The organism is Streptosporangium sp. CA-135522, from assembly GCF_050949235.1.
Taxonomy (GTDB): domain Bacteria; phylum Actinomycetota; class Actinomycetes; order Streptosporangiales; family Streptosporangiaceae; genus Streptosporangium.
Genome location: NZ_CP192026.1, coordinates 6,062,312 through 6,514,678, shown reverse-complemented (window position 1 = coordinate 6,514,678; position 452,367 = coordinate 6,062,312). Strand labels below are relative to the sequence as shown.

Here is a 452,367-nt window from a genome sequence, read left to right as displayed (position 1 = left end):
CGTGGCGAGGGCGGAAGAACTCGGCGGTATCGTGCTGGTGCCGCGGACCCGCACGCCCAGGGGGTCGATGGCGGTGCTGGCCGACCCGCAGCTCGCCGTCTTCGCGGTCGCCGGACCGGACGGCCTGCCGGGATGAGGTGAATCTTTTTCGCGGGACCTCCCGAATTTGGGAATTCGGATGACCTGATTGCGGTTTGTGATCCCTGGCCCTCATGGGCCCACTGTGGCCTGTGAGGGTAGGGGGATCTGACATGACCGCGGCAGTCGCCGAGCCGGAGGTCGCGCCGGTCGCGCGGCGCAGAGGGCCGCTGTTGCTCATCCTGGGCGCGCTGTCCGCGATCGGCCCGCTCTCGATCGACATGTATCTGCCCGCGCTGCCCGCCATCGCCGGGGAGATGGGCGCCGGCCAGTCCCAGGTGCAGCTCACCCTGACCGCCTGCCTCGTCGGCGTCTCCATCGGACAGGTCGTCGCCGGGCCGCTCAGCGACGTGCGCGGCCGGCGCGTGCCGCTGCTGATCGGCATCGCCGCCTACGCCGTGGCCTCGCTGCTGTGCGCGTTCTCGCCCTCGGTCTACGGGCTGGTCGGTTTCCGCCTGCTGCAGGGCGTCGCGGGCGGCGCCGCGCTGGTGATCGTCCGCGCGGTCGTCCGCGACCTGTACGAGGGAGCGGCCATCGCCCGCATCTTCGCCGTCCTCATGCTCGTCAGCGGCCTCGCGCCGATCCTGGCTCCGATCGCGGGCGCGCAGCTGCTCCAGCACACCTCCTGGCGCGGCGTGTTCGTCTCGCTGAGCGTCGTCGGGCTCCTGCTGCTGGTCGCCGCGCTGTCCGGGGTGCGCGAGACGCTGCCGCGCGACCGGCGCGAGAGCGGCGGTCTCCTGCACACCCTCCTCACCTTCGGGCACCTGCTGCGAGACCGCTCCTTCATGGCCAGCGCGCTGGCCGGAGGCTTCGGCTTCGGCGGCATGTTCGCCTACATCTCCGGTTCGCCGTTCGTGCTCCAGCAGGTCTACGGCGCCTCGCCGCAGACCTTCTCGCTGGTGTTCGCGCTGAACGCGCTCGGCCTGACCGTCACCGCGCAGATCGGCGGACGTCTCGCGGGAAGGAGGGTCGCCCCCGCCCGGCTGATCCTCATCGGCCTGTTCCTCTCGATGGCCGGGGCGGGGCTGCTGCTCGCCACCGTGGTCCTGGACCTGCCCCTCGCCGTGCTGGTCGCCGCGCTGTTCGTGATGATGGGCGGAGCGGGCTTCGTCCTGCCGGGCGCCGGCGCGCTCGCTCTGGCCGGCCAGCCCCAGCAGGTCGCGGGAAGCGCCTCGGCGCTGTCGGGCGTGCTGCAGTTCGCCACCGGCGCGGTCGCGGCCCCGCTGGTCGGACTCGGCGGTGACGGATCGGCGCTGCCGATGGCCGCGGTCCTGGCCGGGCTCACCCTCGCCTCGTTCCTCGTCTTCGTCGGCCTGCGGAGGGCTCCGAGAGACGTTTCCGCAGGTTAGGTAAGGCTTACCTGCGTGACAAATCGCATCCCGGTTGGGCGGAACTCGGTTTGTCAGCCGGGAAGGAATTACGCCACACTGATGTTGTGAAATACGTGACCCAGATGCAAGGCACCGAGGAGACCGCCGCCGCGCGGCTCTCCGGCGTGTCCGCCGAGCGCAGCACGCGTGCGCGTGTCGCCCGGCTCATCCTGGAGCACGGACCGATCACCGCCGCCGCCCTCGGCGAACGGCTCGGGCTCACCCCCGCCGCCGTCCGCCGCCATCTGGACGCGCTGCTGGCCGAAGGGATGATCGAGCCTCGTACGGCCCGGCCCCGCGGCCAGCGCGGCAGGGGGCGACCGGCGAAGCTGTTCGCCATAACCGACGCGGGGCGCAGCGCCTTCGAGCACGCCTACGACGGACTCGCCGGCAACGCGCTACGGTTCCTCGCCGAGCGCGCCGGCGAGGACGCGGTGGCCGAGTTCGCCCGGGCGCAGGTGTCCGGCCTCGTCGGCCGCCTGCAGCCGGAGATGCGCAAGGTCCCCGCCGACCAGCGGGTCCGCGTCCTGGCCGAGGCCCTGTCGGCCGACGGCTACGCCGCCTCGGCGACCAAGGCGAGTCTCGGCGGCGAGCAGCTGTGCCAGCACCACTGTCCGGTGGCGCACGTGGCGGCGGAGTTCCCGCAGCTCTGCGAGGCCGAGACGGAGGCGTTCGCCCAGATCCTCGGCACACCGGTGCAGCGGCTCGCGACGATCGCCCACGGCGACGGGGTGTGCACCACCCATGTGAGCCCGCGCAGAGTGGCCGAGCCGGGTGCGCGAGAGCGAGGAGCGAGCCCGCGGGCACCCGGGCGAGCGCGACCTTCAACAAGCCAGAACACGATCGATGACGAATCGAGCAAGGAGACCGGAAGGTGACTGTCACCGACCGCCCGGAGCTGGAAGGCCTCGGGAATTATAAGTTCGGCTGGGCCGACTCGGACGCTGCCGGATCGGCGGCCCGCCGCGGCCTGTCCGAGGAAGTCGTCCGTAACATCTCCGCGCTCAAGAACGAGCCGGAGTGGATGCTGGACCTTCGTATGAAGGGCCTGCGTCTGTTCGGCAAGAAGCCCATGCCGAACTGGGGCTCCGACCTCAGCGGAATCGACTTCGACAACATCAAGTACTTCGTGCGCTCCACCGAGAAGCAGGCCACTTCCTGGGACGAACTGCCCGAGGACATCAAGTCCACCTACGACAAGCTGGGCATCCCCGAGGCGGAGAAGCAGCGCCTGATCGCCGGCGTCGCCGCCCAGTACGAATCCGAGGTCGTCTACCACAAGATCCGTGAGGACCTCGAGGAGAAGGGCGTCATCTTCGTCGACACCGACACCGCCCTCAAGGAGCACGAGGAGCTCTTCAAGGAGTACTTCGGCACCGTGATCCCGGTCGGCGACAACAAGTTCGCCGCGCTGAACACGGCCACGTGGAGCGGCGGCAGCTTCATCTACGTGCCGCCGAACGTCAACGTGGAGATCCCGCTCCAGGCCTACTTCCGGATCAACACCGAGAACATGGGCCAGTTCGAGCGGACCCTGATCATCGTGGACGAGAACTCCTACGTCCACTACGTCGAGGGCTGCACCGCGCCGATCTACTCCTCCGACTCGCTGCACAGCGCGGTCGTGGAGATCATCGTGAAGAAGGGCGCCCGCTGCCGTTACACGACCATCCAGAACTGGTCGAACAACGTCTACAACCTGGTCACCAAGCGCGCCGTGGCCTATGAGGGCGCGACCATGGAGTGGATCGACGGCAACATCGGTTCGAAGGTCACCATGAAGTACCCGGCCGTCTACCTGATGGGCGAGCACGCCAAGGGCGAGACGCTGAGCGTCGCCTTCGCGGGCGAGGGCCAGCACCAGGACGCCGGCGCCAAGATGGTGCACCTCGCGCCGAACACCAGCTCCACCGTGATCTCCAAGTCCGTCGCCCGCGGCGGCGGCCGCACCTCCTACCGCGGTCTGGTCCAGATCGAGGAGGGCGCACACGGCAGCGCCAGCACCGTCAAGTGCGACGCGCTGCTGGTCGACCAGATCAGCCGCTCCGACACCTACCCCTACGTCGACGTCCGCGAGGACGACGTCTCCATGGGGCACGAGGCCACGGTCTCGAAGGTCTCCGACGACCAGCTGTTCTACCTGATGAGCCGCGGCCTGAACGAGGACGAGGCGATGGCGATGATCGTGCGCGGCTTCGTCGAGCCGATCGCGCGTGAGCTCCCGATGGAGTACGCGCTGGAGCTGAACCGCCTGATCGAGCTGCAGATGGAAGGAGCCGTCGGCTGATGGGTCTCGAAACCAAGCCCCTGTCGACCCTCCACGAGAAGTCCTCCTACAACCTGGACGACTTCCCGGTCCCGACCGGCCGTGAGGAGGAGTGGCGCTTCACCCCGCTGTCGCGCCTGAAGGGCCTGCACAACGGCTCCGCCACCGCCGGCGGCGCCGTACAGGTGCACGTCGACGCCGCCCCCGAGGTCACCGTGGAGACCGTCGGCCGTGACGACCAGCGCCTCGGCAAGGCCTACGTGCCCGCCGACCGGGTCAGCGCCCAGGCCTACGCCGCCTTCGAGAAGGCCACCGTGATCACGGTTCCCCGCGAGGCCGTCGCCTCCAAGCCGACCGTGATCACTCTCACCGGCTCCGGCGAGGGCGCCGCCTACGGCCACCTCCTGGTCACGCTCGAACCGATGGCCGAGGCGGTCGTCATCCTGGACCACCAGGGCAGCGCCGTCTACGCCGACAACGTCGAGTTCGTGGTGGGCGAGAGCGCCACGCTCAAGGTCATCAGCCTGCAGGACTGGGCCGACGACGCCGTGCACGTCTCCCACCACCACGCCCGGCTCGCCAAGGACGCGACCTTCCGCGGCTTCGTGGTCACCCTCGGCGGCGACCTCGTACGGCTCTCGCCGTCGGTCTCCTACGGCGGTCCCGGCGGCGACGCCGACCTGACCGGCCTCTACTTCGTGGACGCCGGGCAGCACATGGAGCACCGCCTGCTGGTGGACCACTCCCAGCCCAACTGCAAGAGCAACGTCGTCTACAAGGGCGCGCTGCAGGGTGAGGACGCCCACGCCGTCTGGATCGGCGACGTCATCATCCGGGTCGAGGCCGAGGGCACCGACACCTACGAGCTCAACCGCAATCTCCTGCTCACCGACGGCGCCCGCGCCGACTCGGTGCCGAACCTGGAGATCCTCACCGGTGAGGTCGCCGGAGCCGGACACGCCAGCGCCTCGGGGCGTCTGGACGACGAGCACATCTTCTACCTTCAGGCCCGCGGCATCCCGTTCGAGGAGGCCCGCCGCCTGGTCGTCCGAGGCTTCTTCGCGCAGCTGCTGGAGAAGATCGAGCTTCCCGAACTGCGTGAGCGGCTGCTCGGCAAGGTCGAGGCGGAGCTGGAGAAGTGACGTTCGAGAAGGTCTGCAAGCTCAGCGACATCCCCGATGACGGCGTGATCGGCCTGGAAGTGGGGGAGACCCCGGTCGCCCTGGTCCGCCGGGGCACGGAGGTCTTCGCCCTGCACGACGTGTGCTCCCACGCGGAGGTCAGGCTCAGCGAGGGCGAGGTCTACGACCAGACCCTGGAGTGCTGGCTGCACGGTTCGTGCTTCGACCTGCGCTCCGGCAAGCCCACCGGCCCGCCCGCCACCAAGCCCGTTCCCGTCTACCACGTCAAGATCGACGGCGATGACGTCCTCGTCTCGCTCTCGAAGGAGTCATAACAGTGTCTGATTCGAGCCGAGTCCGCTCGGGATCCACCCTTGAGATCCGTGACCTGCACGTCGCCGTCGAGGACAAGGAGATCCTGCGCGGCGTCAACCTGACCGTGAAGTCCGGCGAGACCCACGCCATCATGGGCCCCAACGGTTCGGGCAAGTCCACGCTCGCCTACGCGATCGCCGGTCACCCCAAGTACACCGTCACCGGCGGCCAGGTCCTGCTCGACGGCGTCGACCTGCTGGAGCTGACGGTCGACGAGCGCGCCCGCGCCGGCCTGTTCCTCGCCATGCAGTACCCCGTCGAGGTCCCCGGCGTCAGCGTCTCCAACTTCCTGCGTTCGGCGGTCACCTCCGTGCGCGGCGAGGCCCCCAAGCTCCGCGAGTTCGCCAAGGACCTGAAGGCCGGCATGGACGCCCTGTCCATCGACGCCGCCTTCGCCCAGCGCAACCTGAACGAGGGCTTCTCCGGCGGTGAGAAGAAGCGCCACGAGATCCTCCAGCTCGAGCTGCTCAAGCCGAAGATCGCCGTTCTCGACGAGACCGACTCCGGCCTCGACGTCGACGCGCTGCGCGTGGTCTCCGAGGGCATCAACCGCTTCCGCGCCTCCGGCGAGACCGGCGTGCTGCTCATCACCCACTACACCCGCATCCTGCGCTACGTGAAGCCGGACTTCGTCCACGTCTTCGCGGGCGGCCGGATCGTGGAGCAGGGTGGACACGAGCTCGCCGACAAGCTCGAAGCCGAGGGTTACGAGGCCTACACGAAGGCAACCGCCTGATGAACACCGGCTTTGACGTGGAGAGGATCAGGAAGGACTTCCCGATCTTCTCCCGCGAGCTGCCCGGCGGCCGGCCGCTGGTCTACCTCGACTCGGGCAACTCCGCGCAGAAGCCCGCCCAGGTGATCGAGGTCATGCGCGAGCACCTGGCCATGCACTACAGCAACGTCGGCCGGGCCATGCACGCGCTGGGCGCGGAGTCCACCGAGGCGTACGAAACCGCTCGCGACAAGATCGCCGCCTTCATCGGCGCGCCGAGCCGCGACGAGATCGTCTTCACCAAGAACGCCTCCGAGGCGCTCAACCTGGTGGCCTACGCCTTCGGCAACCCCACCAACTCCGACCCCAGGTTCCGGCTCGGCCCCGGCGACGAGATCGTCATCTCCGAGATGGAGCACCACTCCAACATCGTGCCGTGGCAACTGCTCGCGCAGCGCACCGGCGCCACGCTGAAGTGGTTCTCCGTCACCGACGAGGGACGCCTGGACCTGTCGAACCTCGAAGAGCTGGTCACCGAGCGCGCGAAGATCGTGTCGATCGTGCACCAGTCCAACGTGCTCGGCACGGTCAACCCGGTCGACCAGGTGCTCGCCAGGGTCCGTCAGGTCGGGGCGCTGATGATGGTGGACGCCTCGCAGTCGGTGCCTCACCAGCCGGTCGACGTGGCCGCGCTCGGCGTCGACTTCCTGGCCTTCACCGGGCACAAGGTCGTCGGCCCCTCCGGCATCGGTGTGCTGTGGGGTCGCGGCGAGCTGCTCGCGGCCATGCCCCCGTTCATGGGCGGCGGGGAGATGATCGAGGCGGTCTGGATGGACCACTCGACCTACGCTCCCGCACCGCACAAGTTCGAGGCGGGAACCCCGCCGATCGTCGAGGCCATCGGCCTCGGCGCCGCGGTGGACTACCTGTCCGCGATCGGCATGGACGCCATCGTCCGGCACGAGCGTGAGCTCACCGGTTACGCCCTCGGCGCGCTGGGGGAGATCCCCGGCCTGAAGGTGATCGGTCCGCAGAGCCTGGACCAGCGCGGCGGCACGGTGTCGTTCACCCTTGAGGGGATTCACCCGCACGATGTCGGGCAGATCCTGGATGACAACTTCGGTGTGGCCGTGCGCGTGGGGCACCACTGCGCCCGCCCGCTGCACCTGAGGTTCGGGATTCCCGCCACCACGCGGGCCTCCTTCTACCTGTACAATACCCCGGCCGAGATCGACGCCCTGGTCCGCGGCCTCCACCACGTGCAGAAGGTGTTCGCCTAGCCATGCCGGAGCAGTTGAGATGATCGCCGAGTCCATGTACCAGGAGCTGATCCTGGAGCACTACAAGCACCCTCAGGGGCGGGGTCTGCGTGACCCGTACGACGCCGAGGTCCACCACGTGAACCCGACGTGCGGCGATGAGATCACCATGCGGGTGAAGCTGGGCGACGGCGGCAAGGTCGAGGACGTCTCCTACGACGGCCAGGGCTGCTCCATCAGCCAGGCCGCCGCCTCGGTGCTGTACGAGCTGACCGAGGGTTCCACCGTGGACGAGACGCTCGCCGTGGTGGAGGAGTTCACCCGGCTCATGCAGAGCAGGGGCCAGGTCGAGGCGGACGAGGACGTGCTCGGGGACGCCGTGGCGTTCGCCGGTGTCGCCAAGTTCCCGGCCCGGGTCAAGTGCGCGCTGCTGGCCTGGATGGCCTACAAGGACGCGGTTGTGAGGAGTTCTACATGAGCAAGCCTGTTGAGACGCCGACGACGGCGTATGACGGGGAGACGACCCTTGACGAGGTCATGGAGGCCCTCAAGGACGTGGTGGACCCCGAGCTCGGCATCAACGTCGTCGACCTCGGCCTGATCTACGGGGTCAACCTCGACGCCGCCGACGCGGGCGCCCCGCCGATCGCCACCATCGACATGACGCTGACCAGTGCGGCCTGCCCGCTGACCGACGTCATCGAGGACCAGGCGCACTCGGCCCTGGAAGGCATGGTCTCCGACGTGAAGATCAACTGGGTCTGGCTTCCGCCGTGGGGCCCGGACAAGATCACCGACGAGGGACGTGAACAGCTGCGCATGCTCGGCTTCAACGTCTGATCTCTTTCCGGTACGGCTCGCACCATTCGTGGTGCGAGCCGTACCGGATTGTGTGAGAGAATGCCCGATGCCGGGAAGAAAAGCCCGGCTCGGAGCGTTGGCTCTACCACCGGACAAGCGTCTCGCATACTGCTGGACGCCCCGGATCAACCTGGCACTGCGAACGCCGGGTATGCTTGATCGTGGTTTGACTGCGTGCGGGTAAGCTAGACCCGCCCCGTGCGGTGCGCCTCGACTTGCACCGCACTACCGCCCTGAATCGGGCGTCGATTGAGCGCGGCCTGTCGGCCGCGCGTTCCAGGCTCGTCCTTTCGCAGAAGTGACGTGCCCCGTTCTTCTATCGAAAGGCACGAACCTTCGTGACCATGCTTGACGCTGCCCTGCCCGAAATCACCGCATCCCCCGAGGTTCCCGCCGGACCGTCCGAGTTCACCCTCCTCGGTCTGCCGAAGCCGCTGGTGACCGGGCTTTCGCGCCAGGGCATCGACAGCCCCTTCCCCATCCAGCGCGCGACCATCCCCGACATCCTCGCCGGCAGCGACGTCCTCGGCCGCGGCCAGACCGGCTCCGGCAAGACGCTGGCCTTCGGCCTGCCGATGATGGCCCGCATCGCCGGCAGCAAGGCCCGTCCGGGCCACCCCCTCGCCGTCGTCCTCGTGCCGACCCGCGAGCTGGCCATGCAGGTGACCGACGCGCTGGAGCCGCTCGGCCGCGGCCTGTCCCTGCGGATGAAGACCGTCGTCGGCGGCATGTCCATGGGCCGTCAGATCGAGGCGCTGCGCCGTGGCGTCGAGGTCGTCGTGGCCACCCCGGGCCGGCTGACCGACCTGATCCAGCAGGGCGAGTGCACGCTGGACGAGGTTCAGGTGACCATCCTGGACGAGGCCGACCACATGTGCGACCTGGGCTTCTTCCCGGTCGTCAGCGCGATCCTGCAGCAGACCCCGGCCGACAGCCAGCGCCTGCTGTTCTCCGCCACCCTCGACGGTGACGTGGACAAGCTCGTCCGCCGCTTCCTCACCGACCCGGTGACCCACTCCATGGCCCCGGCCGCCTCCTCGGTCGACACCATGGAGCACCACGTGCTGGAGGTGCACCGCGACGACAAGTTCCCGGTGACCGCCGAGATCGCCAACCGTGAGGGCCGCACGATCATCTTCGTGCGCACCCAGCACGGTGTGGACCGGCTGTGCAAGCAGCTCGCCCAGGTCGGCATCAAGGCCGGCGGCCTGCACGGCGGCAAGCGCCAGAACCAGCGCACCCGCATCCTGGCCGAGTTCAAGGAAGGTGCGATCAACGTCCTGGTCTGCACCGACGTGGCCGCTCGCGGAATCCACGTCGACAACATCAGCCTCGTGCTGCACGTCGACCCGCCGCAGGACCACAAGAGCTACCTGCACCGTGGTGGCCGTACCGCCCGCGCCGGCGAGAAGGGCACCGTCATGACGCTGGTGCTCCCCAACGAGCGCCGCTCCACCGACGCGATGACCCGTCGTGCGGGCATCAAGCCCTTCCGCCTCAAGGCCACCCCGGGCCACCCGCGTCTGGAGGAGGTCGCCGGGGCGCGCCAGCCCAGCGGTGAGCCGATCCCCGTCTGGGAGCCCTCCGCGCCGGCCGCCAAGCAGCGCGAGCGTCGCGGCTTCGGCGGCAACGGCGGCGGCCGTGGTCCGCGCCGCTTCCGTGACCGTCCCGGTCACGGCGGCGAGGGTCACCAGCCCCGCGAGCGCTCCTTCGGCGACGACAACCGTGGCGGCGAGCGCGGCAACAACGGCAGCGTGAGCGACGTGCGCGGCCAGTACCGCTCGGACCGTTCCGGCGGCTACCGCGGTGACCGTCAGGGCGGCGCCCTGCGCGGCGGCGAGCGGCGTGAGCCGTTCCGCAGCGGTGACCGTCAGGGTGGCGGCTTCCGCAGCGGCGAGCCGTTCCGCGCCGAGGGCCGTTCCGACAGCCGCGGCGGCTCGCGTGGCGGTGGCTTCCGCGGCGGGCGCGGCGACCACACCGCGGGCCGCTACGGCCGCTGACATCACGGCGCGCAGGCGGCCACGGCCGCTGAAACCGCGCCGCGGCTGATCGCAGCGAACATCGAAGGGGCCGGTACGGCAGTCGCCGTACCGGCCCCTTCGCCATGCCCGGGCGGTACCGTCCGGCTACCGGGGCGGGTCGCTCTTCGAGCCCGAGGGGCGGCACAGGAAGAACGCGACGATGAGCATCACCGTGATCGCGCCGTCCCACCCGACGGTCGTGCCGGCCTGCGCGACGTCGCCGCGTACGACATAGACGACCGCGGTGAGGCTCACGGCCGCCTTGTCGGCGATCACCAGGGCCCACAGGGGACCGTTGCCTTCGGGACGCCAGGCCAGCAGGGCGAAGAGCCCCGCGAACAGCAGCAGGCCGTACATCCGCCAGGTCTGGATCATCAAGGTGGCGTCACCGGCGGCGGTCACCTCGGCGATGCCCGACGACAGTCCCGCCAGCAGGGCGAGCAGCGCGGCCGTCCCAGCCAGGAGACGTCCGGTTCGCCGGCGCAGGCCGGAGGGGCGGGTGGTGGTCAGAGGGTGGGTGGAGGTCGTCATGTCGGTCTCCGTCTCAACGGTGTGTACGCGTCCCCAAAGGGGTGTACACGGCGGTATCTCAAGGTCGTGTCTCAGGGGCAAGTCCCGCGATGTACGCGGGCGGGCGCGGCGGTATCTCAAGGTCGTGTCTCAGGGGAATCCCGCGACGTCGGCGGGCGGGCGCGGCGGCGAGGCCGAGCCGTCAGGCGGCGAAGGCGTGCTCGGTGAGTCGTCAGGAGGTGAGGACCCGCTTTCCCCAGGCGGCGAAGGCCTGCTTGAGGAAGGGCAGGAGCGCCTCCGCGGTGCGCTCGGGGAATTCCGAGTGGGGGTAATGACCCGCGCCCTCGATCATCTGAACCTCACAGGTCAGCATGCGGGCCTGCAGGGCGGCCTCCTCCTCGGGGTGAGGGAAGTCGGGATCCTTGGTCCCGATGACGACCAGGGCGGGGCAGTCGACCGAAGGGGCCCACCGTTCTCCTTCGGGGGTGGCCCCCAGGAGCATCGCGGCCATCGCCTGCCGCCGGCCGGGCTCGCGCAGGGTCGTGACCAGAGCGGTGCGGTAGGGGCCCAGGTCCGCGGGTCCGGCGGTCGGATGGGCGTAGCCGTAGTACATGCTCCAGGCCAGGGGAGAGGCCGCCATGAGCCGGACCGCGAGCCGGGCGAACAGGTTCAGGGGCACGTCGCGGACGAACCCGTCCAGCGGGACGATCCCGATGACCTGGGCGGGTGCGTGGGCGGCGGCCCAGATGACCGCTCCGCCCGCGTAGGAGTTGCCGACCAGCACCGCGGGTCCGGCGTCGAGGTGCTTAAGCAAGGTGATCACGTCCAGGCCCACTGCGGTCTGGGTGTAGTCGTTCCACGGTGCCGAGGACTCCCCGTGCCCGCGCAGGTCCGTCGTCACCACCCGATATCCCGCCTGCTCCAGCAGCGGAGCCAGGAACCGGTAGGTCTGCCGCCTGTCTCCCAGACCCGGGATCAACATCACCAGCGGCCCGTCGCCACCGGTGTCGTCATAGGCGATCCGTCCGCCCGCAACCGTCATGAACTGAGTTTCCATCGCATTCCCTTCGGCTTGTCTGCGCTGGTCACGACCGTAGGGTGCGCATGATCGGTTCAGGTATCGGACGGATGACTGGTACCGCAGGACAGTCATTCGATTCGGTCTGCTAGCTTTCGCCCATGTTGTATGGCCGGTCGGCTGAGACCGCGCGAATCGATGACCTGCTGGACGCGGCCCGTACCGGTCGCAGCGCCGCCCTGCTCCTCCGGGGAGGACCGGGCGTCGGGAAGTCGGCTCTCCTGGACTACGCGGCAAAGCGGGCCACCGGCCTGCGCGTGCTGCGGTGCACGGGTATCGAGTCCGAGTCCGAGCTCGCCTTCGCCGCCCTGCACCTGCTGCTGCGCCCCGGCCTCGGCGATCTGGACGCCCTGGCCGAGCCGCAGGCGGCCGCGCTGCGGGGCGCGTTCGGGCTCGCCGCGACAACCGGCGACGACCGGTTCCTGATCGGGCTGGCCGCGCTGTCGCTGCTGGCCGAACTGGCCGGGGACCGGCCCCTGCTGTGCCTGGTCGACGACGCCCAATGGCTCGACCGCGCCTCCGCCGACGCCCTGCTGTTCGCGTCCCGCCGGCTCGACGCCGAAGGTGTCGTGGTGCTGTTCGGCGCGCGAGACGAAGGGCCGGCCGCGCCGGGCGTCGAGGAGCTGAAGCTCACCGGACTCGATCGGGAGGCCTCGGGACTGCTGCTGGACGAGCACACCCCCGGGCTGCGCCCGCACGAACGGGAACGGGTCCTGGCCGAGTCGGACGGCAACCCGCTGGCCCTGCTCGAACTGCCCGGCGCGGCCGCCGGAGCTGCGGAGCTGGGATCTCTGCCGCTGCCGCAGCGGATCCAGGACGCCTACCACCGGCAGGTGATCCGGCTCGCCCGGCCGACTCGCACGTTCCTGCTGGTGGCGGCAGCCGAGGAGACCGGCGACCTGGCGGCGACGCTGCGGGCCGCCGAGCTGCTCGGCGGCACGGCGGCCGCGGCGGACGAGGCGGAGCGCCACGGGCTGATCACCATGCGCGATCTCACGGTGGTGTTCCGGCATCCGCTGGTGCGGGCCGCGGTCTACCAGGGCGCGACCTTCGCCGAACGACGGGCCGCGCACCAGGCGCTGGCGGGCGTGCTGAGCGGCGAGCAGGACAGCGACCGGCGGGCCTGGCATCTGGCCGCCGCCGCATCGGGCCCGGACGAGGCGATCGCCGCCGAGCTGGAACGGACCGCTCTGCGGGCCAGAGAACGCCTCGGCTACGCCGCCGCGGCCGCCGCGCTCGAACGCGCGGCGATGCTCACGCCCGACCGGCCGGAGCGAGCCGGCCGGCTGGTCGCCGCGGCCGAGTCCGCCTTCGACGCGGGTCTCCCGGCCGCGGCGGGCACGCTGGCAGGGCAGGCGATCCGGTTCGCCGGCGATCCGCGGGCGCTGGCCCGGATCGCGAGCCTGCGCGCGCAGGTCGCCGCCGGCCGCGGATCCACCCGAGCGGCCCACGAGATCCTCATCGCCGCGTCGGGCCCCATCGAGGAGCTCGACCCCGACACCAACGTGCTCATGCTGGTGGAGGCCGTACGGGCCGCCTGGTTCATCGGTGAGCCGGCCCTGATGAAGGTGGCGGCCGACCGGCTGCGCGCCGCACCACCGCCGCAGGACGCTCTGGTGCCGCTCATCCACGCCGGCCTGGCTTTGGACGACCTCACCACCGGGCAGGTGGGAAGGGCGCTGCCGCCCATCGCCGCGCTGGTGGCGTTCGGCCGCGGGTTGCCCGACGGCCTGGTGGGCACCCGGACGAACGCGGCGGGGATCGCCCTGCTGAACGGAGACTTCGAGGCCGCACGGGAGATCGGGCTGGCCGTGGTGCGCGAATGCCGCACCGACGGGATGATCGGCCGACTGCCGGTGATCCAGCTGGCGCTGACGCTGGCGGAGACCTTCCTGAACCGGTTCCGCGACGCGGAGGCGACCGCGGCCGAGGGCCTCCGCCTCGCGGTGGACACCGACCAGCCCAACCACGCCGCGCACCTGCGGGCCGTCCTCGCCTGGCTCGCCGCCTTCGAGGGCGACGAGCACCGCTGTCGTACGCTCGCCGAGCAGTCCCTCCAGTACTTCTCCATCGACGGCGTCATCAACGGCGCCACCGTGGCGCATTGGGCGCTGGCCACGCTCGATCTCGGTCTGGGCAGGCTGGAGGCGGCACTCGACCGCCTGGAGACCACCGCCCTGGGGCCGGCGCGTCACCAGATGGACGTCACCTACTTCGCCCCCGACCAGATCGAAGCCGCGGTGCGGCTCGGCCGGCCCGACCGCGCGACGCAGCCCATGGCCCGGTTCACCGTATGGGCCGACGCCGTCCAGTACCCGTGGGCGCAGGCTCTCCTGCACCGCTGCCGGGCGCTGACCGGCCCGGACCATGAGGCCGAGGACGACTACGCCGCCGCCCTGCGGCTGCACACCGACCGGGAGCGCCCGTTCGAGCACGCCCGCACCGAGCTGCTGTACGGCGAATGGCTGCGCAGGGGCCGGCGCCAGTCCGACGCCCGCGGCCACCTGCGCAATGCCCTGACCCTGTTCGAAAGGACCGGGGCGAAGCCCTGGGCCGACCGCGCCCGCGCCGAACTACGCGCCGCCGGTGAAAGGGTCACCGCGACCGGCGGCGATCTCCATCTGCTGGACCTGCTCACCCCGCAGGAGCGTCAGGTCGTACGGCTGGCCGCCACCGGCGCCACCAACCGTGACATCGCCGCCCAGCTCTTCCTCAGCCCGAGAACCATCAGCCACCATCTCTATCGCGCCTTCCCCAAGCTCGGTGTCACCACCCGCATCGAGCTCGCCCACCTGCATTTCGGCGACTGACGGTTCTCCGGCAGACGGGTCCGGCGGTGTCCGGGCCCGCGCCGCGCCAACGAACGACCGGCGGATCGCCGATCCGCATCCATTCCGTGTCCAGACGGTGGACGTGCACCCTCGCGGTCCCGCGAGCCCATTAGTCTGGGAAGGCACATCCGACGACGCCGAGAGAGATCATGAAGACCTTCGAAGAGCTGTACGCCGAGCTGTCCGACAAGGCGCGCACCCGGCCCGAGGGCTCGGGAACCGTGGCCGCGCTGGACGCCGGGGTCCATGCCATTGGCAAGAAGGTCGTGGAGGAGGCCGCCGAGAGCTGGATGGCGGCCGAGCACGAGTCGAACGAGCGTGCCGCCGAGGAGATCTCCCAGCTCCTCTACCACGTGCAGGTTCTCATGATCGCGAAAGGGATCGGGCTGGACGAGGTCTACAAGCATCTGTGAGCCGGTGCGCCCGGCTCCAGCCTCGTAGCAACCAACATCCATGTAAGGAATCCGCACTCATGCTCCGTCTCGCCGTTCCCAACAAGGGGGCCCTCACCGAGGCCGCCCAGACCATCCTCAAGGAAGCCGGATACCGCGCTCGCACCGACAGCAAGGAGCTCGTGGTCGTCGACCTGGACAACTCCTGTGAGCTGTTCTTCCTGCGTCCCAAGGACATCGCCGTCTACGTCGGCGAGGGCACTCTGGACGCCGGGATCACCGGTCGCGACATGCTCCACGACTCCGGCGCGCAGGTCGAGGAGATCCTGCCGCTCGGCTTCGGCAGGTCCACCTTCCGCTTCGCGGCCAATCCCGGCGAGTTCTCCTCCGTCGCCGATCTCAAGGGCAAGCGCGTCGCCACCTCCTACGCCGGCCTGCTGGAGACCTACCTCGCCGAGCAGGACGTCGACGCTCGCGTGATCAAGCTGGACGGAGCGGTCGAGACCGCCGTCAGGCTGGGCGTGGCCGACGCCGTGGCCGACGTCGTGGAGACCGGCACCACGCTGCGCAACATGGGCCTTGAGGTGTTCGGCGAGCCGATCGCCCGATCCGAAGGTGTGCTGATCAAGCGGGTCGGCGGGGTGGAGACCCCGGGGCTGCAGCAACTCGTCCGTCGCCTGCACGGTGTGCTGATGGCGCGCGACTACGTGATGATGGACTACGACATCCGCGCGGAGCGGATCGAGGAGGCCATCGCCCTCACCCCGGGCATGGAGGGCCCCACGGTCTCCCCGCTGCACCGGGAGGGCTGGGTCGCGGTCCGCGCCATGGTGCCGCGCAAGGGTCACCAGCAGGTGATGGACCAGCTCTGGGAGATCGGCGCGAAGGCCATTCTGGTCACCGCCATCTTCGCCTGCCGTATCTGAGCGCCGGCGGCCCCGGGCTCACCGCGCCAGACCCGCGGGCCTCGGTCACTCCGGCCGCGCGTGGGCGCACCCGCGGGCGGCCGGCCGATCGTCCAGGCCGCCCGGCCAGCTCTCGCACCGGCACGCCGGGGCAGGCGGATCGGCCCAGTGCAGGGCGATGAACGGCGCGGCACAGCAGGGATGGTGCACGCGTTCGCGGGTGATCCGGTAACGGGCCCCGGTTTCGGGCTCTTCGGGTGAACGGCGCGGGACGGGTACGGTGACGGTGCCGATGTCCTGGTCGATGTGCGTGAGCATGCCATGGCAGGGGCCGCCCAGGCAGATCGCGTTGGGGGCCGGGCGGTTCATGCGGGGTAGGCGTGGGTCTCGGTGGCCTTGACCGCGGCCCATACCCGTCGGCCGGGGGTCAGGTCGAGCTCGGCGACGGCGGCCGGGGTGACGTCGGCCGAAGCGATGATCGGCCCCTGCAGGTGGATGCGGACGTTGTCTCCGTGGCGCTCGACACCTTCGATGCCGGCCTGCCACAGGTTGCGCGGGGTGCCGTCCGGCCGGGTGCGGTACAGGGCGACCGCGCTGGGAGCGAACGCGACGAACGCGGGTCCGTCGAGGTGGTCGGCGACGCTGAAGCGCACGTCGCCGACCATGACGTGCTGGCCGGTGGCGGTGCCGCGGTAGAGGTTGAGGCCGACCAGACGGGCGACGTAGTCGGTGCGCGGGCGACGGGCCACCTCGGCCGGGGCGCCCTGCTGGACGACGGAGCCGTTTTCGATGACGACCAGTCGGTCGGCCAGCACCATCGCGTCCAGCGGGTCGTGGGTGACCAGAACGGTGGCGCCGTCGAAGTCGGCCAGATGGCGACGGAGCCGGGAACGGACCTCCAGCCGGGTGTGGGCGTCGAGGGCGGCCAGCGGCTCGTCCAGCAGCAGCAAACGCGGCGCCGCGGCCAGGGCGCGGGCCAGGGCGACCCGCTGGGCCTGGCCGCCCGACAGCTGCCGGGGCTTGGCGGCCGCGTGCTCGGCCAGGCCGACGCGCTGCAGCCACGCGGCGGCCGTACGGCGCGCCTCGGACCTGGAGGCACCGTGACAGCGGGGGCCGAAGGCCACGTTGTCCAGGGCCGACAGGTGCGGGAAGAGCAGGTAGTCCTGGAAGACCATGCCGACCGGGCGGCGCTCGGCCGCGACGGTGTGCAGCGGGTGGCCGTCCAGGGTGATGTGGCCGCCGTCCAGGGCGGCGAGTCCGGCCAGAGCGCGCAGCGCGGTGGTCTTTCCCGCGCCGTTGGGACCGAGCAGCGCGACGACCTGGCCGGAGGTGACGGCGAGGTCGATGTCCAGGCGGAAGCGGGGACGTTCGACGACGAGGTGAGCGTGCAGGGTCACGGGTTGCCCGCCCATCTGTCGCGCAGGCTGGCCAGGATGACGACGGAGACGGCCAGCAGGACGAGGCTGAGCACGATGGCCGCCTCCGGCTCGGTCTCCAGAGCGAGGTAGACCGCCAGCGGCATGGTCTGGGTCTGGCCGGGGAAGTTGCCGGCGAAGGTGATGGTGGCGCCGAACTCGCCCAGCGCCCGGGCCCAGCACAACACGGCGCCGGCCGCGATGCCCGGAGCGACCAGCGGCAGGGTGACGCGGCGGAAGATGATCCAGCGGGAGGCGCCCAGGGTGGCGGCGGCCTCCTCGAAACGCAGGTCGGCGGCGCGCAGCGCGCCTTCGACGCTGATGACGAGGAACGGCATGGCGACGAACGCCTCGGCGACCACGACTCCGGCGGTGCTGAACGGCAGGGTGAGGCCGAAGGCGGTGTCCAGCCACTGGCCGATCAGGCCGCGCCGTCCCAGCACGAGCAGCAGTGCGACGCCGCCCACCACGGGAGGCAGCACCAGCGGAACGGTGATCAGGGCGCGCACCAGGCGCCGGCCGGGGAAGGAGACGCGGGCCAGCAGCCAGGCCAGCGGCACGCCGAGCAGCAGGCACACCAACGTGGCCAGGGTCGCGGTCACCAGTGACAGCCGCAGAGCCTGGAGCACCTGCGGCTCGGCCAGCCGTACGGCCAGGGTGGACCAGGGGGCGCGCACCAGCAGCCCGGTCAGCGGCAGCACCAGGAACGCCACGCCGGCCACGGCGGGCACCACCAGCAGCCAGGGCGGGCGGCCCGTCACACCGCCCGCCGAGCCGGGATCACGCTGAGCGCGGTCCCGGTCGGCCGATATCACGGACGGTGTCATGCGATCAGGGAGCTTCGAAGCCGGCCTTGGTCAGCACGGCCGTGCCCTCCGGGGAGACGACCAGGCCGACGAACTGCTTGGCCAGCTCCGGCGCGGGCGCCTTGGACAGGGACGCGATCGGGTAATCGTTGATCGCCTTGTCCGCCTCCGGGAATGCGATGCCCTTCACCTTGTCCGCGGCGGCCAGCACGTCGGTCTTGTAGACCAGCGCGGCGTCGACCTCGCCGAGCTCGACCTTGGTCAGCGTGGCCTTGACGTCCTGTTCCAGCGTGACGGGGGTGACCTTCAGCCCGGCGGCCTCCAGCGCCTTGGCCGCCGCCGCGCCGCAGGGGACCTGGGGGGCGCACAGGGCGACCTTGACCTTCGGGCCGGCCAGGTCCTTCAGCTCATCCACCTTGGCAGGGTTGTCGGTCGGCACGGCGATCTGCAGCTTGTTGCGCACGAACGTGGCGGGGCCGGTGGCCAGGGAGGCGTCGGTGACGGTCTTCATCGTGGCCGGGCTGGCGGCGGCGAACACGTCCGCGGGGGCGCCCTGGACGATCTGCTGGGCCAGCGTGGCGCTGGAGCCGAAGTTGAACTTCACCGACGTGCCCGGATGGGCGGTCTCAAAGGTCTTGCCCAGCTCGGTGAACGTGCCGGTCAGCGACGCGGCGGCGAACACCGTCAACGTTGTGGCCCCATCGCCGGCGGGGGCGGAGGCCGCGGGGGCGGCCGGATCGCTGGAGCCGCAGCCGGACAGACCGGCGGCCAGTGTGAGGGCGAGGGGGACCGTGACGGCCCATCGGGAAAGACGCCTGACCAACAGGGGCTCCTTACTGGTTCACCGTGCGAGTGTGATCGGGGATCTCCACGACGACGTTGGTGGACTTGATCACGGCGACCGCCATCACCCCCACCTCCAGGCCCAGCTCGTCGGCGGCCTGGCGGCTCATCAGCGACACCACCCGGTACGGCCCGGCGGCGATCTCCACCTGAGCCATCACCGCGTCCTTGATGACCTCGGTCACGATCCCGCGAAAGCGATTGCGCGCCGAAGAGTGCCCCGAGCCGTTCTCGGATTCGATCTGGGAACGCGCGAACGCCGCCAGGTTCGCACCCGCCACCATCCGGTGGCCGTGCTCGTCCCGGCGGGCCGCGAGCCGGCCGGCGTCGATCCACCGGCGGACGGTGTCGGGGCTGACCCCGAGCAGCGCGGCCGCCTCGCTGATCCGAAACGTCGTCACGAACAATCACCATACCTTCGCATATTCAGGCCGATAGAGGCAGGGCCCATGGCAGTCACCAAGTGATCCACTGATTTCACGTCGCAACTGAGATTCCACAGAGCGTTCCTGGCGCTCGTGCCCGCCGGCGGCTCCGACGTGTCGTCGCCGCTCTGCCATCGACCATGATCGCCGCTCGCGGCAGGGATGAGCGCCGCAGAACCAGGTCACTTCTCGGACGGCTACGGCTACGGCTGCGCCGGCGGAGACACCACCCCGAAACTCCGCCACCATAGTCCAGGGCGCGGGATGCGGTGCGGCGGAAGTCGCGCACCGCGCCGGTGGCCGCGATGGGATCGGTGAGCGGATCGCCTGAGGGCTTCCACCCTCCCGTTCCGATCGACTTTCGTCGATCGGCGATGAACGCGGAGGAGAAGGGGCCGCTGCCGCGCTGAGGCCGAAGAGTACGCGAGCCGGCCGCCTGCCTCAGACGGATGCGGTCTCCCATACGAACCCGTCGGGGTCGGTGAAGAGCCCGGCATCGCTGCCGATCACGATCCGGTGTGATCCGGTGCCCTCCTGGGAGACGCCGATGTCCTTGGCGAGGGCGCGGCGCGGGTAGAGCGCCAGCGTGACGGCCGACGACGGGGTGTCGAACTCGACGTACTTGCCGCCGAAGCTCTTCGCCACGGCCAGGCCGCGGTCGACGTAGAACCGCTTGCTCGCCTTGACGTCCGCCACTCCCAACAGGAGCGCGACCTGGTCGATGTGCCGGGCGGCAGGGCCGGTGTCCTTCTTGTTCGAGGTCGCGAGCTTGCAGATCGTTCCGTCCGGGGCGCGTACGACGCCGCCGTAGCCCCAGAACCCCTTCGTGGCCGGCTTCAGCGTCGTGGCGCCGGCGTCGAGGGCGGCGGCGATCAAGGCGTCGACGTTGCCCGGCTGGGACACCACGAGGGACAGCGCGAACCCGCAGAAGCCGGTCGTCGGCGCATCCGAGGCGCGTACGTTCACGTATGAGCCCAAACCAAAGGCTTCGTAGAAGGCGCCTGCGGCCGTGGGGTCGAGAACTTCCAGGGTGACGGATTCGAAGGAGGTCATGGCAGGTCCTTTGAGCGAGATGGGTTCGTCGTCTTGTCGGCGGCCGCTATGCCGCGGATATGGCAGTGGCGGGTCGGCGCTCAGTGGTCCTGCAGGAGGCCGAGGACGTTGCCGTCGGGGTCGATGACGGTGGCGACCAGGCGGCCGCCACCGATCTCGTGCGCGGCCTCCTTCACGGTGGCCCCCGCGGCGATCACCTCGGCCAGCTTCGCCTCGATGTCGGTCACGTGCCAGTAGGCCACCGGCGAGGTCATGCCCTGCGGCCCACCGCCCGGCACCAGCCCGATGTGCTGGCCCTCGGCCTCGAAGCCGACGTAGAAGGACGAGTCGGTCTGCGGCGGGATACCGAGCAGGGCCGCGTACACCGCCTTGGCCTTGGCCAGGTCCGACACGGGATGCAGCACGGTCTTGATTCCCTGGGGGGAAGAGCCGGTCATGGTCACTCCTATGGTCGTGGGTCATGTCGACCCGCTGTTTGCGTATCCACAGCTTGTCTCCCGGCCCGGCCGGTCCGCATCCGTGGCGACCACGGAACCCGACCACGGATCGACGGCACGGATCGACGGCACGGATCGCGCACGGATCGCGGATGGTGGCCACTGCGGATGAGAACGCGGAGGGGATACGGCAAACTGTGACAGTGGTGACAGGAGTGGATATCTCGCCTCGGGAAGCCGAGGTGCTGGAACTGGTCGGAGCCCATCTCAGCAACGCCGAGATCGCGGCACGACTGTGCATCTCGGTGCGTACCGTGGAGAGTCACGTCTCCTCGCTGCTGCGCAAGCTGGAGGTGCCGGATCGGCGGGCGCTCGCCCAGCGTGCGCCCGAGCCGGCCGGCACAGGCCCGTCGCATCCGGCAGCGGTTCTGCCGGCCCCGCTGACCTCGTTCATCGGCCGGGTGAGCGAGCGGGCCGAGCTGATCGAGATGATCAAGGCACATCGTCAGGTGACCGCGCTCGGTCCCGGCGGAGTGGGCAAGACCCGGCTCGCGTTGGCGGTGGGCGCGGAAGCAGCCGGCGAGCACTCCGACGGGGTGTGGTTCGTCGACCTGGTCCCGGTCACCGATCCTGGCATGATCGCCACTGCGGTCGCCGGGGCGCTCGGCCTCGGTGAGCAGCCCGGCCGCGACATGACCGAGACCGTGGTCGCCGCGCTGGCCGACCGTCACGCGCTGCTGGTGCTGGACAACTGCGAGCAAGTGGTGAACGGGGTGGCGCTGTTTCTCGAGCGGCTGCTGGCGACGTGCCCTCGGGTGAGGGTGCTGGCGACCAGCAGGGCTCGGCTGATGGTGCCGTTCGAACGGGTGTATCCGCTCCCGCCGCTGTCGCTGCCCGTCGATGGCGAGTCGGACGCGGTCGCGTTGTTCATGGAGCGAGCGGCGGCGGTCGGCCGGCCGCTGGATCCCGCACTGCGCGACCAGATCGCCTCCATCTGTGAGCGGCTGGATGGAATGGCGCTGGCGATCGAGCTGGCCGCCGCCCGGTATCCCACGCTCGGGCTGGACGGCATCACCGCCGCCCTGTCCCACCCGCTCCGGATGCTGACCGGCGGCTCCCGTGCCGATGAGCGGCACCGTTCGGTGCGGGGGGCGCTGGATTGGAGCCATGCTTTGCTGGAGCCGGACGACCGGGCGCTGCTGCGCCGGGCGTCGGTGTTCGTGGCGCCGTTCACCGCTGCCGCGGCGGCGGAGGTAGCCGGGTCCGAGGAAGGCGTTGTCGCCGAGGGACTGGCCCGGCTGGCCGAACAGAGCCTGCTGGTGGTGACGGCCTCCCAGGCCGGGACCGAGTACCGCGCGTTGGAGACCATCCGCCAGTACGGGATGGAGCGGCTGGCCGAGGCCGGTGAGCTGGTCGACGCTCGATCCCGCCACGTTCGCTGGTGCCTGGCCAAGGCCGCCGAGCTGGCGGTGGCACGAGCGGACTGGCGGGCCCGGTTCGACGCGGTGGCCGACGATCTGCGTGCCGCCCTGGCGTGGGCGGCCGACCAGCCGGAGCAGCGCACGGACGCGTACCACCTGGCCCGGTGCCTGGCGGAGCTGACCTTCACCCGTCACCTGATCGGCGAGTCCCAGGGGCGCTATGAGCAGGCCGCCGCGCTCGCCGACGACCCCGCCGCCGGCGCGTCGATGCTCCGGTAGGCCGCGGCCGTGGCCGGCTGCCGGATGCGTGGTGATGACATGTACCGCCTGCACCGCGCGGCCGCGGACGCCGCCCGCCGGTCCGGCGACACCGCCGGCGCCGCCGCTGACCTGGCGACCGCCGCCACCGATGCCTACAGGTTCTCCAGCAAGTTCGTACGCAAGCTGCCACAGGAAGAGGCGGTCGCGCTCATCACCCAGGCGCGGGAGCTGGCCGGCGACGACCCTGCCGCGCAGGCAGCGGTAGCGCTGGCCGAGGCCGGGCGGGCGCTCACCGATGCGATCGGCGCCGCACAGGGCCCAGACGACAACGCGGTCCCGGTGACGATCGCGTACGCCGAACGAGCGGTCGAACTCGCTCACCGCACGGGTGACCCGATCGCCGAGTCCGCCGCGCTCGACACGCTCACCGGCGCCCAGAGCTGGGCCGGTGACACGTTCGCCGCCGCCGACACGGCCCGGCGCCGGATCACGCTGCTCTCGTCCACACCGGATACCACGGCCGGTACCCACGAGCTGATCGAGGCGCTTGGCGAGGTCACCGAGGCCAGCCTCGGCACCGGCGACCTGCCGGGTGCCCGCCGGTGGGCACGGCAACTCGCGGATCATCCCTTGCTGGCGGAAGTCGGCCATCGTGCCACGGGCTGGCTCCTTGTGGCCGACGCGTTGGCGGGCAACGTCGACGAGATACTCACCGGCAGCGTCCGGTTCCTCGACGCGTGGCAGCGGGCCGGCGGCCCCGCCAGGTCCGTCCTCGGTCCGCCGGCGGCCGCAGTGGCGACGATCCACGGCCTCCGCGACGACCAGGACTCCTGGCGCGAATGGAGCACGGTGCTGAATCAGCTCGACCCCTCACCGGGGAACACCTACGGCTACGGGGCGGTCTTCGACGCGATGCTTCTGCTCCACCGTGGGCAGGCACCGCAGGCACTGGAGCGGATGGCGCCTGAGCCCGGCGAGGTGTGGCAATGGGTCACCTGGATCTGGCTTCACTGGTATGTGGCGCTGCGCGCCGAAGCCGCCGTGCTCGCCGGGAGCCCCGACGCTCGCGACCGTCTGACCGAGGCTCGGACCGTCGTGGCCGGCAACCCGGTCGCCGGCGCCATTGTGGAGCGAGCGGGAGCCCTGCTCGACGGTGACCGGGAGGCGCTGCTCGCCACGGTAGATGCGTTCGACGCCGCCGGCTGCCGCTACCAGTCCGCACGGACCATGGTGCTCGCCGGCGGCGACCATGCCGAGCGCGGCGCGACCGCGCTCGCCGACCTCGGCCTCGCCCCGATGACCCCTGCCCCGACGCCGATGATGGGCTTGGAGCGATAGTCGCCGAGCAGGATCCATCGGATCGCACTCGGCGATCATCGTTCTCCCCGTCGGCTGCGCCACGGCTGGCACCGCTACACCCTGTGGGCCGGCACCGGCCAGGGCGGCCAGTGGGAGAGCCGTACCGAAGTGCCGTGGTCCAACCGCCCCTGAACGCACACGACGCCAACGGCTTGTGTCGAACCGTGGGGTCAATGGCCGGGCACCTCGTAGGTGACGTCGTATTTGGCGGCGATGGGGTTGAGCTTGACCGGATCGAGCTCGCCGCCCGTGGTGATGCCTGGCCTGGCCTCGATCAGGTCCTCGATGAGGCACTCCCAGCCGCCCGGGGAGGAGATTTGGATCACCCGCGGGGGCGGGGTGGAGCCGCGGCGCAGGGCGTGCGGGATGCCGTGGGGCAGCAGGACGAACTGCCCCTTGGTGACGGTGTGGGTCCGGTCGTCGAAGTCGACGAGGAGCTCTCCGTCGAGCACGTAGATGCTCTCGTCGGCCTTGTGGTGAACGTGGCGCGGGATGTCCTGGGCCACGACGACCTCCAGCAGGGAGAACCTGCCTTCGGTGTCGGTGGTGCGGGCCTTGACCGCGAACGCGGGCGGCACCTTTACGCGGCCCGGCCGCGCCTCGCCGGCCTTGAGGAGGATGAAGCGGTCTTCGGGCATGAGGTATCCTTTCAAAGCGGATTCGGAATCCGATTCCGCTTTTAAGTCTAGACGGAGGAATACCGGAGATGTCAAAGCAGGCCGCTCGCAAGCCCCGCACCGACGCGGGCCGCAACCGCGGCCGCGTCCTGCAGGCGGCCTGCGAGTTGTTCGGCGAACGAGGGGACGAGGTGCAGATGTCGGAGGTGGCGCAGGCCGCCGGCGTCGGCGTCGGTACCGTCTACCGCCACTTCCCGACCCGCCAGGCGCTGGTCGAGGCGGTCGCGGAGCAGCGGTTCGCCGGCATCCTGGCGTTCGCCCGGGAGCAGTGCCTGCCCGACCCCGACACTCGGCAGGCTCTGGCCTGCTTCCTGCGCCGGGTCGCAGAAGTGCACGAGCAGGGCCGAGGAGTGTCCAGCGCCATCGAGGCGACGCTGGGCTCCACCGAGCCGCACGGCGAGACGGGCGCCGAACTTCTCGCCTTCGGCGAGGCATTGATCGAGCGCGGCCGGGCCGACGGCACCCTCCGCGCCGATGCCACGGTGACGGACCTCTACATGCTCACCGGGGCCGTGGCGGCCATCAGCCGCCAGGGAGTCGGCGATTGGCGCCGGTTCATCGACATCGCACTCGAGGGGATGGGCCCCGCTGAGAACAGAGCGCCGTCGGTCCGGCGAGGCTGATGGCGGTCATGGCCGATCGCCCTTTGCGGCTCGGCGCGCGTGGCTGGGACAACCAGCTCTGGCGACTCGGCGACGACCTCGCCGCCGCCTGGATTCTGCTGCCGGACGGCACCGCCGACCGTTTCCATGACGCCTACCAGCCGGCCCCGGACGCCGCGACCCTGCGCCGCGCCCGCGGATGGGCGGTGGGACGCGCCCTCAGCGGCATCCTCATCGGAGAAGCCGGCGTCCGCGGCCGCCCAGGCGGCAAGGCCACGTGGGGCCCACCCGCCCACGCCGCACTGCGACGCCTCATCGCAACGGCCCATCGCTGATCGATCACCTCCCCACACGCTCGAATACCTTCGCACCGGACCCCACCATTCATGGGAGGCGAAGGCGTCGAAAAGCGCGAGGCCCGAGTCACGCGGCACCAGCTCGTCGTCCCGCTGCAGCAGGAACTGGATCGGGACGGTGACCCGGGCCGCCGTCTCGGCCAGGGTTTCGTGGCCCGCGAGGCCGAGGACGGCGGCGTTCGTGCCGGGCGCGACCGGCCGTACGGCGCCGACCGGCCACCCGGTGAATCCGAGAGGGCACATGGGCGCCGAGCTCAGTCCTTGACGACCTCCACCCGGTAGCGGCCGTCGTCGTCACGGTGGGCGCCATGGATGTCGGTGGCCAAATCGGGGAAGGTCCGGTCGAAGTCCTCCAGAGCCTGCAAATACGTCATCAGCGGGCCGTCGGCCGGGCCGGTCGCCTCGCCGGGCATCAGCATGGGGATCCCGGGCGGGGTGACCACCACCGTGGCCGCGGCGACCCGGCCCGGCAGGTCGGCCAGCGAGACGCGCTCAGTGCGAGCTCGAATCATGGCCTGGTAACAGTCGGCGGGAGTCGACACCGGCTCGGGCAGGGAGGTGAAGACCTGGTCGAGAAGCTTCCCCACTCCGGAGTCGCGCAGTTTCTCGTGGACCAGGGTGCAGAACTTCTGCAGCGAGATCGCGGGCGGACCGAAGCCGGGCAGCACCTCCGCCAGGGACAGATCGTCGTCGTAGGCGTTCTTGAAGTCGGTGAGCGCGTCGATCAGCGTGCCCCACTTGCCCTTGGTGATCCCCATGGAGAACAGCACCAGCAACGTGTGGTCGCCGGTCTTCTCCACCACGATGCCGCGCCGCTGCAGGTAGGCGGCCACGATGCGGGCCGGGATGCCCCAGTCGAGCGTGCCCGTGGCGGCGTCGGCACCCGGGCAGGTGATCGTCACCTTGATCGGGTCGAGCAGGCAGTAGGCCTCCGACATCCCGTCGAACCCGTGCCACGCGGCCCCCGCCTCCAGAGTCCAGCACCGGGGCTCGGCGCACAGCAGCGCCGGGCTGGCGTCGGCGAACGAGACGGTCTGGCCGGTGCGCGGGTCGGTGACCGTAGGGGGCTGCCAGACGCCGAAGAACCAGTCGGGCCGCAGGCCGTCCTCGCGGATGCGGGCGGCCAGTCGCACCATCGCCTGCCGGAACCGGATCGCCTCGACGATCGCCTCCCCGGTGAGGAACGGCCCCGACGGGCCGTCCATCATCGCCGCCGCGACGTCCAGCGAGGCGATCACCGGGTAGAGCGGCGATGTGGAGGCGTGCATGAGGTAGGTCTCGTTGAACGCGTCGTAGTCGACCGGCGCCCGCTCCGCGGGGCGGACGTGCAGCATCGCCGCCTGCGACAGCGCGGCCAGCAGCTTGTGCGTCGACTGGGTGGCGAACACGGTGGGGCGCCCCGGGCCCGGCAGCGTGCGCTCGTCGATCGCCATGCCGTACCGGCCGGCGTAGAGCGGGTTGAACCGGGCGTAGGCGAACCACGCCTCGTCGAAGTGCAGCCGCGGCACGCTGGCGCCCAGCAGCTCACCGACCCGCACCGCGTCGTAGCACACCCCGTCGTACGTGGAATTCGTGATCACCGCGTACGTCGGCCCTCCGGCGGCAAGGGGGTGAGCGGCCACCCGCTCACGGACCGCGTCCGCCTCCAGCGTGGCGGGCGGGATCGGGCCCGCCAGCCCGAGCCCGTTGCGCTCGGGCACCAGGTAGACCGGGCGGGCGCCGCTGATGGCCAGTGCGTGCTGGACCGACTTGTGGCAGTTGCGGTCCACCAGGACGGTGTCGTCGCGGGCGATCGCGTGGTGACCGACGACGCGGTTGGCGGTGGAGTTGCCGTTGACCACGAAGAACGTGCGGTCGGCGCCGAAGACGCGGGCGGCGTTGCGCTCGGCCTCCCCGATCGGACCGGTGTGGTCGAGCGGCGACCCCAGCTCGGTGACGGAGATGGACAGGTCGGTGCGCAGCAGCCGCTCACCGTAGAAGTCGAAGAAGGCCCGCCCCACCGGCGACTTGAGGAACGCCACGCCGCCGGCGTGCGCCGGCGTGTGCCAGGAGTAGTGATGGTGATCCTGAAGACGCCGCAGTGCGCCGAAGAACGGCGGAAGGATCTTCTCGGCGTACTGGTCGGCCGCGTAGGCGATGCGCCCGGCGATGAACTGAGGGGTGTCCTCCAGTGGGAAGACGTAGCCCTGGATGACCTCGTACACCCACAGCGGAAGCTCCTGCTCCTGCGTCATCAGGAAGACGGGCAGGCCACGGAACCGCCTGGCCACCGCGCCCAGCAGCTCCTCGGCCCCCGGCGCGTCCCACGCCGCCAGCACCGCCGTCAGCGACGCGTCCGACCCGATCACCGCCAGGGCGTCTTCGGTCCGGTGGGTCCAGCGTACCTGGAGCCCGAGCTCGTCCATCGCCGCGCACACGCGGCGGATCTGCTCGGCGAGTGCCGAATCGGCGTCGGGACGTTCGGTGACGGCGGCCAGAACCGTTCGCTCCATGCGGAACTCCGTGATCGGGGGAAGGGGACGGGGCGGGAGGGTCTGCCGGCCCCACGCAATAGTAACAGTGGGCGGTCGAATGGCAACTCTTCGTAATGATCGTGTCGGTCGCCGGTCTGAGGCGCCGCGCCCCCTCCTGGAACGCCGATCCGCTCGACGAAGGCCGCAAGGGAGGCCTCTGGCGACCCTGGGTCTCGTGACGACATTCGGCCGAGCCTCTTCTGTAGCCGGTCGTCGCCTTCCAGAGCTCGACGCGGCGTCGACCTGCTCACCCGAGCCGGCGGCCCTTGCGGTCCTGGGCGGCGACCGCTGGGCCGTCCGAGCCGCGTTCGTGGAGCATCAGGGCATACATTCATGTATGTATGCAATCTCGCCGGAGACGGTGCCGCCACTCGGCATCCCCGAAGGGAGAGGGCCATGCAGGTCGAACCAGAAGCGGGCCGCGGCTAGGGTTCAGCGGTCAAGGATCCGGCCTGGGCGGTGGCCGCGCCGGCCGTCGTCGTACTGATCGGGCCGCCGTCGTACTGATGCCGTCCGCGGTGATCGTGACGGACGGTTGACCAAAGGTGGCGTCACGAACAAACAATCTTGTATATCTGATGACTATGGTTGCGCCGCTCCTGCCCAGTGACCCTCGGCAACTCGGTTCCTACTGGCTGGCCCGACGGCTCGGTGCGGGAGGCCAGGGCGTGGTCTACGAGGCCTACGACAGCCTGGGCGACCGGGTGGCGGTCAAGGCGCTGCGCGAGGACTTCATCACCGACGCCTACCGCGACCAGCTGCGCAAGGAGGTGGCGGCGCTCAGCCGCGTCGCCCCCTTCTGCACCGCGCGGATCATCGAGGCCGACCTCGACCACGTTCCGCCGTACCTGGTCAGCGAGTACGTCCCCGGGCCTGATCTGCAAAACCATGTGGACGAGAACGGGCCCTACCGTCCGGACGACCTCTACCGTCTCGCGGTCGGCATCGCCACCGCGCTGTCGTCCATCCACGAGGCCGGCGTGATGCACCGGGATCTGAAGCCGGCGAACGTCCTGATCGGTCCGGAGGGTCCCCGGGTCATCGACTTCGGCATCGCGCGCACCGAGGAGATGTCCCGGAGCGCGACCGGGCAACTGAAGGGCACCCCGCGCTGGATGGCCCCCGAGCTGTTCCGCGGCCACCGCGCCTCACCGGCCGTCGACATCTGGGCGTGGGGCGCCGTCGTCCTGTTCGCCGCCACGGGCAAGCCGCCCTTCGACGGCGACAGCATGCCCGCGCTGATCCAGCAGATCCTTCATCACCGGCCCGAGCTCGATGCGCTGCAGGAGCCGCTGCGGTCCCTGGTGGCGCGGGCGCTGTCCCACGACCCGGCCCGGCGCCCCGCACCGTGGGAGCTGCTGAAAGGCCTGATCGGCGGCGAGGGCGCGTTCGAGGAGGCCACCGCGGTCGCCGGGGCCCTTTCGGCCACGGCGGTCCCCCCGTCGCTGGCGCAGGTGGCCGAGCAGGTCTATGCCGGGCTCGCACCGCACGAGCAGGCCGCCGTACCGCGCATCCTGCTGCGGATGATCGCCGCGGAGCCAGACGCCCGGCACACCCTGCGCAAGGTCTCCACCACCGAGTTCCTGGACATCGAGACGGCCGAGCAGAGCGTCTGGCACACCCTCGACCGGCTGGGCGAGGCGGGGCTGGTGGTCCGCGACGGCGACTTCTTCACACTCGCCACCCCGGCGCTGGTGCGGGCCTGGCCGCGGCTGCGCGACTGGGTCGCCGACGAACGCGAGGTCCTCGACGCCCACCACGAGCTCGCCGACGCCGCGCGGCGCTGGCAGAGCCACGGCCGTAAGCACGGTGACCTGCTGCAGGGCAGCTCGCTCGACGAGGCACTCACCCGTGTTGCGGCCAGTCGCCGGCACCTCACCCTCAACCTGGTCGAACGCTCGTTCCTCGACCAGTCGGTGCACGCCGCGCAGCGCAGGCGGCGCTATCGGACCCTGCTGAGCGTCGTCCTGGCGGTCCTGCTCGTCGTGTCCGCCGCAACGGCGGCCATCGCGATCGTCCAGGGCGTCGAGCTGACGGATACGAACAAGACCATCTCCCGGCAGCGGGATACGGCCATCGGCGACCGGGTCGCCAACCTCGCCATCACGATGCGGCGCGTCGATCCCGCCACCGCCAAGCGGCTCGCCGTCGCCGCCGCGACCCTGGCGCCCGACGGTCAGGCCACCAGAAACGCGCTGGCCACGCTCTACGGCCAGTGGGAGCAGTACACCTACCGGCCATCCGGCGTCGACGGCGGCTGGCGGATGAACGCGGACGGCACCCGCCATCTCATGGCGTACGCGCGCGGCCATGAGGTGCGGATCGCCGACGTCGACTCGCGCCGGGTGATACGGACGATCACCCTGACCGGAGAGCCGGTCGACGACCACACGCTCGGTCACCCCCTGTCCCTCACGCCGGACGGCAAGACCGTCTCGCTGGTCAGGAAGGACGGTGCCATCGGCATCTGGGACACGACGACCGGCCGGCCGCGGCCGGTGACGATCCGCATCCCCGAGCCGTACGCGATGCTCGATCCCACGGGCACCCGCCTCCTGAGCTTCGCGGCGACGCAGGCGGTCGTCTGGGACGTCGCGTCGGGCAAGCCCGTTCTCACGATCCCGTACCAGCTCACGGCCGCGACCTTCACCCCTGACGGGCGGTTTCTGGTCAGCCTCCGGGGCGGAGAGTTCGAATACTGGGACGTCGGCAAGGGCACGAAGGCGCCCCTGCCGCGATTCGGTAAGGATTCCGAGAGAATCAACGGCATGGAGGTCAGCCCGGACGGCAGACGCCTTGGCGTGATCAAGGGCGACCGCGTGTGGATCATCCGCCTGGACAAGGAGGACGTGAGCTGGCGGCAGCTCCCGAAGAACGCCGACAACACCGGAATCGCCTTCAGCGACGACGGCAGGTTCGTCGCGGTCGGCGGCACCGTCTGGGGCACCGAGGGCGTCCACGACCAGTCATGGGACCTTGTGGGCGAACGCAACGAGCCCGTCTTCAGGCACTCCGGCGGCTGTGCCAACCCCGCCTTCGGCCCGGGAGACCGCACCCTGCGCTGCGCGGATTACTCCACGGACACCGTCACCGTCCTGTCCCTCGATCCCATCGCGGACTCGGTCAAACTCACCGACTCCTTCTTCGGCCCCGCGGCGGTCCTCAGCGAGGACGGCTCGACCCTTGCCATCGAGTCCCGCCGCGACCTGGAGATCTGGGATCCGGTCAGGCGGGTCAAACGGGGAGCGCTGCCGCTCAACGGTGTCAAGGGCACCAGCGAATCGCTGTTCGCGTTGTCGAGAGACGGAAAGCTCCTGGCGAGCAGCTTCCGCAGCAGCGGGAAAGTCGAGATCTGGGACGTCGCCTCGGCGACCAGGAAGATCACCCTGCAGACCGGGCACGCGATCAGCGACCGGATTCCTCTCAGGTTCTCGCCTGACGGCAGGACGCTCGCGGTGCTCACCAGCCCCACGATCAGCTCGACCTCGCTCGAACTGTGGGACGTGGCCTCGGGAGGTCTGCGGGTCAAGTCCGCCGGAGTCCAGGTGGATCCCGACCAGTCCGTCACCGGCGAACCGCGTGTCCTCTTCAGCCCCGACGGACGGACCGTGCTCTCCGGGCCGGACCAGGGCGTCGTCGACGTCGCCACCGGCAGGAGAGTCCTCGCTCCCAACCTCGAGCTGAGCCCCGCCAAGGCCCGCAGCCGGGACGGGCTCGTCGTCGTGGTCGACAAGGACAAGGTCGCGTTCTGGGACGCGCAGACCCTCCAGCACGGATACGACGTGCTCCCGGGCGCGGAGCTGGGCAACGCCGTCGCCTTCGCCCCCGACGGGAAACTGCTCGCGCTGGCCGACACGACCGGCCGGATCCGCCTGTGGGACGTTCCGAACAGACGCGCCCTGGGCCTTCCGCTCGCCGGTTTCCTGACACCGAAGGCCAAGGTCGGCCCGGACAAGATCACGACCATGGCCTTCTCGGCCGACGGCGCGGTTCTGATGGCCGTTGACGACGCCGGCCGCCTCCGCACCCACCTCGTCGCCCCCGGCAAGGTCAAGAGCGCCCTGTGCGGCCTCTTCGGCCCGCTCTCCGCGGCGGACTGGAAGACCCACATTCCGGAGATTCCCTACCGCCGCACCTGCTGATCGGCGTCGGACGCAGCCCCTCGGGCGCTCAGCGGAGCTCGGCCCGCCGTCCGCCTCGACGACCCGGCATCCCCCCGTCCCGGCCGGCCGGGCCTCGGCGCCGCAGGCCCGGCATGCCCGCCACCCGCGAGTCGCGCCGGACTCCGCGATCGGCTCCTCTTCGTAGAGGCAGGCCCGATCGCCACCGAGGACTACTCGGTGGTGCGCTGGAGGGGCTCCCGGCAGGTACGCGGGCGCTTTCCCCCGCCGCGCCGAAAACAGCTCTGGGGCGGTGCCCCGCAGAGCGGAGGCACCGCCCCAGGACGAAGCCGACATTGTCGCGGATGATCATCGGGTGGACGCGGCCGATCTTCTCGAAGCGTGCCCCGGCGAACCGGCACGATGCCGGCCCGCACACGGAGAAGGCCTGGCCGTGATCCGGTTTCCGGCATCTCCGGACCCGATGTCTCGAAACCTGATGTCTCGAAACCTGCTGTCTCGAAACCTGCTGTCTCGAAACCTGCTGTCTCCGAGCCCGCCTACCGGTCGGCAGGCTCGTCGGCGCGGGCGTCGGCCTCGTCGTCCGGCGCGGTGGTGGCGCCGGTGCCGAGTTCCTCACGCAACCGCGCGAGATCGATGTCGTGGCTGCCGTACTTCAGCTGACGAGCCACCTTCGTCTGCTTCGCCTTGGCGCGACCCCGCCCCATTGGTCTACTCCCTCGCAGGCCGCACCCGGCCTCTTGTCACTGTGCCCATCGCATCGGCGCGACCTGACGCGGCGTGTCAGGCCTTGCCCGCCGGTAGCCGTATCTGCAGACGCCCTGTTCGTCCCCGACCTGGTCTGGATCGGGTCAACCGGGCGACGTACGGGGACGGGCTGCCGCCGTCATTCTAACTGGGATCCTTACGATTTGAACAATTATGCAATTTGCCACATCCTAGGTTTTGTGTGCTCGCCATCCGGGTGCTATGGGGTTGGTCCGGTTTACGGGAAGCAGGGGCATGGGCGGGTTCGCGGCAGGGCTACGGACACGCGTCGATGAGGTCGGCGCCGGCGTCCGGCACGTCGCCGCGCTTGCCGGTGGAGCGCCGTGATCATGTCGGTGCCGCTGTACCAGGCCAAGGCCGAGCTCTTCCGCACACTCGGACACCCGGTCCGCATCCGGGTGCTCGAACTGCTGCAGGACGGCCCCCTGCCGGTCCGGGACCTGCTGAGCGCGATCGACGTCGAGGCCTCCAGCCTGTCCCAGCAGTTGGCGGTGTTGCGCCGTGCCGGGATCGTGAGCGCCACCCGGGAGGGGGCCACCGTCGTGTACGCCCTGTCCACCCCGGACGTGGCCAGGCTGATGGCCGCCACACGATGGATTTTGGCCGAGCTGCTGGCCGGTCAGGGCGAGTTGCTGGCCGAGCTGCGTGCGGAGGCCTGATGGCCCCTCACCCCACTCCAGGAAGTGTCATGGCCCAGCGGAAGAGAAAGACCCTCGAAGAGCGGATCGCCGACCGTCAGGCGCAAAGGCCCGAGCTCAAGGACGGCAAGCACTTCGAGCACGGACCCGCGAAGTTCGTCTTCGTCTTCCTCATCGTGCTCGTCGTGGTGATCCACATCGTCGGCCTCGCCATCGTCATGGCGCTTGACCTCGGCTAGCGCCGTACCCGTGCCGAGGCCCGGAGGTCTTCGAGGAGCTCGGCCTGTCCCGAGAGCACGCCGGTGAGGATCGAGCGCGCCAGCGTCAGCAGTTCGGCGATGTCGTGGCTGGTGAGCGAGTAGTACACGCTGGAGCCCTCTTTGCGCGACACGACCAGGTTGGCGCGCCGCAGCACCGCCAGTTGCTGTGACAGGTGCGCGGGCTCGATGCCCACCTCCGGCAGCATCTCCGCGACCGAGTGGTCGCGCTCGCTGAGCAGCTCCAGCACCCGGATGCGCGAAGGGTGTCCCAGCGTTTTGAAGAACTCCGCCTTCAGCTGATACAGCGGCCTGCTCACCGCGGCGCCCCTTCCCGCCGGCAGCGGCGCCGGGATCGCCGGGCTCCACCGGCGCCACGGCACGGCCGTCGTGCCGGTGTCCTCGGATCTCATCATCTTCTGCAATTGCTAATCTTAGCAATCGTATCGTCCGAGAAGCCGCACCGTCTGACAAATGTCACTGCCAAGCCCGGACGATGGACACTGACGGCCACGCTGGAGCGCTTCTAGCGTTGCGGCATGAACGCCATCGCCTTCACCGACGTGAGCAAGAGCTACGGAAACGTGCTCGCCGTCGACGGCCTGGACCTCGCCGTCGAGGCCGGCAGGACCGTCGCGCTGCTCGGCCCCAACGGAGCCGGCAAATCCACCTCGATCAACATGCTGCTCGGCCTGCTGCGCCCGACCCGGGGCCGGATCGAGGTTTTCGGGCGTTCTCCGGACGAGGCGGTGGCCCGGGGCGAGGTCGGCGCCATGCTGCAGAGCGGTGAGCTCATCCCCGAGCTCACCGTCCGGGAGGTGGTGGACTTCGTCCGGCGCCTCTACCCCCGGCCACTCGGCCTCGACGAGATCCTGAGGATGGCCGACCTCTCCGACCTGGCGAAGCGGCGCGCCGGCAAGCTGTCCGGCGGCCAGTCCCAGCGGGTCAGGTTCGCCCTGGCCATCGCGGGCGCTCCCAAACTGCTGGTGCTGGACGAGCCCACCGCGGCCATGGACGTGGAGTCGCGGCTGCGGTTCTGGGACGGCATGCGCGCCTACGCCGCCGGGGGCCGGACGGTGCTGTTCGCCACGCACTACCTCGAGGAGGCCGACGAGAACTCCGACCGGGTCATCGTGGTCGCCCGGGGCCGGATCGTGGCCGACGGCACCGCCGCGCAGATCAAGGCCGGGGCCGGCGGGCAGACGGTCCGCTTCACGCTGGGCGGGCAGGCCTCGGCCGGGCTGGACGCGCTGCCCGGGGTCACCGCCGTGGAGGTCCGGGCGGGCACCGTCACGTTGCGCACCGCCGATCCCGACGCCACCGTGGCCGCCCTCTACCGTGGCACCTCGCTGGAGATCCACGACCTGCGGATCGCCGGCGCCGACCTCGAAGACGCCTTCCTCGCACTCACCCAGGAGTCATGATGCTCGACTACGTCAGGATCGAGGCACTGCGGATGCTGCGCAACAAGCGTTACGGCATCTTCGTGGTGGCCTTCCCCGTCGCGTTCTACCTGCTGTTCTCCAGCCTCTACGGCGACCAGACCGGCGCCGGCGGGGTCCGGGCGAACGCCGTCCTCATGGTCTCGATGAGCGCCTACGGCGCGCTCTCCGCCTCGATGATGAGCACCGCCGTGCCGTGGGCGCAGGAACGTCAGAGCGGCTGGCTCCGCCAGCTGCAGATCACCCCGCTCACCAACTGGACGATCATCGTGACCAAGCTGGTCACCTCGCTGCTGCTGGTGCTCCCCTCCATCCTGCTCGTCTGCGCCGCCGCCGTGCTCACCCAGGGCGTCTCGCTCGCCCCCGCGCGGTGGGCCGGGCTGATCCTGGTGATGTGGGTGGGGGCCGTCCCGTTCTCCGCCCTGGGGCTGATCGTCGGATCGCTGCTGCCTCCCGACACCGCGCAGCCGGTGGCGATGATCGGGATGTTCGGGCTGGCGATCCTGGGAGGTCTGTGGTTCCCGGTAGAGCTCATGCCCGCCGCGATGAGGGCCGTCGCGCACGTGATGCCCTCCTTCGACTACGCGGACATGGGGCAGAGCATCCTCGCCGGGCACGGCGTGCCGATCTCGGACGCCCTGACCGTCGGGGCCTGGGCGGTCGCGCTGGGCGCGGTCGCGGTCCTCGCCTACCGCCGGGCCACCGTACGGGCATGAGAATAGATTCGATCTTCACCTTCGGCGGGGCGGGAGCGCAGGAGCGCCCGTTGCGCTGGCGGCGGCTGGCAGGGATGTCCGTCGGCCTGGTCTACCTGTTCTTCCCGGTCATGGACATCGTCACCGGCGAGGTGACCGGCGCGCGGGCCGTGTGGGGGGCCCTGGGCCTGATCGCCTACGTCGCCTGCTTCCTCACCACCGCGCTGGTTCCGAAGGAGTACGGCGAGTCGACCCCGCTGACCTACGGGTCCATGGGCGGCGCCACGCTGCTGGCCGTCGGTCTGCCGTTCCTCTTCGGCGGAGGCTGGTTGACCCTGCCGATCTACACCACCGTCATCTACAGCATGGCGCTGCGCCCGGCCTGGGCGCTGCTCGGCATGCTGGTGATGGGCGCCGTGGTCGCGCTGGTCGGCCTGCTGAGGCAGCACGACCCCGCCGGCACCGTTGTGCTCCTGTTCCAGGTCGTCACCCTCGGCATTCTGTTCATGAGCGTGCGCAACACCCGGATGCTGATGCTTCAGCTCCACCAGGCGCGCGACGAGGTGGCGCGGCTGGCCGCGAGCGAGGAACGGCTGCGCATCGCCCGGGACCTGCACGACCTGCTCGGCCACAGCCTGTCGCTGATCGTGCTGAAGAGCGAGCTGGCCGGCAGGCTGGCCGAGAACGGCGCCGAGCGGGCCGTGACGGAGATCCTCGACATCGAGTCGGTGGCCAGGCAGGCGCTGGTCGAGGTGCGCGACGCCGTCAGCGGCTATCGCCAGCGCGGGCTGGCGGGGGAGCTCGACGGCGCCCGTGCCGCCCTGGAGGCGGCGGGGACGCAGGTGACGGTCCGGCTCGCGGGAACGCCGCTGCCCGACGCGGTGGACGGCCTGCTCGGCTGGGCGGTGCGCGAGGGAGCCACCAACGTCCTGCGGCACGCACGGGCGGCCCGGTGCGAGATCACGGTCGTCCACGACGAGGAGGCGACCGTCCTGGAGATCATGGACGACGGGCGCGGAGCGGCGGCCTACGGGCCGGGCAGCGGGCTGAGCGGGCTGACCGAGCGGGTGGAGGCGGCAGGTGGGGCGGTGGCCGCAGGGCCGTGCGAGACCGGCTTCGCCCTCAGGGTCAGGGTTCCACGGGCCGTAGGGTCGCGGACATGATCAGGGTGTTGCTGGTGGAGGATCAGGCGATGGTCCGGGGCGCGCTGGCCTCGCTGCTGGGCCTGGAGCCCGACATCGAGGTGGTGGGGGAGGCCGCCTCCGGGCAGGAGGCGCTCGCCGAAGCGCTCGAGGTACGGCCGGATGTCGTGCTGCTCGACATCGAGATGCCCGGCGGCGACGGCATCACCGCAGGGGCGGCGATCCGCGAGGCGCTGCCCGGCTGCCACATCATGATCCTGACCACCTTCGGCCGCCCCGGCTACCTGCGGCGGGCGATGGAGGCGGGCACGGCGGCGTTTCTGGTCAAGGACAGCCCGGCCCGCGAGCTGGCCGCCGCCATCCGCCGGGTGCGTGACGGGGAACGGGTCATCGATCCCGGCCTGGCGGCCGCCGCGCTCAGCGCGGGCCCCAACCCGCTGTCGCCTCGCGAGCGCGACGTGCTGGCCGCCGCGGCCGACGGCTCCACCGTCGGCGACATCGCCGGGCGCCTGCACCTGTCGGAGGGCACCGTGCGCAACTACCTGTCCTCGGCCATTCAGAAGACCTGCACCCGCAACCGCATCGAGGCCGTCCAGCGGGCTCGGCTCCAGGGCTGGCTGTGACCCCCCGCGAGCCTCAGGAGGAGAGCGCGGCGGCCTCTTCCTCCTCGATCTGCCGGTTCCACTCCTTCTTGGTGGAGCGCCATGCCTCGTCGTCGCGGCCCAGGCGCCAATAGCCGGAGATGGACAGCTGCGACAGCGGGACGCCGCGCTCGGTTCGCAGGTGGCGGCGGAGCGACTTGACGAAGCCGGCCTCTCCGTGGACGAAGGCATGCAGGACGCCCTCGGGGAAGTCGAGTTCGCGCACGGCGGCGACCAGCGGCTCGCCGACCTGGGCGTCACCGCGGTGCAGCCAGACGATCTTCGCGTCCGCGGGGGAGTCGAGCGGCTGCTCCTCCTGCGGACCGGCCACCTCCAGGAGCACGCGGGCCTGGGCTCCGGCGGGCAGGCGTTCCAGTGCGGCGGCGATGGCGGGCAGCGCGCTCTCGTCGCCCGCCAGCAGGTGCCAGCCGGCCTGCGGGTCGGGGGCGTAGGCGCCGCCGGGGCCGAAGAAGTGGATCTCGTCGCCGGGCCGCACCCGGGCCGCCCAGGGGCCGGCGATCCCGCTGTCGCCGTGGTAGACGAAGTCGAGGGTCAGCTCGACCGTCTCCGGATCCCAGGCGCGGACGGTGTAGGTGCGGGTGGTGGGCCACTGGTCGCGGGGCAGGTCGCGCTGGATCGCCTCCAGATCGAACGGCTCCGGGTAGGTGACCCCGTGCGGGGGGAACAGGAGTTTGACGTAGTGGTCGGTGAACTCGCCCGCGTCGAACCCGGCGAGCCCGTCACCGCCGAGCACGATCCGGATCATGTGCGGGGTGAGCCGTTCCACCCGTTTGACCTCGCCGCGAGTCGTCTTGCGTACGGGCCTGCCCTCTGCCATGTGCAACTCCCGATCAACTCATCTTAGGTAGACCTAAGTCGTAGCATACGGTCATCGTGACGGTCCGTCCCGGTGGTCGCGAGCGCTTTCGCGCGGCCGGGCGGCCATCTAAAAATCTACTTTGTAAAGGACGCGGCCGAGGTGAACCCGGGACGGTGTGATCCACCCGGCCGGCACGTTCAGCGCTGCAGAGCCACCTGGCGGATCAGGTCGGCCACCCGGACGATCCCCATGCAGCGGCCGACCTCGTCCACGACGACCAGGTCGTCGTAGACGCGCTCGGCGTCACGCCCGGCGACCTGCATGGCGGCGATGGCGGGAGTGGTCTTGGGGACCGTGCGGGCGGTGTCCGCCAGCCGCCTGGCGGGCTTCTTGCCGTGCAGGGCGTGGCCGAACCGGCTGGCGATGGACAGCAGGAAGCGGCTGCGGTCGAGGCTGCCCTTCGGGCGCTGGTACTCGTCGACCAGGATCACGCTGGTGATGGAGGGCTCGCTGCCGAAGGCGCCGACCGCCTCCTCGGCGGTGGCCTCGTGGGGGAGGGTCACCGCGGGCAGGAGGAACTCCTGGACGCGGGGACCGAGGAGGGCCTGCGCCGGCTCCCGCGTGACGACCGGGAGCGGCACGTGGACCCGGCCCGAGGGGCCCGGGACGAGCAGCGGGCCCTGCGCCAGCCGTACTCCCCAGTTCCGGACCGCGGTGAGCTGCGCCTCCCCGGTCACGCCCGGGGCCAGCACGTGGGCGCCGACCTCCCGGGCCAGCCTGGCCAGGGACTCGGCGAGCGCCGCGCGGCGCGGGTCGTGGGGGATGCGCGCCATGAGTTCGGGGGAGAGCACCGCGAGGTACGGCGCCGCGTCGGTGAGCAGGTCCATCGGGATGTGACCGGCCCCGAGGTCTCCCACCGCGATCAGGTAGCCGATGGCGCGCAGCCCGTCCAGCCCGGTGATCAGGGCCCGGCGCTCGGCCTCGGAGAAGCCGCCCCGGAGCATGAGGATCACCTCGCGCGGACGCCGCCCGGACACGCGCAGCGCCTCGTGGAGCGGCGCCAGCGCGGCCGAACCGCCGATCACCGCCTCCGCCGGCAGGCTGAGCACCAGCGGCAGCAGAAGCTCGCTCCTGGCGGCGCCGAGGAGCGTTGCGGCGAGGGAGGCGACGCTGCCGCGGTGGTCGCCGACCGCCTGGAGGGCGACGACGCCTCCCGTGTCGAGGTCGACGATCGGGGTGATGTCCACGGTGGCCGCTGCGGAGGCCGGATGGAGGTGCGTTCGACTCGACACGTACTGAGAATGAACCACTCTCAGCAATGGCATAAGCCACGTTCGGTGATGTTCACCGATATTTCGCTGTTCGTTGAGCCGGCCACTAGCCCGCCACGAGCCCGTCACGAGGGGGCGGGGAGGGGGCCGGGGGCGCGCGGGGACCACCCGCTAGTGTCCCGTTCCATGACGTCACGACCTGCCAAGGGAGGAGGGCGCTGGGTCTCGGTCGGGCCCGAGCGCCTCGGACGCTGGGTGGACGGGTTCGTCGAACGGCACGGGCCGCCGACCGTGACGGCGACCGGCGAGGCGGTGCGGCTGCGGGGCGCCGACGGCGCGGTGGCCGAGTGTCAGGTCCCGTTCCCGCCGCTGACCTCCTCCGGAGGCGGCCCGCTGGCGCGCCTGATCACCCACGCGCGCAGGGAGCGCCGGATCGGCGTGCTGCTGGTACGGCTCGGCGGCCACGCCGCCGGGATCTTCCAGGGCGACGAGCTCGTCTCCTCCAAGGTCGGGTCGCGGCAGGTCCACGGCCGCAGCGCGGCGGGCGGCTGGTCGCAGCAGCGCTTCGCCCGCCGCAGGGAGAAACAGGTCGACCAGGCGCACGACGCGGCCGCGGAGGTGGCGCTGCGGGTCCTCGCCCCGCACGTGGCCGAGTTGGAGGCGGTGATCCTGGGCGGCGACCGGCGCGCGGTGGACGCCCTGCGGCCCGACCGCAGGCTCGCCCCGGTCTTCGCGCTGGAGACCGAGCCCTTCCTGGCGGTGCCCGATCCCCGGCTGGCCGTGCTCCGCGAGACCCCCGCCCTGTTCAGAGCGGTCCGCATCAAGGTGATCGACCCCGGTTAATCAGGGGGAATCGGCAATGGGCGCGCCGTACACTGATCGGTATGCGCACTTCCGACTGACGCCGCCCCGATGAGGCGAGACGGCCGAATCGAGAGCCGGAAGACAGGGCGCGGCGGGTTCGGCCACAGCGAGGTGAGCCTGTTTATTTCCACTCTGGGAGTGTTCTCCAACCATGATCGTAGCTTCTGAAATCGAACTGCGCGCCGGAGCCCGGCTGCTCATCGAGGGCGCGTCGTTCCGGGTGAACCCCGGTGACAAGATCGGGCTGGTCGGCCGTAACGGTGCCGGCAAGACCACCCTGACCAGGGTGCTCGCGGGTGAGGGCGTGCCCGCCGCGGGCACCGTCTCCACCACCGGCGCCGTCGGATATCTCCCCCAGGACCCGCGCACCGGTGACCTGCAGGTGCTCGCCCGCGACCGGATCCTGTCCGCGCGCGGGCTGGACGAGGTGCTGCGCGACCTGCGCGAGGCCGAGGTCGGCATGGCGTCCGACGACGTGCGCACGAGAGACCGCGCGGTGCGCGCCTACGGGCGGCTGGAGGATCGGCTGCACGTCCTGGGCGGATACGCCGCCGAGTCGGAGGCGGCCTCGATCGCCTCCAGTCTCGGACTGCCCGATCGGGTGCTGGGTCAGCCGCTGGAGACCCTCTCGGGAGGCCAGCGCAGGCGGGTGGAGCTGGCCCGGATCCTCTTCAGCGGGGCGGAGACTCTCCTTCTTGACGAGCCGACAAACCACCTCGATGCAGACTCAATTGGGTGGCTTCGTGATTTTTTACGATCCCATCAGGGCGGCTTGATCATTATTAGCCATGACGTCGGCCTTCTTGAAGCGACGGTAAACAGGGTTCTCCACCTGGACGCCAACCGCGCGACGATCGACACCTACAACGTCGGCTGGAAGACCTATCTGGCCCAGCGGGAGACCGACGAGAAGCGCAGGAAGCGCGAGCGCGCCAACGCCGAGAAGCAGGCCTCGGTGCTGATGTCGCAGGCCGACAAGATGCGGGCCAAGGCCACCAAGGCCAAGGCGGCGCAGGACATGCAGCGCCGCGCCGAGCGCCTGCTGTCCGGCCTGGAGGTGGAGCGGCGCAGCGACAAGGTCGCCAAGCTGCGCTTCCCCGAGCCCGCGCCGTGCGGGCGCACCCCGATCGCCGCGGAGGGCCTGTCGAAGTCCTACGGCTCGCTGGAGGTCTTCAGCGATGTGGACGCGGCCGTCGACAAGGGGACCAGGGTCGTCATCCTGGGTCTGAACGGCGCGGGCAAGACCACCTTGCTGCGCATCCTGGGCGGCATCGAGCGGCCCGACGCCGGCTCCGTCAAGCCCGGCCACGGGCTCAAGCTGGGCTACTACGCCCAGGAGCACGAGACGATCGACCCGGATCGGACGATCCTGGAGAACATGCGCTCGGCCGGGGGAATGCTCCCCGACGTCGAGCTCCGCAAGGTCCTGGGCTCGTTCCTGTTCACCGGAGACGACGTGGACAAGCCCGCCCGAGTGCTCTCCGGAGGGGAGAAGACCCGGCTCGCCCTGGCCACCCTGGTGCTGTCCGCGGCCAACGTCCTGCTCCTCGACGAGCCCACCAACAACCTCGATCCGGCCAGCCGGGAACAGGTTCTTTCAGCACTAAGGTCCTATTCTGGGGCGATTGTGCTCGTCACGCACGATGAGGGTGCTGTCGAGGCTCTACAACCAGATAGGGTGATCTTGCTGCCTGACGGAGTTGAAGACGCTTGGAGCGACGAATTTTCCGATCTTGTGGCACTTGCCTGATCTTAATTTGAGCGGGTACGGATCTTTTCCCATGGAGTAGGTAGCCGATCTCGCTGAAATGACTGATCATGGCGTGAGTAACGCTGCGGAAGTCTGGCACTACAGGAGGTACTCGTGGCCGAGACCCTTAAGAAAGGCACCCGGGTGACCGGGGCCGATCGCGACAAACTGGCCGCCGATCTAAAGAAGCGCTACAGCGCGGGTGAAAGCATCCGGGCGCTGGCCGCTTCGACCGGCCGGTCGTACGGCTTCATCCACCGCATCCTGAGCGAGTCCGGTGTGACTCTGCGCGGGCGCGGCGGCGCTACCCGAGGCAAGTCGAAGCGCTGACCCCGCCTCGGAACGCGCGTCCGCAGCCGCTCGTCCCCATGCTGAGACGTCCCGCCCGAGCCTGTAGAACCTCATTCTAGAGAATCGATAGGCTCGGGCGAGACGGAAGACAACAGGTGGGAGAGCGGGCTATGACGGAAGTGGCGTTCGGGGGGAGGGCGGAGAAGATCTCCCTCGAGGAGGTCGGTCTGCGCTTCGAGGTGGACGGCGAGATCGCGACGATCACGCTGGACCGGCCGGACAAGAGGAACGCACAGACGTTCGCGACCTGGTCGGCGCTGGCTCAGATCGGTGACACCCTGCCGCAGCAGGTGAGAGTCGTCGTGATCAGAGGTGAGGGGCCGTCCTTCTCGGCAGGAATCGACCTGCGGATGTTCACCCCCGAGGGGGTTCCCGGTCAGGGCTCGTTCGCGGCCTCCGCGACACTCGACAGCTCGACCTTCGAGCAGCGGATAGCGCAGGCACAACAGGGTTTCCTGTGGCTGCGACGTCCCGACATCGTCTCGATCGCGGCCGTTCAAGGGCATGCGATCGGTGCTGGATTCCAACTTGCGCTCGCCTGCGACCTGAGGGTCCTCGCCGACGACGCCAAGTTGTGCATGAAGGAGCCCGCACTCGGACTGGTTCCCGATCTGACCGGCACCAAGCCGCTGGTCGAGCTCGTGGGCCTGTCCCGCGCCATCGAGATCTGCCTCACGGCCCGCACCGTGGGAGCGGAAGAGGCGGCCAGGCTCGGCCTGGCCGAACTGGTCGTCGCACCACAGGAGCTGGCGGGAGCCGTGGCGGACCTGACCGCCGCGCTCCTGGCCACCAACCGGGACGCGGCCGCGGCGACCAAGCGGCTGCTCCAGGGCGCCCCCGGACGGACGCTGGAAGAACAGTGCGCCGCAGAACGACGCGAGCAGGTCGTGCGGATCAAGTCACTGTTCGCCGGAAGCTGACGGGGGAATGAAGGTGCCTCTCCCGGTGCTCGCACCGGGAGAGGAGGCCGGATGGCGATGATGGGTGGGGGCTTCGGCCCGCAGATGATGCGCTCGCTGCGGCGTGACAGTTCAGTGACGAAGGAACGTCTCACGCCGGGCACGGTCAGGCGTATCGCGCGATACGCGCGGCCGTTCTCGCGGCACATATCGGCCTTCCTGACGCTCGTCGTGGTCGGCTCGGGCATCGTGATCGCCAACCCGCTGCTGATGAAGGCGATCATCGACGACGGGATCGTCCCGAAGCGGCCCGGCGTGGTGGTCACCCTCGCGGTGGTCATCGCGGTCCTGGCGGTGGCCGACGCGGCGCTCACCCTGGCCCAGCGCTGGTTCTCGGCGCGGATCGGCGAGGGTCTCATCTACAACCTGCGCACCGAGGTCTTCGACCACGTGCAGCGGATGCCCGTGGCGTTCTTCATGCGGACCCAGACCGGTGCCCTGGTCTCCCGGCTCAACAGCGACGTGATCGGCGCCCAGCGGGCGCTGACCAGCACGCTGTCCTCCGTCGTGTCCAACGTGGTCATGCTCGTGCTCGTGCTGGGCGCCATGCTCGTGCTGTCCTGGCAGATCACTCTCGTCGCCCTCGTGCTGCTGCCGATCTTCATCTTCCCGGCCAAGTGGGTCGGCAGGAAGATGTCCGGCCTCACCCGCGAGCAGATGGAGCTCGACGCCGAGATGAGCTCCATGATGACCGAGCGATTCAACGTCGCGGGTGCGATGGTCGCCAAGCTCTACGGCCGGCCCGAGGAGGAGGCCGTCGCCTTCGGCCGCAGGGCCGGGAGGGTGCGCGACGTCGGCGTCACCGTCGGGATGTACGGCACGGTCTTCCGGGTCGCGCTCGGCCTGGTCGCCGCACTGGCCACCGCCCTGGTCTACGGCGGGGGCGGCCTGCTGGCCGTCGGCGACGTCTTCGAACTCGGCACCCTCGTCGCCCTCGCCGCCCTCCTGATGCGCCTGTACGGCCCGCTGACGAGCCTGTCCAACGTGCACGTCGACGTGATGACCGCGCTGGTCAGCTTCGATCGCGTCTTCGAGGTGCTCGACCTCAAGCCGATGGTCGCGGAACGGCCCGACGCCCGGCCGGTCCCCGCCGGCGCGGCCACCATCGAGTTCGACGACGTCCGGTTCGGATACCCGGCGGCTTCCGAGGTGTCGCTGGCCTCACTGGAGTCGGTGGCCCGTCCCGACACCGGACCCGGCCAGGAGGTGCTGCGCGGGATCACCTTCACCGCCCGGCCGGGCGAGATGATCGCGCTGGTCGGCCACTCGGGCGCGGGCAAGACGACCCTCACGAGCCTGGTCTCCCGCCTCTACGACGTCGGCGAGGGCGCGGTCCGGATCAACGGCCTCGACGTGCGCGAGGCCACCCTCGACTCCCTGCGCGAGAGCGTGGGCGTGGTCATGCAGGACGCTCACCTGTTCCACGACACCATCGGCGCCAACCTCTCCTACGCCAGGCCCGGCGCCACCGAGGAGGAGATCTGGGAGGCGCTGCGCGCCGCGCAGATCTCCGAGCTGGTCGAAGGGCTGCCCGAGGGGCTGCAGACCGTGGTGGGCGACCGGGGCTACCGGCTGTCCGGCGGTGAGAAGCAGCGCCTGGCCCTGGCCAGGTTGCTGCTCAAGAGCCCCCGGGTGGTCGTGCTCGACGAGGCCACCGCTCACCTGGACTCCGAGTCCGAGGCCGCGGTCCAGCAGGCGCTGAAGACCGCGCTGGCCGGGCGGACCTCACTGGTCATCGCGCACCGGCTGTCCACGATCCGCGAGGCGGACCAGATCCTGGTGATCCAGGACGGCCGCGTCGCGGAGCGGGGCCGTCACGAGGAACTGCTCGCCAAGGGCACGCTCTACGCCGAGCTCTACCGCACCCAGTTCAGCTCGGAGTCGTGATCCCGGCCGATCACCGGTAGCCCAGCCTGCCGAGCTCCTCGCGGGCGACCTTCTCCACCAGTTCGGCGTCCTGCCCCCGCAGCCGGGTGCGCCAGGCGCCCACCTTCGGCACGCTCCTGCCGTACATGGCGACTCTGGGAACCCGCGTCTCCAAGAAGGCCGACAGCCCCTCCAGCGCCTCGGCGGGGGAGGAGACCAGGTCCTCGTAGCGCAGCGTCAGCAGCTGCTCGCGGGGCAGCTCCTTGTGGAGGCCGGCCGACAACCGGACCGCGCTGCGCCAGCGCAACGCGCACTTGCCGGCCGTGGGCATCGCCTTCCACCGGTCGCGGTGCTCGGCGGAGTTGACGCCGAGGAACGGGTTGGGAAACTCCGTCTCCTCGCTCAGCATGACCGGCTTGAACCAGGACAGGGCCGCCGGATCGGCCAGCATGTCGGCGGCCACGTCGCGGCCGTCCCTGATCAGCTGGACGAACCGGGCGTCGGGGAAGGCCTGCAGCAGCACCGAGGCGCTGTAGATCAGGTCGGGGGTGGCGTCGCCGAACCGGGCCACGGCGCCCACGGCCGCGCACGGACCGTCCCCGATCACGCCTCCCGCCTCCCGGCACGGGGCCGAGCAGTCACGGCACGCGCCCGGAAGGATCTGCCAGGCCTCGGCCATGGCGTCACGGAGCACACGGGTGGCGCCCATGCCCCGGGCGGCGATGGACGGGCGCCGGGCGAAGGCGTAGACGACGTGGGCCACCGAGGGGCGCCCCATCGTGAGGTGGAAGCCGGGGGAACGCTTCAGGGCACGGGCAAGCAGGTCCGCGCCGGAGTGAGGGGCGGCGAGCACGAACACCGGCTGGCGGACCTTGATCCCGTTGACCACGAGGATGTGGGTCGGAGGTCGCATATGTGAGCCCAGTGTGGCACCGTTTGGGAGGTGAACGAACCGGTCACGTCCATTCCAGTCCACCCAGAAGGCGTGATCGTCCCGCCCCCGATCCGTCCCGGCGACACGGTCGCGGTGGTCACCCCTTGCGGGCCTCCCGATCCGGTACGGCTGGTGCGCGGCGTCCGCGTCCTCGAAGAACTGGGCCTGAAGGTCGTCACCGGCGCTCACGTGCGCGAGCGCGAGCGCTACCTGGCCGGATCCGACGCCGGCCGGGCCGCCGACCTGCAGGAGGCCTGGTGCGACCCCGCGGTGAGCGCGGTGATCTGCGCCCGGGGCGGCTACGGCGCCACCCGGATCCTCGACCTGCTCGACTGGGACGCCATGCGGGCCGCCGGACCCAAGACGCTGGTCGGCTCCAGCGACGTCACCGCGCTGCACCGGGCGTTCGCCGTCGAGCTCGGCGTCGCCTCCTGGTTCGGGCCCATGCCCGCCTGCGCCACGATCAGCGATCCCGGCGGTCCCGAGCCCCGCACCTTCGCCGGCTTCACCCAGGCCCTGTCCGGCGTCCAGGCTCCCGTCGCCGGCGACCGCGTGATCGTCGCGGGCGAGGTCGTCGCGCCGCTCACGGGCGGCAACCTCAGCCTGCTCGCCGCGCTGTGCGGCACGCCGTACCAGCTGCGGGCGCGCGGGCAGATCGTGTTGTTGGAAGACGTCGCCGAGGAGCCCTACCGCATCGACCGGATGCTCACCCAGTTGCTCCAGTCGGGTTCACTGGAAGGGGTTGCCGGGTTTGTCCTGGGGTCGTGGGAGAACTGCGGTGACCCCTATCCGACACTGGAAGAGAGGCTCGTACCGTTCGGGGTGCCGGTGATCGCCGGACTTCCGGTGGGCCACGGGTCGCCACAGTTCAGTGTGCAGCTAGGGGCACTTGGTGCTATTGATGCACAATCGTGCTCTCTGGTCGGCGCAACCATCGTGCCCGTGAAGGCAGTCTAGGTGCGGACCTAGGAGGAAACCGGCAGAAGGGATGCGTGCATGAGGCTGTTTCGGCGGCGTCGTGACCGGCAGACCGACCGGCATCGTGACCGGCAGGCCGACAGGCCACCGCGCCCGGTCGAGGAAGTGGACCTCGACTCCCTGCTCGCGCTGGTCGCCGACACCCTCGGCTACGCCTGCTCCTTCGCCCCCGACGGCGGCACGCTGACGTTGTCGGGCCCCCGCCGGATCATGGTACGGCTGAGCGGCCTGCGCGCGGAGGCGCGGCGGCGCTCGCGGGAAGACTGGCCGATGCTCGTCTCCGAGCACCTCTCGCACGTTCTGGCCACGGCGGACGAGCCGTTCGACGCCTGCGACCTGACCCGGGTCGGCGTGCTGCTACGGACCCGGGCCCGGCCCGCCGACGAGCTGGGAGCCGACCGGGTGGTCGGCCGCCATCTCAGCACCGATCTGGTCGAGATCCTCACCGTCGGGTACGGCGCCGCCGCCCGCCCGGTCCGCCCCGAGGAGGCCGGCTGCTGGCCGATCACCGCGGCCCGGGCACTGGAGCTGGCCGCGGACAACATCGGCGACGACGAGCCCCTCTCGGTCACCGAGGCCGATCTCGGCGGCGTGGCGATCCGGCGGCTGAACGGCGCCGCCCCGAACGCCGCCGCCCACCTGCGCCGGCTGGGCGACTACCTGCCCGTCCCCGCCGACGGCGTGCTCGTCGCGCTGCCCGACCCCGCCACCATGGTCGTTCACCCGGTCGAGGGCATCGGGGTGGTCCGCGCGATCGAGCGGATGCGGCTGTTCGCCCAGCGGGAGTTCGACCGGGGGGACGGCGCGCTCAGCCCACAGGTCTACTGGTGGCACGGCGACCGGCTCGTCCTGATACGAGCCGACCTGGTCAGCCAGGAGGGGCAGACCCGGCTGGTGGTCGCTCCGCCTCCGGAGTTCGCCCGCGTCCTGGCCGCCCTGGCGGTCCGCCCCGACGGCGGGCCGGGCCGGGCCTGACGGCCTCTCACGGGCGGCGGTTCACCGGCGCGGCTCACGGGCGGTTCATGGACAGTGCTTCACGGACGGCGTCTCAGTCCTGCGTCACCGCACTCAGCGCGCGGGCCGTGTGGATCAGCGGGACGTGGCTGAAGGCCTGCGGGAAGTTGCCGACCATGCGCCCGTAGCGGGGGTCGTACTCCTCGGCGAGCAGTCCCACGTCGTTGCGCAGGGACAGCAGCCGCTCGAACAGCTCGACGGCCTCGTCCCTGCGGCCGATCATCGCCAGCGCGTCGGCCAGCCAGAAGCTGCACGCCAGGAAGGCGCCCTCGCCTCCGGGCAGGCCGTCCACGTCGTTGTCGGAGGCCACCGGGTAGCGCAGCACGAAACCGTCGACCATCAGCTCGCGCTGGATCGCCTCCACCGTGCCGATCACACGCGGGTCGTCCGGGGGCAGGAACCCGACGATCGGGATCAGCAGCAGGGAGGCGTCCAGCTCCTTCGAGCCGTACGACTGGGTGAAGGTCCCGCGCGCCTGGTCGAAGGCCTTCTCGCAGATCTCGGCGTGGATGCGATCACGCAGCTCCTTCCAGCGCTCCACCGGGCCGGTCCGGTCGAAGCTCTCCACCTGCTTGACCGCCCGGTCCAGAGCGACCCAGCACATCATCTTGGAGTGGGTGAAGTGCCGGCGTGGGCCCCGGACCTCCCACAGGCCCTCGTCGGGCTCGTCCCAGTGGGCCTCCACGTAGGAGACGAGCTCGCGCTGGATGGTCCAGGCCCGCTCGTCCGGCTCCATGCCCGAAACGCGGGACAGGTACAGGGCGTTCATCACCTCCCCGTAGACGTCGAGCTGGAGCTGGTTGACCGCGCCGTTGCCGATCCGGACCGGCCGGGACTCCTCGAAGCCGGGCAGCCAGTCGAGCTCCAGCTCCGTCAGCCGGCGTTCCCCGGACACGCTGTACATGATCTGCAGGTCCTGGGCGCGGCCCGCGATCGCCCGCAGCAGCCACGTCCTCCAGGCGCGAGCCTCGCCCAGGTAGCCGCCGCCGATCAGGGCCTCCAGCGTCATCGTGGCGTCGCGCAGCCAGCAGAAGCGGTAGTCCCAGTTGCGGACTCCGCCGAGGTCTTCGGGCAGCGAGGTGGTGGGGGCGGCGACGATGCCCCCGGTGGGCTCGTAGGTGAGCGCCTTGAGCGTGATGAGGGAGCGCACCACGGCCTCGCGCCAGGGGCCCTGGTAGGTGCACTGCCCGGCCCATTCGGCCCACAGCGCCTCGGTCTCGGCCAGCTGCTCGAAGGGGTCGATCTCGATCGGCTTGGACTCGTGTGAGGGATGCCAGGTGAACACGAAGGCCAAGCGGTCGCCCGCGGAGACCTGGAACCTCGCCTTGTGCGCGTAGTCGCCGCCCTGCAGGGGAACGGGCGAGTACAGCCATGCCGAGTCGGGGCCGCCCACGGCCTGCAGCATGCCGTCGGTGCGGCGTACCCAGGGCACGATCCGGCCGTAGTCGAAGCGGATGCGGATCTCGGTGGCCATCTCCACCGTTCCCGACACGCCCTCCACGATCCTGACCAGGTCGGGGTTGGTCTGCCGGGCGGGCATGAAGTCGATCACCCGGACCGTGCCGCCCGGAGTCTCCCACTCGCTCTCCAGGATCAGGGACTCTCCCCGGTAGCGCCGTCGGGTGGCGGCGGACCGCCCGGCGTCCGCGGGCCCGAGCCACCACTGCCCGTTCTGCTTGTCGCCGAGCAGCGCCGCGAAGCAGGCCGGCGAGTCGAACCTGGGCAGGCACAGCCAGTCGATGGCCCCGTTCCGTCCGATCAGGGCGGCTGACTGCATGTCTCCGACGAGAGCGTAATCCTCGATCCGCATGTGCTCGACGCTAGCGCTTCCGCGGACCGTCCGATCAGCCCTTGGGACGCATCCGGGGCATGAAGAACTGGGTCAGCGGCCCGATCGCGAGGGCGAACACCACGGTGCCGACCCCAACGGTGCCGCCGAGCAGCCAGCCGACGGCCAGTACCGTGACCTCGATGACCGTGCGGGCCACGCGGATGGACAGGCCGAGGCGGTTGAGACCGGTCATCAGCCCGTCACGCGGGCCGGGGCCGAGGCCCGCGCCGATGTAGAGGCCGGTCGCCGCGCCCGTGGCGACGACGCCGAGCAGCAGGTAGGCCCAGCGGGCGATCAGCTGGTCCGGGGTCGGGGCCAGCCACATGGCCGCGTCGGCGAAAAGTCCGAGGAAGACGACGTTGCTGATGGTGCCGATCCCCGGCCGCTGCTTGAGCGGGATCCACAACAGCATGACCAGGGCCCCCACCAGGATGATCCAGGTGCCGATCGACAGACCCATGTGGATGGACAGGCCCTGATGGAAGACGTCCCAGGGGCTGCCGCCGAGGTGCGACTCGATCTGCAGGCCGATCCCGACGCCGTAGAGCGCCAGCCCCGCGTAGAGACGGGAGAGACGGTTGGGAAGGGAACCGAGGGTGGGAAGGGAAACTTCGCTCATAGTGGCCTTAATCATTCAGGCCACTGGCCTCCGCTAAAAGGTCCAATCATGAAAAGTGGCTTTATAGTGGGCGGCATGGAACGGTACCTGAGCGGACCCCAGCTCGCCCGGCTCGTGGCGCTCGACCCCGGCACCAGGCCGTACTACAGCGCGCTGGCCCAGGCCGTGCGGTCGCTGATCCTCGACGGCCGGCTGCCCCTGCGGATGCGCGTCCCGGCCGAGCGGCACTTCGCCGAGGCCCTGGGGGTCAGCCGCACCACCGTGACCGCCGCCTACGACCGGCTCCGCGAGCAGGGCTATCTGGAGAGCAGGCAGGGTGCCGGAAGCTGGACCGCGCTGCCCGCCCCCGGTTCGATGGGCGCGGAGAACCCGTGGGTCGCCTCCGGCGACGACGGATTGCTGCCACTGCACGCCGCCGCCCCGCTCGCGGTCTCGACGCTTCCCTCGGCGATCGCCTTCGCCGCCGAGCAATACCCGCGCCACGGGCTCGGCATCGGCTACGACCCGGTCGGGATCGCGCCGCTGCGCCAGGCGATCGCCGAGCGCTACACCGCGCGGGGACTGGCCACCAGGCCCGAGCAGATCCTGGTGACCACGGGCGCCCAGCAGGCGCTCTACCTGCTGACCGCGATGCTGCTCACGCCGGGCGACGCGATGCTGATGGAGTCGCCCACCTACCCGCACGCGATGGACATGGCGAGGATGCGCGGCGCCCGGATCGTCCCGGTCGGCATTCTTGACGGCGGCTGGCATCTGGACCTGCTCACCTGCGCGATGCGCCAGTCGGCCGCCCGGCTCGCCTATGTGATCCCCGACTTCCAGAACCCGACCGGCCACCTGATGGACGACGCCATGCGAGCCGCCCTGGTCGGCGCCGCCAGGCAGTACGGCACCACGCTGATCGTGGACGAGTCCTGGTGCGAGCTGGCGATCGACGAGGCGCCGGGGGCGGCCCCGCTGGCCGCGTTCGACATCGACGGACGGGTGATCAGCGTCGGGTCGGCGTCCAAGCTGTGGTGGGGCGGCCTGCGCATCGGCTGGATCCGTACCACCGCCGCCATGGTCCGCCGCCTGGCCGTGCTCCGCGCGGGCGTGGACATCGCCAGCCCGCTGTTCGAGCAACTGGTGGTGACCCGGCTGTTCGAGGACATCGAACAGGCCCGGGCCGAGCGCCGCCGCACCCTGCGCGCCTCCAGGGACGCCCTGGCGGCGGCGTTGAGGGCGCGGCTGCCCGACTGGAGCTTCACCGTGCCCAAGGGCGGTGGCTCGCTCTGGGTGCGCCTGCCGGACCCGTCGGCCACCGCCCTGGCCGACGCGGCGAGCTGCCACGGGGTACGGCTCGCGCCCGGCCCCTGGTTCGGCGTGGACGGCACGCTGGAAGGCCGCCTGCGCCTGCCCTTCACCCAGCCGCCGCAGGTCCTCATCGAGGCGGTGGACCGCATCGCCGAGGCCAGGCTCACCGGGCCCTACGGTGCCCGTCCCGCCCAGCCGCTCACCCCCGCGCTCTGAGTCACCCCCCGCGCGCCGGGACCCGCGTTGTGGTGCCTACTCCGAGGTGACGCCCCGGGCCAGGGGCGCGCGCAGCCGTAGCCGCATGGCCATGATGCGCAGCACGAAGGCGAACACGGCGGCGGCCAGCGTGGCCGGCCAGCCGTGCAGATCGTAGGTGTAGAGCACGGCCATGACCGCCGAGCCGAGCATGGCGGGCACCGCGTAGAGCTGGCGGTCGTAGAGCAGGTTCGGGATCTGGCCGGCGAGGATGTCGCGCAGGATGCCGCCGCCGACCGCCGTGGTGACGCCGAGCAGGGCCGCGTGCAGCGGGCTGAGCCCGAAGTTCAGCGCCTTCTCGGTGCCGACCGCGCAGAACAGGCCCAGGCCCGCCGCGTCGAGCACGTCCACCGCGGGCATCACCCGCTGCACGTGCGGATGCCAGAAGAACACGATCACCGTGGCGGCGACCGGCACGAGCACGTAGCCGGTGCTGGAGAAGGCGGCGGGCCGCACGTTGAGGATCAGGTCGCGCAGGATCCCGCCGCCCAGCGCCGTCATCTCGGCCAGCACGGCCATGCCCACCACGTCCAGCCGCTTGCGGACGCCCACGAGGGCGCCGGAGAGTGCGAAGACGAAGATTCCGACGAGGTCGAGCACCTGATTCACGAGTAAATCATCCCATGACCGGCTCTATGTGATTCACATTCAACGGGGCGGAGGACCTGCCACCGCGTTGTCGTGGTGCTCGCGCATCATGGCACGGAGCCGGCCGACGAACGCGAGCAGGATCAGGCCGGCCACGATGGCGATCGCCGCGAGCGTCAGGAAGTAGGCGGGGTCCGACATGTAGTTCTTCAGCCGGGCGGTCTGCCCGCCCACGGCGTCGCCCACCGAGACGGCGATGAACCACACCCCCAGCATCTGCCCCTTGAAGGCCTGGGGGGCGAGTTTGGAGGTGACCGACAGCCCGACGGGGCTCAGGGACAGCTCGCCGAAGACCTGGACGAGGTAGACCAGCACCAGCCACCACACCGAGATCTTCGCGTGCTCCGCCAGCCTGGCGGCCAGGGCCATGACCACGAAGCTCAGTCCGATCATGAACAGCGCGAAGGCGAACTTCTGCGGAGCGGTCACCCGGTTGCCCAGCTTGATCCAGAGCGCGGCGAAGACCGGCACGAAGATCATGATGAACAGCGGGTTGAACGACTGCGTGGTCGCTGACGTGATCCGGACGCCGAACAGCGACAGATCGGTCCTGTCCTCGGCGAAGAACAGCAGCACGGTCGGGGCCAGGTCGTAGATCATCCAGAAGATGGCGGCGGCGATGAACAGCCAGATGTAGGCCTTCAGCCGAATCCGCTCGTCTTCGGTCAGGCTGTGGCTGCCGAACAGCACGTAGGCGAAGTAGACCACCGGGACCACGACGATGATCACCGTCACCACGAGTGCGAAGGTGTCGAGGTCGAAGGTGCCGGAGGCCACCCAGGCGGCCAGGGCGACGGCGACCGCGACGACGCCGGCCAGCAGCGACAGGACGAAGTGCCGGTGCTCGCGCGGGGTCAGCCGGTGGCCGGGCTCCTCGCCCACCCCCCTGAGGTGGGGCCTGCCCAGCACGTACTGGATGAGGCCCAGCGCCATGCCGACCGCCGCCGCGCCGAAGCCCAGATGCCACCGGTTGCCGGCGGCCAGCCAGCCGACGACGATGGGCGCGATGAAGGCGCCGAGGTTGATGCCGAGGTAGAAGATGGAAAAGCCCGCGTCCCTGCGGGCGTCGTCGTCCTCCGGGTAGAGCTTGCCGACCATCGCCGAGATGTTCGGCTTCAGCAGTCCGGTTCCGACGATGATGAGAAGCAGGCCGAGCGCGACGAAGGCGCCCGTCCTGGCGGGGACGGCCATGCTGATGTGACCGCACATGATGACGAAACCGCCCCACAGCACCGCCCTGCGGGCGCCGAGGACGCGGTCGGCCACCCAGCCGCCGGGCAGCGCCACGAGATAGATGAGGGCGCCGTAGATGCCGACGATGGCGGTGGCGGTCTGCTGCGACAGGCCGAGGCCGCCCATGACGGGGGAGGCGGCCATGAAGGTGGCCAGGATGGCTCGCAGGCCGTACCAGCTGAAGCGCTCCCACATCTCGGTGCCGAAGAGCGTGGCCAGGCCCCGCGGATGTCCGAAGAAGGTCTTCTCGCGAGTGCCCGTCGTCGATGTCATGTGGCCCTCCGGCGTCAACATGTGATCGAAACCTAACTCTACGTACGCCCTGTGTCCGGGTGATGAGGGAGGTTGTGCATTGCGGTCGCTGTTCTCACTTCCAGGGTCTTGTTCGGAGGGAAGACCGTGTGGTGCGATGCATGCCACTCATGCAAGTGAGCACTTTCAGGAGGCGCGTCATGGCCGGTGTCCTTGAAGAGCGTGCGGCGATCGAGCAGGAGATCGCGGGCCGTACTGTTTGCATGCAATTGAGAGAGACGGCCGAGCGATATCCCGATGCTCCGGCCTATTCCGACCCCGTTGACGGGGGCTGGAGCACCCTGACCTACGCCGAGGCCCGGCAGCGGATCCTGGAGATCGCCGCCGGTTTCGTCGCCCTAGGGCTGCAGCCGGGCGAGGCGGTCGCGTTGATGATGGTCAACCGCGGCGAACACGTCCTGGCCGACCTGGGCGCGGTGCACGCGGGAGGCGTGTCGTGTTCGGTCTACTCCACCTTCGCCCCGGACCAGGTGGCCTTCGTCGCCGGCGACGTCGGCGCGAAGATCGCGGTGCTGGGCGGTCCCGCCGAACTGGCCAGGTGGGAGCCGGTGCTGGACGAGCTCCCCGGGCTCAGCAGGGTCATCGTGCTGGAGGGCGCCCCGGCCGGTGATCGATTCCTCGGCTGGGACGACTTCCTGGCCCTGGGCCGCGAGCGGCTGGCCGCCGATCCCGTCTCGATCGACGCCCGCTGGCAGGCCGTGGCCGCCGACGACACCCTGACCGTGCTGTACACCTCGGGCACCACCGGCAACCCCAAGGGCGTGCCGCTGACCCACGCCAACGTCTTCTTCGAGGTCGCGGCCACCAGCCGGATGGTCTCGCTGCCCGAACGGGGCACCCAGATCTCCTACCTCACCTACGCGCACATCGCCGAGCGGGTGCTCAGCCTCTACCTGCCGTTGTTCAAGGTCTCCCACACCCATTTCTGCACCGACCCGGCCCAGCTCGGCGCCACCCTCGGTCAGGTCAAGCCGGTGCTGTTCTTCGGCGTGCCACGGGTCTGGGAGAAGATGCAGGCCCGCCTGCAGGCGCTGCTGTCCACCCAGCCTCAGGAGCAGCAGGAGAGCGTGCACAACGCCATGGCCGCCGGTCTCGCCTACGTCGAGGCCGGCGAATACGGGCGGACGCCCTCGCCCGAGGTCCGGGCCGCCTACGAGCAGGCCGACACCGCACTGCTGTCGATCATCCGCTCGATGATCGGCTTCGACAACGCGGTCTGGCTGGCCAGCGCCGCCGCGCCGATGCCGCTGGAGGTCCAGCGCTTCTTCGCCGGTCTCGGCATGCGTGTGCTCGACGTGTACGGCATGACCGAGACGACGGGTGCCTTCACCGCCAACTCCCCGCAGTGCTACAAGCTCGGCACCGTCGGCCAGGCAGGGCCGGGCGTCGAGATCCGCATCGCCGAGGACGGGGAGATCGTCACCCGCAGTCCCGCCAACGCCCGCGGCTACCTGAACCGGCCGGAGGCGACCGCCGAGCTGCTGGACGAGGACGGCTGGCTGCACACCGGCGACGTGGGCTCCATCGACGAGGACGGCTTCGTCCGCATCGTCGACCGCAAGAAGGAGCTCATCATCACCTCCGGCGGTGAGAACATCTCCCCGGCCAACATCGAGAACTACCTCAAGGAGCACCCCCTCGTCGGGCAGGCCCTCGCCTACGGCGACCGCAGGCCGTATCCGGTGGCGATCCTCACTCTCGACGGCGAGGTGGCGCCCGGCTGGGCGCAGGGCCGAGGCATCGAGTTCACCACCCTGGCCGAGCTCGCCGAGCACCCCGACGTCCTCAAGGTCGTCGAGGCCGCGGTGGCCGCGGCCAACGACAAGCTCGCCCGCGTCCAGCAGGTCAAGCGCTGGCGCCTGCTGCCGGTGGAGTGGACGGCCGAGACCGAGGAGCTCACGCCGAGCCTGAAGCTCAAGCGCCGGATCATTCACGCCAAGTACGCCGAAATCATCGACGCCATGTACGAAAGCTGACCTTCCTGTGCGACTCGCGCGGGAGGCGCCCGTCCCCTCGCCGGGGGCGGGTGCCTCCCGCGCCGCGCAGGCGGCGTCTTGCCCAATCGGACACGTGTCGTCTCCTCGGTCATTACCGGCTGGTTCCTAGCGTCCTGTCCATGAGTATGAGAGTCCTTCTCCCAGTCCTGGTGGCGGGCGTCACCGCCGCGCCGACCGGCGCCCTGGCCCTGCCGGCGCAGGACGAGCCGCCCGTGGCCGCCGCCGGGGGGCCGGCGATCCGCTCCATAACCGTGACCCCCGAGGCCCCGGTGGTCGGGCCGACCGGCACGGTGCGTCTGGTGGTCGAGGTGGTCGCCCGCGGCGTCGTCGGCCCGGACACGATGACGGTCCAGGTCGAGCCGGGTGCGCCCCCCGGATCCGGCGCCGAACCCGACCGAGGCAATGATCTCGAGCCCGGTCCCGGTCCGGAGGAGGGCCAGATCCCCGTGTCGCCCGCTCTGACGTTCGCCCCCGCCGGGAGGACGGCCGGGCCGGTTCCCGCCGTCACCGGCCTCCCCCTCCTCGAACGCGAGCCCGGGGCGGCGGCGGGGCGCGCCCCGCACGCCGGACGGAGCTGGGAGACCTGGCGCTTTCGGCCGGACAGGAAGCTGAGCCGCTGGTACCCCGCCGGGCGCTGGACCGTCGCCGCGACGGCCAGGGGGGCGAACGGCGAAACGGTCACCGGATACGCCGGGTTCCAGCTGAGGCGCGAGACGAGGTTCAGCGCCGTCCAAGCGGTCAGGAAGGGGACGGAGGTGGAGGTCAGAGGCGTGCTGAACCGGGTTGACCCGCAGGGATACCTGGACTACGCCCCCTTCCCCGGCCAGACCGTCGAGATCCTGCACCGGACGGGGGAGGAGGAGAAGTGGACCAAGACGGCCGAGGCCACGACCGACCTCCAGGGCCACTTCGTCCAGAACGTGACCGGCTACCAGGACGGCGAATGGCGTGCCCGCTTCACGGAGACGGGACGCTACGCCGCCGGGCGCAGCCGCGTCCACGAAGCCGCCCCTCAGTAGGCCCCGGCCGTCAGGCCAGCGCGTGCACCGCCGCCCCGAACAGGGTGGGCATCCGCCAGGCCGCCGGGACGATCAGCCGCGCCGCCGCCCGGTGCCGGCGGGTCTCCAGCAGGGCCCCGGTGAGCAGCCGGTGACGCCGCGACAGCCTCAGCCAGGCACTCTCGTACGACTGCGGGGCACCGGCCCGCAGACAGCGCACCAGGGCCTGCGCGGACAGCAGCGCGAGCGAGACCCCCTCGCCGGTGAGGGCGTCGGTGTATCCGGCCGCGTCACCGACCAGCAGGACGCGCCCGGCGACCCGGGCGCGCACCCGCTGGCGCAGCGGTCCGGCGCCGCGCACCGGAGTCGCGGCCGGTCCCTCCAGACGGGCCATGAGAGCGGGGAAGTCCGCCAGATGTTCCCGATAGCCCCGGCGCCGGGAGCTCAGTACGGCCACGCCGACGAGGTCGTCGCCCACCGGGGTCACGTACGCCTCGCCGTCCACGGCCCAGTGGACCTCGACGAAGTCCGTCCACGGCGCGACCCGGTAGTGCCGCCGCAGGCCGTAGCGGCGTGGACGGCGGTCGGGCAGCTCCAGCCCGAGCCGGGCGCGCAGCGGGGAGTGCAGGCCGTCGGCGGCCACCAGCCAGCGGGCCCGCAGCCCCGCCGCCTCGACCTCGTCGTGGCCCTGCCGTACCCCGTCCACCTTGCCGGGGACGATCTCCACTCCCAGCTCGGCCGCCCGCCGGGACAGCGCCGTGTGCAACGCGGTGCGCCGCACACCCAGCCCGGAGCCGTCGCGGAAGGCGGCCTGCACCTGGCGCCGGCCGTCCAGGTAGCGGATGCCCCGCAGCGCCCGGCCCCGCACCGGCACACCCAGCGACTGCAGCGCGGCGACGCCGCTGGGCATCAGGCCTTCGCCGCACGCCTTGTCCACCGGGGTGGATCGGGGCTCGACGACGACCGCCTCCATCCCGGCCAGCGCCGCGTGGATGGCGGTGGCCAGGCCCGCCGGTCCGCCGCCGGCGATCAGGACGTCGATCACGTCGCCACCCGCCCGGGTGGAACCGGGGCGAGCGAGGCCAGGGCGGCCTCCTCGCATCGGATCCGCACCACCATCAGCGCCGCGTTGAGCACGGTGAAGGTCACCGCGGTGATCCAGGCGCCGTGCACCAGTGGCAGCGCCGCGCCCTCCACGGCCACCGCCACGTAGTTGGGATGGCGCAGCCGGTGCAGGCGGTAGGGGCCGCTCGTCACCGGCGGCAGGCCGGGCACCACGATCACCTGGGTGTTCCAGCGACGTCCCAGCGCGGCGATGCACCACCAGCGCAGCCCCTGCGCGGCGGCCACCAGGGCGAGCATGGGCCAGCCGAGCGCCGGGACGAAGGGCCGGTCGGCCAGGCCCGTCTCCAGCAGGCACCCGGCCAGCAGACCGGTGTGCAGGGCGACCATCCACGGGTAGTGGCCGCGCCCGGAGACCACTCCGCCCCGGGCCAGGCTCCAGCGCGCGTTACGGCGCGCGATGACCAGCTCGGCGAGGCGCTCGACCCCGACGAGCAGCACGAGCAGCAGATACCACGACGACAGATGTCCCGGCATCGGCCCCTACCAGCGCAGCAGGACGAGTTCGGAGCAGAAACCGGGCCCCATCGCGATGAGCAGCCCCGGCGTGCCCGGCGGCGGGGGCCGCAGGGCGAGGGTGTCACGCAGGACGCGCAGCACGGATGAGGAGGACAGGTTGCCGACCTCGGCCAGCGAGCGCCAGGTGAGGTCCAGCGCGCCGTCCGGCAGCCGGAGCGTCTCGGCGACGGCCTCCAGCACCTTCGGGCCGCCCGGATGGCACACCCAGGCCGTCACGTCCCGCCTCGTCAGGCCGTGATCGGCGAGGAAGCCGTCCACATCGTCGGCCAGATAGGTGCGCACCACCTCCGGGACGCTCGCGTCGAGCACCACCTGAAAGCCCGTGTCTCGCACCTCCCACCCCATCACGCCCTCGGAACCGGGATACAGGTGACCACGGGTGGCCACCACCGACGGGCCCGCCACCTCGGCCGGCCGCCCCTCGCCGCAGGCCACCACGGCCGTCGCCCCGTCGCCGAACAGCGCGCCGGCGACCAGGTTGGCGGTGGAGGGGTCACCGCGCTGCAGGGTCAGCGAGCACAGCTCGACCGACAGCAGGACGGCCACGTGGTCCGGCCATCCGCGCAGGTAGTCGTGGAGGCGGGAGATTCCGGCGGCCCCCGCCACGCAACCGAGCCCGAAGACCGGCACCCGTTTGACGTCGGGGCGCATCCCGAGCCGGCCGGCCAGCCTCGCGTCCACCGAAGGCGCCGCGATGCCGGTCACCGAGGTGAACATGATCATGTCCACGTCCTCCGGCGTGAGCCCGGCCGCCTCCAGCGCGCCGCCGACCGCCTCGGTGCCCAGGGCGACGGCGGAGTCGATGAAGACGTCGTTGGCCATCCCGAAGCCGTCGAGCTTGCCGTACTGGTCGAGAGGCAGCGCCAGATGGCGGGACTCGACCCCGGCGGCGGCGTGCAACCGGTCCAGCAACCGGCGGTCGGCGCCCTCGGGCAGGCATATCCGCGCGAACGCGTCGGTGATCTCGGCCTGGGAGTGGCGATTGGGCGGAAGCGCGCCGTGTACGGCGGCGATTCGCGTCATGTGATGGTTACCCCCCGACGGCGAACAGCGGACATCTGCCTCCTGCCCATCTGCGCGTGCGGCATACCTCACCGGAGCCGAGCCGCCTACGATCGGTCGAATGACGACCAGCGGGCATGCGCGCCGGGATCGGAACCGGCTTCGGGGGCGGCGGTCCGTGCCGTCCGTCGTCTCGGGACTGGCGCGTGCCTGCCACCCCGGGCCCACCGCGGCGGTCACCGTCCTGGTGACCGCGCTGGCCGTGGCGAGCGGGCGGGACGCGGCGGGATGCGTCCTGGTGGCCGCCGCCGTGCTGACCGGCCAGCTGTCCATCGGCTGGTGCAACGACGCGGTGGACGCCGGGCGGGACGCCGCGGCGGGCCGCGGCGGCAAGCCGGTCGCCGAGGGCACGGTGGACGTCCGGACGGTGTGGATCGCGGCGGTCGCCGCCCTGGCGCTGTGCGTGCCCCTGTCCCTCGCCTCGGGGCCGGCGGCCGGGGCGATCCACCTCGCCGGCGTCGCCGCGGCCTGGGCCTACGACCTGTGGTTGAAGGCCACGGTGCTGTCGTGGGTGCCCTACGTGGTGGGATTCGGCGCGTTGCCGCCGTTCGTGACGCTCGGGTTGCCGGGCCGCCCGTGGCCCTCGTGGTGGGCCGTGCTCGCCGCGGCCCTCCTCGGCTGCGGTGCGCACCTGGCCAACGTGCTGCCCGACATCCCGTCGGATCTCGCCACCGGGGTCCGCGGCTGGCCGCAACGGCTCGGCCCCGCCCGCGTCCGGATTCTGGTCCCGCTGCCGTTGCTGCTGGCGACCGGGCTGCTGGTCTTCGGCCCGTCACAACCGCCCGGCGCGGGCGGCTGGACGGCGCTCGTCGGAGCCGGATCCTTCGTCCTGGGCGGGCTGCTGCTGGGAAGGCGATTCCCGAAGGCCCCCTTCGCGGCGGCCATCGCCGTCGCGGCGGTCGCCGTCGTGCTGCTGCTGGCCCGGGGCGGCGGGATCGCCGCGCCGTGAGCCGCCGGGTTCGCACACCTCGTGATCTCACGGGGATCCCGCCCTCGTCGGAGGCGTAGGCGGCGAAGAACCGCGCCGTCGCCTCGACCTTGGGGTCCTCACCCGTCAAGGCCCGAGCCGCTCCGGCCGGATGGATCACGATGTCATTCGGCATCATCGAGGAAACTCCTGATTCGTCCGGTGCCGGGTATCCCGATCACGTGTCATCTCTCGTCGCGGCTTCGCCGGAAGAGGGCGTCCCGCGGACGGCGAGGCCGATCGCGATGAACAGGGCCGCCGCGAGGACGAGCGCGGCGTTCACGCCCAGGCCGAGCCGTATGCCGCTCAGGACGGTGCCGAGGTCGTTCCCGGTGGGGTGCGGCGCGTCCGCGCGACCGGTGGCCAGCGCGCTCAGCAGAGGGATGCCGACGATGATGCCGATCTGCTGGGAGCTGGTGACCAGACCGGTGGCGAGTCCCTGTTCATGGTCGGGCAGGCCGGAGGTGGCGGTGATGCCGTAGGTGACGACGGCGGACATGTGGCCGATCGAGCCGATCGTCACAGCGGTCAGAGCCAGCCACGCGCCGTGATCCTCGCCGAGGAACAGCAGTGCCGCGGTACAGGCGGCCTGTAACGCCAGCCCGGCCGTGAGGGTGGTACGGGTGCCGATCCTGGCGACGATCCTCGGTGCGGTCATGCCGGTGGCCGCCAGCGCCAGGCCCTGCACGCCGAAGATCAAACCGGTCTGCAGCGCCGACAGTCCGAGGACCTGCTGCAAATACAGCGTCAGCAGGAAGATGGCTGAGCTCATCATGGAGAACGTGGTCAGCCCGCCCAGGTTTCCCCAGGCCACGGTGGGGCGCCGCAGCATCGCCAGGGATATCAGCGGTTCGGCGGCCCGCGACTCGACGATCACGAAAGCGATCATCAGTGCCACGCCCGCCGCCAGCGCGCCGAGCACGTCGGCCCCTGCGAAGCCGCGTTGCGCGGCGGTGGTCAAGGCATAGATCACCGCGAGCAGGCCGCCGGTGACGGTGACCGCTCCGGCGATGTCGATCCTGGGCCGGCGGGAAGGGCGACCGTCGACCGACAGGGCGGGGGCGGCGACCAACACGGCGATCCCCGCGACGGCGAGCACGCCCATGGTCGAGCGCCAGCCGAACGCGTCGGTCATCACGCCGCCGAGGACCATGCCGACGGTGAAGCCGAGGGACAGCAGGGTGCCGCTGACGCCCAGCGCCCGGTTGCGTTGCGGGCCCTCGGGGAAGGTGGTGGTCAGCAGGGACATGCCGGTCGGCACGATGACGGCGGCGCCCGTTCCCTGCAGAGCACGGGCGGACAGGAAGGCGGTCGGGTTCCAGGCGAGGGTCGCCAGCACCGAGGCGGCGGCGAACACGGCGAGCCCGGACAGGAAGAGCCGCCGGCGCCCGTACAGGTCGGCGGCCCTGCCGGCCAGCAGCAGGAAGCCACCAGACGGCAGCGCGAACGCGGTCACGGTCCACTGCAGATCGGCCTGGCTCATGCCCAGGTCGCCGCCGAGGACGGGCAGCGCCACGTTCAGGATCGAAAAGTCCAGCGCGATGATGAACTGGGCCGCGCACAGCACGAGCAGGATCAGCTTGGCCCGGGTGGTCAGCCGGTCGCCCGCCGCTGTTCGCGCCGCGGAGGTCGATGAGGAGACGGTGGTCATGGGAGCCAGCGTGCGCCTGCGCCGACGCCGCTGGGGAGCGGGCGTTTATCCTGGTGGCTGCACCACCAGGCACACGACAGCCGGATCGGAGGCGAGCAGGCATGGCCGGCACGCACGGCTCCGCCCGCAGGCATGAGCTGAGGCAGTTCCTCACCAGCCGGCGCGCGCGCGTTCGCCCCGCCGAGGTGGGTCTGCCGGACGGCGGCGCCCGGCGGCGCACCCCCGGGCTGCGCCGTGAGGAGGTCGCGGTGCTCGCGGGAGTCAGCCCCTCCTGGTACCAATGGCTGGAACAGGGTCGCGACATCACGGTCTCGTCCCAGGTGCTCGACGCGGTGTCGAGGGTGCTGAGGCTGGACGAGACCGAGCGGCGACACCTGTACACGCTCGCGGGGCTCAACCCGCCGCTGCCGGACCCGTCCGCCGGGCAGGCCGGCTGCGCGCAGCTGCAGCGTCTGATCGACGCCTGGATGCCGTATCCGGCGCACATGCTCGACCCCTGCTGGAATCACCTCGCCTGGAACGAGTCGGCGCGGCTGGTCCTCGGGGTCGGCGACGCCGACCGCAACTGCCTGATGGAGTTCTTCCGGAGCGATACCTTCCGCGGCCGTACCCGTTCCTGGGCGCAGGTCGCCCCGGCGGTCGTCGCGACCTTCCGCGCCGCGGTGGCGCAGCACCCGGCGAACGAGGACGTGCGGGAGGTGGTGGCGGAGATCTCGGCGGCCAGCCCGGAGTTCGCCGAGCTGTGGGCGCGCCACGACGTGCGAGCGGCCGGGGTGCTGACCACCGAGGTGAGGCATCCGGAGGTGGGGGCGCTCGACTTCGAGACCACCCAGCTGCGGGTCCCGTCCCGGCCCGACCTCACGATCGTCCTGCACCATCCGCGTCCGGGCACCGACACCGCGGCCAAGTTGGCCCGGCTGACCTCATCTGACGGGCAGGGCGACGCGATGTGGCGGGCGGCGGGCTGACGACGCGGACCGGACGACAGCGCAGGCCGGACTGGCGACACGGGCCGGGCTGACGATGCGGGCCGGACTGACGATGCGGGCCGGACTGACACGGCGCGGCCGGCGCGTCCGGCGCGTCCGGTCATCGGTTCCGCGTCCACATCGGGTCGCGGGCCTCTTGCGCGAGATCGGCGTCTTCGTGAGATCGGCGTCTTTCGCGAGGTCGGGCGGCCAGGCGGCGGACAATAGATTTGAAGAGCGTTTCCGCCGGTAGATGCGGCTATAGATCTTTAAATCGGTTGCGCACGGTGACAGTCTCTGGCGTCATTGTCGTCATCGATTGATCGGCCGGAGGGAGGCGATGTGGGGATGACGTACAACGAGGTGATGGGTGGCCGCGCGCCAATCCGCATGTGGGCCGACCCGGCCGAGGTCGAGCCCGACGTGATGCAGCAACTGCGCAACGTGGCGAACCTGCCGTGGGTGCAGGGAGTCGCCGTGATGCCGGACGTGCATCACGGGATGGGCGCGACGGTGGGATCGGTCATCGCGATGCGGGACGCGGTCTCACCGGCGGCGGTGGGGGTGGACATCGGCTGCGGGATGACCGCGGTGAAGACCTCGTTCAAGGTCGCCAACCTCCCCGACAACCTGGCATACCTGCGTTCGAAGCTGGAGCAGGCGGTTCCGGTCGGGTTCGGCCACCACAAGAGGCCGGTCGACCCGACCCGGTTGCACGGCATGAAGACCGCCGACTGGGCGGGCTTCTGGAAGGACTTCGACGCCCTGGCCCCGGCCGTGCACCCCAAGCGGGAGCGCGCCGAGGTGCAGATGGGCACGCTGGGCGGCGGCAACCACTTCCTGGAGATCTGCGCCGACGACGAGGGCGTGGTCTGGGTCGTGCTGCACTCCGGGTCGCGCAACATCGGCAAGGAGCTCGCCGAGTTCCACATCGGGCAGGCTCAGAAGCTGCCGCACAACCAGGATCTGCCCGACCGCAACCTCGCGGTGTTCGTCGGGGGCACGCCGCAGATGGACGCCTACCGGCGTGACCTGTTCTGGGCGCAGGACTACGCACGGCGCAACCGGGCGGTCATGATGGCCCTGGTCTGCGACGTGCTCAGGCGCCACCTGTCGGGCATCGCCTTCGAACAGCCGATCTCCTGCCACCACAACTACGTGGCGGAGGAGCGGTACGACGACGTGGATGTGCTCGTCACCCGCAAGGGCGCGATCCGCGCGGGATCCGGCGAGTTCGGTATCATCCCCGGCTCGATGGCGACCGGCACCTACATCGTGAAGGGCCTGGGGAACGCCGGCGCGTTCAACTCGGCCTCACACGGTGCCGGTCGCCGGATGAGCCGGACCAAGGCCAAGAAGACCTTCACGCTGTCGGACTTCAAGGCACAGACCGACGGTGTCGAGTGCCGCAAGGACACCGGGGTGATCGACGAGATCCCCGGCGCCTACAAGGACATCGAGTCGGTCATGGCGGCGCAGCGGGACCTGGTCGAGGTGGTCGCCCACCTCCGGCAGCTCATCTGCGTCAAGGGCTGATCACCAATACAGGCCATCCAGGAATCAACCGCCCAATGGTGATGTTGTGCCGGATATAGCCTGACTTTGGGTTCGACAGGGGGCTGGCCTTAGGCTGGCTCCCTGTTCGGCGAAGACGGATGTTAGGAGGTGACGCCCCATGTTGCAGGACTCGTTCGGCCGGGTGGCGACTGATCTGCGGGTGTCCCTCACTGATCGTTGCAACCTGCGCTGCTCGTACTGCATGCCGCCCGAGGGCCTCGAATGGCTGCCCAAGCCCGATCTGCTGACCGCTGACGAGATCATCCGGCTGGTGACCATCGGGGTGGAGCGGCTGGGCATCACCGAGGTCCGCTATACCGGCGGCGAGCCCCTGCTGCGCCGCGAGCTGGTGGAGATCGTGGCCCGCACCGCCGCGCTGCGTCCCACGCCGCAGGTCTCGCTGACCACCAACGGCATCGGGCTGGCCCGGCTGGCCGCCCCGCTCGCCGAGGCGGGCCTGCACAGGGTCAACGTCTCCCTCGACACCCTGGACAGGGAGACGTTCGAGCGGCTCGCCCATCGCGACCGGCTGGCCGACGTGCTCGACGGCCTCGCCGCCGCCGACGCCGCCGGGCTGCGCCCGGTCAAGGTGAACACGGTGCTGATGCGCGGGATCAACGACCACGAGGCCGTCTCGCTGCTCGGCTACTGCCTTGAGCGGGGCTACGAACTCCGATTCATCGAGCAGATGCCGCTGGACGCCCAGCACGGCTGGCGCCGGGAGAACATGATCACGGCCGACGAGATCCTCTCGCTCCTGCGAGAGGACTTCGAGCTGACCGACGACGACCCGGTGGAGCGCGGCAGCGCCCCGGCAGAGCTGTTCCTCGTCGGGGACGGCCCGGCCAGGGTCGGGGTGATCGGCTCGGTCACCCGACCGTTCTGCGGCGCCTGCGACCGCGTACGGCTCACCGCCGACGGCCAGATCCGCAACTGCCTGTTCGCCACCGAGGAGTCCGATCTGCGCGCGGCCATGCGCTCGGGCGCCGGCGACGACGAGCTCGCCGAGCGCTGGCTGGCCGCGGTCCGGATCAAGAAGGCCGGCCACGGCATCGACGATCCGACCTTCCTGCAGCCGTCCCGGCCGATGTCCGCGATCGGCGGATGAGCGCCCGCCACGACGCGTGCATCCTGGCGGGCGGTCTCGCGAGACGGCTCGGCGGGCGGGACAAGCCGGGCCTGCGCGTCGGCGGTCGGCCGCTGATCGAGTCGGTGGCGGCGGCCGTACCCGACGCGGAGCGGCTGATCGTCGTAGGGGAGCGCCGTCCCGGACTGGCGCGGGGGGTCTTCGTACGGGAGGATCCGCCCGGCGGAGGCCCGATCCCGGCGCTGCGAGCCGGGCTGGCCGAGGTGGGCGCCCCGTGGGTGGCGCTGCTCGCGGCCGACCTGCCGTTCCTGTCCGCCGGGCACGTCTCGGCGCTGCTGGAGGCGGCGGGGGCAGGGGCGGGGGCGGTGCTCGTCGACGACGACGGACGCGAGCAGTGGCTCGCCGGAGTCTGGCGTACGGCCGGGCTCGCCGAGGCGCTCGCCCGCTACGAAGGGCGGTCGCTGCACGGGCTGCTCGCCCCGCTGTCCCCGGCCAAGCTCCACCTCGCGGGGCGGCCGTGGTTCGATTGCGACACGGCAGAAGATCTGCACCGGGCCCGAAGCGAGGCACCGGGCGCCGGAACACAGGCGTGAACGCTCGACGAGGGCGGTGCACCGGGGGCGTGGCCCGGGCGAGAAGACGTCCCGGGCGAACGCGACCCGGGTGAGGAGTGAGAGTTGAACGTGCTGATGGAGTGGACCGCGCTGGTCTGCCGTGAACTGGGCGTCGATCCGGCGAAGGTCGATCGCGACGCGCTGCTCGACCTGACCAAGGAGGTCGCCCACGGGGTGACGCGTCCGGCGGCGCCGCTGACCGCGTATCTGCTGGGGCTGGCTCAGGGGGCGGGCTCGGCGCCGCCGGACGCGGTGGAACGACTGACCGCGCTGGCGCGCGAATGGGAGAGGACGACGGCCGAGACGACGGGTGAGAGCTAAAAGCCCGGGAGAAGGGCGACGCCGGGTGGTTACGGGGGCAAACCACCCGGCGCCGCTTCATCGGCGTTCCGACGGGGGCCCGGAACGCCGGCACCAGTGCCCCGACGGGGGACCAGGGCACTTGGCTAAAGCGTACACCTACTACCCCTGAGATGCGTCAAGACTTAGTCACGACCCGATCTCGCGTCGGTGGAGCGGAATCTCGTTTTGGCTGGATTCCGCCACGTCAGGGGCGAGGGGAGCCTCTCGCTGCGGGGCGTTGGCCCCGATCACGGCAATGTATGGTAAAAAGATCGCCCCGGCGAAGAGCAGCAGCCGGACGGGCAGCGGAGCCGGCACGGTGAAGGCCAGAACCAGGCACACCAGCCGGATGCCCATCTTGATGAAGTAGCTTTTCTCACGCTTGCCGATGTCCTCGCTCAGCGACGGCCGGGCATCGGTTACCTGGTGAACAACCGGGCGCTTGTGCCATACCTTCACAACTCCAACCTAGTCCCCGGGCAGGGCGGGTCCAACTCCAGCCTCGGTCCGAGCGCGGGGAGTGCGATCATGGCCGCAGGGTAAGGATGACGGCATGACGGATCGCACGTACCGGGTGACCGAGATAGTCGGCACCTCCGAGGAGAGCATCGAGGCGGCCATTCGCAACGGCGTCCGCCGCGCCTCCCAGACCCTGCGCCACCTCGACTGGTTCGAGGTGACCGAGGTCAGAGGGCACATCGTCGACGGTGAGGTCGGCCATTTCCAGGTCGGTATGAAGGTCGGATTCCGTCTCGAGGACACCTGACCCTGTACGGCAGGGCCGCGGCGGCGCAGACTACGGGGATGGACGATCTACGCCGGGCCGCGGGAGCCGCGCTGGCCGGGGCGCTGCTGCTCGCCGGATGCTCCACCCCGGCGGGCGGCGCGGCCGCCTCCCCGGCTCGGGCTCCCTCCGCCGCCTCCCCTGCCGTCTCCGCACCGGCCGCCGTGACCGCACGCGGCTCGGCGCTCGACCAGACCGCCGCCGACGTCCGGCGGACGATCGAGAGCCTGCGCAGGCTGGACGACCTGCCCCTGTACGAGATGACCTTCCACGGGTCATACGACCGGGAGGTGTCCGTCAGCGAGGAGGATCTCGCGGGGCGTGCCGACGGCTGGGCCTGCTCGCTGTTCCACCTGGCGGGCGAGCGGCCGCTGTTCGGCCGCAACTTCGACTGGGATCCCGACCCGGCGATGGTCGTGCACGCCGACCCGCCGGACGGCTACGCCTCGGTGTCCATCGCGGATCTGGCCTATGTGCTCGGCAGCGCCGCCGCGCCCGACCTGGCCGACCCGCGGACCCGCCGCCGGCTGGCCCACGCCGTGCTCACCCCCTTCGACGGGGTCAACGAGAAGGGCCTGGCCATCGGCATGGCCGCGGTGCCCGACGGCCGACTGCCGCCCCGCACTGCCGGCCGCCCGGCCGTCAGCAGCGTGCGGATCATCCGGGTGATGCTGGACCAGGCCGCGACGGTGGACGAGGCGGTGACGATCATGCGCCGCTACGACGTCGACTTCGCCGGCAGCCCGCAGATCCACTACCTGCTCGCCGACGCCACCGGCAAGTCGGCCGTCGTGGAGTTCGCCGACGGCAGGCTCAACGTCATCGAGGACCGGGTGCTGACCAACTTCACCATGACCGGCACCACCGGCGAGCAGCGCATGGCCGACACCCGCTACGGCGAGCTCGCCGCGGGCCTTCCCGCGGCCAGGAGCTGGCAGGACGGCATGGACCTGCTCCAGCGGGTGGCCCAAGGGCACACCCGCTGGTCGGTCGTCTACGACCTCACCGACGCCACGGCTCGTGTGGTGACGGCCAAACGCTGGGAGCGGGTGCACACCATCCCGCTGACCCGGCGCTAGCTGGCCTGGCTGACCGTCGACATGTTGAAGTCGGGCACCCGGACGGCGGGCATGACCGTACGGGTGAAGTAGTCGTTCCACTCGCGCGGCAGGGTCTGCTCGGCGGCGCCGACCTCGGTGAGGCGGCCGAGCAGGTCCACCGGGCTCTCGTTGAAGCGGAAGTTGTTCACCTCACCGACGACCTTCCCGTTCTCCACCAGGTAGACGCCGTCGCGGGTCAGCCCGGTGAGCAGCAGGCTCTGCGGGTCCACCTCACGGATGTACCACAGGCAGGTGAGCAGCAGGCCGCGTTCGGTGGAGGCGATCATCTCCTCCAGCGACCGGCCCTCCCCGGCCCCCTCCATGATCAGGTTGTCGACCGCCGGAGTCACCGGCAGGCCGGTCAGCTCGGCGGAGTGCCGGGTCTGGATCAGGCTCGCCAGAGCGCCGTCGGCGATCCAGTCGATGGGCGCCAGCGGCAGGGCGTTGTCGAACACCGAGCTCTGCCGCCCGGAGGAGTGCGCCATCACGAACGGCGCGCACGCGATGCCCGGCGCGGCCGGATCGCTGTACAGGCGGATCGGGAGCGGGGAGAGGGTGTCCCCGACACGAGTCCCGCCTCCGGGCCTGGAGAAGACCGTGCGGCCCTCGAGGGCGTCCCGGGCGCCGGCCGTCCAGTACAAGTAGATCATGAGGTCGGCCACGGCCGTCGGCGGCAGCAGCGTTTCGTACCGGCCCGCGGGCAGGTCGATCCGGTTCGTCGCCCACTCCAGGCGCTGGGCCAGCGAGGCGTCCAGCGCCGCCACGTCCACGTCCGAGAAGTCGGCGGTGGCCACGCCCGCCCAGGCCGAACGCTTCATGTCCGGCGACTTGGCGTTGAGCTCCAGGCGGCCGGTGGGCTGGGTGTGCCGGAGCCGGGCCCCGGTCGAGGTGCCCACGTAGGTCGTGGTGACGATGTGCTCGGCGAAGCCGTACAGCTTGCGCCCGCCCGCCTCGGCGGCGGCGAAGGCCTCACCCAGCGCGGGGGCGAAGGCGCCGAACACCCCGATGGAGGTGAGCTCGGGCGGCGCGTCCCAGTCGGCCGAGCGGGACCCCTCGACCAGCGGCCGGGCGTCCTCGGACGGGGAGGCGTCCTCCGCGGCGTGGTCGGCCGCCGCGACGATGTCGGCGAGCTGGTCGGGGCGGACCGCCGACCGCGACACCACGCCCACGCCCCGGCCCACGATGGAGATCACGGTGAGCTGCGCGGAACGAGCCACGCCGTTGGTGGTGAGCGTGTTGCCCGCGAAGCGCAGGTTGGCGCTGGAGCCCTCGTCCACGATCACGACGACGTCGTCGGCCGTGGACAGGTCCAGAGCCTTCTCGATCATCTCCTGGGGGCTCATCCCGCTCCTCTTCTGAGAACTCGCCGGGGCGTCGGACGCCGTGCCGAGCTCGTCGGCCCGCTCGCTCATTTGCCACTCTCCTGCAGGGTGTTCAGCACGCGCACGTCGCGGAAGAGCGCCGACGGGCAGCCGTGGCTGACCGGGGCGACCTGGCCGGGCTGACCCTTGCCGCAGTTGAACGCGCCGCCCAGCACGTAGGTCTGCGGGCCGCCGACGGCCGCCATCGACCGCCAGAAGTCGGTGGTGGTGGCCTGGTAGGCGACGTCGCGGAGCTGGCCGGCCAGCCTGCCGTTCTCGATCCGGTAGAACCTCTGACCGGTGAACTGGAAGTTGTAGCGCTGCATGTCGATGGACCAGCTCTTGTCCCCGACGACATAGATGCCGCGTTCCACCCCGGAGATCAGTCCCTCGGTGGAGGGACCGTCGGGTGCCGGCAGCAGCGAGACGTTGGCCATGCGCTGGATCGGCATGTGGCCGGGGGAGTCGGCGAAGGCGCAGCCGTTGGAGGCGCCGAGGTCCTTCAGGCGCGCCATCCGCCGGTCGAGCTGGTAGCCGACCAGGACGCCGCCGGAGACGATGTCGAACTGCCTGGTCGCCACGCCCTCGTCGTCGTAGCCGATCGTGGCCAGGCCGTGCGCCGTCGTGCGGTCGCCGACCACGTTCATCACCTGCGAGCCGTACACCAGCTCGCCGAGCTGGTCGAAGGTGGCGAAACTGGTCCCGGCGTAGGCCGCCTCGTATCCGAGGGCGCGGTCCAGCTCGGTGGCGTGCCCGATGGACTCGTGGATCGTCAGCCACAGGTTGGAGGGGTCGATGACCAGGTCGTAGCGGCCCGGCTCGACCGACGGAGCCCTGAGCTTCTCCTCGAGGTGTTCGGGAAGGCGGGCGAGCTCGCCGGGGAAGTCCCAGGCGGTGCCGGTGAGGTATTCGTATCCCCGGCCGACCGGCGGGGCCAGCGTGCGCATCGCCTCGAAGCGCCCGTCCTCGACCCTCATCACCTCCAGCTGGGGATGCAGGCGGACCCGCTGCTGAGTGGTGGAGGTGCCGGACGTGTCGGCGTAGAACTTCTGCTCCTTGACCTGGTTCAGCGAGGCCTGGACGTGGTCCACGCGCGGGTCTCGCAACAGGCGGTCCGACCAGTCGGCGAGCAGGGCGACCTTCTCGCGCAGCGGCACCTCGAACGGGTCGATGTCGTAGGCCGAGACCCAGGTGACGTCGGAGTGGACCGGCTCGGCGGCCAGCTCGACGGGCTCGCGGTTGACGGGCGCGCAGACGGCCGCCACCTCCACCGCCTGCTCGGCGACCTTCGCGGCCGCCTCGGCGGTCAGCTCGATGCCCGAGGCGAACCCCCAGGTGCCGTTCTTGACGACCCGTACGGCGTAGCCGAGATGGTCGGCGTCGCTGGAACCTTCGAGTGAGGCGTCGGACAGGCGCAGGGTCTCCGCGCGGACGCGCTCAAGCCGGAAGTCGGCGTGCTCGGCGCCGAGGTCGCGGGCGCGTTGCAGGGCCGCGTCCGCCAGCCGCCTCGTGGGCAGAGCGAGGAAATCGGGATCGATCTGGCGCATGTCAACGATCCTAGCCCTGTGATCTTGTCCCTCACGGACAAGAGGTTTACCCCCGGGTAGCCGATAGCGTCAGCTCCATGGCTCGATCTGTTCTCGTAACCGGCGGCAATCGCGGCATCGGCCTCGCGATCGCCCGACAGCTCGCCCAGGCCGGTGACGCCGTCGCCGTGACCTACCGCTCCGGAGAGCCCCCCGAGGGGTTGTTCGGCGTGCGATGCGATGTGACCAGCACGGCCGATGTCGATGCGGCGTTCGAGAAGATCGAGGCCGAGCACGGCCCGGTCGAGGTGCTCGTCGCCAACGCTGGCATCACCAGGGACACGCTGCTGCCGATGATGAAGGAGGAGACCTTCACCGACGTCATCGACGCCAACCTGACCGGCGCCTACCGGGTGGCCAAGCGCGCCACGCGCGGCATGCTGCGGCTCAAGCGCGGCCGGATCGTGCTGGTCTCCTCGGTGGTGGCCATGCTCGGCTCGGCGGGGCAGAGCAACTACGCCGCCTCCAAAGCCGGGATGATCGGCTTCGCCCGGTCCGTGGCCCGGGAGCTCGGCTCGCGCGGCATCACGGTCAACGTGGTCTCCCCGGGCTTCGTGGAGACCGACATGACGGCCGAGCTCGACGAGGCTTACCAGGAGCAGATCCGCAAGAACATCCCGCTGGGCCGCTATGCGAGCGCCGACGAGATCGCACGCGTGGTCAAGTTCCTGGCGAGCGAGGACGCCGCCTACATCACCGGGGCCGTCATCCCCGTGGACGGCGGCCTGGGAATGGGGCACTGACATGGGAATTCTCGAAGGCAAGCGCATTCTGGTCACCGGCGTCCTGACCGACGCCTCCATCGCCTTCTCCGTCGCCAAGCTGGCGCAGGAGGAGGGGGCGCAGGTCGTGCTGACCGGTTTCGGCCGCCTCAGCCTGGTCGAGCGCATCGCCAAGCGGCTGCCTGAGCCTCCGCCGGTGATCGAGCTGGACGTGCAGAACACCGAGCACCTCGACTCGCTGGCCGCCCGCGTCGGCGAGCACCTGGACGGCCTCGACGGGGTGGTCCACTCCATCGGCTTCGCCCCGCAGAGCTGTCTCGGCGGAAACTTCCTCAACACCTCGTGGGAGGACGTGGCGACCGCCCTGCACGTGTCCACCTACTCGTTCAAGTCGCTGGCCGTCGCCTGCCTGCCCCTGATGAAGGAGGGCGGCGCGGTCGTCGGGCTCGACTTCGACGCCAGCAAGGCCTGGCCCGTGTACGACTGGATGGGCGTGGCCAAGGCCGGTCTCGAGTCGTGCTCCCGTTACCTCGCCCGTGACCTGGGCAAGCACGGGATCCGCGTCAACCTGGTGGCGGCCGGCCCGCTGCGCACGATGGCGGCCAAGAGCATCCCCGGCTTCAAGGAGTTCGAGGACAGCTGGCCGGAGAAGGCGCCGCTCGGCTGGGATCTGGGCGACACCGTGCCCGCGGCCAAGGCCTGCCTGGCGCTGATGTCGGACTGGTTCCCGGCGACCACGGGTGAGATCGTGCACGTCGACGGCGGCGTGCACGCGATCGGCGCCTAGCCGCGTCGCCGCCTGGCGCTCAGGCCGTCCGGTGCCGCCCCACCCGGAGCGGCTCGAACGGCATCGACTCCTCGCCGGCCCGCTTGGCGTACAGCACGCGGACGGCGAGGATCGCCACGATCAGCAGGGCGGTGGTGAGCGCGGTGCCCAGCGTGTCGGACGACCTGGTGGGCGTGACGGGCCGCTCGTCGGGCATCCGCCGCTGAAACTCCTGCATCACCGGGCCGGGCCACAGCAGCTCGACTCGCGGGGCCTCGGGGTCGACCACGGGCGACGGCTGTGGGATCACCGGCTCGTCCGTGTCCGTGGTGCGGGTGCGGTTCTGCGGGGGGCGGACGGGCTCGGTCGGCAGCGGCGCCGCCTTCTTGCCGTTCCGCTCGGCTGGTTTCGGCTTGCCGGTCCGCGCGGGGCGGGGATGCGAGCGTGTGGACGGCTGCTCCGTCTCCTCCGGGGCGGAGATCGCGGACGGGCTCGTGCACTCGGGAGAGGCCACCAGCGGGACGCAGACGTCGTCGAGGGCCTTGGGCAGCAGGCTGTCGGCCGCGGGTTCGTCCGCCGGGGCCGTGGCGCCGGGAGCGGCCTCCTCGGTGTCGTTCACGGCTGTCGCCCCGGCCGCGTCGGAGCCGCCGCTGCGGGGCGCCGGGGGTGCGACGGTGTCGGCGAGCCCGTCCACGACGGTTCCGACGGTGCCCACGGCCTTGCACAGGCCGCCGGTTATCCCACCGAGCAGCCCGCCGTTCCCACAGTCCGCCTGCGCGGTGGCGCCAGCGGAGGTGGCCACGACCATGGGGATCCCGCCGCTCAGCGCCAGCGCCAGCGCACCGGCAGAGATCGCTTTTCGCAATTGTCCCCCTTGCCCATCAACGACGAAGCCTCGCTGACATCCGGGCGCCCCCTCCCGTCACTCATTGACAGTTTTGTGGGGAGGCCGGAGTTTTCCATGTAAAGTTGCGATTCGGTATCGATTAGTGATACGCGAGATGGATTCTCGTTCTGCCTCTACCTCCTATTTGCGTTTTCTGTCGGTTATTCGGCCGGTTCTTCCGGAGCCTCCTGCCGGCCGCAGTCGGCCTCAGTCGGCCGAGACGTCGTCGAGCGCCTCCCGGATCTCCACCGGCAGGGTGAGCTCCTCGGTCTGGAGCACTCCGGCCAGCTGGGCGTGGGTGCGGGCGCCGACGATGGCCGAGGTCACCCCCGGCTGGTCGCGGACCCAGGACAGCGCGACCGACAGCGGTGACACGCCGAGCCCCTCGGCCGCGGTCGTCACCGACTCCACGACCCGGCGGCATCTGTCGTCCAGGTAGGGCTTGACGAAGTCGGCGAAGTGCGGGGTGGCCGCCCGGGAGTCGGCGGGGATGCCGGTGCGGTACTTGCCGGTGAGGACCCCCCTGCCGAGCGGCGACCAGGCGAGCACCCCGGCGCCCACATGCTCGGCGGCCGGCACCAGCTCACGCTCGGCCTCCCTGGCCAGCAACGAGTATTCGACCTGGGCCGCGACGACCGGCACCCGGCCGGGAACGGCCCGCTGGCCCACGGCGGCCGCCGCCAGCTGCCAGCCGGTGTAGTCGCACACCCCGGCGTACGCCGCCCGGCCCGAAGCCACGATGGCGTCCACGGCGGCCAGGGTCTCCTCCAGGGGGACGTCCGGGTCGAAGGCGTGCAGCTGCCACAGATCCACCTCGTTGACCCCGAGACGGGTCAGCGAGGCGTCGATGGCGGCGATCAGATGTTTCCTGGAGGCGTCGCGCGGCCGGCGGCCGGCGGGAGTCAGCACGGCCTTGGTGGAAAGCACCAGCTCCGAGCGTGGCACCGCGTCGCGGATCAGCCGGCCGAGCAGCCTCTCGGCCTCGCCCCCCGTGTAGACGTCCGCCGTGTCGATGAGCGTGCCACCGGCTTCGGCGAACGTGCGAAGCTGCGCCGCGGCCTCCTCGGCTCCGGTGTCACGCCCCCATGTCATCGTCCCCAGTCCAAGGCGGGACACCGATAGGCCGCTCCGGCCCACATAGCGCTGCTCCATGATCCGGCCAGGTTACCGGTCGGGCAGTTAAAAGTAGTGGAGTGAGGCCTGCAAGACTTGGCCACGTGACGACCTTGTTGCTGGCCAGACACGGCCTGACCCACCTCACCGGCCCGGTGCTGGCCGGCTGGACCCCCGACGTCCATCTCAGCGAGGCCGGACAGGCGCAGGCCGCGGCGCTGGCCGCCCGGCTGACGTCGCTGGAACTGGACGCGATCGTCTCCAGTCCCCTGGAGCGCTGCCAGGAGACCGCCCAGGCGATCGCCGACGGACGCCCGGCGGAGGTGCTGACCGACGACCGGTTCGGCGAGTGCCGTTACGGCGAGTGGACGGGCCGCCGGCTCGGCGAGCTCGCCAAGGATCCGCTCTGGCCGGTCGTGCAGACCCACCCGAGCGCCGTGACGTTCCCCGGAGGAGAATCCCTCGCCGCCGTCCAGCACCGGGCGGTGACCGCCGTCAGGGAGTGGAACGAGCGCCTGGGCCCGAAGGCGGTCTATCTCGTCTGCAGCCACGGAGACGTGATCAAGGCCATCGTGGCCGACGCCATGGGCCTCCACCTGGACCAGTTCCAGCGGATAGCGGCCGATCCCGCCTCGCTCACCGCGATCCGCTACACCCCCTTGCGCCCCTTCGTGCTCAGGCTCAACGATCTGGGGGGAGATGTGGCCGGACTGGCGCCTGCGGAGGGTTCGGAGGATGAAGACGGGGGAGAAAACATCACCGGGAGCGATGCCGCAGTCGGCGGCGGAGCCGGGACCACGTAAGGTCGGGCTATGCCGGTCTTCGACTATGACCCACCCGAGAGGTTTGTGGCCGGTGCCGTTGGGCAACCGGGCTCACGAGCCTTCTTCCTGCAGGCCCGAGGACAGGGCCGGTTGACCACCGTGGGGCTGGAGAAATTCCAGGTCGCCGCGCTGGCCGATCGCCTGGACGAGCTCCTCGACGAGGTCCTGCGGCGCAGCGGCGGGACCGCCCAGGTGCCCGCCACCGCCCCGGCCGGCCTGACCGACAACGGCCCGCTCGACGTGCCGATCAGCGAGGACTTCAAAGTCGGCACGATGGCCCTGGCCTGGGACTCCGACACCGCGCAGGTGGTCATCGAGGCCCAGGAGGTCGCCGCGGAGGACGAGGAGTTCGAGCCGCCGGCGTCGGCCGAACCCGCCGTGCTGCGCGTGCACATCAGCCCCGGCGCGGCCAGGGCCTTCACCAAGCGAGCCATGGCCCTCGTCGCGGCGGGGCGTCCGCCCTGCCCATTGTGCGGCCAGCCACTCGACGCCGACGGGCATATATGCGTGCGACTCAATGGTTACCGGGGTGGTAGCGCACCGGGTGAAGGAGGCGAATGAGTGCCGAAAGCGAGCCCACGCTGAGCGCGGCGCCCGCGATGGGGTTGGACGAGGAGACCGCACTGCGTCTGCTCCGTGATGGCCGGCTGGAGGTCGCCGGCCGGCTGGTCGAGGCGAGCAACATGACGCTCTACTGTTCGATCCGGCTCGGCAGGCTCGCTGCGGCCTGCGTCTACAAACCCGTACGCGGCGAGCGCCCGCTCTGGGACTTCCCCGACGGCACCCTGGCCGCCCGTGAGGTGGCCGCCTTCGAGGTCTCCGCGGCGACCGGCTGGCGGATCGTCCCGCCGACCGTCTACCGCGACGGCCCCTTCGGGCCAGGCATGTGCCAGCTCTGGATCGACACCGATCCGGAGGTCGACCTGATGGCGCTGATCCGCAGCCGTCAGCCCCCGTTGCGGCGGATGGCCGTGTTCGACGCCGTCGTCAACAACGCCGACCGCAAGGGGGGCCATCTGCTTCCCCTGACCGACGGCCACATCCACGGCGTCGACCACGGCGTCTCCTTCTCCGCCGAGGACAAGCTCCGCACCGTGCTCTGGCAGTGGCGCGGCAAGCCCCTGTCCCGTGAGGCCATGAACGTGCTCGCCCGCCTCGAGCGCGATCTGGAGCAGGGGCGTCTCGGACGCCGCCTCCGGGAGCTCCTCACTCTGTCCGAGGTCGAGGCCACCTGGTCGCGGGTCCGCCGGCTTCTCGACACCGGCCTGCATCCCCTCCCCTCACAAGACTGGCCCGCAATCCCCTGGCCCCCGATCTGAGGCGGTTTCCGGCGGGGGCGTAGCCTGCCGAGCATGTGCACGGTTGTCGTCAGCATCGATCCGAGCGCCGAGATCCCCCTCATCCTCGTCGGGGTGCGCGATGAGTTCACCCTCCGGCCGTGGACCCTCCCGGCCGAGCACTGGCCCGGTCTGATCGGCGGGCGCGATCTCCAGGGCGGCGGGACCTGGCTGGCCGTCGACCCCGCCGCCAGGCGGGCGGGAGCCCTGCTCAACGGCTGGGGCGTGCTCGCCCCCGAAGAGACTCGCCGGTCCCGGGGCGACCTGCCACTTCGGGCGGCGGCCGAAGGCCGCCTGCCGGATCTGGACCTGACCCGCTACGACCCCTTCCACCTGGTCCTGGCGGATCCCGAGGGTGCTCGCCTGTGGCACTGGAACGGGGACGCGCTGGGGGAGGACGAGCTTCCCCCGGGGACCCACATGATCGTCAACAGTGGGTGGGAGCAGGGCGACGACAACGAGCGGGTCGCGTTCTTCCGCCCCCTGTTCGCCAAGGCGACCCGCCTGCCGGCCCTCGACGCCCCCTGGGGGGAGTGGCGGGAGCTCGCCACCGGCGCGGGCGTGCCCCCCGAGGACCCCCGCACCATGATCGTTGAGCACGAACTGCCCGACGGGCGGGTCTTCGGCTCCCTGTCGGTCACCCTGCTGGCCCTGGCCGCCGGCGGCGTCCGCTACGACTTCACCGACGATCCGCGCGACCCGGCGGCCTTCCGCCGGGTGCTGCCGGAATGATGAACTGGGTCCCGGCGGTTGAGACGAGTGTCCCTTCACCCGCCGCCCCGAGCCGATCGGGGCGGTCTGTCTGCTGGATAGGCTCAATACATGAGATCGTGGTCTGCGCCGAAGGTTCCTCGGCTTCCCGGTGTTGGTGCTCCGCTGCGGCTGTTCGACACCGCCGCCGGAGAGGTCGGTCCCACCCAGCCCGGCCCCACGGCAGGGATGTACGTCTGCGGCATCACGCCCTACGACGCCACCCACCTGGGCCATGCCAACACCTATCTCGCCTTCGACCTGGTCAACCGGGTCTGGCGGGACGCCGGCCATGAGGTCCACTTCACGCAGAACGCCACCGACGTGGACGATCCCCTTCTGGAGCGCGCCGAGCAGACCGGGCAAGACTGGCGGGAGCTGGCCGAGCGTGAGATCGAGCTGTTCCGCACCGACATGGAGGCGCTGCGGATCCTCCCACCGCGCGAATACGTCGGTGTGACCGAGGTGGTCGACCGGGTCGCCGAGCTGATCGAGCTTCTGCAAGACAAGGGCGCCACCTACGACCTCGACGGTGACGTCTACTTCGACGTCGCCGCAGCGCCCAAGTTCGGCGCGGTCTCCGGATACTCCGAGGAGCAGATGCTCGAGCTGTTCGGCCAGCGCGGCGGCGACCCCGAGCGGCCCGGCAAGAAACACCCGCTCGACTGGCTGTTGTGGCGTGCCGAGCGCCCCGGCGAGCCGTCGTGGCCCTCGCGGTTCGGCCCGGGAAGGCCCGGCTGGCACATCGAGTGCACCGCGATCGCGCTGGCCAATCTCGGCAGCGGGTTCGACGTCGCGGGCGGCGGCTCCGACCTGATCTTCCCGCACCATGAGTGCGGCGCTCACGAGGGCCACGTCGCCTGCGGCGAGTGGCCCTTCGCCAAGGCCTACGTGCACGCGGGCATGGTCGCCCTCAACGGCGAGAAGATGTCCAAGTCCAAGGGCAACCTGGTCTTCGTCTCCCGGCTGCGCAGGGAAACCGACCCGATGGCCATCCGGCTGGCCCTGCTGGCGCACCACTACCGCAGCGACTGGGAGTGGACGGCCGACCAGCTGGCCTCCGCCGAGGTACGGCTGGCCCGCTGGCGCTCGGCCGTGGCCCTGCCGGCCGGCCCCGAAGCGGAGAGCGTGCTCACCGGGTTGCGCAGCCGTATGGCCGATGACCTGGACGCGCCCGGAGCACTCGCGCTCGTCGACGCCTGGGCCGAACGGGCGCTGGCCGCTGCCGGCACGGATCCCGAGGCTCCCGCACTCGTCAGAGACGTCGTGGACGCGCTGCTGGGCGTCGAGCTCTGAAGGTCGCCCCCCGGGCCGGAAGACGGTTTGCGGCGCTCGCCTCCGGCCGTCGCCGGCTCGGGGCGAGCGCCGAGGCGGCCTCGCGATGTCTGATCCCGCCGGGACCGGTTGATCGGCGGCGAGTGTCGAGGCGGCCTTGCGATGTCTGGTCTGCCGGGACCGGCTGACCGGCGGCGAGCGCCGAAGGACTTCCCGTGGGATCCGGCCGGATCCGGCGACCGGTCGGTGACGCGGAAAGGCCGGTGGCACAAAAAATCTGGGCCCGCACCGCGGAAGCGGTGCGGGCCCAGACGAAGCCTTAGATCAGATCAGATCAGAGGACCTGGACCTGGTCGGCCTGCGGGCCCTTCTGGCCCTGCGTGGTGGTGAAACTGACACGCTGGTTCTCCTCCAGGGTGCGGTAACCGCCGGAGTTGATCGCCGAGTAGTGCACGAAGACATCGGCGCTGCCGTCATCCGGCGCGATGAATCCGAAGCCCTTTTCGGCGTTGAACCACTTAACAGTGCCCTCAGACAAAACTACTTCTCCTCATTGGGAGCCTCACCGAACCGTCAGGTCGACGATTCGGGGCTGCGTTGCGGACCCTACCATGCATCCGCGGAAACCATCCGGAGAAACTGTAACGCCCGCTGTCGGCGGTCTTCCTGTATGCGCTTGAGATGACAAGCGCTATCGAGAACTACGACTGCAACCCTCAAAGCCTACAGGTCGCAGGCGCGGTGGGCAAATTCCGGCCCGGCGAGTCGGTGTCGTGGACGTTTTCGGCGGCGCCCCGGTGTGGGGGCGGCCTTAACCCCCGAAGGCGGGCCGGATTCGGAGCAGAGCGGGATTCGGAGGCGGGCGGGAATTCACGAGGGGACGGACTGGAAGAAGCGCTCGCGTTCGGCGGCCGGAAGGCGGTCGACGAACAGGACACCGTCCAGGTGATCGGCCTCATGCTGGAGGACCCGCGCGAGCATCCCCAGGGCGCGGATGGTGACGGGTTTGCCGAACATGTCGCGGCCACGGGCGGTGACCATGTAGGAGCGTTCCAGCGGCCACCACAGGCCCGGGGCGGACAGGCAGGCCTCGTCGGCCACGATCCTTCGCTCCGAGGGCTCCAGGCGCGGGTTGATCAGATGGCCTGACCTGCCGTCGAGCTCGTAGGTGAGGACGCGTAGCGGGACGCCGATCTGGGGGGCGGCCAGGCCCGCGCGACCGGTTCCGGCGCGCATGGTGGCCTGCAGGGATTTGACCAGGCCGCGCAGCTCCCGGTCGAAGACGGTCACGGGTTCGGCTACGGTGCGTAGCGCTGGATCTGCGAACGGTCGGATCGGCTGGACGGCCACGCGCACTCCCCGAGGCGACGAACTGACATGCAGACGATGCCCATTGTGGCATTTCCTCAATCGTGACCGGCGGAATCATCATGTTTCCGGCACATTGCGTGCGTGCGACCTGTGCATTGCATATTTCGGAGGTTAGTCACATGTAACCCGCGCACCATCACACAGCGTAAATGTGCGTAACGCCCTCCTCTTATGTTCTCGGAAGAAATCCCCCTCTCCGGAACGCAGGAGGAACGATGGCGAAGCGCTGGATCAGCGAGTGGCGGCCCGACGACCCGGGCTTCTGGGAGAGCAAGGGCAGGAAGGTCGCCCGACGGAACCTGATCTTCTCGGTCTTCGCCGAGCATCTCGGCTTCACGTTGTGGACGGTGTGGAGCATCGTGGCCGTGCAACTCGGCTCCTACAGGTTCTCCACCGACCAGCTCTTCTGGATGGTCTCGCTGCCCAATCTGGTCGGTTCGGCGCTGCGCATCCCCTACACCTTCGCCCCTGCCAGGTTCGGCGGCCGCAACTTCACCGTGGTCAGCGCGCTGCTCCTGCTCGTTCCCGCCGTGCTGCTGGCCGTCGCGGTCGGTGATCCGGACACTCCGTACTGGGCGTTCCTGCTGATCGCGGCCACCGCGGGCCTGGGCGGCGGCAACTTCGCCTCCAGCATGGCCAACATCACCTATTTCTACCCCCAGTCCAGGCAGGGGGCGGCGCTCGGCCTCAACGCGGCCGGAGGCAACATCGGCGTCAGCTCCGTCCAGCTCGTCATGCCGCTGGTGATCGGTGCCTTCGGGCTGGCCGCCGCCGGGCTGTTCTGGGTCCCCTTCATCGTGGCCGCCGCGGCCGGCGCCTACTTCTTCATGGACAACCTGACCTCCGCCAAGGCCAGCCCCGCAGACCAGCTGAAGATCGCCGGGCGAGCCCAGACCTGGATCATGTCGCTCCTCTACATCGGCACCTTCGGCTCCTTCATCGGCTATTCCACCGCGTTCCCGCTGCTCATCAAGAGTCAGTTCCCCGAGCAGGCCTCACTGGTCGGGCTGGCTTTCATCGGCCCGCTTCTCGGCTCGCTGATCCGCCCGGTCGGAGGCTGGCTGTCCGACCGGCTCGGCGGGGCCAGGGTGACGCTCGTCAACTTCGGCGCCATGGCGGGCGCGGCGGCACTGGTCTGGCAGGGCGTGGCCCAGCACGGCTTCGGACTCTTCTTCGGCGCCTACCTGCTCCTGGTCGCCACCACCGGCATCGGCAACGGCTCCACCTACCGGATGATCCCCGCCATCTTCCGGGCCAAGGCCACCGCGGGAGTCGCCCCCGGCACACCCGCCTACGACACCGCCCTGGCCGTCGGCAAGCGCGACGCCTCCGCCGCCGTCGGGATCATCTCCGCGATCGGCGCGTTCGGCGGCTTCTTCATCAACCGGGGGTTCGGTAGTTCCATCGCCGCGACCGGAGGCGCGGGCGCCGCACTGGCCGCCTTCGCCGGGTTCTACGCGATGTGCGCGCTGGTGACGTGGGCCTGTTACCTGCGATCCGCCGGTCCGGTGCCGAGTCTGGCGGCCGCCCGCATCTGAACCGTTCACACCCGGCTCATCGCGAATGTGAACGTCGTTAGCGGCTTGTAGCACATCGGTAACAGAGGGGACCCAGCGGTGAAACCGCCTGAAAGCACCATCGGACCTATGCCGATCTCACTTTCCACCCGAACGCCTGTGAAGGCGGAGACGGCGACGCACTGCCCCTACTGCGCGCTGCAGTGCGGTATGAACGTCGCCGTCGGAGAGACGGTCGTCATCACGCCGAGAGAGGACATCCCCGCCAACGCGGGCGGTCTCTGCCAGAAGGGCTGGACCGCCGGTGAGCTGCTGATCGGTGGGAACCGCCTCACCACACCGCTCCTGTACGGCGAGCCGGTCGGCTGGGACGAGGCGCTCGACTTCGTCGCCGCCCGCGTCCGCGCGATACAGGAAGAGCACGGCCCCAACGGTGTGGCCGTGTTCGGCGGCGGTGGACTCACCAACGAGAAGGCCTACCAGCTCGGCAAGTTCGCCCGGATGGTGCTGGGAACCAGCCAGATCGACTACAACGGTAGATTCTGCATGTCCTCGGCCGCCGCGGCGGCCAACCGCGCCTTCGGCATGGACCGCGGCCTGCCCTTTCCCATCACCGACCTCGCCGAAGCCGACGCGGTCCTGATCGCGGGTGGCAACGTGGCCGAGACCATGCCGCCGTTCGTCCGCCACCTCACCGCGATGCGTGACAGGGGCGGCCGGCTGATCGTCATCGACCCGAGGGCCACTCCGACCGCGCGGCAGGCCGACCTTCACCTTCAACCGACTCCCGGCACCGATCTGGCGCTGGCCCTGGGCCTGCTGCACATCGTGATCGCCGAGGGGCACGTGGACGAGGACTACGTGGCCGGCCGTACCAACGGTTTCGACCGCGTCCGCACCTCCGTCGCCGCCTGGTGGCCCGAGCGGGTGGAGCGGATCACCGGCGTGCCGGCCGCGCAGATGCGCCTGGCGGCGGCGATCCTCGCGGACGCGGGCCGCGCGGTGATCCTCACCGGGCGGGGCGCCGAGCAGCACGCCAAGGGCACCGACACGGTGACCGCGTTCATCAACCTCGCGCTCGCGCTCGGACTGCCGGGTAGGGAGGGGTCCGGCTACGGCTGCGTCACCGGGCAGGGCAACGGTCAGGGAGGCCGTGAGCACGGGCAGAAAGCCGACCAGCTTCCCGGGTACCGCAGGATCGACGATCCCGCCGCACGCGCCCACGTGGCCGCCGTGTGGGGGATCGAACCGGACACCCTGCCGGGGCCGGGACGCTCCGCCTACGAGCTGCTGGACGCCCTCGGCACCGCCGACGGCCCACGGGCGCTGCTGCTGTTCGGCTCCAACCCGGTGATCTCCGCGCCCCGGGCCGGGCACATCACCGAGCGGCTCCGCTCCCTGGACCTGCTCGTGGTCTCCGACCTCGTCATGTCGGAGACGGCCGCGCTGGCCGACGTGGTCTTTCCCACCACCCAGTGGGCCGAGGAGAGCGGCACGATGACCAATCTCGAGGGCCGGGTGCTGCTGCGCCGCCAGGCCGCCGCTCCGCCCTCGGGAGTGCGCAGCGACCTCGAGATCCTCCGCGGCCTCGCCGTACGGCTGCGCGGAGCCGAGGGGTTCCCGACCGACCCGCGTGAGGTGTTCGACGAGCTGCGGCGTGCCTCGGCCGGCGGGATCGCCGACTACGCGGGCATCACCTACGAGCGGATCGCCGCCGAGACCGGCGTCTTCTGGCCCTGCCCGTCGGAGGAGCATCCCGGCACCCCCCGGCCGTTCCTGGACCGCTTCGCCACTCCCGACGGCCGCGCCAGGTTCGTGCCCGTCGAGCACCGCCCGCCCGAGGAGGACATCGACCGTGACTATCCCCTGTACCTGACGACCGGCAGGGTGCTCGCGCACTACCAGAGCGGCGCCCAGACCCGGCGGATCGACGCCTTGAACGCGGCCGTCCCGGAGGTCTTCGTCGAGCTCCACCCCGATCTCGCCGAGCGCCTGGGAGTGACGCCGGGTGAGCGGTTACGGGTGGTCGGACGCCGGGGCGCGGCCGAGGGCGTGGCGAAGGTCAATCCGGCGATCCGGCCGGACACCGTGTTCATGCCCTTCCACTGGGCCGGAGCCAACATGCTGACCAACCCCGCGCTCGATCCCGTGTCGCGGATGCCGGAGTTCAAAGTCTGCGCAGTGAAGCTGGAGCGTGTCGGATGACCCGGCTGGTGGTCGTGGGGAACGGAATGGCGGGCGCCCGCCTCGTCAGCGAGGTCCGCGCCCGGGACAGGCACGTCAGGGTGACCGTGTTCGGCGCCGAGACGTGGCAGCCCTACAACCGGGTGCTGCTGTCGAACGTGGTGGCCGGGACGATGATGCCGGACCAGGTGCGGCTGCTGGACCCGGCCTGGTACGCCGATCACTCGGTGACGGCCGTGCTCGGCGTCGAGGTGACCGCGATCGACCGGGAGATCCAGGCCGTGCTCACCGCCGACGGCAGGCGTGAGCCGTACGACGTCCTGGTGCTGGCCACCGGCAGCGAGGCGGTGGTGCCGCCGGTGCCCGGAGCCGATCGGGCCGTGCCGTTCCGGACGCTGGACGACTGCCGGGCGATCCTCACCGCGGCCGGCGCGGCGCGGCGCGCGGTGGTGGTCGGCGGCGGCCTGCTCGGCATCGAGGCGGCCCGCGGCCTGGCCGGGCGCGAGTTGCCGGTCACGCTGCTCCATCTGGCCGGGCACCTGATGGATCGCCAGCTCGACGCCGAGGCCGGGCTGGTGCTGGAGGAGACCCTCGCGGAGCTGGGCGTGCAGGTGAGGACCGGCGTGGTCGTGGAGGAGATCCTCCACGACGGCGTACGGCTCGCGGAGGACGAGACGATCGAGGCCGATCTGGTGGTGCTCGCCTGCGGGGTGCGCCCGGTGACGGGATTGGCCAGGGACGCGGGTCTGGAGGTGGCGCGCGGCGTCGTCGTCGACGACGAGATGCGGACCGACGACCCGTCGATCTTCGCGATCGGTGAGTGCGCCCAGCACGACGGCACGGTCTACGGCCTGGTCGCCCCCGCCTGGGAGCAGGCCGCGGTGGTCGCCGACCTCGTGACCGGGACGGACAAGACCTCCCGATACCGGGGGTCGCGGCTGGTGACCCGGCTGAAGGCGAAGGGCGTGGAGCTGGCGGCGATGGGCGAGACCCAGCTGACCGAGGACAAGGCCGAAGTCGTGCGCTTCAGCCATCGGGCCCGGGGCACCTACCGCAAGCTCGTCATCCGTGACGGCCGCCTGGTCGGCGCGATCCTCCTGGGGGAGACGGCCGCGGTGGGCACCCTCACCCAGATGTTCGACCGCGGCGCCCCGGTCCCCGGCGACCCGGCCGGACTGCTGTTTCCCGCACTTTCCGGCAGCGCGGTCGCCGAGAGCCCGGTCCGGATACCGGACGCGGCGAAGATCTGCCAGTGCAACAACGTGACCAAGGGTCAGATCCGGGCGTGCTGGGAATCCGGCGCCCGGGACGTCGAGGCGGTGGCCGCGGCCACACGCGCCATGACCGGCTGCGGCGGCTGCCGTGACGCGGTCGAGGGCATCGTCGGCTGGCTGTGCGAGCAGGAAGGCATCTCGGTATGACAAAGCGGCGAGCTGACGCGGTGAGCGGAGCGTCTCGTGAGGAACGAGCGGGCCGCGGAGTGAATGAGGAAGCGAGCGCGACCATGTCACGGCTTGTGGTGGTGGGGCATGGGCCGACGTCCAGCCGGCTGGTCGAGGCACTGATCGCCAAGGGGTTCGACGGCAGGATCACGGTGCTGGGGGAGGAGCCCAGGGCCGCCTACGACAGGGTGGCGCTGACCTCCTATCTCACCGGTAAGAGCGCCGAGGACCTGACCTACCCGGTGCCGGAGGGGATCGTGCTGCGGCTGGCCTCCAGGGTCACCGGGATCGACAGGGCCAACCGGAGCGTGACGACCGCCGACGGTCACGTGGAGCCGTACGACGTGCTGGTGCTGGCCACCGGATCCAGCCCGTTCGTGCCCCCGGTGCCCGGCAGGGAGCTGGACGGCTGTTTCGTCTACCGGACGATCGATGACCTGGACGCGATCAGGGAGGCCGCCGAGCGCGCCGGCAGCGGTGTCGTCATCGGTGGCGGCCTGCTGGGGTTGGAGGCCGCCGACGCGCTGCGCGGGCTGGGCCTGGCGACCCATGTCGTGGAGATGGGCGGCTGGCTCATGCCCCGGCAGGTGGACGAGGGCGGTGGCTCCGTCCTGCGGGGGCACATCGAGGCCCTCGGCCTGAACGTGCACACCGAGGCGGGCGCGAAGGAGATCGTCGCCGGGCCGGACGGCCGGGTCGCGGGTCTGGTCAAACCGGATGGGGAGACGATCGAGGCGCAGATCGTGGTCTTCTCCGCGGGCGTCAGGCCGCGCGACGAGCTGGCCAGGCAGGCGGGGCTGGAGGTCGGGGAACGCGGCGGCATCGTCGTGGACGACGGGATGCGCACCAGCGATCCGGCGATCTACGCGGTGGGGGAGTGCGCCCTGCACGACGGCATGGTCTACGGGCTGGTCGGGCCGTGTTTCACGATGGCCGAGGTCGCCGCGGACCGCATCCTCGGCGGCCGGGCCGCCTTCGCCCGCGCGGACCTGTCCACCAAGCTCAAGCTGCTCGGCGTGGAGGTCGCCCAGTTCGGCGCCATGACCGGTGCACTGGATGTAACCTTCATGGACCCGGTGGGCGGGGTCTACCAGAGGCTGTTCGTCAGCGACGACGCCCGCACCCTGCTCGGCGGGATCTGCGTCGGTGACGCCACGCCGTACAACACCCTCAAGCCCTTCGTCGGCCGGGATCTGCCGGGCGCGCCCAGCGAGCTGCTGTTCACCGGGGGCCCGGTGAGCACCGACCTGCCCGACGACGCGCAGGTCTGCTCCTGCAACAACGTCACCAAGGGGCAGGTGTGCGCGGCCATCGTGGACAAGGGCCTCACCGACGTGGCCGGGATCAAGGACTGCACGCGTGCCGGCACCACCTGCGGCAGCTGCGTCCCGATGCTCAAGCAGATCCTGGTCAAGTCGGGTGTCGAGGTCTCCAAGGCGCTGTGCGAGCACTTCACCTACAGCCGGGCCGAGCTGTTCGACATCGTCCGGGTGCGCGGTATCACGACGTTCTCCCAGCTCATCACCGAGCACGGCAGCGGGCGCGGCTGCGACGTGTGCAAGCCCGTCGTCGCCTCGATCCTGGCCTCACTCGGCAACGGGCACATCCTGGACGGCGAGCAGGCCGCGTTGCAGGACACCAACGACCACTTCCTGGCCAACATCCAGCGCAACGGCACCTACTCGGTGGTGCCGCGCATCCCGGGCGGGGAGATCACACCCGACAAGCTGATCGTGATCGGCGAGGTGGCCCGCGACTTCGGCCTCTACACCAAGATCACCGGTGGGCAGCGGATCGACCTGTTCGGGGCGCGGGTGGAACAGCTCCCGCTGATCTGGAAGCGGCTGGTGGACGCCGGTTTCGAGTCCGGCCACGCCTACGGCAAGGCGCTGCGCACGGTGAAGTCCTGCGTGGGCTCCACCTGGTGCCGGTACGGCGTGCAGGACGCCGTCGGCCTGGCCATCTCCCTGGAGTTGCGCTATCGGGGGCTGCGCTCGCCGCACAAGCTGAAGTCGGCCGTCTCCGGCTGCGCCCGCGAGTGCGCCGAGGCCCGGGGCAAGGACTTCGGCGTCATCGCCACCGAGCAGGGCTGGAACCTCTACGTCGGCGGCAACGGCGGGTTCACCCCGCGGCACGCCGACCTGTTCGCCGCGGATCTGAGCACCGACGAGCTGATCCGGACCATCGACCGGTTCCTGATGTTCTACGTCCGTACGGCCGATCGCCTGCAGCGCACCTCGGCCTGGCTCGAGGCGCATGGCCTCGACTACGTCAAGCAGGTGGTCCTGGAGGACTCGCTCGGGATCTGCGCCGATCTGGACGCCCAGATGCAACGGCACGTGGCCGGCTACGCCGACGAGTGGCGCGCCACCATCGAGGACCCCGACAAGCTGCGGCGCTTCGTCTCCTTCGTCAACGCCCCGGAGACCCCGGACCCGTCGATCTCCTTCACGGCCGAACGTGACCAGATCAAGCCGGTCCTCATCCCGCTGGAGGCGATCCGCTCCTGACGCCCCGCTCGGGGCCGGGACCGCCCGGCCACCGGCACACCCGACTCCACCGCACACCCGACTCCACCGGCGACCGTCGGCGACAACCGAACGAAAAACGGAAGGGGGCTCGCCCCGATGACCATCCTCAGCCAGCACACCGAGACGACCAGCTGGATCCCGGTCTGCGCCTACACCGACCTGCTGCCCGAGCGCGGTGCCTGCGCGCTCGTCGGCCGCCATCAGATCGCACTGTTCCGGACCTTCGACGGTGAGCTGTTCGCCGTCGGCAACCAGGATCCGTTCAGCGGCGTCCAGGTCCTCTCCCGGGGGATCGTGGGCACCAGAGCAGGCGAGCCCAGCGTCGCCTCGCCCATGCACAAGCAGGTGTTCTCACTGGTCACCGGCGTGTGCATGGACGACCCGGCGATAGCCGTACCGATCTATCCGATCCGTGTCATCGACGGCACGGTGGAGGTGAACGCCAGTTGACCCCGAACCGGGATCGACGCGGCGAGCGAGGGAGTGGTGAAGGACAGATGAGCCCGCAGAGAGCTCGACGTGATGAGCGGAGCGGCCGACGAGGGACGAGCCGCCCGCGGGGCGGACGGGGAGAGGTGGACGGCCGATGAGCATCGCCTCCCTGGACGACGCCGTGGTCTCTCCCGAGACCGCGCCCGACGCGCTGGCCGGGTTCACGATCGGGGTGACCGCGACCCGGCGGCGTGAGGAGTTCTGCGCGCTGCTGGAGCGCCGGGGCGCGAGAGTGGTGCGCGCCCCGGCGATCCGGCTGGTCCCGCTGGCCGAGGACGCCGACCTGCTGGCCGCCACCCGGGCCAGCCTGGCGGGACCGATCGACGATGTGGTGGTCACCACCGGGGTCGGGTTCCGGGGCTGGATGGCCGCCGCCGAGGGCTGGGGGCTGTCGGGCGACCTGGCGGCGCATCTGACCGCCGCCCGGCTGCTGACCCGCGGGCCCAAGGCGCGCGGCGCGGTCCGGGCCGCCGGGCTGAACGACCACTGGACGCCGCCCACCGAGTCGTGCGAGGAGGTCAAGCAATACCTCCTCGCCCAGAACCTGCGCGGTCGCCGCATCGCCGTGCAACTGCACGGCGAGCCGCTGACCGGGTTCGTGGCCTCGCTACGTGAGGCGGGGGCCGAGGTCATCGAGGTGCCGGTCTACCGGTGGCTGCCCTACCGTGACGCTTCGCCGCTGCGTCGTCTGATCAGCCAGGCGATCTCCGGCGCGGTGGACGCGGTGGCCTTCACCAGCGCCCCGGCGGTGCTGGCCATGCTGGGCGCGGCCCGCGCCGAGGGGTTGGAGGACGCGCTGGTCGCGGCCTTCGCCGGGCCGGTCGTCGCGGCCTGCGTGGGTCCGGTCACGGCGGGGCCGCTGCAGGCGCGGGGGGTGCCCGTCGTGCAGCCCGAGCGCTCCCGCCTCGGAGCGCTGGCCCGCACGCTCGCCCGGCACCTGCCCGAGCACGGGGTCACCCGTCTGGTCGCGGGCGGTCACCGGCTGGAGATCCGCGGTCACGCCGTGGGCGTGGACGGCGAACTCAGGCCGCTGCCGCCCGCGCCGATGGCGGTGCTCAAGCGCCTGGCCGACAAGCCGGGCCACGTGGTGGCCCGCTCCGAGTTGCGGACCGTGCTCCCCGGAGGACCGTCCCGCGACTCGGCGGAGCACGCCGTCGAGATGGCCGTCACCCGCCTGCGCCGCGCCCTCGGCCCCTCCGGGATCGTCGAGACCGTCGTCAAGCGCGGCTATCGCCTGGCCTGTGAACGCGACGAGGTCGCGTGAGGGGGCACGACCGGCACGGCACGCCGCCGGGCGCGCGCAGGCCGCCCGGCCGGGAGGGAACGTGACGACGCTGGTCATCGCCGGTCACGGGACCCGCAGCCCGCGGGGAGAGGAGACACTGGCCGGACTGCGGGATCTCGTACGGCGGGCGCGCCCGGGCAGCCGGGTCGAACAGGCCTTCCTGGAGATCAGCTCCCCCCTGCTGGCCGACGTGCTCCCCGGGCTCACCGGGCCGGTGGTCGTGGTCCCGCTGCTGCTGGCGGGTGGCTACCACGTTCACATCGACCTGCCGGCGGTGATCGCCGGGACCCGGCCCGACGCGACGGTGGTGGCCCCGCTCGGACCGGATCCGCTGCTGACGGCCATCCTGGCCAGGCGCCTGGCGAGCGCCGGGCTGCGGCCCACCGACTCGGTGGTCCTGGGCGCGGCGGGGTCGTCCGACCCGGCCGCGCTGGCCGACGTCCGAGCCGCGGCCCGGCTGCTGTCGGTACGGCTGGCCCGTCCGGTCACGGCGGCCTTCGCCGCCACGGGCGCCCCCTCCGTCGGGGACGTCCTGGAGCGACTGCGGTCCGGCCCCGTGACCCGGGTCGCGGTGGCCTCCTACCTGCTGGCCCCAGGCTTCTTCCAGAGCCGTCTGGAGGGTTGTGGCGCGGACCTGGTCAGCGCCCCGCTGGGCGTGGACGCCGACCTGGCCGCGCTGGTGTGGGCCCGCTTCGATCAGGCCCGCTGGAGATCCAGCCGCAGCTCGCGGATGATCTCCTCGGCGCTGTCGTCCCGGGAGGGCAGGAAGTCGGCGCCGACGAACATCTCGTAGTAGGCGTGGCGGAAGCATCCGGCCAGCAGCAGCCGGGCACTGGCCAGGGGGTCCACCTCGGGGCAGATCCGTCCCGCCCGCTGTTCGGCGGCCAGATACTCGGTCAACGGGACGACCTCCGACATCGGCCCCAGCTCGCTGTCGCGCATCGCCTCGCGGAAGCGGACGGTGACCGAGGGGGAGGTGAAGGCGGGCAACGCCGCCGACTGGACCTCGGAGTAGTAGTCGATGCCGGCCCGCGCGATGGGCAGCAGGTTGTCGCTGACCCGCCCCTTGCCGACCAGGTGCATCAGATCGTCGAGGATGCGGAGCCAGACCGGAAGCCGGTCCTGGAGCAGGGCGAGGAACATGTCGACCGCCTGCCCGGGTTGTCCGGAGGAGCCTCGCAGGTGCGCGTGCGAGGAGATGTCCCCGCCATCGTCACGTTTCATGTATAGGGCCATCTCCAGGACGCGTCGTCGCGTCTCCTGAGCCTTCTGATAGGGGTCGAGCTGTGGAGTCGCCATGGGTGCCCTAACGTGCGCAGTCACATGGACAATGTGCGGCATGGTGATGGCGCTGTTCACCGATGTTTACAGAGCCGTGTTTCTCCTGGTTGTGCAATCGTTGCCGGCCGGCCTGCCAACTCGGTGCGACCCGGGCGAACCGGCTGGGCGCCGGTCGCCGCCCGGAACCGGCCGGGCCGTGCGGTGGATGTCTCGGGGTGTCTCGGGTGTCTGTCAGCCGTCGCCGTCGCGGTCGCGGCGGCGCAGATAACGCTCGAACTCCGCGGCGATGGCGTCACCGCTCGCCTCGGGCAGCTCGGCGGCGTCCTTGCGCTCCTCCAGTTCCTTGACGTATTCGGCCACCTCGCTGTCCTGCGACGCCAGCTCGTCCACGCCGTGCTCCCAGGCCCGTGACTCCTCGGCCAGGGCGCCCAGCGGCATCGGGATGTCGAGGAGGTCCTCCATCCGGCTGAGCAGCGCCAGGGTGGCCTTGGGGTTGGGCGGCTGGGCGACGTAGTGCGGCACCGACGCCCACAGCGAGACCGCGTGGATCCCGGCGGTCCCGAGGGCGTGCTGGAGGACGCCGACGATGCCGGTCGGCCCCTCGTAGCGGCTCAGCTCCAGGTTGATCGCCCGGGCCAGGCCCTCGTCGGTCGCCGAGCCGACGATCGGCACGGGGCGGGTGTGGGGGGAGTCGTTGAGGAGCGCGCCGAGCAGCACCGCCAGCTCCACCCCCAGCTCGCGGCAGACCACGATGATCTCCTCGCAGAAGGCGCGCCATCGCATGTTGGGCTCGATTCCGCGCAGCAGCACCACGTCGCGGTCGACGCCCGGCGGCCGGGCCACCGACAGTTTGGTGGTCGGCCAGGTGATGGAGCGGGTCAGCCCCTCACCCATCTCGACGATGGGACGGGTGACCTGGAAGTCGTAATAGTCCTCCGGATCGATGGAGACCAGCGGGGTGGCCTTCCACTCGTCCTCAAGGTGTGCGATCACTCCGCTCGAGGCCTCGCCCGCGTCGTTCCACCCCTCGAACGCGGCGATCAGCACCGGGTCGACGAGCTCGGGTAGACCTTCGAGTTCGATCACGCGCCGCCTCCTTCTCGCCTCGCCTTACTATCCGGCTAAGCCTATGCGGTGAGGGGGCCTTCACGTCACCTACCCGAGGTGGTGTGAACGATGAGGACGTCACAGCCCGCCCGCTGCGACACGCTCGAGGGCACCGAGCCCAGCAGCCGGCCGGCGAGGCTGTTGAGCCCCCGGTTGCCGACGACCAGCAGGTCGGCCCCGTGCCTGTCGGCGAGGGAGACCAGGACGTCGACGGCGTCGCCCTCCTCGGCGGCCAGCTCGATCGTGCGGGCGCCGGCGGCCACCGCGTGCTCCCGGGCGGCGCGCAGGGCGTCGTCGGCGGGGGTGGAACCGCTCACCTTGTACGACAGCTCGCCCAGGACGTCGGACGCCGCGCTGCGCTCGCGCTCGCGCATGGGAACGTAGGCGCAGGCCAGGACCAGGGTGGCACCGGTCGCGGCGGCGAGGGAGGCGGCCGAGGCGACCGCGCGGAAGGAGGAGGGGGAGCCGTCTGTGCCGACGAGAACGGTGCGGTAGGACGCCATGGAGGGCCTCGCAGAGGTAATTGGACTAATAGTGCAATTGCCATCAAGAACGATAACGCCTCGGCGGTTCCCAGTAAGCTTTGCCCCATGATTAGCAGACCGTCTTTCCGTGAAGTCCTGGCCGAGCGCGTGATGGTCGCCGACGGGGCCATGGGGACGATGCTGCAGGCGCACGACGTCACCCTCGACGACTTCGAGGGCCACGAGGGCTGCAACGAGGTGCTCAACGCCACCCGCCCCGACATCGTGCGGGCCGTGCACGACGCCTACTTCGAGGTGGGCGTCGACTGCGTCGAGACCAACACCTTCGGGGCGAACCTCGCCGCCCTCGGCGAGTACGACATCTCCGAGCGGACCTACGAGCTGTCGGAGGCCGGCGCCCGGGTCGCCCGCCAGGCGGCCGACCACTGGTCCACCCCTGACCATCCCCGATACGTGCTCGGCTCGATCGGTCCCGGCACCAAGCTTCCCACCCTCGGGCACAAGCCGTACGGCGTGCTGCGTGACGCCTACTACGACAACGCCGCCGGGCTCATCGCCGGCGGCGCCGACGCCCTGATCATCGAGACCTGCCAGGACCTGCTCCAGGTCAAGGCCGCCGTCATCGGGGCCAGGCGGGCCATCGCCGACTCCGGCCGCGACGTGCCGGTCATCGCCCAGGTCACCGTGGAGACCAACGGCGCGATGCTGCTGGGCTCGGAGATCGGCGCGGCGCTTACCGCGATCGAGCCGCTCGGCGTCGACGTCATCGGCCTCAACTGCGCCACCGGCCCCGCCGAGATGAGCGAGCACCTTCGCTACCTGTCGCGGCACGCCCGGCTGCAGCTGTCCTGCATGCCCAACGCCGGTCTGCCTCAGCTGACCGCCGACGGCGCCTACTACCCTCTCACCCCGGACGAGCTCGCCGACGCCCACGAGAACTTCACCCGCTCCTTCGGCCTGTCCCTGGTCGGCGGCTGCTGCGGCACCACTCCCGAGCACCTGCGCAAGGTGGTGGAGCGGGTGCGCGGCGACGAGCACGCCGCCCGCCGCCCGCGCCCCGAGGCCGGGGCGTCCTCGCTCTACCAGCACGTGCCGTTCCGTCAGGACACCTCCTACCTGGCGATCGGCGAGCGGACCAATGCCAACGGCTCCAAGGCCTTCCGCGAGGCGATGCTCGCCGAGAACTGGGAGGAGTGCCTGGAGATCGCCCGGGCCCAGGCCCGTGACGGCGCGCACATGCTCGACCTCTGCATCGACTACGTGGGCCGCGACGGCGTCAAGGACATGAAGGAGTTGGCGTTCCGCTTCGCCACCGCCTCCACGCTGCCGATCGTGCTCGACTCCACCGAGCCCGCCGTGCTGGAGGCCGGCCTGGAGATGATCGGCGGCCGGGCGATCATCAACTCGGTCAACTACGAGGACGGCGACGGCCCCGACTCGCGCTTCACCAAGATCATGAAGCTGGTCCGGGCGCACGGCGCGGCCGTCATGGCGCTGACCATCGACGAGGAGGGCCAGGCCCGCACCGCCGAGTGGAAGCTCAGGGTCGCCACCCGCATCATCGAGGACCTGACGACCAACTGGGGGATGCACGTCGAGGACATCCTCATCGACACCCTCACCTTCCCCATCGCCACCGGCCAGGAGGAGACCCGCCGCGACGGTCTGGAGACGATCGAGGCGATCCGCGAGCTCAAGAGGCGCTATCCGGGCGTGCAGACGGTGCTGGGCCTGTCCAACATCTCCTTCGGCCTCAACCCCGCCGCGCGCATCGTCCTCAACAGCGTCTTCCTCAACGAGTGCGTCAACGCGGGCCTCGACGCGGCCATCGTGCACGCCTCCAAGATCCTGCCGATGGCGCGCATCCCCGACGAGCAGCGCCAGGTGGCCCTGGACATGGTCTACGACCGGCGCCGGGAGGGCTACGACCCGCTGCAGCGGTTCATGGAGCTGTTCGAGGGCGTGGACGCCGCCTCGGTCAAGGCCGACCGGGCCGCCGAGCTGCTCGGCCTGCCGCTGTGGGAGCGGCTCAAGCGCCGCATCGTCGACGGCGAGCGCAAGGGCTTGGAGGCCGACCTCGACGAGGCGCTGGCCCAGCGCCCCGCCCTGGAGATCGTCAACGACGTGCTCCTCGACGGCATGAAGACCGTCGGCGAGCTGTTCGGCTCCGGCCAGATGCAGCTGCCGTTCGTGCTCCAGTCGGCGGAGGTCATGAAGACCTCCGTGGCCTATCTGGAGCCGCACATGGACCGGGTCGAGGGCGAGAACAAGGGCCGCATCGTGCTGGCCACCGTCAAGGGCGACGTGCACGACATCGGCAAGAACCTGGTCGACATCATCCTGTCCAACAACGGCTACGAGGTCGTCAACCTCGGCATCAAGCAGCCGGTGTCGGCGATCCTGGAGGCGGCCGAGGAGAAGAACGTCGACGTCATCGGCATGTCCGGGCTGCTGGTGAAGTCCACGGTCATCATGAAGGAGAACCTCGAGGAGATGAACTCCCGGGGGATCTCCCAGCGGTTCCCGGTGCTGCTCGGCGGCGCCGCCCTGACCCGCGCCTACGTGGAGCAGGACCTCGCCGAGCTGTTCCAGGGCGACGTCCGCTACGCCCGGGACGCCTTCGAGGGCCTGCGGCTGATGGACGCCTTCATGGCGGTCAAGCGCGGCGAGGCCGGCGCGAGCCTGCCGCCGCTGCGCGAACGGCGGGTCAAGACCGGGGCGACCCTGGTGCGCACCCCCGAGGCGGAGCTTCCGGCCCGCTCCGACGTGACCGCTGGCAACCCCGTCCCGACGGCGCCCTTCCTCGGTGACCGGATCGTCAAGGGCATCCCGCTCGCCGACTACGCCGCCTTCCTCGACGAGCGGGCGACCTTCATGGGCCAGTGGGGTCTCAAGGCCGCCCGTGGCGGCGAGGGACCCTCCTACGAGGAGCTCGTCGAGACCGAGGGCCGGCCGCGCCTGCGGATGTGGCTGGAGCGGATGCAGACCGAGGGGCTGCTGGAGGCGGCCGTCGCCTACGGCTACTTCCCGTGCGTCAGCGACGGCGACTCGCTGATCATCCTGGACGACGCGGGCAACGAGCGGACCCGGTTCACCTTCCCCCGCCAGCGCCGGGACCGGCACCTGTGCCTGTCCGACTTCTTCCGCTCCAAGGACTCCGGAGAGGTCGACGTGGTCGCCTTCCAGGTGGCCACGATGGGCAACCGGGTCTCCGAGGCGGCGGCCGAGCTGTTCGCCAAGGACGCCTATCGCGACTATCTGGAGCTGCACGGGCTGTCGGTGCAGCTCACCGAGGCGCTCGCGGAATACTGGCACGCCCGGGTGCGCAGCGAGCTGGGGATCGGCGGTGACGAGTCGCTGGAGGACATGCTGAAGGTCAACGTCACCGGCTGCCGTTACTCCTTCGGCTACCCCGCCTGCCCCAACCTGGAAGACCAGGTCCAGCTGATGGAGCTGATCGACCCTTCCCGAATCGGGGTGAACCTGTCGGAGGAGTTCCAGCTCCACCCCGAGCAGTCCACCTCCGCGCTGGTCGTTCACCATCCCGAGGCCAACTACTTCAACGTCTGACCGTAAGGGGTTCTCGGCGGAATGGACGCGGTTCTCTTCGACATGGACGGGCTTCTCGTGGACAGCGAGAAGATCTGGTTCCAGGTCGAGACAGAGGTGATGGAACGGCTCGGCGGCGGCTGGGGGCCCGCCGACCAGGAGCACCTGGTGGGCGGCTCCATGCCGTCCACCGTGGCCTACATGCTCAGGGTCTCCGGTGCGGACGCCCATCCGGACGATGTGGCGGCCTGGATGCTGGAGGGCATGACCGGCAGGCTCGCCGACGGCGTGGAGATGATGCCCGGGGCCGCCGAGCTGCTGGCGGCCGTACGGCGGGCCGGCCTGCCCACCGCCCTGGTCACCTCCTCGGTGCGGCCGATCGCCGAGGCGTGCCTGAAGGGCATCGGCCGGGACAACTTCGATCATGTGGTGACCGGCGACGACGTGGCGAGGACCAAGCCCGACCCGGAGCCGTATCTCACGGCCGCCCGGCTGCTGGGCGTGGCCGCGGCCCGTTGCGTCGCGCTGGAGGACTCGCCGAACGGGGTGACCGCGGCGACCGCCGCCGGTTGCCGGGTGGTCGCCGTGCCGAGCGTGCTGCCGATCGCCTCCGCGCCCGGCCGTCTCGTCGTGAACTCCCTGCGCGAGGTCGACGTCGACGTCCTGCGGGCGCTGGCGTCGGCCCGCGACTCCTGACCGCCCGCCTGGCCCTGCCTTCGCTCCGGGACGACCCTGAGACCGCCGACGCCCTTGGGGGCGATCTCTTCCCGAGCCCTTAGGGGGAGATCCCTCCCCAGGGAGGAGGAACCGTCTCGATCCAGCGTGCCAGGATGGATCTGGTAGACCGATACGAGGGGCGGTTGGCTGTATGTCATTCGAACAGATCGCGTGGTTGCCGCTCTGCGCCGGGGTGACCGGTGTGGGGCTGGTGCTCAGTTTCCTGACGATGCGCCGCCGGGGGGCCGTGGCGGGGCTGCGTGGCGTTGCCTGGTCCCTGTTGCCGATCGCGGCCTATCTGACCGGCGCGCTGCCCACCCTGTGGCAGATCGGCTCGGCGGTCGTCGGGTTCTTCGCCGGGGCGGTGTTCAGCCCGATGGTGTGGGCCGGGGTGGCCGTGACCGGGCTCTCCCTGGTGCTGTTCCTGGTCACCGGTGCGTTGCGCGGACGCCGTAGGGCCGCCTCCACGGGGTCCGAAGCCCCCGCGGTGGCCGCCTCGGCGCCAGGCAGGCCTGTGACGTCCGGTGGCGCCGTCACGCAGCCGCTGCCGCAGCGCGGGGCGGCGCCCGTCGCCAAGCCCGCCACGAAGCCCACTGGCAAGCCCGCCGCCAAGCCCACGGCGGATGACGACTTCTCCGATATCGAGGACATCCTCAAGCGCCGTGGGATCGGGTGACGCTGAGTTGTCCATCGGTGCAGTGTCACGAATTCGAGACAGAAGCGAAACGCCTTCCGGACATTCGCTCCAAGATCAAAACAAATGAATTTCGCGTGAATCACAGTTGAGCCACATAGCGCCTCAGGGGACTAGTCAGCGCAGATCAGCCCATAGATTCTGCGTCACGAGACCGTGAAACGGACTCATAGACTCAGGACACGCCCCGACCCCGGGGTGCGTTCGATCGGACAACGTCGTCTGGGATCCAGGGGGCCACTGTATGACCGCACCGCTCGATGTCTCAGGGCAGGCCATGGAGGCCCAGCCGGAGGCCGTGCTTCAAGGGGCGGGCGGAAAGGCCATCGAAGGCCGTTCGCTCGGCCAGATCGCCTGGATGCGCCTCAAACGCGACAAGGCAGCGATCATCGGCGCTTTCGTCGTGGTCTTCCTGACACTGGTCGCGATCTTCGCCGAGCGCCCTTTCGGCGGCCTCATCGCGCTGTTCGGTGACGGGCCCAACCTCCCCAACAACGATCTCATCGATCCGCTGACCAGCGCTCCGACCGGGACCTGGGGCGGCATAAGCCTGGAGCACCCGTTCGGCCTCGAGCCGGTCAACGGCCGCGACATCTTCGCCCGGATCCTGTCCGGCGCGCAGATCTCGCTGCTGGTGGCCTTCCTGGCCACGCTGCTCTCGGTGGCGATCGGCTCGCTGATGGGCGTGCTCGCGGGATACTTCGGCGGCTGGACCGACACGATCATCAGCCGGTTGATGGACATCTTCCTGGCCTTCCCGCTGCTGCTGTTCGCGATCGCCATCGTCGGAGCCGTCCCCGACCAGGCGCTCGGCCTGAAGGGCAACGGCCTGCGGATCGCGGTGATCGTGTTCATCATCGGCTTCTTCAACTGGCCCTACATCGCGCGCATCGTCCGTGGCCAGACCCTGTCGCTACGTGAGCGCGAGTTCGTGGACGCGGCGCGCTCCCTGGGAGCCGGCAGCCGCTACATCATCTTCCGTGAGATGTTCCCGAACCTGATAGCGCCGATCCTGGTCTACGCCACGCTGCTCATCCCCACGAACATCCTCTTCGAGGCCGCGCTGTCGTTCCTGGGCGTGGGCGTGGCCGAGCCGCAGGCCTCCTGGGGCGGCATGCTCACCCGAGCCGTCGACTATTACCAGATAGCGCCGCACTTCATGATCGTCCCGGGCCTCGCGATTTTCATCACCGTGATGGCCTTCAACCTGCTGGGCGACGGGCTCCGGGACGCCCTCGACCCTCGAGCTCGGTAGCGACCCGCTTCCGCTCCTCGATATCACCGTCACTCATGACAAGGGGTGTACAACCACTATGAGGAAGACCAACGCCTTGGCGCTCGCCGCGCTGGGCACTGTGCTGACCATGGGTCTCGCCGCCTGCGGCGGCACGGCCGGTGGCGGTGGCAACACGGGCTCCGGGGACAAGGGAGCCGGTGCCGCCGGATCCAGTGCCAAGCACAACGACGCCTACACCAAGGTCGTCAACGCCTCCGACGCCAAGGGCGGCACGCTCAAGTTCGCCCTGTCGGACGAGCCCGACTCCATGGACCCGGGTAACACCTACTACGCGTGGAACTGGAACTTCACGCGTCTGTACGCCCGGCCGCTGATGACCTACGCCCCCGCGCCGGGCGAGGCGGGCCTGAAGCTCGTCCCGGACCTGGCAGAGGGCCCGGGTGAGGCCAGCGCCGACGGCAAGACCTGGACCTACAAGCTCAAGAAGGGCATCAAGTACGACGACGGCACCGAGGTCAAGGCCGCGGACGTCAAGTACGCCATCGCCCGCAGCAACTTCACCTCCGAGCTCACCGACGGTCCGAAGTACTTCGCCCAGTACCTCGACGCCGGCGACTACAAGGGCCCGTACAAGGACAAGAACCTCGACGACTTCAAGGGTGTCGAGACCCCGGACGACTACACCGTCGTCTTCAAGCTCAAGGACCCGTTCGCCGAGTTCGACTTCCTGGTCGCCAACCCGCAGTCCGCGCCCGTGCCGCAGGCCAAGGACACCGGCATCGACTACGAGAAGACCGTCGCCTCGACCGGCCCCTACAAGATCGAGAGCCACGAGGTCGGCAAGCAGTTCAACCTCGTGAAGAACGAGAACTGGGACCCGGCGACCGACAACACCCGCAAGCAGCTGCCGGACCGCATCGAGGTGCAGTTCAAGCAGAACGCCGAGGACATCGACCAGCGCCTGATCTCCGGGCAGATCCAGGTCGACCTGGCCGGCACCGGTGTCCAGACCGCGGCCCGCGCCAAGATCGTCGCGGACCCCAAGCTGAAGGACTCGACGGACAACCCGTTCACGCCGTTCAACCGCTACGCGATGATGTCGACGGCCGTCAAGCCGTTCGACAACATCGACTGCCGCAAGGCCGTCCAGTACGCCACCGACAAGGTCGCCACCCAGGCGCCGTGGGGTGGCCCGCTCGGCGGTGAGATCGGCACCACCGCGATGACCCCGACCACGGTCGGCTACAAGCAGTTCGACCTGTACCCCAACGGCGCCGACCACAAGGGCGACGTGGCCAAGGCCAAGGAGGCCCTGACGGCCTGCGGTCAGCCGAACGGCTTCGAGACCAACATCGCGGTCCGCGGTGACCGCACCAAGGAAGTCCAGGTCGCCGAGGCCCTTCAGGCCTCGCTCGACCGGGTCGGCATCAAGGCCACGATCAAGAAGTACCCCTCGGGTGACTGGAGCGCGCAGTACGCCGGCAAGCCGGAGTTCGTGCACAAGAACAACCTGGGCATCATGATCGCGGGCTGGGGTTCCGACTGGCCCTCCGGCTTCGGCTTCCTGTCGCAGATCGTCGACGGCCGCTTCATCAAGGCCTCCGGCAACTACAACATGATGGAGCTCAACGACAAGTCGGTGAACGAGCTGCTCGACAAGGGCATCCAGACCACCGACGCCACGGCCCGCAACGAGATCTGGTCCGAAGTGGACAAGAAGGTCATGGAGTCGGCGGCGTTCATGTCGTTCGTCTACGAGAAGACCCTTCTCTTCCGCCCCGCGAACCTGACCAACGTGTACGTGCACCCCGCCTACGGCATGTACGACTACACGTGGCTCGGCGTCAAGCAGTAGTCCTTCTCTAGCTAGCCAAAGGCAGGTGAAGGCCTGACGGTGCCCGGGAGCGATCCTCCCGGGCACCCCGGCCGAACGATCGTGGTCGCTTTCATCGTCCGCCGCGTGATCGCCGCCGTGCTGATGCTCGTCATCGTCAGCGTGGCCACTTTCGCGATCTTCTTCCTCATCCCGCGTGCTCTGGGACAGACCCCCGAGGGCATGGCGTCGCGTTACGTTGGGCGGGATGCCACGCCCGAGGCGATCCAGGGCGCTGTCAAGAGGCTCCACCTGGACGACCCGCTCATCGTGCAGTACGGCCGGTTCGCCCAGGGCATCGTCGTCGGTCAGGATTACTCCCTTGGCCCCAAGCAGGCCAAGTGCCCGGCGCCCTGCTTTGGCTTCTCGTTCAACAACAACCAGCCGGTCTGGCCGACGCTGCTCGACCGGCTCCCCGCGACCCTGTCACTCGCCCTGGGCGCGGCGGTCACCTGGCTCGTCGTCGGAGTCAGCATCGGCGTCGTCTCCGCGCTGAGACGCGGCAGCGCGCTCGACCGCGCGGCCATGACGGTGGCACTCGCCGGTGTGTCGCTCCCTATCTACTTCACCGGTCTGGTCTCGTTGTCGGTGTTCGCCTACACGCTCGGGATCTTCCCCGGCGGAGGCAGCTACATCGGACTCACCGAGAACCCGATCATGTGGTTCCAGGCTCTTGTCCTGCCCTGGATCACCCTGGCCTTCCTCTACGCCGCCCTCTACGCCCGGCTCACCCGGGCGGGCATGCTGGAGACCATGGGCGAGGACTACATCCGCACAGCCCGTGCCAAGGGCCTCAAGGAGCGCACGGTCGTCACCAAGCACGCGCTGCGCGCGACGCTGACCCCGATCCTCACGATCTTCGGCCTCGACCTCGGACTGCTGCTGGGAGGTGCGGTGCTCACCGAGAGCACCTTCTCGATCCCCGGCATCGGCAAGCTGGTCATCGACGCGATCCGGGGCAACGACCTGCCCGTCGTGCTGGGCGTGACCCTGTTCGCCGCCTTCTTCATCGTCCTGGCCAATCTCATCGTGGACGTCCTGTACGCGGTGGTCGACCCGAGGGTGAGGCTGTCATGACGACTGCGCCCGACTCCTTCCTGGAACTGCGCGACCTGCGCATCCACTTCCCGACCGAAGACGGCCTGGTCAAGTCCGTCGACGGCCTGTCCTTCAAGCTCGACCGGGGCAAGACCCTGGGCATCGTGGGCGAGTCGGGGTCCGGCAAGAGCGTCACCAGCCTCGGCATTCTCGGCCTGCACAAGGGTGGCCGAGGCAAGATCTCCGGTGAGATCTGGCTGGACGGCGAGGAGCTGGTCGGCGCGAGCGCCGACCACGTGCGGACACTGCGCGGCAAGAAGATGGCGATGATCTTCCAGGATCCGCTGTCGTCGATGCACCCCTTCTACACAATCGGCGCCCAGATCATCGAGGCCTACCGGATCCACCACAACGTCAGCAAGTCGGTCGCCCGCAAGCACGCGATCGACATGCTCGGCCGGGTGGGAATCCCGCAGCCCGACAAGCGCGTCGACAGCTACCCCCACGAGTTCTCCGGCGGCATGCGCCAGCGCGCCATGATCGCGATGGCGCTGTCGTGCGACCCCGAGCTGCTGATCGCCGACGAGCCGACCACGGCCCTCGACGTGACGGTTCAGGCGCAGATCCTGGATCTGATGCTGGATCTGCAGCGCGAGTTCAACTCCGCGCTGATCATCATCACCCACGACCTCGGCGTGGTCGCCGAGCTGTCGGACGACATCCTGGTGATGTACGGCGGCAAGTGCATCGAGTACGGCTCCGCCGAGGACATCTTCTACCGGCCCGAGCACCCCTACACCTGGGGTTTGCTGGGATCGATGCCCCGCCTGGACCGCGAGCCCACCGAGCGGCTGATGCCGATCAAGGGCACTCCGCCCTCCCTGATCAACGTGCCGGCCGGGTGCGCCTTCAACCCCCGGTGCGCCTACGAGGACCGCACCGACGGCAAGGCCACCACCGAGGTGCCCGAGCTCCTGGAGACCGAAGGTGGTCACCTGGTCCGATGCCATCTGCCGCGCGCGGAGCGACGGGCCATCTGGGAAAACGAGATCAAGCCGATGATGGAGAGCACGTGACGGTTGAGGACAAGGGCGCGGCTGTGACCGATCCCGAGGTGATGCTGTCCGTCCAGGGCTTGCAGAAGCACTTCCCGGTGACCAAGGGCCTGCTCAAGCGCCAGATCGGCGCCGTGAAGGCGGTCGACGGCGTGAGCTTCGACGTCCGCAAGGGCGAGACGCTCGGCCTGGTGGGCGAGTCGGGCTGTGGCAAGAGCACCACCGGCCGCCTGATCACCCGCCTGCTGGAGCCCACCGGCGGCAAGGTCGTCTTCGAGGGGCACGACATCACCCACATGTCGCAGGCCGCGATCCGGCCGCTCCGCCGCGACATGCAGATGATCTTCCAGGACCCCTACTCGTCGCTCAACCCCCGCCATACGGTGGGCACCATCGTCGGTGCGCCGTTCCGCATCCAGGGCATCCAGACCGAGCAGGGCACCAAGAAGGCGGTCCAGGAGATCCTGGAGCTGGTCGGTCTCAACCCCGAGCACTACAACCGCTATCCGCACGAGTTCTCCGGCGGCCAGCGCCAGCGCATCGGCATCGCCCGTACGCTCGCGCTCAAGCCGAAGCTCATCATCGCCGACGAGCCGGTCTCCGCCCTGGACGTGTCGATCCAGGCCCAGGTGGTCAACCTGCTGGAGGACCTGCAGAACGAGCTCAACCTGACCTATGTCATCGTCGCGCACGACCTGTCGGTCATCCGGCACATCAGCGACCGGGTGGCGGTCATGTACCTCGGCAAGATCGTCGAGCTGGCGGACCGGAAGGCTCTCTACGAGTCGCCCATGCACCCCTACACCACCGCGCTGATGTCGGCCGTCCCGGTCCCCGACCCGGCCCGGCGCAAGGACCGCGAGCGCATCCGGCTCCAGGGCGACGTGCCGAGCCCGCTCAACCCTCCGCCCGCCTGCCGGTTCCACACCCGGTGCTGGAAGGCCCAGGCCGTCTGCAAGACGGTCGAGCCGCCGCTGGTCGAGCTGGCCACCGGCCACCAGGTCGCCTGCCACTTCCCGGAGAACGCCCCCGGCGCCGGGGAGTCGGCGACCGCGCAGACCGTGTCCGCCTGACCGATCCACCTGGCCGATCCGTCTGACCGGCCCGCACGAGCGGCCCTCGTGGTCGGCCGACGCCTTCGAAGCGGTGTCGGCCGGCCGCGGGGCCGTGGCTTCGATTCCACGACCCCGCGCCCGGCCGGCGCGCTGCGCTGTCACCCCAGCGCCGACATGACCGGGGCGAAGAACCTGCTCCGATCGCCGGGAAGCGGCTCTCCGCCGACGACCATGTCCGAGGTCCTCATCCCCGGCGCCACACCATGTCCGGTCAGCCACTCCGCCAGTTCCCGGCGCTCGGACTGGACCTCGACCCGCACCGGGCCGTCGACCTGGGAGGCGAGATCGGCGATCAGCCGCCGGGCGTCCGTCTCGTCCGCGGCGATCACCGGCCCGATGACCGTGTTGCTCACGTTGCGCCACATACCGGCGTAACCCGTGATCGTCCGCCCGTCCTCGATCACCCGGACCTGCTCGGCGAAGTCGGAGAACCTCCTCAGCAGGTCCGACCGGTCGGCGCCGATGACCTCCGCGTCGAGGTCGGCGATCGCCTTCAGATCCTGGGGGGAGGCGACGCGGGAGGCGCCGGACGCCTTCGCGGTGAAGGTTCCCAAATGCATGGCGGCCGGGCTCGCCACCTGAAAGCCCAGCCGCTCGTAGAGAGGGCGGCCGGTCTCGGTCGCGTTCAGGAAGACGGTCGCGCCGCGCGCCCGGTCCAGCACATGGCTCATCAGCCGGCCGCCCAAGCCCTGCCGTCCGTGGCGGGAGGCCACCAGCACCATGCTGATCGCGGCGGTGCGGCCGCCGTACCGGGTCAGGATGGCGGTCGCGACCAGCTCACCCTCCGGATCGACCACCCCGTAGCCCTCTCCGCCCTGGAGCAGGAACAGCCATTTGCGCTCCTCACGCGACCACTCCCGGTCTGCGGCGAGCCGCAGGCACGCGTCGAGATCGTCAACGGACAGCTCACGAATGATCATTCAAATACCTCCGAGAGTCACGATGGCTCCCGCGGCGGTGCCGAGGAGCACGGCGGGTGCGTAGCAGAGGGGCCGGGAGCGCGGCGAAGGCCGCCATGGCGGCACTGTCTCTTCGAGCGTTGATCCGTCTCCCGGGTTCGGCGTGCTTGCGGGCTCCGGCCCGGTCCGGGACCCGTCCGTGTCCGGCTGACCCGTCATGCGGGCAATCCTGAACCGGTGACGCCGTCTCGGCTCAATAGTTTCCGGCTATGCCGATAGCCGATGACTATCATCGCTGTATGGACCTTACGTTGTCGGCCGTACGGGCGTTCGTGGCCGTCGCCCGCGCCGGATCGTTCCGGGCCGCCGCCGTCTCGCTGGGGGTCAGCCAGCCTACCGTGAGCGCCGCCGTGAAGCGCCTGGAGGCCACCGCCGGGCGGCCGCTGCTGATCCGCGATCGCGACGGTGTACGCCTGACGGAGCTGGGCGGTCGGGTGCTGGCCCACGCGGCCGCGGTGGCGACCGCCGCCGGCGAGCTGGAGGCCGCGCTGGCCGGAGACAGCTCCGAGCTGACCGTGGGGTTCCTGGGAGAGGCGGCGGGCGCCCGTACCTCCCGGCTGCTCGACGGCGTACGGCGCGCCTCCGGGAGGGAGGTACGGCTGCGCCGCTTCGACTTCGACGACCCGGCCTGCGGCCTGCTGGACGGAACCAGCGACCTGGCGGTGGTATGGCCCCCGCTGACCACCGGCGATGCCCTGGACCTGCTGGTCCTCGGCAGCGACCGGCGCGCGGTCGCGGTGCCGGCCGGCGACCCCCTCGCCGCCTCCGGCGTGCTCGCCCCCGCAGACCTGGCCGGCCGGGTCTGGGTGGTGCCCCGCAGCCCCGATCCGGTCTGGCGGGCTTTCCGCCACCCGGGCTCCATCGGGGTGACCGACGTCGCAGACGAGGTGGAGTCCGGCGCGATCGAGGAGACCCTGGAACTGGTCGCGGCCGGGCGCGGCATCGCCCTGCTCTCGCAGAGCACCGACGAGCACTACGCCCGCGCCGGGGTGGTGTTCGTCCTGCTCGCCGATGACCGCCGCTGCACCACCGCCGTCGCCTGGCGGCGCGCCGACACCAGGCCGGTGATCGCCCGGATTCTGGCCGGGCTCTGATCGGGCTCCTCGCCGGATCGCGGCCCTCCGCCATGACCTGCCGGCGCCGCGCACGGAGCACGGGCCCGACCGCGCCTCCAGAAGCTCGACCGTGCCCCCGGCAGCGTGTCCCTAGGAGATGGCGCCCGGGGTGATCAGGCCGGTCTCGTAGGCCAGGACCACGGCCTGCACCCGGTCGCGCAGGCCGAGTTTGGTGAGCACGTTGCCCACATGGGTCTTGACCGTCGTCTCACTCACCACGAGCTCGGCGGCGATCTCCGCGTTCGACATGCCCCGGGCGATCAGCCGCAGGACCTCCAGCTCGCGCTCGGTGAGCCGGTCGAGGCGGGCCGGGGTGGACTGCTGATGAGCCGAGGGCAGGTGCGCCCCGAACCTGTCCAGCAGCCGCCGCGTGACGCTCGGTGCGACGATGGCGTCCCCGGCCGCGACCACCCGGATGGCCTGCACCAGATCCTCCGGCGGGACGTCCTTGAGCAGAAACCCGCTGGCCCCGGCGCGCAGCGCCTCCACGATGTACTCGTCCAGGTCGAAGGTGGTCAGCACCAGCACCCTGGGCACATGGGCCCCACCCGCGGCCTCCCGCACGATCCGGCGGGTCGCCTCTATGCCGTCCACACCCGGCATCCGGATGTCCATCAGTACCACGTCGGGCATCAGCGCACGCGACTGGTCCTGAGCGGCCTTGCCGTCCCCGGCCTCGCCGACCACGGTGACGTCCGGCTCCGCCTCCAGGATCAGGCGGAAACCGGTGCGCAGCAGTGGCTGGTCGTCCACCAGTAACACTCTGATCGTCATCACACGTCCTTGAGGGGGAACCGGGCATCGACCTCGAATCCGCCCTCCGGACGCGGGCCGATCCTCAGAACTCCACCATAGAGGGCGACGCGTTCGCGAATGCCGACCAGCCCGTGCCCGGTCTGGTCGCCGGGGTGGAGGACCTCGGGGCCGCGGCCGTCGTCCTCGACCTGTACGGCCAGCTCGCCCGGCTCCTGCCGTACCGTGACCCAGGCCCGGGCCCGCGGGCCCGCGTGCCGCAGGCTGTTGGTGAGCGCCTCCTGGACCAGCCGGTAGGCGGCCAGGTCGACGCCGGGCGGCAGCGGTCCTGTCTCGCCTCCCATCTGCAGCTGCGTCTGCAGGCCCGCCTCGCGCATCTGGTCGACCAGCGTGGGGATCTCCCGCACCCCCGGCTGGGGGTTGCGCTCGGCGGGCGCCGCGTCGGTCCTGAGCACGCCCACAAGGTTGCGCATCTCGGCCATCGCGGTGCGGCCCATCTCCTCGATCGCCGACAACGCCTCCCGGGCGCCGTCGGGGTTGGTGGCCAGCACCCGGCGCGCCGCGGAGGCTTGGACGGTCATCACGCTCACGTGGTGGGCGATCACGTCATGCAGCTCGCGGGCGATGCGGGAGCGCTCCTCGGCCCTGGCCGCCCGGGTGTCGGCGTCCCGGGCCCGCTCCATCCGCGCTGCCCGGTCGCGCAGCTCGGCGCGGTAGGCGCGGCGCAGCCGGACGCTTCGGCCGGCGATCCACAGGGTCATGGTCAGGATCGCCACGAACAGCTGGCCCGTCCGGTCGCCGAGCCCGTCGGCCGCCACCATCAGGACGGCCCGGCAGATGAGGCTCAACGCCAGCGCGCACAGGCTGAGCGCCAGGCCGCGGTGGGCGGCGGCCGTGTAGACCAGCACCAGCGCGGCCACCCAGAGCAGGGAACCGCTGTGGGCCAGCGACGCCAGCGTCACCTCCACGAGGCTGACCAGCAAGAGCATCGTGAGCGGCCGGCTGCGGCGCAGCGCCGGAGACAGGCAGCCGGCCACGATCAGGGCGAGATCCAGCGCACCGGGCCTCTCGGAGCCGGTCGGGGCCGCGAAGGGGAGGGCGACGTAGGCGCAGGGCAGCGCGGCGGCGGCCAGCAGCACGGCCAAGGCGGCGTCGAGGATCGGGGAGTGTCCGTGGAGCCAGGCCCGCAGGCCGCCCGGGGGGTTGCGCACACAATCAATTTAGGCGTCCTGCTCCCGCCGCCACCCTGCCGCAGGGGGATATCGCCCTCATCCCCACGGATGACTCCCCGGGAAGCCGTGCGGGGAGACGGCGAAACCGATCTCCGGGGAACCGTGCGGGGAGACGGCGAAACCGGTCCCCGGGGCCCCGCGCCGGGAGACGGTGAGACCCGGTGTCGTCCACCGGGAACGGCCCGCTGTCCACGGCCGCCCCCACCGCCCCGCGCCGCGGGTGGGGGTCAGAGCTCGTCGGTGGCCGCCCGGGACGTGCGGCGGGTGCTACGCACGGTGTCGCCCGGCTGCCGCTCGGGCAGCGGCGGGGGAGTGCCGCCGAACTGCGGGCACAGCTCCTGATAGCTGCACCAGTCGCACAGGCGGCTGGGCCGGGGAGGCCACTCGCCGGTCTCCATCGCCCGCTCGATGGCCGTCCACAGTGCCTGCACCTTGCGCTCGGTGGCGCGCAGGTCGGCCTCGTCGGGGGCGTAGCGCAGCACCTCACCGCCGCCTCCGAGATACATCAGCTGCAGCAGGCGGGGCACCGACCCGTGCAGCCGCCACAGCGTCAGCGCGTAGAACTTCATCTGGAACAGCGCCTTGGCCTCGAAGGCCGGTCCCGGGGCGCTGCCGGTCTTGTAGTCGACCACGCGGACCTCGCCGGTGGGTGCGACGTCCAGCCGGTCGATGTAACCTCGCAGCATCAGGCCGCTGTCGAGCACCGCCTCGACGTACAGCTCCCGCTCGGCGGGCTCCAGGCAGGTGGGATCCTCCAGGGTGAAGTAGCGCTCCAGCATGGAGCGGGCCTGGGCCAGCCACTGGGACAGCTCGCGGTCGTCGGCGAACATGTCACCGTAGGCCGGGTCCTCGGCCAGCAGCCTGCGCCACTGCGGCTCCAGCAGCTCCAGCGCCGCGGCGACCGTGCGCGCGGGCGCGGGGAGATCGTAGAGACGCTCCAGCACCGAGTGGACCATCGTGCCGCGCACCGCGGCGGGCGACGGAGGCTCGGGCAGCCGGTCGATCACCCGGAACCGGTAGAGCAACGGGCACGTCATGAAGTCACCGGCGCGGGACGGCGACAGCGCTCCGATGATCGTGGGCTCGGTCAGTGGCATGTCCGCACTGTAGGTCACCCTGACGACAGTTTGCGCTCAAGGTGGCCGCACGACGTCTGCCGACGGCCCGATGGCGCGTAGCATCGAGGCCTGAGGACGAAGTGAACGAGGAGTGGTGAGCCAGCGGTGAGCAGTGAGAGCCCGCGCCAGGACAACCCAGGACTGCGGATGGGCCGGCCGTTCGGCATCCCGGTGTACGTCTCGCCGACCTGGCTCATCGTGGCGGCGTTCATCACCTACAGCTTCCAGCCCAACGTGGTCGCCCGGCTGCCCGAGCTGAGCCTCCCGCTGACCTATGTCGTCGCGTTCGTCTTCGCCGTGCTGCTTTACGTGTCGGTGCTGCTGCACGAGCTGGCGCACTCCGTGGTCGCCAAGATGTACGGCCTGCCGGTCCGCCGCATCACGCTCTACCTGCTCGGCGGCGTCTCGGAGATCGAACGCGAACCGGAGACCCCCGGCCGGGAGTTCATGGTCGCCTTCGTCGGGCCGCTGCTCTCGCTCGGGCTGGCCGGGATCGGGTTCGCCGCCTCCCGGTTCATCGACCCCTACACCATCCTCGGCGTGCTGACCTTCCAGCTCTGGTTCGCCAACCTGATCGTCGGGATCTTCAACCTCCTGCCGGGGCTGCCGCTCGACGGCGGCCGCATGCTGCGGGCCGGCGTCTGGAAGGTCACGCGCAACCCCGGCTCGGGCACGATCGTCGCTGCCTGGGCGGGCCGCGTGCTCGCCGTCGTCCTGGTCGCGGTCCCCGTCGGCCTGGCGCTGATGAGCGGACAGACGCCGGGCTGGGAGCTGCTCTGGCCGGTGCTGCTGTCCTCCTTCATCTGGTTCGGTGCCACGCAGTCGCTGCGCGGCGCCCGGGTGCGCGCCCGCATCCCGCAGGTCAACGCCCGCGCTCTGGCCAGGCGGGCCATCGCGGTGACCGGTGACCTGCCGCTGGCCGAGGCGCTGCGCCGGGCGGCGGAGGCCCAGGCGGGAGCGATGGTGGTGGTCGACCACGAGGGCCGCCCGACCGGGATCGTCAACGAGGTCGCGGTGGAGGCCACACCGGAGAACCGCCGCCCCTGGGTGACGGCAGGGTCGCTGGCGCGCAACCTCGAACCGTCTCTGGTGCTGGCCGCCGACCTGTCGGGGGAGTCCCTGATCGACGCCATGCGTGAGGCGCCCGCGGGAGAATACCTCCTCGTGGAGCGGGGCGGCGAGATCTTCGGGGTGCTGGCCACGTCGGATGTGAACCGGGTTTTCAGCGGGGTCTGAGCGAGCCACCGCGAGCGGCTCGGGCCGGCCGGCCCCGTTCGATCCGCCGGCGCTCGTTCGCGAAGGTCTTCTGCTGTACTTTTTGCTACGGTCCGGTGCAGTCGATTTCACTGATCCGATTCCTTCGGCCGCATTCCGGACGCGTTTCATCGTGGTGCGGACGTGCGTGTGGCCGGTGGCGGACGATCCGATGCGGGTGCCGTTCATCCGATGGCGTTTTCGGGAGGGAGAGTCCTGTGACCGACGAGGGTTTCGGAGTGGTGCGTCCGCTTCCGGGCAACGGGCTGGTCGCCCATGTGGGTGGTCTGCTGCTGGTGTGTGACGCGGCCGAGGCCGTCGTGGAGGACCTGCTGGGGGCGTTGAGGGAGACCGCCGCCTCGGGTGGTGACGGCCGCGCGCTGGCCCGCCGCGTCGCCCAGGTACTGGCGGTCATGATGGGCGAGCCTGTGGCGTGCGCCGTCGCCGGTCCCGTCGCCGGGGGAGTGGCCGTGCTGGTCAGCGGTCCGGCGTTCGCGTCGGTCATCGGCTCGGGGGGTGAGGTCAAGCTGGCCGGGCGTGACGCGCTCACCTGGTCCGACCGGCTGGTACCCGGCCCGGTGACCCGGGTGGAGCTGCGCCTGCCCGAGGCCGGGACGGCGCATCCGCTCGCCCGGCTGGACGGCGGCGTGATCGTCGGCGGCGGCGTCTGGTGCGAGCCGGACGAGGCGGGGGCGGCACCGGCCGCCCAGCGGTCCGCGCCCCAGGCGGAGGCCGCTCCGCAGCCCGCTCAGCCGGCCGTGCCCCACGCGGAGCCCTCCTCCCGGCCCGAGCAGCCGTCGCCCTCCGCGAGCACCGAGTGGCCGGCGCCGCCCGCGCCCTACCCGATGAGCTCGCCCGAGCACTATCCACCGGTCACCGCCCCGCCGCCCGTGCCGGAGCCGCAGGCGTTGCAGTCCGAGCCCCTGCCCGTCCCGCCGCAGGGCGCGGTGTCCGGGCCGGTCCCGCACGAGGACCTGGAGGCCGCCGGGGCGAGCGCGGCCGGCGGCGATCCCGCCGACGTCCGCGACCAGCCGTTCGACCACGACCCGCCGGTCCCGCGGGGCCCGCAGTCCGGGCCCGGGCCCGAGCCGGAGTCGCGACCGCTGGTCTACGGGGTGGACTGCAAGAACGACCACTTCAACGACCCGCGTGTGCCGTACTGCGCGGTCTGCGGCATCGCACTGGTGCAGCGCACGCTCGTCCCCTACAAGGGGCCGCGCCCGCCGCTGGGCGTGTTGCTCCTGGACGACGGCATGGCGCTCCGCCTCGACACCGACTACCTCGTCGGCCGTGACCCCGAGCGGGCCCCGGAGGTCGCCGACGGGTCGGTGCGTCCCGCCAAGGTCACCAGCCCCGACGGCTCGGTGTCCCGCCGCCACCTGCGGGTGGCGCTGGACGGCTGGGACGTCAACCTGATCGACCTGGGTTCGGTCAACGGCACCCAGATCCAGCCGCCGGGCGACCCCAACTTCTACGACATCCCGCCGAACGAGGCGGTCGCGATCCTGCCCGGCACGACCGTGCGGATCGGGGTCTCCCGCACCATGCGCTACGAGTCGCACCGCAACGGCTAGGAGAACGGCTAAGCGGACAAGGTTCCAACGGGCGGCGGCTCGGGCGGCCGCTCCCGCTGAGGCTCGCACGGCGGCACGGCCGGGCGCCTTCCGCCGGGGCGGACGCCCTTTCCCGGGGTCCTCGGGGCGGTCGTCGTTTCCCGGGTTCCCGGGGGTGGACGCCGTTTCCCGGGTTCCCCGGGGGCGGTCGCCGGGCGCCGCTATGCGCCGGTGTCCCGAAGCCGGTCCAGCTCGGCGTGGAGCAGCCTTTCCATGCGGTCGGCGCCGAGCTCGTCGGGATAGAGCAGGCGGTGCACGCTCAGCCCGTCCACCAGGGCCAGCAGCCGTTCGGCGACGTCGCCGAGGTCCTCCTCAGTGGTGATCTCCCCGGTGTCGGCCGCCGCGCCGAGCAGGCTGCACACCAGATAGCGCAGCTCCTCGGCCTCGGCGCGCTGGGCCTCCAGCATCGTCGGGCTGGTCAGGCTCCGGCTCCAGAAACCGATCTCCAGCCCGCTCTCCCGGGCGCGCTCGTCGTCCAGTGGCAGGTTGTCGAGCAGGAGCTCGCGCAGGGCGGCCAGCCCGTCGCGACCGGCCAGCTTGCCGCGCAGCCGCTCCACGATGCGCCGGTGCGAGGAGCGCAGCGCCGACAGCATGATGTCGTCCTTGTCGGCGAAGTAGTGGGTGAGCACACCGTTGGAGTAACCGGCCTCCTTGGCGATGGCCCTGGTGGTGGCCGCCTCGATGCCCTCGCGGAGGATGATGCGGCGGGCGGCCTCGACGACTTCCTCCCGGCGCTCTCCATGATCGACGATCTTCGGCAAATTGAACCCCTCCTCGGCTTTCTCGTTGACATGGTATTCGGGCGCCCGTCTATTATCCGCTCAAGACATGAGGAGGACTCGCTATGGCCGTCATCACCGTCGGGGTGCACATCGTGGACGTGCTCGCCCGGCCCGTGGAGTCGATCCCGGACGGGCAGGACACCCACCTGCTGGAGCAGATCCGCATCACCGCGGCCGGCGCGGCCGCCGGGACCGCCGTCGGCCTGGCCGGGATCGGCGTCCCGGTCGCCTCGCTGGGGGCGGTCGGCGACGACGAGCTCGGCGACTTCCTCGTCATGGTCATGGCGCGGCACGGGGTGGACGTCGGCGGCATCGTCCGCAAGAAGGGCGAGCAGACCGCCGCCTCGATCCTGCCCATCCGGCCCGACGGCGGGCGCCCGTCGTTCCACGTGCCCGGGACCAACCTCGGCCTGTCCCTCGCCGATCTCGACCGCGAACGCGTCACCGGCGCACAGGTCGTGCACCTGGGCGGCATGGACGCGACCTGGGGCCTGCACGACCCTGACTTCTTCACCCTGCTGGCCGCGGCGCGGGAGGCGGGCACGATCGTCACGATGGACCTACTGTCCAATATGCCGGATCTGATGCGGGGAGCGCGGAGCTTTCTGCCGTATGTGGACTATTTCCTGCCCAACGAGGAACAGGCACTGATGATGAGCGGCGCCGCCGGCGCCGAGGAGGCCGCGCTCGCACTGCTGGACGAGGGACCCCGGGCCGTGCTCGTCACGCTGGGCGGCGAGGGCAGCCTGGTCGCCACCGCCTCCGGAGTCACCCGCCTGCCCGCCCTCGACGTCCCCGTGGTGGACACCACCGGCTGCGGTGACGCCTACTGCGCGGGGTTCATCGCCGGCCTGGTCGACGGCCTCGAGGTCGTGGACGCGGCCAGGCTCGGCACCGCGCTGGCCGCCCGGGTGGCCGGCGGCCTGGGCTCCGACGCCGGTCTCGCCGGGGCCCGGGAGCTGCGGGCCGCCGGATGAGCGAGCGGAGGCGGCCCCATGCGCGGTCCTGCGGGCGGCCTCGACCTGTCCGACCGCGACTGTCCCGACTGTGAAAGGGCGACACATGTCCATCGACGCCAACCTCAGGGAACGGGCCGCCAGGGTCGTCCCCGGCGGTATGTACGGCCATCTGAACGCGGCTCTGCACGGCCCCGGCTACCCGCAGTTCTTCGTCGGCGGCGAGGGGTGCCGCCAGCGCGACGTGGACGGCCGCGAGTACATCGACCTCATGTGCTCCTGGGGCCCCATCGTGCTCGGCCACCGCCACCCCACCGTGGAGGCCGCCGTCGCCGCCCGGCTCGCCGCGGGCGACTGCCTCAACGGCCCGGGCCCGGTCTACGTGGAGCTGGCGGAGCTGATGGTGGAGACCATCCCGCAGGCCGACTGGGTGATGTTCTCCAAGAACGGCACCGACGCCACCACCCAGGCACTCATGGTCGCCCGCGCCGCCACCGGCCGCACCAAGGTGCTCATGGCCCACGGTTCCTACCACGGAGCCGACCCCTGGTGCACGCCCAGCCCGTCGGGCACCACGCCCAGCGAGCGCGCCGACCTGATCGAGTACACCTACAACGACCTGGCCAGCGCCGAGGAGGCCGCGGCCCGGGCCGAGGGCGACGTCGCCGCGATCATCGTGACGCCTTTCAAGCACGACTCCTTCGAGGACCAGGAGCTCGCCGCGCCCGCTTTCGCCCGGGGCCTGCGGTCGCTGGCCGACCGGATCGGCGCGGCGCTGGTGATCGATGACGTGCGCGGCGGCTGGCGGCTCGACCTCGGCGGCTCCTGGGAGACGCTGGGCGTCCGTCCCGACCTGTACGCCTTCAGCAAGGCCATGGCCAACGGCTACCCGATCGCCGCCGTCACCGGTGTGGACTCACTGAGGGGACCCGCCCAGACGATCTACTCCACCGGATCGTTCTGGTTCAACGCCGTTCCGATGGCCGCGGCCAAGGCCACCATCGAGACCCTGCGCGACATCGGCGGCGTCGCCCTGATGGAGCGGGCGGGCACCCGTCTGCGCGAAGGTCTCGCCGCGCAGGCCGCCTCCCACGGCTTCGTGGTCCATCAGACCGGTCCGGTGCAGATCCCGTGGCTCTCCTTCGAAGGCGACGCCACCTTGGACAAGGGCATGTTCTGGTCCTCGGCCTGCCTGCGGGAGGGCGTCTACCTGCACCCCTGGCACAACTGGTTCCTGTCGGCCGCCCACACCGACGCCGACATCGACCGGGCCCTGCAGGGCACCGACGCCGCCTTCGCCAGGCTCAGGGAGAAGTTCGGCGCCGACTGAACCCTGTGCCGGCCGAACCCCGCGGCGGCGCGCCGGAACCGGTCAGGACGGCGCCACTCCGGCGGGGCCGTCCCCGCCGGGCCGGGGCGGCCGTACGGCCTGCCCCCGAGGCCGTACGGACTACGCCCGGGAACGCAGGCGGCACCACTGCAGGTCGTCCAGGCGCGTGTCGCCGGGTCCCGGCAGCAGCCCGCGCAGGAGGGCCTCCCGGGTGAAACCCGCGCTCTCCAGCACCCGATGCGAGGCGAGGTTGTCCGGGGAGGTGCCCGCGATGATCCGGGCCAGGGGGGTGTGCTCGAAGGCCCACTCCACGAGCAGGTTCACGGCCCGGGTGGTGAAGCCCTTGCCGCGGAACTCCGGCAGCATGCTGTAGCCCGTCATGGCCTGGCCCAGCGGCGGGACGATCGCGGTGAGCTGGATGTGTCCGGCGAAGGCGTCCGTCCCGGCGTCGCGGACGGCCGCCTCGACCCGGTCGCCCGCCAGCCAGCGCATGCCCGCCTCCTGGCAGAACCGCTCGCTCTCCACCGGGTCGGGGGCCTCCGGGGGAACGCTGTGCGCCACGACCTCCGGCAGGCTCTGCAGCGTGTGGTAGTCGTCGGCGTCGGCGGCGGTCAGCGGTGTCAGCCGTACCACGCCGTCAGACAGCGAGCCACCGGGAAAGCCGGGCAGGTACGGACGCACGCGGTCGCCGGAGTCGTCGGAGAGCCTGGCGAAGGACGCCAGGTCGCCGAAGGTGCCGTCGCGCCGGGCCTCGGCCGAGCGCTGCACGCCCTCAGGCTGGAACCCGGCGGCCAGCGCGACCCGCTGGCTGGCCAGGTTCTCCACGTCGGCCAGCAGCTCCATGCGCCGCACCCCCCGGGTGAAGGCCCACTCGGTCAGCGCCCTGGTGGCCGCCGTGGCGACCCCGCGTCCCCGGGCCCACGGTGCGATCATGTAGCCGATCTCGCCGTTGCCGCGCGGATCGAGGGCCTTGAGCCCGATGTTGCCCAGCCACTCGTCCGTCACGGCGTCCGCCACGGCGAAGGAGGCGCCGCCGCTCTCCCAGAGCCGCTCGGCCACCTTGAGGTAGCACAGCGCGTCGTCCCGGGTGTACGGCACGGGCACGGTCGGGATGAACCGGGCGATCTGCGGGTCGGCGCAGGCGCGGACGATCGGCTCGACGTCGTCGGCGCCGAGCGCGCGCAAGACGACGTGGCCGGCGGGAATCACATCTCGAGGAAACACCTTCCAAGTGCTATCAGCTACCCCTAAGGTGGGCGAATCCTTTTGGGGCCGCCGCCGGGCCGTCGCCGGGCGGGAGCCGCGTGGACGGGGCGGACGGGCCCGACTGGAATCGGCGGCGGCCGTACGCCGATAACCTTGCGGGCATGGGTTTTCGCAGGCATGGGCCGTTTCAGGCCGGGGATCAGGTTCAGCTCACCGACCCCAAGAACAAGCGCCACACGGTGACGCTGAAGGAAGACGGGGTCTTCCACACGCACAAGGGTGGAATCCCGCACAGCGAGCTGATCGGCCAGCCCGAGGGATCGGTGGTGCGCTCCTCCGGCGGCACCCAGTATCTGGCGTTCAGGCACCTGCTCCAGGACTACACGCTGTCCATGCCGCGCGGCGCGGCGGTCATCTACCCGAAGGACTCGGCGCAGATCGTCGCGATGGCCGACATCTTCCCCGGCGCGCGCGTCGTGGAGGCGGGGGTCGGCTCCGGCGCGCTCACCTGCTTCCTGCTGCGCGCGGTGGGCAATGAGGGCAGCGTCACCTCCTACGAGCGGCGTGAGGACTTCGCCGAGGTCGCCACCAAGAACGTGGAGAAGTTCTACGGTGGTCCGATGGACCAGTGGCGCCTGGTCGTGGGTGATTTCGTGGAGGCGCTCGACGAGAGCGACGTCGACCGGATCATCCTCGACATGCTCGCCCCGTGGGAGTGCGTCGACGCCGCGGCCAAGGCTCTCACCCCGGGCGGCGTCATCTGCTGTTATGTGGCCACCACCACGCAGTTGTCCCGCACGGTGGAAACTCTCCGCGAACACGGGAGTTTCACCGAGCCCCATGCGTGGGAGACCCTGGTTCGCGACTGGCATGTCGAGGGCTTGGCCGTGCGACCCGATCATCGGATGGTCGGGCACACCGGCTTCCTCGTCACCGCCCGTCGCATGGCGGACGGGGTGACGCCACCACCTCGTCGCAGGCGTCCGGCAAAGGGGGCACATGGCGAAGAGTCCAGTTCTTCCACCAGATGATGACGATTCGGCCACAACGGTACGTTTGCTCGTGACAAGGGAACAGAGTGACGTGTTCTTATGCTCCCAGGACTAAACGCACCATAAGGGATTAATCATTGCCTACTTAATGTAGCGATACGAACACTGCTCGGCCAGGTAAGGGACAGCCCCCAGATGGGTAGGGTTTTGAGTAGTCGGTCTCGACTGGGAAGGAGGTGACGCCGTGGCAGCTCGCGACGACGCTGAGGCTCGAGCCGCGCAGCGCGAACGGGAGGTCGCTGACCTCACAACACAGGTCTCCTTCCTGCAGGAGGAGCTCACCGCGCTACGTCGGAAGTTGACGGAGTCTCCCCGGCAGGCCAGGGTCCTCGAAGAGCGTCTCCATGAAGTGCAGGCGAATCTGGCGGCCGTCACCGGCCAGAACGAGCGTCTGGTGGCCACCCTCAAGGAGGCCAGAGACCAGATCGTCGCGCTGAAGGAGGAAGTCGACCGGTTGGCGCAGCCGCCGTCCGGGTTCGGCGTGTTCCTCGAAAGCAGGGAAGACGGCACGGTGGAGGTTTTCACCGGCGGCCGCAAACTCCGGGTGAACGTCAGTCCAGCCGTGGACGTCGACTCGCTGAAGCGTGGCCAGGAGGTCATGCTCAACGAGGCGCTCAACGTGGTCGAGGCCCTCGGATTCGAGGAGCTCGGCGAGATCGTGATGCTCAAGGAGCTCCTTGAGGACGGCCAGCGCGCGCTGGTGATCTCGCACGCCGACGAGGAGCGGGTGGTGAAACTGGCGGAGTCGTTGCTCGGCCAGCCGATCCGGGCGGGCGACTCGCTGCTGCTGGAACCGCGCTCGGGCTACGTCTACGAGCGCATTCCCAAGTCCGAGGTCGAAGAGCTCGTCCTGGAGGAGGTGCCCGACATCTCCTATGAGGAGATCGGCGGGCTCATGCGGCAGATCGAGCAGATCAGGGACGCGATCGAGCTTCCCTACCTGCACGCCGACCTCTTCCGCGAGCACAAGCTGCGTCCGCCGAAGGGTGTGCTGCTGTACGGCCCGCCCGGTTGCGGCAAGACGCTGATCGCCAAGGCCGTCGCCAACTCCCTGGCCAAGCAGGTCGCGGAGAAGACCGGCCAGTCCGGTAAGAGCTTCTTCCTCAACATCAAGGGTCCCGAGCTTCTCAACAAGTACGTCGGCGAGACCGAGCGGCACATCCGCCTGGTCTTCCAGCGGGCTCGTGAGAAGGCCTCCGAGGGCACCCCGGTGATCGTGTTCTTCGACGAGATGGACTCGATCTTCCGGACCCGAGGCTCGGGTGTCTCCTCCGACGTCGAGAACACCATCGTTCCCCAGCTCCTGTCGGAGATCGACGGCGTCGAGGGCCTGGAGAACGTGATCGTGATCGGCGCCTCCAACCGCGAGGACATGATCGACCCGGCGATCCTGCGGCCCGGCCGCCTGGACGTCAAGATCAAGATCGAGCGGCCGGACGCCGAGGCGGCGAAGGACATCTTCTCGAAGTACCTCATCGAAGACCTCCCCCTCCACCCCGAGGACCTCGCCGAGCACGGCGGCAGTCGCGAGGGCACCATCTCGGGCATGATCCAGCGGGTGGTCGAGCGGATGTACACCGAGAGCGAGGAGAACCGCTTCCTCGAGGTGACCTACGCCAACGGGGACAAGGAAGTCCTGTACTTCAAGGACTTCAACTCCGGCGCCATGATCCAGAACATCGTCGACCGCAGCAAGAAGATGGCGATCAAGCAGTTCCTCGAGTCCGGGCAGAAGGGCCTGCGGATCCAGCATCTGCTGGCGGCCTGCGTGGACGAGTTCTCCGAGAACGAGGACCTGCCCAACACCACCAACCCCGACGACTGGGCCCGCATCTCCGGCAAGAAGGGCGAGCGGATCGTCTACATCCGCACTCTCGTGACGGGCAAGCAGGGCACCGAGGCCGGCCGTTCCATCGACACGGTGGCCAACACCGGCCAATACCTCTGATGATGCCGGCGGCGCCCACCTGGCGCCGCCGGTAGCGCGCTCGGCGGCGCGGCCTCCTTGGCGAAGGGGCCGCGCCGCCGACGTTCACGGCCCGGTCCCGCCGTCGGCGTTCACGGTCCCGTCCCGGCCCCGGTGTTCACGACCTTCCTTCCGGCTTCCCGTCCGTCACGAAAGCGAGGCGACGTCACATGGAACCCAACTGATCACGTCGCCGTCCAAGTGGCGTGCATGAACATTTCGGCCCGGTCATCAGGTGACCGGCGCGGGGTCTCGTGAGACGGCTCGGGGGAGCGGCCGCCTCACCGAACTCGACCTCCTCCGCTTCGTCGCCGCCATGGCGGTGCTCGCCTTCCACTACTTCATCGCCTTCGCCTCGGTGTGGGGGGAGCGCCCGTCCAAGCTGTTCCCGGCGATCTCCACGCTGTCCGGCCTCGGCATCCTGGGCGTCGAACTGTTCTTCATGATCAGCGGATTCGTCATCCTGATGAGCGTCTGGGGTCGCGGGCTGGGCGCGTTCGCCCTGTCCCGGCTGGTGCGCCTGTTCCCCGCCTACTGGGTCAGCGTCGGCGTCACGGCGGCGGTCTACGGCCTGGGCGCCGCCACCGCCCTGGACCCCAAGCTCAGCCTCGGCGAGTACGGGGTCAACCTCACGATGCTCCAGCGGGCCTTCGGCGTCTACGACGCCAACGGCGTCTACTGGTCGCTGTGGGTGGAGCTCCGGTTCTACCTGTTGATCTCGGTCCTGGTGATCGTCGGGGTGACGCTCAACCGCTGCCTGATCTTCATGGGCGTCTGGCTGCTGGCGGCGGGGTTCTTCGCGGGCAGCGAGGACAAGTGGGTCGATCTCATAGTGATGCCCAAATACGCGGCGTACTTCGTCGGTGGCATGGCCTTCTTCCTGATGACCAGGCATGGGCCCAAGCTGGTTCTGTGGTGCCTGGCCGGGATCAGCGCGGGCCTGGCGGTCAACGCGGCGATCGACCGGGTCGCCGGGCGGATCGAGAAGGTCGGCTACACCGCGATGCCCGTGCCCGAGTGGGCCGTCGCCGCCGCGATCATCTGTTTCTACGTGCTCATGGCGATGGTGGCGCTGGGCTGGCTGGGCTGGCTGCGCTGGCGCGGCCTGGTCGTCCTGGGCGCCCTGACCTATCCGCTCTACCTGTTCCACACCACGGCCGCGGTCGTGGTCGTACCCGCCCTGCGGGACACGCTGCCGCCCTGGCTGACCGCCGTGGTCACCGTACTGAGCGCGACGGCCTTCTCCTATCTGGTGTACCGGGTGGCCGAACGGCCCCTCCAAGAGTTCGTCAAGGCCAGACGCCGGCGTGGGGCCGCACCGCCGTCTGCGCCGACCTCCCCGCCGCCGCAGGCTCCCTTCGCGACGGGCGAAAAGGCCTCGGTGCCATAACTGTCCGGCCACCGGGCATAGTGAAGGGTCTAGGGTCGGGCATATACACGGCGGACAAGGCGGTCCCGGATGAACAGAGGGTGCGCATGACGGTACGGCGGGTGATGGGCATCGAGACGGAGTACGGCATCTCCGTGCCCGGACAGCCGGGGGCCAACGCGATGGTGACCTCCTCCCAGGTCGTCAACGCCTACCTGGCCGCCTCGGCGGCCAGGGCGCGGCGCGCGCGGTGGGACTTCGAGGAGGAGAACCCGCTGCGCGACGCCCGGGGCTTCGACCTGTCCAGAGAGGTGGCCGACCAGAGCCAGCTCACGGACGAGGACCTGGGCCTGGCCAACGTGATCCTCACCAATGGCGCTCGGCTCTACGTCGACCACGCCCATCCCGAATACTCCACTCCCGAGTGCACCAACCCGCGAGCCGCGGTGATCTGGGACAAGGCGGGGGAGAGGGTGATGCACGACGCCGCGGTCCGCGCCTCGGCGATCCCCACCAACGCCCCGATCCAGCTCTACAAGAACAACACCGACAACAAGGGTGCCTCCTACGGCTGCCACGAGAACTACCTGATGCGGCGGGCCACGCCGTTCGCCGACATCGTCAGGCATCTGACGCCGTTCTTCGTCTCCCGGCAGGTCGTCACCGGCGCGGGCAAGGTCGGCATCGGGCAGGACTCGCGTGGTGAGGGCTTCCAGATCAGCCAGCGGGCCGACTTCTTCGAGGTCGAGGTGGGTCTGGAGACCACGCTCAAGCGGCCGATCATCAACACCCGGGACGAGCCTCACGCCGATCCGGAGAAATACCGCCGGCTGCACGTCATCATCGGCGACGCCAACATGTCGGAGATCTCGACCTACCTCAAGCTGGGCTCCACCGCGCTGGTCCTGGCCATGATCGAGGACGGTTACTTCACGCGGGATCTCGCCGTGGACAACCCCGTCCAGGCGCTGCGGGCGGTCTCCCACGACCCGACGCTCAAATACGAGATCTCGATGCGCGACGGCCGCAAGCTCACGGCCGTCCAGCTCCAGATGGAATACCTGGAGCTGGCGCGCAAGTACGTCGAGGAGCGCAGCGGCAACGGCGTCGACGAGCTCACCAAGGACGTCCTGGATCGCTGGGAGTCGGTGCTGACCCGCCTGGCGGAAGATCCGATGCAGCTGTCCAGGGAACTGGACTGGGTGGCCAAGCTGGAGCTGCTGGAGGGCTACCGCACCCGCGACGGCCTCGCCTGGTCGCACCCGCGCCTGCAGCTGGTGGACCTGCAATACTCCGACATCCGTCCCGACCGCGGCCTGTACAACCGGCTGGTGGCCCGGGGACGGATGCAGCGGCTGGTCACCGAGGAAGAAGTCCAGCGGGCCATCGAGGCCCCACCCAGCGACACACGGGCCTACTTCCGGGGTCGTTGCCTGAGCCAGTTCAGCGAGTCGGTCGCGGCCGCCTCCTGGGACTCGGTCATCTTCGACATCCCCGGCCGCGAGTCCCTGCAGCGGGTGCCCACCCTGGAGCCGCTGCGCGGCACCAAGGCTCACGTGGGAGAGCTGTTCGACCGCTGCCGCACGGCCGCCGACCTGGTGAACGCCCTCACCGGCGAATAGCGAACGCCCGCTCGCGGGGCGGCGGTCCGGACCGGACCGCCGCCCCGCGAGCCGTCTTCCCGGCCGGTAATCCACAGAGAAAAGTGGAGAAAGTGAATATTTCCGCTGTGTGTCAGGGGAAGTCTGGATTGACGGGCGATAGGTAACCGGGATACGTTCCGGGTGTTTTGTGGCGGTGCGAGGGAAATCCGGTGAGATTCCGGTGCGGTCGCGCCACTGTAACCGGCCTCAGGGCCGGGAGCCAGGTCACTCGGCCGCCACCGACCTACGAAAAGGGACGCGTCAATCCCGGAGGAGGTGGCCGTGAGCCAGATCTCGGCTCCGCACACCCAGCCCATCCCATGGGCGTCAATCACCCGCTGGCTGCTCGCCGTACCGGTGCTGCTGCTCATCGCCTACCTGGTCGCCTTCGACCAGGGAGCGATCTCGCAGACCGGGAACTACCTGCACGAACTCATGCATGACGGGCGTCATCTGCTCGGCGTCCCGTGTCACTGAGTCCCAATTGATCACCAAACTCATCGCCCGGGGCATGCTCGTCGGCCTGCTCGCCGGACTGCTGGCGGCCGTCTTCGCCTACACCACGGGCGAGCCGCGCATCGACCGGGCCATCGCGCTGGAGGAGGCGGCCGCGGCCGCCTCCCAGGCGGCCGGATCCCACGCCCACGAGACGGCCGAAGCCACCGGCCACTCCCACGAGACGACCCAGGCCACCGGCCACTCCCACGACGAAGGCGAGGCACTGGTCAGCAGGGACGGCCAGCGGTTCGGGCTGTTCCTGGCCCTGGGCCTGTACGGCGTGGCCGTCGGCGGCCTGTTCGCCCTGGCCTACGCGGCCGTGCGCGGCAGGGTCGGGCCCCGTTCGGAACCGGTGCTCGCGATCGCTCTCGCGTCCGCCGCGTTCACCGCCATCGTCCTCGTACCGTTCCTGAAATATCCCGCCAACCCACCCGCTGTCGGCGACCCCGAGACGATCAACCAGCGCACCGTGCTCTATCTGGTCGCGGTGGCCATCGGCCTGCTTTCCGTCGCCGCGGGCGCGGCCACTCACCGCTACGCAGCCCGGAGCGAGCCGTGGCTGCGCTGGCTGGCCACCGGCGCCACGGTGCTCCTGCCGGTGGCGGCGGCCTGGATCCTCCTGCCGGAGATCGACGAGGTGCCCCAGGGCTTCCCCGCCGACCTGCTGTGGGACTTCCGGATCGCCTCCCTCGGCACCCAGGCGGTCTTCTGGCTCGGTGTCGGCGCGCTGTTCGCCTTCGCCGCGCGCAGGCGCAGCCCGGTGTGATGACCCCCTCGGGGGTCACGCGGCTGCTGCTGGTCTGCCACGCCTCGACCTCGGCGACGGCACGGGCCGCGTTCCCGGGCGACGAACCGCTCGACGGACGCGGCCTGCGCCGGGCGGGCGGCATGGCCGGGCGGTTCGGACCCGGTCCGGCCGTCTGCGCCGCAGAACTGCGCTGCACCCAGACGGCCGCGGCGCTCGGCCTGAGCGCCGATCCGGACCCGGGGCTGGCCGACTGCGACTACGGCCGATGGCGCGGCAGGACGCTGGGCGAGATCGAGGCGGCCGAACCCGAAGCCCTCGCCGCCTGGCTCACCGACCCCGCCGCAGCGCCGCACGGAGGGGAGTCGATCACCGCTCTCCTCGGCCGGGTGGCCGGGTGGCTGTCCCGGCGCGCTCCCGGGCGGGTCGTCGCGATCACCCACCCCACGGTCATCCGCGCCGCGGTCGTCCACGCCCTCGGCGCCCCCGCCCCCGCCTTCTGGCGCGTCGACGTCGCGCCGCTGGCGCGCGTCGCGCTCACCGGCCGCGACGGCCGCTGGCGGCTGAGCTACCCCGAATGACGACATCCCAAGGAGACCTCCACGGTGCGTGACCCGCGTTATCCCTTCACCGCGATCGTGGGCTCGGAGGACCTGAAACTCGCCCTCATCCTCAACGCCGTCTCCCCTCGTGTCGGCGGAGTGCTGGTCCGCGGGGAGAAGGGCACCGCCAAGTCCACGATCGTGCGGGCGCTGGCCGATCTGCTGCCCGCCGTCGAGGTGGTCGGCGGCTGCCGCTTCTCCTGCGATCCCGCCGCACCTGACCCCGACTGCCCGGACGGGCCGCACGAGGCCCGTACGGGCACCGCCCGGCCCGCGCGCCTGGTGGAACTGCCGGTCGGCGCCTCCGAGGATCGCCTGGCCGGATCGCTCGACATCGAGCGCGCGCTGACCGAGGGCGTGAAGGCCTTCGAACCCGGCCTCCTGGCGGCCGCCCACCGGGGCGTCCTCTACGTGGACGAGGTCAACCTGCTCCACGACCACCTGGTCGACCTGCTGCTCGACGCCGCCGCCCTCGGCACCTGCTACGTCGAGCGCGAAGGGGTGTCGGTACGGCACGCCGCCCGCTTCCTGCTGGTGGGCACGATGAACCCGGAGGAGGGAGAGCTTCGGCCGCAACTCCTCGACCGGTTCGGACTGACCGTGGAGGTCCGGGCGTCGCGGGAGCCGTCTCGGCGAGCGGAGGTGGTACGGCGGCGCCTGGCCTTCGAGGCCGGGCCGGCCGACTTTGCCGCCCGCTGGTCCGCCCAGGAGAAGGAGCTGGCGGCGCGCATCGCCGAGGCGCGGGCCCGGGTGACGAGCGTGGTCCTGCCGGACGCCGCGCTGCGGCAGATCGCCACCGTCTGCGCGGCGTTCGAGGTGGACGGGCTGCGGGCCGACCTGGTCACCGCGAACGCGGCGATCGCCCACGCCGCCTGGCAGGGGCGCGGTGCCGTCACCGCCGACGACGTCCGCGAGGCGGCCCGCCTCGCCCTTCCGCACCGTCGTCGCCGGGATCCCTTCGACGCTCCCGGCCTGGACGAGTCCAAGTTGGAGGACCTCCTCAACAGCCTCCCCGACGATCCCGACGACGACCCGGACGACCCGGACGGCTCGGGTCCCGGCGGTTCCGGCGGTCCCGGTGACGACGGGAACGCTCCCGGCGGGGAAGGGGCCGAGGACGGCGGTCCGGATGGGCAGCGGCCCGGGGACGGCGGTCCCGAAGGGCAGCGGCTCCACGACGGCTCCCATCGCGACGGTTCCGAAGGGGATCGCCCCGCCGGGGACGGCCCGCTCCCGGCCGCTCCCGAAACCCCGGCCGCGGACGCCGCGCAGGCGGGTCCCGGCCCGGACGGCGACCGCCCCTCCGCCGGACCGGAGCCGATGAACACCCCGGCCGGTCGCCGCGACCAGACCTTCGACGCCGGCCCGGTACGACCGGCCAGGCTGTTCACCGTTCCCGGGATCGGCGCCGGAGCCCCCGGCCGGCGCTCCAGGGCGCGCACGCCTCTGGGCCGGATCACCGGTGCCCGGACTCCCGGGGGACGCCCCGCCTCCCTGCATCTGAAGGCGACCGTGGGCGCCGCGGCGCCGTACCAGGTCGGCCGGGGCCGCAGCGGCCCCGGCCTGTTGCTGCGGCGCGAGGACCTCAGGGAGGCCGTCCGCGAGGGCCGCGAGGGCAACCTGGTGCTGTTCGTCGTGGACGCGAGCGGATCGATGGCCGCCCGGCAGCGCATGCGCGCCGTCAAGTCGGCCGTGCTGGGCCTGCTCCTCGACGCCTACCAGCGCCGTGACAAGGTCGGCCTGATCACCTTCCGCGGCTCCCGCGCCGATCTCGTCCTGCCGCCGACCTCCTCCGTCGAGGCGGGCGCGGCCCGGCTGCGAGAGCTGCCCACCGGCGGCCGAACCCCGCTCGCCGCCGGCCTGCTGCGGGCCGCCGAGGTGCTGCGGGTCGAGCGCCTGCGTGACCCGGCCCGGCGCCCGCTGCTGGTGCTCGTCACCGACGGGCGGGCCACCTCCGGCACCGTCGAGCAGGCCCACCGCGCCGCGGGGCTGCTGGCCGGTGTGACGAGCGTGGTGGTGGACTGCGAGGGTGGGTACGTCCGCCTCGGCCTCGCCAGGTCCCTGGCCGCGAGGATGGGCGCCGAGATCGTGCGCCTCGACGACCTCGCCGACCTTGCCGGGATGATCCGTGAGCGGCGTGCCGCATGACAGCGACAGTGTGAACAGTGTGAAAGGTGGATGACGATGCCCCAGGGCAGACCGGTCAGCGTGCCCGAGGACGGCCTGACCACCCGGCAGCGCCGCAACCGGCCGCTGCTGATCGTGCACACCGGCCCGGGCAAGGGCAAGTCCACCGCCGCGTTCGGCCTGGCGCTGCGCGCCTGGAACCAGGGGTGGCCGATCGGGGTGTTCCAGTTCGTCAAGTCCGCCAAATGGCGCATCGGCGAGGAACGCGCCCTGCGGGTCCTGGGCGACTGCGACGAGGGCGGGACGGTGTCCTGGCACAAGATGGGAGAGGGCTGGTCCTGGATCCAGCGCCCCGGCACCGAGGAGGACCACGCGGCCGACGCCCGTGAGGGCTGGGAGCAGATCAAGCGCGACCTCGCCGCCGAGACGTTCCGCCTGTACGTGCTCGACGAGTTCACCTACCCGATGAAGTGGGGCTGGATCGACGTCGAGGAGGTGGTCGACACCCTGGCCGGGCGCCCGGGCGGTCAGCACGTCGTCATCACCGGCCGCGACGCCGATCCCCGTCTGCTCGCCGCGGCCGACCTGGTGACGGAGATGGGCAAGGTCAAGCACCCGATGGACACCGGCCAGAAGGGCCAGAAGGGCATCGAGTGGTAGCCCGCCTGGTGATCGCCGCCCCGGCCTCGGGCGCCGGGAAGACCACCGTCGCGACCGGGCTGATGGCCGCTTTCACCCGTCGAGGGACGGCGGTCTCCCCGCACAAGGTGGGACCCGACTACATCGATCCGAGCTACCACGCGCTGGCCACCGGCCGTCCCGGACGCAACCTCGATCCCTGGCTGGTGGGGGAGGAGCTGATCGCCCCGCTGTTCCTGCACGGCGCGGCCGGGGCCGATCTCGCGGTGATCGAAGGAGTGATGGGTCTTTACGACGGGGCGGGCGCGAGCGAGTTCGCCTCGACCGCGCATGTCGCCAGGCTGCTCGACGCACCCGTGGTACTGGTCGTGGACGCGGCGAAGCAGAGCCGGTCCGTGGCCGCGCTCGTGCACGGGTTCGCCTCCTACGACACCCGGCTCAGGTTCGGCGGGGTGATCCTCAACCGGATAGGCTCCGCCCGGCACGAGGACATCTGCCGCGAGGCCCTCGCCGAGAGCGGCGTCCCGGTGCTGGGCGTCATCGGTCGCAGCGACGCCGTCGCCACCCCCTCCCGCCACCTCGGTCTCGTTCCCGCCGCCGAACGCCGCGCCCAGGCCGCCCAGGCCATGGACGCCGTCGCCGCCCTGATCGCCGGCTCCTGCGACCTGGACGCGCTGGTACGGCTCGCCCGCTCGGCCCCGCCCCTGCGAGCCCGCCCCTGGTCCCCGGGCAGGGCCACGCCGGCCCCGGCGCCCGTGTCCGCCTCGGGGGACGCGCCCGCCGAGGCGGCCGCGGTGGGCACGACCACCGTGTCGGCCGTGTCGGCCATGCCCGCCGCGCCGGACACGCCGGCCACGACGAGGATCGCGGTCGCGGGCGGCCAGGCGTTCACCTTCGGCTATACCGAGCAGGCCGAACTCCTGACAGCCGCGGGGGCGGAGGTCGTCCCCTTCGATCCCCTCGGTGACGAGACCCTGCCCGAGGGAGTCGGGGGAATCGTCATCGGCGGCGGTTTCCCAGAGGTCTACGCGGCCGAGTTGTCCGCCAACGAGCCGCTGCGCCGACAGGTCGCCGCCTTCGACGGACCGATCGCGGCCGAGTGCGCCGGCCTGCTGTATCTCGCGAGGGACCTGGACGGCAAGCCGATGTGCGGAGTCCTGGACGTCAAGGCCCAGATGACCGGCAGGCTCACCCTCGGCTACCGGGACGCGGTGGCCGTCCGGGACTCCGTTCTCACCAGGGAAGGCGAACGCTACCGCGGTCACGAGTTCCACCGCACCGCCGTCGAACCCGTACCGCGGCGGCCTCTGTTCCGCTGGCGGGGCGGCGCCGACGGGTTCGCCGACGGCCGGGTGGTCGCCTCCTACCTGCATCTGCACTGGGCCGGCAGCCCCCACCTGGCCACCCGCTTCGTGGCGGCGTGCCGCCGGGCGCGCTGACCTGCGAGGGTGCCGACACGGGTGATCGGCGGTGGCCTTCGCGCGCCCTCGAAGCCTCCGTACGCCCTCGAAGACGGAGGCCCGCCCGCCGGAGGCGCCCTCCATGCGAACATAAATTGATCTACGATGTAAAGGGCCGGACCGCGGGCAACTGCGGCGCCGCGACGGCCACTCCCTCCATCCGGAGGATCTCCGACAGCACACGCGCCGCCTGACCGCCGGTCATGCGCGCCGCCGGGTCACGCCGGAGCAGTCCCTTGAGAACCGTCCAGAGCGGTCCGGCCTTCGAGGGCGGGTCCGGGTTCCCGTTCATCGCCGCGCTCAGCACCGTGAACGCGTCGGAGCCGGGATACGGCGGCCGCCCCTCCACGGCGAAGTACAGGCTCGCCCCGAACGACCACAGGTCGGCCGCCGCGGTGGCCGGCCTGCCTCGCAGGCGCTCCGGCGCCGTGTAGGCGGGCGCGCACCCGATCGGCACGGTCGTCGCCGCACTGCTCTCCCCGCCCAGTGCGGCGATCCCGAAATCCGACAGCACCACCCGGTCGCCGGTCAGCAGGATGTTGCCCGGATTGATGTCACGGTGCAGCACACCCGCCGCGTGCGCGTGCCGCAGCCCCGACAGCAGCTGGAAGCCGACCCATGCCGCCCAGTGGACCGGCAGATGGCCCAGATGGCGCACCGTCTCCCGCAACGTGAGGGACTCCAGCAACTCCATCACGATCCAGAGCCGCCCGCCCTCCTCCAGGAGATCGTGCACCGAGATCACCGCCGGATGGTTCAGCCGTCCGGCCGAACGGGCCTCGCGCAGCGCACGGCGACGGGCGTCGTCCAGGTCCACCCCGTGTTCCCGGAACCGCGGCTGAATTTCCTTGATCGCCACATTTCGGCGAAGCCGTGAATCGTGGGCTCGCCAGATGATGCCCACACCGTCTCGCCCGATCGGTGAAGTCAGCTGATAACGACCGCCCAGCGGGCGCGCCTTTCCTGTTCCCGTTTCCATGAACCACCCGTTGCACTAGAAGCCGGGCCCCTCAGCTGATTCATATTTTCACCTGGAACGGTTCACACATCCGCCGCACCGGACGATCACATATAACGATTGAGTAGCGCCGATGACGTGGAATATCAATTCAACCGTCTAATCGCGCCGGCGCGATCGGACGGTGAGCCCGGCGACGTGGCGAGGTCGCCTCGCGCCGGGCGCCATGAGTCTCTCGGGTGAGAGCGCGCCGGATCAAGCCGCGCTGAAACAGCGCGCGTCGGCCAGCATGGTCGCGGTCTGCTCGGCGCTCAGCCGCGCCCGCGGGTCCTTGCGCAACAAGCCGCGCAGCACCGGCTCCAGCGCGCCCGCCCGCTGGGGTGCGCGCGCCGGTTCCTTCAGCGCCTCCACCAGGGCGGCCATCGAGTTCACCGTGCGGAACGGGGTCCTGCCCTCCACCGCCATGTAGAGCGTCGCCCCGAACGACCACATGTCCGCCTCGCGGGTGCCGCCCCGGCCGTGCAGGGCCTCCGGTGCGATGAACGCCGGTGTGCCCCGCATCGAGGTGCTCACGGCGCCCTCGGGGGCGGCGAAGCCGAAGTCGGCCAGCACCACCCGGTCACCGGTCAGCATGATGTTGGCGGGTTTGATGTCGCGGTGGATCACTCCGCCGTCGTGGGCGTGCCGCAGCGCGTCCAGCAGCCGGTGGCCCATCGCGGCCACCAGGTCGGCCGGCAGCGGCCCCGCCTGCACCAGAGTGTCGTGCAGGGTGAGCGCCTCCAGGAACTCCATGACGATCCACAGCCGCTCGGCCTCCTCGGCCAGGTTGTGCACCGTGACGATGCCCCGATGGCTCAGCCGCGCGGCCATCCGCGCCTCGCGCACCACCCGCCGCCGCCGTTCGGCCGCCTCAGGGCCGGGTGGGAGGGCGATCTCCTTGAGCGCCACCTCCCGTTCCAGTAACAGGTCGTAGGCGCGCCAGACGACGCCCGTCGCTCCGCGGCCGACGGGGGAGAGGAGTTTGTACCGGCTGGCGACGATGGTGCTCACCCGCTAATGATCGCAGTTTCCCACCCTTTCGGCCTAACTGGAACGATCCTGGCGCGTCAAAAAAACGCCGAAATATACGGATCTACCTTGTAAAGGCGCTCAGACCAGGCCGATACCCAGCAGCAACGTCCCGGCGCCCAGGGACGTGCCGCCGAGGGCCACCAGCCAGATCAGCTTGTTCGGCTTGGTGTCGGAGGGGCGCACCACCGACAGGAAGAAGCCGATCGGCATCAGGATCGGCGCCGCCGTGATCAGGATCCGGATCAGGCTCCTGGTGGCGTCGGACAGGTCGGCCTGGTCAACGTAGATCATCGCGACGAGGGCGAAGAGCACCAGGACGCCCGCGTGGGCGTGCCCGGCTCGCCACAGGCTTCGCCGTACCGGATTGTCCAGATAGCCGGGGATGTCGCGCATGAGGTGGGCGAGCAGGGAGATCCCGCCGAAGGCGACGGCGGGCACGGTGATCAGGAGGATTCCGGCGGTGCTCAGCGACGACGGTGACATGGGTGGCCCTTCATCGGATAGCTAGGGTGGCCAATTATTGGATAGGAGGACTATCTAGTCAAGTGGAGAGGAATTTGCCAGGAGGGGGTGGAAGGAGGTTCCCTGACGGGCAGGACCTCGGGACGACCTCGACGGGCTCCCGTAAAGATCGCGGGACGATCCGCGCGAAATGTCTCCCGGTTCGGGGAAGATATGAATCACCAGCGTCCCCCATGCGGAGGTGCCACAGATGGCGAGCAAGGACACCGGCGGGCAGAAGCACACTGGCCGGACCGACAGGGAGGTGGAGGAGACCACCACGGCGGACTCTTCCGACGTCCAGGAGCGCAACGAGAAGCTTTCGGACGACGTCGACGCGATCCTCGACGAGATCGACGAGGTCCTTGAGGAGAACGCGGAGGAGTTTGTAAGGAGCTATGTCCAAAAGGGCGGACAATAGCGACATGCCCAGGTTTGGGGTCAGGGGTGAAGGTGGATCCAACGGCCGGCCCGAAGATCTGTACTGACCGCACATCCGCCATGCCGGTCGCCGGGTTCGGGCCCGGCGGGCGAATGGCGGACGGCCGCGTCCGCCGTCGCGAAGAGCACTTCGGGAAACGCTCGGTCCGGAGCCGCGACAAAAGCGGGACCGGACGGGAAAAGGCCACCCAAGAACGGGCCGGGATTCTCAACGGGGACAAATAGCATCCGCGACGCGAACAAGCCGGGGGACGTGCCGGACCACCGGGCCGGCCGGCCCCCGCCCGACCAACCCGCCCGACCAACCCGCCCGACCAACCCGCCCGACCAACCCGCCCGACCAACCCGTTCGATCAGCCCGTCCGCGTCAGATGAACGGTCGCGATCTCGAAGGGGCGCAGCGGTAGCCGTACGACGCCGCCGGTGACCTCCAGCCGCTCGCCCGCCGCGCCGAGCACATCGGCGCGGCGGGCGGCGCCGAACGGACCGCGGATCACGGCCTCGGTGGCCGTCGGATGCTCGGCCACGAGGCGCATCTCCAACGCCTCGCCTCGCTCGCGCAGCGCCACGAGCACCACGCCCACGCCGTCGACCGCGATGGGCTCGCCGAAGCCCTCGAAGGACGCGCCCGGGTCTCCGGCCGCCGGGGGCGCGCCGGAGCTCTCCGGGGACGTGCCCGCTACGCCCGGGGAGGCGGCGGGCGCGCGGCCCGACCCCGGCACGGCCAGCAGCGCGTGCCGATACTCCTCGGCCAGGCGAGGCAGCCCCGCCTCGTGCCAGGCGCCCGGGTGGGGGAGCACGGCGAAGCGCATCGTGACCGGTCCCGGGCACTGGGCGGCGGGGGTGGGCAGCTGGGGTCCGGCGGGCTCGTCGCGGTAGGCGTTGCGGTCGTTGGACAGCAACCCCACCGAGCGGATCAGCGTGAGCGCGAGATCGCCGCCGGTCAGCTCGTACTCGGTCACCTGGTCCAGCAGGACCGCCAGGCCGCCCGCGGTCACGAAGCCCTCGGCGGGGAAGGTCGGCACGGGCTTCTCGCCGCAGCCGCCCTCACCGGTCAGGCCGCGCCGTACCACCGACAGCTGCCCTTCGGAGAAGGACTCGGCCGCGGGGGAGGGGAGCGGTGCGTGCCAGCGGACCCGGTGGTCGCGACAGCGGTTGTCGAAGGAGATCTCCAGGCGCAGGTAGCGTTCGCCCGCCCGGAGCTCGGCCCTCGTGGTGACGGTGACGGTCTCGGCGCTCTCCGAACGCGCCCGCGGAGTGGAGTCGGCGGGCCAGGCGTATTCGCGGCGGATCTCCAGCACCGACACCAGCGGTCCGGCGCAGACGCTCTCGACCTCGACGCGGATCGGGGCGTCCACCAGGGTGTCGTCGCGGGGCGGGGCGTGGTTGTAGGTGTCGCCCGCGTCGCCGCCGTCGACGATGCGGCCCACGCCGTGGGCCTGTGCGCCGGCCGACGGCGGCGATGTCGAAAACAGCGACAGGGTGCCGTCGGGGGCGACGGTGACGCGGAGCAGACCGTTGTCGAGCGTGCCGTCGGCGGGGCGCGTCCAGCCGGCGGAGTGCGGCGCTGCGGTCCCCGGCGGCGCGAAGGTGAGCACGGTGCGGCCGAGCGGGGCGACGGTGACGTCGGCGGCGACGGTGACGACGGGTTCGGCGCAGGTGCGCACGCGCCAGGGGCCAGGGCGGGCGGCGGCGTCCAGGACCGCCGAGCGGAGATCCGCGTAGTCGTAGCCGGTGACGGCGTGCCGGCTGACGACGACGGTGAAGACGTCGCCGGTGCTGGACCAGGAGACGATCTCCTGGCCGAAGAGCTCGCGTTCGTGGACCCGGCCGAGGAGCCGGGTGAGGTCGTCCATGACGGTCTCGTCGAGGAGGGTGGGGGCGAGCTCCAGCCGCTGGGAGGGCACCCGGTCGCCGTCCGGGGTGAACAGGGCGGCGCGGCTGTCGGGCAGGTCGGCCAGGATCAGGGCGGTGCGCGGGAAGGGGGAGGGATTGACGACCACGACGGTGTCGCGGGCGGCCCGGTCGGCGAGGGAGGCGCCGACCATGTCGACGACGGCCTGGCCGATCTGCTCGGCCTCGGCGATGCGGGCGGCGACCTGCTGGGCGGTCTCGTCGGCGCCGCAGCCGGTGATGGAGTCGTGGCCGCTGCAGGCGATGAGACGGCGCCAGGCCATGTCGAGCAGCTTCGGCGCGGCGGTGCCGCCGGGCAGCCAGAGCGCCGACAGGGGTTCGGCGTAGCGGGTGACGACGCGTTCGGCGCGAGCCATGACCTGCTTGGCCGGCATGCGGGCGGAGATGACGCCGGGCAGGATGTTGGCGCGGGCATGGGAACGCAGCTCGCCGTGGACGACGGGCAGGCCCGTGACGGCGGGGTCCTGGGCGGTGACGTAGTCGTGGAGGGTGGCGACGCGCAGCCCGGCGGTGGTGACGTCTGCCGCCGGGGCGCTGTGGTCGGCGCCGTACATGGCGAGCAGGGGGCCGGTGGGCCGCCAGGGGCGCAGGGTTTCGGTGAAAGCGGCGAGCCGGTCCTCCAGGGCCTCCGCCGGGCCGCTGAACAGGGCGACGGCGTTGCCGTATCCGCCGGGAAGGTACTGGGTGCGGATCGCGGTGCCGTCGGCGCCGATCCAGGCGAAGGCGTCGCGGTCGACGGAGGCGGGCACGCCGCGCCACAGGCAGGCGTGTTCCAGGCCGGCCTGGCGCAGGATCTGCGGCATCTGCGCGCAGTGACCGAACTGGTCGGGCAGGTAGCCGACCCGCATGACGCCGCCGAGCTCGGCGGCGCCGCGCATGCCGTACTCCAGGTTGCGGATCAGCGTCTCCCCGGCGCAGAGGAACTCGTCGGCGAGGATGAGCCACGGCCCGGCGGCGAAGCGGCCTTGGGCGACGAGTCGTCTGACCTCGGGGAGCCGTTCGGGACGGATCTCCAGATAGTCCTCCAGCGCCGCGAGCTGGCCGTCCATGGTGAACCGGTAGGAGGGATCGGCGGCCATGGTGTCGAGGACCTCGTCGAGCACGCGGACCAGGCCGAGCCGGAACCGTTGGAAGGGCAGATACCACTCGCGGTCCCAGTGGGTGTGCGGGACGACCACGATGTCAGGCGTCATGTGCCTCGCCTCCGATGGACGGTCCGGCGACCGATTTGATGATCTTCTGGGCCGTCACGATGTCGGCCAGGCCGCCGGCGAGCCCGGTGAGCGGCGCGGTGCCCTCGGTGACGAGGGCGTGGAAGGCCTCCAGCTGGCGTTCGAAGGCCTCGGACACGTCCCGGTGGACCGTCCTGACCTCCGTGGTCCCGTCCAGGGAGCTGGCGGTCAGGACCGTGGGGGCGTTCATCAGGTAGGGAGAGGGGAAGACCAGCTCCAGGGAGCCGTCCTCGTGATGGACGCTGACGGTCTCCCGGTAGGCGGGATGGCCGGGCAGGTAGTGCCAGCGCATGCCGTAGCGGCCTCGCGACAGGGCTCCGCCGACCTCGATGGAGGGCCCGTCCCACACGGCGGTGTGCTCGACGGTGGCGGGCGGGCCGCTGAAGGAGCGCATGAGCGCCAGGTCGTGGCAGAGGCTGCCGAGGACGATCTCGGAGTACAGGGACCTGATCGGCGGCGGCGCGGGCCCCAGGGCGGTGTCCAGCGCCTCCCGGTCGGCTCTGAGCCACGGTTCGAGCGCCGCCGCGGACGGCAGGGAGGGCCGGACGCGGGCGAAGGCGAGCTGCGCCTCGCCGGTGGGGTGGAGCACGGTGACGTCCAGGTGCCGGATGGGCCGCCCGTCCAGCAGGGCGACCGCCCGCCGCACCGCCGGGTCGTACTGCTTCATGTAGCCCACCATCAGCCGCGCCTCGTTCTTCAGCGCGCGTACCTCGGCCTGGCTGTAGGCGAGCGGTTTCTCGCACAGTACGGCGAGGCCCCGTTCCAGGGCGGCGGCGACCAGGGTCCCGTGGGAACCGGCGGTGAGCACGACGAGCGCGTCGAAGCCGCCGTGATCGAGCATCGCCGCGGGGTCGGAGAACCCGCGCGCCCCGCTCTGCCTGCCGACGAACCCGGCCTGCGCCGGGTCGAGGTCGCACACGGCGGTCACCCGGAACAGCTCCGGACGCCTGGCCAGCAGCGGCAGGTACATCACCTGCGCGGCGACGCCGAGCCCGACGAGCGCGATCTTCACGTGCACAGTGCCATCACCTCGTTACGGGACGTCTCCAGCCGATGGGGACCGGGCCGGGCCGGGACGGTGACCCGGTCGCCGATGACGGGGCGCCGGACGTCCGGTCCCCACAGCACCAGCCCGTCGCCGCCGATGATGAGGAAGTCGTCGCCGTGGCGCAGCAGCAGCGGCCCGTCGGGGGTGGCGGACACGGCGGTGCTCCCGGCGCGCAGTCCTTCCAGGGGGTCTTCGGCGAGCACCCAGGTGGTGGGGTCGCCGGGCGGGTGGCCCTCCTCGGGCCGGTGGTAGTCACTGCCGCCGATCATGGTCGCCTCGGCGGACCAGATCTGCGTCCAGGCCAGCGGCGCGCCCCAGGTCCGATCCCACCAGCTCCAGTGCCACACCTCGACGGCGGGCGGTCGCGCGGTCATGGGGTGACGCCAGGCGCAGTCGCCGGCGACGGGATGGTTGATCGACAGCACCCCACCCCTGTCCTGCACGGTGCGGGCCCACAGGTCGGGGCTCTGCCGGAAGTCGATCCAGCCGATGTCGCCGAAGGCGTTGGCGTGGCCGAGGTCGGTGGTGACCTCCTGGCCGGGAACGAGGGTGATGGCGGCGAAGGTGGCGGCGGCGGGCAGCTCGACATGGTGGCTGACGGTGTTGTGGTCGGTGACGGCGAGGAAGTCCAGGCCCCGGTCGGCGGCCAGACAGGCGAGCTCGGAGACGCTGAGCGAGCCGTCGGAGTGGACCGTGTGGGCGTGCAGGTCCCCGGCGAGCCAGCGCAGCCCGCCCAGCGAGGGCAGGGCGCGCCTGGTGGCGGCCGGCTCGCGGAGCGGCGGAGGGGGTCGCAGGCCGGGCCGCACGCGCGGTGCGACGGGCGGGGACAGGTGCGGGATGACGCTCAGCTCGTACGGCAGGCCGCCCGGTGGGACGCGGTGCAGGCCGAGCAGGACCCGCCATACGCCGGGTTCGGGCTCGCCCGGCAGATAGCCGGGGGTGGCCCAGGCGGGAGTGATCGTGTATTCGGAACGGGCCCCGCCCGACCAGCCGCGAAAGCCCAGCGGACCGTGGCAGCCGAGGTCCAGCACGCCCGCCGAGCGGTCGTAGGAGAGCCGGACGGTGAAGGCCCGCGCGTCTGCGGGCAGCTCGAAGGGGACGTCGTGGACGGGCACGGCGAGCCGGTCCTCCAGCGTCCACCGGCCGGTGACGCGCAGCGCCCTCATGCCTGGCCCGCCAGCAGGTCGTCGTGGTAGACGAGGCCGCGACCCCGCCGGGGGACCGCCCACACGGAGGCGCCGGCGGCGGGCTCGTGGCCCTCCGGGACGACGGCCTGGACGAGGTGGCCGTCGCCTTCGACGGTGATGAGGCTGGCGGCGCCGAGGTTCTCCAGCACCGCGACCCTGCCGGCGAACCCGTCGTCTCTCCTGGTGGCCGACAGGTCGGTGTACTCGGGGCGCACGCCGTAGACGATCGGCTCGCCCTCGGGCAGGCCCTCCGGGGCGGACAGTACGGCCCCCGCCACGTGGAGCCCGTCGCCACCGACCCTGCCGGGCAGCAGGTTCATCGGGGTGGAGCCGATGAAGGAGGCGACGAAGGGGGTGGCGGGCCGGTGGAAGATCTCGGCGGGCGTGCCGACCTGGGTGATGCGTCCGGCGTTCATGACGGCGATCCGGTGAGCCAGAGCGAGGGCCTCGCCCTGGTCGTGCGTGACGAAGACCGTGGTGACGCCCAGTTCGTCCTGCAGGCGCTTGAGGAAGGTGCGGGCTTCCAGGCGGAGCCGGGCGTCGAGGTTGGACAGGGGCTCGTCGAACAGGAACGCCTTGGGGCGGCAGGCGATGGCCCGAGCGAGGGCCACCCGCTGCTGCTGGCCGCCGGACAGCTGTCCGGGACGCCTGCCCAGCAGGTCGGTGAGGCTGAGCCTGGCGGCGACCTCGGCGGCCCTGGCCTCCCGCCGGGCGCGGGGCGTCTTCTTGATCCGCAGGGGATAGGCGATGTTGGCGGCGACGTCCATGTGGGGGAAGAGGGCGTAGTCCTGGAACACCATGGCGACGTCGCGGCGGCCGGGCGGGAGCGCGGTCACGTCGGTCCCGCCGATGTCGATCCTGCCCGCGGTGGGGCTCTCCAGGCCGGCGATGCTGCGCAGCAGCGTGGTCTTGCCGCAGCCGGACGGGCCCAGCAGCGCGAAGAACTCCCCCTCTCTGACGTCGAGGTCGAGGGAGTCGAGCGCCCGGACCTCCCCGGGAAACACCTTGGTCAGGCCGTGCACGGAGATCACCGCTTGATCCCTCCATGGAAGCGGAAGCCGTACCTGCTGCTGACGAACAGGTACATCAGTACCACCGGCAGCGAGTAGAGCAGTGAGAACGTCGAGATCAGGGACAGGTCGGGCTGGCCGCCCTCGGTGTAGAGGGTGTAGAGGACGACGGAGCCGGGAGATTTCTCCGGGTCGCGCAGCAGGATGTACTGGAACAGGAAGCCGCCCCACACGTTGGCCACCGCCCACACCGCGATCGTGGCCAGGCCCGGTCGCACCAGCGGGACGACGACGTGTCGCAGGATCTGCAGCGGCGAGGCGCCGAAGACCCGCGCGGACTCCTCGTAGGAGGTGGGGGTGGCGTCCATGAAGTCCTTCAGGATGAAGATCGCCGCGGGGAGCAGGCCGCCGGAGACGGTCAGGACGACGCCGAGATGGGTGTCGACCAGGTCCAGCCGGGAGGCCAGCTCGAAGATCGGCACCATCGCGGCGGTCCCGGTGACCACCGACGACATCAGCAGCAGCACGTACAGCAGGGCGTCGCGGCCGGGCACCCTGACCCGGGACAGGGCGTAGGCGGCCAGCGCGGCCAGGACGACCACGAGCGCCGCCGCGCCGCCCGCCTGGAGGATCGAGTTGCCGATGGAGCCCAGCGCGTAGGGATTGTCGAGAATGGCCCGGAAGTTGTTCAGCGTGAACTCCGGCGGCGACACCGTGATGGAGGGGTGCGCGTCGAAGGGCGCCGAGGCCAGCCAGAGCATCGGCAGCGCGAAGAAGGCGGCGACGAGCGCCAGAAAGACGGCCGAGGCGATCCGGCCGAGCGCATGCCTGACGAGGCTCATCCGGTGACCTCCCGGCGGCCGCGGAGCAGGCGCAGGTAGGCGAGGGCGAACAGGAGGTTGATCGCGAGGATGAGGAAGGAGACGGCCGCGCCGAAGCCCAGCTGCCCGCCGCGCAAGGCGACGTTGTAGACGTAGACGGGCAGGATCTCCGACCGCCCCTCGGGGCCGCCGGCGGTGATCAGGAACGGTGTGAAGTCGTTGAACGTCCACAGGCTGGTCAGCAGCACGTTGGTGAGGATGTGTCCCCTGATCCGGGGCACGACCACGTCGCGCAGCTGCTGGAAGACGGACGCCCCGGCCAGGCGGGCGGTCTCCAGGTGGGACGGCGGCACGTTCTCCAGGGCCGCCGAGTAGAGCATCATGGAGAAGGCGGCGCCCCGCCAGGTGTTGAACACGACGATCGACGGCATCGGGTGGTCGAGCAGCCAGGCCGCGCCGGGGGTGCCGAGCAGGGCGTTGAGCGTGCCGCCGTCGCGGTCCAGCAGGGCGATCCACAAAAACGCCACCACCGAACCGGGCAGGATCCACGACAGCAGCACCAGCGCCTCGATCACACGCCGCACCGGCCCCCGCCGGTCGCGCAGGATCCACGCCAGGGCGAACCCCAGTCCCGCCTGCCCGACGATCGCCGACCCCAGCACGTACTGCGCGGTCAGCCACAGCGAGTTCCGGAAGCGCTCGTCGCCGAGGGCGGCGGCGTAGTTGCCGGCGCCCACCAGCCTCGGGTCCGCCGCGGCCAGCCCGGTCAGCCGGTAGTCGGTGAGCCCGAGATAGATCGTCCAGATCGCCGGGAACACCAGGAAGACCGCGATGAGCACCAGCGCGGGCAGCGCGAACGCGAACGCCCGCGCCCGTCCCAGCCCCGCCGCGTCCGTCGTGGTGCCGCGCGTCACCGGGATGTTCCGTGCCGTGTCTGTGGCCGTGTCCGTCGCGGCGCCGTGCGTCACCGGGATGTCCCGCGACGGGTCAATCGGCGATGTTGGAGCCACCGACCAGCCCTTCCACCTTGGCCCGGTAGGCGTTGGCGGCGTCCACGGCGGACCTGCCGGAGACGACGTCCGCCGTCGCCTCCTGCAGGGCGGCCGAAACCTGCGGGTAGACGGCCAGTCCGGGACGGTAGGTGGTGATCGGCAGGATTTCCTCGGAGACGAACTTCAGCATGGGGTCGGCGGCCAGGACCTCGGCGTTGACGTCGGAGCGCGAGGTCACGCGGGCGGCTCCGGCGAGTTCGGCCTTGGTCGCCTCGGCGGAGTGCATGAACGACAGCAGCTCCCACGCCTGCCGGGGATGCTTGGAGAAGGGGTTCAGCACCCGTACGGCGCCGCCGGACATGCTGACGAAGTCCTGGCTGCGGATTCCGGCCCCGGGCAGCTTGGCGGGGATCTTGGCGTAGCCCACCACCTGGTCGCGGTCGGCCATCGGGGCCACGCCCGCCTTGGGCTCGATCACGGCCCGCCAGAAGTAGTCGCCCTCGGCCAAGATGCCGATCTTGCCACCGGCGAACTCGGCGAAGGACTTGTCCCGGCCCTTGGCCTCCCGCTGGAGTCTCGGATCGCCCAGGCCGCCCCCGTAGACCTGCCGGTAGAAATCCAGCACGTCCTTGACCGCCTGGGAGGAGCCGGCCCATTTGCCGTTGGCGTAGATCTCCGTGCCGGTGCCGGCCAGCAGGGGCAGCGCGCCCTGCATCGTGGTCGCCTCACCCATCGCGGTGCCCGCGTCGATCTGGATCGGCGTCACGCCGGGCAGCCTCTTGAGTGCCGCCCCCGCGTCGAGGATCTCCTGCCAGCTCTTCGGCTGCCACGGCTGCGGCAGCCCGGCCTTGGCGAACAGCTCCTTGTTGTAGTACAGGACCCGGCCGTCGGTTCCCTGCGGCAATCCGTACTTCCTCCCGTCGAAGACGCCCAGCCCCTGTACGGCCTGGGGGATCTGTTTCCAGCCCTCCCAGGACTCCACGGCCGTCCCGCCCACCTCGGTGAGCGGCTTGATGTATCCGGCCTGGGCGAACTCGCCCACCCAGATCCCGTCGAGGTCGATCACGTCGGCGCCGGTCTTCGACTTCAGGTCCAGCGCGACCTTCGTCTTGTACTGCTCGTCGTCCACGCCGTTCGGCTGGAACAGCACGTGGACCTCGCGTCCCGCCGCCTTCTGCGCGGCCTCGAACTTGGGGATGACCCACTGTTTGATCCAGTCGGCGCTGGCCGCGTTCTTCCCGCCGGAGATGGCGTTGGCGGTGATGATCAAGGTGGTGGCCCCGTCTTCGGCGGGAGCGCCGGAACCGCAGCCCGGCACGGTCAGGGCGGCGGCCGCCAGCGTCGCGGTCAGGACAGATCGGTTGAAGAGTCTCACGGTGACCTCTTCTAGGGGGAGGCATGTCACGACAACTCGACAATTGCACGGGCTTACCCGGGCGTAAAGATTGAATGATCCGTTCGGAGGTGGTTCGCGCTGAGCTGATCCAGGGAAGTGCAAGCAGCACCGCAAGATGAGTAAGGTCGGGCCTTAAAGGACCGCACCTTTGGAGGGAGTGGCGTGGGATCGCACAGGGACCTGCCCGCCGGCATGGCGAATCACATCTTCACGAACAGCGGCATTTCCTCGTTCACCGAATTCGTCGGCTCCTACGCGCCGGACTTGTTGCCCGGCCGAAACGAGACCCTGGCAGCCCCGGTCGGCGACCGGATTCCACACGCCACCACGATCGTCGCGGCGACCTGCGCGGGTGGCGTGGTGATGGCCGGTGACCGCCGGGCGACCTCGGGGAACATCATCTCCCAGCGGGACATGGAGAAGGTGTTCCGCACCGACGACCACTCATGCATGGGCATCGCCGGAGCGGCGAGCACCGGCATCGAGATGGCCCGCCTCTACCGGGTGGAGCTCGAGCACTACGAGAAGATGGAAGGCCGCACGCTCTCGGTGGCGGGCAAGGCCAACCGGCTCGCCACCATGATCCGCGGCAACCTCGGCATGGCGATGCAGGGGCTGGTCGTGGTGCCGTTGTTCGCCGCCTACGACCCCGAGATCGACGGCGGCCGGATCTTCGGCTACGACGTCGGCGGCGGTCCCTACGAGCAGCAGCAGCACCACGCGATCGGCTCCGGCTCGATCTTCGCGCGCGGTTCGCTGAAGAAGCTCTACCGGGAGAACGCCTCGCCGGAGGAGGTCGTGCTGACGCTCATCCACGCCCTCTACGACGCCGCCGACGACGACTCGGGGACCGGTGGCCCCGACGTCACTCGCAAGATCTGGCCCGTCGTAGCGCAGATCACCGCGGACGGCTTCCACCGCCTGTCCGATGAGGAAGTGGGCGCCCACGTCCAAACCGTCATCGACGAGCGGATGAGCTCCCCCGACGGCCCCATCGCCCCGCTGCGCTAACACGAGAGGATCACCCCAGGTGTCCATGCCTTTTGGATATGTCTCGCCCGAGCAGCAGATGCGGGACAAGGCGGACTACGCGCGCAAGGGGATCGCGCGGGGCCGTAGCGTCGTCGTTCTGCAGTACGAGGACGGCATCCTGTTCGTCGCCCCCAACCCCTCCCGGGCCCTGCACAAGATCAGCGAGATCTACGACAAGATCGGGTTCGCCGCGGTCGGCCGCTACAACGAGTTCGAGGCGCTGCGTCTCGGCGGCATCCGCTACGCCGACATCAACGGCTACAACTACGACCGTGACGACGTCACCGCGCGCGGCCTGGCCAACCTCTACGCGCAGAACCTCGGTCAGATCTTCACCGAGTCGCCGAAGCCGTTCGAGGTGGAGATCGTGGTGGCCGAGGTGGGCGACTCCTCCGAAGAGGACCACATCTACCGCCTCACCTTCGACGGCTCGGTCTTCGACGAGACCGGCCTGGTGGCCATGGGCGGCCAGGCCGAGGCGGTCGCGGGCCGGCTCAAGGAGCGCTACCGCGAGGGCCTGTCGCTGACCGAGGCGCTGGAGGCGGCGCTGTACGCGCTGACCGAGCCGGGCGGCGAACGCTCCCCGGCCGGCCAGCTCGAGGTCGCGGTGCTCGACCGCAACCGGCCGCACCGCAAGTTCCTGCGGCTCGCCGGCCCGAGGCTGGAGCGCCTGCTGGCCGAGGGGAGCGGGGCGGCCGCCGAGACGGCCACCCCCGAAGCGGCCGACGCCCCGGCGACCGCCCCCGAGGGAGACATCGACACCGGCTCCAACGGCTGATCGGACGACGGCGCAGCGCCGTGCCCCCATCGGGGCACGGCGCTGCGCCGTATGACGTGGATCACAGTGGTCACCACCAACCAGATCCGTGAAACCGTCGTCCTAACGGACATGAAACGCTTCCTGCCGGCCGCCGTGGCCGCCGCCTCCGTCGCCCTGGCCGGTGCGATCCCGGCCGAAGCCGCGGCGATCCCCGACTTTCCCGCACCGAAGATCTTCGGGACGACGTTCCAGTCCGACCCGGGTCACGACTTCACCAAGCACATCAGCCCCCGCAAGGACGGCATCCTGCGCGGATGGATCACCCATGTGGCCTCCGGGCAGGTGGAGTACAAGCCGATCAAGTGGGTGAAGGACAAATACACCGAGGGGTACTTCGTCGGCCCCGCCCAGGGCGACGTGGCCGCCTACGCCTCGCCCGTCGCCAAGAAGGTCGTCTTCCTGAGCGCCTTCGGCTGCTCCGGCAAGCCGGCCGGCATCACCGTCGACAAGCAGGGCCTGGGCGACAAGCGCTGCTCCCGCAAGCTGATGTTGAGCGAGGTCAAGCGGTTTCGGCGCCCCTCGCTGATCACCGTCTACCGTGGCGAGATCGTCAAACTTCAGGAGATCTACACCCCCTGAACCCTGCCGTGATCGAGGACGGGCCTGCGACGGCCGGAGGCCGCATCCCGCCGGATGCGGCGGGCCGTCCGCGCGGCACGCGGCCGGGTGCGGGCCGCGCTCGCGCTTAGCCGTTCGCTACCGGGGGCATAAGCCGTACGACCGAAAACCTCATGATCCCTCCCGCAAGAGGGGTTCGGCGAATAGTGTGAGGCAATGGATCGTCGCATCTTCGGGCTTGAGAACGAGTACGGCGTCACCTGCACGTTCAGGGGGCAGCGGCGGCTGTCACCCGACGAGGTCGCGCGATATCTATTCCGCCGGGTCGTCTCCTGGGGTCGATCGAGCAACGTCTTCTTGCGCAACGGCGCCCGTCTCTATCTGGACGTGGGCAGCCATCCCGAGTACGCCACCCCCGAGTGTGACAACGTCGTGGAGCTCGTCACCCACGACAAGGCGGGGGAGCGCATCCTGGAGGGCCTCCTCGTCGACGCCGAGAAGAGGCTCCGCGAGGAGGGCATCGCCGGCGACATCTACCTGTTCAAGAACAACACCGACTCGGCGGGCAACTCCTACGGCTGCCACGAGAACTACCTGGTCGGACGGCACGGCGAGTTCGGCCGCCTGGCCGACGTGCTCATCCCCTTCCTGGTGACCCGGCAGATCGTCTGCGGCGCCGGCAAGGTGCTGCAGACCCCCCGCGGAGCGGTCTACTGCGTCTCCCAGCGGGCCGAGCACATCTGGGAGGGCGTCTCCAGCGCGACCACGCGGTCGCGTCCGATCATCAACACCCGTGACGAGCCGCACGCCGACGCCGAGCGCTTCCGCCGCCTGCACGTCATCGTCGGCGACTCCAACATGAGCGAGACGACCATGCTGCTCAAGGTCGGTGCGACCGACCTGGTGCTGCGCATGATCGAGGCGGGCACGGTGATGCGCGACCTGTCGCTGGAGAACCCGATCAGGGCCATCCGGGAGGTCTCCCACGACATGACCGGGCGGCGGCGCGTACGGCTGGCCAACGGCCGGGAGGCGTCCTCGCTGGAGATCCAGCAGGAATACCTCTCCAAGGCCCGTGACTTCGTCGACCGGCGCGGCGGCGACGAGACCAGCCACCGGGTGCTGGAGCTGTGGGAGCGCACGCTCAACGCCGTCGAGACCGGCAACCTCGACCTGGTCGCCCGCGAGATCGACTGGGTGACCAAATACCAGCTGATCGAGCGCTACCGCAAGAAGTACGATCTGCCCCTGTCGAGCCCCCGGGTCGCCCAGCTCGACCTGGCCTACCACGACGTGCATCGCCGCCGTGGCCTGTTCTACCTGCTGCAAAAGCGCGGCGCGGTGGAGCGGGTGGCCTCCGACCTGAAGATCTTCGAGGCCAAGTCGGTGCCGCCGCAGACCACCCGGGCGCGGTTGCGCGGGGAGTTCATCCGCAAGGCGCAGGAGAAGCGCCGTGACTTCACCGTCGACTGGGTGCATCTGAAGCTCAACGACCAGGCGCAGCGCACCGTGCTGTGCAAGGACCCCTTCCGCAGCGTGGACGAGAGGGTGGACAAGCTGATCGCGGGAATGTGATGGTCACGCTTCGGCAAGATCGCCGTCTGGCTTAGCTCGTCCGTATGCCAGGACGGGTAGTGTGGCGCGAACCTGACGTCTGCTCGAGGGATATCTATGCGCCGCCGCAGCCTGGCCGTCCTGGCCTCAGTGCCTTTGTTGTTCGCCGCAGCCTGCGGCTCTGGAGGAGGTGCCGACACCGCTTCCGGCACGGCCTCCAGCAGCCCCGCCGGCGCGGTTCCGGCGCTGAAGGTGACGGGCGCGACGAACGCCAAGCCCACCGTCGCCTTCCCCGCGAAGGTCGTCGAGACCTCCTCCTACCAGGTGCTCACGCCGGGCACCGTCGGCGCGGCCGTCAAGGACGGCGGCAATGTGGTGGCCAACTTCACCGTCTACGACTGGGACGGCAAGCAGAACAAACTGGCAGGCTCGACCTACGACGAGGGCGGCCCGCAGCTCATCACGATAAACGAGCAGGTCCCGGAGATCCTGCGCAAGGGCTTCGCCGAGACCAAGGGGGGCGGACGCTTCCTGTCGGTCGTCGGCAAGGACGCGCTGCCGGCCGAGCAGCAGGCCCAGGCCCCCGCCGGCCAGTCGAAGGTCTTCGTGGTCGACGTGGTCGGCGTGCCCGAGGGCAAGGCGGCCCACGGCAAGGCGACCGACCCGGGCATCAAGGGCATCAAGGTGGAAAACCCCGGCGGTGACGCCGCGCCCAAGCTGACCACCAAGACCAAGGAGAAGGCTCCCAAGGACCTGGTCGCCAAGACGGTGATCAAGGGGACGGGGCCGGAGGTCAAGTCCGGCCAGTCGATCCTGGTCCAGTACGCCGGCAAGATCTGGGGCTCGGATGTCGAGTTCGACAGCAGCTGGGCGCGCGGCGGCCAACCGATCATGTTCCAGATCGGCACCGGCAAGGTCATCAAGGGCTGGGACCAGGGCCTGGTCGGCGTCCCGGTCGGTAGCCGGGTGCTGCTGAGCATCCCGCCGAGCCTCGGTTACGGCGAGCAGGGCTCCGGCGACAAGATCAAGGGAACCGACACCCTGGTCTTCCTCGTGGACGTCGTCGCCGCCTACTGACAGGCGCCTACCGACAGACGGCCTACCAGGCGGCGCCCCCAGGCGTCCCCAGACGTCCTCCGGGCGGTGCTCGCCGGCGGACACCTCGGCCCGGCCGACTTCCCGCGAAGCCCGGTCATGCACCCGCATGGCCGGGCTTCGCGCTGCTACTGACAACTCTCCCAATAGGACGTTAGGGTTGGTCAACCCCTCGGCCTAGGGAGTCGCATGCGCATCCCGCCCCTGCTCGCCGCGCTCTCGCTCGTGCTGGCCACCGCCTGCACCTCCGCCGGCGGACAGGCCGGCTCGGACATCGAGGTGCTCGGCGATTTCGGCACGAAGCCGAAGGTGGTCTTCCCCGACGGCCGGCCCGCCGGCGACCTGCAGATCCGTGAGCAGATGACCGGCACCGGGAGCGTGATCAAGGGGGATGACGTGATCGTCGCCCACTACACCGCGCACGTGTGGGACGGTGCGGACAACCGGCTGCTGGCCTCCAGTTTCAACCAGGGCGCGCCCGCATCCTTCCCGCTGGGCCGGTCCATCTCCGGTGTGGGCAAGGCGCTGCGGGGGCACCGGGTCGGCAGCCGCGTCGTCGCCGCCATCCCGCCCGGAGAGGGCTACGGCCCCAACCCGCCCGGTGGGATGACCGCCGACGACGAGCTTTTCTACGTGGTCGACGTCCTCGGCGCCTTCCCGCCCGACGCCGCGGCCAAGGGGGCGGGCGGCTCCGGCACCCTCGCAGGGGTCACGGTGACCGGAGGCTCCGGTCAGCGCCCGGCCCTCACCCTGCCCCGTGTCCGGCCTCCCTCCCGGCTCCAGAGCAAGGTCCTCATCCAGGGAGCCGGGGCCAGGACCCAGGCCGGCCAGCTTCTCGTGACCCAGTACGAGGGCAGGATCTGGGGCAGCGGGGCCTCGTTCGACTCCACCTGGGCCGGCGGGCAGCCCAAGGCCTTCCGGATCGGCAACGGCAGCGTCATCCCCGGCTGGGACAAGGCCCTGGTCGGTGTCCCGGTCGGCAGCCGTGTCGTCATGATCGTCCCACCGTCGCTCGGTTACGAGAACGGTCTGCCGCCGCTGATCAAACCGGCCGACACCCTCGTCTTCGTCGTCGACGTCCTCGCCGCCTACTGAGCCGCCTCGGCGAGTGCCGGGGCCGGGGCCCGCCGGGCTCACGCGGCATCGTCCTGGAGCGGGACGAGCGGTGCCGGGGCGGGCGCAGTGGACGGGAGGGTCCGCAGGACACGTGGACGGGAGGGCCTGCGGGAAACGCCCTAGAATCCCGGCTGTGAGCAGCGATGACCTCGACACGGTGGCGGCCCTGCAGGATCCGGTACGGCGGGCCGTCTACGACTACGTCATCTCCCGGGGGAGCGAGGTGGGACGCAACGAGGCCGCCGAGGCGGTGGGGGTGCAGCGCACCCTGGCCGCCTTCCACCTGGACAAACTGGTCGAGGTCGGCCTGCTGGAATCGGGTTTCAAGCGGCTGACCGAAAGGACGGGACCGGGCAGCGGCCGTCCGTCGAAGGTCTACCGCCGGGCGCCGGGGGAATGGCAGGTCAACGTCCCGGCCAGGGACTACCGGACGGTGGCGCGGGTGCTGGCCGAGGCGGTGGATCTGCTCGGCGGGGACGAGCAGGCCGAGCAGGCCGCGCGTCGCGCCGGAGTCGGGCTCGCCGGACCGGGCGAGGATCTCGGCGAGGTGCTGCGCCGGCGCGGCTACGAGCCCTATGAGGAGGGCGGCCGCCTGCGGTTGCGCAACTGTCCTTTCCACCTGCTCGCCCAGGAACATCCACTGCTGGTCTGTTCGATGAACCTGGCGCTGTGTCAGGGGATGCTGGCCGGGCTCGGCGAGGAGGCCGTGACGGCTCGGCTGGACCCGCGGCCGGGGGAGTGCTGCGTCGCCTTCTTCAAGAAGGATATCTAAAAACAATGAATATTGACATAGAAGGCGACGGAATGGTCTGCTGATGGTCATGCACCTGGCCCAGCTGAACGTCGCCCACATGCGCGCGCCCAAGGACTCACCCGAACTCGCCGACTTCGTCGCGGCCCTCGACCCCATCAACCGACTGGCGGAGGCGGCACCCGGCTTCGTGTGGCGGCTCAAGGGCGGCGACGGCCCCGAGGACGTCGTCGAGCACGACTATGGCGACCACCTACTGATCAACTTCTCGGTGTGGGAGTCGCGCGACACGCTGTGGGACTTCACCTACCGCAGTGCGCACCTGGGCGTCCTGCAGCGGCGCAGGGAGTGGTTCCTGCGCGTGGCCGAGCCGTACAGCGTGATGTGGTGGATCCCGCAGGGACACGTTCCGACGCTGGAGGAGGCGATGGAGCGCCTGGAGCTGCTCAAGAGCGAAGGCCCGACCTCGCGGGCCTTCACCCTCAAGGACTTCTACGACAGCAGCGAGGCCGCATGGCGTCCGGCGGCGGCCGAGGCCAGGAAGTAGGCCAGGTCCTCGTCCAGACCCCGGCCCATCGTCGACAGCCGCACCGGGCAGCCTCGGAGCTCCTCGTGAAGGCCCTCCACCGGCACCCGGACCAGCTCGTGCCGTACGGCCAGCGGCTGTGACTGCTCGGCCACCCGCCTGCCGAAGTCGCCGGGCAGCTCCGGCACGACCACCTGGGCCGGGGCCAGCGCGACCCGGCCGTAGGCGGTCAGCGAGTGGTGGGACAGGCCGATGTGGCGCTCGCGCAGGTCGCCCTCGCTGATCCGCAGCGCCGCCACCGGACGCCCCCGCAGGACGGCGGCGGCGTTGACCGCCTCCCCGGCGGAGACGCCGGAGAAGCCCCAGCGGGTGCCGGTGCCGAGGTTGCCCGGTCCCTGCGTGACGATCGCCACGTCGGCGCCGAGGACGTGGCGGGCCGCCAGCAGGCCCGTGTGCGACGTCACGGCCTCCACATCGCCGCCGAAGGACTGGCCCACCGTGACCACCCCGTTCAGCCAGCCGGCCTCCCTGAGCCGGGCGCACGACATGGAGAACCAGGCGGGCAGCGCGCCGCCGTCGAGCATGACGTAGGCGACCCGGGGGATCGCCGGCTCGCCCCCCTCGCGGCCCGCCGGCGCCGCCCCGGCCGCCCGTCCCGGGGGGCGCGAGCCGTACAGGCCGCAGAGGATCGCCGGGAGCGCCGAGTGCAGGTCCGCGACGATCACCGGCATGCCGTCCAGGGAGTCGGCCTCGCGCAGCACCTCGTGGAAGGGGGAGTCCTGCTCGTCGGCACCGAGCACGGTGGTCTGCAACGGGGTGTAACGTGCCTTCACCAGGTGTCCGGGGCCTTGCGGATCTTCCGGTAAACGGTCGGGAAGCGCCACCACCATGGCGTAACCTCCCGTACCAAGACCCATCGCGAGCGCGGTCGTGTTGAGCAGCACCACGTCGCCGGGCTCCGGACGTCCCACCAGGGCGGGATAGGCCAGCGCACGCGCGCTGCCATCCTCGGTGGTGACGTCGAGTTCCACCGCCCCCGGCCACTCGCGCCGGATTCGCACGACCTCGCCCCTGCGCCATCTGATCACGCGGGGAAGAGTAGCGTCACCTGAACATAGCGTCATTCGAACAGGAAGGGAGGCCGGATGTCGCGCCGGAAGACCGAGCGGTTGCTGAACCTTGTGATCTGCCTGCTGGCCACGCGGCGACCGCTCAGCGCCGAGCACATCCGCCAGGCGGTGCCCGGCTACGACGCCGCCAACGACGAGGCCTTCCAGCGGATGTTCGAGCGCGACAAGAACGAGCTGCGCGAGATCGGCATCCCCATCGAGGTCCACAAGGATCCGTGGGAGGAGGATCCGGGCTACCGGATCGTCCCGCAGGCCTACGAACTGCCGGAGATCACCCTGGAGCCCGACGAGGCGGCCGTGGTGGGCCTGGCCGCCCGGGTGTGGCAGCGGGCCAGTCTGGCAGAGGCGGCCAGCGGAGCGCTGCTGAAGCTACGCGCCGGAGGAGTGGAGACCGACGAGGCGGGCGGGATGCTCGGCGGTGCGCTGGAGCTGCGGGTCGACACCCAGGACCCGGCCTTCCCCGCCCTCTGGGAGGCGGTGCGCGACCGGCGCGCGGTCCGCTTCGCCTACCGGGCCGCGGCCAGTGAGAGCGTGCTGACCCGTACGGTGGAGCCGTGGGGCGTGGTCAGCCGCCGCGGCCGCTGGTACGTGGTCGGCCACGACCGCGACCGTGACGCGTCCCGGGCCTTCCGGCTCAGCCGGATCAGCGGCGAGGTCGCCCCGGTGGGCCGTCCCGGGACGGTGGTGGTGCCCGAGGGCGTCGACATCAGGTCGATGGTCGGCTACCAGGATCAGACGGTCCAGGAGCGCACCGCGCTCATCCGGGTCCGCGCGGGCACCTGCCAGGGGCTGCGCCAGGTGGCGAAGGCCGTACGGCCCGGATCCGGCGGGTGGGACGAGCTGGACGTCGACTTCGCCGATCCCGAGCGGCTGGCCGGTTGGGTCGTCGGCTTCGCCGCCGACGCCGAGGTGGTCGGACCGCCGGACGCCCGCGACGCCGTGATCCGCCGCCTGAAGGGAGCCCTGACATGACGGGCGGTGTGGCGGCGGGAGGGGCGGCCGTGGACGCCCGGTGCTCCGGGCCGGGCGCGGGGACATGGCAAGTGAGCGAGCGGGGCGTCGCGGACGCGGAGTGGAGCGGAGCATGAGCACGGCCGACCGGTTGCCCAGGCTGCTGGCGCTGGTTCCCTACCTGATGTCGCACCCGGGGGCACAGGTCCCCGAGGTGGCGAAGATCTTCGGGCTGAGCGAGAAACAGCTCATCGACGACCTGCAACTGGTGTGGATGTGCGGGTTGCCCGGCCACACACCGGGCGACCTGATCGACGTGTCGTGGGACGGCGGCGAGATCCTCATCGACAACGCCGACACCATCGCCCGCCCGCTGCGATTGGGCGTGGATGAGGCCAGCGCACTGCTGGTGGCCCTGCGGATGCTCGCCGAGATGCCCGAGTTCGGCGAGCGCGACGCGCTGGCCCGGGTCATCGCCAAGTTCGAGCAGGCCTCCGTGGCGGGCGCGGGCGCGGTCAGCAGCCAGGTCGCGGTCGAGGTGGACGCCACGCCCGACGCGCTGCCCACCGTGAACGAGGCGCTGCGGCGCGGCAGGCGACTGTCGCTGCGCTACTACGTGCCGGGCCGCGACGAGATCACGCCGCGCGAGGTCGATCCGATGCGCCTGGTGGTGGTGGACGGCCGTTCCTACCTGTCGGGCTGGTGCTACCGGGCCGAGGCGGTGCGGCTGTTCCGGCTGGACCGGATGCTCACCGTCGACGTCCTCGACGTGCCCGCGGACCCGCCCGCCGGCGTGGTGCCCGACGAGGTCACCCCCGGAGTGTTCCGGCCCTCCCCGACCGACGAGCTGGTGGAGCTGGAGCTGACCCCGGCCGGCCGCTGGGTCGCCGAGTACTACCCGTGCGAGCAGGTGGAGGAGCTCGGCGGGGGGCGGCTGCGGGTGGCGCTGCGGGCACGCGACCAGGGCTGGCTGGTACGGCTGGCACTGCGCCTGGGCGACAGCGGGCGGGTGCTCTCGCCGGACTCGCTGGCCGCGAGAGTGCGGGAGGCCGCGTCGTCGGCGCTGAATCGTTACGAGTCGATCTCCTGACATCCGGGGCTAGGATCTCACGGCATGAGCTGGATCTTCGCCGCGGTCGCGCTGGCCTTCACCGGAGTGGTCGTCCTCGGATTTCTAGGGGTTCGCGTGCTGCTGGCGATCCGGGAGCTGGGCAGGGAAGTGGACCGGACCCGCGAGCGGCTGGAGCCCGCGCAGCTGCTGCTCATCGAGAAGGTGCGGACAATACGGGTCCCGAAGGGATGAGTCTGTCCCCGGCAGAGCGTACGATCGGGACCAGAGATTGCATGTCGCTCGGCTTAAGGATGTGTCATGACCCCGGGACCCACTGAGCTGATCATCATCGGGTTGATCCTGGTGCTGCTGTTCGGCGCCAAGAAGCTGCCGGAAGCCGCCCGCGGCCTCGGCCGTTCCCTGCGCATTTTCAAGTCGGAGACCTCCAAGCTCCGTGACGACGACGATGCCGATGTCGCGACCGCCACGGTCGTCCAGGCTCAGCCCGCGGCCCCGGCTCCGCAGCCGATCCCGCCGGCCCCCGCACTGAGTGTCGAGGAGCAGGCGCGTCAGCTCGAGGAGCAGGCCGCCAAGCTGCGCGCCCAGGCCGGTGCGCCGAAGCCGCAGTAGGCTTCCGGCTGTTGCCTGATCACATCACTCCTCGGACCGGGATTCGCGAATGGCGCTGTTGAAATGGCCCAAGCCTGGCCGTAACGGGTCGGTACCGCCCGAGGATTCGACCGAGGGGCGCATGCCGCTCATGGCTCACCTCCGTGAGCTGCGCAACCGGCTGATCGTCGCCCTGCTGGCCGTGATCGTCGGTATCATCGTCGGTTTGGTGTTCTTCCAGCCGATCTGGGTCTTCATCACCAAGCCCTACTGCGAACTGCCCGTCTCGCAGGTCCTGCGCAAGGGCGAGTGCACCTTCGCCATCCGAGGAGTCTTCGAGGCCTTCTTCGTCAACCTGAAGGTCGCGGCGATGTTCGCGGTCGTGGTCGCCTCTCCGGTGTGGCTGTATCAGATCTGGGCCTTCGTGACGCCGGGTCTCTACCGCAACGAGAAGCGCTACTCGATCTCGTTCCTCGCCCTGGCGATCCCGCTGTTCCTGGCGGGCGCGGCGCTGGCCTACTTCATCATGGACACCGGCCTGGCGATCCTGCTGGGCTTCGCGCCGGACAACGCGGTCCCGCTGCTGGAGATGGACGAATACCTGACGTACGCGATGGTCATGCTCGTCATCTTCGGCGTCTCCTTCGAGCTGCCGCTGCTGATGGTGTTCCTCAACATCATCGGTGTCCTGCCGCACGCCACGGTGGCCAAGCACCGTCGCATGGTCATCTTCATCATGTTCGTCTTCGCCGCGGTCGCCACTCCCAGTACGGATCCGTTCTCGATGATCGCGCTGGCCGTGCCGATGGTCGTGCTGTTCGCCCTGGCCGAGGGATTCATGTACCTGCGGGAGAGGCGGAGGCCGAAGGGCGATGACTTCTCCCACCTGTCGGACGACGAGGCCTCACCTCTTGAGGACGATCTTTCACCTCTCGATTTGAACACGACGGATACCGATCCGGCCAAGTAGGCGATAAGTTCCGGTCTGTGCCCGGAGAGATCGCTGTTCTCGCCAATCCCGCCGCCCGCGGCGGCCGCTCGCGCGGCCTGCTCGAACCCGTGCTCAACAGGCTCCGGCGGGACGGTGCCGAGGTCTCGGTGATCGTCGGAGAGTCCGCGGACGACGCGCTGGAGCGTGCCTGCACGGCCGTCGCCGAGGGGCCCGACGCGCTGGTCGCCTTCGGCGGGGACGGCCTGGTCCACCTGGCGGTCCAGGCGGTCGCCGGGACCGACGTGCCGCTGGGCATCATCCCCGCCGGGACCGGCAACGACATCGCGGGCGCGCTCGGACTGCCGAAGAAGGACACCCTCGCCGCCGCCGACATCGTGCTCAAAGGCGCCTCCCGGGTGATCGACGCCGCGAGGATCGGCGAGGACGAGTGGTTCGCCGGGGTGGTCTGCTGCGGGTTCGACTCCCGCGTCAACGAGCGGGCCAACCGGATGACCTGGCCGCCCGGCATGGCCAAGTATCTGGTCGCGCTGGCCGAGGAGCTGCGCTCCTTCCGGCCGATCCCGTTCCGGCTGGATCTCGACGGAGAGGTGATCGAGCGCGAGGCCATGCTGGTCGCGGTCGGCAACACCAGCTCCTACGGTGCCGGCATGCGGGTCTGCCCGGACGCCGTTCCCGACGATGGCCTGCTGGACGTGACGATCCTCGGGGCGGTGCCCAAGGGCGAGTTCCTGCGCACCTTTCCCCGCGTCTACAAGGGCTCCCACGCCGCTCACCCGGCCGTCACCATGCGCCGCGCCCGCCGGGTCACGCTGGAGGCTCCGGACGTGATCGCCTACGCCGATGGCGAGCGGGTCGGCCCCATCCCGCTCACCTGCGAGATCGTCCCCGGCTCGCTGCACGTGCTCGTCTAGTCCCCGTCCCGGGGCCGTGCCCCGCGCGCGGGAGCGGGTTGCGACACGCCGGAGCGTGGTCTCGGCGATCACCTCATGCGCCGGGCGAGCGACGGACGGACCGGAATCTCGATATCGGTAGGGTGGAGGGTATGACGACCCCAGCGGAACGTTACGCTGCTTTCCGTCAGAGCCAGGCCGATAGCGGGCCGGCGCTGACCTCGTTCCGCGGTCTGTACGACTTCGAGCTGGACGACTTCCAGCTGGACGCCTGCCGGGCGCTGGAGGCGGGCGACGGAGTCCTCGTGGCCGCCCCGACCGGTTCCGGCAAGACCGTCGTGGGGGAGTTCGCGGTCCACCTCGCCCTGGAGCAGGACCGCAAGTGCTTCTACACCACCCCCATCAAGGCGCTGTCCAACCAGAAGTACAACGACCTGGTCAAACGGTACGGTGCAGCCAAGGTGGGCCTGCTCACCGGCGACAACAGCGTCAACGGCGACGCCCCGATCGTCGTCATGACGACCGAGGTGCTGCGCAACATGCTCTACGCCGGGTCGGGCACCCTGACGGGGCTCGGCTTCGTCGTCATGGACGAGGTGCACTACCTGGCCGACCGGTTCCGCGGCGCGGTCTGGGAAGAGGTGATCATCCACCTGCCCGAGTCGGTGCGGCTGGTCGCCCTGTCTGCCACGGTCAGTAACGCCGAGGAGTTCGGCGAGTGGATGGGAGAGGTCCGCGGTGACACCAGCGTCATCGTCGACGAACACCGCCCGGTCCCGCTCTGGCAGCACATGCTCGTCGGCAACCGCCTGTACGACCTGTTCATGGAGGACGAGGAGGGCCGCCGGCCGCAGGTCCACCCCAACCTGCTGCGGATCTCCAGGGACGAGGAGCGCCAGTCGTACGGCAGGGGCCGCCGCGGCTACTCCCGCCCGCGCAGGGCCGCCCCGCCCGACCGGGCCATGGCCATCGAGCGCCTCGACGCCGGCGGTCTGCTGCCGGCGATCACCTTCATCTTCTCCAGGGCCGGTTGCGACGCCGCCGTCATGCAGTGCCTGCACGCCGGCATCCGGCTGACCACCGACGCCGAACGCCATCTCATCCGGCAGATCGTCGACGAGCGCACCGCGCACCTGCCGGATGAGGACCTGGGCGTGCTCGGCTACCTCGAATGGCGCGACGGCCTCGAGCGCGGCCTGGCCGCCCACCACGCGGGCATGCTCCCGGCCTTCAAGGAGGTCGTCGAGGAGCTGTTCACCCGCAACCTGGTCAAGGCCGTGTTCGCCACGGAGACCCTCGCGCTGGGCATCAACATGCCCGCCCGCTCCGTGGTGATCGAGAAGCTCGACAAGTGGAACGGCGAGACCCACGCCGACCTCACACCCGGCGAATACACCCAGCTCACCGGGCGCGCCGGGCGGCGGGGCATCGACGTGGAGGGCCACGCGGTGGTCCAGTGGCAGCCGGGCATGGATCCGTTGCAGGTCGCCGGGCTGGCCAGCACCCGCACCTACCCGCTGCGCTCCAGCTTCCGGCCCTCCTACAACATGGCGGTCAACCTGGTCGGCCAGGTGGGCCGGGAACGCGCCAGGACGCTCCTGGAGTCCTCCTTCGCGCAGTTCCAGGCGGACAGGGCCGTGGTCGGCATCGCCAAGCAGGTGCGCCGCGCAGAGGAGGCCCTGGAGGGCTACCGCGAGGCGATGACCTGCCACCTGGGCGACTTCGAGGAGTACGCCGCGATGCGCAGGGCGCTGTCGGACCGGGAGGCCGAGCTGTCCCGCCAGCGTGGCGCGGCCCGCAGGGCGCAGGCGCTGCGCTCGCTGGAGGCGCTCAAGCCCGGTGACATCATCCGCGTCCCCGGAGGCCGCCGCGCCGGGCTGGCGGTCGTCCTCGATCCCGGGCTCAACTCCCGGGGCGAGGGGCCGTCCCCGCTGGTGCTGACCATCGGCAAGCAGGTCAAGAAGCTGTCGCCGGCCGACTTCCCGGTCCCGGTGGAGCCGGTCGAGCGTCTGCGCATCCCGAAGAACTTCAACGCCCGCTCGCCCAAGGAGCGAGCCAACCTGGTCGCCTCCGTGCACGCCAAGGTCGGCGACCGCGACTTCGGCAAACCCGTCAGGGCACGCGACCACGCGGCGGAGGACGAGGAGATCAACCGCCTGCGGCGGGAGATCCGCCAGCATCCCTGCCACGGCTGTGACGATCGCGAGAACCACGCCCGCTGGGCCGAGCGCTACTACAAGCTGTTGCGCGAGACCGAGGGGTTGCGCCGCCGGGTCGAGGGCCGCTCCCATGTCATCGCCCGCACCTTCGACAAGGTCTGCGGCGTTCTCGACCAGCTCGGCTACCTGGAGGGTGAGAGCGTCACCGGCGAGGGCCGCCGCCTGGCCCAGCTCTACACCGAGCTGGACCTGCTCACCGCCGAGTGTCTGCGCGCCGGGCTATGGGACGACCTGGACCCCGCCGAGCTGGCGGCCGTCGTGTCCTCGCTGATCTTCGAGTCCAGGCAGGCCGACGACGCCCGCCAGCCGAGGATCCCCGCGGGCGGAGTGCAGAAGGCGCTGGGGGACATGGTCCGCCTCTGGGGCGAGCTGGAGTCGATCGAGAGTGACCATGGCCTGTCCTTCATCAGGGAGCCCGACTTCGGATTCGCCTGGGCGGCCTTCCGCTGGGCCAAGGGCCACACTCTGGACGCCGTGCTGATGGACGGGGTCAACGGCTCCGAGCTGGCCGCCGGCGACTTCGTCCGCTGGATCAAGCAGCTGCTCGACCTGCTCGGCCAGATCTCCGACGCCGCCCCGAGAAACGGCAAGGTCAAGCAGAACGCGGGCAAGGCGATGGAGGCGCTCCGGCGAGGCGTGGTGGCCTACTCCTCTCTCGGCTGAGGTTCCGCGTCCCGGCTCTCCCGGATCCGGAGCCGGCAGGCGTCCCATCTGCCGGCCCCGAAGCCAACTGACCGCCCGGTCAATACCTCGTGACGGTTGGTGCGCGCAACGTAACCTTCAGGGCTGTTTCCGGGCTGGTCACGATGGAAATCCCCTAGGCGAATCATTTGGAACCCTGCCCTGGGAGGTAGGAATGCTCGCCCTCGCCGCAGCACTGCTGTTCCTGCTCGCACTGATCTTCCAGCTCGCCGGCGTGGCCGTCGGCAGCGTCGTGACCGTCACCACGCTCGTCCTCGCGGGGCTGCTCGCCGCGGCGCTGCACCTGGCGGGTGTCGGCACGGGCTGGAGCCTGAAGAAGTAGACCGCCTTCCTCCATGGTTCCCCATGGCTGAGGCCGCGCCCGAGCCCCCCGGGCGCGGCCTCTGGCGTTTCGGGACCGCGGGCCGAGAGGCCCGGCAGCCGAAGCAGCCGAAACGGCTTAAGCGGTCAGGCCAGGCTGAAACGGACCTCCCGGGTGGCCGGGTCGGCGCGCGTCAGCCGTACCCGGACCGATTCGCCCAACGCGAGCCCCTCGCCGTCACAGCGGGCCACCACCGCGGGATCGGTGACCTGCACCTGGCCCGACGAGTGGTTGTCGTCCACGTCGATCACCACCGCGTCGAACGTCTGGCCCACCCGCTCGCGCAGCACGAACGCCTCCACCAGATCGACGCACGCCCGCTCGACCGCGCCCGAGCGCCGCCCGGTGGTGTGCATGATGCCGGGCAACTCGCCCATGACCTTCTGGATCTCCTCGGGCACCGGCTCGCCCGCCGCGATCGACAGGCAGATCTCGATGGCGTAGCGGTCGATGAGGCGGCGCAGCGGAGCGGTGACGTGTGCGTACGGCGCGGCCACCGCCGCGTGATCCGCCTGGACGGGCGGCTCGCCGTTGAAGGCCACATAGCCGGCCCCGCGCAGCAGCACCGTGGACTCCTCCAGGAACGCGGCCTGCTCGGGGATCTTGGGATCGAGCCCGTGCACGACGTCGCCGTAGGCGGCGCCCTCCGGCCACGGCACGCCGAGGGCGGCGGCCACCCTGCGGACCTGGGCGACCTTCTCGGCCGGGGCGGGCGGCAGCACCCGCAGCAGGCCGATCTCGGCATCGAGCATCATCGAGGCGGCAGCCATGCCGGTGAGCAGCGAGATCTGCGCGTTCCAGGCCTCGGCCTCCAGCGGAGCGCGCAGTTCCACCCGGTAGCCGTCCCCGTCGGGAACGACCTCCTGCTCGGGGGTGGGCAGGGTGACCCCGCCCCGGGCCCGTTCCAGCGCGAGCCGGAGCCGGCCGATCTCGGCCAGCAGCCGCAACGTGCCATCGGCGGTTCCGGTGTCCACCGCCGCCTGCACGTAGTCGTAGTCGAGCCGTTCCCGGCTGCGCACCAGCGCCCGGGTCACGTCGGCGCCCACGATGCCGCCGTCGGCGTCGAGATCGACACACCACAGCGCGGCCGGTCTCGTCACTCCGGGCAGCAGGCTGGCGGCGCCTTCCGACAGGATCGGAGGGTGCAGTGGCACCCGCAGGTCGGGCATGTAGACGGTCTCACCACGGCTGCGTGCTTCGGCGTCGATCGCCCCGCCGGGCCGCACGAACGCCCCGACGTCGGCGATGGCATACCAGACGCGATAACCGCCGGGCCGCTCCTCCAGATGCATGGCCTGATCCAGATCCATGGACCCGGGCGGGTCGACGGTGATCAACGGGAGGTCGGTCCGATCCAGCGCGGGCAGCGCGGGCACCTCGGCGACCCACTCGGCCTCATCGGCCACGGCCCGGGGGAACTCCTCCGGCAGCTTCAGCTCCCGACGGATCCGCTCGAAACCATCGTCGAGCCGGGGATGGGACTCTCCGGGCACCCGGATGCTCTTGTGAGGCACGGGGATCAACCTACCGTTCCCGGTCATGCCGGCCCCACCTGATGCCCGGGAGGCGTGCGAGGGCGAGCAGGCGAATCACCATTGGGCAGAGCGCCGGGTCGATGGCCGTGCTCGAGCGCGATCGATCCGTCCATGCCGCCTCCTCCGTACGCGAGTGCCGGATTACTACGCCTTCCCCCGATACGGCGGATGACTCGCGCGACCGGATCGCGTGATACGGCCGAACGGCTCGCGGCGGCACTCGCGACGGGGCGGGGATCAGCCCGACGTCTGCGAGAACGCCTCCGCCAGGCGTCCCAGGGGACCGCCCAGACCGTAGCGCTCGGCCAGGGCCGCCAGCGCCTGCGGATCGCGCGCCCGCGCGGGAAGGGCGAGCTCCAGCTCCGGGATCGGCACGTCTCGGGCGACCTGGACCACCGTGGGGGCGACCCGGAGATAGTCGCGCGCCGCGCCCAGCTTGGCGCGCTGGCCCGCGGTCAGGTCACCGCCCTCGTCCACGGCCTTGAGCAGGGCCTCCAGCGAACCGAACCGGGTGATCAGCGTGGCCGCGGTCTTGTCGCCGACCCCGGGCACGCCCGGCAGGCCGTCGCTGGGGTCACCGCGCAGGGTGGCGAAATCGGCGTAGGAGCGGCCGGGAACACCGTACTTGGCGGCGACGGCGGCCTCGTCGACGAGTTCGAGGTTCTTCACTCCCCGGGCGGTGTAGAGGACGCGGATGGGCTGGGCGTCGTCCACCAGCTGGAACATGTCCCGGTCGCCTGTGACGATGTCCACCTGCCCCTTGGCGCGGACGGCGAGCGTGCCCATCACGTCGTCGGCCTCGTAGCCGGGCACGCCGATGCGGGCGATGCCCGCCGCGTCGAGCACCTGCTCGATCACCGGCACCTGCGGGGCGAGCGTGTCGGGAACCTCCTCGACGTCACCCGAGGCGACCCGGTGCGCCTTGTAGGTCGGGATCGCCGCCACGCGGAAGGCCGGACGCCAGTCGGCGTCCATGCAGGCGGCCAGCTCGCCGGGGGAGTGCTGCCGGACCAGCATGGCGATCATGTCGATGAGACCGCGGATCGCGTTGACCGGCATCCCGTCGGGAGCGGTCATCGACTCCGGCACCCCGTAGAAGGCGCGGAAGTAGAGGGAGGGGGTGTCGAGAAGCATCAGGCCGGGCATGGCGACCATTTAACCAAGCGCCGTTCGGCCGTGCGCGCCGATCGACCACGCGCGCCGGGCCGTACGAGAACCCGCCGGATGCCCCCCTGGCGCCGCACCCGCCGCCCGTGCGGCCGAACGGCCGGCCGGATACGGGGATGCCGGCCGCCTCCTGCCGCCGGACGGCGGGCGCGGCGCCGGCCGGATCCGCGTTCGGCGGCCACCGGCAGGTCACCGGTGGCCGCCGAACGACGTCAGCTGTCGAGGGTCTTCTTATCGCTGATCGGTCTTGGAACCGGTGAGCCCGTAGGCGCGGGTGACCGTCTCGGTCACCGAGTTGCCGGACTTGTCGGTTCCAGACACTCGCAGCGACACGAACCCGTTGTCGACACCCGGCTGGATGGTCGCCTCCCAGTCGTCGTTGCCGTGCCGCACCGGCACATCGTGCCAGGTCGTGCCGTCGTCGGTGGAGTAGGACGCCGTCACCGAGGTGAACGGAACATCCTTGGCGCCCTGCTGGTGACCCGGCAGCAGCCGCACCACCTGCCGTTGGGACCGCAACGCGTAGTTGTCCGGCCCGAGTGGCAGGTCGATGCCGATCTGCGGCAGCGGCAGCGCCGACTCCTCGTCCGTGTGAGCCGAGTGGAAGGTCCACTCGGTCTTCGAGTGGGTCGAGGTCTTCGACAGGCCCGCGGCGTCCCGGTCGACCTCGGCCACCAGCCGGTAGACATGGTCGGCCGAGTCCACCCCGGCGTTGCCGTCCGTCCCGATCTGCTCACCGTCCAGGTAGAGCGCCACGTTCAGGTGGTCCTCCCAGTCCGAGAACACGAAGCTGTCCAGCTTCGGCCCGCACAGGTTCGTCAGCGACATGGTGATCTGGTCCCCGGTGCGTCCGGCGGTGTACGTCGTCAAACCGGGGGCGAGCGGCGGCTCCAACGGCGCGGCGCACGGCAGCAGCGGAGCCTTGAACGGCGCCTCGGTCAACCGCTGTCCCGCCTTGAGCACGCCCTCGTTCTGGTAGAAGGTCTCCCGGGCGAGGTTGGGGGCTGTCGCCGGCGCCCTGAACTGCCAGCGCGCTCCGTTGTCCTGGAGGAACTCGGTGCGTGAGGCCGGGTATCCGATGAGCGTGCAGGAAGGGAAGTAACCACCGTAGGCGTACGGGTAGCCCGGTTCGATGAAGTGCGCGTACCGGCAGGCGTAGCCGTCGGCGGCCGGCCCCTGGTGGTAGTCCGCCTGCACCGTCGCGAACTGCTGCTGCCGGACCACCTGCTGCTGCGCCGGTATCGACTTCCGCGGGCCGTTCGTCGTGTAGTACGCGTACGGGCTGCTCACCGTACCGGTCGCGCGGATGCGCACGGGGTGGGTGGCGATCTCCTTGGCCAGCGCCTCACCGGCCGATTCGTCGATGACCGCGACCGGCAGCGCGTCGGCGTTCCAGAGCCCCTCTCCCCAGCTCCAGTACCTCTGGGTCGACTGGATCACCAGCGCCAGTGCCGCGCCGGCCTTCTTCAAGACGGTCATCCGCTCGGTCACGGACGAGCCGGGCGGGGGATTCTCTCCGTCGGAGAAGATCGTCGGGTGCAGCAGCACGATCGCGCCGCGCAGGTCCTTGCCGGCCAGGTCGGCAGCGTCGGCGTGGCCCACGTCGATCAGCGCACCCCGGTAGTCGCCCTGGTAGTGAGTGTTGGTCGCCTGCGACAACGGCAACGGGGTGTCCGGCCGGTCCGCTCGGGTGATCTTGAGCGGTGGCGCGGCCATCGCGGCCCGGGCCGTGTAGACGAACGTGCCCTGCTCGGCCTCCCCGCTGGGGATGGCGTACAGCGTCGGGTAACTGTCGCCGTCGACCCCCCAGCCCGCCGTCGATTCCGGTGTCCAGGACGGCCACCTTCACCCCGGCGCCGTCGTAGCCGTCGGCGACCAGCCTGGTCAGGTTGAACAGCTCCGGGTCCACCTTGTGCGAAGCCAGTAGTGGCAGCGCCGTGCTGGGCAGTGCGAACAGGCCCCTCTTGTTGCTGACGATGCTGACCGAGACGGTGCCGGGCATCTTGCTCAGCACCTGTGCGGTCGGTTCGCCGTCCGCGTCCTTGCCGACCGCGAGCCGGTCGCCGGTGATGAGGGTGACGGTGTGCCGGTCCTTGACTATGCCGTCGCCGGGGCTGACGGCCGCGACCGGGGGCTGTGGGGAGGTGGTTGTCAAAGCCGACGCGGGCTGGCCGGTCATCGCGAGCGGCGCGACCAGTGCGAGCGCCAGAAGAGGGAGGAGCGGTGAACGCATCAGTCGTCTCCGAAATTCAATAAGGGCACGACCGGAAGTATTCGCTGGCAGGAGGTCGCCGAGAAGGTCAAGTCCCTGTCGCCTCTGCGCCATGACGCAGATCGGAAGGGAGGCCGCCGACCTGCCGAGGGTCGTCCAGCCATCCGTTCTTCGCGGCGTACCAGCCGAGCTGGATGCGGTTCTGCGCGCCCGCGGCGGCCATCATGTCGCTCACCCGCCGCTGCACGGTGCGGGCGCTGACCCCCAATTGGTGGGCGATGGTGCGGTCGGTCGCGCCGACCACCAGCAGCGCCAGGATCGGCAGGTTGCCGTCGATCGGAGAGTCGGAGTCGAAGGCGCTCTCGTCGACGCGTAGCGGTGTGCTCGCCGCCCAGTAGTGCTCGAACAGCGCCAGGAGCGCGTCGAGCAACCCGCTGGGGTGCACGACGACCGCGCTCGGCACGCTGGTCGGGCCGACCCTGGCCAGGGGGAGCAGGGCGGTGCGCCGGTCGGTGATCATCAGCTTCATCGGCAGCTCGGGATGCACCCGGACCTCCTCGTGCGGGGCGTTCGCGCTGCGAATCCTGCTGAGCAACTTCGGGTGCTCCAGCACATCCACGTCGTACAGCACCCGATAGGTCACCTCGGGGCTGGTCAGATCGTCGGACTCGTCCACGCTCTGCGCCACGTACGGCGGCTTCACGAAACCGCAGAATTCGGTGCGTGCTCCGTGCTGGAGCTGCCGCACCCGGCCGGCCAGCTCCTCCTGGCCCGTGACGATCTCGATCCACTCGCCGGTCGCCCGTGCCTGTCGGCCGTCCCGATACGCCCTGACCAGGTCGTCGAGCTCCGTCCGGGCCGCGTTCAGCTCGGTCTGCCGGCGCAGCAACAGGCCTTCGGCCACGGTGTCCGGCGGCGCCGCGACGAACCGGGCCGGCCTGGTGGCCGTCCTGGTGACCAGGCCGCGTTGTTCCAGGTCGTGCAGGGCGGCGGCGACCGTCCTGGGCGGGAGGTTCAGGTGTTCGGTGAGTTCCGTGAGGGTTCCCGCCGCGGTGACGACCAGCCGCCGGTAGACGACGCCGGCCGATTCGGAGATACCAAGCGCGTGCAGCACCGCGACGCCCTCCCATCGGGACTGTGAGCGGGCCGGCCGGTGGAGCGGGGCTTACGTGCCGGGACCCCGGGGGCGGAAGGCATAGACGTCGTGGTGTCTGCGCGAACAGCCGGAGGGTGAACATCGCTTTGACAGGCGACGACGTCATCGGGGGGCGGCCGGGTCCGAACCGCGCCCCCGTCGGCTCAGCGAGCCTGCACGCCTCCGCCGCGCACGCTGATCGCCAGCACGCAGGTGTCGTCTTCGGGATTGGGGCCGCCGACCCGCTCGATCAGCCGGTCCAGCCCTGCCTCCAGGTCGCCTCCCGTGAGGTCGGCCGCCGCCTCCAGGACCAGCGCGAGACCCTCGTCGATGTCGCGGGAGCGCCGCTCGACCAGCCCGTCGGTGAACAGCAGCAGCAGGTCGCCCCCGCGCAGCCGCACACCGGCCGGTTCGTACGGCACGGTGAGCGTGGCGCCGAGCAGCACCCCGGCGGGCGGGTCGAGCTGGGCGGCCGCCCCGTCGCGGATCAGGATCGGCGCGGGATGGCCGGCCTGGCTCCAGGTGAACACGCGGGTGGCCGGGTCGAGGTGGCCGACCACCGCGGTCGCGGTGGTCTCCGCCAGCCGATGCATCACCAGGTCGTTGAGCCAGGTCAGCAGCCTTTGGGGCGGCTCACCGGTCATCGCCAGGCCGACCAGCGCGTGCCGGAGCCGGGCCATCTGGGCGATGGCGGGCAGGCCGTGCCCGGACACGTCGCCGATGGTCAGCAGCATCCGGCCATCGGGAAGCGGGGCGGCGTCGTACCAGTCGCCGCCGAGACCCGCCTTCCTGCCCGCCGGAAGGTATCGGACGGCGATCCGCGCGCCGGGCAGGTCGGCGGTGATTCCGAGATCGGGGATGATCGCGTCCCGCAGGGCCACGCTGAGGTGCCGTTCCTCGGCCGCCTGCTCACGGACCTCCAGGAGCTGGCGCCGGGACTCCGACATGATCCGCTCGGCCCGGCGCCGGCCGGTGATGTCCTGGATCACTCCGTGCACGGCGCTGCGCCCGCCGGTCGCCACGGGATCGAGGACCGCTCGCAGGTTGCGGACCTCTCCCTGGCGGCGGATGCGGAACTCGGCCTGCCCGGGCTCGGCGTCGTGCAGGACGGTCCGTAGCAGCCGGTCCAGGTCCGCCCGGTCCGTCGTCTCGACGTGGCAGGCCAGATCCCGCAGGTGGATCGGCCCTTCGCCGGGGTCGCGACCGAAGATCGCATAGGTGTGGTCGGACCAGAAGGACTCCCCGGTCTGGAGATTCCACTCGGCCCAGCCCAGGTTGCCCAGCCGCTCGGCGTGTGCCAGCCGAACGGTGAGGAGTTGTTGTTCCACGGCCATGTGCTCGTCCAGCTCTCCGCGCAACCGCTGCACCATCTCTGCCGCGGTCAGCGGGGCGGAACCGGTCACGAGGTCGTTTCGTGGGTGGAGGGGTGGCTGGTGGCCGCCCACTACGCCGACCATGTAGCTCGCTCTCGGAATGTGGGGCCTTACGGACATTCTGTCGACAAAATGTAATCGTCCTTCGACGGAGTGTAGTGACGTTGTCGCCGCTCCGGCTGCTTTTCCCGAACTTTCCCTCGACGTTCGGGGCCGGATGTGACGTTGGTACGCCCAGGATTAGATTGGTCGGTGTGACAATGGAGTCCTCTGATCTGTATCCCGTCGCCCGCCTCGCCGCCGCCCGGGAGGCGACCGCCGCGGCCGGCCTCGACGCGTTGCTGCTCACGCCGAGCCCCGATCTCCGCTACGTGACCGGCTATGAGGCGCTGCCACTGGAGCGGCTCACCTGCCTGGTGCTGCCGGCCAGGGGCGAGGCCTTCCTGATGGTGCCCCGCCTGGAGTTGCCGGCCGCCGAGCACTCGCCGGCGTCGAGGCTCGGCATCGAGTTCGTGCCCTGGGACGAGACCGACGACCCCTACGCGGTCGTCGGTGCGCGCCTGGGCCGGGTCGCCAGGGTCGGGCTGGCCGACCGGATGTGGGCGATGCAGTCGCTGCGCTTCCGCGACGCGATCCCCGGCGCGGAGCAGGTGCTCGCCGGGACCGTCCTGCGCGGGCTGCGCATGCGCAAGAGCCCCGCCGAGGTGGCCGCGCTGCGTGAGGCGGGCGCCGCCATCGACGCCGTCCACGCTCAGGTGCCCGGTTTCCTGCGGGCCGGCCGGACGGAGCGCGAGGTCGGCAAGGACATCGCCGAGGCGATCATCGCGGCCGGACACGCGACCGTCGACTTCGTCATCGTCGGCTCCGGGCCCAACGGCGCCAGCCCGCACCACGAGCTGTCCGACCGGGTCATCCGGGCGGGCGAGCCGGTCGTGGTCGACATCGGCGGCCAGATGCCCAGCGGCTACTGTTCCGACTCCACCCGGGTCTACTCGGTGGGGGAGCCCCCGGCCGACTTCGTGAAGTACTACGAGGTGCTCCAGCGCGCCCAGGAAGCCGCCTGCGCGGCCGTACGGCCCGGCGTGTCGTGCGAGTCGATCGACGCCGCCGCGCGCGAGGTGATCGCCGCCGAGGGCTACGGCGAGCACTTCATCCACCGCACCGGTCACGGCATCGGCCTGGAGACCCACGAGGAGCCCTACATCGTCGCGGGCAACACCGAGCCGCTGGCACCGGGCTTCGCCTTCTCCGTCGAGCCGGGCATCTATCTCCGCGGAGCCCACGGCGCGCGCATCGAGGACATCCTCGTCTGCACCGAGGAAGGCGGCGAACGGGTCAACCACCGACCTCGCGAACTCGTCATCGTGTAGCAAGTGCCACAATCGGGGTGGCCGGTGATCCCGGTCACCCCTTTTGTCGCCCACGCCCACGACCTGGAGTGTTCGAAGATGACCGTTGAGCGCGTGCTGCCGACCGCCGAGGCCGGCGACCTGCTGGAGCTGGTCCGCGACCTGATCGCCAAGGAGGTGGCACCCCGGGCGTCGGCCGACGAGGCCGCCGGGCGTTTCCCCCGCGAGGTGTTCACCACGCTGGGACGGGCCGGCCTGCTCGGGCTGCCCTACCCCGAGGAGCACGGCGGCGCGGCGCAGCCGTACGAGGTCTATCTCCAGGTGATCGAGGAGCTGGCGGCCGGTTGGCTGGCCGTCGGGCTGGGCCTGTCGGTGCACACCCTGTCGTGCTTCCCGGTCGCCGCCTACGGCACCCCCGAGCAGCGCGCCGAGCTGCTGCCGGACATGCTCGGCGGCGAGTGGCTGGGCGCCTACTGCCTGTCGGAGCCCCAGTCCGGGTCCGACGCCGCCGCACTGGCCACCCGGGCCGTGCCCGGCACCGACGGCTACACCGTGGACGGGGTCAAGGCCTGGATCACCCACGGCGGGGTCGCCGATTTCTACACCCTGATGGCCCGCACCTCCGATGACGGCGGTCGCGGCGTCTCCTGCTTCCACGTTCCCGCCGGGACCGAGGGACTGTCGTTCGGCCGGCCCGAGCGGAAGATGGGGATGAAGTCCTCACCGACCGCCCAGGTCCGCTTCGACTCGGTACGGCTCGCCCCCGAGGCGCTGCTGGGCGCGGAGGGCGAGGGCTTCCGCATCGCCATGGCCGCCCTGGACGGCGGCAGGCTGGGCATCGCCGCCTGCGCCGTCGGCGTCGCCCAGGCCGCCTTCGACGTCGCCGCCGCCTACGCCAAGGAGCGCCGCCAGTTCGGCTCGCGCATCGTCGACTTCCAGGGGATCGGCTTCATGCTCGCCGACATGGCCACCCAGATCGCCGCCGCCCGCGCCCTCTACCTGGAGGCCGCTCGCCTGCGCGACGCCGGTCGGCCGTACGGCACGCAGGCCGCGATGGCCAAGCTGTTCGCCACCGACGTGTGCATGAAGGTCACCACCGACGCCGTCCAGGTCCTCGGCGGCTACGGCTACGTCGAGGACTTCCCGGTCGAGCGTTTCATGCGGGAGGCCAAGGTCCTGCAGATCGTCGAGGGCACCAACCAGGTCCAGCGGATGGTGATCGGCCGCGCCGTCGCACGGTAGTCCGGCTCGCACCGGCCCGGCCCCGCCGTCCGGCGGAGCCGGGCGAAGCCCTTTGGACGAATGAGTCCAAAGGGTGTGGTCGCGGTCGGTGACCGTAGGCGATGTCGAGTAGCGGCAGCGTGGTGGCCCCGGCGGGGAGACCCGCACCCCCGTGAGAGATGTCCACCGCCGGTGCTCCGCCCCTCTGCGCGATGGCGGTCGCCCGTCAGAGCAGTTCGATCAGGGCTCGGATCGCGGGGAGGCGGGTGGTGGCCTGACGGGTGAGGACGTGAGTGTGGCGGGTGAGGTGCGCGGTGGTGATCGGCAGGAGGCGCACGCCGGGCGGGAGACCCCAGACGGCGGCGAGTTCGGGGACCAGGGCCGCGCCCAGGCCGTGGCGGACCATGCGGAGGATGAGGGCGTAGTCGTCGGCGGTGTGGGTGATGTTCGGCAGGAAGCCCGCCGTTGCACAGGCCCGTTGGATGAGCTCATGGTCGGCGGTGCCGCGAGAGCCGGCGATCCATTGCTCACGTTCGAGGAGCCGGAGGTCGACGTTTTCCCCGGTGTCTCGGTGGCCTTCGGGCAGGGCGACGAGCACGGGCTCGGTACCGAGCGGCTCAAGGACGAGTCCGGGCGCCGTTCGCTGGGGGGTCACGTTGTACGAGTAGGTGATCGCCATGTCGCAGCGTCCTTCGCGAACGGCCGCGACGGCTTCGCCCGGTTCCAGTTCGTGGACGATGAGGTGTAGCTCGGGGTAGAGCGGGCGAGCCAGGGCGATGGCCGGCAGCAACCGCTGCGCGGCGGCCGTGGCGAAGCATGCCACTCGAAGCGGCCCACGGGGTGTCCCGGCGGCGCGTAGATCAGCCTGCGCGGCCTCCAGCGCGTCCAGTACGGCTTGGGCGTGACCCACGAGTCGATGGCCCTCGGCGGTGAGCCGCACACGGCGCCCGGCTCGTTCGAACAGCCGGACCTTCGCCTCCCGTTCCAGTGTGGCGAGCTGCTGAGAGACCCCCGAGGAGGTCAGCCCGCAGGCGGCGGCGACTGCGGTCATCGTGCCACGGTGGGCGAGCTCGCAGAGCAGGCGAAGCCGGACCGGATCCAACACGAAGAAATCCTTAACAGTATTCGAAGAAATTCGAAGTAGACCTTGGTGATTGGAACATACAAGACTGGGGCCGCACGACAGAAGGAGGAGAGCGTTGTCCCGGATAACAGTGATCGAGGTGCCCCAGTGGCAGGGGTCGTCCTCTCCGACGGCCACCCGGCTGATCGAGGGAGCGGCCCGGCTGGCCGCCATGATTCCCGATGCCGAGCACCTGCGCGTGCCGATCGCCGAGACTCTCGCGCAGACCGCCGTCAACACCCGTCAAGCGCTTTCGCAAGCGCAGAACGGATTCGTGGTCACAGTCGGCGGAGACTGCGGTGTAGAACTCGAACCGATCTCGGCGGTCCTGCGACAGCATGGCGAGCGGCTGGCGGTCGTGTGGTTCGACGCCCACGGCGACCTCAACACCCTCGCCTCCTCCCCCTCGGGCGCCTTCCACGGCATGGTGCTGCGCACACTGCTCGGCGACGGCCCGCCCGCGCTGGTTCCCGATCGGACACTCAAACCACAACGGGTCGCCCTGGTCGGGGTCCGGGCGCTGGATCCCGGCGAAACCGAGTTCGTACGGGAGGCGGGCATCGGTGACCTGTCCGCCCTTGCCGACGGGGCGGCGCTCTACATTCACCTTGATCTCGACGTGCTCGACCCGGCGTACTTCAGGTCCGTCGGCACACCGGAACCCGGCGGCCTTTCCGCCGAGGAACTGACCGCTCAGATCGCCGCTCTGACCTCACGGTTTGAGATCGTGGGACTCGGCATCACCGAATACGAACCCGTCCACCCCCAAGACGCCGACCTGCTCACCATTCTGATCCCTGAGCTTGTCAGGATCTGTAGCGCTTCGACCGCTTGACGGATCGAACGGCGTGCCACCCGGCCCGGGCTCGTCTCGTGCCGCTGACGAGTGGCAGGCCTGACCGCTGGGACACACTCCCGGCGTACTCGGCAAGCACTCGAACTCCGCGCCGTCCCTGATCGCCTACGACCGCTGAAGGCGGCCGGACCCCTGGGGCTCGATCGTTCAGGGGAGGGCGGGCAGGAGAAGCGGGAGGAACAGGGCCGCGGCGGAGGCGGCGGTGCAGGTCGCGGCGGTGAGGGCCGTGCGTGTGCGTGCCGCGGCCGTCGGGCGCAGCAGGAGGGGGGCCGACAGGCCCAGGGTCAGCAGCGTGACGAGCACCCACGGTCCGGCGGTGTGCGACGAGTCCGCCCGCTGGGCGATCAGGGTGAACAGCAGCAGGCCGCTGAACAGCCCCACGGCGATGTCGCCGCCGGCGTCCGGCCTGCGGCTGAGATACCCCACCAGTCCGAAGGCGACTATCGTGACGCCCAGCGTGGCCCTCCAGCCGCCGGCCTGGCTGAGCATGGTCTCGGTATGGTCCAGGCCGTGTGCGGTGAAGCGGCCGGCGGCCAGGCCCGCGGAGGCCAGGGCGCCGTTGAGGGCCGCCCATCCCGCCTGTGGCGAGCGGCGTGTCACGCCCAGGATCAGCGCGCCGTACAGGTAGGGGTCGTAGGCCGCGACGACGTCTCCGGGGAGCGTGCGGGCGAGCGATTGGCCGGCCAGGGCCAGGACCATACCCAGTGTCAGTCCCGCCGGCATCCCGCTCATGATGAGGCGCTCGCGCCGGTCCAGCGCCCGGAAATCGACCTGCCAGCTCGTTTCGCGCCGGTCGATGCGCATGCTCCTGTCTATGGCCGCCATGTCGCCCCCCTCGCTGCCCGGTGTTCGCCCGTCTGGCGTGGTGAACTTCACATTGCCGTTTTGCTGTGTCGAAAATATGACAAATAAGTCAAACAATGGTTTTTTCTCATGACCGAGTCATGAAGCTCACCGGCATGAGGCGCCCGTGAGCCGGGAGACGGCGGCCGGCACGCCGCCGTCCCCCGCGAGGCTCAGAGCCCGTACTCCTCCAGCAGCCGCAGCCACACCTCGCTCACCGTGGGGAAGGACGGAACGGCGTGCCACAGCTGGTCCAGCGTCACCTCGGCGGTCACCGCGACCGTCGCGGAGTGCAGCAGTTCGGCCACGCCCGGCCCGGCGAAGGTCACGCCGAGCAGGACGCGCCGGCGTTCGTCCACGACGGCCTTGGCCCTACCCCGGTAGCCGTCGCCGAGCAGGTAGGCCCCGGACACCGCGCCCAGGTCGTACTCGACCACGCGCACGTCGAATCCCTCGGCCCTGGCGGCGGCCTCGGTCCTGCCGACCGCGCAGATCTGCGGGTCGGTGAAGACCACCTGCGGCGCGCCGTACCCGTCCGCGGTGTCGCGCATCGCGGGCAGGTCGTCGCGCTCGTCCTTCGCCCGCGCCGTGATGACGTCGCCGCACACCCGCGCCTGGTACTTGCCCATGTGCGTTAGCAGGTTGCGGCCGTTGACGTCGCCCACGGCGTACAGCCAGCCGTCGGCGACCCCGGTCGCGCGCATGCTGTCGTCGACTCGCACCGGCTCGGTGTCCGGCAGGCCCACGGTGCCGAGCCCGAGGTCGCCGGTCGCGGAACGGCGGCCGGTGGCCACCAGCAGCTCGTCGGCCTCCACCGGCGGCCCCTCCGCGAGGTGAACGGTCACCGCGCCACCGGGCTCGGGCCGCTCCACCTTGGTGACCTGGACGCCGGTGCGCACCTCGACGCCGGCGTCGGCGAGCGAGGCGGCCAGGAGCTCGCCGGCGAACGGTTCCATCCGGCCGAGCAGCGAATGCCCGCGCACCAGCATCGTCGTCTCCCGGGCGCCCAGCCCGTGCAGGGCCTGCGCCATCTCGCAGGCCACCACGCCCCCGCCCAGGACGGCCAGCCGCTTCGGTACGGCCCGCACACCGGTCGCCTCGCGGCTCGTCCACGGCGCGGCCTCGGCCAGTCCCGGGATCGGCGGCGTCACCGGACGGCTGCCGGTGGCCAGCACGACGGCGTGCCGGGCGCGCAGCAGGCGGGTGGAGCCGTCACGCAGGGTCACCTCGACCTGCCGGGGACCGCGCAGCCGGCCGCGTCCTCGCACGAACTCCGCGGGGACACCCTTGATCCACTCCACCTGCCTGCCGTCGTCCAGGTGGGAGACGGCCTCGTCGCGTCGAGCGAGCACGGCCGCGACGTCGATCGGCTCCAGCGCCAGCCCGGGAACCCGGGCGACGTCCGCCGCGAGCTCCACCGGGCGCAGCAGCGCCTTGCTGGGGATGCAGGCCCAGTAGGAGCACTCTCCGCCGGCCAGCTCCTCCTCCACCACCGCGACGCGGAGTCCCCCGCGGACCACGCGGGCCACGACGTTCTCCCCCGCGGGGCCGGCGCCTATCACGACCACGTCGAACTCGTCGGACACGATTACCTCCCAGAGCAAACGAACCGGTCACCGTGAATCGGTGTGACGGCACCGGTCGCACCAGCTTCGCATCTCCGCCCCGGTGGGCGTGCTGTCGAGTGCCGTGATCGCTTACGACGGCGGCATCCCGTTCCGGTATCTTTCGTCAGCCGCCGGGTTTCCTTGCCTCCGGCGGATCGAGGGGCGCGAGATGGGGATCCGATGACCACCGACCGGACACGCACCGCCGGATTCCGGTGGAGCCGCTGGAGCGCGCAGACGTGGTTCAACGTCGTGCTGCTGGCGATGGTCGCGCTTCTCGGCCTGTCCGCGATGATCGGCGCCGGCGTCCTGCGGAACGCGGCGGAGGCCTCCAACCGTCTCATCGACGAGATCTCGGTCGGCAGGATCCAGGCGGAACGCCTGCAGACGGCTCTGGCGAACCAGGAGACCGGGCTGCAGGGCTTCGTCCTGACCGGCAAGGAGGAGTTCCTCCAGCCCTACCAGAACGGTCAGCGAGACCAGCGCGCCGCGGCGTCGCAGATCCGGGCGGTGGCGCCGATGGCGCGAGCCGTGGGGGAGCTGGACGCGGTGGAGCGGCTGTGCGCCCAGTGGCGTTCCCGGCACGCGGAGCCGATGATCGCGGCCGTGCGGAGCTCCGGGCCGGAGACCGTCACCGCCGGCCAGGCGGAGGAGAGCAAGCGGGCCTTCGACCGGATCCGCGGCGCGCTCGCCGACCAGAACGCCGCCTGGGCCCGGGCCAGGGACTCCGCGCGCGCCGACCTCGCCGGCGCCCGCACGGTCCGGGACGTGACCTTCTTCGGCATCCTGCTCGCCTTCCTGGCCACCGTCATCGCGGTGGCGGCGCTGCTGCGGACCGCGGTGTTCGGCCCCCTGGCGCGCCTGGGCGAGGCCTCGCGCCGCGTCACCAGCGGTGACTTCGAACACCACGTCGACACCGGCGGGCCCGCCGACCTCGCCGCGCTGGCCGGCGACATGGAGGCGATGCGCCGCCGGATCGTCAGCGAGCTGGAGGAGGCCCGCGCCTCCCGCCGGCAGATCGTCGCGCAGGCCGAGGAGCTGAAGCGCTCCAACGCCGAGCTCGAGCAGTTCGCCTACGTGGCCTCGCACGACCTACAGGAACCGCTGCGCAAGATCGCGTCCTTCTGCCAGATGCTCCAGCAGCGCTACGCGTCCCAACTCGACGAGAGGGCCAACACCTACATCGACTTCGCCGTCGACGGTGCCAAGCGCATGCAGGTGCTCATCAACGAGCTGCTCACCTTCTCCCGGGTAGGCCGTGTCCGCCGGGAACCCGTCGAGGTGGACCTCAACGACGCGGTCGACAGGGCGCTGAGCAACCTCTCCGCCGCCGTGGAGGAGTCCGAGGCCGAGATCGAGGTCGGCGACCTGCCGGTGCTCGTCGGTGACCGGACCCTGTTGGTGATGCTCTGGCAGAACCTGATCGGCAACTCCCTGAAGTTCCGCAGCCCCGGCCGCCGGCCGCACATCCGCATCGAGGCCGAAGAGCAGGACGGGCAGTGGCGGATGACCCTGACCGACAACGGGATCGGCATCGCCGCCAATTTCGCCGACAAGATCTTCGTGATCTTCCAGCGGCTGCACCACCGCGACGCCTACGAGGGCACCGGAATCGGCCTGGCACTCTGCCGGAAGATCGTGGAACAGCACCACGGGAAGATCTGGCTGGACACCGGCTACACCGACGGAGCCCGTTTCGTCATCACCCTGCCCGCCGCGCCGGCCGCCTCGACGGACGCGGTCTCCGAGCCGCCCGAGGCGTCCAAGTCGTCCGAGGAGTCCAAGGCGTCCGGGACGTCCGAGGCGGCGGGCTGAGGCCCCCGACGACCTGGCCGGCCCGGGTCCCCGGACGTCCCGGGATCCCCCACGCGGAGCGGGCGGAGCGGGTTTGGGACCATGCCGTGACCCTGGAGCGGCGCGGATGGCCACCGGGTGCCGTTACCGTTGATCGGGTGGAGGAGATAGACCGCCGGATCGTGACATTGCTGGCCAAGGACGGCCGGATGAGTTTCACCGACCTCGCCAGGGAGACCGGGCTGTCGGTGTCGGCGGTGCACCAGCGGGTGCGTCGGCTGGAGAAGCGCGGGGTGGTGCGGGGATACGCGGCGCTCGTGGACTACGACGCGATCGGGCTCTCGCTCACCGCGTTCGTGTCCATCAAGCCGATCGACCCCGCCGCCGCCGACGACGCCCCCGACCGGCTGGCCCACCTGAGCGCCATCGAAGCCTGCCACAGCGTGGCCGGCGACGAGAGCTACATCCTGAAGGTGCGGGTGGCCTCGCCGATCGCGCTGGAGGAGCTGCTCAACCAGATCCGCACCTCGGCCAACGTCTCGACCCGGACGACGGTGGTGCTCAGCACGCCGTACGAACACCGTCCGCCCGAGCTGGTCGAGCCGGGCGCCAAGCCCGACGAGCCCATCTGACCTTCCCGGCGGTTCGCCGTCACAGCTCCCGGCGGCCCGCGTCCGCTCCGGGCGGGGGCCGCCGTCACAGCTCCCGGCGGCCCGCGTCCGCTCCGGGCGGTGCGGCAAGGCAGGCCCCCTCCCGTTTCGGCGAAACACGCGGCGGGTACGGCCCGGCCCCGGCGCGGGCCGTACCCGCCCGAACTCACGTCATGGCGTGGAAGCGGGCGCGCAGACGTGCCTTGGCCTCTTCCGTGGCGCCCAGGGCGTCCAGGCCGAGCAGGGCGGCGCCCACGATGGGCGGGACGTCCGCGACGATCAGCTTGGTCTGGGGGGCCTGCTCGGTGAAGCGCCGCTCGATCAGCTCGCTCAGCAGCGGGTCGCGGGCGGTCAGCACGCCGCCGCCCAGGACGACCTCCATCGGGGTGTCCAGCAGGTTCAGGCGGCGCAGCGCCGCCACCGCGAGGACGGCGATCTCGTCGGCCATCCTCACCATGATCGACAGAGCCGTCGCGTCCCCGTCGGCGGCCACGGCCATCAGCACCGGCACCAGCTCGTGCAACCTCGACGGGGGAAGGTCGCCGAAGTGGATGCCGAGGGCCACCTCCTCGACCGTCCGGGCGCCGAAGTGCTCACGGACGGCACGTTCCAGCGCGGTGGCCGGCCCCCGGCCGTCCTCGGCCCGGATCGCGTGCCAGAGCGCCTCCTCGCCCAGGCCCATCCCGCCGCCCCAGTCGCCGGTGAGCCGGCCGAGGGCCGGATACCTGGCGACCTCCCCGGTGGGGGAGACCGCCACGGCGTTGACCCCGGCCCCGCACACCACGGCCACGCCGGCGGGCCCGGAAGCCCCGGCGCGCAGCAGCGCGAAGGTGTCGTTGCCGACCACCACCTCCCGGCCGTACCCACGGGCGAGGATCTCGTCGCGGATGGCCTCCTCCTCGACCGGCAGGTCGGCGCCGGCCACGTAGGCGGCCACGTGGTCGGCGAACGGCGGCCTCATGTCCGGGTCGAGCAGCCGTACGGCGTCGCCGATCGCGTCGATCGCGACGCCCACCCCCGCGCTCTGCGGCTCGAAGGCCGCGCCGCGGCCGGTGGCCAGGACGGAGCCGTCCTCGGCGACCAGCGCGACGTCGGTCTTGCTGTTGCCGCCGTCCACGGCCAGGACGGTTCTCACGCGGTCGCCCAGGACAGGTGCCGGCGGTTGGCGTCGATGAGCCGCTGGGCCAGGTTCTCCGACAGCGAGGCCTGGCCGATCAGCGGGTGGGCCAGCAACGCGTCCGAGACGCGTCGCCGGCCGCCGTGCCGGGCCGCCTCCAGCGCCAGCGTCTCGTAGGCCGTCACGTGGGCGATGAGCCCGGCGAAAAGGGGTTCGACGGGGTCCACCGGCAGTGCCGTCGCGCCCGCGGCGGTGATCCTGGCCGGCACCTCGATCACCGCGTCGTCGGCCAGGAACGGCAGCGTGCCGTCATTGCGCAGGTTGACCACCTGGACGTCACCGCGGTCGCCGAGCAGCGAGGCGATCAACGCCACCGCGGCCTCGGAGTAGAACGCGCCACCCCGCTTCTCCAGCAGTTCGGGTTTGGTGTTCACCGACGGGTCGGCGTACATCTCCAGCAGCGTGGCCTCCATCGCCGCGACCTCCGCCGCACGCGACGGCTTGACCTTCTGCTCCCCCACCACGAGGTCGTGCTCGTAGAAGTACCGAAGGTAGTAGGAGGGCACCACGCCCAGGTGGCGGACCAGCCCGGCCGGCAGGCCGATGTCCTGGGCGATCTCCTCGCCGTGCTCGTCCAGCAGCTTCGGCAGGACGTCCACCCCGTCCAGGTGGACGGCCCGTTCCCAGGTCAGGTGGTTCAGGCCGACATGGCCCAGGGAGATCTGCTCCGGGGAGACGCCCAGTTTCGCGGCGAAGCGGCGCTGGAAGCCGATCGCCACGTTGCACAGGCCGATGGCCCGGTGACCGGCCTCAAGCAGCGCCCTGGTGACGATGCCCACCGGGTTGGTGAAGTCGACGATCCAGGCGTCGGGCGCGTGCCGGCGGACCTTCTCGGCGATGTCCAGCACCACCGGGACCGTGCGCAGGGCCTTGGCCAGGCCGCCCGCGCCGGTGGTCTCCTGGCCGACGCAGCCGCACTCCAGCGGCAGCGTCTCGTCCACGTTGCGCGCGGCCTGGCCGCCGACGCGCAGCTGGAGCAGGACCGCCTGGGCCCCGGCCACGCCCTCCTCGACCGAGGCGGTCGCGACTACCTCGGCCGGGTGACCGGCGTGCGCCAGCATCCGCCGGGCCATCCCGGAGATCAGCTCCAGCCGGTGGAGGTCCGGGTCGACCAGCGCGATCTCGGTGAGGGGGAGTTCGTCCCGCAGCCGCGCGAATCCGTCGATCAGCTCCGGCGTGTACGTCGAGCCGCCCCCGACAACGGCGAGTTTCACCCTTTTACTCCTGTCAGCGTGACGCCCTCGATGAAGACCCTCTGGGCGAAGAAGAACACGATGATCACCGGGGCCATGACGAGGAGGGTCGCCGCCATGGTGAGGTTCCACTGCACGCTGTGCAGGGCCCGGAAGGACGCCAGTCCGAGGGACAGCGTCCAGTTTTCCTCGTTGGTCTGGGCGTACAGCAGCGGCCCGTAGTAGTCGTTCCAGCAGTAGAAGAACTGGAACAGGGCCACCGCCGCGATCGCCGGCCGTGCCATCGGCAGGATCACCCTGAGCAGGGTCCGCAGGTCCGAGCAGCCGTCCACGCGGGCGGCCTCGGTGTACTCCTTGGGGATCGTGACCAGGAACTGCCGCAGCAGGAAGATCGAGAAGGCGTCGCCGAGCAACATGGGCAGGATCAGCGGCCACAGCGTGCCGGTGAGGTCGAACCGCGCCCAGATGAGGTAGACCGGGACGGCGACGACCTGAGGCGGCAGCATCATCATCGTGATGACCGCCAGGAAGGCCAGCTTGCGCCCGCGGAAGCGGAAGCGGGCCATCGCGTAGGCCACCGGGATCGACGACAGCAGCATGAACAGGGTGCCGAGCCCGGCGTACATGAACGTGTTGCCCAGCCAGCCCAGCAGCTGTGACTTGGCGAACACCTCGGCGAAGTTGCCCCAGTTCCAGGTGTCCGGCCACAGGTCGCCGGTGAGCGCCTGGTCGTCGCTCATCAGCGCGGTCAGCGCCACGAACACCAGCGGGCCGATGAACATCACCGACAGCGCCACGGCCAGGGCATGGGTGGCGACCCAGTACAGCGCCCTGCGGACGCGGGTGCCGCGCGCGTCCGCCCGGCGGACGGGGGAGGCGGTGGCGGGCGGCCTGGTGGCCAGGGTGGTCACCGGTTGCCTCCTTCGTCGTCGGTGAGCGCGCGGAACTGACGGAGCAGGACGAGAGTGAAGATCATGGAAGCGGCGAAGAGCAGCAGCGCCAGCACGCAGGCGTAGCCCATGCTGAAGTCACGGAAACCCATCTGGAACAGCCATTGGGGCAGCGTCAGGGTCGACATCTCCGGATAGCCGGGCACGAACGCGCTGCCGGGGGAGTCGGTGACCCCGGAGGCGACCCGGGAGGCGATCATCGCCTGGGTGAAGTACTGCAGGGCGTAGATGACGCCGGTGACCGTGGAGAACATCAGCACCGGGGAGATCGTCGGCAGCGTGATGCTCCGGAACTGCCGCCATCCGCCCGCTCCGTCGATGGCCGCGGCCTCGTACAGGTGCTTGGGCACGTCCAGCAACGCCGCCAGGAAGATCATCATCGTGTTGCCGATGCCCCACATGGCCAGCAGGGTCAGGCCGGGCTTGGCCCAGTCCTTGTCGCCGAACCAGTCGGGGGCGGCGACGCCGAAGAACTCGATGATCTGGTTGAGCGGCCCCGAGGGGTTCATCAGGAAGACGAAGGAGACGGTCCCGGCCACCAGCGGCACCAGCGACGGCAGGTAGAACACCGTGCGGAAGAAGCCGGCGCCCGCCTTCAGACGGGTGAGCAGCTGGGCCACGGCCAGGCCGAACAGCACCTGGGCGGGCACCATGAACACCACCAGCCACAGCGTGTTCTTGATGGAGGTCCAGGCCCGGTCGTCGTGCAGGAAGTAGCGGTAGTTGTCCAGGCCGGTGAACTCCAGCGTGAACAGGTCGTAGCGCTGGAAGGAGAAGTAGACCGTCGCCGCCAGCGGGTACACGAAGAAGACCGCGAACCCGACCAGCCAGGGCGACATCCACAGCAGGGCCTTGAGGCCCTCGCCGCGTGGCCGCAGGGGCGGCGCGGCGCGGGTGATGCTGCTCATGGATCAGCCCCCGGAGAGCTTCAGCTTGTCGTCGACCCGCTTGTCGACCCCGGCCAGACCGGCGTCGAGGTCCGCGACGGAGCCCTTCTCCCACTGGTGCATGAACTCCTGGATCGCCTCCTGGTTGAAGCTGCTGTTGACGCTGGAGGGCACCGTGCTGGTCTTGGGGTGGGCGAAGATGTCGAGGAAGGTCTGGAAGTTCGCGTCCTTCTTCAGCTCCGGCGACTCCAGCGAGGCCTTGGTGGTCGGCACGTTGCGCACCGCGTTGGAGAGGGTGACCAGGGCCTGGGTGTCGGTGGTCAGATACTTCACCAGCTCCCAGGCGACCTGCGGGTTCTTCGCGCCCTTGGGCACGCCGATCACGGTTCCCGAGGTGAAGCCGCTGCCGTACAGGTCGGGCTTGTCGTCGGCCACGGGAAGCGGCGCGGTGCCGTAGTCGAGGCCCTTGGCCTCATTGGCGATCATGGCGTTGCGCCACTCGCCGTCGAGCACCATGGCGACCTTGCCCTTGTAGAACGGATGGTCGGTCGACCACTCCTGGCCCAGGCCCTTGCGGAACTTGTCGAGTTTGTCGTAGCCGTACCAGTCGACGAGGTCCTTCTGCCACCGCAGGAACTGTTTCCAGGCCGGGTCCGAGCCGATCGCCGAGGTGCCGTCCTCGTTGTACCACTTCGCGCCGACCATCGGAGCGAGGTGCGAGGCGCCGTTCTCGTAGTACTGGGAGCTCGGGATGAATCCGGCGACCTTGATGGTGCCGTCCGGGTCGCGGACGGTGAGCCTCTTGGCGAGTTCGGTCAGCTCCGACAGCGTCTTGGGCGGCTGGGCGCCTTTCATCAGAGCCTTGTTGTAGTAGAGGCCGTAGGCGTCGGCGAGCAGCGGCATCACGCACCGTTTGCCGGCGAACTCGGTGTAGGCACGCGACGCCTCCGGGATCACCGACAGGTCGATGCCGTCCTGTTTGATCACCGGCGTGAGGTCCTGGAACGTTCCGCTCTTGCACCACTGCGCCACGTTGTCGGTGGTGAAGGAGGAGGCGACGTCCGGTGCCTTACCGCCGCGCACGGCCTGGGTGATCTGGTCGTCCTGCACGCCTTTGACCAGTTTTACGGTGATCTGCGGATATTTCTTGCGGAAGCCGGCGACGGCGTCCTCGAACGACTTCACCTCCGCGGGAGAGGTGAAGCCGTGCCACAGCTCGATGGAGGCGGCCGGGAGGGAAGTGGACGCCGAGCCCGAGGGCTTCGGCTGGGAACCGAGCGCGGGCGCGCTCTCCTTGCCCGCGGTGCAGGCGGTCAGGGCCGCGGCCGTGAGGGCGGCCATGGCGAGGATGGGAAGGCGTCGGCGCACGACGGCGGCCTCCTTGCGTGGGGGGTTCACGAGGGGACGTGGAGCTTTTCTCGAAGGGGCGGGCGGATCAGGAGGGGACGGTGGAGCTGAAGACCTCGTCGCGGGTGGTGGCGAGGGCGAGATCGAGCGCGCCGGCGAGGACGGGGTTGCCCTCGACGGTCGACAGCAGCAGTGGCGGCCGGGGGATGGTCAGCGCGTGCAACTCGTGCTCGACGAGCTCGCGCAGGGTCTCGCCGCCGGCCAGCAGGGTCCCCCCGGTCAGCACGATGATCTCGGGGTCGATGACCGAGGTGATCGAGGCGAGGCCGACCGCCAGCCGGGCGGCGATGTCGCGCAGCCCGGCGCGGGCGTCGTCGGCGCGCTTGCCGGTGGCCTGCGTGGTCTGCACGGCGTTCCGTACGGCCTGCGCGGGAGTGGTGCCGCGCAGGCCGTACGATCTGAGGATCTTGAGCACGGCGGGACCGCCGGTGAGGGCCTGGTAGCCGTGGTTGGCGTAGCGTCCCGCCTCGCGGGCCGTGGGCGCGCCGGGGGTGGGCATGTAGCCGACCTCGCCGGCGCCGCCGGTGGCGCCGCGATGCAGCCGGCCACCCAGCACCAGTGCCGAGCCGAGCCCCTCGTCGGCCCACAGCAGCACGAAGTCCTGATGGCCGTGGGCCACGCCGTGCGCCTGCTCGGCCTGCGCGACGAGGTTGACGTCGTTCTCGACGGCGACCTGGACGCCGAGCCCGTCGCTGAGGGTGGGCACCAGGTCCGGGATGTGCCAGCCGGGCATGTCCTTGCTGGTGGCGTAGCCCAGCCTGCCGGTGCTCGGGTCGATCGCGCCCTGCACGCCGATGACCGCGCGTCGCAGGTCGGCGGGGGCTCCGGCGCCGTCCAGGGCGGCGCGGACCCGTTCCACCACGTCTCCGGCCGAGCGGCCGGGGGTGGGCAGCCGGTGCTCGCCGATCACCGTGCCGGTGATGTCGGCGACCCTGACGTCGATGTGCGCGGGAGTGACGTCCAGCGCCGCGACGTGGGCGGCGGCCGGATTGAGCCGGTAGACCTCGGCGGTACGGCCCGGCAGTCCTTCGCGGATGCCGTTCAGCACGACCAGTCCCGCCTCCTGGAGGCGGGCGAGCAGCTGGGAGGCCGTAGGCTTGGACAGGCCTGTCAGGGCGCCGATCTCCGGCCGGGTCAGCGGGCCGCGCTCCAGTAACGCCTGCAGCGCGGCGCGGTCGTTGATCGCGCGTAGCAGGCTCGGGGTGCCCGGCGTCGGCTGAGTCACAGATCCTCCGTGTCCGCGTGTTCCTGAATGAAGCCTGTATAGCAGAGTTAGGAAAGTTTCCTAACTTGGAGTGAATGTAAGGAACCCGTGCGAATCTCGTCAAGCATGAAGGGCGCGCCGCAATCAACCTGTGATGGCGAGGGGAGGGGCGAACATCTCGACGGACCTGCTAAGGTGATGGTTTGTCATAACAACAAGCCAATGGCCCGGAGTATCCCATTACTATCAACGATAATGGAGCGACGGCAACCCGTCAACTCGAGCTCGCCAAGGAGCAGGAGTATGTCTCCGGCCTCTACGCACGGCTCGACCTGTTGCGTGAGCGCACCCAGCGGCAGCTGGACGGGGTGCTGGCACAGGGCGGGGGCGGGGGCACGCACCAGAACCGCTCCGAGCGCGACACCTTCGCCGGGATGTACGCCGAACGGCTGGGCCGCCTGTGGGCGGTCGAGAACGGCCTGTGCTTCGGGAGGCTCGACAACGCCGACCACACCTCCCTCTATATCGGCCGCATCGGCCTCGCCGACGACGAGCAGCGGAGGCTGCTGATCGACTGGCGGGCCCCGGTGGCCCAGCCGTTCTACGGAGCCACCCCCGCCGCCTCGATGGGCGTCACCCGCCGCCGTCACCTGCAGACCAAGGGGCGCACGGTGATCGGCGTCGACGACGACCTGCTCGACCTCGACAACCTCACCGACGACGACGTGGCCACCCTCAACGGCGAGGCCGCACTGCTCGCCTCCCTCGCGGCCAGACGTACCGGGCGGATGCGCGACATCGTGGCCACCATCCAGTCCGAGCAGGACCGCATCATCCGCTCGGACCTGGGCGGCGTGCTCGTCGTGCAGGGCGGTCCGGGCACGGGCAAGACCGTGGTGGCCCTGCACAGGGCGGCCTATCTTCTCTACACCCACCGCGACAAGCTCGCCCGGCGGGGCGTGCTCATCCTCGGGCCCAACCTGACCTTCCTGCGCTACATCGAGCAGGTGCTGCCCTCCCTCGGCGAGACCGACGTGTTGCTGTCCACGGTCGCCGAGCTGTACCCGGGGGTCGTCCCCACGGTCAGGGAGCGGCCCGAGGTGGCCGCGCTCAAGGGCGACGGGCGGATGGCCGAGATCGTGGCGCGGGCCGTGCGGGAACGGCAGCGGGTGCCGCGCCAGCCGGTCGAGATCCGTCTCGACCGCTACACCCTCAAACTCGACGGCCGCGTGCTGGAGGCCGCCCGGACCCGGGCGATCCGCTCCAGGAGGCCGCACAACGAGGCGCGCGGGATCTTCGTCCGCCACCTGCTCAACGCGCTCGCCCGGCAGGCCGCCAGGCAGCTCGGCAAGGGCATGATCGACGACGACGAGCTGGCCGACCTCCGCGAGGACCTCCGCACGGAACGGCCCGTCAAGGCCGCCCTGAACAGGCTGTGGCCCTACACCACCCCGCAGCAGCTCCTCATCGGGCTGTTCACCTCGCGCGAGCGGCTCGACTACGCCGCCGGCGAGCTCGGCGCGGCCGAGCGTGAGCTGCTGCTGCGCGAGCCTCCCCGTCAGGGGGAGAACTGGTGGGCCGAGTCCGACGTGCCGCTGCTGGACGAGGCCGCCGAGCTGCTCGGCGACATCGATCCGGCGGTGCTGCGCGCGGGAGCGTGGATCGCCGAGGAGGAGCAGGCCGCCAGGCGCGCCGCCGCGCTGGACGAACACCGGCACCAGCTGACCTACGCCAAGGAGGTGCTGGAGCTGACCGGGCTGTCCGACATCATGGACGCCGAGAAGTTCGCCGCCCGGCACCTCGGCGACGACGTCTACCTGACCACCGCCGAGCGCGCCGCGGCCGACCGCACCTGGGCCTTCGGCCATGTCATCGTGGACGAGGCGCAGGAGCTGTCGGCGATGGACTGGCGGATGGTGATGCGGCGGGTCCCGACCCGGTCGATGACGATCGTCGGCGACCTGGCGCAGACCGGGTCCGCGGCGGGCGCGCACTCCTGGGGCCGGGTGCTCGATCCGTACGTGTCCGGGCGCTGGCGCGAGGAGCACCTCAGCGTCAACTACCGGACCCCGGCCGAGCTGATGGCGGTCGCCGCCGACGTGCTCAAGCTGGTCGGTCCCGATCTCGTCGCGCCCACCTCGGTCCGGGAGACGGGCGCCGCCCCCTGGGCCGCCTCCCCGGTGGAGGCCCTCGCCGACGTCGTCAAGGCCGATGTCGTCGAGGGCGGGCGGCTGGTCGTGATCGTGCCCGAGTCCGGCATGGACCGGTTCGGTGAGATCGTGACACAGGCGGTCGACGGCGCGGTGGCCGGACCGGGCGCCGCCGCGCTGGACGCCCCCGTGGCGGTCCTGACGGTCGCGCAGGCCAAGGGGCTGGAGTTCGACGCGGTCATCGTGGTGGAACCGGAGCTGATCCTGCGAGAATCGCCCCGCGGGGCGAGCGATCTTTACGTCGCGATGACCCGTGCGACGCAGCGTCTTGGCATCGTGCACTCCGGGCCGCTGCCCGAAGCGCTCGCTCGACTTGAGCGACTTCCGATCACATGAGACCATTGACGGCTCTCGTCGATCATGTCCCAGCTGCGAAAACTTGATGTTTCCGCTGTTAGGGACACGGTTGACATCTGCGCTGGGGTCGGTAGTTTGCTGCCCAGTCCAGCACGGGACTGGCCGGTCGGCCGTCCCTGACATCGTCGGTTCCTGCGCCCGTGACGGGGGGTGACTCCGTCCGTACAGCCAGGCGCAGGGCTGGCGTTTCGTCGGGGCGGGGCACCCCGACCGGGCGGGGGGTTGGACCCAGGAGGGGTCCGGACACCCAGTAGACAACGGCAATCCGCGCTCGCCGCCGACGGGACGGAACCGGTCCGAAGGGTTGTCCGGGCCCTCTTCCCGCTCCCGTGCCGAGCGCCGCAAGCGCCGGGGTGATCCCCAGGGCATCCGTCCGCCCTGGGGATCACCCCGTTGCCGTGCTCGTCCCGGCCGCCTCGCTTTGGGGGTGCGCCCGGGAGAGCGGTACCGTTCGGGCTAGACAGTTCGGACGAAGGGCCGGGTCATGGAGACCGGCCGGGCGAGCCGGGCTTGAGGGACCGGGCGTCACCGTCCGCACGACACCGCAAGGAGCTCCGCCCGTGGCGCAGGAGAAGACGGCCGTCCCGGCGCCGGAGGCGGCCTCGACGGGCGATCCGGCCGAGGGCCCGCCGCCTGCCTCCGTGGCCGTCCCGGACTCGCGCCGTTCGCTCTGGGGCCGGATCGCGGCCGCGGCCGCGGGCGGTCTGCTGCTCTTCCTGTCCTTCCCGCCGCTCGGGCTGTGGTTCCTCTCCCCGTTGGGCCTGGCGCTCGCCGTCCTGTCGGTGTACGGCTCGCGTCCCCGCCGCGCCCTGTGGCTGGGCCTCCTCCTCGGGCTGGTCTTCCTGCTGCCCGCGTTGCACTGGGTCAGCCCGATCGGGACGGACGCCTGGCTGGGCCTGGTGGCGCTGGAGAGCCTCTTTTACGCGGCCTGGGGCGCCGGCACCGCGGTGATCATCCGGCTGCCTCTGTGGCCGTTGTGGAGCGCCGCGCTGTGGACGGCGATGGAATGGGCCAGGGGAGTGGTCCCCTTCGGCGGGTTCCCCTGGGCACGGGTGGCCTTCAGCCAGGGACAGTCGGTCTTCACCCCCTACGCCTCCGTCGGCGGAGCGCCGCTGGTGACCTTCGCGGTGGCCCTGTGCGGCGGCCTCGTCGCCATGCTGGCGCTGAGGCTCACGCCGGCGCCCCGCTGGGATCGAGCGCTCGCCCTGCCACTCGCCGGGGCGCTGGCCGTGCCCGCCGCGGCGTTCGCCGTCCCCCGGTTCGGCGACGAGGGCAGGAGCGTGACCGTCGGCGTCATCCAGGGCAACGTCCCGGGCCGGGGCATGAACCCCCTCGGGGACGAGCCCGCCGTGGTCCTCGGAAACCACACCGGCAAGCTCCACGAGATGGCGCGGGCCGTACGGGAGGGACGGACGCCCCGGCCGGACCTGGTCGTGCTGCCGGAGAACTCCACCGACATCGACCCCTACCGCAGCGAGTTCGCCCACCGGGAGATCGACGCGGCGGTCAAGGACATCGGGGTGCCCGTCCTGGTCGGTGCCGTGGTCGGTGTGGGGGAGGACAGCCGCGCGACGCGCAGCCTGGTGTGGGACCCGGTCACCGGGCCCGGCGCCTACTATGACAAGCAGAAGCTCGTCCCCTTCGGCGAATACACCCCGCTCAAGGATCTCGTGCTGGCCCTGTTCGAGCGGGCGGGCAAGGTCGGCAAGCAGTCGGTGCCCGGCACCCGCGACGGAGACCTGAAGCTGGGACCGGTGACCGTCGGCGCGATCAACTGCTACGAGGTGGCCTTCGACGGCATCGTGGGCGACACCGCGCGGACGGGCGCCACCCCGCTGGTGGTGCAGACCAACAACGCCACCTACGCGCTGACCAATCTGCCGCCGCAGCAGCTGGCCATGTCCCAGCTCCGCGCCGTCGAGCACAACCGGGCGGTGGTAACCTCCGCGATCACGGGTATATCCGCCTACGTGACCCCCGACGGCACGGTGGCCTGGCGCACCGGAGAGCTCGTCCCCGCGACGGGTGTGCTGCGTGTTCCGGTCAGAACCACCGAAACGATCGCTACTCGGGTGGGCGCACTACCCGAATGGGCCTTGATACTTGTGAGTGCGGGCGCGTTGGCCGCCGGGCTGCGACGCCGGCCCCGTAGCCTGGTGCACTCTGTGAACCAGGAAGGTGACGAGCAGGTGGGAGACGCATGATGGAGCGGATGTTCGGCCGGGTGCTCGTCATCGTCCCGACGTACAACGAGCGCGAGAATCTGCCGATGATCGCCGAGCGGCTGCGCACCGCGCTGCCCGAGGCGCATCTGCTGATCGCCGACGACAACAGCCCCGACGGCACCGGCGAGGTCGCCGACGCGCTGGTGGCCGAGGACGACCACATCCACGTGTTGCACCGGCCGGGTAAGCAGGGCCTGGGCGCCGCCTACATCGCCGGCTTCCGCTGGGGGCTGGAGGAGGGCTTCGACGTCCTGGTGGAGATGGACGCCGACGGTTCCCACCAGCCCGAGGAGCTGCCCAAGCTGATGGAGGCGCTGGCCGACGGGGCCGATCTGGTGATCGGGTCCCGGTGGGTGCCCGGCGGCAAGGTGGTCAACTGGCCCGGCTCGCGGGAGTTCCTGTCGCGCGGTGCCAACATCTACACCCGGATGATGCTGGGCCTCCCGGTCCGTGACGCCACCGCGGGTTTCCGCGTCTACCGCGCCGCCACCCTGGAAAAGATCGGCCTGGACAACGTCGAGTCGCAGGGTTACTGCTTCCAGGTGGACCTGACCCTGCGCACCGTCCGCCACGGCCTGCGCGTCGTCGAGGTGCCCATCACCTTCGTCGACCGCACCGTCGGGGCCAGCAAGATGAGCCGGGCCGTCGTGGGAGAGGCGCTGTGGCGCGTCACCCAGTGGGGAGTGTCCGGTCTTCCCCAGCGCCTGCGCCGCCCGCGCTGAGCGGAGTCCCTCCCCGCCGAAGGCTCGCCGAGAACGCGCTGCGAGCGCGCGGAACCACGGCCGTCGGAGGATTCGCTGAGGGAAACCCGTCCCCTCCGACTGACCGCGGAACGCGGTGGCGCCCCGATGCGTTGTCACTGTTGTACGGCTGTCGCGCGATTTGAGGAAGATATGCGTCTTCTGCTGGTCCTCGCCTTCCTGGCGGTCCCGGTCCTGGAGATCCTGGTGTTCGTCCAGGTCGGCCAGGCCATCGGCGTGTGGCCCGCTGTCGCCGCGCTCGTCGCCGGCAGCCTTCTCGGTTCCTGGGTCATCCGCAGGGAGGGCCGCAAGGCCTGGCGGAAGCTCCAGGAGGCGATGCAGACCGGCCGGATGCCCGAAGCGGGTGCTCCCGGTGGCGCCCTGACCATCGCGGGCGGGGTGCTGCTGGCGGTTCCCGGCTTCCTCACCGACATCGTCGGCCTGCTGTTCCTCCTGCCGTTCACCCAGCCGCTGATACGCGTGCTCGGTGCCCGCTTCCTCGCCCGCCGGATCCGCGCCTTCGCCGAGAAGTCGGCGGGGCCCGGCCTCGGCTCGCCGTTCGGCACCCCGGGTTCTCCCTTCGACGCCCTGCGCGAGCAGCCTCCCGGCTCCGGGCCGGTCATCCACGGCGAGGTCATCCGGGACGAGCCGGGCGGTCCGTTCACCCGCGACTCCAGCCGCGACCTCACCGACCGCTGAGATCCGCCAGACGGCGCAGCGAGAGCCGTAACAGCGCCGCGTTCATCGGCCTGACCAGCGGCCAGCCGAGCCGCCCGATCGGGCCGAAGGGCAGCTCGAGCTCCTCCTGCCAGACGATCCTGCTGCCACCGCCCCCGCGTGGCAGCACGTGGAAGACCCCCGTGCCGCGCACCAGCCGCCCGGTGTGCCGGACCGCCACGGTGGTGGGCGGGTCCCACCGGGTGATCTCCATGGTGTCCAGGAACCCGACGGGACCCACGCCGGTGAAGGCGGCCAGGCGGCTTCCCTCGCTGCGGCCGTCTCCCGCGGTGACGTGCGCGTGAGTCAGGACCATCCACTCGCCGTGGCGCGACCAGTCGGTCAGTACGGAGAACACCTGCTCGGGACGGGCGGTCGCGTCCACCGAGACACTGATGCGAGAGCGTTTCACCCTCCGATCCTTCCTCGCGGGCCGCACTCCCGAAACACGCTCGCGCGCTCCCCGGCCACCCGGCGCCACCGATGACGGTCTTGTGGTGCCGGCCCGGTGGTGCTCCGAAGGCGGCGAAAAACGCGAAGACCGCCTGGTATTCCGTGACGGCTCCCACCGGGCTTTCCCGGCAGGCCGGGTAAACGCGAAAGGGGCGAGGTGTCGTCTATGGGGAGCCCACCGAGGGGGAAGCCTCGACGGTCGAGGCTCCACGAGGCCCTGTCCGGCACGTCATGATCAAGTGCTCCGACTTTGACGACCATGAGGTCGATAAGACCTTCGCGTGGCAGTGCGACCGGTTGAGGGCGTTGCGAGACCACGTCGCCTGTCCGGCTTTCCGGTAGGGAGCAAGGCACTGGATCTTGTCGTATTCACCAAAAGAATGGACACTTGCCGCACTTGAGAATCATGGGGGCGGCATGAGCAGGCAACGTTTGGTCCGTACAATCGGTATTGCCGCGATGTTAGTGGGGCTTTTTATTGGTTTATCCCCCATTCCGCACAACGGTGACAACACCTGCGGGAGTGCGTTCTTCCCGGACGGCTATTTCCAGTGCCCCGGTGAGCAGAACGAGCGGCTCCTGCTCGCCTTCATCTTCCTGATTCCCGGAGTGGTCATGGTCATCGGCAGCATGGGCGGCAAAGGAAAGAAGGGCGACTGAAGCGGGCCGCAGGCCCCGTTCGGCCTCCCGGAAGCCGTGGCCGGAGTGCCTCTGGGCGTCGCCGGAACTGTCCCGCCCCGCGCTGCGCCGTACGCTGACCGGCCTTCGCACTGAACCTGCCCGGCCAGGGATCCGGCGCGGGCGCACCGGGACCGCCGGTTGACATAAAAACCTAATTTTCCTACCTTTTAAATTGGCATTAGGGTGAGCGCGTCCCGATGCAAGAATGTGGTGGTGTGACATATGCCGGTGGGTTCGAGATGAGCCGGCCGGCGGGTCCGCCGCCGCCGGGATCGCCGGATGACCCGTGACGGGAGACAGGGGACTTCGCATGACCGCATCCGCCGAAAGGGCCGATGTGATCGTGGTCAGGGCCGTCGGCTGGGACGACGCCGCGGCCGCCGCGCTGCGTGCGGCGATGGGGGAGGAGATGGGCGCCCGATACGCCGACCGGCTCGCCGCCAGGCCGGACTACCTGCCGCGGGGTATGGACGTCGAGCCCGAATCCGTCGCCTACACCGGGATCGCCTACGCCGGTGCCGACCTGCCGGTCGGCCACGTGGCGCTGCGCCGGCTCGGTGCCGACCTGGAGCTCAAGCGGATGTTCGTGGCCCCGTCCCACCGGGGTACGGGCGTGGCACGGGCGCTCCTGGCCGCGGTCGAGGACGCCGCCCGCGCGCTCGGCGGCTCGCGGATCATCCTGCAGACCGGAGATCGCCAGCCGGATGCCGTGCGACTGTACGAGCGGGAGGGCTACACCCCCATCCCGCTCTTTCCGCCCTACGAGCGGTTGGTGGGTTCCCGCTGCTTCGAGAAGGCGCTGACCTGAGCCCGTTACGGCATGGCGGGCACGGTCGTGCCGCCGTCTCCCGTCCCACGGGGTACGGCACGGCGGCCGGTGCGCAGGCGTTCCCCGTGCCGGGAGGGCGAGCCTTGACGTCGAGCCCCTTCCGGAAGACCCGCGCGGGTCTTGCGAAAGGGGCTCGATGCCGCCGGTCTCCCACCGGGAGACGGCGGGAATCCACCGGTAAGGCCGGTTCCGGCGGATTCCCGCCGGCGTCTAGGGGCTGACGGCCTCGGGACTTTCGGTGTAGATCCTGCCGAAGTCGATGACCGGGGCGAAGCCGGCGAAGTTCCGCTCGACCTCGGCCTTCTCAGCCGCGTTCGGATAGGGGTTGGTGCAGCTGACGCCCGCGCTCGCGCCGGACATCAGGTCGGTGCACCGGCCGGTGCGCCGGTCGGGCAACCCGAGGATGTGGCCGATCTCGTGGGCGGCGATGCGCAGCGGGTTGTGGCCCTCGGCTGTCGCCTGCCTGCCCATCCACACGGTGCCGCGCCCCAGGCTGGTGGGCTGGGTCCGGGGCCAGCCGTTGTCGGCCAGCACGACGAAATCCGCCGGGCTGCCGGCCACCAGGCGCACGTTGGTCACGCCGGAGTTCCATATCTGCGCCGCCTGGTCCACCGCGGAACGGAACTCCGCCGCCCGGCCGGCGTCGTAGCGGAGCACGCGCACCGCGACCGCCGTCCGTGCGACCGTCCCGTCGGCCCGCGCCGCTTGGGCCGCCTGTGCGGAGGACGCCGTCACCAGGAAGGCGAACCCCAGGACGAAGGCGATGGTGAAACGGAGAATTCTTGCCACTTCTGTCGGCCTCCTCGGCCATCGGGGGGTGCTCGTCACGACATCGGGGAGTGCTCGTCAAGACGAGGGGGTGAGGAGAACGGTCAGCCGACTGTCAGGGTGAGCCCGTAGACGGACAGGATCTCGTTGACCGGCTGGTGGTAGGTCGTGCCGCCCGAGCTGCAGTTGCCGGAGCCGCCCGAGGTCACGCCCTGGGCCTGGCTGCCGGAGATGAACGACCCGCCGGAGTCGCCCGGCTCGGCGCACGCGCTGGTGCGGGTCAGGCCGCTCACGGTGCCCTGCGGGTAGGTCACGCTGGCGTTGTGCTGCTGGATGGTGCCGCAGCGCCAGCCGGTGGTGGAGCCGGAGCGGCAGATCGAGGAGCCGACCACGGCCTGGGTGGAGCCGCGCACGATGACGTTGGCGCCGCCCGATCCCCTCACCCAGGGCCTGGGGGTGTTGCCCGGGGCGGCGATCCAGGAATAGTCGTTGCCGGGGAACGAGGAGCCCTGGAAGGTGCCGGTCGGGTTGGTGGTGCGGGCGCCGGCCCTGCCGCAGTGGCCCGCGCTGACGAATCCGGGAGTGCTTCCCCTGGTGACGGAGAAGCCGATGCTGCAACGGGTGTTGCCGTTGATGTAGTAGGGGTTGCCGCCGATGATGTCGATGAAGGGCCTGGGCTGTTCGGAGGAGGCCATCACCCGGACCGCCTTCCTGTCCACCCCGGCGGCGGTGACGAGCGCCTCGCCCGCGGCCTGCTGGGCGGCCAGGACCACGACGCTGTTGGTCGGCAGGTCGACATACCACAGGGACGCGCCCGACTTCGCCTCTGCGGGAGCCTGGTCGAGGCGGTCCTTGAGCGCGTTGAGCTGCTCCAGGGTCCGGGTGACGACCACGGGCTGGGCGCCCTTGGCCCTGATCGCGTCGGCCGTGGCGGCGTCGCTGGTGGCGACGAGGAGCTGGGAGGCGTCCGCGTTGAGCCACGCACCGGCGTACTTGCCGCCGAGCGCGCTGCTCAGGGCGGATTCGGCGGCCATGGCGCGTGCCTCGTTGGCCAGCCGGGTGACGGCCTGCTCGGCGGTGAGGCCGAGATCGCGCTGGAGGGCGTCGACGACCGAGGGGGAGGGGGGAGTGGGAGCGGGTGCCGCGGACGCGGGGGCCATGCTGGCGGCCAGATACAGGGCCACGGTGGCGGCGCCGGCCAGGAGGGGGCCTCGACTGAACATGAGCACTCCTTGTGAGGGGTGCTGTCAAAATATTGGCCGGGCCCCTACCGAGGGATGTAGCAAAAATCCCCTATCGCGGTGTTATGGGCTTTGGGTCACCTTTATTGCCTTGATCGTCATCTGGTGAGGACATCGACGAAGTCGACGACGAAACGCGCCGAGTCGACCTTCGTGACCACCTTGCTGTCCGGAGCGTCCTCGTGGAGAAGGGGCGGCGGGGAACCGCCCAGGGCGCTCACCGGGCGGGCGCGAGACAGCGGCCCTTCACCCACCACGTTGACCGGCCCGGACACCGACGCGATCACGAGGCTCGGATCGAGCAGGATCCCGGCGGCCAGGGGGTCGTGCAGCGGGACGACCCGGCGGCCCCACCGTCCCTGGTGGAAGTCCAGATAGGTGTCCAGGATCTCGCAGGCGAAGCGGGCGCGCGGGGTGTCGGCGGCGCGAAGCGCGGCGACGGCCGTCTCGTTCAGGATCGTCACGCCGGTGACGTTGACGCCGACCGCCACCAACTCGTGACGAGGGGCGGAGAACACCGCCGCGGCGGCCACCGGATCATTGCCGATGTTGGTGTCGGCCATCAACGCCCAGTCCGGCTCGACGGAGGGACCCGAGCCGCCCATCACCACCACCGACCGGTATCTCGTGAGCAGGCCGGGATCGACGCGCAGCGCCAGGGCCAGGTTGGTCAGCGGGCCGAGCGCCAGCAGATCGAGCTCGCCAGGTCGCTCGTCCGCGAGCCGTACGAGCAGTTCGGCACCCGTCTCCGCGGTGACCTGCGGCAACGGGCGATGGTACCCCCGGTCGCCCAGACCGTCCGAGCCGTGCGCGCCCGGGGTGGTGGGCGCATGACCGGCCAGCGACTCCGCCGCGCCGCGGGCGATCGGCACGTCCAGGCCGAGCAGCCGGCTGACGTAGCCGATGTTGCGTGTGGCGTCCTCCTCGGCGCAGTTGCCGAACACCGAGGTGATCGCGACGATCTCGGCATCGGGACGGCCCGCGAGGTACAGCAGGGCGTGCGCGTCGTCGATGCCGGTGTCGGTGTCCACGACGACGCGGCGGACCCTGCCCATGCGCTCTCCTTCGCGAAGACGTTCCCGGCGAGGCGTTCCTTCCCGCGGGAGGCCTCGGTTCCGCGGGCGCCCGCGGGGGAGGCGTCCCGTTTCGAAGGCCGGACCTTGCCGGGACATCCCCTTTTTCTTCCTTTTTCGCGATGCCCGTCGGGACCCTGCGGAGGCCGGCCGCGGCGAGAACACGTCCGGGCGGGCCGCTGCCCCGACAGGGAACGGCCCGCCCGGATCGTCACTCCTCTTCTTCGTCTCCCTCGAAGAAGTCGCCGATCTCGTCGATCGCCTCGGCGATGACGAACCCGCCGACCACGCCCGCGGCTCCGGCCGCGACCGCCGCGCCCATGCCGGGCCCGCCGTGGTGACGGTGGTGGTCGTCGTACCCGCCATAGGAGGCGCCATGGGGAGCACCGTAGGAGGCGCCGTGGTGCTCGGCCAGGCCGTTCAGCCAGGCGGTGATCTCGGCGCCCCAGTCCATCTGGAGGGCCTGCTCATGAGTCACCTGGAAGCGCCCGAAGGAGTCGTGGCCGGAACCGTGCCCGCCCTGCTTGTCGGCCTCCAGGATGACGTCCAGCGCGCCGGCGTCGGCCACGAAGGTCAACTCCACCTCGTTGACCCGGCCGGCGTACTGGGGCGCCGGGTAGAACTCGATCTCCTGGTAGAACGGCAGCCGCTGTTGCACGCCGTACAGGTGGCCGGACTCCAGGTCGGCGCTCTTGAAGTGGAAGCCGAGCCGCGAGAAGGCCGTCAGAACGGCCTCCTGAGAGGGCAGGGCGGCGACGGAGAAGGCATCGAGGTCACCCTTGTCGATCGCTTTGGCGATCGCCAGCTCGGTGCGCACGCCCATGGCCATGCCGTTCAGCGGCTGCCCCTGGACCTCGGTGAGCGGCGTCTCCCAAGGCACCGGCACCCGGAACGGGATGGCACGCTCCTCGCCGGAGCCCAGGGTGAACGGGCCGGAGACCTCCGCGCGGAAGAACTCCCCGAGGCCGCTGTGCTCGCCCTCCTCGTGCTCCGTCTCGACCCTGGTGACCAGTCCCAGGGTGACGTGTTCGATCTCCGCCTCGAAATCACCGCCCTTGATCCGGACCTCTCCGGTCAGGAAGCCGCCGGGTGAGACACGGGACACGGCCAGGACGGTGTCCACGGAGGGACCTCCGACGCCGAAGGCTCCCAGCAGCCGTTTGAAGACCACGGATATCTCTCTCCTGTCGTGGTGACATAACCGAAACGGCGAACGAGTGATCGACGTCCGTGGTTCCCCGGATCGCGCGGCTGAGGCTCTCTCGGGAGATCCTTTGCCCGGCGTTCGGAGCCTGGATCCCGATCTCTGACAGTGATCAAGATGGACAGCGTCAAATTGCTGGTTCTGGGCAGCCGGAACCTGTGGAGATAGATTGCTTCATTCCACGGACGACTGATCGGCCGAACGGCTGCGGCTGTCATGTCCGTCTCCGTCACGGGGTTGGACCGTTCCGATCCTGGTGTCGCCGACATGCCGTCCGCACGCCGCCGTTCGCATGCCACAGGAGGACCCGCGCTCATGACCGACAACCTCGCCGGCGAGGACGGACCCGGAGGCGAGGAGCAGGAGTCGCTGCCACGCCGCAGCGACGCGCTCCGATGCTCGCATACGGAGATCGACCGCCGCTGCGTCCTCCCGCCCGGCCACGAGCTGGAGCACGTCTACCCGCACCAGAAGGCCGCCGTCGGATGATCGGCGGACGTGCGCCCATGCCGGAGGCCGCCGCCGGGTGATCGGCCGACGCCCGTTCGCGCCGGGCGGCCGCTCTCCGGCGGCGGGCCACGGCCGCGACCCGGGAGCGCCGCTCTCGTCCTCGCCTCGGCCGCGTCTCAGTGCCCGCGCCCGGTGATCGCGTCCCGGACCCGGTCGACCAGGCCGGCGACCGGTGCCATCAGCTTGTTGGCCGGAGGGGTGTCCGGAGCGGCCGGATGCGGCCGGGTAGGGGCGATCTTCTTGACCGCCTGGACCTTGTGGCCCAGCTCGGCCAGCTGGGAGGCGCTGGCGTGGCTGCGCAGCAGCGGGAAGAGATCCCCCTCCTCCTCCCGCACGTGTGCGCGGATCTCGGCCATCAGCTTGCCCAGCAGGGCGGCGTGGCGAGGGTCGGAGACGTCGGTCCGCTCCAGCTCCTTCATGGTCCGCTCCGCCTCGGCGTGCTCGGCCAGCTCCCGGTCGGCGAGCTGCCCGCCGCCGGGCACCAGATCCCGCACGGCCGGATACAGATAGGCCTCCTCGGCGACCGAGTGGCGCGCCAGCTCGATGATGACCTTCTCGGTCAGCTCCCCACGCCGCTCGGTGTCGGCCTCGCCCAGCCGCTCCAGCTCGCCGAACATCTCCTCCACCTCGCGGTGGTCGTGCGTGAGCACGGTGACGACGTCCGTGTCCTGGTCTGCGCTCATCATTGGCTTCCTCTCCGCATACACGGGTCCGCGTGGACGAATCGCTCGCAAGGAGCGGTCAGGGGGACCTTGATCACGGCGCGCCGGCGGGTTCACGGCGGCGCCGTCCTCTCGACGACACCACGACCGGCTCGACGGCGGCTCGTCAGGCGCGGGCGGGTGGGAGGATCTTTTCCATCGGGCACCCGCCTGATTACCCGCCCGGTCATCCCGGCGGTCCCGGTCCCGTGCGGGCGGCAGCCCGGCTCGGCACCTTCGTGCACGACGCGGCCGTGCCCGTGTCCCTGCCAGCGCCTCCGTTCGTGCTCTTGTTCATGCGTGCACGACTTCATGCGTGCACGACGCGCCCGTGCCCGTGTCCCTGCCAGCACCCTGTTCGTGCCTCTGTCCGTGCTCGTGTCGCGTGCCGTCAGAGCCGCCGTCTACAGGGAGTCGGTCTCCACCAGGCGGCGCCGTACGGCGCCGGCCCGCTCGTCGTCGAGCTCGGTGAAGATCTCCACGGCCTCCCGCCAGCGGGCACGGGCCGCGCCGAGGTCGTCCGAGCCGTGCAGGGCCTCGCCCAGCCGGCTCAGGACGTCGGCCTCGCCACGGCGGTCCTCGAACTCCCGCATCAGCTCGAGCGCGTCGAGGAACAGGGCCGCGGCCTCGCCGAACCGCCCGAGACCGGCCTGCGCGGTGCCGAGGGCACGCAGGGCCTCGCCCCGGCGGTAGCGGTCGCCGAGCTCGGTGTACATGTCCAGCGCGGTGCGCGCGCCGGTCAGCGCCTCGGCGTGGCGGCCCAGTTCGTTGTCGTTCTGGGCGATGTCGTTGCGCACCTCGGCCTCCAGGTGCCGGTCGCCGCTGTCACGCGCGATGACCAGCGCCTGGCCGTAGCAGTCGGTCGACTCGGCGAGCCGGCCGAGCCGGAAGTAGGTGGCGCCGAGGTTGACCAGCACGTCCCCCTCCAGGTCCCGGTCCCCGATGCGGCGAGCCACCGCCAGCGCCTCGTCGTAGTGTCCGACGGCCTCGCCGAGGCGGCCGAGCCGGGTGTTGACCCAGGCCAGGTGGTTGAGGGCGCAGCCCTCCTCGTAAGGCTCGCCCTCGGTCCTGCTCGCCCGGACCGCGACGCCGTACACGGCGGCCCACGCCGTTCCCGGCACGTGGAAGTCGAAGAACGCCGCCAGCGTCCGGGGGATGCGCCAGGCGGGTCCGTGCCATCCCCGCGACGCCGCGTAGTGGGTCGCGGCCATGAGGTTGGGCAGCTCCTCCTCGTACCAGCCGACCGCCTCTTCGGGACCGTCGAACTCCGGCAGGCCGAGGTCGGCCGGCACGGGACCGGCGGGGAACGGCCGCCCCGCGGGCGGCAGATGCTCGGCGGCGGCGCGGGCCGCGTGCAGGTACCAGTCCAGGACGCGGCGGAGCGCGGCGTCCTGGTCCGCCGCCTCGCCCTCGCGGGCCCGCTCGGCGGCGTAGCTGCGCAGCAGGTCGTGGAAGTCGTAGCGTCCCGGGAAGCGTGAGCGGAGCAGGTGGTCGGCGGTGAGCCGGTCGAGCAGCCGGGTGACTCCGGCGAGGTCGCCGCCGGCCAGGGCGGCGGCGGCCCCGGTGCTCACCTCCGGTCCCGGATGCAGGCCGAGCAGCCGGAACAGCCGTGCCGAGTCCGGATCCAGGGCGCCGTAGGTCCAGGAGAAGACCATCCTGAGGTCGGTGTGGTCTCCGTCGCCCGTGTCGAGCGCCGTCAGCCGGGTGCGCTCGTCCCGCAGGTCCGCCACGAGCTTGCCGAGCGGAACCCCGGGGAACCGCGCCGCGCGTTCGGCGAAGATGCGCAGTGCCAGCGGGAGACGGGCGCAGCGCTCCACGATCTCGGCGACGGCCGTCGGCGCGGAGACGAGACGCTCCGGTCCGAGAACCTCCGACAGCAGCTCGACGGCCTCCTCCGAGGGCATCTGGTCCAGTACGACGCGCCGCGCGCCGTACTGGACGATGAGGCCGCGCAGCTGGTTGCGGCTGGTGACGACGACCATGCCGTCGGAACCGGGCATCAACGGGCGGATCTGCTCGCTGCTGCCGGCGTTGTCGAGCAGGACGAGGGTCCGCCGGCCGGTCAGCAGCGTCCGGAACAGGGCGGAGCGCTCCTCCAGGCCGGCGGGTATCCGCCCGGCCGGGGTGCCCAGGGCGCGCAACAGCGTCTCCAGCGCCGCCGCCGGCTCCAGGGGCGGCTCCGGGCCGTAGCCGTGCAGGTCGAGGTAGAGCTGGCCGTCGGGGAAGCGATCCCGGATCCGGTGTGCCCAGTGGACGGCCAGAGCGGTCTTCCCGGATCCGGCGGTGCCCTGCACCGAGACGATCCTCGGCCCTCCCGGCGCCGGGGACGCGCTGTCGTCCAGCAGCCGGTCGAGCTCCGCCAGCTCGGCGCGGCGCCCGGCGAATCCCGGCATGTCCGGGCGGAGCTGCTGGGGAACCGGGTGGGACGCCGTCTCCGCGCGCGCCATCGCCTGCGCTCCGTCGGGAGAGCCGATGGACGGGTCGTCGGTGAGTATCGCCTGGTAGGTGGCGCGCAGCGCCGGGCCGGGGTCGATGCCCAGCTCCTCGGCCAGCAGCGCGCTCAGCGAATGGTAGGCCTGCAGGGCCTCGGCGTGGCGCCCGCTGCGGTGCAGGGAGAGCATCAGGCGCTCCCAGAACGGCTCCCGCAACGGGTGCGAACGGGTCAGCTCCCGAAGCGTGGCCACCAGCTCCGCATGCCGGCCGGTCCGCAGGCCGACGTCCAGCCACTGCTCCTGGACGCGCAGCCACTCCTCGGTCAGCGACTCGGCCGCGTCGGCGTGAAGGGGTGCGGAGTCCACGTTGGACAGCAGCGGCCCCCGCCACAGCGCGAGGGCCTCCGACAGCACGCGCGAGGCCGTGTCCAGGTCCCCACCGGCGGCGGCGCGCCGCCCCGAGGCCGCCAGGCCGCGAAAGCGCAGCAGGTCGAGCGAGGCGGCGTCGACGTCGGCGCGGTATCCGTCCTGGACGGTACGGATGACGTCTCGCGCCCCGAGCTGCCGCAGCCTGTTGACGTAGGTGTGCAGCGTCGCCTTCGCCCGGTCGGGGTCATCGACCCCGCCCTCCCACAGCCATGAGGTCAGCCGTGTGACCGGGACGATCTCCCCGGGGTGCAGCAGCAGACCGGCCAGCACCACACGGAGCTTGTTGCCGCCGACCGGCACCTCCCGGCCGTCGGAGAGCACGGTCAACGGACCGAGTACATGAAATCTCACACCATCACCCGTGACGCGGAACCGGCGGTCGTCGCCGATCCTGGCGGAAACCGGCCGGGATCACGCTACCGCTGAATCCCGCCACGCGGACCACGCGCGGCCGGGAGCGCGCCGGGCCCGTATCCGGGGTACCGGGCCCGGACCGGACCGGACCCGGACCGTGCGGCAGGTTCGGCAGGCGGTCGCGCACCGTTGAGCGCCGCGCCGGTACGGCACGGGCGTCGGCCGGGCGGCGCCCGAGTGGGGGAGACCGGATCAGTTCTGCAGGCGGCGGGTGAATTCGGCGCTGAGCTCGTCGCCGGCGGCCGCGACCAGGCTCGTGACGGCCGGGCTGACGATCACCCGGCCCACGGCGGCGGCCAGACGGGGAAACTTACGGGTGAACCAGCCGCGAACGTGCTCCATGGTCGCCAGATCGGGAGTCTCGGCGAGGAGCGCCTCCTCCAGCTCGTCGAGCTTGGCGAGAGCGGCCTCGGCGTTGTCGCCGCCCTCGGAGCCGATCAGCTCCCGCAGCTCGTCCAGCCGGGCTTTGAGACCGTCGACGTCCCGGGGCGGGGACGCCTGCTCCGCCTGGTTCCATACCGCGATGTTCCCGTCGCCGGCATTGATCTGTCCGACCATGTTCCGGCCGACGCGGACGCTGATTCCTTCTTTCGGGCTGTCTGTCATGAGCGCTCTTCCAATGGCGGGGCGGGGACCAGGGCGGGATTCACGGCGGCGGTGGCTCGTCGGGCCGTTTGGAACCGGTCAGATTGGCGCAGACGGACTGCAGGGTGCCCTCCGCGATGTCCTTGGTGGCCACGCAGGCCACGAGTCTGACCGACGGGAGCTCCCCGGCCGCCGATTTCCTCGTCTCGTCGACCCGCTCCTGTGTGACGGTCACCGTGCAGGTCGGGGATGCCGGGCCCTCGTCGCAGCCGTACCAGACAAGCGTCTTGTCCCGTTTGAGGTTTCCGAACTGAGGCCAGGGGTCCTCGCCGACGACTTCGGCGGTGAGAGTGAAGCTGCCGCCGATGGGCGTGTCGAAAAAGCACGAGGAAGGTTCCGGCAGCTCGCCGGGTTTGTTGGTGGGCGTGGGGAACACGCACCCCTCGGGCTGACCGGTGATCTTCAACCGCCATCGGGTCGCCGCCACGATGCCGAACTTCGTCATCGGAGCGGCCGGAGTCGACGGCGCCTGCACCTGTGCCTGGACGGCGGCGCACGCCTTGCGCGCGGCCTTGTCCTTGGCGCTGGTCGTGGTGACGCAGACGGTCTGCTCCCGGTCGGCGCGGACCGTGCACGACGACGCGCCCGGACCCTCGGTGCAACCCCAGTAGCGGAAGGCCACCTTGTCGGGCAGCGGCTGGTCGGGGCGGACCTCTATCGGTCCGACGGCTCCGCGACGGGAGTTGACCAGCCATGTGCAGTTCGTGCCCTTGCCCGCGGCCTGGCAGTTGCCCTCCGGCGAGCCCGGCATGGTCACGTTGACGAGCCGCGTGGAGACCTTCACGTGCACGGGGACGGTGCCGGACTCGGTGAGCCGGCCGAGGATCACGCCTCCGCCGGCCACGAGCCCGCCGCCGAGGGCGGCCCCCACGATGATCTTGGCGGTGAGCGACATGCCGGTCTTGACTTTCGCACCGGAGACGGCCGTGTCACCCGTCCCCTGCCAAGTCCCCGTGTCCTGCCCGGTCCCGGTCTTCTCCGCGGCGTCCGTGGAACCGTGTGACGACGATTTCGCCGCCGTGGGGTCCGGTCGCCCGGCGGTCTGCGCGTGCCCGGTGGCGTCGGCGTTCGCGGTGACGTCGGTGTGAGGTGCCGAAGGTCCGGCCTGGGTCGACGCCGTGGCCCCGGTGTCGCCGGGAGGCGCCGACGGGACCGGCGAGGTGCCCAGGGTTTGGGCGTGCTGGGCGGCTTCCACCGCCTGGGTGTCTCCCAACCGCTTCCAGATCGCGATCGCCGCGCCGAGGGAGGCGATCGCCACGACCCGTTTGCCGGTCAGGAGGGCCCTGATCCCGTTCTCATGGTTGAAATACGCCTGGGCGGGCTCGTCGCCCGCGAGCCGCGCGGCTCCCAGACCGCTGCCGAGCAGACGCCGCCACGCGCCCCAGCGCAGCGAGCACGCCGTGGCGGGAGCCGCGGCCCGGGCGAGACGACTGCCCAGCTCCGGCCGGCCGGCGTGGCTCAGTGCGCCGACCAGTCCGGTGATGAAAGCCTCGTGATCGGCGACTTCCAGCGGTGAGACACCCTTGGACGCGGTCCACAGGATGAGGCGCTCGCCGAGCGCGGCGAGGCGGTCCGGGGCCGTTCCGAACTCGGCGGGCAGCGCACCGGCGATTCCCGCGGCGAGCCGGTGACCATGATCCGACTCGATGAGCAGCCCGATGCGTGCCAGGTGGGCGACGAGCGGCTCGATCTCGCCGTCGCCCTCGCGGAGCAGGGCGATCAGGGCCGTCGAGACCGTGGCGCCGTCGGCTGTGGCGAGCAGCGTGACGATCTCGCGTCCGGGGCCGTCCAGGCTCTCGAGAAGGCGGGCGAGGATCTCCGGCACCTCGGAGGGGTGGGGGAGGGACAACCCGCCGTCCTCGACCGGGCGAGCGGCGGCGACGGCGCGCACGAGGTCCAGGGGGTGTCCTCCGGTCGCCTCCCGGAGCAGGTTCGCGGCGGCCTCCTCGGCGGGCAGAAGCGACCGGCCGACCGCCGTGGCGACGAGTTCGAGACTTTCCCGCGGGCCCAGCCCGCCAAGGGGGATCACGTCTCCGTGCCCCCACATCGACCGTTCGGCCGAGGTCATCAGCACCGCGCCGTCCGGCACCGCGTCCAGCAGGGTGGCGAGCTCGTCACCGGGACAGTCCAGGTCGTCAACCGCCAGGCACACGTTGACGCCCGCCATCAGCCGGCGCAGCTCGCCGTTCGACGGCCGGAAACCCGACGTCTCGTAACAGGCTTCGAAGGCGTCCTGGACGATGTCTTCGACGTCGCGACCATGTCCGTTGAGGAACACCATGTCGCCGCCCGCGTCCGCGATGTCCCTGGCGGCGTGCCGCAGCAGGACGCTCTTCCCGCTTCCCTGCCGTCCGTGGACCTGCACCGCGCGCCCGCTCGCAGCGGCCAGCGCGAGCGCCGACAGCTCCTCCTCCCGGCCGACGGGAGCGTCGGCGCGCCGCGGGAGTAACCTGATCCGGTCGTACCGGCGAGGTTTCGGCCGTTCCGTGCCCTGGATCACGGTGATGATCGACCGCTCGGCGGTGACGGTGACGTTGTGGTCGCCGACCACGAGTTGTCCCCGGACGTCGCGCCCGACTCGTACAGATCGTGTCGCGTCGTCCATAGGGCCCCTCCAGCGTGGATTCCCGGTCACCTACCAGAAAGAGAACACCAGGAGAGGCAACCCCGTTCGCCCTCACCGATGTGGACTTTATGTCATGCGCAATCGGGCGTCCATCAATACGTAAATGTCAGACGGTGTCACCTCGTGGAAGGCCTTTGGGAGATGTCGTATCCATTGTTGGACACACGAGGTGGACGCCTGGCTTCGGTGCGGGGCCGGTGTCGAACGCCGAGGTCCCGGGGGTGCCGCTCAATTGCGTGGGGCGCGGTCGGCCGCCGGCCGAAACTTTCACATTCCCGACTTATCTCATATTGGTCATATTGGGGATATATCGCTCCACGCCGCCGGGAGGCCGAGGCGGCGTGGAGCATCGGTGGATCACCCTCCACGGTATGGGCCTCGTGCGGTCAGGAGGTTGTTTCGCGGAGCTTCCGGAAGAATGTCCGTATATCAGCGACCAGCAGGTCCGGTTCCTCCATCGCGGCGAAATGCCCGCCCCGGTCGAACTCCGTCCATTGCACGATGGTGTTCGTCCGCTCCGCGATGTGCCGCAACGGTATGAAGTTCTCCCGGGGGAAGTCGGCCAGGGCGGTCGGCGCGCTCGACGGCTCGGGCGGCGCCCCCCGGTAGGCGGCGTGCGCCCTTTCGTAGTAGATACGGGCGGACGAGCCGGCCGTCCTGGTCAGCCAGTACAGCATCACGTTGGTGAGCAGGTGATCCCGGTCGACGGCGTCCTCCGGGCGGTCGCCGGAATCCGTCCACTCCTTGAACTTCTCGGCTATCCACGCCAACTGGCCGACCGGTGAGTCGGTCAGCCCGTACGCCAGCGTCTGAGGCCGGGTGGACTGGATGTCGGCGTAACCCTGGCGGTCGCGGCTCCACTGCCGGGTGCGCTCCCAGGACGCCAGCGTGCGCTCGCGCTCGGCCGGGCTCAGCGCGGCCAGCTCGTCGGCGTTCGGCTCCTCGAACGCGGCCGAGCCCGGCAGCAGGTTCAGGTGTACGCCGATGGTCCGGTCGGGACGGGTGCGGCCGAGTTCGCGGGAGATGATCGAGCCCCAGTCCCCTCCCTGGGCACCGTACCGCCGGTAGCCCAGGCGCTCCATCAGCTCGGCGAAGGCGGCGGCGACGCGGCGAAACTCCCAACCGGTCTCCCGCGTCGGCCCGGAGAACCCGAAACCGGGAATGCTCGGCATCACCAGGTGGAACGCGTCGGACGGGTCACCGCCGTGCGCCCGTGGGTCCGACAGCGGACCGGCGACCTCGGTGAACTCCACGATCGAACCCGGCCAGCCGTGGGTGATGATCAGCGGGGTCGCATCCGGTTCCGGAGACCGGATGTGGGCGAAATGGATGTCGGCCCCATCGATCGTGGTCGTGAACTGCGGCCACCGGTTCAGCCTGGCTTCGGCGGCACGCCAGTCGTACTCGTGTCGCCAATATCGCGCGAGTTCCTTCAGGTAGTCACGCGGGATGCCGTACGCCCAGCCCACTCCGGGCAGCTCGTCCGGCCATCGGGTGCGGTCGAGCCGCTCGTGCAGATCGTCCAGCTCGCTTTGCGCGATGTCGATGCGGAACGGATGGATGCTCTCATCAGTCGTCGTCATTTCGCACATGCTACGTCCGGCCGGAGCCGGGCCGTGTTCGGCCAGGGCGACGGCGTCCCACGGGCTCGGGCACCTCGCCGACCTGCTCGGCGATGCCGCTTTCTACGATCACCTGGCGCTTCCGCTGCCGGCCCCTTCCGGCACCATGCGGGCCTTCGCGCTGGGCAGGGAGGACGGGACGTTCACGAAGCAGGAACGCGAGTTCGTCGAGAGGCTCCATCCCGTGTTGATCACCATGGATCACAAGGCGCGCCTGTCGCGGTCCCCGGCTGCGCAAAGCCGTCTGACGCCACGTGAGGAACAGGTCCTTGAACTCATCGCCGCGGGGCTCCCCCGCCAGATCGCGGCACGACGGCTGCGGATCTCCATCAGAACCGTGGACAAATACCTTGAAGCGGTCTATCGCAAGCTGGGGGTGAGCAGCCACATCCAAGCGGCCCTCTGGCTGAACGCCTCCCGGGCGGGGAAGGAGTCGCGTCCCCCCGCGTCCCCACCGCCCCTTTGACCCTCCCGGGAGCCGGGACCTTTCGGCGCTCCCGGCGCTCCCGGCGCTCCCGGCACTCCCCGGCGGTCGCCGGGCACCGGGCACCGGGTCACCGTCCGGCGCCGGGCATGGGGTGGCCCCGGCTCCAGATGCGGAGCCGGGGCCCGTGGAAAGGCGGTCCTTTGGCGTTACGGGGCGTCGTAGCCCAGGGTGTAGGTGCCGCTGCCGCTGTAGGCGTGGACGCGGTAGCGGTAGTAGCCGGCGGTGCCGTTGTAGGTGAAGGCCTCATCCGGGTTGACGGAGGTGCCGCTGGCCACGTTCGACCAGGTGCCCGAGGCGTTCTGCTTCTGCAGGTACAGGTCGAAGTCGGTGCCGTTCGGGCCGTCCAGGCAGGCCGTGTGCGTTCCCGACGTGGTGGTCTGGAAGCCGGAGGTGCTCGGCTGGTAGACGCTGGATCCCGAGGAGAGGGTGCCGGTGTAGGTGTGCTGCCTGCCACCGCACGGACCGGTGCCGCCGCCGACGGTCAGGGCGAACGTCGCAGTGTGGGTGGCCGATCCGCCGGTGCCGGTGACGGTGATCGTGTAGGAGCCCGACGCGGTGGATGCGGAGGTCGTGAGGGTCAGCGTCGAGGAGGCGCCGGAGGTCACCGATGCCGGGTTGAAGGAGGCGGTCACGCCCGAGGGCAGACCGGCCGCCGAGAACGTCACGTTCTGCGCGCTGCCCGAGGTCGTCTGCGTGCCGACCGTCGTGGTGGCCTGCTGGCCGGCCTGCACGCTCGCCGAGGTCGGGTTGAGCGTCATCGAGAAGTCGTTGCCCGTCGAGCACGAGGTGGGCTCACCCGTCGCGGCGGGGACGTTGACCGCGGTCCAGGCCGCCTTGGTCACGTTGAACTCGTTGCAGGAGCCGGGGAACAGCTGGAGCGCCGCTTCCAGCGAGGCCTTGCGGACCAGCTGGTGGGTCCAGGTGGCGGTCTTGCGCTGCAGCGCGCCCATGAAGATCTGGCCGGCCTTCTGGATGCCGAGCCCGGTGATGGTGGAGCTGTTGCAGGTCGGGCTGACCGGCTGGCCGTTTGTCGGGTTCGTGCCCTGGGACAGCAGGTAGAACCAGTGGTTCTGGACGCCGGCTCCGGCGTGCACCTCCATGTTCGGCACCGAGGCGGAGTAGCAGTCGGGGTGGCCGGAGATCTGCGACGGCTTGTGCATGTAGCGGATCGGTCCGCTGCCGACCAGGTTGACCTCCTCGCCCACGCTGAGGTCCGGCGGGTCGTACTGGGCCGGCTCGTTGGCGTAGAACTCGGTCAGCGCGCCGAAGATGTCACCGGTGGACTCGTTGAGCCCGCCCTTCTCGTTGCTGCCGGTCGAGCCGCCGGGCGTGGTCTGGAAGATGGCGTGACCGAACTCGTGGGCCACCACGTCCATCGGGGTCGCCTGGCGCTGGTTGTCCTGGGAGTGGCCGAAGTTGGTGTAGCTGCCGTTCCAGTACGCGTTGACGTCGGAGAGCCCGACCCTGGCGGGGAACCCGCCGCCGGTGCCGTTGATGCCGTTGCGGCCGAGCCAGGCGCTCAGCATGTCCCATTCCTTGCCCACCGCGTGGAGTGTGTCCACGCAGGCGGTCTCCAGGTCGGTGCCGGTGCCGTTGCCCCAGTTGTCGTCGGGCCCGGTGTAGGCCGTACCGCCCTGGCCGCCGCAGCGGATGCCCGAGCGGGCCGGGTCGGTCATGGAGTACGGCGTGCCGGACGTGGTGCCGATGGTGACCGGGCCGTTGTAGTAGCTCGAACCCTGGCCGTCCATGACCTCGTCCGACTTCTCGACGACCTCGCCGGTCAGGGCGTCGACGAAGACGTGGAGTTTGCTCTCGCGGCCCTTGCTCGTGCCGTTCACGACGACTTCGTAGGCGAGCCGCCCGGAACCCTGGGCCATCACCGACAGCTTCGGCGCGGCGACCTCGGTGGCTTCGGCGACCTCGGCCTTGGCGATCTCCGCGGCCTTCTGCGCCTCGACCTTCGGGGTGGTGTCGACGTTCAGCGTCTGGGTCTGGGCGATCGAGGTGCTCAGCACGCCGCCGCTGGAGTTGGTGACGACGACGAAGTCGCCGCCGTAGACGGGCAGGCCGGAATAGGTACGGGTGTAGGAGACATAGTTGAGTCCCCCCTTGCCCGGGATGGCGTCGCGCCGCAGGAAACGATCCTGGGCAGAGGCTTGGAGGAAGGACGGCTCGGCCTGGACCAGCCGGTCGGCGGCCTGGGCGGGGGAGTCGGGAGGTGTGATCGACGGGGAGAGGACGGTCAGCCCAGTGGCTCCCGCCGATGCGCTGGACAGTGCCACGAGCATGCTTGTCGCCGTGGTCACTAGCGCAAACGCGACAGAGCGTTTCACGCGGTGCTCCTTCTGCTGAGCGACGGCCACGAGTTCTTTGGGAGATGGCCGTGGTCCGTCGAATTGCCTGGACGCGAGACCTCGTCAGCGTGTTCACGCGTGCCGCGCGCTGGCATGGTGAACGGCTGGGCGGAGAGGCTCGCCGGTACTGGTGGGACTGAAAGGCATTTGACGCCTTATCGGCGAAGTCGTCAATATTCTCGTCAATAATGTGAAATTCACAGTTTGGTGGTGAACTGCGAGTTTTTCGTGCAATGCCTGTTCAGCGTGGAGATGGTCCTCCCGGCGGTGGTCGCGAACGGAAGATCGTCTATTCACCGACCGACTAAAGACGATCTACGAGGGTCCCGGACGGCCTCGGAGGTCGTATCCAAAAATCATTTGCAATGTTTCGGAATCGTGACCGAACGCCGTGCCGTGGTCGGTCTACGGCGCTGACTGAAATGACGCCGAAACCGATGGCGTGTCGATAATGATCGAGAACGCGGAAGGAGATTCGGTGGTTTATGCGCGCCTCTCCCGCAGAGTCGCGAAACCGCCCGCCGGCCGTCTCCGTGAGCGTGGTGCACGGCTCGGCCGACCGTCTCCGGCCGGACGCCGGAGGGGTCGGCCGCCGGGTGGGCGTCCCCGGAGCCTGAAATTTTCTTTTAGGACACCCCGAGGTCTTGAAACTTGTAACCATTGCGCGATTGAGTTCGCTGGTGTCCCCAAGTCACCGCCCTCACATCGTGGCCACGGCGCTGCTCGCCCCGCTGCTCGCCTTCGGCGCGGCGGCGCCCGTCCAGGCCGACCCGTCGCCGTCCCCCTCACCGGCACGGCCACAGCAGACTCTCGTAGAGGACGCGCCACAGGCGTCGTCCTACCAGGCCCCCTCCACGCTGCTCGTCGCCCCCGGCGCGCAGCAGCTGGAGACGGCGAAGAAGACCCGGCCCGTCGCGCCGGGGGTCACCCTCACCTCCTTCGACCGCTACGACAGCGCGGGCTGGCTGCGTGCCGACGCGATCGCCGCGGACCTCGACGCGGGCACGAGCGTCGACTATGTGTCCTCGGGCGAGGTGTCGAAGACCGAGCCGTTGTCCGGGCCGGCGAAACGGTCCAGAGCCGTCGCCGCCGTCAACGGCGACTTCTTCGACATCAACGGCTCGGGCGCGGCGCAGGGCATCGGCGTCCACGGCGGCGACCTCGTCCAGACTCCGATCGCCGGTCACAACAACGCCGTCGCGCTCACCGCCGACGGGGTCGGACGCGTGCTGCAGATGTACTTCGACGGCACCGCAACGCCGGACGGCGGCACGCCGATCACACTGACCCAGTTCAACCAGCTCGTCCAGGGCAACGGCATCGGACTGTTCACGCCGCTGTGGGGCTCCTATGACCGCGGGCGCGCGGTCGAGGGCGCGACGGCGGTCACCGAGGTCGTGCTCCAGGACGGCGCCGTCACGCAGGTGCGCGCCTCCGCGGGCGGCGGCCCGATCGCGACGGGCACGTCGATCCTGCTCGGCCGGGACGCCGGGGCGACCGCGCTGGCCACGCTGAAGCCCGGCGACCGCGTCGAGGTGAAGTACCGGCCCAGGTCCTCCGACGGCGGTGCGGTCAAGGCGGCCGTCGGTGGCAGCCAGGTCCTCGTCAAGGACGGCGTCGTGCAGACGTCGGCCGACAACGCCGCCCACCCGCGCACCGCGGTCGGCTTCTCCGCCGACGGGCGCAAGATGTACATGCTGACCGTCGACGGCCGGCAGGCCGACAGCCGGGGCGTCACGCTCAACGAGCTCGCGACGATGATGGCCGAGCTCGGCGCGCACAACGCGCTGAACCTCGACGGCGGCGGCTCCTCCACGATGCTCGCCCGCGAGCCCGGTTCCGCGGACGTACAGGTGGAGAACAGCCCCTCCGACGGTGGCGAGCGACACGTCCCCAACGGCCTCGCACTCTACGCGCCCGCCGGCAGCGGCGACCTCAAGGGCTTCTGGGTGGAGACGGCCGTCGACCCGGACAGGGCCCCGGGCATCGGCCCCGTCAGCGGTGGTCGCCCCGACCGGGTGTTCCCCGGTCTCACCCGCAAGCTCACGGCGTCCGGCTACGACGAGACGTACGGTCCCGCACGGGGAGCGCCGGCATGGCGGTCCGGACAGGCGGTGCACGGGCTCGTCGATCGCGACGGCACCTTCCACGCGCTCGTGCCCGGCCAGACCACCGTCACCGCCTCCCGCGGCGGTGCGAAGGGCGACCTCGCCCTGACCGTTCTGCAGCCCCTGACGCGCCTCGGCGCGACGGCCGACCGGGTCGGCCTGGCAGGCGCGGACGCCTCGGGCACGTTCGGCGTGGTCGGATACGACCGCAACGGCAACTCCGCGCCCATCGAACCCTCCGACGTGCGGCTCGACTACGACCGGGACCTGCTCGACGTCACCGCCTCCGCGCACGGCTTCTTCACGGTGAAGGCGAAGAAGGCGACCGGGTCCGGCCTGGTGACCGTACGGGCCGGCGGCTCCAGCACGGCGGTGCCGGTCACCGTCGGCTTCGAAGACGTCCCGGTCGCCGACTTCGACGACGCGGGATCGTGGACGTTCGCCGCCGCGCGCGCGACGGGTTCGCTGTCGGCGACGCCGGGCCAGAGCGGCGGCGGCCTGAAGCTCGCCTACGACTTCACGCAGTCGACGGCGACGCGGGCGGCCTACGCCAGCCCGCCCCAGCAGCTCGTCGTGTCCGGCCAGCCACAGGCGTTCGGCCTCTGGATCAATTCCACCGGCAAGGGGGAATGGCCGAGCCTGGAGTTCTACGACGCCCAGGGGCAATCGCAGATCCTCCGCGGCCCGTACCTCACATGGACGGGCTGGCGGTTCGTCGAGTTCGCCGTGCCGCCCGGGGTGAACTACCCGCTGCGACTTCGCCGCTTCTACGTGGCCGAGACCAGGGCCGACCAGAAGTACGGTAACGAGATCGCGATCGACGGCCTGGTCGCCAAGGTGCCTCCGTCGGTGGCCGCACCGGCCGCTCCGAAGACGGCCGACCCGGTGATCCGGCCGGGGGCCGAGGTCGCGGCGATGCCGTGGCGGTTCGCGGTCATGTCCGACGCGCAGTTCGTGGCACGCGATCCCGACAGCGACATCGTCGCCAACGCCCGCCGCACCCTGCGGGAGATCAAGGCGGCCGAACCCGATTTCCTGCTCATCAACGGCGACCTCGTCGACGAGGCGTCCCCCGAGGACTTCGCGCTCGCCAAGCGGATCCTGGACGAGGAGCTCCACGGCGAGCTGCCCGTCCACTACGTGCCGGGCAACCACGAGGTCATGGGCGGGAAGATCGACAACTTCAGGTCGGTCTTCGGCGACACCTACGGCGGCTTCGACCACAAGGGCACCCGTTTCGTGACCCTCGACACCTCGCGGCTGAACCTGCGCGGCGGAGGGTTCGACCAGGTGGCCATGTTGCGCGAGCGTCTCGACGCGGCGAAGAAGGACCCGTCGATCGGTTCGGTCGCCGTGCTGTTCCACGTGCCCCCGCGTGACCCGACGCCCGGCAAGGGCAGCCAGCTCGGCGACCGCAAGGAGGCCGCGCTGGTCGAGGGCTGGCTGGCGGACTTCCAGCGCACCACCGGTAAGGGGGCCGCCTACATCGGCGCTCACGTCGGGACCTTCCACGCCTCGCGGGTCGACGCCGTGCCGTACTTCATCAACGGCAACTCCGGCAAGAACCCGGCCACGGCGGCCGACGACGGCGGCTTCACCGGCTGGTCCCTGTGGGGGGTCGACCCGGTGAGCGAGAAGGAGGCGGCACATGTCCGGCGTAACTGGTTCGTCGACGCCCCCACTTGGATCGGCGCGCAGGTCCGCCCGCATGTCGACGAGCTGACCCTCACGGCGCCCGCGTCCGTGGAGATCGGCAAGCCGGGACACGTCTCGGCGGCGCTCAAGCAGGGCGCCCGTACGGTGCCCGTCGCCTATCCCGCCTCGGCGGACTGGTCGGGATCGCCGAACCTGCACATCGGCACCCGCGCCGGCGCGAGGCCGCGCGACGTCGCGGTGCTCGACCCCGCCACGGGAACGCTCACGGCGTTGCGCGCCGGCCAGGTCGTCGTCGCGGTCACCGTCAACGGTGTCACCCGTCAGGCGACGGTCGCGCTGTCGGCGCGGGCGGCGGCCTGACCGCGCCCGCGCCGGCCCGACCACCGGCGTGACCCACGACGAGCCCCGCGCGGTACGGCCTGCCCGGCCGCGCGGGGGCTCGTCCGGGCGAGGGCCGATTGACGCGAACCCGGCTGTGACGCTGGGATGACGGCACCCAGATCGACCAGATACGGATCGTCGTCTCCCGGTGGAGCGATATCGGGTCCGCGAAGACCAGCCAGGGAGCAGGCATGACCAGACAAGCGCTCGTCGTCCGGGGAGGCTGGGAGGGCCACGTCCCGGCCGAGGCGACCGACCTGTTCATCCCCGGCCTCACCGACGCCGGATTCGACGTCACCGTCGCCTCCGACCTCGACGTCTACACCGACGCCGACCTCCTGGCCGCGACCGACCTCGTCGTGCAGTGCTGGACGGACGGCACGCTCACCGGACGGCAGTCCGCCGGCCTGCTGTCCGCCGTCGAAGCGGGCACCGGGTTCGCCGGCTGGCACGGGGGAGTGGTGGCCGCCTTCGACGACCGCGACTACCACCGGATGGTCGGCGGCCTCTTCCTGTCCCACCCCGCCGACTTCCTCGAATACGACGTCGTCATCGACCCGGCCCGCGCCGACCACCCGATCGTCGCCGGCCTGGACGGCTTCACCGTCCACACCGAGCAGTACTGGATGCTCACCGACTCCCTCAACGAGGTTCTCGCCACCACCGTCCTGGCCCCGGCCGACGAGAGCCCGAACGCCGTACCCGTCGCTGTGCCCGTGTCCATGCCCGTCGTGTGGACCCGCCGATGGGGCGCGGGAAAAGTCTTCTTCTCCGCGATCGGCCACAACCTCGCCGATCTGTCGCATCCGACCGTGCACACCCTGACACTGCGGGGTCTGCTCTGGGCGAGCCGCGCCCCTCGTTGACATCGGTCACGGTCTTCGAGACCCTCCCCTGGAACTTTGTTCCTGAGATCGGGAGGCCGGATGAGCGGCATCGTGGCGGGGCGAGTAGTGATCGTCACGGGGGCGGCCCGGGGCATCGGGCGCGGGCACGCGCTGGAGTTCGCCCGTCAGGGCGCCAAGGTGGTGGTCAACGATCTCGGTGCGGAGGTGGACGGCACAGGTTCGTCGGCCGGACCGGCCGGAGAGGTCGTCGAGGAGATCCGCGCGATGGGCGGTGAGGCGATCGCCAACGGCGAGGACGTCTCCGATTTCGACGGCGCGGGGCGGCTCGTGCGGGCGGCGATCGACCACTTCGGCGACCTGCACGTCCTGGTCAACAACGCCGGCATCCTGCGTGACCGGATGCTGGTCAACATGACGATCGAGGAGTGGGACGACGTCGTCCGGGTTCACCTGCGCGGCACCTTCGCCCCGCTGCGTCACGCCGCCGCCTACTGGCGCGAGCGGTTCAAGAGCGGGGCGGACGTCGACGGGCGGATCATCAACACCACCTCCTCCTCCGGCATCTACGGCAATCCGGGGCAGGGCAACTACGGTGCGGCCAAGGCGGGCATCGCGTCCCTGACGGTCATCGCCGCTCGGGAGCTGGCCCGGTACGGCGTGACCGTCAACGCTCTCGCCCCCACCGCCCTGACCCGGATGACCGAGAACCTGGGGACCGACAGGCCCGCGGGCGCCGTTCGCGGCTTCGACGCCTTCCACCCCGAGGACGTGGCGCCGCTGGCCGTCTGGCTGGCCGGCGCGGAGGCCAGGGGGATCACCGGCCGCGTCTTCAACGTCCGGGGCGGGGCGATCAGCGTGGCCGAGGGCTGGCACGCGGGGCCGGGGGTGGACAAGGGCGCCCGCTGGGATCCCGCCGAACTCGGCGCGGTGATCCCGGATCTGGTGCGCAGGGCGGCGCCCAACGCGCTGCAGAACGGCACGATCCCGGAACGGGACGGCTGAGCGCTCCCACGGCTCCCACGCGGCCGGCCTCCCATGCGGCCGGCCTCCCTGACCGTGAGACCGGCCTCCCTGACCGTGAGGCTGGCCCCGGCCGGTGGGACCGGCCGGGGCGGCGGGGTTCGGAGCCGTCCGGACGCCGGTGGCCCCGGCCGTCCCGATCGTCACCGTCGCACCCCGAGGTGGCCTGGAGGGCGGCCGTCAGCCGCAGTGTTCGAAGGGGCTGTCGTAGCTGGAGGAGCCGGCCTTGCCGCCCCACTTGACGCACTTTCCGGCCGCCGAGGCGCGGACCGGGCCGGCGTAGTAGGTGAAGTTGCCGGCGTCGGTGATGCGGGTCCTGCCCTGTACCTCCAGGTAGGCGCTGGTGGCGGTGGCGGTGCCGAGGGAGGTCTTCTTGATGGTGGCCACGCAGTTGTAGCCGTTGGAGCCGTTGTAGAGCAGGTAGGCGGTGCCGGCCGAGCCCAGGGCGGCCGAGTCGACCACCTTGTAGCCGCTGCCGCAGACCGACTCGGGGGTGTGCGGGTTGCCGCCACCGCCGCTGCCGCCGACGTACTGCATGTATCTGCTCCAGTCCCAGTAGCGCCCCGGGTCGGTGTGGTCGGAGCCCGGGACCTCGACGTGCCCGACGATGTGCGTGCGGTCCTTGGGGATGCCGTACCGGTCGGCGATGCTGCGGGTCAGCGCGGCCGAGGCACGGTACATCGAGTCGGTGAACCAGGAGGCGTTGTCGACGTAGCCCTCGTGCTCGATGCCGACCGATCTCCTGTTGTAGCTGCCGGCGTGCCAGGCCCGGTCCTTCTCCCGGACCATCTGGGTGATGTCACCGTCGGAGGAGCGGACGACGTAGTGCGCCGAGACCTGGGCGGCGGGGTTCTGGAACCAGGAGATCGTGCCGGCGTAGGAACCCTGGGTCACGTGGATGACGATGCGATCGATCACGTCGCTGGACGGGCGGCTGGACACGGCGTAGTTGCTGGAGCTGGCGGGCACCCAGTGGGCCCCCGAGTAGTCCACGGCCGCGGCCGCGAAGGTCCTGTCCAGGTCCCGCGCCTTGGCGTAGGCGCCGCGGTCGGGCTGCACCGCCTGCGCCTTCACCGTCAGGGTCTCCCCGTCGGGGGTGGCGGTGCGCACTCCCGTGGCCAGCAGTTCGTAGACGGTGTCGGCGTACAGCCGGGCGACCTCGGGGGAGGAGGCGTTGCCGTACTTGGCCACCGCGGAGTACCACTTCCCGGCATCCTTGCGGGCGGCCGCGTCCAGCCCGAGTTCGTCGGCGTAGGCGCGCAGCACCGCGGCGCCGCCCGTGATGTTGGCCGCGTCGTCGGCCTTCAGCGCCGAGACCGGCTGCTTCGTCAGCGCCGCCGCGCGCTCCAAGGAGTGGGAGATGGGGTTGCTGACCAGATGCATCACTCCGTAGCCGCCACTGGCGCTGGGCTCGCCGCTGTGCCCGTCGAGGTGGGTCTCGGCATATCCAAGTGTGACGAGCAGGTCGCGGGGCACCTCGTAGGCCGCGGCCGCGCTGGCGAAGGCGTCGGTCATGGGGCCGGCCGGAGCGGCGCTCGCGGGCTGCCCCACCAGGAGCGAGAGAGGGATGAGCGTGCCGGCCAGCAGTGCGGCTGAACGGCGGAGTCGGGCCTTCACAGGTTCTCCTCAAGAAGGGGGGTCATCGAAGGAGCCGCCTCCGATCGCCGGGGGCGGCTCCTCGGCCGTCAGCCGCAGTGTTCGAAGGGGCTGTCGTAGCTGGAGGAGCCGGCCTTGCCGCCCCACTTGACGCACTTTCCGGCCGCCGAGGCGCGGACCGGGCCGGCGTAGTAGGTGAAGTTGCCGGCGTCGGTGATGCGGGTCCTGCCCTGTACCTCCAGGTAGGCGCTGGTGGCGGTGGCGGTGCCGAGGGAGGTCTTCTTGATGGTGGCCACGCAGTTGTAGCCGTTGGAGCCGTTGTAGAGCAGGTAGGCGGTGCCGGCCGAGCCCAGGGCGGCCGAGTCGACCACCTTGTAGCCGCTGCCGCAGACCGACTCGGGGGTGTGCGGGTTGCCGCCGCCGCCACCGCCGCAGTTTTTCGAGGTCACCGTCTGGATCGGGTAACCGAACGTGACCCCGTTGAAGACGGCCTTACGGATGTTGGACGGGTAGCCGCTGCCCTGGCGCACCTCGAAGTGCAGGTGGGGCGAGATGTTGTTGCCCGGCCTGCTGGTCTTGCCGACCGTGCCGATCTTCTGGCCCTGGGAGACCTGGGCTCCCGCGCTGACCAGACGCGAGTTCAGGTGCGCGTAGTAGGTGGACCAGCCCCCGCCGTGATCGATCTTGACCAGGTTCCCGAAGCCGTTGACCGACCCCTGATGGGCCGAGATGGCCACCGTGCCCGCCGCGGCGGCGATGACGGAGTCTCCCAGGTCGGCGTCCGCCGTGCTGCCCCGGTTGAAGTCGATCTCCCACGACTGGTGCGCGCTGCTCCCGCTGGAGTTACCCGTCCAGGCCTGGCCGCAGGGGAAGGGCAGCTGGAAGTTCGTCGCCAGGAGCGTCGGCGGTACGGCGGCAGGGTCGTCCGCAGGGTCGTTGGCCGGGTCCGGTGTCGGGTCGGCCGCCGGAATTCCGGTCTTGGTGGGCGCCGGAGTTCCGGTCGTGGTGGGCGCCGGGGCTCCGGCCCTGGCGGCCGGCGTCGCCGCGACGGCTCCCGGCGCCGCGGCGACGCCGCCCGCGAGACCGAGCAGCAGGGCGAACCCTGTTATAAAAACCCTATTTAACCTCATATGGGTCCTTTTCGTACGTTCCGTGGATGAAGCCTTGACGACTGCATGTCCCATGGGCGAAGCCTTGACGGATCCGCGCGCCGGCCATCGGATCTCTCCGAAAGGCCTCCGTTGGGGACCAAGGCTCTGGATAATCCGTACAAAAAACATCCAAAATCGGTATAAAGGCCTATCCAACTCGGACGACACACCCCGATGAATGGTTGCAGCGTCTCCATACGAGGAGTAAATGCGGTCATGTTGGTTGATAAGCCCACATTCAGCGTGCTCGGCACTTTGGACGTCCAGACCTCGGGACGGCCTCTCCGCATCGCCGGCACGAAGCCCCGAGTCCTGCTGGCATCACTGTTGCTCAACGCGAACCACGTGGTCAGCGCCGATCACCTCGCCGAAGTGCTCTGGCCCCGGCACCGGCCCCGGTCCGCCCATGCCAACCTCCGCACCTACGTGAGCTCGTTGCGCGGTGTGCTGGAGGCGGCCGGCACCCGGATCCAGGCAAGGCCGCCCGGTTACATGATCGAGCTGCCGCCCGAACAGCTCGACGTGCTGCTCTTCGAGGACCTGATCGCCGCGGCGCGGGTGACGGGCGGTACGGACGAAGCCTTCGACCGGCTGCGCCGGGCGCTCGCGCTGTGGCGTGGCACCCCGCTGGCCGACCTGCCAGGCAGCCCGCTCTGGGACGGGCGGCTACAGGCGCTGGCGGAGTCACGGCTCGGAGTCGTCGAAGAACTGATCGCTCTGAGGATGGCTCGGGGGCAGTACAACGACGCGGTCGGCGAGCTGCGCGGGCTGCTGAAGGAGCACCCCTTCCGCGAGGATCTCTGGCAGCAGCTGATGCTCGCCCTGCACTGGAGCGGCCGGCAGGCCGAGGCCCTGCAGGCCTACACCACGATCAGGCAGCAGTTGGTCAGCGAACTCGGCATCGAGCCCGGCGCAGATCTGCGCCGTGTGCACGCGGCGGTCCTGGCGGGGGAGCCCCCGACCGATTCGGCCGTGCCCGAGCGGCCGCTGCCCGCCGCCGCGACCACGTCATCCCCCCTTCCCCCCACCACGATCGCCTCGACACCCCACCAGCTCCCCCCGGACGTGCCGGACTTCACCGGCAGGGCCGAGGCCGTCGCCGCCCTGACCCGGGCGCTGTCACCCGTGGAGCGGCCGCCAGGCGGGCCGCCCTCGATCGTCGCGGTGGTGGGCGCGCCGGGCGTGGGCAAGTCGGCGCTGGCCGTGCACTGCGCGCACGCCGTACGGGCCGCCTATCCCGGCGGGCAGCTCTACCTGGATCTCGGCGGAACCGAGCAGGTGCCGGCCGACCCGGGCGAGTTGCTGGCCGAGGCGCTGCGAGCCCTGGGGGTGGAGGAGTCCGGCCTGCCGGGCACCGTGCGCGAACGCTCCGCGCTGTACCGGTCCATGCTGGCCGAACGCCCGATGCTCGTCTTTCTCGACGATGCCGCCGGCGGCGCCCAGGTACGGCCGCTGCTGCCCGGCAACGGCTGCGCGGTACTCCTGACGAGCCGGCGGCGGATCACCGAGCTGCCCGGCGCGCTCCAGCTCGAACTCGACGTCCTGTCGCCGGAGGAGGCCGAGGAGTTCCTCGCCAGGATCGTGGACCCACAGCGGCTGGACAGGGAGAAGGAAGCCGCTGCGGCGATTCTGCGCGCCTGCGGATACCTGCCGCTGGCAGTCCGGATCGCCGGAGCGCGGCTGGCGGGGCGGCCCATGTGGTCGCTGGAAGTGCTGCGGCAGCGGCTGGAGGACGAGTCGAACCGGCTCAGCGAGTTACGGGCGGGAGACCTGGAGCTGCGGGTCAGTTTCGACCGGAGCTACCGGCTGCTACCCGAGGACGCGGCCCGGGCCTTTCGGGGGCTCGGGCTCCTCGGCCCGCAGTCCCTGCCCGGCTGGGTGATCGACGCCGTGCTGGACCGGCACCGGGCCGACGACGTGACGGACGTCCTCGTCGACGTCAACCTGCTCCAGCTGGTCGGCACGGACCCGATCGGCCAGCCGCGTTACCGGCTGCACGACCTGGTTCGCTGCAACGCCAGGGAGAAGGCCGGCGGCGACGCGGAACGGCACGCGCTCATCCGGGTGCTGGGAGCGTGGATGGCCACCACCGAGAGCGCCACGGCGCGGCTGCCGACCACGCTCTTCAGCCTGACGTCCGCCAAGGCGACCCGCTGGAATCTGGCGGAGGACACCCTCGGGCGCCTGACCGCCGACCCGCTGTCATGGTTCGACGCCGAGCACGAGGCGCTCGTGGGAGCGGTGCGCCTGGCCGCCGACGCCGGGCTGGCCGAATCGGCCTGGGGACTGGCCGCGGCCCTCGTCCCCTACTTCGACCTCCGCTGCCACTTCGACGAATGGCAGTCCACCCACCGGATCGCCCTGGAGGCCGCGCACCTGGCGGAGGACCGCTACGGCGAGGCGGCCATGCTCCGCGGGCTGGCCCAGGTGTGCCTCTACCAGGACCGCTACGCCGAGGCGACGAAGATGTTCAGGCGATGCCTTGCGATCTTCCACGAGCTGGGAGACACGCGAGGGGAGGCGACCTCGATCTGCGGGCTGGGGGCGGTCAGCCAGTTCTGCGGCGATCATCTCAACGCGCTGACCTACTTCCGGCAGGCCCTGACCATGTTCCTCGCCATGGGCGATCAGAGCGGTGAGGCCTACGCGCGGCAGGCGATCGGGCGGGTCTGCCTGGCCTCCGGCGACCTGCGCCAGGCGTCGAAGTGGCTCAACGGCGCGTTGCGACTGGCCAGGGAGCTCGGTGACTCCCACCGTGAGGGCTGCGTGTCCATGCAGTTCGGACGGCTGCACGACCTGGAAGCCGATCCCGAGCGGGCGATGCGTTTCCAGGGGCGCGCGCTGGACATCTTCGAAGGTCTCGGCGACCTCCACTGCGGGGCCTACGCCATGCAGGGCCTGGGCGGTCTCCAGGTGGTCCGCGGCGACCAGTCGCACGCCTCCGACCAGCTGGAGCGATCTTTGCTGATCTTCCAGCGGCTCGGTGACCGGAGCGGGGAGGCGGCCACCGTACAGACGCTCGGCGAGCTGCACCGGTCGGCGGGCCGCACCCGTCTGGCGCAGGACTACCTGCACTACGCCCTCACCCTGCGGCGAGAGCTTCGAGGAAGCCGGGGCATCGCCGAAGAGTCCGAGTCCCAGGACGACCACGACAGGGTCCGGCTGGTGTGAGCAAGCAGGTCTGTCGCAGAACCGATGGCATCGGCGCCCCTCCCGCGCTCGGCGGCCGGCGCGCGGGCCCACCGGTCCGGTCCGTTCAGTGGTCGATGACGTGCAGGGCCTGCGAACTCCCGCTGAGCCGCCGCGCTCCCTGGGAGGTGCAGACCACGACGTCGGCCACCCGCGCGCCGAACAGCTCGGGCAGGTAGATCGCCGGTTCGACGCACACCGTCATGCCGGGCACGAACACGGTCGTGTCACCGGAGGCCAGCCAGGGGCCTTCATCCTGGCCGAGACCGACGCCCCGTCCCAGCCGCTCGGTGGCGTAGTCGCCGTAGCCGCTTCCCTCGATCACCTCCAGGGCGATCCGACCGATCTCCGCCGCCGGCGCACCGGGCCGCAACGCGTCGAGGGCGGCGCGCTGCGCCGAGAGGACGACCGAGTACATCGCCTCGAAGTCCTCCGGCGGCTCGGCGACGGCGAACACGCGGGCGACCTCCGAGCAGTAGCCTCCCCATCTGCCGCACACCGAGACCAGGAGCGCGTCACCCGGATTGATCACACGGTCGCACGGTACGTGCCGGGGTACGGCGCTGTGCTCGCCGGCCGCCACGAGCACCGACAGGACCTCCTCGCACCCCGTCTCGACCATCATGGCCCACAGCCGCCGCGCCATCGCGCGTTCGGTGGTGCCGAACCACGCCAGCTCGCGGGCCATGAGCAGGACGGCGTCCGCCGCCGAGGCCGCCCGTTCCATCGCAGCCACCTCCGCCGGCTCCCTGCGCAGCCGGAGCGGAGCGAGCACGACCGAGGCCAGCACGAGCTCGGCCTCCACCCGCAGCGAGAACAGCTCCCGGGCCCGCATCTCGGGATCCACCCCGACGCGGCGGGCCGAGGGGGGAAGGAGGGCCGCCGCCTCCAGCGGGCCGGTGGCGGTGGCGGGCGGTCCATCGAGGGGCAGGACGAGGTATCCGTCGCCCTGCCCGCCCAGGTAGCGGAAGTCGGGGGAGGGGCGCAACACCAGGGCGTCGATCCCCTCCTCGGCCATCCTGAGGCGCACCTCCTCGATCATGCAGGTTCGTGCAGCCAGCAGGCGACGGGACCGAACGCGGGCTCGCTCTCCCGGCAGACGTCCATCGCCACCGGGCACCGCGGATGGAACCGGCAGCCGGGCGGCGGATCGGCCGGGTCGGGCACGTCCCCGGGCAGTTCCGCCGGGAGCACCCCGGCGCCGTCGGGCGCGGGAATCGCGCCCAGCAGGGCCCGGGTGTACGGATGACGGGGATCGGCCCACACCTCGGCGGTGCGGCCCACCTCCACGATCTTTCCGAGATACATCACCGCGATCCGGTCGGCGATCAGCCGTACCACCGACAGGTCGTGGCTGATGAACAGCAGACCTGCGCCGGAGGAGACCGCGAGATCCCGCATGAGCCTGGCCACCTGCGCCTGGGCGGAGGCGTCGAGCGCGGAGATCGGCTCGTCACCGATCAGCAGGGTCGGCCGGGCGGCGAGCGCCCTGGCGATCGCGATCCGCTGCCGCTGGCCGCCGGAGAACTCGTGCGGATGGCGGCCGGCGAAGTCACGGGGCAGGCCGACCCGCTCCAGCAGGTCGGCGGGGGTGGTCACGGTGTCGCCGGCGCTGCGCAGCCCGTCGGCGATCTGCGCGCCCACCCGGCGCCGCGGGTTCAGCGAGGCGTAGGGGTCCTGGAAGACCATCTGGATCCCGGCCAGCGACCGGTCCCTGCGCCGTAGGCCGAGCGGGGTCACCGGGTGCCCGTCGAAGGTGATCGACCCGGCCGCGGCCGGATTGAGCCCGCACACCGCGCGGGCCAGCGTCGACTTGCCGCACCCGGATTCGCCGACGAGGCCGACGACCTCGCCGGCCGCGACGGTCAGGCTGGCTCCGGCCACGGCCCGCACCAGGGGGCGGCCGGCGGTGCGGTGCTCGACGACGAGGTCGTCCACGGTCAGCAGTGTCATGAGGTCTCCCCGGGCAACGACTCCAGCAGGGCGCGGGTGTAGGGGTGGCGCGGATCGCGCAGCACCTGGCCGCGCGGGCCCGTCTCCACGACCAGCCCCTCCTTCATCACGCTCACCTCGTCGGCGACCGCCGACATCACGCCGAGGTCATGGGTGACGAGCAGTACGGCCAGGCCCAGGTCGTCGCAGAGCCCGCGCAGCAGCCGCAGCACTCCGGCCTGGACGGTCACGTCGAGAGCGGTCGTGGGCTCGTCGGCGATGAGCACCTTCGGCGAGCAGGCCAGCGCGATCGCGATCGCGATGCGCTGGCGCATGCCTCCCGAGAACTGGTGCGGGTAGCGGTCGATCGCCGACTCGGGGCCCGGGATGCGCACCTGGCCCAGCAGCTCGACGGCCCTGGCCCGCGCCTGTTTCCTGTCGAGGCCCAGATGGTGGCGCATGTGCTCGGTGAGCTGGCGGCCGACCGAGAGCATCGGATGCAGGCTGGTCGCCGGGTCCTGGAAGACCATGGCGACCTCGCCGCCGCGCACCGTGTTGAGCTCCTTGGCCGGCATGGCGAGCAGGTCGCGCTCTCCCAGGGCGATGCGTCCGGTGGTGCGGGCCCCGTGCGGGAGCAGCCCGAGCACGGCCAGGCCGGTCATGGTCTTTCCCGAGCCGCTCTCCCCGGCCAGGCCGTGCACGCGGCCCGCCCGCAGGTCGAGGTCGACGCCGCGCAGGATCTCCTTCCCGCCGATGGAGACCTTCAGATCGGAGATGGCGAGGAGGGTCACAGCGCACGCTCCTTGATCGCGCGGGCCGTCCGCGGGTCGAGGGCGTCGCGCAGCGTGTCGCCCAGGAAGTTGAAGGCCAGCACGACGGTCAGGATGGCCAGGCCGGGGAAGGTCGCCACCCACCAGCTGTCGAAGACCTCCACGCCGCCGGCGACCATCGCGCCCCACTCGGGCGACGGCGGCTTCGCGCCGAGCCCCAGGAACGACAGGCCGGACAGCAGCAGCAGCGCGGTGCCGATGTCGAGCGTCGCGAGCACCAGGATCGGCCCGGTGACGTTCGGCAGCACATCCACCCGCAGCGAGCGCCAGGCGGAGAAGCCGAGCAGCCGCCCGCTCACCACGAACTCGCGCTCGCGCACGCCCAGCACCAGGCCGCGGGTGACGCGGGCGTAGGCGGGCCAGGCGACGACGAGCACGGCGAGCACGGCGTTGGTCAGGCTCGCGCCGAGCGCGGCGGCGACCACCATGGCCAGGATCACGGTGGGGAAGGCGAAGACGAGATCGGCGAACCGCATGATCGTCTCATCGACCCACTTGCCGAAGTATCCGGCGCAGGCGCCGAGCAGGCCGCCGACCAGCACCGACAGCACGACCAGCAGGAGCGTCAACGGGATCGACAGGCGCGCGCCGTACATCACCCTGCTGAGGATGTCCCGGCCGAGCTGGTCGGTGCCGAACCAGTGACCCGGTCCGGGAGAGGCCAGCCGGGGCAGGTCCTGGGCGAGCGGGTCGTGCGGCGCCAGCAGCGGGGCGGCCAGCGCGATCACGATCCAGGCGAGCGCGATCACCCCGCCGACGATCGCCAGCGGCTGCCGCCAGGCTTGGGGGAGTTTCACTGGAGTCTCACTCTGGGGTCGATGACGCCGTAAAGCACGTCGACGATCAGGTTGATGACGAGGTAGACCCCGCCCACCACCAGGCCGACGCCCATCACGGCGGGCAGGTCGAGGGTGGTCGCGCTCTTGTAGGCGTACTGGCCCACACCCGGCCAGGCGAAGATCGCCTCGACGAGCACGGTGCCGGACAGCAGGCTGCCGAAGGCCAGGCCCGCGACCGTGATGATCGGCACCAGCGCCGAGCGCAGCACGTAGCGGAACAGGATCACCCGGGAGGGCAGGCCCTTCGCCCGCGCGGCGCGAACGTAGTCCTGACCCAGCACCTCCAGCACCGCCGACCGGGTGAACCGGGTGAGCAGGCCGATCGTGTAGAGAGCCAGCACCAGCGCGGGGGTGATGAGGTGACCGATCGCCGAGGAGAACACCTCCCACTGTCCCGCCAGCGCGGAGTCGACGGTGTACAGCCCGGTGACGTGCGGGGGCGGGCTCATGCTCGGGTCGATGCGACCGCTGCCCGGGGTGACCTGCAGGCGGTAGAAGAAGACGTAGAAGGCCGTCAGCGCCAGCCAGAAGGTCGGCACCGAGATGCCGATCAGGCTGAGGACCCGCAGCAGGTGGTCGGAGAGCCGGTCCCGGCGCAGCGCGGCGATCACGCCGAACGCCACGCCCGCCACGAGGGAGATCAGGATCGCGGCGCCGGCCAGTTCGAGCGTGGCCGGCACGAACTCCGCCAGGTCGTCGAGGACCGGGCGGTGGCTCTGCTGGCTCGTCCCGAGGTCACCCTGGACGACCCCCTTCAGGTGCAGCAGGTACTGCTGGGGGAGCGGCTTGTCCAGGCCGTGCTCGGCCCGCCACTGCGCGACGATCGCCGGGTCGCCGAGAGCCCGCTGGCCGAGGTTGGCCGAGACGGGGTCGCCGGGGACCAGGTTGGTCAGCACGAAGGTGACGAGCGTGATGCCCACGGCCAGCAGGAGCGCGGTGAGCACCCGGCGGGCCAGAAAGCGGATCAGCGGGCTCCGGCGGCCGGTACGGCCCGGCTGCCGCCGGGCCGTACTCCCCTTCTGGTCGTCGCTACTTGAGGTCGGCGACATCGACGGTCCACACCGGGTGGAACTCCAGGCCGGTGACGGACTTGGCCGTCACGATGTTCTGGCTGGGCTGGATGAGCGGGATGAACGGGCCGGAGGCGTTCAGCTTGGTCTGGACGTCGACGTAGGCCTGCTTCCTGGCCTCGTCGCCGATCGCGGTGGCAGCCTTCTCGCCGGCCGCCTCCAGTTCCTTGTCGGCGCCGGCCTTCCACCCGGCCCGCAGGCCCACGAGCTTGCCCGGCAGGAACGCCAGGTAGTCGCTGGGGTCGGGGTAGTCGGGGCCCCAGTACCACAGGCCCAGCTCCTCCTTGCCGTTGCGGTAGTTGTCCAGGGCCGTGGTGATCGGCGCGGGAGCGAGCTCCACGTTGATACCGACCTCCTTGAGGTTGGCCTGGACCCGCTCGGCGAGCGGCTGGAAGGACAGGCCGTTGACGGTCAGCTCGCTGGGGTACTCCAGCTTGACCGTCGGGTCGGTCACGCCGCTCTCCTTGAGCGCCGCCTTGGCGCCCTCGACGTCGCGCTTGGGCGCCTGGTCCGGCGGGAGCGCGCCCAGCAGCATCGAGGGGATCACCCCGGGAGCCTGCACCGAGCCCTCGCCGGCCAGCTCCAGCAGGCCCGCGTAGTCGACGCCCTTGCGCACGGCCTCGGCGAACTTGGGGTTGGAGGTGGTCTTGCTGACCGAGGAGTCCTGGTTGGCGAGCAGGAAGATCACGTTGGCCGAGGCCGTCTTCTTGACCTCCAGGTTGCCCGCGATCCCGGAGACCTGGTCGCCGGAGAGATTCAGCGCGACCTGGCTGTCGCCGCGGGAGATGTTGAGCTTCTGCGTCGCGGCCTCGACGTTGCGCAGCACGACCTTGTCGTAGACCGGCTTGGCCTGGCCCCAGTACTTCGGGTTGGCCTTGAGCACGACCTGGCTGCTGACGTTGAACGACTCGATCGTGTACGGACCCGAGCCCGCCGAGGTGGAGTTGAGGTACTGCTCGGCCTTGTCGCCGGTGTCGGCGGTGGCGCCGTGCTCCTTGGCCACCTTGGAGTTGAGGATGCCCAGTGCGGGGTTCGGCAGGATGTACGGCAGCGCGGGGTTGGCCTTCTTCGACGTCAGCGTGATCGTGTTCGCGTCGGTCTTGGCCACTTCCACGCCGTCGAGCAGGAACGACGGCGTGCCCTTCATGTCGCGCACGCGGTTCAGCGAGAAGACGACGTCGTCGGCGGTGACCGGCGAGCCGTCGGCGAACGTGGCGCCCTGGCGGAGCTTGAGCGTCAGCACCTTGCCGTCGGCCGACAGCTCGAACGACTCGGCCAGGGACGGCACCGGCTTGGTGACGTCGGATCCCTCGAAGGTGAGGAGGGTGTCGTAGACCGCCTTGCCGAGGGTCAGGCCGGTCGGCTCGTAGGTGCGCCCCGGATCGGCCGTCTTGAGGTCGAAGGAGGTGTCGATCACGAGCGTCTTCGCGCCGGCGGTGCCGCCGCTCTGGGACGTCGTGGACGAACCGCCGTTGGAGCAGGCGGCAAGGGCGAGGGCGCCGGTGAGCAGCACCGGCAGCAGAGCTGCCTTCGCTCCGGAGCGCCGTGAACGGATCGCCATTCTGTGTCCTCCGAAAATGGGCCATGTGGACGTTTGGTGGACGATCGTCCAGGATTGTCAGGCAGAAAGTCCAGCTCATGGCACTAAGCTGAGACAAACCTGACGTAAGGGGTATAGCGATGACCGAAACATCTAGGAACATGGCTCAGGAGAGCGGTCAACCTGGACGGATCGGCATCGGCCTGGAACTCGACGCGACACATCTGAAGATCCTCGAGGTGCTGCGCGACAACGGCAGGATCTCCGTGGCGGCCCTGGCCGAGCGGGTCGGCATCTCGCGGGCGAACGCGTACACGCGGTTCGAGGCGCTGCGCGCCGACGGCGCCATCAAGCGGTTCACGGCGGAGATCGATCATGTCCGGGCAGGCCTCGGCATCACCGCGTTGATCTTCGTGACCGTCCGGCAGCAGATGTGGCGCCAGTTCCGCGCCCAGCTCGCCCAGATGCCGGAGGTGGAGTACTGCGCGATCACCACGGGCCAGCACGACGCGATGATCCAGGTCCGCGTGACCGACGTCGCCGCCGTGCACACGATGGTGACCGACCGGCTGGCCAACATCCCGGCGGTCAAGGCCACCGAGACCGTCTTCATCCTGGACGAAGTGCTCAGGCGGCCCTACGTCCTGCCGAGTGACCGCGGCCCCGGCCGCTCGCCCCGCCGCCCCGCCCCGGACCCCGGCGCCACCGGATCGACCGGTGAGGAGGTCCCCCTGGGCAAGATGCGCTTCGTGGGCGCGGCCGAGGGCCGCGCCCAGCTCCAGCGGGACGTCTGACCGGCCGATACGGCGTGCCCTCGCGGTACCGGCCGATCCTCGCGGGTACCGGCCGGTCCTGCCGGTCAGGCGGCCCTGGCCCCGGTCAGACGACCTCGGCGCACACGCTCACGTGGGCCGTGTCGTCCCCGGCGAACCGGAACTCCTCCACCAGGTTCAGCCGGCCGTCGGGGAGGGTCTCGATGCGGCTGCTGCTCTGCCCGCCGGCGCGCTCGCCGTTCTTGAGCAGGTGGACGTAGGACAGCTCGATCAGGTCGCCGTCCCTGGTGCCGACGAAGTGCCCGTGGACCACGGTGTCGCCGGTGTAGTCGCCCCAGATGACGCCGCCGGACTCCCGGTAGGCGAACTCGGTGGGCCCGTCCGGGGCCACCGCGCTCGCCGTCGAGCTGACCATGACGAATCTGCGGCCGTTGAGAAGGTCGTTGTCATTCACATTCCCGCATGCTGCTCCTCCGCGGATCGTTCGCAACCGGGTCTGGACGTTTCGACCGGGCGGTCCGGGCCGGAGCGGTGATCCGTCCAGCCGGGTGCCCCTTCGGGAGAGATGGGCGAGATCGCCTGCCCCGGCCGGCGAGCCTCCGAAAGCGGCCCGGCGGCTTGATCAAGTCGAGGAGACGGCGCGTGATCTGCCGGCCGTTCGCCTCGATGCCGACATAGATGACCGGCCTGCGACTACCCGGAAGATCACGGTGGTTCCCGCCCTGGGGAGGAACTCGCTGTGGAAGCCAAGCGGGACAGGGAGATGCGCCGAGAGGCGGATCGGTCGCGTGACGACGCGGTCAGTCGTTCACGCGAGGCCACACACCGTCTTCATGAGCAGGGGCTCCTCCTCACCACCGAGGACCCGCACACCGCCTACGTGGACTACACCGGGGTGACCCGCGACTGGCGCGGGCGTGGCATCGCGCGGGCGCTCAAGCAGGTGGCGGCGCAAAGGCTGGAAGGCTTCGGCATTCGTCGTCTGCGCACGGAGGTGGAGGCGTCCAACGCCGCCATGCTGGCCGTCAACGCCCAGTTCGGTTACACGATGGGGCGGGGCCGCTACCGGGTGGTCAAGCCCATCGTGAGAGGTCAGGCCGAGTCGGTCCGACCGTGACTGCTCACGACAGGCCGGGTCGGACCGCGGTGTCCTGTTGTGACTGCTCACAGCGGGACACCCCGGTGTGCCTGGCCTGATTCCGCAGCTATCGTCCGCATTTGGGGCGACGCCGAGAACTACTGGCCCACCGCGCGGGTCGACGAAGCGCGAACACTCACGCCACGGCCGCATCGAGCAGGATCCGCGCCAGCTCGCGTGGCTGGGAGAACATCGGCCAGTGGCCGGTGTCCATCTCGACCAGTCGCCAGTGCTCGCTGGTCAGCAGCCTGGCCACGTCGTCGCTCGGCTTGTCGCCGTCGAGCAGGCATTTGATGTATGTCGCCGGAAGCTCGTCGAGCGGGCGTGCCAGCAGGGCCGGCTCGGTCAGTGTGGCGCCCGGGTGCGGTGTCGAGCCGTCCACGATCCGTGCGATCTGCTCGTCGGTAAGCCCCTGGCCGTCGTAGTCGGCCGCGGCCAGCGGCGTCCAGAAGCCCTGGGCCTTGGCGATCGAGGCCTTCAGCGTCGCTCCGCCGTCCGGCCCGCCGGACACGAACGACTCGCCCTCGGTCGGGACGTTGGAGTCGACGAAGACCACGCGGGTCAGCCGGTCGCCGATCCGCTCGGCGGCCTGGCCGACCGGGATGCCCGAGTAGCTGTGCCCGACCAGGACGACGTCGCGCAGATCGTGACGTTCGACCTCGTCGACGATGTCCTGGACATGGGTCTGCTGCCCGGCCGGCAACCCCTGCTTGTCGGCGAGGCCGGACAACGTCAACGGGTGGGCGCCGTGGCCGGCCGCATGCAGCTCCGGCACCACCTCGTCCCATGCCCACGATCCGAGCCACGCCCCTGCGACCAATACGAATTCCGCCATGGCGGCAACATAACGAAGCAGTCCGACAATCTCAGCAGCGATCGCCGGAACCGACACGATCCCAGGTCAGGACGTCGTATCCGTCCACGGCCGCGCCCCGCTCACCGCCGGACACTCATAGCTCGTAGAGTCTGCGTATGCTTTTGTGGATCAATGGTCCCTTCGGCGGCGGCAAGACCCAGACCGCGCACGAGCTCCAGCGCCGGCTCCCCGGCAGCGTCATCTGCGACGTCGAAACTCGACCTGTGCCTGGAACGACTGCGCGAGGCGGAGTTCGCCGAACACGTGTGGACCGATCACCTCACGATCTCCCGGCCGCCGACCACATCGCCGCCTCGGCCGGGTTGCGGCTCGCTTCGAACACGGACGGGATGTCGCGGGGACGCCTGCGCCGGGCGTGGACCGGAGTCGAACACATCCGGTTCGACTGAACGACGGCCACCCGCGCGTCGAGCGTCCCCGCCAGGTGATCGCTCAGCCCTTGACCGCGCCGGACGTGAGACCCTCCACGATGTAGCGGCGGGCGAACGAGAACAGCACCAGCGTAGGGATGATCGAAACCACCGTGGCCGCCGCCATCGGGCCCCAGTCGATGTCGTACTGCGTGATGAACGAGTTCATCGCGACCGGGATGGTCTTGGTCTCCTCGCTGTCGATGAAGGTGACAGCGAGGAAGAGCTCGTTCCAGCACTGCACGGAGCCGAAGATGAACGTGGCGGCGATGCCGGGCAGCATGACGGGCACGACCACGCGCACCATCGCCGTCAGCCGCGAGCATCCGTCGACCATGGCGGCCTCTTCGAGCGCGGTCGGAATGCGTTCGTAGAAGCCGCGCATGATGATCGTCGAGAACGGCACAAGCATGGCGACGTAGACCAGCATCAGCCCGCTGAGCCGGTTGAGCAGCCCGAGGCCGGACATCATCAGATACAGCGGGCCCAGTGCGATGAACAGCGGGATCATCTGGGTGACCAGATAGGCGAGCATGAGCGCGCCACGCCCGGGAAAGTGGAAACGGGCCAGCGCGTAGCCGCCGAGCACACCGATCACGGTGACCACGACGCCCGACACCAGCGAAACGATCAGGCTGTTGACGAGATACGTGCCGAACGAGGAGAAGGAGAACAACTCGCGGTAGTGGTCCAGCGTGGCGTTGCCGGGCAGGTAGCGCAACGGCACCGCGAAGATCTCCGGGGTGGGTTTCAGCGAGGTGACCAGGATCCAGTAGAGCGGGAAGACAGTGATCAGCAACCAGATACCGAGGACGACGGCCTTCGCGGTCCGGGCGATCAGCGAGGTCGGGCGGTGCACGGGTCAGTCGCTCGCCTTCTCGAATCGGGTGGCGTTGAGATAGAAGACGCTGAACGACAGCAGCAGCCCGAGCACGAAGAAACCGACCGCGCCCGCCTTCCCGTAGTCGCCGTTCTGCACCTGCTCGATGAGGTAGGTCGTGGCGATGTGCGTGCTCCCGGCCGGGCCGCCGCCGGTCATCGAGTAGATGAGATCGGGGAAGTTGAGGATCCAGATGATCCGCAGCAGCACGATGAGCACCAGGGTGGTCCGGATCGCCGGCAGCGTCACGTGCACGAACTGCTTGACCCGGGAGGCTCCGTCGACGTCCGCCGCCTCGTACAGTGCCCGTGGCACCGACTGAAGGGCCGCGATGATCATGATGGCGAAGAACGTCACGCCGTACCAGACGTTGGCGATGATGATCGAGGCCATCGCCCACCCCGGCGAGGAGAGGAAGCCGATCGGCTCGTCGACCAGGCCGGCCTTGATCAGCAGGTCGTTGACGACGCCGAACTCGCCGTTGAACATCCAGCGCCACAGCAACCCGATGAGGAAGCCCGACATGGCCCAGGGGAAGAACACCCACGCCTGGTAGAGCCCGCGACCGCGGAAGTGCCGCCGCAGCAGCAGGGCCAGGCCGAAGCCGAGCACGAACTGGAAGGTCAGGGACACGACCACCCAGATCCCGGTGTTGCCGAGCGCGGTCCAGAATCGGTCGTCGGCGAGGACCGCGCGGAAGTTCTCCAGCCCGGCGAACGGCGTGGCCGTCAGGTCGAACAGGTTGTAGCGCTGGAACGCGATCACACCGCCCCGGACCATGGGGTAGTACGTGAACGCGGCGACGAACACGACCCCGGGCAGCAGACAGAGCGCGATGAACCGGGCTCGCCGCCCGTCGAAGGCCGGCCGGGCCGCGCGGGCGGCGGACCGCCCGCGCGAGCCGATTTCCCTGACCGCCGTCACGACGTCTTCTTCTTCGCCTGATCGGTCCAGAACGCGTCCCAGGCGCTGAGTACGTCCGCGACCGTCCTGTCACCGGTCAGCAGGGACTGGATGTCCTTGTCGGCGGCCTGCTGCCACTCGCTCCACCCCGGGTAGTCGACCGGCCGAACCGTGATCACCTGTTTGTCGTCCTGCTGGGCGTCCAGGTACGCCTTCCAGGCTCCCCCCGAGAACTGGGGGTCCTGCTGGGCGGCCGTGGCGATCGGGATGAGCGAGTTGCCCTTGGCGAACTTCGTACTCTGCGCGTCCCCGCTGAGGAACTCGACGAGCTTGACCGCCTCGGCCTTGTGCGTGCTGAAGGACGTCACGCCCCAGCCGGCGTATCCGACGGGCTGCAGCGCGTACCCACCAGGCCCCTTGGGGATCGGGATGGTGCTCCACCCGTCCTTCGCGATGCCGCTCTCCTGGACCGTCCTGATCACTTCAGGGTCCTGGATGAGCATGCCGGTGACGTTGGCCGTGAAGCCCTGCACCATCTCCGGGAAGCTCCACGAGACCGAGTCGGCGGGGGAAGCCTCCTTGAACAGGCTCAGGAACAGGTTCATGGCCTGCGCGGCCTCCGGCGTGGACCAGATCGTCTTGCCGTCCTTCAGAAAGAACGACCTGCCCGGGTCCACCTTGTCGCCGTTGAACGCGCTGACGATCAGGACGGCGTAGTCGAAGCCGCCCTTGCCGCCTCGGAAGGAGTAGCCGTAGCGCCGCCTGCCCTTGTCGGTCAACTTCTTGGCGGTGTCGTAGACCTCCTGCCACGTGGTGGGCGGCTGCGCGACGCCGGCCTCGCGCAGCCAGTCCGACCGGTAGAAGAGCACCTTCTCGTAGAAGCCGTAGGGGATGAGGTACGGCTTGCCGCCCACCTCGACCGCCTTCTTCCTGGCGAGTTCGGTCAGCCCGCTCCAGCCGGGCCAGCCCTGCACCGGGATCTCGGCCAGCCAGCCGTTGTTGGAGAACGCCTTGGCGGTGTAGTCGCGGACCTCCAGCACGTCGAGGTCCTTCTTGGTCTGCAGCACCTGGGTGATTTTCCGGTCGGCGTTCTCCAGGGGCGGCGAGACCAGCTCGACCTTGATCCCCGGGTTCTGCCGCTCGAAGTCGGCGAGCAGTTGCCTGATCAGCTTGGTGCGGTCCGGGCTGGTGAGGCTTTCGATCATGCGCAGCCGGACCGTGCCGGCGGTGTCGTCGGAACCGCAGCCGGCCGGTGCCATGACCAGCACACCGACCAGCGGGATGGCGAGCCTGCGGAGTCTTCTCATGGTCTCCCCAGAGATGGTCCATTGACAGCGCTGTCATAGCGCTGAATGACGGGGATGTTACATGGAGACGTCCGCGATTCGTCAAGATGTCTTCAGCGCCTCGGCGAGGTCGGCGATCAGTGTGTCGGCCTCCTCCAGTCCCACCGAGAGCCGGACCAACCCCAGCGGAATCCCCATCGTGGCCCGCAGGGACTCCCGCACGGTGAGCGCGGGCGCGATGACCAGGCTCTCGAATCCGCCCCACGAGACGCCGACGCGGAAGTGGCGCAGGGCATTCACGAAACGGGTCACCTCCGCGATCTCCTCGGTGTCCAGCTCGATGCTGAAGAGACCGGAGAAGCCGGTCATCTGCGCGCGGGCGAGCTCGTGTCCCGGATGACCTGGCAGGCCGGGATGGTTGACCGCGCGGACCGCCGGGTGCTCGGCGAGGAACTCCGCCACCCGCAGGCCGCGCTCCTGGTGCGCCGGCATGCGGACGGGCAGGGTACGCAGCCCCTTGATCGCCTTCGCCGCCTCGTGCGCCGACAGGGCGGCGCCGTACAACTGGTATTCGGTCAGCGCAATCGGCCGGATCAGCCGCGTGGAGCCCACCACGACGCCGCCGATCAGGTCGCTGTGGCCGCCGATGTACTTCGACAGCGCGTGCACGACCAGATCGACGCCCATGGTGAGCGGCTTCTGGAAGATCGGTGTCGCCCAGGTGTTGTCCATCACCGTGGTCAGACCCCGCTCACGCGCCCACCCGGTGAAGGCGCGGAGGTCGATGATCCCGAAGCGCATGTACGACGGCGACTCCAGGTATACCATTCGAGTCCGCGAGTTGACAGCGCTGTCAAGCACGTCAGGATTATCGGTGTGCACCGTCGTATGCGATACCCCGAACTTCTCCAGATAGCGGAGGAACTGGGTGGTCGGGCCGTAGATCGCTCCCACCACGATCACGTGGTCGCCCGCGGAGACCAGCGAGGAGATCGTCGCCGAGATGGCGCCCATCCCGGACCCGAAACACTTGGCCCGCTCCCCCCGTTCAAGCGCGGCGAGTTTGCGCTGGAGCAGGTCCACGGTGGGGTTCGTGCCGCGCGAGTAGACGTAGTTCTCGTCCTCGTCCGGCAGGCTCTCCGACAGCGCCTGCACCGTGGGAAAGGTGAACAGGGAGTTCTCGAAGACCGGCGGGTTCACCGCGCCCAGCATCCAGGGCTCGTCCTCGCCGTACCGGCCGCAGATCCAGTCATCGTTGATGTGTCCGTTCATGACTGCGCAAGGTACAACATGATCCGGGGAGCCCGCGCGGGCGATTCAGGAGAGGACGGGGATGAACCGCCGAAGAACCACCATGGCCGACGTCGCCCAGCACGCGGGGGTCAGCCTCAAGACGGTCTCCCGAGTGGTGAATCAGGAACCCCACGTGCGGCAGGACCTGGTGCGACGCGTCCAGGACGCGATCACCGCGCTGGGCTTCCGGCGCAACGAGGCCGCCAGCCGGCTGGCACGCGGCGATTCGGTCCTCACCCTGGGCCTGGTGATCGAGAACATCTCCAACGAGTTCTACTCACGCCTGGCCAAGGCCATCGAGACGGCCGCCTCGGCCCACGAGGCCCTGGTGGTGTTCGGCAGCTACGAGGAGCGGGCCGACCGCGAGATCATGCTCATCGACACGATGTACGGCAGGGGCGTCGACGCCATGGTCATCGTCCCCACCGCCGGGGATCACACCTGGCTGGCCGAATATCTCGCGAGCGGGCTCACCGCGGTGTTCGTCGACCGCGTGCCCGAGGGACTGCCCGACACGGACGCCGTGCTGCTCGACGCCGAGGCGGGTGGCCTGCTCGCCACCCGGCACCTGCTCGCCTACGGTCACCGGCGGATCGCCCTCATCTCGGACAACGACCCGTTGAGCTCGGTGCGCGCCCGGGCCGAGGGACACCGTACGGCACTGCGCGCCGCCGGAGTCGCCGTTGATCCGGCGCTGTGCGTGACCGGTGTGTTCGACCCCTGGCAGGTGGAGCAGGAGGTGCTGCGGCTGCTCGCGCTGCCCGACCCGCCGACCGCGTTCTTCATGACCAACAACAGGGCCGCGATCGGGCTCATACAGGCCCTGCGCAACTACCCGGGGCCGCGCCCGGCCTTCGTCGGATTCGACGATTTCGAGATGGCGGGGGTGTTCACGCCCGGGGTCACCGTGGTGCGCTACGACGTCACTCGCCTCGGCAGCATGGCGGTGGAGCTGCTGCTCGCCCGGGTGCGGGATCCGGGCCGCCCCCGGCAACGGGTGACCGTTCCGGTGGAGCTCGTCGTCCGAGGTTCGGGAGAGCTGCCACCGCCGTGAGAGACGTGCCGGTGGGTGTGAACGGTCATCGGTTCAGGCGCGCGAGGACCAGGTCGGTGAACCCGTTGGTCAGCAGGATGACCGCGATGGAGGTCAGCAGGATGCCGGCGATCCGGTCGAGGATCATGGCCCCCTGCGGGGAGATGCGGCATTCGACAGGGCCGGACAGGATCGGCCTGCTTAATCCTTGCCCGGGCAAAGACCTCGTGCTCAGCTCGGGGACGAAGGGTGAGGTAGCGGCCCTTTGACGATCGCGTGCAGTGCCGTTTCAGCAGACAGGGATTGCAGTCGCGAGCCGCGAACTTTACCCGGATCACCGGTGTTCCCCTGGAGCTGAGATCCGAGCGCCACACAACATTGGTTTTGCCCTGGGAACAGATCGCGGTCTGAGTGTCCCAGTCGATGGTGAAGTGAGTGTGAGCGGGTCGCCAGAGCAGCCGAACGAAGACGGTCCAGCATTGGCGACCTCGCGTAATCGGGTGTCGCCTATTCGATAGATCAGCACCTACATGGCGGCCGGTGGCGCATTGGTTAACGGCACCCCAACTTGTCCTCGGTTGCCGGAACACCGGGCCTTACGGACCTACGTGACTGCCCGTCGAGTGCCGGGATATCCCTGACGCCGGATTCGACGATGCCCACAGACTTGTCAAGACGCAGATAACATCACCAAATCGCTCCTTTGCCCCTCCTGGAGCGGGTGCCACCGGAATACGGTAGAAACGGGCCGCGGAGAGAAGTCCGGCCTGGTCGGTCTCGGCGGTGGGGATCGCGACGGGCTTGCCAGCGAGTGAGGGCGTCGGGTGAGACCCGGGTATAGCAGGCCAGGCTGGCGACAGAGGCATGGCCGGAGTAGGCCAGGAGCGTGCCGATGTTGGCGCCGTTCTCGGCGGCGTGGGTGAGCGCGGAGTGTCGTAGGGCGTGCAATGTCCAGCCGGGCGCGGCGGCGAGGTCTGCCAGACGATGATGTCGACCGCGCTGCCCTTGCGGATGACCCTGGCGCGTCGGTTGCGCCGGTCAAGGTCTTCGAGGTCCAGGCCGAGTACTTCGCGGGCGGCGGTCTCGTACAACATCGTCCACAGCGTCTTCTCCCGGAGCGGAGGGATCGCGGGTCAGGGGCACGCACGTCCCGCCCGGTGGCGACGAGCTGCTCGACGATCGAGCGGCCTACGGGCGTGGTGGCCGCGGCAACCAAGATGGTCATGATGCTCCGTTCCATACCTTTGCCGATGACGAAAGCGTGGCAAAAGGGGTGGACGGGGTGTCGGTGTCTATCGCACCGGTTCGTGCCCTCTGGTGTCTGAGTGGTGGCTGCTCATTGCATACGATTCGTGTGCAATTTGCACATCGGAAGGACTCCCGTGGCATTCTCCCGGCGCGACAGCCTTCCGCTTTGGCTCGCCAACGCGGCCCCCTTCGCGTGCCTGCTCGTCATCGCCGCGGCCCGGATCAGTTACCTGATCGGGAACAACGGGCTGTCGACTGCGGGACTCCTCATCGGCATCGCGCTGATCGTGGTGCTCATCGCCTCGACAGCCGCGGTCATCGGGGGCTGGGTGCCGCGCCGTCTGGCGAGCGGGCTGCTGGTGGGGCAGGCCGTGATCACCTTCCTCCCGTATGCGTTCATCCCCCGGCCCTGGGGGCCGATCAGCGGCCTGCTCCTCTACTCGATGGTGGCGCTGCTGCCGGCGGGCCGCCGGAAATGGGTGCTGATCGCACTCACGGTGCTCGGCGAGCCCGCGATCCGCATCGCCCTGTCTCCCGCTGACATGGTCAACATCCTCGTGGGTATGGTCGCCTTCAGCGCCAACACCGGGATCTGGCTGTTCGGGCTGAGCCGGATGCGGGACCTGATCAGGCGGGCTCATGCCGTACGCGAAGAGCTCGTGCCGCTCGAGGTCCTTGGTGAGCGGCTGCGCGCGGAGCGGGACCTGCGACAGGCGCTGGGCGCCGACCTGTCGTCGATCGATCTCTTGAGCCGTGGTGGCGCCGAGCCGGGCGAGATCGTCACGGTCGCGCGTCGCGCGCTGGCCGGCGCGCGCCGGGTGGCCGAGGGCTTCCGGTCACGGACCCCGCGCGATGAACTGGCGGCAGCGCGGTCGGTGCTGGCGGCGGCGGGTGTGGCGGTCCAGGTCCGCGGCATGCCGCCCGAGGGGACCGACCCGTCCTTCGGTACGGCGCTGCGGCTGATCGTCATGGCCCTGCTCGCCGGGCAGGTGAGCGAGTGCCGGATCGAGGTGGACGACACGGTACGGCTGCGCGTGAGCTGGACGGGCGAGGCCGACCTGGGCCGGATCCGCGGCCTGCGGCTGGGACCCGGGCCGGTCGCGGAACTGTGGGTTCCCGTCAGGCGGCGGGCCGAGGCCGAGGATGCGGCGAAGCTGGAGGTGCCCAGGCACTTCGCCTGGCGGATGCTGGCCCTGATGATCGCCTGCCACCTCGGGATGGCCTACACCAACTTCGCGTGGCAGGCGCGCAACCACCCGCCGTCCCCCTCGGCGGCCTGGCTGGTGGGCCTGTCGGTGATCACGACGCTCGTCGCCGCGCTGACGCTCTATCTCACGGCCCCGCGACCGGACGAGGGCGTCCCCCGGTGGTGGCGGTGGGCGCTGGGCCTGCAACTGGCGCTGCTCGTGGGGATCTTCCTGTCCGCCGGGCCCTACGCCGTCCTGACGTTGGCGGCCAATCTCATCGCGGGCGCCGTCGTGCTCAGGCTCCGCCCGCGCTGGTCGGCGCCGATCTTCACGGTGCTGGTGCTGCTGCCGGCGTTGTCGCGTGCTGAGCTCGCCACCGGCGTCAACGCCGTCTACTGGGCGACGGGCACGGTGGACAGCGCGCTCACGATCTACGCCTTCAACCGCATGCCCGTCCTGACCCGCCGTCTGCAACAGGCCCGCGCCGAACTGGCCAGGCTCGCCGTGGTCAGGGAGCGGCTGCGGGTGGCCAGGGACGTGCACGACCTGCTGGGCTTCCACCTGTCGGCGATCGCGCTCAAGGGCGAACTGGCCGAGCACCTGCCCGCCGACCAGCGCGCCGCCCAGCTGGCCGACGTCGCAGGGATCGCCGGGCGTGCCCTGGCTGACTTCAGGTCCATCACCGGCGAGCCCGCCGAGCTCGCGCTGGCCACCGAGATCGAGGCGGCCCGCTCGCTGCTGGAGGCCGCCGGAGTCAAGGTCCGCACCCGGGTGTCGGTGCCCGTCCCACCGTCCGCCGACCACCTGCTGGCCACCGTGCTGCGCGAGGCGATCACCAACGTCGTACGGCATGCGGATGCGCATGTCTGCGAGATCGAGCTGACAGCCGAGGGCGAGACCGTACGGCTGCGCGTGAGCAACGACGGTGCCCGCCAGACCCGCGAGGGCGGCTCGGGTCTGGCCAACCTCGCCTCCCGGGCTCGGGAGGCCGGAGGGGCCCTCCAGGCCAGGGCCGAGGGCGGGTGGTTCTCGCTGTCCGTGACGGTCTAGATCCAGCCCGCCTCACGCGCCAGGCGGATCGCGTCCACCCGGTTCCGTGCGGACAGCTTGGTGATCGCCGAGGCGAGGTAGTTGCGGACGGTGCCGTAGGACAGGTGCAGCTTCTCGGCGACGTCTCGGGGCTCGTGCCCGTCGGCGATCAGCCGCAGCACCTCGGCCTCCCGCTCGCCCAGCGGGCTGCCCGGGATGTCCAGGGCCGCGTACGCCAGCTGCGGGTCGATGACCCGGCCCCCGGCGGCCACGATCCGCACCGCGTCGATGAGTTGCCTGAGCGGGGTGTCCTTGAGCATGAAGCCCGCGACCCGCGCGGCCCCCGCCCGGCGCAGGTGACCAGGACGGCCGACGCCGGTCAGGACCAGGATCCGGCAGTCGGGCAGCGAGGCCTGCAGCCGGTCGGCCACCTCCAGTCCCGACATCTCGGGCATCTCGATATCGAGGATCGCCACGTCGGGCCGGTGCTCCAGCGCCGCCGCCTCGGCAGCCGTCCCGGTCGCCGAGGCGGCGACCACCTCGATGTCGTCCTGCAGATCCAGCAGGCCGACCAGCGCCTCCCGCAGGATGCGCTGGTCCTCCGCGACGAGCACGCGGATCATTCCCGCTCCCCCTCCCGACTGTGGTCAGCCGTGCCAGGCTAGCGCCAGCAGGACCGGCCGGTGGCCGCCGCTGGGCGGAGGGCATCGCGCGGGGACGCCGATGTGGGCCGACCCCCATACTCGGCAACGAGGAAGGCCAGAGTGGCTCTCGTCGTCACCGACGTAGCCAGCAGCCACAGCATGAAGTCCCGCGCATCGCCCAGGGTGGCGCGATGCTATGAAATCTCAATTGCGATGGGGAAACGCCACCAGCGCAGCAGGTCCATGCCGTAGGAGCGGGTCGCCGTCGCCGGGCTTCCCGACGCTCGCAGCTCCTTGAAGCACATCGCGGCCGCCGCGACCACCTGCCCGTCCGGAGCGATCAGCCGATACGGCTCCCACTTATCGCCTGTCTCCTCCATCCGACCTGGCCGTGGCATGACCAACGCCGATAGTCCCGGCTGCGGCTCTCCCGATCGACCATGCGGGGAAGGTAGCAGCGAGCCCATCTATATGGCTACTGACCTGCGGAAACTTGTGATTCAGTTCAGCCGGCGCGACGCCCTCACCGGCAGCCCCATCCCTATTGCTGGCCGATCCAGCCGCGACGTGCACGTGCTGCGGGAGCGCGCTGCCGCCCGAGCACTGCCGGCCAGCTCCCCCGCCTCTCGCCTGCTCTGGACGGCCGACGTCGCCGACTGGCACCTGCTCCTGTTCGAGCACGCGCCCGGCCAGCCCGCGGACCTGGCCCCCGGATCGCCGGACCTGCCCGCCGTGTTAGACGCGGTGACCGCCATCTCCGTCCCGTGCCCGTGGCCCGCCCCACCTGTGGCCGGAAAGATCCGCGGGCTCCTGCGCATAGCCGAGGAACTCCTGACCGACGCCCCCACTGAGCTCAGCCACTACGAGCCTCTCGTCAAGAGCCTGAACCTGGACGAGTTCGTCGGGGGGATGCTGCTCCATGCCGACCTGCACAAGGACAACCTGCTCGTCGACAGCGGGCGCGCGCGGATCGTCGACTGGTCGATGGCCTGCTCCGGTGCGGCCTGGGTCGACGTCGCGCTGCTCATCCCTCGACTGATCGACGCCGGCCACACGCCCGCCGAGGCTGAGCAGGTCGCCGCCCGGGTACCCACGTGGGGCTCGGCTCCTGCCGACGCCACCACCGCACTGGCAGCTGCCCGAGCGCTGTTCGCCGTCCGCATGGGGCAGATCGGCCCACCACATCCACGGGCACAGCGGGAGCGAACCGCCGCAGCATGCCGCGCATGGACGGGCTGACCGCGATCGGTGACCTTCTGGCCCTCGCCCCCGCACCGGCCGTGGTCGCGCTGACCACGTTCGACCTGGACGAATACCTGTTCGGCGCGCTGCAGGCGGGCGCGGTCGGGTTCTTGCTGAAGGAGAGCGACCCTGGCCTGATCCTCGATGCGGTATGGGTCGCCCACGAGGGGCAGGGGCTGGTGGACCCGCAGGTAACTCCCCGCCTGCTGCATCGCTTCGCGGCCACCTCCCCGCGCCCGGCCACCGACGAGATGAGCACGCTGACGCCACGCGAGACCGACGTACTGCGCCACCTGGCCACCGGAAACAGCAACGCCGAGATCGCCCAGGCCTTGGTCATCTCGCCCGGCACGGTCAAGGTCCACATCGAGCGGATCCTCGCCAAGCTCGGACTACGGACCCGCGTGCAGGCAGCCGTCTACGCCCACCGGCACGGACTCATCACCTGGGCAGACCTACCGTGACCGGAGCAGTGCCATTCGCTCGATCAACGCAAGGCGGATCGATCCCAACAGGACAGCTACACCTCGATCGATGCATCGCTCAGACTTCGATGACGCATGCTCAAGGTTGCATGTCACGGGACACCTGGCCGACAATCGCTGTCGCTACTCGCCTGTCGGCGGCGGTTCGCCGGCTGATCAGAAGATGCGGATGGGGAGCGCTGGGCCAGCGCCTATGCCGTTCGCGTAGCCACGCATCGAGCGCGTCCAGCGTCACCTGGTCGAGGTAGATGATCCACCGGCCGGTACTCCTCCTGATGGTGATGCGCCCCCGTGAGAGGTCGAGATCGGCCAGGGCCATCCCGCGGAGGTCGACCACCTGGATTCCGTAGAGCGCCACCGGTACCACGGCCAATCGGGCCACCGGGCTGTCCAGACGGTCGAGAAGGCCTGCGATCTGGTCGGACGGCAACGACACAGGCAAGGCCGGTCGGCGGGTGGTCGAGATCCCTCGGGTCGGGTTGACGAAGATCAGCCGCTCCTGTTTGAGTGCGCGGAAGATGCTCCGGAGTGCGACGATGAGCCGGTGTGCCTCCTCGCCGTGGTAGGGCTTCATCGTGGCGAGGACGTCCTCTCGGGTGATCTCCCGCAGGCTCGATACTCGGCTCTGCCATCCTTTCCGGATCGGCCCGCTCCCAGCGGCCACCACCTGGCAGAACACCAGCGAGCAGAGCTTCGACAACACCGCGTCCACGGGAAGCCTCCAAACGGGTGAGCGGAGCCGGGGTGCGGGCTACTGCTCCTGCTCCGGTTCGGTGAGCAGGCGGAGCCGGCCGTCTTCGAGGGTGGCGGGGCTGTCGGGGAACTGAGCGTCGGGCAGTGCCGGGGTCAGTTCGTACGGTGTCCAGGGGGCCTGCCCGGTTGCGGGGCGCAGCCATGACCAGGTGCCGTGTTTCTCGCCTGGCCGGGGGAAGGTGAGGGCTTGGGCGTGTTCGGTGGTCAGGACGGGGCCGAAGCGGAAGACGACCTGCAGATGCCGTAGCGCGTCGTCGACGTGCCGGGGTGGGACGGCGGCAGTGGCGGTGGGGGCGATGCCGCTGGTGGCGTGGACGGCGGCGCGCGGGTCCAGGAGCAGGAGCAGCCGGGTGGGGGCGGGGTCGTCGAAGGTCAATTGGAGGTAGTCGGTGTCCTGCGGGGTGGCGGGGCCGAGGGGGCCGATCTGTGTGGCGTAGTCCTGCCCGTCGTCGGGCGCGGTGACGCTGTGGAACCTGTCGAACCGGTAGCCGGTTGCGCCGTCGGCGGTGAAGTAGCCGATGAGGCCGTCGTCACGGGCGGCTTGGTCGCCGAGGCGGACCGCGAACCGGGAGGCGGTGAACACAGCCGGTGGCGGGTCGAGGGTGGCGGCCCAGCCGGTGTCGCCCAGGGGCGGTCCTTGGAGGGTCAGCCGCAGCTGTGCGGGGACGAGGGCCAGGGGACGTCCGATGAGGAGGGACAGGTTCTGGTCGGCGCGCTGGCCGAGCGGGTCGGCGGTCCACAGGGTGGCGTCGATGACGTCGAGGAAGGCGGTGAAGTTGGCTTGCGTGGCGAGGTTGGGAGAGCGGACCAGCCCCGCGACCAGGGGGGCGAGTGCCTCGAGCTGGTCCAAGGTGGTGAGGGTGCCGTCGGGCGGCGGCTCCCATTGGCCGGTGCGCTGCCCTTGGGAGCCGGTGAGCAGGCGGTAGGTGCCGAGCAGGCGGCCCGCGGGGTCGTACAGCAGCAGGCTGTGGTCGAGGTGGTTGGGAAGGATCCAGCCGCCGATGGGGCTCGGGTCGGCCGCGGTGCGGACGATGCGGGTGCCGTGTGATCCGTCGAGGAGCTCGAAGTCGAGTCGCGCGGGCTGGAGAGGGCGTGGCGGCAGTTGGACGACGGCTGCGATCGTGGGGGTGAGCGACGTCTCGGCGGCCAGAGCCGTGTCGACGATAAGGGGGAAGTTGCGGTAGTCGTGTAGTCCGCCGCTTTCGGTGTCGGGGCTGACGACGTCGAGGACGCGGCCGAACTTGTCGTAGAGGAAGAGCTCTTCGATGTGGATCTGCCCTTGCCGCATCTCGTGGAAGGGTGCGTCGGCGCCTCCGGGCAGGTACGGGGCGCTGGTGACGTGGCCCCGGTAACGGGCGGGCAGGCCGTCGTCGGTGGCGGCGTCGGAGTAGCCGGCCAGGTCGGCGATGTGCGGGTGGTCGGTGTCGTCGGTGGTGGGGCGGCGGAAGGCACGCATGTCGCGGGCGGCCAGCCGCTGGTTGAAGCCGGTGAGTTCCTGGGCGAGGAAGGCCCAGTCGCCGATCGCCGTCAGCCAGGCGTCGCATTGTGTGCGCTGGGCCTCGGTGCCGTGGTGGGCGATGAACTCTTTCAGCCGGGCGGCGAACAGGGAGCGCGGGTGCGGGCCGAGGCCGGAGATACCGGTGATGGTGACCTGGTCCACGGGTATGGCCGCGCCGGGCGTGTGGCGGTAGTCGGTGCCGTCGAAGATCCAGCAGCGCCGGGTGCCCGCCGCGTAGGGGATGTGGCGGTAGGCGACCTTCCACTCCATGAACAGCGGTTCCCAGGGCTGCGTCCAGGGCTCCAGGCCCAGCGCGGGCAGGGTGCCGGTGTAGTCGGAGGGGCGGTGGGCGGCGATGACGGCGCTGATCTCGCCGGTCGGCAGGCCTGTGGCGGCGGCCAGCGCGGGCGCGTTGCCCGGATCCAGCAGGAAGTACTCCGCGAGCAGGGCGGGGATCTCGGGCGGGAGTACGTCCAGACCCGGGATGGTGCGGGTCCGACCGCTGCCGGTGATCGTGGTGTCCGCGACCGTGATGGCGCTGACCAGGGGCGAGGGGCCGTCGCCGGTGAGCAGCCGTACGGGTAGCGGTTCATCGGGAACGGTGGTGTCGGCCGGTGGCAGGATGCCGGACAGGCTGACCACTGGGTCGCCTGCGTGCCAGTACGGGGCATTGGGGACGGCCTTGAGGGTGGCGCCCCCGGTGAGCCCGCGAGCTTCGGCGAAGGCGCTGATCCCGGCGAGGAACGCGTCGTGGTCGCCCTCGTAGGGACGGGTGTGGTCGGGCTGGGGGACCTTCGCGGCCAGCTCCCGCACCTGGGCGGTCATGGTGCGCACCGTGTGAGCGAGTGAGCCTTCCCGGTCGGGGTCCAATTCCTGCCGCATCCGGTCGGGGTCCGGCGCGTCGCCGGGACGCGGGGACACCGCGTCGGCCAGGCCGTACTTCAGCCACAGGGCGTTCAGCCGCCACTGCAGGGTGTACAGCTCACCGAGTTGGGTGTCGAGCCGGCGCTGGTCGTCGTTGAGGACGGCCAGCCAGGCGGGAGGGGTGAAGGAGGACGACGCTGTGTCTTCGGCAGCCGTGGCGCCGGGGTCCGGGGTGTCGGCGGGAGGCGGCGTCACGGTCCAGTGGTGGCCTCCAGCCGAGGCGCCGAACGAGGCGTCGTGGATGTGGCGGCGTACCCGGGCGTCGCCGCCTTTCTCGTCGGCGATGTCGAGGACGTTGTGCAGGAAGGTGCGCAGCAGTTGCAGGTCGGCGCCGGAGGGGGCTGCGCCGCCGGCGTGCAGGGTGCGGCCGGCGAGCGCGGTGAAGGCGTCTTCGGTGGAGTTGCCGATGGCGACGTTGAGTGCGCCGCTGTCCTGGATGGTGTCCAGGGGGTCGGGGGCGGGTGCCGAGGTGGCGTTCGGGTCCCAGGAGACGGTCAGGGCCGTGCCGCAGTACAGACTGCGGGTGGCGGGCGTGATCGCGCTGTCCTGCCCGGGCGTGCCGGTGAGGCGGTGGTCCTGCCAGCCGAGGTGGGCGAGGTGGTCGGCGTAGGAGGTGCCCGCCGGGAGGGTGGCGAGGATGTCGGCGCCGGGGTTGGAGTACCAGCCGATGACCTGGTATCCGAGCGTGTCGGCGGAGGTGACGTCGGACAGGTCGTCGAGGAAGGAGAAGACGTTGCTGTTGTGCGGGGTGTAGGTGGTGAAGTACGGGTCGCCGGTGGACATGGCGGTGACGAACAGGGGGACGTCTGCGGCTCGTTCCGTCCACGGGGCGGCGGTGTCGGTGAGCGGGAAGGCGAGCCCGATGAGGACCTGGGGGACGTCGGTCGTCATGGTGTTGCGGTAGGGGTCGGGGCTGGCCTGCCATGCGCGCAGGGTGGCGTCGGAGACCAGGTACGGGCTGGAGCGGTCGTAGGGGTGGCCCTCGTCGTAGGCGTGGTCGCTGTAGGGGCAGTCGCTTTCGATCACCCATGCCTTGGCCGGCCGGGTGGTAGTACCACTGAAACGGGTCACCAGCCACCGGTTGGGCACCAGCGGATATCGGACCTGCCCGGTCTGTGGGTCTTGGACGCCGTGGCGGAGGCCCCGGGGCACGGTCCAGTGCAGGTGCACGCCGGTGTGGTTGTGGGCTTGGTCGTTGCTCTGCCGGTCGCCTTCGTCCGGCTCGGGGCTCATGTAGTCGTCCAGCGCCTGGTAGTTGTGCTGCCAGGTACGGAAGCCGTCGCGGCCTTGCAAGGCGGTGTTGACCACGAGGGCGTCCAGGCCGACGGGGACGAGGAGGGTGGGGCGGGTGGTCATCGGCGGTCTCCGTCCGGGCCGGTGAAGTGGATGGCTTCGGGGACTTTGACCATCTGCATGGCCAGGTCGGCGGGGCCGATCGGGCCGACGGTGGTGCCGTGTGCGGTTTCCAGGGCGGCCTGGAGCGCGGGGATGAGCGAGCCGATGTCCAGGACCCGGCCGCTGGTGCCCGTCCTCAGATGGTCCAGGACGGGGAAGGTCACGTGGGTGCCGATCTGCTCGCCGAGCCGCAGGCCCGCAGGCGTGGTTGGCGGCAGCATGCTTCGCAGGAAGATCACGCCGTGGTCCTCGACGCCGAACCGGAAGCCTTCTTGGGGTTCGCGCAGTTCGACCATCGCGGGCAGGCCGTCGAACAGGCACAGCAGCACGGTGGGTGCCAGGTGGTCCATGCGCAACATCGGCAGCGGCGTACCGCTCGGGTCGACGGCGCGGACGGCCAGGTTCGGCCAGCCGGAGACCAGCGCCGAGCGCAGCAGCAGGCCGGAGACGGGCCGGGCGGTGCTGCCGAAACCGTCCCCGGTCTGCCCGGCGTCCCCGGTTTCATCAGTGGCGGGGCCGGGGTCGCCGGGTGCGGCACCATCGGGGTCCGGGTCGTTGGGTGCGGTGCCGCGGAGCGTGTCGCGGTGTGCGGCCGCCACCCGTGCCGCCGCAGCCCGGACGGTGGCGGCCACGAACCGGTCCTGGAGGGTGTCGCGGCTGGACTGGGCACCGACGCTCAAAGCGCCGGAGACCAGCGCGTCCAGCCAGCTCGGGTCGAGGTGGAAGAAACGCAGCGACTCTTTCGGCAGCAGCCGCTCGTCGGGCACCAGATGGGTGAACGGCACGGGGTAGAGCAACATGAGCCGCCCGAGCCACTGCGCGATGGGGGCGAAGTGTTCAGCGAGTCCGTCGCCGTCGGCCAGTGCCCTGGTCAGAGTGGCCCGGGTGGGGTCGGACCGCAGGAAGTCCTCCAGCGCCTGGGCCGGGTCGGCCGGTGGTGCGGCCGGCGCGGGCGGTGACCACGGGGTGTCGGGTCTGCCCGGTGGGGTGCCGAGGGCGGTGAGCAGGTCGCCGTCGAGGAGTGCGCCGAACGCGGTCCGCGCGGTCCGCGGCCCGTCGCCGTCTGGCGGCAGGTGGTTGCTGGTGGCCTGGTGGTAGAGGGTGTCGACCAGGTGCCGGGCGGCGTGTTTGAACGCGAGCAGGTGCTGGCCGAAGGCGGTATCGGCCACGGCGAGCGCCCGGCCGGTCTCGAACGCGGTGGCCAGCGACACATCGAAGCCGCCCCAGGCCGGGTCGTAGCCGAGGAGCGCGTCGGCGGTGGTGGCCTGCGCCGCCCGGGCGGTGGCCACAGGCATGACGGGGGTGAGCGGGCCCCGGTACCAGCCGTAGGTGGACTCGCCCGAGCGGGTCAGGTACGGCAGCGGCACGTACCCGTCGCCGAGCCGCCGCGCCACCTGCCGCTGGGGGGCCGGGGTGGCGTCGCTGTCGGAGTAGGGGGAGGCCAGCCGCAGCCACATCTGCTCGCGGCCGGCCTGAACGCCGTCCGGGGTGCGGGTGAGCCCTTCGGCCAGATCGGCGAAGTCGGCCTGCAGGTCGGGGTAGGCCCAGAACGACCAACTGGCAACCGACAGCAGCGCCACCGACGTACGGCCCTGGAAGTTCGGGTCGTCCACGAGGATCTTCTCGTGGCCCTCCAGGGAGACCAGGTGCACGATGTTCTTGGTCGCGATGGTGGAGCCGGGCGGGGCGTCGGCCGGGAAACGGCCCGCCACGACGACGGCGAACAGCCCGTCCTCCTGGAGGCCGAGGATGGGCCGGTCTCCGGTGTTGGCGCCCCGGCAGTGCGCCAGGAACCGCAACTCGTCCAGACGGGGCGCCACCGCATGGAACTCTTCGGCGGCGACCTGGATGTAGGTGCAGGGATCGGCGTCGCCGATGTCGGCTTCCACCTTCAGCTCGGGTTTGAGCACGGCCGCGTCGGAAGCCCGGAACTCGCCGACCGTGCCGGAGATCGTACGGGTCGGGGCGTCCGTGCCGCCGACGAGCTGGTCGTCGGTCAGCACCAGCAGCGCCAGCCACGGGGTGCCGGGCGGGGCGCCCTCCATCGCGCGTTCCCACGGCAGCATGGGATCGCCGAGCACCACGTGGGGCAGCACCTCGGCGAAGCGGCCGCTGGAGGCGTCCGGCGGCTGCCTGGCGACCACCGCGCCCGCGTCGATCGCGACCTGTGGGCCGCGGACGGTGAAGTTCTGGGCGGCGGTGAAGGTGTCGCCGACGACGGGGGCGTTGTCGTCCTGGCCGGTCCGCAGGGCGTGGGTGACCTCGACGCGGTAGTCACCCGCGGGCAGGGCGGGCAGGTAGTCGTCGTGCAGCTCGATGTCGCCGAGGGGGATCGTGTCGCGGGCGGGGTGCTGCGGGCTCGGGCTCACGTCCGGCTCCCTGCGTCCTGGGTCATGGGTGCCTGGCTGAACAGGTGGCCGGCGCCTTGCGCCAGGCCGGCCAGGGTGTCATTGGAGCCGGTGAACAGTTTGGCCTCAGCCAGGGCCGCGTACACCTGGTCGCGGCCGTCCTTGGCGTCCCCGCGGTCGGCACGGCCGATGAGGTCCACGCACGACGGGTCGGCGGCGGAGACGAAGTCGTGATTGGCGGCTGGGTGCTGGGGCAGCGGCGACAGGCCCGGCGGCAGCTCGTCCTCGCTGTACTCGCTGAGCGGGAAGACCCCGCGCGAGGGGGCCAGCGACGGTCGCGGTGCCTGGACGTCGAACCCGACCGGCCGGTCGGGGACCACCTCGGCGCTGGGTGACTGGTCCGACTGCGGGGCGCCCCACAGCGACGCGGGCAGGTTCCGGGTGCGGGGCGTCAGCGTCCAGCCCTCGGTCGGCGCGAGCGCGTTCTGGTAGTACAGCTTCAGGCGATGCTCACCGACCAGGCCGCCGCGTTTCATCGGGCGCACATCGACGAGGGGCCCATCACCGGCCTGCGGCGCGGACAGCGGCGCCTTCCCTGTTCGCAGATGGCTGGCCGGGATGGCGGCCTGGGTGAACAAGCGCAGGTCACGGGCGCGGACCAGCCACACCTTGCCGCCGTGGCGGGCATCGTCGACGCTCTTGTCCAGGCCGCTGACCGGCGCGATGGTGACGACGTCCTCCGGTTTCGGCAGCATGCCGGCGAACTCCGGCCATTGCAGTGTCCTGGTCCCGGCCACCGAGCGCCCGGGGCCGAAGCTGATCGTCTTGGAGAAGCACGCGAAGTGCGCGGTGACCGACCCGCCGGTCGGTGGCCCCCACAACTCCAGCTCGGCACCGACCGACACCTGGATGGTCTTGTGCACGAACCAGACGTCGACCTGGTAGGAGGCGCCGATGCTCACCGAGATGCTCGCGGTGAAGTGGAACGGCCGCCATGACAGCAGCAGGTCCGCCTGAGCGGTGAACCACGCCCGGAAGCCACCCGTGTGGAAGACGACCTCGAGCCGTCCGCCCGCCATCGCGCACGACGGCGTCACCGCCAGATACCCCTGCGCCTTGACCGACACGTTGCTGCTGACCGCCCAGTCGATGCCCAGCCGCGGCACCCGCGGGTAGGAGGCGGGCGGCTGGAACGCCGGATGGTAGCCGCCGAGGGTGACCACGAACTGCCCGGCGTTCGGGCTCGGCCCGAACCACATCGCGCAGGCGAACCCTCCGGTGAGGTGGCAGGCGGGCGTCAGCACATACGAGGCCGGCGACAGCTGAGCGGCCACCTCGACGCTGCCGTGGGCAGGCCGGATGACGGCTTCCAGGCCCAGCTCGGCATAGACGTAGGTGCGGGGGGACTCGGCGGGCAGCGGCAGCTGCAGAGTCGCGATCCCCAGCACGGCCAGCGCCAGTTCCTGACCGAACTCCGCGGCCAGCAACACCTTGGCGTTCACCACCTCGGCCGCGCTGAACTCCACCCCCAAAGCCAGCCAGTACGAGCCCTGCCGCGGGGCGATCCACTGCCGCGCCCGGCCCCCGCGGACGGCCGGTTGCTGCCCCTCCAGCACCTTCAGCACCTGCGAAGGATCGCCCTGGTCCGCCTCCGGCCCCTGCTTGTTCAACACCAGCAGCGGGAAGCCGGTCACCTCCGCGGCGGAGGGCAGGGCCAGCTCCCGGTTGAAGCCGAACCCGGCCATCAGCCCGGTGATCAGGATCGGCGGCAGCTCCAACAGCGGCCCCTCCAGCTGGGCGAACACGAACAGCGAGGGCTCGCCACTGTCCAACTGCGCATAGGAGCCGACAGCCGCCAGCGAGAAGTTCGGCAGGGCGATCGTCGCCGCGCCGTCGTACTGGAACGCCACATCGGGGGCGAGCCGGCTGGCGGGCAGATGCAGCAGGGCACCGGCGATCTCCACCGGAGCAGCGCTGTAGCCGATGCCGAGACCGTCCAGGTTGAACGTCGGCTCGAACCTGTCCAACGGCGATCCCACCGCCAGCCCGTCCAGCGACAGGGACAGCGGCCCCAAAGCAACCGAGACGTCCAGCGCGAAGAACAGCACGTTGTGCTGGTACATCACGCCCACCCGGTTGATCTGGACGACACCGAGCTTCTTCTGCACCGATATCCACTGGACGGTGGAGGCCTGCGCGCCGGACGTCCCGGACGGCGAGTCCTGCGCAGTGGGGCTGCCACGGTCCGGGACGGCGGGGGTGTTGGGCTGCCCGCCCCCTGGAGAGGCGGGAGCTCCCGCAGCCGGCACACCGAGGGCGACCGGTGTGGTCTCGCTTCCGATTCGCAGCTCCGCCAGGGCCGCCACGCCCGTCTTCAGCCCGGCCGCCGGCAGCGGCACCACCCCGCGCAACAGCCCGTTGACCACACCGACCGCCTCGGGGGCGATGTCACCGGAGCTGTAGAGGACCTGCAGGTTCTGCACGCTCAACGTCCCCACCGACGACAGGAACCCGCCCACCAGGGGAAGCTGGGAAAGGTCGATGTCCGCCGACAGGTCGACACCCAAGCAGAACCGTGCCGGGCCCTTCGCGGGCTTCACCCGGACGAACTTGGCGTCCTTCAGCCCGATCCGCAGACTGTCGGGAACATCCGCCGCCAAGTCGGCCGACAGGTGCGCCACCCAGTCGCGCAGCACGATCTCGATACCCCCGTCGGGACCGTGGAAGGTGGCGGCGAACACCTCGATGCCCGACCCGTCCTTGTCGAAGACGACATCGAATTCGAAGCCGTCGACCTCCAGCGTTCCGGTGTATCGCGTCCCTGAATCATCCCGGGTGGCCGTCACACCGAGCGAGGCACGGATCCCGTCCGCGATCGTCATGTCGCCCTGGAACAGGGCCTCGTAGCCGCCGCCGGAGCCGGTGGTGTGGGAGAACCACAACCCGGTCAGTTCCAGGCTCTTGACCGGCTCGGGCACATCCGTCAAGCCCAGCGCCGTGATCACCTCTGCCACGCCGAGGTCCTCACCGGCCGCGAGGCCGCCCTGGAAGGTCCAGCCTCCCGTCGCGCCGCCGCTCATGGCCGCAAGGACATCGATGCCGAGGGAGCCGATCTTCGCGGTGCCCGCGACGGTGGCGACGAACTCGCCCTCGTCGTACGACAGGTTCACCGACAAAGAAGTGATCGCGAAGTGCTCGATCCGCCACAGGCCGGTGACCTTCATCCGCAGGATGTAGGCGTCCCCGAGTGCGGCGGCGAACGACAGGTCGCTGACGGACAGCTCGGAGGGCAACTCACCCGCAGGTATGCCGAACGACTCCAGCAATGACCCGACACCGAGCGGCTTGTCTCCGCGCACCCGACCGGTGACACGCAGATCGGGAAGCCACACGGCGACCTGGAGAGGCAGGGTCTTGATGTCCAGGTCGGCCACCACCGCCACGGACGTCACCGTGTAGACGGCTTGCTGTCCCTTCGCCAGGCGGTAGTCGAAACCGGCGATGTCCCCGAGATCGAATCCGAACTCGCGCAGCCCCTCCTGCGCGCTCTGCCACACGTCCCCGCCGAAACGCTCACCCAAGTCCTCCAGCGCGGTGGCGAAAGCTCCCGGCCGGGTCGGCCGCACGGCAGCGGTCAACTGCGCGGATCCGGCTGTGGTCACCGTCGAGGTCACCTCGACCTTGTCGAAGGTTCCACCGAGGGTGAGAGTGACCGCGCCCCGGCTCGTCACCGTCACCGTCACACCCGTCGCCGCGACGGTCGCGCTCGCACCGGCAGGCCAGGCGAAGGACACGCACGTCAGCGACAGCGACAACGTCGTACGCCCCGCATCCAACTGCGGCTGCCCCGAACCGGACGCCCCTTGACAGACGCCGTTCGGGAACGTGCCAAGCATGTCGCGCAACCGTTCGGGCAATGCGGCGTCCGCGGCGCTCAGCATCGGCCGATCACCCAGACCAAGGACGTGCGCGCGCAGAGCATCAAGATCCGCGCTGTTGTCTCCGCCGGATTCTCGTCCCTCCACGACTCACTGCCCGCCTCTCGGATCGGTGTTCGATGAGCTGATGTTGTCGCCGAGTTTCACTCCGTCGCCGATGGCGGCCACGGCCTGCTTCGTAGTCACGTCCTCTGCCGTGCCGGGCCATTTCAACGTGTCCCCGCCGTTGTTCGCCTTCCTGGAGAACTTGTCCCATTTAGCGACCACATCGTTGAAGCAGCCGATCTCGCATGTGCCTACGGTGCGCCGCTTCGACTGATTCCAGGGAGAAACCCAGGCGCGCCGGAAGGAGTCGCAGTAAGCGCCGAACCGGGCCATCTCCGAAGTCATTCTGACGATCACGTCGAAGTCTCTCTGGAGATTCTTCGGCTTTTGCGCGTCCCCGCCTTTCCGGTTGTGCAGATGGTCGTAGAGCTGCTGCAGTGAACTTTGCATTTGCTCCCGGCTCAGCTTCACCTCCTTCACGAGTTCGCCGTATCGAATGTCGATGACCTGGCTCGTGTTGATCCGGGTCACCAACTGGGGGCGGGGTGTGTCATTTGGGCCGACCCCTATGTATTCGGCGGGAGCATCGTTGATCGTCCATCCGACGAGATAGAGGTCTTCCTTCTTGAAGTACAGCTGGATGGATTTCCCGCCCGGCAGCCTGATGTCAACACGCATGAAATTGAGGTTGGGAACCTGTGGGCGCTCTTGATAGGTGGCGAACCTGGCCCGCAGAAATTCCACCAGAACACGAAAGCCTTCCTTGCCGGACGCATCGTCGTAATCGAAGCCAAGCGCCCTTTTCCCTCTGAGAATATCGTCATTAGCAAGGACCACCGGTCAACCCCTCCCGTCGACCTCAAGATCGATCTGCTGACAGTCGTATACTCTCCTGCATCACACACACATGCAATACGGGCATGCTGCTGTAATACAGGCATGCTGATATTTTTCGCCGAAACGTGTTATGGCTTACGGAAACCGGCCAACGGGTCCGACAGCCTCTGATCAGTGACCCTTTGCCTTCTGAGGAGTTCGCCCCAGCGTTTTGACACCATCCGTCAGGTGGCGAGCAGGGCTCCACGAATGCGCCCGCCGCATCTCCCGCTATCGCGCCAGGCCGTTCCGCACATTCAGAGTGTCGGGATGGTGTACCGAGGCTGGGCTGCCCCCTCGGCATCGTCGCCGCCCTCCGCGGGCAGACCGAGGCGGGCGTCAGCTTCCTCCTCGTCCCAGTGGGCGCGGAGGAACGCGATCAGCTCATCCATGGGGTTGAGCCATGCCGGAGCCCGCACGTTTCTCCCCGCGCTCCCATTGCGAAGCCCTGTCCTGGATCGCCCCATGCGAGAACAGCCCGGCCGAGGTCGTCCGGCAATACGTAGAAGGTGTGAGGAGATCGCCCTACTGAGGACGTCAGCGGGAGAGCAGGTCGCCCAGGCGCTCCAGCAGGGGGAGCAGGGCGGTGCGCTCGGCGGGGGTCAGGCCTTCCAGCGCTGCGTGGACGGTGCGCATCGCGGAGCGGAGACGCAGGGCCAGCTCCCTTCCCTCGGCGGTGGCGGTGACCACCTTGCTGCGGCGGTCCTCGGCGGAGGGGGAGCGCCGGACCAGGCCGCGGGCCTCCATGCGGGCGATGAGCCCGGTGGCGTTGGAGGCGTCGCACACGAGGTGGTCGGCGAGGGCGCTCATCGACAGCGGCTCGCGCAGCGCGATGAGCGCGCGGGCCTGCGCACTGCTCAGGCCATGGCTCGCGGCGACGGCGGTGAGGGCGTCGTAGTAGCTGCGAACCACGCGTGCCAACGGTTCCAGCAGGTCACCGGCGGTCGGCGAGGCGATCTCTGGCATGCCGCCAGCCTACCAATTATTTGACATCATCAAGGATCGAGGGTTTCATGAGCCTAATTGTTTGACTATCTCAAGCATTTCCCGGTCCCGTTCCAAGCGTGACGGCACCGTCGCGAGCCGGCCCCTGGGGGCTTCGCAGGTCCGCTGCTCTGGGCGCGGTCACGTCCGCACGGGACTCCACCCGTCACCGTCCGGGCCCGGGAACCGACGTCGCCGCGCTCCGGCGCGGCGGAAGGAGACAACGGCCCATGACCACCACGCCCGTCACCAGCCGCGAATGGCACCTGGTCAGGCGTCCCGTCGGCGTGCCCACGGCCGAGGATTTCGCCCTGCGCGAGGTCGAGCCGGCCGAGCCCCGATCCGGCCAGATCCTGGTGCGCAACCTTCGCCTGTCGGTCGACCCGTACATGCGGGGCCGGATGAACGACGTGAAGTCCTACGTGCCGCCGTTCCGGCTCGACCACCCCATGGACGGCGGTGCGGTCGGCGTGGTCGTCGCCACCGGTGACGCGCCGGAGGCCGGTGGCCTCGCCGTCGGCGACCATGTCCTGCACGGGCTCGGCTGGCGCGAGTACGCGCTGGTGGAGAGCAGGCATGCGGTGAAGGTCGACCCGGAGCGGGCGCCGCTGAGCGCCTACCTCGGCGTGCTCGGCATGCCGGGCCTGACGGCGTACGCCGGTCTGCTGCGCGTCGCGGAGTTCAAGGAAGGCGAGACCGTCTTCGTCTCCGGCGCGGCCGGCGCGGTCGGCAGCCAGGTCGGCCAGATCGCCAAGCTCAAGGGCGCCTCGCGGGTCATCGGCAGCGCCGGCTCCGATGAGAAGGTCAGGCTCCTGCTGGAGGAGTACGGCTTCGACGCCGCCTTCAACTACCGCAACGGCCCGGTGGCCGAGCAGCTCGCCCAGGCCGCGCCCGACGGCATCGACGTCTACTTCGACAACGTCGGCGGCGACCACCTGGAGGCCGCGATCTCCTCCCTCAACCTCCACGGCCGCGCCGCCATCTGCGGGATGATCGCGCAGTACAACGCGACCGAGCCCACGCCGGCCCCGCGCAACCTCGCGCTGGTCATCGGCAAGCGCCTCACCCTGCGCGGCCTGCTCGTCAACGACCACCGCGATCTGCAGCAGCAGTTCGCCGAGGAGGTCGGCGGCTGGGTCGCCGAGGGCCGGTTGCGCTACCACGAGACCCTCGTCGAGGGCATCGAGAACAACGTCGAGGCCTTCCTCGGGCTGCTGCGGGGCGACAACACCGGCAAGATGGTGGTCGCCCTGCCCGGATGAGCGCCGGACGAGCCGCGCTCCCCGCATCTCGGCCCCGGCGTCCCTGTCTCCGGTGCAGAGCCCGTGGCCGGGCGGGTTTCTTCCCGACAGGGTCGCCGCCCGCGCGAAGCACGGACTCCCTGACAACGGCTGACGGATCGCCGGGAGACCGGCGAGGAACCGTCTGCCGATCGCGCAGCCGTACGGCACGGCGCTCTTGGCGCGGAGCGTGGCGGCACTCACAATCAGGGCCATGAGCGATGGTCATCCGTACGTCGGCGCCCGGACTCCCCGCCGCGAGGACTCCCGGCTGCTGGCCGGACGCGGGAGATTCGTGGGCGACGTCCGCCTGCCCGGTATGGTGCACGCGGTGGTCGTCCGCAGCCCCCTGGCGCACGGGCGGGTGACGCGGTGCGACGCCAAGGCCGCCCGCGCGGCCGACGGGGTGCTGGACGTCATCACCGCCAAGGACGCGGCCACGGTCCGGCTGCCATGCGTGTCCCTGGCCCCGGGACAGCGGGAGAACTCCTACCGGGTGCTGGAGGAGGCGATCCGCTATGCCGGTCAGCCGCTCGCCGTCGTGGTGGCGCTGACCCCGCAGGCCGCTCACGACGCGGCCGGGCTGATCGGCTTCACGTTCGACGAGTTGCCCGCCGTGATCGGAGTGGAGGCGGCCCTCGGAAGCGAGGCCGCGCTGCTGTATCCCGCCTGGGGCACCAACCTGGTCACCGACTTCGAGATCGGGGACACCGACTGCGAGGAGGCGATCGCGGGCGCGGTCCACGTCGTGGACATGACGTTCCGGCTCGGCAGGGCGGCGCCCAGCCCCATCGAGCCACGCGGGATCGTGGCGTCCTACGCCGAGGAGACGCTGACGGTCTGGGCCGCCACCCAGGCCCCCCATCACGTGCGCGACCACGCCGCCGAGGCTCTCGGGCTCTCCCACCATCGCGTGCGCGTCATCGGATGCGACGTCGGGGGAGGGTTCGGCGCCAAGGAGCACCTCTACCCCGACGAGGCGCTGGTCTGCCTGGCCGCGATCCGCCTCGGCCGCCCCGTGACGTGGACCGAGTCGCGCGCCGACCACCTCGCCGCCACGCTCTCCGCCCGTGACGCCGTGCACCGGGGCCGGCTGGCGCTCGACGCCGACGGCCGTTTCGTCGCGTTGCACTGCGACATCCTCGGCGATCTCGGCGCCCACCCGTCGAACGTCGGCACCTCTCCGATCTCGGTGTCGGCCATCATGCTGCCCGGGCCGTACCGTTTCGACCGGGCGGGAGCACGCGTGCGCGCCGCCGTCACGACCACCACGCCGACCGGCTCCTATCGGGGATTCGGCCAGCCCGAGGTGACCTGGACCAGGGAGCGGCTGATCGACGAGGCGGCGCGGCGGCTGGGACTCGACCCCGTCGAGACGCGGCTGCGCAACATGATCGGTCCCGAGGAACTGCCCTGCACGACCCGCACCTGGCAGGCCTACGACTCGGGCGACTACCCCGCCGCCCTGCGCACGCTGCGCGAGCTCGTCCGCGTCCGCCCCTCACAAGACGGGCGCAGGCGCGGTGTGGGGTTCTCCTGCCACGTGGAGGCCACCGGCCTGGGACCGTCCATGGGGATGAAGGCCGCCGGCCAGGCCGCCGGCGGCTTCGAGACGGCGGTCGTGCGGATGGACCTCGACGCCTCGGTCGTCGTGCACGCCGGGGTGGCGGGCATGGGACAGGGCATCGAGACCACGCTCGCCCAACTGGCCGCCGACCGGGTGGGCGTGCCGCTGGAGCGGGTCCACGTGGTGCTCGGGGACACCTCCGCCACGCCGTACTCCTCTATCGGCTCCATCGCGAGTCGTTCTCTCGTGGTCGGCGGCGGAGCGCTGAACCGGGCCGCGGACCTGCTGCGGGACAGGATCGTGGCCATCGCCGCCCACCAGCTGGAGGTGGCGCCGGAGGACCTGGAGATCGCGGACGACGCCGTGCGGGTGAAGGGCGACCCCGGGGCGCGCAGGACCCTGCGGGAGATCGCCACCTCGGCCTGGCGCGGCTGGGACCTGCCCGAAGGCATGTCACCGGGCCTGGAGGAGCGGGTCACCCACGACCCCAGCGCCTACACCTACGCCTACGGCGCCCACGCGGCGGCCGTGGCCGTCGACGAGGAGACCGGAGCGGTCGAGGTCGAGGGTTACTGGGTGGTCGGCGACTCCGGCGTGCTCGTCAACCCGGCGATCGTCGAAGGCCAGCTGCGGGGCGGGATCGCGCAGGGGATCGGCATGGCTCTGACCGAGGAGGTCGTCTACTCTCCGGACGGGCAGCCGCTGGCGGACTACCTCCTGCCGACGACGCGGGAGATCCCGGAGATCGGCGTCGTGCTGATGGAGACCCCTTCCCCCATCACACCCGGCGGCATGAAGGGGGCCGGCGAGGCGGGCACGATCGGCCCGCCCGCGGCCATCGGCAACGCGGTGGCCGCGGCGCTGCCCGAGATCGCCGGCCGGATCACCGCCACCCCGATGACTCCGCAGGCCGTGTGGTCGCTACTGAACGGCTGACCGCTGTACGGCTGACCGCTGTACCGCTGAACTGAACCGCTGAGCTGAACGGTTGAGTCGTTGAACGGCTGACCGTTGTACGGCTGAACGGACCGTGCGATCCCGCCCGCCGCCGGCGCCGGCGGCGGGCGGGATCGCCAAGCTCATCCCGGCAGCCGCTCCGACAGGTGCTTGGCCAGTCCCTCGGCCGCGGCCTGGACCATCTCCAACACCTCGGCGAAACCCTCGCGGTCACCGTAGTAGGGGTCGGGCACCTCGGCGCCGGCCGGCGCGGCCGGGTCGAACGAGCGCAGCAGCCGCACGTCCGCGCCGGCCGGCGCCAGGCGGCGCAGGGCCCGCAGGTTCTCCCCGTCCATCGCCAGCACCAGGTCCACCCGCTCGAACCAGGCGGCCAGGAACTGCCTGGCCCGGTGCGAGGAGCCGTCGTAGCCGTTGTCGGCCAGCATCGCCGCGGCCCGCTCGTCCATCGGGTCACCCTGATGCCAGCCACCCGTGCCCGCGCTGTCGACCGTGACGACGTCGCCCAGTCCGTGGTCGGCGAGTGTTCTCCGCAGCACGACCTCGGCCATCGGGGACCGGCAGATGTTTCCCAGGCACACGACGCATACACGGTAGTTCATCCCCATAGGATGCCGCCTGCCGGACCGTGCGTCGAAGACGGCGGTCCTGGCGCCGATCATTCACGCCAGAGCCGCGCCAGTCCCCGCACGGTTTCGGCGGCGGCCGTGCCGACGGCTCCCACCAGCGGTTCCCGCTCCTCTTCGGGGGTGGGCCCGGGGTCCGGCCCGACCGGTCCCGCGTTCCCGCCGCGGCACGCCTCCAACTGCGCGGCGAAGGCCAGCCCGAGGAAGAGTGCCATGGAGCTGAGGAACGACCACAGCAGCAACGCCATGACGGCGGTGAGCGGGCCGTAGGTGGCGCCGAAGGTGCCGCTGCGCTCGGTGTAGAGGGCCAGCAGCAGGGTGAAGACCGTCCAGAGGACGAGTGACGCCAGGGCGCCGAACGCCAGCCAGGTGTGGCCCGGCTGTCTGCGCCGGGGGGCGGCGCGAAACAGCACCGAGGCGGACAGCAGGGCCAGCAGGAACCCGACCGGCCAGCGGACCAGCGTGAACGCCCTCATCATGCCGTCGTTCCAGCCGTAGACGTCGGCCAGTGCCCGTCCGATCGCCCCGCCGCCGACCATCACCACGAAGCCCACGGTCATGAAGGCTCCCGCCGAGACCGCCATCAGCAGGGCCCTGCCGTACTTGCGATGGAACGGGCGGTCGCGCTCCACGCCGTAGATGCGGTTCGCCCCGCGCTCCACCTGGGCCATGGCACTGGTCAGCGAGACCAGCGCCGTGACCAGTCCGAGCCACAGGGCGAGCGTGCCACCGGCGTGGCCCGCCTGCCGGTGGCTGTCGGCCAGCACGTCCCTGACCGCCTCCACCCCCGCCCCGGGCGCTATCCGGCTCAGGGCCAGCTCCAGCACCTGGCCGAGGCGTTTCTGGTTGAGCACCGAGCTCAGCCCGACCAGGGCGATGGCGCCGGGGATGATGGACAGGCAGATCTGCAAGGCCAGCGCCCGCGAGTTGGTCATTCCGTCGCCGTATCTGAATCGGGCGACGGAGTCACGGATGAGGTGCCAGCGGCCGTACTTGCGCAGCGTCGTCCACGCGTGGTCGGCCGAGAGCTCCTCGCCGCTCATGCTCCGTGTCTGCGGCACTTTCATCGCGGTACCCATGTCGGGGAGGTCGCTACCCAGAGAGCGGCTTTGTGAACCAATTGCCCGATAATGACCTTTCGGTGGCTTTTCGGCGCCGGGTGCGGGTTGTCCTATGACGCCACCGGCAGGGAGGGCTCCGGGCCGGCGGCCAGCAGGGCGTCGACCCGGGCGGGATCGGAGAAGACGGCCCAGGCGGCGACCGGGTCGCTGAACAGGTTGACGAAGAGGTTCGCCATGCCCTCGTCCACGGCGGCGCGGGCGAAGAGCGCGAAGACATGCTCGGCGGGCGGCTGGAGGAAGGCGTTGCTCCACTCGGTGACCGCTCCGGCGACCTTCCACATCTCGGCGGTCACGGAACGGAGGAAGTCCTCGTCGTACGGCCCGCCCCCGGCGATGGCCTCGGCGGCCACCCAGGCGCAGTGCGAGCCGAGGTTGGCCCCCTGGCCGGTGACCGGGTCGTTGGTGATCCACGCGTCGCCCACGGCGAGGGCGACCCGCCCGGTGGAAAGCCGCGCGACCGGCTCACGGACCACCGGGGTGATCGCGCCCTGGAGGAGGTCGTCGGGACCGAGCGGGCCGAATGAGCCGTGCTCGATCCGCTCGGCGATCCGCGGGGCGTGCTCTGCCAGCACCTGCTCCAGCGTCCGGGTGAAGGCGCGCGGGTCGTCCAGGTAGGAGAGCCGGGTGACGGGCTCCAGCGGACCGCCGGGGATCGCCTCGATCAGCATTCCGGAGGCCAGGCCGTCCCGCGTCCACATCGGCATCTGGAAGATCTCCCCGCAGCCCGGGGAGACGTTGTAGCTGAAGCCCGCCGGAGTGATGCCGGTGTACAGGCCGGCCAGCAGCGACCGCTGCGGGCGGTCGTAGGGGGAGCGGGCCTCGTCGCGGGGGAACAGTTCGGTCACCGAACGTCGCCCGGCCGCCACCACGATCATCTCGTGGCCCGCCGACCACTTCTCGACCTCCGCCGCGCCGGGGGAGGCGGCCACCAGCGTCAGCCGTCCACCGCGGTCGGTGAAGTCGTCGAGGAGGGCGGGGATCAGGAGACGGAAGTCGACCGCGTGGAACGGGTCGTTCACCGTGCCCGTGAACTCCAGCGGGGGTTCGCCCTTGATCGAGATCTTCGCGGTGTCCGACAGGCTGCCGGCCAGCGCGAAGTGCTCGCTGCCCAGCGCCCGCTCGCGGTCGCGGGTGGCCCTCATCCGGGCGACGGTGTTGGGCAGCCTGCCCTGCCTCATCTCGTCGGCGGAGCTCTCGGCGTAGAGGGTCACGTCCACGCCGAGCTGTTGCAGGCGAAGCGCCAGCGTGAGGCCGGAGATCCCGGCGCCGACGACGCCGATTCCTTTGGCGGTCATCTTGTCCTCCCTTATCCACTCTTATTAGGCCTTAGCCCTCTTGCAATGTGATTGGCAGGGAATTGGCCCATGGTTGGCGGCTGGTCTCGCGGGTTCCAGGGCGAAAGCGGCCATCTCGCGGGTTCCAGGGTGAGGGCGGCCATCTCGCGGACGGGTCAGCTTCGAGCGGGCATCGAGCGCGCGCCGCCCGGCCGACGCGGTGAACATCCTGGTCGGATGCCTTGCGGCGGGGCCACGCCAAAGATCTCCCGGCAAGGGACCGCGGGGCTGGATGAACCGGCGATTCGGGGTAGGGGATAGGCATGGCTGAATTTCTCACCGACATAAAGGAAATCCGCGCCCGCGCCCGCCAGGAGATCGACAAGGGGCCGATCACCTCCGCATACGGTGCCGACCTTCCGCGGGTGATCCAGGTGTGCAACGAGGCGTTGGCCACCGAGCTGGTCTGCGTGCTCCGCTACAAGCGCCACTATTACACCGCCAGCGGCATCTACGCCGAGCCGGTGGCCGCGGAGTTCCTGGAGCACGCCGCCGAGGAGCAGGAGCACGCCGACCGGCTCGCCCGGCGCATCGTGCAGCTCGGCGGACGACCCGACTTCAACCCGGACACGCTCACCACCCGCTCGCACGCTGAGTACGACGCCAGCCTCGACCTGGTAGAGATGATCAAGGAAGACCTGGTCGCCGAGCGGATCGCGATCGCCTCCTACACCGAGATCGTCCAGTGGCTCGGCGACGGGGACGTGACCACCAGGCGCGTCTTCGAGGACCTTCTCGCCCAGGAGGAGGAGCACGCCGACGACCTCAAGGGGTTGTTGGAGAAGCTGCCCGACGCGCTCAGGCGCTGAGTCCCGGCGGACGGGCGCCCTGGCCGGCGCCCGTCCCGGCGGCGGTCGGGAACGATCCGGAGAGCTCGACGGAGAACTGGAACGATTAAAAGTTAGGAAAGTTTCCTAAAAAGGTTGACGGATGATCTGACGCGCCGGTTTGATGACCGGTCACCAAGGACGCCCGGTACGCCAGGAAGGCCATCGAGATCATGGACGCCTGGTCGGCCACGATCACCACCCACACCGGCAGCAACGCGCCGTTGCAGAGCGGATGGTCGGGGGCGTCGTTTCTCCCGCGCGGCCGAGCTGGTCAAGCACACCTACTCCGGCTGGTCCAACGCCGGACGCATGGCGACCACGCTGCGCAAGGTCTATCTCCCGACGGTCGTCGCCGGACGCCCCAACAGCAACGGCAACTGGGAGCTGATCATGACCGACGCGGCGATCGGCATCGCCGTCTTCCTCGACGACCGCACCTCCTTCGACCGGGCCGTGGCGACCTGGCGCGGCCGTCTGCCCGCCTACATCTATCTCAAGTCCGACGGCGCCCTGCCCAAGCCGCCGCCGGGCGGAAAATACGACACCGAAGCCGAGATCATCCAGTACTGGCACGGTCAGACCACCTTCGCCGACGGCCTGGCGCAGGAGACCTGCCGCGACTTCGGTCACACCGGATGGGGTCTCGCCGCGGCGGCCCACGTCGCCGAGACCGCACGAATCCAGGGCCTTGACCTGTACGCCGAGGGCGCGGACCGCCTCCGGCACGCGATGGGACTGCACGCCGGGCTACAGCTCGGCGAGGCCGTGCCGTCGTGGCTGTGCGGTGGCAAGGTCACCCTCGGCCTCGGCCCGACCTTCGAGGTCGGGTTCAACGCCCTCCACAACCGCATGGGCATCGGGATGACGCGGACCCAGCGGCTGGTGGAGCAGACCCGGCCGGCCGGAGTCAGCCACTTCCTCGGCTGGGAGACCCTCACCCACGCGGGCAATCCCAACTGACCCCGCCGGCTCCGCGGGCGGTACGGCCTGCTTGTGGCCAGGCGTCTCAAGCGATGCGGACGATGCTCTTGCCGTGCGTGCCTCCCTCGGCCAGCCGCTGGATGGCGGCGTCGAGGTCGGACATCTCGTACTCGGCGGTGACGTCCACGCGGACCGTGTGGTCGGCGAGGAGTCGCAGCGCCGTGGTGGCGCTGTCGGCCAGCCGTTCTGGGTGGGTCTGGCTGAGCAGGTTGCTGTTGTAGGTCAGGGCCGACTTTCCGTTCATGAGCAGGTCGTTGGTGTTGATCTCGACGGGTTCGAAGGTGGCGATGTTGCCGTAGATCGCCAGGCGGCCGTGCGGTGCGAGTCGCTCCAGGCTGGCCAGGCGGGTCGGCCCGCCGATCGGATCGAGGACGACATCGAACTGCTCATCCGCGAGAGTGCCGGGAAAGTCCTCGCGTGGCACCAGCAGGTCGTAGCCGAACTGCGTCGCGTATTCGGCCTGGGCGGTGTCGCCGACCACTCCGACGATCCGGGCGGCGCCGGCGGCCTTGGCGAACTGGGCCGCGAGCGTGCCGACGCCCCCTGCCGCCGCGTGGATGAGCACGCTTTCACCGGGGCGCACCCGGCTCACGGTGTTGATCAGGTCGTAGGCGGTCGGGGTGACCCAGCCGAACCCGGCCGCCGTCCGAGGGTCCACTCCGGCGGAGTCGAAGGTGAGCAGGTCGGGCGCCACCACTACCTGGGCGTATGCTCCGGCACTGGTCAGTGCGGTGACGCGTTGGCCGATGCGACCCGCGTCCACGCCTTCGCCGACCGCGATCACGTGTCCGGAGGCCTCGAACCCGGGCACGAAGGGACGCGGAACCGGGAAGTGGCCGTTGCGGACGAGCACGTCACCGTACTGGATTCCGGCGTAATCGACGCGGATCGCGACCTGCCCACCAGCGGGGGCGGGCTCGTCGATGTCGGCGAGGGTGAACCGATCGTCGGCGTCGAAGACCACGGCCTTCATAATTACAGCTCCCTGCGTTGAATCAGTATCCTGATATCGAGACCATATGAGTATCAGGTATCTGAGTCAACACAGGGAGCTGTTGATTGATGATCGAGGTCCCCGCCGAGGAATACCTCTGCACGCGCATCCGTCGCACCGAGCAGGCCCTGATGGCCCACCATGAAGCCGTCCTGCGCGGCTACGGCCTCACCATGACGCAGTACACCGTGCTGCTGACGCTGTCGCGCGAGGACGGCATGTCCGGTGCTCAACTCGCCCGCTCCTGTGGTGTCACCCAGCAGACCATGGCCTCCGTCCTGACCGGCCTGCAGAACAAGGAACTCATCGTCCGCGAGGCCTCACCCGTGCACGCCAAGGTCCTCATCGCCTCGTTGACCGAACAGGGTCGGCGGGTGCTGGACGGTGCTTACCGAGAAGTCATCGTGCTCGAGCGCGCCCTCGCCGACGCCTTCACTCCGGTCGAGCGCGACTCGCTGTGCGAACTCCTCGAACGCGCCACCGCGGTCCTGGTCCGGCAGACGCCCAGCGCCGAGTCCCGGGCCGCGACTGGGTCCGCCGGGACGGGCGCGGCGGACGTCAGGCACTCATCCAGCGCCTGACGGGGGCGTTCGAAGCCATTCCGGCGAGCTTGCACCTCTGCGTCCCCGGACCCCTTGACGGGGGACAGGCGGAGTAGGCGCATCTCCGCACGCGGGCGGCCCCGGTCCGGACGGCTCCTCCCTCACCTGAGCAGACGGGATGCGTGGTCACGGACATGGCTCGTGGGTGAGGACTACTCGCCCACACCCGAGTAGACGGGATGCGTGGCCCCGGACATGACTCGTGGGCGAGGACTACTCGCCCAGCAGTACCGCGACGCGCTCGGCGGTCTTCTGACCCGCATGCTGTTTGATCAGTCCCTCCTTCGCGATCGCCCGCACGTGCACGCCGGCGGTCCGCGCGCCGTTGCGAGTCACATCGACGGTGACCACCACCGGGTTCATGCTGAGGGCTCCGCCTCCGGTGAGCACGCGGAGCGTCACCCGGTCCGTTTCTGCTTTCACAAGCGCTGGGTTCGCGCCGCGGGCCAGCTCGGCGAGCACCATGCGGACGCGCTCCAGCGCGAGATCGAACGTCAGCGGTAGTTCGCGGTCGAACTCGCAGATGTCGTTTTTGAGAAACCTGGCGGTGAACTTCGCGCCGAGGCGCCCCTGTCCGGCGACACGGCCGAGGGCTTCCTCCAGGAGCTCGTCCTCTGGCTGCTTCAACTCTCTGCTCCCTGTCGCCTTCACGGATGGTCGAGCACGAGCACACCATGGGCCTGATGTGTGGTCGGTGGCGCAGGTCGTGCAACCGCAAGGCTCCACGATCCCGCACATGGCGCAGGGCCGGTACACCGACATCTCACCCGCGCCCGCCCTGTACTGCCAGTGGCCGCCGAGCCCGCGAGGCCGCCCGCGGGCGGGACCCGGCAGATCCCCGTCGCAACGCGAAGGCCGGACGTGTCCGGCCGCGGCCTGAGTGCAGACCGGCTCATTCTAGGTCCCGCTACTAACAGGCAAGCTTTCGGCAAAAGGGTTTGATTCCCTGCTCCGTCTATGCCTAGCGTGAGGTTTCAGGCATTTCGAATAAATTTTCGAACAAGGCGACGGCCGTTGGGGGTGCACGTCCTGCCGAGCAGGACCGTATTCCGTCCCTTCCCAGGCCCATCCCGAACCGCCGTCCGAGACGCCAGGGGAGCACGGAGTGAACCACTTCACATTCACCACCGCGACCAAGGAACGGGCCAAGGCCCGCATCGCCCTCATCGGGCCCACCGGATCGGGTAAGACCTACACCGCCCTGGTCACCGCCACCGGACTCGGCGGGCGGATCGCCCTCGTCGACACCGAGCACGGCAGCGCTGCCAAGTACGCCGACGAGTTTGCCTTCGACACCCTCCCGCTCACGACGTTCCGGCCCACGACGCTCGTCGACGTGCTCGCGGTGGCCGCCCACGAGGGCTACGACATCATGATCGTCGACTCTCTGAGCCACTTCTGGTCCGGCACCGGCGGGATGCTGGAGCAGGTCGACGACGCGGCCAAGCGCGTCGGGGCGGGAGGCAGCTTCGCCGGCTGGAAGGAGGCCCGACCCCAGGAGCGGGCGATGATCGACGCTCTGCTCGCCTATCCCGGCCACCTCATCGTCACCATGCGCACCAAGACCGAGTACGTTGTCGAGGCCGACGAGCGCGGGCGCAAAGTGCCACGCAAGGTCGGGCTCAAGCCCGAGCAGCGCGAGGGCATCGAGTACGAGTTCGACATCGTCGGCGACCTCGACCACGAGAACACCCTGGTGATCTCCAAGTCCCGGGCGAAGCCGCTGTCCGGGGTGGTGTTCCACAAGCCGGGCCTGGAGTTCGCCGAGGCCGTCTCCAGCTGGCTCGAGGCCGGCGAGCCGACCCCGTCGGTGTCCGACTACGTCACGGCGGCCACGGCCCCGGACGCCACCCCCGACGAGCTGCGCGCCCTGTACGAGCAGGCTCGCCGGCACAACCTGCTCGGTTCCGCCGTCCTGGACAACGACGGGGAGACCCACACACTCGGTGAGCTGATCGTGCGCCACGGCACCGCGGCACGGAACCGGATCACCCAGGACGACGACGTCACGTCGAGGGGCGGGACCGCGCAGAGGAAAAAGGACGCGGCGGTGTGAACCTCAAGGACAGCGCCACCCGGGTCGCCGTGCTCCGGGTGTTGCGCGACACCGTGAACGCCGCGTACGAGGCTGAGCGACGCACGATACTCGACGGGTTGCGCGCGGCCCGCGCCGAGCTCGCCCTGAAGTCGATCCGGGCGACCCTGCCGGACCACACGCCCATCGCCACCATCACGCTCATCGACCCCCAACCGGTGGTCATGGTCGCCGACGAGGACGCCTTCATCGCCTGGGTGGCCGCGAACCACCCCGGCGAGGTGGAGACGCTCGTCCGGGTGCGCCCCGGCTGGCAGCGGGAATTCCTCACCCACCTCGCCGCCCTCGACCCGGTCGCCGACCCGCACACCGGCGAGGTGATTCCGGGACTGACCGCGGTGCCGGCCCCCGCACCGCGGTCATTCAGCCTCCGGCTGCTGCCCGGCGGGCCGGAGGAGGTCACCCGGGCCTGGCGCAGCGGCCGGCTCGACCTGCGCCGACTGCTCGCCCTCGACGGTGGCGAGACGTGATGACCACCGACCTGGCTCCAGGCCGCCCGCCGAATTCGAACAGGCATGAGTGAGGAATCACCCATCGCGCGAGAGGAAACCCATGGCTGATGAAACCGTCATCACTGTCGTCGGCAACCTGACCGACGACCCCGAGCTTCGCTTCAGCTCCAGCGGGGTCGCGGTCGCGCACTTCACCGTCGCGTCCACGTCCCGCGTTTACGACCGGGAGACCAGGGAGTGGAGGGACGGCGAGACGCTGTTCCTGCGCTGCTCGGTCTGGCGGCAGGAGGCGGAGCACGTCGCCCAGTCCCTGCCGCGCGGCGCGCGCGTCATCGTCCAGGGGCGACTGCGCCAACGAACATACGAGACCAAGGAAGGCGAGCGCCGCACCGTGGTCGAGTGTGAGGTCGACGAGATCGGTCCCTCGCTGCGGTTTGCCTCCGCGCGCCTCACCGAGGCTCCGCGCGCGAGCGTCCTTGCCCGCGCCCACGCCGGCGCCAGACCACTCGCAGGCGACCGGTTCACCCGGCACGACGAGGGCGGGCCGCACGCCCCCGGGAAGGGTGAGGATCCCTTCTGATCGTCAGAGCACCGCAAAGGCTGATCGACATGATCATCTCGGTACCGACGGACCTCTTGAGGACCTGGACACCGCAGACGGCCCTCGGTCTGCCCCGCACCCGCTGCCATCCCGAATACCCGGATGCCCCCTCGCGATGCCCCCGGCATTCCCCGGGAGGCATCGCGAGGGGGCGTCCCACCACCGATCCGGGGCCCGAAGACGCGCCGCCATGGCAATGACACGCACAGCATCCCACCCAAGGTGGACCCATGAGAGAACATGACCGCGAGGGGGCGCTCGAGCTCGCCCTCGTCCAGATCGAAAAGCGCTTCGGCAAGGGCTCGATCATGCGCCTGGGCGACGACCCGAGGGCCCCGACCGAGGTGATCCCGACCGGGTCGATCGCCCTGGACCTCGCTCTCGGCGTCGGCGGGCTGCCCCGGGGGCGGGTGGTGGAGATCTACGGCCCGGAGTCCTCGGGCAAGACCACGATCGCCCTGCACGCGCTGGCCAACGCCCAGCGGGCCGGCGGCACGGTGGCTTTCATCGACGCCGAGTACGGCCTGGACATCGAGTACGCCAGGCGGCTGGGCGTGGACACCGACGCCCTGCTGATCTGCCAGCCCGACGACGGCGAGCAGGCCCTGCAGATCGCCGACACCCTCATCCGCTCCGCCGCCCTTGACCTCATCGTCATCGACTCCGTCGCCGCCCTGGTGCCGCGTGCGGAGATCGAGGGTGAGATGGGCGACTCCCACGTGGGCCTGCAGGCGAGGCTGATGAGCCAGGCGCTGCGGAAGATCACCGGTGCGCTGAGCCAGTCGAGAACCACCGCGATCTTCGTCAACCAGCTCCGTGAGAAGATCGGCACGCCGTTTCCGGAGACCACCCCCGGCGGCCGGGCGCTGAAGTTCTACGCCGCGGTGCGCCTGGACGTCCGCCGGATCGAGACCCTCAAGAACGGCACCGAGGCGTTCGGCAACCGCACCCGCGTCAAGGTGGCCAAGAACAAGGTCGCCCCGCCGTTCAGGCAGGCCGAGTTCGACATCCTCTACGGGGTCGGCATCTCCCGCGAGAGCGGCCTGATCGACATGGGCGTCGAGAACGGCTTCGTCCGGAAATCCGGCGCTTGGTACACCTACCAGGGCGATCAGCTCGGCCAGGGCAAGGAGAACACCCGCAACTTCCTCAGGGACCACCCCGACCTCGCCGACGAGATCGAGAAGAAGATCAAGGAGAAGCTGGGCATCGGGCCGAATCTGAGTATCACCGCCGCTACGCCGGCCGAATGCTGATCTGGGGCCCATCGCCCATCGCCCATCGAGCGGCCGGCAGCACCGAACCGTCTGGAGCCACCGCGGACCGTCCGCCCCGGACAGGGCGGTCATGGTGAAGGGACCGTCACACACGCATACGCCGCACCCTCAGCGACGTTCTCGGATGTCGAGGAGCCTCACATGAGCGACACCCCTTGGGCTATTCGCCGCATCTACCTCGCCTGTGAATTCCTTCCCGCTGACCCCACCGTACGCGGTCTGATCTCCATCGGCCTCACCGACGACGCCGGCCGCGACTACTACGCCGTCAACAACGATATGGACTTCACCGCCGTGCTCAACGTCCCGTGGATGGTTGACGACGTGTGGCCCTGTCTGCCGCGGTGCACCGCCGACGGCTACCCCTACCTCCTCGACCGCATCCACCCCGACGTCAAGCTCATCAAGGAGATCCGTGACGAGGTGGCGACGTACTTCGCCTGCGGTCCCCCGGAGACTTACCTGTACGCCGCCTGCGGTGGCCGGCACATCTGCCGTCTGCACTCCCTGTGGGACAACGACTGGGAGGTGATGCCGCCGGCGGTGCCGCGCTGGTTCCACGAGCTGCGGTCCCTCGTCGTCCAGGCCGGAAACCCGCCACTGCCGGAGCAGCCTCGTGGAGAGCGCCACGCGCTCGCACATGCCCGCTACTTCCGCACCCTGCATGAGCACCTGCTCACCTTCACCGCCTGCCCACGGTGCGGCGGCGACGGTTTCCGGCCCGCCCGTGGCTTCCACCGGACGTCGCCCACCGACCCGCGGTCGGCCGCACCCTCGCGAATCGGGCGCGTGGACGAGAGCCCCGCAACTCGCCGGGTGCCGGAAAATCGCGGCTATCGCCCGTACCAGCCGGACATGTGCCCGTACCAACCGGACAGGGGAAGGGACCAGCCGAGACATTTCCCCACCCGCCAGATGCACTCCGTCGTCTGCGATGTCTGTGCCTACGTCTACGACGAGGACGGCGACGGCATCCTGGTGTTCGACAGCCCGGAGGAGGCCGTGCAGGACGTGCTACGGCACCACTGGATGTGCCCGGCCGACGGGCGGGCGATCTGCCCGCGTAATGACGAGGGACACCGAGCCGTGTACGACGAACTGATGCCGCCCGAGCCGAGAGCCGAGGTCGACGAGCAGATCCCGCCGGATGAGGAGAGATGAAGTTCCTGCACACATCCGACTGGCACGTCGGCAAGGTGCTCAAGGGCCACAACCGGCTCGATGAGCAGCGGGCGGTCCTGCGCGAGATCGTCCAGGTGGCACGGGACCACCAGGTTGACGCGGTTCTCGTCGCCGGCGACCTGTACGAGTCGTCCGCCCCGTCGGCGGACGCCCAGCGGTTGGTCGTTCAGGTGCTGCTCGCACTCCGACGCACCGGTGCCGAGGTCATCGCGATCGCCGGCAATCACGACCATGCCGCCACCTTCGATGCCTACCGGCCGCTCATGGCGAGCGCAGGGATCACCTTGGCCGGCGGTGCTCGTGTTGCGGCCGACGGCGGGGTGGTGGAGTTCACCGCGCGCTCGACAAGGGAGCCGGTCGTTGTCGCCCTGCTGCCGTTCCTCTCCCAGCGCCACGCGGTGCGTGCCGCCCAGCTGGTCACCAAGACGCCCGGGGAGGCCGCGGCCGGCTATGGCCGGTTGGTGCGGGACCTGCTCGCCGCGCTCACGAGCGGCTTTCGCGATGACGCGGTCAACCTGGTGATGGCGCACCTGATGGCGGCCCGGGGAAAGCTCGGCGGGGGCGAGCGGTCCGCCCAGTCGATCGTCGAGTACTGGGTGCCGGACGACGCCTTCCCACCCGACGCGCACTATGTCGCGCTCGGCCACCTGCACCGTCGCCAGTCGCTGCCCGCACCATGTCCGGTCCACTACTGCGGCAGCCCCATCGCCCTCGATTTCGGTGAGCAGGACAATCCCTCGGTGGTTCTCGTCGTCGAGGCCGAGGTCGGCGCGCTCACCCGCATTACCGCCGAGGTGCCGATCAGGTCCGGACGGCGACTGCGCACCGTACGCGGCGCCATTGACGAGCTGACCCAGCACGCCGACTCGTTCGGCGACGACTACCTGAGGGTCTTGCTGTGTGAACCAGCGCGCGCAGGCCTGCAGCAGGACGTGCGGCGGCTGCTCCCGAACGCGCTGGAAGTGCGCATCGACCCGGAGTTCACCGCGTCAGTGGACCCGGTGAACACTGCCCGGCCGTCCCCGCCGGCCGCCGGCGTGGAACGCGGCCCTGCCGAGCTGCTCCACGAATACTGCGTCACCCGGGAGCTGATCGACGAACGGGTCGAAGCACTGTTCGCCAGGCTCCATGACCAGGTCACCATCGGGAACACCTGACGGCGGAAAGGAACCTCGATGAGGCCGGTGCTGCTGGAGATGAACGGCTTCGCCTCGTTCCGGGAGGCGGCCGCGGTGGACTTCCGCGAGGTGGATTACTTCGCGATCGTCGGCCCGACCGGGTCAGGCAAGTCCACCGTCGTCGACGCGATCACGTTCGCCCTGTACGGATCGGCGCCGCGCTGGGACAACCGGCGCATGGTCACGAACGCGCTCGCGCCGACCACCGACCGGGGCACCGTCCGGCTCGTCTTCGATCTTGCCGGACACCGCTACGTCGCCGCCCGGGAGCTGCGTCGCACGGCCCGCGGCGGCGTCCAGGTGAGGAACGCCCGGCTGGAACGACTCGCCGACCCGAGCGCACTCGGCATGCCGGACGACGTCACCGAAGTGCTCGCCTCCGACTCCGAGGTCACACCTGCGGTGGAGAAGCTGTTCGGGCTGTCGTTCGAGCACTTCCTCACCTGTGTGGTGCTGCCGCAGGGGGACTTCGCCGAATTCCTGCATGCGCAGCCGGCCAAGCGGCAGGAAATCTTCGTCAGGTTGATGGGGCTGGAGATCTACCCCCGGATCGCGCAGGCGGCGAACGCGGAGGCCGAAGGCGAGAAGCAACGCGCCGAACTCCTCGCCCAGCAGCTTGAGGAGTTCGGCGACGCGACCGAACGCGCCCAACAGGTGGCCCAAGGCCGAGTAGCCACGTTGGAGAAGGTCGCCGAGCGGGTCCGTGCGGCACTGCCCGGACTCACGAAGCACGGCGCGGCCGTCACCGAGGCGCGGAAAGCGTGCGAGACGCTGACCGCAGAGCGAGACCGGCTGGGAGCGGTTGCCGCGCCGGCTGGACTCGAGGGACTCGGGAAGCGGGAACGCGAGATCAGAATCGCCGGCGAGCGGGTCGACGAGGAACTCGCCGCGGCTGAGGCAGCCGACACGAGCGCCCGTGAGCAACTCGTGGCAGCACCGCCCCGGGCCCCACTTGAGCAGGCCCGCCGCGACCACATGGAGCTCGACGAAGCGGAGAGGAGGCTGCTCACAACGCAGGCGCTGCAACAGCACCATGCCACGGCGCTCTCTGAGGTGACCGCCGCCGGGGAGGAGGCCGAGAGGCTCGCACTGCGGGCGCGGCGGGCGGAGGAGGCCACGGCGCGGTTCCATCTCGCGGCAGCGCTGCGACCGCATCTGCAGGGTGGCGCGGCGTGTCCGGTATGTGGGCAGCGGGTCACCACGATGCCCGGCCCGCTGGCCGCACCCGACCTTGAAACGGCCGAGCAGGCCCGGGCCCGGGCCGACCGTGAAGTGGAGCGGCTACGCGACGAGTGGACGAATATGTCCCGGACCGAGCAGCAGGCCACCGGTGGGCTGAACGCGCTCACCGGCCGGATCGCCGCCCTGCGTTCCGTCCTCGCCGACGCTCCCGCCCTGGAGCAGGTGACCGCCGCGCTCACCCGTCGAGAGCAGCTGGAAAGGGCGGCCGACGAGGCGGACACGAGGCTGCGGCGCGCGCGAGCCACCAGGGCGAGCACCGAGGAGGCAACGGCGAGCGTCCGCCGGGAGGTGCGGACGGCCTGGTCGGCGCTTGAGCGCGTTCGTGACCCGCTCGTCGTGCTCGGGGCTCCAACACTGGGCCGTGATGACCTGACCGCAGCGTGGACGGCCCTCGTCTCCTGGGCGGCCGACGCCGCCGCCACCCGCAAAACGGCGCTGTCCGACGCGCACGAAAGGCTGGCGAGGGTCCGCGGCCAGCTCGCCGCCGCCGAGGATCGGCTCGCCGACGTGCTCGCCACCCACGAGGTGAACCCCGATACGGGACGGCCGCTCATCGAGACGGCCGAGCCGGCGGTCGCGGCGGCGCTGGAGGGAGCTCGGCAGGGGGTGCGACGTCTCATCGAACGACGGGAGCAGGCCGCGAAACTCGACTTGCGGCGGCAGGACGCAGAGCAGATGCACCAGGTGGCGAAGACGCTTGGCCACCTCCTGCGCTCGGACGGGTTTCCCCGCTGGCTTGTCGCAACGGCCCTCGACATACTCGTCATGGACGCCTCGGAGACGCTCGCCGAGTTGTCCGGCGGGCAGTTCGAGCTGATCCACGACGACGGGAACTTTCTCGTCGTCGACCATGCTGACGCGGACAGCCGCCGGCCGGCCTTGCTCGCCTCCGGCCTCGCCAGCTGTCGACCATGGCCGCGGCCGGTGCCGTCCGACTGGAATCGATCTTCCTCGATGAGGGGTTCGACACGTTGGACGAGACGACACTGGAGACGGTCGCCGTCACGCTGGAGGAACTCGCGGCCCGCAAGGACCGGATGGTCGGCATCGTCACGCACAGTAGCGCCCTGGCCGAACGGGTGCCGACCCGCTTCGCCGTTCACCGGGACCGGCGAACATCCTCGGTACGGCGGGAGGCTCCGTGACCTCGCGCGTCGCCACAGACGAGATGGAGGCGGCGCCCGGGACCGTGCGGTGACGCCGACGCGTGCGGGGGCACCATGTCCTCCAGGCGGGGTCCTCCAGGCGGGCGCGATGACTTGTCGCAGGACCTACCGGTGGTCGTCATGGACCTCGTCCAGGTCGAAGCCCACGGAGAGGATGTCCATGAGGTGCATGGCCATCTTCAGTTCCTCCGGCCGCACAGTGATTTCGCCCCTGGGGGCGATGCCGGTCGGGCGGCGGATCTCTCCCGGCCGGCTCATGGTCTGCAGGACGAGGAGGTCGTCGTGGACACGCAGCACCGCCAGAGATTCGCGGGCATCGAGGGTGATCCTGGTGACGGCGACTCGTCCGGATTCCCGCAGCGCATCCCGGAACAGGACGTACCACCGATCGGTGGTCGGGTCCGTTCCTCCGACGTAGTAGGCCTGCCCGAACAGCATCGGGTCGATGCTGCCCCCGTCGACGGCGGCCAGTACGTTGATCCGCCTCTTGTCCGGTAGGGGCAGGCTCGCCAGGTCCCTGTCGTCCAGGACGATCTTCGGGCCGTCGGGGTGCTGGTGGCCCTTCGCCACTTCCCGGTACTCGATCTCCCCGTCCTCTTCCGCGCACCACCGTTTGTGGCGCACCGATGAGCCGTCCCTGGCGCCGACCTGGTGCAGGTCGGGATCGCCGTGCTCCTCGGTGGTCCTGTAGAGGGCTACGGGGATGTCGATGCCGCCGAAGGAAAGGGTTCCTTTCCAGATAGCCTTCATTCTTCCCCCTTCCACAGGTTATCCCGCAAGCCGGCGGACTTCCGTGGTGGCCGGCACACCCAGCTCATGGGTGTGCCGGCAAAGGAGGACGCGGAACGTGTGCCCTGACCGTGGTGCCGGATCGTCTGTGCCGATCTGGCGGAGTCTGGCCGACCTCGCCGCCGGGGCCGTCGACCGGCTGGAGGCGCTGGTCCGAAACCGGCTCAAGCGCCCGCGGTACCGGCCGCCGCGATCGGGGTGGTCGCGGCGGGCCGATCCGGCCGCGGCGTCAGAGGATCCACGGTGGGACTGTGCCCTCGCCGCCGGGCACGCTGGCTTTCGCCCCGGCCGGTGCGGTGACAACAGCGGTGAATCCGACTTCGGGATGGCCGGTCACCCGGCGTGTGGCGGCCGCCGGTATGACGATGGTGTCCCCGCTCTCCATGATGTGGGTCCGGCCGTCGAGCTCGATGGTTGCTCCGCCTTCCATGAAGGTCCACACCTGTTCGACGTCGAACAGGTGCACAGGGCCCTGCGGTGCTCCGGGGGCGACCTCGACGCGCCACAAGGAATGCTCGGCGCCGCCCAGCGTCGGCGAGGCGAGTGTGGTCATGACGCCCGCCGGGGTTTCGGAGCGGCGGGTCTCGGAGCTGCGGATGACGGGCATCGTGGTGATCTCCCAAAGTAGTTAATGAAGTTGTCCATATAGTCAACTAGGTTGTCGGTATTGTCAAGTGCGCCGCCGTGCCTCGATTGGGGGTCAGGAAGGCGTTTGGGCTGAAAGCCCCGGTGTCGGGGTTCACCGTTGAAGCGTCGTGATGGAAACAGATGGCATCGAAACCCGGGTCCCATCCGGCCCTGGGACGAGCCTGGCGGGGCCCGCTCACTGGCCGGGTGGTGCCCGGCGAGGATGCAAGAGGTCGGGCTCATGCCGCATCCGGCCAAGACCACGATCGTGTACCGCAGGGACGCGAGACGATGCCCCCGCGCCACAAGGGCCGGTGACGGCGTTCACGCCCGGTTGACTTGGAGCGCGCTCTAACACCTAGCGTCGTGGGCAGACGGTTCCGAGCCCAGGAGGCAGCAGCATGACCGACGTCCCCACCCGCTACCTAGGCGAACTTGCGGTCTCCGCGCAGGGCCTGGGGTGCATGGGCATGAGCCACGGCTACGGCGCCGCGGACGACGCGCAGTCGATCGCGACGCTGCACCACGCCCTCGACCTCGGGGTGACCTTCCTGGACACCGCCGACTTCTACGGCGCCGGGCACAACGAGGAGCTGATCGGACAGGCCATCGCCGGGCGCCGCGACGAGGTGGTGCTGGCCACGAAATTCGGCTTCGCCAACCGCCTCGGCGAGCCCACCCGGATCCGCGGCGACGCCGCCTACGTGCGGCAGGCGTGCGAGGCGTCGCTGCGCCGGCTCGGGGTCGACCACATCGACCTCTACTACCAGCACCGGGTCGATCCGCAGGTGTCGATCGAGGAGACCGTCGGCGCCATGGCCGAGCTGGTGCGAGCCGGGAAGGTCCGCCACCTCGGGCTGTCCGAGGCCGGCGCGCGAACCATCCAGCGGGCGCACGCGGTGCACCCGATCGCCGCGCTGCAGAGCGAGTGGTCGCTGTGGACCCGCGACCTGGAGGCGGAGATCGCCCCGCTCTGCCGCGATCTCGGCATCGGCCTGGTCCCGTTCTCCCCGCTCGGGCGCGGCTTCCTGACCGGCCGCTACAGCTCGGTCGAGAAGCTGGCGGAGACCGACGTGCGGCGCAGCCAGCCGCGTTTCGCCGACGGCAACCTCGAACGGAACCTGGCGATCGTCGCGAAGCTGAACGATCTGGCTGCGGCGAAGGGAGTCACCGCCGGTCAACTCGCCCTGGCCTGGGTGCAGCACCGAGGCGACGACGTGGTGCCGATCCCCGGCACCCGGCGGCAGCGGTATCTGGAGGAGAACCTCGCGGCCCTGGCCGTCGAGCTGTCCACCGAGGAACTCGCCGCCATCGAGGCCGCCGCCCCGCTCGAGCAGATCGCGGGCACCCGCTACGACGAGACCAGCCTCACCTTCGTCAACGGCTGAGCTCGCCGCGGCGCTCCGCGATGACCGTGGCGTAGCGCCGGAGGTGCGTCTGTCGGCCGGAGGCGCGTCGGTCAGGTCGCGGGCAGGGCGGTGGCAAGCAGGACAACGCCGAGCGACCCCACCAGTGCGGCCACCGCCATCGCACGAGCGAGCCTGGGCCGGGCCGCGCCGCTGGCCCAGCCGTGCAGGCCTGCGGCGGCCATGACGGCGCAGAACAGCAGCAGTTTGGCGGCCAGGATCCGACCGTAGCCGGGGTCGGCGAGAGAGGCCCAGGTGACGCCCTTGCGCCAGGCGAGGGCCACGCCGGTGCCGAGTTGGACGGGCAGGAGCACCGCCGCGGTGACGATCCCGAAACGGCGGCCGACCGCGCTCAGCACCTCGGCCCGCCGCTGCTCGTCCAAGAGGCGGCGGGCCAAGGGCAGCACCACCAGCGACACCGTGAGCTGCCCGCCGACCCACAGCGCCGCGGACAGCACGTGCAGGAACCGGACCACCGACCACCACGTCATCACGCGTGCACCTGGACCGGGCCGTGTGCGCCGTGCTCGGCCTGGCGCATCGCTCGAAGGGGCCAGGGCGCGCGGGGGCGTGGCGGCACCGCGGACGGCGGGCACTTGTCAGCGCATATCTGGACCTGGGGCATCTTGGGACCTCCCTATCGCGACATGAGAGCGCATCCGGCGAACGTGCGCACAGGAACGCGGCGAGCACGCCATCCAGCGGACACGGCCGACCACATACCCGAATGGCTACACCATCGCGGTGAGGCGTCGCGAGGCCGTCAGGCGGACCACGGTCATCGTCAGCACCACGGCCAGCGCCGAGGTCGCGGCCAGCAGCGCCAAGCCGAGCCCGTAGGAGCCGAGTTCGCCGTAGAGGAAGCCCATCAACAGCGGCGGCACGAACCCGCCCAGCCCTCCTGCGGCGCCGACCAGCCCGGTGACCGCGCCGACTTTGTCGGCCGGCGCGGCCTGCGCGACGAGCGCGAAGGTGGCGCCACTGCCCGCGCCCAACGCGGCGGCCATGGTCAGGAAGGCGATCGTGCCCACCGGCATCAGGTCGGGTGTCAGGGCCTGGACCGCCGCCGAGACGGCGACCACGGCGAACACGCCGGTCAGGACCGGGATCGAGCCGACCCGGTCGGACAGCCAGCCGCCGATCGGCCGCATCACGACCGCGAGGAGCACGAATCCGGCCATGCGGTCGGCGGCGTCGGCCTGCTCCAGCCCGTAACCGGTCTGCAGGTAGGCGGGCAGGTAGACGGAGAAGGCGACGTAGCCGCCGAACGCCACGGCGTACAGGACGCAGGCCTGCCAGGTGATCGACAGTTTGGCGGTGGCCGCGAGCCGTCCCAGCAGCGGTTGCGCCGCGATGGTGCGGCCCGGCGCGTCGCGCATGACCAGCCAGGCGACGGCGGCGTAGAGAGCCAGCACGATGCGGTGATGAGGAAGGGGGTGGCCGAGCCGCCGGTCTTGACGAGCTTGACCGTGGTCAGAGCGCTGATCGCGGTGCCGCCCATGCCGGCGCCGAAGATGCCGATGGCCAGGCCACGGCGGTGCGGCGGGAACCAGGCATTGACGAACGGCACGCCCACCGCGAACACCGTTCCGGCGATGCCCAGGAAGAAGCCGCCGACCAGCAGCATCGGCATCGAGCTCTGCCCGGCCACACCGATGAACACGACGGGCACGATGGTGGCGGCCGAGATCAGCGGGAACATCAGCCGGCCGCCGAAGCGGTCGGTGAGCGCACCGACCGGGATACGGCCCAGCGAACCGACGATCACCGGGACGGCGACCAGCAGGGCTTGCTGGGCGGACGACAGGCCGAGCAGGTCCTTGAACCGAGGCCCCAGCGGGCTGAGCAGCGCCCAGGCCCAGAAGTTCAGTGCGAATCCGAGAGTCGCCAAGCCGAGCATGAGCGCGGGTCGGCCGCCGACGGCGGCCGGGTCCTTCTTGTCGGTCATCGTCATCTTTCCTCATCGCTGTCATCACGCATCAGCGCGTGCTGTCTGTTGCATCCCAGCTCAGGGGCCCGGCGCGGGGCACTGACCAAGGTCCTCATCGAAGCGACCGGGTGCGGGGTGACGCGCCGGTCATGCGGGTGCCCCCAGCAGGATGCGGTGCACGACGTCGGCGGCCGAGTGGTTCTCGGGCAGCCCGTTGAGAAAGGCGGCGTCCTGGCCCAGGGTGAGCAGGGCGGGCTCACGGTAGCCGTTGCCGTGGTGCTGGCCCAGGCCGATGGCGGCGGTCAGACCGTTGCACAGGCATTGGCGGCCCGTGGTCTCCTCGGCGGGTCTGCCCTTACGTACGTAGGTATCGACGGGTTCGGCGGGGCAGCGGTAGCCGATCGCGCCGTTGGGCTTGACGTACGGGGTGCGCAGGTAGCCCAGGTCACACAGCCGGGGACGCTGCTCGTAGACCCCGGGCTCGGACAGGGTCCCGGGCACCTGCGCGACCTTGAACGGGAAGCCGGTCGGCGAGGCGCGCGGGTCGTTGCGGACCGCCAGAGTTCCGGCGGCGGCCTCGCGCAGCAGGCGGCGCCTGAGCTCGTCGTCGAATCCGGATTCGCGGCACAGCGCGAACGCCGAGCCGGCCTGGATACCGGTAGCCCCCGCGGCCAGCGCCCGGGCCAGCCCATCAGGCGTGCCGTAGCCGCCGGCCAGCCAGAACGGCAACCCGAGCGCCGCGACCTTGCCGGTGTCGACCTCGTCGCGCGGGCCGTACAGAGGTTCGCCGGCCGCGTCCAGTTGCAGGCGGCCGCGCGGCGGCGTGCTGTGCCCACCGGCCACCGGTGTCTCCAGGACGAAGCCGTCGGGCCGCGTCTGCGGGGAGCGGGCCAGGTAGGCGGCCAGCACGTGAGAGGAGACGATCGCCAGCAACTTCGGCCGCCGCAGCGGCTCGGCAGGGCGGGGCAACAGCGCGGCCGGGTCGAGGCCGATCGTGTGCCGCGTGTCGTCGGCGCCGGCCACGGCGACCGTGATCTCGGCCGGGCGGTGCGCGGCGAACTCGTCGAGCAGGTGCGGGATCTCCGCCGGAATGCCGGCGCCCATCAGCACGTAGTCGGCACCGGCCAGCATCGCCCCGTAGACGGCGGCCGGCGTGGTCAGCTGGATTTTCTCCAGGTAGTTGACGCCGATCAGGCCGTCGTGCTCCTCCCGGGCGAGGAAGAGCTCGGCGAAGTTGGCGACCGCGATCAACTCGTCTCGGGCGCGATTGGGCCGCAGCCCGAGCCGGGGCACCGGCCGGTACGGCTGCCCGGGCTCCGTCCCGCCGGGCACGAAGTAGCGGCCCAGCACCCGCTCGGCGATCGCGGGCACCGGGAAGCAGGCCAGCGCCCGGCGCAGATGCCCCCCGGGATCGCCGCGCTGCAGCCGGCGGGCCAGGGTGACGTCCAGCGCGGTGCCCGACACCACGCCGAGCTGCCCGGTCCGGGCGACGGCGCGCGCCAGCCGCCACCCGGACACCGCGACGCCCATGCCGCCCTGGATCAGGACGGGGAACTCGGCCACCGTCGCGGTGCCCGGCAGCACCTTCGCCGCCGCTTGGACAACGCTCATTCCTCGCTCCTTGCCGTGAAACGCTGGATGCCGGTCATCGGCGCACGCCGAGCGGGGTGCGCCGCCGGTAGACGACGTAGGGTCGCCACAGGTACGCGATCGGCGCCGACCACACGTGGACGAGCCTGGTGAACGGCCAGATCGCGGCGAGCACCCACGCCGACAGCGCGTGCAGCCGGAAGATCAGCGGCACGTCCGCCATCAGGCCGGGGTCGGGGCGGAAGGTCAGGACGCCGCGGAACCAGACGGCGATGGTGGCGCGGTAGTCGTAGCCGCCGCCGAGCAGGTTCTTGCCCACGGTCGCGGTCATGCCGAGCAGGATCACCGCCGCCAGCACGGCGAACAGGACCCTGTCCGCGCGGGTCGTGGTGCGGCGCACCCGCGGGCTGGTGAAGCGGCGGGCCAGCAGCAGCCCCAGGCCCGCGACCACCATGAGCCCGGCCACGGTTCCGGCGCTCACCGACACCAGGTGGTAGAGGTGCTCGTCGACGCCGACCGCCTCGGTCAGGCTCTTCGGGACGAGCAGGCCGAGCACGTGACCGCCGATGGCGGCGAACGCGCCGAGGTGGAACAACGGGGAGCCGAGCCGCAGCAGCCGGCTCTCCAGCACCTGCGTGGTACGCGTCGTCCAGCCGAACTGGTCGACGCGCCAGCGCCAGACGTGACCGACAACGAAGATCGTCAAAGCGATGTAGGGCACGACCACCCAGAGCGCGAGGCTCACGGCCGCACCTCCAATTCGTTCAAGGGCGGACCGAACGGGGCCAGCCCCACCTCCTCGGCGGGCGGTCCCGCCAGCGCGAGATCGGCCACCGAGGCCCGCTCGGCCTCCGACAGGCCGGGCAGTTCGGCGCAGAGCGCGTCGAGGACCCGCGCGTACGGCGAGCCGCCGTCGTGCAGCGCGGTGCGGATCAGCTCCAGGCCCTTGCGGTGCTGGCGCAGCGGCGCCTCGCCGGTGGCAGGACCGGCCAAGGCGGCGAATTCGCAGACAACGGGGAGGAAGTCGGGCAGCTCGCCCTCCGGCGGGGTGAGCCCGGCCACCCGGTAGCGCTGCTTGAGCGTCAGCAGGGCCATGCCGCGGCGGCGGGTGTCGCCGTGCAGGTAGTAGGTGAGGTAGAGGCTGGATTTGCGGCGCAAGTCGAACGTCTCGACGTAGGCGCGCGCCAGCGCCATCGGCTCGGTGGCGCGGAACCACTCGACGAATCGCGTCAGCGACTCGCGCGCCGCCGACTCCGGCAACCGGCCCACGGCCGCGGCCAGCTCGTCACGCGCGGCGATCAGGTCGGGGTCGGGATACTGAAGCAGCAGCGACACCAGTCGAACAGCGTCAGCTCCGGGTTCGCGCCGTCCAGGTCGAGGTTCCAGCGGCCCTCGCCCTCCTGGCCCCAGCGAAAGCCCAGCGAGCCGTTCGGCACGATGGCCGCGCCCGTCTCGGAGTCCAGGAAGACGGTCTTGAACCCGGCGTTTTCGCTGGTGTCGTCCCCATCTTCGGCCAGGTCGGCGGCGGTGAGGAAGCGACGCGGCACGTACGCGTCGCCGCGCGGCTCCAGCGTCACCAGGAACGGAAGGTCCGTATATTTCCGGACGTAGTCGGTGAAGTAAGGGACCTGGCGGTCGCGGAAGAACTCCGTCAGCGTGACGTGCCCCATGGCCATGGCGAGCGCGCCGTCCGTCCCCGGGTGCGGCGCCAGCCAGTCGTCGGCGAACTTGACGTTGTCGGCGTAGTCGGGGCTGACCGCGACCACCTTCGTGCCCTGGTAACGGGCCTCGGTCATGAAGTGAGCGTCCGGAGTGCGAGTGACCGGGATGTTGGAACCCCACATGATCAGGTAGCGGGAATTCCACCAGTCGGCGGCCTCCGGCACGTCCGTCTGGTCGCCCCACACCTGAGGGGAGGCGATCGGCAGGTCGGCGTACCAGTCGTAGAAGGACAGCAGCGTGCCGCCGATCATCGACAGGAACCGCGTGCCGGCCGCGAACGACGCCATCGACATGGCCGGGATCGGCGAGAACCCCACCACCCGGTCGGGGCCGTACTGCTTGACCGTGTGCACGTGCGCCGCGGCCATCAGTTCCAGGACCTCGTCCCAGTCGGAGCGGACGAACCCGCCCTTGCCGCGCGCCCGCTTGTACGCCCGCGCCCGCTCCGGGTCGCCGGTCAGCTCCGCCCACGCCAGCACCGGGTCGCCCAGCCTGGCCTTGGCCTCGCGCCACATCTCCAGCAGCACGCCCCGCACGTACGGGTAGCGCACCCGCGAGGGGGAGTAGGTGTACCAGGAGAAGGACGCGCCGCGGGGGCAGCCGCGCGGCTCGTACTCGGGTGACTCGGGGCCGACCGACGGGTAGTCGGTCGCCTGGTGCTCCCACGTGATCAGCCCGTCCTTGACGAACACCTGCCACGAGCACGATCCCGTGCAGTTCACGCCATGCGTCGAGCGCACCACCTTGTCGTGCGCCCACCGGTCCCGGTAGAAGCGATCCCAGCCGCTGGGGTTGATCTGGTGCAGGGTGCGGCCGTCGGCCGACACCTCCGATCTGGTGAAGAACGCACGGGCGGCGAGCAACGGCCCCATGCCGGGGGTGGAGTCGATATCAGTCACAGATCTTCCTCGCCCCAGGGGTAACAGCGGACATAGATCAAGATTCGGGCTTGCCACCTGGCCACGGCAGGGACCCAAGTCCTTCGCCGCCGACCCGATGGACCATTAGTCGGCCCCCAGCCACAGGTCCGGGCCGAAGACCTCGTAGCGGATGTCGCGGGCCGCCACTCCGGCCCGCATCAGCCGGGCGCGCACGTCACGCATGAACGGCATCGGACCGCATAGATAGGCGACCGCGCCGTCAGGGATCTCGATCCCGTCCAGGTCCATCAGGCCGGCGCGGTCGGGGGCGACCGCGCCGCTCTCGTACCAGAAGATCCGCTCGGCGGCCGGACGCAGCATGTCCTCGCGCAACGCGTGCTCGGCCGGCGAGCGGTCGGCGTGCAGCACCAGGACGCGGCGGCGAGAGCCGGTGGCGACCAGGTGGTCGAGCATCGCCACCATGGGCGTGCAACCGATGCCCGCCGACACCAGCACCAGCGGCGCGTCTCCGTCCTCCAGAGTCACATCGCCGAACGGCGCCGACAGGGTGAGCTCGTCACCCGGCCGCACGGTGGCGTGCAGCAGCGTGGACACCTCGCCGGCGGGGTCGCCGTCCACGCGCTTGACCGTGATCCTGCGCAGCCTGTCCTCACCCGCGTTCGACAGCGTGTACTGGCGCAGCTGGTGCACGCCGTCGGGCATGCGGACGCGGACGCTGACGTACTGACCGGGGCGCGCGGGCGGGACCGGGGCGTCGTCGGCCGGGCGCAGCAGGAACGAGACCGCGTCCGGGGTCTCGTCCCGGCGGGCGACGACCCGCCACCGCCGCCACGTGTCGCCGTCGCACGCGCCGGCCTCGGCGTAGATGCGGGCCTCCAGCGCGATGAGCGCGCCGGCCATCAGCCAGTACACCTCGTCCCAGGCGGCGGCGACCTCCGCGGTGACGGCCTCGCCCAGCACCTCGGCGATGGCGCTGAACAGGTACTTATGAACGATCACGTACTGGTCGTCGGTGACGCCCACGGCGGTGTGCTTGTGGGCGATGCGGGCGAGCAGGGCGTCGGGCCGCTCGTCGGGATGGTCCAGGAGCATGGTGGCGAACGAGGCGATGGAGCCGGCCAGTGCCCTGCGCTGCTCGCCGCTGGCCTGGTTGCCGCGGTTGAACAGGCCGTCGAGCAGCTCCGGCCGCTCGCTGAACATCGTCTCGTAGAACCGCGTGGTGATGGCGTCGAGCGAGGCGCCGACGACCGGCAGCGTGGCACGGACGATCGCGGCTGATTCCGCGGACAGCATGAAGCCTCCAAAGAACACGGTGAAGGGAATCCGCGACTGCGGCCCGACCCAGGCTAGAAGGACTCGGCAGGCCGTTCACCGGGGCGAACGTCCGCACTTACAGGGCCGAAAGTCCCTAACACGTCACAAGATCCTCTCCGGTCGGGACTTTGGTCCCTACCGGGTCCGGCCACGGGCCGGATAGCGTTGAGGAACAATTCGTGTGCGTGAGGCGCGCTACCGGTTGCAGGCCGATCGGTGGGAAGACGGGACTTTCGCCCCTGCCGCAGACGGGACTCGACCAGGGATTCTGAAGAGTATGCAGCTCGATTCGTTCGGACTTCAGGTGCTCACTCGCGATGAGTGCCTCGACCTGCTGTCTGCGGCACCGATTGGGCGGATCGTGTTCACCGATCGCGCCCTGCCGGCCGTCCAGCCGGTGAACTTCTACCTCAACGGCCAGGCCATCGTGATCCGTACCGCGATCGGGTCGAAGCTGGCCGCCGCCACCCGGCGTGCCGTGGTGGCCTTCGAAGCCGACGAGTTCGATCCCGAGCTTCGCACCGGTTGGTCGGTCACCGCGGTGGGGCAGGCGCGGGAGGTGACCGATCCCGCCGAGATCGACCGGCTGGCGACGCTGCCGCTGACGACCTGGGCGCCGGGCAGCCGGGACCACTACATCGTGGTCAATGCCGAGCAGATCTCCGGCCGTCGCATCACAGAGGCACACTCCAACGGAGCCGCGACCCCGCAACCCGCGCAGGGATGACGCTCGCCGTGAACTTCCGAGCCTGGGCGTTGCTCGGCCCGCTCACTCGTGGCCAGGCCTGTGCTTGAGCACCGCGACCGGACCTGGTGACGCAGGCGTGCCCCTCTTCGCTCACGTCCTAGGTGTATTGACCTGAGAGGTTGGGATCACACCTTCCGTATTTCGGCCCGTGGGCGGTTGTCGGCCGGGTAGAAGGCTGGGATGACGCGGCCTGAACTGACGAATGGTGAGTGGAAGTTGACGGCTGCGTTCCTGCCGATCGGACGGTTCGGCCCGTACCCGGACCCGCTCGCGGCCCCGGGCGTCGCGTCTATGCCCGGCTCACAGGCCGGCTCGTCCACCCTGTCCGCCTCTGATGGGGGTGAACCGAGAGTGTCATGCTCTTCCGTTGGCGGCGCACCAGCCCGCCCACGTGGTGGCACCCCTGCCCAGTTGCTTGTTGTAGAAGGAGGTCCAGGAGTTCTCGCTCGGGCCGGGCGCGGTGGGAGCGGTCTTGAAGAGCGGATAGGCGGCGTCGACCTCGGCGCGCAGCCACGGCTCAAGGTCGAGGTAGGACTGCAGCGACCAGCTGCGGGCGTGGTAGGTGAGCTGCCCGCGGACGTCGGTCTCCGGCAGGCACATGAACGGCGCCCACGGACTCGTCCTGGACCAGCTGATCTTGGTCTTCATCGCGCCCTTGGGAACGGTGCCCGCGATCGTGCGGGCCGTGACCTCGCGGGTGTCGACGGAGAAGTCGAACATCTCCTGGGCCGCGTAGACGCCGTTCACCAGTCCGAACGGCTCGCCCAACGTGAGCTTGAAGTCCGTGCGAACCGGGATGTCGCTGGTCCACACGGTCTCGTCGTGCATCCGCCGCAGGGGCGGGCCGACGTAGGAGGAGGTGACGTTGAACGGGCCGAAGTTCACCGCGTCGTTGTTGATGGGGACGACGGGGTAGGTGCGGAGGTCGATCGGATTCTTCCACTCCCGCAGGATCCTCGTGGGGTCGGCGGGGTCGGTGTAGAAGACGATCTCGCGGGAGAGCTGGTAGAGCTGCGTGGTGCCGGGTACCCGATACAGCCGTCGGATGTTGTAGCCCTCGATGTTGAACAGTTTCTGGCCGTGGCGCAGCCGCGGGTCGTAAGCGTTGCCCTCGATGTTGGCGTAAACGGCTCCCGAAATCCGGAAGACCATGTCCCGCCCATCCGGACGCCCATTGGTCTGCAATGACAGTAGCCCGCTTTTGTCGGTGACCGTCCTGTAAACCGGACCCGGATATGTCGGATCAGCCGGCTCCTGGTCCGCCGCCGCGCCGGGAACGGCGACGCACACGAACAGCGCGGCGAGGGCCGCGGACATGGTCAAACCACGACGCTTGAACAAGAGTGCTCCTGCGATGCTGAGGGGTGACGAGGACCATTCTGATCATTTCAGCTGACGAGACCCGGCCTCGACCAGACCTGTCGTGTACCGGCGAAGCCGTCACCAGGCACATGGGGAACGTTGTTCCTGGTAAGGAGCCCTTCAGGGGGTTTCTTTCGGGTATTTCGCGATTTTCGGAGCGTAGTCGTTCGCGTGCGGTACATATTGGCCGGAGCTTGAGGATCAGAAGGGCCGACCCCCGGCGTGCAACGGCGGACGTCCCCATGGGTCGAAGCGGCCCGAGGGCCTGGAACGGGCCGACGGCCTCGTTGACGACCCGGCCCGATCCCGACCCGGCCCGATCAGGCCACGGGATGTGGCGCGGTGCGGGACTGGGCGGCCATCAGGTGGTCGATGAGCGCCAGCAGCACGTCGCGGCCCGCCGCTCGGTCGCGGGCGTCGCAGAGCACCAGCGGCACCTGCGGATCGAGATCGAGTGCCCTGCGGATCTCCTCCCGTGTCCGATCCCTGACGCCGTGGAAGCAGTTGACGCCGACGACGAAGGGGATGCCGCGGCTCTCGAAGAAGTCGATCGACGCGAAGCTCACATCCAGCCGGCGGGTGTCGACCAGGACGACCGCGCCCATCGCTCCGTTGACAAGGTCGTTCCACATGAACCAGAAGCGTTCCTGCCCGGGGGTGCCGAACAGGTAGAGAACGAGTTCGCGGTTGATGGTGATGCGCCCGAAGTCCAGCGCGACGGTAGTGGTGGACTTACCGCTCACCCCTTCCAGATCGTCCACGCCGACGCTGGCATGGGTCAGGTACTCCTCGGTGCGTAGGGGGGCGACTTCGCTCACCGCGCCGACCAGGGTCGTCTTCCCGACGCCGAAACCACCGGCGATAAGGATCTTCACTGCCAGGGGAGCGGCGTCCCCGTGGTCAGAGATTGCGTAATCCATCCCTCACCGCCTCAAGGATTGTCATACCGGGAAAGCCGCCTGCCTGTGCGAAGGCCAGCGGTGGCCGGGCCCGCATCTGACCCGCCTCGATCAGATCGCCGATGAGGATCTTGGTCACTGACACCGGGAGATTCAGCGCGGAGGCGACTTCGGCCACCGCCATGGGCCGCTTGCACACGGCGAGGATGGTGCGGTGCTCCGGCTGCATTCTCCGCAGGCCGTGTCCGGTCTCCGAAGAGTCCGCGGAAATCGCCGTCACCAGGGTGATCAACGTTAGGTCGTCCCGCTCGGGGGCGGTTCGTCCGCCGGTGATCGTATAGGGACGGACAAGGGGCTCGTCGGCGTCATCATCGTCGAAGCCCTCCGTCCAGTGCTTCATCCGTGTCTCCCCGCGTCGTCGGCCTGCGGGGTACGCGCGTCGGTTCCCAGCTTCTGGCCGACCTGCTGGACCAGGGTGTGCATCGCGACGCTCATCAGTTCGGCGTCGACCTCCTGGGACGCGACCACGGCCAGATGGGTGCCGCGGCCCGCGGCTGTGACGAACAGCCACAGGTCGGCCATCTCGATGATGACCTGGTGGACAGGTCCGCCGCTGAAGAGCTGCCCGACACCACGAGCCAGGCTCTGCTGACCGGTGGCGATCGCAGCGAGGCGTTCGGCGTCCGAGCGTTCGATGGTCTGGGACCGGCTGATCACCAGGCCGTCGTCGGACAGCACGATGGCGTGCCGGGTGCCCGCGACCTGATCGACCAGGCCGTCCAAGAGCCAGTCCAGGTCTGTGTCGGTGGCGGTGGTTCGCTGCGTCATCTTCGATCTTCCGTCGTAGGAGAACTGGGCTCGGGGGATCCATCCGGCCGGGGCTGGAGGGCGTCGTCACCGGTCCGGCGCCTGCGGGACTGCCTCTGGAACGCGCCGATCGTGGCACTGGATCGGCCGGGCCGGTCGCGTACGGCCCAGATCTCCTGGTCGGTCCGCTCATCCCTGTCCTCGGGGACTTTGAGCTCGGTGACCAGGTTGGCCTGGCGCACCCGCTGGGGCAGCGGATCGTGGCCGGACGGCGGGGGTGCGGCGTCCCGATCCGGTGATCCGGCGGTGGGTGCCGTCACGTACGCCATCGCGCGTCCTCTGGAGCGAGTCGGCAACTGCGCGTCCTCGTGGGGCGGGCGGGGATCGGCCGTACCTGCCTGCGGGCGGGGCTGCGGACCGGTGGGGTCCCGGGGGACCTCCTCGGGGCGCGCGGCCGGCCCGGTCACCGCGCGGGGGCGGTCCACCACCAGCGGTTCCGGGAGCAGCACGATGACACGGGTGCCGCCGAAGGCCGACGGCCGCAGCTCCACCTGGAGGCCCAGGCTCGCGGAGAGCCGAGCGACCACGTACAGGCCGAGACGCACGTCGTCGGCGTGGGTCATCACATCGAGCTGCGGCGGCGACTGCATCAGGGCGTTGGCGGCGGCGTACTGCTCGGGCTCCATGCCCAGGCCGCGGTCCTCGATCTCCACGGCGAGGCCCCGGCTGACCGGTGCGGCCCGCACCTCGACGGGGGTCAGCGGCTTGGAGAAGGCGGTGGCGTTCTCCATCAGTTCCGCCAGGACGTGGATCAGCGATCCCACCGCGCGCTCGGCTATCCAGGGGTCACCCTCGACATCGATCGAGATCCGTCGGTAGTCCTGGACCTCGCCTTGCGCGGAGCGCAGTACATCGAGCAGGCGTACCGGCTTGCGCCATCGGCGCTGCGGCTGGCCGCCGCCGAGGATCACCAGGTTCTCCTCGTAGCGGCGCAGCCGAGCGGTGAGGTGGTCCAGGTCGAACAGACCCTCCAGGACCTCGGGGTCCTCGTGCCGGCGTTCCAGTTCGTCCAGCTTCTTCAGCTGAAGGCCGATGAGGATCTGGGTACGGCGGGCGATGCGCTGGAGCATGCGTTGGAAGCCGCGGTGTTGTTCGGCCTGCCGCACGGCGGTGAGGACAGCGCTACGGCTGGCCAGGTTGAGGGCCTGTCCGAGCTCGCCGAGTTCGTCGGGCGTGGGCTCGACCATGTGGACTTCCGCGTCCACGTCGACGTCCTCGCCGCGCTCCAGCCGGGTGACCACATCGGGCAGCCGCTCCTGGAGTTCCAGGGCATCCTCGCGCAGGCGGAGGATGCGCCGGCGAAGAATGGCGGTGAGGCGCCAGCTGATGACGATGACCAGGCCCAGGGCGAGCAGGCTCACGCTGGTGACACTGATGAAGATCACGAAGAGCTGGTCGGTGTGGCTGTCGCCGATCTTGCCGACGTTTTCGAGCCGGAGGCTGAGAATCTGCAGCAGTTGCGCGTTGACCGTGTCCACCGAAGAGCGCCATGCGGAGCCGACCTCGCGCAGTGTCACCCGGTTGCTCTCGGCGCTGGTCCCGGGGGCGACCAGCCGCCCCTCCAGAGCGGTCATGGTCTCCCACGCCTTGCTGGTCGTCAGCGTCGCGTACCGGCTCTCGTCGCCGACGAGACTGGGGATCACCCGGGACCGCAGGAGGTGCTTCCTGGTGCCGATGGCGTCGGTGACAAGGCCGTACTCGTCCCTCGTCAGGCGCCCCGTCTCCCAGCCACGGGCCAGAACGGCGTCTTCGCGGCCGATCATGTCGACGACCCAGAAGATGTCGACCAGTGTCTGCGCCTTGGTGCTCACCTCGCTGTGATCGGTTTGGCTCAGGGCGGTGAACACGCCGAGGTCCGACTCCAGGACGCCGCTGTAGTAGTCGAACGCCTTCTGATCACTGGACCAACCGGCGTCCACCGCCTGGCGCTGCTGGTCGAGGAGGCCCAGGCCGCGTTCGGTCCGGGCGATGGCGTCGGTGAGCCCCTCCTGTGCGTCGGTGGTGTCCAGGAGCGCCAGCGAACGGAAGGCGCTCACGACCCGGTCGGTCTCCGCGCGCTGCTTGGCGAGCTTGTCGCGGGAGGTGCCACCGGGGTTGGCCCGCGCCTCCGCGGTGAGCCGCCGCTCCTGGTCAAGGCTGAAGAACAGGTCGGCCGCAGGTATGCCGACGGTATCGGTGGCCAGACCCATCTGGGCCTTCTCCACCTGCCACTGAGTGGCCAGCTGGTACATGCCCGACCCCAGCAGCGGGGCGAAGGTCATGATCGGCACGAACGCGACAATGATCAGCACGGTACGCAACGGCAGCCGGCGGGCACCGGCCAGTCGCCGTGGCCGGTCGCCGCCTGACCCCGATGACCCACTCTCGTCGCCCACGGTTCCCGTTCTTCGTCGCCCGACCCTGCCCAACCCAGCCACGTACAGGACACTCTCCTCACCGATCGGTGCGCCCCTGACGAAAATCGCCACAGTAGGCGATTGATCGCCCGATAGTAGCCATACGGCAGTTGAGGCCGAAACCCCCCGCTTCGCCCGGCTGCGGGGCGCTGTCGCACGCCCTCGTTCGCGCGGACGGGCTGATCGCGTACCCGACGGACTCGTGCTTCGCACTCGGATGCCGGCCGGGCAGTCAGGACTCGTGCTTCGCACTCGGATGCCGGCCGGGCAGTCAGGAGGGCGCGGCCATCGCCTGGAGTCGGACACCTGCGACGGCCGGCCGCCGTCGGGCGAGATTCTCCGGATACCACGCGAGTCACACGCCGCGACCGCCTCGGCGGACTGATCGATGAATGCGCTCAGCTCGCATGGTGACGCGGATTTCGGCACCGACGGGTTCGCCTGCGGTGGAGAGCGCCTTCACGGCTTCCGCCAGTAGCCCTGCCGACGAAGCTCCGATCTCCCGTTGGCGCGGTGCGAGCCGGGATCGCGCCGCAATTCACAATTCACAATCCCTGGGAAACGGTGAGGGCGCCCTTGCCGGAGGCGGGCGTCGGATTGACCCCTATTCCGTTGCGCGGGCACCCGGAAACAACCCATAGAAATGCGAAGGGCACCCCCTTTCCCGACCCCTGATAAACCCTCGACGCCTTGGCCGTATTTTGCGCGTCCGCTACAACCGAAACGTCAGTCGGGTTTCAGGAGAACCTCGGGACCCGTGTTTTCACCATGAGGAGGACCCATGGCACCGTACGCGGCCCCGGAGACGGCCGACGTCTTCGATCTCGACGCCCAGATCGAGACCGTTCCCATGCAGGAGGCCGCCTGGCCCACGTCGTCCTGCATCTGTCCGTCGGCGTTCCCCAGCACCTGCGCCTCGCGCTGCTGCTGATCAGGACGCGCCGACCACTCATGCTGATCAACCCGTGAGGATGTGGGCCTGAACGGGATTCAGGCCCACATCGGACAGGAGACGACAGGTGACCCCCTTCCGCCCGGCCAAGACGGCCCTGCTGCGTTCACCGGTCCGTGGCGCCGAGGACCGCCTGACCGACCAGGCCCACGCGGGGGAACTCGACCGCGCCGCATGCGTGCGCCTCCTGCGCAGGGCGGCCGGTGACGATCTCCTGATGGAGGCACTGAAGGTGGCGAGTCCGTCCCTGGCGGGACTCGTCGCAGACCCGCACGGCAGGAAGACCGCCCAACTGCGCCGGGCCGCGCTGGCGGTGATCCGCTACGAGCTTCGCATGCGCTCGCGCCCCACCCCCTTCGGCCTGTTCGCCGGGGTGGCCACGGCCAGATTCGGTCCCGCGGCCAAGGTCTCGTGGAGCGAGCCGGGCACGACCAGGACCAGGGTGGATCTCAGCTGGCTGCTCCATCTCGTCGCCGCTCTCCAGTCCGACCGCGAGGTGCTGGCCCAGCTCGCTGTCCGCACCCACACCGGGCTGACCTTCAGCGGCGGGCGCGTCTTCATGACGCAGCACACCAACGCCGGGCTGACCGCGGGCCAGGAGGCCAGGAGCGAGCTGTCGATCAGGGACACCAGCGCGGTGCGCGCCGCCTTCGAGCTCGCCGAGGACGGCGTCCACACCGGCGAACTGCTCGCCGAGCTCGGCCGCCGGTACCCGCAGGCCGATCCCGAGGCGATCGGGTCGATGGTCTCCTCCCTGGTCGACCAGGAGTTCCTCATCACCGGGCTGCGCCCGTGCCTCGACGACACGGACCCGCTGAACCACGTGATCGGCGTGCTGGCGGGTCTCCACCGGCCTCCCGCGATGCTGCCGCGCCTGCGCGAGATCGCCGCGGCACGCGAGGCGTACGACCGCTGCCTGCTGGACCGGCGCTCAGCCGCCCTGGAGGTGCTCCAGGAGCGGATGAGGGCGCTGCACCGCTCAGACCACCTTCTCCACGTCGATCTGCGGCTCGGTGCCGACGTTCACCTCCCCGAGGAGGTGGCCGCCGAGGCCGCGCGCGCCGCCGGGGTGCTGTGGCGCCTGCTGACGCCCCGGCTGGCTCCTTCACCGCTGCGTGAGTATCACGAGGAGTTCGTCGAGCGGTACGGAACCGAGCGGCTGGTGCCGGTCCGCGACCTGCTGAACGAGGGCACCGGGCTGGGCCCGCCCGCCGGATACGACTGCCCGGCGGGGCCGCGCCCGGCCCCCGCGTACCGCGGAGAGCGACGTGAGTCAGATCGCCTGCTGGCCCGCCTGGTGGCCGAGGCCGTCCGTGACCGGGCATCGGAGATCGTCCTCGACGAGGAGCTCGTCGCACGCATCGAGCCGGAACCGCCGGACCCGTCGACCGTGCCCAGGTCGGTCGAGCTGTACCTGTCCCTGGTCGCGGCGTCGGTCGACGACCTCGCCGACGGCCGGTTCCGCCTGTCGGTCGGGCCGAACCCCGGCTCCCCCGAGGCCGGCGCCACTTTCGGACGGTTCGCCGGGCTGGTGGCCGTGGACGAGATCGCGGCCGAGTGCCGGGCGGCCGATACCGGAGAGCTGCGGCTCAACGTCGCCTGCCAGCCGCGCTATCCCCGCTCCGCGAACGTCGGCCACGGACCGTCCTGGACGGGACACCGGATCTCGATCGGCGTACCGCCCGACCCGGCGGCCATCGAGATCTCCGCGGACGACCTCGCGATCGGCGCCGAGGCCGACCGGCTCTACGCGGTCCACCTGCCCACGGGCAGGCGGGTGGTGCCGACGTCCGCCACCATGCTCGACCCGGTCACCCAGGCCCCCAACCTCGCGCGATTCCTGCTCGAAGTCGGTTTCGAGGGCCGGCGGATGTGGGCGCCGTGGGACTGGATCACCGATGACCACCACCCCTACGTGCCACGCGTCCGTTACGGCCGCACGGTGCTCTCACCGGCCAAATGGCGGCTCGACGAGCTCGGCGGGCACGCGGCGGCCCCGCCCCGTGAATGGGCGAGGCTGGTGGGGGAGTGGCGCGAGCGCTGGTCGGTGCCGAGGCACATCGTCCTCACCGACTTCGATCACCGGCTCTCGCTCGACCTCGACAACCCCTGGCACCTGGAGGTGCTCCGGGACGACCTGCGCAAGAAAGACTCGCTGGTCGCCTGGGAGCCTCCCGGCGGAGCCGACCGGGTGGACGGATGGCTGCGTGACGGCGAAGGGCTGCCGCACCTGGCGGAGCTGGCGGTCCCGCTGTTCGGCGACGTACGGGAGCCCGCGCCGCCCGTCGCCGCGGTGGACAGGGCCCTGCCCTCCCGGCGACTGCACCCGCCGGGAGGGGAGTGGCTCTACCTGAAGCTGTACGGCCCGGCGCGGCATGTCGACTCCCTGCTCTGCGAGCACCTCGCCCCCCTGCTCACCGGGGCCGACCGCTGGTTCTTCGTCCGCTACCTCGACCCGGCCCCGCACCTGCGCCTGCGCCTGCGCGGTTCGCCCGCCCTGCTCTGGGGCGAGCTGCTGCCGCGCTTCCGCGCGGCGGCCGACGGCTGGCTCGACCGCCACCTCGTCGACCGCGTCGCCCTGGACACCTATGACCCCGAGTGGGAGCGCTACGGCGGCAGGGAGGCGATGGAGTGCGCCGAACGCCTCTTCCACGCCGACAGCGAGGCGGTCACGGCGCTGCTCGCCCTCGAACGGTCCAGACGCACCCGAGAAGATCTCGTCACGCTCGGGGCCGTCGTGCTCGCCTCGCTCGCCGACGCGTTCGGGCGGGAGCTCCCCGGCGGCGCGTGGGCCTTCCCCGGCAGGTTCCGTCCCCGGCGTGAGGCGTTGCTGCGCCTCGTCGATCCCGGCGGCGGCTGGCCGTACCTGGGCGAGGACCTCCTGGAGATCCTCCGCCCGCGCGCGGACGTCGCGCGTGAGTACGGCTCCCGCGTCCGCGCGCTCGGCGACGCCTCCGAGGACCGCATCCTCGCGAGCCTCCTGCACATGACCTGCAACCGCCTGTTCGGCACCGACAGGGAGCGCGAAAGAGAGGCCCACGCCCTGGCGGGGGCGTGCGTGCTCGGCAACCTCAACCGGCGCAGGCACGGATGCTGACCGTGGAGGACGTCGTCGGACAGGTGGCCGCACGGCTGGCCGATCCGGCCGGTGTGCGGCGGGGAGACCCGCTGTCCACCGGCGGCAGCGCCGGTGTGGCGCTCTTCTACGCCGAGCTGGCCCGCCACGAGGCAAGCTGGCTGCGGGCCGCGCACGCCCATCTGGCACTGGCCGCCGGGTCGCTGACCCGGGCGCCTTCGGCGGGCCTGCACCACGGCCCGGCGGCGGTGCTCGCCGCGACGCAGTCCTGCGGCGCGCTCGGCGGCCACTATCCGGGGCTTCGCCCGCGCCTGGTCCGGTGGCTCGTGGACGATCAGCACCGGCGGATAGAAGCGGAGAACGCCGGCCAGGGGCCCGGCACGAGCTGGACGGCCTACGACCTGATCAGCGGGCTCACCGGCACCGGCAGGCTCCTGCTCACGGCGGTCACCGAGGGCGGGCGCGAGGAGCGCGAGACCGCCCTGCCCGCCCTGCGCGCCACCCTCGACTACCTCGTCGGCCTGGCCGGGACCGTCCGCGTCGACGGGCACGACGTCCCCGGCTGGTGGGTGCCGCCGGAGCGGCAACCGACGGAGTTCGACCGCAGGACCTTCCCCCGCGGCGACTTCAACCTGGGCCTCGCCCACGGCATCCCGGGACCGCTGGCCCTGCTCGCACTCTGCGCCGAGCATGACATCCGCGTGGAAGGGCACGACACGGCCATGCACCGCATCGGGAGCTGGATCACCGGCTGGGCGGTGCACGGCCAGGACGGCCCCTACTGGCAGCTCAGGATCCCGTTCGACGACGAGGTCGCCGGGACCGCCCCGCGGCAGGACACCATCGCCGCGTGGTGTTACGGGACGCCCGGCATCGCGTTCAGCCTGCTGCGCGCGAGCGAGGTCTTGACGATCCCCGAGTGGCGGCGGCTCGCCCTCGACGCCCTCCACGCCGTCCGGCCGGGCTCCTACGGGCCCACCGTCTGCCACGGCGGCTCCGGGCTGCTGCAGGTGTTCGTCCGCGCCGGTCAGGCGACCGCGGACCAGCGGCTCCTGGACCGTGCGGCGGAGCTGGGACGCCAGGTCATGGACGCGGCCGACCCCGAGGCGCCCTTCGTGTTCCGCCACCTGCAGCCCGAGTCCGACGGTACGGGCTGGATCTCGGACGGGCGCCTTGAGGAGGTGGACACCGCCGGAATCATCGAGGGCGCGGCCGGCGTGGCCGCCTCCCTGCTGTCCCTGCTGCCGGGAGGCGATCCGTACTGGGATCGCGTCCTGATGCTGTCCTGAACGGAGATCTCATGACCAACGCGATCCCGAGGATCGAACTCCCCCGCGGGCGGCTGCTCATCGTGGGCACGGGAGCCTTTGAGGTGATCATGTTGCCGCACTGGGTGATGCTGCTGCAGAAGTGGTACGGCTGGTCGATCCGGGTGTGCCTCACCCACGCGGCCGACGAGCTGGTCTCACGGCAGGCGATCGCCGCCGTCACCGGGACCCCGGTCGCCGGGCCGAAGTGGCCCACCGAACTCGGCGGCGTCCCCCACCAGGAACTGGCCGAGTGGGCCGACCTCGTCTTCGTCTTCCCGGCGACCACGAACTTCGTGGCCAAGTGCGCTCTCGGCATCGCCGACAGCCTCGCCCTGAACACCGTGATCAACGCCGAGGTCCCCGTCGTGTTCGCGCCGGCGATCCCCGCCGCCGCGCTGCGGCGCCCCGCCGTCCAGCGCAACCTCAAGACGCTCGAACAGGAGGGCTACCACGTCGTCCCGGGGCAGCCCGGTCTGGAGGTGCACAACCGCCAGGAGGGGGTCGGCCTGACCTCCGACATCGGAGGCGCCCTCCTGCTGACCGCCAAGCTCCTGGGACCCAGGCCCGAAGGGGCGTGAGCCCGTCTCAGGACCGCTGGAGGCTCTCACCGATCGGCGCGGACGCGCCGGCAGCCACCATGGTCATGCGGATCTCCATGACGGACGCCCTCCGCTCACGCGGGCGAAGACGAAGAGGTCAGGACTGATGGGCCAGGTGCCGGCCGGCCCAGTCGGCCAGGGCCTGGGCGCAGTCGGCCACCGACTCGCGCCAGCTCCTCGCCGCGCCTTCACCCGCGTCGTCACTGACGTGCTTGACGATGCGAAACGGGACGCCGGCCTGGGCCGCGGCCGTTGCCAGGGCGTAGCCCTCCATGTCGACCAGGTGAGCATGGGCCGCGAGACGCTCGCGCGCGGCCTCGTCCGTGATGAAGGTGTCGCCGGTCGCCAGGACCGGGCCGTCGTCGGCGTTCAGCGTCAGCGCCGCTCCGTAGGTCTCGCCGGTGAGGGTGCGCAGCAGGTCGGTGTCCAGGTCGTGCTGGATCACGGTGCCGATGACGTGGGTGCCAGTCCACCCCGGGCGGAGTGCTCCCGCGGTACCCAGGTTGACGACGTGGGAGGGGCGGGGTCCATGGGCGAGGACGGCGGCCAGCGCGACCGCGGCGTTGACCTTGCCCATGCCGGTGAGCAGCACCGGTAGGTCCATGTCGAGGAACTGTGCTTCTTCCCTGACCGCGAGCACGAGCAGTGGGCGATCGGCGGTGATTTTCCCGACAAGTTCCATGGCCACACGGTAGGCCCTCGGCCCAGGCCGCCGCATCTCCCAACCGGCACATCACTCCTGTGACGCCCTCACATCAGAGCAGGCCAGGGGTATATCCGTTGGATTTCCGGCGGTCGCTACCGGGACCCCACCTTGGGGCTGGGGCCATCAAGCCGGCCGGCGACATGGAATCCCCTTCCGCTCCGATCCTGAGCAGGGCAGGAAACACTTACGGAGGTGCCGGACACCTAATGAAGCGTTCCGGCACTCTTCGTTAGGAGACACTGTGCAAGACCCACGCGTGCCCCCCGACACGCGAGATCGCTTCGAGGCGCTCTACCGCGCCTGCTATCCGGCGGTGCACCGCTACGCGCTACGCCGAACCGACTCGGCCGACGACGTCGCCGATGTGATAGCGGAGACCTTTCTCGCGGCGTGGAGGCGGCTGGATGACGTTCCGGAGGGGGCTGCCGCCCTGCCGTGGCTGTACGGCGCGGCGCGCCGCGTCCTGGCCAATCACCGGCGGGGAGAGACCCGCCGCAGCGCGCTGGCCGCGCGACTCCGCGGCGAACTGGCCATCGGCCAGGAACCGGCGCCCGTAGACCCGCGGACCGAGGCGATTCGCACCGCTTTCGCTGCTCTGGGCCCGAGCGACCGGGAGGTGCTCGCGCTGGCCTCCTGGGAAGAGCTGAGCGGCCCGGAGATCGCCAAGGTGCTGGGCTGCAGCAGCACCGCAGCCCGGCTTCGCCTGCATCGGGCCCGTAAACGACTGGCCCGGCTACTCGGCACGACGGACGAAGTTCCCGTGATGACCACGCTCGGAGGAGAAACACGATGAACAAGATCGACCGCATGGTGTCCGCCATCGACCCCGCCGCTGGATTCCCCGAGCCCTCCATGAGCCAGGGTGCCGATGACCTTCTTGAAGGGATCGTGGCTACCCCGCCCGCGCGCCGCCGGTCCTCCTGGCTGCCCGGCAGAAGCGTCCTCGAGCCGGCGCACGCCGATCGGCCCGCGGCGCTCACCGGCCCGTCGCCGATGCGCCGTCGCCTGCTGACGGGCGCGGCGGTCACGGGCATCGCCGCGGCCGCGGTGGTGGCCGTGCCGTTGGTGTCAGGCTCGCCGAGCGCGGCGTATGCGGTGGTGAAGAACTCCGACGGCACCGTTCAGGTGACGGTCAGCGAGTTCCGGGACCCAGAAGGGCTGGAGGACAGGCTCAAGAGCGAGGGGATCGTGGCCGATGTGACGTTCACCGAGGCGGGCAAGCAGTGCGCCCGTGGCCGTTTCGCCGGCGCGGACCTGGCCTATGACCCACCGAACACCCAGAACATGACCGATCAGGAACTCAAGGAGTTCAACAAGCCGGACAACTGGCGCTCGCGCGACGCCGCCGCGCCGATCAACCGGAACACCTTCGTGATCTCACCGCGTTTCATCAGGCCTGGTGAGACGCTGGTCCTGGAGTTTCGACCGGGTAACCATCCGGGAGTGGCCTGGAAGTTCAGCCCTTATCTGGCCAAGGTGGGCAGCCCGGTCGCGCCCTGCCAACTCGTGAACGCGGACTCCGACGAAGAGATCGCCAAGGAAATGGCCGGTAACTGATCGCAAGCCGGTGGGGTAAGGCCGGCTACGCGGGCGTCTGCCATACCCCACCGGTGCGGCCTGCCGATCCGGCGATGGGGCGGCGACGGATATGGCGGTGGCTGGGTTGCTCCGTTCCGTGAGGAACCGCCGTGACCTGGCCTGTCGGTAAGGCTGGCACCACCCACCTGCTCGGCCCACCGATGGCGAACGTCGGTGATCAGCTCGGCGGCGGTGGTGGTGCGGTCATGCTCTGACCGCGATGGCGAACGTCGGTGATCAGCTCGGCGGCGGTGGTGGTGCGGTCATGCTCTGACCGCGATGGCGTCGATCTCGAAGAGCATGTCCGGCAGGGCGAGGGCCGCCACTCCGGTGAGCGTTTGAGTGGGCGGCCGGTCTCCCCAGATCTCGCCGATGAGCCTGGCGATGATCGCGAGTTTGCCGGCGTCGTGATCGACGATGTGGGTGCGGAGCTGAACGACGTGGTGGTAGTTCAGGCCCGCGGCGGCCAGGGCCGTACGCAGGTTCGCGAGTGAGCGCTCGACCTGCTCGGTGAAGTCGGATGAGGTGACGTGGCCGTCGCCGTCGGAGGCGTACTGGCCGGCGATGAAGACCAGCTCCCCGGACGCGCGGGCGACGTGGCTGTAACCGAAGCCGACCGGGTCGTGCAGGCCCTGGGGGTTGATGATGGAGTGAGACATCGCAGTGGTTCCTTTCAGCGGAGCTTCTCGGCCGTGCCGACGGTCAGGGCGGTGAGCAGGGCAAGGAGGCCTGTGATCCAGAGGACGGCGGCGGTGGCGATACCGTCGACGGCCAGGCCGCCGATCAGGGCGCCGAGGGCGATGGACAGGTTGAAGGTCGCGACGAACAACGACGAGGCGGTGTCCCCGGCGTCGGGCGCGGCCTGGAGCATCCAGGTCTGCAGGCTCACGGAGACCGCGCCGTAGGCCAGGCCCCACGCGACCATCAGAATGGTTCCCGTGACCGGCCCGTGACCGGGTAGGGCGAACAGCGCCATGATGGCCGCGAGAGCGATGGCGATCATCAGGAGGGTGCCTCGCACGTGACGGGAGACCCGGGAACCTGCCACGAAGTTCCCGGTGACGCCGGCCACGCCGTAGGCCATCAGCAGCGCGCCGATCAGGCCGCTGTCAATACCGGCCGCCTCCTGCAGCACCGGGCGTACGAAGGTGTAGGCGGCGAAGTGCCCGGTGACCAACAGGGCCGTGAGGAGCACACCGGTCCGTACGCCCTTGTCGCCGCGCAACAGCGCGGGAAGCGCGGCGAAGGTGACCGCGTGCCGAGATGGCAGCGGCGGTACCAGGACCAGCAGCAAGACCATTGCGACCAGGCCGAGGACGCCGACCGTGGCGAAGGCGGTACGCCATCCGCCGAGGTCGCCGAGCAGCGTCCCGGCAGGGACGCCGACGACGGAGGCGGTGGAGACCCCGCCGAAGATGACCGCGGTGGCCCTGGCGACCTGCCGGGATGGCACGAGCCGTACGGCCAGGCCGCCCGCGATCGCCCAGAAGCCACCGACACTCACCCCGATCGCCAGCCGCGCCACCAGCACGACGGTGAAGTTCGGCGCCACGGCCCCGACCAGGTTGGCGACTGCCATGACGCCGGTCAACGAGGCCAGCAGGACCCTCCGGTCCACCCGGGCGGCGGCCACGGTGATCACGGGTGCTGAGATCGCGGCGAGCAAGCCGGGGACGGTCACCATAAGCCCGGCCGTCCCCTCCGAGACGCCCAGGTCCGAGCCGACGGGGGTGAGCAGGCCCACGGGCAACAGCTCGGAGGTCATCAGGGAGAAGATCCCCAGTGCCACCGCGAGAACCGCGAACCAGTCAGGCCGAGTGGTGTCGGTGGCGCGGGAGTGAGCCGTCGGTGAGGCGCGCATCAGAGCCTGACCAGCATCTTGCCGATGTTGGCGCCGCGCATCATGTCCAGGAAGGCCTGGGGAGCCTGCTCGATGCCCTGGGCGACGGTCGTCTCGGTGTGCAGCGAGCCGTCGGCCAGCCAGCCGGCGGCCTTGCCGATCCACTCGGGAAACAGGTGGAAGTAGGAGTTGATCAGCATGCCGCGCAGGGTGGCGTCCTTGGCCGCCAGCGTGAACAGGTTGCTCGGGCCGGCAACGGGTTCGGTGGCGTTGTAGGAGCCGATCGCGCCGACCAGCGCGATCCGGCCGCCGGAGCGCAGCGCGTCGAGGGCCGCCACCAGGTGATCGCCGCCGACGTGGTCGACGTAGACGTCGATGCCGTCGGGGGCCGCCTCGGCCAGCTGCGCGGCGATGGAGCCGGCCCGGTAGTCGATGGCGGCGTCGTAGCCGAAGTCGCTCATGAGCTTGTCGGCCTTCAGCGCTCCGCCGGCCGAGCCGATCACCTTGGCGGCGCCGAGCTTGCGGGCGAGCTGTCCGGCGACGCTGCCCACCGCCCCGGCCGCGGCCGAGACGAACACCACGTCGCCCTCTCGCACCGGGGCCACCTCGATCAGGGCCGCGTAGGCGGTCAGTCCGGTGGTGCCCAGCGCGCCCAGCCAGGCCTCGGCGGGGGCGAGGGCGGGGTCGACGACGGTCGCGGCGGCGGCCTGCAGCACCGCGTACTCGCGCCAGCCCGAAAAGTGCACGACGGTCGCGCCGACCGGGATCTCCGGCGAGCGGGAGGCCACGACCTCGCCGATCGCCGAGCCGTCCATGACCGTGTCGAGCGGGAAGGACGGCAGGTAGGAGTCGGCTTCGTCCATCCGTTCGCGCATGTAGGGGTCGACCGACATCCAGGTGTTGCGGACCAGCACCTGGCCCTCTTGCAGGGCGGGTACGTCGGTGGTGGTCAGCTCGAAGTCGGTCAGGCGGGGCTGGCCGACGGGGCGGGCGGCCAGACGGATCTCACGGGTGATGGTCATGGTGGTGCTCCTTGAGGGCGGGAGGGCGGCGGGCAGGCGCTCGGCGCAGCGATCGGGAGAGGTTCGGTGAATCGGGAGAGGTTCGGTGCAGGGGGAGGCTGACGGACTCCACTGTGCAGGTGCCCACGCACGATCGGCTGGGGGTCGGCTGGGGGTCGGCTGGTCGGTGAATCCAACCCGGACATGGGCGGGGCCACTGCAGGCCGTTCTACAACTTTCACTGAATGATCTTGTCTGGATCGGCGCTCGGTACCGTCGCGGCCTTGGCGGAGGATCGAGGCATGGAACTGTTGACCACGCTGATGGACAAGGGGCTGCGCGGGCAGTCACCGACACGACAGGAGGCGCTGGCCGTACTGGCGACCTCCGACGACGAACTGCTCGACGTGGTGGCCGCGGCCGGGAAGGTTCGGCAGAAGTGGTTCGGCCGCCGGATCAAGCTCAACTACCTCGTCAACCTGAAGTCGGGCCTGTGTCCTGAGGACTGCTCGTACTGCTCGCAGCGGCTGGGATCGAAAGCCGAGATCCTCGCCTACAGCTGGCTCAAACCGCACGAGGCCGCCGCCGCAGCAGAGGCGGGGACGAAGGGCGGCGCCAAGCGTGTGTGCCTGGTGGCCAGCGGGCGCGGCCCCACCGACCGGGACGTCGAGCGGGTCGTCGGCACCATCGAGGCGATCAAGGAACGCAGTCCCGACGTGGAGATCTGCGCCTGCCTCGGCCTGCTGTCGGAACGGCAGGCCGCGCGGTTGCGCGAGGCCGGCGTCCACGCCTACAACCACAACCTCAACACCTCCGAGGACGAGTACGGCAAAATCTGCTCCACGCACGAATTCTCCGACCGGGTGGACACCGTCCTGCGTTCACGCGGGGCGGGCATGTCGGCCTGCTCTGGCCTGATCACCGGGATGGGGGAGAGCGACGCCGACCTGGTGGACGTGGTCTTCGCGCTGCGAGAGCTCGATGTGGACTCGGTGCCGGTGAACTTCCTGATCCCCTTCCAGGGGACCCCGCTGTCGCAGACGTGGGAGCTCACCCCGCAGCGGTGCCTGCGGATCCTGGCGATGGTGCGATTCGTCTGCCCGGACGTGGAGGTCCGCCTCGCCGGGGGCAGGGAGATCCACCTGCGCAGCTTGCAGCCTTTGGCCCTGCACATCGTCAACTCGATCTTCCTCGGCGATTACCTGACCAGCGAGGGGCAGCCGGGTAGTGTCGACCTGGAGATGATCAAGGACGCCGGCTTCGTGGTGGAAGAGCCCGGGTCCGCTACGCTGCCCGAGCACCGCGGCGCAGCCGCGCCCGTCCAGCCCGAGCATCGCGGAGACGCGCCGGCCGCCCAGCCCGCACGTACCGACCTGGTGGCGCTGCGCCGTCGCGGCGCCGGTACCGACCTTGCGCCCAATGCCTGACCCGCGGCGCTTGCTGGAGCTGGACCGGGCCCACGTGTGGCATCCGTACGCGCCGATGCCGGGCCGCGAAGTCCCGCTGCTGGTGGAATCGGCCTCCGGGGTACGGCTGCGCCTGGCAGATCCGGTCGAGGGCCAAGTGGAGCTGGTGGACGCGATGTCCTCCTGGTGGGCCGCCATCCACGGGTACGGGCACCCCGTACTGGACGCCGCGGTACGCGACCAGCTGAGCCGGATGAGCCACGTGATGTTCGGCGGACTCACCCACGAGCCCGCGATCCGCCTCGCCACGCGCCTCGCCGAGATCGCCCCAGAGCCGCTGGAGCACGTTTTCCTCGTCGACTCGGGGTCGGTCGCGGTCGAGGTCGCGGTCAAGATGTGCCTGCAGTACTGGCGGTCGCTCGGCCACCCGGGCAAACACCGCCTGCTGACCTGGCGTGGCGGATATCACGGTGACACCTTCCAGCCGATGTCCGTGTGTGACCCCGAGGGAGGCATGCACTCCTTGTGGACCGGTGCGCTGCCGCAGCAGGTCTTCGCCGACGCACCGCCCGCAGGCTTCGACGCCGGACCCGATCCCGCCTACACCGCGCACCTGGCCGGGCTGATCGAACAGCACGCGCACGAGGTGGCGGCCGTCATCGTCGAGCCGGTGGTACAGAACGCGGGCGGCATGCGCTTCCTCTCTCCCGGCTACCTGCGGGTGCTGCGCGAGCTGTGCGACGCGCACGGGGTCCTGCTCGTGTTCGACGAGATCGCCACCGGCTTCGGCAGGACCGGCGCGCTGTTCGCCGCGGACCACGCGGGCGTCACACCGGACGTGATGTGCGTGGGCAAGGCGCTCACCGGCGGCTATCTCAGCATGGCGGCCACCCTATGCACGCCCCAGGTGGCGCACGGCATCGGCCGCGGTGACTTCCCTGTGCTCGCCCACGGCCCCACTTTCATGGGAAACCCGCTCGCCGCCGCCGTCGCGGTCGCCTCACTCGACCTCCTGGCGGACGGGGCGTGGGAGGACCAGGTCAAACGCATCGAGACGGGATTGCGGTCCGGGCTGGCCCGCGCGCGCGGGCTGAACGGGGTGCGCGACGTCCGCGTACTCGGCGCCATCGGCGTCGTCCAGCTCGACCACGAAGTCGACAAGGTCGCCGCCACCCGTGCCGCCGCACGACACGGCGTGTGGATACGCCCCTTCAGGGATCTCGTTTACACCATGCCGCCCTATGTCGTCGACGACGCCGACCTCGGCCGCATCACCACCGCGATCGTCGCGGCGACTGCGGCCGGCTGACACTCCAGGGAGACTTCTTCATGCACGCGCTGATCATCACCGGCACCGGCACCGAGATCGGCAAGACCGTCGTCACCGCCGCAATCGCGTCCCTGGCGGCCGCGGCGGGCCGCCGTGTCGCCGTACTGAAACCGGCTCAAGCCGGTCTGGTTCCCGGCGAACTCTGTGATGTGGAGGAGGTCGCCCGCCTGGCCGGCCCCGTCACCCGCAGTGAACTGGCCCGATACCCCGAACCGCTCGCACCGGCCACCGGCGCCCGTAGAAGCGGTCTCCCACCGGTCCGCCCCCGTCGAGCCGCAGAAGAGGCCGCCCGGCTCGCGGAAGGCCACGACCTCGTCCTGATCGAAGGCGCGGGCGGCCTCCTCGTACGCTACGACCCAGAAGGCGGCACCATCGCCGACGTCCCCGTTGCGCTGCGCGGCCTCGGCGTGGACGTCTCCGTCCTGATCGTCACCACCGCCGGACTGGGCACCCTCAACACCACGGCGCTGACCGCCGAAGCGCTGCACGCCCGCCGTCTCCCCCTGCACGGCCTGGTCATCGGCAACTGGCCCGCCACCCCGGATCTGGCCACCCGCTGCAACCTGACCGACCTACCGGCCGTCGCGAACGCCCCCTCCTGGGGGCACTACCGGAAGGCTGTGCAAAACACGATCGGAAAGCGTTCCTCTCCATAGCCCGCGCCTCCCTCGCCCCGGAACTCGGCGGCAACTGGAGCCACCCCGCATTCCTTGCCCGACATCCCGAAGCCAGTCGAATGTGACCCGAATTCGCCGACGCCGACCGAATCAGACAGGCGTGGCGACCGATGCCGGTTACCGGATCTTCAACACCGTGCACGCCGAACCACCAACGCCGGCGGCCAGGGCGACGGCAACGGCCCTGTGGAGGTCGCGAACGCCGGCAACACCACGCAGGTGCACGCGACGGGCACCGATACCACCGGTCGTAGTTCGCGCGGACAGTCGTAGTTCGCGCGAACGGGCGTCGTCGACGGTGTCCGTGACCGCCGCCGGGGTGGGCCCGGTGAACACCCGCGTCGTCCCCCAGGCGGGCGCTCCGACCTGAACGCTCGGCTCCGAAACGCCGGGTTCTGAAATGCTCGGCGGTGAGCGGGACACGTGGAGGGTGTCAGACCGAGACACGACGCTACAGCGTCCCCGAAAAGGAGAGGGCCGTTGGGGTCTCCCGACATGAGAAGACACCGCTTCGAGGAGATTCACCGGCGGACGCGCCGGTGACCAGCGCGCGACGTCCCAGGACCGACCCCAACCGGCGTACCGCCTGCAGCGCGGACACCCCCGCCACGGGCAGCGCGCTCGCCGCGCCGAGGTCCACGCTCTCCGGTACGACGGCGAGGTTCTCGGTGTCGACCGCACGGAGCCGGGCCCAGGCCCCGGACCAGCCGAAGGTCACCACCCGGGAGCCCACGGCGGGGCCGGAACCGACAATCGCTGGTGGGAGCAGGAGGAGTCCATCTACGGCGGTACGACCCGCACCAGCCTGGATGTTCAACGGATCTGGTATCCGTCGGCCGGGTTCCACGAGAAGGCCGGCCTGCTCGTCGGATACCCGGTCAAGGACGGCGCCCGGTCACTGGGAGCCCTGTCACCGCAGGAACGGCTCGTGTGCGCGGTCGACGTGGGCGGCAAGATCCACGGTGAGAACTTCGCCACCGGTATCACGAGCTCCTTCTCCGTCCTCCGTCGCCTGGCAGTCCATCCCCTATATCGAGGGAGGTTGGGTCATTTGGCCGTCGTACTCCAGCGGAGAGTATGAGTTGTTGTGCCAGCCGGCCGGGCGCGTCCACTTCGCCGGGGACTGGCTCAGCCATCTGACCGTCTGGCAGGCCGGCGCTTTCGAATCCGCCCGATGGGCCGTGACATCCATTCATCGACGAAGTCTGAGCGCCTGAGGCGCCTTTCTCCAGGAGATCCGGCTGTGAAAGAAACAACGACCCCATCCCGACGCGTTCTCGTCCTGGACTCCGCCCCCGATCGGTTCGTCCACGACGAACTGACCCCGCTGCTGGCGGCGGGCACTGAGGTGACGCTTAACCTGTGGCGTCTGGAGGGTCGCGGATCGGTGACGGAGGCGTACGGCGGCCGGGTTAACTTCATCGATCTCAACGGCTTCGACGAGGCCGAGGTCATCGCTGCGGTGATCAGCGGCGGCGTGGGCTACGACGTCATCAAGTCGAGGGCCAATGTTCCGATCTCTGCGACGCTGATTCAAGCGGCGACAGACCCCGCGCTGATGCACCGGCTCAGCGTGATCGGCCAGGTAGGGGCTGGGACGAACAACATCGACCTCCAGGCCGCACGGGTCTGCGGCGTCACGGTCACCCACACGCCCGGCGCGAATGCGACGGCCGTCGCGGAACACGCCCTTGCGATGATCCTAACGATCACCAAGAACATCATCAGAAGTAACGCGGCGGCCCATCGCGGCCAATGGCGGGACAGTCCGATGGTCTTTCCTGCCGAACTCGCCGACTTGACCCTGGGGATTGTGGGGCCAGGGCGGATCGGAACGGTGCTGGCGCGTAAAGCCCAGGCTCTCGGCATGCGGGTCGTGGCGACGGGATCACCACGCTTCACCAGAGCAAAGGCCGAGTCCGCTGGAATGGAGTTCATCGACTCTCTCGACGTCCTGCTTGGTACATCGGACGTCGTCTCGCTTCACTGTCCGCTCAACGATGCCACGAGCGGCATGATCGGGCGTCGGGAACTGAATCTCATGCGCCCCGGATCCGTCCTGGTGAACATGAGCCGCGGCGGCGTCGTGGACGAGGACGCGCTCGCCTTCGCGTTGAAGGATCCCCTCACACCTCCGGCGGCAGCCGCGGTGGACGTGTTCGACCGGGAACACGACGGATTCTCCTCGCCACTGATGGGGCTGGCGAACGCCGTCTTGACCCCGCACGTCGCCGGGATGACGGACGCCGCGATCCTGCGGGCGACGGTGCGTCTGTCAGAGAACATCGTCGCCCTGCTCGAAGGACGAGGTCAGGACGTTCCCATGGCCGGGACGTCCAGCAGCGCATGAGTGCCCTCAGAGGGATTCGAACCCATGTCCTGCCCCTAGGCACCCGCCTCTGCCGTTGGGCTACGAAGACGATCGTGGACGTTCAGCCGGGAGTCCTCAGGACCCCCACTGAGACACCGTTCGCCGGTAAAGACGTTCATGCCGGTCCATCATCAAGGAATCGGAGAACTTCTCTTCGACTGCTCTCCGGCACGCCTCAGGTTTGATCGCCGACGTCTCTTCCAGGAAGGCGCTCAGGTCATCAACGATTTCACCGAGAAAGCCGGTGCCGCCATGCTCGACGATCTCGGCGGTCGCGCCTCTGCGCAAGCCGACCACCGGCGTGCCACAGGCGAGGGATTCAATCGCGGTGAGTCCGAACGGCTCGGCCCGGTTCGTGGGGATGATCGTGCATTTTGCTTTTCCGTACAGCTCGACCTTCGTTTCGAAATCGGCCTCGCCGGCCAGTTTGACGTCCGCGCCGAGGAGTGACCTGATGCTGGTCTCGAAGTACTCCTTCTCTTTCTGGCTGCTGATCTCCATGGTCGCCACTATCAGCTGGTGGCCGGACTTCCGTGCTGCCCGAACAGCTAGATCGAGACCTTTTATTCGAGACATTCGACTTACAAAAAAGACGTAATCCTATTTGTCCTGCTGAAAGGTGAACCGGTCGGTTTGAATTCCATGATGGATCATGTCCACGAACCGAAGATGTGGAGCGGAATTCATCTGTGCCGCGCTGATGACCACCAGGTCGAGTTGACTTTGAACGGTTTCATGGACGGGGCCGTACCATTTCGAAGTCGGTGGGGCGTGCATGGTTTGAATAACTGGCTCAAGCCGACTGGAGATCGCTCTCAAAGCAAGGCCGATGGCGTCGCTGTGATCGTGTATAAAGTCATATTGCTCGATTTCCTGATAAGCCTTGAGTATATGCATGAGTTCGAGCATTTCGTCATTCTGGCCACCGTCTGCAGCCAGGGCCCGAGGGTAGTGGCTCCGCAGGTTCGCGCGTCCTGGACTGGGACAGTTGGTGGAGCATGGAAGCGCCCGAGTCGCAGCCATCCGACCGACTCGAGCTCCGAGAATCGCTGCTCGCCTGGTACCAGCCGCTGTTCGAACGGGGCATGGCCGTAGACCTGACTCCTCCAGACGGTGACCTGTCGGGCTACCAGATGGTGATCGTCCCCAATCTCTACATGTGCACCGAAGCCCAGGCCGCCAATCTCGCTGCCTTCCAGGGCCACCTTGTGGTGGGCCCGTTCAGCGGGATCGTCGACGCCACTGCTCAGATGCACGATGGGGGCGCGCCTGGGCCACTGCAGGAACTGCTTGGCCTGCAGGTTGAGGGGTTCTGGTCCGTTTCTGGCACAGAGCGGATCAAGCTCACCACCGGCCAGACGGCAAGGACCTGGGCTGAGTGGATCAACCTGGATGCCGCTCAAGCCGTCGCCCTGTTCGAGGGCGGTCCATTAAACGATCGTCCCGCGATCACGCACAACGGCCGTGTGACCGCCGCGGTGGCGCGCAAGAAGCCGGACGAATCGACGGATCGGGAGCTGGTCGACCAGGCGCGAGCCGAAGGCGTGGAACTGGTCGGGGAGAACGGGCTGCTGGGCCGGCTGGCCGAGCTGGTGCTGGAGTCCGCCCTGGAGGGTGAGATCACCGATCATCTCGGCCACGACAAGCACGAACGCTCCGGAAACGAGAACGGCGACACCCGCAACGGCAGCCGGTCCAAGACCGTCATCATCGATGTCGGGCCGGTGGAGATCATCGTGCCGCGGGATCAAGACGGCGGCTTCGAGCCGACGATCGTGCGCAAGCGGCAGCGGCGCCTGTCCGGTGTCGATGAGACGGTCATCTCGCCGGCCACCAGAGGCCTGACGACCGGTGAGCAGCTCTATGTCCGCGACCCCGGGTAGGACCCCTGCCAAGCCCGCCGAGAGCGTCACGGAGGCCTCGTCGCGGAAGCGCTACGGCGATCTCGCCAAGCGGTGCGTCGGCTCAGCCGGCCGGCGCAGTGCGACCTGGGTAGCGCGATCACCGGCGTAGTCCGACTGAGGGGGCATACAACCGGGGACTTGAGGTGGATGTGCCGGCATGAGCCCCTCGCCAAAGATGATCGGGTGACTGAGACAATCATGGGATTCGGCATGTCCTCCCTGGAGATCCTGGCCCTGCTGGGCGCCGTCGCGTTGGTCCTGGCCCGATGGTTACCGGCCGGCACCCGCCGGCCGGTCACACTCGCCGCCGGGGCGGCCACCGTGTTGTCCGGAGCGGTGCTGATCGTGCTCGGGATGCGCTGGCAACTGATACCCGTGCTCGCGGGAGCCGCGATAGCGCTCGGATTCGCCGTCCCCCCTCTGCTGCGAGGGCGTACCGGACGGTCCGCACGGCGGGCGCCGTGGTGGCTGGCCCTGCCGGGATCGGCGGTGTGCCTCGGCCTGGTCGCCGGAGGTGCGGCGGCGGCATGGGCACTTCCCCTGCCGGTGTTCCCCGAACCGTCGGGCCCGTATGCGGTCGGCACCACCGTGAAGCAGTGGACCGACCCGGACCGTCCCGAGACCGCCACCTCCGCGCCCGATGACCGGCGCACGGTCGTGGTCCAACTCTGGTATCCCTCCCGCGAGCGCCCCGCAAGCGCCGAGCGGGCTCGATATTTGGGCCGCACCGAGAAAGAGTCGCGCACCGTCGCCCAGGGGCTGGCCGACTACATGGGCATGCCCGGCTTCCTGCTCGACGACGTTCCGCGCGCCCACACGAGATCGGTGTCCAACGCGGCGGTGGCCGGCGAGGGCGAACGGTTCCCCCTCGTGCTGTTCTCGCCGGGGCTGGGGGGAGTGCGCACCCAGAACACCGCATGGGCGGAGGAACTGGCCAGCCGCGGCTACGTCGTCGCGGCCCTTGACCACCCCTACGACTCGGCCGTCGTCACTCTCGCCGACGGCCGGACGATCCGCACGCGAATCAAGGCCACCGGCGACGAGAAGAAGGACGAGGAACTGGCGGCCGGCTGGACCGCGGTGCGAGCCGCCGACCTCAGCTTCGTCCTCACCCAGCTCGGCCGCCTCGACCGGGGCGAGATCGACGGCCCGTTCACCGGCCGCCTCGACACCGACCGGGCCGCGGTGACCGGGCACTCCATCGGCGGAGGCGCCGCCCTGCAGGCCGCCCACCAGGACTCCCGGTTCGCGGCCGTCATCAACCTGGACGGCTTCCCCCACGACCCCGCCCCACGACCGTTCCACCAACCGGCACTCGCGCTCACCCATCCTCTCGACCAGGGCGAGAGCCCGACCTACATCCCCCGCCTCACGCAGGTCCTCAAGCTCGGCACCGCGACGAGCTACCAGGTCGCCGTCACCGGCACGGGGCATCTCACCTTCACCGACGCGCCGCTCTACCTGCCGCCCCTGTCCACGCTCGTCGGCTCGTTGGGCCGCACGCAGGGACTGCACATCACCGTCGAAGCCAGCGCCGCGTTCCTGGACACCACACTTCGCGGCAAGCCCGACGAGTTGGCCGCGCGCCTGTCGACGTACGGCGACCTCACCGTCCACCGCCCGGACAGCGGGTGAAGGGACGCCGGAACAGCGGTCGGCCGTGAGAGGAACCGCACCCGTTGGGGGTCCCGATATGCCTGACTTGTGACGACCGTGATCCGCGCCTGTGACCTACCGCGGAGCTACCTGACGGCTAATCGCATGTTGTGAGCAGGCACCGACCTCAGAGCCTGACTTGGCGAGGGCACGTGATGCCTATCCCCAGACCGGCCCCGGCCGGTGCCTGCTTTGTCTATCGATCGGCCGTAGTCGCGACTGATGGATGCCGGGCTGATGAGCCTGACTTTTGGGAGGGTCTTCAAGACCTGACCCCAGACCGGCCCTCCTGGTGTTCTCCCGTCATGACTACGGCTTTTCGACGAGCGTGGTGTTCGTGGTTCGAGCCCGTCTGCGGGGCCGACCTCCCAAACGCGGCCGGGCCCGAGAGCTCTTGCGGCAGAAGGAGGCCCCATGGATCGCTGGGATCGCGAACGGCTGATCGGATGTCGGACCGGCGAGTTCGAGAAGACCTTCGACATTGACAGCCTCACAGCCGGGGCTCCAGCCAATGGCCGGGACCGCCTACCCCACCTGGTACAGCCAGTACGACACGCTCTGCGGAGCACCCGGCAGCCGGTAGGCCTCCACCGTCGCGCCCTCGTATCCGTAGGTCGTCGAGACCGTGCTCGTGGTCTCCGTCTCGTAGTCCTCGTATTTCTCTTCGTAGTTCTTCGTGATGAACATCTGGCTGGTGTCGTAGACGCTTTCCACGATCACCCGCCCGGGCCCGAACATGCCGATGAGGTCCTGCCGGAACAGCTTCAGGCGGGCCTTGCATCCGGTGCACGGCCCGATGTTGCCGACCACCACGACCCGGATGTGGGCGTCATGAGGGAACGAGGAATGAAGCGCCTCGATCCAGTCCCAGGCTTCCTGCAGGACGGCGACCTCGCTGTCCTGCTTGGACATGCGCGCCTGCGCCTTGTCGACGCGTCCCTGGTAGCCGCGGCTGGCGTCATTGGTCTCCGTCAGGGAGTAGCGCGTCGTTCCCCCGGAACGCGCTCCCGCGATCGGGGTCTCGTAGCTGTGCGCCTCGTCGAAGGAGAGGTCTCCGTTGACTATCACCAGCGCCCGGGAGAACAGGCCCGCGCCCTTGGTACGGATCTCTGCCAGCGACTGTGCGATCTGCGGTGCCGCGGGGTCTGAGGTGAGGGCTTCGGGGGGCGTCGCGGTCATCGTGGTCCTCCTTGACCAGAGAGAAGAACCTCAGCCTTCCATCCGGAAGGGTGCTGTCAAGGGACGTCAGTGTCCGGCTCCGGCCGGCCTGGCCGACCATACCCGGCCCTGGCAGCAGCGCCTTTGTACGGCGCCTCCGCGCATCCTCGTCGCCGCGGCAGATGCGGATCCCGACGCCGCCCCGGCCGCTCGGCCTGATCTATCGAACCCGACCGACCACGTCACGGCGGTCTCCCGGTTCCAACTCACGTGACCCGGCTCATCTGATGTTTGTGCCCGGAACGGGCGTCTTCCGGAGGCGGCTCAGGGTGTTCCGGATGGTGTGAGGCGATTGTCCCTCCCAGCGCTGTACGGCGCGGCGCAAGGCGCGGATGTCGCTGTAGCCGACGCGGGCGGCGATGGACTGCAGGGGCAGGTCGGTGGTGCGCAGTAGGTCCATGGTGTGCCGCTGCCGTACCGCCTCGATTTCTTCGCGCCAGTTCGTGCCGTGCTCACCCAAGCGGCGCTGCAGGGTGCGCGGGCTCATCGCCAGGCGCTGTGCCACCCGCTCCAGCGAGGCGGTGTCCTCGTGGATGGCGGTCGCCAGGATCGCGCGGAACCTGTCGTGCCAGTGGAGGACGGGTTTGGACGCGGCCAGGGTCAGGTCGGCGTGGCGCATCAGGATCTGCTCCAGGCCCGGCTGCGCTTTGGGGAGGGGCGCGCGTACGTCGTCGTCGTGGAAGGTGATCGAGTTGAACGGGGCGTCGAAGTCGATGTTCCGGGTGCCGAAGAACTCGATCAGTTGCCGGTGCTCGCGCGGCGGGCGGTGGCTCAGGGCGACGCGGAGCGGGACGACCGGGCGGCCGGTGGCCGCCCTGGCTCTGGTGAGGTACACCCCCAGGGAGAAAAACCCGATCGCCTCGACCACGTCGGGGACCCAGCTCCCGGTGGCGTGGCGGATGGTGAAGTGCTTGCCGTCCTCGATCGTCTGGAGTTTCTCCCCGGCGGGGTCGCCGATGAGTTCCAGGTAGTCGACGGCCCGCTTCATGGTCTCGATGAAGTTCCCGCCTGTGGTGACCAGATAGTCCCAGAGACCGAAGGTGCCGATCGGGGCGTGGCCGGTGACCAGCGCGCCGATGGCGGATCCCGGCTCGGTCAGCGTGAGCTGTTCCCACAGCGTGAGCGCCGAGGGAGTCGACACCCGGGTCAGGTCGTCGCGCAGGACCTCGGGGCCGAGATCGGGCAGGTGAGCGAACCTGCCCAGGCTCGTTCCCGAATGGCGCACCGAGTCGACGAGGAAACGTGCCAGGTGGGCGGAGATCGTGCCTTCGTTCACAGGGGGAGACATAGCGCAGGCGACGCTACCAGGCACATGTGAACATCTGTCGCGAAGGGTCCTGTCGTTGACGTAAACGGTCCCTCCATGGCACGAACGGTCCGTCGGTGACGTGAACGGTTCCCCGGTGGCGCGAGAGGTCCTCTCCGCGGCGTCCAGGGGTTGTTATCCGCTTCGGCGAGTGGCCCTAGGTTGAACTTCGTCGGGTCACGCGTGACGAGGAGAGACAACGTGAGCAAGCTGGTGGAAGGCGACGCCGGTCACCGGCGGCTCGCGGGGCATCATCCGGGAGATCGGCCGGGGGCGTGGACGTACCTTCCTCGCCCTCGGATCTGAGCCCTCGGATCTGAGAGGAAGGGTTTTTAGGATTCCCTGACGTCGTCGGCCAGGCCCCGGTGGCGGAGGTGGGCCAGGGAGTCGACGTATTTGAGCATCAGGCGGGCGAACTCCAGGCGGTCGTGGTCGGTCCAGTCGGCGGTGATGTACTCGAACGCCGAGCGTTGGTGGCGGCGGAAGCGGGCCATGAGCTCTTCGCCCTGGGGGCTGAGTCGCAGGACGGTGCGGCGGCCGTCCTGCTGGGAGACGGCGCGGATCAGATAGCCAACCTTGATGTTGTCGCTGACCATGCGGCTGGCCACCGAGGGATCCACGGCCAGCAGGTCGGCCACCGCCCCGACGGTGATCTCCTTGTCGGAGTCCTGGGTGTGCTCCAGGACGAGGTTGAGCACCAGGGCGCGGCCCAGATCCTTGGCCGAGATCGGATTCTCGACCTCCAGCAGCGAGGTACGGCGCAGCTTGGAGAAGGCCGGGCCGACGGCATTCAGCAGCTCATCAGAGGTTCGGGGCTCGTTCGTCGTCATATGCTCATCGTATATCCGTGAGATCTCGAAGACATGTGTTGATATGAAATTATGTGCATGACAACATGCATATGTAGTAACTCGCAAACAAGTAGGAGAAACTCATGACCATCCTCATCACCGGTGCCCGCGGCAAGGTCGGCCAAGCGATCATCAACCGCCTCCACTCCGCCGGCCTGCCCGTCCGCGCCGCCAGCGCCACCCCCGCCGAGCTGACCGTCCCGGCCGGCGTCGAGGTCGCCGAGCTGGGCCTCGACCGGCCCGACACCTTCGAAACCGCGCTCCACGGCATCGGCCAGGTGTTCCTCTACCCCGAACCCGCCGGCATCGACGCCTTCATCAAGACCGCCCAGGCCGCCGGCGTCGCACACCTCGTCCTGCTGTCCTCCTCCTCGGTCCTGAGCCCCGACGCCGAGAGCGACCCGCTGGCCGGCCACAGCCTCAAGGTCGAGCAGGCCCTGGCCGCCTCCGGCCTCACCTGCACCTTCCTGCGGCCGGACGCCTTCGCCAGCAACGCCCTCGGCTGGGCCTACTTCATCGGCCAGAACCTGCCGATCCAGCTGGCCTACCCCGACGCCGACATCGCGCCCATCCACCCCGACGACATCGCCGACATCGCCGTCGAGGCCCTGACCGGCACCGCCCTCACCGGCCGCGCGATCACCCTCACCGGCGCCCACGCGCTCACCTTCCGCGAGCAGCTCGCCGTCCTGTCCGACGTCCTCGACCGCGACATCCCGGTCGAGCAGATCACCCACGCCGAGGCCGAGCAGCAGATGGGCCGGTACATGCCCGCCCCGATGGTCGGCTCCCTGCTCGCCCTATGGCGGGCCGCCTCCGCCGGCCCGGCCACCATCGCCGACACCACCGAGACCCTCCTCGGCACACCCGCCCGCACCTTCACCCAGTGGGCCCGCGAAAACGCGGCCGCCTTCACCCCACGCTGACCTCGGCAGGGCCTCCCGCTTAGGGCAGGTCCTCCCTCCCTCCTTCAGAGGCATCCCCATGAACCCGCTCCTGGCACCCACGCCACCGCAAACCGCTGACCGCCGACGCTGGGCCGTCCTGGCCGTCGTCCTGTTCGCCGCGATCCTCGACCTGCTCGACGCCACCATCACCAACATCGCCGCCCCGACCATCGCCGCCGACCTGCGCGGCGGCGACGCCCTCATCCAATGGCTCGGCGCCGGCTACGCCCTGGCCATGGGCGTCCTGCTCGTGATCGGCGGACGACTCGGCGACAAATACGGGCGCCGCCGTCTGTTCCTGGTCGGCATCACCGGCTTCACCCTGGCCTCCGTTGCCTGCGGCCTGGCCGCAGGCCCCGCCTCCGTCATCGTCTTCCGGCTGCTCCAGGGAGCCTTCGGCGCCCTGGTGATCCCCCAGGGGTTCGGCATCCTCGGCGCGGTGTTCCCACGCGACGAGATCGGCAAGGCGTTCGGCGTCTTCGCCCCCGCCCTGGGCCTGTCGGCCATCGGCGGCCCCATCCTCGCCGGGCTCCTCATCGACGCCGACCTGTTCGGCCTCGGCTGGCGATCCATGTTCCTGATCAACATCGTGCTCGGCGGACTGGCGATCGGCCTGGCCGTATGGCTCCTGCCCCGCGACACCGGTGATCGGGCGGTCGCTCTCGACGGCCTCGGCTCCGGCCTGCTCGCCGCCACCATGCTCGGCCTGCTGTACGGCCTGATCGACGGCTCCAGCCACGGCTGGACGCTTACCCCGATTCTCTGCCTGGCCGCGGGCGCCGTCTTCTTCGCCGTGTTCTGCCTGCGTCAGCGTGCCGCGGCCAGTCCGCTGATCGAGCCCTCCCTGTTGACCAACCGCGGCTTCATCTCCGGCCTGATCCTCGGCCTGGTCTTCTACGCCGCGGTCTCCGGCCTGCTGTTCGTTCTGTCCCTGTTCCTGCAGGACGTCCTGCACCGCACACCGACGCAGGCCTCCCTCGGGCTGGCGCCGCTCGCGGCAGGCATCATCGTCGCCTCGATCGCCGCGCACAACCTCCTGGCCCGGCTGGGCCGTACCCTGATCCTCCTCGGCCTGCTCCTCACCCTGACCGGCACTCTGGCCCTGCTCGCCCTGGTGTACACCCAGGGAGCCGACCTGGCCACATGGGCGCTCATCGGACCGGTATTCGTCGCCGGCCTGGGCCTGGGCGCCTGCTTCGGCACCATCTACCAGGTCACCCTGGGTGACATCGACCCGGTCGAGTCCGGCAGCGCCAGCGGCTCACTGTCGGCCGTCCAGCAACTGGCCAACAGCCTCGGCGCCGCGGCCATCACCACCGTCTACTTCCACACCGCAGGCGGAACCGCCCCCAGCCTGGTCGTCGTCGCCGCTCTCGTCCTGGCCTGCTGTGGCCTGGTCCGGCTCATGCCCCGCAAAGCCCAGCCCCGACATCACTGAGAAGAGATCACCATGAAGCCCATCGGCTACTGGCTCAACCGCACTGACAAGGCCCTCACTCGCCACATGAACGGCATGCTGCACGAATTCGGCCTCACTCGGATCGCCTGGCAGGTCCTCAACGTCATCCAGGACACCCCTCAGATCACCGACACCGACGTGCTGGCCGTCCTGGCGGCCAACGCCGACCTCCCCACCCTGACCGCCGCCATCGACACCGTCCTCGCCGATGGCTGGGCGACTCGCCCCGCACCGGACCGGCTCACCCTCACCCCTGACGGCCGTCAGCGACTGACCACGGTCGCCGACCGTATCGACGTGTTCCGCCAGCTGTCGATGTCCGGCATCTCCATGGAGGAGTACCGGACGGCCGTCAGCGTCCTCGAGCGTATGACGCACAACCTCCAAGCCCTCCAGCCAGGACCCGATGTGTCATCCGTCCAAGCTTGAACGCCAAGAACGACACCGCAGGTCAAACGCGGCTATGAACGATGTGCGATGCGCACTTCTGCCGAGACGAGGGTGTACGGCGCTTAACTACCGCGCAATGCTTAAAGTCCCTGACACGATCTGCTGAATAGATGTTGATCAGCGCCACGATGTGAAAATCAGCCTCGCTCGGTGGAGCACGAGTGAGGCGTGGGTCGCCGACGACCCATGGGATCTGATCGAACCGTTGCTGCCACCCTGGCCTGACAAAGCACCTGGGCCGCGGTCGGTCCCGGACAAGGTCTACGCGCCGACCGTGGGCGAGTTTCTCCCCGGGTTCGCCGCGCTCCCGCCGTCCGCATTCGGGGATTCGGCCGTCGGGGCCGATGCGATCGACGGCATCCGGGCCGCGTTTGAGTCCCGGCTGGCCGAGCTGGAGAAGTCAGCTCAGCATGGCCGCCTTGCGCAGCAGCACTGAGCGTTCGCGCTGGTTGGCGCACAGCCGGGCCGCCAGCTCCAGCTCGGCGCGCGCTTCGGGTCGCCGTCCGAGTCGGGCCAGCAGCTCACCGCGTACGGTCGGGATCAGATGCGAACCGGGGAGCCGGTCCGAGGCGATCAGCTCGTCCACGATGGCCAGGGCTTGCGCCGGGCCCGAGGCCATGGCAACGGCGACGGCCCGGTTGAGCTCGACCACCGGCGAGGGTGCGACCCGGCCGAGTGCCTCGTAGAGCACCACGATCCGGTCCCAGTCGGTCGCCTCGACCGAGGACGCCGACGCGTGGGTGGCGGCGATCGCGGCCTGCAGGCCGTAGGGGCCGAGGCCGCGAGCCGATGCCTTGGCCAACGCGGCCAGCCCACGGCGGATCGCCGAGAAGTCCCACCGCCGCCGGTCCTGCTCGTCGAGCAGGACCGGCGAACCGTCCGGGCCGGTCCGGGCCGGGAAACGCGCGGCCGTCAGCTCGCACAACGCCAGCAGGCCGTGCACCTCCGGCTCGTCCGGCTGCAGCGCGGCCAGTGTACGGGCCAACCGGATCGCCTCATACGCGACGTCGGGGCGCAGCAGCCGGTCGCCCGACGTGGCCGTCGACCCCTCGGTGAAGATCACGTAGAGGACGCTGAGCACGCCGCCCAGCCGCTCCCGGCGCTCGGCGGCCGGCGGCAGCGCGAACGGCACCCCGGCCGCCGCGATCGTCTTCTTGCCCCGGGTGATGCGAGCCTGCACGGTCGGCACGGGTACGAGGAACGCGCGGGCGATCTCCTCGCTGGACAGGCCGCCGACCACGCGCAGGGTCAGCGCCACTCGGGCCTCGGGGGAGAGCACCGGGTGGCAGCTGACGAACATCAGCGCCAGCACGTCGTCATCGATCTTGTCGGGATCGATTTCTTCGTCAACCGCCAAGTCGGCCGCCAGCAGGGCGTATCGGTCCTGGAGGGCGGTCCGGCGGCGGATCGAGTCGATCGCCCGCCGCCGGGCCGTGGCCATCAGCCAGCCGGCCGGATTAGCCGGAGAGGCGAGCGGCCACGACACCAGCGCCTCGGCCACCGCCTCCTGGGCCGCGTCCTCGGCCAGCCCGAAATCGCCGGTGAACCGGGTCAGCGCGGCGACGATCCGCGCCGACTCGATCCGCCAGACGGCCTCGACATCGGCTGTACCCATCAGATCTGGCCGTTGCTCTCGCGCCCGGCCCAGTCCTTGATGATCACTCGTCGACCTGCGGGACCTCGTCGCTCCCGGGCACCCGCCGGACCTCGATCTTGGACCCGGGGGCCGCCGGGACCCGCTTGGCCCACTCGACCGCCTCCTGTTTCGAGGCGACGTCGAGGAGGAAGAAGCCCCCGAACAGTTCCTTGGTCTCGCCGTACGGCCCGTCCGTGACCACCGGGGCCTCGCCGCTGAAGTCGACCACGACGCCCTGGCCCGGATCGTCCAGCCCTTCCGCCGCGAGGAGAACGCCGGCCTTGACCATCTCCTCGATGAACTGGTGAGTCGTGGCCATCATCTCGTCGATGTCGGCCATCATGGCCGCGTTCGACTCGTCGGTGCCCCGCATGATCAGCAGGTACTTCGGCATCGCGTTCTCCTCGTCCGGCGGGGCCGCCTCTCGGCCCTCGCACCCACACGTCGAACGAGCGGCCCGCGGATCGACACGGCCCCGGAGAAATCTCTCGCCGCGACGCGGCCGATCCCTCCGACCCGCGTTTCGCCCGTCGGAGCGGTCCATGAGCGATGGCTGACGCGGACGCCCTGCTGATCAGAAAGCTTATCGTCGCATCTTTGGAAGGCGGCGACGCTCACACAGCTCTGGGGAAAAGCATTCGGGACGCGCTCAGTGACTTCTTTCCGGTTGCTTGCTCCACACCTTCAGAATTTGTGAACTCTCCTGCCGGTGCGGATCACCAGCCGGGAAGCGATCTTCCGCACCTGCGTTGTCGTTGTTTCCACGGCCATGGCTACTGGGAGGCCGGACAGGACGACCGGCTTTCCGGATACCACCGTGGTGGGTGCACCCGCGATCTTCTGCGCGTTCGCGGTGTTCGAGTCGGACATGGAAGTGCTTCCGTTCAGTTTCTTTGCGTGGTTGGCGCGGTGGACCCGGCGGTCAGCGGCGCCGCAGTGCCGGGTCGAGCAGCGCGGGCGGGGTGTCGTTCTTCTCATGCGCGGCCAGGTCGGTGCCGGGGGCGACGATCGCGTCGATCGCGTCGAGCACGTCGGCGGAGAGCATGGTTTCAGCGGCGGCGAGTTGCGAGTGCAGGTGGTCCAGTGTGCGGGGACCGATGAGCGCGCTGGTCACGGCCGGATGCGCGGTCACGAATCCGAGCGCGAGCTGGATCATGGTCAGGCCGGCCTCGTCGGCGACCTTGGCCAGCTGCTCGACGGCATCGAGCTTGGCCCGGTTGGAGGGGATGGCAGTGTCGAAGCGTTGCAGCATGAACGTGGAGCGGCTGGTGGTGATGTCCCGGCCCTCGCGGATCGCCCCCGACAGCCAGCCCGAAGCCAACGGGCTCCACACCAGCACACCGAGCCCGTACTGCTCGGTCACCGGCAGCACGTGGGTTTCGATCCCGCGCTGCAGGATCGAGTAGCTGGGCTGTTCGGTGACGTAACGGCTCAGGTGATACTCGCGAGCGGCCCACTGGGCCTGCACGATGCGGTATGCGGGGAACGTCGAGGAGCCGAAGTAACGGATCTTTCCCGCGCGCTGCAGGTCGGTCAACGCCGACAGGGTCTCCTCGTCGCTGGTATTCGGGTCCCACCGGTGGATCTGGTAGAGATCAACGTGGTCGACACCGAGGCGGCGCAGGCTGTTGTCCAGCTCGGTGACCAGCCAGCGGCGCGAACTGCCCTGATGGTTGCGCCCGGCGCCCATCGGCAGGCTCGCCTTCGTGGCCAGCACGATGTCCTCGCGTCGGCCGGAGATGGCCTTGCCGACCATCTCTTCCGACTCGCCGCCGCTGTACGCGTCAGCGGTGTCGATGACGTTGATCCCGCCCTCGAGAGCGGCATCGACGATGGCGGTGACCTCGTCCTGGGTGGTGCGCCCGATCTTGCCGAAGTTCATCGCGCCGAGCGCGAGGGAGCTGACCTGCACACCCGTGCGGCCCAAGGTGCGGTACTGCATGATCGTGTTCCTCCATTGCGGATGAAGCGTGGTGGCAACGCATGGCTTGGTTGTCGGCCCCTGCTCATGACATCATGAGTAAGTGGAACCATGTCCCGTTTAACGATACGGAACGTTGTCCCGTTTAGCCAACTCGGCAACGGAGGGAAGTGCGGTGAACGACAGCGACCGGCGCACAGGGCATGCAGCCCGGCCCAAACGCGCGGACGCCCGGCGAAACCAGCAGACCCTGCTGGACGCGGCCGCCGCGATCTTCGTCACGTCAGGCGTGGAAGCGCCGGTACGCGACATCGCGGCCAAGGCCGGCGTCGGGACGGCCACGATCTACCGCCACTTCCCCACCCGGGCGGACCTCATCATCGCCGTCTTCCGCCACCAGGTCGACGCCTGCGCCGAGGCCGGCCCGGCCCTGCTGACGTCCAGCCCGACGCCCCACGCCGCCCTCGGACGGTGGGTCGATCTCTTCGTCGACTTCCTGGTCACCAAGCACGGCCTCGCCGCCGCACTGCAGGCCGACAACACCGGCTTCGAGACGCTGCACGCCTACTTCCTCGACCGCCTCCTGCCGGTGTGCACCCAGCTCCTCGACGCTGCCGCCGCCTCCGGCGAGATCCGCCCCGACCTCGACGCCTACCAACTCATGCGCGGCGTCGGAAACCTCTGCATCGGCGCCGACGGCGACCGTCGCTACGACGCACGCCGGCTGGTCGAGCTCCTCGTCGCAGGACTACGTCGACCGAGCTGACCGTGGCACCCGCGAATGACAGGACCATCGCAGAAATGACCGTTTCTGCGACTCACGCCGTCACCATCGTTACAGACGGCTACTTTGCCCCTGGTGACGCCGATCCGAGTGGGGGTCAACCAGCGGGTCATCGCAACCTCATGCACGATGCCCGAGGAGCGCACCCGCAGGTTCGAGCCGCCCGCGTAGGCCGAGCGCGCCGCAGCGGCGATCGTCGCCAGCGCCTCTGTGACATCCCTACGCGCGCACGCGTAGGAGGCCGCTCGAAACGCTCGAAATCTCCCCGGGGGACCCGCAGTGGGACCTACAGCTGGCATCGACAGGGCGCGGTGACCAGGGTGCACGCCGCCTCGTCCAGGTGCGCCACCGTCCCCGAATCCAGGCGGTAGCGGCAGCCCAGTGCGGCGGGCACGGGGGCGGACCTGCAATGGAACCGGCTTGGCGTGCGTTCCGGTTCCATTGCAGGTCCACCCCCGCATCGAGGAGTTGCGGTGGGACCGATAAGTCGATGCTTCTATGCAGGCATACCTTCCTGACCTGCAACGACGTTGCGGTCGGCGGCTGATGACACGTTTCTTAACGGCACCCCTATGGTGGCCGGCGCTTACCGATGGCTCGCCATGATGACCAAGAGTGCAATGATGCCTATAATTGAGATTATGACCCCAAATGGGCCCATATCCTCCCATGCGGTCGGCGTACGGCCCTTATCGGACCTTTCGGTCGTCCCCCGGACCATCTGCCGGTGCTCGTAATCCCGTTGGTTCTTGCGCATCCTGTCGATGTCATCGAAGGGCACTGGACTGTCCCCCCTTCTGCTCGATGCCACTGGATGTAGCAACCATGACACAGTAAGTCGTCACTTGGGGGTAATACCGTTATTCCATGCCTCTATGCGGGAATACCTTCCTGACCTGCAACGACGTTGCGGTCGGCGGCTGATGACACGTTTCTTAACGGCACCCTAGTAGTACTTCGTTAGGTTGGTTCGGGTGGATGGTGTTCTGGCCGTGCTGCGGCAGGTATGTCACGGTGGCAGGTGGGACACGCGCCGGTCCATGCGCGGATGAGGTCCTGGCGCGCGGCCAGGACTTGGTAGAAGGTCAGGCCGGCGCCAGGGCTTTTGGGTCCAGACGCCGGAGGGTGAGGAAGACATGAGCGGCGGTGACCAGGGTGGCGTGGTGGTACCAACCCCGCCAGGTACGCCCCTCGAAGTGGTCCAGCCCCAGACCGTGCTTCATCTCCCGGTAGTCGTGCTCGATCCGCCAGCGCATCTTGGCCAGGCCGACCAGGCGCCGCAGCGGCACCTGCTCACCCAGGCCGGTCAGCCAATACTCGGTGGGCGCCCAGGCGCCCACCGGCCATTCACTGAGCAGGGTCACCGCAGGCAGTACCCCGTCCCAGAGCGCCGCTCCTTCAGCCTGGGCCCTGGCCTGGGTGCGGGCCGCGACACCGGCCGGACGCACGCTTTGGACTCGAAATCGGGAGCGCATCGGCCCTTCGGAACCCTTCCGCCAGGTCGCCTGCCGATAGGCCTTGCGACCCGTTTCCGCGGCCAGGTCCTTCAGCGACGACGCCGGGGCGCGGTAGCGGACGGCAGGCTTGCGCCCGGTGCCGCTCCAAGCGGGTCTGGCGGGCACCGCATCGTGCGGGTGCGCCGATTCGTCGGAGCGGACCGCGACGACGAAGTCCAGCCCCCGCTCGGCCAGGCCGTGGCGGAACGCGGTGTTCTGGCCGTATCCGGCGTCGGCGACAATCACCTGCGGGACAAGGCCCCAGTCGATCGCCTCGTCGATCAGGTCCAGGGCCAGCCGCCACTTCTCCCGGTGCTCCACCCTCTCGGGCACCCCCGCTTTGGCCCGGCGCCCGGCATCGCCGGCCCACTCCCGCGGCAGAAACAGCCGCCAGGAGATCGGCACGGACGCGGTGTCGGATGCGGCGTGCAGGCTGACCGCGACCTGGCAGTTGGCCTGTTTGCCCAGCGCCCCGCACCATTGGCGGGCCACTGCCACCGACATCTTCCCGTCCTTGGGAAACGACACGTCGTCGATCACCCACACCTGTGGACCGACGATCGGGACCGTCTTGCGGGCCACCGCGCGCAACACCGCGGCGTGCTCCCACGGCGACTGGTTGACGAACTGCTGCAAGGCCTGCATGTCGCCGTCCGGTAGCCGCTCGGCCATCGGCTGGATCGACTTGCGTCGGCCATCCAGCATCAGCCCCCGCAGATAGCAGTCGCCCTTGGCTCGCTGATCCCTGCGCGGCACCGACGCGAACACCTCGGCCACGAACGCGGCCAGTTCACCCCGGAGTCGCTCGATCTCTTCCACGTTCACGCGGGCAGCGTGCCGAACCCACCACCGAAGATCAAATCAACCTAACGAAGTACTACTAGTAACGGCGAAATTTTCAACGGATATGCAGGTCAGATCCCCGGTAAGGGCCTTTGCGCACAGCCTGGAAGAGGGGCTGCTGACCTGCATATCCGTTGTTTCCTGCGCCGTTACTACCGGGACCTCTGGACCACCGACCATCCGGGGCCGGCGGTGGCCGCGGGCCGCTACGTCAACGACGAGGCGCCGGCCCACATCAGTCCGGCCCGCAGCGAGACCGCCAGCTTCTTCGGCACCATCACCGTGGAGATCGACACCGAACTGGCCAAGCTGACGCCACCGGCTACCGGCCACTGCGCTCGCTGGAAGCGTCAGGGGCGATGACCGCCCGCTGAAAACCATTCAGTTGAGCCTCCGCTCTTCCGGGCGCCGGGAGTTGACTGTGCTACGGCCGTTCAGCATCCCTCGATCGAGCAGGCCAGGCCGGGCGCGAGGCGGACGCTCTGCTTGGCTGCGGCCCTGTTGATGGCCTCGTCCAGTGCGGCCTGGCTGGGCATGCCCTCGATCCTGATGTCCTCGATGAGGATCGTGGGGACGGCGGTGATGCGGTGCGCGGCAGCCTCGGCCAGCGCCGCTCGGTGGGCCTGGGCGTACCGGCCGCTTTCCAATGCGGCGCGGTAAGCGGTGGCGGGCAGCCCCAGCTCGGCGACCAGCTTCTCCAGCACGTCGAGGTCGCCGATGTCGAGCCCGTCCTCGAAGAAGGCCTGCAGCATGCGGTCGTTGTAGGCGTCGGCCAGGTGGTGCTCTTTGGCGAACCGGTAACCCTCGAAGGCCAGGCGCGTGTACGGCTGCGGCGAGACGTCCGGCAGCCGGATGCCGACGCCCAGGCTCCTGGCCATCGGATAGACCACCCGCGACCAGATGCCGCGCAGGTAGTCGCCCTCCGGGCGCAGCGTCGGGGTGGGCTCGGGCCGCAGTTCGAACGGCATCCACTCGACGGCGACGTCGCGGCCGGCGGTGGCCTCGGCGAGCGGCTGCTTGGCCAGCAGGCAGAAGGGGCAGACGTAGTCGGACCAGACCTTGATGCGTACGGTCATGAGGGACTTCTTTCAGCGAGCGAGCCAGACGCGGAACGGCTCCTGCGCGCCGTCGACGGGCAGGTGCAGCGGGGACAGCCGCCACTGCTCCACGGGGACGGCGAACAGGTCGTAGGAGGAGGCGTAGTCGAATCCGGCGGCCGCGGCGGCGTGCCGGTCGGCGGCGAAGACGACCTGTCCGACGCCGGACCACAGTGCGGTCATGTAGCAGAGCGGGCAGGGCTCGCCGGAGGCGATCAGGATGGTTCCGGCGAGGGCGTGGGGTCCGTGCCTGCGAGCGGCGTCGCGCAGGGCGACGATTTCTGCGTGGGCGGTGGGGTCGCGGTGCGCCCTGACCCGGTTGACTCCGGATCCGAGCACGGTTCCTGCGCCGTCGACGACGAGCCCGGAGAACGGGATGCCGCCTGACTCGACTTCGGTGGTGGCCAGGGCGACGGCTTGGGTGAGGCGCTCGGTCAGCCAGGCAGGTGCGTTCGAGTTCGGCATCGCGGGGTCAGATCCCTGCGGCGATCTTGAGGAGCACCACGCCGCTGATGATCGCGGCGAACGAGGCGAGCTTGGCGGAGGTGATCTTCTCCTTGTAGATGAGGGCGCCGAGAATGACGGTGCCGATCGAACCGATGCCGGTCCAGATGGTGTAGCCGACGCCGACGTCCAGGGTCCTGAGCGCCAGGCTGAGTGTGAAGACGCCGCCGGCGGCGGACAGCAGGGTGAAGACGGATGGCCAGAGCCGGGTGAAGCCCTGGGTGGCGTTCGTGCCGAGCGCGAAGCCGATCTCAAAGATGATCGCGATGGAAAGATAGATCCAAGCCATGATGATGTTCCTTCAGGTATAGGGGGATCAGGCGGCGGACGGCTTGGCCGCGGACAGGCGGTCGGCGAGCTTGAGTCCCAGCACGCCGCCGATGATCAGGACGAAGGCCAGGGCCTTCCCCCGGGTGAATTCCTCGCCGAAGATCACAGAGCCGAGCACGACGGTGCCGATCGAACCGATACCGGTCCAGACCGTGTAGCCGACGCCGACGTCCAGGGTCTTCAGTGCCAGGCTCAGGAAGAAGATCCCGCTGGCCGCCGCTGCGGCGGTGAGCAGGGACGGCCACAGTTGTGTGAAGCCCTCGGTGGCGTTGGTGGCCAGGGCGAAGACGACTTCGAAGACGGCCGCGATGAGCAGGTAGATCCAGGCCATCGTAGACTCCTATTTGTATGTACGTGCAAGTTTTTGCCAACGAGAAGAAGGTTGCATGTACATGTATGCTTCTGTCAAGCCGGTCTCAGGAAAGATCGGCAAGGCCCTAAGAACGAAGAGGTCCCATGGCCCCCGCAGCCCCCGCGCCGCCCGTCTCGGACATTGCCGCAACCTGGCAGCACATCCTCCTTCTACACGCCGGCGTGGAGAGCGAACTCGCCACCGCGCTGCAGCGAAGACACGGCCTCGGCCTGTCAGAGTTCCGTGCGCTCGGCCACCTCGCCGCCTCTCCCACCAGCGAGCTGCGCATGCAGGAGCTGGCCGACAGGATCGGGCTCAACCAGAGTTCGGTGACCCGCCTAGTGGCGCGACTGAACGTGGCGGAGTTCACCTACCGGGATCCGTGCCCGGACGACAAGCGGGGGGTCTACACGGTCATTACCGAGAGGGGCCGGGCCAGATACGCCGAGGCGAGCCGTACCTACGACAAGACGCTGAACGCCGCCTTGGCGGAGGCAGGGCGGGCGGACCCGCAACTCGCCGCCACCCTTACGGTGTTGGGCGCCGCGCACTGAGATCCTATTGAGTGAGGGCGCCGACACACCTGGACTTACCAAAGGGATGATCTCTGGACCAGAGCCGGGACCCCACGCTGGCCGCGGTCAACCAGCAGGTCAGCCGGGACCACCGGTTTGACTTGGTGTGCACTCCAGGATGCAGGCTGTCTTCATGGACCACCTGATTCTTTCCGACACCACCGCGGCACGCGGTGCGATGCCGGGGGCGTGTCGCACTGGCCTGGGTCGCGGCCCACACCCACAGGAAAGAGAGCGAGTGTGCTGAGTGAAGTCGCCACGCGGGCCAGGGTGGTGTACGGATGCATGGGGTTGGGCGGTTCCTGGGACGAGACGCCCTACGGGGCGTTCGACATCGCCGCGGCGGAGGCGGCGATCATCGCGGCGCTCGACAGCGGCATCACCGCGTTCGACCACGCTGACATCTACCGGCTCGGCAAGTCCGAAGCGGTCTTCGGGGAGGTGCTGGCCCGCGCGCCGGACCTGCGTAAGAAGATCATCGTGCAGACCAAGTGTGGTATCCGCCTGGCGCGGGCCGACCGGCCCGGCCTGTACGACCTGCGCGGCTCGCGCATCGTCCAGCGCGTCCACGAAAGCCTAACCCGGCTGCGCACCGATGTGATCGATGTGCTGCTCCTGCACCGGCCCGATCCGCTGGCCGATCCCGAAGACATGGCCGAGGCCCTGACGTCGCTGCACCGCCAGGGCCTCGTGCGGCGCTTCGGCGTGTCCAACATGGGTGCCGCCCAGATCGCCGACCTCCAGGCTCACCTGGACCTGCCCCTGGAGTTCAACCAACTCGAGATGAGCCTGCACCGGCGCGACTGGGTCGAGGCGGGCGTCCTGGTCAACACCCCGCAGGCCGCGGCCTGCGGTTTCCCGCTCGGGACACTCGAATACTGCCGGGCCAATGACATCACCCTGCAGGCCTGGGGCGCGCTGGCTCAGGGCCGCTTCACCGGCCGTCAGCAAACCCCTGCCGAGCACTCCACCGCCGAGCTCATCGTGCGTCTGGCCGAAGCCAAGAACACGACACCCGCCACGATCGTGCTGTGGTGGCTGCAACGCCATCCGGCCGGGATCGCGCCGATCATCGGCACTACCCGCCCCGAGCTGATCCGCGCCTGCGCCGACGCCGTCCAGCGTGAACCCGACCTCACCCACACCGAGTGGTACGAGCTGTGGATCAACGCCCGCGACGCTCCCCTTCCCTGACCCGGTCCCGCACGGCAAGCGTCACCCCTACTACGCCCCGGCGCCTGGAGCTCAGGCGCCGGACTGGCGATCTGGGTCCGATGGGAGTCGACGCAGAAGCTCATCAAGGAGGTGTTCTGCGGCGGGCAGGCCGCGAGCTGACGGGGCCGAGCACCGCGGGCCCGTACGCCGGCGTCAGCCAGAGTGCGAACCGGGCCAGCACCGGGATGGCAGCGGCCTCGGACACATACGCCGGGGCGATCTCCAGGCACAGCCGGCCGATCCCGGCGCCGGTGGCGGGATCCGGCCGCGTGAGATGTCGACGTTGCCAGATACGTCCGGTTCAAGGCCCTCGGTGTCCTCGTGAGCGGGGAGTGCGCATGCTTACTGTGTCAGGGTGAGCGAAGCGACGAGCCGTGGGACTGGGCGGGTGGTGGTATTGGTGCTGCCCGAGGTGAATCTACTGGACCTCGGTGGCCCGGTTCAGGTCTTCGACGCGGCGACCCACTTGGGTGCCGGTTACCGTCTGGAGTACGCCGCGGACAGCGCTGAAGTGCGTTCGGCGCAGGGTCTGAGGCTGTCCGGGCTGGCCGACCTGGCGGCGGTGGAGGCGGGGCAAGGTGATCTGGTTCTCGTGCCTGGGCCGCGTCTGACCAGTTCTGACCGACTGGCGTCCGATGCGGCAGCGCGGTGGGTGCGGCACGCGTACGACGAGGGGACGCGCGTGGCGTCGGTGTGTAGCGGCGCTGCCGTACTGGGGGAAGCCGGGCTGCTGGACGGCCGGGCGTGCACGACTCCACTGGTCGCTTACCGGGGCGATGCGCACACGGTATCCGGCGGCCCGGGTGCGGGATGCGGCGCTGTATGTCCACGACGGGCGAGTCAGTACCAGCGCGGGCGTCTCGTCGGGCATCGACCTCGCACTGTCCCTCGTCGAACGCGAGCACGGACCGAAACTGGCCGCAGCCGTCGCCCGTGAGCTGGTGCTCTATCTGCGCCGAGACGGCGACACCGCGCAGATCAGCCCGTTTCTGCGCTACCGCGACCATCTGCAGCCCGCCGTTCACCGGGTGCAGGACCATCTCGCCCAACACTTGGACGCCCCGCACACACTGGCCGAACTCGCCACCGTGGCTCACCTGTCTCCACGCGGTCTGACCAGGGCCTTCACCACGGCCACCGGGATAACCCCTCTTGCCTACCAGCGGCAACTGCGATTGGAGATGGCGCACACCCTGCTGGCCGAGACCAACCTTACGGTGGAGGCGGTCGCCGCCCGCTGTGGCTTGCGGGACGCTCGGCAGCTGCGTCGGTTGTTCACCGACGCGTTCGGCGCCCCGCCATCCCGAATCCGCACACGGCTGCGACCCGTCGGCTAAGGCGTCCCCGCAAGCCGCCCTTCCTCATTCTCGGCTCTCTATCTGTTCTCGTTTCTCCCCGCTTGGGGCCGTGATGCGCAGCGCTGTTGCAGCGCGCCCGGACATGGAGGATGTCTTGTTTAAGCCGAATAGGCGCGGTCGGCTCGCGCGCCGTGCCGGATGGGTACTGCTGGGTACGGTGCTGTCGTTAACGTCGTTCGCCGGAATCGCCGTCGCCGGGGTGAGCGCGTCGATGGCTGACAGCTTCGCCCCCGCATGGCACGGATTCGAGAAAGGCCACTGGCCGGCTCCACGGACGGTGCCCGCAAGTCGGGTCACCGTCGCCGTGGTGGTCAGCAATTCAGGTTCCGTGGCCACCGACGTCCTGGCGCCATATGAGGTGTTCGCCGAGGCGGAAAAATTCTTCGTATATTCCGTGGCCGCCGAGCGCCGTGTCTCTGCTCTGTCCGGTGGGGCCCACCTGCTGCCTGATTACACCCTGGCCGATGTGGAAAGCGGTGCGCTGCCCGAGCCTGACGTCGTGGTCGTGCCCGCGGTGACAGACCCGACCGACGGCGGGGAGGCGAAGCTGCGGGACTGGATCGTAAAGCGGTATCGCAGAGGCGCACGCGTGCTGGGCGTGTGCGCGGGCTCGGAACTGCTGGCAGCGTCCGGACTCTTGGACGGCCGCAATGCGACATCCTTCTGGTCCAACATCGGCGCCTTACAGAGCGACTACCCCCAAGTGCACTGGAAACGCGGCGAACGGTACGTCGTGGACGGCCGCATCACCACCACCGCCGGCATCACCTCCGGTACAGTCGGGGCGCTGCGGGTGGTGGAGGAACTGGCAGGCAAGGACGAGGCCGCTCGGATCGGCAGAGGGCTGTCCTATCCGGGCTGGACGGCGGACGGCCCGACGGCGATCCCGGCCAACAGCCTCGAACTCGGCGACTTGCCGTACGCGCTGAACGCCGCTTTCCCCTGGCTGCGGCCCACCGTGGGCATCGGCCTCGTCGACGGCATCGGCGAGATCGACGCCGCGGCGGCCTTCGAGGCTTACGGCGGGGTGTCCTTCACCGCCCGGACGGTGGTGCTCGGTGCCCGGGACACCGTCACTACCCGTCACGGTCTTGTCCTGGTCACCAGACCCGCGGGTACCAGTTCCCATGGAGTGGACCGCTTTGTTGTCCCCGGCCTCACTGACCCCTCCGCCATCGATGCGCCACTGAGTGCTTGGGCACACCGGCATGAGCTCACAGCGCAGCTTCCCGGCGGCGGACGGCACACGGGCGAGTTCGGCTTCGACCCCGTCCTGCGTGACCTCGCCGAGCACAGCGACCGCCGTACAGCCCTGGTCACCGCGAAGTTCTCCGAGTACCCCTCCTCTCATCTCGCCCTCACCGGCCCGGCCTGGCCTTGGCGCGCCACATTGCCGGCCGCGGCGGCGGCCGTGGGGAGTATCGGCATCGGGCTCGCGCCGGCTCTGATCCGACGGGCGCTACGGCGCCGCGCGGGGTCGGCTTGAGCCCAGACCGGCCAGCCCGGTTCATCATGGGCGCCGCCGATTCCTGACCAGCAGCTATCGAAGGCCCGACCGTCCTCGGGTTGCGTCCACGGAGATGGTGTACGAGTTTCCGCTGGTAATAGGAGGGGCGTCGTGAAGGGGTCTCGGTAGGATCGGCGAAATTTTCAACGGATATGCATGTCAGCGCTTTCTTGAGGACCTTCGGGCACAGCTTGGAAGGCGGGCCGCTGACCTGTATGTCCGTTGTTTCCTGCGTCGTTACTACCGGGCCCCCGTGCCCTGGCGTGTCGGCATCTCCCGCGACCAAGACGTCGGGGCGGAGGGGATCAGGAGCCGCGGGGGTCGGGGAAACCGATCCAGCGCAGCAGGATCATCCGAGCGTCGGCGGGTGCGTTGTCGCGGTCGATGCTGAAGCGGTGCACCAGTTTGAGGTACTCCTCGTGGAATTCCTTGAGCTGCGCCTCGGTCATGAAAGTGCTGGCGCGGGACCCTTGCTGCCAGTCGCCGGCCTCGTCCCGGTTGTGGGCGAAGGCTGACAGCAGCCGTAGGTCCTCGGCGAGCTTGGAGTCGCCCAGTCGCTCGGCGAGGTCTTGCTCGGCGTCGGTCAGTTCTTCGCGGGCAGGCATCCGCCGGTCGGCTTTGACGACGTCCCACCAACGTTCCCGCCCTTTGGCGCGGTCGCGCAGCTCGGTCACGAAACCGGTATCGGACAGCATCCGCAGGTGGTAGCTGGTGGTCCCGGTGTTCTGACCCATGGCTTTGGCCAGCGTGGTGGAGGTGGCCGGCCCGTGATTGGCGAGGTGCCTGAGGATCTCTCGCCGCAGTGGGTTGGCGAGTGCCTTCATCGCCGCCGGGGTGTGCATGACCGGTTCGGTGGACATCTGACCAGCTTAGCCATACCGAGACAATTATGCAGAAGAATTCATGCAGAGAAAAACTTGCAGAAAAAATTCTGTAAAGCTAGGGTCGGGTCCATGATCTGGAAACGAATCGCCGGGTGGTCACTCATCCTGGCGCCGGCCGGGCAGCTGGGCGGCTGGACCTTCATGAGATTCGGCGGCAACGAAGGAGTCGAGCCATGGTCGACGATCGCGCATTCGGTGTGGCTCATCGGTTTCGTGCTGCTGGCCATCGCCTGCGTCGAATTGTTTCGCCGGGTCCGAAGCCGCGGTGCCGGGCAGATCCTCGCCAGGGTGAGTCTGGCGGTGGCGCTGATCAGCGTCACCGCCTCGATCGCCGAGATGGTCGTCGACCTGTATGTCGGATTCGCCACCGACAATCATGCGCAGTGGGAGGTCCTGGACCAGCAGATCCGAAGCATCCCGGCAGCCGAGGCGATCCTGTATGGATTCGGCACCCAGCTTGTCTACCTGGGGTTCCTGGTCCTGATCATTCAGTTGGCCGTCCTGAAGCGAATCAGCAGGACGACCCTGACGCTCATCCTGGCCACCCTGGTCCTGTTCATCAGCTACGAAGTGCTGGACGGACCCGGCCGTCAGGTCCTCATGCCGTTCGCGGTCCTGTGTATGTGGCTGGCCCTGGCGCCCTTGGGATGGCGACTACTGAAGCAGGCGACCCCGGCCGCCGACGCGATCACGCCGTAGCGGTTCGCGGCCTGCGGCGCTCTCCGCAGCCCTACCCGAGATAGGCCCGGAGGCTGCTGAGGCATGTCTGATAATTCGGTGTGGCGGAGCCAGAGCATGAGTGAAGCGATGGCGGCACCGGCGGGGTACCGGCTGGCGAGCTTGTCATACCGGGTGGCAACGGCTCGCCACTGCTCGAGCTTGGCGAAGCACCGCTCGATCAGGTTGCGATCCTCGTAGGGGTCCCGGCAGTAACAGCGCAAGAAACAACGGATATGCAGGTCAGCGCCTTCTTAAGGACCTTCGAGCACAGCTTGGAAGGTGAAGCGTTGACCTGCATATCCGTTGAAAATTTCACCGTTACTGCCGGGACCCCTCCTAGAAGATCACTGAAGATGTTGGGGGCTGACCTCGCCTCGAATGATGGCGGGGTCAGACTGGTGTTATGCAAGGTGAGTGGGCTGGAGAGCCGGTCGGCCCGGATGTGTGGGCCACCTGCCGGCAGCTGATCCCCGAAGGCAGCGTGTTCGCGTTTCTGGCCGAGCACCGCGAGGTGTTGTTGCCGGCCGAGATGTTCGCCGACATGTATCCCTCACCCAACGGGCGGCCGAGTATGCCGCCGCAGGTACTGGCCGCTGCGGTGCTGCTGCAGACGCTGTATGGCGTCTCGGACTTCGATGCCGTCCAGCAGTTGCGCTGTGACCTGCGCTGGAAGGCCGCCTGCGGGCTGGGGCTGCATGACAGCGCCTTCGATCCGTCGCTGCTGACCTACTTCCGGCGTCGGCTGGCCCGCTCGGCCGATCCCCAGCGGATCTTCACCGTGATCGGTGCGGTCATCGCCGCGACCGGCGTGCTGACCAGCCGGCAGCGGCGCGCACTGGACTCGGCGGTGCTGGAGGATGCGGTGGCCACCCAAGACACCGTCACCCAGCTGATCGCCGCGATCCGCCGGGTGATCCGCCAGGTGCCCGGCGCCGCGCCGATCGCCGCTGCGCAGTGCACCGCCTGCGACTACGCCGAGGCGGGCAAGCCGCGCATCGCCTGGAACGACGAGCAGGCCCGGGCGGCGCTGGTGGACGATCTGGTGGGTGATGCGATCCGGCTGCTGGCCAGCCTCCCCGAGCAGACGCTCGACCACAAGGCCACCGACGCGGTCGGCCTGCTGGCCCTGGTCGCCTACCAGGATGTGGAGCCCGCCGAGGGCTCCGACGGCCGCGACGGGCGCTGGCGCATCGCCCGGCGCACCGCACCCGACCGGATGATCTCCACCATCGATCCCGAAGCCCGGCACATCCATAAGACCCGCGCTCATCGTCAAGACGGTTTCAAAGCCCATCTGGTGGTGGAGCCCGAGACCGGCCTGTTCACCGCCGTTGCGCTGCGGCCCGGATCCGGGCCGGCCCATCACGAGGCCACCGTCGCCGCCGACCTGCTGGCCGATGAGCGGGCACCGGTGCAGGTCTTCGCCGATGCCGCCTACGACGGTGGTGATGCCCGGCGTCGCCTGCAGGCGGCTGGGCACCGGCTGGTGATCAAGCCTGCCCCGCTGCGGCCGGCCATCCCCGGCGGATTCACCCTGGACGACTTCGCCATCGATACCGTCGCCGACACGGTGAGCTGTCCTGCGGGACACACCGTCGTGCTGTCACCCGCGGCCGGGCGGCATCATCAGCGCAAGGCGTTGTTCGGTGACAGGTGCGCCTGCTGTCCGTTGCGTGAGCGGTGCACCACGGCCAAGGCCGGGCGCATCGTGACCATCCGCCCGGATCACGGCCTGATGGCCGATGCCCGCCGCCGGGCCGCCACCGATGCGACCTGGCGAGCCGACTACCGCCGCTGGAGAGCACCCGTCGAGCGCGGCGTCGCCTGGATCGTGGCGCGCGGCAACCGCCGCCTGCGCTACATCGGTGCCATCAAGAACGATGCCTGGCTCCACACCCGCGCCGCCGCCCTCAACCTTCGCCGGTTGATCAGTCTTGGACTGACCCGTATGAACGGCGCCTGGGTGATCGCCTCTGCCGGCGCATAGCGAGCAGGGGCATCGCAGTGCGAAACACCCCTCCACCAGCAAGATTTTCAGCGGCCTTCTAGGGCCTGTTTCAGAAGTGGATCATAGTCATGTAATGATCATTTCTCGTGGCTCGGGGAGGTCTGACTGACGCTCAGTGGGCGGTGCTGGAACCGTTGCCGCCGAAGGGCATCAGACCTGGCCGACCGGCGGTGCACATCAAGCGCCGACTGATCAACGGCATACGGTTTCGGACCCGTACCGGCATACCGTGGTGGGACCTCCCCGGACGGTACGGGCCGTGGGAGACGGTGTACGGGCTGTTTCGCCGCCGGCAGCGCGATGGCACCTGGCATCGCATCTTCGAGCAGTTCCAGGCCCAGGCCGATGCGAAGGGCCTGATCACCTGGGACATCTCGGTGGGCTCCACCATCGCCCGCGCGCACCAGCACGCGGCCGGAGCCCGCAAAAGGGGGATCTGCAGGTCGAGCCGCCCGGGCGGCGTCTTCACCGAGCCCGATGACCACGGGCTCGGACGCTCACGGGGCGGGCTGACCACCAAGCTGCACCTGGCGGTCGAGCAGGCCCAAAAGCCGATGTCGTTCGTGGTCAGGGCCGGCCGGTGCGGGGACTCTCCGCGGTTTCAGGTTGTCCTGGACTACATCCGGGTACCTTGGCGCGGCCCGGGACGGCCGCGTACCCGGCCGGACAAGGTCCGTGCCGACAGGGCCTACGGCTCCCGCGCCAACCGTGCCTACCTGCGTCGGCGTGGGATCCGCTGCACGATCCCGGAGAAACATGGCCGGATCGCCAACCGCAAGAACCGCGGCTTCCGCGGCGGCCGGCCACCGAGGTTCGACACAGGCGACTACAAACAGCGCCATGCGGTCGAGTGCGGGATCAACCGCCTCAAGCGTCATCGCGCCGTGGCCACGAGATACGACAAGCTCGCCGTCCGCCCACTGCGATGGCGGCCAGGCCGATCCACTGAACCGTACCGGTGATGGCGTTGAGCACGCCAGGCGCACCAGGCACGTCGCTGGCGCTGGCAAGGATGCGGCCGGTTCCCCAGACCAGCACCTCACCGATGATTATGAAAAGGATGCGCCACGGACTGTCGGCGGGATGCGACATGTCTTGTCCTCTTACGGCGTCTGGTACGGATCGGTGGGTCGTGTCGAAGAGCGCGTACGGTGCCCTGTCTGGCGCGCGGGCCGGCTTCTCTGCCTTGTCGACCAGGCGTGTCACCGGTGGACCAGGCATGTCACCACCGGCCGGTGAAGCACTTCACCGGCCGGGCCGGCGGGCCCGTGCCGTACCGGATCGGTGAACGAGATCACGGGAATGTCCGGCGCAGGCTCTAGCATCCGCGGCATGAGCAATACCGCGACCTCACCGCCCGGGCATCGCATCATCAATGCCGCGGAGGCGGAGGAGCGGTTCGGCCTCGCGGTGCTCACTGCCCCGCCGGTCCCGAGCCCGCCTGACAGGTCGTAGCCGCCCGTCGCCGATCGCGTCCCGGTCGTCGCGGCAGAGCCGGCGCCCAGCGCGACAGGCCCTGCCATCTCCACGGGCACGGCACACCTGACCACACGTGACACAGCCGTCGGCCGATCCGCCGATGGCTGATGTTCCAGATGTCGACACATGAGTGAGGAATCGTCGATGGACGAGCATGACCCGATCAGCTGGTTCTACGGGCTGCCGATCACACCGGAGACGGCCGCGGCGTCGGTGGAGCACCTGACCGACCCGTTTGCCGACGATCTCGTCGAAGCGCACCTCGGGAGCAACTATTCGTACTTCGGGGCGATCGACAAGACGCTCGCGGGTTTCTTCGTCCTTGACGACGAGGGCGACAACTACACGCTGCTGGACGTCCGCGGGGACGGGCGAGTGTGGTGGCAGGACCACGAGACCCGCGAGTTCTACGTCCACTTCGCCTCGCTGGACGACTGGCGCGCCTTCAAGGAGGAAGTGGACAAGGGCGGCGACGAGAACGAGCTTCGCGATGCCTTCCGGACCGGGGAACGGCTGGAGGCCCGGCGCGGCGAGGCGCCCGGTACACCGGCGCTGGCCACGAGATACCAGTGGCTGGTCTGGCTGCTCGCGCAACCGCTGCGCGACCACCGAGGCCAGGCGACCCAGGACGATGACGAGCTGACACGGAGCGCCGTCGGGCATTTCCGCGCCGCCTGGCCGACAGATGAGGCCGCGGAGAAGAGCCTGATGGCGGAGCTGCCGCTGCTGGCCGGGGACCCGCATCTGGCGATCTACTGGCTGCTGCACACGTCGCTGCTGGCGATGGAGCCGCAGCGGGCACAGGTGCTCGCCGCGATCGAGCAGGCGCCGTGCCGTACGCCACTGGTCGACGCGTTCGCGGCGGCCTTCGGGTCGCTGCCGCTGGACGGGGACGTGACGATCGTGCCGGGGTTCAGGACGCGCCGCTCGCTCACGCTCCTGTACATCGGCGACGATGCGCCCGAGGCGGAAAGGGCGCGCACCGTGCTGGTCTCCATGGAGGTCGAGCCCCGGGCGAGGTCGCTGACGAAGTTCGTGCTCGTCCGCAACGGCCTGGAGCAGGGCACGTTGACGGACGCCGAGGTCGCCGCGGCGGCGACACGGATGGATGCGGCACCCGGCTCCGCGGCGCTGCGCGCCCTGCTCGACCGGCGCGCCGGGATGGAGGCCAGCCGCCATGCCGACGAGTTCGCGCGGACGGCGACCACCACCGGCGAGACCTGGCCGTGGGTGCTGGAGGTGTTGTGGCAGGTCCATTCGCTGGTTCGCGACCTGGACGCGCTGGAGACGGTGATCGGTTTCCTGCTGGACAGGGATCCGTACCAGCGGCACGTCCTCACCATGCTCCGGCACGCCCAGGGACTGGCCGGGCGCGAGTTCCTGATGCCCGCCGACGAACTGGAGCGGGCGCTGACGCTGGGGGAGGCGTCCACACCGATCCTGGTGGGTTTGGCGGCGACGCCGGACGACCACTCGGCGATCATCGCGAGGATCACCGACCCGGCGTTGGCGCGGGTGGTCGCGCGCCGCGTCCTGCACCGTGCGGACGTGGACGAATACGCGGCCGAGGTGAGCTCGTGGGCGATCCGCGCCGTCCTCGCGGGTGACGACCCCGACCGGGGGGAACTCGCCGCCCGGGGTTTCGAGGCTCTGCCGTTCCAGTCCCACCAGCAGGTGCTCGCCGACGTCGCCGGCGAGATCACCTCCCCCGGCCACCCTCTCGTCCGCGTCATGCTGCGGGTGCTGGAGCACGCCGCCGAGCCCGACGACGCCGACTTCATGGCGACCTACACGGTCAAGCAGATGAAGAAGGAGGTCCTCACGGCGCTCGCACCGTCCGCGCACGAGCCGGAGATCTTCGACGAGCTGATGCGCCTGGCAGAGCTGCCCGCCGGCCATACGACCATCGATTCGCTGTGGAGCCAGCTGTTCAACCCGTTCAGCAAGGAGACCTACGCCCTGCCCCGGCTCTCGGACGAGCAGGCGGTGCGGGTGGCCAGGGCGATGATCGCCACCCAGCTCACGCATCCGGTCATCCTCGCCCGCAACACCGCCGGGCATCAGCTTTACCGCTTCGCCCACGCGGGCGCCGAGGACTTCCTGATCGAGGCGCTCAACGAGTACGGCAGGCGCTTCGCCGATTCCACGGAAAAGGGCGGGAAGGTCTTCGACCGCGGCGAGACCGAGGACGACCTCCTCAAGAATCTGGTGGCGAACCTCTACTCCGCGGTCGGCAACATGGGGACGCCCCGGTCGCGGACCGCGCTGATCGAGCGGCTCTTCACCGAGCGGCGCGAGTTCTGGCGGATGGGCAACGCGATCGGCGGCGTCTTCTCCGCCGAGGTCCACCGCGAGGCGCTCGCCATGGTGCGCGAGCGGCGGGACGGGACGGGCGCGGGCTGCTATGCGTACGCCCTGGCCGACTTCGTGAAGCAGGGACCGCCGAAGGTGGAACTGCTCCAGGAGCTGGTCGGCTGGCCGGTGCCGGTGGAGGAGCTCTCCCGCCGCTTCTTCAAGTACGCCCTCGTCGTCGGGATCGAGGCGGCCCTGACCGCGAAGGCATACGACCTGATCCGCGCCGCACACGCCCTCGCCTCCTCCATCGCGGAACCGCCCTTGGAGCCCGACGAGCACGCGCGCGCCATCCGGTGGGACAACCCGCTGGAGACGGAGGAGCTGGCCAGGCAGCTGGAGGTGGTCCTGTCCGGAGCCGCTGACGACAAGCGCCGCCGCCTCGTCGAGGAAAGCGCGGCCGCCCGCGTCCAGGGCACGCCACGACTGCGGATCTCCGACGAGAAGCTCGGCATCCTGGCCGGTACGGCTGTCCGGCGACGGCTGCTGCATGACAGGACGACCGGGGAGGTCTGGTTCCTCGACATCGACGGCGCGGTGCACGCCTTCGACGGGTACGAGATCACCGGCCTTCCCTTCGAACCCCGGGCGACCGGTTATAGCCGCATGCGAGCGTTCCTCGATGGTGTGACCGAAATATCTGAGCGTGCGCTGTTCTGGGACCGCCGGGCAGACGAATTCGTTGAGGTCATCCGCTATGGCGACCGGATGACCTACGTGTGGGGCCGGAGCAACTGCTCGCTCAACGGTCTCGGCCTCTCCTTCCCCGGCGTCGACGCGGCAGCCGACGCGTTCGCGCGCGTGAAGAGCAGCCTCGCCGCGGCCGGCATGACCGAGACGAGCCCCTGGTACGTGCCGGGCAAGGGCGCGGTCCTGCGCACCTTCCACACGCCGGACCCCGACGGCCCGAACAACTCAAGCGACTATCGTTGCGTGTTCGACCGGAGGATCGGCAACGGCGGTCCTCGTTTCGCCACCGAGGCGGAGGCGGTCGCCGCACACGAACGGTGGGAGCTGGAGGCGCAACGGGACCGCGACGCGGGCCTGACCTGCCTGGAGTGGCAGGACAACCAACGCCGGCCCGAGGACATGACCGTGGGGGAATGGATCAGGGACCGGATCCGGGACGACCCCAGCGACGTGGCCTGGCACGTCCGGGCGCTCACCGAGATCGTCGGTTACCTGAGGGCCCACGGCTACGGTGACCTGATCGGCGCGATCAAGGTCGAGGTGGGCTCGGGCGTCTCCGACGACGAGATCGCCGCCTACGAAACCGGGCGCCGGCACCCGATCCCCGAGGCGCTGCGCGCCTTCTGGCGCGAGATCGGCCACGCCCACTGGTCCGTCGGCGGGGCGGGAATGCGGATCCTGTCGCCGTCGCAGGTGCTGTCTCGCCGGCCGGTCGCGCGGCAGCTGGGAGAGGAATACCTGCAGAGGCTGGCTCCTGCCGCGGGCGACGCCGCCCGGCCGGTGATGAGCGCGCTGGACGTGCTGGTCGAGACGCTCGACGGCTCCGCGATCTCCATCGTGCTGGCCGACCGGGAGTCCGAGGAGGGCCGAGTCTTCGCCCATCCCGGCTCCGATCCACGCGACTTCCGCTGGGAGAGATCCCTGTCGTGGATGCTGGCGATGAGCTTCCTCAGCCTCTTCTCCGACGCGATCGAGAAGGCCGCCCCCGTGGTGGCGCGGCTCTACCACGGCCAGCAGTTGAACCTCGACGTGCGGCGCCGCTACTTCGAGCTGCGGGAGCAGGGTGAGATCCCCAGGTTCTGGGAGCTCCTGTACGACGAGACGTTCGGCTCGGTCTCCACCCGCTCCGGAAAGGTCGGCGCGGCCGGTGCCGTACGTAACAGACGGTATGACGACCCGGCCCGCGCGGCCCGCGAGGCGGCCAAGCTGATCGCCGCCAAGGAGAAGGACGGCTACCGCGAAGCCGTACCCGGCCAAGCCCGGGCCGACGTCCCCTGACCGGCCCCGCGAGGACCCGGCTCCGCCGAGGGCCGGGCCTCCACCCTGCCGGAAACTTCTTGATCATCAGATCAGGGCGAACTGGGAGGAGTAGCGATGAAGCCGACCGTTCCCGCCGAAGGCCCGCAGCCGTCGGACCGGGCCGACGCCCGGACGGCCCGCCCGCAAGGAGTGCCCGCCGACGCGCGATACATCGAGAAAGAGGACGAGGAAGGATGGGGTGTCGGCGCCCGCGACGAGTGCGGGCAGGGTGATGTCCATGTGGCCGGCGGTGGTGGCGGCGCCTGCGGCGGCAAAGTCGAGTCTCGGCAGAACAAGGTCGGATGCGCCGACGGTCTTCGCTGTCCCTGTGCTTGCGGTGCCGAGGGTGGGAAGGGTTGCAGCGTGAAGGCCGGTGGTTTTCGCTGTGCCGGTGGCTGCGGCGTTCAGGCCGGGTAGGTCAGCAGCGCTTGTGCCTGTGGTCTTCGCGGTACCGAAGGCGGCGGAAGCGAGCTCAGGGAGGACTGCAGTGCTCTGCCCTGATGTGGTGGCTGTGCCGGAGACTGCGGAGTCCAGGGGCGGTAGGGAGACGCTGGATGTTCCGGTGTTGGGGGTGGTGTCGTTGAGGGTGGAGGCGGATAGACCTGCGGTGCCGTCCCAGGATGCGCCGAGGCTGGACCCATCGAAGTAGTCGCCGGCGCTGCCGGACTCCTCGATGAGGACCATCGTGGCATCGAGGTTGTTCACCGAGTAGTTAACGCCGTCGAGGAGGTCGACGACGGCGTCGCACGCGGCGTTGCGGGCGGTTGTGGACAGGCGGGTGGCCACGCGGCCTCCTCTGGAGTTAGAGGCCGCGTGGCCTCAGTGAGTCAGGTGGTGGGTGGCTATCGTGCGCCGCCGACGATCTGCCCCTGGACGGGAGGCAGTGTGGATGCGGTGTAGGTGATGGGGTGGGTGACGTATCCGCCGTTGCCGTCGTCGATCTTGTCGCCGTTGCCGTCGAGGTCGTAGACGTTCAGGACGGCGCGCACCGGGCTCCCGTCCCACACTTCGAGGTAGTGGCCGGACTCCTCGGGGATGCCTTCGGCGGCGGCCCACTCCTTGAAGCGGCGGTAAGGCGGGGACGTCCAGTGCGCGGGGTAGTGGCAGATCTCGACTGTCAGGTACGGCACAGGGGCAGATACATGGTCTCCAGGGTTGAGGTGGATCCGGGCGGGCGGCCTATCCGTGGACCGCTCAGCAGCCCGCCCGAGCATGAGGGGTCAGACGTCGCTGACGGGTGTTTTCAGGACGGGGATGTGGCTGTAGTCCTCGCCGTCGACCTGGGCGACCTGGTCGCGGGTCACCCAGCGCTCTACCGCGTAGCGGCGGTGGCCGTCGTCCTCAGCCCAGAAGATCAGCGCGAGCCATTGGACCTCACCTTTGCGCCACGCTCTCAGCCACACCATGCGGGAACCGTGCATCACCAGAGGTGGGCGAGGCGGAACAGGTGCGGCGGACACGAGGAGAGGCTACGAGGCGACGCCGACAGATCAGCGCAGGGTCATGAGGCGAGCAGGTCGAAGTGGAAGCCGAGAACGACTCCCAGTAGCGACAGGATGCGTACGGTCGTGGCAAAGCTGGGTTTGGCGATGATCCAAGCCATGACTTTCGGCCCCCAGATCAGCACTGCGACTATCCCGAATGTCATGAGGATCAAGAAGGGGAAAGAGAACCAACCCAGGCTGAACTTGGTGTCCAACGGTATGTGACGGATCCTCAACAGCACGAAGGCGAGAGCCGCGACTATGGCCCACAGGGAGTAAAACAGCACGTAGGCCGTCTTCGTTTCATCGTGGTATTTGATCTTCAGGAGTTCGGTCCCGTAAGCACGGATCCGCTCAGGACCCAAAATGTCTACCAGCGCCGATAAGGCGCTCACGAACGCGACGATCTTCCCGAGGCGTCCAACCCAGACCATAGGCATCCCATACAGGGTGTGCCCGATCGTGGAGGAGCCGTCCAACCAGAGTCCCCAAGCATCGAGGAGCCCGAGATCTGCCATGGCGGGAGCGTAAATTGATCTGCCCGAGCTGGCCAGACCTCAGGGGCGATGCGAGTGCCGGCCCTGGTCTCCCCGCAGACCCCCATCCGCGAGACCAGTAGCCGGCACCGGGCGCGAGGCCGGGGGCCAACTCGCGCAGCGCACCACCGCCAGGGGAGCGCGATTGGGAAATCTAAGCCTGTCCAGGCTGCTGGGCAAAGCTGGGTGCGGATGGCGTCGCGCTCCTCCGGCGTCGCGGGGACCGGCTCGCCGAGGTGGAGTTGCCGGGCGATGGTGGCGAGGTCACGCCAGTCGTACCAGGCGGTTGTGCCCAGCTTGAGGAGCTTGCGGGCGTGGTGGCGGATGCCCGGACGCGAACGGTCGCCTCCGGCTTACGGAGACGGGCCGCGGCGTCGGCGATGGTGATGCGCTCGGGTCTGTCCATGTGGATCACCCCTGAACATGCGAAAAGCCCTCGGACGCTCAAGGCGTTCGAGGGCTGGCAATTCCACGATCAATGCCGTTTACAACAGGTCAACGGGCGAAACGCCAATTTCGGCGTGCCAACATCAGCGGTTGTGGCCAGCGAGGGCGTAGAGCTGGTCAGCGAACGCGACCGCTTGGTCCGGAGACATGTGCGGTTCAGCGCCGACGTAGAACACCACGACGTCGCCATTAAGGGTGGCGAGCTGTCGCCACCCGCTTCGACGAACTCGCCGGCCGCTACCTCGCGGGCGCCACCCTCGCATCCGTCATGCTCTGGCTCCGCCACATCGAATTGTCAAACAGGCCTTAGGGCGAGGAGGACGTCGAGATGGGCGGCGAGGACCGTGAACGCCTGCGTCAGTACGGCTCCGTCTCGGCGGCGTCTGGAAGTGCCAGTGTCAAGCTCGGACAGGCGGGCTACGGTGCGGACCCGCTCCTCCCAAGAGACGAGCGTGGACAGGATCAGCCGGATGAGCTCATCTACGGCGAGGGATAGCGGGACGGGCGCGCTCTTGGAGATGGACACGACGGGACCACCAACGACTGCGCGGGCGGCGCCGAGCTCCATGTGGACGCGGACGAACAGCGTCGGCAGATCGTCGAGCGCTCGGGCTATGGCTCCGCGGTCAGCGTCGCAGAACGCCCGCGGGGTGAGAGCAGGTAGCCGGGTCGTCTTGCCGCCTGCGGTCTCGATGCGAGGGTCTGAGCATCGGCCAGCACAGGCACACTCGTTGAGGCTGTCGTCGTGGTCGGCAGGAGCGGAGTGGATCCAGTAGCGCGGCATGAGGTCTCCCCGAGCTCGTACGCTTACGGGCAGACCCACGCGAGGGTCTGATGTGGCGATAGTGAGGCGGCCCCATGGGCAGTGGGGCCGCCTTTCGCCTGTTCAGCGATCAGGCAGCAGGGATCATTCCAGGTGTCGGGTTTCCGCAGGTCGCATCACAGCGACCTGCTATGGGTGTAGCTCCTCTGCAGGGGCTGTGTGAGCTGGGCATTTGTGTTCTGGGCTGTTTGATCGGGCTGTCGCCTCCTGCAGTGGCGCTACCACCTCACCCAGGAACACCGCCGCACTCACCACGCCCAGGACGAATACGACCTCATCTGATCAACTCTGCTCGCCAGAAAGATCGCCCTAAAGTTGATCATCCACGTGTGTGGAGGGCCTGGACGGCGGCGGCGATTTCCTTCCTGGGGTAGCCATTGGTGGGCATGGTGGCGCCGTGGGCGTAGCGGATGATGCCCTGGGAATCAATGAGGATGCTGCCTGACTGCTGCAGCGAGCCGAAGACCTTTCTGCTCAGGCCGATCATCTCGTGCGGGGTGCTGTGGCGGCCGGTGAGGACGGGGAACGGGATCTGGCGTCTGGCCTTCCACTCGGCCGCTGCTTGGCGGTCCTCGGGAACCGCGACAAGCACCCGGACGGTGTCGGCAGCGAGCTCATCTCGGCGCCGGATGAGGTCTTGGACGTGTAGGTTGCAGACCGGGCACGACGTCGACCGCATGAAATAGACGAGCACGGCATGATTGCCCTGGTAGTCGGACAGGCGGACGGCCTGGCCGTCGGTGTCTTCCAGCACTACGTCGGGCGCGGGCGATCCAGTTTCAAGCATGGCAAAGCTCCCCTTCAACTCGGGTTGTGGAAATACGGTCTGCTCAGGTCAGGCGCTGGTGGTTCCGGGCTCGTGCGGGCCGCCCGTAGCCTCGGTCCTTCCGTCCAGGCTGAGCCGGACCGTGCTACGGGCCCGGTGTAGCTGAGACTTCATCGCGGCGTTGCTCAGGCCGAGTCTCTCTGCGACTACCCGCCCTGGGTAGCCCAGTACATCCCGCATGATCAATACTCTGCGCTGAACGTCCGGCAGCTCCCTGATCGCCTGCACGACGAGCTCGGCTTCCAGACGCCGGATGACCTCCTCCTCGGCCGACGTCACCAGACCGGCGCCGCGGTCAGCCACGTCCGCACCCTTGCCACCAGAACGAGGTGGTAAACAGTGCCTGCCACACAGCCGGCATCACGACGTCACTCATCCGAATCTCCTCCCAGCGTGACCGTCACCCCATAAGAGACCTCCACACCGCAAAAGGATTCACTGTCTCAGGACCAACCTCGCCGGGCGCACCCCGAGCAGTACGCCGACAAGCTCAGCCCCTCCCTGGAGAGGAGCTGCATCCACCTGCGATATCCCGAGGTCGGCATAGCACCAGGACGGCCGCAGGGGCGGCGCTGGTGGAGGGTCGTCGGCTGTTGCCGTGGGCCACCATCCATTTTTCGAGCGCCGTGGTGCACGGTGTACGGGTCGGTGATGGGCAGGATCACTCGCAGGTCGTCCGCCTCCGCATCGGTGGGGATGCCGAGGATGCGGCGGGCCTCATCCTCGATGTAGACCACGCGCGGGCAGCCTGCGTCGTCGGACTTGGCGCTCATACCATGGTCGGCCGTGAGCACCACGAGACACCGGTTCGGCCGGCCGCGCGGCGGAGCTGCACGTTGATGTAGAACCAGCCGAAGGCGTCGCTGGTGTAACTCAAGCCGCGATCGGCGTGGAAAACGGCGTCCGGCTCGACCAGGCCGGTGCCGATCGCCATGCGCAGGGCGGCTTGTCCTTCGAGGTGTCCCGGTCCTGAGGTGGCCCGAGCTTCAGCGTGCGGGGAGCGTCAGTGCGGTGGGCAGCTCGCGCAGGGTTCGCAGCGGCGAGAAGAGCATGGGGAGCGCCGCGAACAGCTCTCCCACAACGCCGGCCCAGATGGCCTCGCGGGCGCCCAGCCCCTGCCCCAGCACGCTGCCGAGCAGGGCACCCACCGGCATGGCCCCCCACACCACGAACCTGACCGACGCCGTCATTCGGCCCAGCAGTGGCTTCGGGCACACCCCCTGCCGGAATGCCACTGAGTTGATCTTGAAGGTCATGAAGACGACCCAGCCCAGTCCCTGCAGTGCCACGGCCACCGCGAAGCGCCAGTCGGCCTGGTACATCGGCACCGCCAGCAGCCACAGCGCCCCACTCACCACCACCGACAGGCACATCGCCGGCCCTTGCCCCAACCGGCTGGCCATCCGCGCCGTCAGCAGGCTGCCCACCAAAGCGCCCACCGCCTCCGCCGCGAACACCAGACCGCACAGAAAGGGCGACAGCCCGAGCTCCCTGTTGAGCAGCACGAGCAGCATCGAGGCGCCGACCGTGCCGCAGAGGTTCGAGATCGCCGCGGTGAGCGTGATCGCGCGCAGCGTCCGATGGCCGAACACGAACCGCAGTCCTTCGGCGATCTCCTGCACCAGTCGCGACTCGCCGGCAATCTTGCGCGTGTCGTCCCCCTGCCCGGCGCTGCCGACGCGGGTCAGCAAAAGCGCGGCGGCCAGGAACCCGGCGGCGTCCACCACGATCGCCGCCGGCGCGGTCAGCGCGCCCACCAGCGCCCCGCCCACCCCTGGGCCGCCCACCTGCGCGATGCTGCGGGTCGCCTCCAGCTTGACGTTGGCCTCCACCAGCTGCCCGTCGTCGACCAGGTGTGGAAGGTAGCTCTGGTACGCCACGTCGAAGAAGGCCGTGCACACCGACACCCCGAACGCGACGCCGTACAGCTGGGGCAGCGTCAGAACGCCCAGCCAGTGCGCCATGGGGATCGACCCCATCAGCACGGCCCGCCCCAACACGCCCGCGATCATCACCCGCCGGCTGCTGCCGCGATCGACCCACGCCCCCGCGGGCAGGCCGATGACCAGGAACGCCAGATATTCGAACATGACCAGCAGCCCGGTCTCGAACGGCGTCGCGTCGAGAAGGCCGATCGCCACGAGCGGCAGCGCGATGAGCGTCACGGCCGCCCCGGCCTGGCTCACCGAGTCGGCCGCCCAAAATCTCCGGAAATCCGCATGGAAGAACAGGCTGGTGCGAGAGGGGATCATGACGTCCAGCATCCTCACGCCGCCATGGTCTCCGCGAGTGTTTTAGGCTGGGCGAAAAGTTGCGGGGGAGGGGTATACATGGGCGCGGTGCGGTTCGGGATGCATGACCTCGTCAACGTCAGGTTCGCCATCTCGCCCCTGTGGGAAAGTCTGGCCGCATTCCGGGCGGTCGCCGACCCGGGCGCGCACGCCGTCCACCTGCCCTGGATCAGGACCGCGCGCCTCCTGGAGCGCGACCTCGCCGCGCCCCTGCGAGGGTTGCCCGGCGGCGTCCCGGCGTTCCTGACGCCACCGCCGCCCTGTCCGCTGGCCGAGATCGAGGAAGAGCTCGCCCTCGTCCGGGCGACCCCGGCCGAGCGGGTCCGCGCCGACCTCGACGCGGTGGGCGCGCACCGCCTGGCCGAGGAGCCGGTACGGGCCGCCGACGAGCTGGCCGACGCCGTGCTGGCGTGGTGGCGGGCGGCGGTCCAGCCGCACTGGCCGCGTGTCCGCGCGCTCCTGGAGGCCGACATCGCCCACCGGACCAGGCAGCTCGCCGAGGACGGCATCCGGATTATGTTCGCGGGCCTGCATCCGTCGCTGCGCTGGTCGGGCGACCGCCTGGCCTCCCCCGACCTGCCCGCGACCGGCGTCGACCCGGGCGGTATCGGCCTCACCCTGACCCCGACCGCCTTCGCGACCCGCTGCCACCTCCTGCCCGGCCACCGTCCACCCGGCCACCTCCCGCCAGGCCGGTCGCCGTCCGATCGGCCGTTCCCCGGCCGTCAGGCGGTCGCGCCCGCCCTGGTGTATCCGGCGCGAGCCGTCGGCACGCTGTGGGAACGGCGGCAGGGCGGCACGGACGGGCTCGCCCGGCTGCTCGGCCGCAGCCGGGCCCAGATCCTGGCCTTCACCAGCTCGCCCAGCACCACGACCCAGCTCGCCGCGCGCACCGGGCTCAGCCTGGGCGCGGTCTCCCAGCACTTGGCCGTCCTGCGCGACACCGGCCTGGTGACCGGCCACCGGTATCGCCACGAGGTCAACTACACGGTCAGTGACCTGGGCCTTGAGCTGATCGCCCGAGGCTAGCGCCGCTGGAGCGACCTGGGCGGGCACTGTGCCGGGCGAGGTGGTCGGCGCGGATTCGGGCGTTTGCACGCTGACCTCGATGAGGCGGCCAGTTGGTCCAGCTGGGTCAGTTCCGCGGAGATCACCTGCCGGTCCCACCCGGCGCCCAGGGTTTCCTCCGCCAGGGCGGCGAGCCGGCGGGGGCCGGCGGTCACGGTGAACCCACAGGGCGCCGGTGAGCCCTGGGCGAGCCAGTCCCGGAGATAGGAGACGATCAGGCGCGTCACGGTGGTGTCGGCGTCCTCCTTTCGAACGTGTCCCCAACCGCCAACTAGCGACGCGGTCCCGTTCTCGGAAGTGCCGGGCTGGGGTTTCGCCTCTCAGTCGTGCGTGTTCTCGGAAGTCGTGGCCGTCTCCGCTTCCGAAAACACGATCCTCTCGGAAGTCCCATGACCTGCGCAGATCGGCTCACCTTGGGGCTGGGGACACGTTCGGGAGGAGGACGCCACACCGATGCCCGTGCCCGGGGCGCTCTGTTCCTCGGTCTCGTCCGTGCGCACGGTAGGGCTGCCTGAACCGACGTCACCCTGGCCAGCCTCTACCGGCAAGCGCATGGTCTGAGCAGCGCCCTCCTCCAGCACCACCACACCACCGCCCTGGGGCGGGCAGCCGGCCACTCAACTCGGCCAGCAGGAGGTCGACCAGGCCGCCCAGGAGCGCCATCAGCGATTCCTTGTTGGATACGTGCGGATAGAGGGATATGGCACTCATGCCGGTCTTTGCACTTCCTCGACGCCTGCCGGCAATAGCCACCAGCCCTTTGATCACGCGGGAATGGCGACAACGACCCGCAACTCATAGGTTGCACCTAGGATGTCGACGTGCAATCATAGGGTTGCGTCTGAAACAGTAAGAGGAGGCCTGATGAGTGAAGACCGGATCGAACGCGATACCTTGATCGAGGCGTCTCTGGAGCGGGTATGGGCGCTGGTGGCCGTGCCCGGGTTCTGGGTGGCCGATGAGGCGAGCGTGGCGGGCACCGTGGCCAGGGAAGGCGTGTCACTGCTCGCGAAGAATCCCAATCTGGGTGAGGTCTCGGTGCGTGTGGAGAAGGTCGAGCCGCCGACATACGTGGCCTACCGCTGGGCCAGCGCGTTCCCCGGGGAGGAGTTGCGTGCGGACAACAGCACTCTGGTGGAATTCACGCTGAGCACGGAGGGCGACAAGACACGTCTGCGCGTCGTCGAGAGCGGGTTCGCTGCACTGAGCCTGTCCGAGGACCAGCGCGACCAGACGGTACGGTTCAACTCCGATGGCTGGCCCCAGGTGTTCGACGTGGTCAAGGACCGCGCCGAACAGGCCGGGTGATCGCAGAGGAAGGTCGCGGCCCCGCCGAGGGGGTCGACAGTGTCCTGGCCGCGCTGGCCGACTCGACGCGACGTCAGCTGCTTGATGTACTCGCCGCACAGGGCGAGGCAACCGCGACCACGCTCGCCGAACGGCTGCCCATCTCGCGCCAGGCAGTGGTCAAACACCTCGCCGTCCTGGGCGCCGCTGGACTGGTTTCCGGCGCCCGAGTGGGGCGGGAGGTGCGGTACGCGGTGAGGCCCGCGGCCCTGGATGCGGCGGCGCGGTGGATGGCCACGCTCGCCGCCGACTGGGATCGGCGCTTGGCGACGATCAAGCGCCTCGCCGAGGCAGCCGAGCGGGAAGAGAGCTAGCTCACCAAGGAGTACGTGTACGACTCCTGCCTGGCCACCCGGCCCATCGTGGCGAGTGGACTCCAAGGGCAGGTCTGGAAAAGGGCGCTCATGGCACACCCCCTACCGCGGGGTGTCCTGAGCGTGCCATGAAGACAAGCGTAGCGGGGACACGGCGTGACGCCGGGCACACCCCGCCTGCCGCGCCGCGCGCCACGGCCGACCGCAACCCGACGGTCGATGCGGGACAGATCCACAACAACGCCTAGGGGACGCGCGTCTCCGATCGGCCCGCCCGGCCGATGACGTGCTGACTGTCACCCCTACCGGGTTCTTGAGAAAGGGAACCGTCTCTTGACTACTGCCCCGCCTTCGCCACCCCGCTTCACCGGACGGCAGCGGCTGATCCTGCTGACCTTGCTCGGTGCCGGGTTCATGCTGTCCGCCGACTTTTCCATCCTGAACGTCGCGCTGCCGGAGGTGGGCAAGGGTGTCGGGCTGGAGCTGACAGCGCTGCCCTGGATCGCCTCCGCCTACGCCCTGCCCGCGGCGGGCTTCACGCTCCTGTTCGGCCGGTTGGCCGACCTGTTCGGCCGCCGCCTGCTCTTTCTCGCGGGCATGGTCCTGCTGGCCATGGCCTCGCTGCTTGGTGGCTTCGCCACCACCCCCGAGATGCTCCTGGCCGCCCGCGCCCTTCAGGGCCTGTCCACCGCCCTGTCCGTCCCGGCCTCGCTGTCCCTGCTCACCACCACGTTCCAGGAGGGCGCGATGCGTGATCGGATCCTGGGCCTGAACGGCGCGCTGCTGTCCGGTGGCTTCACCATAGGCGCGCTCCTCGGCGGCTCTCTGGTGAGCCTGCTGAGCTGGCGTACGGCGTTCTTCATCAACGTGCCCGTGGCTGTGATCATCCTCGTCCTCACGCCGTTTCTGATCGGCGAGAGCAAGGTGCCCGACCGGGTCAAGCTGGACGTGCCCGGCGCGATCACCGTGACCGGCGGACTGCTGGCCGTCGTCTACGCCGTCATCGAGCAGAGCATCCCAGCCGGTGTCATCGGTATCGTGCTGCTGGCCGCGTTCTGGCTGATCGAACTGCGCGCGGCCGCGCCGCTCGCCCCTCTCCGTATCCTCAAGCGGCCGACCGTCAAATGGGGAAACTACGCCGGCCTCGTGGTGTTCACCATGGAGACAGCGATGATCTTCCTGATGACGCTGTACCTCCAGAACGTCCTCAAATTCGACCCGCTCGTCACGGGCCTGATCTTCGGTGTTCCGGGATTGGCGGCGGTGCTGGCGGGTCCGACCGCCGGCCGCATCATCGGCCGCCATGGCTACCGCAAGGTGCTGCCCGTCGGCCTGGCCGTCCAGGGACTCGCCACGGTCCCGCTCATCTTCGTCGGCTCCGACCGCATGGGGCTGGCTCTGCTGATCCCCGCGCTGTTCATCGGCTTCTTCGGGCATGTGACGTCCATCGTGGCGTACACGGTCACGGGCACGTCCGGCCTGCCGAATGAGGAGCAGGGCCTGGCCACCGGTCTCACGACGATGACCCAGAACGTCGCCATCACGATCGGCATCCCGATCCTGAGCGCGATCGCCGCCACTCAAGCTGAGGAACTGACCGGGATCCATCTGGCGCTGATCGTGAACGTGATCATCACGTTCGTCAGTGTCGTCCTCATCTGGATCGGTCTGCGGCCGCGCGCGGAGCAGAGCGCCGGCGCGCCTGCCGTGCTGGCGGCGAACGAAGTCTAAGACCTGTTTCCTGGCGGAAACCCGACCGCGTTCCCAGCACCGGCGGACCGGTTCCGGTCCGGGAACGCGTACTCGGCGATCAGGACGCGTCGTCGGGGCCACACGCTGGTATCGCCGTGGCGGCACTCGATGTATTCGCCCATCCTTTCCGAGCCCGTGCCGCCGACATGGCGGGCGATGGCCCGGGAGGCGTCGTGATGAGTACGGCTGCCGCCGGCTCGGCACGACGCTCGCAGCCCACCTGCACCGCAGCGCCCGCTGCGGCAGCGAAAGGAGAACCTTCCATGGATCTGCAACTGACCGGAAAGACGGCCGTCGTCACCGGCGGCAGCAAAGGGATAGGCCTGGCCGTTGTTCGCACTCTGCTCGCCGAGGGGATGCGCGTGGTCACCGGCTCACGCACCATAACGGCGGAGCTGAAGGAGACCGAGGCGGTGCCCGTGACCGTCGACCTCACCACAGCCGGAGGGCCGGCCCGGCTCATCGAGAGCGCCGTCGCGGAGCTCGGCGGCATCGACCTGCTGGTCAACAACGTGGGGGTGGGCGATACTGACGACTTCGCCAAGGGGGTCCGGTTTAACCTGCTCGAGCTGCCGGACGACGCGTGGGAGCACACGTTCAACCTCCACTTCTACAGCGCGCTGCGGGCCAGCCGCGCCGCGCTTCCCTCCTTGATCGAGCGCAGGGGCACGATCATCAACGTCTCCTCGGTCGGAGCACGTGCCGCCGCCGCCGGTCCCGCCAACTACAACGTCTCCAAGGCCGCGCTCAACGCTCTCACCAAGGTGATCTCCGAGCAGTTCGGCGGGCAAGGCGTACGCGCCGTCACCGTGTCGTCTGGGCCGGTGAGCACCGGGGTGTGGACCGACCCGGACGGCTTCGTCGGCCGCATGGCGAGGGAGCAGGGCCTTCCTCACGAAGTGTTCATGGAGCAGCTGATCAGCGCGAGCGGCGTCACCACCGGCCGCCTCGCCGCACCGGAGGAGGTAGCGCAGCTCATCGCCTTCCTGGCATCGCCCGTCAACATCACCGGCAGCGAGCATCTCATCGATGGGGGCATGATCAAGCATGTGTGACCTTGCGCGTGCGGGCCGGGCCACTGACGGGCCAGGTCTGCGAACGCAGGGTCATCGGGGACCTGACGGTTTGCGCAGCACATCGCGGCACCCCGCGGTCCAGCCGCTCTCCTCGCGTAAGGTATGGGCCACGCTTCGGCAGGGTGATCACTGGCCTGTGGCGGTGCCGGTTTGCCGCGATGCTGAAGAGTCTCCGTTCAGCGGGTGTGGTCACAGCTGACGCTGGCGATCGCCTGAGTCCCCCAGCCATCGGCGGCGACGCACCGGTGATCCCTACGAGCAGGACGAGTCGGCGGTGAGGCCCACGGCGGGAGGATAACTCGCGCTAAACGGTCCGGGCGACGTTTCAATGTCGCCCGAGCGGCGGGCTGAATGGGCGCCGAGCTGCTCGCAGCGGCCTCGCATCGCGCCGTCAACCCCGTCCCGGAGCCGGCGGTAGACAGCGAGGAAGTCGAGAATCTCGTCGGCGGTCTTGATCCAGGCGAACGGCTTGGACCGTCGCTCCCTTGGTCCATCCAGGCGTGGATGCCGCTCTCCGTCGCCTGGATGCTCCGCCCGCGACGCCAAGGCCAGGGCTCCCTCGTGACGCAGCGGCGAAAGAGGTTCAGCGGGATACTCCAGCCAAGCCGGGTTGATCTAGAAGGCCGGCGATCTCGGCATCGAACGCGGAGGGCCGGTCCCGGTGGACATGGTGGCCGCAGTCGATGGTCACCAGCCGACAGGGGGTCCCGGTAGCAATGAAGAAATTTCCAACGGATATGCAGGTCGGAGCCCCTATGAGGGCCCTCGATGCGGCCTGGAAGATAGGCCGTTGACCTGCATATCCGTTGTTTCCTGCGCCGTTACTACCGGGACCCCTTGTCCCACGCGGCCTGCCACTCGACGGCGAGTTCGGCGTCGCTCTGGGAGGTGTCGGCACGCGCGGGACCGGAGAAGGCGGCGAGAAGGAACGCCGCGGCGAACAGCTGGGCCGCGAGAAGACGAAGGAGTTTTTTCACGTATACCTCAACAAGAGACAGTAGACGCGAATGATCTTCTATCGCATCCGAAGGTGATTGAGAACACTTCGCACCCAAGACACGAGAAAGCCTCCCCACGGCTTGAAGATCACCGCGCTGCGCGGCGACGGCGTCACCCTCACCGCAGCGAGCGCGGAGTGCCTGTCGACCGCACGGGTCGCCAACCCCGACACCCACCGGGCCTACGCCTCCGCGATCGACCGCATCATCGCCCAATTCGGCGGCGGCGTGAATCGTCCGCAACCGCCGCACCCGAACGCGCGTCCGCGCCATATCCAACGCTTTCTTGCGGAAGCAGGCACACCGCCCCATTCCTCCCACGGAATTGACGATTCCGACGTTTAATCTTAGTATTTGATCATGGAAATATGAGTACCCCTGTAGGAAACCTTGTCGATTTCGGAGCCTTGGGTCATGTATTCGCGAAGTAAATTCAGTTCGTCACTTGTGGCGTTTGTCGCCTTGGCGGCGTTCACCGTTCAGCCGGTCAGCACCGCATCAGCCGCCACCGTCTACTGCGAGCAGTACAAGACGATCCCGGTGGCCGAAGGCCGCTACATCGTCGACAACAATAACTACGGCAAGGGCGTCAAGCAGTGCGTGTCGACCGATGGCACTGACAGCTTCACCGTCACCAGCTCGAACGCCGCCGCCAGTCCGCCGTCGTCCCCGGTCAGCTACCCCGAGATCTTCGAGGGATGCCACTGGAACACCTGCACGGCCGGTTCGAAGCTGCCCCTTCGCGTCGACACCATCGGCAGCTCGACGTCGAGCTGGTCCACGACCCTCCCCAGCACCGGCAACTTCAACGTCTCCTACGACCTGTGGTTCAACACCACGCCGACCACGCCCAAGGACAACGGGCAACCCGACGGCGCGGAATTGATGATCTGGCTCAACCAGCGCAGCTCGGCCGACAGCCCGGCCGGGACGTACGCCAGCGTGGGTGGGAAGGGCTACCACACCTGGCAGCTCCCGATGGAGGGCAACGGTCGCAAGTGGCCGCTGCTCGGTTACCGGATGGACACTCCCACCACGTCCGTGAACAACCTTGATCTTCGCGCGTTCATCCGCGACGCCGTGGTCCGGGGGGTGGTGAAGCCTGACTGGTACCTGATCGCCGTCGAAGCGGGCTTCGAGACCTGGTCGGGCGGCGAGGGGCTGCGGACGAACGCGTTCTCCTCGGCGTCGGCCGTCGGCTACCCCGTCGGCGCCGTGCGCTCCGGCATCACCGGAGGCTGCATGAACAACTACGGGGATCGCCTCGTGGACGGCAACCCCGTCGTGCTCGGCTTCTGCACCGACACGACGGGGCAGAAATGGACGATCTCCATGGACGGCACCATCCGCCACAGAGACCGCTGCCTGGGGACCACGGGGGCGAAGGTGTCGCTCAACCCCTGCAACGGCTCGCCGTACCAGATCTGGCAGGTCGGACTGCACGGCGCGCTGTGGAACCACGGCGCCGCCGCGTGCCTACGAGCTCCGGGCGGCGCCATCGGCACGCAGCTCGACCTGGCCGACTGCAACGGGGCCGCGAACGAGGCGTGGAAACTGCCGAGCACCCTCGCCGCCCAGCCCTACTGACAAACCTGCTACAGCAGCGACGATGAGAAGCTGGCCGGCCCCTGCGCGGCCTGCGCGGTCACCTTGCCGCCGGAGCACCACACCTTGGGGTGTCGGTAACGAAGGTGTCAGTGCGCCATGGAAAGCGCTGTTAGTCCTCGATATCCCTGTCCAGAAAGTCTCCGCGCTCGTTATGTCCTTTGGCGGCCCGTACCAGCCGTATTCCGGTGGCGCCCCTTCCTGGGGTGTCGTATTCCTCGCCTCGCCCGTTCTTCACACGCGTCGTCGGGGCCCAGGCCGGGGGTAGCCGAGCTGGTCGGCGAACTCCTTCGAACCTCCGCAGACCTCAGCGACCTCGCGGGGATCTTCGGCCGTGAGACGCGCCTCAAGGTGTTCGACTTGGTCGGCCGGGTCGTCTCCGGAGATGGGAATGGTCATCCTGAACTGAAGCCAAGGGCGGTCTTCCCCGATCGCGGACCAGCCGGGATGGAACAGGAAGATGGCGATCTGCTCAGGTTCCCAGGGCCAGGCGGAGACGGCGTACAGCTCGCAGTCCCACGTCGTCAGCCAGTCGGTGTGTTCCCGGAGCCGTTCCTCCAGCAGTCTGGCGACCGTTCGGGCCGGCCACTCCCAGCTGTGATCCGTCGTGGCCCGGTGGACCTCTGCCGCGTACTGATCGACGTCGAACCGGAACTCTGGGAGATCGAACTCCTCGGTATCCGGGTTGCGCCAGCCGCTCCAGATCACGTACTGCCCTTCGCGCCTGACTGTCACGTAGACAGCACCGCAGCATCTTTCGGTGCACCCAGCCTCAGCGAGCCGAACCTCACGAGGGACGTCGGTCGCATTTTTCAGCGGCGCGTTCGGGCCCAACAGATAGCGAGGGTCCGCTGCCGGGCCCTCATCGAACACGTCGGTCAGGATGTCTCGTCCGTCGACGATCGGTCGGCATTCCACGCTGGCCCTGGTTCCGAGTGGTGGCACGACGACGCGGAGGGACAGCCGATGCGGTTCTGTGGTCACCGCCTGATGGTCTCCGGGGTTGAGGGACAACGGAACAGCCGTTGGCGGTGAGAAAGATCTTGTTTCTCGTTGTGGCGGTGAGCTGGTCGAATGCGAAAGGGGCAGGCGATCAGAGTCGGCTGACGAGAGGGCGCGGACCCAGGGAATGCCACCCCGTTGCCCTGTGCGGCCTTTTGCGACCTGCGTCGGTGCGGCGTTGCTCCGCTGGCTGTTATGTGTGGCCCGTATGTCACACCAGTGCCGCGCCGCCGTCTATCGCGAGCGTGGTGCCGGTGACGTAGGCGTTGGCCAAGACGAAGAGATAGGCCGCCGCGGCTTCCTCGGCAGTGCCGACACGCCGCGTGAGCAGCTCGGACCCGGCGCCCTGGAGGAAAGCCTCCGGGTCCGGGACACTGCCGTCCCACAGCTCGGTACGGATCACACCGGGCTGGATCACGTTGACGCGCAGAGGGGCGAGTTCAACGGCGAGTGCCCGGGACAGGGCCTCGATACCGCCGGTGATACCTGCCGTGAGCGCGGTTCCGGACAGGGGGCGGATCGCGAGGACGCCGGAGCTGAAAGTGATCGAGCCGCCGCCGCGCAGTCGCTGTGCAGCGTACTTGGCGGAGAGGAACGCGCCCCAGAACCGGCGCTCGAAGACGGCCCTGGCCTCCTGCGGGGTGGTGTCGACCAACGGCTTGATCAGCAGAGGTTCGCCCGCGGTGTAAACGAGGTGGTCGAACTCCCCGACCTGCTCGAAGAACGCGGCGATGGCGTTGCCGTCGGCGACGTCCAGGCGGCGGCCTTCGGCCGGCTCGCCCAACCGCTTCGTCGCGGCGTCCACGCGGTCCTGATTGCTGGAGGCGACCACAACGTCCGCGCCAGCCGCCGCGGCCTGTTGGGCTACCGCGAAGCCGATGCCGGAGGTTCCACCGATGATCACGATCTTCTTGCCAGTCAGAGACATGGGATCCATTCCTTCGTCGATGCAGTGCCGGGTTCGGCAACCGCCATGGCAAGAACGTACGCCTCCGCATCGAGACGGTGAATGACTTAAGATCTCGATTCCCTGTCATATCGTCTCGCCATACAGGCACTAGAGTGGCGCTATGGACATCCTGAGCGACACCCTCGAAGTCCTGCGCACGGGACGCCCGATGGTGACTCGCACCGACGCGCACGCTCCGTGGGCCCTGAAGTTCCAACCCATCTCAGGAGCCGGATTCCACGTGGTCGTGGAAGGGCACTGCCACCTGCTGCCACCGCACGGCCAACCGCTCGCGCTCGGACCCGGCGACATCGTGTTCCTGCAGCGCGGCAGCGGACACACCCTGTGCGACGTGCCGGACCGCGACCCGGTGGACTTCGTACCGGAGCGCGTGGACCGTTCCTCGCCGATCGGCCAGGTCACCGTGGACGGACCAGGGCCGCACACGGTGCTGGTGTGCGGCGCGTACGCGATCGACGTTGATCGCCCGCATCCACTGTTCAGCGATCTACCGGAGGTCATCCACCTCCCCGCGATCCCCGGCCGCCACCCGGTGCTGCGCTCGGCGATCGATCAGCTGTGCGCCGAGTTCCACGCGCCGCAGCCGGGCTCGGACGCGGTCGTCACAGCGCTCATCGATCTGCTGCTGCTGTACATCCTCCGGTCGTGGTACGCCGAACTACCGAAGGAGCGGACCCGGGGTTGGGCGGCCGCGCTGACCGACCCGGCAGTCGCCCCGGCCCTGAAGGCGATCCACGACGATCCCGGCCATCCCTGGACCGTGGAGTCGCTGGGCACCCGCGCCGGGCTGTCCCGCGCGGCGTTCGCCCGCCGCTTCGCCTCAGTGGTCGGCGAGCCGCCGTTGACCTACCTGACCAACTGGCGGATGGCCACCGCGGCGCGGCTGCTGCACCAATCGCCGACCCCGCTGAGCACAATCGCGCAGCACACGGGGTACACGTCGGAGTTCGCCTTCGCCAAGGCTTTCAAACGACACTTCGGATCGCCGCCGGGGGCCTACCGCAAGCAGGTCAAGACGGCAGGCGACGAACCACGCGGATGCAACTGACGGTGAGACAGCGCTGAGTGACGAGCTCGGCGCACTGCGACTCGCCCCCTTAGAAGAAGTCTATCTATATAGAGTTTGGGGCATGTCCGCTCGACGTGACTCCGCGCAGACACGGCTGGTTTTCCGTGCGCTGCGGGCCGGCGGCCAGACCTGGCGGTACGGCTACGACATCGCCCTCGAGACCGGTCTGGCGCCCGGCACGCCGTACCCGGTCCTCGGCCGGTTGACGGACCGGGGGCTGTTGGAGAGCCAGTGGGAGCAGGACCCGCCCACTGGCCGGCCGCGCCGACACTTGTACCAGCTCAGTGCCGAGGGGGCGATCCATGCGGCGAGCCTGGCCGCCGAGCCGGTCGCGCCGCCCAAGGCGGCCGGCTACCAGCCTCGGCTTGCGGACGGTCGGTCATGACCGCGGGTGCGCCGCAACCTCTGCGTGGGTTCTATCTCTCGATGGGATGCCACCGGAATACGGCTGGTACGGGCCGCCAAAGGGCATAACGAGCACGGAGACTTTCTGGACAGGGGTTACTGGACGGTGTTTCCGCAGGTCACCCGAGCGTCCGAAAATGTGTACGTTTCTGGACGCCGGATGGCTGGGCTTGCAACATCGCAGGTCGGAGGCTCGGCGGCCCGAATCTGCCGTATTCGGTGGCACCCCACGGTCATCGGTCTGGGCGTTCAGGACGTTCAGGTCTGTCCCGCGGGCTCCGCTGAGTGTCGCCACGGCCGCATCGACGTTGCTGGTGTGGCGATCCGGTTTCGCGCTGATCACGCCTATAACGAAGCGGGGATCACGCCCGGCCGATATGTAGTCGTAGATCAGCGAAGCGCTCTCCAAAAGCGCCGCGAGTACGATGAGCGCGACCTTCCACCAAGGGTCCTGAAAGGCGAGCGGTCCGAATTGGCCAACGTAAGGCGGGCTGGGGATGAACTGTCGAGCAGTTCGCGCAGTTTGCAAGGATCGACCGGTTTACCGGCGAGCAGCTCTTCTAGCAACTCGCGCACCTGCTCACGTAAGTCGGCGGTGGTCATGACAGGCGCACCACTGCGGCCGTGTCGCCCGCTACCTGGGCGTGGCGGGATGCGCCCGCAGGGGTGGGCTAGCGCGGCATGTAGTGCTTGGCGCAGTTGCCGCTCGTCGGCCACGACGCTGGTCAGCCGGAGGAACGCGGTGCCTTCCGGCAGCTCGGCGACCAACTCGCGGTTCACCGGGTCGTACGTCGACCGGGACAGGAAGATCCGCTCGGGTACTTGCCGGGTGGGCTGGTCATATGCTGTGTCCCAGGCCGCGACCTGCGCGACGAACCGCACTTCGGGCTTGCCCGCAGCGCGTCACCGACGTCGACCTTGAAATAGACCATCCACTCCATGCCGCGGCGTAACCGTGGCACCCGCACGAAGCCGCCGCTCACCTCCTGCTGGAGGGCGGCCTGCTCATGACCTGACCACGTATCGAGCAGCCGCACGCCTTGCGAGGCGAGCCCGATCCGGCTGGCCGGAGAGATGCCGACCATCACACCCTGGGCTGGTTCCCAGTCAACCCAACTGGTATTGCGCACTCGGACGCCCATGTGGACAATGCCTTGACTTGCATCGAAGATGCCGTCGGGGAACATCGTGAGCGTCCCGCGATCCACCGCGTACGGCCGCTGGACCACATTGAAGGCCCTGTCCTCCCGAAGCTCCGGCGAAGTGACAAGTAGCCCAGAGAGACCGGTCGTTGCCTTCGGCCTGGAGGGTGGCAAAGTCAGCGTGGGCCGCTTCGACGGCTTCGGGGTACGCCTGGTGCTTCTCGTGCTCGGCGAGTGCCCGGTAGATGCCGGCCAGGCCAGGGTTCTGGCCCTTGCGCTTGCCGGTGGGGATGATCACCCTCCTCGCTGGAAGGGCGGTCTCACGCCTCGGACGGCGCACCACTGCCATGGCGCTGCCGCTGGCGGTGTTTGCGCATGGGCAGCGCCGCCCAGCGCTGCAGCCCAGCCAGGCCGGTACGGGGCGCGTACCACCTTTTGGCGGCCGGGTCCCAGCGGGCGCCCAGTGCTTTGGCCTCGTCTTTTTCGCTGTAGGGGACGTCCAGCCAGAGTCGTTCGACGGCCATATGCGATCTCCGTTCGGGAGTGAAGGCGCACACTGCGGGGGCGAGGTCACATGCGATCGGATCACGGCGCATCCGGGCTGTCAGGCGGATCGCTGGGGTCGGTGGCGTGCCAGTCTCGGCCCGTTCGGCCGATGGCCTCGGCGACGGCGGCGACCTGGGCGTGGTCGTAGGCGGTGCGTACCCCGGAGACCGACATGCCGGCGGCGGCCGCCAGTTCGGCCAGGGTGTAGGTCGGCCAGGGTGTAGGTCGGCCAGGGTGTAGGGGCGGAGACGGGTGGGTGGAGGTGGCGGAGACGGGCGCAGCGGACAGCAGCGACAGTGTAGCCAGGAGCGCACTTACGCCGATAACGCGTAAGCGAGTGAGGGGGTGGGGGCGCATGTCACCTCGTCGGGCAGTTGTGACTAGGAGAGATCACAATCTGTCACCAACGCTTCATCACCCCCAGTGGCCATACGGCTACTGATTTCCCTCTGTGGGTGACGGTCTGCTGCCCGCTGCGCCGGGTCTTGCTGTCGTCCGGGCCTTCGCCGAGGATGGCCAGACCATGCCGGGATCGGGAGTGGTCATCGCGTACCTTCTGGGCCGTTCAGCCGGGCGCGCAGGTCGGTGACCGTTGTCCCGAGGCGCCGAGTCGGCCTACAAGATTGCAAAGCTGGCCGGGAACCAGCACGTTGCTGCTCGCCTGGTCCGACATCAGGTCGGTTCCGGAGGTGGCGGCTCGGCTGTCGGATCGGGCGGTGGCGGCTCGGTCGTCGGGTCCGGAGGCGGGACCGTCTTCACTCGAGCCGGGATGGCCGGCCTCGGAGAGTCGACTGGATTGCCTGCGGGTGAGCCAGAGGACATGAAGGCCAGGGCGAGGATGGTGACAACCAGCACGCCGATCCCACCGAGGCCGGCCGCCGCCACTGCTTTTACTGGGACTCTGCGATCATGCGCGCGTACCGGGATCAGCCTGCCGTCGCGCAGTCTTCGCACGTGGCTTTTCACGCGGGTCGTCCGGCCTTCGCCCATTCCCGGACCGTACAGGGTCACCGCGAGGAGGTCAGGTGGCGACGGGGCAGGTATCACCTGTCGTCAGGGTGAGCAGGGCCCAGCCGTGAATGGGCTATCCAGCATCCGACGCGGCTGTCAGGGCGTCGAGCCGTGGCCGTCTCCGCTTCCGAAAACACGATCCTCTCGGAAGTCCCATGACCTGCGCAGATCGGCTCACCTTGGGGCTGGAGACACGTTCGGGAGGAGGAGGTCCCGTAGGGGTGGCGGCTCAAGGCGCCCGGGGGTTTCGGGAGTTTTGGGAGAGGGCCTACGCGCGGGCGCGCGAGGCGGCCATGCCCTCCGTACCGCGAGCACGCCACAGATTCCGCGGATCATCCAATCAGAGAGTCGGCCCCGGCCAGCACGCCGAGGAATGCGGCGCCCCCGGCCAGCAGCGCGGCAGGCCAGCTCTTTCCCTCCTTCAACACCAGCGCCACGGTGAAGACGCCCGCGCCTCCACCGATAACCATGATCAATGCGGCGTGCGTGGTCAGCAGCGTCATGCCGTCCCCTATGAACTCGGTGGGCCCCGTGGCCCGGACAGCACTCCATGATGGTCACGACTTCGCACCGCGCCCATGGCCAGAAGCAATTGGCCGGGGGCCAAAACATGGCCAGTTTGGGCTTGAGCAGTGTCCCTTCTCAGCGGAGAACACCGCTCAGACGAGCGACATCGGGCTGCGGTGCTTCGATGTCGAAGTTGAGGGCCATCCAGCGTTGATGCCGCCAGCAGATGACATCCTCGAAGTGATGCCATCGAACAACCCCGAGGCCATAGGCGCCGAAGCCGAGCCGGGCGAGGCAGGAGCGGCATCCTGCCCGGCAGCGATGCGCTTCGCCGGGCAACGGTCTCTTGTTGAGGTGCATGGACTGGAGCTCGTCGGAGGTGCAGAGCTCGAGAATCGCGTAACGCAGCGACCGTTCCGGGTTGCCGATGAGGCGTGCCAGCCGGTCGGCGGGGACGGGGACGCTCTTGCGCCTGCTGCCGCTGACCCGCTCGCGCAAAGCTCCCGGATCAAGGTGATCGGCGGCGGCCAAGCGCGTGAGGTAGGAGTCCAGGGTCTCATCCAGAACCGGTGCCAGGCGCCGCGGCAGCCGATGCAGGGGCGGGGCCTTCCAGGAGACGAAGAGCGGTGGGGTGATCACGCCGCATCGCCGCCCTCGGATTCGGCGGCATGGTCGACAGGGAGCTCGTCGAGAAGTTCACGGGTGATGGCCTCGCGGCCGTCCAGGATGGCGGTGATCGCTGCGGCGCGGATGAGATGGGACAGGCTGCCGATCATCCCGCCGGTGCGGCGGTGCAGATATCGGGCGAGCTCGACGATAACGCCGTACTTGTGCCGGTGCAGGCGCAGCTCGTCTTCCACGGTGGCGATCAGGCTCTTCCATTCAGCCTGGTAGGGGAAGGGACGGGTGTTGATCAGGACGCAACGGCCCGCGATCTGCTTGCCGCGCACCCCGGTGAACAGGCCCTCGCGCTCGACGTTGATGCCGGCGTAGATGAACGTGGCAGGCAGGTGCTCGGTGAAGTATTTGAGATGGTCGGACATGTCTTCACCGGCGACCGTGGCGAGGTTGAGATTGTGGATCTCATCGACCAAGACCAGTTCGCAGCGGGCCTCGATGAGGATCTGGCAGACGGCGTCGGCGATGTCGGTGGTGTTGGTCGATCGCTTGGCCGAGGGAAGGCCGAGAAAACGAGCAAACTCCATGGCCAGCTTGCGCGGTGATCCTTTCGGTGGCGTGGTGACGTAGATGACCGGGATGCGCTCTCGCTGGCCGGGATGGCGGCCACGGACCATGAGCTCGTGAGTGCGGCCGAGCTGCTTGATCGCGGTGCTCTTGCCCGTCGTCCACGGACCGGAGATGATCATTCCGCGGCGGGCGCCGATCTCCCGCCGGTTCAGCAGGGTGAGCAGGCGCCCCTGCTTGGCGACCTCGCGGATGGTGGAGGTGGCCACGACGGCCAACTCGGAGTGGTAGGTGATGCGCGCATCATCGTAGGAGGAGCGCTCATCGTCGCTGAGGACCTGCCACCGCTCCTGCGGCAGCAGATCGAAACATCAAGCAGATCAACCGGGTCAAGCTCCACCAGGCCGATCACGGAGACCTGGCCCGGTATGCGAACCTGGCTCCGGCGACGACCCGGCCGGTCCGCTGGGACATCATCGCCAAGAACTATGACCAGGTCGTCAAGTACGCCACCGCGCTCCGGACCCGCACCGCCTCCGCCGAGGCCATCCTGTCGCGCTTCACCCGCACCGCCTCGCACCCGGTCTACCAGTCGATGCCGGAGATCGGCCGTGCGGCCCGCACCACGTTCGTCGCCCGCTACTTACACGACCGCGACCTGCAGCGGAAGATCGAGGAAGGGCTGAACGTGGTCGAGGCGTGGAACCGAGCCAACGCGGTGATCTGCTACGGCCGCGGTGGCGAGATCTCCACCAACCGGCGTGACAAGGTGGAGATGACGGCCCTGTGTCTTAGGATCTTGCAGGCCTCGCTCGTCATGGTGAACGTCCTGATGCTGCAAGACGTCCTCGCCGATCCCGAGTGGGCCGCCCTGCTCACTCCGGTCGACCGGCGCGGCCTGACCCCGCTGTTCTGGCTGCACGTCCGCCCCTATGGTGAGGTGCGCCTCGATCTGAGCGGCCTGGTTGAGCATCGGCACTCTCGGCTCGCTCGGCGGCGCCTGGGTGGCCGTCAGTAGACGATCTACCGGCGCCTGGATCCAGGCGCAGCGTGGCGGTTTGAGGCTTCAGCTCTCTCGGCGCGTGACCGTCGCTGGTATCGGATACGACCGCTGGTTCCGCGAGGTCGGGATGTACCTGGATAGTCGGTTCGTGGTGAGTGGGTACCGCTCCCCACCTCCTGACGGGTGGGGAGCGCATTGATGTGGTTGCGAGGTGGGCCTGCTATCCGCCGATGTGCGGTGCTCGGGCGGCGGCGGAGCCGTCCCGGATCACCTCGCCGGTGAGGTTGCCGTTGGCTCCCGAGCCCAGAAAGACGATGAGGCCGGCCACGTCGTCGGAGGTGGACAGCCTGTGCGTGGGGGTGGCGGCGGCGAGGGCGTCGGTGACGAACGCGGGGATGTCGGGGCGGCTGTCGGTGAGGGTGAAGCCCGGCACCACGACGTTGACCAGAATCCCATCACGGCCGCCGTTCCAGGCCAGGCTGCGGGCGAGGCCGTACAGGCCGGATTTGGCGGTGCCGTAGGGCCCCGGACCGGGCAGGCCCTCCTCGGCGACGCTTGAGGAGATCAGCACGATACGGCCCCAGCTCTTGGCGCGCATGCTGGGCAGGACGGCGCGGACCGTCGCCGCTGTTCCGATCAGGTTGGCGCCGATCATGGTGTCCCATTCCTGCAGGGGCACGTCCTCGAACCGGACGCTGGGGTCGGGCGGCCCATCGCCGCCCCAGCGCACGGCATTGGCGACGAGGACCTCGATGCCGCCCCAGCGCTCGACGACGGTCGCGACGGCATGGTCGATGGTGGTCAGGTCCTCGAGGTCGAGCCGGACGATGTGCGCCTGCCCGCCGGCGGCCTCGACGTCGGCGGCCACTTTCTCGGCGCTGTCGGGGTGGTCGCGGTAGGTGATCGCCACGCGGGCGCCTTCGCGGCCGTAGGCGCGGGCGGTCGCGGCGCCGATGCCGGTCGACGCGCCGGTGATCAGGACCACGCGGCCGCTGAGATCGGTGTTCATGGTGTGGGTCGTCCTTCTTCTTCGCTTCGCCGATGGGTCGGGGAGTCGTGGTCAGGACGGTGTCTCGGCGTGCACCCGGGTTGCCAGGGCGTGCACCGCGCTTAGCGCCGCGGTATGGGAGGTCTCGTGCTGCTCGCGGAACTGCGCGAGGAAGGGCATGACCGTGGCGTGGGTGAGTTCGGCATGGACGAAGGTCACGTCGTCGAGTCCGAGCACGGAGAAATAGGCGCGCAGGTAGGGCTCGTGGAAGTCGAAGTGTTCGCGGGGGGCGCCGGGCCCGTAAGCGCCGCCGCGCGCGCTCAGCACCACGGCCGACTTCCCCTTGAGCGGCAGCCAGGGCAGGGTCACCCTGTCGATCCACGCCTTGAACGCGGCGGGCACCGTGAAGTTGTACATCGGCACGCCCAGAAGCAGGACGTCGGCCGCGAGGAGCTGCTCGACCAGAGGGCGGGTGGCCGCCCAGCTCCTGGCCAGCTCGGGAGCGCCGGCGGCCACCTGGTCCATGGTCTCGATGTCGCGCACCCCGTTCACCGATGACTGGGTGGCGAGGCGGACCCGGTCTTCGTCGATGGGCGGCACCGGATCGGCCACCAGGTCCCGGTAGGTGTAGACGCCGTCCGGGTGGGTGGCCCGCCAGTCGGCCACGAAGGTCTCGCCGAGCCTGCGGGAGAACGACTCGCTGCGTCCGCTGGCGTCCAGATGCAGAAGATGCGTCACAAGATTGCCTCACATTCAAGATGTTCTTAGATCGCAATCAATATAGACCGAGATAGTTGTAAGTCAAGAACATCTTGGCTTGGTATCATGCTGTCCATGGCCCACGCCCCCACATCCGAAGGCCCGCCCGGGAGCGGGCTGCACCAGGACCTGCACTGGCTGTTCGCACGGCTGAAGCAAGGCCTGGCCACCGCCGAGACCGCGACGGTGCGCGAGCACGGCATGACCCTGTGGGGCTACACGGTGCTGGTGGCCGTCGTCGAAGCCCCCGCCCGCACCCAGCTCGCCCTCGCCCAGGCCGTATCGGTCGACAAGAGCAAGCTGGTCCTCATCCTCGACGAGCTGGAAGACGCCGGCCTGGTACGCCGCCGCCCCGACCCCGCCGACCGCAGGGCCCGCATCATCGAGGCCACTCCCGAAGGCGACCGTGCCCTCAAAGCCGCCCGCGCCGACATCGAGACGATCGAGAACCAGCTCTTGGCCGACCTCGCCCCCTCAGCCCGGACCGCACTGCAGAGCGCGCTACAACATCTCGTCGGCGAGCCCATCGCGAGAGTCGAGGACGGACGGTCACCCGAAACCGCCTGCGCGCCCGACCCGGCCTGACCGCCCCTGAGGTCACGGCATCTTGTTGACCCCTTGAGACCGCCATGGTTTCCCGACACCACGCCGACCCGGCCTCCGACGGCCCAGGAAACTGGATATCAGGTGATGAAGCACCGCTTTGGGCGGCTGTTTCGGGCTCGGATCGACGACAGGATTTTCCGACAGATAGAAGGGGGACTTCGTTCCTCAATCGTGATCACCCGCCCAGCTACCTTGGCGGCTAATCGCATGTTGTGAGCAGGCGTCAGCTTCAGAGCCTGGCTTGGCGAGGGCACTGGATGCCTATCCCCAGACCGGCCGGGGCTGGTGTCTGCTCACCAAACGATCCGCCGCTGTCGTGGCCGGTGGATGCCGGGCTGACGAGCCTGACTTTGGGAGGGTCGTCAAAACCTAACCCCGGACTGGCCCTCCCGGCATTCTCCCGCCACGACCCCGGCTTTTCGACGAGCGTGGTGTTCGTGGTTCGAGCCCGCCTACGGGATCGACCTCCCAAACGCGGCCGAGCCGGTGAGCTCTTGCGGCAGAAGGAGGCCCCGTGGATCGCTGGGGTCGCGAACGGCTGATCGGATGTCGGACCGGCGAGTCCTTCGATTAGCGGGCCGCGCGTCTCCGCTGCGGTTCTGAGCTGCACCGATGACCGGCTGCCTGCCCTTGGAGGAACATCGGCGAAGCTGTTTTGCGGGATCGACTGGGCCGCACACCACCACGACATCGCCATCGTCGACGACACCGGCGTCCGGGTCGCCAAAGCCCGCATCAGCAACGACGCCGCAGGCCTGCGTGCGCTGCTGGAGCTGCTGGCCGGCGTCGGCGACCATCCGGATGACCCGATCCCGGTCGCGATCGAAAAGCCGCATGGCCTGCTGGTGGCCTGCCTGCGCGCCACCGGACGGCAGGTGTTCGCCATCAACCCCTATGCGGTCTCGCGCTATCGAGACCGGCATGGGGTCGCGCGCAAGAAGTCAGACGAGCAGGACGCGCTGACCCTGGCCAATATCCTGCGCACCGACATGGCCGCGCACCGGCCACTGCCCGCCGACTCCGACCTTGCCCGGGCGATCACCGTGCTGGCCCGCGCCCAGCAGGACGCTGTCTGGGACCGCATCCAGCTCGGCCAGCGGATCCGGTCGCTGCTGCACGACTACTTCGCCGCCGGCCTGGAGGCGTTTGCGCACCTGCGCAACGGCGGCGTCACCAAGGCCGAAGCCCGCGTTATCCTCGCGCCGGCACCCACTCCCGCCCGCGCCGCCGTCCTCACCCGCGGGCAACTGCGGGCCGCGCTCAAACGGGCCGGGCGAGTTCGCCACGTCGACCAGGACGTCGAACGACTTCACGCGATCTTCCGCGCCGAACACATGCGTCTACCTGATTTGGTCGAGCAGGCCATGGGTCACCAACTCACCGCGCTACCCGGCCAGCTCGAAGCGACCTGCACAGCCGAGCAGAACCTGGCCATGGTCGCCGAGTTCGAGGCCGACCTCGGGCACATGCGCACCCGCGAGGGCGTGGCCCTGGCGAAGAAGAACGGCAAGCTCAAGGGCAAGCAACCCAAACTGCCCGAACCCGCCCGGCGCTCCATCCGCCGGCGCTACACCGAGGGCGAGGTGTCCCTGGCCGACCTGGCCACCGAGTACAGCGTCGGACGCTCCACCATCCACCGCATCATCCACGGCCCAGAAACCTCCAGGTAGAGCGTCGCAGGCCGAGGCTGGACGGTCACACTTCGTGCAAGATCATTATCGGTGCCAACGGCTGTTCCCGGGTTTCTCGACCCCGAGCTCAGCGCTGCTCAGCCAAGCAAGATCAATCCCAGTGTTAACCGCTGTACCGCTGCTACCCAACCCCGGATTCGGTTCCGATGTTTCTCAGCCCCCGGATCCTGCAGGTGGTGCGCGACCTCGGCACGGCCCGGGTGACCGACCTCGCGGAACGGCTCGGCCTCCCCGCGGTCACCGTGCGCCGAGACGCCGCCGCTCTGGCCGACGCCGGCCTGCTGCGCCGCTCGCACAGCTTGGTCTCGCTGTCCGAGCCGGCCGCCGGCTGACCCGGCTCAGGCCCGGGCGGCGCGTTCGATCGCTACCCCCACCCCGTCGAGCAGGTGGTCCAGGCCGGCGCGGAAGTCGTCGTCCGGACCGGCCCCCGGGTGGGGGGCGAACACCCCGGCCTCGACGGCGCGGGCCAACTCCGGGAACCGGTCGGGGTCGGCGAGCTCGGTGAGCAGGGCGACGTACGCCCCGTCGGCCCTTTCCTCTGGTTCGGCGGTCATGAACGTCAGGAGCTGGGCCGCGCCGCGCACGTAGTGCACCACCAGCATGACCACCGAGAACCGGGCCCGCCGGTCCAGCGGCGTGCCGCCGAGGGCGCGCAGCGCGGCGTCCAGCCAGGCGAGCTGGCCGGGGTCCACCGGCGGGGAGTTCACCAGCTGGACGATCCACGGATGCCGCAGGTAGACGCCGAACAGCTCGACAGCCCACCGAGTGAGTGAGCCGCGCCAGTCGGCCGGCGCCGTGCCGAACTCCGGCGGCGGGCCGGGCGCGGCGGCCAGCATGAACAGCTGCAGGTCGTCCTTGCCGGCCACGTGCCGGTACAGCGACATGGGCGCGCAGCCGAGCCGTTCGGCGAGCCGGGCCATGGAGAGCGCGGCCAGGCCCTCCTCATCGGCGAGGGCGACGGCCGCCGCCACGATCCGCTCCAGGCTGAGCGCGGGCGTGCGTCCCCGCCCCTTCGATTTGGCCCGCCCCCACAGCACGTTCAGTGCGTGTGGCAGCTCGTTTTCGATGTCGTCCGGCATTCCAGGAGCTTACCAGTTTGCGTATGGCCTACGCGTTGCGTATATAGTACGCAATAAGCGTATGACATACGCATCTACTTGACCGTCCCCCCTTGGAGCCGTCATGCACACGACGATCGACAGTCCTCCGCCGGTACCGGCCCACCGGCGTCCGTGGTGGCGGCGCCGCTGGACGGTGCCGCTCGGCCTGCTCACGGCCGGGTTCCTCGCGTTCTCGCTGCCTCCGTACCTGGCCGGGGACCCGTCGCTGTCCCGGGTGCCGCAGCCAGAGGGGTTCGGCCTGCACTACCCGCTGCTCGTGGCGCACGTGCTGGTCGCCACGGTCGCCATGGTCACCGCGTTCTTCCAGGTGTGGCCGTGGTTCCGCCGGCGGCACCCGGTGTGGCACCGGCGCGCCGGGCGGGTCTACGTGTTCGCCGGGGTGCTGCCGGCCGGGCTGACCGGCCTGGTCATCGGGGCGCGCAGCCCGTTCGGGCTGTTCCTCGCGGTCAGCGACGTGCTCCTCGCCCTTCTGTGGCTCGCCTTCACCGCGGCGGGCTGGCGCGCCGCCCGCGCCCGCCGGTACGCCGACCACCGGCGCTGGATGCTGCGCAGCACCGTGCTGACCTACTCCATCATCACCAACCGGGTGTGGACCGTGATCCTGATCATCGTCCTGCCCCCGCTGCAGGACACCGTCTTCCACGGCGACCCCAACCTGGTGGCGTGGACGACCTCCGGGTTGGCCGGCTGGCTCGGCTGGACGATCCCGCTGCTGGTCATGGAGTGGTACCTGGAGCGCGAGGTGACCCGCCGCGGGCGCCGCACCGCGCTCGCGACCTGATCCCGGAGGCCGATCCCGGGCCGATCCCGGGTCGATCCCGGAACGACCGCCCGCCCCAGCGCCGTCGCCGGCTTCGACCTGGCCCCTCAGACCCCGATCGCGAACCTGTGGAACGTCGGTGACGCGGTCAAGGAGTACGCCAACGGCGGCACCATGGCCTGCGCCGAGGCCGCCAAGCTCGTCGTCGACGAGATCGCTGAGCGCCACCCTGTCACGTCCGGTCGCTAGAGCCGGCGCATCCGTCCAAGGAGGAACAATGAAGATCGCCATTGACCGTGCCAGGTGCGCCGGCCTGGGCATCTGCGAGTCGCTCGCTCCGAAGTACTTCGAGGTCGACGGCGACGGCGAGCTGGTCCTGCTGCGGGAGGACATGCCGGAGGAGGACCTCGACAGGCTGCGGGCGGCGATCGAGGGCTGCCCGACCGAAGCGCTGCGGCTCGAGTCATGACCGAGCGGCGGCTGGTGGTCGTCGGAGCCTCCCTGGCGGGCCTGCGGGCGGTCGAGGCGGCCCGCAGGAGCGGCTTCGACGGCTCCATCACCCTCATCGGCGCCGAACCCCACCTGCCCTACGACCGGCCGCCGCTGTCCAAGGAGTTCCTGAGCGGGGCCGAGCTGCCTCCCTTCCGTTCCGAAGACGTGCTCCGCGACGGACTGGGTACCGAACTGGCGCTCGGCACGGCGGCGACCACACTGGACACCGCTGCCCGGGCCGTCTGGGCCGGGGATCGTGAGTACGGCTACGACGCCCTGGTCATCGCGACCGGTGCCACGGCCCGAACCCTGCCGGGCACCGAGGGGCTGGACGGGGTCCACACCCTGCGCACCCGCGACGACGCGATCGCCGTACGGCGGGCGCTGGACGCCGGTGCCCGCACGGTCGTCGTCGGCGCCGGATTCATCGGCTCCGAGGTCGCCTCCGCTGCCCGCGAGCGCGGCCTGGAGGTGACGATCGTCGAGGCGCTGCCCACCCCGCTGGTGCGCGCGGTCGGCGAGACCATGGGAACGGCCTGCGCCGTCCTGCACATACGCAACGGCACGGATCTGCGGTGCGGGGCCGGTGTGGCGGCCATCGAGGGCGAGAGGAGGGTCGAGCGGGTCCGGCTCACCGACGGGACCGTGCTGCCGGCCGACCTGGTGGTGGCCGGGATCGGCGCAGTGCCCGCCGTCGACTGGCTCGCCGGGTCGGGGCTGTCCCTGGACAAGGGTGTCGTCTGCGACGAGACCCTGTGCACCGGAGCTCCAGGGGTGTACGCCGCCGGGGACGTCGCCCGCTGGCGCAATCCGGCGTTCGATCGGCACATGCGGCTGGAGCACTGGACCAGCGCGGCCGAGCAGGGGGCCGTCGCGGCGCGCAACGCACTTGACCCCGGCAACGCCAAGCCGTACTCCACAGTGCCGTATTTCTGGTCGGACTGGTATGGCTCGCGCATCCAGTTCGTCGGGGTCCCGGCCACCGATGAGATCCGCGTGGTCGACGGAGACCCCGGCGGGGACCGCTTCGTCGCTCTCTATCGAGAAGGCGGCCGCCTGGCCGGGACTCTGACGATGAACGGTCAGGCTCAGATCATGAAGTACCGCGGGCTCATCATGCGCGGTGCCTCGTGGGCCGAGGGTCTGGAGTTCGCCGAGCACCGCGGCCGTGGAGAAGGTGTGACGGGGAGATACCGGCGGTGAGCGTTGACACGACCAACCGGAAGGCGCAGGCCCCCACCGAGAGGACAACCTTAGCCGGCCTCTCCAGTCCCGACGGTGCGATTGAGCGGATTCTGACGGGCCGCTACAGCTGCAGCCCTCCTGCTTGGCCCGGCGGGCCACGGCTTGTTCGGCCAGGTGCACGGCGAGCTCGGCCAGTTCGGCGTTGACCGCGTCCTTGTCCCAGGCGGCGCCGTCCCACCGGCCGGTGCCGAACAGGTGCCGGGCACGCTGGTACTTCCAGCCCTTGCGGTGCCTGAGTGCCCGCAGGTGCTCGACGAACCTGGCCGGACCGCCGCAGTCCTCGGGCGGCCAGGCCCGGCCGCCTGCCGTGCAGCGCGGGTAGATCGGCTTGGGCGCGCCCTGGTGGATCTTCTCCACCTGGATGTCGTGGTCCCAGCAGTAAGGTCGGCTCAGGGCGCGGTTCTGACCTTGCGACCAGCCCGTCTCCCTGAGCCGCCTCCCGAACCCGCCGTGCCCATTACTGAGCAACGGGCTCTCCACAGGCCTCGTTGAGGCTACGCCTGATCGTCATTGGCGGGTGGTCCCACGGAGTAGGGATGTCCGCTCCCCGATACCGGTATCGAGTGGTCTTGATCGACCCGGGATAGAGAAGCGTCGTCTGCCCATCCTGGGGCCACCCTCGCCACATCCCGTTGCAATATCGGCGGTTCAACCACTTCCAGCCCCTATGGCGGTGTTTCCGGCGTAACCACTTGATCACCTGGCCCCACGTAATGTGACCCAGGTATCCGAAGGTCTTGCTGGACACACCAGGGCGGAAATACTCGCACCACCCCCGCAGCACCGGGTTGAGCCGGTGCAGCAGGATCGCAAGCGGCTTGTCCTGGTCCGTGCTGCGGCAGATCGCCTTGACCTTCCGGCAGATGGCCAACAACGCCTTCTTCGCCGGATAGGTGTAGACGTACTGCTTATGCCCGCCTTGCTGACGGTGCCGCTGGATGCGCCACCCCAGGAAGTCCAGGCCCTCGTCAATGTGGGTGATCAGCGTCTTCTCCGGAGACAAGCGAAGCCCCATCTTCACGGAGAGGACGTTGGCGATCTCCTCCTTCATGGCTTCGGCGTCCTGCCTGGTGCCGTTAACCATCAGGCACCAGTCGTCCGCGTAACGGACGAGGCGGACGCTTCGAAGCCCTCGCGAGCGGCGTTTCTGCCGCTCCCACTTCTTGCTGGACGCGCCTCCCGGTACCTGGTCGACGTACTCGTCCAGGACCGTCAGAGCCACGTTGCTCAGCAATGGAGAGAGGATCGACCCTTGCGGGGTTCCGGCCAAGGTGTCCTCCAGCCGACCGTCCTCTGTGAGGACGCCCGCCTTCAGAAACGCCTTTACCAGCTCCAAGACGCGCTTATCCGCAATTCGATCGCGCACCCGATCCATCAGGGCCAGATGCGAGATCTCGTCGAAACAGGCCTTGATGTCGCCTTCCACGATCCACTCGTACTTATTGGATGCGAGAAGGCGTACCTCGGCCACAGCGTCATGGGCCCGCCGGTTCGGACGGAAACCGTACGAGCACGGATAGAAGTCCGCCTCGAAAATCGGCTCCAGAATCAGCTTCAGGGACGCCTGCACCACCCGATCGGCGATGGTCGCGATCCCCAGGCGGCGCTTCCTGCCATCCGCCTTAGGGATCAACCGTTCCCGCACGGGAAGCGGGCGAAAGCTGCGGTCCTTCAACGAGGACCGCACCCGATCAAGGAACTCCTCGATCCCAGCCTGTTCGACCGCAAAGGCCGAGTTGCCGTCCACCCCAGCGCTTCGAGCGCCCCTATTGCCCCGCACACGATCCCACGCCACTTGAAGAAACGCGGGATCACAAACGAGGTTGTACAGATCACCGAACCGACGATGACGATCGTCGTTCGCCCAACGGTGCAGCTTGAACTGGATCTCCCGTACTCGGCGCAGGGACCCGATGAACGAGTCACCGAGCTCCCACTCCGATGCGCCGGTATTCACCAACGTCCTCCAGGTCTTCCATCTTCTTGCTGCCGACACTGCTGGCCCCCTTCCCCATGTACACGCCTCTCGCGCGCTCGGAGTACTACGGGGCCTCCGCCCCGCCATGCGTCCATCAGCCGGACAACGAGCCTTCCCTCCAATGCGGCTGGCTGTCCGCATAAGAGGGGAGCCGCATGGCGGTTCCCACGTTCACTGCTGACCGATCGGCCAAGTAGGCACTCGGCTCTACTCCGGCAGCCTCGCCACGGTTACGCCGCAGACCTTCACCGTGGCCTCCCTCGCCCAGGGCGACATCGGACGAGGAAGACGGTCGTCATGAAGACATCGACGACCGAGTACTGCACACCGACCCACATCCGCCAGGTTGGAGTCGGCACGACTCTTACGGAGCGTCAACCACCGATTCGCTTTCGCTGTACCTCATGGCCTTGATTGCCGGACCCGGACCATCTGGCAGTGCTGATCCGCTCCGGCGTTGTCAGGGCTGCTTCCACCCTCCCCGGCGTTCCCCGGCTCAGGTTGCCCTCATCTTCAATCGGGTCGCTGCGACGACCCAACGGCAGAGGTCTCTCACCCCCACTCGGTCAATCAGCGCCTCGTGGCGCACGTCGCCGAAGTCGTAGCGGTAGGCCAGCCAGCCACCGGCCTTCGGCAGCAGGCTGGCCAGTGTCACGTCGTACTCGCTTTTGGCGTTGCCGCCGTACTCCTCCCAGCCCTTGACGAACACGTGCAGGTGCTCGTTGTCCCACCTCATCGCCACCTGGATCATCTGGTGCAGCTCCCACAGGCTCGTCGTCGACGGCACGTGGGGTCCCGATAGTACTGGGGAAATTTTCGACGGATATACAGGGCGAAGCCCCCGCAAAGGGCTTCGAGCACGGTCTGGAAAACGGACCGCTGACCTGCATATCCGTTGTTTCCTGCGCCGTTACTACCGGGACCCCAGCGAGCGCCGCCGCGTCGACAAAAACCGCTCCATCAGCGGGCCGTGCCGCAGCGGATCTACTTTGGAGACGCCCAGGACGTAGGTGACCAGGCCGCCCGCGGCCGAACCGCGGGCGGCCACCCGCACCCCCATGCCGCGGATCATGTCGGTGATCTCAGCGACGGTCAGGACGTAGGGGGCATACCCCAGCCGCGCGATCACCGCCAACTCCTCCTCCAGCCGCTGCAGCGCCGCCCGGTCACCGCTCAGCCCACGGGCGTTCAATCCGGCCTCGCAGCGGGCCCGCACCATCGCCTCGACGGCGTCGACGCCGTGGAGGCGATTTACGCCGTCGGCGGCGCCGAGCAGGTGGGGTTCGGGAAAGCGCACCCGCCCCTGGCCGATCCCCATGTCAGCGACCGGATCCACCGCGCACGCCTGCGCGGTGGCCCACGTGCACGCCAGCAGACGCCCGGCCGCCGCAGCGGGCAGCCCGGCGGAGGATTTGAGTAGGCCTCGGCGTTGGCATGGCGAGCCCGCCTCACCGGCAGCCGGCGCCGGCAGGCCGCCAGCACATCGCCCACCCGCGCCGCGGACCGCTCGGCGTAACGGGGTGTCGTTAAGGGCCGTGGTACCAGGGTTACGCGATCGTGTTGACCCTGGTACCACGACCCTTAACGACACCCCAACTCCTGGCGGACGCCGTGAAGGGGCCGAGGAACATCAGAACCGAATCGTGCGGCTGTACTCTGCGTGATCGCTCGCACGGCAAACCGAGATCGTTATCGCAGACAACCATGCGAAGTCAGCCATCCCCGAAGGTTCCCGTCCATGCTCCACGGGGGAGCGCGAGGCCGGAAGCCGCAGACACTCGGCAGTTATTTGCGGTAGATCATCACGGAGCGTACACGCGCACGATCCGGTTCCGATGTTCCCCAGACCCCGCTTCGAGCTCGCGTAAAGGTGTTCGGGTTCCCGAGCGAACGAGGCTGCGGTCAGTCGGTTCGCAGGTCCAGACATCGGGCTGTTCGCCATCGATCTGTGGTCGGCCAGCTAGTCGCGGAGTTCATCCAGCAGACGTGCTGCCTGTGCGGTCCGCTGGTACAACACGTAGCGCCCCTCTCTGACCTTGGTGACGAGGCGTGCGCGGTGCAGTGCGTTGAGGTGGTAGGAGACGGTGCCCGGGCTGTATCCGATCCGGGTGGCGAGTTCTGCGGTCGACCGGGCGGTTTCGAGGTCCGCCAGCAAGGCTGCTCGGGCGTTGCCGACCACTTGCGCGATCCCTCTGGAGCTGCGGTCCCGGCTGGCTCCGACTCGCTGGGCGGGGTAGTAGAGGACGAACTGCCCGGGGACATCGACCTGGATGATGACGTGGGGCCAGTTGAGCACGCTGGGGGCGAGGACCAGGTCCCGGCCGGTGACATCGATTTCGCCATCCCACCACTTGGCGAGGGTAACCGCGTCGCCAGCCCAATCGATGTCGGGGTGGAGTGCTCCGAGCGCTCGGCCGACGCCATGGGCGGCGATGGCCGTCGCGCGATGGGCTATGTCCTGATCCAGGATGAAGCGCAGTTCGGGCCAGCCGTCGGAGAGGGTATCCCGCCAGAACCGGGCGAGCCCGTTGGCGAGACGTCGCTGCATCCGCCCCGACTCCGCGATCCGGCGGGTCGTGGCCCGTAGTGGCCTGCTCCAGTGGGTCCGGGTGTGGGTGAAGACCTGGGTTTCGAGGTCGTCCTGCGCTGTGGCCTCGATCTGCGCGATCTGCTCGTCGAGCAGGCCACGACGCTGCGCGTCCGTCCCTGGCTGCGGGGTGAGCAGGTCGGGCGTGTAGGTGTCGCCGTTCTGCGGCAATAGGTCGGCGAGCAGGGCGACGTCCGGGTGGGCAAGAGACGCGCGGGCGAGTGGTCCGGGATCTCCGAACACCGGGTGCCGTCTCGACGCGGCGGTGAGCTTCAGCCACGCCATGGACTCCGACGCCGGAGAGGGCGACAACCGCGTCCTGGACACCGTGTCGGCGTCTACACGCAGCACGAGCACCACCCCGACGCTAGCAGCCGTCGCGGTGGATTTGAACTGGCTCGAATGCTTTGCGGCACAAGGTCCACGCGGGGTTGAGTGGTGTCGCCGAACAACGGCGGCAACGTTCACTGCCCGATCTGAGGCGGTCGCCTCCGCACGACGGTGATACGTGGCTTGCGCACCCGTTACTCGAAGAACCTGGGAGTGGTTGTCATGGTGAGGCTAAAGGACACAACGAAGGCGAAGAGCTGCACTAGGAAGGTCGGCGCAGTCGTGGCCGCGGTGGCGTCAGTTACCGGGATGGTCTTCGCGGCGGCGCCCGCCACCGCCGCCGCCTACCCCACCAGCACCTTTTCGATCCAGGTCGGGGCGAGCTACTACACAGGCACGGTCACCTGGTACAACCGAGCGGTCGGCGTCACCGGAGCATTCAAGGCGGTCGGGTGCCGGCGGGTGTACGCGGATGCCCGGATAGCCAACTCCGGGCGGCGGCTGGACTGGCAGAGTTCCAGCACCTGGTGCGACGAATCCGGGCCCGCGCCCCTTCCCCTCAACGCGGACGTCGCCGGCGGGGCCACCAAGGTCAATGTCTGGATGACCACCGAAAACGCCAAGGAAGGCCTCGAACACTTCGTCTGCTATCCCGACTACAGCACGTGCTTCGGTCCCTATGTGGGACTGCCGTGGGAATACAGCGGCGGCCAGGCGGATATGGCTGACCTGGGGTGATGGTCAGTTGCGGCACGGTCCGGCCTGAGCCTATGACCCGCGCAGGGGCGGCAAGCGGCGGCTACGCTCCGGCCCACCGGGGACGCGGCCAGGCCGGGGCAGGCGGCCAGAGTGGGTACCTGTACCCCATGGCGATCGTGTGGGCGGAGGTGGTCGAGCGGGCCCGGCACATCGCCGCGGAGTACGAGACCGTCGTCACCCTCCGCCAGCTTCATTACCGCGTTTGCTCGGAAGGGCTGATCCCGAACAAGCCGTGGGCGTATCGGAAGCTGTCGTCGCACCTGGCGGCTTCTCGCCGGGTGGGGCGCGGGCCTGACCTGGTGGATCCCACACGGGAAATCCACGTCCCGCCGGCGTGGAGCAGAGCACCGGCAAGATCGTCGGCAGCATCGGGTTGCGGGACACCGACTGGGAGGCTGGTCGCACCGAGATCGGTTACGGAATGCACACCGGTCAACGAGGTCGAGGCTATGCGACCGAGGCGGCGCGCGCGGTTGGACGGTGGGCGCTTACCGACGGCGGGATGCGGCGGGTTCAGCTGCACTCCCGCGTCGACAACGTCGCTTCCCTGCGGGTGGCCGAAAAGGCCGGATACCAGCGGGAGGGCACACTGCGGATGGCCGAGCAGGACGGGTGCGAGGCTCATGACCTGGCCGTCTTCTCGATGATCGCCACGGGGGCAACCGCCGACAACCACCCCAAGGCTGAACAAGCCGACAGAAGGTCATCACTGTAGCGATCATGTGATGGATGCGGCGGGACAACCACCGCATCCATCAGGTACCTGGGACTGCGTCAGGCATGACGGGACGCAAGACCTGGCTCTCGGCTGGTTACAAGCGGAATTTCTGGAATGCCGCTTAGCAGCCACTCGCGGGGGCGTGATCAGCGCTTTCGCAAACAGACCAGAGAAGCTCAGCAGCTCTCACACCCGGGATGCTCCTCCTCTACAGGGGCGGCGCCGCGCTCGCACTCAGGTACGGCCGTCGGCTCGGCTCCCGCCCTGTGCGGAAAGCCGGTCAGGATGCCACGGCATCCATTTTCGCTCGACCTCCGCCTCCAGATCGACTCCGTGATGCCGTGCCATGAGCAGGATCTGAGACAAGACATCGGCGAGTTCGGATCGAAAGCCCAGCTCCAGCTCATCGGCAGAGTGCCCCTTATCTCTGGCCTGCCCGGAGCGCATGAGGAACATCTGGGTCAGCTCACCGACTTCCTCCTGAAGCTTCAGCAGGAACCACGCATCATCGCGGATGATCCCATGCTTGCGGGCATAGGTGCTCGACACCGCTTCGACCGCTTCGGTGAGTTGCCTCAGATCCATGCCGGGAGTGTAGAAGGCAGCTCTGACATACGCCGGGGCGATCTCATCTCCGCGTTGACGGCGGCAGGCGCGGCTCCGGGGCCGCGCCTTGCGGGCAGCCCAGGCACGGGTTCGGGGACGGCGGCGCGGAGGCGGGGCAGCACGCGCAGGCACGGCGGTCCTGGCGGTCGCGTTGTAGCGGCCCCAGCCCCTGTCGCGCCGGGCAGCGCGGAGCAGGTTACGGCGCATGCTGCGTTTCATCGCAGGTTCCTTTCTCTCGAGGATTCGGCGCTCGACGACGCCGGATGACTGGGCGGGCCGTATACGGGGGGTGTGCGGCCCGCCGAGGAGGTTTGCGGGGGAGGGGCGCACCTGGAGCCGAACGGGCGGCTATCGGTCATATCCCGTCCCCCCGCGCAAGATCAGGGGCGGCTCAGGTGTTGTCGGAGGTGAGCCGGTCGAGGGCCTCACGGGCGGCCTTACCGGCGGGCCGCGACTCCTTGTCCACGCGGTCACGAGCCGTGGTCAGGGCGCGGTTCAGGACGGCGGCGTAGCCGTCTTCGATCTTCTGAAGGACGGTGGCGGGGTCGTGCTCGTCGGTGGGCTTCTTCGGCATCAAGGGGCCTTTCGAGGGAGAAGCGCAGGAAGGCCCGAGACCGCGCGGTGGCGCGGCCCGGGATTATGCAATGCGTGGGAGATAGCGGCTCATCACTACGTCGCTGCAGCGTCGGCGAGCAGACCGCGCAGCGGCCGGACTACCTGGTCGACGACTCGGGCCACGTGCAGCGCGACCCCGCCCCGTCGGGGAGACATTGAACAGAGCGTGTTCGAGAGGGAAAGCGAGGAAAGGGGTCTGCGCAGGCGGGCGAGATCGCCATGATCAGCAGATCTTCACCCTTGCCTTGCTAGGTGAGGTCCAGACCGGCCTCCGCCAACGCGCCGAGGATCTCAGCGATCCGTTCAGCGTTCGTTGGCGTGGTCATCCTTTCCATTCGGGTCGCTCGTTGATGCGGTCGTCTTCGATGTAGAACCAGCGGTCGCCGTCCGAGTAGAGCGCGACCTCGGTCATCGAGCAGCCGGTCAGGGGGGAATCCGGGCTGTGCTTGCGGTGGGTCGTCGGGTAGAGCCGGCCGTCGTTGTAGGCGCGGACCTCAACAACGAGGTGGCGCCCGGCGAAGCCGATGCTCAGCCCTGCCTCCGTCGATTGGCCGAGTACGTCGACCACATCCCCGGCCTGCACATAGTGCTGCGTCATCAGTGACTCACCTTCACGGCAATGAGCATGGTTTGCGCGTCGGGTCGGCCTGGGGAAATCACCTCAACAACCGGCGCGATCACGAGGAGGAGCGGCCCTGACTCATTCCAGAGGGCTTGATCACTTTTGTCCTGCCTGGCGGGCGGCGTATGTGGCGGCGACGCTGTTTCGGGCCCAGCCGTAGTGCTCGACGAAACCCGTTGGCTCATGCTCGTCGGCTTGGCATAGGTACCAGCAAGTTCCGAGGGAGCGAGGGGTGAGGGGCTCCAGACGAATGTGCTGTCTGGTTTCAGGTTTGGTGATCGCAGCGCGGGCTGCAGCCTGATCAGCAGCGGTGAAGGCGTGTCGGGCGTTGTCCTTGAGAGAGCGGATGAAGACCCGAATGAACAGCCCGACGGTCATCGCGACCAGGATTAGCAGGAGAACTCCGGAAGACATCGGCAACCTCGCAGGGTGGAGGAGGGCTCGTCGGAGATGACGAGACCAGGCGCGCGGTTGGAGAGGACGTTCCGTCCCGGCGCCTGGGTCGTCTTGATCGCGGGTTTCCGGAGTGCAGGGGTTTCGCGATAGACCGAGAAAAGGCGCCGGGACGGAACGCCACGAGCGCACTGCTCCTCTGCAGCGACATCATCTACGCCACCGCCAGGCGGCTGTGCTGCCTGAAGAAGGCGACCGCCCTTTGGTGACACTTCGAGGTGAAGCTGTTTTCAGACTCCGCTCTCACGCCAGTGGCCGGCCTTCAGCTCATGGCCGCGCTCCGGGAGTCCCGGTCACTCAATGGTGCGGATCATTCAGGGGCAGGCGGGTGAGAAGGGCCGCCGCCTGCTGCGGGTGCCCACCTTCGTCAAGCACCCTCGGGCGGGGGCCCACGGCGATCGCGGTCTGGGTCGGCGAGCCTCCAGCGACGCTCCGCCCGCAGGCATGATCGCGGTGAAATAGGCGGCGAGTAGTCGGGATGTGAATGCCTCGAAACGAATCCGGCCGTTGAGGGGTTCGCTCGGCGGGACTTCGCCGCATTCGCGAGCCGACGGCCACCTTTGTTCTCTTCGTTTCCGCCGATGTTTTCCCGCACATGATCTTCTTTGTTGGTTATCCCGATATGGTGCCTCTCGTTGCTTTTCGGGTGAATATGCAGGAGCTGATCACGGTGTGGTGGACGCGTCGATTCTGGTTATGGGTGGTCGCGACCGTTTTGTCGCTTCTGCCGCTGACGATGGCTTGGTGGTTGCCCGGCGAGGTGATGTCGATTGAGCTGAGCTTTGTCGGCGGACTCGCGCGGTGTCCGGCGTTCGATGCGCAAGGCGATATCTGGTTCAACCCGATCGCCTCCTCCGTTCTGGGGTGGAACGGCGTCGTGGTGCCTGCCGCGTTCGTGGTGTGGCTGCTGGTGCGGGGAGGGCGCGTCGGCCGGGTGGCGGGCTGGTTCGCCGTTGGCTATGTCGTCTTTCAGGTGCTGATGGAGCCGGCGTTCGTCGCCTTCGACGTGGTCGTCGGAGGTGCGGGCTGCTGGCAGATGTGGGGGCCTGTGCTGTCGGGCAATGCCGTCTTCAGTCTCTATCAGCTGGGCGTGGCGCTGCTGATCGTGCTCGCGGTCCGGTCTGGCCGGCGGCGCTCGCGGCGCGCCCGCACGGTGCGCCGGATGATGGTGGCCGCCGTGGCGATCGTGGTGGTGCTCGGCTCGGCCGGTGCCGATCAGGGACGGGACGTTCGGTTCACCGGGGGTGGGGACGTCGGCGATGACGCCTGTAGCGGCTGGACGATCATCCATCGGTCCTATGGCGACACCCCGCCGCGGGATCGTCGGCGCGCTTTCTTGTGCCTGGCCCGTGATGCCGATGGGTATGCCGCGCATTTGACGCAGCTGCCCGACCGTCAGCTTCTGGCCTACGGCAAGGCGTTGTGCGGCGTCGCTCACCTGCCTGCGGATGATCCTGCGGCCAGGAAGCTGCTGGATCGGGCGGGCGCCGATTACGGCTGGAGTTATGCGCTGATGCGGGCCCTGGTCTTCCTGTGTCCCGATGCCGTCGGCCGTTCCTGGCCGGAGCTGGTGTGGTCGGACGCCGAGGGCCGGCAGCGGGAAAAGGACTACCAGGTCAAGCAGACCTCCTACTGCCGCGACCCGCTGGTGCGGCTGCGCGCCCGCCGGCAGGCCACCACCGCCCTGTTCGTCGGAGAGGGCGGCGGCTACTTCATCTACGACAGCCTCCACCAGGGCGGGGAGGAGGCGATGGATGCGTTGGATGCCGCCTTCGCCAACGGTGTCGTCGGCGTCGTCGGCAACAGTGCGACCGTCATCACCCGGGTGGAGAACACCTTCGTCTGCCTGACCGTCAAAGCGCTGGCCGCGGCGCCGCCGATCATGGCTAAAGGGTGGGAGCGGGTCGTGGAGGCCGGCGTGGGCAGTCCGAGTGGCGAACTCGCCCTGGCGTCGTGGGAGCCGGGTGATCAGCTGCCGAACCTGGCCGTCGCCGGCCCGGGCCGCTACCGGATTCGTATCTACGTCCGCAATCAGGACAAGGCCGCGGCGGACGTCTCGGAGCGCCCGGTGGAAGAGCATCTGGTGGTCGTGTTCCCGGGCCGATCCAGAAAGACGATCATTCGTCGCCGCTGAGGCGTCTGCGGCGGCCGGCTCGATGGTCGATCATCTGGATGTTCATGGTGGCGTTCTTGGCCGGGTGGGCGGCAGGCCGTTGCCCGCGCCCGAGGCGTCGGTCACCGGGCGGGCCCTGATCGGCAGGAGAGCCGTCGGTGAGGCAGTGTCCGAAGCGCGGGGGAGAGGCCTGGTGGTGCGCCGGTGTGGATCGCCGCCGGGGCGGGGCAGGGCCGCGGCTGCCTGCCCCTTCTCGGCGCACCGCGGTCCGAACTTCGCGGTGCGTCACCGATTCCGCGGTGCTTCCTCTCTGGTGCTGTAGCGGCACGGCGGTGTTACGGGCCGCTCACGGGCTCGGGCGCGGCGGGAAGGCGCCGCAGCTCCTGGAATTCGGTGATCTTCACAACCACTGCGGCGGCCAGGACGGCGCAGATCAGGGTGGGGACGGCGAAATAGATCTCGGCGTTGGCCGCCCGCAGGTAGGACTCCAGGTCGTCGCCCCGCGCCGTAACCCGGTAAAAGAGGCGCGAGGCCCACATGGCGATCAGCCATGACAGCCACCACGCCCACACCAGCCCCGAGCGGCGGGCACTCTGCAACGCGGTGGGATGCAGCAGGTCCAGGGAAGGATCGGCGGGTTTCGAGGTCACCCAGATATCGTCGATGATCTGTTTGGGAAACCACAGGTTCACGATCGGGACGATCCAGCCGAAGACAACCCAATTGGCGTCCCTGCGGTGCGGGATCGGGGCGATGGCCTCGGCGTTGGAGCGGGCCCGACGCAGCCAGGTCACGAACACGATGCCGGTCAGGACGTAACAGCAGCTCTGCGCTATCCCGGACAGTGCGTACCAGGAGTCGTTGGTCTCCACCGCTCCCAGATCGACCGAGTCCGGCAGGTCGATGAGGGCGGAGATCAGCGCGACGCGTTCAAAGGTGATCACGAGGGCGGCCAGGTCGATCAGCATGCCGATGCCCAGCATGACCACGACCGCGATCGCCAGCGGGCGAATGGACCGGACCGGCCTCGCCAGGGGAAGGGTGGGGGGATACATCATCGTCCTTTATAGGATCACGCCAATGGGTGGACAGTATTTCGACATTTCACCGAAAATGCCAAGGGGATATCGCCGTCCACGTGCCAGCCGAGTTCATCTGCGAATGAACGTCTACCGGCTGACTGGTCCTGTCATGCCGGAGCGGATCACGTCTCATTAACGCCCGGAGACAAAAACGGATGCGACAGCCTTGTTCTACCGAAGAACGGCGCAGCCGCCTGGCTCACCGCGCGAGTCACCCAAGAGGCGCGCGACGGCCCCGTCATCCGCCGGTGAACCTGCCGGAGCCGAGACGGGCCCTGACCTTGCTCAGGAAGCGTTCGAGGCCCAGGTCGAAGGCGCCGCCCGGCCAGCAGGTGCGATCGTCGAGCGGTACCCACCGCACTTCGCCGAACTCGCGAAGGTCGGGGATGACGGGCTCATCCCGGTCAGCTTGAAAAGCAAACCACAGGGTGACGTCGGTGTGGCTGTTGTGACCGCGGGTCTGGGTGACGGTGAGAAAGAACGGCGTGTCACCGAATTCCGGATGGAACGCAGGCGTGATCTGCAGCTCTTCCGCCAATTCACGGACTACCGTCTGCCGTGGATCCTCAAGAACGTCTACATGCCCGCCTGGGAATAACCAAGCCTGCGCGAGCAGATGAGAAACGATCAGGATCGAGTGGGTGGAGTCATCGATCAGGATGGCATACACCGCCAGGTGTTGCGGCGGAGTTGCGGGCTTCTGCAGGCGCCACAGCGGTGCCCCTGAGTTGATCCAGTCGAGCATCCACCGCTGGTCGGCCGCCTCCTTCGGGTCGTTCGGCTTGACTGCCGCGACCAGATCGCGAACCACAGAGCGGGCTGTGCTGTCTACCGGCAACCTCGAAGCCTTCCTTCTCGATTACGGGAACGCCAACCACAGCAGCCGAAGGGCACCGGTTGCATCCGCGCTCAGTCTTCCACGACACCGCCTGCGTGAGGCGGACGCCGCGACCCTGCTCACTGTCACCGGACCATGGGTCGCCCCCCGCGCCCGTGGGGCGCGGCCGGTGGCCTCGTCGGACGCGGGATTTACGAGTTCTCCGCCGCTGGCGCCTACTCGGCCCTATGGGGTTCGGTGTGGAGTGAGGACGGCACCCAGACCGAGTGCACATCCTGCTACGAGGGCGACCGGGACGACTGCCGCGTTTGTGACGGCACCGGCTGGCAGGACGCCCTGGAGGGCTACTCCTGCTGCGATTCCGCCGAAGAGCTCATCGCATACATGACCGAGCACGGCATCCCCGGAGATGACGACAAAGTCGTCATCTTCGAGGGAACCCGAGTCGGCGAGGGCTTCGACGGTGAATCCCTCGCCGTCCCGACCCGCATCATCGAGGAGACCACATGGGCCGAGTTCCAGACCCGGGCGAACTGAGCCGGGAAGAGATCGAAACGGAGCTGGCCGCGATCAAGCACTACGCCGACAGCCGAGACGGGATCGTCCGCGCCGCCCACGCTGCCGGGATGAATCCGCATCAGATCCACAAGCGGTCGGGGATCGGCCGCACCACGGTCTATCGGATCTCGAAGTCCATCGCGCACCCCTTGAACTGGGGTGTTGCAACGACCGCTAGAAGGAGGGCTGAGACGACAGGGGCTCTCTACGTCTCAGCAACGCTAGGCACTCTAAGTTTCGAATGGCCTGCGACGTCTCACAGCAGGCCGGGCAAGCACACCGCAGGCTGGATCGTTCTCGCCTTCGAGCACGTTGATACCCCGCGTCCGGTTAGACCGAGAGTTCACAAATTCTGAAGGTGTGGGGCGAGGAACCGGAGGGTCTTGGCGGCTTCTGAACAGGGGGCAGGCGTGAGTTCACTCCACCTCTTCCCAACATCTCGGCCGTACCCGTCGATCGGGTCATGGACGTTCATCCGATGGGAAGGACGCAACCGACCGGAGTCCCTCATCACCCTGAAGGGTTCGCAACATGCCGCACGGACGCGCGGTCCGGAGCCTTGGCCAGGGGGTTTCTCATCACCCTGAAGGGGCCGAAGCCATCCCCAAGGTCACGAGGTTCCAACGCCGCGTCGCCGTACCCCCTGACGGCCGAGTGGCGGCCGGGGCCGTGGGAGTTCCGGGCCGTTGTGGATCGCTGGCAGGGGAAGAAGCCGCTGATTTCCGTACTCAGTCTTCTTGAAGGGCGGGTGCGGTGTTCTGGGTCCAGCGGCGGCGGTAGTCGCCGGGGGTGGTCCCGTACCACTGGCGAAAGGCCAGGTGGAAGCCGACCGTCGAGTGGTAGCCAACGCGCTCGCTGATCCGGCTCTGGGCAAGCGTGGTCTCGCTCAGCAGGCGGGCGGCCTCCTGCATGCGGCGGGCGGTCAGGTGCCGGATCGGCGCCTCGCCGACCAGCTCGCGGAAGGTCGCCGCGAACGCCGAGCGCGACATCCCGGCCTGGGCCGCCAGTGACTCCACCGTCCAGGGTTCGGCGAACCTCGTCTGTACGGCGTGCAGCGCCGTCCCGATCGCCGGGTGACGCAACGCCCGCAGGACCGGCGAGCCCTCGGCCAGCTCACCCACCGCGGCCCGCAGCGCCAGCACGAAGACCAGCTCGAAGGCGCGCAGGGCGACCAGCGTCGCGCCGGGTTCAGCCAGGTCCCATTCGCCCGCCAACCGCCCGAGGGTGCCGCCGAGCAGCCCGTGGCCTTCCAACGTGGCCTGGTCGAGCACCAGGACAGGCGGCAACGCCCGGTAGATCGGCGAGATGGCGGCCCGGTCGTAGTGGAGCCCGCCGCAGAGTAGGACGGTCCGCTCGCCGGCCCCGCCGAGCTCGACGGTGTTCACGCCGCCCGGCGGCCGTTCAGGGAGCAGCGTGGAGAGCGGTACGGCGGGGCGCCCCGGCCGGTCGCCCAGCCGGTGGGCACTGCCGTGCGGGAGGACGGCCAGGTCCCCGGCGCGCAGCAGGACAGGCTCGGCACCGGGCAGTTCGACGGCACAGGTGCCCTCGTGCACATAGTGCAGCAGCGCGCAGTCCTCGCTCTCGCCCGCGATGCCCCAGGGCGACCCGGCCTGCCAGCGGCTGTGGAAAACTCCCTCCAGCCGCAGCGGGGCCAGCAGAGAGCTCAGCAGGTCACCATCCACCGGACGATCCTTAAATAACCCGATATTTCGCTTAATCGAGCGTATCGCGGATTCGGTCGAGACTTTCCGGCATGACCTTTCTTGTGATCGGCGCAGCAGGCGCCCAGGGTGGCGCGGTCGCGCGGCGGCTCGTCGCCGAGGGGCACACGGTGCGCGGCCTGACCAGGAGCGGCCGCGTGCCGCACGGAGTGGAGCCGGTCGTCGGCGACCTCGGCGACGCCGAGGCGGTGAAGGCGGCCTTCGTCGGGGTGACGCATGCCTCGGTGACGCTGCCCATGGTCTACGAGCCGGACACAGTCGCCACTTATGTCCACCATGTGCGCGATGCCGCGCTGGCGGCCGGGGTGCGGCGGCTGGTGTTCAACACCGCCAACCGGCTACCCGAGGCCACCACGCAGGTGGCGGCTTTCGAGACGCGGCGGTGGGCGGTGCGGACGTTGCAGTCGGCCGGTCTGCCGGTCGTGGTGCTGTGCCCGCCGCTCTACCTTGACAACCTGGCCGCGCCGTGGGTGACAGGTCCGCTAGCGGCCGAGGGCGTGCTGCGCTACCCGCTGCCCGCCGACCTGCCGGTGCCCTGGCTTTCGCACGACGACCTGGGCGCCGCCACGCATGCCGTACTCGTCCGTGATGATCTGGAGGGCGCCGTGCTGAAGCTCGGTGGGCCCGACGTGGTGACCGGCGACGAACTGGCGGCCGCCTTCGGAGCCCGATACGCCGCGCAGGATCCGGCCGAATTCGAGTCGGGCCTGGCGATGGTACTGGGCGCGCCGACGGCCGCCGTGGTGGCGGCCACCTACCGCTATGTCGCCACCGACCATGACCTGTTCGCGGCCGACCCCGCGGTGGCCGACCTGCTGGGCCTACGGCTGACGCCGCTACGCACCTGGATCGCCGCCCAGCCCAAGGCGACCCGGTGAACGGCGTCGAGGCGGAGATCGTCCGCCACCACGAGGTCATCGAACGCTGGCTGACCGGCGCCATCGCGCGGGAGGAGTTCGCCACCTTCGCCGACGCCCACGGCCCCGGCTTCACGCTCAGCACCCCCGACGGCCCGACGCTCTCCCGCGACCAGGTCCTCGCCGAGGTCGAAGCGCTCTATGGCAGCGTGCCGGGAGTGACCATCGAGATCCGCCACGTACGGATCGTCGCCTCCAACGGCTCCCTCGTCGTGGCCACCTACCAGGAGGTCCAGCCGGATCGGACCCGGCAGTCCACGGTGGTCTTCCAGGACACCACCTGGTTGCACCTACACGAGACCTGGCTACCGTAACGGCGACCCGGTCCGGCTCGGGTGGTGGTCATTACCGCGTCGTCGGACCGGACCGGGTGCCGTGCTGGCGTAGTCCGGGACGCGATGTCCTGCCCGGACGTGCGGGCCGTGGCCAGGCGGTACTGAACGTTGGTGGGAGCTCGATTCGGTCGGCGAGGCGAGGGTCGGAACACTCGACGCCCAACCGACAAGCCCGTCATCATGGATGAAGCTTCATGCCCGAGGCCGTACCAAAGACGATCAACGCCCTGACCTGCACCTCTGCACCACCGCCGGACCGCTGCAGAAACAGCTCACCCTGTCTCTGTACGGCCCCGCCTGACCTGGGACTTTACCCTCGGGGTTCCTCATCACCCTGAAGGGTTCGCAACGCCCTGCGCTCACCCACCCCGGCGGCCTGGACCTCGGGCGTATCGCAGGCCGGTCTCTGCGCTCAGGTTGAACATGAGAGCGATGCGGAGGGGATCCGGTCCGGCCTCCGCTTCCTCAAGAAGTCGATCTTGGCGGAGTTCGATGTGTGGTGATCGATCCGGCAAACGGGAGAAGACGCAGTTCGCAGGCAGGGAGCGTGCAGGGTGAGGAGGATTCAGCACCCTCAACTCAAGAACTGTTGCCTACCCTTCAAACGCAGCTGAGCTGCGCGCCGCTGTCCTCGCCGCGGGCAGGGGCAACCGAGTGTGCGGTTTCCCGCACGCGCTACCGCCACTGATCGTTGCATTGGTGCTCGTCGTGCTCTACGACGCTGTCCAGGGCATCGACGCCCAGCGGCAGTCCCAGCAGATTCGCCAGACGACGCACGGACGGCGGCACGTTGACCATACGGGCCGCGCCCGTGTCACACAGCTTCGCGAGCAGGAACATCCCGCCGATGTCGATGAACCGCAGGTGCCCGGCATCGATCAGGAGACGATCGCCGCCGTGCCCGGCGCGGGTCAGCGTTTCCTCCAGCGCGGTGCGGTTGGTGGCGTCGATCTCGCCGATCAGCCGGACGAAGGTCGCGCCAGGCATGGGGTGACAGGTCAGGCGCAGTTGGCGATCGACATAGATGAGCGCGTCGATGGTCTCGTGGGGCACGGTGTCGTCGGATTCGGGGACGCCGGGGATGGTCATGGCGCTGCGGGCAGGAGCGGGACGTGGCCGGCGGGGCTCCGGAAGGGCAGGCAGATGCAGCTGCACCGGGGCTGGAGAGCAGGCACGTGGGCCTCCACTGTGGGAGGGAGAGCGGTTGATTGGAATCATCTCACCCGCAGCCTTTTTCGAGAAGACAGTTACCGGAAAGGAGCTTCCGGTAAAATTGTATGGTAGACACGTTTCGCCTTCGTTACCACCCCGCTGAACCGCCGGCCCGAAAGATGCGACATGGCCCTGAGCAGCTCTGACGAGCCCGCCTCCACCTGGACGTTCCTGACCCACCACGCCCGGGTGCTGTTGGAGGTCGCCCGCGATCCGCACGCCCGCCTGCGTGACATCGCCACCCGCATCGGCATCACCGAACGCGCCGTGCAGGGCATCGTGTCCGATCTGCACCAGGAGGGCTACCTGACCCGCGGCAAAGTCGGCCGCCGCAACCACTACACCCTCAACCTCGAGCGCAGCTTCCGCTATCCGACCGAGGCCAACCTGCCCGTTCGGTTGCTCATCGACATCTTCGCCCAGCACGACCTGCCCGGCGGCGGTGCACCCGCCGCCCGCCACACCGACCTCTCAACGGCCCCGATCGACTCCCCCGAGCATCGACCAGGCGCTGCCGCTTCTGGCTGACTTTCCCGCTGCCGGCCTGCGCCCGGCGTGGGGCGTCCCTGGCCACACCCGTCACCCGGGGACGCCCGCGTTCGGCCGCTCCTCAGGGCAGTGACCTGTGATGATGTGACCCTGGAGGCCGGACAGAGCCATGGTTTCTGTCCGGCCAGCCCTTCAGCACCGGGGATTCATGATCCTTCTCAGCGCCAGCAGCTGTCCGCCGGTTCCTCAGCCCCGTGCCCGTACGACTGATGCCGTCGACGTTGGACCGTTGGGGTGGTCTGGGAGGTTATGCACCCTTGGGTTCACCGAAACCCAAGGTCGTTCATGGCCAGCCGATCTCGGAGCGGTACCAGGCAGTGCCCAGGACACGGCGACGGCGGCCGGCCCGGCCCGGTGAGCGGCTGGGACGCCTGAGCTGGTGTACGGAGCCAACCCCCGCGTGATCAAGCGTTCTCTGTCAGGGCAACGCTCGACACCGGACCAAGGCGTCCATGGACGGGCCGGCCACGCGCCTCCTCATCTTCACCACCACGACAAAAACCTCAACGAAGAGGAAAAGGCTTCACCGATCCCGAGATCCCTTCAACTGCTGAACCGACGTCTTCTGTACGGAGAACGCCCAGATCCTGGAGCTATGGCGACGATGGAGGGCTCAGGGAACTGTGGGGTTATTCCTTAGTAATCAGGGTTACGGTTCGTGTCGCAGCATCCGCCGAACATGGCCTGTCGCCAACGAAGCTGTCACCAGGTATGCGCGGAGACTGTCAGTTCTGCTCAGGGAGCCAGCGAGAGCAAGAGCCGAGAGGTCGGTCAGCGCGATCATGCGGGCTGCAGTCGCCTTGCAAGCGACACCTGGTCAACTACCGGCATCGGAACGAACAAGGCCGGCCCGCCAGGCCCCGCCTATCAGCATGAGGAAGAACGATGGCATCGATCGTCTTCGGGACACTCGCCGTAATCGCATTGATCGTGGCCGTGGTGCTGTTCCTCGTGTTGAGGCGGAAGCCGCACACCCGGGTCGGGGCGTATGTCAGCGCGACGTTCATCCTCCTGGGCGCGGGGATGCTCACCATAGGCTCCATCTCGTTCGCGAGCCTGGAATCCGCCGCGCTGCAGACCTTCACGCCGGAGGAGCGCGCGGCGGCGGTGCCGTGCAACGCGGCGGTCCTGGGGGCCGAGGAGACGTCCAACAAGCTCAACGGACGCTACATCTGGCTGTTGCGGCTCCGCGTGACCCCTCAAGCCGGCAGCCCGTACGAGATCGAGCGCACGGCCCGGCTCACCTCGTCCATGGGGGAACACCTGGAGCAGGGGAGCGTCGTGCTTTCCTGCCTGGTGGCTCCCACCGACCACACCCGGATCGAGATCTCGGCCCTGGCCTGAGCCGTCCATTGGAACGTCCTCCGAGCCGAGTCCAAAGGGGAAGCGCAGCCTGCCCGAGATCCATCCCGATCTGCGGGCCATCGCGGCCGCATCGGCGGCGGGAACACTCGTGGTCTGGTGGCCCGCGTTCACGCTGGGCGCCACAGATTCGCAGAGACTGCGGCTCCTGATCGGGTTTGATCTGGTTTGACGGACATCCGAGATCAGGGGCTCGTCCCCGGAAGGATGTCCATGATGGAGAGCATGGGGAAGAAGAAACCGCGCCCTGGCCGCCCGACTGAACAACCGCCCCCGCAAGTGCCTCGGCTACCGAACCCCGGCCCAATGCGTTGCCTTGACTCTTTGAATCTAAGACGGCTTTCTTCGCGAAGGAGACCCGGTGAGGGCGCACCCCTTCATCGAGGCGGAAAAGCAGAGCGGACACAACGTCAAACGGGCGTGTGAGCTGCTGAAGGTCTCCCGAGCCGCCTTCTATGCCCGCCGCCAGAGCGCTCTTGGTCCTCGTGCGGTGCGTGATGGGCACCTGGCTGAGCGCATCACCGAGGTCCATCGGCACTCGCGCGGCACCTACGGCGCTCCGCGGATTCACGCCGTCTTACAGCGGGAAGGGGCCGGCTGCGGCCGGCGCCGAGTAGCGCGGCTGATGAGAGCGGCCGGGTTGCAGGGCCGTCACCGGCGCCGCCGACAGGTGACCACGATCGCCGACCCGGCCGCGGCCGTTCGGCCTGACCTCATCGGTCGGGAGTTCCAGCCGGATGCGGCCGCGGTCGATACGCGCTGGTGCGGGGACATCACCTACATCCCGACTCAGGAGGGCTGGTTGTATCTGGCGGTTGTCATCGATATCGCCTCACGCCGGGTGGTGGGCTGGGCCACCGCCGATCACCTGCGCACTGAGTTGGTGGCCGAGGCCTTGAGCGCGGCCTGCCGCCGACGTCGCCCCACCCGGGAGGTGATCTTTCATTCGGATCGCGGCTGCCAATACACCAGCGGCGCCTTCGCTGAGCCGGCCGGTCAGCTCGGGGTGCGGCTGTCGGTCGGCCGGACCGGCCAGTGCTGGGACAACGCCCTGGCCGAGTCGTTCTTCGCCACGCTGAAGGGCGAACTGCTCGGCGATCGTCCTTGGCCCAGCCGTGCCGCGGCCCGCAGCGCGATCTTCGAGTTCATCGAGGGCTGGTACAACCTGCACCGGCTACACAGCAGCCTCGGTTACCGTAGTCCCGCCGCCTACGAGGCCGCGTACACGGCCTGACCACCACACCAAAGGTGTCCGTTAAAGCGGAGCAAGCTCACGTCGTCTCCGTTCGTCGGGTTGACCCGTGGTGGTCGCAGCGACGATGGAATATCGCGCGGTACTCCCTCGGCCGCTGGCCCGTGTGTCTGGCAAAGATGCCGCTGAACGCCCCAGGGTCGCGGTACCCGACGTCGGCGGCGATGCTTGCGACGGTCCTGTCGGTCGTCTCCAGCAGGTGTCTGGCTCGACGTACCCGGACCGTCTGCAGGTACGCGAGTGGCGTCTCGCCGGCTTCGTCGCCGAAGCGACGGAGCATGGTTCTCGTGCTTACGTGGAACTCCTGGGCGAGGGTGGGCAGGTCATAGCGAGCACTGAGGTTCTGGTCGAGCCACCGCTTGACGCCGAGCGAGAACTCCCTGCCCACAGTGGGTATGAGCCCCGAGTCGACATAGGGAGCCTGCGTGGAACGTGCATCATCAACAAGCGCGATACGCGCGGTGCTACGGGCGACGCGAGGGCCGTCGTGCTCGCGGATGAGCTGCAGCGCGAAGTCGTACATGGCACTGAAGGCCGCTGTGGTCGTCACCCCCCGGTCGGTCACTACCAAGCTTTCCGGGCGCAGGCGCACGTCGGCGTATCGGCGGGCGAACCGATCCGCGAACAACCAGGACGTGGTCGCTTCGCGCCCGCCGAGCAGTCCGGCTTCAGCGACCAGGAAGGCGCCCACGCAGATCGATACGACAGCGGTCCCCGAGGCCGCCTGCGATCGAATCGACGCTACTTCCGGTCCCAGGTTTGCGAGTGTCGCGTCGAGATCGAGCGTGGGCGAAAGCTCGAAGCCCGGCACGATCATGATGTCTACCGGGCGAACCGCCGAGACGTCGAGGACCGAGCCGCCGGACGCGATCACACGCCGCCGGGGCGAGATGACCGACGTCTCGTAGGCCGGCTGAACTGACCCTTGCGCCGCGGCGATGTGAGTTGCCATTGCCAGAAGGTCGGGGACTCCGAATACCTCCGACGCGAAGCAGCCAGGGTAGGCCAGGACACCAACTCGCAGCGGACTCATGCGGCCCCTCCGGCGTCTTTGAACGGATGGCGATATTACCGGGATACGTGGCGATGCCGCCGCTTCTCAGGAGGGCGGCCACTCATCATCATCTCGGTCATGACAATCATGCGAGGACAGAGCGACCCCTTGGACGACTTCTCGCGGAGAACCGTCAGCGTCGATGACGTCGACAAGACCGTGTACGTTGCCGGGTCAGGACCGGCAGTCATCCTCATGCCTGAGATGCCGGGTATCAGCCCCGACGTCGCGCGGTTCGCGCGTTGGGTGCGTGATGCCGGCTTCTCCGTGTACCTGCCCTCTCTTTTCGGCGTCGACGGTGCTTATCCGCTCGCCGAGGCACGCGAGACCATCGTTCGACGCGCGTGCGTCAGCGCCGAGTTCCGAGCGTTTGCCGGTGGCGGCACCAGCCCCGTCGTCACATGGCTGCGCGGCCTCGCTCGCCTGGCGCACGCCGAGCGTGGCGGGCCTGGCGTCGGCGCCGTCGGTCTGTGTTTTACCGGCAACTTCGCCTTGACCATGGCGCTCGAACCCGCTGTCATCGCACCAGTGGTCAACCATCCGTCGCTTCCGCTCGACGACCCCGGCGGTCTGGAGATCAGCGACGAAGACGCTGCTGCCGTGGCTGAACGCGTAGCGCGAGACGGATTGAAGGTTCTCGCCTACCGCTTCGACAACGACAGGTGGTGCACTGGCCAGCGGTTCGCGGCTTACCGAGCGCTGCTCGGGGACGCATTCGACGGCCGCGTGCTCAAAGCCGAGACGGCGAACACGGACCCTCCGCCCTTCTTCCGTGACGTCGTCGGTTGCGCCCACAGCGTCGTCACGGCACACCTCGTCGACCAGGACGGTCACCCCACCATGCAGGCCCGGAACGAGATCATCGCCTTCCTGGCCGAGCGGCTCGGGACGCGGCCGGAATGAGCCCTTGGCGCTCCGGCACCTGGCGATGCGACGGAGCGCCGCCGCTTCCCGATGCGATCTGGTCGTCGACCTGGGGCCACTCGTGACCGCCCCTCGGCGACCGCGAGGGTTCCCGGTAGTCCTGTAGGAATTTCCGTCGGATATGCCCCTGAGCTGGGGTTAAGCGGGGGCCGATGATCGCCTTCGGAGGCGCTGCCACTACGTTCGGACCGTTTGTCCAGGTTCGTGCGTGGAGTGTGGTTTCGTGTCACAGAAGATGTTCACGGCCGAGCAGCTGGAGCAGCTGTAGTCGTTCCCGGAGATCAGCCGGGAGGAGTTGATCAAGCATTTCACGTTGACGTCGGCGGATCAGGCGTTCGTGGACCCGGGACGGGGCCCAGGCGACAAGCTGGGGCTTGCCGTCCAGCTGGGAACGTTGTCCTGGCTCGGGTTCGTACCGGATGATGTGGCGTCGGTGCCGCCCGCGGCGGTGGCCCGGTTGGCGGAGCAGTTGCGGCTGCATCCGGGAGCGTTGCAGGGATACGGGCGGCGGGACCATACCCGGACCGACCACCTGAAGCTGGTGGTCAAGTATCTGGGCTGGAAGACGACCGCTCCGGGCAGCCAGGCGTTGAAGGAGCTGACCCAGTTCCTGCTGGACAGGGCGATGGAGCATGACAGCCCGACGTTGCTGTTCAATCTGGCGCGGGAGTATCTGATGTCGGCGCACGTGGTGCGGCCGGGTCCGACGGTGCTGGCCAAGATGGTCGGCGAGGCCCGCACCGGAGCGACCGCGCTGACCACGGAGCTGCTGGGGCATCTGCTGACCGAGGAGGTCCGGGCGGACCTGGAGCGGCTGCTGGGCGTGGACATGGGGTTGGGGATGACCCGGCTGGAGTGGTTGCGGCAGGGGGCGCGGGAGGCCACCGCGTCGGCAGTGAAGACGTCGATCGACAAGCTGTTGTGGCTGCGGGCGATCGACGTGCACACCATGGATCTGTCTGCGCTGCCGAACGAGCGGCGCCGGTTCCTGGCGACGGTGGCGCGGAGGTCGACGAACCAGGCACTGGACCGGCGGGAGGAACGCAAGTACCCGATCTTGCTGGCGTTCGTCGCGCAGGCGGCGATCGACCAACTGGACGAGGCCGTCGCCCTGTTCGACCAGGCCGTGTCCGCGCGTGAGTCGCGGGCCAAGACCAAGACCGACGAGGCCTTGGTGGAGCGCGCGAAGAAGGGCGAGGCCCGGCAGCTGCTGATGGACCTGATCCTGCCGGTGCTGGCCGACCCGGCCATCGCGGACGAGCAGGTCGGCGGCATGCTGCGCGAGCAGATCGGCATGCAGCGCCTGAGGGAGATCACCTCGGATGCGCGGAATCCGCTGCCGAAGGACCACGGACGGCTGTCGGAGCTGGACTCCTCCTACTCCTACCTGCGCCAGTTCACCCCGAACGTCCTGGCGGCGGTCGACTTCCAGGGCGGGCCCGGCACCGACGAGCTCATGACGGCCGTGGAGATCTTGAAGAGGCTGAACGAGACAGGCGGCCGCAAGGTGCCGGCGGACGCGCCGACGGGGTTCGTTCCCGCCCGGTACGCCGACTACCTGGACAAGGCCCGTAAGTCCGGCGAGGACACCGCGTTCCGGCACTACTGGGAACTCGTGGTGATCCTGTGCCTGCGGGACGGGCTGCGCTCCGGGGACGTGTTCGTGCCCGGGTCGCGGCGGTACGCCGACCCATCGACGTACCTGTACACCGCCGAGCAGTGGGAGCCGAAACGCGCCGAGTACGCCCAGCTGGTCCGCAAACCACTCAACGGGAAGGACGCGGTCGAGGTCGGCAAGACAGAGCTGCACGCCGCCCTCGCCGATCTGGAGGACACGCTGCGGAACGCGCCACCCGACCAGGCCGGGGCGATCCGGCTGGACGGCGACGGGAACCTGATCGTGCCGCCGCTGTCGGCCGAGGACATCCCCACCGAGGTCAAGCAGCTGCATGACGATCTGGCGGGGATGCTGCCGTTCGCGCCGATCGCCTCGGTGCTGATCGAACTCGACGCCAGGACGGGCTTCGTGGACTGCTTCACCCACGCCGGCGGCCGGAAGCTCGCCAAGTCCGCCGAGACCAAGCGGAACATCTTGGCCTGCCTGATCGGGCTCGGCACGAACTTCGGGTTGGTGCGCATGTCGGAGGCGTGCGGGGTGTCGTATGAGGTGCTGGCGTGGACGATGGAGTGGTACATCCGCGAGGAGACCCTCCGGGACGCCAACACAGTGATCGTGAGCCATCACCACGCGCTGGAGCTGTCGAAGGTGTTCGGCGGCGGCACCATGTCCTCTTCCGACGGGCAACGCTTCCCAGTCCGCGGCAAGTCGTTGACCAGCCGGAACATGACGATTTACGGCGGGCAGGTGCTGTCGTCCTACACTCACGTCTCGGATCAGTGGTCGACGTTCGGCACTCAGCAGTTCGTGCCGACCACTCGCGAGGGCCAGTACATCCTGGATGAGTTCCTCGGCAACAAGACCGATCTCCCCCTCCATGATCACGCAACCGATACGCATGGCGCCACGTTGATCAACTTCAGTCTGTTCGACCTGGTCGGCAAGCGCCTCACCCCCAGGATGCGGGACCTGACGAAGGTCACCCTGGTCCGGGACGACACCCCCACCGTCATGAACCTGCAGTATCCGAACGCCGGGCCGCTGCTGAACGCCCGCTGGGGCGAGGCGCTGGTGGAAGGACACGTGGGACGACCTGATGCGGATGGGCGCCTCCTTGAAGTACGGGCAGGCCACCGCCTCCCTGGTGGTCGGCAAATGGTCGGCCGCGCTGCGCCAGAACACCCTGGCGACCGCGCTCAAGGAGTGGGGACTGCTCAGAAGGACCCTGCACACCGCGCGCTATCTGTCGGACCCGGTCTACCGGCGGCGGATCTCCCGGCAGCTCATCAAGGGCGAATCGTTGCACGCGCTGCGGCGAGACCTGCACTACGCCCAGCAGGGCACCATCACCGCCCGGCCGTACCTGTCCGACCAGACCGAGCAGGCCTGGTGCCTGACCATCTTGACCAACAGTGTGGTGGTTTGGACGACAGAGTATTTCGGGCTCGCGGTGCAGCGGCTGCGTGCGGACGGCAGGACCGTCGAGGATGAGCTGCTCGCCCACATCTCACCCGGCCGCAGCGAGAACATCAACTTCTTCGGGGCGATTCCCGTCGAGGTCGAGGCGGAGCTCGCCAAGCTCGACAACGGCTGGCGGCCTTTGCGGACCCGGCCCGCCGACGGCGGTGGGTGGAGCGGCGGCGTCTTCGGCGAATAGGCCGCGGGGTTGATGAGACCCTGGGCGATGGTTATCTAGGGCTGGAGGACCCTTCCAGCAGGTCAGAGGACGATGATCTCTTCTTTCACGTAGGCCAAGTTGACCGAACGCAGCCCGGGCCCAAGAAGAACCGAGCGTGCGGGCTGTCCCGGTAATCGGCTCTGTCCCGTAATCGGTGGTAGCGCTGAGTGATCACCTGCCGGCCTGCCCTCCTGTGGTAGGTCCACTACCGGCTGGCGGTGGTCGGTGCGATCTGGCCCACCGACGTGCCTCCGTGGAGCCCCGGTGCCTCGGCGGCTGGCTGTGCCGCCATTGGGACCCCTGTGGGGCGCTCGGGGCCGCGAGTGCCCCACAGGGGTGGGGTGGGTCATCAGTATCCGGGGACGTTTACCCGGAACGGTCGGCCGTCGAGGGTGCCGGTGACGGGGGTGGTGTCAGTGGCGGTGAAGGCCTTCCACTGCAGCGTGACCTTGTGGGTCGCGCCGGCGGGGCCGGTGACGGTGAGGTTGGCGGTGGCTTTGTCGCCGGCGACCTTGGCAGTGCCGGTGGCGGCGAGGTCGGCGACGTAGCGGACCTTGTCCAAGGTGATCGTGCCGTCTGTACCGTTGGTGACCTTCCCGCCGCGCAGCCCGGGCTCGGTGTCCGGCCGCGAGGCGCGATGCGGGTTGTGCATGGCTACCGTGTCGGCGGCGGTGGCGAACGCAGCCGCCATGAGTGTGCGCTGCGGAGCGTCGAGCCCGCCGCCGCGGGCGGCCGGTACTGCTGCCGCGGTCGCAGGGAAGCGACCGTGTGCCTGGTAGTTGGCCATCGTGCACGACGTGTCGGACACCCGCCCCGGGTTCTGGATGAACCGGTGCATGATCTGTCGCGCGCACTCGCCACCTGGCCCACGGCCCTCGACCGCAGGGTTGTGGTACCCGGCCTGGACGGTGACCGCCTGGCCGCGGGGGAATGCCCGCGCCGCGGTGCGTGCACCCATGATCGCCTTCGGGTCGAACTCGACGGCGACGGCCAGCATCGGCACCGCCGGCCGGTGCGGCTCGATCGCGTTGTTCTCTCGCGGGGTAGGCCAGCCTGCGCAGAAGTCTGTACCGCTGCCCGCCTCGGCGAGGGTGAACGGCGCGTACCGGTTGCGCTCGGCATGCCAGGTCACCAACTGGCGGCGCCGGGTCGCCTCGTCGGCGGTGCGGTCGTACGGCCAGCGCGGGTCGGAACACAGGTACGCCGTCGTACCGGCCCTATCCGGTGACTCCTTGGACGGCGCTTTGGATCCTGCGCCTTTGTTGCCGGCCAGCGGGGCGGCCCGGTCGAGCACGCGGCGCAGCGGGGCCGGGTCGCCGTCCAGGTATGCGGCGGTGGCCGCGGTCGCGTCGGTGGCGATGGCTGGATCAGAGGTCGACCGCAGCGCCCCGAGCAGTCGCTGTGGGGTCAGCGTCGCGTCGCGGTCGGCGCGTGTCTTCCGCACCACTGCGTCCCAGCGTGCCTGCGGGTCGCCGCCGGCGGTTCGGCGGCAGGCCGACGATCGCTGGCAGGCGCGGGCGTAGTGGTCGATGGCTTCCTGGATCTCCTTGCCTTCCGACTCGCCGAGCTGCCACCGGCCGGCCTTGTCGATTGGGCCGATCATGCTCTCGATGTACAGGGCGCGCACCCGGTCCGGGTAGCGGGTCGTGTAGGCCTGTCCGCTCAGCGCGCCCCAGGACGATCCCACGACGGTTACCTTGGACAAGCCCAAAGCCGCGCGCACCGTCTCCACATCGGCGACGTACTGGTCGCTGCTGAAGAACTGGGCCCTGTCGCCGATCTCACGCGCGCACTGGCTGACCGACTCCGGCTTCCCCTGCTGCAGCGCCTTGCACCGCAGCGGCGCGGATTCGCCCATCCCGCGGAACTCCACGATCATCATGTCCGAGTGGTCCAGCAGAGGCTGGAAGACCTTCCCGAAGGAGTCGACGCGCTCGGCGTTGGGTCCGAGCGGGGCCGGACCGCCGGGCATCGCCAGGATCGAGGTGCGGGCTGGGCGCGATCGGTCGGCCCGCGGGATGTACCCGAACCTGATGGTGATCTTCTCCGACTGCGGATCCTGCCAGTTCAGTGGGACGGTCAGGGTGCCGATGCACCGGCTGGTCGCGGTGGCGCATTCGTGCCGGCCGCCGCTGGCCGCCGCCGTGGCGACCGCCGCCGGCGCGGCGGCGACCAGCATCACCAAGCCGACCAGAATCGTCCTCAGTACACGCATGTGGCCTCCGCCCAAAGGACTCCGGGAATCCGACGGGGCGCTGTTCGTGCTGGTTCGCTGTGGTTCATGTCATTAGTTGAGCCGGCGTGGGTGTTGCCAGCGCGTATGCGGTTTTCGATATGCCGACGATATGCGCCGGCTCGTAGCCTCGGGAGCATGCGTGTTGATCGTCGAGGACGAACCCTTCCTGGCAGAAGCCATCCGCGATGGCCTACGTCTGGAAGCGATCGCCGCCGACCTCGCCGGTGATGGTCACACCGCTCTGGAACTGCTGAGCATCAACGCCTACGACATCGCCGTCCTCGACCGCGACATCCCCGGCCCGTCCGGCGACGAGATCGCCAAACGCATCGTCGCCTCCGGCAGCGGCATGCCCATCCTCATGCTCACCGCTGCCGACCGGCTCGACGACAGAGCCTCCGGGTTCGAACTCGGCGCCGACGACTACCTCACCAAGCCCTTCGCGCTCCAAGAACTCGTGCTCCGTCTCAGAGCGCTCGACCGCAGGCGCGCCCACCACAGACCACCCGTGCGAGAGATCGCCGGCCTGCGTCTGGATCCGTTCCGCCGCGAGGTCTACCGCGACGACCGCTACGTCGCGCTCACCCGGAAACAGTTCGCCGTGCTCGAAGTCCTCGTCGCTGCCGAAGGCGGTGTCGTCAGCGCCGAAGAACTCTTGGAGCGAGCGTGGGATGAGAACGCCGACCCCTTCACCAACGCCGTGCGCATCACTGTCTCGGCACTGCGCAAACAGCTCGGCGAACCCGGGATCATCGCCACCGTGGCCGGCGCCGGGTACCGCATCGGCACTCAACCAGACACTGGACGTGAGGGAGGCGACCGTGGATAGAGCGCCTGGGTTGAGTGTTCGCCTCAAACTCACCCTCAGCTACGCCGGATTCCTCATGCTCGCAGGTGCTTTGCTGCTCGCCGCCGTGTTGGTCTACTTCCTGCGAGGCCTACCCGAAGATCGAGGCCTACCCGAAGATGCGGTCTACACCACCGGTGACTTGATGATCGACCGCTCCGCCATCCTGCGTTCGTTCACTCCGGTCGCGGCCATCGTGTTGGCGTTCCTGCTGGTATTCGGTCTCCTGGGAGGATGGATTCTCGCCGGCCGGATGCTCGCCCCCCTGACCCTCATCACGGACGCTACACGCATGGCCGCGAACGGGTCACTTTCCCACCGGATCCAGTTGGAAGGCCGCAAAGACGAGTTCCGCGAACTCGCCGACGCCTTCGACAACATGCTCGCCCAGCTCGAAGCACACGTCGCCCAACAGCAGAGATTCGCAGCCAACGCCTCGCACGAACTGCGCACCCCACTGGCGATCTCGCAGTCACTTCTCGACGTGGCCCGCAATGATCCGACACACGACCCTGGCGAACTCGTCGACCGTCTTCACGCCGTCAACGCTCGAGCGATCGACCTCACTGAGGCGCTACTCGTGCTCAGCCGCGCTGGCCAGAGGTCCTTCACCCGAGAACCTGTTGACCTGTCCCTACTCGTAGAAGAGGCCACCGAAACACTGCTCCCGCTCGCCGAGAAACGCGGTGTCACCATCGATACCTCCGGTGACATCACACCGGCTATCGGGTCGCAAGCGCTCCTGCTGCAGATGACGATGAACCTTGTGCACAACGCCATCGTGCACAATCTGCCCGAACAAGGCACTGTGTGGGTCAAGACCAGCGTCCGCCCCGAGACCGTGCTGCTCACGGTCGAAAATAGCGGCGAGAAACTCTCCCCGCAGTTGGTCTCGACACTCACCGAACCGTTTCAGCGCGGCACCGAACGAATATGCAACGACCACGCAGGCGTCGGCCTCGGCCTGGCAATCGTCAAGAGCATTACCCAAGCACACGACGGATCCCTCACCATCATCCCGCGCCCTGCGGGCGGACTCCGTATCGTCGTTCAACTGCCTACCCCCCACCACCACATACAGCCAAATAGTCAGGTACCGCAAACGTGGTCACGTACGGCCACATAACCGGGATTATCGCCAGGCTGCGATCGACGCATTAAAACATATCGTCGCGATGCGCCTTCTTATCGCATTGCATAGATACGTTTTGATAGCGCCCTCGTATGCCCGACACCCCACCCGCCCCCGCCGGCCCGCCCACCGACGCGGCGGACGCCACCGCCCCGGCCCGGCCCGGCATCGACCCCGCCCCGCACGGCCGCTGCGCCTGGGACGAGCGGCCGCTGCCGCCCGCCACCGGCAAGCGCACCCGCGCCGACACCCTGGCCACCCAGCCGGCCGCCGCCCAGGACGACGGCCGCCGAGCCCGCGCCGAAACCGATGCGGTGCGCGCCGAGCTCGACGAGCTGCGCCACACCGGCGACGAGCAGCTGCGCGCCCTGCGCACGCAGCTGGATGACGCCCGCGCCCAAGGCGCGACCAGCGCCACCGAGTTGGTCCGACTGCAGACACTGCACGAGGCCGCCCAGGACCGCATCACCGACCTGCGCGGCCAGGGCGACGACCTCAAGGCCCAGCGCGAGGCCCTGCGCGCCGAGGTGCGCGAGCTACGCGCACGCCTCGACTCCGCCACCACCCGGCCCGGAGCAGAAGAATGAGCCGGACCCCGCCCGGGACCGGGCGGACCATTCCTACCATGGTCATCAGCCGGCGAAAGGACCAACTCCGCATGGCTTCTCGGGGTCCCGGTAGTTTCGGCGAAATTTTCAACGCATATGCAGGCCGGGGTCCCCGTAGAAATCTTCGAGCACGGCCGGGGAGACCGACCGCTGACCTGCATATCCGTTGTTTTCTGCTCCGTTCCTACCGGGACCACTGGAGAGCTCGGGATGTGCTCGCCCAGAAGCGGAGCCAGCAGGCGATTGGCCTCCTCGTTCCAGGCAGTAGCCCAGGCGATGTCGAAGACCTGCCTGAGTTCGTTGACCCACTCTCCGTGTGCCGGGCACAGGCGGACCGTTTCCTCCCCAGGAACAGGTCGTGTTCGGTGAACCCTGCCGGGCATTCGGAGGTGCCGTAGGGGTTGAGTACGCCATCGACATCGACGAGCAGAACGGGGCGTGGCATGAGTCCAGTATGGGTTCGGCCCTGCCCGGGCGGGCGCAGCCTCCGGCCCGGCGGTCGTCAGTCGAAGACGATCAGTTGCCGTAGCGCGTCGCCGCCGGCGAGCTGGTCCATCGCCTCGTTGATCTCCGTCAAGCCGATCCTGGCCGAGACCAGCTTCTCCACCGGCAGCCGTCCCTCCCGCCACATCCGCGCGAACACCGGGATGTCGCGGGAGGGCAGCGCCGAGCCCAGGTAGCTGCCGACAATACTGCGCCCGCTGGCTACCAGCGCGAGCGGCGAGATCGAGGCGCGGGCGTCGGGCGCGGGCAGGCCCACGCTGACGGTCCGGCCGCCGGGGGCCGTCGCGGTCACCGCCGTCTCGAACGCCCGCGCACTGCCCGCCGCCTCCACCACGACGTCCGCCTCGCCCGGCAGGTCGGCCGGGCCGTACACCTCGTGCGCGCCCAGCTCGCGGGCGGTGGCGAGCTTGGCCGGGTTGGCGTCGACGCCGATCACCCGGACGTTGTCGAGGGCCAGCGCGGTGAGCAGCGCCGCCATGCCCACGCCTCCCAGGCCGACGACCGCGACCGTCTGTCCCGGGCGCGGCCTGCCGACGTTGAGCACGGCGCCGCCGCCGGTCAGCACCGCGCACCCGAGCAGGGCGGCGACCTCGGGCGGCACGTCGGCCTCCACCGGGACGACCGAGCGCCGGTCCACAACCACGTGCGTGGCGAACGCCGACACCCCGAGGTGGTGCAGCACCGGAACCCCGTCCCTGTGCTGGCGGACCGCGCCGCTCAGCAGGGTGCCGTCATTGTTGGCGGCGCTGCCCGGGACGCAGGGCGTGACGCCCTCGGTGGCGCAGCCGTCGCAGCCGCCGCACCTGGGCAGGAAAGTCATCACGACGCGCCGCCCGGGGACGAGGTCGTCGACGCCGGGGCCCGTCCGCTCCACCACGCCCGCCGCCTCGTGGCCGAGCAGCATGGGCAGGGGACGCACCCGGTTGCCGTCCGCCACCGACAGGTCCGAGTGGCACACGCCCGCCACCTCCACCCGTACCAGCAGTTCGCCCGGCCCCGGCGGGTCGAGTTCGAGGTCGCAGACCGACAGTGGCCGTGACCTGGCGTAGGGCCGGGACCGGCCGATCTCCTCCAGGACCGCGCCGCGAATGCGCATCAGTTCACCCTTCTTCGTGTCGAGAGGTTGGCCAGCAGCACCCCGCAGCCGCCCAGGACGAGCCCGGCGACGGCGAGCGGCGGCAGCGGCTGCCCGGCCAGCGACCAGGCCAGTACGGCGGTCACCGCCGGGGTCAGGAAGAACACCGTGCTCACCCGGCTGGCCGGTGAGCGCTGCAACATCCGGTTGAGCAGGATGAACGCCGCGATGGAGTTGACCAGCGCCATCCAGCCGACCGACAGCCCGAAGGCCGTCCAGTCCGACACCCGTACCGGGCCGAGCGCCAGGCAGGCCAGCCCGGCGGCGGGGGCGCTGACGAGCAGTTGCATCGCGGTGCCGCTCAGCGCGTCCATGCGGGGTGCGTAGCGCTGCTGGTAGAGGGTGCCCGCGCTGAGCCCGGCCAGCCCGAGCAGGCACAGCGCCACCCCGGAGACGGACAGGCTGATCCGGTCGGCCACCGCCAGCACCACCCCGGCCAGGCCGAGCGCGAACCCGGCCCACTGCCCGGCGCCGACCCGCTCGCCCAGCACCCGGCCGACCAGCAGGATGACCACCGGGTTCAGCCCCTGCACCAACGACACGACCGCGGCCGGCAGGCCCGCGCCGAGCGCGCTGTAGAAGGCGCCGAACTGCACGGCCTGGATCAGCAGCCCGGCCACGGCCACGTGCGCCAGGTCCCGCCCCCGGGGCCACGGCACCCGTCTGACCAGCGCGTACGCCCCCAGCAGCACCCCGGCGATGGCGAACCTGCCGAACATCAGCAGCAACGGCGGCGCCGCCCTGACCCCGGGGATGCCCGCGATGAACGCGCTGCTCCACAGGACGACGAACACGGCGGGCGCCGCCGGCCCCCGCCAACCGGCCCCCCACCGGGCTCGCCGGACGGGCGCGGCGGGGGAGGCGGTCTCCCGCACGCGGGCAGGCGTCATCGCATGGTCCTTCCGGATGAGACGGATCAGGAGGCGCGCAGGGCCGAGCGGCGCAGCCCCCACAGCTCCTCGTCGGAGGTGCACACGCCGACGGCCCCGTGCCGCAGCGCCTCCAACACGTCGTCGGCGCTCTGCACGAACCCCGCGGCCAGGCACGGCACCCCGACCGCCCTGACCTGCGGCGCGACGTGCCGCATCACCATGGCCGGCATGAGCTGCACGAGGTCAGGCCGCGACCGCGTGATGGACTGCATGCTGCGCCGCAGGTTCGACCGGTCGGTCACGAACACCTTCTGCATGGTCAACAGCCCGAGCCCGGCGGCCCGCTCGATCATCGCCTGCCGGGTGGAGCAGATCCCGACCGCCCCGATCCCCTGCAGAAACGCCAGCGCGCCGGGATCGTGCCCCAGGCCGGGCGTCGAGTCGATGTTGACGAACCCGATCTTCTGGGCGGCCACCGTGCGCTTGACCGTGGCCGCCAGGTCGCCGAGCGGGATCGAGGCCAGGATGCCGAGCGGCGTGGGGGAGGAGGCGAACCGCTCGACCATCTCCACCCCCACCAGCGACGCGGCGACGGGATGCTCGGCCAGGGCGGCGAGCAGGCGCCGATCCATCGGGCCCTTGTGGCGAGAGTTCACCGCATCCACCTTAGTGCGCCGTGTTTTCGAAGGACGCGGGCAGGCCCAGCTTGCCGGGGTTCATGATGCCCCGCGGGTCGAGCGCCTGCTTGACCGCCACCAGCGTGGGGTAGCCGCTGCCCAGCGCGTCCCGCATGTACGGCGAGCGCAGCAGGCCGACGCCGTGGTGGTGGCTGATCGCCGCGCCGTGCTTGACGAGCACCGCGGCGGCGGCGTCCCAGGCGGCCCGGTACCAGGCGCGCCGCTGGTCGCGTTCGACGTCGCCGCGCAGCGAGAAGTACAGGCACGCGCCGTCGGTGTAGGCGTGCGACTGGTGGGCCGAGGCGCGCAGCGTGCCGGGGACGGCCTCGATGGCGGCCACGACCTCGTCGTACAGGGTGGGCAGCGCGGTCCACGGCCCGGCGATCTCGCAGGTGTCGGAGACGAACCCCGGCCCCCGGACGAAGCCGTCGGCGGCCTTGCCGACGATCATCCGCTCGTCCAGCCAGCGGGCGAAGACGGCGTCGCCGTCCAGCGTCACCGACGCGCGTTCGGCGCAGACCTCGGCGGCGATCTTCATGACGGCGTCGACCAGCACCGGGTCGCCCTCGTCGGCGATGAGCAGCAGGTTGGTGCCCGGCTCGCCGAAGTGGGTGCCGCTCTCGTGCCGGTCGTACAGGCGCAGCGCGGCCGGGGTGGCGCCGCGCTGCAGGATCTCCCGGCACGCGTCGAGCCCGGCGGCGAAGGTGTCGAAGCCGTAGGCGATGCCCGCGGCGTAGTCGGGCAGCCGGTGCGTACGCAGCCGCAGCCGGGTGATCACGCCGAGCGTGCCCTCCGAGCCGATGAACAGCTGCCGCAGGTCGGGGCCCACCGCGGCGCGCGGGTAGGTCCCGTAGCTGGCGGTGGTGCCGTCGGGCAGCACCACGTCCAGCCCGACCACCATGTCCTCGATCTTGCCGTAGCGGGTGGAGAGCTGGCCCGCGCCGCGGCAGGCGGCCCAGCCGCCGACGGTGGAGATGGCGAACGCCGACGGCCAGTGGCCGGTGGTGGCGCCGTGCGTCTCCTGGAGCTCCTTCTCGAACAGGTCGCCGAACATGCCCGCCTGCACCTCGACGATCATGGACTCGGCGTCGTAGGACAGGATGCGGTTGAGTCGGCACACGTCCAGCACGACGCCGCCGTGCACGGGCAGCGCGGCGCCCAGCACGTTGCTGCGGCCGGCCGAGACGGTCAGCGGGAGGCGGTGCTCGTGGCAGATCCGCACGACGGCGGCCACCTGCTCCTCCTCGTCCACCTCGACGACGACCGCCTCCGGCGTGGCCGGGCGGCCGTCGGTCTCGCCGATGGAGGTGCCCGCCCACCAGTCGCGGGTACGCAGGATCACCTCGTCGCGGTCGGTGTGCACGGCGGCGCTGACCGCGCGCAGCTCGGCGACCACGCTCTCGGGGACCGGCACGACCTGGCCCTGAAGGCTGGCCGGGCCCGTTCCCGGCGGGCAGTCGGCGGCCCAGCGCGGCGGGGTGGGCGCGCCCACGACGTAGTCGCCGTGGTTGAACGGGTGGGTGACGGTCTGCCTGCTGATCATGAAAGTCCCTCCATCAGAACGCTCTTCTCGCGGTCCACGCCGCGTACGTAGTCCTCGACCTGCCTGGCCACCTCGTCGTCGGAGAGGCCGAGCTCCCGCTGGAGCAGCCGGCCCACCTCGGGAGCCGCCTTGACCGACAGGTCGCGGGCGAAGACCCGCATCCGGGTGCGCCGCGACAGCACGTCGTCCACGTTCCTGGCCAGCTCGCACCGGGCGGAGTAGACCACCTCGGCCCGCAGGTACTCGCTGCCCTCGACGACCGGCCCGGCCAGCGACGGGTCGTCGGTGATCAGGTCGGCGACGAACCGGGCCTCGGTGCCGTACCGCTCGCCCAGGTGGGCGCCGAGCCCGCCGGTCGCGGTCGTCGCCTCGGCGTCGTAGCCGGCGCCGCCGAGCAGCGGCAGCCGCGCGGTGCGGCAGCGCGCCTGGCGGCCGAGCACCTTCAGCGCCTCGTCCACCGCCAGCTCGCCCATGTGCCTGCTGGTGGTCAGCTTGCCGCCGGTCACCGTGACCAGGCCGAAGCCGTCGGTGGTGATCTGGTGGTCGCGGCTCATGTCGAGCGTGGCGCCCTCCTTCTCGCCGACCAGCGGGCGCAGCCCGGCGATCGAGCCGATCACGTCGTCCGGGGTGAGCTCGGCGTCGAAGGCGGTATTGGCGCCGTCGAGCAGGTACTGCATCTCCTCGCGGGTGCACAGCACCTCGTCGGGCGAGCCGTCGTAGTCGGTGTCGGTGGTGCCGACCACGACGACGTCGCCCCAGCGGGTGCAGGTGGCACGGCGGGCTCGGCCGGGCACAGGGACGGTCACCGTGCCGTCCACCGGCAGCCGCGTCCATGGCACCACGATGTGCACGCCCTTGGCGGGCCGCACCCGCGGCCGGTGTCCCGGGTCGGACAGCGCGTCCAGGGTGTCGGTCCACACGCCGGTGGCATTGACGACGACCCCGGCGCGCACCTCGACCGTGCGGCCGTCCACCTCGACGCGGGCGCCGCGCACCCGGCCGCCCTCCTTGACCAACTCGCGGCAGGTGGCGCCATTCAGCACGGTGGCGCCGAAGTGGGCGGCGGTCCTGGCGATGGCCAGGGTCAGGCGGGCGTCGTCGGTGCGGCTGTCGTAGTAGAGCAGGCCGCCCTTGAGCCGGTCGGCGCGCAGGCGCGGGGCCCTGGCCAGCACCTCGGCCACGTTGAGCCGCTGGTGCAGGCGGCCGATGCGCCAGCCGCCCGCCAGGTCGTAGGTCCACAGCAGGCCCTCGAACGCCTTGGCGATGCGCGCGTCGAAGACGCCGCCCTGGGCGAGGATCGGCAGCACGAACGGCAGCCGCCGCACCAGGTGCGGCGCGTTGCGGCGGAAGCGCTGGCGCTCCAGCAGCGAGCGGCGCACCAGCGGCAGGTTGCCCTGCTCGATGTAGCGCAGGCCGCCGTGCACCATCTTGGAGGACTTGGAGGAGGTGCCCGAGGCGAAGTCGTCGCGTTCCACCAGCGCCACGCTGAGCCCGCGGGTGGCGGCGTCCAGCGCGGCGTAGCAGCCGGTGACGCCGCCGCCGACGACGAGCACGTCCACCGGCCTGGCGGCCAGCCGCTCGATCTGCGCCTGACGGTCCAGCCGCAGCGGGGTGCGCCGGATGGCGCTTCTGGTCTCCGATCTGGGCTTGCGTTCTGGAAGCCGGATCACGAGGGGGACTCCTCCTGTGGGTACGAGATGTGCCGGGCGAGCAGGTCGCGCCAGGCGGCACGGGCCTCCTCGCGGGCGGCGTCGGGCAACGTGGGCTCGAAGACGGGGACGTCGCCGAGCCCGGCGAGGGCGGCGGGCAGGTCGGGCCAGAGCCCCGCGCGCACGCCCCCGAGGTAGGCGGCGCCGCGCAGGCTGGCCGTCTCGTTGGCGCGGGCGCGGCGGACCGGCCGCCCGATGAGGTCGGCCTGGCTCGCCATCAGCACGTCGCTGCTGGCCAGGCCGCCGCCGCAGAACAGGTCGGTGACCGGTGCGCCGAGCGCCTGCTCCACCCCGTCGAGCAGGTCGCATACGGAGTGCGCGATGCCCTCCAGGACGCCCTGGGCCAGCTCGGCCCTGGTGGTGGACAGGCTGAGCCCGGTCAGGACGCCGGTGGCCTCGGGCGACCAGACCGGGGTGCGCATCCCGGCCAGCGCGGGCAGGAAACGCACCCGGCTCGGCCCGGGATGCTCGCGGGCGAGCGCGGCCAGCTGGGCGGGCGAGTCGAACAGCCCGATCTCCTCGCACAGCCAGCGCACCGCCGAGCCGGTCGTGGCGGCGTAGCCCTCCAGGCTGAACACCGCCGCGCCGCGCGAGCGCCAGCCGACGAGCGTCAGCACCCCCGGCACCGCACGGCGATGCGCGGGCGGCCGGTCACCGGCGACGGCGTCCAGGAACGTTCCGGTGCCGTGCACGCACATGGCCTGGCCGGGCCGGTGCGCGCCGAGCGCGATCATCGCGGCGTGCTGGTCGCCCATCACCGACAGCACCGGCAGCCGTACGCCGAGCACCGACGGGTCGGTGTGGCCGTAGTCGCCGTCCTCGTCCAGGATCCACGGCAGCACGTCGCGGGGGCAGCCGAGGAAGTCCGCCCACGGCTCGTACCAGTCGCCGGTGCGCAGGTCGTAGGCGCCGGCGGCGACCGCGTTGGTGGCGGACATGACGTGCCGCGCCCCGCCGGTGAGCCGCCACACCAGCCAGGTGTCGACCGACCCGAACGCCACCCGTCCCGCCTCGTGCGCCCGGCGTACGGCCGGGTCGTCGCGCAGCACGTCGGCGGCCCACAGCAGCGGGGCGCGCGAGCCGACCGGCCGGCCGGTGTGCTCGACCAGCCGGGCGTCCCAGCCGGGCTCCCACGCCCGCAGCCGGGCGGCGTACCGGCGGTCCTGCCAGACCACGGCGGGGGTGAGCGGCTCGCCGGTGATGGTGTCCCACAGCAGCACGGTGGCGCGCTGGGTGGCGATCGACACGCCGGTGACCTCGACGTCGTGCGCCCGTGCCCATTCCAGGGCCTCCCAGCAGACCTGGGCGGTCTTCGTCCAGATCTCCATGGCGTCCTGCTCGACCCGCAGGTGGTCGGGGGAGTGGACCGAGATGGGCCGGTAGGCGGGCGGGGCCGCGGCGCCGTCGTCCAGGACGACCGCGGCGCGCGTGCCCGTGGTGCCCTCGTCGATGCTGAGGATCCCCCATCGGGTACGGCCGGTCATCGGCGCTCGTCCCCCTTCGGCAGCGCGATCTCCTCCTCCTCCAGGTTGACCGCCACGCGGGTGGGGTCCCACTTGATCAGCAGGCAGGTGACCAGGCCGGCCAGCGGCACCACCGACAGCACCATGAGGCTGGCGCCGACCCCGATGCCCGCCTGCAACTGTGGGAACAGGTACAGGCCCGCGACCGAGCCGAGGCTGCCGAGCATGCCGGTCACGCCGGTGCCCAGGGTCCGGATGTCGCTGCGGTAGGACAGCGCGGCGATCGACTTGCCGTTCGGGCCCGGCCCGGCGGAGTGGAAGAAGATGAACAGCACCGGCAGCAGCGCGGCCAGCGCGACCGGCAGCTCCTTGAACGTCGCGCCCATCACCAGCAGGGCCACGAACACCACCGCGTACCCGACCATCGAGCTGATCCGCAGGCCGAGGCGGCGGCCCACGTAGGCCGACAGGCAGCCGCCGACGATGCCGACCGCGTTGAACGCCATCGCCCCGATCGTGGCCTTCTCGAACTCCTTGCCGAACAGCTCCAGGCTGATCACCGGCAGGTACCAGCCAACCGCGAAGTACTGCATGGCCTGGGTGAGCGAGATGACCGTGGACAACACCGTGCGCGGCAGGTACGGCCTACGGAACAGCACGCCGGCGTCGGTCATCCCCACCTGCCGGGCCTGCTCGGCCGGGCCGCCGGTCTGCCCGGCGTCCTCCTGGACGGCGAAGCCGTACATGCGGCGCAGGGCTGCGGCGGACTCGCGCAGCCGTCCGTTGGCGGCCAGCCAGGTCGGGCTCTCCACCAGGAACGTCAGCTGCAGGACCAGCAGCACGACGGCGAAGGCGGCCGAGGAGGCCACCGACCAGCGCCAGATGTCCGCGCCCACGTCGAAACGGTAGAACAACAGCGTGAGCAGCAGGTTCGTGGTGGTGGCGGTGTACCAGACGCCTTGCCAGAAGTTGAGCCTGCCCTTGAGCGTGGACGGGGTGTACTCGGCCAGCAGCGCCATGGCCACAGCGAAGTCGATGCCGTACGCGATGCCGACCAGGCCGCGGCCGGCGAAGACGGTCTGGAAGTCGGAGCCGGCCGCGGTCAGCAGCGCGCCGAGCGCGAAGATCACCTTGGTCAGCAGCAGCGGCTTGACCCGGCCGATCCGGGCGGCCAGCCAGCCGCCGAACGGGTTGGAGATGATGGCGATGGCCGGCGCCATGGCGGTGAGCATGCCGACCTGGCCCGGCGACAGGGCGAGCTGCTTGACCATGGGCGACAGACCGGCGCCCAGGGCCGCGTTGGAGTAGGCGTCCAGGAACAGGCCCGCCAGGGCGAGGAACCAGATCCAGCTCGCCCGGCCGGCCAGACGCGTCAGGGTGTTGATGACGTCGGCCGCGTCTCCGGCGTTGCGGATCCGCGTGATGGAGGTGTTCTGCACGGGGGCGTCGCTCATGCCCAGCCGCCTTTCAGGGGGGTGTGATCCCTTGCCAGCGGTCCGGGTACGACAAAGGCACAGACGAAGACCACTGACAGGGATCTCTTCGTCTGTGCCTGCCGATTGACGGGACACTATGTGCGGGTTATCCGGTGTGTCAAGCAGTCACGGTCGTATCGCCGTAGCTCGCACGGCCCTTCCCGGCGCACCGGCCGGCCAGGAACCCCTGACCTCCCACCGGCCGCGCGCACACGACCCACTTGCCCGCGGCCTTCACACCGGTCACGTCCAGCGAAGTGGTGTACGAGTTGACCTTCGCGTGATCCTTTTGCAGGTTAAGCGGTAAGTGTCTGTGGCAGTGGGTGCTGCTGCGGTGTGTCGCCGGTGATCACCCGCATGCGGGCCTTGGCCAGGACGGCCAGGCCCATATGGCGGCGGGCCTCGGTCCACTCGTCGGTCTGCTCGGCCAAAACCGCGCCGACAAGCCGGATGATCGCGCTGCGGTCGGGGAAGATCCCGACCACATCGGTGCGGCGGCGGACCCCCTTGTTCAGCCGCTCTTGCGGGTTGTTCGACCAGACCTGCTTCCAGACCTCGCGTGGGAAGACGGGCCTTGCCCCCGATGTGTGGACATCTTGAGTGCCGGATGATGGATATCCGGAGACAAGGAGTTCCACGTGGCGATGAAGTCGTATTCGCCGGAGTTCAAGGCGGACGCCGTCGCGTTGTATCTATCCGATCCGGGACGGACGCCGGCCTCGGTGGCCGAGGACCTGGGGATCAGCCGGGAGACGTTGCGTAACTGGGTGCGTCAGGCCTAGGCGGACGGTACCGCGGGCGCGAAGAAGCGGGGCCCGCACAAGCGGCCGGCGCGGGGCCCGCTATCGTCGACGACGTGCTGGAAGAGGAGAACAAGCAGCTCAAGGCGCGGATCCGGGAGCTGGAGATGGAGCGCGACATCCTGCGCCGGGCGGCGAAGTATTTCGCCGGAGAGACGAACTGGTGAGCCGCTTCGAGTTCGTCGACGACCACGCGGGCGCCTTCGGCGTGAAGCGGCTGTGCCGAGTCCTGAAAGTGTCCCGCTCGGGCTTCTACCGGTGGCGCAAGGCCGCGCCGGCCCGGGCGGAGCGGCTGGCGGCTCCGGAGAGGTGCCAGAGCGGATCATCGGCCGCATCGGCGCCGTGGTAGGCGATGGCCGCGATCCGCTCCGGGCTCATGTACTGGGTGAACAGACCGACGCCGTCATGCAGTGCCTGCTCGCTGCTGCACGCTCCCGGCGTGCAGGCCAGGCACCCCACGATCTCCCCCAGCAGTCTCGGCGCAGCCGACGAGCGACCGGAACGTGGTCCAGGCGATGTTTCCCCCTGGACAGGACCACACCGATTGTGCCGGAAAAGATATCGATCCGCCCGGATATCGCCGCCGCCAGCGCGCACGCGCCGCTCGGCTCGACGACGGCCTTCAGATGGGTGAAGCAGGCCGCCATCGCCTCGACGATCTCGGCGTCGGTGGCGGTGACCACCCGGTCAAACAAAGCCTGGTTGACCTCGAACGGCAGCGGCGCCGGGGTGGCGTGGGTGAGCCCGTCAGCGATGGTGGTGGGCGTAGGGATGCTCACCCGGCGGCCTTGGCGTAGCGACAGGACGGTGTCGGCGTCGCGTACGGCCTCACAATGCGGTCCCCGCGAGCCGCGCCGTCGGATTGATGATCCTCAGTTCGACCGGTCCGGTCGGTTCCTGTACTGGTGAGGCGCATGATCGATGAGTTCGACTGGGCTCACCTCCAGCACGCCTACGGCCCCGCCACGGACACGCCTCGCCATCTGGTCGCGTTGACCTCCAGCGACCGCGACGTATGGCGCAGCGCCCTTGACCACCTTGACGGGGCGGTTCTTCATCAGGGCTTTCCTGAATCGGCGACCGCGCCGGCGGCACGCGTCGTCGCCTGGCTGATCGCCACCGACGCGGTCGGCGCCGAGGTCGGTGAGGAGCTGATCGACTTCCTCGGAGCGGTCGCCGACGCCACCGCCCATGTCCGAGACCAGGCCTTCTTCGCCCCGCTCCTCCCGGCCCTGGAGGCCTCGATCGTCGAAGCTCATCCCGTCGTCGCGGCTCTGCTCGACTCGCCGGCGCCGCGACTGCGGCTACGCGCGGCCGAGGCGGCCGTCGAGCAGGTGCGCCTCCCACGGCTGGCCGCCGAGCGCCCGCTGCTGGCGGCCAGGCTACGCCAGTGGGCTACGCACCAGGCATCACAGCGGCTCCAATGCGTCAGGCTGCTCGGTGAGCTCGGTGAACAGGTCGATGACTTCCTCGCCGACGCGGATGCGGCCGTGCGGATCCGTGCCGCGCTGGCGCCGGCCTCACATGAGGCCAGTCGGGCAACCGACATCATCGTCGCCGCACTGGGCGAGCCTCCCCCTGCGGGAGTGCACCTGTCTGAACTCGTCGAAGCCGCCATCGCCAGGGTCGAGAGCTTCGAGCGCATCGCGAAGCCGGCGATCGCCATCGCCCGCCGGGCCGACTGGACCGGCTTCGACGACGGCTGGGGCCCCCTGCTGAGGTTCGCCTTCGTCGGGTCGTACCGGCCGGAGGTGCCGCTGTCGTGCGCCCAGCGCCGGTTCCTGCGGGAACTGGTGCGCAATGACCGGCTCTGGGATCCGCGCAACGGAAGCGTCGCGTTGGCCTTCCATGAGGTGGGTCTGCCGCACGACCGGTCACGATGCGCCTCGATCGTCTCCGGCCAGGGGCCGATGCGCCCGTCCTGACACCGGCGATCAACAAGCCCGGCCGATCAGGTCAGCCGCGACCGACAACGCCAAGAACTACCGCGTCAGCCGCGCCTTCCAGCACGCCGGCGCCGCGCGGACCTGCCGACGCCGAGTCAGCAGGATCGGCGGTACGGGACGTCCGGCATATGCTGCTTCCAGGCGTCCGGGCCGAGAGGGCCGGTCTCCTGGCAGAGGGCTTGTTTGATGCGGGCTGTTCCGATGACGTGGGTGCGCAGGCGGTTATGGGCGTCGATGACGTGGAGCAGGGAGCCGTCGGCGGAGAAGGCCATCTCGCGGGCGGCCTCCCAGCTCCGGGCGGCGGACGCTGCTGAGATGTAGGTTCCCGCGAGGGGGAGTCCGAAGGAGCTGCGGGTGTGCACATCCGTCAGGTGCACGCGGCCGGTGTCGTCGGAGGCCGCGATGAGGCGGCCGTCGGGAGAGAACCGGAGCGGGCCGGAGCGGTAGCCCTCGACGGTGATGCCGCCCAGCGGGCGCCCCTGGCCGATGTCCCACAGAGTGATCTTGTCGTAGTTCGACACGATGGCCGTCCCGTCGGGGCTCAGCTCCGCGACCGTGATGGCGGGTCCCGGCTGAGGCAGGCGGCGCCCGGTGGGGAGCTCCAGGCGTCCCGAGTACAGCATCCATCGCCCGTCCTGGCTGACCAGCGGGCGTTCCGCGTACAGCCCGGACCAGCCGTCATCTCGCGACACCTCGGAGAGCAGCCGCGCCGATCGCACATCCCAGAACCGCAGGATTATGGGAGCGCTGAACGGGCCCTTTTCGCCGCCATAGGTGATGAGCGTCCGCCCGTCGGGGGTGAAGACCGGCGCGGGGAAATCGCCGGTGAGCCGGGCCGGGATCTTGATCGAGGTCAGCGGCGAGCCGGAACGGACGTCCCAGAGCGCTATCTCGCCGTCGGTCTGCGGGGCGGCCAGCAGGGTTCCGTCGGGGGAGAGAGCGAGGGACTGTCCGACGTTGCCGGCCTGGGCCGGGAAGACCACCCGCTCGGTCTTCCGCACAGTGTCCCAGACCCGGATGTGGTCACCGTCCCGTATGGCGAGAGCCGAGCCGTCGGCGCTGAAGGCGGCATGGACGCCGTCGAGGGAGAGCTGGCCGCGGAACACGCCCAAGGAGAAGAGGCGGACATAACCATCCTGGTCGACGCAGCTCAGGGATCTGCGCTCCACGTCGAAACCCTGCTTGTCGCAGGCGTTGAGGTCGAAGCGGAAGACGGGGGCGTCCTGCCGCTCGGTTAGGTCCCAGAGCACGCCGCCGGCCAGGATGTAGCGGCCGTCGGCGCTGAACACGAGCCGGCCCCCGCTCTCGGCCGGCATCGTGCGCACGATGCCGGCCGCGCCTTCCTGGAGGATCCTGAGTCGCTGGCCGTCGGCGTAGGCAATCTGTCCCTTCTCCGGCCCGATGGCGAACCACGGCCGCTGCGCCGCGACTGCGGTCGAGCTGAGCCGCAGGCCGGTGGACAGGTCCCAGACAGACGCGCGGCCGCCGGAGAAGGTGAGCAGGCGGCGGTCGTCGAGGGTGAAGGCGAACTGACCGTCGTCGAAGCTCTGGGAGATGTCGAGGACCGGCGCGCCCGTCCTGGTGTCCCATAACCGCCACCGTTCCCCCGCCGGCACGTAGAGATAGCGGCCCGTCGCGCTGAGCCGTACGAAGGGAGACTCGGCCAGCTTCAGCGCGACGCCCAGGGGGCGTCCTGAGGCCGCGTCCCATACCCGGGCGGTGTACGACGAACTGGCATCGTCGGGGGACTGGCTCATGGCGATGCTCGTGCCGTCCTCTGACAGGCTCATCTGGCGGATCGGGTCACCCGGGACGGTGAAAGCGTGCCGGAGGGCGCGACGGTCGACGTCGACGATCAGGACCTGCCGGTCCTTGGCGTAGGCGACCGTGCGCCCAGTGCGGTCGACGTCGTAGAACCAGCCCTCGCTGTCGCCGTCGTTGCGGTAGACGCTCGCGACCTGCTCCGGGCGGTAGACGCTCCGCTCGGCCTGCTGGTAGACGGTCTGCAACGCGTGCGCGGTGACGACGTCGTCCGGTGCGAGGGCGGCGCCGGCGAGTGCCAGCCGGCGCGCCGTCACCGGGTCGGAGCGGCGGATCGAGAGCGCGAGGTTGGCCATCTGCGCGCCCACCGCCTGGTCGCGCTGGCCGGCGATCTCACGGTTTTGGTCGAAGGCGATGCCCGCGGCGGTGAGCGCAGCCACGAGCAGGAGCGCGAGGACCGCGCTCAGCGCCATGCGGTTGCGGCTGCGCCGCCGTACCGCCTCCTGCTCGGCCCGGGCCGCGGACTCCTCGGCCGCACGCCGGCGGATGCCGCTCTGGAGGAACTCCCTGGTCAGTGGACCGATCTCCGGTCCCTCACCACCGACGGCCTGTTCCGCGTTCTCCAGGAGCAGGCCCCGATACAGGTAGGCGGGGTCGCGACCGTGCCTGGCCCACTCCTGGACGGCCTCGTCGAGTCGCTGCCGCACCGGCAACGACTCCAGGTCCTTCTCGATCCAGGCGCGCAACTGCGGCCAAGCCCACAGCAGCGCCTCGTGCGTGACCTCGACCTGGCGTTCGGCGCCCTGGGTGAGCAGGCGAGCGCGGACGAACCGGTCGAGGACCTCCTCGACGGTCGCCGGGTCGGCGGCGTCCCTGACCAGTTCGTCCCGCGTCCTGCGGCGGCGGGTGACCTCGCCGTGGTCGCCGACCCTGACAAGGCCGAGGAACAGCCGCCGCGCCGCCTTCCGCGCGGACTCCGTCGCCAGGCTCGCGAACTCCGCCTCCGCGGTGGAGGCGATCGCGCCGTCGATGCCGCCCGAGGCGTGATAACCGGCGACGGTTAGGCTGTCGCCCTCACGATTCAGCCACATCACCCGCAGCGCGTGCGCCAGCCGCGGCAGCAGCTCGGCCCGGTAGGTGCCGCCGAGCCGTCCGGTCCCGCCGCGAAGGTCACGCAGGATGAGATCGACCAGGCCAGTCTCCGGCGACAGGCCGCAGCCCTCGGCGGGCGAGGTCACCGCCTGCCGTACCTCCTCATCGGTCAGCGCGCTGACGATGACCTGCCGCTCGGCCAGGGCGTCGCGCAGGTGGGGGAAGTCGGCGCAGGAACCGTAGAAGTCGGCGCGCAGGCCGTACAAGGACAAGACGACCGCGCTCCCGGTCAGCGCCGCGAGGGCGTCCACGAAGCGGTGGCGTCGCCGTTCGTCCTGGCAGAGGGTGAACAGTTCCTCGAACTGGTCGACGACCAGGACGATCCTGCCGTCCGGCTTGAGGCACAGCCGCTCGCGGACCAGCTCTGCCAGCTCGTCGGGGCCGACCGCCGCCAGCTCCGCCGCCTCCGTCCCGGTGAGCTCGGCCAGCCGGACAGCCAGCGCGGCGGGCGGATCGGCGGTGGGGGTGAGGAGCACCTGGGGCCAGTGCCGCGAGCCCGGCAGCTTCCCCGCCCGCAGCTCCGGCAGCACGCCCGCCTGCAGCAACGACGACTTCCCCGCGCCCGAGGGCGCCACCACGACCAGCGGGCGGTGATCGGCCAGGGACCGCTCAAGCCGTTCCTTGACCAGGCTGGCCAGCGCCCTGCGGCCGAAGAACCACCTCGCCTCGTCCTCGGTGAACGCGCGAAGCCCCGGGTACGGGCAGCTCTCCTCCGCCTCCCGCCGCGCCGCCCTGCGCGGAGCCGGGGCGGCGGCCTGCTCCCAGAGCTTCTTCCACCACCCGCGCTCGGTGCTCCACAACGGGTGGTCCAGATCGGCGGGCAGGCGACCGGTCAGCTCCACCATCACCTGAATCAGCGCCCAGAGCTGCCGGAAATCCTGGGCGACGGCGCCGTTCGCGAACCAGCCGCTCACCGTCTGCGGTCGCAGCCCGTCCACTCCCTGGCCGGCGAGCCGCCGGTTGGCCCGGCTGATCAACTGCTGCTGCGACACATTCCGCTCAGCGGCCTGATCGCGCAGCTCCCGCAGCGCGTCGCGCAGCTTCTGCCGCTCCGGAGGCGGATGCCTGGGCTCCGTCACGAACCGGCCCATCCGGCCGTACACCCACCGGACACCGCTCCCACCTGCGGCTCCGCTCCTCCGATCCGGCGCGTACGGCTGTCCTTCCGCCGCCGTGGGCCCGCCGGTGAACTGACGAGCCCCGACAGTGGAAAGGGCATGGACATGGAACAGTGGACGCTGATCCCGATCGCCGGCCTCGCCTGCGTGGCGCTGGCGGCGGTGCTGATGGTCCTGATCACCACCCGAGCCTCCGATTCAGCCGACCTCGCCCAGGCGCTGCGCGCCCTTGCGGAGGTGCTGCGCGCGGTGTGGGGTAAGCGATGACGGAAGGAACCGTAGCCCGCCCGATCACATCACGTCGAGATCTGTACGGCACGCCGTCCTCGACGAGGGAGAGGTGATGGATGAACGACCACTCCTGGCTCGGGCCCGCGATCGACGTTCGGCCCGTGCTCGCCGAGCAGCAGGACGCGTTCATCGAGCCGGTGCGCGGGCTCGGCCCGGCCCGCTGCCGGCGCAGCCGGGTCAGCTCTTCCCGCTCGGACTCGGCCAGCTCACCGTTGGCGTCCTGTTCACGGGCCAGGCGGTCCATCTGCATCCAGTTGGCCAGCGTGCCCGCGTTGATCCCCAGGTCTTTCGCGACCGAGGCGATCGATTTCCCGGACTCCCGCACGATGCGCACCGCACCCGCCAACCGGCATGAAGCCAACCAACCCGTCTCCACAAAACTCGGGGAAGATCAAGGTCTCCACCCCGGTGCCCTGCGGCATGTCGCGCCCGACCGTGCGGCGCTCGAACCTGGCGGGCTGGGCCGGCTACGGCTACTGCGCCTCCCACTCCCGCTTCTTCCGGGGCCTGCGCCTATACCTGGTGTGCACACCAACGGGCATGCCGATCATGTGGGCGCTGGCCAATCCGAAAATCGGCGAGCGGGAAGTCCTGGCCGCGATGCTCGAGGTCGACGCCGAGCCTGTCGCAAGACGGCAGGACATCCTGCTCATCTCGGACAAGGGCTTCGCCTCGAAGGCGTTCGAGAAGGACCTCGCCGAGCTCGGCATTGAGCTGCTGCGACCCTCGCTCAAGCGCGAGAAGAAGCGCTACGGCGAGCCGATGATCAAGAAGGTCCGCCAGCTGATCGAGTCGGTCAATGACACTCTCAAAGGGCAACTCGGCCTGGAACAACACGGCGGACGGACCTTCGAGGGCGTCGCGATCCGGGTCGCCCAGCGCGTCCTCGCGCTAGCCGCCGGAATTCGGCACAACAACAAGATCGGCGCGTCGGTCACCCGCTCGCTGATCGCCTTTGACCACTGATCACATCGGACTCATTCGTCTAGGGTGCGCCACGTGCACTGAGCCGTCATGGGGGCCGATCGGCTCAGTGAATCTGGCGTACGTAGAACCCTGGGGTATGAGGCCCGAAGGGGCGACCTGGTTGTCCCGTCTAATCGATCATGAGGCATAAGAGTGCCTGACCTGTGGTGCCTCAAATTGGATGAGACACATCACGTCGCGCTCCGGCTCGGAGATCCACCTTCCCCGGTCCCCGAACCGCTGGCCAGCCTGCTGCTGAACTACCTCAAGGAACTGCCGAACAGCGCTCCCGCCACCAACCACGGTTCCCCATGGCTGTTTCCCGGCCGCCGAGCAGGCCAGCCGATGAATCCCTCCAGCTTGCGCGACCCTCTCCGCGAAATCGGTGTCTCGCCCGAACGAGGCCGCGCCGCCTCCATCCGGCAACTCGTCCTCCAGGCCCTACCACCCGTAATCGCCCGAGCGCTCGGCTACCACGACAAGAGCGCGACCCGGATCGCCACCGAAACCGGATCCCCGTGGAGTCGATACGCGCCCGGCGATCACACTCAGTGACAGACAAGGCCTCATCATCCGTTTTGGCGAGGGGAACACCGACTACCTGATCAACGACTCTTACCAGTCTCAGACCCCGGTACGCGAGTGCCGTTGACGGCCCCTGCCCGTCATTGTGCGCCGAAGAAATCACGCAGCGCCTGGGCCACGACGAGCGGGGCTCCGTCGTCCTCCGGCCCCGAATGCCCGACTCCCGGCAGGACGATGCTTCGCGCATGCGGGAGCACCTCGGCGAGTTTCCGAAGGGCGAGGCCCAGGTATGCCGCGCTCTTCGTACCGCCGAGGAGCAGCACCCGCGCATCGAGCGCCGCGTAGTCCATGACCGTGTCGGCCATCTCCCTGACCACCTGCATGTCGAAGTGCTGCGTTGGGATGAGCGCTTTGACCGGCACCTCATCGGCGGGCCCATCGCCTTGCAACCGCGCTCCGATCGCCAGGAGCGGCACAAGGGCGAAGCGGGGGATCCTGCTGAACAGCGACGGTTCGGCGTCCAGCCCCTTCAGTGCGGTGACCAGCGCTGATGCGCTCTTTCCCGCGGCGATCTCGTGGTCGAAGCGCGGCACCCAGTCCATCGGCGCCGAGCCGTCGATCGACAGTGGGGGCTCATACAGGGCGACCCGGTCAAGGGTGGGCGTGCTCAGGGCCGTGCGTAGGACGACGAGCGCACCGGTGCTTAGACCGAAGATCTGCGACGCGCCGGTCGCCGTGACGAGCGCCTGCAGGTCTTCGACCTCCCGCAGGACGCTGAAGTCGGCGCTGTGCGGGCCGCTCAGCCCGCGTCCGCGCCGGTCGGGCACATAGACGGTGCATTCTGTCGACAGGGCGGCGGCGAGCTTCGTGAAGTGCTGCGACGCCTGCATCCCGCCGTGGACGAGGATCAGCCCGGGTCCGCGGCCACGGCGGCGGTAGCCGATCGTGGTTCCGTCGGCCGAACGAACCTGCTCGAGTACGGTGCGCGGCGCATCCTTCATCGCGCCTCGCCCCCGGCCGGGACGAACTTGTGCAGCGCCTGCTTGCCGACCTCCACTGCCGCGTTCCCGCGTTCCAGCAGGTCGTGCTGGTATTCCTGCAGGGCCGAGATCAGGTCCCGCCGGCCCTGATCGGCCTCGGTCAGTCGCGCGCTCAGCCGTATGGCGTCCTGCATCGCGGTATTGGCTCCGTTGCCGCCGCTGGCCAGCGTCAGGTGCGCGGCGTCACCCAGCAGCGTGACGCGGCCCACCGGCCACGGCGGCATCGGCCGGTCATAGATCTTGGAGCGGCCCACGCCGCTCATGTCGGCGCTGCGCACCAGGTCCCGCAGGTCGGGATGCCAGCCGTCGATGAGCTCCAGCACCAGCTCGCGGGCGTCCTGTCGGCCCGGCGTGGTAGCCGCCGGATGCTCCGGTGGCACGAGCAGCACCCACCTCACATAACTCTCCCTGAAGGGCATGGGCAGGCCGGGAACGAGTTCGGCGGCGACTTCGTAGGGCTCCCTGTCGAACTGCATCCGTCCCAGCATCAGCGTGATCTCGGGGCCCTTGACCATCGTGCCGCGCCCCGGCACGAGCTCCAGGAAGCGGTCGGCGGCGGGGGTGCGGCCCATCGCCCCGCACAGGTCGGCATCAATGAGCTTGACCTCGGGCACCAACTGGCGCCGCACCGCGGAGTTCCCGCCGTCGGCACCGACCAGCACGTCACCCATGGCCTGCGTGCCGTCGGCGAACAGCGCAGTGACCGTCCTATCCGCCCCTTCGACGAAACGCTTCAGTCGTTTGCCGAAGGCGACCCGGTCGCCCAGATCGCCGAGCAGGATCTGCCGCAGCACCTGCCGGTCGAACGCCCTGGCCTCCTCCGGTCCCGGAAGGTCGCTGCTGAGCAGCGTGAGCCGCTCGTCGAACAGCAAACCCGGCCCGGTAAGGCTACCGCTGGTGGCTTCGACCAGCTCGTACAGCCGCTGCGGCAGGCTAGCGCGCAACGCCTCCATCGCCGGCGGCGCGAGTCCGATCCGGTAGCCCTGGGCCCGCTCGCCGGTGCCGTCGTCGGCCTCGTACACACCTACGTCGAGGCCCGCACGGACGAGGGCGTGCGCGAGCGTCAGCCCGCCGAGCCCTGCCCCGATCACCAGAACACGTGTCATCGTGATCCTCCATCCTGAAGTGAACAACGTTCACGTGTACATTGTTCACGTAGATGGAGCAGTACTGTCAACCCCGGATATGGAGGACACGATGGGGCAGCGACGCGCCCAAGTGCTGCAGGCGGCGATCGAGTTGCTCGACGAGGTAGGCCTGGACGCTCTCACCATGCGGCTCCTGGCGAGCCGGCTCGGGGTGCGGGCGAGCGCCCTGTACCGGCACTACCCAAGCAAACAGGCCCTACTGGACGCCATGGTCGCGCACCTGGTCAGCCCGGCGGACGACATCGCCCCGCTCCCCGACGCCCCCTGGGACGAGCTGTTGCGCGGCGTGGCCTCCGGCATGCGCGAGGTCATGCTGGCCCACCGCGACGGCGCCCGCCTCCTGTCCGGATTCCAGTACCCGGGCGACGAGGCCGTCGCCGCCTTCCAGCACCTCATCGCCGCCCTGACCGCCGCGGGCGTCCCCGCCGGCACGGCCGCCGTCGCCGTGGACACCGTCATGGCCTACGCCAACGGTTACACGATCGAGGAACAGGCCCGCAAAACCGGCGTCGACGGCTGGCCCAGAGAACACCGGGATCGGGCCTTCTATGACGGCCTCGAATTGATCATCACTGGCGTCAGAGGATCTCTGTCGTCGTGACGTTGCTGTCTGCCATGGGCCGAAGACTTCCGAGAATAACGTCTTCTCGAAAGTACACTCCGGTGGTGACTTCCGAGAATCCGGCTCCGGCCGGGTCACAACCCCCGGCAGCAACTTCCGACCTCCGTGGTCAACGACTGCGGCCAGATCTACGGAGTCGCCGGGCTACGCGCCCGTAAAGCCAACGACCACGTCATCTTGCACCGGCCCGGTATACCCGGGCGCATCCGGATACCGGTGCGTCCCGCGGACTGGGACAAGGCCACCATCATCGGGCTCACCCACTGGTGGGAGAACACCCAAGCTCCGTGGGTGGGAGAACACCCAAGCTCCGTGGCTGGCCCACCCCTTGGAGCGGCACCCCGAAGAGAGGGCATTCGTTGAAAGTTGGCCGCAGCGGCTGGCCGTAGACGGCACCTTCTACCGCGACAGCGGATTCGTCTCCGCGCTCCTGCGACGCGTACGTCTGCTGCATGGAACCAACATCGACTACTGGAAGATGTGGATGAACGCCAACCCGTATCGCGCCTATGACGTTCACCTGCTGTGGGCCAACGGAGGTGAAAACAGCGCCGTCATCGACCGGTTGCGTGATCCGCTTTTCGGTCTGGACCTCGCCCTCACTCCGCTGAAGGAGCCGCCGTGCCAGTGCGGTCCCGACATGCACTGCTGCGTCAAGCTGATCCACCGCGGCGCAGGGCACCGGCTCTTTCTGCGGCGAAGCATTGAAGCGCGCCGAAGCGACGACGACCACCACTCCCTCATGGGCACGTGGATGGACAGCGAGCGGCACCGCCGTGCACAGATGTGCGCCACCTACCGATATTGACCACCGCGAGGCTCTGAGCCGCTCCAGGGCGGCTCAGAGCCTTGATGCTCAAACGTGCTCTCGTCGGCGGCTGGCCGGTGGTCAAGCCAGCGGGCAGGCCCGCGCGGACGGCCTCCATGATCGCTTGATGCAGTTGCCGGGCGGGGCGGCCGGCCAGCGGCACCGGGGAGCCGGTGAGCGCATACCATTCCTCGGCGCCGGTGTATTGCACCCGCACCCTCGCCTGGCCGCCGCTGATCTCGGTGCGTACCGTCAGCTCGCCGGTGATGACGCCGACCTCGTCGGTCATCACCCCGCCCGGCCCGGCCACGACCTGATCCTCGTAGGACTGGTCTCCGTCGGCTGGTGCGTCAGTCACCTGCTCGCCTCCTTCCGTCGGCGGCGGCTGCGCCGCTTACCGGCCCTCCTGCGTCGGCGTCGGCTCAGCGGGGCAGGTATCGAGCATCTCACCCAGGGCGCTTTTCTCCGGCGCGGTGACGGCCAGCTGGTAGTACTGCTTGATGGTCGTCCACGCGCGAGCGTAGAGGCAGTGGTAGCTGGCCAGCGGTGGTCGCCACTGGGCCGGGTTCTGGTCGCCCTTGGCCCGATCACTGGCCGCAGAGACCGCGATCAGCTGGGAGTTCACCAGGTCGTTGGCGAAGCTCTTGCGCTGGGCGGTGCTCCAGGCGTCCGCGCCGGAGCGCCAGGCGTTGGCCAGCGGCACCATGTGTTACCCCCACCCCATATCAGGTGCCGCTGACATCAGTCACAGGGCATAGAAGCGCCTTCAGACTTTTGTGAACGGGGAGAAATCCAATGCTCTAAGGCAATGCCGCCGACAACCGTGACAGGAGTACCGATGGCATACATTCAGCGGATCGTCAGCAGAGAAGGCCGCACCTGGACGGTGCTGGGAGACGACTACCGAGTCGTCGAGCCGATCGAGCGCTACCTGGAGTACCTGCGCTCGACCGACCGCTCGCCCAACACGGTCAAGAGCTACGCCAAGGGCCTGGAACTCTGGTGGACCTTCCTGGAGCGACGCGGTCAGCGGTGGGATGCGATCGGTATCACCGATGTCGGCACGTTCATCGGCCGGCTCCGCCGTCAGTCCGTCGACGTCGACGCGATCGCCGAGCATCCGCGGATATCCGACTCGACCGTGGCCGTGCGCGCGAGCCGTGATGAGCTTCTACCGCTACCACCCGGCCCGAGGCGTCGATGTGGCCGCCAAGCTGTATGAGACCGTGCGGACTCGGCCAGGCCGATATGTCGCCTTCCTTGAGCACATCGCCCGCCGCGACGGTCGCCGGGCCAGCGTCGTACCGCTCCGAGTGCAGGCCAAGCCGATCCCCGTGCTGCTGCCCCAGCAGATGAGCGCGCTCCGTACCGCTGAGACGTCGTGGGACCACGATCGCGGCGCGTGGATCGGAGAGCTGCGCTACCGGCTGTTGTGGACTCTCCTGGAGGAGACCGGGCTCCGGCTCGGTGAAGCGCTTGGGCTTCAGCATCACGACTGGAAGACCGGCACCGGGACGACGGCGTACATCGAGGTCGTCCACCGCCCCGACCATCCCCATGGCGTGCGCGCCAAGAGCGGCTATCGACGCGTGTTCATCGGGTCCGAGCTGGACCGGCTGTACGGCGACTACGTGTGGGCGCTGTGCGAGCTCGGGGCGGACGTCGAGATCGACGACTGGGACAGCGCGTACGTCTTCTGCAACCTGCATCGCGGCACACGATTCGGCCTGCTGCGCGCCGAGGTCGTCTACAAGCACCTCGACGCCACGAAGAAGCGCGTCCCCGCGCTGCCGGCGGCCATGACACCCCATTGGTACCGCCATACGCACGCCACCGCCCTGCTGCTCGCGGGTGTCCCCATGCATGTGGTCAGCCGACGACTCGGGCATGCCGACATCCAGACCACCATCAACACCTATGCCCACGTCACCACGGACGCCGAGCTGCGTGCCTGCGCCGACTGGGATCGCATCACGAAAGCCTGGGGTGCTCATGTTGCCGCCGAATGACCCGTTGCCCATCGCCGATCACCATGTGGAGGCCGCGGGGCCACGGCGAGCCCCTGCCGCCTACCGCGGGAAAAACGCGACCTCAGACTGCCCGTGGCGGATCTTTTCCGCGAGGGCAAGGCCCGCCGACTGTGGGAGTCGTTGCCCGAGCAACACCGCCACGACCACTTCGACACAAGCAACATGTCGCCGGACTACGCCCATGCGTTCAGGACACGGGTGATCGACAAGGACAAAGGCTGGTACACCCAGCTTCAGCCGGTTGACCGCTGACTGGTACCGGGAAGCCGCCAAGTGGTGGCTCTCCGTCCGACTCTCCACCGGCCATTACGTCTGGTCCTCGGTCAAGAGCCGTCTGGACCACCTCAAGTGGTTCCAGTGGTACATGGACCAGTCCGGATGCGCTGGTCCCCAACTCGTCGACGACCCCGCCGGCCTTCGGGCCTGGGTCCGGGGATTCGTCGAATCGGCGCGCACACACCGTGTCATGGCCGGCCCGAACCAGGGCAGGCCATTGAGCAAGAACCAGGTACGCCAGACACTGGTGACCGTTGAGACGTTCTACCGGTGGATGTACGACAACCGGGAAGAAGCCGCCGAACTGCTCGGTGAGCCGCGCTGGAAGCTGCTCGGACCGCATCACAGCGTGCTGTTCACGTTGGAAGACAAGCCGCGGCTGACCAACAAGCTCCCGGACAACATGGTCCTGGAGGACGAGGTCGTCAGCCGGATCGCCTCCGCGTCAGGTCTGCTCGCGGCCCCGAAAGAGGGGGGCGGGCTGGGTGACGAGCAGGCCTTCCGCGCGCTCATGCTCCAGCTGCGCACGGGACGGCGGATGAGCGAAGTCCTCATGATGGACTTCGATCCGATCCTTCCCCTGCTGACGACCGGTCAGCGGAACGGCGCCGCGCCGGGAGACGGACTCGTCGCGCGAATGAAGTACCAGCAGACCAAGATCGCCAGCAGCCTGCCCGCGACGATCCCCGTGGACGGCGAGATCGTCGAGGTCATCCGCGCGCAGCAGGAGTGGGTCCGCGGCTTCCTCGCAAGCCAAGGCGCACCGCAGGGCACAGAGCCGCGATATCTGTTCGTGCAACCGACCCGGAACCGGCTGGGACGACTGCCCTACCCGTCGGCGACCTATCACGGACGCCTACGCGAGCTCACCGCGCTTCTGGACATCAGGGACAGTACAGGCCGCCCGGTCAGCATCGCGAAGACGCACACCTCCGGCACACACGCGCCACCGACCTGATCAACGCCGGTGTGCCCATCCATGTGGTCATGCGGTACTTCGGGCACCTCACCCCGACCATGACCATGCACTACGCCCAGACCCAGGCCGCCACGGCGGAACGAGAGTTCATCCGCTACAAGAAGATCACCGCAGACGGGCGAGCCCTTGAGATCGCCCCGCAGGACATCTTCGACGTCCTCCATCTCGATCAGCGGGCCGATCGCGTGCTGCCCAACGGCTGGTGCATGCTGCCACCCCGGCAGGTGTGCGCCAAGGGGAATGCCTGCCTGACCTGCGACAAGTTCGTCACTGACGCGACACACTGCGAGGAACTGGAGAGGCAACTCGAGCAGTCCGAGGAGCTGATCGTCAAGAGGCAGGCGCAGTTCGCCGCCCGGCACGGCGAACCCATGCGGGAAGACAATGTCTGGCTCGCCGGGCGGCTGGCCGAGACCGGGGCGCTCAGGAAAGTGCTCCTCGCCCTCGACCAGGTCACCGTCCGCGGCGGCGGGCAACTTCGCGCGGTGCGCGGCGCAGGCGCCGCCGACCAGCCAGAACCGAAGGAGAAAACCACGTGAACCGCCTTCCCGACCATCCGCACCAGGCCACCCGGGCCCGCACCGAACAGGTCGAGCAAAAGGCCCGGGCCGCGCTGAAGGCCCTTCTCGCCGTCGGTCGTCCCATCAGTTTTGCAGCCGTCGCCAAGAAGGCCGGGATCAGCACGGACTTTCTCTATCGCCACGTCGGACTGCGAGCGCAGATCTAGCGGCACAGAACCAAGACGGGCACTGCCCGCCATGAGGCGCAGAGCGCTTCAGAGGCGGCCTCGACCTCTTCCGCCGTGCGGGCCTTGAGCGCCAGGCTGGCAGAGCTGCACAGGACCCATCGGCGTGAGGTCGCAGAGCTACGGAAGACTCTTGAGATCGCCCACGGCGAGAACCTTGAGCTTCGCCGTCGGCTGGCCGAATACGAAGCTGATTAGAGATCAGCTCATACGGCACGAATTCTGTCATGCCCAGTCCGACGATCAACTCTGGAGAAGAACACGGTCGTATCCGGCCAAATCCTCAGATCGCCCCGGACAACCGGGATTCCACTTGGGGGATGGCCGGAGTACGCCAGAAACACACCGCGCCACCACATCCCCGCAGGCCATCGCCACCATGTCCGGCCAGGCTGGTCTGAGCATGTACCGGATAACGCGCCCGGGTCGCGCGGCTGTCGTCTTCACGCCGCTACTGGTCAACGGCGCCGTGACGTCGGCGATGTACGCGATAACCGTCCCTTGGACCGTGACTCATTTGGTCATGCGGCGGTAGCGAATAAGGGCAGCGGCGATGGCAACGAAGGACGCGAAGTGGTCAGCGCGGCGTTCCTAGCGCCGGTGCAGGCGTCGGCAGCCGGCCGGCCAGGAGACGGTCCGCTCGACCACCCAGCGGTGACGTCCCAGACGCCGGCTGGACTCACCCCCCGGCGGGCAATGCGAGGGATGACTCCACGGCCGCGCGGGAAGATTCGCAGGTGCGGGTAGCCGTAGCCCCTGTCACCATAAAGCTTCGCCGGTCGGCGAGGTCTCGGTCCGCGGCGCGAGCGGATCGGCGGGATACCGCGCACCAGCGGCTCCAATCCCTGACCGTCATGGGTGTCGGCCGCGCTGATCGCGACAGAGACCGGCAGAGCGGTCCGCTCGGCGACGAGGTGGATTTTCGACCCGGCCGTGCCGCGATCGAGCCGATTCGGACCTGTCAGCTCCCCCTTTTCCTGGCAGGCACGCTGACCGGGTCAATCGCGCATCGCGACCAGTCCAATTCTCCGCGTGCCCAGCTCGTCCACAATGATCCGATACAGCGCGGCCCACACCCGGGTGGCGCTCCATTCGGCGAAACGACGGTTCACCGTCTGCCGGCAGGCGCCGAAGATCGGCGGGAGCCGTCGCCAGGCGCACCCGGTGGTGGCCACGTACACGATCGCGGCCAGGATCATCGGGTCGTCTGCGCGCCGCCGTCCACCGCCTTTCGGTCGGGTGGGCGCCAACGGAACCATGCGCTGAAACAGCTTCCACGACTCGTCAGGAACCAGCCGCTGAAGGAATGCATCCACGCCATGTCCAACGAGTGACCACCAAACGAGTCACGGTCTTATCCGGTACATCAACCCGCGCCTGCCGTGTGCCGCCCATCAGGCTCCCGACCAGCGGCAACACCTGACGAATGTGGGTTTCGGGCTTATGTGGGCCACCCCCTCTTTCAGCTACCGACGCGATGGCCGTACAAGGAGACCGTCGAGTTCATGCTCGCGGAAATGTCACCTGATGGTTCTACGGACGACCGGATGGGTCCGCTCGTAACCACCGGCTACACCGTTGCCCCTTTTTCCCTTACCAGTTCTTCCCCCTAAATAAGTGGCTTGCCCGCAGATGGTGCGCACTGGGATGCTCCGATAAGCAGGAACAGAGAGGAAAACGCAAAGTGGCCCTCACCGCATCGAGCAAGCCATCCGAGTCTGAGCCGGAAGTCCGCACGGTGGCCGGCGTCCTCCGCGGCGGCAGGGAGGCGGGCCTGGTGGTCTTCCTCGGCATCCCGTTCGCCGAGCCGCCGGTCGGCGCCCTCCGTTTCGCCGCGCCGCAGCCGGTGCGCAGCTGGGACGGCGTGCGCCCGGCGGTCGCGTACGGCCCGCCGCCCCCGCAATCCGGCCTGCTCGGGGTGTCCCAGGACACCGTCGGCGACGACTGGTTGACGCTCAACGTCTGGACACCGGATCCGGATCCGGCGGCAGGGCTCCCAGTGATGGTGTGGATCCCCGGCGGCGGTTACGTCGCGGGCAACTCCAGCCTCCCGGAATACGACGCCGGGCGCCTGGCCGGGAGCGGAGCCGTGGTCGTGACCCTCAACTACCGTCTCGGTATTGAGGGTTTCGCGCAGATCGACGGAGCCCCGGCCAACCGGGGACTGCTCGACCAGGTCGCGGCCTTGCAGTGGGTGCGGGACAACATCCGAGTGTTCGGCGGCGACCCGGATCGGGTCACGGTCTTCGGGGAGTCGGCGGGCGGCGGATCGGTCGCCGCGCTGCTCGCCATGCCGCGCGCCGCCGGGCTCTTCCGCCGGGCGGTCGCACAGAGCGTGCCGGGGACGTTCTTCTCCCCGGAGCTGGCCGCCGACATCGCCGCCGCCTGCGCCGCCGAGCTGGGGATACGGCCCACGGTTTCCGCCCTGTCGGCGGTGGCCCCGGCCCGGCTGCCCGCCGTGGGCGACGCGATCTCCGCCAAGACGGTCCAATGGCGAGAGCGCTGGGGGCAGATCACACACCGGCCGATTCCGTTCGCACCGGTTGTCGACGGTGACGTCCTGCCGGCGACCCCTTGGCAGGCGCTGGCTGACGGCGCCGCCCGGGACGTCGGACTTCTCGTCGGGCACACCCGTGACGAGCACCGGTTGTTCAGCCTGATCGACGGCGTGCTCGGCCAGGTCACGCACGAGCAGACCGAGACCGCTCTGCACATGCTCGCCCCCGGCCCGGACGGCGCACGCCGATACCGGGAGGCGTTCCCAGCCGCGGCCGATGAGGAGGTGTACGAACTGGTCAACGCGGACTGGCTGTTCCGCATGCCGAGCCTCCACCTCGCCGATGCGCAGATCGCCGGCGGCGGCCGGGCCCACCTGTACGAGCTGACCTGGTCCGCCCCGGGATTGGGCGGCGCCCTCGGCGCCTGCCACGGCCTGGACGTGCCGCTCGTCTTCGGCAACCTGAGCAGCGGACAGTGCGCCATGCTGATCGGCGACCCACCCTCCCCGGCGGCGGAGGAGCTGTCCGCGCAGATCCGCAGGGCGTGGACGGCGTTCGCCGCTCACGGCGACCCGGGCTGGCCTGCGTACGACGCCGACCACCGCCTCGCACAGCTCTTCGACACGCCGTCGATGGTCACCGCCTACCCGGAAGAGACCTCGCGGCTGCTGTGGCAGGACCACATCTTCCCGGCGCTCCCGCTGTTCGCGCGGTAGCGGCCGTCAGCCGGCCGAGCGCAACCATTCCAGTTCGCCGCCGACCGCGTCCCGCAGTTCGTCGTGCTGCGGGCCGAGCCCGACCGACCGCGACAGCCACTGATGGCCGCAGAGGCCGCCGGGCCCCTGGAGCCGCTACGCCCCCGGCTCCCACACACAGTGACCGCACGCAGCCTCCACTCCGCGAATACATGACACGCGGTTACGAGACTTCAGCAGTTTCTGGCCCCCAGGACCCTAGATGATCTTCGATGGTCTCAGTCCATGTCCGGATGATGGGGCTCGGAACGGAGGTCGCTCAGGAGCCACAGCCCCTCGCTCGGGGCCGAGGACGCGATGGCGGCCCGCCCGCCTGGACCTCGGGGGCGATAGCGACGTTGGAGACCGTGGCCCGGCCGATGTGGTTGTCCGGGATCAGGAAGGAGCCGGCGATCTGACTCAGGATGCCGATCTGGTGGCGGACATGCTTGAGGTCGGGACGGGTCGGCGGCTCGATCTCGCAGACGACCTCGAAGGAGCGCTCAGTCATGAGATCAAATCCACGGAAATCTTGATTTTCAAGCCGGGCGAGGCGACTCGGATCCTCGAACGAACTATCTCCTGGATGGTCGGTGATCACCCCTATGAACACCGGACCAATCACGTCAGCTTCTTCGTCACTGACATGCTGCTGACGTCCTGACCTGGTTATATGTGCTCTCACGCCGTCACGGGTAGGGATACGAGGTGGTCGATGTCGATTCCGCTGGCTGAGGTGAAGGTTCGGCCATCGTACTCGGAGTACCAGGTGCCGGAGACGGCGCGACATTGCTCGTCGCGCTGGACGTCTTGGCCGTCGCGGGCCAACACGACCTCGCGGGCGTCGCACGCCTCTCCCTGGCCGCTCCAGTGCGGGAACTTGGCGCGGCTGTAGCCGGTCATCGGCCGCGGCTCGGCGACGGTCAGGCCGGCCAGCGCCACCCGGGCCAGCGGCGCGGCCAGCGGAGTCGGCAGACCGACCGGCGTCGCCGGGGAGGCCAGGGGAGCGGTGAGCGGGGTGGTCGCGGCGGCCGAGGGCCCGGTGAGCGCGGACACGATCATGGGCAGGCCGGCGGCCACGGTGGCGGGACGCCGCCACAGGGAGAAGGTGGGCATGTCCCACCCTTATCAAATTCAGTAACTCTATGTATTCAAAATGACACAAGCAGCTATGGCGTGGGGATGGTGATTGGCGTCGACCGATACCGCTTGCCCACGCTTGGCATCCCGCGTCCTCCCCCCTCCGCCCGGCGGCCAGACTGTGATCAACGCTGCGGCGCAGCAACCGCATGGCCCAACGGAGGGCATCATGCGCGGCGAACCGGGGGAGCCGGCGGTTCGGTGTGCGGTCCCCGCCGGCCCAGCTACCGCCGCCATGACCGGCCGCCGCACCTCACCAGGAACCCGTCGCCCTGCGACTACACGTAATCGCGCAGCGCTCGGGCGTGGGCGGGGTGGCGCAGCTTGGCCATGGTCTTGGTCTCGATCTGCCGGATCCGCTCCCGGGTCACCCCATAGACCTTGCCGATCTCGTCCAACGTCTTGGGTTGGCCGTCTTTCAGGCCGAACCGCAGACGCATCACCCCGGCCTCCCGCTCCGACAGCGTCTCCAGCACCGCGTGCAATTGCTCCTGCAGCAGGGCGAAGGCCACTGTCTCCTCCGGGGTGATCGCCTCGGCGTCTTCGATCACATCGCCGAACTCGGCATCCCCCTCGACACCGAGCGGGGTGTGCAGGGAGATCGGCTCGCGGCCGTACTTCTGCACCTCGGTGATCTTCTCCACGGTCATGTCCAGCTCGAGCGCGAGCTCGTCGGAGGCCGGTTCGCGGCCAAGGGCGACCAGCATCTGGCGCCGCACCCGCGCCACCTTGTTGATCACTTCGACCATGTGCACCGGAATGCGAATGGTGCGCGCCTGATCGGCCAGCGCACGGGTGACGGCCTGCTTGATCCACCAGGTGGCGTAGGTGGAGAACTTGAACCCCTTGGTGTAGTCGAACTTCTCCACCGCGCGAATCAGCCCCAGGTTGCCCTCCTGGATCAGGTCGGCGAAGGCCATGCCCCGGCCGGTGTGCCGCTTGGCGATCGAGACCACCAGGCGAAGGTTGGCCTCCAGCAGATGGTCCTTGGCGCGGCGGCCGTCCTCGGCCAGCCACTGCAGCTCCGCCCGCACATCCGACGGCACCGCGGCGCCGTCCGCGCCGCCGTGCCGGGTAAGCCGTTCCGCGGCGAACACTCCGGCCTCGATGCGCTGGGCCAGCTCGACCTCCTGCTCGGCCGACAGCAGGGCGACCTTGCCGATCTGCTGGAGGTAGTCCTTGACCGCGTCGGCGCTGGCGCCCGGCCCGGCGGATGGGGTGGGGGAGTGGTCTTCGTCGGAGTCGGGGTCGGACAGGATCAGCACATCGTCGTCGGCGAGAGGTTCGGTGGTGGGTTCGGCGGTGATGGTCACAGCGGCGGCACCTTTCCCGGGGGAAACCTGTGCCGATCACCGTACGTCCCACACGGGCATGCTGCGGCCGCCCTCAGCACCCCCGCATCCGGCGCCCTGGCGCACTCCAGCCGCGATCTCCACCTTATTGAACAGACGCCCCGTCGTCCTCCTGGCGCATTCGAGGGATCGTCGCAACACGGTGATCGCTTACTGGCGACGTCCAGCATAGCGAGCTGACTGGGATTTCCGTGTTCCGCGAGTTGCGGGAAGACGGGACTCCCAGTCAGAAGCCACAGGCTCGGCCCATGTGGTGACACGAAGCCGACCGAGTGGATTCAGGTGCAAGAACTGGTCCCACTTTGGCTGAAGGATCGCCGATGGCGCGGATGACCGGAATGGAGCTGTCGCTGCGGTCCATGGTAGGTACTCGGCATGGAGTTCTTCTGTTATCACCGTGATCGCCCCGGCTCCGCGACCCTCCGCAACCAGTTGGTGGAGGAGCACTGGTCTTACATGGACCGGTACTCAGCGGAACTGATCGCCCGCGGCCCCACTTTAAGTCACGACGGCGAGACGGCCACCGGCAGCGTGCACATCGTCGACCTGCCGGACCTCGCCACCGCACGCGCGTTCGTCTTCGATGAGCCCAACTATCAGGCCGGTGTGTACCGGGACGTGGTGTTGCGCCGATGGCGCAACGTGCTGGGGCGCACCATGTGGGATTTCCCTGGCGGCAGGGACGGCGGCAACCGGTATCTGGTGCTGGGCCTCGGCTCCGGACAGGCTACCGACCTTGCCCCGCAGCCCGACCGGGACGAGCTGATCGCGTACGGGCCGCTGTTGTCCGACGACAGCACCACCTGGCTGGGTACGGCAGCACTGGTCCGGGCGCCGGACCCAGACGCGGCACGCGCCATCCTGACCCCGGACCGGTACGCCGACATCGAGGTGCACAACTGGCAGTTCGGCGGGCGACGGTAATGAGCACTTGACCGTCGTCGAGGTGGGCCAGAACTCGCGCGAACGACCCGCGTCGGAGATTGACCAGGGGCGAAGTGGCCCGTAGATGAGGCCAGTTCTCGCCCTTGAAATCAGGCTTTAGTTACTGGCTGCGAGAAGCACAGCCAGACGCTCGGCTGGGGTTTCCCAGTCGAGCGTCTTTCTTGGTCTGGAGTTCAGTTCCGCCGCGACGGCGTCGAGGTCCTCGCGGGTGTGAACGGACAGGTCGGTGCTCTTCGGGAAGTATTGGCGAGCAGACCGTTGGTGTTCTCGTTCGAGCCACGCTCCGAGCGTGAACGTACCGAACGTGTAGACGTGGTCCGCCCGGCTCGTCTTGTCGCGGATGGTCCAGCCCTTGAGGCTGACCGCCTTGCGGGTGGTGTTCTTGATCTGGATGTACTCGCCGTTCAGTGACGTATTGGCGCCGGAGTCGGGTGAGCCGGGTGAGTCGTACCAGACGCGAGTGATCTGGACCGCGGGAAGTGCGGCGGCCTGGGCGGGCACAGCAGGGGCGAGCACGACGGCAGCAGCGAGCACAGACGGCGACTACCGGGTGAACTGTGTCGTCAGCGGCAGTACGGAGCCCGCCCCGAACGGGAAGTACCTGCTGGAGCAGACCTACTCCGAGGAACTGCGGGCGTCCCCGGTGGCGGGCAAGCCCACTGGCGGATCATCCGAGTTCCGCGGAGCCGGCCCGCCACCCCGGAGGACGAGGAGGCGTGGCGCGTAGCGGGTGACGAAGGCGACGGCTCCGGCGGCGAACCAGACGGCCTCGACCGCCACCTTCACGGCTCCGACCAGCGGATAGGTGGCCTGAGGCGCGCAGAACAGCCCCCAGACGGTGGCGAACAGCGCGATCCCGCCGACCATGGCGCCCAGTCGCCGGAGCCGGGTGGAGCGGCCGAGCCCCCAGTAGCCGACCGCGACGTAGACGGCCAGCTCGGCCGCGAACCAGATCAGTTCCGTGATCGACGACATGGTCAGCTCCACAACGCGGCGGTGAGCAGGTGGACGAGAGCGAAGGCGGCGGCGCCCAGCGCCATGCCCATGTTGCGCCGCGCGACGCCGAGCGCCGAGTCCCCCACCTGGGCGAGTCCCGACACGAGGAGCAGGGGCACCGCCGCGTCCGCGGGCCCCCCCACGAGGACGAACGCGGTCATGAGCCCGAGTGGCACGGCACGGGCGGCGTACGCCCTGGTGTAGAGGTGCACGGCACTGGTGACCGCCTCGGGCGGCCGGAGCCCGAGAGCGGGCCTGGCGACTCCCGCCACGCTGGATCCCGCCGCCCCGAGGGAGGCGAGGACGTTGATGGTCGCAACCGCCGTGTTCACTGCTTCTCCTTGAGAATCATTCATGCCCTGAATCAATAGAGATAAGTTACCATTCAGACCATGAATGATGTCAAGCAGACGATCGCCTTCCGGTTGGGCACGCTCGGGGCGCTGATGCAGGACCGGTTCGCCGCGAGGATCGAGGCGCACGACCTGAAGCCGAAGCACGTGGGCCTCATGGCCGCGATCAAGGGCGGGGGAGTCCCCACCTCCCAGCAAGACCTGGCCAACCGCCTCGGCGTCGCACCCAGCCTGGTCGTCGCGCTGGCCGACCATCTGGAGCGCCTTGGCGCGCTCGAACGCGTACGCGACCCCGGTGACCGCCGCCGCCAGATGCTCACCCTGACCGAACACGGCGCCGACCTGCTGGCCATCTGCTCGGCCCTCGCCGTCGAACTCGACGACGAGGTCACGGCCTTCCTGCCGGCGTCAGAACGGACGGCCCTGTGTGAGACCCTCGGCCGCCTGTCAGCCGGGGCGGGGCTCCCGCACTGACCATCCGCCACCGAACGTGCGCCAGATCACGGTCATCGGGGACGCCGCAGGTCTACTCGGCAGTGAAATTCGGCAGGAACCGGCCGTCAAGGAGGATCGGTACGGATTTTTGCGACAGGCCATGAGCGGAGACGTTTCTCCAGCTCAAAGCCGGCCATCTTGAACAGGTCACACCCGACAGAATGAGCATCAAGTACATGTGAGACTCGTTAGCGCCGGTCAGCTACGTTTCGAGAGGTCAGACCAGCCGTGAGTTGCGGATATGTCCCTGGCTGGGACGGCCACCCGCGGGCTGCGGCTGGAGATGTCGGCGGCACCGTGACCCGGCACAAGGCGTCGGGTTTGTCGATCTTCAGGCGGGAACGCCGCCGGTCCTGCCGCGCTGCTCCTCTCAAGGCGTGATTGAGGCGGATGCCGCTTAACTTGTTCTTTATCGTCCGGATTGTTGTAGGGCTGCCAAGGTGCGGCCGCGTTTGACGGTCTTGCCCACGTCGTATCGGGGTGCGGGCCGGCGATTGGGGATCCCGGATGGACGTCCCGGGCCGGGCCGAGAGGGTTTGGGCGCACTGGCCGGCTGTGCGAGTGCGGGACGCAGGTTCCGAAACCCGCGCCGGACCCGGGCGGGAGTGAGCTGCCCCCGCGAGGCCGCTTTCTCCCACGAGTGACGAAGGTCCTCGGTCAGCCGGCGCCCCAGGCGCAGCTGGGTGTGCACGATGATGAGCAGCCAGGTCCAGCGGTCGGCGGCCTGGGCGGCGCGCAGCTTGGGCCGGGTCCAGCCGAGGGTCTGCTTCCAGAAGCGGTAGGTGTGCTCCAGGTCGAATCTGCGCAGGAACGCCTGCCAGCATCGATCCACGTCCGCGCTGGTGGCACCGGTCTTGGAGGACCAGAGCCAGACTGGTGGGGCGTCCCGGTCGCCGGGCAGGTGCTCGACCTTCAGCCGGATCAAGGTGCCCTCGATGAGGGGCAATTCGCCTTCGTGATCGAGCCGGGCGGCGCGATGCGTCAGCCGGGGATGCAGCCGGTCCCAGGCTCTGGTCTCGGCCTTGCCGTAGTGAGTGGTGTCCGTCGCGGTGGTTACCGCCGGTTCGGGCCAGGTGGCGGGATCGGCCAGGGCGAACTCGCCGCCGTGCTTGGGCGGCCGGCCGCCCTTGGGTCGTAGCGGCGTGGTGGGGCCGGCAGGCGCAGCACCCGGTCGGAGCGGATGCGCCCGAGCAGTTCGACGGGCAGGTCGCGCAGGACGTAGGCCAGACGGGTGATGTCGTAGCCGGTGTCGGCCACGATGAGCACGTCCGGATCCCCGCTGCGCCATCGGCCGGCGGTGATCAGCCGCTCGATGACGCCGCGCAATTGGGCGGCGGTGACGGCGGTGGCGTCGTCGGCCGGCCCCAGCCGCACCACATCCAGCGGCGCCGTCCATGACGTGCGGCCCATCTCCAGCGCCGCCACGAATGAGTACGGCCAGCCCGGGATGAACTGCGAGGCGCTCTTGGCCCGGCGGTATACATGGCAGAACAACCGCTCGGCCGAGCAGGCAGCATCCGAGCGCAGCCATGAAGACACATCCACCGCCAGCACGATCCGACCGTCCGGCCAGCGCGGCAACAGCAGCCCGGCCAGCACCTGGCGCAGCTGTTCCGCATCGATCCGGTCGTGGTTGAGCCCGCCGTACAAGGCGCCGTGCCCGCGCCGGTACTCCGGCGACAAGCTCAGATCCACCGGCGAGCGCACCGGTCCGGGCTCGCACAACAGCGTCTCTGCCAGCTCGAACAACGCATCGGCCCGCGCCTTGAGGCAGGCGTAGACGTCGTTTCGGAACCGGGACAACACCTCGGAGGACTCGACACAGGCGGCATCGTTCAGCAGACTCACCCTCACGGCCTTGTAGTGATCAGTAGCGACTCGACACCGCACATGATCACTTAAGGCCGTCTTGCTGTCCGCGAAACGATCAACCCGCCGCTCAGCACAACAATCCGGAGGATAAAGAACAAGCTTAGAGGGTGTCTGAGAAGCTGGCGGTCGCGTAGCTGTTCAACTGCCTGCCGGTGTGCGTTGCTGGGCGGGGGAGGCCCCCATGCCCGACCCCCGACGCCCCTATTCGACAGACCTCACCGATGATGAACGGGCGCTGCTGGAGCCGCTGATCCCCGCCCCGAAGAGCGGCGGACGCCCGGTGGTGCACTCGCGCCGGGAGATCGTGAACGCGATCTCCTACCGGCTGCGGGCCGGCTGCGCCTGGCGACTGCTACCGCATGACTTTCCGCCCTGGCAGACGGTCTACCACCACTGGCGGCAATGGCGGATCGACGGCCTGTGGGAAGAGGCCCTGGCCGCGCTGCCCAAGCAGGAACGCGCCGGTCAGGGCCGCGATCCCACGCCGAGCGCCGGGGTCATCGACAGCCAGAGCGTGCGCGGCACCGAACGCGGCGGCCTGCACGGCTACGACGGCGCCAAGAAAGTCCTCGGGGTGAAGCGGCACCTGCTGGTCGACACGCTCGGCATCGTGCTGGGCGCCTGTGTGAGTCCGGCCAGCGCCGGTGATCGAGAGGGCGCGATGGTGGTGCTGTCGCGCAGCATCGATCGCTTCCCCAGGCTGCGCCATGTATGGGCTGATCAGGGATATCGCGGGGCTCGGTTCATCGGTTGGGCGCAGGAGGTGCTTGGGGTGACGGTGGAGATCGTGGTGCGCCGCGACGGCGGCATGCGCTCGACGTGGGCCAGGAACGACGCGCCGCCGCGCGAGGTGCCACGCATCGGGGTGATCCCGCGTCGCTGGGTCGTGGAGCGGACGTATGCCTGGCTGGGCCGTTATCGACGGCTGTCACGCGATTACGAGTATCTGATCACGACGTCGGAGAACGTCATCTACGCCGCGACCTGCATGCTGCTCCTGCACCGTCTCGGAGCGCCTCGATGAGGACGTCCTGGCAGGTCTGAGTTTGGCCGAGAACGCCGAACAGCACTTGGGGGAGCTGATCGAGGTGCTGGACGCGACGTGGAAGCAGATGGCCGGGCGCCTCGAAGAGGCCGGCACCGACGCGAAAATCAGCATCGAGGTACAGCCAGGCGGGCGCGCGAAGCTGAACGTGGAGAAGCTCCACGCACTCGGCGAACCGAAGTCGCTGGACTGGCTGCGCAAGCGGGTCGAGAAGATGCTCCCGAAAATCGACCTGCCGGACCTGCTGTTCGAGGTGCACGCCTGGATCGGGTTCCTGGACGCCTTCGTGCACCTGGGTGACGGCAGGGCCCGCATGATGGACCTCACGACCTCCGTCGTCGCCCTGCTCGTCTCGGAAGCGTGCAACATCGGCATGGCCCCGGTCATCAACCCGAATTTCGAGACGCTCACCCGCTCCCGCCTGGTCCACGTCGATCAGTACTACCTGCGTGCCGACACCATCGCCGCGGCGAACGCCGCCCTGATCGATGCCCAGGCGCGGGTGCCGATCGTGCAGTTCTGGGGCAAAGGGACTGCTCGCCTCCGTGGACGGCCTGCGCTTCGTCGTGCCGGTGCGTACCATCAACGCCGTCCCGAGCCCCGAGTACTTCGCGAAGAAGAAGGGCATCACCTGGCTGAACGCGATCAGTGACCAGGTGATCGGGATCGGGCAGATGGTGGTGCCCGGTACCCCGCGCGACTCCCTGTTCATCCTGGACGCCCTGCTGAACCTGGACGCCCTGCTGAACCTGGACGGCGGGGTGAAGCCGGAGATGGTCGCCACCGACAAGGCCTCCTACTCCGGCATGGTCTTCGGCATCTTCAAGATGCTCGGCTACCGCTTCTCCCCGCGGTTCAAGGACCTCGAAGACCAGCGGTTCTGGAAGGCCCAGATGCCCGGCGGCGACGCGACCGGCGGGTACGGGCCTCTGGAGGCGCTGGCCCGCAACAAGGTGAACGTGAAGAAGGTGGTCACCGCCTGGCCGGACATGCTGCGGGTGGCCGGTTCCCTGGTCACCAACCAGGTCCGCGCCTACGACCTGCTGCGGATGTTCGGCCGCGAGGGCCATCCCACTCCGCTGGGGCAGGCGTTCGCCGAGTACGGGCGGATCGCCAAGACCCTGCACCTGCTTGCCGTCGTCGACCCGGTCGACGACACCTACCGGCGGTAGATGCACAAGCAGCTCACCGTCCAGGAGTCCCGCCACAAGCTCGCCCGCGACATCTGCCACGGTAAGAAGAGCACCATCCACCAGGCATACCGGGACGGCATGGAGGACCAGCTCGGATCGCTCGGCCTGGTGCTGAACGCCGTGGTGCTGTGGACGACGCGGTACATCGACGCCGCCGTCGCCCAGCTCCGCGCACAAGGCCACGAGATCAAGGACGAGGACGTCGCCCGGCTGCCCCCGCTCAAGCACCGCAACCTCAACGTCCTGGGCCGCTACAGCTTCACGGCCTCCCAGCCCGTCGAGGGCCTGCGCCCGCTGCGCGACCCGGACGCCGTCGACCTCGACGATGACGACGACGGCGAGGAGGAGTAGCCCTCGTGCGAAGGGGACCCCGCTTCCGCCCCTCCCCGCCGGACGGGGCCCTGCGGCCCCTGCACGACCCCGGACGCCGCCGAACTTCATGACGAGGACGCCGCGGAGGGCTGAGCCGAAGTCAGGCCGCGCGGCTGCGGAGTGGGGCCCGTCAGCCGCGGCCCCGCCGCCGACGTAGAGAAGTTGGGGGCCGCGGCGGTGTTCGCCCCCTCAGGTGATCTGGATGATGTGCTTGCCGCGGACGCCACCGGCTTCCAGGGCCCGGTGGGCGTCGGCGATCCGGTCGAGAGGGTGGACGGTGTCCACGACGGGGACGATGTCGCCGTGCTCCGCGTAACGGGTGATCTCGGTCAGCAGCTCGGTGTCGGGGTTGCCGCTGAAGACGCGTATGCGTCTGCTCCCGTGGACGGTCGAGGCGAGGATGGTGGCGAGGCTGGGGAGAAGCCTGTTGAAGTCGAGGGTGACGGCGACCATGCGCCCGCCGGGTGCCAGCAGGCGGCGGAAGCGGGACTGCTCCGTTCCGGCGGTGTCGACGATGACGTCGAAACGGCCCAGCTCGGAGAGGCGAGTCGTACGATAGTCGAGTGCTTCGTCGGTGCCCAGGCCGCGGACGAAGTCGAGGTTTTTCGCGCCCGCGAGAGCGACGACGTGGGCACCGAAGAGCTTGCCGATCTGCACCGCGACGCTGCCCACGCCTCCGCTGCCCCCGCGCACCAGGAGTCGCTCACCGGGTTTGATGACGGCTTTCTCGCGCAGGGCGGTCACCGCCGTGGCCCCGCCGGCGAGCAGTGAGATGGCCTGCATCGGGGTGAGGTTCTCCGGAGCGGGGGCGATCTGGCGGGGGCGTACGGCGACGTACTCGGCCATGCTGCCCGTCTTGCGCCCCAGCAGCCCCCACACCCGGTCCCCTTCACGTACTCCGGTAACCGACGAACCGACTTCGGCGACCTCCCCAGCGAAGTCGATTCCGCTCGCCTTGGGGAAAGTGCGGCCGGTTACCAGGCGCATTTTCCCGGCCCGATCGAGTAGGTCGCCACCGTTGACGCTGGCGACGTGCACCCGCACCAGCACCTCGTCGGGCGTGGGGGTCGGCGTCGGCCGCTTGCCCGCGTAGAGAACCTCCGGGGGGCCGTATCGGTCGAAGAGGGCTGCGCGCATGTCGCTCATCATCTCGTTCTGTGTCGCGTTTCGGAGCTGCGAAGGCGCTGTGTGCGCCCGCTGGTACGCTCACGCTAAACCTGTAAGTGGACGACATCGTCCGTTTAGCTTGAAGTGAGAGACATTGCCTGCTCAGCCATCTCACAAGCCGTCCGGGCACGTCGGCGATGTGCCCGGCGATGCAGACCCGGCGGGCCTGCGCGCCGATGCCCGGCGCAACCGGGAACGCATCCTTGAAGCTGCGCGCGAGGTGTTCGCGGCCCAGGGCATTGACGCCCCTATAAGCGCCGTCGCCCGCCGCGCCGGCGTCGGCGTGGCCACCCTCTACCGCCGCTTCCCCACCCGCACTGCGCTTGCCACCGCTGCCTTTACCGAGCAACTCGCCCTGTGTGCAGCAGCCTTCGACGAGGCCCTTACTGACCCTGATCCCGGGCACGGCCTGTACGCACTCCTGGAGAAAGTGTGCACCACACAGGTGACCGACCGCGGCTTCGCCTCCGTATTCCTGGATCAGTTCCCCGATGCCCTTGATCACGATCACGAACGCGACTGCGCCGAAGAGGGTCTGGCGCGGCTGGTCCAGCGTGCCCGCGAGACCGGACAGCTGCGCGACGACTTCGACCCCGCCGATATCACCCTCCTGCTCCTTGCCAACAGCGGCCTCGCCGGACAACCGAGAGAAACCGCCCTCGCTGCCTCCCGGCGCCTGCTTGCCTATCTCTTTCAGGCTTTCCAGACACAGCGCCCCGGCTCTCTCCCACCTCCCACAGCGATGGAACTGCGCGAAATCCGCCAGCCACCGGGCCGCCCGTGAGCCCGATCATGCAACATACCGAAGGTGCGCATTCCTCACACTTGCACAGGCGCCTCTCACAAATGACCATCTGTGAGAGTTCTGCGAGAGACTCGGAAGCGGACCCGTTTCCGCAGATGGCCACTCGCAAAAGTCCCCTCAAAACCAGCATGTTGTGCGAGGCACTTCTGAGAGACTGCCGCCATGGGCCTCACGCCCGATTAGGCCGCATTGGCGGTAGAGCGTCACGACTGCCCGAACTGTGACGCGCCCGCCGGCAGCGCCTGCCGTACCCGGGACGGGAAGACCGCTGCGCAGTACCACACCCCGCGCTTCGTTCTCGTCTCCGTGCTCCGCGAGGAACTGGAGATCCCCGTCCCCGCCGACCGCGGCCCCGGCCGCGTGTGGAAGCGGCCCGGCGCTCGCCGTCGTCCCCGCGCCCCGCACGGAGCGGCCGATCCGGATCGGGTACGCCCGCACGTCGACCGCCCGCCAGGAGCTGGCGAGCCAGCTCGAAGCCCTCCACCGCGCGGAGTGCCACATGGTCTTCAAGGAGCGGATCAGCACACGCATCAAGGTCCGGCCCGAGCTGGAGAAGGCGCTCGCGCTGGCCCACCAGTTCAAAGAGGCCGCGCCCGATAGGCCGGTCATCTTCACCGTGCACGAGCTCAAGCGCCTGGCCGGGAACGCGGCAGAGCTCATGAGCCTGTCCGCCGAGCTCCAGGCCGGCGGCATCCAGCTCGAACTCCTCACCGGCCCGCTCACCGGGATCTACGACCCCAACGGCATGGGCGCCATGTTCTTCGCCGTCCTCGCCGTCGCCGGGCAGACCGAGCGCACCTACATCCGGGAGAAGACCCTCGAAGGCCAGGTCATCGCCGCCGCCAAGGGCAACCACGGCGGACGCCCGAAGGCCATCGACGACGACATGCTCACCTTCGCCGTCGCCCTGAAGAACAAGTGCGTCCCTGTTCCCGAGATTGCCAAGAAGCTCACCATCAAGGAGGGGAAGAACGCGGGCAAGTCCCAGTCAATCGCCTCCCTCTAACGGGCGTTCGCCGAAGCCGCCGCGGCGGACGACGGCCTGCCACTCCGGCCCACGCCCGTCCGTCTCCGCCGGCCAGACGACCCGCTCACCCCCGAGGAGATCGACCTCGGCGAACGCCTCCAGTCCCAGCCCCGCCCGAACGCGGAAGTCCGCAGCCAGACCCCATGATCGTTCTCAGCGCCAACAGCTGTACCGATGTTCCCCAAGGCCGGAGCAGGAGAGCTGAGATGCCCAAACTCCCCCCGCCCCTGCGTCCTCACACAGTCCCAGTCACCAGACGGCCCGGCCTGATGCCTTGGCGCCGCGCCCAATCTGACGGGCTACCACCCGCGAGACGAACGGTGGACCACCCGAACTTGATCATCGCGGTGAAGTCGGCGTGGTTGGCCATGCCGGACACGTGCGGCGGCGGCCCACGACGTTCAGCCGCGCGCCGCAGCGCCGCTACCTCGGTCAGCGCTCGCCGTCCATCCTTCAGTATGACGCCGCAGGTCCCGGTCACGCCTCAGCACTTCCGCGAGCTGCGCGCGTCCCTGGTGGCCATGGCATGGAAGATTGCCTTGGGCTCCCACCTGGTCGCGTCGAGCATCCTGACGACACCGTAGGAGCCGAGGTCGGCCGGGCCTTGGAGGGTGTATCCGGCAAAGCTGAACCAGAAGGCGGCGGCCACGCCCTCCTTCTCGAAGATGTCCATCAACTCCTCGAAGTAGCGGACCTGCTCGTCCTCGTCCGGCACCGCCCCCTCCGGCACCAGCATCGCGGCGCCGCCCTGCTCGGCCGCGCCCCGCCAGGCGCAGGTGCCGAACTCGGTGACCACGACGGGCTTGTCGTGCTTGAAGTGGCCGCGCATCTCCTCGACGAAGGTGTCGGCGTTGTACGCGGCGCGGTAGGCATCCACGCCCACCAGGTCGAACGGGGCCCAGTCGACGGACTCCCAGGGGGCCGAGGCGTAGGTGATCCGGCCGCCGAACAGCGGCCGCACGGTCTCGGCCGACTCGGTGAGGAACGCGTTGAAGCGGCCCGTAGTCGTGCTCAGCGACTCCAGCCAGGCCAGGTCGGCCATCATGGCGTCCATACGCGCCGTGTAGGTGTCGCCGGGCAGGTAGCCGTAGCCGAAAGTGGTGTACTCGCAGCCGGTCACGAGCACTACCTCGGCCCCGCCGCGCCGGACCGCCTCCGCGCGCTCGGCGCAGTCGGCGTAGAGAGCCAGCGCGTCTTGATCGGGCAGGTCAACGGGGAAGGGCGCGAACCAGACCTCCAGCCCTGCCTCGGCGGCCTCCTGGGCGGCGACGCTCAGCCGGGTGGGGTCGCCACCGGACACGCGGACGGCCTGGCAGCGCAGGTCGTCGGCGATGACACGCATCTCGCGTCGCACGGTCTCGGCGTCGAACACCTTGCGGGTGAAGTGGTCTCCCGGCAGGAAGCCTGTGTCATAGTTGATCCCTTTTTTCATGTCAATTCCCTTCTTGGTGTGAACTCGTGTTTCAGCCAGGAGAAGAACGTCTCCTGGTGCGTGGCGGGCGCGGCGGTGATCTACGCCGCCATGAGCGGCGCGACCGGTTCACCCACGCAGAGCGTCCTCGCCGCTGCGGCCCGCCGCCCCTTGGGTGCAGCGGTGGCCGAGGATGGTGCTCGCGGTACTGGCGGCATAGGCCAGGAGTCAGCGGAACCGGTCTGCGTTCTCGATCGCCCAGTCGTCGTAGGTGCGTAGTGAGCGGCCGATGATCTCCTGCACGGAAGGCCGTTGCTCGAGCGTCCATTGGGTGAGTTCGGCCAATTGCGCGCCGTACTCCTCAAGGGCGTACAGCGTCACATCGATGCCGCTGTCGGGCCAGCCACGACGGCGCCAGTTCCTGCGACTGTCGGAGGGTGTCAGCTCGACGGCGTCGATGTCGCGGCCGATGGTCTTGGCAATGCTCCGCACGCGAGAAAGGGTGCTGAGCGGCAGGCCGACCGCCTCAAGGATGCCGCCGACGTACTCGTCGTTACGCAGTGCCGACACTGCGACGGCAGCGAGGTCGTCCTCGTGGATGAACGGATAGTGGCCCTCGTCCAGGAATGCCTCCCGGACGACCAGCTCGCGTCGGATGGTGTCCGGCCAGTCCGATCCCGTGGCGGGATAGCTGCCTTCGACGATGGACCCCATCACAGCCGATGGGCGGATGTGAGTCCACTCCATCCCTGAACGCTCGACAGCCTTTTCGATGGCCAGCCAAAACCACGTCTCCAGCGGATACGACTCCTCGTACTCCGGCCCGTGCGAGGACAGCACCACGATGCGCCGGACACCGGCGGCCACCGCGAGTGCCAGCGCATCCTGAACCGTCGAGGGCTGGGCGCCGGCAAGGAAGATGCTGCCAACGCCGTTGAAGGCCTCGGCACACTCCCACGGCCGGGTGATGGACCCCTCAACAAGTTCGACCGCATCCGGCCAGTCGGCCAACTGGTCGGACTCGGCGATCACGCGCACGCGATCGCCGACGGCGAGCAACTGCCGTGCCAGGCTCCGTCCGACGATCCCAGTCGGGCTGCTGCCGGCGTCCTTCCGCGCACTGACCACAGTCAGCAGCCGCAGTTCTCCGGATTCCGACGCGCTCTTGATCCGCTTGATTTCACCCATGGCAAGACTCTCCAACTGTCAATGGAGATCTTGCGCCTTCCCCCACAGCCGGAGCATGTGCTTCAGCTTGGGCCCTCAAGACCATCGGGAGAAGGTTGCGGATCTGAGATCGTCAACACTAGCAGCAACATAGGCTCAACCGGAGATCCAGCCGGTGACCGCGTCCTCGTCCCGCTCCAGTGCCCGCCTGGCCGGGACCTGATGGCTCCACCCGTTGCGTCGCAACATCTGGGCGATGGTCGAGAGCGTGAGGGTCTTGCGGAAGCGACCTCCGATGAGCGTCTTGATCCTCGCCAGGGTCCAGGTCTGGTCCAGCCAGCCGTGCGCGACCGGCCCTTGGGCCAATTCCTGTTCCAGCACGGCGAACAGCGGCCGACTCAGCTTGGGCCAAGAGACCGGTCCCTTCGAGCTCAGGGCCTGCCGGCCGCCGTCCTGCCAGGAGCGGCGCCAGCGCTGCACCGAGCACCAGCGGATCCTCCTCATCCATACCACCCGGGGCGAAGGACAGCCTTCCTCCCGGTTCCGCGCCGACGAGCCCGGCCACAACCCGGAAACCTGGCCCGTCATCGTCATGGCTGCACCGTAGTCATCCGGCACCACAGTTCGCAGCTGCTTCGCCGACGACGACCTGGGATGGCGCAGCGTGGCCCACTGTCCGCGTACTTGGAGTCCCGGTAGTCATCGCGGAAAATCCAACGGATACACTCCTGACCTGCTCTGATATGAGGGCGCCGCAGGACTGGTGCGCCGGTCAGCGGGGGCGGTGGGCCGGACCGTGGATGCCGCTGACCTCGCCCGGATGCCTCACGTCAACGCTGGTCGCCGAGATCCGTTGGATTCTCGGCGATGACTACCGGGACCCCGTACACGCTGCCGTGCCCGCGCCGGTGCAGGGAATCCAGCGACAGGTGCGGCAGTGAGAGCATCGGCCCGGCGGCCAGTACGGCATCGGTCAGTTCGAACAGCGCATCTCGGCGCCGGGTGAAACAGCTCATCAACTGCTGCCGGAATGCCGCTGAATCGACGGGCCGGGGACGGGACAGGTCTGGCGGGAGGACACTGGAAACGACGGCCACCACACACCTCCGGGCACTTGGTCGTACTCGGAGCATCGCGCGGTGGCCGTCCTGCGTCGAGAACCACCCGTCACCGGGTTGAAAGCGGAGCTTACAGCACCTTGGACAGGAAGGCCTTGGTGCGTTCGTGCCGCGGATTGGTCAGCACCTCGCGCGGATGCCCGGCCTCGACGACGACACCGTCGTCCATGAAGACCAGGGCGTCGCCAACCTCGCGTGCGAAGCCCATCTCGTGCGTCACGACGATCATCGTCATGCCGTCCTCGGCCAGACCGCGCATGACATCCAGGACCTCGCCGACGAGCTCCGGGTCGAGCGCCGAGGTGGGCTCGTCGAAGAGCATCAGCTTGGGCTGCATTGCCAGTGCGCGGGCGATGGCCACACGCTGCTGCTGCCCGCCGGAGAGCTGGGCGGGGTAGCTGCCGGCCTTGTCGGCCAGACCCACCCGGTCCAGCAGACTCAGCGCACGCTGGTGCGCCACTGACCTGGACTCGCCCTTGACCTGCATCGGGGCTTCCATGACGTTGCCGAGCGCCGTCATGTGCGGGAAGAGGTTGAAGCGCTGGAAGACCATCCCGATGTCCCGGTGCTTGGCCGCGACCTCGCGGTCCTTGAGTTCGTAGAGCTTGCCGCCCTTCTCCCGGTAGCCGACCGGCTCACCGTCGACCGACAGCCGCCCGGCGTTGATCTTCTCCAGGTGGTTGATGCACCGCAGGAAGGTCGACTTGCCGGAGCCGGACGGGCCGACCAGGCAGAACACCTCCCGGGGCCGCACCTCGAGGTCGATGCCCTTGAGGATCGGGACCAGGCCGAAGGATTTGTGCACACCCTCGGCCTTGACCATGGGAGGGCCGCTCATCTTGGTCATGCTGCTCACGCGACACCCTCCCGGTGGCTGAGACGGGTCAAGCTCGCCCCGACCTTCTGCAGCAGGGTCGGGGGCAGGTTGCGCGTCGCACCGCGGGCGAACCGCCGCTCCAGGTAGTACTGGCCGATACTGAAGACGCTGGTCAGGAGCAGGTACCAGACCGAGGCCACGAACAGCATCTCCATGACCGCAAGGGTACGGCTGGAGATGTCCGTGGCGGCCTTCAGTAGTTCCTGGTACTGGATCCCGTAGGCCAGCGACGAGGTCTTGAGCATGTTGACGAACTCGTTGCCCGTCGGCGGGACGATCACCCGCATCGCCTGCGGCAGCACGATCCGGCGCATCGTCTGTGCGCCGGTCAGGCCCAGGGCGTGCGACGCCTCGATCTGGCCCCCGTCCACCGACTGGATGCCCGCGCGGCAGATCTCGGCCATGTACGCGGCCTCGTTCAGGCCGAGCCCCAACAGGGCGGCCAGGAACGGGGTCATGACATCGGTCATCTCGTTCTTGTAGAACCCGAGGTTGAGGATTGGGAAGATCAACGCGATGTTGTACCAGAGGAACAGCTGCACCAGCACCGGTGTGCCGCGGAAGAGGTAGATGTACATCCGGGCGACCGCACTGGTCACCGGGTTCTTCGACAGCCGCATCACCGCCAGGACGACGCCGAGCGCCACGCCGATGACCATGGACAGTACGGTGATCAGCAGGGTGTTGGCCGCACCATCGACGATGGTGTCGAAGAACAGGTAGTCCGGGATCACGCTCCAGTTGATGTCCGCGTTGGAGAAGGCGACCCCGATGAGGGCGAGCACGCCCAGCACCAGCACCGCGCTGATCCAGCGACCGTAGTGGCGGACCGGGACCGCCTTGATGACCTGCGGTGGGAGCCCGCCGGCGCTCGTGGACTCGTGGACGGCGGGCCCGACCGGCGGCATGTGGACCGGGTCCTTGTCGATCGGCTCAGTCATATGCCGGCACCTTCTTGCATGGCGGAACCTCAGCTGCCGCTGTTGATGTCTGCTCGGAGAAGGGCACCATCGGCGACGTTCCACTTCTCCAGAATCTTCTTGTACTCGCCGTTTTCGATGATCGCGTCGAGTGCGGCCTTGATGGCGTCGCGCAATTGTGTGTTGTCCTTGCGTACGGCGATGCCGTAGGGACGGGGCTCGGCCGGGACGCCTGCGACCTCGTACGCGCCACCCGACTGCGTGGCGTTGTACGCGGCGACCGGGAGCTCGTTCAGGTCGGCGGCGGAGGCGCCCTGGCGCAGGCGGATCAAGGCGTCGGTGTCCTTGTCGAAGGTCTGGACCGTCAGCTTGCCTGTGCCGTCCTCTTGACACTGCTTCGCCTGGGCTTCGGCGAGATCCTGCGAGGTGGTGCCGCGCTGGAGGGCTACGACCTGGCCGCACAGGTCGTTCAGGGACCTGATGTTCTTCGGGTTGCCCTTCTGGACCAGGATCGAGGTACCGGCGGTGAAGTAGTCGACGAAGTCGACGCCAGGGCCGACCTTCTTGCCGGTGTCGTCCTCGCCGGTCTGGCGCGACCTGGTATCGCCCATGCCGGACATGAGGACATCGAAGCGGCCGGTCTGAAGCGACGGGATGAGGTTGTCGAAGATGCTGTCCTGGAACTGGAAGGCCACGCCGAGTTGCTTGCCCAGGGCCTCGGCCAGGTCCGGGTCGATGCCGATCGCCGTCCTGCCGTCCTTGTCCTTGAACTCGATGGGCGCGTAGTTGATGTCGGAGCCGACCTTGATGACCTTGGAGCCCTGGTATTTCTTCGGCAGCTTGCCGAACAGGGGGGCGGATCCGGCGTCTTTGGGCTCCCTGCCAGCGCTGTCCGCCCTCTCCGTCTGATCTCCGCATCCCGCGAGCACCAGTACGCTCGAGGTCAGGAGGAGTCCGATCATCAAACGAGTGGCCAAAGTGAAGTGTTGGATCATGGCGATCTCTCTGTACATGGTGACGTGTAACCGCCCCCACGACGCTCCGGTGAAGCAGCGGCCGCAGGCTCCTGCCGTGTTCGGGGGAGCCCGCGACCACCCTGCTTCGGGACACGCTCATCCAGCGCTGTCGGCTATGAGCGCCCGGTGGAGGGCGTTGGCCGCGAAAGCGGCGTGAAGAAGGACGCGGTGCTGCGTCAGCGTCCGGCCTGGGGGTCAACGGATCGTTGGAGGCCCATCACATTCATGAGCAGGCGTGTGATCGTCAGCGCCGTCGTGTGTTGGATGTCCCGCGCTGGCTGATACTCCGTGAAGACCACAGCGGCAATGCGTGATTCCTCTGCCAGCGCGTGAATCAGGCCCCTTACCTGGGGGAACGTAAGCCCGCCCGGCTCGGGCCATCCCACGCCGGGAGCAATGGACGGGTCCAGTCCATCGCAGTCGACGGTGATCACCCATCGACCGGGAGCACGCAGCTTGTCCAGGACCACACCAATACCCTGGTCGTGCACCTGCCATGCCGTGATCAGCTCGTTTCCAGCGGCCCTGGCATCGGCAACGTCCTGGGGCCGGCCGGAGCCGACAGCGCGTAGGCCCACCTGCACGATGCGTCCGACGCAGTCGAATTCCCGGATACGCCGGATGGGACTCGAATATCCGTGGGTGACCCCGCCCACCTCTTCTCGAAAGTCCAGGTGGGCGTCGATGTGCAGTACGTTGACCTGCTCGTATCCACGAAACGCTGCCACAACCATCGGCGGCACAGAATCCAGCCCGCCCAGGACCAGCGGAGTCCTGCCCTGCCGCACCAGCGGTGTCAGGATCTCGGTTGTGCGGTCCCAGATGGCATCCGGGTCACGTGGGTCGCCTATCACGTCGCCGCAGTCGGTCACCGTCCACACTCCGTCCGGGAACAGCGGGCCGCCCCAGTCGAAGTCGTAGTGAGTTGCGGTGTGTTGGTACTCCATGCGGTGGGTGAGCGCACGGACGGCGTCGGCCGCATCGGCACACGACGCCAAGTCCTGCGGAATGTAGGGCGGACCGAAGGGGACGCCTACGAATGCGTAAGGCGTTTGAACTTTAGCCGAGTCGGTGACGATTTCGGCATTGAGGAAAGAAGCCACTGGAGCTTTGAGCATGGAACGCTCCTGACGGAACGGTCCTATCGAGGGGACAGGAGACCCGTTCAGACATCCGTCACCGAGAGTATTGTTAGTCGTCGCTCTGATGTCAACCGGGTCACATCCATCGAAGTGGTGTATGAGCCGACCTTCGCGTGATCCTGTTTCCGCAGGTTAACCGGCAACGCCCTCGAACCGTAGAGACTTCCGATACAGCTTGCCCTCACCGGCGGGAATCTCGGTACCGTCGTTTCTGACCTCGACTCTTACGTCCGGGATCGCCAGGACTCGGGGTCCCGGTAGTAATCGCGGAAAATCCAACGGATATGCCGCTGACCTGCGCTTATGCAGAGGTATCGGGTTGGTAGACCGGACCTGGGCCCTTCTATCCATGCAGGCCAGAGGCGTATCCGTTGGATTTTCGGCCGAAGCTACGGGGACCCCCTCAACCTGAACGAGGCGGACGAGGTGCTCGACCAGGCGGCGAAGGCCTTGATCGAGGCCAAGGCCACCTGCCATCTGCTGTGCAAAGGGAACGTGAGCGCGCCCGCCGGGAAGACACCGCTGCCCTCACCCCATAACAGGTACGGCTGTGGCAGGACCTGGTCGTCAATGACGAGCTTCGCCACGCAGCTCAGACCGTGATCACGCCGCTCGGCGGACGCAATCGGCCGCTCTGACGCCGGCGCGTCCGCCGCTTCTTGCCCAACGGCTACTTCGAGGCCCACCTCGACGGAGAAGACGTCGATCCGGACGGGCCGGATCATCACAGCTGGGTGCCGGTGCCCGAAGCGGTCGATGATCTGCTACGGCACTGGAGCGTCCCGGCCGGACGCCCGCTGGAGGTGGTGTGGGAGCGTGCGCCTCGCAGGCCGGCGTGGCTCTGGCCGGTCGGCGGCTGGCTTCCCGGCCATCGCGGTAATGCTTCGGAACGTCTTTCGTGCGCGGCGGCCGTCGTCGACAAGGCATGGAAGCGCGACAGCACAGCCCATCGGGCCCAGCTCGGTTGTGCACCGAGTGTTCGTCCTTAACACCCGCCGGGCAGGCCTTAGACAGGAACGGGAGTCAACGAATGCACTCTGCACTGCACGAAGGGGCTTCCCCCAGCGTTTGGAGGGAACGATTGCGCCACGTCTACTGGATCGGCGGCGGCAGTGGGTCCGGAAAATCCACCATCGCCCGGCGCATCGCCGACCGATATGGGATGCGTCTGTACGATACCGACGCGGCCATGCCCGGCCACGCCCGCCGCATGCCCGTGGAACAAGCTCCTTACCTGGGCAAGTTCGCTGCCATGGACATGGACGAACGCTGGGTGGCCAGAAGTCCGCGCGAGATGCTCGATACCTTCCACTGGTTTCACGGCGAAGGATTCAACCTGATCATTGAAGATCTTCTCGCCCTCCCCGCCGACCGGCCGGTGGTCGCCGAGGGATTCCGGCTGCTGCCCGACCTCGTCCAACCCCTGCTCGCCGAAGTGGGCCATGCCGTGTGGCTGCTGCCGACTCCCCAGTTCCGCCAGGCGGTGTTCGACAGCCGTGGCGGACCGGCATGGGGATTCCTCGCCAAGACCAGTGACCCGCAGCAGGCACTGCAGAACCTGCTCCAGCGCGACGCACTGTTCACCGACCGGCTCACCAAGCAGGCCCGGCATCTGGGCCTCCACGGGCTCAGGGCAGCTTCCTGGGGCACCGAGGAAGATCTCACACGGCGAGTCTCCGCAGTGTTCGGTCTTGAGGAATAGGCGGTCACGACGTGGGGTTCAGCGGCCGTAGCCCATCGGGCATCTCCGGGAGGAGGAAGAAGCTTCACCGATCCCGAGATTCCCTCAACCGCCACAGCGACGTGCTCTACACCGAGAACGCCCTGGTCCTGGGACGAGATAGTCCGGAGAGGCGCTCGGGAACCAGGGCTTATTTCTTAGGAGAGGACTGTTCTCATGTCCCCGCCAGGCCCCGCCTCAGTCGGGGTCCCGGTAGTAACGGCGCAGGAACCAACGGATATGCAGGTCAGCGGCCCGTCTTCCCGGCTGTGCCCAAAGGCCCTTACGGGGGCTCCGGCCCGCATATCCGTCGAAAATTTCCTCGGTACCACCGGGACCCCCTACGAGCGCACCTCTACCGCGATGCCCTAGGGCGTGTCTTCAAAGTGGGTGGGAGTCGTGCAACATGTAAGTCGTGGTGCGACGTTATGAGCTGACCGATGCTGAGTGGCAGGCGTTAGAGCCGTTGCTGCCGAAGTCGGGGATGGGCCGGCCCCGGGCCGATGACCGGCGGGTGCTCAATGGGATCGTGTGGAAGTTCCGGGCCGGGGTGGCCTGGCGGGATGTGCCCGAGCGCTATGGCTCCTGGAGGTCGCTGCACACCCGGTTTCGCCGCTGGGCCCTGGACGGCACCTTCACGGCGATGCTGCAGGCGGTCCAGGCCAGAGCCGATGCCGCCGGCGACGTCGACTGGCTGGTATGCGTGGACTCCACCATCGTGCGCGCCCATCAGCACGCCGCCGGGGCGCGAAAAGGGGGCGCGCGACGGCGCTTGGACGTTCCCGGGGCGGACTGACCTCCAAGATCCACCTGGTCTGCGATGGGCGGGGCCGCCCGCTCGCGCTGCTGGTGACGGGCGGCAACGTCAACGACTGCACCCGTCTGGCGCAGTTGGTGCAGGCCATCCGGGTGCCGCGGATCGGCATGGGGCGGCCCCGCGTGCGGCCCGATCACCTCATCGGCGACAAGGGCTACAGCTCGCGGGCGATCCGCGCCTGGCTGCGGCGGCGCGGCATCGCCCACACCATTCCCGAGCGCGCCGACCAGGTCGGCAACCGGGCCCGGCGCGGTTCGCGGGGCGGACGCCCACCGGTCTCGACAAGCAGTTGTACAAGCGCCGCAATGTCGTGGAGCGCTGCTTCAACCGGCTCAAGCAATGGCGTGGCATCGCCACCCGCTATGACAAGACCGCCGAGTCCTACCAGGCCGCGGTCACCCTCGCCTCGCTACTGATGTGGCTATGACACTTTGAAGACACGCCCTAGGCCAGGCTAACGTCACGCTCATCTCGTTCAGCGAAACATATATCGCACGATACATATATGGCGTATTTCGATGCATGGATGATGTTGAACCGGCTCTCGCCTTCGATGATCCACACCAAGCCAAGATCATTCTCCGCGCCTATGTCGAAACTCAGCGCGACCTCGACGACCGCCGCGACCCCTTGGTGCGGGGTGCTTTGGCCTCCGGGGTTGACCCCTCCGAAGTACATGAAATCACCGGAATGTCCCGCTCCACCATCGACCGCATCCTGGCGCCCATGGCGCGCCGCGCCTATTGGCAAGGCGACCGCGACGCCGTCCTGGTCGCGACCCCGTTCCCGCCGGTCAACGAGTATGCCTTCATCCTGCGCGCTCGTGCCGCGCAACTCTGGGACACATCGCCGCAGCAGCCCGCATTTCCCGACCCAGGCTCACTGATCGACGATGAACTCGCCGGGCGTGCCATGATCTACCGTGGCACCGCCAAGATGCTGGAAGGCGCCCCTCCGCCCAACCTGACCGAGGATGCCTGGCTGCAATTAATGGCCG

413 protein-coding genes, 24 pseudogenes and 1 riboswitch (2 of these 438 only partly in view) are annotated in these 452,367 nt (G+C 69.7%); of the genes and pseudogenes, 222 read left to right on the top strand and 215 right to left on the bottom strand.

Annotation, left to right across the window (positions count from 1 at the left end; translation table 11 throughout):
* From ACQPYK_RS31115 to ACQPYK_RS31065, 11 genes are all read left to right on the top strand, one after another.
* On the top strand, window positions 1-136 hold the 3' end of the coding sequence (locus ACQPYK_RS31115) for a VOC family protein (protein WP_433238616.1). 668 nt of this gene lie to the left of the window's left edge; 136 of the gene's 804 nt are visible here — the last part of the coding sequence; its start codon lies off the left edge, out of view; the stop codon is at window positions 134-136.
* Window positions 137-251: 115 nt separating this feature from the next.
* On the top strand, window positions 252-1,487 hold the full coding sequence (locus tag ACQPYK_RS31110) for a multidrug effflux MFS transporter (protein ID WP_433238613.1): 1,236 nt from the start codon (window positions 252-254) through the stop codon (window positions 1,485-1,487).
* Between the two features lie 104 nt (window positions 1,488-1,591).
* A complete protein-coding gene (locus tag ACQPYK_RS31105) occupies window positions 1,592-2,386 on the top strand; it encodes a helix-turn-helix transcriptional regulator (protein WP_433258960.1) in 795 nt (264 codons plus the stop codon).
* Window positions 2,383-3,795, top strand: coding sequence for a Fe-S cluster assembly protein SufB (gene sufB / locus ACQPYK_RS31100; protein ID WP_433238610.1), 1,413 nt, complete (start codon window positions 2,383-2,385; stop codon window positions 3,793-3,795). The genes ACQPYK_RS31105 and sufB overlap by 4 nt, the downstream gene beginning before the upstream one ends.
* A complete protein-coding gene (gene sufD, locus ACQPYK_RS31095; RefSeq protein ID WP_433238607.1) occupies window positions 3,795-4,916 on the top strand; it encodes a Fe-S cluster assembly protein SufD in 1,122 nt (373 codons plus the stop codon). Before sufB ends, sufD begins: the two co-directional genes overlap by 1 nt.
* The gene (locus ACQPYK_RS31090; protein WP_433238604.1) at window positions 4,913-5,230 is read left to right on the top strand and encodes a Rieske (2Fe-2S) protein; all 318 of its coding nucleotides are present in this window, start codon (window positions 4,913-4,915) and stop codon (window positions 5,228-5,230) included. Before sufD ends, ACQPYK_RS31090 begins: the two co-directional genes overlap by 4 nt.
* Before the next feature lie 44 nt (window positions 5,231-5,274).
* Window positions 5,275-6,006 (top strand): Fe-S cluster assembly ATPase SufC, encoded by a 732-nt coding sequence (gene sufC / locus ACQPYK_RS31085; RefSeq protein ID WP_433258958.1) that lies wholly within the window; start codon window positions 5,275-5,277, stop codon window positions 6,004-6,006.
* Window positions 6,006-7,265, top strand: coding sequence for a cysteine desulfurase (locus ACQPYK_RS31080; RefSeq protein WP_433238601.1), 1,260 nt, complete (start codon window positions 6,006-6,008; stop codon window positions 7,263-7,265). The genes sufC and ACQPYK_RS31080 overlap by 1 nt, the downstream gene beginning before the upstream one ends.
* Before the next feature lie 19 nt (window positions 7,266-7,284).
* Complete coding sequence (gene sufU / locus ACQPYK_RS31075) at window positions 7,285-7,722, top strand: Fe-S cluster assembly sulfur transfer protein SufU (protein ID WP_433238598.1); 438 nt, start codon at window positions 7,285-7,287, stop codon at window positions 7,720-7,722.
* Window positions 7,719-8,084 carry a metal-sulfur cluster assembly factor gene (locus ACQPYK_RS31070; protein WP_433238595.1) on the top strand — a complete coding sequence of 122 codons (366 nt, stop codon included), beginning with the start codon at window positions 7,719-7,721 and terminating at the stop codon, window positions 8,082-8,084. Before sufU ends, ACQPYK_RS31070 begins: the two co-directional genes overlap by 4 nt.
* Before the next feature lie 365 nt (window positions 8,085-8,449).
* Complete coding sequence (locus tag ACQPYK_RS31065) at window positions 8,450-10,105, top strand: DEAD/DEAH box helicase (RefSeq protein WP_433238592.1); 1,656 nt, start codon at window positions 8,450-8,452, stop codon at window positions 10,103-10,105.
* Window positions 10,106-10,231: 126 nt separating this feature from the next.
* Here the strand turns inward: ACQPYK_RS31065 and ACQPYK_RS31060 are convergent, their stop codons facing one another.
* Both ACQPYK_RS31060 and ACQPYK_RS31055 read right to left on the bottom strand, forming a co-directional pair.
* Window positions 10,232-10,657: a hypothetical protein gene (locus ACQPYK_RS31060; RefSeq protein ID WP_433238589.1), complete on the bottom strand. Its 426-nt coding sequence runs from the start codon at window positions 10,655-10,657 to the stop codon at window positions 10,232-10,234.
* A 211-nt stretch (window positions 10,658-10,868) separates the two neighbouring features.
* On the bottom strand, window positions 10,869-11,678 hold the full coding sequence (locus ACQPYK_RS31055; protein WP_433238586.1) for an alpha/beta fold hydrolase: 810 nt from the start codon (window positions 11,676-11,678) through the stop codon (window positions 10,869-10,871).
* A 137-nt stretch (window positions 11,679-11,815) separates the two neighbouring features.
* On the opposite strand from ACQPYK_RS31055, the gene ACQPYK_RS31050 reads away from it, so the two are divergent.
* The 3 genes from ACQPYK_RS31050 (at window position 11,816) to hisG (ending at window position 15,863) form a co-directional block, all read left to right on the top strand.
* Window positions 11,816-14,524, top strand: a complete 2,709-nt coding sequence (locus tag ACQPYK_RS31050) for an AAA family ATPase (protein ID WP_433238583.1) — start codon at window positions 11,816-11,818, stop codon at window positions 14,522-14,524.
* Between the two features lie 170 nt (window positions 14,525-14,694).
* A complete protein-coding gene (locus ACQPYK_RS31045; RefSeq protein WP_012892448.1) occupies window positions 14,695-14,958 on the top strand; it encodes a phosphoribosyl-ATP diphosphatase in 264 nt (87 codons plus the stop codon).
* 59 nt (window positions 14,959-15,017) lie between these two features.
* Window positions 15,018-15,863 (top strand): ATP phosphoribosyltransferase, encoded by an 846-nt coding sequence (gene hisG, locus ACQPYK_RS31040; RefSeq protein WP_433238579.1) that lies wholly within the window; start codon window positions 15,018-15,020, stop codon window positions 15,861-15,863.
* A gap of 45 nt (window positions 15,864-15,908) precedes the next feature.
* Here hisG and ACQPYK_RS31035 read toward each other — a convergent pair whose 3' ends face one another.
* The 7 genes from ACQPYK_RS31035 to ACQPYK_RS31005 all read right to left on the bottom strand — a co-directional run bounded on the left by ACQPYK_RS31035 (window position 15,909) and on the right by ACQPYK_RS31005 (window position 20,821).
* The gene (locus ACQPYK_RS31035; RefSeq protein ID WP_433238576.1) at window positions 15,909-16,211 is read right to left on the bottom strand and encodes a hypothetical protein; all 303 of its coding nucleotides are present in this window, start codon (window positions 16,209-16,211) and stop codon (window positions 15,909-15,911) included.
* Window positions 16,208-17,254 (bottom strand): ABC transporter ATP-binding protein, encoded by a 1,047-nt coding sequence (locus tag ACQPYK_RS31030; protein WP_433238573.1) that lies wholly within the window; start codon window positions 17,252-17,254, stop codon window positions 16,208-16,210. The genes ACQPYK_RS31035 and ACQPYK_RS31030 overlap by 4 nt, the downstream gene beginning before the upstream one ends.
* Window positions 17,236-18,084 carry a molybdate ABC transporter permease subunit gene (gene modB, locus ACQPYK_RS31025; protein ID WP_433238570.1) on the bottom strand — a complete coding sequence of 283 codons (849 nt, stop codon included), beginning with the start codon at window positions 18,082-18,084 and terminating at the stop codon, window positions 17,236-17,238. Before modB ends, ACQPYK_RS31030 begins: the two co-directional genes overlap by 19 nt.
* Window positions 18,085-18,088: 4 nt before the next feature.
* Window positions 18,089-18,886, bottom strand: a complete 798-nt coding sequence (modA, locus tag ACQPYK_RS31020; protein ID WP_433238567.1) for a molybdate ABC transporter substrate-binding protein — start codon at window positions 18,884-18,886, stop codon at window positions 18,089-18,091.
* Between the two features lie 10 nt (window positions 18,887-18,896).
* Complete coding sequence (locus ACQPYK_RS31015; RefSeq protein WP_433238564.1) at window positions 18,897-19,307, bottom strand: TOBE domain-containing protein; 411 nt, start codon at window positions 19,305-19,307, stop codon at window positions 18,897-18,899.
* Window positions 19,308-19,772: 465 nt separating this feature from the next.
* On the bottom strand, window positions 19,773-20,384 hold the full coding sequence (locus ACQPYK_RS31010) for a glyoxalase (protein ID WP_433238561.1): 612 nt from the start codon (window positions 20,382-20,384) through the stop codon (window positions 19,773-19,775).
* Window positions 20,385-20,464: 80 nt separating this feature from the next.
* Window positions 20,465-20,821 (bottom strand): VOC family protein, encoded by a 357-nt coding sequence (locus tag ACQPYK_RS31005; protein ID WP_433238558.1) that lies wholly within the window; start codon window positions 20,819-20,821, stop codon window positions 20,465-20,467.
* A 206-nt stretch (window positions 20,822-21,027) separates the two neighbouring features.
* Between ACQPYK_RS31005 and ACQPYK_RS31000 the strand changes: the two genes are divergently transcribed.
* Both ACQPYK_RS31000 and ACQPYK_RS30995 read left to right on the top strand, forming a co-directional pair.
* Window positions 21,028-22,521 carry an ATP-binding protein gene (locus ACQPYK_RS31000; RefSeq protein WP_433238555.1) on the top strand — a complete coding sequence of 498 codons (1,494 nt, stop codon included), beginning with the start codon at window positions 21,028-21,030 and terminating at the stop codon, window positions 22,519-22,521.
* A 39-nt stretch (window positions 22,522-22,560) separates the two neighbouring features.
* The gene (locus tag ACQPYK_RS30995; RefSeq protein ID WP_433238552.1) at window positions 22,561-23,841 is read left to right on the top strand and encodes a hypothetical protein; all 1,281 of its coding nucleotides are present in this window, start codon (window positions 22,561-22,563) and stop codon (window positions 23,839-23,841) included.
* Window positions 23,842-24,032: 191 nt separating this feature from the next.
* Here the strand turns inward: ACQPYK_RS30995 and ACQPYK_RS30990 are convergent, their stop codons facing one another.
* The gene (locus ACQPYK_RS30990; protein ID WP_433238549.1) at window positions 24,033-24,500 is read right to left on the bottom strand and encodes a cupin domain-containing protein; all 468 of its coding nucleotides are present in this window, start codon (window positions 24,498-24,500) and stop codon (window positions 24,033-24,035) included.
* Between the two features lie 68 nt (window positions 24,501-24,568).
* On the opposite strand from ACQPYK_RS30990, the gene ACQPYK_RS30985 reads away from it, so the two are divergent.
* Genes ACQPYK_RS30985 through ACQPYK_RS30975 form a run of 3 tightly spaced genes read left to right on the top strand, consistent with a single transcriptional unit; the run spans window position 24,569 to window position 25,779 of the window.
* Window positions 24,569-25,162, top strand: coding sequence for a TetR/AcrR family transcriptional regulator (locus tag ACQPYK_RS30985; protein WP_433238546.1), 594 nt, complete (start codon window positions 24,569-24,571; stop codon window positions 25,160-25,162).
* 8 nt (window positions 25,163-25,170) lie between these two features.
* Complete coding sequence (locus ACQPYK_RS30980; RefSeq protein ID WP_433238543.1) at window positions 25,171-25,476, top strand: hypothetical protein; 306 nt, start codon at window positions 25,171-25,173, stop codon at window positions 25,474-25,476.
* Window positions 25,477-25,527: 51 nt separating this feature from the next.
* Entirely contained in the window at window positions 25,528-25,779 is a 252-nt protein-coding gene (locus ACQPYK_RS30975) for a hypothetical protein (protein WP_433238540.1), read from the top strand.
* On the opposite strand, the gene ACQPYK_RS30970 is transcribed toward ACQPYK_RS30975, so the two are convergent.
* On the bottom strand, window positions 25,752-27,989 hold the full coding sequence (locus tag ACQPYK_RS30970; protein ID WP_433238537.1) for an Orn/Lys/Arg decarboxylase N-terminal domain-containing protein: 2,238 nt from the start codon (window positions 27,987-27,989) through the stop codon (window positions 25,752-25,754). The genes ACQPYK_RS30975 and ACQPYK_RS30970 overlap by 28 nt on opposite strands.
* Before the next feature lie 599 nt (window positions 27,990-28,588).
* Between ACQPYK_RS30970 and ACQPYK_RS30965 the strand changes: the two genes are divergently transcribed.
* On the top strand, window positions 28,589-32,152 hold the full coding sequence (locus ACQPYK_RS30965; RefSeq protein ID WP_433238535.1) for a WD40 repeat domain-containing serine/threonine protein kinase: 3,564 nt from the start codon (window positions 28,589-28,591) through the stop codon (window positions 32,150-32,152).
* Window positions 32,153-32,670: 518 nt separating this feature from the next.
* Here ACQPYK_RS30965 and ACQPYK_RS30960 read toward each other — a convergent pair.
* Window positions 32,671-32,838, bottom strand: a complete 168-nt coding sequence (locus tag ACQPYK_RS30960; protein WP_433238532.1) for a DUF3073 domain-containing protein — start codon at window positions 32,836-32,838, stop codon at window positions 32,671-32,673.
* A gap of 390 nt (window positions 32,839-33,228) precedes the next feature.
* On the opposite strand from ACQPYK_RS30960, the gene ACQPYK_RS30955 reads away from it, so the two are divergent.
* Both ACQPYK_RS30955 and ACQPYK_RS30950 read left to right on the top strand, forming a co-directional pair.
* Complete coding sequence (locus tag ACQPYK_RS30955) at window positions 33,229-33,558, top strand: ArsR/SmtB family transcription factor (protein WP_433238529.1); 330 nt, start codon at window positions 33,229-33,231, stop codon at window positions 33,556-33,558.
* 29 nt (window positions 33,559-33,587) lie between these two features.
* Window positions 33,588-33,776 carry a hypothetical protein gene (locus tag ACQPYK_RS30950; RefSeq protein WP_433238526.1) on the top strand — a complete coding sequence of 63 codons (189 nt, stop codon included), beginning with the start codon at window positions 33,588-33,590 and terminating at the stop codon, window positions 33,774-33,776.
* Here the strand turns inward: ACQPYK_RS30950 and ACQPYK_RS30945 are convergent.
* Complete coding sequence (locus ACQPYK_RS30945; protein ID WP_433258956.1) at window positions 33,773-34,210, bottom strand: ArsR/SmtB family transcription factor; 438 nt, start codon at window positions 34,208-34,210, stop codon at window positions 33,773-33,775. The two genes, ACQPYK_RS30950 and ACQPYK_RS30945, sit on opposite strands and share 4 nt — an antisense overlap.
* A 123-nt stretch (window positions 34,211-34,333) precedes the next feature.
* On the opposite strand from ACQPYK_RS30945, the gene ACQPYK_RS30940 reads away from it, so the two are divergent.
* The 4 genes from ACQPYK_RS30940 to ACQPYK_RS30925 are packed head-to-tail and all read left to right on the top strand — an operon-like array spanning window position 34,334 to window position 37,696.
* Window positions 34,334-35,218 carry an ABC transporter ATP-binding protein gene (locus ACQPYK_RS30940; protein WP_433238523.1) on the top strand — a complete coding sequence of 295 codons (885 nt, stop codon included), beginning with the start codon at window positions 34,334-34,336 and terminating at the stop codon, window positions 35,216-35,218.
* Entirely contained in the window at window positions 35,215-35,952 is a 738-nt protein-coding gene (locus ACQPYK_RS30935; protein ID WP_433238520.1) for an ABC transporter permease, read from the top strand. The genes ACQPYK_RS30940 and ACQPYK_RS30935 overlap by 4 nt, the downstream gene beginning before the upstream one ends.
* Window positions 35,949-37,094, top strand: a complete 1,146-nt coding sequence (locus ACQPYK_RS30930) for a sensor histidine kinase (protein ID WP_433238517.1) — start codon at window positions 35,949-35,951, stop codon at window positions 37,092-37,094. The genes ACQPYK_RS30935 and ACQPYK_RS30930 overlap by 4 nt, the downstream gene beginning before the upstream one ends.
* Complete coding sequence (locus ACQPYK_RS30925) at window positions 37,091-37,696, top strand: response regulator (RefSeq protein ID WP_433238514.1); 606 nt, start codon at window positions 37,091-37,093, stop codon at window positions 37,694-37,696. The genes ACQPYK_RS30930 and ACQPYK_RS30925 overlap by 4 nt, the downstream gene beginning before the upstream one ends.
* 13 nt (window positions 37,697-37,709) lie before the next feature.
* Here ACQPYK_RS30925 and ACQPYK_RS30920 read toward each other — a convergent pair whose 3' ends face one another.
* The gene (locus ACQPYK_RS30920) at window positions 37,710-38,552 is read right to left on the bottom strand and encodes a siderophore-interacting protein (RefSeq protein WP_433238512.1); all 843 of its coding nucleotides are present in this window, start codon (window positions 38,550-38,552) and stop codon (window positions 37,710-37,712) included.
* A 179-nt stretch (window positions 38,553-38,731) separates the two neighbouring features.
* Window positions 38,732-39,826, bottom strand: a complete 1,095-nt coding sequence (locus ACQPYK_RS30915) for an EAL domain-containing protein (protein WP_433238509.1) — start codon at window positions 39,824-39,826, stop codon at window positions 38,732-38,734.
* A 165-nt stretch (window positions 39,827-39,991) separates the two neighbouring features.
* Between ACQPYK_RS30915 and ACQPYK_RS30910 the strand changes: the two genes are divergently transcribed.
* The 5 genes from ACQPYK_RS30910 to ACQPYK_RS30890 all read left to right on the top strand — a co-directional run bounded on the left by ACQPYK_RS30910 (window position 39,992) and on the right by ACQPYK_RS30890 (window position 45,616).
* Window positions 39,992-40,648, top strand: a complete 657-nt coding sequence (locus ACQPYK_RS30910) for an acVLRF1 family peptidyl-tRNA hydrolase (protein ID WP_433238506.1) — start codon at window positions 39,992-39,994, stop codon at window positions 40,646-40,648.
* A gap of 172 nt (window positions 40,649-40,820) precedes the next feature.
* A complete protein-coding gene (locus ACQPYK_RS30905) occupies window positions 40,821-42,419 on the top strand; it encodes an ABC-F family ATP-binding cassette domain-containing protein (RefSeq protein ID WP_433238503.1) in 1,599 nt (532 codons plus the stop codon).
* Between the two features lie 114 nt (window positions 42,420-42,533).
* Window positions 42,534-42,749, top strand: coding sequence for a helix-turn-helix domain-containing protein (locus ACQPYK_RS30900; protein WP_012892441.1), 216 nt, complete (start codon window positions 42,534-42,536; stop codon window positions 42,747-42,749).
* A 131-nt stretch (window positions 42,750-42,880) separates the two neighbouring features.
* The gene (locus ACQPYK_RS30895) at window positions 42,881-43,690 is read left to right on the top strand and encodes an enoyl-CoA hydratase/isomerase family protein (RefSeq protein WP_433238499.1); all 810 of its coding nucleotides are present in this window, start codon (window positions 42,881-42,883) and stop codon (window positions 43,688-43,690) included.
* 51 nt (window positions 43,691-43,741) lie between these two features.
* Window positions 43,742-45,616 (top strand): ABC transporter ATP-binding protein, encoded by a 1,875-nt coding sequence (locus ACQPYK_RS30890; RefSeq protein ID WP_433238496.1) that lies wholly within the window; start codon window positions 43,742-43,744, stop codon window positions 45,614-45,616.
* A 10-nt stretch (window positions 45,617-45,626) separates the two neighbouring features.
* Here the strand turns inward: ACQPYK_RS30890 and ACQPYK_RS30885 are convergent, their stop codons facing one another.
* On the bottom strand, window positions 45,627-46,508 hold the full coding sequence (locus ACQPYK_RS30885) for a sulfotransferase family protein (RefSeq protein WP_433238493.1): 882 nt from the start codon (window positions 46,506-46,508) through the stop codon (window positions 45,627-45,629).
* Between the two features lie 30 nt (window positions 46,509-46,538).
* Here ACQPYK_RS30885 and ACQPYK_RS30880 point away from each other — a divergent pair, with 30 nt between their 5' ends.
* Window positions 46,539-47,486: a S66 peptidase family protein gene (locus ACQPYK_RS30880; protein WP_433238490.1), complete on the top strand. Its 948-nt coding sequence runs from the start codon at window positions 46,539-46,541 to the stop codon at window positions 47,484-47,486.
* 39 nt (window positions 47,487-47,525) lie between these two features.
* Window positions 47,526-48,482: a hypothetical protein gene (locus tag ACQPYK_RS30875; RefSeq protein ID WP_433238487.1), complete on the top strand. Its 957-nt coding sequence runs from the start codon at window positions 47,526-47,528 to the stop codon at window positions 48,480-48,482.
* Window positions 48,483-48,555: 73 nt separating this feature from the next.
* On the opposite strand, the gene ACQPYK_RS30870 is transcribed toward ACQPYK_RS30875, so the two are convergent.
* On the bottom strand, window positions 48,556-50,331 hold the full coding sequence (locus tag ACQPYK_RS30870; RefSeq protein ID WP_433238485.1) for a glycoside hydrolase family 15 protein: 1,776 nt from the start codon (window positions 50,329-50,331) through the stop codon (window positions 48,556-48,558).
* Window positions 50,332-50,365: 34 nt separating this feature from the next.
* Window positions 50,366-50,971 carry a YczE/YyaS/YitT family protein gene (locus ACQPYK_RS30865; protein ID WP_433238482.1) on the bottom strand — a complete coding sequence of 202 codons (606 nt, stop codon included), beginning with the start codon at window positions 50,969-50,971 and terminating at the stop codon, window positions 50,366-50,368.
* Between the two features lie 75 nt (window positions 50,972-51,046).
* Here ACQPYK_RS30865 and ACQPYK_RS30860 point away from each other — a divergent pair, with 75 nt between their 5' ends.
* On the top strand, window positions 51,047-52,480 hold the full coding sequence (locus ACQPYK_RS30860; RefSeq protein WP_433238479.1) for a PLP-dependent aminotransferase family protein: 1,434 nt from the start codon (window positions 51,047-51,049) through the stop codon (window positions 52,478-52,480).
* Window positions 52,481-52,516: 36 nt separating this feature from the next.
* Here ACQPYK_RS30860 and ACQPYK_RS30855 read toward each other — a convergent pair whose 3' ends face one another.
* Entirely contained in the window at window positions 52,517-53,128 is a 612-nt protein-coding gene (locus ACQPYK_RS30855) for a trimeric intracellular cation channel family protein (RefSeq protein ID WP_433238476.1), read from the bottom strand.
* A 39-nt stretch (window positions 53,129-53,167) separates the two neighbouring features.
* On the bottom strand, window positions 53,168-54,673 hold the full coding sequence (locus ACQPYK_RS30850; RefSeq protein ID WP_433238473.1) for a peptide MFS transporter: 1,506 nt from the start codon (window positions 54,671-54,673) through the stop codon (window positions 53,168-53,170).
* 179 nt (window positions 54,674-54,852) lie between these two features.
* Here ACQPYK_RS30850 and ACQPYK_RS30845 point away from each other — a divergent pair, with 179 nt between their 5' ends.
* Both ACQPYK_RS30845 and ACQPYK_RS30840 read left to right on the top strand, forming a co-directional pair.
* Complete coding sequence (locus ACQPYK_RS30845; protein ID WP_433238470.1) at window positions 54,853-56,688, top strand: AMP-dependent synthetase/ligase; 1,836 nt, start codon at window positions 54,853-54,855, stop codon at window positions 56,686-56,688.
* Window positions 56,689-56,828: 140 nt separating this feature from the next.
* A complete protein-coding gene (locus ACQPYK_RS30840; protein ID WP_433238467.1) occupies window positions 56,829-57,728 on the top strand; it encodes a hypothetical protein in 900 nt (299 codons plus the stop codon).
* A 10-nt stretch (window positions 57,729-57,738) separates the two neighbouring features.
* On the opposite strand, the gene ACQPYK_RS30835 is transcribed toward ACQPYK_RS30840, so the two are convergent.
* From ACQPYK_RS30835 to ACQPYK_RS30825, 3 genes are read right to left on the bottom strand one after another with little or no spacing between them, the layout of a single operon-like run.
* Complete coding sequence (locus tag ACQPYK_RS30835) at window positions 57,739-58,752, bottom strand: NAD(P)/FAD-dependent oxidoreductase (protein WP_433238464.1); 1,014 nt, start codon at window positions 58,750-58,752, stop codon at window positions 57,739-57,741.
* Window positions 58,749-59,306, bottom strand: a complete 558-nt coding sequence (locus ACQPYK_RS30830; RefSeq protein WP_433238461.1) for an isoprenylcysteine carboxyl methyltransferase family protein — start codon at window positions 59,304-59,306, stop codon at window positions 58,749-58,751. Before ACQPYK_RS30830 ends, ACQPYK_RS30835 begins: the two co-directional genes overlap by 4 nt.
* A gap of 6 nt (window positions 59,307-59,312) precedes the next feature.
* Complete coding sequence (locus tag ACQPYK_RS30825; RefSeq protein ID WP_433238458.1) at window positions 59,313-60,371, bottom strand: type III polyketide synthase; 1,059 nt, start codon at window positions 60,369-60,371, stop codon at window positions 59,313-59,315.
* 100 nt (window positions 60,372-60,471) lie between these two features.
* On the opposite strand from ACQPYK_RS30825, the gene ACQPYK_RS30820 reads away from it, so the two are divergent.
* The gene (locus ACQPYK_RS30820; protein WP_433238455.1) at window positions 60,472-61,359 is read left to right on the top strand and encodes a UbiA family prenyltransferase; all 888 of its coding nucleotides are present in this window, start codon (window positions 60,472-60,474) and stop codon (window positions 61,357-61,359) included.
* Between the two features lie 196 nt (window positions 61,360-61,555).
* On the opposite strand, the gene ACQPYK_RS30815 is transcribed toward ACQPYK_RS30820, so the two are convergent.
* Window positions 61,556-63,028: an MFS transporter gene (locus ACQPYK_RS30815; protein ID WP_433238452.1), complete on the bottom strand. Its 1,473-nt coding sequence runs from the start codon at window positions 63,026-63,028 to the stop codon at window positions 61,556-61,558.
* A 101-nt stretch (window positions 63,029-63,129) separates the two neighbouring features.
* Between ACQPYK_RS30815 and ACQPYK_RS30810 the strand changes: the two genes are divergently transcribed.
* The 5 genes from ACQPYK_RS30810 (at window position 63,130) to ACQPYK_RS30790 (ending at window position 67,575) form a co-directional block, all read left to right on the top strand.
* The gene (locus tag ACQPYK_RS30810; protein ID WP_433238449.1) at window positions 63,130-63,996 is read left to right on the top strand and encodes a helix-turn-helix transcriptional regulator; all 867 of its coding nucleotides are present in this window, start codon (window positions 63,130-63,132) and stop codon (window positions 63,994-63,996) included.
* Between the two features lie 348 nt (window positions 63,997-64,344).
* Window positions 64,345-65,532, top strand: coding sequence for an RtcB family protein (locus ACQPYK_RS30805; RefSeq protein WP_433238446.1), 1,188 nt, complete (start codon window positions 64,345-64,347; stop codon window positions 65,530-65,532).
* A gap of 139 nt (window positions 65,533-65,671) precedes the next feature.
* A complete protein-coding gene (gene moaA / locus ACQPYK_RS30800) occupies window positions 65,672-66,661 on the top strand; it encodes a GTP 3',8-cyclase MoaA (RefSeq protein ID WP_433238443.1) in 990 nt (329 codons plus the stop codon).
* Window positions 66,658-67,233 (top strand): molybdenum cofactor guanylyltransferase, encoded by a 576-nt coding sequence (gene mobA / locus ACQPYK_RS30795; protein WP_433238440.1) that lies wholly within the window; start codon window positions 66,658-66,660, stop codon window positions 67,231-67,233. The genes moaA and mobA overlap by 4 nt, the downstream gene beginning before the upstream one ends.
* Window positions 67,234-67,323: 90 nt before the next feature.
* Window positions 67,324-67,575, top strand: coding sequence for a DUF6457 domain-containing protein (locus ACQPYK_RS30790; protein WP_433258954.1), 252 nt, complete (start codon window positions 67,324-67,326; stop codon window positions 67,573-67,575).
* Window positions 67,576-67,743: 168 nt separating this feature from the next.
* On the opposite strand, the gene ACQPYK_RS30785 is transcribed toward ACQPYK_RS30790, so the two are convergent.
* Window positions 67,744-68,055 (bottom strand): DUF3099 domain-containing protein, encoded by a 312-nt coding sequence (locus ACQPYK_RS30785; protein WP_433238437.1) that lies wholly within the window; start codon window positions 68,053-68,055, stop codon window positions 67,744-67,746.
* 94 nt (window positions 68,056-68,149) lie between these two features.
* On the opposite strand from ACQPYK_RS30785, the gene ACQPYK_RS30780 reads away from it, so the two are divergent.
* Together ACQPYK_RS30780 and ACQPYK_RS30775 are read left to right on the top strand one after the other, a co-directional pair.
* Window positions 68,150-68,362 carry a dodecin gene (locus ACQPYK_RS30780; RefSeq protein ID WP_012892412.1) on the top strand — a complete coding sequence of 71 codons (213 nt, stop codon included), beginning with the start codon at window positions 68,150-68,152 and terminating at the stop codon, window positions 68,360-68,362.
* Between the two features lie 38 nt (window positions 68,363-68,400).
* Window positions 68,401-69,459, top strand: coding sequence for a carcinine hydrolase/isopenicillin-N N-acyltransferase family protein (locus tag ACQPYK_RS30775; RefSeq protein ID WP_433238433.1), 1,059 nt, complete (start codon window positions 68,401-68,403; stop codon window positions 69,457-69,459).
* On the opposite strand, the gene ACQPYK_RS30770 is transcribed toward ACQPYK_RS30775, so the two are convergent.
* Both ACQPYK_RS30770 and ACQPYK_RS30765 read right to left on the bottom strand, forming a co-directional pair.
* Window positions 69,456-70,823 carry a metallopeptidase TldD-related protein gene (locus ACQPYK_RS30770; RefSeq protein ID WP_433258952.1) on the bottom strand — a complete coding sequence of 456 codons (1,368 nt, stop codon included), beginning with the start codon at window positions 70,821-70,823 and terminating at the stop codon, window positions 69,456-69,458. The genes ACQPYK_RS30775 and ACQPYK_RS30770 overlap by 4 nt on opposite strands.
* Before the next feature lie 65 nt (window positions 70,824-70,888).
* The gene (locus ACQPYK_RS30765; RefSeq protein WP_433238430.1) at window positions 70,889-72,388 is read right to left on the bottom strand and encodes a TldD/PmbA family protein; all 1,500 of its coding nucleotides are present in this window, start codon (window positions 72,386-72,388) and stop codon (window positions 70,889-70,891) included.
* 77 nt (window positions 72,389-72,465) lie between these two features.
* Between ACQPYK_RS30765 and ACQPYK_RS30760 the strand changes: the two genes are divergently transcribed.
* Complete coding sequence (locus tag ACQPYK_RS30760; protein ID WP_433238427.1) at window positions 72,466-73,170, top strand: beta-ketoacyl-ACP reductase; 705 nt, start codon at window positions 72,466-72,468, stop codon at window positions 73,168-73,170.
* A gap of 1 nt (window position 73,171) precedes the next feature.
* Complete coding sequence (fabI, locus tag ACQPYK_RS30755) at window positions 73,172-73,936, top strand: enoyl-ACP reductase FabI (protein WP_433238424.1); 765 nt, start codon at window positions 73,172-73,174, stop codon at window positions 73,934-73,936.
* Between the two features lie 19 nt (window positions 73,937-73,955).
* Here fabI and ACQPYK_RS30750 read toward each other — a convergent pair whose 3' ends face one another.
* On the bottom strand, window positions 73,956-74,780 hold the full coding sequence (locus ACQPYK_RS30750; RefSeq protein ID WP_433238421.1) for a hypothetical protein: 825 nt from the start codon (window positions 74,778-74,780) through the stop codon (window positions 73,956-73,958).
* Window positions 74,781-75,008: 228 nt separating this feature from the next.
* The gene (locus tag ACQPYK_RS30745) at window positions 75,009-75,953 is read right to left on the bottom strand and encodes an aldo/keto reductase (RefSeq protein WP_433238418.1); all 945 of its coding nucleotides are present in this window, start codon (window positions 75,951-75,953) and stop codon (window positions 75,009-75,011) included.
* A gap of 65 nt (window positions 75,954-76,018) precedes the next feature.
* On the opposite strand from ACQPYK_RS30745, the gene ACQPYK_RS30740 reads away from it, so the two are divergent.
* The 5 genes from ACQPYK_RS30740 to mshC all read left to right on the top strand — a co-directional run bounded on the left by ACQPYK_RS30740 (window position 76,019) and on the right by mshC (window position 80,121).
* Window positions 76,019-76,717 (top strand): MSMEG_4193 family putative phosphomutase, encoded by a 699-nt coding sequence (locus ACQPYK_RS30740; protein ID WP_433238415.1) that lies wholly within the window; start codon window positions 76,019-76,021, stop codon window positions 76,715-76,717.
* 9 nt (window positions 76,718-76,726) lie between these two features.
* Window positions 76,727-77,299 (top strand): DUF3090 domain-containing protein, encoded by a 573-nt coding sequence (locus ACQPYK_RS30735; protein WP_433238412.1) that lies wholly within the window; start codon window positions 76,727-76,729, stop codon window positions 77,297-77,299.
* A complete protein-coding gene (locus ACQPYK_RS30730; RefSeq protein WP_433238410.1) occupies window positions 77,296-78,057 on the top strand; it encodes an SCO1664 family protein in 762 nt (253 codons plus the stop codon). The genes ACQPYK_RS30735 and ACQPYK_RS30730 overlap by 4 nt, the downstream gene beginning before the upstream one ends.
* Window positions 78,058-78,090: 33 nt before the next feature.
* A complete protein-coding gene (locus ACQPYK_RS30725; protein WP_433238408.1) occupies window positions 78,091-78,807 on the top strand; it encodes an NRDE family protein in 717 nt (238 codons plus the stop codon).
* Window positions 78,808-78,897: 90 nt separating this feature from the next.
* Window positions 78,898-80,121: a cysteine--1-D-myo-inosityl 2-amino-2-deoxy-alpha-D-glucopyranoside ligase gene (gene mshC, locus ACQPYK_RS30720; RefSeq protein WP_433238405.1), complete on the top strand. Its 1,224-nt coding sequence runs from the start codon at window positions 78,898-78,900 to the stop codon at window positions 80,119-80,121.
* A 313-nt stretch (window positions 80,122-80,434) separates the two neighbouring features.
* On the opposite strand, the gene ACQPYK_RS30715 is transcribed toward mshC, so the two are convergent.
* Together ACQPYK_RS30715 and def are read right to left on the bottom strand one after the other, a co-directional pair.
* Window positions 80,435-80,638 (bottom strand): cold-shock protein, encoded by a 204-nt coding sequence (locus ACQPYK_RS30715; RefSeq protein ID WP_433238402.1) that lies wholly within the window; start codon window positions 80,636-80,638, stop codon window positions 80,435-80,437.
* 332 nt (window positions 80,639-80,970) lie between these two features.
* Entirely contained in the window at window positions 80,971-81,450 is a 480-nt protein-coding gene (gene def / locus ACQPYK_RS30710; RefSeq protein ID WP_433238399.1) for a peptide deformylase, read from the bottom strand.
* Between the two features lie 236 nt (window positions 81,451-81,686).
* Here def and ACQPYK_RS30705 point away from each other — a divergent pair, with 236 nt between their 5' ends.
* The 7 genes from ACQPYK_RS30705 (at window position 81,687) to ACQPYK_RS30675 (ending at window position 91,715) form a co-directional block, all read left to right on the top strand.
* Window positions 81,687-83,009: an MFS transporter gene (locus ACQPYK_RS30705; protein WP_433238396.1), complete on the top strand. Its 1,323-nt coding sequence runs from the start codon at window positions 81,687-81,689 to the stop codon at window positions 83,007-83,009.
* A gap of 108 nt (window positions 83,010-83,117) precedes the next feature.
* Window positions 83,118-85,193, top strand: coding sequence for a molybdopterin oxidoreductase family protein (locus tag ACQPYK_RS30700; RefSeq protein WP_433238393.1), 2,076 nt, complete (start codon window positions 83,118-83,120; stop codon window positions 85,191-85,193).
* On the top strand, window positions 85,190-86,593 hold the full coding sequence (locus ACQPYK_RS30695; protein ID WP_433238390.1) for an FAD-dependent oxidoreductase: 1,404 nt from the start codon (window positions 85,190-85,192) through the stop codon (window positions 86,591-86,593). The genes ACQPYK_RS30700 and ACQPYK_RS30695 overlap by 4 nt, the downstream gene beginning before the upstream one ends.
* 83 nt (window positions 86,594-86,676) lie before the next feature.
* The gene (gene nirB, locus ACQPYK_RS30690; RefSeq protein ID WP_433238387.1) at window positions 86,677-89,124 is read left to right on the top strand and encodes a nitrite reductase large subunit NirB; all 2,448 of its coding nucleotides are present in this window, start codon (window positions 86,677-86,679) and stop codon (window positions 89,122-89,124) included.
* Between the two features lie 117 nt (window positions 89,125-89,241).
* On the top strand, window positions 89,242-89,595 hold the full coding sequence (gene nirD / locus ACQPYK_RS30685) for a nitrite reductase small subunit NirD (protein WP_433238384.1): 354 nt from the start codon (window positions 89,242-89,244) through the stop codon (window positions 89,593-89,595).
* 136 nt (window positions 89,596-89,731) lie between these two features.
* Entirely contained in the window at window positions 89,732-90,901 is a 1,170-nt protein-coding gene (locus ACQPYK_RS30680) for a uroporphyrinogen-III synthase (protein ID WP_433238381.1), read from the top strand.
* A gap of 61 nt (window positions 90,902-90,962) precedes the next feature.
* On the top strand, window positions 90,963-91,715 hold the full coding sequence (locus tag ACQPYK_RS30675) for a sirohydrochlorin chelatase (RefSeq protein ID WP_433238378.1): 753 nt from the start codon (window positions 90,963-90,965) through the stop codon (window positions 91,713-91,715).
* Here ACQPYK_RS30675 and ACQPYK_RS30670 read toward each other — a convergent pair.
* From ACQPYK_RS30670 to ACQPYK_RS30660, 3 genes are all read right to left on the bottom strand, one after another.
* Window positions 91,619-92,146 carry a hypothetical protein gene (locus ACQPYK_RS30670; protein ID WP_433238375.1) on the bottom strand — a complete coding sequence of 176 codons (528 nt, stop codon included), beginning with the start codon at window positions 92,144-92,146 and terminating at the stop codon, window positions 91,619-91,621. The two genes, ACQPYK_RS30675 and ACQPYK_RS30670, sit on opposite strands and share 97 nt — an antisense overlap.
* A 288-nt stretch (window positions 92,147-92,434) precedes the next feature.
* Window positions 92,435-93,289, bottom strand: a complete 855-nt coding sequence (locus tag ACQPYK_RS30665) for a PAC2 family protein (protein ID WP_433238372.1) — start codon at window positions 93,287-93,289, stop codon at window positions 92,435-92,437.
* A 65-nt stretch (window positions 93,290-93,354) separates the two neighbouring features.
* Window positions 93,355-93,813: a universal stress protein gene (locus ACQPYK_RS30660; protein WP_433238369.1), complete on the bottom strand. Its 459-nt coding sequence runs from the start codon at window positions 93,811-93,813 to the stop codon at window positions 93,355-93,357.
* A gap of 87 nt (window positions 93,814-93,900) precedes the next feature.
* Here ACQPYK_RS30660 and metH point away from each other — a divergent pair, with 87 nt between their 5' ends.
* The 8 genes from metH (at window position 93,901) to ACQPYK_RS30620 (ending at window position 105,031) form a co-directional block, all read left to right on the top strand.
* Window positions 93,901-97,365, top strand: coding sequence for a methionine synthase (gene metH / locus ACQPYK_RS30655; protein WP_433238366.1), 3,465 nt, complete (start codon window positions 93,901-93,903; stop codon window positions 97,363-97,365).
* Window positions 97,366-97,386: 21 nt separating this feature from the next.
* Window positions 97,387-98,040, top strand: coding sequence for an HAD family hydrolase (locus ACQPYK_RS30650; RefSeq protein ID WP_433238363.1), 654 nt, complete (start codon window positions 97,387-97,389; stop codon window positions 98,038-98,040).
* A gap of 172 nt (window positions 98,041-98,212) precedes the next feature.
* The gene (locus tag ACQPYK_RS30645; protein ID WP_433238360.1) at window positions 98,213-98,737 is read left to right on the top strand and encodes a cellulose synthase; all 525 of its coding nucleotides are present in this window, start codon (window positions 98,213-98,215) and stop codon (window positions 98,735-98,737) included.
* Between the two features lie 262 nt (window positions 98,738-98,999).
* On the top strand, window positions 99,000-100,010 hold the full coding sequence (locus tag ACQPYK_RS30640; RefSeq protein ID WP_433238357.1) for an ABC transporter permease: 1,011 nt from the start codon (window positions 99,000-99,002) through the stop codon (window positions 100,008-100,010).
* Between the two features lie 58 nt (window positions 100,011-100,068).
* On the top strand, window positions 100,069-101,847 hold the full coding sequence (locus tag ACQPYK_RS30635) for an ABC transporter substrate-binding protein (RefSeq protein ID WP_433238354.1): 1,779 nt from the start codon (window positions 100,069-100,071) through the stop codon (window positions 101,845-101,847).
* Between the two features lie 81 nt (window positions 101,848-101,928).
* Window positions 101,929-102,942 carry an ABC transporter permease gene (locus ACQPYK_RS30630; RefSeq protein WP_433238351.1) on the top strand — a complete coding sequence of 338 codons (1,014 nt, stop codon included), beginning with the start codon at window positions 101,929-101,931 and terminating at the stop codon, window positions 102,940-102,942.
* Window positions 102,939-103,979, top strand: a complete 1,041-nt coding sequence (locus ACQPYK_RS30625) for an ABC transporter ATP-binding protein (protein WP_433238348.1) — start codon at window positions 102,939-102,941, stop codon at window positions 103,977-103,979. Before ACQPYK_RS30630 ends, ACQPYK_RS30625 begins: the two co-directional genes overlap by 4 nt.
* 41 nt (window positions 103,980-104,020) lie before the next feature.
* On the top strand, window positions 104,021-105,031 hold the full coding sequence (locus ACQPYK_RS30620) for an ABC transporter ATP-binding protein (protein ID WP_433258950.1): 1,011 nt from the start codon (window positions 104,021-104,023) through the stop codon (window positions 105,029-105,031).
* A 140-nt stretch (window positions 105,032-105,171) separates the two neighbouring features.
* Here ACQPYK_RS30620 and ACQPYK_RS30615 read toward each other — a convergent pair whose 3' ends face one another.
* The gene (locus ACQPYK_RS30615; RefSeq protein ID WP_433238345.1) at window positions 105,172-105,993 is read right to left on the bottom strand and encodes a GNAT family N-acetyltransferase; all 822 of its coding nucleotides are present in this window, start codon (window positions 105,991-105,993) and stop codon (window positions 105,172-105,174) included.
* 278 nt (window positions 105,994-106,271) lie between these two features.
* Here ACQPYK_RS30615 and ACQPYK_RS30610 point away from each other — a divergent pair, with 278 nt between their 5' ends.
* Entirely contained in the window at window positions 106,272-107,126 is an 855-nt protein-coding gene (locus ACQPYK_RS30610) for a LysR family transcriptional regulator (protein WP_433238342.1), read from the top strand.
* A 111-nt stretch (window positions 107,127-107,237) separates the two neighbouring features.
* Here ACQPYK_RS30610 and ACQPYK_RS30605 read toward each other — a convergent pair whose 3' ends face one another.
* From ACQPYK_RS30605 to ACQPYK_RS30595, 3 genes are all read right to left on the bottom strand, one after another.
* Window positions 107,238-107,921, bottom strand: a complete 684-nt coding sequence (locus ACQPYK_RS30605) for a response regulator (RefSeq protein ID WP_433238339.1) — start codon at window positions 107,919-107,921, stop codon at window positions 107,238-107,240.
* On the bottom strand, window positions 107,921-109,111 hold the full coding sequence (locus ACQPYK_RS30600; RefSeq protein WP_433238336.1) for a sensor histidine kinase: 1,191 nt from the start codon (window positions 109,109-109,111) through the stop codon (window positions 107,921-107,923). Before ACQPYK_RS30600 ends, ACQPYK_RS30605 begins: the two co-directional genes overlap by 1 nt.
* A gap of 248 nt (window positions 109,112-109,359) precedes the next feature.
* The gene (locus ACQPYK_RS30595) at window positions 109,360-110,229 is read right to left on the bottom strand and encodes a RecB family exonuclease (RefSeq protein ID WP_433238333.1); all 870 of its coding nucleotides are present in this window, start codon (window positions 110,227-110,229) and stop codon (window positions 109,360-109,362) included.
* Between the two features lie 168 nt (window positions 110,230-110,397).
* Here ACQPYK_RS30595 and ACQPYK_RS30590 point away from each other — a divergent pair, with 168 nt between their 5' ends.
* Window positions 110,398-111,486: a site-2 protease family protein gene (locus tag ACQPYK_RS30590; RefSeq protein WP_433258948.1), complete on the top strand. Its 1,089-nt coding sequence runs from the start codon at window positions 110,398-110,400 to the stop codon at window positions 111,484-111,486.
* 236 nt (window positions 111,487-111,722) lie between these two features.
* Window positions 111,723-113,078 carry an FHA domain-containing protein gene (locus ACQPYK_RS30585; protein ID WP_433238330.1) on the top strand — a complete coding sequence of 452 codons (1,356 nt, stop codon included), beginning with the start codon at window positions 111,723-111,725 and terminating at the stop codon, window positions 113,076-113,078.
* Window positions 113,079-113,278: 200 nt separating this feature from the next.
* On the opposite strand, the gene ACQPYK_RS30580 is transcribed toward ACQPYK_RS30585, so the two are convergent.
* Window positions 113,279-113,878 carry a TetR/AcrR family transcriptional regulator gene (locus tag ACQPYK_RS30580; protein ID WP_433238327.1) on the bottom strand — a complete coding sequence of 200 codons (600 nt, stop codon included), beginning with the start codon at window positions 113,876-113,878 and terminating at the stop codon, window positions 113,279-113,281.
* Window positions 113,879-113,961: 83 nt separating this feature from the next.
* On the opposite strand from ACQPYK_RS30580, the gene ACQPYK_RS30575 reads away from it, so the two are divergent.
* Window positions 113,962-114,876, top strand: coding sequence for a carbohydrate kinase family protein (locus tag ACQPYK_RS30575; RefSeq protein ID WP_433238324.1), 915 nt, complete (start codon window positions 113,962-113,964; stop codon window positions 114,874-114,876).
* An 85-nt stretch (window positions 114,877-114,961) separates the two neighbouring features.
* Window positions 114,962-116,185: an aminotransferase class III-fold pyridoxal phosphate-dependent enzyme gene (locus ACQPYK_RS30570; protein WP_433238321.1), complete on the top strand. Its 1,224-nt coding sequence runs from the start codon at window positions 114,962-114,964 to the stop codon at window positions 116,183-116,185.
* Between the two features lie 120 nt (window positions 116,186-116,305).
* Here the strand turns inward: ACQPYK_RS30570 and ACQPYK_RS30565 are convergent, their stop codons facing one another.
* The gene (locus ACQPYK_RS30565) at window positions 116,306-117,409 is read right to left on the bottom strand and encodes a GNAT family N-acetyltransferase (protein ID WP_433238318.1); all 1,104 of its coding nucleotides are present in this window, start codon (window positions 117,407-117,409) and stop codon (window positions 116,306-116,308) included.
* Between the two features lie 143 nt (window positions 117,410-117,552).
* Here ACQPYK_RS30565 and ACQPYK_RS30560 point away from each other — a divergent pair, with 143 nt between their 5' ends.
* From ACQPYK_RS30560 to ACQPYK_RS30515, 10 genes are all read left to right on the top strand, one after another.
* On the top strand, window positions 117,553-118,422 hold the full coding sequence (locus tag ACQPYK_RS30560; RefSeq protein WP_433238315.1) for a tRNA (adenine-N1)-methyltransferase: 870 nt from the start codon (window positions 117,553-117,555) through the stop codon (window positions 118,420-118,422).
* Window positions 118,423-118,627: 205 nt separating this feature from the next.
* On the top strand, window positions 118,628-120,391 hold the full coding sequence (gene arc / locus ACQPYK_RS30555) for a proteasome ATPase (protein ID WP_433238312.1): 1,764 nt from the start codon (window positions 118,628-118,630) through the stop codon (window positions 120,389-120,391).
* Window positions 120,392-120,644: 253 nt separating this feature from the next.
* A complete protein-coding gene (locus ACQPYK_RS30550) occupies window positions 120,645-121,799 on the top strand; it encodes an acyltransferase family protein (RefSeq protein ID WP_433238309.1) in 1,155 nt (384 codons plus the stop codon).
* An 86-nt stretch (window positions 121,800-121,885) separates the two neighbouring features.
* Entirely contained in the window at window positions 121,886-123,400 is a 1,515-nt protein-coding gene (gene dop, locus ACQPYK_RS30545) for a depupylase/deamidase Dop (protein ID WP_433238306.1), read from the top strand.
* A gap of 169 nt (window positions 123,401-123,569) precedes the next feature.
* Window positions 123,570-123,661: riboswitch (adenosylcobalamin (AdoCbl) riboswitch) on the top strand.
* Between the two features lie 42 nt (window positions 123,662-123,703).
* Window positions 123,704-123,898: a CbtB domain-containing protein gene (locus ACQPYK_RS30540; RefSeq protein ID WP_433238303.1), complete on the top strand. Its 195-nt coding sequence runs from the start codon at window positions 123,704-123,706 to the stop codon at window positions 123,896-123,898.
* Window positions 123,899-123,905: 7 nt separating this feature from the next.
* Window positions 123,906-124,685 (top strand): CbtA family protein, encoded by a 780-nt coding sequence (locus ACQPYK_RS30535; protein ID WP_433238301.1) that lies wholly within the window; start codon window positions 123,906-123,908, stop codon window positions 124,683-124,685.
* Window positions 124,685-125,245, top strand: coding sequence for a histidine phosphatase family protein (locus tag ACQPYK_RS30530; protein ID WP_433238298.1), 561 nt, complete (start codon window positions 124,685-124,687; stop codon window positions 125,243-125,245). The genes ACQPYK_RS30535 and ACQPYK_RS30530 overlap by 1 nt, the downstream gene beginning before the upstream one ends.
* 24 nt (window positions 125,246-125,269) lie before the next feature.
* Entirely contained in the window at window positions 125,270-127,414 is a 2,145-nt protein-coding gene (locus ACQPYK_RS30525; protein WP_433238295.1) for a putative cobaltochelatase, read from the top strand.
* Window positions 127,415-127,450: 36 nt separating this feature from the next.
* Window positions 127,451-128,053 (top strand): cob(I)yrinic acid a,c-diamide adenosyltransferase, encoded by a 603-nt coding sequence (gene cobO / locus ACQPYK_RS30520; protein WP_433238292.1) that lies wholly within the window; start codon window positions 127,451-127,453, stop codon window positions 128,051-128,053.
* Complete coding sequence (locus ACQPYK_RS30515) at window positions 128,047-129,471, top strand: cobyrinate a,c-diamide synthase (RefSeq protein WP_433238289.1); 1,425 nt, start codon at window positions 128,047-128,049, stop codon at window positions 129,469-129,471. The genes cobO and ACQPYK_RS30515 overlap by 7 nt, the downstream gene beginning before the upstream one ends.
* A 121-nt stretch (window positions 129,472-129,592) precedes the next feature.
* On the opposite strand, the gene ACQPYK_RS30510 is transcribed toward ACQPYK_RS30515, so the two are convergent.
* From ACQPYK_RS30510 to ACQPYK_RS30500, 3 genes are all read right to left on the bottom strand, one after another.
* Window positions 129,593-130,471: a serine/threonine-protein kinase gene (locus ACQPYK_RS30510; RefSeq protein WP_433238286.1), complete on the bottom strand. Its 879-nt coding sequence runs from the start codon at window positions 130,469-130,471 to the stop codon at window positions 129,593-129,595.
* Between the two features lie 234 nt (window positions 130,472-130,705).
* The gene (locus tag ACQPYK_RS30505) at window positions 130,706-131,500 is read right to left on the bottom strand and encodes a serine/threonine-protein kinase (protein ID WP_433238283.1); all 795 of its coding nucleotides are present in this window, start codon (window positions 131,498-131,500) and stop codon (window positions 130,706-130,708) included.
* Window positions 131,501-131,599: 99 nt separating this feature from the next.
* Window positions 131,600-132,004, bottom strand: coding sequence for a hypothetical protein (locus ACQPYK_RS30500; RefSeq protein WP_433238280.1), 405 nt, complete (start codon window positions 132,002-132,004; stop codon window positions 131,600-131,602).
* 229 nt (window positions 132,005-132,233) lie between these two features.
* Between ACQPYK_RS30500 and ACQPYK_RS30495 the strand changes: the two genes are divergently transcribed.
* Window positions 132,234-132,443, top strand: a complete 210-nt coding sequence (locus ACQPYK_RS30495; RefSeq protein WP_433238277.1) for a ubiquitin-like protein Pup — start codon at window positions 132,234-132,236, stop codon at window positions 132,441-132,443.
* 373 nt (window positions 132,444-132,816) lie between these two features.
* Here ACQPYK_RS30495 and ACQPYK_RS30490 read toward each other — a convergent pair whose 3' ends face one another.
* From ACQPYK_RS30490 to ACQPYK_RS30460, 7 genes are all read right to left on the bottom strand, one after another.
* Window positions 132,817-135,570 (bottom strand): alpha-mannosidase, encoded by a 2,754-nt coding sequence (locus ACQPYK_RS30490; protein WP_433238274.1) that lies wholly within the window; start codon window positions 135,568-135,570, stop codon window positions 132,817-132,819.
* A complete protein-coding gene (locus ACQPYK_RS30485; RefSeq protein WP_433238271.1) occupies window positions 135,560-136,627 on the bottom strand; it encodes a Gfo/Idh/MocA family protein in 1,068 nt (355 codons plus the stop codon). The genes ACQPYK_RS30490 and ACQPYK_RS30485 overlap by 11 nt, the downstream gene beginning before the upstream one ends.
* Window positions 136,618-137,823 carry a CehA/McbA family metallohydrolase gene (locus ACQPYK_RS30480; protein WP_433238268.1) on the bottom strand — a complete coding sequence of 402 codons (1,206 nt, stop codon included), beginning with the start codon at window positions 137,821-137,823 and terminating at the stop codon, window positions 136,618-136,620. The genes ACQPYK_RS30485 and ACQPYK_RS30480 overlap by 10 nt, the downstream gene beginning before the upstream one ends.
* Entirely contained in the window at window positions 137,820-138,875 is a 1,056-nt protein-coding gene (locus ACQPYK_RS30475; protein WP_433238265.1) for an ABC transporter ATP-binding protein, read from the bottom strand. The genes ACQPYK_RS30480 and ACQPYK_RS30475 overlap by 4 nt, the downstream gene beginning before the upstream one ends.
* Complete coding sequence (locus tag ACQPYK_RS30470) at window positions 138,872-139,696, bottom strand: carbohydrate ABC transporter permease (RefSeq protein WP_433238262.1); 825 nt, start codon at window positions 139,694-139,696, stop codon at window positions 138,872-138,874. Before ACQPYK_RS30470 ends, ACQPYK_RS30475 begins: the two co-directional genes overlap by 4 nt.
* On the bottom strand, window positions 139,693-140,589 hold the full coding sequence (locus tag ACQPYK_RS30465) for a carbohydrate ABC transporter permease (RefSeq protein ID WP_433238259.1): 897 nt from the start codon (window positions 140,587-140,589) through the stop codon (window positions 139,693-139,695). Before ACQPYK_RS30465 ends, ACQPYK_RS30470 begins: the two co-directional genes overlap by 4 nt.
* Before the next feature lie 73 nt (window positions 140,590-140,662).
* A complete protein-coding gene (locus tag ACQPYK_RS30460) occupies window positions 140,663-142,042 on the bottom strand; it encodes an extracellular solute-binding protein (RefSeq protein WP_433238256.1) in 1,380 nt (459 codons plus the stop codon).
* 183 nt (window positions 142,043-142,225) lie between these two features.
* Between ACQPYK_RS30460 and prcB the strand changes: the two genes are divergently transcribed.
* The 8 genes from prcB to ACQPYK_RS30420 all read left to right on the top strand — a co-directional run bounded on the left by prcB (window position 142,226) and on the right by ACQPYK_RS30420 (window position 149,536).
* On the top strand, window positions 142,226-143,074 hold the full coding sequence (gene prcB, locus ACQPYK_RS30455; protein ID WP_433238253.1) for a proteasome subunit beta: 849 nt from the start codon (window positions 142,226-142,228) through the stop codon (window positions 143,072-143,074).
* Window positions 143,075-143,099: 25 nt separating this feature from the next.
* Window positions 143,100-143,873, top strand: coding sequence for a proteasome subunit alpha (prcA, locus tag ACQPYK_RS30450; protein ID WP_433238250.1), 774 nt, complete (start codon window positions 143,100-143,102; stop codon window positions 143,871-143,873).
* A gap of 51 nt (window positions 143,874-143,924) precedes the next feature.
* Window positions 143,925-144,494, top strand: a complete 570-nt coding sequence (locus ACQPYK_RS30445) for a hypothetical protein (RefSeq protein ID WP_433238247.1) — start codon at window positions 143,925-143,927, stop codon at window positions 144,492-144,494.
* 195 nt (window positions 144,495-144,689) lie between these two features.
* On the top strand, window positions 144,690-146,048 hold the full coding sequence (gene pafA, locus ACQPYK_RS30440) for a Pup--protein ligase (protein WP_031161482.1): 1,359 nt from the start codon (window positions 144,690-144,692) through the stop codon (window positions 146,046-146,048).
* A 96-nt stretch (window positions 146,049-146,144) separates the two neighbouring features.
* Window positions 146,145-147,104, top strand: a complete 960-nt coding sequence (locus ACQPYK_RS30435) for an FKBP-type peptidyl-prolyl cis-trans isomerase (protein ID WP_433238243.1) — start codon at window positions 146,145-146,147, stop codon at window positions 147,102-147,104.
* Window positions 147,105-147,311: 207 nt separating this feature from the next.
* The gene (locus ACQPYK_RS30430; RefSeq protein ID WP_433238240.1) at window positions 147,312-148,217 is read left to right on the top strand and encodes an FKBP-type peptidyl-prolyl cis-trans isomerase; all 906 of its coding nucleotides are present in this window, start codon (window positions 147,312-147,314) and stop codon (window positions 148,215-148,217) included.
* Window positions 148,218-148,371: 154 nt separating this feature from the next.
* Entirely contained in the window at window positions 148,372-149,010 is a 639-nt protein-coding gene (locus ACQPYK_RS30425; RefSeq protein ID WP_433238237.1) for a helix-turn-helix transcriptional regulator, read from the top strand.
* A gap of 43 nt (window positions 149,011-149,053) precedes the next feature.
* Entirely contained in the window at window positions 149,054-149,536 is a 483-nt protein-coding gene (locus ACQPYK_RS30420) for a DUF3291 domain-containing protein (protein ID WP_433238235.1), read from the top strand.
* Here the strand turns inward: ACQPYK_RS30420 and ACQPYK_RS30415 are convergent.
* A complete protein-coding gene (locus ACQPYK_RS30415; protein ID WP_433238232.1) occupies window positions 149,482-150,603 on the bottom strand; it encodes a DUF3866 family protein in 1,122 nt (373 codons plus the stop codon). The two genes, ACQPYK_RS30420 and ACQPYK_RS30415, sit on opposite strands and share 55 nt — an antisense overlap.
* A gap of 57 nt (window positions 150,604-150,660) precedes the next feature.
* Between ACQPYK_RS30415 and ACQPYK_RS30410 the strand changes: the two genes are divergently transcribed.
* From ACQPYK_RS30410 to ACQPYK_RS30375, 8 genes are all read left to right on the top strand, one after another.
* Window positions 150,661-151,617: a helix-turn-helix transcriptional regulator gene (locus ACQPYK_RS30410; RefSeq protein ID WP_433238229.1), complete on the top strand. Its 957-nt coding sequence runs from the start codon at window positions 150,661-150,663 to the stop codon at window positions 151,615-151,617.
* A gap of 112 nt (window positions 151,618-151,729) precedes the next feature.
* A complete protein-coding gene (locus ACQPYK_RS30405; protein WP_433238226.1) occupies window positions 151,730-152,686 on the top strand; it encodes a helix-turn-helix transcriptional regulator in 957 nt (318 codons plus the stop codon).
* 24 nt (window positions 152,687-152,710) lie between these two features.
* Window positions 152,711-152,899: a hypothetical protein gene (locus tag ACQPYK_RS30400; RefSeq protein WP_433238223.1), complete on the top strand. Its 189-nt coding sequence runs from the start codon at window positions 152,711-152,713 to the stop codon at window positions 152,897-152,899.
* Window positions 152,900-152,965: 66 nt separating this feature from the next.
* A complete protein-coding gene (gene tatA, locus ACQPYK_RS30395) occupies window positions 152,966-153,277 on the top strand; it encodes a Sec-independent protein translocase subunit TatA (RefSeq protein ID WP_433238220.1) in 312 nt (103 codons plus the stop codon).
* 130 nt (window positions 153,278-153,407) lie between these two features.
* Complete coding sequence (tatC, locus tag ACQPYK_RS30390; RefSeq protein WP_433238217.1) at window positions 153,408-154,226, top strand: twin-arginine translocase subunit TatC; 819 nt, start codon at window positions 153,408-153,410, stop codon at window positions 154,224-154,226.
* A 17-nt stretch (window positions 154,227-154,243) separates the two neighbouring features.
* Window positions 154,244-155,119 (top strand): diacylglycerol kinase, encoded by an 876-nt coding sequence (locus ACQPYK_RS30385; RefSeq protein ID WP_433238214.1) that lies wholly within the window; start codon window positions 154,244-154,246, stop codon window positions 155,117-155,119.
* A gap of 131 nt (window positions 155,120-155,250) precedes the next feature.
* A complete protein-coding gene (locus ACQPYK_RS30380) occupies window positions 155,251-157,980 on the top strand; it encodes a DEAD/DEAH box helicase (protein WP_433238211.1) in 2,730 nt (909 codons plus the stop codon).
* A 193-nt stretch (window positions 157,981-158,173) separates the two neighbouring features.
* Entirely contained in the window at window positions 158,174-158,341 is a 168-nt protein-coding gene (locus ACQPYK_RS30375; protein WP_433238208.1) for a hypothetical protein, read from the top strand.
* 125 nt (window positions 158,342-158,466) lie between these two features.
* On the opposite strand, the gene ACQPYK_RS30370 is transcribed toward ACQPYK_RS30375, so the two are convergent.
* The 5 genes from ACQPYK_RS30370 to ACQPYK_RS30350 all read right to left on the bottom strand — a co-directional run bounded on the left by ACQPYK_RS30370 (window position 158,467) and on the right by ACQPYK_RS30350 (window position 165,832).
* On the bottom strand, window positions 158,467-159,894 hold the full coding sequence (locus tag ACQPYK_RS30370) for an RNB domain-containing ribonuclease (RefSeq protein ID WP_433238205.1): 1,428 nt from the start codon (window positions 159,892-159,894) through the stop codon (window positions 158,467-158,469).
* 258 nt (window positions 159,895-160,152) lie between these two features.
* Window positions 160,153-161,061: a 5'-3' exonuclease gene (locus ACQPYK_RS30365; RefSeq protein ID WP_433238202.1), complete on the bottom strand. Its 909-nt coding sequence runs from the start codon at window positions 161,059-161,061 to the stop codon at window positions 160,153-160,155.
* Between the two features lie 252 nt (window positions 161,062-161,313).
* A complete protein-coding gene (locus ACQPYK_RS30360) occupies window positions 161,314-162,798 on the bottom strand; it encodes a hypothetical protein (protein ID WP_433238199.1) in 1,485 nt (494 codons plus the stop codon).
* Window positions 162,799-163,382: 584 nt separating this feature from the next.
* A complete protein-coding gene (locus ACQPYK_RS30355; RefSeq protein ID WP_433238196.1) occupies window positions 163,383-164,408 on the bottom strand; it encodes a helix-turn-helix domain-containing protein in 1,026 nt (341 codons plus the stop codon).
* Between the two features lie 185 nt (window positions 164,409-164,593).
* Window positions 164,594-165,832 carry a PP2C family protein-serine/threonine phosphatase gene (locus ACQPYK_RS30350; protein WP_433238193.1) on the bottom strand — a complete coding sequence of 413 codons (1,239 nt, stop codon included), beginning with the start codon at window positions 165,830-165,832 and terminating at the stop codon, window positions 164,594-164,596.
* A 230-nt stretch (window positions 165,833-166,062) separates the two neighbouring features.
* Here ACQPYK_RS30350 and ACQPYK_RS30345 point away from each other — a divergent pair, with 230 nt between their 5' ends.
* Window positions 166,063-167,172, top strand: coding sequence for a M24 family metallopeptidase (locus ACQPYK_RS30345; protein ID WP_433258946.1), 1,110 nt, complete (start codon window positions 166,063-166,065; stop codon window positions 167,170-167,172).
* A 78-nt stretch (window positions 167,173-167,250) separates the two neighbouring features.
* Window positions 167,251-168,393, top strand: a complete 1,143-nt coding sequence (locus ACQPYK_RS30340; RefSeq protein ID WP_433238190.1) for an acyl-CoA dehydrogenase family protein — start codon at window positions 167,251-167,253, stop codon at window positions 168,391-168,393.
* 205 nt (window positions 168,394-168,598) lie between these two features.
* Here the strand turns inward: ACQPYK_RS30340 and ACQPYK_RS30335 are convergent, their stop codons facing one another.
* Entirely contained in the window at window positions 168,599-169,477 is an 879-nt protein-coding gene (locus ACQPYK_RS30335) for a LysR family transcriptional regulator (RefSeq protein WP_433238187.1), read from the bottom strand.
* 94 nt (window positions 169,478-169,571) lie between these two features.
* Here ACQPYK_RS30335 and ACQPYK_RS30330 point away from each other — a divergent pair, with 94 nt between their 5' ends.
* Window positions 169,572-170,330 (top strand): arginase family protein, encoded by a 759-nt coding sequence (locus ACQPYK_RS30330; RefSeq protein ID WP_433238184.1) that lies wholly within the window; start codon window positions 169,572-169,574, stop codon window positions 170,328-170,330.
* 168 nt (window positions 170,331-170,498) lie between these two features.
* Here the strand turns inward: ACQPYK_RS30330 and ACQPYK_RS30325 are convergent, their stop codons facing one another.
* Window positions 170,499-171,176: a hypothetical protein gene (locus ACQPYK_RS30325; RefSeq protein WP_433238181.1), complete on the bottom strand. Its 678-nt coding sequence runs from the start codon at window positions 171,174-171,176 to the stop codon at window positions 170,499-170,501.
* Between the two features lie 191 nt (window positions 171,177-171,367).
* A complete protein-coding gene (locus ACQPYK_RS30320; RefSeq protein ID WP_433238178.1) occupies window positions 171,368-172,780 on the bottom strand; it encodes a dihydrolipoyl dehydrogenase family protein in 1,413 nt (470 codons plus the stop codon).
* Between the two features lie 201 nt (window positions 172,781-172,981).
* Between ACQPYK_RS30320 and ACQPYK_RS30315 the strand changes: the two genes are divergently transcribed.
* Both ACQPYK_RS30315 and ACQPYK_RS30310 read left to right on the top strand, forming a co-directional pair.
* A complete protein-coding gene (locus tag ACQPYK_RS30315) occupies window positions 172,982-174,616 on the top strand; it encodes a sensor histidine kinase (RefSeq protein ID WP_433238175.1) in 1,635 nt (544 codons plus the stop codon).
* A 137-nt stretch (window positions 174,617-174,753) separates the two neighbouring features.
* Complete coding sequence (locus tag ACQPYK_RS30310; protein ID WP_433238172.1) at window positions 174,754-175,227, top strand: Lrp/AsnC family transcriptional regulator; 474 nt, start codon at window positions 174,754-174,756, stop codon at window positions 175,225-175,227.
* Window positions 175,228-175,411: 184 nt separating this feature from the next.
* On the opposite strand, the gene ACQPYK_RS30305 is transcribed toward ACQPYK_RS30310, so the two are convergent.
* The 6 genes from ACQPYK_RS30305 to ACQPYK_RS30280 all read right to left on the bottom strand — a co-directional run bounded on the left by ACQPYK_RS30305 (window position 175,412) and on the right by ACQPYK_RS30280 (window position 182,084).
* Window positions 175,412-176,380 carry an N-acetylglucosamine kinase gene (locus ACQPYK_RS30305; RefSeq protein ID WP_433238169.1) on the bottom strand — a complete coding sequence of 323 codons (969 nt, stop codon included), beginning with the start codon at window positions 176,378-176,380 and terminating at the stop codon, window positions 175,412-175,414.
* Window positions 176,377-177,636: a 6-phospho-beta-glucosidase gene (locus ACQPYK_RS30300; RefSeq protein WP_433238166.1), complete on the bottom strand. Its 1,260-nt coding sequence runs from the start codon at window positions 177,634-177,636 to the stop codon at window positions 176,377-176,379. Before ACQPYK_RS30300 ends, ACQPYK_RS30305 begins: the two co-directional genes overlap by 4 nt.
* Window positions 177,633-178,526, bottom strand: coding sequence for a carbohydrate ABC transporter permease (locus ACQPYK_RS30295; RefSeq protein ID WP_433238163.1), 894 nt, complete (start codon window positions 178,524-178,526; stop codon window positions 177,633-177,635). The genes ACQPYK_RS30300 and ACQPYK_RS30295 overlap by 4 nt, the downstream gene beginning before the upstream one ends.
* The gene (locus tag ACQPYK_RS30290) at window positions 178,523-179,473 is read right to left on the bottom strand and encodes a carbohydrate ABC transporter permease (protein WP_433238160.1); all 951 of its coding nucleotides are present in this window, start codon (window positions 179,471-179,473) and stop codon (window positions 178,523-178,525) included. The genes ACQPYK_RS30295 and ACQPYK_RS30290 overlap by 4 nt, the downstream gene beginning before the upstream one ends.
* A gap of 3 nt (window positions 179,474-179,476) precedes the next feature.
* Window positions 179,477-180,820, bottom strand: coding sequence for an ABC transporter substrate-binding protein (locus ACQPYK_RS30285; RefSeq protein WP_433238157.1), 1,344 nt, complete (start codon window positions 180,818-180,820; stop codon window positions 179,477-179,479).
* Between the two features lie 67 nt (window positions 180,821-180,887).
* Entirely contained in the window at window positions 180,888-182,084 is a 1,197-nt protein-coding gene (locus tag ACQPYK_RS30280; RefSeq protein WP_433238154.1) for an ROK family transcriptional regulator, read from the bottom strand.
* Between the two features lie 224 nt (window positions 182,085-182,308).
* On the opposite strand from ACQPYK_RS30280, the gene ACQPYK_RS30275 reads away from it, so the two are divergent.
* From ACQPYK_RS30275 to ACQPYK_RS30260, 4 genes are all read left to right on the top strand, one after another.
* Window positions 182,309-184,609, top strand: coding sequence for a HelD family protein (locus tag ACQPYK_RS30275; protein ID WP_433258944.1), 2,301 nt, complete (start codon window positions 182,309-182,311; stop codon window positions 184,607-184,609).
* A gap of 581 nt (window positions 184,610-185,190) precedes the next feature.
* A complete protein-coding gene (lnt, locus tag ACQPYK_RS30270) occupies window positions 185,191-186,834 on the top strand; it encodes an apolipoprotein N-acyltransferase (RefSeq protein ID WP_433238151.1) in 1,644 nt (547 codons plus the stop codon).
* Window positions 186,834-187,577 (top strand): polyprenol monophosphomannose synthase, encoded by a 744-nt coding sequence (locus ACQPYK_RS30265; protein ID WP_433258942.1) that lies wholly within the window; start codon window positions 186,834-186,836, stop codon window positions 187,575-187,577. The genes lnt and ACQPYK_RS30265 overlap by 1 nt, the downstream gene beginning before the upstream one ends.
* Window positions 187,578-187,748: 171 nt before the next feature.
* Window positions 187,749-188,294, top strand: coding sequence for an FxsA family protein (locus ACQPYK_RS30260; protein ID WP_433238148.1), 546 nt, complete (start codon window positions 187,749-187,751; stop codon window positions 188,292-188,294).
* On the opposite strand, the gene ACQPYK_RS30255 is transcribed toward ACQPYK_RS30260, so the two are convergent.
* Complete coding sequence (locus tag ACQPYK_RS30255; RefSeq protein WP_433238145.1) at window positions 188,281-188,724, bottom strand: SRPBCC family protein; 444 nt, start codon at window positions 188,722-188,724, stop codon at window positions 188,281-188,283. The two genes, ACQPYK_RS30260 and ACQPYK_RS30255, sit on opposite strands and share 14 nt — an antisense overlap.
* Before the next feature lie 458 nt (window positions 188,725-189,182).
* Between ACQPYK_RS30255 and ACQPYK_RS30250 the strand changes: the two genes are divergently transcribed.
* Both ACQPYK_RS30250 and ACQPYK_RS30245 read left to right on the top strand, forming a co-directional pair.
* Window positions 189,183-189,425 carry a hypothetical protein gene (locus ACQPYK_RS30250; RefSeq protein WP_433238142.1) on the top strand — a complete coding sequence of 81 codons (243 nt, stop codon included), beginning with the start codon at window positions 189,183-189,185 and terminating at the stop codon, window positions 189,423-189,425.
* A 331-nt stretch (window positions 189,426-189,756) separates the two neighbouring features.
* Window positions 189,757-190,254: a GNAT family N-acetyltransferase gene (locus ACQPYK_RS30245; RefSeq protein ID WP_433238139.1), complete on the top strand. Its 498-nt coding sequence runs from the start codon at window positions 189,757-189,759 to the stop codon at window positions 190,252-190,254.
* Window positions 190,255-190,485: 231 nt separating this feature from the next.
* On the opposite strand, the gene ACQPYK_RS30240 is transcribed toward ACQPYK_RS30245, so the two are convergent.
* From ACQPYK_RS30240 to ACQPYK_RS30225, 4 genes are all read right to left on the bottom strand, one after another.
* Complete coding sequence (locus ACQPYK_RS30240) at window positions 190,486-191,064, bottom strand: snapalysin family zinc-dependent metalloprotease (RefSeq protein WP_433238136.1); 579 nt, start codon at window positions 191,062-191,064, stop codon at window positions 190,486-190,488.
* Window positions 191,065-191,147: 83 nt separating this feature from the next.
* Complete coding sequence (locus ACQPYK_RS30235; RefSeq protein ID WP_433238133.1) at window positions 191,148-192,266, bottom strand: S1 family peptidase; 1,119 nt, start codon at window positions 192,264-192,266, stop codon at window positions 191,148-191,150.
* A gap of 116 nt (window positions 192,267-192,382) precedes the next feature.
* On the bottom strand, window positions 192,383-193,339 hold the full coding sequence (locus ACQPYK_RS30230; protein WP_433238130.1) for a nucleoside hydrolase: 957 nt from the start codon (window positions 193,337-193,339) through the stop codon (window positions 192,383-192,385).
* A gap of 229 nt (window positions 193,340-193,568) precedes the next feature.
* Window positions 193,569-194,528: a sporulation protein gene (locus tag ACQPYK_RS30225; RefSeq protein ID WP_433238127.1), complete on the bottom strand. Its 960-nt coding sequence runs from the start codon at window positions 194,526-194,528 to the stop codon at window positions 193,569-193,571.
* A gap of 348 nt (window positions 194,529-194,876) precedes the next feature.
* Here ACQPYK_RS30225 and ACQPYK_RS30220 point away from each other — a divergent pair, with 348 nt between their 5' ends.
* Window positions 194,877-195,050 carry a hypothetical protein gene (locus ACQPYK_RS30220; protein ID WP_433238124.1) on the top strand — a complete coding sequence of 58 codons (174 nt, stop codon included), beginning with the start codon at window positions 194,877-194,879 and terminating at the stop codon, window positions 195,048-195,050.
* A gap of 137 nt (window positions 195,051-195,187) precedes the next feature.
* On the opposite strand, the gene ACQPYK_RS30215 is transcribed toward ACQPYK_RS30220, so the two are convergent.
* The 5 genes from ACQPYK_RS30215 to ACQPYK_RS30195 all read right to left on the bottom strand — a co-directional run bounded on the left by ACQPYK_RS30215 (window position 195,188) and on the right by ACQPYK_RS30195 (window position 203,901).
* Complete coding sequence (locus ACQPYK_RS30215) at window positions 195,188-195,757, bottom strand: hemerythrin domain-containing protein (RefSeq protein WP_433238121.1); 570 nt, start codon at window positions 195,755-195,757, stop codon at window positions 195,188-195,190.
* Window positions 195,758-196,176: 419 nt separating this feature from the next.
* Window positions 196,177-198,984: an AfsR/SARP family transcriptional regulator gene (locus tag ACQPYK_RS30210; RefSeq protein ID WP_433238118.1), complete on the bottom strand. Its 2,808-nt coding sequence runs from the start codon at window positions 198,982-198,984 to the stop codon at window positions 196,177-196,179.
* Between the two features lie 255 nt (window positions 198,985-199,239).
* On the bottom strand, window positions 199,240-199,653 hold the full coding sequence (locus ACQPYK_RS30205; protein WP_433238115.1) for a hypothetical protein: 414 nt from the start codon (window positions 199,651-199,653) through the stop codon (window positions 199,240-199,242).
* Window positions 199,654-199,693: 40 nt separating this feature from the next.
* Window positions 199,694-202,297, bottom strand: a complete 2,604-nt coding sequence (locus ACQPYK_RS30200) for a hypothetical protein (protein ID WP_433238112.1) — start codon at window positions 202,295-202,297, stop codon at window positions 199,694-199,696.
* A 407-nt stretch (window positions 202,298-202,704) separates the two neighbouring features.
* Window positions 202,705-203,901 (bottom strand): epoxide hydrolase family protein, encoded by a 1,197-nt coding sequence (locus ACQPYK_RS30195; protein WP_433238109.1) that lies wholly within the window; start codon window positions 203,899-203,901, stop codon window positions 202,705-202,707.
* 7 nt (window positions 203,902-203,908) lie between these two features.
* Between ACQPYK_RS30195 and ACQPYK_RS30190 the strand changes: the two genes are divergently transcribed.
* On the top strand, window positions 203,909-204,406 hold the full coding sequence (locus tag ACQPYK_RS30190) for a response regulator transcription factor (RefSeq protein ID WP_433238106.1): 498 nt from the start codon (window positions 203,909-203,911) through the stop codon (window positions 204,404-204,406).
* A gap of 167 nt (window positions 204,407-204,573) precedes the next feature.
* Here the strand turns inward: ACQPYK_RS30190 and ACQPYK_RS30185 are convergent, their stop codons facing one another.
* Window positions 204,574-206,760 carry a M4 family metallopeptidase gene (locus ACQPYK_RS30185; protein WP_433238103.1) on the bottom strand — a complete coding sequence of 729 codons (2,187 nt, stop codon included), beginning with the start codon at window positions 206,758-206,760 and terminating at the stop codon, window positions 204,574-204,576.
* 728 nt (window positions 206,761-207,488) lie between these two features.
* Here ACQPYK_RS30185 and ACQPYK_RS30180 point away from each other — a divergent pair.
* The 3 genes from ACQPYK_RS30180 to ACQPYK_RS30170 all read left to right on the top strand — a co-directional run bounded on the left by ACQPYK_RS30180 (window position 207,489) and on the right by ACQPYK_RS30170 (window position 212,776).
* Window positions 207,489-210,905, top strand: a complete 3,417-nt coding sequence (locus tag ACQPYK_RS30180) for a phosphodiester glycosidase family protein (protein ID WP_433238100.1) — start codon at window positions 207,489-207,491, stop codon at window positions 210,903-210,905.
* Between the two features lie 212 nt (window positions 210,906-211,117).
* A complete protein-coding gene (locus tag ACQPYK_RS30175) occupies window positions 211,118-211,792 on the top strand; it encodes a ThuA domain-containing protein (protein WP_433238097.1) in 675 nt (224 codons plus the stop codon).
* A 60-nt stretch (window positions 211,793-211,852) separates the two neighbouring features.
* Window positions 211,853-212,776 carry an SDR family oxidoreductase gene (locus ACQPYK_RS30170; protein WP_433238094.1) on the top strand — a complete coding sequence of 308 codons (924 nt, stop codon included), beginning with the start codon at window positions 211,853-211,855 and terminating at the stop codon, window positions 212,774-212,776.
* A gap of 198 nt (window positions 212,777-212,974) precedes the next feature.
* Here ACQPYK_RS30170 and ACQPYK_RS30165 read toward each other — a convergent pair whose 3' ends face one another.
* Window positions 212,975-214,411 carry an N-acetylmuramoyl-L-alanine amidase gene (locus tag ACQPYK_RS30165; protein WP_433238091.1) on the bottom strand — a complete coding sequence of 479 codons (1,437 nt, stop codon included), beginning with the start codon at window positions 214,409-214,411 and terminating at the stop codon, window positions 212,975-212,977.
* A 68-nt stretch (window positions 214,412-214,479) separates the two neighbouring features.
* Window positions 214,480-215,520, bottom strand: coding sequence for a M23 family metallopeptidase (locus ACQPYK_RS30160; protein ID WP_433238088.1), 1,041 nt, complete (start codon window positions 215,518-215,520; stop codon window positions 214,480-214,482).
* Window positions 215,521-215,757: 237 nt separating this feature from the next.
* Here ACQPYK_RS30160 and ACQPYK_RS30155 point away from each other — a divergent pair, with 237 nt between their 5' ends.
* Window positions 215,758-218,712 (top strand): BTAD domain-containing putative transcriptional regulator, encoded by a 2,955-nt coding sequence (locus ACQPYK_RS30155; RefSeq protein WP_433238085.1) that lies wholly within the window; start codon window positions 215,758-215,760, stop codon window positions 218,710-218,712.
* Between the two features lie 85 nt (window positions 218,713-218,797).
* On the opposite strand, the gene ACQPYK_RS30150 is transcribed toward ACQPYK_RS30155, so the two are convergent.
* The 6 genes from ACQPYK_RS30150 to ACQPYK_RS30125 are packed head-to-tail and all read right to left on the bottom strand — an operon-like array spanning window position 218,798 to window position 224,962.
* Window positions 218,798-219,760 carry a M24 family metallopeptidase gene (locus ACQPYK_RS30150; protein WP_433238082.1) on the bottom strand — a complete coding sequence of 321 codons (963 nt, stop codon included), beginning with the start codon at window positions 219,758-219,760 and terminating at the stop codon, window positions 218,798-218,800.
* Between the two features lie 8 nt (window positions 219,761-219,768).
* A complete protein-coding gene (locus tag ACQPYK_RS30145) occupies window positions 219,769-220,683 on the bottom strand; it encodes an ABC transporter ATP-binding protein (protein WP_433238079.1) in 915 nt (304 codons plus the stop codon).
* Window positions 220,680-221,453, bottom strand: coding sequence for an ABC transporter ATP-binding protein (locus tag ACQPYK_RS30140; RefSeq protein ID WP_433238076.1), 774 nt, complete (start codon window positions 221,451-221,453; stop codon window positions 220,680-220,682). The genes ACQPYK_RS30145 and ACQPYK_RS30140 overlap by 4 nt, the downstream gene beginning before the upstream one ends.
* On the bottom strand, window positions 221,450-222,289 hold the full coding sequence (locus ACQPYK_RS30135) for an ABC transporter permease (RefSeq protein WP_433238073.1): 840 nt from the start codon (window positions 222,287-222,289) through the stop codon (window positions 221,450-221,452). Before ACQPYK_RS30135 ends, ACQPYK_RS30140 begins: the two co-directional genes overlap by 4 nt.
* Entirely contained in the window at window positions 222,286-223,380 is a 1,095-nt protein-coding gene (locus ACQPYK_RS30130; protein ID WP_433238070.1) for an ABC transporter permease, read from the bottom strand. The genes ACQPYK_RS30135 and ACQPYK_RS30130 overlap by 4 nt, the downstream gene beginning before the upstream one ends.
* A complete protein-coding gene (locus ACQPYK_RS30125) occupies window positions 223,361-224,962 on the bottom strand; it encodes an ABC transporter substrate-binding protein (protein ID WP_433238067.1) in 1,602 nt (533 codons plus the stop codon). The genes ACQPYK_RS30130 and ACQPYK_RS30125 overlap by 20 nt, the downstream gene beginning before the upstream one ends.
* Window positions 224,963-225,081: 119 nt before the next feature.
* Between ACQPYK_RS30125 and ACQPYK_RS30120 the strand changes: the two genes are divergently transcribed.
* Window positions 225,082-225,735 (top strand): Lrp/AsnC family transcriptional regulator, encoded by a 654-nt coding sequence (locus ACQPYK_RS30120; protein ID WP_433238064.1) that lies wholly within the window; start codon window positions 225,082-225,084, stop codon window positions 225,733-225,735.
* 85 nt (window positions 225,736-225,820) lie between these two features.
* On the opposite strand, the gene ACQPYK_RS30115 is transcribed toward ACQPYK_RS30120, so the two are convergent.
* Entirely contained in the window at window positions 225,821-226,168 is a 348-nt protein-coding gene (locus ACQPYK_RS30115; RefSeq protein ID WP_433238061.1) for a hypothetical protein, read from the bottom strand.
* Between the two features lie 285 nt (window positions 226,169-226,453).
* Between ACQPYK_RS30115 and ACQPYK_RS30110 the strand changes: the two genes are divergently transcribed.
* Entirely contained in the window at window positions 226,454-226,831 is a 378-nt protein-coding gene (locus tag ACQPYK_RS30110; protein WP_433238058.1) for an N-acetyltransferase family protein, read from the top strand.
* Window positions 226,832-226,988: 157 nt separating this feature from the next.
* Here ACQPYK_RS30110 and ACQPYK_RS30105 read toward each other — a convergent pair whose 3' ends face one another.
* The 5 genes from ACQPYK_RS30105 to ACQPYK_RS30085 form a co-directional block, all read right to left on the bottom strand.
* Window positions 226,989-227,687 (bottom strand): alpha/beta fold hydrolase, encoded by a 699-nt coding sequence (locus tag ACQPYK_RS30105; RefSeq protein ID WP_433238055.1) that lies wholly within the window; start codon window positions 227,685-227,687, stop codon window positions 226,989-226,991.
* Window positions 227,688-228,161: 474 nt separating this feature from the next.
* Window positions 228,162-228,998, bottom strand: a complete 837-nt coding sequence (locus ACQPYK_RS30100; RefSeq protein ID WP_433238052.1) for a carbohydrate ABC transporter permease — start codon at window positions 228,996-228,998, stop codon at window positions 228,162-228,164.
* 3 nt (window positions 228,999-229,001) lie between these two features.
* On the bottom strand, window positions 229,002-229,943 hold the full coding sequence (locus ACQPYK_RS30095) for a carbohydrate ABC transporter permease (protein ID WP_433238049.1): 942 nt from the start codon (window positions 229,941-229,943) through the stop codon (window positions 229,002-229,004).
* Complete coding sequence (locus ACQPYK_RS30090) at window positions 229,940-231,229, bottom strand: ABC transporter substrate-binding protein (RefSeq protein WP_433238046.1); 1,290 nt, start codon at window positions 231,227-231,229, stop codon at window positions 229,940-229,942. Before ACQPYK_RS30090 ends, ACQPYK_RS30095 begins: the two co-directional genes overlap by 4 nt.
* 81 nt (window positions 231,230-231,310) lie before the next feature.
* Window positions 231,311-232,480, bottom strand: a complete 1,170-nt coding sequence (locus tag ACQPYK_RS30085) for a trans-sulfuration enzyme family protein (RefSeq protein ID WP_433238043.1) — start codon at window positions 232,478-232,480, stop codon at window positions 231,311-231,313.
* Between the two features lie 61 nt (window positions 232,481-232,541).
* Between ACQPYK_RS30085 and ACQPYK_RS30080 the strand changes: the two genes are divergently transcribed.
* Window positions 232,542-233,555, top strand: a complete 1,014-nt coding sequence (locus ACQPYK_RS30080; RefSeq protein ID WP_433238040.1) for a LacI family DNA-binding transcriptional regulator — start codon at window positions 232,542-232,544, stop codon at window positions 233,553-233,555.
* 188 nt (window positions 233,556-233,743) lie between these two features.
* Here ACQPYK_RS30080 and ACQPYK_RS30075 read toward each other — a convergent pair.
* Both ACQPYK_RS30075 and ACQPYK_RS30070 read right to left on the bottom strand, forming a co-directional pair.
* A pseudogene (locus ACQPYK_RS30075) lies at window positions 233,744-234,124 on the bottom strand (transposase); the annotation flags it as partial.
* 97 nt (window positions 234,125-234,221) lie between these two features.
* Window positions 234,222-234,518: pseudogene (locus tag ACQPYK_RS30070) on the bottom strand (tyrosine-type recombinase/integrase); the annotation flags it as partial.
* Window positions 234,519-234,916: 398 nt separating this feature from the next.
* Here ACQPYK_RS30070 and ACQPYK_RS30065 point away from each other — a divergent pair.
* Window positions 234,917-237,019 carry a sensor histidine kinase gene (locus tag ACQPYK_RS30065; protein ID WP_433238037.1) on the top strand — a complete coding sequence of 701 codons (2,103 nt, stop codon included), beginning with the start codon at window positions 234,917-234,919 and terminating at the stop codon, window positions 237,017-237,019.
* Here the strand turns inward: ACQPYK_RS30065 and ACQPYK_RS30060 are convergent.
* Window positions 237,016-237,621 carry a response regulator gene (locus ACQPYK_RS30060; protein WP_433238034.1) on the bottom strand — a complete coding sequence of 202 codons (606 nt, stop codon included), beginning with the start codon at window positions 237,619-237,621 and terminating at the stop codon, window positions 237,016-237,018. The genes ACQPYK_RS30065 and ACQPYK_RS30060 overlap by 4 nt on opposite strands.
* Window positions 237,622-237,836: 215 nt before the next feature.
* Entirely contained in the window at window positions 237,837-238,022 is a 186-nt protein-coding gene (locus ACQPYK_RS30055) for a hypothetical protein (protein ID WP_433238031.1), read from the bottom strand.
* Between the two features lie 115 nt (window positions 238,023-238,137).
* Between ACQPYK_RS30055 and ACQPYK_RS30050 the strand changes: the two genes are divergently transcribed.
* Window positions 238,138-238,881, top strand: coding sequence for a phosphotransferase (locus tag ACQPYK_RS30050; RefSeq protein WP_433238028.1), 744 nt, complete (start codon window positions 238,138-238,140; stop codon window positions 238,879-238,881).
* Window positions 238,869-239,348, top strand: coding sequence for a LuxR C-terminal-related transcriptional regulator (locus ACQPYK_RS30045; protein ID WP_433238025.1), 480 nt, complete (start codon window positions 238,869-238,871; stop codon window positions 239,346-239,348). Before ACQPYK_RS30050 ends, ACQPYK_RS30045 begins: the two co-directional genes overlap by 13 nt.
* 100 nt (window positions 239,349-239,448) lie before the next feature.
* On the opposite strand, the gene ACQPYK_RS30040 is transcribed toward ACQPYK_RS30045, so the two are convergent.
* The 7 genes from ACQPYK_RS30040 to ACQPYK_RS30010 all read right to left on the bottom strand — a co-directional run bounded on the left by ACQPYK_RS30040 (window position 239,449) and on the right by ACQPYK_RS30010 (window position 252,112).
* Window positions 239,449-240,081, bottom strand: a complete 633-nt coding sequence (locus tag ACQPYK_RS30040; protein ID WP_433238022.1) for a hypothetical protein — start codon at window positions 240,079-240,081, stop codon at window positions 239,449-239,451.
* A gap of 39 nt (window positions 240,082-240,120) precedes the next feature.
* Entirely contained in the window at window positions 240,121-243,900 is a 3,780-nt protein-coding gene (locus tag ACQPYK_RS30035) for a hypothetical protein (protein ID WP_433238019.1), read from the bottom strand.
* The gene (locus ACQPYK_RS30030) at window positions 243,897-246,308 is read right to left on the bottom strand and encodes a hypothetical protein (RefSeq protein ID WP_433238016.1); all 2,412 of its coding nucleotides are present in this window, start codon (window positions 246,306-246,308) and stop codon (window positions 243,897-243,899) included. The genes ACQPYK_RS30035 and ACQPYK_RS30030 overlap by 4 nt, the downstream gene beginning before the upstream one ends.
* The gene (locus ACQPYK_RS30025) at window positions 246,305-250,228 is read right to left on the bottom strand and encodes a DUF6603 domain-containing protein (protein ID WP_433238013.1); all 3,924 of its coding nucleotides are present in this window, start codon (window positions 250,226-250,228) and stop codon (window positions 246,305-246,307) included. Before ACQPYK_RS30025 ends, ACQPYK_RS30030 begins: the two co-directional genes overlap by 4 nt.
* An 87-nt stretch (window positions 250,229-250,315) precedes the next feature.
* Window positions 250,316-251,107, bottom strand: coding sequence for a ribosome-inactivating family protein (locus ACQPYK_RS30020; RefSeq protein ID WP_433238010.1), 792 nt, complete (start codon window positions 251,105-251,107; stop codon window positions 250,316-250,318).
* 296 nt (window positions 251,108-251,403) lie between these two features.
* Window positions 251,404-251,538, bottom strand: coding sequence for a hypothetical protein (locus ACQPYK_RS30015; RefSeq protein ID WP_433238007.1), 135 nt, complete (start codon window positions 251,536-251,538; stop codon window positions 251,404-251,406).
* Window positions 251,539-251,683: 145 nt separating this feature from the next.
* Window positions 251,684-252,112 (bottom strand): MarR family winged helix-turn-helix transcriptional regulator, encoded by a 429-nt coding sequence (locus ACQPYK_RS30010; protein WP_433238004.1) that lies wholly within the window; start codon window positions 252,110-252,112, stop codon window positions 251,684-251,686.
* 248 nt (window positions 252,113-252,360) lie between these two features.
* Between ACQPYK_RS30010 and ACQPYK_RS30005 the strand changes: the two genes are divergently transcribed.
* Window positions 252,361-253,392, top strand: a complete 1,032-nt coding sequence (locus tag ACQPYK_RS30005) for an NADP-dependent oxidoreductase (RefSeq protein WP_433238001.1) — start codon at window positions 252,361-252,363, stop codon at window positions 253,390-253,392.
* Window positions 253,393-253,624: 232 nt separating this feature from the next.
* On the top strand, window positions 253,625-255,913 hold the full coding sequence (locus tag ACQPYK_RS30000) for a xanthine dehydrogenase family protein molybdopterin-binding subunit (RefSeq protein WP_433237998.1): 2,289 nt from the start codon (window positions 253,625-253,627) through the stop codon (window positions 255,911-255,913).
* Window positions 255,914-256,056: 143 nt separating this feature from the next.
* On the opposite strand, the gene ACQPYK_RS29995 is transcribed toward ACQPYK_RS30000, so the two are convergent.
* From ACQPYK_RS29995 to ACQPYK_RS29985, 3 genes are all read right to left on the bottom strand, one after another.
* The gene (locus tag ACQPYK_RS29995) at window positions 256,057-256,533 is read right to left on the bottom strand and encodes a low molecular weight protein-tyrosine-phosphatase (RefSeq protein WP_433237995.1); all 477 of its coding nucleotides are present in this window, start codon (window positions 256,531-256,533) and stop codon (window positions 256,057-256,059) included.
* A 56-nt stretch (window positions 256,534-256,589) separates the two neighbouring features.
* Window positions 256,590-257,600 (bottom strand): YihY/virulence factor BrkB family protein, encoded by a 1,011-nt coding sequence (locus tag ACQPYK_RS29990; protein WP_433237992.1) that lies wholly within the window; start codon window positions 257,598-257,600, stop codon window positions 256,590-256,592.
* A gap of 128 nt (window positions 257,601-257,728) precedes the next feature.
* Window positions 257,729-258,973, bottom strand: coding sequence for a styrene monooxygenase/indole monooxygenase family protein (locus ACQPYK_RS29985; protein WP_433237989.1), 1,245 nt, complete (start codon window positions 258,971-258,973; stop codon window positions 257,729-257,731).
* Window positions 258,974-259,275: 302 nt separating this feature from the next.
* Between ACQPYK_RS29985 and ACQPYK_RS29980 the strand changes: the two genes are divergently transcribed.
* Entirely contained in the window at window positions 259,276-259,821 is a 546-nt protein-coding gene (locus tag ACQPYK_RS29980) for a ferritin-like domain-containing protein (RefSeq protein ID WP_433237986.1), read from the top strand.
* A 330-nt stretch (window positions 259,822-260,151) separates the two neighbouring features.
* Window positions 260,152-260,802: a hypothetical protein gene (locus ACQPYK_RS29975; protein WP_433237983.1), complete on the top strand. Its 651-nt coding sequence runs from the start codon at window positions 260,152-260,154 to the stop codon at window positions 260,800-260,802.
* Between the two features lie 46 nt (window positions 260,803-260,848).
* On the opposite strand, the gene ACQPYK_RS29970 is transcribed toward ACQPYK_RS29975, so the two are convergent.
* The gene (locus ACQPYK_RS29970) at window positions 260,849-261,796 is read right to left on the bottom strand and encodes a quinone oxidoreductase family protein (RefSeq protein WP_433237981.1); all 948 of its coding nucleotides are present in this window, start codon (window positions 261,794-261,796) and stop codon (window positions 260,849-260,851) included.
* 89 nt (window positions 261,797-261,885) lie between these two features.
* Here ACQPYK_RS29970 and ACQPYK_RS29965 point away from each other — a divergent pair, with 89 nt between their 5' ends.
* Entirely contained in the window at window positions 261,886-262,398 is a 513-nt protein-coding gene (locus tag ACQPYK_RS29965; RefSeq protein ID WP_433237978.1) for a MarR family winged helix-turn-helix transcriptional regulator, read from the top strand.
* 234 nt (window positions 262,399-262,632) lie between these two features.
* Here ACQPYK_RS29965 and ACQPYK_RS29960 read toward each other — a convergent pair whose 3' ends face one another.
* Window positions 262,633-263,046 carry a hypothetical protein gene (locus ACQPYK_RS29960; RefSeq protein WP_433237975.1) on the bottom strand — a complete coding sequence of 138 codons (414 nt, stop codon included), beginning with the start codon at window positions 263,044-263,046 and terminating at the stop codon, window positions 262,633-262,635.
* Between the two features lie 478 nt (window positions 263,047-263,524).
* Here ACQPYK_RS29960 and ACQPYK_RS29955 point away from each other — a divergent pair, with 478 nt between their 5' ends.
* From ACQPYK_RS29955 to ACQPYK_RS29925, 7 genes and pseudogenes are all read left to right on the top strand, one after another.
* The gene (locus ACQPYK_RS29955; RefSeq protein WP_433237972.1) at window positions 263,525-264,475 is read left to right on the top strand and encodes an ATP-binding protein; all 951 of its coding nucleotides are present in this window, start codon (window positions 263,525-263,527) and stop codon (window positions 264,473-264,475) included.
* A complete protein-coding gene (locus ACQPYK_RS29950) occupies window positions 264,472-264,984 on the top strand; it encodes a hypothetical protein (protein ID WP_433237969.1) in 513 nt (170 codons plus the stop codon). The genes ACQPYK_RS29955 and ACQPYK_RS29950 overlap by 4 nt, the downstream gene beginning before the upstream one ends.
* 82 nt (window positions 264,985-265,066) lie before the next feature.
* Window positions 265,067-265,546, top strand: a complete 480-nt coding sequence (locus ACQPYK_RS29945; protein ID WP_433237966.1) for a single-stranded DNA-binding protein — start codon at window positions 265,067-265,069, stop codon at window positions 265,544-265,546.
* Between the two features lie 251 nt (window positions 265,547-265,797).
* Window positions 265,798-266,823, top strand: coding sequence for a recombinase RecA (gene recA, locus ACQPYK_RS29940; protein WP_433237963.1), 1,026 nt, complete (start codon window positions 265,798-265,800; stop codon window positions 266,821-266,823).
* 162 nt (window positions 266,824-266,985) lie between these two features.
* A complete protein-coding gene (locus ACQPYK_RS29935; RefSeq protein WP_433237960.1) occupies window positions 266,986-268,005 on the top strand; it encodes a hypothetical protein in 1,020 nt (339 codons plus the stop codon).
* Window positions 268,002-269,183 (top strand): metallophosphoesterase family protein, encoded by a 1,182-nt coding sequence (locus tag ACQPYK_RS29930; RefSeq protein WP_433237957.1) that lies wholly within the window; start codon window positions 268,002-268,004, stop codon window positions 269,181-269,183. Before ACQPYK_RS29935 ends, ACQPYK_RS29930 begins: the two co-directional genes overlap by 4 nt.
* An 18-nt stretch (window positions 269,184-269,201) precedes the next feature.
* Window positions 269,202-269,768, top strand: a pseudogene (locus ACQPYK_RS29925) (AAA family ATPase); the annotation flags it as partial.
* Window positions 269,769-270,485: 717 nt separating this feature from the next.
* Here the strand turns inward: ACQPYK_RS29925 and ACQPYK_RS29920 are convergent.
* A complete protein-coding gene (locus tag ACQPYK_RS29920) occupies window positions 270,486-271,298 on the bottom strand; it encodes a hypothetical protein (RefSeq protein WP_433259142.1) in 813 nt (270 codons plus the stop codon).
* Window positions 271,299-271,357: 59 nt separating this feature from the next.
* Here ACQPYK_RS29920 and ACQPYK_RS29915 point away from each other — a divergent pair, with 59 nt between their 5' ends.
* Window positions 271,358-271,591, top strand: coding sequence for a hypothetical protein (locus ACQPYK_RS29915; protein ID WP_433259140.1), 234 nt, complete (start codon window positions 271,358-271,360; stop codon window positions 271,589-271,591).
* A gap of 126 nt (window positions 271,592-271,717) precedes the next feature.
* Here the strand turns inward: ACQPYK_RS29915 and ACQPYK_RS29910 are convergent, their stop codons facing one another.
* Entirely contained in the window at window positions 271,718-272,362 is a 645-nt protein-coding gene (locus tag ACQPYK_RS29910) for a Ku protein (protein ID WP_433237954.1), read from the bottom strand.
* A gap of 268 nt (window positions 272,363-272,630) precedes the next feature.
* Window positions 272,631-273,008: a cupin domain-containing protein gene (locus ACQPYK_RS29905; protein WP_433237951.1), complete on the bottom strand. Its 378-nt coding sequence runs from the start codon at window positions 273,006-273,008 to the stop codon at window positions 272,631-272,633.
* Between the two features lie 421 nt (window positions 273,009-273,429).
* On the opposite strand from ACQPYK_RS29905, the gene ACQPYK_RS29900 reads away from it, so the two are divergent.
* A complete protein-coding gene (locus ACQPYK_RS29900; RefSeq protein ID WP_433237948.1) occupies window positions 273,430-274,416 on the top strand; it encodes an aldo/keto reductase in 987 nt (328 codons plus the stop codon).
* A gap of 71 nt (window positions 274,417-274,487) precedes the next feature.
* On the opposite strand, the gene ACQPYK_RS29895 is transcribed toward ACQPYK_RS29900, so the two are convergent.
* From ACQPYK_RS29895 to ACQPYK_RS29860, 8 genes and pseudogenes are all read right to left on the bottom strand, one after another.
* Window positions 274,488-274,925 carry a hypothetical protein gene (locus ACQPYK_RS29895; RefSeq protein WP_433237945.1) on the bottom strand — a complete coding sequence of 146 codons (438 nt, stop codon included), beginning with the start codon at window positions 274,923-274,925 and terminating at the stop codon, window positions 274,488-274,490.
* 240 nt (window positions 274,926-275,165) lie between these two features.
* A complete protein-coding gene (locus tag ACQPYK_RS29890; protein WP_433237942.1) occupies window positions 275,166-275,849 on the bottom strand; it encodes an MFS transporter in 684 nt (227 codons plus the stop codon).
* An 11-nt stretch (window positions 275,850-275,860) separates the two neighbouring features.
* Window positions 275,861-276,334 (bottom strand): annotated as a pseudogene (locus ACQPYK_RS29885) (MFS transporter); the annotation flags it as partial.
* Between the two features lie 177 nt (window positions 276,335-276,511).
* Entirely contained in the window at window positions 276,512-277,975 is a 1,464-nt protein-coding gene (locus ACQPYK_RS29880) for a nitronate monooxygenase (RefSeq protein ID WP_433237939.1), read from the bottom strand.
* A gap of 34 nt (window positions 277,976-278,009) precedes the next feature.
* The gene (narI, locus tag ACQPYK_RS29875; protein WP_433237936.1) at window positions 278,010-278,699 is read right to left on the bottom strand and encodes a respiratory nitrate reductase subunit gamma; all 690 of its coding nucleotides are present in this window, start codon (window positions 278,697-278,699) and stop codon (window positions 278,010-278,012) included.
* Window positions 278,696-279,289 (bottom strand): nitrate reductase molybdenum cofactor assembly chaperone, encoded by a 594-nt coding sequence (gene narJ, locus ACQPYK_RS29870; protein WP_433237933.1) that lies wholly within the window; start codon window positions 279,287-279,289, stop codon window positions 278,696-278,698. Before narJ ends, narI begins: the two co-directional genes overlap by 4 nt.
* 8 nt (window positions 279,290-279,297) lie before the next feature.
* A pseudogene (locus ACQPYK_RS29865) lies at window positions 279,298-280,548 on the bottom strand (molybdopterin-dependent oxidoreductase); the annotation flags it as partial.
* Between the two features lie 132 nt (window positions 280,549-280,680).
* Window positions 280,681-281,850, bottom strand: coding sequence for a globin domain-containing protein (locus tag ACQPYK_RS29860; protein WP_433237930.1), 1,170 nt, complete (start codon window positions 281,848-281,850; stop codon window positions 280,681-280,683).
* A gap of 298 nt (window positions 281,851-282,148) precedes the next feature.
* Between ACQPYK_RS29860 and ACQPYK_RS29855 the strand changes: the two genes are divergently transcribed.
* Entirely contained in the window at window positions 282,149-282,598 is a 450-nt protein-coding gene (locus ACQPYK_RS29855; protein ID WP_433237927.1) for a pyridoxamine 5'-phosphate oxidase family protein, read from the top strand.
* A gap of 375 nt (window positions 282,599-282,973) precedes the next feature.
* Here the strand turns inward: ACQPYK_RS29855 and ACQPYK_RS29850 are convergent, their stop codons facing one another.
* The 5 genes from ACQPYK_RS29850 to ACQPYK_RS29830 all read right to left on the bottom strand — a co-directional run bounded on the left by ACQPYK_RS29850 (window position 282,974) and on the right by ACQPYK_RS29830 (window position 288,038).
* A complete protein-coding gene (locus ACQPYK_RS29850; RefSeq protein ID WP_433237924.1) occupies window positions 282,974-283,771 on the bottom strand; it encodes a DUF1838 family protein in 798 nt (265 codons plus the stop codon).
* 530 nt (window positions 283,772-284,301) lie between these two features.
* Window positions 284,302-284,901, bottom strand: coding sequence for a GTP-binding protein (locus ACQPYK_RS29845; protein ID WP_433237921.1), 600 nt, complete (start codon window positions 284,899-284,901; stop codon window positions 284,302-284,304).
* Window positions 284,882-285,280, bottom strand: a complete 399-nt coding sequence (locus tag ACQPYK_RS29840; RefSeq protein ID WP_433237918.1) for a DUF742 domain-containing protein — start codon at window positions 285,278-285,280, stop codon at window positions 284,882-284,884. The genes ACQPYK_RS29845 and ACQPYK_RS29840 overlap by 20 nt, the downstream gene beginning before the upstream one ends.
* On the bottom strand, window positions 285,277-285,708 hold the full coding sequence (locus tag ACQPYK_RS29835; RefSeq protein ID WP_433237915.1) for a roadblock/LC7 domain-containing protein: 432 nt from the start codon (window positions 285,706-285,708) through the stop codon (window positions 285,277-285,279). Before ACQPYK_RS29835 ends, ACQPYK_RS29840 begins: the two co-directional genes overlap by 4 nt.
* Complete coding sequence (locus ACQPYK_RS29830; protein WP_433237912.1) at window positions 285,705-288,038, bottom strand: sensor histidine kinase; 2,334 nt, start codon at window positions 288,036-288,038, stop codon at window positions 285,705-285,707. Before ACQPYK_RS29830 ends, ACQPYK_RS29835 begins: the two co-directional genes overlap by 4 nt.
* An 886-nt stretch (window positions 288,039-288,924) precedes the next feature.
* Between ACQPYK_RS29830 and ACQPYK_RS29825 the strand changes: the two genes are divergently transcribed.
* The 4 genes from ACQPYK_RS29825 to ACQPYK_RS29810 all read left to right on the top strand — a co-directional run bounded on the left by ACQPYK_RS29825 (window position 288,925) and on the right by ACQPYK_RS29810 (window position 294,059).
* Complete coding sequence (locus ACQPYK_RS29825; protein WP_433237909.1) at window positions 288,925-289,074, top strand: hypothetical protein; 150 nt, start codon at window positions 288,925-288,927, stop codon at window positions 289,072-289,074.
* Between the two features lie 88 nt (window positions 289,075-289,162).
* The gene (locus ACQPYK_RS29820) at window positions 289,163-292,192 is read left to right on the top strand and encodes a lantibiotic dehydratase (RefSeq protein WP_433237906.1); all 3,030 of its coding nucleotides are present in this window, start codon (window positions 289,163-289,165) and stop codon (window positions 292,190-292,192) included.
* Window positions 292,186-293,460, top strand: a complete 1,275-nt coding sequence (locus ACQPYK_RS29815; protein WP_433237903.1) for a lanthionine synthetase C family protein — start codon at window positions 292,186-292,188, stop codon at window positions 293,458-293,460. The genes ACQPYK_RS29820 and ACQPYK_RS29815 overlap by 7 nt, the downstream gene beginning before the upstream one ends.
* Before the next feature lie 11 nt (window positions 293,461-293,471).
* The gene (locus ACQPYK_RS29810) at window positions 293,472-294,059 is read left to right on the top strand and encodes a flavoprotein (protein ID WP_433237900.1); all 588 of its coding nucleotides are present in this window, start codon (window positions 293,472-293,474) and stop codon (window positions 294,057-294,059) included.
* Window positions 294,060-294,177: 118 nt separating this feature from the next.
* Here the strand turns inward: ACQPYK_RS29810 and ACQPYK_RS29805 are convergent, their stop codons facing one another.
* A complete protein-coding gene (locus ACQPYK_RS29805) occupies window positions 294,178-294,762 on the bottom strand; it encodes a nucleosidase (protein ID WP_433237897.1) in 585 nt (194 codons plus the stop codon).
* A gap of 265 nt (window positions 294,763-295,027) precedes the next feature.
* Here ACQPYK_RS29805 and ACQPYK_RS29800 point away from each other — a divergent pair, with 265 nt between their 5' ends.
* On the top strand, window positions 295,028-295,579 hold the full coding sequence (locus ACQPYK_RS29800) for an RNA polymerase sigma factor (RefSeq protein WP_433237894.1): 552 nt from the start codon (window positions 295,028-295,030) through the stop codon (window positions 295,577-295,579).
* A complete protein-coding gene (locus tag ACQPYK_RS29795; protein ID WP_433237891.1) occupies window positions 295,576-296,343 on the top strand; it encodes a hypothetical protein in 768 nt (255 codons plus the stop codon). Before ACQPYK_RS29800 ends, ACQPYK_RS29795 begins: the two co-directional genes overlap by 4 nt.
* A 284-nt stretch (window positions 296,344-296,627) precedes the next feature.
* Here the strand turns inward: ACQPYK_RS29795 and ACQPYK_RS29790 are convergent, their stop codons facing one another.
* The 3 genes from ACQPYK_RS29790 to ACQPYK_RS29780 are packed head-to-tail and all read right to left on the bottom strand — an operon-like array spanning window position 296,628 to window position 299,226.
* Window positions 296,628-297,023 carry a RidA family protein gene (locus ACQPYK_RS29790; RefSeq protein WP_433237888.1) on the bottom strand — a complete coding sequence of 132 codons (396 nt, stop codon included), beginning with the start codon at window positions 297,021-297,023 and terminating at the stop codon, window positions 296,628-296,630.
* A 14-nt stretch (window positions 297,024-297,037) separates the two neighbouring features.
* A complete protein-coding gene (locus ACQPYK_RS29785) occupies window positions 297,038-298,225 on the bottom strand; it encodes an MFS transporter (RefSeq protein WP_433237885.1) in 1,188 nt (395 codons plus the stop codon).
* A complete protein-coding gene (locus ACQPYK_RS29780; protein WP_433237883.1) occupies window positions 298,225-299,226 on the bottom strand; it encodes an NADP-dependent oxidoreductase in 1,002 nt (333 codons plus the stop codon). Before ACQPYK_RS29780 ends, ACQPYK_RS29785 begins: the two co-directional genes overlap by 1 nt.
* A 281-nt stretch (window positions 299,227-299,507) precedes the next feature.
* Between ACQPYK_RS29780 and bioB the strand changes: the two genes are divergently transcribed.
* From bioB to bioD, 3 genes are read left to right on the top strand one after another with little or no spacing between them, the layout of a single operon-like run.
* Complete coding sequence (gene bioB, locus ACQPYK_RS29775; RefSeq protein ID WP_433237880.1) at window positions 299,508-300,632, top strand: biotin synthase BioB; 1,125 nt, start codon at window positions 299,508-299,510, stop codon at window positions 300,630-300,632.
* Window positions 300,625-301,920 (top strand): adenosylmethionine--8-amino-7-oxononanoate transaminase, encoded by a 1,296-nt coding sequence (locus ACQPYK_RS29770; RefSeq protein ID WP_433237877.1) that lies wholly within the window; start codon window positions 300,625-300,627, stop codon window positions 301,918-301,920. The genes bioB and ACQPYK_RS29770 overlap by 8 nt, the downstream gene beginning before the upstream one ends.
* 20 nt (window positions 301,921-301,940) lie before the next feature.
* Entirely contained in the window at window positions 301,941-302,597 is a 657-nt protein-coding gene (gene bioD / locus ACQPYK_RS29765; RefSeq protein WP_433237875.1) for a dethiobiotin synthase, read from the top strand.
* 472 nt (window positions 302,598-303,069) lie between these two features.
* Here bioD and ACQPYK_RS29760 read toward each other — a convergent pair whose 3' ends face one another.
* The gene (locus ACQPYK_RS29760; protein ID WP_433237873.1) at window positions 303,070-303,351 is read right to left on the bottom strand and encodes a hypothetical protein; all 282 of its coding nucleotides are present in this window, start codon (window positions 303,349-303,351) and stop codon (window positions 303,070-303,072) included.
* A 510-nt stretch (window positions 303,352-303,861) separates the two neighbouring features.
* On the opposite strand from ACQPYK_RS29760, the gene ACQPYK_RS29755 reads away from it, so the two are divergent.
* Window positions 303,862-304,968, top strand: coding sequence for an NAD(P)-dependent oxidoreductase (locus ACQPYK_RS29755; RefSeq protein WP_433237870.1), 1,107 nt, complete (start codon window positions 303,862-303,864; stop codon window positions 304,966-304,968).
* A gap of 96 nt (window positions 304,969-305,064) precedes the next feature.
* Here the strand turns inward: ACQPYK_RS29755 and ACQPYK_RS29750 are convergent.
* A pseudogene (locus tag ACQPYK_RS29750) lies at window positions 305,065-305,574 on the bottom strand (glycosyltransferase); the annotation flags it as partial.
* A 15-nt stretch (window positions 305,575-305,589) separates the two neighbouring features.
* Window positions 305,590-305,898, bottom strand: a complete 309-nt coding sequence (locus ACQPYK_RS29745) for a hypothetical protein (protein WP_433237867.1) — start codon at window positions 305,896-305,898, stop codon at window positions 305,590-305,592.
* A 20-nt stretch (window positions 305,899-305,918) separates the two neighbouring features.
* On the opposite strand from ACQPYK_RS29745, the pseudogene ACQPYK_RS29740 reads away from it, so the two are divergent.
* From ACQPYK_RS29740 to ACQPYK_RS29730, 3 genes and pseudogenes are all read left to right on the top strand, one after another.
* Window positions 305,919-306,446: pseudogene (locus ACQPYK_RS29740) on the top strand (beta-galactosidase); the annotation flags it as partial.
* A 9-nt stretch (window positions 306,447-306,455) separates the two neighbouring features.
* Window positions 306,456-306,845 (top strand): annotated as a pseudogene (locus tag ACQPYK_RS29735) (transposase); the annotation flags it as partial.
* A gap of 231 nt (window positions 306,846-307,076) precedes the next feature.
* Window positions 307,077-308,528, top strand: coding sequence for an alpha/beta hydrolase family protein (locus ACQPYK_RS29730; protein WP_433237864.1), 1,452 nt, complete (start codon window positions 307,077-307,079; stop codon window positions 308,526-308,528).
* Window positions 308,529-309,074: 546 nt separating this feature from the next.
* On the opposite strand, the gene ACQPYK_RS29725 is transcribed toward ACQPYK_RS29730, so the two are convergent.
* The 3 genes from ACQPYK_RS29725 to ACQPYK_RS29715 form a co-directional block, all read right to left on the bottom strand.
* Entirely contained in the window at window positions 309,075-309,728 is a 654-nt protein-coding gene (locus tag ACQPYK_RS29725; protein ID WP_433237861.1) for a hypothetical protein, read from the bottom strand.
* A 259-nt stretch (window positions 309,729-309,987) separates the two neighbouring features.
* Complete coding sequence (locus ACQPYK_RS29720; RefSeq protein ID WP_433237858.1) at window positions 309,988-311,043, bottom strand: AraC family transcriptional regulator ligand-binding domain-containing protein; 1,056 nt, start codon at window positions 311,041-311,043, stop codon at window positions 309,988-309,990.
* A gap of 362 nt (window positions 311,044-311,405) precedes the next feature.
* Window positions 311,406-311,903 carry a MarR family winged helix-turn-helix transcriptional regulator gene (locus ACQPYK_RS29715; RefSeq protein ID WP_433237855.1) on the bottom strand — a complete coding sequence of 166 codons (498 nt, stop codon included), beginning with the start codon at window positions 311,901-311,903 and terminating at the stop codon, window positions 311,406-311,408.
* 104 nt (window positions 311,904-312,007) lie between these two features.
* Here ACQPYK_RS29715 and ACQPYK_RS29710 point away from each other — a divergent pair, with 104 nt between their 5' ends.
* The 3 genes from ACQPYK_RS29710 to ACQPYK_RS29700 are packed head-to-tail and all read left to right on the top strand — an operon-like array spanning window position 312,008 to window position 314,759.
* Window positions 312,008-312,850 (top strand): NAD(P)H-binding protein, encoded by an 843-nt coding sequence (locus ACQPYK_RS29710; protein WP_433237852.1) that lies wholly within the window; start codon window positions 312,008-312,010, stop codon window positions 312,848-312,850.
* Between the two features lie 58 nt (window positions 312,851-312,908).
* The gene (locus tag ACQPYK_RS29705) at window positions 312,909-314,309 is read left to right on the top strand and encodes an MFS transporter (RefSeq protein WP_433237849.1); all 1,401 of its coding nucleotides are present in this window, start codon (window positions 312,909-312,911) and stop codon (window positions 314,307-314,309) included.
* A gap of 12 nt (window positions 314,310-314,321) precedes the next feature.
* Entirely contained in the window at window positions 314,322-314,759 is a 438-nt protein-coding gene (locus ACQPYK_RS29700) for a MarR family winged helix-turn-helix transcriptional regulator (RefSeq protein ID WP_433237846.1), read from the top strand.
* A 421-nt stretch (window positions 314,760-315,180) separates the two neighbouring features.
* On the opposite strand, the gene ACQPYK_RS29695 is transcribed toward ACQPYK_RS29700, so the two are convergent.
* From ACQPYK_RS29695 to ACQPYK_RS29680, 4 genes and pseudogenes are all read right to left on the bottom strand, one after another.
* Window positions 315,181-316,395, bottom strand: coding sequence for an RNA polymerase sigma factor (locus ACQPYK_RS29695; protein WP_433237843.1), 1,215 nt, complete (start codon window positions 316,393-316,395; stop codon window positions 315,181-315,183).
* Window positions 316,395-316,810, bottom strand: a pseudogene (locus ACQPYK_RS29690) (YciI family protein). Before ACQPYK_RS29690 ends, ACQPYK_RS29695 begins: the two are co-directional and overlap by 1 nt.
* Before the next feature lie 290 nt (window positions 316,811-317,100).
* Entirely contained in the window at window positions 317,101-317,286 is a 186-nt protein-coding gene (locus ACQPYK_RS29685) for a hypothetical protein (protein ID WP_433237840.1), read from the bottom strand.
* Window positions 317,287-317,338: 52 nt separating this feature from the next.
* Window positions 317,339-318,358, bottom strand: coding sequence for an aldo/keto reductase (locus tag ACQPYK_RS29680; protein ID WP_433237837.1), 1,020 nt, complete (start codon window positions 318,356-318,358; stop codon window positions 317,339-317,341).
* A gap of 154 nt (window positions 318,359-318,512) precedes the next feature.
* Between ACQPYK_RS29680 and ACQPYK_RS29675 the strand changes: the two genes are divergently transcribed.
* Window positions 318,513-319,103: a TetR/AcrR family transcriptional regulator gene (locus ACQPYK_RS29675; protein ID WP_433237834.1), complete on the top strand. Its 591-nt coding sequence runs from the start codon at window positions 318,513-318,515 to the stop codon at window positions 319,101-319,103.
* Between the two features lie 1,103 nt (window positions 319,104-320,206).
* On the opposite strand, the gene ACQPYK_RS29670 is transcribed toward ACQPYK_RS29675, so the two are convergent.
* The gene (locus ACQPYK_RS29670; RefSeq protein WP_433237831.1) at window positions 320,207-321,442 is read right to left on the bottom strand and encodes an IS701 family transposase; all 1,236 of its coding nucleotides are present in this window, start codon (window positions 321,440-321,442) and stop codon (window positions 320,207-320,209) included.
* A 210-nt stretch (window positions 321,443-321,652) separates the two neighbouring features.
* Here ACQPYK_RS29670 and ACQPYK_RS29665 point away from each other — a divergent pair, with 210 nt between their 5' ends.
* On the top strand, window positions 321,653-321,823 hold the full coding sequence (locus tag ACQPYK_RS29665) for a hypothetical protein (RefSeq protein ID WP_433237828.1): 171 nt from the start codon (window positions 321,653-321,655) through the stop codon (window positions 321,821-321,823).
* A 71-nt stretch (window positions 321,824-321,894) separates the two neighbouring features.
* Here the strand turns inward: ACQPYK_RS29665 and ACQPYK_RS29660 are convergent, their stop codons facing one another.
* Genes ACQPYK_RS29660 through ACQPYK_RS29645 form a run of 4 tightly spaced genes read right to left on the bottom strand, consistent with a single transcriptional unit; the run spans window position 321,895 to window position 323,722 of the window.
* Entirely contained in the window at window positions 321,895-322,536 is a 642-nt protein-coding gene (locus tag ACQPYK_RS29660) for a DsbA family oxidoreductase (RefSeq protein WP_433237825.1), read from the bottom strand.
* A 12-nt stretch (window positions 322,537-322,548) separates the two neighbouring features.
* Window positions 322,549-323,022, bottom strand: a complete 474-nt coding sequence (locus tag ACQPYK_RS29655) for a nucleoside deaminase (RefSeq protein WP_433237822.1) — start codon at window positions 323,020-323,022, stop codon at window positions 322,549-322,551.
* Window positions 323,023-323,029: 7 nt separating this feature from the next.
* Entirely contained in the window at window positions 323,030-323,350 is a 321-nt protein-coding gene (locus ACQPYK_RS29650; protein ID WP_433237819.1) for a DMT family transporter, read from the bottom strand.
* 27 nt (window positions 323,351-323,377) lie between these two features.
* A complete protein-coding gene (locus tag ACQPYK_RS29645; protein WP_433237816.1) occupies window positions 323,378-323,722 on the bottom strand; it encodes a DMT family transporter in 345 nt (114 codons plus the stop codon).
* A gap of 125 nt (window positions 323,723-323,847) precedes the next feature.
* On the opposite strand from ACQPYK_RS29645, the gene ACQPYK_RS29640 reads away from it, so the two are divergent.
* The 5 genes and pseudogenes from ACQPYK_RS29640 (at window position 323,848) to ACQPYK_RS29620 (ending at window position 328,377) form a co-directional block, all read left to right on the top strand.
* Window positions 323,848-324,297 carry a MarR family winged helix-turn-helix transcriptional regulator gene (locus tag ACQPYK_RS29640; protein ID WP_433237813.1) on the top strand — a complete coding sequence of 150 codons (450 nt, stop codon included), beginning with the start codon at window positions 323,848-323,850 and terminating at the stop codon, window positions 324,295-324,297.
* A 261-nt stretch (window positions 324,298-324,558) separates the two neighbouring features.
* Window positions 324,559-325,512, top strand: a complete 954-nt coding sequence (locus tag ACQPYK_RS29635) for an aldo/keto reductase (protein ID WP_433237810.1) — start codon at window positions 324,559-324,561, stop codon at window positions 325,510-325,512.
* Between the two features lie 376 nt (window positions 325,513-325,888).
* Window positions 325,889-326,227 (top strand): annotated as a pseudogene (locus ACQPYK_RS29630) (DJ-1/PfpI family protein); the annotation flags it as partial.
* A gap of 82 nt (window positions 326,228-326,309) precedes the next feature.
* Window positions 326,310-326,870, top strand: a complete 561-nt coding sequence (locus ACQPYK_RS29625) for a GlxA family transcriptional regulator (RefSeq protein ID WP_433237806.1) — start codon at window positions 326,310-326,312, stop codon at window positions 326,868-326,870.
* A gap of 73 nt (window positions 326,871-326,943) precedes the next feature.
* Window positions 326,944-328,377: a DJ-1/PfpI family protein gene (locus ACQPYK_RS29620; RefSeq protein ID WP_433237803.1), complete on the top strand. Its 1,434-nt coding sequence runs from the start codon at window positions 326,944-326,946 to the stop codon at window positions 328,375-328,377.
* Between the two features lie 326 nt (window positions 328,378-328,703).
* On the opposite strand, the gene ACQPYK_RS29615 is transcribed toward ACQPYK_RS29620, so the two are convergent.
* Window positions 328,704-329,258 (bottom strand): ArsR/SmtB family transcription factor, encoded by a 555-nt coding sequence (locus ACQPYK_RS29615; protein WP_433237800.1) that lies wholly within the window; start codon window positions 329,256-329,258, stop codon window positions 328,704-328,706.
* A 93-nt stretch (window positions 329,259-329,351) separates the two neighbouring features.
* Here ACQPYK_RS29615 and ACQPYK_RS29610 point away from each other — a divergent pair, with 93 nt between their 5' ends.
* From ACQPYK_RS29610 to ACQPYK_RS29590, 5 genes are all read left to right on the top strand, one after another.
* Window positions 329,352-329,981, top strand: a complete 630-nt coding sequence (locus ACQPYK_RS29610) for a hypothetical protein (protein WP_433237797.1) — start codon at window positions 329,352-329,354, stop codon at window positions 329,979-329,981.
* Window positions 329,982-330,405: 424 nt separating this feature from the next.
* Window positions 330,406-331,989: an IS1182 family transposase gene (locus ACQPYK_RS29605; protein ID WP_433237794.1), complete on the top strand. Its 1,584-nt coding sequence runs from the start codon at window positions 330,406-330,408 to the stop codon at window positions 331,987-331,989.
* 107 nt (window positions 331,990-332,096) lie between these two features.
* Complete coding sequence (locus ACQPYK_RS29600) at window positions 332,097-332,972, top strand: IS5 family transposase (protein ID WP_433237791.1); 876 nt, start codon at window positions 332,097-332,099, stop codon at window positions 332,970-332,972.
* Between the two features lie 370 nt (window positions 332,973-333,342).
* Entirely contained in the window at window positions 333,343-333,465 is a 123-nt protein-coding gene (locus ACQPYK_RS29595) for a hypothetical protein (protein WP_433237788.1), read from the top strand.
* Window positions 333,466-333,633: 168 nt separating this feature from the next.
* Window positions 333,634-337,809 (top strand): WGR domain-containing protein, encoded by a 4,176-nt coding sequence (locus ACQPYK_RS29590; RefSeq protein WP_433237785.1) that lies wholly within the window; start codon window positions 333,634-333,636, stop codon window positions 337,807-337,809.
* A gap of 66 nt (window positions 337,810-337,875) precedes the next feature.
* Here ACQPYK_RS29590 and ACQPYK_RS29585 read toward each other — a convergent pair whose 3' ends face one another.
* The 10 genes from ACQPYK_RS29585 to ACQPYK_RS29540 all read right to left on the bottom strand — a co-directional run bounded on the left by ACQPYK_RS29585 (window position 337,876) and on the right by ACQPYK_RS29540 (window position 344,210).
* Entirely contained in the window at window positions 337,876-338,616 is a 741-nt protein-coding gene (locus tag ACQPYK_RS29585) for a hypothetical protein (protein WP_433237783.1), read from the bottom strand.
* A 56-nt stretch (window positions 338,617-338,672) separates the two neighbouring features.
* Complete coding sequence (locus ACQPYK_RS29580) at window positions 338,673-338,960, bottom strand: hypothetical protein (RefSeq protein ID WP_433237780.1); 288 nt, start codon at window positions 338,958-338,960, stop codon at window positions 338,673-338,675.
* A gap of 90 nt (window positions 338,961-339,050) precedes the next feature.
* Complete coding sequence (locus ACQPYK_RS29575; RefSeq protein ID WP_433237777.1) at window positions 339,051-339,236, bottom strand: hypothetical protein; 186 nt, start codon at window positions 339,234-339,236, stop codon at window positions 339,051-339,053.
* 95 nt (window positions 339,237-339,331) lie between these two features.
* Entirely contained in the window at window positions 339,332-339,832 is a 501-nt protein-coding gene (locus ACQPYK_RS29570) for a hypothetical protein (protein WP_433237774.1), read from the bottom strand.
* Window positions 339,833-340,592: 760 nt separating this feature from the next.
* Window positions 340,593-341,081, bottom strand: coding sequence for a hypothetical protein (locus tag ACQPYK_RS29565; protein WP_433237771.1), 489 nt, complete (start codon window positions 341,079-341,081; stop codon window positions 340,593-340,595).
* 358 nt (window positions 341,082-341,439) lie between these two features.
* On the bottom strand, window positions 341,440-341,907 hold the full coding sequence (locus ACQPYK_RS29560) for a peroxiredoxin family protein (protein WP_433237768.1): 468 nt from the start codon (window positions 341,905-341,907) through the stop codon (window positions 341,440-341,442).
* 48 nt (window positions 341,908-341,955) lie between these two features.
* On the bottom strand, window positions 341,956-342,249 hold the full coding sequence (locus tag ACQPYK_RS29555; protein ID WP_433237765.1) for an RNA polymerase sigma factor: 294 nt from the start codon (window positions 342,247-342,249) through the stop codon (window positions 341,956-341,958).
* Window positions 342,250-342,389: 140 nt separating this feature from the next.
* Window positions 342,390-342,719: a hypothetical protein gene (locus tag ACQPYK_RS29550; protein WP_433237762.1), complete on the bottom strand. Its 330-nt coding sequence runs from the start codon at window positions 342,717-342,719 to the stop codon at window positions 342,390-342,392.
* Window positions 342,716-342,880, bottom strand: coding sequence for a hypothetical protein (locus tag ACQPYK_RS29545; RefSeq protein WP_433237394.1), 165 nt, complete (start codon window positions 342,878-342,880; stop codon window positions 342,716-342,718). The genes ACQPYK_RS29550 and ACQPYK_RS29545 overlap by 4 nt, the downstream gene beginning before the upstream one ends.
* 52 nt (window positions 342,881-342,932) lie before the next feature.
* Complete coding sequence (locus ACQPYK_RS29540; protein WP_433258932.1) at window positions 342,933-344,210, bottom strand: MFS transporter; 1,278 nt, start codon at window positions 344,208-344,210, stop codon at window positions 342,933-342,935.
* A gap of 66 nt (window positions 344,211-344,276) precedes the next feature.
* Between ACQPYK_RS29540 and ACQPYK_RS29535 the strand changes: the two genes are divergently transcribed.
* The gene (locus ACQPYK_RS29535; protein ID WP_433237397.1) at window positions 344,277-345,266 is read left to right on the top strand and encodes an ArsR family transcriptional regulator; all 990 of its coding nucleotides are present in this window, start codon (window positions 344,277-344,279) and stop codon (window positions 345,264-345,266) included.
* On the opposite strand, the gene ACQPYK_RS29530 is transcribed toward ACQPYK_RS29535, so the two are convergent.
* Complete coding sequence (locus tag ACQPYK_RS29530) at window positions 345,263-345,532, bottom strand: hypothetical protein (protein WP_433237759.1); 270 nt, start codon at window positions 345,530-345,532, stop codon at window positions 345,263-345,265. The two genes, ACQPYK_RS29535 and ACQPYK_RS29530, sit on opposite strands and share 4 nt — an antisense overlap.
* A gap of 637 nt (window positions 345,533-346,169) precedes the next feature.
* Here ACQPYK_RS29530 and ACQPYK_RS29525 point away from each other — a divergent pair.
* The 4 genes from ACQPYK_RS29525 to ACQPYK_RS29510 all read left to right on the top strand — a co-directional run bounded on the left by ACQPYK_RS29525 (window position 346,170) and on the right by ACQPYK_RS29510 (window position 349,773).
* Window positions 346,170-346,613: an SRPBCC domain-containing protein gene (locus ACQPYK_RS29525; RefSeq protein WP_433237756.1), complete on the top strand. Its 444-nt coding sequence runs from the start codon at window positions 346,170-346,172 to the stop codon at window positions 346,611-346,613.
* On the top strand, window positions 346,610-346,966 hold the full coding sequence (locus tag ACQPYK_RS29520; RefSeq protein ID WP_433237753.1) for an ArsR/SmtB family transcription factor: 357 nt from the start codon (window positions 346,610-346,612) through the stop codon (window positions 346,964-346,966). Before ACQPYK_RS29525 ends, ACQPYK_RS29520 begins: the two co-directional genes overlap by 4 nt.
* Before the next feature lie 333 nt (window positions 346,967-347,299).
* Window positions 347,300-348,697: an MFS transporter gene (locus ACQPYK_RS29515; protein ID WP_433237750.1), complete on the top strand. Its 1,398-nt coding sequence runs from the start codon at window positions 347,300-347,302 to the stop codon at window positions 348,695-348,697.
* Between the two features lie 284 nt (window positions 348,698-348,981).
* Entirely contained in the window at window positions 348,982-349,773 is a 792-nt protein-coding gene (locus ACQPYK_RS29510; RefSeq protein ID WP_433237747.1) for an SDR family NAD(P)-dependent oxidoreductase, read from the top strand.
* Between the two features lie 845 nt (window positions 349,774-350,618).
* Here the strand turns inward: ACQPYK_RS29510 and ACQPYK_RS29505 are convergent.
* On the bottom strand, window positions 350,619-350,771 hold the full coding sequence (locus ACQPYK_RS29505; RefSeq protein ID WP_433237744.1) for a hypothetical protein: 153 nt from the start codon (window positions 350,769-350,771) through the stop codon (window positions 350,619-350,621).
* A 102-nt stretch (window positions 350,772-350,873) separates the two neighbouring features.
* Here ACQPYK_RS29505 and ACQPYK_RS29500 point away from each other — a divergent pair, with 102 nt between their 5' ends.
* Both ACQPYK_RS29500 and ACQPYK_RS29495 read left to right on the top strand, forming a co-directional pair.
* Window positions 350,874-351,137, top strand: coding sequence for a hypothetical protein (locus tag ACQPYK_RS29500; RefSeq protein ID WP_433237741.1), 264 nt, complete (start codon window positions 350,874-350,876; stop codon window positions 351,135-351,137).
* Between the two features lie 102 nt (window positions 351,138-351,239).
* Complete coding sequence (locus tag ACQPYK_RS29495) at window positions 351,240-352,379, top strand: GH12 family glycosyl hydrolase domain-containing protein (RefSeq protein ID WP_433237738.1); 1,140 nt, start codon at window positions 351,240-351,242, stop codon at window positions 352,377-352,379.
* Between the two features lie 252 nt (window positions 352,380-352,631).
* Here ACQPYK_RS29495 and ACQPYK_RS29490 read toward each other — a convergent pair whose 3' ends face one another.
* Both ACQPYK_RS29490 and ACQPYK_RS29485 read right to left on the bottom strand, forming a co-directional pair.
* Complete coding sequence (locus tag ACQPYK_RS29490; protein WP_433237735.1) at window positions 352,632-353,381, bottom strand: hypothetical protein; 750 nt, start codon at window positions 353,379-353,381, stop codon at window positions 352,632-352,634.
* Between the two features lie 229 nt (window positions 353,382-353,610).
* A complete protein-coding gene (locus ACQPYK_RS29485) occupies window positions 353,611-354,327 on the bottom strand; it encodes an SDR family oxidoreductase (protein WP_433237732.1) in 717 nt (238 codons plus the stop codon).
* Window positions 354,328-354,469: 142 nt separating this feature from the next.
* Here ACQPYK_RS29485 and ACQPYK_RS29480 point away from each other — a divergent pair, with 142 nt between their 5' ends.
* Together ACQPYK_RS29480 and ACQPYK_RS29475 are read left to right on the top strand one after the other, a co-directional pair.
* Window positions 354,470-355,417 (top strand): AraC family transcriptional regulator, encoded by a 948-nt coding sequence (locus ACQPYK_RS29480; RefSeq protein ID WP_433237729.1) that lies wholly within the window; start codon window positions 354,470-354,472, stop codon window positions 355,415-355,417.
* Window positions 355,418-355,499: 82 nt separating this feature from the next.
* Complete coding sequence (locus tag ACQPYK_RS29475; RefSeq protein ID WP_433237726.1) at window positions 355,500-355,823, top strand: PadR family transcriptional regulator; 324 nt, start codon at window positions 355,500-355,502, stop codon at window positions 355,821-355,823.
* A 796-nt stretch (window positions 355,824-356,619) separates the two neighbouring features.
* Here the strand turns inward: ACQPYK_RS29475 and ACQPYK_RS29470 are convergent.
* The 6 genes from ACQPYK_RS29470 to ACQPYK_RS29445 form a co-directional block, all read right to left on the bottom strand.
* Window positions 356,620-357,030, bottom strand: coding sequence for a hypothetical protein (locus tag ACQPYK_RS29470; RefSeq protein WP_433237723.1), 411 nt, complete (start codon window positions 357,028-357,030; stop codon window positions 356,620-356,622).
* 275 nt (window positions 357,031-357,305) lie between these two features.
* Window positions 357,306-357,509, bottom strand: coding sequence for a DUF5710 domain-containing protein (locus ACQPYK_RS29465; RefSeq protein ID WP_433237720.1), 204 nt, complete (start codon window positions 357,507-357,509; stop codon window positions 357,306-357,308).
* Between the two features lie 61 nt (window positions 357,510-357,570).
* Complete coding sequence (locus ACQPYK_RS29460) at window positions 357,571-357,888, bottom strand: hypothetical protein (RefSeq protein WP_433237717.1); 318 nt, start codon at window positions 357,886-357,888, stop codon at window positions 357,571-357,573.
* Between the two features lie 986 nt (window positions 357,889-358,874).
* Complete coding sequence (locus ACQPYK_RS29455) at window positions 358,875-359,045, bottom strand: hypothetical protein (protein ID WP_433237714.1); 171 nt, start codon at window positions 359,043-359,045, stop codon at window positions 358,875-358,877.
* Between the two features lie 139 nt (window positions 359,046-359,184).
* On the bottom strand, window positions 359,185-359,688 hold the full coding sequence (locus ACQPYK_RS29450; RefSeq protein ID WP_433237711.1) for a TniQ family protein: 504 nt from the start codon (window positions 359,686-359,688) through the stop codon (window positions 359,185-359,187).
* On the bottom strand, window positions 359,685-360,503 hold the full coding sequence (locus ACQPYK_RS29445; protein ID WP_433258941.1) for an ATP-binding protein: 819 nt from the start codon (window positions 360,501-360,503) through the stop codon (window positions 359,685-359,687). Before ACQPYK_RS29445 ends, ACQPYK_RS29450 begins: the two co-directional genes overlap by 4 nt.
* Window positions 360,504-360,604: 101 nt before the next feature.
* Between ACQPYK_RS29445 and ACQPYK_RS29440 the strand changes: the two genes are divergently transcribed.
* Window positions 360,605-361,252: a Tn3 family transposase gene (locus tag ACQPYK_RS29440; RefSeq protein ID WP_433258940.1), complete on the top strand. Its 648-nt coding sequence runs from the start codon at window positions 360,605-360,607 to the stop codon at window positions 361,250-361,252.
* A 205-nt stretch (window positions 361,253-361,457) separates the two neighbouring features.
* Here ACQPYK_RS29440 and ACQPYK_RS29435 read toward each other — a convergent pair whose 3' ends face one another.
* Together ACQPYK_RS29435 and ACQPYK_RS29430 are read right to left on the bottom strand one after the other, a co-directional pair.
* Window positions 361,458-362,246 carry an SDR family NAD(P)-dependent oxidoreductase gene (locus tag ACQPYK_RS29435; protein WP_433237708.1) on the bottom strand — a complete coding sequence of 263 codons (789 nt, stop codon included), beginning with the start codon at window positions 362,244-362,246 and terminating at the stop codon, window positions 361,458-361,460.
* 51 nt (window positions 362,247-362,297) lie between these two features.
* The gene (locus tag ACQPYK_RS29430; protein ID WP_433237705.1) at window positions 362,298-362,963 is read right to left on the bottom strand and encodes an FMN-dependent NADH-azoreductase; all 666 of its coding nucleotides are present in this window, start codon (window positions 362,961-362,963) and stop codon (window positions 362,298-362,300) included.
* Between the two features lie 96 nt (window positions 362,964-363,059).
* Here ACQPYK_RS29430 and ACQPYK_RS29425 point away from each other — a divergent pair, with 96 nt between their 5' ends.
* The 3 genes and pseudogenes from ACQPYK_RS29425 (at window position 363,060) to ACQPYK_RS29415 (ending at window position 365,613) form a co-directional block, all read left to right on the top strand.
* On the top strand, window positions 363,060-363,569 hold the full coding sequence (locus ACQPYK_RS29425; RefSeq protein WP_433237702.1) for a MarR family winged helix-turn-helix transcriptional regulator: 510 nt from the start codon (window positions 363,060-363,062) through the stop codon (window positions 363,567-363,569).
* A gap of 641 nt (window positions 363,570-364,210) precedes the next feature.
* A pseudogene (locus ACQPYK_RS29420) lies at window positions 364,211-365,035 on the top strand (IS110 family transposase); the annotation flags it as partial.
* Between the two features lie 392 nt (window positions 365,036-365,427).
* Window positions 365,428-365,613, top strand: coding sequence for a DeoR family transcriptional regulator (locus ACQPYK_RS29415; RefSeq protein WP_433237699.1), 186 nt, complete (start codon window positions 365,428-365,430; stop codon window positions 365,611-365,613).
* A gap of 6 nt (window positions 365,614-365,619) precedes the next feature.
* Here ACQPYK_RS29415 and ACQPYK_RS29410 read toward each other — a convergent pair whose 3' ends face one another.
* The gene (locus tag ACQPYK_RS29410; RefSeq protein ID WP_433237696.1) at window positions 365,620-366,360 is read right to left on the bottom strand and encodes a TetR/AcrR family transcriptional regulator; all 741 of its coding nucleotides are present in this window, start codon (window positions 366,358-366,360) and stop codon (window positions 365,620-365,622) included.
* A 103-nt stretch (window positions 366,361-366,463) separates the two neighbouring features.
* Here ACQPYK_RS29410 and ACQPYK_RS29405 point away from each other — a divergent pair, with 103 nt between their 5' ends.
* From ACQPYK_RS29405 to ACQPYK_RS29395, 3 genes are all read left to right on the top strand, one after another.
* Window positions 366,464-367,183: a DUF2306 domain-containing protein gene (locus ACQPYK_RS29405; protein WP_433237693.1), complete on the top strand. Its 720-nt coding sequence runs from the start codon at window positions 366,464-366,466 to the stop codon at window positions 367,181-367,183.
* 256 nt (window positions 367,184-367,439) lie between these two features.
* On the top strand, window positions 367,440-367,631 hold the full coding sequence (locus tag ACQPYK_RS29400; protein WP_433237690.1) for a ferredoxin: 192 nt from the start codon (window positions 367,440-367,442) through the stop codon (window positions 367,629-367,631).
* Window positions 367,628-368,857, top strand: coding sequence for an NAD(P)/FAD-dependent oxidoreductase (locus ACQPYK_RS29395; RefSeq protein ID WP_433237687.1), 1,230 nt, complete (start codon window positions 367,628-367,630; stop codon window positions 368,855-368,857). Before ACQPYK_RS29400 ends, ACQPYK_RS29395 begins: the two co-directional genes overlap by 4 nt.
* A 204-nt stretch (window positions 368,858-369,061) precedes the next feature.
* Here the strand turns inward: ACQPYK_RS29395 and ACQPYK_RS29390 are convergent.
* From ACQPYK_RS29390 to ACQPYK_RS29370, 5 genes and pseudogenes are all read right to left on the bottom strand, one after another.
* Window positions 369,062-369,379, bottom strand: a pseudogene (locus ACQPYK_RS29390) (IS1096 element passenger TnpR family protein); the annotation flags it as partial.
* Window positions 369,357-370,856 (bottom strand): group II intron reverse transcriptase/maturase, encoded by a 1,500-nt coding sequence (gene ltrA, locus ACQPYK_RS29385; RefSeq protein WP_433237684.1) that lies wholly within the window; start codon window positions 370,854-370,856, stop codon window positions 369,357-369,359. The pseudogene ACQPYK_RS29390 and the gene ltrA, both read right to left, overlap by 23 nt.
* Before the next feature lie 517 nt (window positions 370,857-371,373).
* The gene (locus tag ACQPYK_RS29380; protein WP_433237681.1) at window positions 371,374-371,664 is read right to left on the bottom strand and encodes an IS1096 element passenger TnpR family protein; all 291 of its coding nucleotides are present in this window, start codon (window positions 371,662-371,664) and stop codon (window positions 371,374-371,376) included.
* A gap of 126 nt (window positions 371,665-371,790) precedes the next feature.
* Entirely contained in the window at window positions 371,791-372,213 is a 423-nt protein-coding gene (locus tag ACQPYK_RS29375) for a hypothetical protein (RefSeq protein ID WP_433237678.1), read from the bottom strand.
* 624 nt (window positions 372,214-372,837) lie between these two features.
* On the bottom strand, window positions 372,838-373,815 hold the full coding sequence (locus ACQPYK_RS29370) for a DUF5937 family protein (RefSeq protein WP_433237675.1): 978 nt from the start codon (window positions 373,813-373,815) through the stop codon (window positions 372,838-372,840).
* Between the two features lie 162 nt (window positions 373,816-373,977).
* Here ACQPYK_RS29370 and ACQPYK_RS29365 point away from each other — a divergent pair, with 162 nt between their 5' ends.
* Together ACQPYK_RS29365 and ACQPYK_RS29360 are read left to right on the top strand one after the other, a co-directional pair.
* Window positions 373,978-374,532: a hypothetical protein gene (locus ACQPYK_RS29365; protein ID WP_433237672.1), complete on the top strand. Its 555-nt coding sequence runs from the start codon at window positions 373,978-373,980 to the stop codon at window positions 374,530-374,532.
* Window positions 374,533-374,887: 355 nt separating this feature from the next.
* Window positions 374,888-375,268, top strand: coding sequence for a GNAT family N-acetyltransferase (locus ACQPYK_RS29360; protein ID WP_433237669.1), 381 nt, complete (start codon window positions 374,888-374,890; stop codon window positions 375,266-375,268).
* A 237-nt stretch (window positions 375,269-375,505) separates the two neighbouring features.
* Here ACQPYK_RS29360 and ACQPYK_RS29355 read toward each other — a convergent pair whose 3' ends face one another.
* The 4 genes from ACQPYK_RS29355 to ACQPYK_RS29340 all read right to left on the bottom strand — a co-directional run bounded on the left by ACQPYK_RS29355 (window position 375,506) and on the right by ACQPYK_RS29340 (window position 377,492).
* The gene (locus ACQPYK_RS29355; protein ID WP_433237666.1) at window positions 375,506-375,856 is read right to left on the bottom strand and encodes a pyrophosphatase; all 351 of its coding nucleotides are present in this window, start codon (window positions 375,854-375,856) and stop codon (window positions 375,506-375,508) included.
* Window positions 375,857-376,268: 412 nt separating this feature from the next.
* Window positions 376,269-376,451 (bottom strand): hypothetical protein, encoded by a 183-nt coding sequence (locus ACQPYK_RS29350; RefSeq protein ID WP_433237663.1) that lies wholly within the window; start codon window positions 376,449-376,451, stop codon window positions 376,269-376,271.
* A 363-nt stretch (window positions 376,452-376,814) separates the two neighbouring features.
* Window positions 376,815-377,090, bottom strand: a complete 276-nt coding sequence (locus tag ACQPYK_RS29345) for a hypothetical protein (RefSeq protein ID WP_433237660.1) — start codon at window positions 377,088-377,090, stop codon at window positions 376,815-376,817.
* A 120-nt stretch (window positions 377,091-377,210) separates the two neighbouring features.
* Window positions 377,211-377,492, bottom strand: coding sequence for a hypothetical protein (locus ACQPYK_RS29340; RefSeq protein WP_433237657.1), 282 nt, complete (start codon window positions 377,490-377,492; stop codon window positions 377,211-377,213).
* 375 nt (window positions 377,493-377,867) lie between these two features.
* Between ACQPYK_RS29340 and ACQPYK_RS29335 the strand changes: the two genes are divergently transcribed.
* Together ACQPYK_RS29335 and ACQPYK_RS29330 are read left to right on the top strand one after the other, a co-directional pair.
* Window positions 377,868-378,029 (top strand): hypothetical protein, encoded by a 162-nt coding sequence (locus ACQPYK_RS29335; protein ID WP_433237654.1) that lies wholly within the window; start codon window positions 377,868-377,870, stop codon window positions 378,027-378,029.
* A 133-nt stretch (window positions 378,030-378,162) separates the two neighbouring features.
* Window positions 378,163-379,701 (top strand): hypothetical protein, encoded by a 1,539-nt coding sequence (locus ACQPYK_RS29330; protein ID WP_433237652.1) that lies wholly within the window; start codon window positions 378,163-378,165, stop codon window positions 379,699-379,701.
* Window positions 379,702-380,015: 314 nt separating this feature from the next.
* Here ACQPYK_RS29330 and ACQPYK_RS29325 read toward each other — a convergent pair whose 3' ends face one another.
* Window positions 380,016-380,738: a DUF4328 domain-containing protein gene (locus ACQPYK_RS29325; protein WP_433237648.1), complete on the bottom strand. Its 723-nt coding sequence runs from the start codon at window positions 380,736-380,738 to the stop codon at window positions 380,016-380,018.
* Window positions 380,739-381,000: 262 nt separating this feature from the next.
* Window positions 381,001-381,573 (bottom strand): NUDIX domain-containing protein, encoded by a 573-nt coding sequence (locus tag ACQPYK_RS29320; protein WP_433237645.1) that lies wholly within the window; start codon window positions 381,571-381,573, stop codon window positions 381,001-381,003.
* A 162-nt stretch (window positions 381,574-381,735) separates the two neighbouring features.
* On the opposite strand from ACQPYK_RS29320, the gene ACQPYK_RS29315 reads away from it, so the two are divergent.
* Window positions 381,736-382,137, top strand: a complete 402-nt coding sequence (locus ACQPYK_RS29315; protein ID WP_433237643.1) for a hypothetical protein — start codon at window positions 381,736-381,738, stop codon at window positions 382,135-382,137.
* On the top strand, window positions 382,107-382,514 hold the full coding sequence (locus ACQPYK_RS29310) for a hypothetical protein (RefSeq protein WP_433237640.1): 408 nt from the start codon (window positions 382,107-382,109) through the stop codon (window positions 382,512-382,514). Before ACQPYK_RS29315 ends, ACQPYK_RS29310 begins: the two co-directional genes overlap by 31 nt.
* A 372-nt stretch (window positions 382,515-382,886) precedes the next feature.
* Here ACQPYK_RS29310 and ACQPYK_RS29305 read toward each other — a convergent pair whose 3' ends face one another.
* A complete protein-coding gene (locus ACQPYK_RS29305; protein ID WP_433237637.1) occupies window positions 382,887-383,840 on the bottom strand; it encodes an AraC family transcriptional regulator in 954 nt (317 codons plus the stop codon).
* Between the two features lie 71 nt (window positions 383,841-383,911).
* Between ACQPYK_RS29305 and ACQPYK_RS29300 the strand changes: the two genes are divergently transcribed.
* Both ACQPYK_RS29300 and ACQPYK_RS29295 read left to right on the top strand, forming a co-directional pair.
* The gene (locus ACQPYK_RS29300; protein ID WP_433237634.1) at window positions 383,912-384,757 is read left to right on the top strand and encodes an SDR family oxidoreductase; all 846 of its coding nucleotides are present in this window, start codon (window positions 383,912-383,914) and stop codon (window positions 384,755-384,757) included.
* Window positions 384,754-385,110 (top strand): DUF4440 domain-containing protein, encoded by a 357-nt coding sequence (locus tag ACQPYK_RS29295; RefSeq protein WP_433237631.1) that lies wholly within the window; start codon window positions 384,754-384,756, stop codon window positions 385,108-385,110. Before ACQPYK_RS29300 ends, ACQPYK_RS29295 begins: the two co-directional genes overlap by 4 nt.
* Before the next feature lie 696 nt (window positions 385,111-385,806).
* Here the strand turns inward: ACQPYK_RS29295 and ACQPYK_RS29290 are convergent.
* Window positions 385,807-386,220, bottom strand: coding sequence for an STAS domain-containing protein (locus ACQPYK_RS29290; protein WP_433237628.1), 414 nt, complete (start codon window positions 386,218-386,220; stop codon window positions 385,807-385,809).
* Window positions 386,221-386,469: 249 nt separating this feature from the next.
* Between ACQPYK_RS29290 and ACQPYK_RS29285 the strand changes: the two genes are divergently transcribed.
* From ACQPYK_RS29285 to ACQPYK_RS29275, 3 genes are all read left to right on the top strand, one after another.
* On the top strand, window positions 386,470-386,871 hold the full coding sequence (locus tag ACQPYK_RS29285) for a helix-turn-helix transcriptional regulator (protein ID WP_433237625.1): 402 nt from the start codon (window positions 386,470-386,472) through the stop codon (window positions 386,869-386,871).
* A 906-nt stretch (window positions 386,872-387,777) separates the two neighbouring features.
* Window positions 387,778-388,236: a hypothetical protein gene (locus tag ACQPYK_RS29280; RefSeq protein WP_433237622.1), complete on the top strand. Its 459-nt coding sequence runs from the start codon at window positions 387,778-387,780 to the stop codon at window positions 388,234-388,236.
* Between the two features lie 379 nt (window positions 388,237-388,615).
* A complete protein-coding gene (locus tag ACQPYK_RS29275; RefSeq protein ID WP_433237619.1) occupies window positions 388,616-389,488 on the top strand; it encodes an IS3 family transposase in 873 nt (290 codons plus the stop codon).
* A 37-nt stretch (window positions 389,489-389,525) separates the two neighbouring features.
* On the opposite strand, the gene ACQPYK_RS29270 is transcribed toward ACQPYK_RS29275, so the two are convergent.
* Window positions 389,526-390,458, bottom strand: a complete 933-nt coding sequence (locus ACQPYK_RS29270; RefSeq protein ID WP_433237616.1) for a GlxA family transcriptional regulator — start codon at window positions 390,456-390,458, stop codon at window positions 389,526-389,528.
* A 180-nt stretch (window positions 390,459-390,638) separates the two neighbouring features.
* On the opposite strand from ACQPYK_RS29270, the gene ACQPYK_RS29265 reads away from it, so the two are divergent.
* The 3 genes and pseudogenes from ACQPYK_RS29265 to ACQPYK_RS29255 all read left to right on the top strand — a co-directional run bounded on the left by ACQPYK_RS29265 (window position 390,639) and on the right by ACQPYK_RS29255 (window position 394,759).
* The gene (locus ACQPYK_RS29265; RefSeq protein ID WP_433237613.1) at window positions 390,639-391,463 is read left to right on the top strand and encodes a dienelactone hydrolase family protein; all 825 of its coding nucleotides are present in this window, start codon (window positions 390,639-390,641) and stop codon (window positions 391,461-391,463) included.
* Window positions 391,464-391,764: 301 nt separating this feature from the next.
* Window positions 391,765-394,167: pseudogene (locus ACQPYK_RS29260) on the top strand (Tn3 family transposase); the annotation flags it as partial.
* 31 nt (window positions 394,168-394,198) lie between these two features.
* Entirely contained in the window at window positions 394,199-394,759 is a 561-nt protein-coding gene (locus tag ACQPYK_RS29255) for a Tn3 family transposase (protein WP_433237610.1), read from the top strand.
* Between the two features lie 370 nt (window positions 394,760-395,129).
* On the opposite strand, the gene ACQPYK_RS29250 is transcribed toward ACQPYK_RS29255, so the two are convergent.
* The gene (locus ACQPYK_RS29250) at window positions 395,130-396,995 is read right to left on the bottom strand and encodes an alpha/beta hydrolase (RefSeq protein ID WP_433237607.1); all 1,866 of its coding nucleotides are present in this window, start codon (window positions 396,993-396,995) and stop codon (window positions 395,130-395,132) included.
* A gap of 160 nt (window positions 396,996-397,155) precedes the next feature.
* Between ACQPYK_RS29250 and ACQPYK_RS29245 the strand changes: the two genes are divergently transcribed.
* The 3 genes from ACQPYK_RS29245 (at window position 397,156) to ACQPYK_RS29235 (ending at window position 399,582) form a co-directional block, all read left to right on the top strand.
* Window positions 397,156-397,845 (top strand): response regulator transcription factor, encoded by a 690-nt coding sequence (locus tag ACQPYK_RS29245; RefSeq protein ID WP_433237604.1) that lies wholly within the window; start codon window positions 397,156-397,158, stop codon window positions 397,843-397,845.
* A gap of 10 nt (window positions 397,846-397,855) precedes the next feature.
* Window positions 397,856-398,989 carry a sensor histidine kinase gene (locus ACQPYK_RS29240; protein WP_433237601.1) on the top strand — a complete coding sequence of 378 codons (1,134 nt, stop codon included), beginning with the start codon at window positions 397,856-397,858 and terminating at the stop codon, window positions 398,987-398,989.
* A 98-nt stretch (window positions 398,990-399,087) separates the two neighbouring features.
* Window positions 399,088-399,582 (top strand): hypothetical protein, encoded by a 495-nt coding sequence (locus tag ACQPYK_RS29235; protein ID WP_433237598.1) that lies wholly within the window; start codon window positions 399,088-399,090, stop codon window positions 399,580-399,582.
* A 523-nt stretch (window positions 399,583-400,105) separates the two neighbouring features.
* On the opposite strand, the gene ACQPYK_RS29230 is transcribed toward ACQPYK_RS29235, so the two are convergent.
* From ACQPYK_RS29230 to ACQPYK_RS29195, 8 genes and pseudogenes are all read right to left on the bottom strand, one after another.
* Entirely contained in the window at window positions 400,106-401,203 is a 1,098-nt protein-coding gene (locus tag ACQPYK_RS29230) for an alcohol dehydrogenase catalytic domain-containing protein (protein WP_433237595.1), read from the bottom strand.
* Window positions 401,203-402,132, bottom strand: a complete 930-nt coding sequence (locus ACQPYK_RS29225) for a DMT family transporter (RefSeq protein WP_433237592.1) — start codon at window positions 402,130-402,132, stop codon at window positions 401,203-401,205. The genes ACQPYK_RS29230 and ACQPYK_RS29225 overlap by 1 nt, the downstream gene beginning before the upstream one ends.
* Window positions 402,133-402,158: 26 nt before the next feature.
* Window positions 402,159-402,770, bottom strand: coding sequence for a glycerol-3-phosphate responsive antiterminator (locus ACQPYK_RS29220; protein WP_433237589.1), 612 nt, complete (start codon window positions 402,768-402,770; stop codon window positions 402,159-402,161).
* A 10-nt stretch (window positions 402,771-402,780) separates the two neighbouring features.
* Window positions 402,781-404,334, bottom strand: a complete 1,554-nt coding sequence (locus tag ACQPYK_RS29215; RefSeq protein ID WP_433237586.1) for an FAD-binding oxidoreductase — start codon at window positions 404,332-404,334, stop codon at window positions 402,781-402,783.
* On the bottom strand, window positions 404,331-406,004 hold the full coding sequence (locus tag ACQPYK_RS29210) for a glycerol-3-phosphate dehydrogenase/oxidase (RefSeq protein ID WP_433237583.1): 1,674 nt from the start codon (window positions 406,002-406,004) through the stop codon (window positions 404,331-404,333). Before ACQPYK_RS29210 ends, ACQPYK_RS29215 begins: the two co-directional genes overlap by 4 nt.
* Window positions 406,001-407,527 (bottom strand): FGGY family carbohydrate kinase, encoded by a 1,527-nt coding sequence (locus ACQPYK_RS29205; RefSeq protein ID WP_433237580.1) that lies wholly within the window; start codon window positions 407,525-407,527, stop codon window positions 406,001-406,003. The genes ACQPYK_RS29210 and ACQPYK_RS29205 overlap by 4 nt, the downstream gene beginning before the upstream one ends.
* Complete coding sequence (locus ACQPYK_RS29200; protein WP_433237577.1) at window positions 407,524-408,960, bottom strand: MFS transporter; 1,437 nt, start codon at window positions 408,958-408,960, stop codon at window positions 407,524-407,526. The genes ACQPYK_RS29205 and ACQPYK_RS29200 overlap by 4 nt, the downstream gene beginning before the upstream one ends.
* A gap of 317 nt (window positions 408,961-409,277) precedes the next feature.
* Window positions 409,278-409,547, bottom strand: a pseudogene (locus ACQPYK_RS29195) (transposase); the annotation flags it as partial.
* 72 nt (window positions 409,548-409,619) lie between these two features.
* Here ACQPYK_RS29195 and ACQPYK_RS29190 point away from each other — a divergent pair.
* Window positions 409,620-410,088: pseudogene (locus ACQPYK_RS29190) on the top strand (transposase); the annotation flags it as partial.
* A gap of 67 nt (window positions 410,089-410,155) precedes the next feature.
* On the opposite strand, the gene ACQPYK_RS29185 reads toward ACQPYK_RS29190, so the two are convergent.
* The gene (locus ACQPYK_RS29185) at window positions 410,156-410,584 is read right to left on the bottom strand and encodes a pyridoxal-phosphate dependent enzyme (RefSeq protein ID WP_433258939.1); all 429 of its coding nucleotides are present in this window, start codon (window positions 410,582-410,584) and stop codon (window positions 410,156-410,158) included.
* 111 nt (window positions 410,585-410,695) lie between these two features.
* Here ACQPYK_RS29185 and ACQPYK_RS29180 point away from each other — a divergent pair, with 111 nt between their 5' ends.
* Complete coding sequence (locus ACQPYK_RS29180) at window positions 410,696-411,706, top strand: hypothetical protein (RefSeq protein WP_433237574.1); 1,011 nt, start codon at window positions 410,696-410,698, stop codon at window positions 411,704-411,706.
* 116 nt (window positions 411,707-411,822) lie between these two features.
* On the opposite strand, the gene ACQPYK_RS29175 is transcribed toward ACQPYK_RS29180, so the two are convergent.
* Entirely contained in the window at window positions 411,823-415,719 is a 3,897-nt protein-coding gene (locus ACQPYK_RS29175; RefSeq protein ID WP_433237571.1) for a hypothetical protein, read from the bottom strand.
* 138 nt (window positions 415,720-415,857) lie between these two features.
* Between ACQPYK_RS29175 and ACQPYK_RS29170 the strand changes: the two genes are divergently transcribed.
* Window positions 415,858-416,025, top strand: a complete 168-nt coding sequence (locus ACQPYK_RS29170) for a hypothetical protein (RefSeq protein ID WP_156056280.1) — start codon at window positions 415,858-415,860, stop codon at window positions 416,023-416,025.
* A gap of 196 nt (window positions 416,026-416,221) precedes the next feature.
* On the opposite strand, the pseudogene ACQPYK_RS29165 reads toward ACQPYK_RS29170, so the two are convergent.
* Window positions 416,222-416,383, bottom strand: a pseudogene (locus tag ACQPYK_RS29165) (transposase); the annotation flags it as partial.
* A gap of 65 nt (window positions 416,384-416,448) precedes the next feature.
* Here ACQPYK_RS29165 and ACQPYK_RS29160 point away from each other — a divergent pair.
* Together ACQPYK_RS29160 and ACQPYK_RS29155 are read left to right on the top strand one after the other, a co-directional pair.
* Window positions 416,449-417,015 (top strand): annotated as a pseudogene (locus ACQPYK_RS29160) (transposase); the annotation flags it as partial.
* 177 nt (window positions 417,016-417,192) lie between these two features.
* Entirely contained in the window at window positions 417,193-417,570 is a 378-nt protein-coding gene (locus ACQPYK_RS29155; protein WP_433237568.1) for a hypothetical protein, read from the top strand.
* Between the two features lie 110 nt (window positions 417,571-417,680).
* Here the strand turns inward: ACQPYK_RS29155 and ACQPYK_RS29150 are convergent, their stop codons facing one another.
* Together ACQPYK_RS29150 and ACQPYK_RS29145 are read right to left on the bottom strand one after the other, a co-directional pair.
* Entirely contained in the window at window positions 417,681-418,541 is an 861-nt protein-coding gene (locus tag ACQPYK_RS29150; RefSeq protein ID WP_433237565.1) for an alpha/beta fold hydrolase, read from the bottom strand.
* The gene (locus ACQPYK_RS29145) at window positions 418,538-419,686 is read right to left on the bottom strand and encodes an FAD-dependent oxidoreductase (protein WP_433237562.1); all 1,149 of its coding nucleotides are present in this window, start codon (window positions 419,684-419,686) and stop codon (window positions 418,538-418,540) included. Before ACQPYK_RS29145 ends, ACQPYK_RS29150 begins: the two co-directional genes overlap by 4 nt.
* A 91-nt stretch (window positions 419,687-419,777) precedes the next feature.
* On the opposite strand from ACQPYK_RS29145, the gene ACQPYK_RS29140 reads away from it, so the two are divergent.
* Entirely contained in the window at window positions 419,778-420,329 is a 552-nt protein-coding gene (locus tag ACQPYK_RS29140; RefSeq protein ID WP_433237559.1) for a TetR family transcriptional regulator, read from the top strand.
* 349 nt (window positions 420,330-420,678) lie between these two features.
* Window positions 420,679-421,158, top strand: coding sequence for a hypothetical protein (locus tag ACQPYK_RS29135; protein ID WP_433237556.1), 480 nt, complete (start codon window positions 420,679-420,681; stop codon window positions 421,156-421,158).
* Here the strand turns inward: ACQPYK_RS29135 and ACQPYK_RS29130 are convergent.
* Together ACQPYK_RS29130 and ACQPYK_RS29125 are read right to left on the bottom strand one after the other, a co-directional pair.
* Window positions 421,091-421,516, bottom strand: a complete 426-nt coding sequence (locus tag ACQPYK_RS29130; protein ID WP_433237553.1) for a hypothetical protein — start codon at window positions 421,514-421,516, stop codon at window positions 421,091-421,093. The two genes, ACQPYK_RS29135 and ACQPYK_RS29130, sit on opposite strands and share 68 nt — an antisense overlap.
* 36 nt (window positions 421,517-421,552) lie before the next feature.
* Window positions 421,553-421,864, bottom strand: coding sequence for a GmrSD restriction endonuclease domain-containing protein (locus ACQPYK_RS29125; protein WP_433237550.1), 312 nt, complete (start codon window positions 421,862-421,864; stop codon window positions 421,553-421,555).
* A 132-nt stretch (window positions 421,865-421,996) separates the two neighbouring features.
* Between ACQPYK_RS29125 and ACQPYK_RS29120 the strand changes: the two genes are divergently transcribed.
* The 6 genes from ACQPYK_RS29120 (at window position 421,997) to ACQPYK_RS29095 (ending at window position 425,170) form a co-directional block, all read left to right on the top strand.
* Window positions 421,997-422,380 (top strand): site-specific integrase, encoded by a 384-nt coding sequence (locus ACQPYK_RS29120; RefSeq protein WP_433237547.1) that lies wholly within the window; start codon window positions 421,997-421,999, stop codon window positions 422,378-422,380.
* On the top strand, window positions 422,322-423,167 hold the full coding sequence (locus ACQPYK_RS29115; RefSeq protein WP_433237544.1) for a tyrosine-type recombinase/integrase: 846 nt from the start codon (window positions 422,322-422,324) through the stop codon (window positions 423,165-423,167). The genes ACQPYK_RS29120 and ACQPYK_RS29115 overlap by 59 nt, the downstream gene beginning before the upstream one ends.
* Before the next feature lie 93 nt (window positions 423,168-423,260).
* Window positions 423,261-423,440: a hypothetical protein gene (locus ACQPYK_RS29110; protein ID WP_433237541.1), complete on the top strand. Its 180-nt coding sequence runs from the start codon at window positions 423,261-423,263 to the stop codon at window positions 423,438-423,440.
* Entirely contained in the window at window positions 423,430-424,422 is a 993-nt protein-coding gene (locus tag ACQPYK_RS29105) for a hypothetical protein (RefSeq protein ID WP_433237538.1), read from the top strand. The genes ACQPYK_RS29110 and ACQPYK_RS29105 overlap by 11 nt, the downstream gene beginning before the upstream one ends.
* An 11-nt stretch (window positions 424,423-424,433) precedes the next feature.
* Window positions 424,434-424,982: a hypothetical protein gene (locus tag ACQPYK_RS29100; RefSeq protein WP_433237535.1), complete on the top strand. Its 549-nt coding sequence runs from the start codon at window positions 424,434-424,436 to the stop codon at window positions 424,980-424,982.
* Window positions 424,979-425,170: a DUF6262 family protein gene (locus tag ACQPYK_RS29095; protein WP_433237532.1), complete on the top strand. Its 192-nt coding sequence runs from the start codon at window positions 424,979-424,981 to the stop codon at window positions 425,168-425,170. Before ACQPYK_RS29100 ends, ACQPYK_RS29095 begins: the two co-directional genes overlap by 4 nt.
* A gap of 531 nt (window positions 425,171-425,701) precedes the next feature.
* On the opposite strand, the pseudogene ACQPYK_RS29090 reads toward ACQPYK_RS29095, so the two are convergent.
* A pseudogene (locus ACQPYK_RS29090) lies at window positions 425,702-426,447 on the bottom strand (IS5 family transposase).
* A gap of 425 nt (window positions 426,448-426,872) precedes the next feature.
* On the opposite strand from ACQPYK_RS29090, the gene ACQPYK_RS29085 reads away from it, so the two are divergent.
* Complete coding sequence (locus tag ACQPYK_RS29085) at window positions 426,873-428,402, top strand: carboxylesterase/lipase family protein (RefSeq protein ID WP_433237529.1); 1,530 nt, start codon at window positions 426,873-426,875, stop codon at window positions 428,400-428,402.
* A gap of 298 nt (window positions 428,403-428,700) precedes the next feature.
* On the opposite strand, the gene ACQPYK_RS29080 is transcribed toward ACQPYK_RS29085, so the two are convergent.
* The 3 genes and pseudogenes from ACQPYK_RS29080 to ACQPYK_RS29070 form a co-directional block, all read right to left on the bottom strand.
* Window positions 428,701-428,931 (bottom strand): hypothetical protein, encoded by a 231-nt coding sequence (locus ACQPYK_RS29080; RefSeq protein ID WP_433237526.1) that lies wholly within the window; start codon window positions 428,929-428,931, stop codon window positions 428,701-428,703.
* 170 nt (window positions 428,932-429,101) lie between these two features.
* On the bottom strand, window positions 429,102-429,536 hold the full coding sequence (locus tag ACQPYK_RS29075) for a hypothetical protein (protein ID WP_433237523.1): 435 nt from the start codon (window positions 429,534-429,536) through the stop codon (window positions 429,102-429,104).
* 302 nt (window positions 429,537-429,838) lie between these two features.
* Window positions 429,839-430,864 (bottom strand): annotated as a pseudogene (locus ACQPYK_RS29070) (RNA polymerase sigma factor); the annotation flags it as partial.
* A gap of 423 nt (window positions 430,865-431,287) precedes the next feature.
* On the opposite strand from ACQPYK_RS29070, the gene ACQPYK_RS29065 reads away from it, so the two are divergent.
* Entirely contained in the window at window positions 431,288-431,836 is a 549-nt protein-coding gene (locus ACQPYK_RS29065; protein ID WP_433237520.1) for a YciI family protein, read from the top strand.
* A 117-nt stretch (window positions 431,837-431,953) separates the two neighbouring features.
* Here the strand turns inward: ACQPYK_RS29065 and ACQPYK_RS29060 are convergent.
* From ACQPYK_RS29060 to ACQPYK_RS29045, 4 genes and pseudogenes are all read right to left on the bottom strand, one after another.
* Window positions 431,954-432,141, bottom strand: a pseudogene (locus ACQPYK_RS29060) (transposase); the annotation flags it as partial.
* A pseudogene (locus ACQPYK_RS29055) lies at window positions 432,119-432,358 on the bottom strand (lamin tail domain-containing protein); the annotation flags it as partial. The pseudogenes ACQPYK_RS29060 and ACQPYK_RS29055, both read right to left, overlap by 23 nt.
* Window positions 432,359-432,472: 114 nt before the next feature.
* Window positions 432,473-432,832, bottom strand: coding sequence for a YrdB family protein (locus ACQPYK_RS29050; RefSeq protein ID WP_433237517.1), 360 nt, complete (start codon window positions 432,830-432,832; stop codon window positions 432,473-432,475).
* Window positions 432,833-432,834: 2 nt separating this feature from the next.
* Complete coding sequence (locus tag ACQPYK_RS29045; RefSeq protein WP_433237514.1) at window positions 432,835-433,185, bottom strand: hypothetical protein; 351 nt, start codon at window positions 433,183-433,185, stop codon at window positions 432,835-432,837.
* A gap of 60 nt (window positions 433,186-433,245) precedes the next feature.
* On the opposite strand from ACQPYK_RS29045, the gene ACQPYK_RS29040 reads away from it, so the two are divergent.
* On the top strand, window positions 433,246-433,680 hold the full coding sequence (locus ACQPYK_RS29040; protein ID WP_433237511.1) for a MarR family winged helix-turn-helix transcriptional regulator: 435 nt from the start codon (window positions 433,246-433,248) through the stop codon (window positions 433,678-433,680).
* Between the two features lie 430 nt (window positions 433,681-434,110).
* Here ACQPYK_RS29040 and ACQPYK_RS29035 read toward each other — a convergent pair whose 3' ends face one another.
* Window positions 434,111-434,647 (bottom strand): hypothetical protein, encoded by a 537-nt coding sequence (locus ACQPYK_RS29035; RefSeq protein ID WP_433237508.1) that lies wholly within the window; start codon window positions 434,645-434,647, stop codon window positions 434,111-434,113.
* 107 nt (window positions 434,648-434,754) lie between these two features.
* Window positions 434,755-435,549 (bottom strand): transposase, encoded by a 795-nt coding sequence (locus ACQPYK_RS29030; protein ID WP_433237505.1) that lies wholly within the window; start codon window positions 435,547-435,549, stop codon window positions 434,755-434,757.
* 205 nt (window positions 435,550-435,754) lie between these two features.
* On the opposite strand from ACQPYK_RS29030, the gene ACQPYK_RS29025 reads away from it, so the two are divergent.
* The 3 genes and pseudogenes from ACQPYK_RS29025 (at window position 435,755) to ACQPYK_RS29015 (ending at window position 438,162) form a co-directional block, all read left to right on the top strand.
* Window positions 435,755-436,597, top strand: coding sequence for an IS5 family transposase (locus ACQPYK_RS29025; protein WP_433237502.1), 843 nt, complete (start codon window positions 435,755-435,757; stop codon window positions 436,595-436,597).
* 22 nt (window positions 436,598-436,619) lie between these two features.
* On the top strand, window positions 436,620-437,270 hold the full coding sequence (locus ACQPYK_RS29020) for a Tn3 family transposase (RefSeq protein WP_433237499.1): 651 nt from the start codon (window positions 436,620-436,622) through the stop codon (window positions 437,268-437,270).
* A pseudogene (locus tag ACQPYK_RS29015) lies at window positions 437,164-438,162 on the top strand (Tn3 family transposase). The gene ACQPYK_RS29020 and the pseudogene ACQPYK_RS29015 overlap by 107 nt, the downstream one beginning before the upstream one ends.
* A gap of 210 nt (window positions 438,163-438,372) precedes the next feature.
* On the opposite strand, the gene ACQPYK_RS29010 reads toward ACQPYK_RS29015, so the two are convergent.
* Window positions 438,373-439,320, bottom strand: coding sequence for an NAD(P)-dependent alcohol dehydrogenase (locus ACQPYK_RS29010; protein ID WP_433237496.1), 948 nt, complete (start codon window positions 439,318-439,320; stop codon window positions 438,373-438,375).
* Window positions 439,321-439,444: 124 nt separating this feature from the next.
* Here ACQPYK_RS29010 and ACQPYK_RS29005 point away from each other — a divergent pair, with 124 nt between their 5' ends.
* The 3 genes and pseudogenes from ACQPYK_RS29005 to ACQPYK_RS28995 all read left to right on the top strand — a co-directional run bounded on the left by ACQPYK_RS29005 (window position 439,445) and on the right by ACQPYK_RS28995 (window position 441,161).
* Window positions 439,445-440,134 carry a TetR/AcrR family transcriptional regulator gene (locus ACQPYK_RS29005; protein ID WP_433237493.1) on the top strand — a complete coding sequence of 230 codons (690 nt, stop codon included), beginning with the start codon at window positions 439,445-439,447 and terminating at the stop codon, window positions 440,132-440,134.
* 210 nt (window positions 440,135-440,344) lie between these two features.
* A pseudogene (locus ACQPYK_RS29000) lies at window positions 440,345-440,449 on the top strand (zinc finger domain-containing protein); the annotation flags it as partial.
* Window positions 440,424-441,161, top strand: a complete 738-nt coding sequence (locus tag ACQPYK_RS28995) for a recombinase family protein (protein WP_433258938.1) — start codon at window positions 440,424-440,426, stop codon at window positions 441,159-441,161. The pseudogene ACQPYK_RS29000 and the gene ACQPYK_RS28995, both read left to right, overlap by 26 nt.
* Before the next feature lie 505 nt (window positions 441,162-441,666).
* Here the strand turns inward: ACQPYK_RS28995 and ACQPYK_RS28990 are convergent.
* The 9 genes from ACQPYK_RS28990 to ACQPYK_RS28950 form a co-directional block, all read right to left on the bottom strand.
* Window positions 441,667-442,614, bottom strand: a complete 948-nt coding sequence (locus ACQPYK_RS28990; RefSeq protein WP_433237490.1) for a hypothetical protein — start codon at window positions 442,612-442,614, stop codon at window positions 441,667-441,669.
* A 207-nt stretch (window positions 442,615-442,821) separates the two neighbouring features.
* The gene (locus tag ACQPYK_RS28985; RefSeq protein WP_433237487.1) at window positions 442,822-443,781 is read right to left on the bottom strand and encodes an SDR family oxidoreductase; all 960 of its coding nucleotides are present in this window, start codon (window positions 443,779-443,781) and stop codon (window positions 442,822-442,824) included.
* Between the two features lie 135 nt (window positions 443,782-443,916).
* Entirely contained in the window at window positions 443,917-444,264 is a 348-nt protein-coding gene (locus ACQPYK_RS28980; protein ID WP_433237484.1) for a helix-turn-helix domain-containing protein, read from the bottom strand.
* A gap of 326 nt (window positions 444,265-444,590) precedes the next feature.
* Window positions 444,591-444,857, bottom strand: a complete 267-nt coding sequence (locus ACQPYK_RS28975; RefSeq protein ID WP_433237481.1) for a hypothetical protein — start codon at window positions 444,855-444,857, stop codon at window positions 444,591-444,593.
* A gap of 91 nt (window positions 444,858-444,948) precedes the next feature.
* Complete coding sequence (locus ACQPYK_RS28970; RefSeq protein WP_433237478.1) at window positions 444,949-445,716, bottom strand: amino acid ABC transporter ATP-binding protein; 768 nt, start codon at window positions 445,714-445,716, stop codon at window positions 444,949-444,951.
* Window positions 445,717-445,730: 14 nt separating this feature from the next.
* The gene (locus ACQPYK_RS28965; RefSeq protein WP_433237475.1) at window positions 445,731-446,696 is read right to left on the bottom strand and encodes an amino acid ABC transporter permease; all 966 of its coding nucleotides are present in this window, start codon (window positions 446,694-446,696) and stop codon (window positions 445,731-445,733) included.
* A 29-nt stretch (window positions 446,697-446,725) separates the two neighbouring features.
* Entirely contained in the window at window positions 446,726-447,637 is a 912-nt protein-coding gene (locus ACQPYK_RS28960) for an ABC transporter substrate-binding protein (protein WP_433237472.1), read from the bottom strand.
* A gap of 230 nt (window positions 447,638-447,867) precedes the next feature.
* Entirely contained in the window at window positions 447,868-448,809 is a 942-nt protein-coding gene (locus ACQPYK_RS28955) for an arginase family protein (RefSeq protein WP_433237469.1), read from the bottom strand.
* 413 nt (window positions 448,810-449,222) lie between these two features.
* Window positions 449,223-449,558, bottom strand: a complete 336-nt coding sequence (locus tag ACQPYK_RS28950) for a hypothetical protein (protein ID WP_433237466.1) — start codon at window positions 449,556-449,558, stop codon at window positions 449,223-449,225.
* A 356-nt stretch (window positions 449,559-449,914) separates the two neighbouring features.
* Here ACQPYK_RS28950 and ACQPYK_RS28945 point away from each other — a divergent pair, with 356 nt between their 5' ends.
* From ACQPYK_RS28945 to ACQPYK_RS28935, 3 genes and pseudogenes are all read left to right on the top strand, one after another.
* Window positions 449,915-450,535 carry a shikimate kinase gene (locus tag ACQPYK_RS28945; protein ID WP_433237463.1) on the top strand — a complete coding sequence of 207 codons (621 nt, stop codon included), beginning with the start codon at window positions 449,915-449,917 and terminating at the stop codon, window positions 450,533-450,535.
* 436 nt (window positions 450,536-450,971) lie between these two features.
* Window positions 450,972-451,797: pseudogene (locus tag ACQPYK_RS28940) on the top strand (IS5 family transposase).
* Between the two features lie 95 nt (window positions 451,798-451,892).
* On the top strand, window positions 451,893-452,367 hold the 5' portion of the coding sequence (locus tag ACQPYK_RS28935) for a hypothetical protein (protein WP_433237460.1). The gene runs 215 nt beyond the window's last position; the window shows 475 of its 690 coding nt (coding positions 1-475); it begins with the start codon at window positions 451,893-451,895; its stop codon lies off the right edge, out of view.

Coding starts and splice junctions, on each gene's coding strand:
- dop (WP_433238306.1), top strand. CDS start 121,886: ATGACGGTACGGCGGGTGATGGGCATCGAGACGGAGTACGGCATCTCC.
- ACQPYK_RS28960 (WP_433237472.1), bottom strand. CDS start 447,637: ATGATCGGACTCCTCCTGACCTCGAGCGTACTGGTGCTCGCGGGATGC.
- ACQPYK_RS29570 (WP_433237774.1), bottom strand. CDS start 339,832: ATGGCAGATCTCGGGCTCCTCGATGCTTGGGGACTCTGGTTGGACGGC.
- ACQPYK_RS29150 (WP_433237565.1), bottom strand. CDS start 418,541: ATGAAGGATGCGCCGCGCACCGTACTCGAGCAGGTTCGTTCGGCCGAC.
- ACQPYK_RS29920 (WP_433259142.1), bottom strand. CDS start 271,298: ATGGTCGACGACGAGAAAGTTCCCGTCGTCGTGGATCAGCTCGAACTG.
- ACQPYK_RS29115 (WP_433237544.1), top strand. CDS start 422,322: ATGAGCTTCTACCGCTACCACCCGGCCCGAGGCGTCGATGTGGCCGCC.
- ACQPYK_RS30190 (WP_433238106.1), top strand. CDS start 203,909: ATGCTACGTCCGGCCGGAGCCGGGCCGTGTTCGGCCAGGGCGACGGCG.
- ACQPYK_RS30495 (WP_433238277.1), top strand. CDS start 132,234: ATGGCGAGCAAGGACACCGGCGGGCAGAAGCACACTGGCCGGACCGAC.
- ACQPYK_RS30975 (WP_433238540.1), top strand. CDS start 25,528: ATGGGAGGCGAAGGCGTCGAAAAGCGCGAGGCCCGAGTCACGCGGCAC.
- ACQPYK_RS29795 (WP_433237891.1), top strand. CDS start 295,576: ATGAACAAGATCGACCGCATGGTGTCCGCCATCGACCCCGCCGCTGGA.
- ACQPYK_RS29840 (WP_433237918.1), bottom strand. CDS start 285,280: ATGAAGCACTGGACGGAGGGCTTCGACGATGATGACGCCGACGAGCCC.
- ACQPYK_RS30445 (WP_433238247.1), top strand. CDS start 143,925: ATGACGTGGATCACAGTGGTCACCACCAACCAGATCCGTGAAACCGTC.
- ACQPYK_RS30970 (WP_433238537.1), bottom strand. CDS start 27,989: ATGGAGCGAACGGTTCTGGCCGCCGTCACCGAACGTCCCGACGCCGAT.
- ACQPYK_RS29535 (WP_433237397.1), top strand. CDS start 344,277: ATGGGCGCGGTGCGGTTCGGGATGCATGACCTCGTCAACGTCAGGTTC.
- ACQPYK_RS29540 (WP_433258932.1), bottom strand. CDS start 344,210: ATGCTGGACGTCATGATCCCCTCTCGCACCAGCCTGTTCTTCCATGCG.
- ACQPYK_RS29970 (WP_433237981.1), bottom strand. CDS start 261,796: ATGAAGGCCGTGGTCTTCGACGCCGACGATCGGTTCACCCTCGCCGAC.
- ACQPYK_RS30215 (WP_433238121.1), bottom strand. CDS start 195,757: ATGATGAGCGCAGACCAGGACACGGACGTCGTCACCGTGCTCACGCAC.
- ACQPYK_RS29855 (WP_433237927.1), top strand. CDS start 282,149: ATGCAGCTCGATTCGTTCGGACTTCAGGTGCTCACTCGCGATGAGTGC.
- ACQPYK_RS30325 (WP_433238181.1), bottom strand. CDS start 171,176: ATGGCGGCCATAGACAGGAGCATGCGCATCGACCGGCGCGAAACGAGC.
- moaA (WP_433238443.1), top strand. CDS start 65,672: ATGTTGCAGGACTCGTTCGGCCGGGTGGCGACTGATCTGCGGGTGTCC.
- ACQPYK_RS30405 (WP_433238226.1), top strand. CDS start 151,730: ATGAGCACGGCCGACCGGTTGCCCAGGCTGCTGGCGCTGGTTCCCTAC.
- ACQPYK_RS29285 (WP_433237625.1), top strand. CDS start 386,470: ATGGCCCTGAGCAGCTCTGACGAGCCCGCCTCCACCTGGACGTTCCTG.
- ACQPYK_RS30875 (WP_433238487.1), top strand. CDS start 47,526: ATGAGGCTGTTTCGGCGGCGTCGTGACCGGCAGACCGACCGGCATCGT.
- ACQPYK_RS30510 (WP_433238286.1), bottom strand. CDS start 130,471: ATGGAAACGGGAACAGGAAAGGCGCGCCCGCTGGGCGGTCGTTATCAG.
- ACQPYK_RS30745 (WP_433238418.1), bottom strand. CDS start 75,953: ATGGAGCAGCGCTATGTGGGCCGGAGCGGCCTATCGGTGTCCCGCCTT.
- ACQPYK_RS30500 (WP_433238280.1), bottom strand. CDS start 132,004: ATGTCACCGTCGTCGCTGAGCACCGCCGGAATCCTCCTGATCACCGTG.
- ACQPYK_RS29880 (WP_433237939.1), bottom strand. CDS start 277,975: ATGAGCGTTGTCCAAGCGGCGGCGAAGGTGCTGCCGGGCACCGCGACG.
- bioD (WP_433237875.1), top strand. CDS start 301,941: ATGCACGCGCTGATCATCACCGGCACCGGCACCGAGATCGGCAAGACC.
- ACQPYK_RS30705 (WP_433238396.1), top strand. CDS start 81,687: ATGGCGAAGCGCTGGATCAGCGAGTGGCGGCCCGACGACCCGGGCTTC.
- fabI (WP_433238424.1), top strand. CDS start 73,172: ATGGGAATTCTCGAAGGCAAGCGCATTCTGGTCACCGGCGTCCTGACC.
- ACQPYK_RS29770 (WP_433237877.1), top strand. CDS start 300,625: ATGCCTGACCCGCGGCGCTTGCTGGAGCTGGACCGGGCCCACGTGTGG.
- ACQPYK_RS30955 (WP_433238529.1), top strand. CDS start 33,229: ATGTCGGTGCCGCTGTACCAGGCCAAGGCCGAGCTCTTCCGCACACTC.
- ACQPYK_RS29680 (WP_433237837.1), bottom strand. CDS start 318,358: ATGCAGTACCGCACCTTGGGCCGCACGGGTGTGCAGGTCAGCTCCCTC.
- ACQPYK_RS29310 (WP_433237640.1), top strand. CDS start 382,107: ATGGGCCGAGTTCCAGACCCGGGCGAACTGAGCCGGGAAGAGATCGAA.
- ACQPYK_RS29895 (WP_433237945.1), bottom strand. CDS start 274,925: ATGACGTGGTGGTCGGTGGTCCGGTTCCTGCACGTGCTGTCCGCGGCG.
- ACQPYK_RS29625 (WP_433237806.1), top strand. CDS start 326,310: ATGCGCACACGGTATCCGGCGGCCCGGGTGCGGGATGCGGCGCTGTAT.
- ACQPYK_RS30145 (WP_433238079.1), bottom strand. CDS start 220,683: ATGACACTGCTGACCGTGGACGACCTCGTCGTCGAGCACCGCACCGCC.
- ACQPYK_RS29250 (WP_433237607.1), bottom strand. CDS start 396,995: ATGCGTGTACTGAGGACGATTCTGGTCGGCTTGGTGATGCTGGTCGCC.
- ACQPYK_RS30035 (WP_433238019.1), bottom strand. CDS start 243,900: ATGACCACCCGCCCCACCCTCCTCGTCCCCGTCGGCCTGGACGCCCTC.
- ACQPYK_RS31035 (WP_433238576.1), bottom strand. CDS start 16,211: ATGAACCGCCCGGCCCCCAACGCGATCTGCCTGGGCGGCCCCTGCCAT.
- ACQPYK_RS30230 (WP_433238130.1), bottom strand. CDS start 193,339: ATGGGCAGGGTCCGCCGCGTCGTCGTGGACACCGACACCGGCATCGAC.
- pafA (WP_031161482.1), top strand. CDS start 144,690: ATGGATCGTCGCATCTTCGGGCTTGAGAACGAGTACGGCGTCACCTGC.
- ACQPYK_RS30155 (WP_433238085.1), top strand. CDS start 215,758: ATGTTGGTTGATAAGCCCACATTCAGCGTGCTCGGCACTTTGGACGTC.
- ACQPYK_RS30780 (WP_012892412.1), top strand. CDS start 68,150: ATGACGGATCGCACGTACCGGGTGACCGAGATAGTCGGCACCTCCGAG.
- ACQPYK_RS30730 (WP_433238410.1), top strand. CDS start 77,296: ATGAGTGCCGAAAGCGAGCCCACGCTGAGCGCGGCGCCCGCGATGGGG.
- ACQPYK_RS30765 (WP_433238430.1), bottom strand. CDS start 72,388: ATGCGCCAGATCGATCCCGATTTCCTCGCTCTGCCCACGAGGCGGCTG.
- ACQPYK_RS28970 (WP_433237478.1), bottom strand. CDS start 445,716: ATGAGCGGCCCTCCCATGGTCAAGGCCGAGGGTGTGCACAAATCCTTC.
- ACQPYK_RS30810 (WP_433238449.1), top strand. CDS start 63,130: ATGGCCGGCACGCACGGCTCCGCCCGCAGGCATGAGCTGAGGCAGTTC.
- ACQPYK_RS29810 (WP_433237900.1), top strand. CDS start 293,472: ATGACCAACGCGATCCCGAGGATCGAACTCCCCCGCGGGCGGCTGCTC.
- ACQPYK_RS30195 (WP_433238109.1), bottom strand. CDS start 203,901: ATGACGACGACTGATGAGAGCATCCATCCGTTCCGCATCGACATCGCG.
- ACQPYK_RS30860 (WP_433238479.1), top strand. CDS start 51,047: ATGGAACGGTACCTGAGCGGACCCCAGCTCGCCCGGCTCGTGGCGCTC.
- ACQPYK_RS29595 (WP_433237788.1), top strand. CDS start 333,343: ATGAGCAATACCGCGACCTCACCGCCCGGGCATCGCATCATCAATGCC.
- ACQPYK_RS29415 (WP_433237699.1), top strand. CDS start 365,428: ATGTTTCTCAGCCCCCGGATCCTGCAGGTGGTGCGCGACCTCGGCACG.
- ACQPYK_RS29435 (WP_433237708.1), bottom strand. CDS start 362,246: ATGAACACCGATCTCAGCGGCCGCGTGGTCCTGATCACCGGCGCGTCG.
- ACQPYK_RS30420 (WP_433238235.1), top strand. CDS start 149,054: ATGGTCATGCACCTGGCCCAGCTGAACGTCGCCCACATGCGCGCGCCC.
- ACQPYK_RS30825 (WP_433238458.1), bottom strand. CDS start 60,371: ATGACGCGAATCGCCGCCGTACACGGCGCGCTTCCGCCCAATCGCCAC.
- ACQPYK_RS30890 (WP_433238496.1), top strand. CDS start 43,742: ATGGCGATGATGGGTGGGGGCTTCGGCCCGCAGATGATGCGCTCGCTG.
- ACQPYK_RS30610 (WP_433238342.1), top strand. CDS start 106,272: ATGGACCTTACGTTGTCGGCCGTACGGGCGTTCGTGGCCGTCGCCCGC.
- mshC (WP_433238405.1), top strand. CDS start 78,898: ATGAGATCGTGGTCTGCGCCGAAGGTTCCTCGGCTTCCCGGTGTTGGT.
- ACQPYK_RS29645 (WP_433237816.1), bottom strand. CDS start 323,722: ATGGCCTGGATCTACCTGCTCATCGCGGCCGTCTTCGAAGTCGTCTTC.
- ACQPYK_RS29475 (WP_433237726.1), top strand. CDS start 355,500: ATGTCCGCTCGACGTGACTCCGCGCAGACACGGCTGGTTTTCCGTGCG.
- ACQPYK_RS30430 (WP_433238240.1), top strand. CDS start 147,312: ATGCGCATCCCGCCCCTGCTCGCCGCGCTCTCGCTCGTGCTGGCCACC.
- ACQPYK_RS30595 (WP_433238333.1), bottom strand. CDS start 110,229: ATGCCACTGACCGAGCCCACGATCATCGGAGCGCTGTCGCCGTCCCGC.
- ACQPYK_RS30105 (WP_433238055.1), bottom strand. CDS start 227,687: ATGGCGGAATTCGTATTGGTCGCAGGGGCGTGGCTCGGATCGTGGGCA.
- ACQPYK_RS30845 (WP_433238470.1), top strand. CDS start 54,853: ATGGCCGGTGTCCTTGAAGAGCGTGCGGCGATCGAGCAGGAGATCGCG.
- ACQPYK_RS30570 (WP_433238321.1), top strand. CDS start 114,962: ATGTCCATCGACGCCAACCTCAGGGAACGGGCCGCCAGGGTCGTCCCC.
- ACQPYK_RS29265 (WP_433237613.1), top strand. CDS start 390,639: ATGACAATCATGCGAGGACAGAGCGACCCCTTGGACGACTTCTCGCGG.
- ACQPYK_RS29930 (WP_433237957.1), top strand. CDS start 268,002: ATGAAGTTCCTGCACACATCCGACTGGCACGTCGGCAAGGTGCTCAAG.
- ACQPYK_RS29025 (WP_433237502.1), top strand. CDS start 435,755: ATGCCCGACCCCCGACGCCCCTATTCGACAGACCTCACCGATGATGAA.
- ACQPYK_RS30575 (WP_433238324.1), top strand. CDS start 113,962: ATGGCCGTCATCACCGTCGGGGTGCACATCGTGGACGTGCTCGCCCGG.
- ACQPYK_RS29140 (WP_433237559.1), top strand. CDS start 419,778: ATGGGGCAGCGACGCGCCCAAGTGCTGCAGGCGGCGATCGAGTTGCTC.
- ACQPYK_RS30995 (WP_433238552.1), top strand. CDS start 22,561: ATGTACCGCCTGCACCGCGCGGCCGCGGACGCCGCCCGCCGGTCCGGC.
- ACQPYK_RS29345 (WP_433237660.1), bottom strand. CDS start 377,090: ATGACGCAGCACTATGTGCAGGCCGGGGATGTGGTCGACGTACTCGGC.
- ACQPYK_RS29685 (WP_433237840.1), bottom strand. CDS start 317,286: ATGTCCGACTCGAACACCGCGAACGCGCAGAAGATCGCGGGTGCACCC.
- ACQPYK_RS30980 (WP_433238543.1), top strand. CDS start 25,171: ATGGCCGATCGCCCTTTGCGGCTCGGCGCGCGTGGCTGGGACAACCAG.
- ACQPYK_RS30770 (WP_433258952.1), bottom strand. CDS start 70,823: ATGAGCCCCCAGGAGATGATCGAGAAGGCTCTGGACCTGTCCACGGCC.
- ACQPYK_RS29965 (WP_433237978.1), top strand. CDS start 261,886: ATGATCGAGGTCCCCGCCGAGGAATACCTCTGCACGCGCATCCGTCGC.
- ACQPYK_RS30410 (WP_433238229.1), top strand. CDS start 150,661: ATGTCGCGCCGGAAGACCGAGCGGTTGCTGAACCTTGTGATCTGCCTG.
- ACQPYK_RS30865 (WP_433238482.1), bottom strand. CDS start 50,971: ATGAGCGAAGTTTCCCTTCCCACCCTCGGTTCCCTTCCCAACCGTCTC.
- ACQPYK_RS29425 (WP_433237702.1), top strand. CDS start 363,060: ATGGCCCACGCCCCCACATCCGAAGGCCCGCCCGGGAGCGGGCTGCAC.
- ACQPYK_RS30235 (WP_433238133.1), bottom strand. CDS start 192,266: ATGTTCAGTCGAGGCCCCCTCCTGGCCGGCGCCGCCACCGTGGCCCTG.
- ACQPYK_RS30650 (WP_433238363.1), top strand. CDS start 97,387: ATGGACGCGGTTCTCTTCGACATGGACGGGCTTCTCGTGGACAGCGAG.
- ACQPYK_RS30005 (WP_433238001.1), top strand. CDS start 252,361: ATGACCACCACGCCCGTCACCAGCCGCGAATGGCACCTGGTCAGGCGT.
- ACQPYK_RS29465 (WP_433237720.1), bottom strand. CDS start 357,509: ATGGCCGTCGAACGACTCTGGCTGGACGTCCCCTACAGCGAAAAAGAC.
- ACQPYK_RS30000 (WP_433237998.1), top strand. CDS start 253,625: ATGAGCGATGGTCATCCGTACGTCGGCGCCCGGACTCCCCGCCGCGAG.
- ACQPYK_RS29125 (WP_433237550.1), bottom strand. CDS start 421,864: ATGGTGCCGCTGGCCAACGCCTGGCGCTCCGGCGCGGACGCCTGGAGC.
- ACQPYK_RS29510 (WP_433237747.1), top strand. CDS start 348,982: ATGGATCTGCAACTGACCGGAAAGACGGCCGTCGTCACCGGCGGCAGC.
- ACQPYK_RS30830 (WP_433238461.1), bottom strand. CDS start 59,306: ATGCCGGGACATCTGTCGTCGTGGTATCTGCTGCTCGTGCTGCTCGTC.
- ACQPYK_RS28985 (WP_433237487.1), bottom strand. CDS start 443,781: ATGGGTGAAATCAAGCGGATCAAGAGCGCGTCGGAATCCGGAGAACTG.
- ACQPYK_RS29480 (WP_433237729.1), top strand. CDS start 354,470: ATGGACATCCTGAGCGACACCCTCGAAGTCCTGCGCACGGGACGCCCG.
- ACQPYK_RS29330 (WP_433237652.1), top strand. CDS start 378,163: ATGATCTTCTTTGTTGGTTATCCCGATATGGTGCCTCTCGTTGCTTTT.
- ACQPYK_RS30680 (WP_433238381.1), top strand. CDS start 89,732: ATGAGCATCGCCTCCCTGGACGACGCCGTGGTCTCTCCCGAGACCGCG.
- ACQPYK_RS30870 (WP_433238485.1), bottom strand. CDS start 50,331: ATGCGGATCGAGGATTACGCTCTCGTCGGAGACATGCAGTCAGCCGCC.
- ACQPYK_RS30400 (WP_433238223.1), top strand. CDS start 152,711: ATGAGCTGGATCTTCGCCGCGGTCGCGCTGGCCTTCACCGGAGTGGTC.
- ACQPYK_RS30260 (WP_433238148.1), top strand. CDS start 187,749: ATGCGTCTTCTGCTGGTCCTCGCCTTCCTGGCGGTCCCGGTCCTGGAG.
- ACQPYK_RS30775 (WP_433238433.1), top strand. CDS start 68,401: ATGGACGATCTACGCCGGGCCGCGGGAGCCGCGCTGGCCGGGGCGCTG.
- ACQPYK_RS30815 (WP_433238452.1), bottom strand. CDS start 63,028: ATGACCACCGTCTCCTCATCGACCTCCGCGGCGCGAACAGCGGCGGGC.
- ACQPYK_RS30490 (WP_433238274.1), bottom strand. CDS start 135,570: ATGACGCCTGACATCGTGGTCGTCCCGCACACCCACTGGGACCGCGAG.
- ACQPYK_RS29910 (WP_433237954.1), bottom strand. CDS start 272,362: ATGAAGGCTATCTGGAAAGGAACCCTTTCCTTCGGCGGCATCGACATC.
- ACQPYK_RS29355 (WP_433237666.1), bottom strand. CDS start 375,856: ATGGATCTGAGGCAACTCACCGAAGCGGTCGAAGCGGTGTCGAGCACC.
- ACQPYK_RS30025 (WP_433238013.1), bottom strand. CDS start 250,228: ATGCTGAGCGCCGCGGACGCCGCATTGCCCGAACGGTTGCGCGACATG.
- ACQPYK_RS30635 (WP_433238354.1), top strand. CDS start 100,069: ATGAGGAAGACCAACGCCTTGGCGCTCGCCGCGCTGGGCACTGTGCTG.
- ACQPYK_RS30530 (WP_433238298.1), top strand. CDS start 124,685: ATGACCCCCTCGGGGGTCACGCGGCTGCTGCTGGTCTGCCACGCCTCG.
- ACQPYK_RS31045 (WP_012892448.1), top strand. CDS start 14,695: ATGAAGACCTTCGAAGAGCTGTACGCCGAGCTGTCCGACAAGGCGCGC.
- ACQPYK_RS29900 (WP_433237948.1), top strand. CDS start 273,430: ATGACCGACGTCCCCACCCGCTACCTAGGCGAACTTGCGGTCTCCGCG.
- ACQPYK_RS31110 (WP_433238613.1), top strand. CDS start 252: ATGACCGCGGCAGTCGCCGAGCCGGAGGTCGCGCCGGTCGCGCGGCGC.
- ACQPYK_RS30125 (WP_433238067.1), bottom strand. CDS start 224,962: ATGGCGATCCGTTCACGGCGCTCCGGAGCGAAGGCAGCTCTGCTGCCG.
- ACQPYK_RS29485 (WP_433237732.1), bottom strand. CDS start 354,327: ATGTCTCTGACTGGCAAGAAGATCGTGATCATCGGTGGAACCTCCGGC.
- metH (WP_433238366.1), top strand. CDS start 93,901: ATGATTAGCAGACCGTCTTTCCGTGAAGTCCTGGCCGAGCGCGTGATG.
- ACQPYK_RS29790 (WP_433237888.1), bottom strand. CDS start 297,023: ATGTCTCACTCCATCATCAACCCCCAGGGCCTGCACGACCCGGTCGGC.
- ACQPYK_RS29215 (WP_433237586.1), bottom strand. CDS start 404,334: ATGATCAGCAGGCAGACCGTCACCCACCCGTTCAACCACGGCGACTAC.
- ACQPYK_RS30725 (WP_433238408.1), top strand. CDS start 78,091: ATGTGCACGGTTGTCGTCAGCATCGATCCGAGCGCCGAGATCCCCCTC.
- ACQPYK_RS29525 (WP_433237756.1), top strand. CDS start 346,170: ATGAGTGAAGACCGGATCGAACGCGATACCTTGATCGAGGCGTCTCTG.
- ACQPYK_RS30905 (WP_433238503.1), top strand. CDS start 40,821: ATGATCGTAGCTTCTGAAATCGAACTGCGCGCCGGAGCCCGGCTGCTC.
- ACQPYK_RS30945 (WP_433258956.1), bottom strand. CDS start 34,210: ATGATGAGATCCGAGGACACCGGCACGACGGCCGTGCCGTGGCGCCGG.
- mobA (WP_433238440.1), top strand. CDS start 66,658: ATGAGCGCCCGCCACGACGCGTGCATCCTGGCGGGCGGTCTCGCGAGA.
- ACQPYK_RS29120 (WP_433237547.1), top strand. CDS start 421,997: ATGGCATACATTCAGCGGATCGTCAGCAGAGAAGGCCGCACCTGGACG.
- ACQPYK_RS29990 (WP_433237992.1), bottom strand. CDS start 257,600: ATGAGCGGCGAGGAGCTCTCGGCCGACCACGCGTGGACGACGCTGCGC.
- ACQPYK_RS29620 (WP_433237803.1), top strand. CDS start 326,944: ATGCGCAGCGCTGTTGCAGCGCGCCCGGACATGGAGGATGTCTTGTTT.
- ACQPYK_RS31010 (WP_433238561.1), bottom strand. CDS start 20,384: ATGACCTCCTTCGAATCCGTCACCCTGGAAGTTCTCGACCCCACGGCC.
- ACQPYK_RS30315 (WP_433238175.1), top strand. CDS start 172,982: ATGACCACCGACCGGACACGCACCGCCGGATTCCGGTGGAGCCGCTGG.
- ACQPYK_RS29695 (WP_433237843.1), bottom strand. CDS start 316,395: ATGGGTACAGCCGATGTCGAGGCCGTCTGGCGGATCGAGTCGGCGCGG.
- ACQPYK_RS29550 (WP_433237762.1), bottom strand. CDS start 342,719: ATGAGCGCCAAGTCCGACGACGCAGGCTGCCCGCGCGTGGTCTACATC.
- ACQPYK_RS30990 (WP_433238549.1), bottom strand. CDS start 24,500: ATGCCCGAAGACCGCTTCATCCTCCTCAAGGCCGGCGAGGCGCGGCCG.
- ACQPYK_RS29325 (WP_433237648.1), bottom strand. CDS start 380,738: ATGATGTATCCCCCCACCCTTCCCCTGGCGAGGCCGGTCCGGTCCATT.
- ACQPYK_RS30670 (WP_433238375.1), bottom strand. CDS start 92,146: ATGAAACGTGACGATGGCGGGGACATCTCCTCGCACGCGCACCTGCGA.
- ACQPYK_RS30910 (WP_433238506.1), top strand. CDS start 39,992: ATGACGTCACGACCTGCCAAGGGAGGAGGGCGCTGGGTCTCGGTCGGG.
- ACQPYK_RS29235 (WP_433237598.1), top strand. CDS start 399,088: ATGCCCGACACCCCACCCGCCCCCGCCGGCCCGCCCACCGACGCGGCG.
- ACQPYK_RS30080 (WP_433238040.1), top strand. CDS start 232,542: ATGAACCGCCGAAGAACCACCATGGCCGACGTCGCCCAGCACGCGGGG.
- ACQPYK_RS29470 (WP_433237723.1), bottom strand. CDS start 357,030: ATGTTCCCCGACGGCATCTTCGATGCAAGTCAAGGCATTGTCCACATG.
- ACQPYK_RS30950 (WP_433238526.1), top strand. CDS start 33,588: ATGGCCCAGCGGAAGAGAAAGACCCTCGAAGAGCGGATCGCCGACCGT.
- ACQPYK_RS29805 (WP_433237897.1), bottom strand. CDS start 294,762: ATGGAACTTGTCGGGAAAATCACCGCCGATCGCCCACTGCTCGTGCTC.
- ACQPYK_RS30470 (WP_433238262.1), bottom strand. CDS start 139,696: ATGAGCCTCGTCAGGCATGCGCTCGGCCGGATCGCCTCGGCCGTCTTT.
- ACQPYK_RS29075 (WP_433237523.1), bottom strand. CDS start 429,536: ATGCCCACCTTCTCCCTGTGGCGGCGTCCCGCCACCGTGGCCGCCGGC.
- ACQPYK_RS29405 (WP_433237693.1), top strand. CDS start 366,464: ATGCACACGACGATCGACAGTCCTCCGCCGGTACCGGCCCACCGGCGT.
- ACQPYK_RS29335 (WP_433237654.1), top strand. CDS start 377,868: ATGGTGCGGATCATTCAGGGGCAGGCGGGTGAGAAGGGCCGCCGCCTG.
- ACQPYK_RS29660 (WP_433237825.1), bottom strand. CDS start 322,536: ATGACCGTACGCATCAAGGTCTGGTCCGACTACGTCTGCCCCTTCTGC.
- ACQPYK_RS30015 (WP_433238007.1), bottom strand. CDS start 251,538: ATGGATGAGCTGATCGCGTTCCTCCGCGCCCACTGGGACGAGGAGGAA.
- ACQPYK_RS30480 (WP_433238268.1), bottom strand. CDS start 137,823: ATGAGGGCGCTGCGCGTCACCGGCCGGTGGACGCTGGAGGACCGGCTC.
- ACQPYK_RS29835 (WP_433237915.1), bottom strand. CDS start 285,708: ATGACGCAGCGAACCACCGCCACCGACACAGACCTGGACTGGCTCTTG.
- ACQPYK_RS30120 (WP_433238064.1), top strand. CDS start 225,082: ATGACCGAAACATCTAGGAACATGGCTCAGGAGAGCGGTCAACCTGGA.
- ACQPYK_RS29280 (WP_433237622.1), top strand. CDS start 387,778: ATGGCATCGATCGTCTTCGGGACACTCGCCGTAATCGCATTGATCGTG.
- ACQPYK_RS29010 (WP_433237496.1), bottom strand. CDS start 439,320: ATGCGCGCAGCCCTCTTCGACCGATACGGCCCCCCGGAGGTTCTCTAC.
- ACQPYK_RS29205 (WP_433237580.1), bottom strand. CDS start 407,527: ATGACCGGCCGTACCCGATGGGGGATCCTCAGCATCGACGAGGGCACC.
- ACQPYK_RS30930 (WP_433238517.1), top strand. CDS start 35,949: ATGAGAATAGATTCGATCTTCACCTTCGGCGGGGCGGGAGCGCAGGAG.
- sufD (WP_433238607.1), top strand. CDS start 3,795: ATGGGTCTCGAAACCAAGCCCCTGTCGACCCTCCACGAGAAGTCCTCC.
- ACQPYK_RS29705 (WP_433237849.1), top strand. CDS start 312,909: ATGAACCCGCTCCTGGCACCCACGCCACCGCAAACCGCTGACCGCCGA.
- ACQPYK_RS29975 (WP_433237983.1), top strand. CDS start 260,152: ATGGCGACCACGCTGCGCAAGGTCTATCTCCCGACGGTCGTCGCCGGA.
- ACQPYK_RS29230 (WP_433237595.1), bottom strand. CDS start 401,203: ATGCGCATTCGCGGCGCGGTCCTGGAGGAGATCGGCCGGTCCCGGCCC.
- ACQPYK_RS29745 (WP_433237867.1), bottom strand. CDS start 305,898: ATGCTCGAACTCATGCATATACTCAAGGCTTATCAGGAAATCGAGCAA.
- ACQPYK_RS28965 (WP_433237475.1), bottom strand. CDS start 446,696: ATGACTGAGCCGATCGACAAGGACCCGGTCCACATGCCGCCGGTCGGG.
- ACQPYK_RS31080 (WP_433238601.1), top strand. CDS start 6,006: ATGAACACCGGCTTTGACGTGGAGAGGATCAGGAAGGACTTCCCGATC.
- ACQPYK_RS30175 (WP_433238097.1), top strand. CDS start 211,118: ATGACCAGACAAGCGCTCGTCGTCCGGGGAGGCTGGGAGGGCCACGTC.
- ACQPYK_RS30060 (WP_433238034.1), bottom strand. CDS start 237,621: ATGATCCGCGTGCTCGTCGCGGAGGACCAGCGCATCCTGCGGGAGGCG.
- ACQPYK_RS28990 (WP_433237490.1), bottom strand. CDS start 442,614: ATGAAAAAAGGGATCAACTATGACACAGGCTTCCTGCCGGGAGACCAC.
- ACQPYK_RS29565 (WP_433237771.1), bottom strand. CDS start 341,081: ATGCCGCGCTACTGGATCCACTCCGCTCCTGCCGACCACGACGACAGC.
- ACQPYK_RS29575 (WP_433237777.1), bottom strand. CDS start 339,236: ATGGTGTGGCTGAGAGCGTGGCGCAAAGGTGAGGTCCAATGGCTCGCG.
- ACQPYK_RS29200 (WP_433237577.1), bottom strand. CDS start 408,960: ATGAGCGACGCCCCCGTGCAGAACACCTCCATCACGCGGATCCGCAAC.
- ACQPYK_RS30640 (WP_433238357.1), top strand. CDS start 99,000: ATGACCGCACCGCTCGATGTCTCAGGGCAGGCCATGGAGGCCCAGCCG.
- nirD (WP_433238384.1), top strand. CDS start 89,242: ATGACCATCCTCAGCCAGCACACCGAGACGACCAGCTGGATCCCGGTC.
- ACQPYK_RS28980 (WP_433237484.1), bottom strand. CDS start 444,264: ATGAGGAGGATCCGCTGGTGCTCGGTGCAGCGCTGGCGCCGCTCCTGG.
- ACQPYK_RS30160 (WP_433238088.1), bottom strand. CDS start 215,520: ATGAGGTTAAATAGGGTTTTTATAACAGGGTTCGCCCTGCTGCTCGGT.
- ACQPYK_RS29545 (WP_433237394.1), bottom strand. CDS start 342,880: ATGGCGATCGGCACCGGCCTGGTCGAGCCGGACGCCGTTTTCCACGCC.
- ACQPYK_RS29040 (WP_433237511.1), top strand. CDS start 433,246: ATGAATGATGTCAAGCAGACGATCGCCTTCCGGTTGGGCACGCTCGGG.
- ACQPYK_RS29315 (WP_433237643.1), top strand. CDS start 381,736: ATGGGTCGCCCCCCGCGCCCGTGGGGCGCGGCCGGTGGCCTCGTCGGA.
- ACQPYK_RS30660 (WP_433238369.1), bottom strand. CDS start 93,813: ATGGCGTCCTACCGCACCGTTCTCGTCGGCACAGACGGCTCCCCCTCC.
- ACQPYK_RS30895 (WP_433238499.1), top strand. CDS start 42,881: ATGACGGAAGTGGCGTTCGGGGGGAGGGCGGAGAAGATCTCCCTCGAG.
- ACQPYK_RS30820 (WP_433238455.1), top strand. CDS start 60,472: ATGACGACCAGCGGGCATGCGCGCCGGGATCGGAACCGGCTTCGGGGG.
- ACQPYK_RS30090 (WP_433238046.1), bottom strand. CDS start 231,229: ATGAGAAGACTCCGCAGGCTCGCCATCCCGCTGGTCGGTGTGCTGGTC.
- ACQPYK_RS29945 (WP_433237966.1), top strand. CDS start 265,067: ATGGCTGATGAAACCGTCATCACTGTCGTCGGCAACCTGACCGACGAC.
- ACQPYK_RS30360 (WP_433238199.1), bottom strand. CDS start 162,798: ATGGCCGCGCCACCGCTCAAGATCACCCGAGCGGACCGGCCGGACACC.
- ACQPYK_RS30220 (WP_433238124.1), top strand. CDS start 194,877: ATGACCGACAACCTCGCCGGCGAGGACGGACCCGGAGGCGAGGAGCAG.
- ACQPYK_RS29850 (WP_433237924.1), bottom strand. CDS start 283,771: ATGGTCTTCCGGATTTCGGGAGCCGTTTACGCCAACATCGAGGGCAAC.
- ACQPYK_RS30205 (WP_433238115.1), bottom strand. CDS start 199,653: ATGACAGACAGCCCGAAAGAAGGAATCAGCGTCCGCGTCGGCCGGAAC.
- ACQPYK_RS29655 (WP_433237822.1), bottom strand. CDS start 323,022: ATGCCGAACTCGAACGCACCTGCCTGGCTGACCGAGCGCCTCACCCAA.
- ACQPYK_RS31030 (WP_433238573.1), bottom strand. CDS start 17,254: ATGGGCGGGCAACCCGTGACCCTGCACGCTCACCTCGTCGTCGAACGT.
- ACQPYK_RS30735 (WP_433238412.1), top strand. CDS start 76,727: ATGCCGGTCTTCGACTATGACCCACCCGAGAGGTTTGTGGCCGGTGCC.
- ACQPYK_RS30925 (WP_433238514.1), top strand. CDS start 37,091: ATGATCAGGGTGTTGCTGGTGGAGGATCAGGCGATGGTCCGGGGCGCG.
- ACQPYK_RS30055 (WP_433238031.1), bottom strand. CDS start 238,022: ATGGAGGAGACAGGCGATAAGTGGGAGCCGTATCGGCTGATCGCTCCG.
- ACQPYK_RS30365 (WP_433238202.1), bottom strand. CDS start 161,061: ATGCCCGGCCTGATGCTTCTCGACACCCCCTCCCTCTACTTCCGCGCC.
- ACQPYK_RS29640 (WP_433237813.1), top strand. CDS start 323,848: ATGGCCCCCGCAGCCCCCGCGCCGCCCGTCTCGGACATTGCCGCAACC.
- sufU (WP_433238598.1), top strand. CDS start 7,285: ATGATCGCCGAGTCCATGTACCAGGAGCTGATCCTGGAGCACTACAAG.
- ACQPYK_RS29615 (WP_433237800.1), bottom strand. CDS start 329,258: ATGTCCACCGAACCGGTCATGCACACCCCGGCGGCGATGAAGGCACTC.
- ACQPYK_RS30045 (WP_433238025.1), top strand. CDS start 238,869: ATGGACGGGCTGACCGCGATCGGTGACCTTCTGGCCCTCGCCCCCGCA.
- ACQPYK_RS30085 (WP_433238043.1), bottom strand. CDS start 232,480: ATGAACGGACACATCAACGATGACTGGATCTGCGGCCGGTACGGCGAG.
- ACQPYK_RS31050 (WP_433238583.1), top strand. CDS start 11,816: ATGTTGTATGGCCGGTCGGCTGAGACCGCGCGAATCGATGACCTGCTG.
- ACQPYK_RS29650 (WP_433237819.1), bottom strand. CDS start 323,350: ATGGCTTGGATCTATCTTTCCATCGCGATCATCTTTGAGATCGGCTTC.
- tatC (WP_433238217.1), top strand. CDS start 153,408: ATGGCTCACCTCCGTGAGCTGCGCAACCGGCTGATCGTCGCCCTGCTG.
- ACQPYK_RS30960 (WP_433238532.1), bottom strand. CDS start 32,838: ATGGGGCGGGGTCGCGCCAAGGCGAAGCAGACGAAGGTGGCTCGTCAG.
- ACQPYK_RS29785 (WP_433237885.1), bottom strand. CDS start 298,225: ATGCGCGCCTCACCGACGGCTCACTCCCGCGCCACCGACACCACTCGG.
- ACQPYK_RS30885 (WP_433238493.1), bottom strand. CDS start 46,508: ATGCGACCTCCGACCCACATCCTCGTGGTCAACGGGATCAAGGTCCGC.
- ACQPYK_RS29905 (WP_433237951.1), bottom strand. CDS start 273,008: ATGCCCGTCATCCGCAGCTCCGAGACCCGCCGCTCCGAAACCCCGGCG.
- ACQPYK_RS31055 (WP_433238586.1), bottom strand. CDS start 11,678: ATGACGGTTGCGGGCGGACGGATCGCCTATGACGACACCGGTGGCGAC.
- ACQPYK_RS29300 (WP_433237634.1), top strand. CDS start 383,912: ATGACCTTTCTTGTGATCGGCGCAGCAGGCGCCCAGGGTGGCGCGGTC.
- ACQPYK_RS29860 (WP_433237930.1), bottom strand. CDS start 281,850: ATGCTGTCCGCGGAATCAGCCGCGATCGTCCGTGCCACGCTGCCGGTC.
- ACQPYK_RS30695 (WP_433238390.1), top strand. CDS start 85,190: ATGACCCGGCTGGTGGTCGTGGGGAACGGAATGGCGGGCGCCCGCCTC.
- ACQPYK_RS31105 (WP_433258960.1), top strand. CDS start 1,592: ATGCAAGGCACCGAGGAGACCGCCGCCGCGCGGCTCTCCGGCGTGTCC.
- ACQPYK_RS30850 (WP_433238473.1), bottom strand. CDS start 54,673: ATGACATCGACGACGGGCACTCGCGAGAAGACCTTCTTCGGACATCCG.
- ACQPYK_RS30200 (WP_433238112.1), bottom strand. CDS start 202,297: ATGGACGACGCGACACGATCTGTACGAGTCGGGCGCGACGTCCGGGGA.
- ACQPYK_RS29815 (WP_433237903.1), top strand. CDS start 292,186: ATGCTGACCGTGGAGGACGTCGTCGGACAGGTGGCCGCACGGCTGGCC.
- ACQPYK_RS29780 (WP_433237883.1), bottom strand. CDS start 299,226: ATGACCATCACCCGTGAGATCCGTCTGGCCGCCCGCCCCGTCGGCCAG.
- ACQPYK_RS29710 (WP_433237852.1), top strand. CDS start 312,008: ATGACCATCCTCATCACCGGTGCCCGCGGCAAGGTCGGCCAAGCGATC.
- ACQPYK_RS30700 (WP_433238393.1), top strand. CDS start 83,118: ATGCCGATCTCACTTTCCACCCGAACGCCTGTGAAGGCGGAGACGGCG.
- ACQPYK_RS30625 (WP_433238348.1), top strand. CDS start 102,939: ATGACGACTGCGCCCGACTCCTTCCTGGAACTGCGCGACCTGCGCATC.
- ACQPYK_RS30940 (WP_433238523.1), top strand. CDS start 34,334: ATGAACGCCATCGCCTTCACCGACGTGAGCAAGAGCTACGGAAACGTG.
- ACQPYK_RS29915 (WP_433259140.1), top strand. CDS start 271,358: ATGGCCGCGGCCGGTGCCGTCCGACTGGAATCGATCTTCCTCGATGAG.
- ACQPYK_RS29455 (WP_433237714.1), bottom strand. CDS start 359,045: ATGACGCTGCTGACCACGCACGCCGCATTGATCATGGTTATCGGTGGA.
- ACQPYK_RS29605 (WP_433237794.1), top strand. CDS start 330,406: ATGCAAGGTGAGTGGGCTGGAGAGCCGGTCGGCCCGGATGTGTGGGCC.
- ACQPYK_RS30010 (WP_433238004.1), bottom strand. CDS start 252,112: ATGCCAGAGATCGCCTCGCCGACCGCCGGTGACCTGCTGGAACCGTTG.
- ACQPYK_RS30250 (WP_433238142.1), top strand. CDS start 189,183: ATGAGCAGGCAACGTTTGGTCCGTACAATCGGTATTGCCGCGATGTTA.
- cobO (WP_433238292.1), top strand. CDS start 127,451: ATGCCCCAGGGCAGACCGGTCAGCGTGCCCGAGGACGGCCTGACCACC.
- ACQPYK_RS30170 (WP_433238094.1), top strand. CDS start 211,853: ATGAGCGGCATCGTGGCGGGGCGAGTAGTGATCGTCACGGGGGCGGCC.
- ACQPYK_RS30615 (WP_433238345.1), bottom strand. CDS start 105,993: ATGATCATTCGTGAGCTGTCCGTTGACGATCTCGACGCGTGCCTGCGG.
- ACQPYK_RS30435 (WP_433238243.1), top strand. CDS start 146,145: ATGCGCCGCCGCAGCCTGGCCGTCCTGGCCTCAGTGCCTTTGTTGTTC.
- ACQPYK_RS30935 (WP_433238520.1), top strand. CDS start 35,215: ATGATGCTCGACTACGTCAGGATCGAGGCACTGCGGATGCTGCGCAAC.
- ACQPYK_RS29825 (WP_433237909.1), top strand. CDS start 288,925: ATGGCACCGTACGCGGCCCCGGAGACGGCCGACGTCTTCGATCTCGAC.
- ACQPYK_RS29845 (WP_433237921.1), bottom strand. CDS start 284,901: ATGGATTACGCAATCTCTGACCACGGGGACGCCGCTCCCCTGGCAGTG.
- ACQPYK_RS29410 (WP_433237696.1), bottom strand. CDS start 366,360: ATGCCGGACGACATCGAAAACGAGCTGCCACACGCACTGAACGTGCTG.
- tatA (WP_433238220.1), top strand. CDS start 152,966: ATGACCCCGGGACCCACTGAGCTGATCATCATCGGGTTGATCCTGGTG.
- ACQPYK_RS29460 (WP_433237717.1), bottom strand. CDS start 357,888: ATGCGCCCCCACCCCCTCACTCGCTTACGCGTTATCGGCGTAAGTGCG.
- ACQPYK_RS29225 (WP_433237592.1), bottom strand. CDS start 402,132: ATGACGCCTGCCCGCGTGCGGGAGACCGCCTCCCCCGCCGCGCCCGTC.
- ACQPYK_RS30965 (WP_433238535.1), top strand. CDS start 28,589: ATGACTATGGTTGCGCCGCTCCTGCCCAGTGACCCTCGGCAACTCGGT.
- ACQPYK_RS29395 (WP_433237687.1), top strand. CDS start 367,628: ATGACCGAGCGGCGGCTGGTGGTCGTCGGAGCCTCCCTGGCGGGCCTG.
- ACQPYK_RS29270 (WP_433237616.1), bottom strand. CDS start 390,458: ATGGCAACTCACATCGCCGCGGCGCAAGGGTCAGTTCAGCCGGCCTAC.
- hisG (WP_433238579.1), top strand. CDS start 15,018: ATGCTCCGTCTCGCCGTTCCCAACAAGGGGGCCCTCACCGAGGCCGCC.
- ACQPYK_RS31060 (WP_433238589.1), bottom strand. CDS start 10,657: ATGACGACCTCCACCCACCCTCTGACCACCACCCGCCCCTCCGGCCTG.
- ACQPYK_RS30590 (WP_433258948.1), top strand. CDS start 110,398: ATGGGCCGGCCGTTCGGCATCCCGGTGTACGTCTCGCCGACCTGGCTC.
- ACQPYK_RS30620 (WP_433258950.1), top strand. CDS start 104,021: ATGCTGTCCGTCCAGGGCTTGCAGAAGCACTTCCCGGTGACCAAGGGC.
- ACQPYK_RS30760 (WP_433238427.1), top strand. CDS start 72,466: ATGGCTCGATCTGTTCTCGTAACCGGCGGCAATCGCGGCATCGGCCTC.
- ACQPYK_RS30245 (WP_433238139.1), top strand. CDS start 189,757: ATGACCGCATCCGCCGAAAGGGCCGATGTGATCGTGGTCAGGGCCGTC.
- ACQPYK_RS29590 (WP_433237785.1), top strand. CDS start 333,634: ATGGACGAGCATGACCCGATCAGCTGGTTCTACGGGCTGCCGATCACA.
- ACQPYK_RS30985 (WP_433238546.1), top strand. CDS start 24,569: ATGTCAAAGCAGGCCGCTCGCAAGCCCCGCACCGACGCGGGCCGCAAC.
- prcA (WP_433238250.1), top strand. CDS start 143,100: ATGCCTTTTGGATATGTCTCGCCCGAGCAGCAGATGCGGGACAAGGCG.
- ACQPYK_RS30840 (WP_433238467.1), top strand. CDS start 56,829: ATGAGTATGAGAGTCCTTCTCCCAGTCCTGGTGGCGGGCGTCACCGCC.
- ACQPYK_RS30560 (WP_433238315.1), top strand. CDS start 117,553: ATGGGTTTTCGCAGGCATGGGCCGTTTCAGGCCGGGGATCAGGTTCAG.
- ACQPYK_RS30645 (WP_433238360.1), top strand. CDS start 98,213: ATGTCATTCGAACAGATCGCGTGGTTGCCGCTCTGCGCCGGGGTGACC.
- ACQPYK_RS29080 (WP_433237526.1), bottom strand. CDS start 428,931: ATGACTGAGCGCTCCTTCGAGGTCGTCTGCGAGATCGAGCCGCCGACC.
- ACQPYK_RS30265 (WP_433258942.1), top strand. CDS start 186,834: ATGGAGCGGATGTTCGGCCGGGTGCTCGTCATCGTCCCGACGTACAAC.
- bioB (WP_433237880.1), top strand. CDS start 299,508: ATGGAACTGTTGACCACGCTGATGGACAAGGGGCTGCGCGGGCAGTCA.
- ACQPYK_RS29400 (WP_433237690.1), top strand. CDS start 367,440: ATGAAGATCGCCATTGACCGTGCCAGGTGCGCCGGCCTGGGCATCTGC.
- ACQPYK_RS29050 (WP_433237517.1), bottom strand. CDS start 432,832: ATGTCGTCGATCACGGAACTGATCTGGTTCGCGGCCGAGCTGGCCGTC.
- ACQPYK_RS29700 (WP_433237846.1), top strand. CDS start 314,322: ATGAAGCCCATCGGCTACTGGCTCAACCGCACTGACAAGGCCCTCACT.
- ACQPYK_RS30130 (WP_433238070.1), bottom strand. CDS start 223,380: ATGTCGCCGACCTCAAGTAGCGACGACCAGAAGGGGAGTACGGCCCGG.
- ACQPYK_RS29980 (WP_433237986.1), top strand. CDS start 259,276: ATGGCTGAATTTCTCACCGACATAAAGGAAATCCGCGCCCGCGCCCGC.
- modB (WP_433238570.1), bottom strand. CDS start 18,084: ATGACACCGTCCGTGATATCGGCCGACCGGGACCGCGCTCAGCGTGAT.
- ACQPYK_RS29610 (WP_433237797.1), top strand. CDS start 329,352: ATGATCTGGAAACGAATCGCCGGGTGGTCACTCATCCTGGCGCCGGCC.
- ACQPYK_RS29065 (WP_433237520.1), top strand. CDS start 431,288: ATGGAGTTCTTCTGTTATCACCGTGATCGCCCCGGCTCCGCGACCCTC.
- ACQPYK_RS31005 (WP_433238558.1), bottom strand. CDS start 20,821: ATGACCGGCTCTTCCCCCCAGGGAATCAAGACCGTGCTGCATCCCGTG.
- recA (WP_433237963.1), top strand. CDS start 265,798: ATGAGAGAACATGACCGCGAGGGGGCGCTCGAGCTCGCCCTCGTCCAG.
- ACQPYK_RS30380 (WP_433238211.1), top strand. CDS start 155,251: ATGACGACCCCAGCGGAACGTTACGCTGCTTTCCGTCAGAGCCAGGCC.
- ACQPYK_RS29255 (WP_433237610.1), top strand. CDS start 394,199: ATGCGGATGGGCGCCTCCTTGAAGTACGGGCAGGCCACCGCCTCCCTG.
- ACQPYK_RS29985 (WP_433237989.1), bottom strand. CDS start 258,973: ATGACCGCCAAAGGAATCGGCGTCGTCGGCGCCGGGATCTCCGGCCTC.
- ACQPYK_RS29350 (WP_433237663.1), bottom strand. CDS start 376,451: ATGCCGAAGAAGCCCACCGACGAGCACGACCCCGCCACCGTCCTTCAG.
- ACQPYK_RS30290 (WP_433238160.1), bottom strand. CDS start 179,473: ATGAGCAGCATCACCCGCGCCGCGCCGCCCCTGCGGCCACGCGGCGAG.
- ACQPYK_RS29715 (WP_433237855.1), bottom strand. CDS start 311,903: ATGACGACGAACGAGCCCCGAACCTCTGATGAGCTGCTGAATGCCGTC.
- ACQPYK_RS30805 (WP_433238446.1), top strand. CDS start 64,345: ATGACGTACAACGAGGTGATGGGTGGCCGCGCGCCAATCCGCATGTGG.
- ACQPYK_RS29725 (WP_433237861.1), bottom strand. CDS start 309,728: ATGACCGCGACGCCCCCCGAAGCCCTCACCTCAGACCCCGCGGCACCG.
- ACQPYK_RS28955 (WP_433237469.1), bottom strand. CDS start 448,809: ATGCTCAAAGCTCCAGTGGCTTCTTTCCTCAATGCCGAAATCGTCACC.
- ACQPYK_RS31065 (WP_433238592.1), top strand. CDS start 8,450: ATGCTTGACGCTGCCCTGCCCGAAATCACCGCATCCCCCGAGGTTCCC.
- ACQPYK_RS31070 (WP_433238595.1), top strand. CDS start 7,719: ATGAGCAAGCCTGTTGAGACGCCGACGACGGCGTATGACGGGGAGACG.
- ACQPYK_RS30920 (WP_433238512.1), bottom strand. CDS start 38,552: ATGGCAGAGGGCAGGCCCGTACGCAAGACGACTCGCGGCGAGGTCAAA.
- ACQPYK_RS29180 (WP_433237574.1), top strand. CDS start 410,696: ATGATCGATGAGTTCGACTGGGCTCACCTCCAGCACGCCTACGGCCCC.
- ACQPYK_RS29340 (WP_433237657.1), bottom strand. CDS start 377,492: ATGACCGTCGGGCTGTTCATTCGGGTCTTCATCCGCTCTCTCAAGGAC.
- ACQPYK_RS29290 (WP_433237628.1), bottom strand. CDS start 386,220: ATGACCATCCCCGGCGTCCCCGAATCCGACGACACCGTGCCCCACGAG.
- ACQPYK_RS30605 (WP_433238339.1), bottom strand. CDS start 107,921: ATGACGATCAGAGTGTTACTGGTGGACGACCAGCCACTGCTGCGCACC.
- ACQPYK_RS30340 (WP_433238190.1), top strand. CDS start 167,251: ATGACCGTTGAGCGCGTGCTGCCGACCGCCGAGGCCGGCGACCTGCTG.
- ACQPYK_RS29935 (WP_433237960.1), top strand. CDS start 266,986: ATGAGCGACACCCCTTGGGCTATTCGCCGCATCTACCTCGCCTGTGAA.
- ACQPYK_RS29145 (WP_433237562.1), bottom strand. CDS start 419,686: ATGACACGTGTTCTGGTGATCGGGGCAGGGCTCGGCGGGCTGACGCTC.
- ACQPYK_RS30345 (WP_433258946.1), top strand. CDS start 166,063: ATGGAGTCCTCTGATCTGTATCCCGTCGCCCGCCTCGCCGCCGCCCGG.
- ACQPYK_RS29170 (WP_156056280.1), top strand. CDS start 415,858: ATGGACATGGAACAGTGGACGCTGATCCCGATCGCCGGCCTCGCCTGC.
- ACQPYK_RS28950 (WP_433237466.1), bottom strand. CDS start 449,558: ATGATCCGGCCCGTCCGGATCGACGTCTTCTCCGTCGAGGTGGGCCTC.
- ACQPYK_RS30375 (WP_433238208.1), top strand. CDS start 158,174: ATGCTCGCCCTCGCCGCAGCACTGCTGTTCCTGCTCGCACTGATCTTC.
- ACQPYK_RS29560 (WP_433237768.1), bottom strand. CDS start 341,907: ATGCTTGAAACTGGATCGCCCGCGCCCGACGTAGTGCTGGAAGACACC.
- nirB (WP_433238387.1), top strand. CDS start 86,677: ATGTCACGGCTTGTGGTGGTGGGGCATGGGCCGACGTCCAGCCGGCTG.
- ACQPYK_RS29995 (WP_433237995.1), bottom strand. CDS start 256,533: ATGAACTACCGTGTATGCGTCGTGTGCCTGGGAAACATCTGCCGGTCC.